This window comes from Rhodococcus sp. WS3 (assembly GCF_003797085.1).
Classification (GTDB): Bacteria; Actinomycetota; Actinomycetes; order Mycobacteriales; family Mycobacteriaceae; genus Rhodococcus_F; species Rhodococcus_F globerula.
Genome location: NZ_RKMA01000002.1, coordinates 864,332 through 1,325,704, shown reverse-complemented (window position 1 = coordinate 1,325,704; position 461,373 = coordinate 864,332). Strand labels below are relative to the sequence as shown.

415 protein-coding genes, 5 tRNA genes, 1 other RNA gene and 3 pseudogenes (2 of these 424 only partly in view) are annotated in these 461,373 nt (G+C 62.0%); 271 read left to right on the top strand and 153 right to left on the bottom strand.

Annotated features, from left to right (window positions below):
• The 4 genes in view from kdpB to EEB13_RS20170 are tightly spaced (at most 7 nt apart) and all read left to right on the top strand, a layout consistent with a single transcriptional unit that may run on beyond the window.
• Positions 1-1,275, top strand: the 3' portion of a protein-coding gene (gene kdpB / locus EEB13_RS20185) for a potassium-transporting ATPase subunit KdpB (protein WP_233363546.1). 723 nt of this gene lie to the left of the window's left edge; 1,275 of the gene's 1,998 nt are visible here — the last part of the coding sequence; the start codon falls outside the window, past its left edge; the stop codon is at positions 1,273-1,275.
• A 6-nt stretch (positions 1,276-1,281) separates the two neighbouring features.
• Positions 1,282-1,932, top strand: a complete 651-nt coding sequence (locus EEB13_RS20180) for a potassium-transporting ATPase subunit C (RefSeq protein WP_141486120.1) — start codon at positions 1,282-1,284, stop codon at positions 1,930-1,932.
• Between the two features lie 7 nt (positions 1,933-1,939).
• Positions 1,940-4,465 carry a sensor histidine kinase gene (locus EEB13_RS20175; protein ID WP_045067002.1) on the top strand — a complete coding sequence of 842 codons (2,526 nt, stop codon included), beginning with the start codon at positions 1,940-1,942 and terminating at the stop codon, positions 4,463-4,465.
• A complete protein-coding gene (locus tag EEB13_RS20170; protein WP_033233006.1) occupies positions 4,462-5,142 on the top strand; it encodes a response regulator in 681 nt (226 codons plus the stop codon). The genes EEB13_RS20175 and EEB13_RS20170 overlap by 4 nt, the downstream gene beginning before the upstream one ends.
• 35 nt (positions 5,143-5,177) lie before the next feature.
• Here the strand turns inward: EEB13_RS20170 and EEB13_RS20165 are convergent, their stop codons facing one another.
• Entirely contained in the window at positions 5,178-6,068 is an 891-nt protein-coding gene (locus EEB13_RS20165; protein WP_045067003.1) for a universal stress protein, read from the bottom strand.
• Complete coding sequence (locus EEB13_RS20160; protein WP_141486210.1) at positions 6,065-7,090, bottom strand: zinc-dependent alcohol dehydrogenase family protein; 1,026 nt, start codon at positions 7,088-7,090, stop codon at positions 6,065-6,067. Before EEB13_RS20160 ends, EEB13_RS20165 begins: the two co-directional genes overlap by 4 nt.
• Positions 7,091-7,201: 111 nt before the next feature.
• On the opposite strand from EEB13_RS20160, the gene dinB reads away from it, so the two are divergent.
• Positions 7,202-8,422 (top strand): DNA polymerase IV, encoded by a 1,221-nt coding sequence (gene dinB / locus EEB13_RS20155; RefSeq protein ID WP_141486209.1) that lies wholly within the window; start codon positions 7,202-7,204, stop codon positions 8,420-8,422.
• Positions 8,423-8,439: 17 nt separating this feature from the next.
• Here the strand turns inward: dinB and EEB13_RS20150 are convergent, their stop codons facing one another.
• Positions 8,440-8,718 carry a DUF1876 domain-containing protein gene (locus EEB13_RS20150; RefSeq protein WP_092808655.1) on the bottom strand — a complete coding sequence of 93 codons (279 nt, stop codon included), beginning with the start codon at positions 8,716-8,718 and terminating at the stop codon, positions 8,440-8,442.
• A gap of 150 nt (positions 8,719-8,868) precedes the next feature.
• On the opposite strand from EEB13_RS20150, the gene EEB13_RS20145 reads away from it, so the two are divergent.
• The 6 genes from EEB13_RS20145 (at position 8,869) to EEB13_RS20120 (ending at position 12,940) form a co-directional block, all read left to right on the top strand.
• Positions 8,869-9,267 (top strand): nuclear transport factor 2 family protein, encoded by a 399-nt coding sequence (locus tag EEB13_RS20145; RefSeq protein ID WP_033233015.1) that lies wholly within the window; start codon positions 8,869-8,871, stop codon positions 9,265-9,267.
• Between the two features lie 164 nt (positions 9,268-9,431).
• Positions 9,432-10,421, top strand: a complete 990-nt coding sequence (locus EEB13_RS20140) for an AurF N-oxygenase family protein (RefSeq protein WP_141486119.1) — start codon at positions 9,432-9,434, stop codon at positions 10,419-10,421.
• 41 nt (positions 10,422-10,462) lie between these two features.
• Entirely contained in the window at positions 10,463-11,278 is an 816-nt protein-coding gene (gene recO, locus EEB13_RS20135) for a DNA repair protein RecO (protein ID WP_033233019.1), read from the top strand.
• Positions 11,235-12,053 (top strand): isoprenyl transferase, encoded by an 819-nt coding sequence (locus EEB13_RS20130; RefSeq protein ID WP_092808653.1) that lies wholly within the window; start codon positions 11,235-11,237, stop codon positions 12,051-12,053. The genes recO and EEB13_RS20130 overlap by 44 nt, the downstream gene beginning before the upstream one ends.
• On the top strand, positions 12,050-12,469 hold the full coding sequence (locus EEB13_RS20125) for a YbjN domain-containing protein (protein ID WP_106939767.1): 420 nt from the start codon (positions 12,050-12,052) through the stop codon (positions 12,467-12,469). Before EEB13_RS20130 ends, EEB13_RS20125 begins: the two co-directional genes overlap by 4 nt.
• Before the next feature lie 33 nt (positions 12,470-12,502).
• Complete coding sequence (locus tag EEB13_RS20120; protein ID WP_092808651.1) at positions 12,503-12,940, top strand: GNAT family N-acetyltransferase; 438 nt, start codon at positions 12,503-12,505, stop codon at positions 12,938-12,940.
• Here the strand turns inward: EEB13_RS20120 and EEB13_RS20115 are convergent.
• Together EEB13_RS20115 and EEB13_RS20110 are read right to left on the bottom strand one after the other, a co-directional pair.
• Positions 12,937-13,383, bottom strand: coding sequence for a Fur family transcriptional regulator (locus tag EEB13_RS20115; protein ID WP_230590059.1), 447 nt, complete (start codon positions 13,381-13,383; stop codon positions 12,937-12,939). The genes EEB13_RS20120 and EEB13_RS20115 overlap by 4 nt on opposite strands.
• The gene (locus EEB13_RS20110; protein WP_033233027.1) at positions 13,380-13,763 is read right to left on the bottom strand and encodes an ArsR/SmtB family transcription factor; all 384 of its coding nucleotides are present in this window, start codon (positions 13,761-13,763) and stop codon (positions 13,380-13,382) included. Before EEB13_RS20110 ends, EEB13_RS20115 begins: the two co-directional genes overlap by 4 nt.
• A gap of 198 nt (positions 13,764-13,961) precedes the next feature.
• Between EEB13_RS20110 and EEB13_RS20105 the strand changes: the two genes are divergently transcribed.
• Together EEB13_RS20105 and EEB13_RS20100 are read left to right on the top strand one after the other, a co-directional pair.
• Complete coding sequence (locus tag EEB13_RS20105; protein ID WP_033233186.1) at positions 13,962-15,353, top strand: glycine--tRNA ligase; 1,392 nt, start codon at positions 13,962-13,964, stop codon at positions 15,351-15,353.
• A 90-nt stretch (positions 15,354-15,443) separates the two neighbouring features.
• A complete protein-coding gene (locus EEB13_RS20100; protein WP_141486118.1) occupies positions 15,444-16,025 on the top strand; it encodes a dihydrofolate reductase family protein in 582 nt (193 codons plus the stop codon).
• Here EEB13_RS20100 and EEB13_RS20095 read toward each other — a convergent pair.
• Positions 16,013-16,432, bottom strand: a complete 420-nt coding sequence (locus EEB13_RS20095; protein ID WP_261984600.1) for a MepB family protein — start codon at positions 16,430-16,432, stop codon at positions 16,013-16,015. The genes EEB13_RS20100 and EEB13_RS20095 overlap by 13 nt on opposite strands.
• A gap of 65 nt (positions 16,433-16,497) precedes the next feature.
• On the bottom strand, positions 16,498-16,863 hold the full coding sequence (locus tag EEB13_RS20090) for a nuclear transport factor 2 family protein (RefSeq protein ID WP_141486116.1): 366 nt from the start codon (positions 16,861-16,863) through the stop codon (positions 16,498-16,500).
• A gap of 131 nt (positions 16,864-16,994) precedes the next feature.
• Here EEB13_RS20090 and EEB13_RS20085 point away from each other — a divergent pair, with 131 nt between their 5' ends.
• Positions 16,995-17,771: a helix-turn-helix domain-containing protein gene (locus EEB13_RS20085; RefSeq protein WP_141486115.1), complete on the top strand. Its 777-nt coding sequence runs from the start codon at positions 16,995-16,997 to the stop codon at positions 17,769-17,771.
• Here the strand turns inward: EEB13_RS20085 and EEB13_RS20080 are convergent.
• Together EEB13_RS20080 and EEB13_RS20075 are read right to left on the bottom strand one after the other, a co-directional pair.
• Positions 17,763-18,500, bottom strand: coding sequence for a polyprenol monophosphomannose synthase (locus EEB13_RS20080; RefSeq protein ID WP_033233048.1), 738 nt, complete (start codon positions 18,498-18,500; stop codon positions 17,763-17,765). The two genes, EEB13_RS20085 and EEB13_RS20080, sit on opposite strands and share 9 nt — an antisense overlap.
• Positions 18,501-18,599: 99 nt before the next feature.
• Entirely contained in the window at positions 18,600-20,681 is a 2,082-nt protein-coding gene (locus tag EEB13_RS20075; RefSeq protein WP_141486114.1) for a TPM domain-containing protein, read from the bottom strand.
• A gap of 183 nt (positions 20,682-20,864) precedes the next feature.
• Between EEB13_RS20075 and EEB13_RS20070 the strand changes: the two genes are divergently transcribed.
• Both EEB13_RS20070 and EEB13_RS20065 read left to right on the top strand, forming a co-directional pair.
• On the top strand, positions 20,865-21,443 hold the full coding sequence (locus tag EEB13_RS20070; protein ID WP_230590072.1) for a YdcF family protein: 579 nt from the start codon (positions 20,865-20,867) through the stop codon (positions 21,441-21,443).
• An 11-nt stretch (positions 21,444-21,454) separates the two neighbouring features.
• Positions 21,455-22,753, top strand: coding sequence for a deoxyguanosinetriphosphate triphosphohydrolase (locus EEB13_RS20065; RefSeq protein WP_095885929.1), 1,299 nt, complete (start codon positions 21,455-21,457; stop codon positions 22,751-22,753).
• Between the two features lie 4 nt (positions 22,754-22,757).
• On the opposite strand, the gene EEB13_RS20060 is transcribed toward EEB13_RS20065, so the two are convergent.
• On the bottom strand, positions 22,758-23,273 hold the full coding sequence (locus EEB13_RS20060; protein ID WP_033233054.1) for a VOC family protein: 516 nt from the start codon (positions 23,271-23,273) through the stop codon (positions 22,758-22,760).
• Between the two features lie 67 nt (positions 23,274-23,340).
• Here EEB13_RS20060 and EEB13_RS20055 point away from each other — a divergent pair, with 67 nt between their 5' ends.
• Positions 23,341-24,135 (top strand): helix-turn-helix domain-containing protein, encoded by a 795-nt coding sequence (locus tag EEB13_RS20055; RefSeq protein WP_261984599.1) that lies wholly within the window; start codon positions 23,341-23,343, stop codon positions 24,133-24,135.
• A 49-nt stretch (positions 24,136-24,184) separates the two neighbouring features.
• Positions 24,185-26,104, top strand: coding sequence for a DNA primase (dnaG, locus tag EEB13_RS20050; protein ID WP_033233056.1), 1,920 nt, complete (start codon positions 24,185-24,187; stop codon positions 26,102-26,104).
• Here dnaG and EEB13_RS20045 read toward each other — a convergent pair whose 3' ends face one another.
• A complete protein-coding gene (locus EEB13_RS20045; RefSeq protein WP_033233058.1) occupies positions 26,105-26,356 on the bottom strand; it encodes a hypothetical protein in 252 nt (83 codons plus the stop codon).
• A 136-nt stretch (positions 26,357-26,492) separates the two neighbouring features.
• On the opposite strand from EEB13_RS20045, the gene EEB13_RS20040 reads away from it, so the two are divergent.
• A tRNA-Asn gene (locus tag EEB13_RS20040) sits at positions 26,493-26,565 on the top strand.
• 511 nt (positions 26,566-27,076) lie between these two features.
• Here EEB13_RS20040 and EEB13_RS20035 read toward each other — a convergent pair.
• The 3 genes from EEB13_RS20035 to EEB13_RS32090 form a co-directional block, all read right to left on the bottom strand.
• Positions 27,077-27,319 carry a hypothetical protein gene (locus EEB13_RS20035; RefSeq protein ID WP_141486112.1) on the bottom strand — a complete coding sequence of 81 codons (243 nt, stop codon included), beginning with the start codon at positions 27,317-27,319 and terminating at the stop codon, positions 27,077-27,079.
• Between the two features lie 444 nt (positions 27,320-27,763).
• Positions 27,764-27,976, bottom strand: coding sequence for a hypothetical protein (locus tag EEB13_RS20030; RefSeq protein ID WP_045067024.1), 213 nt, complete (start codon positions 27,974-27,976; stop codon positions 27,764-27,766).
• A 103-nt stretch (positions 27,977-28,079) separates the two neighbouring features.
• Positions 28,080-28,277, bottom strand: coding sequence for a hypothetical protein (locus tag EEB13_RS32090; RefSeq protein WP_258957221.1), 198 nt, complete (start codon positions 28,275-28,277; stop codon positions 28,080-28,082).
• 178 nt (positions 28,278-28,455) lie between these two features.
• Here EEB13_RS32090 and EEB13_RS20020 point away from each other — a divergent pair.
• Both EEB13_RS20020 and EEB13_RS20015 read left to right on the top strand, forming a co-directional pair.
• A tRNA-Ile gene (locus EEB13_RS20020) sits at positions 28,456-28,529 on the top strand.
• 62 nt (positions 28,530-28,591) lie between these two features.
• Positions 28,592-29,110 carry a DinB family protein gene (locus EEB13_RS20015; RefSeq protein WP_141486111.1) on the top strand — a complete coding sequence of 173 codons (519 nt, stop codon included), beginning with the start codon at positions 28,592-28,594 and terminating at the stop codon, positions 29,108-29,110.
• Here EEB13_RS20015 and EEB13_RS20010 read toward each other — a convergent pair whose 3' ends face one another.
• Positions 29,111-30,583: a mannitol dehydrogenase family protein gene (locus EEB13_RS20010; protein ID WP_141486110.1), complete on the bottom strand. Its 1,473-nt coding sequence runs from the start codon at positions 30,581-30,583 to the stop codon at positions 29,111-29,113. It lies immediately after the preceding gene.
• 7 nt (positions 30,584-30,590) lie between these two features.
• Positions 30,591-31,601, bottom strand: coding sequence for an NAD(P)-dependent alcohol dehydrogenase (locus tag EEB13_RS20005; protein ID WP_141486208.1), 1,011 nt, complete (start codon positions 31,599-31,601; stop codon positions 30,591-30,593).
• A gap of 141 nt (positions 31,602-31,742) precedes the next feature.
• Between EEB13_RS20005 and EEB13_RS20000 the strand changes: the two genes are divergently transcribed.
• From EEB13_RS20000 to EEB13_RS19960, 9 genes are all read left to right on the top strand, one after another.
• Complete coding sequence (locus EEB13_RS20000) at positions 31,743-32,741, top strand: sugar-binding transcriptional regulator (protein ID WP_033233071.1); 999 nt, start codon at positions 31,743-31,745, stop codon at positions 32,739-32,741.
• Between the two features lie 63 nt (positions 32,742-32,804).
• Entirely contained in the window at positions 32,805-34,157 is a 1,353-nt protein-coding gene (locus tag EEB13_RS19995) for an ABC transporter substrate-binding protein (RefSeq protein ID WP_033233073.1), read from the top strand.
• Entirely contained in the window at positions 34,154-35,104 is a 951-nt protein-coding gene (locus tag EEB13_RS19990; RefSeq protein WP_092808636.1) for a carbohydrate ABC transporter permease, read from the top strand. The genes EEB13_RS19995 and EEB13_RS19990 overlap by 4 nt, the downstream gene beginning before the upstream one ends.
• Positions 35,104-35,970: a carbohydrate ABC transporter permease gene (locus EEB13_RS19985; RefSeq protein WP_045067029.1), complete on the top strand. Its 867-nt coding sequence runs from the start codon at positions 35,104-35,106 to the stop codon at positions 35,968-35,970. Before EEB13_RS19990 ends, EEB13_RS19985 begins: the two co-directional genes overlap by 1 nt.
• A 45-nt stretch (positions 35,971-36,015) precedes the next feature.
• Positions 36,016-37,110: an ABC transporter ATP-binding protein gene (locus EEB13_RS19980; RefSeq protein WP_045067030.1), complete on the top strand. Its 1,095-nt coding sequence runs from the start codon at positions 36,016-36,018 to the stop codon at positions 37,108-37,110.
• 92 nt (positions 37,111-37,202) lie between these two features.
• Positions 37,203-38,114: a carbohydrate kinase family protein gene (locus tag EEB13_RS19975; RefSeq protein WP_116103064.1), complete on the top strand. Its 912-nt coding sequence runs from the start codon at positions 37,203-37,205 to the stop codon at positions 38,112-38,114.
• A gap of 175 nt (positions 38,115-38,289) precedes the next feature.
• A complete protein-coding gene (locus EEB13_RS19970) occupies positions 38,290-39,417 on the top strand; it encodes an NDMA-dependent alcohol dehydrogenase (protein ID WP_141486109.1) in 1,128 nt (375 codons plus the stop codon).
• A 36-nt stretch (positions 39,418-39,453) separates the two neighbouring features.
• The gene (locus tag EEB13_RS19965) at positions 39,454-40,281 is read left to right on the top strand and encodes a serine hydrolase domain-containing protein (protein WP_141486108.1); all 828 of its coding nucleotides are present in this window, start codon (positions 39,454-39,456) and stop codon (positions 40,279-40,281) included.
• Positions 40,282-40,404: 123 nt separating this feature from the next.
• The gene (locus EEB13_RS19960) at positions 40,405-40,911 is read left to right on the top strand and encodes a DUF3145 domain-containing protein (RefSeq protein ID WP_033233089.1); all 507 of its coding nucleotides are present in this window, start codon (positions 40,405-40,407) and stop codon (positions 40,909-40,911) included.
• A gap of 69 nt (positions 40,912-40,980) precedes the next feature.
• Here the strand turns inward: EEB13_RS19960 and EEB13_RS19955 are convergent, their stop codons facing one another.
• From EEB13_RS19955 to aceE, 6 genes are all read right to left on the bottom strand, one after another.
• The gene (locus EEB13_RS19955; RefSeq protein ID WP_141486107.1) at positions 40,981-42,414 is read right to left on the bottom strand and encodes an acyl-CoA carboxylase subunit beta; all 1,434 of its coding nucleotides are present in this window, start codon (positions 42,412-42,414) and stop codon (positions 40,981-40,983) included.
• 108 nt (positions 42,415-42,522) lie between these two features.
• Positions 42,523-43,773, bottom strand: coding sequence for a KasA/KasB family beta-ketoacyl-ACP synthase (locus tag EEB13_RS19950; protein WP_033233094.1), 1,251 nt, complete (start codon positions 43,771-43,773; stop codon positions 42,523-42,525).
• A 7-nt stretch (positions 43,774-43,780) separates the two neighbouring features.
• The gene (gene acpM, locus EEB13_RS19945; protein ID WP_033233096.1) at positions 43,781-44,056 is read right to left on the bottom strand and encodes a meromycolate extension acyl carrier protein AcpM; all 276 of its coding nucleotides are present in this window, start codon (positions 44,054-44,056) and stop codon (positions 43,781-43,783) included.
• 83 nt (positions 44,057-44,139) lie between these two features.
• Complete coding sequence (locus EEB13_RS19940) at positions 44,140-45,048, bottom strand: ACP S-malonyltransferase (protein WP_033233098.1); 909 nt, start codon at positions 45,046-45,048, stop codon at positions 44,140-44,142.
• Between the two features lie 142 nt (positions 45,049-45,190).
• Positions 45,191-46,519, bottom strand: coding sequence for a PucR family transcriptional regulator (locus tag EEB13_RS19935; RefSeq protein WP_084702724.1), 1,329 nt, complete (start codon positions 46,517-46,519; stop codon positions 45,191-45,193).
• Between the two features lie 83 nt (positions 46,520-46,602).
• A complete protein-coding gene (aceE, locus tag EEB13_RS19930; RefSeq protein ID WP_095885936.1) occupies positions 46,603-49,458 on the bottom strand; it encodes a pyruvate dehydrogenase (acetyl-transferring), homodimeric type in 2,856 nt (951 codons plus the stop codon).
• Between the two features lie 271 nt (positions 49,459-49,729).
• Between aceE and EEB13_RS32085 the strand changes: the two genes are divergently transcribed.
• The 5 genes from EEB13_RS32085 (at position 49,730) to EEB13_RS19900 (ending at position 53,253) form a co-directional block, all read left to right on the top strand.
• Positions 49,730-50,260, top strand: coding sequence for a hypothetical protein (locus tag EEB13_RS32085; RefSeq protein WP_242484692.1), 531 nt, complete (start codon positions 49,730-49,732; stop codon positions 50,258-50,260).
• 177 nt (positions 50,261-50,437) lie between these two features.
• On the top strand, positions 50,438-50,863 hold the full coding sequence (locus tag EEB13_RS19915; RefSeq protein WP_033233108.1) for a DUF3052 domain-containing protein: 426 nt from the start codon (positions 50,438-50,440) through the stop codon (positions 50,861-50,863).
• A 104-nt stretch (positions 50,864-50,967) separates the two neighbouring features.
• Positions 50,968-51,432, top strand: a complete 465-nt coding sequence (locus tag EEB13_RS19910; protein ID WP_033233192.1) for a peroxiredoxin — start codon at positions 50,968-50,970, stop codon at positions 51,430-51,432.
• Positions 51,433-51,464: 32 nt separating this feature from the next.
• Positions 51,465-51,536: transfer RNA gene (locus EEB13_RS19905), tRNA-Val, on the top strand.
• A gap of 154 nt (positions 51,537-51,690) precedes the next feature.
• Complete coding sequence (locus tag EEB13_RS19900) at positions 51,691-53,253, top strand: bifunctional 3-(3-hydroxy-phenyl)propionate/3-hydroxycinnamic acid hydroxylase (RefSeq protein WP_141486106.1); 1,563 nt, start codon at positions 51,691-51,693, stop codon at positions 53,251-53,253.
• Here the strand turns inward: EEB13_RS19900 and EEB13_RS19895 are convergent.
• A complete protein-coding gene (locus EEB13_RS19895; protein ID WP_045067125.1) occupies positions 53,226-53,903 on the bottom strand; it encodes a YceI family protein in 678 nt (225 codons plus the stop codon). The genes EEB13_RS19900 and EEB13_RS19895 overlap by 28 nt on opposite strands.
• A gap of 11 nt (positions 53,904-53,914) precedes the next feature.
• Entirely contained in the window at positions 53,915-55,228 is a 1,314-nt protein-coding gene (locus EEB13_RS19890) for a glycosyltransferase (protein ID WP_141486105.1), read from the bottom strand.
• Between the two features lie 151 nt (positions 55,229-55,379).
• Between EEB13_RS19890 and EEB13_RS19885 the strand changes: the two genes are divergently transcribed.
• Positions 55,380-56,435 (top strand): type III polyketide synthase, encoded by a 1,056-nt coding sequence (locus EEB13_RS19885; protein ID WP_033233112.1) that lies wholly within the window; start codon positions 55,380-55,382, stop codon positions 56,433-56,435.
• Positions 56,436-56,469: 34 nt separating this feature from the next.
• Entirely contained in the window at positions 56,470-57,474 is a 1,005-nt protein-coding gene (locus EEB13_RS19880; protein WP_141486104.1) for a cobalamin biosynthesis protein, read from the top strand.
• Here EEB13_RS19880 and EEB13_RS19875 read toward each other — a convergent pair.
• The 3 genes from EEB13_RS19875 to EEB13_RS19865 are packed head-to-tail and all read right to left on the bottom strand — an operon-like array spanning position 57,415 to position 59,508.
• Positions 57,415-58,308: an SURF1 family protein gene (locus EEB13_RS19875; RefSeq protein ID WP_141486103.1), complete on the bottom strand. Its 894-nt coding sequence runs from the start codon at positions 58,306-58,308 to the stop codon at positions 57,415-57,417. The genes EEB13_RS19880 and EEB13_RS19875 overlap by 60 nt on opposite strands.
• 50 nt (positions 58,309-58,358) lie before the next feature.
• On the bottom strand, positions 58,359-58,835 hold the full coding sequence (locus EEB13_RS19870) for a low molecular weight protein-tyrosine-phosphatase (RefSeq protein WP_045067133.1): 477 nt from the start codon (positions 58,833-58,835) through the stop codon (positions 58,359-58,361).
• Entirely contained in the window at positions 58,822-59,508 is a 687-nt protein-coding gene (locus tag EEB13_RS19865) for an HAD-IA family hydrolase (protein ID WP_033233120.1), read from the bottom strand. Before EEB13_RS19865 ends, EEB13_RS19870 begins: the two co-directional genes overlap by 14 nt.
• Positions 59,509-59,564: 56 nt before the next feature.
• Here EEB13_RS19865 and cobC point away from each other — a divergent pair, with 56 nt between their 5' ends.
• The 4 genes from cobC to EEB13_RS19845 all read left to right on the top strand — a co-directional run bounded on the left by cobC (position 59,565) and on the right by EEB13_RS19845 (position 63,719).
• Entirely contained in the window at positions 59,565-60,614 is a 1,050-nt protein-coding gene (cobC, locus tag EEB13_RS19860) for an Rv2231c family pyridoxal phosphate-dependent protein CobC (RefSeq protein WP_141486102.1), read from the top strand.
• A complete protein-coding gene (locus tag EEB13_RS19855) occupies positions 60,611-61,741 on the top strand; it encodes a Nif3-like dinuclear metal center hexameric protein (RefSeq protein ID WP_141486101.1) in 1,131 nt (376 codons plus the stop codon). The genes cobC and EEB13_RS19855 overlap by 4 nt, the downstream gene beginning before the upstream one ends.
• 80 nt (positions 61,742-61,821) lie before the next feature.
• Positions 61,822-62,559 (top strand): zinc ribbon domain-containing protein, encoded by a 738-nt coding sequence (locus EEB13_RS19850; protein WP_095885946.1) that lies wholly within the window; start codon positions 61,822-61,824, stop codon positions 62,557-62,559.
• Positions 62,556-63,719 (top strand): bifunctional RNase H/acid phosphatase, encoded by a 1,164-nt coding sequence (locus tag EEB13_RS19845; protein ID WP_141486100.1) that lies wholly within the window; start codon positions 62,556-62,558, stop codon positions 63,717-63,719. The genes EEB13_RS19850 and EEB13_RS19845 overlap by 4 nt, the downstream gene beginning before the upstream one ends.
• On the opposite strand, the gene EEB13_RS19840 is transcribed toward EEB13_RS19845, so the two are convergent.
• Entirely contained in the window at positions 63,720-64,955 is a 1,236-nt protein-coding gene (locus tag EEB13_RS19840; protein WP_141486099.1) for an SLC13 family permease, read from the bottom strand.
• Positions 64,952-65,479 (bottom strand): DUF1697 domain-containing protein, encoded by a 528-nt coding sequence (locus tag EEB13_RS19835; RefSeq protein WP_141486098.1) that lies wholly within the window; start codon positions 65,477-65,479, stop codon positions 64,952-64,954. Before EEB13_RS19835 ends, EEB13_RS19840 begins: the two co-directional genes overlap by 4 nt.
• A gap of 54 nt (positions 65,480-65,533) precedes the next feature.
• On the opposite strand from EEB13_RS19835, the gene rnpB reads away from it, so the two are divergent.
• The 3 genes from rnpB to EEB13_RS19820 all read left to right on the top strand — a co-directional run bounded on the left by rnpB (position 65,534) and on the right by EEB13_RS19820 (position 67,930).
• An RNA gene (gene rnpB, locus EEB13_RS19830) (RNase P RNA component class A) lies at positions 65,534-65,947 on the top strand.
• Positions 65,948-66,283: 336 nt separating this feature from the next.
• Positions 66,284-66,469 carry a hypothetical protein gene (locus EEB13_RS19825; RefSeq protein ID WP_033233133.1) on the top strand — a complete coding sequence of 62 codons (186 nt, stop codon included), beginning with the start codon at positions 66,284-66,286 and terminating at the stop codon, positions 66,467-66,469.
• Positions 66,470-66,478: 9 nt separating this feature from the next.
• Positions 66,479-67,930 carry an RNB domain-containing ribonuclease gene (locus EEB13_RS19820; RefSeq protein WP_141486097.1) on the top strand — a complete coding sequence of 484 codons (1,452 nt, stop codon included), beginning with the start codon at positions 66,479-66,481 and terminating at the stop codon, positions 67,928-67,930.
• Positions 67,931-67,937: 7 nt separating this feature from the next.
• Here the strand turns inward: EEB13_RS19820 and pip are convergent, their stop codons facing one another.
• The 3 genes from pip to panB are packed head-to-tail and all read right to left on the bottom strand — an operon-like array spanning position 67,938 to position 70,240.
• Complete coding sequence (pip, locus tag EEB13_RS19815) at positions 67,938-68,909, bottom strand: prolyl aminopeptidase (RefSeq protein ID WP_141486096.1); 972 nt, start codon at positions 68,907-68,909, stop codon at positions 67,938-67,940.
• Positions 68,909-69,340: a lipoprotein gene (locus EEB13_RS19810; protein ID WP_033233135.1), complete on the bottom strand. Its 432-nt coding sequence runs from the start codon at positions 69,338-69,340 to the stop codon at positions 68,909-68,911. The genes pip and EEB13_RS19810 overlap by 1 nt, the downstream gene beginning before the upstream one ends.
• A gap of 54 nt (positions 69,341-69,394) precedes the next feature.
• A complete protein-coding gene (gene panB, locus EEB13_RS19805) occupies positions 69,395-70,240 on the bottom strand; it encodes a 3-methyl-2-oxobutanoate hydroxymethyltransferase (protein WP_141486095.1) in 846 nt (281 codons plus the stop codon).
• Between the two features lie 196 nt (positions 70,241-70,436).
• Between panB and EEB13_RS19800 the strand changes: the two genes are divergently transcribed.
• From EEB13_RS19800 to EEB13_RS19790, 3 genes are all read left to right on the top strand, one after another.
• On the top strand, positions 70,437-72,020 hold the full coding sequence (locus EEB13_RS19800; protein WP_141486094.1) for an alpha/beta hydrolase: 1,584 nt from the start codon (positions 70,437-70,439) through the stop codon (positions 72,018-72,020).
• A gap of 107 nt (positions 72,021-72,127) precedes the next feature.
• Positions 72,128-73,468 carry a glutamine synthetase family protein gene (locus EEB13_RS19795; protein ID WP_033233146.1) on the top strand — a complete coding sequence of 447 codons (1,341 nt, stop codon included), beginning with the start codon at positions 72,128-72,130 and terminating at the stop codon, positions 73,466-73,468.
• Positions 73,468-76,479 carry a bifunctional [glutamine synthetase] adenylyltransferase/[glutamine synthetase]-adenylyl-L-tyrosine phosphorylase gene (locus EEB13_RS19790; protein ID WP_095885950.1) on the top strand — a complete coding sequence of 1,004 codons (3,012 nt, stop codon included), beginning with the start codon at positions 73,468-73,470 and terminating at the stop codon, positions 76,477-76,479. Before EEB13_RS19795 ends, EEB13_RS19790 begins: the two co-directional genes overlap by 1 nt.
• A gap of 8 nt (positions 76,480-76,487) precedes the next feature.
• On the opposite strand, the gene EEB13_RS19785 is transcribed toward EEB13_RS19790, so the two are convergent.
• Genes EEB13_RS19785 through EEB13_RS19775 form a run of 3 tightly spaced genes read right to left on the bottom strand, consistent with a single transcriptional unit; the run spans position 76,488 to position 79,328 of the window.
• A complete protein-coding gene (locus tag EEB13_RS19785; RefSeq protein ID WP_033233197.1) occupies positions 76,488-77,339 on the bottom strand; it encodes a spermidine synthase in 852 nt (283 codons plus the stop codon).
• A 25-nt stretch (positions 77,340-77,364) separates the two neighbouring features.
• Positions 77,365-78,648 (bottom strand): alpha/beta-hydrolase family protein, encoded by a 1,284-nt coding sequence (locus EEB13_RS19780; protein WP_116103081.1) that lies wholly within the window; start codon positions 78,646-78,648, stop codon positions 77,365-77,367.
• Positions 78,645-79,328 carry a hypothetical protein gene (locus tag EEB13_RS19775; RefSeq protein WP_261984597.1) on the bottom strand — a complete coding sequence of 228 codons (684 nt, stop codon included), beginning with the start codon at positions 79,326-79,328 and terminating at the stop codon, positions 78,645-78,647. Before EEB13_RS19775 ends, EEB13_RS19780 begins: the two co-directional genes overlap by 4 nt.
• Before the next feature lie 167 nt (positions 79,329-79,495).
• Here EEB13_RS19775 and EEB13_RS19770 point away from each other — a divergent pair, with 167 nt between their 5' ends.
• The 4 genes from EEB13_RS19770 (at position 79,496) to gatB (ending at position 84,052) form a co-directional block, all read left to right on the top strand.
• On the top strand, positions 79,496-80,704 hold the full coding sequence (locus EEB13_RS19770) for a sensor histidine kinase (RefSeq protein ID WP_116103083.1): 1,209 nt from the start codon (positions 79,496-79,498) through the stop codon (positions 80,702-80,704).
• Positions 80,705-80,713: 9 nt separating this feature from the next.
• Entirely contained in the window at positions 80,714-81,376 is a 663-nt protein-coding gene (locus EEB13_RS19765; RefSeq protein ID WP_141486093.1) for a response regulator, read from the top strand.
• A gap of 107 nt (positions 81,377-81,483) precedes the next feature.
• Complete coding sequence (locus EEB13_RS19760; RefSeq protein ID WP_033233152.1) at positions 81,484-82,515, top strand: ATP-dependent 6-phosphofructokinase; 1,032 nt, start codon at positions 81,484-81,486, stop codon at positions 82,513-82,515.
• A gap of 25 nt (positions 82,516-82,540) precedes the next feature.
• Positions 82,541-84,052 carry an Asp-tRNA(Asn)/Glu-tRNA(Gln) amidotransferase subunit GatB gene (gatB, locus tag EEB13_RS19755; protein WP_092808609.1) on the top strand — a complete coding sequence of 504 codons (1,512 nt, stop codon included), beginning with the start codon at positions 82,541-82,543 and terminating at the stop codon, positions 84,050-84,052.
• A gap of 81 nt (positions 84,053-84,133) precedes the next feature.
• Here gatB and EEB13_RS19750 read toward each other — a convergent pair whose 3' ends face one another.
• From EEB13_RS19750 to EEB13_RS19740, 3 genes are all read right to left on the bottom strand, one after another.
• Positions 84,134-85,180, bottom strand: a complete 1,047-nt coding sequence (locus EEB13_RS19750; protein WP_033233154.1) for an NAD(P)-dependent alcohol dehydrogenase — start codon at positions 85,178-85,180, stop codon at positions 84,134-84,136.
• A gap of 125 nt (positions 85,181-85,305) precedes the next feature.
• Positions 85,306-86,826, bottom strand: a complete 1,521-nt coding sequence (locus EEB13_RS19745; RefSeq protein WP_141486092.1) for an HNH endonuclease signature motif containing protein — start codon at positions 86,824-86,826, stop codon at positions 85,306-85,308.
• 109 nt (positions 86,827-86,935) lie between these two features.
• Positions 86,936-88,096, bottom strand: a complete 1,161-nt coding sequence (locus tag EEB13_RS19740) for a PQQ-dependent sugar dehydrogenase (protein ID WP_141486091.1) — start codon at positions 88,094-88,096, stop codon at positions 86,936-86,938.
• A gap of 89 nt (positions 88,097-88,185) precedes the next feature.
• Between EEB13_RS19740 and EEB13_RS19735 the strand changes: the two genes are divergently transcribed.
• On the top strand, positions 88,186-89,019 hold the full coding sequence (locus EEB13_RS19735) for a DoxX family protein (protein ID WP_141486090.1): 834 nt from the start codon (positions 88,186-88,188) through the stop codon (positions 89,017-89,019).
• A 91-nt stretch (positions 89,020-89,110) separates the two neighbouring features.
• Here EEB13_RS19735 and EEB13_RS19730 read toward each other — a convergent pair whose 3' ends face one another.
• On the bottom strand, positions 89,111-90,646 hold the full coding sequence (locus EEB13_RS19730; protein ID WP_092808555.1) for an amino acid permease: 1,536 nt from the start codon (positions 90,644-90,646) through the stop codon (positions 89,111-89,113).
• A gap of 395 nt (positions 90,647-91,041) precedes the next feature.
• Here EEB13_RS19730 and EEB13_RS19725 point away from each other — a divergent pair, with 395 nt between their 5' ends.
• From EEB13_RS19725 to EEB13_RS19705, 5 genes are read left to right on the top strand one after another with little or no spacing between them, the layout of a single operon-like run.
• Positions 91,042-91,995 (top strand): STM4015 family protein, encoded by a 954-nt coding sequence (locus EEB13_RS19725; protein WP_141486089.1) that lies wholly within the window; start codon positions 91,042-91,044, stop codon positions 91,993-91,995.
• A 31-nt stretch (positions 91,996-92,026) separates the two neighbouring features.
• The gene (locus EEB13_RS19720) at positions 92,027-93,103 is read left to right on the top strand and encodes an STM4014 family protein (protein ID WP_261984596.1); all 1,077 of its coding nucleotides are present in this window, start codon (positions 92,027-92,029) and stop codon (positions 93,101-93,103) included.
• Complete coding sequence (locus EEB13_RS19715) at positions 93,100-93,969, top strand: STM4013/SEN3800 family hydrolase (RefSeq protein WP_261984595.1); 870 nt, start codon at positions 93,100-93,102, stop codon at positions 93,967-93,969. Before EEB13_RS19720 ends, EEB13_RS19715 begins: the two co-directional genes overlap by 4 nt.
• The gene (locus EEB13_RS19710) at positions 93,966-95,306 is read left to right on the top strand and encodes an STM4012 family radical SAM protein (protein ID WP_141486087.1); all 1,341 of its coding nucleotides are present in this window, start codon (positions 93,966-93,968) and stop codon (positions 95,304-95,306) included. Before EEB13_RS19715 ends, EEB13_RS19710 begins: the two co-directional genes overlap by 4 nt.
• Positions 95,303-96,199, top strand: a complete 897-nt coding sequence (locus tag EEB13_RS19705) for an STM4011 family radical SAM protein (protein WP_141486086.1) — start codon at positions 95,303-95,305, stop codon at positions 96,197-96,199. The genes EEB13_RS19710 and EEB13_RS19705 overlap by 4 nt, the downstream gene beginning before the upstream one ends.
• Positions 96,200-96,259: 60 nt before the next feature.
• Here the strand turns inward: EEB13_RS19705 and ilvD are convergent, their stop codons facing one another.
• Together ilvD and EEB13_RS19695 are read right to left on the bottom strand one after the other, a co-directional pair.
• On the bottom strand, positions 96,260-98,101 hold the full coding sequence (gene ilvD / locus EEB13_RS19700) for a dihydroxy-acid dehydratase (RefSeq protein ID WP_045067162.1): 1,842 nt from the start codon (positions 98,099-98,101) through the stop codon (positions 96,260-96,262).
• A gap of 114 nt (positions 98,102-98,215) precedes the next feature.
• On the bottom strand, positions 98,216-98,743 hold the full coding sequence (locus tag EEB13_RS19695) for a PH domain-containing protein (RefSeq protein ID WP_045067163.1): 528 nt from the start codon (positions 98,741-98,743) through the stop codon (positions 98,216-98,218).
• Positions 98,744-99,010: 267 nt separating this feature from the next.
• On the opposite strand from EEB13_RS19695, the gene EEB13_RS19690 reads away from it, so the two are divergent.
• From EEB13_RS19690 to EEB13_RS19645, 10 genes are all read left to right on the top strand, one after another.
• Positions 99,011-100,951 carry an acetolactate synthase large subunit gene (locus tag EEB13_RS19690; protein WP_141486085.1) on the top strand — a complete coding sequence of 647 codons (1,941 nt, stop codon included), beginning with the start codon at positions 99,011-99,013 and terminating at the stop codon, positions 100,949-100,951.
• The gene (ilvN, locus tag EEB13_RS19685; protein ID WP_033236588.1) at positions 100,948-101,451 is read left to right on the top strand and encodes an acetolactate synthase small subunit; all 504 of its coding nucleotides are present in this window, start codon (positions 100,948-100,950) and stop codon (positions 101,449-101,451) included. Before EEB13_RS19690 ends, ilvN begins: the two co-directional genes overlap by 4 nt.
• Before the next feature lie 52 nt (positions 101,452-101,503).
• Positions 101,504-102,505, top strand: coding sequence for a ketol-acid reductoisomerase (gene ilvC / locus EEB13_RS19680; RefSeq protein ID WP_172937779.1), 1,002 nt, complete (start codon positions 101,504-101,506; stop codon positions 102,503-102,505).
• A gap of 250 nt (positions 102,506-102,755) precedes the next feature.
• A complete protein-coding gene (gene serA / locus EEB13_RS19675) occupies positions 102,756-104,348 on the top strand; it encodes a phosphoglycerate dehydrogenase (RefSeq protein WP_141486084.1) in 1,593 nt (530 codons plus the stop codon).
• 72 nt (positions 104,349-104,420) lie between these two features.
• Entirely contained in the window at positions 104,421-105,434 is a 1,014-nt protein-coding gene (locus EEB13_RS19670; protein ID WP_033236585.1) for a 3-isopropylmalate dehydrogenase, read from the top strand.
• Positions 105,435-105,534: 100 nt separating this feature from the next.
• On the top strand, positions 105,535-106,308 hold the full coding sequence (locus tag EEB13_RS19665) for a fumarylacetoacetate hydrolase family protein (protein ID WP_092808550.1): 774 nt from the start codon (positions 105,535-105,537) through the stop codon (positions 106,306-106,308).
• A 349-nt stretch (positions 106,309-106,657) separates the two neighbouring features.
• Complete coding sequence (locus EEB13_RS19660; RefSeq protein WP_141486083.1) at positions 106,658-107,818, top strand: alkane 1-monooxygenase; 1,161 nt, start codon at positions 106,658-106,660, stop codon at positions 107,816-107,818.
• Positions 107,819-107,910: 92 nt separating this feature from the next.
• Positions 107,911-109,386 carry a glutamate--tRNA ligase gene (gene gltX / locus EEB13_RS19655; protein WP_033236583.1) on the top strand — a complete coding sequence of 492 codons (1,476 nt, stop codon included), beginning with the start codon at positions 107,911-107,913 and terminating at the stop codon, positions 109,384-109,386.
• Positions 109,387-109,539: 153 nt separating this feature from the next.
• Positions 109,540-109,611 (top strand) — tRNA-Gln (locus EEB13_RS19650).
• Between the two features lie 122 nt (positions 109,612-109,733).
• A tRNA-Glu gene (locus tag EEB13_RS19645) sits at positions 109,734-109,806 on the top strand.
• 142 nt (positions 109,807-109,948) lie between these two features.
• Here EEB13_RS19645 and EEB13_RS19640 read toward each other — a convergent pair.
• The 3 genes from EEB13_RS19640 to EEB13_RS19630 form a co-directional block, all read right to left on the bottom strand.
• Complete coding sequence (locus EEB13_RS19640; protein ID WP_033236582.1) at positions 109,949-110,161, bottom strand: DUF5302 domain-containing protein; 213 nt, start codon at positions 110,159-110,161, stop codon at positions 109,949-109,951.
• Between the two features lie 30 nt (positions 110,162-110,191).
• Positions 110,192-110,701 (bottom strand): pyridoxamine 5'-phosphate oxidase family protein, encoded by a 510-nt coding sequence (locus EEB13_RS19635; protein ID WP_045067166.1) that lies wholly within the window; start codon positions 110,699-110,701, stop codon positions 110,192-110,194.
• 76 nt (positions 110,702-110,777) lie between these two features.
• A complete protein-coding gene (locus EEB13_RS19630) occupies positions 110,778-111,479 on the bottom strand; it encodes an IclR family transcriptional regulator (protein ID WP_033236580.1) in 702 nt (233 codons plus the stop codon).
• Positions 111,480-111,662: 183 nt separating this feature from the next.
• Here EEB13_RS19630 and leuC point away from each other — a divergent pair, with 183 nt between their 5' ends.
• From leuC to EEB13_RS19615, 3 genes are all read left to right on the top strand, one after another.
• Complete coding sequence (leuC, locus tag EEB13_RS19625; protein WP_033236579.1) at positions 111,663-113,075, top strand: 3-isopropylmalate dehydratase large subunit; 1,413 nt, start codon at positions 111,663-111,665, stop codon at positions 113,073-113,075.
• A 27-nt stretch (positions 113,076-113,102) separates the two neighbouring features.
• On the top strand, positions 113,103-113,711 hold the full coding sequence (gene leuD / locus EEB13_RS19620; protein WP_033236578.1) for a 3-isopropylmalate dehydratase small subunit: 609 nt from the start codon (positions 113,103-113,105) through the stop codon (positions 113,709-113,711).
• Between the two features lie 157 nt (positions 113,712-113,868).
• Positions 113,869-114,552: an HU family DNA-binding protein gene (locus EEB13_RS19615; protein ID WP_033236577.1), complete on the top strand. Its 684-nt coding sequence runs from the start codon at positions 113,869-113,871 to the stop codon at positions 114,550-114,552.
• Between the two features lie 111 nt (positions 114,553-114,663).
• Here the strand turns inward: EEB13_RS19615 and EEB13_RS19610 are convergent, their stop codons facing one another.
• From EEB13_RS19610 to cofC, 3 genes are all read right to left on the bottom strand, one after another.
• Positions 114,664-115,587: an NUDIX hydrolase gene (locus EEB13_RS19610; RefSeq protein WP_095885953.1), complete on the bottom strand. Its 924-nt coding sequence runs from the start codon at positions 115,585-115,587 to the stop codon at positions 114,664-114,666.
• A gap of 11 nt (positions 115,588-115,598) precedes the next feature.
• A complete protein-coding gene (locus EEB13_RS19605; protein WP_230590374.1) occupies positions 115,599-117,707 on the bottom strand; it encodes an RNA degradosome polyphosphate kinase in 2,109 nt (702 codons plus the stop codon).
• Between the two features lie 215 nt (positions 117,708-117,922).
• Positions 117,923-118,627 (bottom strand): 2-phospho-L-lactate guanylyltransferase, encoded by a 705-nt coding sequence (cofC, locus tag EEB13_RS19600; RefSeq protein WP_033236612.1) that lies wholly within the window; start codon positions 118,625-118,627, stop codon positions 117,923-117,925.
• 170 nt (positions 118,628-118,797) lie between these two features.
• Here cofC and EEB13_RS19595 point away from each other — a divergent pair, with 170 nt between their 5' ends.
• Genes EEB13_RS19595 through EEB13_RS19585 form a run of 3 tightly spaced genes read left to right on the top strand, consistent with a single transcriptional unit; the run spans position 118,798 to position 122,106 of the window.
• The gene (locus EEB13_RS19595) at positions 118,798-119,796 is read left to right on the top strand and encodes an NAD(P)H-dependent glycerol-3-phosphate dehydrogenase (RefSeq protein WP_033236574.1); all 999 of its coding nucleotides are present in this window, start codon (positions 118,798-118,800) and stop codon (positions 119,794-119,796) included.
• On the top strand, positions 119,793-120,944 hold the full coding sequence (locus EEB13_RS19590) for a cystathionine gamma-lyase (protein WP_033236573.1): 1,152 nt from the start codon (positions 119,793-119,795) through the stop codon (positions 120,942-120,944). The genes EEB13_RS19595 and EEB13_RS19590 overlap by 4 nt, the downstream gene beginning before the upstream one ends.
• Before the next feature lie 55 nt (positions 120,945-120,999).
• Entirely contained in the window at positions 121,000-122,106 is a 1,107-nt protein-coding gene (locus EEB13_RS19585) for a D-alanine--D-alanine ligase family protein (RefSeq protein WP_141486082.1), read from the top strand.
• 54 nt (positions 122,107-122,160) lie between these two features.
• Here EEB13_RS19585 and EEB13_RS19580 read toward each other — a convergent pair whose 3' ends face one another.
• Complete coding sequence (locus EEB13_RS19580) at positions 122,161-122,757, bottom strand: DUF3515 domain-containing protein (RefSeq protein WP_033236611.1); 597 nt, start codon at positions 122,755-122,757, stop codon at positions 122,161-122,163.
• A gap of 128 nt (positions 122,758-122,885) precedes the next feature.
• On the opposite strand from EEB13_RS19580, the gene EEB13_RS19575 reads away from it, so the two are divergent.
• The 3 genes from EEB13_RS19575 to EEB13_RS19565 are packed head-to-tail and all read left to right on the top strand — an operon-like array spanning position 122,886 to position 125,119.
• Entirely contained in the window at positions 122,886-123,896 is a 1,011-nt protein-coding gene (locus EEB13_RS19575) for a thiamine-phosphate kinase (RefSeq protein ID WP_371851311.1), read from the top strand.
• A gap of 9 nt (positions 123,897-123,905) precedes the next feature.
• On the top strand, positions 123,906-124,427 hold the full coding sequence (locus EEB13_RS19570; RefSeq protein WP_141486081.1) for a gamma carbonic anhydrase family protein: 522 nt from the start codon (positions 123,906-123,908) through the stop codon (positions 124,425-124,427).
• On the top strand, positions 124,427-125,119 hold the full coding sequence (locus tag EEB13_RS19565) for a uracil-DNA glycosylase (protein ID WP_141486080.1): 693 nt from the start codon (positions 124,427-124,429) through the stop codon (positions 125,117-125,119). Before EEB13_RS19570 ends, EEB13_RS19565 begins: the two co-directional genes overlap by 1 nt.
• Before the next feature lie 26 nt (positions 125,120-125,145).
• On the opposite strand, the gene EEB13_RS19560 is transcribed toward EEB13_RS19565, so the two are convergent.
• Positions 125,146-125,940: an enoyl-CoA hydratase-related protein gene (locus EEB13_RS19560; protein WP_092808543.1), complete on the bottom strand. Its 795-nt coding sequence runs from the start codon at positions 125,938-125,940 to the stop codon at positions 125,146-125,148.
• Positions 125,941-126,081: 141 nt separating this feature from the next.
• Positions 126,082-126,273 carry a 50S ribosomal protein L28 gene (rpmB, locus tag EEB13_RS19555; protein ID WP_003942669.1) on the bottom strand — a complete coding sequence of 64 codons (192 nt, stop codon included), beginning with the start codon at positions 126,271-126,273 and terminating at the stop codon, positions 126,082-126,084.
• A gap of 357 nt (positions 126,274-126,630) precedes the next feature.
• On the opposite strand from rpmB, the gene EEB13_RS19550 reads away from it, so the two are divergent.
• The 24 genes from EEB13_RS19550 (at position 126,631) to trmD (ending at position 154,930) form a co-directional block, all read left to right on the top strand.
• Positions 126,631-128,316: a DAK2 domain-containing protein gene (locus EEB13_RS19550; protein ID WP_258957212.1), complete on the top strand. Its 1,686-nt coding sequence runs from the start codon at positions 126,631-126,633 to the stop codon at positions 128,314-128,316.
• 106 nt (positions 128,317-128,422) lie between these two features.
• Positions 128,423-130,684: an ATP-dependent DNA helicase RecG gene (recG, locus tag EEB13_RS19545; protein WP_033236569.1), complete on the top strand. Its 2,262-nt coding sequence runs from the start codon at positions 128,423-128,425 to the stop codon at positions 130,682-130,684.
• A 120-nt stretch (positions 130,685-130,804) separates the two neighbouring features.
• The gene (locus EEB13_RS19540) at positions 130,805-134,209 is read left to right on the top strand and encodes a pyruvate carboxylase (RefSeq protein WP_045067179.1); all 3,405 of its coding nucleotides are present in this window, start codon (positions 130,805-130,807) and stop codon (positions 134,207-134,209) included.
• Positions 134,206-134,772, top strand: coding sequence for a 16S rRNA (guanine(966)-N(2))-methyltransferase RsmD (gene rsmD, locus EEB13_RS19535; RefSeq protein WP_033236567.1), 567 nt, complete (start codon positions 134,206-134,208; stop codon positions 134,770-134,772). The genes EEB13_RS19540 and rsmD overlap by 4 nt, the downstream gene beginning before the upstream one ends.
• Positions 134,769-135,263, top strand: a complete 495-nt coding sequence (gene coaD / locus EEB13_RS19530; protein ID WP_033236566.1) for a pantetheine-phosphate adenylyltransferase — start codon at positions 134,769-134,771, stop codon at positions 135,261-135,263. Before rsmD ends, coaD begins: the two co-directional genes overlap by 4 nt.
• 135 nt (positions 135,264-135,398) lie before the next feature.
• Positions 135,399-136,160 (top strand): DivIVA domain-containing protein, encoded by a 762-nt coding sequence (locus EEB13_RS19525; protein WP_033236565.1) that lies wholly within the window; start codon positions 135,399-135,401, stop codon positions 136,158-136,160.
• Between the two features lie 138 nt (positions 136,161-136,298).
• Positions 136,299-136,859 carry a YceD family protein gene (locus EEB13_RS19520; RefSeq protein WP_033236564.1) on the top strand — a complete coding sequence of 187 codons (561 nt, stop codon included), beginning with the start codon at positions 136,299-136,301 and terminating at the stop codon, positions 136,857-136,859.
• A gap of 2 nt (positions 136,860-136,861) precedes the next feature.
• On the top strand, positions 136,862-137,044 hold the full coding sequence (rpmF, locus tag EEB13_RS19515; RefSeq protein WP_007729318.1) for a 50S ribosomal protein L32: 183 nt from the start codon (positions 136,862-136,864) through the stop codon (positions 137,042-137,044).
• 19 nt (positions 137,045-137,063) lie between these two features.
• A complete protein-coding gene (rnc, locus tag EEB13_RS19510) occupies positions 137,064-137,837 on the top strand; it encodes a ribonuclease III (RefSeq protein ID WP_033236563.1) in 774 nt (257 codons plus the stop codon).
• Between the two features lie 9 nt (positions 137,838-137,846).
• On the top strand, positions 137,847-138,719 hold the full coding sequence (mutM, locus tag EEB13_RS19505; RefSeq protein ID WP_033236562.1) for a bifunctional DNA-formamidopyrimidine glycosylase/DNA-(apurinic or apyrimidinic site) lyase: 873 nt from the start codon (positions 137,847-137,849) through the stop codon (positions 138,717-138,719).
• A gap of 42 nt (positions 138,720-138,761) precedes the next feature.
• Entirely contained in the window at positions 138,762-139,205 is a 444-nt protein-coding gene (locus tag EEB13_RS19500; protein WP_033236561.1) for an OsmC family protein, read from the top strand.
• The gene (locus tag EEB13_RS19495) at positions 139,205-140,128 is read left to right on the top strand and encodes an SMP-30/gluconolactonase/LRE family protein (protein ID WP_141486079.1); all 924 of its coding nucleotides are present in this window, start codon (positions 139,205-139,207) and stop codon (positions 140,126-140,128) included. Before EEB13_RS19500 ends, EEB13_RS19495 begins: the two co-directional genes overlap by 1 nt.
• Positions 140,125-140,403 carry an acylphosphatase gene (locus EEB13_RS19490; protein ID WP_141486078.1) on the top strand — a complete coding sequence of 93 codons (279 nt, stop codon included), beginning with the start codon at positions 140,125-140,127 and terminating at the stop codon, positions 140,401-140,403. The genes EEB13_RS19495 and EEB13_RS19490 overlap by 4 nt, the downstream gene beginning before the upstream one ends.
• A gap of 25 nt (positions 140,404-140,428) precedes the next feature.
• Positions 140,429-144,013: a chromosome segregation protein SMC gene (smc, locus tag EEB13_RS19485; protein ID WP_045067187.1), complete on the top strand. Its 3,585-nt coding sequence runs from the start codon at positions 140,429-140,431 to the stop codon at positions 144,011-144,013.
• A gap of 42 nt (positions 144,014-144,055) precedes the next feature.
• Complete coding sequence (gene ftsY, locus EEB13_RS19480) at positions 144,056-145,546, top strand: signal recognition particle-docking protein FtsY (RefSeq protein ID WP_095885961.1); 1,491 nt, start codon at positions 144,056-144,058, stop codon at positions 145,544-145,546.
• A 248-nt stretch (positions 145,547-145,794) separates the two neighbouring features.
• The gene (locus tag EEB13_RS19475; RefSeq protein ID WP_045067926.1) at positions 145,795-147,054 is read left to right on the top strand and encodes an ammonium transporter; all 1,260 of its coding nucleotides are present in this window, start codon (positions 145,795-145,797) and stop codon (positions 147,052-147,054) included.
• 57 nt (positions 147,055-147,111) lie between these two features.
• Positions 147,112-147,450, top strand: coding sequence for a P-II family nitrogen regulator (locus EEB13_RS19470; RefSeq protein ID WP_033236555.1), 339 nt, complete (start codon positions 147,112-147,114; stop codon positions 147,448-147,450).
• Positions 147,440-149,947, top strand: a complete 2,508-nt coding sequence (locus tag EEB13_RS19465) for a [protein-PII] uridylyltransferase (RefSeq protein ID WP_092808602.1) — start codon at positions 147,440-147,442, stop codon at positions 149,945-149,947. Before EEB13_RS19470 ends, EEB13_RS19465 begins: the two co-directional genes overlap by 11 nt.
• A 116-nt stretch (positions 149,948-150,063) precedes the next feature.
• Positions 150,064-151,641, top strand: a complete 1,578-nt coding sequence (ffh, locus tag EEB13_RS19460; RefSeq protein WP_141486077.1) for a signal recognition particle protein — start codon at positions 150,064-150,066, stop codon at positions 151,639-151,641.
• A 4-nt stretch (positions 151,642-151,645) separates the two neighbouring features.
• Positions 151,646-152,728 carry an amidohydrolase family protein gene (locus EEB13_RS19455; protein ID WP_033236553.1) on the top strand — a complete coding sequence of 361 codons (1,083 nt, stop codon included), beginning with the start codon at positions 151,646-151,648 and terminating at the stop codon, positions 152,726-152,728.
• 186 nt (positions 152,729-152,914) lie between these two features.
• Positions 152,915-153,385 carry a 30S ribosomal protein S16 gene (gene rpsP / locus EEB13_RS19450; RefSeq protein ID WP_033236552.1) on the top strand — a complete coding sequence of 157 codons (471 nt, stop codon included), beginning with the start codon at positions 152,915-152,917 and terminating at the stop codon, positions 153,383-153,385.
• Positions 153,382-153,624, top strand: a complete 243-nt coding sequence (locus EEB13_RS19445; protein WP_033236551.1) for an RNA-binding protein — start codon at positions 153,382-153,384, stop codon at positions 153,622-153,624. Before rpsP ends, EEB13_RS19445 begins: the two co-directional genes overlap by 4 nt.
• Before the next feature lie 15 nt (positions 153,625-153,639).
• Positions 153,640-154,218, top strand: a complete 579-nt coding sequence (rimM, locus tag EEB13_RS19440; protein ID WP_033236550.1) for a ribosome maturation factor RimM — start codon at positions 153,640-153,642, stop codon at positions 154,216-154,218.
• Between the two features lie 7 nt (positions 154,219-154,225).
• Complete coding sequence (gene trmD, locus EEB13_RS19435; RefSeq protein ID WP_033236549.1) at positions 154,226-154,930, top strand: tRNA (guanosine(37)-N1)-methyltransferase TrmD; 705 nt, start codon at positions 154,226-154,228, stop codon at positions 154,928-154,930.
• Here trmD and EEB13_RS19430 read toward each other — a convergent pair.
• Positions 154,927-155,502 (bottom strand): dihydrofolate reductase family protein, encoded by a 576-nt coding sequence (locus EEB13_RS19430; RefSeq protein WP_141486076.1) that lies wholly within the window; start codon positions 155,500-155,502, stop codon positions 154,927-154,929. The genes trmD and EEB13_RS19430 overlap by 4 nt on opposite strands.
• 68 nt (positions 155,503-155,570) lie before the next feature.
• Here EEB13_RS19430 and EEB13_RS19425 point away from each other — a divergent pair, with 68 nt between their 5' ends.
• Complete coding sequence (locus EEB13_RS19425; RefSeq protein ID WP_141486075.1) at positions 155,571-156,149, top strand: TetR/AcrR family transcriptional regulator; 579 nt, start codon at positions 155,571-155,573, stop codon at positions 156,147-156,149.
• A gap of 22 nt (positions 156,150-156,171) precedes the next feature.
• Here EEB13_RS19425 and EEB13_RS19420 read toward each other — a convergent pair whose 3' ends face one another.
• Both EEB13_RS19420 and EEB13_RS19415 read right to left on the bottom strand, forming a co-directional pair.
• Positions 156,172-156,615 carry a GtrA family protein gene (locus EEB13_RS19420; RefSeq protein WP_033236546.1) on the bottom strand — a complete coding sequence of 148 codons (444 nt, stop codon included), beginning with the start codon at positions 156,613-156,615 and terminating at the stop codon, positions 156,172-156,174.
• Positions 156,612-158,810 (bottom strand): YfhO family protein, encoded by a 2,199-nt coding sequence (locus EEB13_RS19415; protein WP_141486074.1) that lies wholly within the window; start codon positions 158,808-158,810, stop codon positions 156,612-156,614. Before EEB13_RS19415 ends, EEB13_RS19420 begins: the two co-directional genes overlap by 4 nt.
• A 173-nt stretch (positions 158,811-158,983) precedes the next feature.
• Here EEB13_RS19415 and EEB13_RS19410 point away from each other — a divergent pair, with 173 nt between their 5' ends.
• The gene (locus EEB13_RS19410) at positions 158,984-159,973 is read left to right on the top strand and encodes a glycosyltransferase (protein WP_095885966.1); all 990 of its coding nucleotides are present in this window, start codon (positions 158,984-158,986) and stop codon (positions 159,971-159,973) included.
• A complete protein-coding gene (rffA, locus tag EEB13_RS19405; protein ID WP_095885967.1) occupies positions 159,963-161,102 on the top strand; it encodes a dTDP-4-amino-4,6-dideoxygalactose transaminase in 1,140 nt (379 codons plus the stop codon). Before EEB13_RS19410 ends, rffA begins: the two co-directional genes overlap by 11 nt.
• Before the next feature lie 9 nt (positions 161,103-161,111).
• Here rffA and EEB13_RS19400 read toward each other — a convergent pair whose 3' ends face one another.
• A complete protein-coding gene (locus EEB13_RS19400) occupies positions 161,112-162,104 on the bottom strand; it encodes a serine hydrolase (RefSeq protein WP_033236542.1) in 993 nt (330 codons plus the stop codon).
• Positions 162,105-162,179: 75 nt separating this feature from the next.
• On the opposite strand from EEB13_RS19400, the gene EEB13_RS19395 reads away from it, so the two are divergent.
• The 6 genes from EEB13_RS19395 (at position 162,180) to EEB13_RS19370 (ending at position 167,840) form a co-directional block, all read left to right on the top strand.
• A complete protein-coding gene (locus tag EEB13_RS19395) occupies positions 162,180-164,519 on the top strand; it encodes a Tex family protein (RefSeq protein ID WP_141486073.1) in 2,340 nt (779 codons plus the stop codon).
• Positions 164,520-164,600: 81 nt separating this feature from the next.
• Positions 164,601-165,488, top strand: a complete 888-nt coding sequence (locus EEB13_RS19390; protein WP_033236540.1) for a hypothetical protein — start codon at positions 164,601-164,603, stop codon at positions 165,486-165,488.
• A gap of 89 nt (positions 165,489-165,577) precedes the next feature.
• A complete protein-coding gene (gene rplS / locus EEB13_RS19385) occupies positions 165,578-165,919 on the top strand; it encodes a 50S ribosomal protein L19 (protein ID WP_033236539.1) in 342 nt (113 codons plus the stop codon).
• Positions 165,920-165,973: 54 nt separating this feature from the next.
• Positions 165,974-166,795 carry a signal peptidase I gene (lepB, locus tag EEB13_RS19380; protein ID WP_116103125.1) on the top strand — a complete coding sequence of 274 codons (822 nt, stop codon included), beginning with the start codon at positions 165,974-165,976 and terminating at the stop codon, positions 166,793-166,795.
• A 12-nt stretch (positions 166,796-166,807) separates the two neighbouring features.
• Complete coding sequence (locus EEB13_RS19375) at positions 166,808-167,497, top strand: ribonuclease HII (protein WP_072782561.1); 690 nt, start codon at positions 166,808-166,810, stop codon at positions 167,495-167,497.
• 37 nt (positions 167,498-167,534) lie between these two features.
• Positions 167,535-167,840: a DUF2469 domain-containing protein gene (locus EEB13_RS19370; protein ID WP_003942715.1), complete on the top strand. Its 306-nt coding sequence runs from the start codon at positions 167,535-167,537 to the stop codon at positions 167,838-167,840.
• Positions 167,841-167,918: 78 nt separating this feature from the next.
• Here the strand turns inward: EEB13_RS19370 and EEB13_RS19365 are convergent, their stop codons facing one another.
• The 5 genes from EEB13_RS19365 to EEB13_RS31600 all read right to left on the bottom strand — a co-directional run bounded on the left by EEB13_RS19365 (position 167,919) and on the right by EEB13_RS31600 (position 171,365).
• A complete protein-coding gene (locus tag EEB13_RS19365) occupies positions 167,919-169,100 on the bottom strand; it encodes an RtcB family protein (RefSeq protein WP_092808522.1) in 1,182 nt (393 codons plus the stop codon).
• Positions 169,101-169,197: 97 nt separating this feature from the next.
• Positions 169,198-169,416: a hypothetical protein gene (locus EEB13_RS19360; RefSeq protein WP_033236535.1), complete on the bottom strand. Its 219-nt coding sequence runs from the start codon at positions 169,414-169,416 to the stop codon at positions 169,198-169,200.
• Positions 169,417-169,498: 82 nt separating this feature from the next.
• Complete coding sequence (locus EEB13_RS19355; RefSeq protein WP_033236534.1) at positions 169,499-169,915, bottom strand: hypothetical protein; 417 nt, start codon at positions 169,913-169,915, stop codon at positions 169,499-169,501.
• Between the two features lie 140 nt (positions 169,916-170,055).
• Entirely contained in the window at positions 170,056-170,790 is a 735-nt protein-coding gene (locus tag EEB13_RS19350; RefSeq protein WP_045067928.1) for a hypothetical protein, read from the bottom strand.
• Between the two features lie 404 nt (positions 170,791-171,194).
• A complete protein-coding gene (locus EEB13_RS31600; protein ID WP_187328587.1) occupies positions 171,195-171,365 on the bottom strand; it encodes a hypothetical protein in 171 nt (56 codons plus the stop codon).
• Positions 171,366-171,626: 261 nt separating this feature from the next.
• On the opposite strand from EEB13_RS31600, the gene EEB13_RS19345 reads away from it, so the two are divergent.
• The 6 genes from EEB13_RS19345 to EEB13_RS19320 all read left to right on the top strand — a co-directional run bounded on the left by EEB13_RS19345 (position 171,627) and on the right by EEB13_RS19320 (position 176,952).
• A complete protein-coding gene (locus tag EEB13_RS19345) occupies positions 171,627-171,884 on the top strand; it encodes a hypothetical protein (RefSeq protein ID WP_141486072.1) in 258 nt (85 codons plus the stop codon).
• A 165-nt stretch (positions 171,885-172,049) separates the two neighbouring features.
• Entirely contained in the window at positions 172,050-172,406 is a 357-nt protein-coding gene (locus tag EEB13_RS19340; protein ID WP_141486071.1) for a YraN family protein, read from the top strand.
• Entirely contained in the window at positions 172,406-173,914 is a 1,509-nt protein-coding gene (locus tag EEB13_RS19335) for a YifB family Mg chelatase-like AAA ATPase (protein WP_033236530.1), read from the top strand. Before EEB13_RS19340 ends, EEB13_RS19335 begins: the two co-directional genes overlap by 1 nt.
• Positions 173,911-175,038 (top strand): DNA-processing protein DprA, encoded by a 1,128-nt coding sequence (gene dprA, locus EEB13_RS19330; protein WP_033236529.1) that lies wholly within the window; start codon positions 173,911-173,913, stop codon positions 175,036-175,038. Before EEB13_RS19335 ends, dprA begins: the two co-directional genes overlap by 4 nt.
• Before the next feature lie 479 nt (positions 175,039-175,517).
• Positions 175,518-175,877: a histone-like nucleoid-structuring protein Lsr2 gene (locus EEB13_RS19325; RefSeq protein WP_141486070.1), complete on the top strand. Its 360-nt coding sequence runs from the start codon at positions 175,518-175,520 to the stop codon at positions 175,875-175,877.
• A gap of 304 nt (positions 175,878-176,181) precedes the next feature.
• On the top strand, positions 176,182-176,952 hold the full coding sequence (locus EEB13_RS19320; protein WP_033236527.1) for a siderophore-interacting protein: 771 nt from the start codon (positions 176,182-176,184) through the stop codon (positions 176,950-176,952).
• Here EEB13_RS19320 and EEB13_RS19315 read toward each other — a convergent pair.
• Entirely contained in the window at positions 176,949-178,121 is a 1,173-nt protein-coding gene (locus EEB13_RS19315) for a multidrug effflux MFS transporter (RefSeq protein WP_141486206.1), read from the bottom strand. The genes EEB13_RS19320 and EEB13_RS19315 overlap by 4 nt on opposite strands.
• Before the next feature lie 78 nt (positions 178,122-178,199).
• On the opposite strand from EEB13_RS19315, the gene EEB13_RS19310 reads away from it, so the two are divergent.
• Both EEB13_RS19310 and EEB13_RS19305 read left to right on the top strand, forming a co-directional pair.
• On the top strand, positions 178,200-179,132 hold the full coding sequence (locus EEB13_RS19310; protein WP_095885986.1) for a tyrosine recombinase XerC: 933 nt from the start codon (positions 178,200-178,202) through the stop codon (positions 179,130-179,132).
• A 125-nt stretch (positions 179,133-179,257) separates the two neighbouring features.
• Positions 179,258-180,376 (top strand): MinD/ParA family protein, encoded by a 1,119-nt coding sequence (locus EEB13_RS19305; RefSeq protein WP_092808512.1) that lies wholly within the window; start codon positions 179,258-179,260, stop codon positions 180,374-180,376.
• A 28-nt stretch (positions 180,377-180,404) separates the two neighbouring features.
• On the opposite strand, the gene EEB13_RS19300 is transcribed toward EEB13_RS19305, so the two are convergent.
• On the bottom strand, positions 180,405-180,914 hold the full coding sequence (locus EEB13_RS19300; RefSeq protein WP_141486069.1) for a M23 family metallopeptidase: 510 nt from the start codon (positions 180,912-180,914) through the stop codon (positions 180,405-180,407).
• Positions 180,915-181,219: 305 nt separating this feature from the next.
• Here EEB13_RS19300 and rpsB point away from each other — a divergent pair, with 305 nt between their 5' ends.
• The 6 genes from rpsB (at position 181,220) to EEB13_RS19270 (ending at position 186,242) form a co-directional block, all read left to right on the top strand.
• Complete coding sequence (gene rpsB, locus EEB13_RS19295; RefSeq protein WP_033236523.1) at positions 181,220-182,083, top strand: 30S ribosomal protein S2; 864 nt, start codon at positions 181,220-181,222, stop codon at positions 182,081-182,083.
• A gap of 115 nt (positions 182,084-182,198) precedes the next feature.
• On the top strand, positions 182,199-183,026 hold the full coding sequence (tsf, locus tag EEB13_RS19290; RefSeq protein ID WP_033236522.1) for a translation elongation factor Ts: 828 nt from the start codon (positions 182,199-182,201) through the stop codon (positions 183,024-183,026).
• A gap of 197 nt (positions 183,027-183,223) precedes the next feature.
• Complete coding sequence (gene pyrH / locus EEB13_RS19285; RefSeq protein WP_033236521.1) at positions 183,224-183,952, top strand: UMP kinase; 729 nt, start codon at positions 183,224-183,226, stop codon at positions 183,950-183,952.
• Between the two features lie 70 nt (positions 183,953-184,022).
• Positions 184,023-184,580 carry a ribosome recycling factor gene (frr, locus tag EEB13_RS19280; protein WP_033236520.1) on the top strand — a complete coding sequence of 186 codons (558 nt, stop codon included), beginning with the start codon at positions 184,023-184,025 and terminating at the stop codon, positions 184,578-184,580.
• Positions 184,581-184,629: 49 nt separating this feature from the next.
• A complete protein-coding gene (locus EEB13_RS19275) occupies positions 184,630-185,526 on the top strand; it encodes a phosphatidate cytidylyltransferase (protein ID WP_033236519.1) in 897 nt (298 codons plus the stop codon).
• Between the two features lie 11 nt (positions 185,527-185,537).
• Complete coding sequence (locus EEB13_RS19270) at positions 185,538-186,242, top strand: class I SAM-dependent methyltransferase (protein WP_187328586.1); 705 nt, start codon at positions 185,538-185,540, stop codon at positions 186,240-186,242.
• 85 nt (positions 186,243-186,327) lie between these two features.
• Here the strand turns inward: EEB13_RS19270 and EEB13_RS19265 are convergent, their stop codons facing one another.
• Positions 186,328-187,170 carry an HpcH/HpaI aldolase/citrate lyase family protein gene (locus EEB13_RS19265; protein WP_116103141.1) on the bottom strand — a complete coding sequence of 281 codons (843 nt, stop codon included), beginning with the start codon at positions 187,168-187,170 and terminating at the stop codon, positions 186,328-186,330.
• A gap of 95 nt (positions 187,171-187,265) precedes the next feature.
• Positions 187,266-187,676 (bottom strand): lipopolysaccharide assembly LapA domain-containing protein, encoded by a 411-nt coding sequence (locus EEB13_RS19260; RefSeq protein ID WP_141486067.1) that lies wholly within the window; start codon positions 187,674-187,676, stop codon positions 187,266-187,268.
• A gap of 102 nt (positions 187,677-187,778) precedes the next feature.
• On the opposite strand from EEB13_RS19260, the gene rlmN reads away from it, so the two are divergent.
• Entirely contained in the window at positions 187,779-188,888 is a 1,110-nt protein-coding gene (gene rlmN / locus EEB13_RS19255; RefSeq protein ID WP_033236517.1) for a 23S rRNA (adenine(2503)-C(2))-methyltransferase RlmN, read from the top strand.
• A gap of 61 nt (positions 188,889-188,949) precedes the next feature.
• Here the strand turns inward: rlmN and EEB13_RS19250 are convergent, their stop codons facing one another.
• Complete coding sequence (locus EEB13_RS19250; protein WP_033236516.1) at positions 188,950-189,219, bottom strand: DUF2631 domain-containing protein; 270 nt, start codon at positions 189,217-189,219, stop codon at positions 188,950-188,952.
• 120 nt (positions 189,220-189,339) lie between these two features.
• Between EEB13_RS19250 and dxr the strand changes: the two genes are divergently transcribed.
• From dxr to EEB13_RS19225, 5 genes are all read left to right on the top strand, one after another.
• Entirely contained in the window at positions 189,340-190,497 is a 1,158-nt protein-coding gene (dxr, locus tag EEB13_RS19245; RefSeq protein WP_141486066.1) for a 1-deoxy-D-xylulose-5-phosphate reductoisomerase, read from the top strand.
• Between the two features lie 7 nt (positions 190,498-190,504).
• A complete protein-coding gene (locus tag EEB13_RS19240; RefSeq protein ID WP_092808507.1) occupies positions 190,505-191,725 on the top strand; it encodes a M50 family metallopeptidase in 1,221 nt (406 codons plus the stop codon).
• An 89-nt stretch (positions 191,726-191,814) separates the two neighbouring features.
• Positions 191,815-192,972 carry a flavodoxin-dependent (E)-4-hydroxy-3-methylbut-2-enyl-diphosphate synthase gene (gene ispG / locus EEB13_RS19235; RefSeq protein ID WP_092808598.1) on the top strand — a complete coding sequence of 386 codons (1,158 nt, stop codon included), beginning with the start codon at positions 191,815-191,817 and terminating at the stop codon, positions 192,970-192,972.
• 126 nt (positions 192,973-193,098) lie between these two features.
• Positions 193,099-193,935, top strand: coding sequence for a GNAT family N-acetyltransferase (locus EEB13_RS19230; protein WP_033236513.1), 837 nt, complete (start codon positions 193,099-193,101; stop codon positions 193,933-193,935).
• Positions 193,936-193,983: 48 nt separating this feature from the next.
• Positions 193,984-195,798: a penicillin-binding transpeptidase domain-containing protein gene (locus EEB13_RS19225; RefSeq protein WP_045067229.1), complete on the top strand. Its 1,815-nt coding sequence runs from the start codon at positions 193,984-193,986 to the stop codon at positions 195,796-195,798.
• 3 nt (positions 195,799-195,801) lie between these two features.
• Here the strand turns inward: EEB13_RS19225 and EEB13_RS19220 are convergent, their stop codons facing one another.
• The gene (locus EEB13_RS19220) at positions 195,802-197,199 is read right to left on the bottom strand and encodes an APC family permease (RefSeq protein WP_045067932.1); all 1,398 of its coding nucleotides are present in this window, start codon (positions 197,197-197,199) and stop codon (positions 195,802-195,804) included.
• Positions 197,200-197,267: 68 nt separating this feature from the next.
• Entirely contained in the window at positions 197,268-198,080 is an 813-nt protein-coding gene (locus EEB13_RS19215; RefSeq protein WP_045067230.1) for a LuxR C-terminal-related transcriptional regulator, read from the bottom strand.
• Positions 198,081-198,256: 176 nt separating this feature from the next.
• Between EEB13_RS19215 and EEB13_RS19210 the strand changes: the two genes are divergently transcribed.
• Positions 198,257-199,879 (top strand): AMP-binding protein, encoded by a 1,623-nt coding sequence (locus tag EEB13_RS19210; protein WP_092808597.1) that lies wholly within the window; start codon positions 198,257-198,259, stop codon positions 199,877-199,879.
• A 56-nt stretch (positions 199,880-199,935) separates the two neighbouring features.
• Here EEB13_RS19210 and EEB13_RS19205 read toward each other — a convergent pair whose 3' ends face one another.
• From EEB13_RS19205 to EEB13_RS19195, 3 genes are all read right to left on the bottom strand, one after another.
• Complete coding sequence (locus EEB13_RS19205; RefSeq protein WP_141486065.1) at positions 199,936-201,063, bottom strand: TIGR03364 family FAD-dependent oxidoreductase; 1,128 nt, start codon at positions 201,061-201,063, stop codon at positions 199,936-199,938.
• Positions 201,064-201,140: 77 nt separating this feature from the next.
• Positions 201,141-202,709: a PAS domain-containing protein gene (locus EEB13_RS19200; RefSeq protein ID WP_080711844.1), complete on the bottom strand. Its 1,569-nt coding sequence runs from the start codon at positions 202,707-202,709 to the stop codon at positions 201,141-201,143.
• Positions 202,710-202,839: 130 nt separating this feature from the next.
• Positions 202,840-203,544 carry a response regulator gene (locus EEB13_RS19195; protein ID WP_141486064.1) on the bottom strand — a complete coding sequence of 235 codons (705 nt, stop codon included), beginning with the start codon at positions 203,542-203,544 and terminating at the stop codon, positions 202,840-202,842.
• A gap of 419 nt (positions 203,545-203,963) precedes the next feature.
• Between EEB13_RS19195 and EEB13_RS19190 the strand changes: the two genes are divergently transcribed.
• From EEB13_RS19190 to EEB13_RS19180, 3 genes are read left to right on the top strand one after another with little or no spacing between them, the layout of a single operon-like run.
• On the top strand, positions 203,964-204,617 hold the full coding sequence (locus EEB13_RS19190) for a DUF6875 domain-containing protein (RefSeq protein ID WP_095885994.1): 654 nt from the start codon (positions 203,964-203,966) through the stop codon (positions 204,615-204,617).
• Positions 204,618-204,657: 40 nt separating this feature from the next.
• On the top strand, positions 204,658-205,143 hold the full coding sequence (locus EEB13_RS19185) for an aminoacyl-tRNA deacylase (RefSeq protein WP_187328585.1): 486 nt from the start codon (positions 204,658-204,660) through the stop codon (positions 205,141-205,143).
• On the top strand, positions 205,136-222,427 hold the full coding sequence (locus EEB13_RS19180; RefSeq protein ID WP_141486062.1) for a non-ribosomal peptide synthetase: 17,292 nt from the start codon (positions 205,136-205,138) through the stop codon (positions 222,425-222,427). Before EEB13_RS19185 ends, EEB13_RS19180 begins: the two co-directional genes overlap by 8 nt.
• On the opposite strand, the gene EEB13_RS19175 is transcribed toward EEB13_RS19180, so the two are convergent.
• Together EEB13_RS19175 and EEB13_RS19170 are read right to left on the bottom strand one after the other, a co-directional pair.
• Positions 222,311-222,637 carry a DMT family transporter gene (locus EEB13_RS19175; protein ID WP_084702742.1) on the bottom strand — a complete coding sequence of 109 codons (327 nt, stop codon included), beginning with the start codon at positions 222,635-222,637 and terminating at the stop codon, positions 222,311-222,313. The two genes, EEB13_RS19180 and EEB13_RS19175, sit on opposite strands and share 117 nt — an antisense overlap.
• The gene (locus EEB13_RS19170) at positions 222,634-222,984 is read right to left on the bottom strand and encodes a DMT family transporter (protein WP_095887787.1); all 351 of its coding nucleotides are present in this window, start codon (positions 222,982-222,984) and stop codon (positions 222,634-222,636) included. The genes EEB13_RS19175 and EEB13_RS19170 overlap by 4 nt, the downstream gene beginning before the upstream one ends.
• A 354-nt stretch (positions 222,985-223,338) precedes the next feature.
• On the opposite strand from EEB13_RS19170, the gene map reads away from it, so the two are divergent.
• A complete protein-coding gene (gene map, locus EEB13_RS19165) occupies positions 223,339-224,196 on the top strand; it encodes a type I methionyl aminopeptidase (protein ID WP_033234952.1) in 858 nt (285 codons plus the stop codon).
• A 2-nt stretch (positions 224,197-224,198) separates the two neighbouring features.
• Positions 224,199-225,713, top strand: a complete 1,515-nt coding sequence (locus EEB13_RS19160) for a cobyric acid synthase (protein WP_095887788.1) — start codon at positions 224,199-224,201, stop codon at positions 225,711-225,713.
• A 14-nt stretch (positions 225,714-225,727) separates the two neighbouring features.
• Here EEB13_RS19160 and EEB13_RS19155 read toward each other — a convergent pair whose 3' ends face one another.
• From EEB13_RS19155 to EEB13_RS19140, 4 genes are all read right to left on the bottom strand, one after another.
• Positions 225,728-226,588, bottom strand: a complete 861-nt coding sequence (locus EEB13_RS19155) for a PhzF family phenazine biosynthesis protein (RefSeq protein WP_045067235.1) — start codon at positions 226,586-226,588, stop codon at positions 225,728-225,730.
• A gap of 73 nt (positions 226,589-226,661) precedes the next feature.
• On the bottom strand, positions 226,662-227,042 hold the full coding sequence (locus EEB13_RS19150) for a hypothetical protein (protein ID WP_033234950.1): 381 nt from the start codon (positions 227,040-227,042) through the stop codon (positions 226,662-226,664).
• Positions 227,043-227,141: 99 nt separating this feature from the next.
• A complete protein-coding gene (locus EEB13_RS19145; protein ID WP_141486061.1) occupies positions 227,142-227,558 on the bottom strand; it encodes an ATP-binding protein in 417 nt (138 codons plus the stop codon).
• A gap of 197 nt (positions 227,559-227,755) precedes the next feature.
• Positions 227,756-228,559, bottom strand: coding sequence for a hypothetical protein (locus tag EEB13_RS19140; RefSeq protein WP_033234949.1), 804 nt, complete (start codon positions 228,557-228,559; stop codon positions 227,756-227,758).
• A gap of 94 nt (positions 228,560-228,653) precedes the next feature.
• On the opposite strand from EEB13_RS19140, the gene EEB13_RS19135 reads away from it, so the two are divergent.
• Together EEB13_RS19135 and EEB13_RS19130 are read left to right on the top strand one after the other, a co-directional pair.
• Positions 228,654-229,409: a tryptophan-rich sensory protein gene (locus EEB13_RS19135; RefSeq protein WP_045067938.1), complete on the top strand. Its 756-nt coding sequence runs from the start codon at positions 228,654-228,656 to the stop codon at positions 229,407-229,409.
• A 118-nt stretch (positions 229,410-229,527) separates the two neighbouring features.
• Positions 229,528-230,448 carry an NAD-dependent epimerase/dehydratase family protein gene (locus EEB13_RS19130; RefSeq protein WP_033234948.1) on the top strand — a complete coding sequence of 307 codons (921 nt, stop codon included), beginning with the start codon at positions 229,528-229,530 and terminating at the stop codon, positions 230,446-230,448.
• Between the two features lie 139 nt (positions 230,449-230,587).
• Here the strand turns inward: EEB13_RS19130 and EEB13_RS19125 are convergent, their stop codons facing one another.
• From EEB13_RS19125 to ctaD, 3 genes are all read right to left on the bottom strand, one after another.
• Positions 230,588-230,890 (bottom strand): hypothetical protein, encoded by a 303-nt coding sequence (locus EEB13_RS19125; protein ID WP_033234947.1) that lies wholly within the window; start codon positions 230,888-230,890, stop codon positions 230,588-230,590.
• A gap of 107 nt (positions 230,891-230,997) precedes the next feature.
• Positions 230,998-231,402, bottom strand: coding sequence for a YtxH domain-containing protein (locus tag EEB13_RS32080; RefSeq protein WP_045067238.1), 405 nt, complete (start codon positions 231,400-231,402; stop codon positions 230,998-231,000).
• 122 nt (positions 231,403-231,524) lie between these two features.
• Positions 231,525-233,255: a cytochrome c oxidase subunit I gene (gene ctaD, locus EEB13_RS19115; RefSeq protein ID WP_033234946.1), complete on the bottom strand. Its 1,731-nt coding sequence runs from the start codon at positions 233,253-233,255 to the stop codon at positions 231,525-231,527.
• Between the two features lie 152 nt (positions 233,256-233,407).
• Between ctaD and EEB13_RS19110 the strand changes: the two genes are divergently transcribed.
• Genes EEB13_RS19110 through EEB13_RS19095 form a run of 4 tightly spaced genes read left to right on the top strand, consistent with a single transcriptional unit; the run spans position 233,408 to position 236,316 of the window.
• Positions 233,408-233,854, top strand: a complete 447-nt coding sequence (locus EEB13_RS19110) for a PPOX class F420-dependent oxidoreductase (RefSeq protein WP_045067240.1) — start codon at positions 233,408-233,410, stop codon at positions 233,852-233,854.
• 25 nt (positions 233,855-233,879) lie between these two features.
• The gene (locus EEB13_RS19105) at positions 233,880-234,494 is read left to right on the top strand and encodes a TetR/AcrR family transcriptional regulator (RefSeq protein ID WP_233365795.1); all 615 of its coding nucleotides are present in this window, start codon (positions 233,880-233,882) and stop codon (positions 234,492-234,494) included.
• Positions 234,491-235,504, top strand: a complete 1,014-nt coding sequence (locus EEB13_RS19100; protein WP_141486060.1) for a TIGR03617 family F420-dependent LLM class oxidoreductase — start codon at positions 234,491-234,493, stop codon at positions 235,502-235,504. Before EEB13_RS19105 ends, EEB13_RS19100 begins: the two co-directional genes overlap by 4 nt.
• Positions 235,501-236,316 (top strand): enoyl-CoA hydratase/isomerase family protein, encoded by an 816-nt coding sequence (locus tag EEB13_RS19095; RefSeq protein ID WP_116103909.1) that lies wholly within the window; start codon positions 235,501-235,503, stop codon positions 236,314-236,316. Before EEB13_RS19100 ends, EEB13_RS19095 begins: the two co-directional genes overlap by 4 nt.
• 22 nt (positions 236,317-236,338) lie before the next feature.
• On the opposite strand, the gene EEB13_RS19090 is transcribed toward EEB13_RS19095, so the two are convergent.
• Entirely contained in the window at positions 236,339-237,370 is a 1,032-nt protein-coding gene (locus tag EEB13_RS19090) for a phosphotransferase family protein (RefSeq protein WP_045067248.1), read from the bottom strand.
• Positions 237,363-238,508: a hypothetical protein gene (locus EEB13_RS19085; protein ID WP_045067251.1), complete on the bottom strand. Its 1,146-nt coding sequence runs from the start codon at positions 238,506-238,508 to the stop codon at positions 237,363-237,365. The genes EEB13_RS19090 and EEB13_RS19085 overlap by 8 nt, the downstream gene beginning before the upstream one ends.
• A gap of 100 nt (positions 238,509-238,608) precedes the next feature.
• Between EEB13_RS19085 and EEB13_RS19080 the strand changes: the two genes are divergently transcribed.
• The 3 genes from EEB13_RS19080 (at position 238,609) to katG (ending at position 242,154) form a co-directional block, all read left to right on the top strand.
• Positions 238,609-239,253: a TetR/AcrR family transcriptional regulator gene (locus EEB13_RS19080; RefSeq protein ID WP_261984594.1), complete on the top strand. Its 645-nt coding sequence runs from the start codon at positions 238,609-238,611 to the stop codon at positions 239,251-239,253.
• 195 nt (positions 239,254-239,448) lie between these two features.
• A complete protein-coding gene (locus EEB13_RS19075; RefSeq protein ID WP_045067939.1) occupies positions 239,449-239,892 on the top strand; it encodes a Fur family transcriptional regulator in 444 nt (147 codons plus the stop codon).
• A gap of 36 nt (positions 239,893-239,928) precedes the next feature.
• A complete protein-coding gene (katG, locus tag EEB13_RS19070; RefSeq protein ID WP_116103912.1) occupies positions 239,929-242,154 on the top strand; it encodes a catalase/peroxidase HPI in 2,226 nt (741 codons plus the stop codon).
• 67 nt (positions 242,155-242,221) lie between these two features.
• Here the strand turns inward: katG and EEB13_RS19065 are convergent, their stop codons facing one another.
• Entirely contained in the window at positions 242,222-244,027 is a 1,806-nt protein-coding gene (locus EEB13_RS19065) for an alkyl/aryl-sulfatase (RefSeq protein ID WP_141486059.1), read from the bottom strand.
• 157 nt (positions 244,028-244,184) lie between these two features.
• Positions 244,185-244,772, bottom strand: a complete 588-nt coding sequence (locus EEB13_RS19060) for a helix-turn-helix domain-containing protein (protein WP_095886004.1) — start codon at positions 244,770-244,772, stop codon at positions 244,185-244,187.
• Between the two features lie 125 nt (positions 244,773-244,897).
• Between EEB13_RS19060 and EEB13_RS19055 the strand changes: the two genes are divergently transcribed.
• Genes EEB13_RS19055 through EEB13_RS19045 form a run of 3 tightly spaced genes read left to right on the top strand, consistent with a single transcriptional unit; the run spans position 244,898 to position 249,310 of the window.
• On the top strand, positions 244,898-246,352 hold the full coding sequence (locus EEB13_RS19055) for an MFS transporter (RefSeq protein WP_141486058.1): 1,455 nt from the start codon (positions 244,898-244,900) through the stop codon (positions 246,350-246,352).
• Between the two features lie 43 nt (positions 246,353-246,395).
• Positions 246,396-248,303: an alkyl/aryl-sulfatase gene (locus EEB13_RS19050; protein WP_141486057.1), complete on the top strand. Its 1,908-nt coding sequence runs from the start codon at positions 246,396-246,398 to the stop codon at positions 248,301-248,303.
• Positions 248,304-248,329: 26 nt separating this feature from the next.
• Positions 248,330-249,310, top strand: coding sequence for a linear amide C-N hydrolase (locus EEB13_RS19045; protein WP_141486056.1), 981 nt, complete (start codon positions 248,330-248,332; stop codon positions 249,308-249,310).
• Between the two features lie 177 nt (positions 249,311-249,487).
• Here EEB13_RS19045 and EEB13_RS19040 read toward each other — a convergent pair whose 3' ends face one another.
• Positions 249,488-250,885, bottom strand: coding sequence for a DUF1254 domain-containing protein (locus tag EEB13_RS19040; protein ID WP_202025560.1), 1,398 nt, complete (start codon positions 250,883-250,885; stop codon positions 249,488-249,490).
• 241 nt (positions 250,886-251,126) lie between these two features.
• Positions 251,127-251,434, bottom strand: a pseudogene (locus EEB13_RS19035) (amphi-Trp domain-containing protein).
• A 161-nt stretch (positions 251,435-251,595) separates the two neighbouring features.
• Between EEB13_RS19035 and EEB13_RS19030 the strand changes: the two are divergent.
• A complete protein-coding gene (locus tag EEB13_RS19030; protein WP_033234933.1) occupies positions 251,596-252,141 on the top strand; it encodes an alpha/beta fold hydrolase in 546 nt (181 codons plus the stop codon).
• Between the two features lie 86 nt (positions 252,142-252,227).
• On the opposite strand, the gene mtr is transcribed toward EEB13_RS19030, so the two are convergent.
• Both mtr and EEB13_RS19020 read right to left on the bottom strand, forming a co-directional pair.
• Positions 252,228-253,604: a mycothione reductase gene (gene mtr, locus EEB13_RS19025; RefSeq protein WP_141486054.1), complete on the bottom strand. Its 1,377-nt coding sequence runs from the start codon at positions 253,602-253,604 to the stop codon at positions 252,228-252,230.
• Positions 253,601-254,632: an alpha/beta hydrolase gene (locus EEB13_RS19020; RefSeq protein WP_116103923.1), complete on the bottom strand. Its 1,032-nt coding sequence runs from the start codon at positions 254,630-254,632 to the stop codon at positions 253,601-253,603. The genes mtr and EEB13_RS19020 overlap by 4 nt, the downstream gene beginning before the upstream one ends.
• A 146-nt stretch (positions 254,633-254,778) precedes the next feature.
• Between EEB13_RS19020 and mqo the strand changes: the two genes are divergently transcribed.
• The 10 genes from mqo (at position 254,779) to EEB13_RS18970 (ending at position 266,196) form a co-directional block, all read left to right on the top strand.
• Positions 254,779-256,317, top strand: a complete 1,539-nt coding sequence (gene mqo / locus EEB13_RS19015; RefSeq protein ID WP_072782477.1) for a malate dehydrogenase (quinone) — start codon at positions 254,779-254,781, stop codon at positions 256,315-256,317.
• 11 nt (positions 256,318-256,328) lie between these two features.
• The gene (locus EEB13_RS19010) at positions 256,329-256,805 is read left to right on the top strand and encodes a GNAT family N-acetyltransferase (protein ID WP_045067941.1); all 477 of its coding nucleotides are present in this window, start codon (positions 256,329-256,331) and stop codon (positions 256,803-256,805) included.
• 235 nt (positions 256,806-257,040) lie between these two features.
• Positions 257,041-258,957 carry a VWA domain-containing protein gene (locus tag EEB13_RS19005; RefSeq protein WP_141486205.1) on the top strand — a complete coding sequence of 639 codons (1,917 nt, stop codon included), beginning with the start codon at positions 257,041-257,043 and terminating at the stop codon, positions 258,955-258,957.
• Between the two features lie 23 nt (positions 258,958-258,980).
• The gene (gene cobO, locus EEB13_RS19000; RefSeq protein WP_033234930.1) at positions 258,981-259,595 is read left to right on the top strand and encodes a cob(I)yrinic acid a,c-diamide adenosyltransferase; all 615 of its coding nucleotides are present in this window, start codon (positions 258,981-258,983) and stop codon (positions 259,593-259,595) included.
• The gene (locus tag EEB13_RS18995; RefSeq protein ID WP_141486053.1) at positions 259,589-260,965 is read left to right on the top strand and encodes a cobyrinate a,c-diamide synthase; all 1,377 of its coding nucleotides are present in this window, start codon (positions 259,589-259,591) and stop codon (positions 260,963-260,965) included. Before cobO ends, EEB13_RS18995 begins: the two co-directional genes overlap by 7 nt.
• Entirely contained in the window at positions 260,958-261,398 is a 441-nt protein-coding gene (locus tag EEB13_RS18990; RefSeq protein WP_141486052.1) for a cobalamin biosynthesis protein, read from the top strand. The genes EEB13_RS18995 and EEB13_RS18990 overlap by 8 nt, the downstream gene beginning before the upstream one ends.
• A complete protein-coding gene (cobA, locus tag EEB13_RS18985) occupies positions 261,395-262,621 on the top strand; it encodes a uroporphyrinogen-III C-methyltransferase (RefSeq protein ID WP_116103928.1) in 1,227 nt (408 codons plus the stop codon). Before EEB13_RS18990 ends, cobA begins: the two co-directional genes overlap by 4 nt.
• Positions 262,622-262,632: 11 nt before the next feature.
• A complete protein-coding gene (locus EEB13_RS18980) occupies positions 262,633-264,144 on the top strand; it encodes an MFS transporter (protein WP_095886014.1) in 1,512 nt (503 codons plus the stop codon).
• Between the two features lie 79 nt (positions 264,145-264,223).
• Positions 264,224-264,652 carry a CBS domain-containing protein gene (locus EEB13_RS18975; protein WP_033234926.1) on the top strand — a complete coding sequence of 143 codons (429 nt, stop codon included), beginning with the start codon at positions 264,224-264,226 and terminating at the stop codon, positions 264,650-264,652.
• Positions 264,653-264,687: 35 nt separating this feature from the next.
• Entirely contained in the window at positions 264,688-266,196 is a 1,509-nt protein-coding gene (locus EEB13_RS18970) for a protein adenylyltransferase SelO (protein ID WP_187328584.1), read from the top strand.
• A 73-nt stretch (positions 266,197-266,269) separates the two neighbouring features.
• Here the strand turns inward: EEB13_RS18970 and EEB13_RS18965 are convergent, their stop codons facing one another.
• Together EEB13_RS18965 and yaaA are read right to left on the bottom strand one after the other, a co-directional pair.
• Positions 266,270-267,136, bottom strand: a complete 867-nt coding sequence (locus EEB13_RS18965) for an AraC family transcriptional regulator (RefSeq protein WP_045067943.1) — start codon at positions 267,134-267,136, stop codon at positions 266,270-266,272.
• A gap of 175 nt (positions 267,137-267,311) precedes the next feature.
• Positions 267,312-268,055 (bottom strand): peroxide stress protein YaaA, encoded by a 744-nt coding sequence (gene yaaA, locus EEB13_RS18960; RefSeq protein WP_045067279.1) that lies wholly within the window; start codon positions 268,053-268,055, stop codon positions 267,312-267,314.
• Positions 268,056-268,110: 55 nt separating this feature from the next.
• Here yaaA and EEB13_RS18955 point away from each other — a divergent pair, with 55 nt between their 5' ends.
• Together EEB13_RS18955 and EEB13_RS18950 are read left to right on the top strand one after the other, a co-directional pair.
• Positions 268,111-269,856 (top strand): proline--tRNA ligase, encoded by a 1,746-nt coding sequence (locus EEB13_RS18955; RefSeq protein ID WP_141486050.1) that lies wholly within the window; start codon positions 268,111-268,113, stop codon positions 269,854-269,856.
• Positions 269,857-269,935: 79 nt separating this feature from the next.
• Positions 269,936-270,607 (top strand): O-methyltransferase, encoded by a 672-nt coding sequence (locus tag EEB13_RS18950; protein WP_033234922.1) that lies wholly within the window; start codon positions 269,936-269,938, stop codon positions 270,605-270,607.
• 126 nt (positions 270,608-270,733) lie between these two features.
• Here EEB13_RS18950 and EEB13_RS18945 read toward each other — a convergent pair whose 3' ends face one another.
• Complete coding sequence (locus EEB13_RS18945) at positions 270,734-271,165, bottom strand: limonene-1,2-epoxide hydrolase family protein (RefSeq protein WP_141486049.1); 432 nt, start codon at positions 271,163-271,165, stop codon at positions 270,734-270,736.
• A gap of 647 nt (positions 271,166-271,812) precedes the next feature.
• Between EEB13_RS18945 and EEB13_RS18940 the strand changes: the two genes are divergently transcribed.
• Genes EEB13_RS18940 through EEB13_RS18925 form a run of 4 tightly spaced genes read left to right on the top strand, consistent with a single transcriptional unit; the run spans position 271,813 to position 275,765 of the window.
• Positions 271,813-273,018: a thiolase family protein gene (locus tag EEB13_RS18940; RefSeq protein ID WP_141486048.1), complete on the top strand. Its 1,206-nt coding sequence runs from the start codon at positions 271,813-271,815 to the stop codon at positions 273,016-273,018.
• 37 nt (positions 273,019-273,055) lie between these two features.
• Complete coding sequence (locus tag EEB13_RS18935) at positions 273,056-273,823, top strand: SDR family NAD(P)-dependent oxidoreductase (RefSeq protein ID WP_141486047.1); 768 nt, start codon at positions 273,056-273,058, stop codon at positions 273,821-273,823.
• Positions 273,820-274,614, top strand: coding sequence for a crotonase/enoyl-CoA hydratase family protein (locus EEB13_RS18930; protein WP_141486046.1), 795 nt, complete (start codon positions 273,820-273,822; stop codon positions 274,612-274,614). Before EEB13_RS18935 ends, EEB13_RS18930 begins: the two co-directional genes overlap by 4 nt.
• 32 nt (positions 274,615-274,646) lie before the next feature.
• Positions 274,647-275,765: an acyl-CoA dehydrogenase family protein gene (locus EEB13_RS18925; RefSeq protein WP_141486045.1), complete on the top strand. Its 1,119-nt coding sequence runs from the start codon at positions 274,647-274,649 to the stop codon at positions 275,763-275,765.
• A 281-nt stretch (positions 275,766-276,046) separates the two neighbouring features.
• On the opposite strand, the gene EEB13_RS18920 is transcribed toward EEB13_RS18925, so the two are convergent.
• The 5 genes from EEB13_RS18920 to EEB13_RS18900 form a co-directional block, all read right to left on the bottom strand.
• Positions 276,047-277,564: a class I adenylate-forming enzyme family protein gene (locus tag EEB13_RS18920; RefSeq protein WP_141486044.1), complete on the bottom strand. Its 1,518-nt coding sequence runs from the start codon at positions 277,562-277,564 to the stop codon at positions 276,047-276,049.
• 137 nt (positions 277,565-277,701) lie between these two features.
• A complete protein-coding gene (locus tag EEB13_RS18915; RefSeq protein ID WP_141486043.1) occupies positions 277,702-278,499 on the bottom strand; it encodes an enoyl-CoA hydratase/isomerase family protein in 798 nt (265 codons plus the stop codon).
• A gap of 51 nt (positions 278,500-278,550) precedes the next feature.
• Positions 278,551-279,342: an enoyl-CoA hydratase/isomerase family protein gene (locus tag EEB13_RS18910; protein WP_099697947.1), complete on the bottom strand. Its 792-nt coding sequence runs from the start codon at positions 279,340-279,342 to the stop codon at positions 278,551-278,553.
• Positions 279,343-279,395: 53 nt separating this feature from the next.
• On the bottom strand, positions 279,396-281,345 hold the full coding sequence (locus tag EEB13_RS18905; protein ID WP_141486042.1) for a flavin-containing monooxygenase: 1,950 nt from the start codon (positions 281,343-281,345) through the stop codon (positions 279,396-279,398).
• A gap of 266 nt (positions 281,346-281,611) precedes the next feature.
• Positions 281,612-283,450, bottom strand: a complete 1,839-nt coding sequence (locus tag EEB13_RS18900) for an AMP-dependent synthetase/ligase (RefSeq protein WP_141486041.1) — start codon at positions 283,448-283,450, stop codon at positions 281,612-281,614.
• 920 nt (positions 283,451-284,370) lie between these two features.
• Between EEB13_RS18900 and EEB13_RS18895 the strand changes: the two genes are divergently transcribed.
• The 7 genes from EEB13_RS18895 (at position 284,371) to EEB13_RS18865 (ending at position 290,780) form a co-directional block, all read left to right on the top strand.
• On the top strand, positions 284,371-285,405 hold the full coding sequence (locus tag EEB13_RS18895; protein ID WP_141486040.1) for a hypothetical protein: 1,035 nt from the start codon (positions 284,371-284,373) through the stop codon (positions 285,403-285,405).
• Between the two features lie 37 nt (positions 285,406-285,442).
• A complete protein-coding gene (locus EEB13_RS18890; protein ID WP_222839810.1) occupies positions 285,443-286,375 on the top strand; it encodes an AMP-binding protein in 933 nt (310 codons plus the stop codon).
• Positions 286,347-286,568, top strand: a complete 222-nt coding sequence (locus EEB13_RS32075; protein ID WP_410055769.1) for an AMP-binding protein — start codon at positions 286,347-286,349, stop codon at positions 286,566-286,568. Before EEB13_RS18890 ends, EEB13_RS32075 begins: the two co-directional genes overlap by 29 nt.
• Before the next feature lie 18 nt (positions 286,569-286,586).
• Complete coding sequence (locus EEB13_RS18880; RefSeq protein WP_141486037.1) at positions 286,587-286,994, top strand: class I adenylate-forming enzyme family protein; 408 nt, start codon at positions 286,587-286,589, stop codon at positions 286,992-286,994.
• Positions 286,995-287,822: 828 nt separating this feature from the next.
• Positions 287,823-289,289, top strand: a complete 1,467-nt coding sequence (locus tag EEB13_RS18875; protein ID WP_261984592.1) for a carotenoid oxygenase family protein — start codon at positions 287,823-287,825, stop codon at positions 289,287-289,289.
• Positions 289,289-290,410: an acyl-CoA dehydrogenase family protein gene (locus EEB13_RS18870; protein ID WP_141486036.1), complete on the top strand. Its 1,122-nt coding sequence runs from the start codon at positions 289,289-289,291 to the stop codon at positions 290,408-290,410. The genes EEB13_RS18875 and EEB13_RS18870 overlap by 1 nt, the downstream gene beginning before the upstream one ends.
• Positions 290,411-290,531: 121 nt before the next feature.
• Complete coding sequence (locus EEB13_RS18865; RefSeq protein WP_141486035.1) at positions 290,532-290,780, top strand: IS110 family transposase; 249 nt, start codon at positions 290,532-290,534, stop codon at positions 290,778-290,780.
• A gap of 290 nt (positions 290,781-291,070) precedes the next feature.
• Here EEB13_RS18865 and EEB13_RS18860 read toward each other — a convergent pair whose 3' ends face one another.
• Entirely contained in the window at positions 291,071-291,874 is an 804-nt protein-coding gene (locus tag EEB13_RS18860; RefSeq protein WP_141486034.1) for an alpha/beta fold hydrolase, read from the bottom strand.
• A gap of 126 nt (positions 291,875-292,000) precedes the next feature.
• On the opposite strand from EEB13_RS18860, the gene EEB13_RS18855 reads away from it, so the two are divergent.
• The 6 genes from EEB13_RS18855 (at position 292,001) to EEB13_RS18830 (ending at position 297,831) form a co-directional block, all read left to right on the top strand.
• A complete protein-coding gene (locus EEB13_RS18855; protein WP_141486033.1) occupies positions 292,001-292,669 on the top strand; it encodes a TetR/AcrR family transcriptional regulator in 669 nt (222 codons plus the stop codon).
• Positions 292,670-292,964: 295 nt separating this feature from the next.
• Positions 292,965-294,128 carry an acyl-CoA dehydrogenase family protein gene (locus EEB13_RS18850; protein WP_141486032.1) on the top strand — a complete coding sequence of 388 codons (1,164 nt, stop codon included), beginning with the start codon at positions 292,965-292,967 and terminating at the stop codon, positions 294,126-294,128.
• Between the two features lie 20 nt (positions 294,129-294,148).
• Complete coding sequence (locus EEB13_RS18845; protein ID WP_261984591.1) at positions 294,149-294,934, top strand: enoyl-CoA hydratase/isomerase family protein; 786 nt, start codon at positions 294,149-294,151, stop codon at positions 294,932-294,934.
• Between the two features lie 103 nt (positions 294,935-295,037).
• Positions 295,038-296,096 carry an acyl-CoA dehydrogenase family protein gene (locus EEB13_RS18840; RefSeq protein ID WP_353805922.1) on the top strand — a complete coding sequence of 353 codons (1,059 nt, stop codon included), beginning with the start codon at positions 295,038-295,040 and terminating at the stop codon, positions 296,094-296,096.
• Positions 296,093-297,112, top strand: a complete 1,020-nt coding sequence (locus EEB13_RS18835) for an acyl-CoA dehydrogenase family protein (protein WP_141486030.1) — start codon at positions 296,093-296,095, stop codon at positions 297,110-297,112. The genes EEB13_RS18840 and EEB13_RS18835 overlap by 4 nt, the downstream gene beginning before the upstream one ends.
• Positions 297,109-297,831 carry a tyrosine-protein phosphatase gene (locus tag EEB13_RS18830; RefSeq protein ID WP_141486029.1) on the top strand — a complete coding sequence of 241 codons (723 nt, stop codon included), beginning with the start codon at positions 297,109-297,111 and terminating at the stop codon, positions 297,829-297,831. Before EEB13_RS18835 ends, EEB13_RS18830 begins: the two co-directional genes overlap by 4 nt.
• A 291-nt stretch (positions 297,832-298,122) precedes the next feature.
• On the opposite strand, the gene EEB13_RS18825 is transcribed toward EEB13_RS18830, so the two are convergent.
• On the bottom strand, positions 298,123-298,671 hold the full coding sequence (locus tag EEB13_RS18825) for a TetR/AcrR family transcriptional regulator (protein ID WP_141486028.1): 549 nt from the start codon (positions 298,669-298,671) through the stop codon (positions 298,123-298,125).
• Positions 298,672-299,024: 353 nt separating this feature from the next.
• On the opposite strand from EEB13_RS18825, the gene EEB13_RS18820 reads away from it, so the two are divergent.
• The 3 genes from EEB13_RS18820 to EEB13_RS18805 all read left to right on the top strand — a co-directional run bounded on the left by EEB13_RS18820 (position 299,025) and on the right by EEB13_RS18805 (position 302,465).
• A complete protein-coding gene (locus EEB13_RS18820) occupies positions 299,025-300,584 on the top strand; it encodes an aldehyde dehydrogenase family protein (RefSeq protein WP_141486027.1) in 1,560 nt (519 codons plus the stop codon).
• A gap of 77 nt (positions 300,585-300,661) precedes the next feature.
• Positions 300,662-301,081: a nuclear transport factor 2 family protein gene (locus EEB13_RS18815; protein ID WP_141486026.1), complete on the top strand. Its 420-nt coding sequence runs from the start codon at positions 300,662-300,664 to the stop codon at positions 301,079-301,081.
• 265 nt (positions 301,082-301,346) lie between these two features.
• On the top strand, positions 301,347-302,465 hold the full coding sequence (locus EEB13_RS18805; protein ID WP_141486024.1) for a CaiB/BaiF CoA transferase family protein: 1,119 nt from the start codon (positions 301,347-301,349) through the stop codon (positions 302,463-302,465).
• Here EEB13_RS18805 and EEB13_RS18800 read toward each other — a convergent pair.
• Positions 302,458-302,934: a MaoC/PaaZ C-terminal domain-containing protein gene (locus EEB13_RS18800; RefSeq protein WP_141486023.1), complete on the bottom strand. Its 477-nt coding sequence runs from the start codon at positions 302,932-302,934 to the stop codon at positions 302,458-302,460. The two genes, EEB13_RS18805 and EEB13_RS18800, sit on opposite strands and share 8 nt — an antisense overlap.
• Positions 302,931-303,899 (bottom strand): zinc-binding alcohol dehydrogenase family protein, encoded by a 969-nt coding sequence (locus EEB13_RS18795; RefSeq protein ID WP_141486022.1) that lies wholly within the window; start codon positions 303,897-303,899, stop codon positions 302,931-302,933. Before EEB13_RS18795 ends, EEB13_RS18800 begins: the two co-directional genes overlap by 4 nt.
• A 160-nt stretch (positions 303,900-304,059) precedes the next feature.
• On the opposite strand from EEB13_RS18795, the gene EEB13_RS18790 reads away from it, so the two are divergent.
• The 7 genes and pseudogenes from EEB13_RS18790 (at position 304,060) to EEB13_RS18760 (ending at position 311,818) form a co-directional block, all read left to right on the top strand.
• Entirely contained in the window at positions 304,060-305,244 is a 1,185-nt protein-coding gene (locus EEB13_RS18790; RefSeq protein WP_261984589.1) for an acyl-CoA dehydrogenase family protein, read from the top strand.
• Positions 305,245-306,001: 757 nt separating this feature from the next.
• A complete protein-coding gene (locus EEB13_RS18785) occupies positions 306,002-306,487 on the top strand; it encodes a PaaI family thioesterase (protein WP_141486020.1) in 486 nt (161 codons plus the stop codon).
• A gap of 615 nt (positions 306,488-307,102) precedes the next feature.
• Complete coding sequence (locus tag EEB13_RS18780; protein ID WP_141486019.1) at positions 307,103-308,305, top strand: phosphotransferase; 1,203 nt, start codon at positions 307,103-307,105, stop codon at positions 308,303-308,305.
• A gap of 134 nt (positions 308,306-308,439) precedes the next feature.
• Positions 308,440-308,571: pseudogene (locus EEB13_RS18775) on the top strand (methyltransferase); the annotation flags it as partial.
• 22 nt (positions 308,572-308,593) lie between these two features.
• Positions 308,594-309,253, top strand: coding sequence for a rhomboid-like protein (locus tag EEB13_RS18770; protein ID WP_141486202.1), 660 nt, complete (start codon positions 308,594-308,596; stop codon positions 309,251-309,253).
• A gap of 58 nt (positions 309,254-309,311) precedes the next feature.
• Positions 309,312-311,042, top strand: coding sequence for an acyl-CoA dehydrogenase family protein (locus EEB13_RS18765; RefSeq protein ID WP_141486018.1), 1,731 nt, complete (start codon positions 309,312-309,314; stop codon positions 311,040-311,042).
• A complete protein-coding gene (locus tag EEB13_RS18760; protein WP_141486017.1) occupies positions 311,039-311,818 on the top strand; it encodes a nuclear transport factor 2 family protein in 780 nt (259 codons plus the stop codon). The genes EEB13_RS18765 and EEB13_RS18760 overlap by 4 nt, the downstream gene beginning before the upstream one ends.
• A 53-nt stretch (positions 311,819-311,871) precedes the next feature.
• Here EEB13_RS18760 and EEB13_RS18755 read toward each other — a convergent pair whose 3' ends face one another.
• Positions 311,872-312,297, bottom strand: a complete 426-nt coding sequence (locus tag EEB13_RS18755; protein ID WP_095886019.1) for a pyridoxamine 5'-phosphate oxidase family protein — start codon at positions 312,295-312,297, stop codon at positions 311,872-311,874.
• 50 nt (positions 312,298-312,347) lie between these two features.
• Entirely contained in the window at positions 312,348-313,748 is a 1,401-nt protein-coding gene (locus EEB13_RS18750; RefSeq protein ID WP_141486016.1) for a PLP-dependent aminotransferase family protein, read from the bottom strand.
• On the opposite strand from EEB13_RS18750, the gene EEB13_RS18745 reads away from it, so the two are divergent.
• The gene (locus EEB13_RS18745; protein WP_141486015.1) at positions 313,747-314,739 is read left to right on the top strand and encodes a DMT family transporter; all 993 of its coding nucleotides are present in this window, start codon (positions 313,747-313,749) and stop codon (positions 314,737-314,739) included. The two genes, EEB13_RS18750 and EEB13_RS18745, sit on opposite strands and share 2 nt — an antisense overlap.
• On the opposite strand, the gene EEB13_RS18740 is transcribed toward EEB13_RS18745, so the two are convergent.
• The 3 genes from EEB13_RS18740 to EEB13_RS18730 form a co-directional block, all read right to left on the bottom strand.
• Complete coding sequence (locus EEB13_RS18740; protein ID WP_045067289.1) at positions 314,701-315,531, bottom strand: SDR family NAD(P)-dependent oxidoreductase; 831 nt, start codon at positions 315,529-315,531, stop codon at positions 314,701-314,703. The genes EEB13_RS18745 and EEB13_RS18740 overlap by 39 nt on opposite strands.
• Positions 315,528-316,025 carry a nuclear transport factor 2 family protein gene (locus EEB13_RS18735; RefSeq protein ID WP_141486014.1) on the bottom strand — a complete coding sequence of 166 codons (498 nt, stop codon included), beginning with the start codon at positions 316,023-316,025 and terminating at the stop codon, positions 315,528-315,530. The genes EEB13_RS18740 and EEB13_RS18735 overlap by 4 nt, the downstream gene beginning before the upstream one ends.
• Before the next feature lie 92 nt (positions 316,026-316,117).
• A complete protein-coding gene (locus tag EEB13_RS18730; protein ID WP_261984588.1) occupies positions 316,118-316,753 on the bottom strand; it encodes a TetR/AcrR family transcriptional regulator in 636 nt (211 codons plus the stop codon).
• Positions 316,754-316,823: 70 nt separating this feature from the next.
• Here EEB13_RS18730 and EEB13_RS18725 point away from each other — a divergent pair, with 70 nt between their 5' ends.
• Positions 316,824-318,236, top strand: a complete 1,413-nt coding sequence (locus EEB13_RS18725) for a DHA2 family efflux MFS transporter permease subunit (RefSeq protein WP_141486013.1) — start codon at positions 316,824-316,826, stop codon at positions 318,234-318,236.
• Between the two features lie 52 nt (positions 318,237-318,288).
• On the opposite strand, the gene EEB13_RS18720 is transcribed toward EEB13_RS18725, so the two are convergent.
• Positions 318,289-318,735, bottom strand: coding sequence for a ferritin-like domain-containing protein (locus EEB13_RS18720; RefSeq protein ID WP_092808590.1), 447 nt, complete (start codon positions 318,733-318,735; stop codon positions 318,289-318,291).
• Positions 318,732-319,232 (bottom strand): hypothetical protein, encoded by a 501-nt coding sequence (locus EEB13_RS18715; RefSeq protein WP_410055773.1) that lies wholly within the window; start codon positions 319,230-319,232, stop codon positions 318,732-318,734. The genes EEB13_RS18720 and EEB13_RS18715 overlap by 4 nt, the downstream gene beginning before the upstream one ends.
• 271 nt (positions 319,233-319,503) lie before the next feature.
• Between EEB13_RS18715 and rimP the strand changes: the two genes are divergently transcribed.
• From rimP to truB, 11 genes are all read left to right on the top strand, one after another.
• Positions 319,504-320,109: a ribosome maturation factor RimP gene (gene rimP, locus EEB13_RS18710; protein WP_033234911.1), complete on the top strand. Its 606-nt coding sequence runs from the start codon at positions 319,504-319,506 to the stop codon at positions 320,107-320,109.
• On the top strand, positions 320,106-321,137 hold the full coding sequence (gene nusA / locus EEB13_RS18705) for a transcription termination factor NusA (protein ID WP_033234910.1): 1,032 nt from the start codon (positions 320,106-320,108) through the stop codon (positions 321,135-321,137). Before rimP ends, nusA begins: the two co-directional genes overlap by 4 nt.
• Before the next feature lie 44 nt (positions 321,138-321,181).
• Complete coding sequence (locus EEB13_RS18700; protein WP_045067292.1) at positions 321,182-321,532, top strand: YlxR family protein; 351 nt, start codon at positions 321,182-321,184, stop codon at positions 321,530-321,532.
• A gap of 108 nt (positions 321,533-321,640) precedes the next feature.
• Entirely contained in the window at positions 321,641-324,640 is a 3,000-nt protein-coding gene (infB, locus tag EEB13_RS18695) for a translation initiation factor IF-2 (protein WP_084702751.1), read from the top strand.
• Positions 324,641-324,779: 139 nt separating this feature from the next.
• On the top strand, positions 324,780-325,070 hold the full coding sequence (locus EEB13_RS18690; protein ID WP_033234909.1) for a DUF503 domain-containing protein: 291 nt from the start codon (positions 324,780-324,782) through the stop codon (positions 325,068-325,070).
• A gap of 149 nt (positions 325,071-325,219) precedes the next feature.
• Complete coding sequence (rbfA, locus tag EEB13_RS18685; protein ID WP_116104068.1) at positions 325,220-325,705, top strand: 30S ribosome-binding factor RbfA; 486 nt, start codon at positions 325,220-325,222, stop codon at positions 325,703-325,705.
• A 12-nt stretch (positions 325,706-325,717) separates the two neighbouring features.
• Positions 325,718-326,722, top strand: coding sequence for a DHH family phosphoesterase (locus tag EEB13_RS18680; RefSeq protein ID WP_141486011.1), 1,005 nt, complete (start codon positions 325,718-325,720; stop codon positions 326,720-326,722).
• A gap of 10 nt (positions 326,723-326,732) precedes the next feature.
• The gene (locus tag EEB13_RS18675; protein WP_080711754.1) at positions 326,733-328,151 is read left to right on the top strand and encodes an MATE family efflux transporter; all 1,419 of its coding nucleotides are present in this window, start codon (positions 326,733-326,735) and stop codon (positions 328,149-328,151) included.
• Positions 328,136-329,059: a metallophosphoesterase family protein gene (locus tag EEB13_RS18670; protein WP_138873123.1), complete on the top strand. Its 924-nt coding sequence runs from the start codon at positions 328,136-328,138 to the stop codon at positions 329,057-329,059. The genes EEB13_RS18675 and EEB13_RS18670 overlap by 16 nt, the downstream gene beginning before the upstream one ends.
• A 14-nt stretch (positions 329,060-329,073) precedes the next feature.
• Positions 329,074-329,733 (top strand): 4'-phosphopantetheinyl transferase, encoded by a 660-nt coding sequence (locus tag EEB13_RS18665; RefSeq protein WP_141486010.1) that lies wholly within the window; start codon positions 329,074-329,076, stop codon positions 329,731-329,733.
• A 24-nt stretch (positions 329,734-329,757) separates the two neighbouring features.
• On the top strand, positions 329,758-330,681 hold the full coding sequence (truB, locus tag EEB13_RS18660) for a tRNA pseudouridine(55) synthase TruB (protein WP_045067298.1): 924 nt from the start codon (positions 329,758-329,760) through the stop codon (positions 330,679-330,681).
• A 22-nt stretch (positions 330,682-330,703) separates the two neighbouring features.
• Here the strand turns inward: truB and EEB13_RS18655 are convergent, their stop codons facing one another.
• Positions 330,704-331,465 (bottom strand): metal-dependent transcriptional regulator, encoded by a 762-nt coding sequence (locus EEB13_RS18655; protein WP_141486009.1) that lies wholly within the window; start codon positions 331,463-331,465, stop codon positions 330,704-330,706.
• A gap of 117 nt (positions 331,466-331,582) precedes the next feature.
• On the opposite strand from EEB13_RS18655, the gene EEB13_RS18650 reads away from it, so the two are divergent.
• The 22 genes from EEB13_RS18650 (at position 331,583) to EEB13_RS18550 (ending at position 354,689) form a co-directional block, all read left to right on the top strand.
• A complete protein-coding gene (locus tag EEB13_RS18650; protein ID WP_141486008.1) occupies positions 331,583-332,563 on the top strand; it encodes a bifunctional riboflavin kinase/FAD synthetase in 981 nt (326 codons plus the stop codon).
• A 157-nt stretch (positions 332,564-332,720) separates the two neighbouring features.
• Positions 332,721-332,990, top strand: coding sequence for a 30S ribosomal protein S15 (rpsO, locus tag EEB13_RS18645; protein WP_033234901.1), 270 nt, complete (start codon positions 332,721-332,723; stop codon positions 332,988-332,990).
• Positions 332,991-333,417: 427 nt separating this feature from the next.
• Entirely contained in the window at positions 333,418-335,688 is a 2,271-nt protein-coding gene (locus EEB13_RS18640) for a polyribonucleotide nucleotidyltransferase (protein WP_033234900.1), read from the top strand.
• 127 nt (positions 335,689-335,815) lie between these two features.
• Complete coding sequence (locus tag EEB13_RS18635) at positions 335,816-337,219, top strand: M16 family metallopeptidase (protein WP_230590176.1); 1,404 nt, start codon at positions 335,816-335,818, stop codon at positions 337,217-337,219.
• Positions 337,220-337,248: 29 nt separating this feature from the next.
• Positions 337,249-338,367 (top strand): alcohol dehydrogenase catalytic domain-containing protein, encoded by a 1,119-nt coding sequence (locus EEB13_RS18630; RefSeq protein ID WP_141486007.1) that lies wholly within the window; start codon positions 337,249-337,251, stop codon positions 338,365-338,367.
• 175 nt (positions 338,368-338,542) lie between these two features.
• Entirely contained in the window at positions 338,543-340,237 is a 1,695-nt protein-coding gene (locus tag EEB13_RS18625) for a cutinase family protein (protein ID WP_141486006.1), read from the top strand.
• A gap of 156 nt (positions 340,238-340,393) precedes the next feature.
• Entirely contained in the window at positions 340,394-340,723 is a 330-nt protein-coding gene (hypA, locus tag EEB13_RS18620) for a hydrogenase maturation nickel metallochaperone HypA (RefSeq protein WP_045067304.1), read from the top strand.
• A 2-nt stretch (positions 340,724-340,725) separates the two neighbouring features.
• Positions 340,726-341,520 (top strand): hydrogenase nickel incorporation protein HypB, encoded by a 795-nt coding sequence (gene hypB, locus EEB13_RS18615; RefSeq protein WP_045067305.1) that lies wholly within the window; start codon positions 340,726-340,728, stop codon positions 341,518-341,520.
• 164 nt (positions 341,521-341,684) lie between these two features.
• Positions 341,685-342,758 (top strand): hydrogenase expression protein HypE, encoded by a 1,074-nt coding sequence (locus EEB13_RS18610; protein WP_045067306.1) that lies wholly within the window; start codon positions 341,685-341,687, stop codon positions 342,756-342,758.
• A gap of 36 nt (positions 342,759-342,794) precedes the next feature.
• Complete coding sequence (locus EEB13_RS18605) at positions 342,795-344,588, top strand: nickel-dependent hydrogenase large subunit (RefSeq protein WP_045067307.1); 1,794 nt, start codon at positions 342,795-342,797, stop codon at positions 344,586-344,588.
• 111 nt (positions 344,589-344,699) lie between these two features.
• The gene (locus tag EEB13_RS18600) at positions 344,700-345,590 is read left to right on the top strand and encodes a NifU family protein (protein ID WP_172935603.1); all 891 of its coding nucleotides are present in this window, start codon (positions 344,700-344,702) and stop codon (positions 345,588-345,590) included.
• A gap of 14 nt (positions 345,591-345,604) precedes the next feature.
• Positions 345,605-346,207: a DUF5947 family protein gene (locus EEB13_RS18595; protein ID WP_084702856.1), complete on the top strand. Its 603-nt coding sequence runs from the start codon at positions 345,605-345,607 to the stop codon at positions 346,205-346,207.
• Positions 346,204-346,842 (top strand): DUF6084 family protein, encoded by a 639-nt coding sequence (locus EEB13_RS18590; protein ID WP_045067309.1) that lies wholly within the window; start codon positions 346,204-346,206, stop codon positions 346,840-346,842. Before EEB13_RS18595 ends, EEB13_RS18590 begins: the two co-directional genes overlap by 4 nt.
• Positions 346,839-348,254, top strand: coding sequence for a hypothetical protein (locus tag EEB13_RS18585; RefSeq protein ID WP_141486005.1), 1,416 nt, complete (start codon positions 346,839-346,841; stop codon positions 348,252-348,254). Before EEB13_RS18590 ends, EEB13_RS18585 begins: the two co-directional genes overlap by 4 nt.
• On the top strand, positions 348,251-348,370 hold the full coding sequence (locus tag EEB13_RS32480; RefSeq protein WP_371851312.1) for a DUF6893 family small protein: 120 nt from the start codon (positions 348,251-348,253) through the stop codon (positions 348,368-348,370). Before EEB13_RS18585 ends, EEB13_RS32480 begins: the two co-directional genes overlap by 4 nt.
• A 6-nt stretch (positions 348,371-348,376) precedes the next feature.
• On the top strand, positions 348,377-348,865 hold the full coding sequence (locus EEB13_RS18580) for a hydrogenase maturation protease (RefSeq protein WP_045067313.1): 489 nt from the start codon (positions 348,377-348,379) through the stop codon (positions 348,863-348,865).
• A gap of 2 nt (positions 348,866-348,867) precedes the next feature.
• Entirely contained in the window at positions 348,868-349,155 is a 288-nt protein-coding gene (locus EEB13_RS18575; protein ID WP_141486201.1) for a HypC/HybG/HupF family hydrogenase formation chaperone, read from the top strand.
• Entirely contained in the window at positions 349,152-351,452 is a 2,301-nt protein-coding gene (gene hypF / locus EEB13_RS18570; protein ID WP_141486004.1) for a carbamoyltransferase HypF, read from the top strand. The genes EEB13_RS18575 and hypF overlap by 4 nt, the downstream gene beginning before the upstream one ends.
• A gap of 16 nt (positions 351,453-351,468) precedes the next feature.
• Positions 351,469-351,768 (top strand): HypC/HybG/HupF family hydrogenase formation chaperone, encoded by a 300-nt coding sequence (locus EEB13_RS18565; RefSeq protein WP_033234887.1) that lies wholly within the window; start codon positions 351,469-351,471, stop codon positions 351,766-351,768.
• Complete coding sequence (gene hypD, locus EEB13_RS18560; protein WP_141486003.1) at positions 351,765-352,877, top strand: hydrogenase formation protein HypD; 1,113 nt, start codon at positions 351,765-351,767, stop codon at positions 352,875-352,877. Before EEB13_RS18565 ends, hypD begins: the two co-directional genes overlap by 4 nt.
• On the top strand, positions 352,867-353,937 hold the full coding sequence (gene hypE, locus EEB13_RS18555; protein WP_045067318.1) for a hydrogenase expression/formation protein HypE: 1,071 nt from the start codon (positions 352,867-352,869) through the stop codon (positions 353,935-353,937). The genes hypD and hypE overlap by 11 nt, the downstream gene beginning before the upstream one ends.
• Entirely contained in the window at positions 353,937-354,689 is a 753-nt protein-coding gene (locus tag EEB13_RS18550; protein WP_141486002.1) for a DUF6390 family protein, read from the top strand. Before hypE ends, EEB13_RS18550 begins: the two co-directional genes overlap by 1 nt.
• Positions 354,690-354,704: 15 nt before the next feature.
• Here EEB13_RS18550 and EEB13_RS31595 read toward each other — a convergent pair whose 3' ends face one another.
• Positions 354,705-354,860 carry a hypothetical protein gene (locus tag EEB13_RS31595; protein ID WP_187328581.1) on the bottom strand — a complete coding sequence of 52 codons (156 nt, stop codon included), beginning with the start codon at positions 354,858-354,860 and terminating at the stop codon, positions 354,705-354,707.
• 205 nt (positions 354,861-355,065) lie between these two features.
• On the opposite strand from EEB13_RS31595, the gene EEB13_RS18545 reads away from it, so the two are divergent.
• Entirely contained in the window at positions 355,066-356,115 is a 1,050-nt protein-coding gene (locus EEB13_RS18545; RefSeq protein ID WP_141486001.1) for a biotin/lipoate A/B protein ligase family protein, read from the top strand.
• Positions 356,116-356,147: 32 nt separating this feature from the next.
• Here the strand turns inward: EEB13_RS18545 and EEB13_RS18540 are convergent, their stop codons facing one another.
• Both EEB13_RS18540 and EEB13_RS18535 read right to left on the bottom strand, forming a co-directional pair.
• A complete protein-coding gene (locus tag EEB13_RS18540; RefSeq protein WP_141486000.1) occupies positions 356,148-357,308 on the bottom strand; it encodes a hypothetical protein in 1,161 nt (386 codons plus the stop codon).
• On the bottom strand, positions 357,301-358,260 hold the full coding sequence (locus tag EEB13_RS18535; protein ID WP_141485999.1) for a metal-dependent hydrolase: 960 nt from the start codon (positions 358,258-358,260) through the stop codon (positions 357,301-357,303). The genes EEB13_RS18540 and EEB13_RS18535 overlap by 8 nt, the downstream gene beginning before the upstream one ends.
• A 187-nt stretch (positions 358,261-358,447) precedes the next feature.
• Between EEB13_RS18535 and EEB13_RS18530 the strand changes: the two genes are divergently transcribed.
• A complete protein-coding gene (locus EEB13_RS18530; protein WP_092808457.1) occupies positions 358,448-359,056 on the top strand; it encodes a TetR/AcrR family transcriptional regulator in 609 nt (202 codons plus the stop codon).
• Here the strand turns inward: EEB13_RS18530 and EEB13_RS18525 are convergent.
• Together EEB13_RS18525 and EEB13_RS18520 are read right to left on the bottom strand one after the other, a co-directional pair.
• Entirely contained in the window at positions 359,053-359,781 is a 729-nt protein-coding gene (locus EEB13_RS18525; RefSeq protein ID WP_092808456.1) for an energy-coupling factor transporter transmembrane component T family protein, read from the bottom strand. The genes EEB13_RS18530 and EEB13_RS18525 overlap by 4 nt on opposite strands.
• Positions 359,778-361,811, bottom strand: coding sequence for an ATP-binding cassette domain-containing protein (locus EEB13_RS18520; RefSeq protein ID WP_141485998.1), 2,034 nt, complete (start codon positions 361,809-361,811; stop codon positions 359,778-359,780). The genes EEB13_RS18525 and EEB13_RS18520 overlap by 4 nt, the downstream gene beginning before the upstream one ends.
• An 87-nt stretch (positions 361,812-361,898) precedes the next feature.
• Here EEB13_RS18520 and dapB point away from each other — a divergent pair, with 87 nt between their 5' ends.
• The 3 genes from dapB to EEB13_RS32475 are packed head-to-tail and all read left to right on the top strand — an operon-like array spanning position 361,899 to position 363,334.
• On the top strand, positions 361,899-362,678 hold the full coding sequence (gene dapB, locus EEB13_RS18515; protein ID WP_141485997.1) for a 4-hydroxy-tetrahydrodipicolinate reductase: 780 nt from the start codon (positions 361,899-361,901) through the stop codon (positions 362,676-362,678).
• A gap of 28 nt (positions 362,679-362,706) precedes the next feature.
• Complete coding sequence (locus tag EEB13_RS18510) at positions 362,707-363,174, top strand: hypothetical protein (RefSeq protein ID WP_033234876.1); 468 nt, start codon at positions 362,707-362,709, stop codon at positions 363,172-363,174.
• Positions 363,175-363,193: 19 nt separating this feature from the next.
• Entirely contained in the window at positions 363,194-363,334 is a 141-nt protein-coding gene (locus tag EEB13_RS32475) for a hypothetical protein (RefSeq protein ID WP_410055768.1), read from the top strand.
• 44 nt (positions 363,335-363,378) lie between these two features.
• Here EEB13_RS32475 and EEB13_RS18505 read toward each other — a convergent pair whose 3' ends face one another.
• The 3 genes from EEB13_RS18505 to EEB13_RS18495 form a co-directional block, all read right to left on the bottom strand.
• Positions 363,379-363,849: a DUF3105 domain-containing protein gene (locus EEB13_RS18505; RefSeq protein ID WP_410055767.1), complete on the bottom strand. Its 471-nt coding sequence runs from the start codon at positions 363,847-363,849 to the stop codon at positions 363,379-363,381.
• Positions 363,850-363,886: 37 nt separating this feature from the next.
• Positions 363,887-364,834 (bottom strand): hypothetical protein, encoded by a 948-nt coding sequence (locus tag EEB13_RS18500; protein WP_141485996.1) that lies wholly within the window; start codon positions 364,832-364,834, stop codon positions 363,887-363,889.
• Between the two features lie 121 nt (positions 364,835-364,955).
• Positions 364,956-366,116 (bottom strand): isochorismate synthase MenF, encoded by a 1,161-nt coding sequence (locus tag EEB13_RS18495; RefSeq protein ID WP_051730551.1) that lies wholly within the window; start codon positions 366,114-366,116, stop codon positions 364,956-364,958.
• Positions 366,117-366,270: 154 nt separating this feature from the next.
• Here EEB13_RS18495 and EEB13_RS18490 point away from each other — a divergent pair, with 154 nt between their 5' ends.
• The 6 genes from EEB13_RS18490 to EEB13_RS18465 all read left to right on the top strand — a co-directional run bounded on the left by EEB13_RS18490 (position 366,271) and on the right by EEB13_RS18465 (position 382,852).
• The gene (locus EEB13_RS18490) at positions 366,271-366,501 is read left to right on the top strand and encodes a phosphopantetheine-binding protein (protein WP_095886035.1); all 231 of its coding nucleotides are present in this window, start codon (positions 366,271-366,273) and stop codon (positions 366,499-366,501) included.
• Between the two features lie 40 nt (positions 366,502-366,541).
• Positions 366,542-366,994 (top strand): flavodoxin family protein, encoded by a 453-nt coding sequence (locus EEB13_RS18485; RefSeq protein ID WP_141485995.1) that lies wholly within the window; start codon positions 366,542-366,544, stop codon positions 366,992-366,994.
• Between the two features lie 243 nt (positions 366,995-367,237).
• Positions 367,238-379,690 (top strand): non-ribosomal peptide synthetase, encoded by a 12,453-nt coding sequence (locus tag EEB13_RS18480; RefSeq protein WP_141485994.1) that lies wholly within the window; start codon positions 367,238-367,240, stop codon positions 379,688-379,690.
• Complete coding sequence (locus EEB13_RS18475) at positions 379,690-380,703, top strand: Fe2+-enterobactin ABC transporter substrate-binding protein (RefSeq protein WP_033235010.1); 1,014 nt, start codon at positions 379,690-379,692, stop codon at positions 380,701-380,703. The genes EEB13_RS18480 and EEB13_RS18475 overlap by 1 nt, the downstream gene beginning before the upstream one ends.
• Entirely contained in the window at positions 380,700-382,013 is a 1,314-nt protein-coding gene (gene entS, locus EEB13_RS18470) for an enterobactin transporter EntS (protein ID WP_141485993.1), read from the top strand. The genes EEB13_RS18475 and entS overlap by 4 nt, the downstream gene beginning before the upstream one ends.
• Positions 382,010-382,852 carry a siderophore-interacting protein gene (locus tag EEB13_RS18465; RefSeq protein ID WP_141485992.1) on the top strand — a complete coding sequence of 281 codons (843 nt, stop codon included), beginning with the start codon at positions 382,010-382,012 and terminating at the stop codon, positions 382,850-382,852. Before entS ends, EEB13_RS18465 begins: the two co-directional genes overlap by 4 nt.
• A 40-nt stretch (positions 382,853-382,892) precedes the next feature.
• Here the strand turns inward: EEB13_RS18465 and EEB13_RS18460 are convergent, their stop codons facing one another.
• Positions 382,893-384,179, bottom strand: coding sequence for an alanine racemase (locus tag EEB13_RS18460; protein WP_141485991.1), 1,287 nt, complete (start codon positions 384,177-384,179; stop codon positions 382,893-382,895).
• A 32-nt stretch (positions 384,180-384,211) separates the two neighbouring features.
• Entirely contained in the window at positions 384,212-385,687 is a 1,476-nt protein-coding gene (locus EEB13_RS18455) for an amidohydrolase family protein (protein WP_141485990.1), read from the bottom strand.
• Positions 385,688-385,875: 188 nt separating this feature from the next.
• On the opposite strand from EEB13_RS18455, the gene EEB13_RS18450 reads away from it, so the two are divergent.
• The 4 genes from EEB13_RS18450 to EEB13_RS18435 all read left to right on the top strand — a co-directional run bounded on the left by EEB13_RS18450 (position 385,876) and on the right by EEB13_RS18435 (position 390,568).
• Positions 385,876-386,721, top strand: coding sequence for a M55 family metallopeptidase (locus EEB13_RS18450; protein WP_141485989.1), 846 nt, complete (start codon positions 385,876-385,878; stop codon positions 386,719-386,721).
• 144 nt (positions 386,722-386,865) lie between these two features.
• A complete protein-coding gene (locus EEB13_RS18445; RefSeq protein ID WP_141485988.1) occupies positions 386,866-387,960 on the top strand; it encodes a M20 family metallopeptidase in 1,095 nt (364 codons plus the stop codon).
• 2 nt (positions 387,961-387,962) lie between these two features.
• Entirely contained in the window at positions 387,963-388,838 is an 876-nt protein-coding gene (locus tag EEB13_RS18440) for a GNAT family N-acetyltransferase (RefSeq protein WP_261984587.1), read from the top strand.
• Positions 388,835-390,568 carry a PucR family transcriptional regulator gene (locus EEB13_RS18435; protein ID WP_239654715.1) on the top strand — a complete coding sequence of 578 codons (1,734 nt, stop codon included), beginning with the start codon at positions 388,835-388,837 and terminating at the stop codon, positions 390,566-390,568. The genes EEB13_RS18440 and EEB13_RS18435 overlap by 4 nt, the downstream gene beginning before the upstream one ends.
• Before the next feature lie 71 nt (positions 390,569-390,639).
• Here the strand turns inward: EEB13_RS18435 and EEB13_RS18430 are convergent, their stop codons facing one another.
• Positions 390,640-391,536, bottom strand: a complete 897-nt coding sequence (locus EEB13_RS18430; protein ID WP_045067333.1) for a serine hydrolase — start codon at positions 391,534-391,536, stop codon at positions 390,640-390,642.
• Positions 391,537-391,627: 91 nt separating this feature from the next.
• Positions 391,628-392,515, bottom strand: coding sequence for a LysR family transcriptional regulator (locus EEB13_RS18425; RefSeq protein ID WP_222839809.1), 888 nt, complete (start codon positions 392,513-392,515; stop codon positions 391,628-391,630).
• Between the two features lie 194 nt (positions 392,516-392,709).
• On the opposite strand from EEB13_RS18425, the gene EEB13_RS18420 reads away from it, so the two are divergent.
• The 6 genes from EEB13_RS18420 (at position 392,710) to EEB13_RS18395 (ending at position 399,953) form a co-directional block, all read left to right on the top strand.
• On the top strand, positions 392,710-394,257 hold the full coding sequence (locus EEB13_RS18420; protein ID WP_141485986.1) for an N-acyl-D-amino-acid deacylase family protein: 1,548 nt from the start codon (positions 392,710-392,712) through the stop codon (positions 394,255-394,257).
• Positions 394,254-395,681, top strand: a complete 1,428-nt coding sequence (locus EEB13_RS18415; RefSeq protein ID WP_261984586.1) for an FAD-binding oxidoreductase — start codon at positions 394,254-394,256, stop codon at positions 395,679-395,681. The genes EEB13_RS18420 and EEB13_RS18415 overlap by 4 nt, the downstream gene beginning before the upstream one ends.
• The gene (locus tag EEB13_RS18410) at positions 395,678-396,160 is read left to right on the top strand and encodes a RidA family protein (RefSeq protein WP_141485985.1); all 483 of its coding nucleotides are present in this window, start codon (positions 395,678-395,680) and stop codon (positions 396,158-396,160) included. Before EEB13_RS18415 ends, EEB13_RS18410 begins: the two co-directional genes overlap by 4 nt.
• A 252-nt stretch (positions 396,161-396,412) precedes the next feature.
• Positions 396,413-397,807, top strand: a complete 1,395-nt coding sequence (locus EEB13_RS18405; RefSeq protein ID WP_261984585.1) for a serine hydrolase domain-containing protein — start codon at positions 396,413-396,415, stop codon at positions 397,805-397,807.
• A gap of 98 nt (positions 397,808-397,905) precedes the next feature.
• Positions 397,906-398,985: a dipeptidase gene (locus EEB13_RS18400; protein ID WP_045067337.1), complete on the top strand. Its 1,080-nt coding sequence runs from the start codon at positions 397,906-397,908 to the stop codon at positions 398,983-398,985.
• A gap of 32 nt (positions 398,986-399,017) precedes the next feature.
• Positions 399,018-399,953, top strand: coding sequence for an alpha/beta fold hydrolase (locus EEB13_RS18395; protein WP_141485983.1), 936 nt, complete (start codon positions 399,018-399,020; stop codon positions 399,951-399,953).
• A gap of 82 nt (positions 399,954-400,035) precedes the next feature.
• Here the strand turns inward: EEB13_RS18395 and menC are convergent, their stop codons facing one another.
• From menC to EEB13_RS18365, 6 genes are read right to left on the bottom strand one after another with little or no spacing between them, the layout of a single operon-like run.
• Positions 400,036-401,169, bottom strand: a complete 1,134-nt coding sequence (menC, locus tag EEB13_RS18390) for an o-succinylbenzoate synthase (RefSeq protein ID WP_141485982.1) — start codon at positions 401,167-401,169, stop codon at positions 400,036-400,038.
• Positions 401,159-402,022, bottom strand: coding sequence for a GNAT family N-acetyltransferase (locus EEB13_RS18385; protein ID WP_141485981.1), 864 nt, complete (start codon positions 402,020-402,022; stop codon positions 401,159-401,161). The genes menC and EEB13_RS18385 overlap by 11 nt, the downstream gene beginning before the upstream one ends.
• Positions 402,019-402,810, bottom strand: coding sequence for an ABC transporter ATP-binding protein (locus EEB13_RS18380; protein ID WP_141485980.1), 792 nt, complete (start codon positions 402,808-402,810; stop codon positions 402,019-402,021). The genes EEB13_RS18385 and EEB13_RS18380 overlap by 4 nt, the downstream gene beginning before the upstream one ends.
• Positions 402,807-404,684: a dipeptide/oligopeptide/nickel ABC transporter permease/ATP-binding protein gene (locus EEB13_RS18375; RefSeq protein WP_239654717.1), complete on the bottom strand. Its 1,878-nt coding sequence runs from the start codon at positions 404,682-404,684 to the stop codon at positions 402,807-402,809. Before EEB13_RS18375 ends, EEB13_RS18380 begins: the two co-directional genes overlap by 4 nt.
• The gene (locus tag EEB13_RS18370) at positions 404,685-405,698 is read right to left on the bottom strand and encodes an ABC transporter permease (RefSeq protein ID WP_084702760.1); all 1,014 of its coding nucleotides are present in this window, start codon (positions 405,696-405,698) and stop codon (positions 404,685-404,687) included. It lies immediately after the preceding gene.
• A gap of 44 nt (positions 405,699-405,742) precedes the next feature.
• Positions 405,743-407,344 (bottom strand): ABC transporter substrate-binding protein, encoded by a 1,602-nt coding sequence (locus EEB13_RS18365; RefSeq protein ID WP_045067344.1) that lies wholly within the window; start codon positions 407,342-407,344, stop codon positions 405,743-405,745.
• A 633-nt stretch (positions 407,345-407,977) separates the two neighbouring features.
• On the opposite strand from EEB13_RS18365, the gene EEB13_RS18360 reads away from it, so the two are divergent.
• The 4 genes from EEB13_RS18360 to EEB13_RS18345 all read left to right on the top strand — a co-directional run bounded on the left by EEB13_RS18360 (position 407,978) and on the right by EEB13_RS18345 (position 411,662).
• Entirely contained in the window at positions 407,978-409,318 is a 1,341-nt protein-coding gene (locus EEB13_RS18360) for a serine hydrolase domain-containing protein (RefSeq protein ID WP_141485979.1), read from the top strand.
• Positions 409,319-409,456: 138 nt separating this feature from the next.
• The gene (locus EEB13_RS31810) at positions 409,457-409,693 is read left to right on the top strand and encodes an RGCVC family protein (RefSeq protein ID WP_084702762.1); all 237 of its coding nucleotides are present in this window, start codon (positions 409,457-409,459) and stop codon (positions 409,691-409,693) included.
• Positions 409,694-409,755: 62 nt separating this feature from the next.
• Positions 409,756-410,379: a TetR/AcrR family transcriptional regulator gene (locus EEB13_RS18350; RefSeq protein ID WP_141485978.1), complete on the top strand. Its 624-nt coding sequence runs from the start codon at positions 409,756-409,758 to the stop codon at positions 410,377-410,379.
• Between the two features lie 26 nt (positions 410,380-410,405).
• Positions 410,406-411,662 (top strand): DUF1214 domain-containing protein, encoded by a 1,257-nt coding sequence (locus EEB13_RS18345; RefSeq protein ID WP_092808443.1) that lies wholly within the window; start codon positions 410,406-410,408, stop codon positions 411,660-411,662.
• Positions 411,663-411,668: 6 nt separating this feature from the next.
• Here the strand turns inward: EEB13_RS18345 and EEB13_RS18340 are convergent, their stop codons facing one another.
• From EEB13_RS18340 to EEB13_RS18250, 19 genes and pseudogenes are all read right to left on the bottom strand, one after another.
• Positions 411,669-412,298, bottom strand: a complete 630-nt coding sequence (locus tag EEB13_RS18340; RefSeq protein WP_141485977.1) for a class I SAM-dependent methyltransferase — start codon at positions 412,296-412,298, stop codon at positions 411,669-411,671.
• A complete protein-coding gene (locus EEB13_RS18335) occupies positions 412,295-412,951 on the bottom strand; it encodes a lysoplasmalogenase (RefSeq protein WP_141485976.1) in 657 nt (218 codons plus the stop codon). Before EEB13_RS18335 ends, EEB13_RS18340 begins: the two co-directional genes overlap by 4 nt.
• Before the next feature lie 19 nt (positions 412,952-412,970).
• On the bottom strand, positions 412,971-414,566 hold the full coding sequence (gene nuoN / locus EEB13_RS18330) for an NADH-quinone oxidoreductase subunit NuoN (RefSeq protein WP_141485975.1): 1,596 nt from the start codon (positions 414,564-414,566) through the stop codon (positions 412,971-412,973).
• Positions 414,563-416,182 carry an NADH-quinone oxidoreductase subunit M gene (locus tag EEB13_RS18325; protein WP_233366173.1) on the bottom strand — a complete coding sequence of 540 codons (1,620 nt, stop codon included), beginning with the start codon at positions 416,180-416,182 and terminating at the stop codon, positions 414,563-414,565. Before EEB13_RS18325 ends, nuoN begins: the two co-directional genes overlap by 4 nt.
• Positions 416,179-418,071, bottom strand: coding sequence for an NADH-quinone oxidoreductase subunit L (gene nuoL, locus EEB13_RS18320; protein ID WP_033234864.1), 1,893 nt, complete (start codon positions 418,069-418,071; stop codon positions 416,179-416,181). Before nuoL ends, EEB13_RS18325 begins: the two co-directional genes overlap by 4 nt.
• A 1-nt stretch (position 418,072) precedes the next feature.
• Positions 418,073-418,372, bottom strand: a complete 300-nt coding sequence (gene nuoK / locus EEB13_RS18315) for an NADH-quinone oxidoreductase subunit NuoK (RefSeq protein ID WP_033234863.1) — start codon at positions 418,370-418,372, stop codon at positions 418,073-418,075.
• Complete coding sequence (locus tag EEB13_RS18310) at positions 418,369-419,166, bottom strand: NADH-quinone oxidoreductase subunit J (RefSeq protein ID WP_092808439.1); 798 nt, start codon at positions 419,164-419,166, stop codon at positions 418,369-418,371. The genes nuoK and EEB13_RS18310 overlap by 4 nt, the downstream gene beginning before the upstream one ends.
• Entirely contained in the window at positions 419,163-419,690 is a 528-nt protein-coding gene (nuoI, locus tag EEB13_RS18305) for an NADH-quinone oxidoreductase subunit NuoI (protein WP_141485974.1), read from the bottom strand. The genes EEB13_RS18310 and nuoI overlap by 4 nt, the downstream gene beginning before the upstream one ends.
• 73 nt (positions 419,691-419,763) lie before the next feature.
• Positions 419,764-421,020: pseudogene (nuoH, locus tag EEB13_RS18300) on the bottom strand (NADH-quinone oxidoreductase subunit NuoH); the annotation flags it as partial.
• Positions 421,017-423,431 (bottom strand): NADH-quinone oxidoreductase subunit G, encoded by a 2,415-nt coding sequence (locus tag EEB13_RS18295; protein WP_141485972.1) that lies wholly within the window; start codon positions 423,429-423,431, stop codon positions 421,017-421,019. The pseudogene nuoH and the gene EEB13_RS18295, both read right to left, overlap by 4 nt.
• A complete protein-coding gene (gene nuoF / locus EEB13_RS18290) occupies positions 423,428-424,729 on the bottom strand; it encodes an NADH-quinone oxidoreductase subunit NuoF (protein WP_095886056.1) in 1,302 nt (433 codons plus the stop codon). The genes EEB13_RS18295 and nuoF overlap by 4 nt, the downstream gene beginning before the upstream one ends.
• 1 nt (position 424,730) lies before the next feature.
• Positions 424,731-425,546 carry an NADH-quinone oxidoreductase subunit NuoE gene (gene nuoE, locus EEB13_RS18285; RefSeq protein WP_095886057.1) on the bottom strand — a complete coding sequence of 272 codons (816 nt, stop codon included), beginning with the start codon at positions 425,544-425,546 and terminating at the stop codon, positions 424,731-424,733.
• Complete coding sequence (gene nuoD, locus EEB13_RS18280; RefSeq protein ID WP_141485971.1) at positions 425,543-426,868, bottom strand: NADH dehydrogenase (quinone) subunit D; 1,326 nt, start codon at positions 426,866-426,868, stop codon at positions 425,543-425,545. Before nuoD ends, nuoE begins: the two co-directional genes overlap by 4 nt.
• Positions 426,868-427,530 (bottom strand): NADH-quinone oxidoreductase subunit C, encoded by a 663-nt coding sequence (locus EEB13_RS18275; RefSeq protein ID WP_141485970.1) that lies wholly within the window; start codon positions 427,528-427,530, stop codon positions 426,868-426,870. Before EEB13_RS18275 ends, nuoD begins: the two co-directional genes overlap by 1 nt.
• Positions 427,527-428,081, bottom strand: coding sequence for a NuoB/complex I 20 kDa subunit family protein (locus EEB13_RS18270; protein WP_033234854.1), 555 nt, complete (start codon positions 428,079-428,081; stop codon positions 427,527-427,529). Before EEB13_RS18270 ends, EEB13_RS18275 begins: the two co-directional genes overlap by 4 nt.
• A gap of 108 nt (positions 428,082-428,189) precedes the next feature.
• Positions 428,190-428,549, bottom strand: a complete 360-nt coding sequence (locus tag EEB13_RS18265; RefSeq protein WP_033234853.1) for an NADH-quinone oxidoreductase subunit A — start codon at positions 428,547-428,549, stop codon at positions 428,190-428,192.
• A 232-nt stretch (positions 428,550-428,781) separates the two neighbouring features.
• Entirely contained in the window at positions 428,782-429,204 is a 423-nt protein-coding gene (locus EEB13_RS18260) for a response regulator transcription factor (protein ID WP_141485969.1), read from the bottom strand.
• Positions 429,205-429,364: 160 nt separating this feature from the next.
• The gene (locus tag EEB13_RS18255) at positions 429,365-429,799 is read right to left on the bottom strand and encodes an SRPBCC family protein (protein WP_033234851.1); all 435 of its coding nucleotides are present in this window, start codon (positions 429,797-429,799) and stop codon (positions 429,365-429,367) included.
• 62 nt (positions 429,800-429,861) lie between these two features.
• A complete protein-coding gene (locus EEB13_RS18250; RefSeq protein ID WP_116103989.1) occupies positions 429,862-430,320 on the bottom strand; it encodes a toxin-antitoxin system HicB family antitoxin in 459 nt (152 codons plus the stop codon).
• Positions 430,321-430,477: 157 nt separating this feature from the next.
• Here EEB13_RS18250 and thyX point away from each other — a divergent pair, with 157 nt between their 5' ends.
• From thyX to EEB13_RS18215, 6 genes are all read left to right on the top strand, one after another.
• Entirely contained in the window at positions 430,478-431,227 is a 750-nt protein-coding gene (gene thyX, locus EEB13_RS18245; RefSeq protein WP_033235005.1) for an FAD-dependent thymidylate synthase, read from the top strand.
• A 69-nt stretch (positions 431,228-431,296) separates the two neighbouring features.
• Positions 431,297-432,202, top strand: a complete 906-nt coding sequence (dapA, locus tag EEB13_RS18240; RefSeq protein ID WP_033234849.1) for a 4-hydroxy-tetrahydrodipicolinate synthase — start codon at positions 431,297-431,299, stop codon at positions 432,200-432,202.
• Complete coding sequence (locus EEB13_RS18235; protein ID WP_033234848.1) at positions 432,203-434,209, top strand: ribonuclease J; 2,007 nt, start codon at positions 432,203-432,205, stop codon at positions 434,207-434,209. It abuts the gene before it with no gap.
• A gap of 46 nt (positions 434,210-434,255) precedes the next feature.
• On the top strand, positions 434,256-434,879 hold the full coding sequence (locus tag EEB13_RS18230) for a TIGR03085 family metal-binding protein (RefSeq protein WP_033235004.1): 624 nt from the start codon (positions 434,256-434,258) through the stop codon (positions 434,877-434,879).
• Between the two features lie 114 nt (positions 434,880-434,993).
• Complete coding sequence (locus tag EEB13_RS18220) at positions 434,994-437,798, top strand: DNA translocase FtsK (protein WP_052683555.1); 2,805 nt, start codon at positions 434,994-434,996, stop codon at positions 437,796-437,798.
• 47 nt (positions 437,799-437,845) lie between these two features.
• Positions 437,846-438,820: a TerC family protein gene (locus tag EEB13_RS18215; protein WP_045067374.1), complete on the top strand. Its 975-nt coding sequence runs from the start codon at positions 437,846-437,848 to the stop codon at positions 438,818-438,820.
• 6 nt (positions 438,821-438,826) lie between these two features.
• On the opposite strand, the gene EEB13_RS18210 is transcribed toward EEB13_RS18215, so the two are convergent.
• Entirely contained in the window at positions 438,827-439,108 is a 282-nt protein-coding gene (locus EEB13_RS18210; protein WP_033234846.1) for a YciI family protein, read from the bottom strand.
• A gap of 31 nt (positions 439,109-439,139) precedes the next feature.
• On the bottom strand, positions 439,140-439,664 hold the full coding sequence (locus EEB13_RS18205) for an amino-acid N-acetyltransferase (protein ID WP_033234845.1): 525 nt from the start codon (positions 439,662-439,664) through the stop codon (positions 439,140-439,142).
• 120 nt (positions 439,665-439,784) lie between these two features.
• Here EEB13_RS18205 and pgsA point away from each other — a divergent pair, with 120 nt between their 5' ends.
• From pgsA to pspM, 5 genes are all read left to right on the top strand, one after another.
• Positions 439,785-440,432 carry a CDP-diacylglycerol--glycerol-3-phosphate 3-phosphatidyltransferase gene (pgsA, locus tag EEB13_RS18200; RefSeq protein ID WP_045067376.1) on the top strand — a complete coding sequence of 216 codons (648 nt, stop codon included), beginning with the start codon at positions 439,785-439,787 and terminating at the stop codon, positions 440,430-440,432.
• 3 nt (positions 440,433-440,435) lie between these two features.
• Positions 440,436-440,933, top strand: coding sequence for a CinA family protein (locus EEB13_RS18195; protein WP_141485968.1), 498 nt, complete (start codon positions 440,436-440,438; stop codon positions 440,931-440,933).
• Between the two features lie 146 nt (positions 440,934-441,079).
• Positions 441,080-441,469, top strand: coding sequence for a helix-turn-helix domain-containing protein (locus EEB13_RS18190; protein WP_033234842.1), 390 nt, complete (start codon positions 441,080-441,082; stop codon positions 441,467-441,469).
• Positions 441,470-441,635: 166 nt separating this feature from the next.
• Positions 441,636-442,448: a PspA/IM30 family protein gene (locus tag EEB13_RS18185; RefSeq protein ID WP_141485967.1), complete on the top strand. Its 813-nt coding sequence runs from the start codon at positions 441,636-441,638 to the stop codon at positions 442,446-442,448.
• A 105-nt stretch (positions 442,449-442,553) separates the two neighbouring features.
• Positions 442,554-443,336, top strand: coding sequence for a phage shock envelope stress response protein PspM (gene pspM / locus EEB13_RS18180; RefSeq protein WP_261984584.1), 783 nt, complete (start codon positions 442,554-442,556; stop codon positions 443,334-443,336).
• A 12-nt stretch (positions 443,337-443,348) separates the two neighbouring features.
• Here pspM and EEB13_RS18175 read toward each other — a convergent pair whose 3' ends face one another.
• From EEB13_RS18175 to EEB13_RS18165, 3 genes are read right to left on the bottom strand one after another with little or no spacing between them, the layout of a single operon-like run.
• A complete protein-coding gene (locus EEB13_RS18175; RefSeq protein WP_033234840.1) occupies positions 443,349-443,954 on the bottom strand; it encodes an energy-coupling factor transporter transmembrane component T family protein in 606 nt (201 codons plus the stop codon).
• Positions 443,951-444,631, bottom strand: coding sequence for an energy-coupling factor ABC transporter ATP-binding protein (locus EEB13_RS18170; RefSeq protein WP_033234839.1), 681 nt, complete (start codon positions 444,629-444,631; stop codon positions 443,951-443,953). Before EEB13_RS18170 ends, EEB13_RS18175 begins: the two co-directional genes overlap by 4 nt.
• A 7-nt stretch (positions 444,632-444,638) precedes the next feature.
• Positions 444,639-445,235 (bottom strand): biotin transporter BioY, encoded by a 597-nt coding sequence (locus tag EEB13_RS18165; protein WP_033234838.1) that lies wholly within the window; start codon positions 445,233-445,235, stop codon positions 444,639-444,641.
• Between the two features lie 229 nt (positions 445,236-445,464).
• Between EEB13_RS18165 and EEB13_RS31590 the strand changes: the two genes are divergently transcribed.
• The 8 genes from EEB13_RS31590 (at position 445,465) to recX (ending at position 451,915) form a co-directional block, all read left to right on the top strand.
• Complete coding sequence (locus EEB13_RS31590) at positions 445,465-445,641, top strand: hypothetical protein (protein ID WP_033234837.1); 177 nt, start codon at positions 445,465-445,467, stop codon at positions 445,639-445,641.
• Positions 445,642-445,659: 18 nt separating this feature from the next.
• On the top strand, positions 445,660-446,373 hold the full coding sequence (locus EEB13_RS18160; RefSeq protein WP_045067381.1) for a PIG-L deacetylase family protein: 714 nt from the start codon (positions 445,660-445,662) through the stop codon (positions 446,371-446,373).
• A gap of 65 nt (positions 446,374-446,438) precedes the next feature.
• On the top strand, positions 446,439-447,077 hold the full coding sequence (locus EEB13_RS18155) for a TetR/AcrR family transcriptional regulator (protein WP_033234835.1): 639 nt from the start codon (positions 446,439-446,441) through the stop codon (positions 447,075-447,077).
• Positions 447,078-447,081: 4 nt separating this feature from the next.
• Positions 447,082-448,626 (top strand): glycerol-3-phosphate dehydrogenase/oxidase, encoded by a 1,545-nt coding sequence (locus tag EEB13_RS18150; protein ID WP_141485966.1) that lies wholly within the window; start codon positions 447,082-447,084, stop codon positions 448,624-448,626.
• A gap of 32 nt (positions 448,627-448,658) precedes the next feature.
• Positions 448,659-449,822, top strand: coding sequence for a glycosyltransferase (locus tag EEB13_RS18145; protein ID WP_045067386.1), 1,164 nt, complete (start codon positions 448,659-448,661; stop codon positions 449,820-449,822).
• A gap of 47 nt (positions 449,823-449,869) precedes the next feature.
• Entirely contained in the window at positions 449,870-450,064 is a 195-nt protein-coding gene (locus tag EEB13_RS18140) for a DUF3046 domain-containing protein (protein ID WP_033235000.1), read from the top strand.
• A 193-nt stretch (positions 450,065-450,257) separates the two neighbouring features.
• Positions 450,258-451,295, top strand: a complete 1,038-nt coding sequence (recA, locus tag EEB13_RS18135; protein WP_033234999.1) for a recombinase RecA — start codon at positions 450,258-450,260, stop codon at positions 451,293-451,295.
• A gap of 8 nt (positions 451,296-451,303) precedes the next feature.
• The gene (recX, locus tag EEB13_RS18130) at positions 451,304-451,915 is read left to right on the top strand and encodes a recombination regulator RecX (protein ID WP_072782495.1); all 612 of its coding nucleotides are present in this window, start codon (positions 451,304-451,306) and stop codon (positions 451,913-451,915) included.
• Positions 451,916-452,049: 134 nt separating this feature from the next.
• Here the strand turns inward: recX and EEB13_RS18125 are convergent, their stop codons facing one another.
• The 4 genes from EEB13_RS18125 to gluA form a co-directional block, all read right to left on the bottom strand.
• Positions 452,050-452,946 carry an amino acid ABC transporter permease gene (locus EEB13_RS18125; RefSeq protein WP_033234832.1) on the bottom strand — a complete coding sequence of 299 codons (897 nt, stop codon included), beginning with the start codon at positions 452,944-452,946 and terminating at the stop codon, positions 452,050-452,052.
• Positions 452,943-453,623, bottom strand: a complete 681-nt coding sequence (locus tag EEB13_RS18120) for an amino acid ABC transporter permease (protein WP_033234831.1) — start codon at positions 453,621-453,623, stop codon at positions 452,943-452,945. The genes EEB13_RS18125 and EEB13_RS18120 overlap by 4 nt, the downstream gene beginning before the upstream one ends.
• Before the next feature lie 100 nt (positions 453,624-453,723).
• Positions 453,724-454,560, bottom strand: coding sequence for a glutamate ABC transporter substrate-binding protein (locus EEB13_RS18115; RefSeq protein WP_033234830.1), 837 nt, complete (start codon positions 454,558-454,560; stop codon positions 453,724-453,726).
• Between the two features lie 78 nt (positions 454,561-454,638).
• Positions 454,639-455,367 carry a glutamate ABC transporter ATP-binding protein GluA gene (gluA, locus tag EEB13_RS18110; protein WP_080711761.1) on the bottom strand — a complete coding sequence of 243 codons (729 nt, stop codon included), beginning with the start codon at positions 455,365-455,367 and terminating at the stop codon, positions 454,639-454,641.
• Between the two features lie 285 nt (positions 455,368-455,652).
• On the opposite strand from gluA, the gene miaB reads away from it, so the two are divergent.
• Both miaB and EEB13_RS18100 read left to right on the top strand, forming a co-directional pair.
• Positions 455,653-457,155, top strand: coding sequence for a tRNA (N6-isopentenyl adenosine(37)-C2)-methylthiotransferase MiaB (gene miaB / locus EEB13_RS18105; RefSeq protein WP_219112761.1), 1,503 nt, complete (start codon positions 455,653-455,655; stop codon positions 457,153-457,155).
• Positions 457,152-457,745: a hypothetical protein gene (locus EEB13_RS18100; protein ID WP_033234997.1), complete on the top strand. Its 594-nt coding sequence runs from the start codon at positions 457,152-457,154 to the stop codon at positions 457,743-457,745. The genes miaB and EEB13_RS18100 overlap by 4 nt, the downstream gene beginning before the upstream one ends.
• A gap of 35 nt (positions 457,746-457,780) precedes the next feature.
• Here the strand turns inward: EEB13_RS18100 and EEB13_RS18095 are convergent, their stop codons facing one another.
• A complete protein-coding gene (locus EEB13_RS18095) occupies positions 457,781-459,181 on the bottom strand; it encodes a DUF349 domain-containing protein (protein WP_141485965.1) in 1,401 nt (466 codons plus the stop codon).
• Positions 459,182-459,320: 139 nt separating this feature from the next.
• Here EEB13_RS18095 and EEB13_RS18090 point away from each other — a divergent pair, with 139 nt between their 5' ends.
• The 3 genes in view from EEB13_RS18090 to EEB13_RS18080 are tightly spaced (at most 50 nt apart) and all read left to right on the top strand, a layout consistent with a single transcriptional unit that may run on beyond the window.
• Positions 459,321-460,052 carry a class III extradiol dioxygenase subunit B-like domain-containing protein gene (locus tag EEB13_RS18090; RefSeq protein WP_116103994.1) on the top strand — a complete coding sequence of 244 codons (732 nt, stop codon included), beginning with the start codon at positions 459,321-459,323 and terminating at the stop codon, positions 460,050-460,052.
• Between the two features lie 5 nt (positions 460,053-460,057).
• On the top strand, positions 460,058-460,990 hold the full coding sequence (miaA, locus tag EEB13_RS18085) for a tRNA (adenosine(37)-N6)-dimethylallyltransferase MiaA (RefSeq protein ID WP_141486198.1): 933 nt from the start codon (positions 460,058-460,060) through the stop codon (positions 460,988-460,990).
• Positions 460,991-461,040: 50 nt separating this feature from the next.
• A protein-coding gene (locus tag EEB13_RS18080) for a class F sortase (RefSeq protein WP_261984583.1) crosses the window boundary here: on the top strand, positions 461,041-461,373 show its 5' end (the start). It continues 384 nt past the right edge of the window; the window shows 333 of its 717 coding nt (coding positions 1-333); it begins with the start codon at positions 461,041-461,043; its stop codon lies beyond the right edge, outside the window.

Genomic DNA, 461,373 nt, shown 5'->3' with positions numbered 1-461,373 from the left:
ACTACGATCGGCGCACTGCTGTCCGCGATTGGCATCGCCGGGATGGACCGTCTGGTGCAACGCAACGTGCTTGCGATGTCGGGACGCGCCGTCGAAGCTGCCGGGGATATCGACACACTGTTGATGGACAAGACCGGAACCATCACGTTCGGTAATCGCCGGGCCACGGCGCTGCATCCCGCTCCGGGTGTCTCGGCGCTCGAACTTGCTGCCGCAGCGCGGTTGTCGAGCCTTGCGGACGGAACTCCCGAGGGACGCAGCATTGTCGAACTGTGCGCCGCACAGTTCGGCCTGGGAACCGAACCGACAGCGGACGAGAACCGGGCAGAGTTCGTTCCGTTCACAGCGCAGACGCGTATGAGTGGACTGGACCTGCCTGGTCGCGAGATCCGCAAAGGGGCGGCCGATGCCGTCCTGGGCTGGATTGCGCGAAACGGCGGAACAGTCGATGTTGCCGTCACCGATTCCGTGGGCGAGATAGCCCAGGCGGGCGGTACACCACTTGTTGTGGCTGTGGCAGAGGGTGAGAAAGCGTCGGTTCTGGGCGTCATCGCACTCTCGGACGTCGTCAAGCCCGGTATGGCAGAGCGGTTTGCGGAACTGCGCGCCATGGGAATCCGCACGATCATGATCACCGGAGACAATCCGTTGACCGCCAAGGCCATTGCGGACGAAGCTGGTGTGGACGACTTCATGGCGGAAGCAACGCCGGAAGACAAGCTTGCCCTGATCCGAAAGGAACAGGAGGGTGGTCGCCTCGTGGCGATGACCGGCGACGGTACCAATGACGCTCCCGCACTGGCGCAATCGGACGTCGGCGTCGCGATGAACACCGGTACCTCGGCGGCCAAAGAGGCCGGGAACATGGTGGATCTTGATTCCGATCCCACCAAGTTGATCGAGATCGTCGAGATCGGCAAGCAGTTGCTCATCACTCGCGGCGCGTTGACCACGTTCTCGCTGGCAAACGACCTCGCGAAGTACTTTGCGATTCTGCCGGCGCTGTTCAGTGGTATCTACCCGCAGTTGGATGCGCTGAACATCATGCGACTGGCCACTCCCGAGTCGGCAATCGTCTCGGCCGTGATCTTCAATGCGCTCGTCATCATCGCGCTGATTCCACTGTCCCTGAAGGGCGTTCGATACCGGCCGTCGACGGCGTCGGCGCTGCTCGGCCGAAATCTGCTGGTGTACGGACTCGGCGGTGTGATCACGCCGTTCGTCGGTATCTGGCTGATCGATCTTGTTGTTCGTTTGATTCCCGGGATTGGGTGACCTGTCATGCGTTTCACTATCGGTTTTGCCAAACAGGTGTGGGCGGGCCTTCTGGTGCTGCTGTCGCTCACCGTGATTCTCGGCGTGATCTATCCCGCCGCGGTCTGGGGAGTCGGCCGGATCAGTTCCGGTTCCGCTGAAGGATCACCAGTGACCGATGCGGCCGGGTGCGTAGTCGGAAGTGCTTGGGTAGGCGTCGATCCGCAGGTGCCGGAGGGAGCGCGCGACCCGTTCTTCCACAACCGGGTTGTGGGTTCGGTTGCGGACGAGGACCCCTTTGCAACGGGTGATCCCGCCGCTGCGTTGCCCTTGAACCAGGGGCCTAGCAGTGGGATTCTTGCCGACTTCATCGCCGAGCGTCGGGCCGCCATCGCGGATCGCGAGGGTGTAGACCCGTCGTCCGTCCCCGTTGACGCCGTCACCGGTTCGGGCTCGGGCATCGATCCGCACATCAGCCCGGCTTACGCGCTGCTGCAGGTGCCCCGGGTTGCCTCGACCAACGGGATATCCGAAGACGCGGTACGGGAATTGGTGAGCGAGCACACCGACGGGCGGCAGTTGGGCTTCCTCGGTGAGGAGCGCGTCAACGTCCTCGAACTGAATCTTGCTCTCGGATTGACGGCGCCTACGTGTGCCACGTCGACTGCTGGTGGATGATTGTCACGTGAGTTCTTCTGAGAAGGTCGGTACGCGCAAACGAGGTGAACTGCGCATCTACCTCGGCGCAGCGCCAGGCGTCGGAAAGACCTTTGCGATGCTCGGTGAGGCTCATCGCCGCCGGGCCCGTGGAACTGATGTGGTCGCGGCCGTTGTGGAATCACACGGCCGCGCCCGCACCGCCGAGCAGATCGGCGACCTCGAGATCATCGCGCCCAAGCTGGTCGAATATCGGGGCACACGGATGCCGGAACTTGATGTCGAGGCGGTGCTCGCTCGTCGCCCCGCCTTGGTGTTGGTGGACGAATTGGCGCACACCAATACACCGGGAAGTAAGAACCACAAGCGGTGGCAGGACGTGCAGGAGTTGTTGGACGCCGGAATCGACGTCCTCTCGACCGTCAACGTGCAACACCTCGAAAGCCTCAACGACGTAGTCGCGCACATCACGGGGGTCACACAGCAGGAAACGGTTCCGGATGAAATTGTGCGCGGTGCGGCGCAGGTCGAGTTGGTCGACATCACTCCGGAAGCATTGCGACGCAGACTGTCCCACGGAAACGTCTATGCCCCCGAACGAGTCGACGCGGCCCTCGGAAACTACTTCCGGCGCGGAAACCTCACCGCGCTACGCGAGTTGGCGCTTCTGTGGGTAGCCGATCAGGTGGACGCGGCGCTGGCGAAGTACCGGGCCGAGAACAAGATCACCGACACCTGGGAAGCGCGCGAGCGCGTTGTCGTTGCGGTGACCGGGGGACCGGAGTCGGAAACCCTGGTACGACGCGCTTCCCGGATCGCCTCCAAGTCGAGTGCCGAACTCATGGTGGTGCACGTCGTTCGCGGCGACGGCCTCACCGGTGTCTCGGCACCGGAGATGGGAAAGGTGCGCGCACTGGCAACCGGGGTGGGCGCAACTCTGCACACCGTGGTCGGCGACGACGTACCGTCGACGCTCCTCGAGTTCGCGCGTGAGGAGAACGCCACGCAGTTGGTCTTGGGGACGTCGCGGCGGTCGCGGTTGGCCCGAATTCTCGACGAGGGGATCGGCGCGGCGGTCGTTCAGCAGTCCGGCGGCATCGACGTGCATATGGTCACCCACGAGGAAGCGACCGTCCGCCGTCGGATCTCGTTGTTCGGCCGATCCGAGCGCCGCTTGCTGTCGTGGATTGCGGCAGTGGTGGTTCCGACGGCCGCAGCCGGACTCATGGGTCTGATCGACCGGATCTCCGGTGTGCAGGGCGAAAACGCGTTGTTCTTCGTGGTGGTGGTTCTGGTCGCGCTACTCGGTGGTGTTGGGCCGGCCATGGTGTCTGCTCTGATATCGGGACTACTGCTCAATTACTTCTTCACCGACCCCAAATACAGCTTCACGATTGCCGAACCCGACAACTTCATCACGACGGTCGTTCTGCTGATAGTGGCTGTGGCAGTGGCTGTTCTGGTGGATGCGGCCGCCAAAAAAGCGCGGGAAGCGAAGCGCGCTTCGGAGGAAGCGGAACTTCTGACACTGTTTGCGGGGTCGGTTCTCCGCGGCGCTGACCTGTCCACGCTGCTCGAGAAAGCTCGCGAAATCTACCGTCAACGTGGGGTTTCGGTGGTGCATCATGAGGACGGCGTAGTCGCTGCGGTGGGCGCCGAACCGCCGGCACGTGAGGCTGACGCGGATACCGTGTGCGAGGTCAATGAAGGCGAATACGCGCTACTGCTATCGGGGCCGGAGCTGAGTGCGCGTGATCGACGGGTGCTGACCGTTGTCGCGCACCAGGCGGTCGGCATGATCCGTCAGGACAAACTCACGGTCGAAGCGAGCAAAGCGGCAGCACTGACCGAGGCCGATCAACTGCGCCGAGCGTTGCTTTCGGCTGTGAGCCATGACCTTCGGACACCTCTTGCCGGCGTCAAGGCTGCTGTGTCGAGCTTGCGCAGCGACGACATCGAGTTCTCACCCGAAGACACGGCAGAACTACTGGCCACCATCGAGGAGTCTGCGGATCAGTTGACCGCTCTGGTCGGCAACCTGCTTGATTCGTCCAGACTGGCTGCGGGAGTGGTCAAGCCGACGTTGCGGGCGGTATATCTCGACGAAGTTGTTCACCGGGCGCTGCTCGGATTGGGCATCGGCGGCAGGTCGGACTCCCGGTCCCACAGTGTGATCGTCGACGTGGGTACTGTCGCCGTGCAAGCCGATCAGGGTTTGCTCGAGAGAGTGATCGCCAACCTCGTCGACAACGCTTTGCGGTACGGCGGCAGAACTCCGGTGCGGGTGGGAGCAGCACGCGTCGGAGACCGTACCGTCATCACCGTCGCAGATACCGGCCCCGGTGTACCGCGCGGCGAAGCCGAATCGATGTTCCAGCCGTTTCAGCGAATGGGGGATCGCGACAACACGGGCGGCGTCGGGCTCGGACTGTCCGTGGTTCGCGGATTTGTCGACGCGATGGGCGGAACGGTCAGTGCCACCGACACTCCGGGCGGTGGGTTGACGATGATGGTCGAACTGGCCGGTGCAGGAACGAATGGAAGCGAGTCATGAGCCGGATACTGGTTGTCGACGACGAACCGCAGATCTTGCGGGCACTACGCATCAACCTCACTGTGCGTGGATACGACGTGGTGACGGCGTCCACCGGAGCAGGGGCGCTGCGGGCCGCAGCGGAACGGCCGCCGGACGTGGTGATTCTCGACCTCGGTCTGCCGGACATGGACGGCACCGAAGTGCTTGCCGGACTGCGTGGCTGGTGTACCGCACCGGTCATCGTGTTGTCGGCACGCACCGACTCGGCAGACAAGGTCGAAGCGTTGGACGCCGGTGCGGACGATTACGTCACCAAGCCGTTCGGGATGGACGAATTCCTGGCGAGAGTGCGCGCGGCAGCGCGACGAGGAGTATCGGCAACCGACACGTCGGAACCGTCGGTGGAGACGGCCTCGTTCACCGTCGATTTGTCGGCGAAGACGGTCAGTCGGCGCGGCGAGCAGGTACATCTGACGCCCACCGAGTGGGGAATGCTCGAGATGCTGGTGCGCAACCGCGGAAAATTGGTCGGGCAGAAGGAACTTCTCCGTGAGGTGTGGGGACCGGCCTACGACACCGAGACCCACTACCTGCGGGTATATCTGGCTCAACTGCGTCGCAAACTCGAAGACGACCCGGCTCACCCCAAGCACCTGATCACGGAAGCGGGGATGGGTTACCGCTTCGTGGTGTGAGAGCTCGGTGGTGTGAGAATTCGGGTGGTGTCGGCTCAGGGGTGCGTGACGATCAGGAGTGGACACAACGCCCGGTGTAAGAGATTTCGACTTGTCGACCCCAGCAACATGGACTTGAAACCGCCGCGTCCCCGTCGGCCGACAACAACCAATTGCGCAGACTTCGACTCGGTGATCAGTTCTTGAGCAGGGTTGTCGTGCACCACAACTCGACGAACGACGACGTCGGGATACTGGTCCTTCCATCCGGCAAGCCGTTCGGCGAGAACTGCGTGCTCGGCAATAGCGACGGCATCCCAGTCGAGAGACTCGCCGTCGGGATCGGTGCGGAATGCTGTGGACAGGTGAGAATCGCTCCAAGCGTGGACGGCAACAAGTTCGACGCCGTGCAGCGACGCCGTTTCGAAGGCTTGGGCCAGTGCAGGTTCGCTGTGTTCGCTGCCGTCGACGCCGACAACAACGGGACGGCCTCGCGCCGGTTCGTCCTCCGAAGGTAGTTCTCGGATCACAGCCACCGGACACCGGGCATGCAGGACAATCGCTGTACTGACAGAACCGAGAATCCCGTCAGCCCAACGGCCGAGGCCACGCGAGCCTACGACCAGCATTGCGGAGTCCGCTGATTGTTCGAGCAGAATGTCGACCGGGTGACCGAAACCGAGGTGCTCGGTGACAACCGGGCCGTCACCTGTTGCAGGCAGCGCCGCCGCTCGGCCACGGGACAGTCTGAGTTTTCCTTCCCGGCGCTTCGCGGCAAACTGCGGCGCAGCGAGAGTGAAAGCGTTTCCGTACGTGCTCGGTTCGCCGCGGATCGCGGCAACAATATGAAGAGGCCGCCGGCGGAGAACTGCCTCGTGCGACGCCCAGCGAACCGCGTCCAACGAGCGCGTCGAACCGTCCACTCCCACGACAATTGGTGCATTCATGCTCGTCCTCCTGAGTCGACAAGTTGAGGCAGTAAGACGGCAGCGCCGGTAATTCGGTCCTCGGCCAGGTCGACCAAGGCCCGATTCGCATCGGCTAGCGGATACGTGTTGGCGGTGATTTCGAGGTGGTGCTCGCCGGCAAACGCGAGGAACTCCCGAGCATCGCGCCGTGTGTTTGCGGTGACCGAACGAATTTCGCGCTCGTAGAACAAGTGGTGCCGATAGTTCAGGCTCGGTATGTCGGAGAGGTGTATCCCGGCGATCGACAGGATTCCGCCACGGTTCAACGCGGTGAGTGCAGTCGGAACCAGATCTCCGGCGGGAGCAAAGAGGATGGCTGAATCCAGCGGAGTGGGTGGACGGTCGCGGCTACCCTGCACCGAGGCCGCGCCGAGCTGCGAGGCCAGTTCGCGCGCCGATTCGCTGCGCGTCATGACGTGGACTTCTGCGCCCCGCGCAATCGCGACTTGCGCGGCAATGTGTGCGCTCCCGCCAAATCCGTAAATTCCCAGTCGCCCACCATCGGGGACCTCGGCGCGCTGAAGTGCCCGAAATCCGATGATGCCGGCGCACAGCAGCAGTGCGGTTTCGGCATCGCTGTACCCATCCGGCAAGCGCAACGCGAATTCGGCTGTCGCCACGGCATATTCGGCGTAGCCGCCGTCGATGTCCCAGCCCGTGTACGTGGAGTTCGGGCACAGGTTCTCCCGCCCGCGCAAGCAGTACTCGCACTCGCCGCACGTGGAATGCAGCCACGGAATTCCGACGCGATCGCCAGGGGAGAAGTCCTCGACCGCCGTACCGACCTCTTCGACCACACCGACAATTTCGTGGCCGGGAACCACGTTTGCGCGATGTACGGGCAGTTCGCCTTCGGCAATATGCAGGTCGGTTCGACACACTCCGCAGGCGAGAACCCGGACCAGTAATTCGCCCGAGGTAGGCACCGGCCGCGATTGCTGAACCTCGACCAATGGGTGCGTTCGGACCGGCCCAGGCTGGTGTACCTGCCACGAGGCCATTGGCGTCGAAGTTCCGGGGATGTCGTTCACCACTTAATCGTGCGCCTCAGCGCTTCCCCGTGGAAGAGGGCGAAGTGTGTCGGTGGCCTGTGCGAACATCTGTTCGTGTCGATGTCGTCAGATGCTCGCGGCGATCACCGGTCCGGTGGCGCCACGATCCTGCATGCCGATCTCGACTCGTTCTACGCCTCCGTCGAACAGCGAGACGATCCTGGTTTGATCGGGCGACCCGTCATCGTGGGCGGGGGTGTGGTGCTGGCGGCCAGCTACGAGGCCAAAGCGTTCGGGGTCCGGACCGCAATGAGTGGTGGTCAGGCGCGTACGTTGTGTCCGCAGGCAATTGTCGTTCCGCCGCGCATGGACGCGTACTCACAGGCGAGCAAGGACGTATTCGAGGTCTTTCATGACACATCGCCGCTGGTAGAGGGGATCTCGATCGACGAAGCCTTCCTGGAAGTCGGTGGACTGGCACGCATTGTCGGCACGCCACTGCAGATCGGCGCCAACCTCAGACGAGACGTGGCCGAGCAGGTTGGCCTCCCCATCACCGTCGGCATTGCCCGCACGAAGTTCCTGGCCAAGGTCGCCAGTGCCTATGCCAAACCCGACGGATTGCTGCTGGTGCCACCGGACGGTGAGCGTGAATTCCTGCATCCGCTGCCCGTGGAAAGGCTGTGGGGCGTCGGCAAGATCACGGCGCAGAAGCTGCGGAATTTCGACATCGCGACGGTGGGGGACATCGCGCGGCATGACGAGTCGTCCATCGTGTCGATTCTGGGTCGCGGCGCCGGCCGACACCTTTACGCGCTCTCGCACAACCGGGATCCGCGGCCGGTGCGTGCGTACGGCGGCCGAAGCTCGATGGGCGCTCAGCACGCATTAGGTCGAGGTGTGCACTCACGATCCGAACTCGAGGTGTCGTTGATGTCGCTGGTCGATCGGGTGTCGCGGCGCATGCGCTCCGCGCAACAAACCGGCCGCACCGTCACACTCCGGCTCCGTTTCGGCGATTTCACGCGGGCAACCCGTTCCCACACGCTGCGCCGTTCGACGGCGGAAACCACAGATCTGTTGAATGCGGCGATGGCGCTGCTGAGTGAAGCGGCGCCACTGATCGCCGACAAAGGCATCACGCTGATCGGTGTTGCCGTATCCAATCTGGACCGAAGCGGCGCGGAGCAATTGGAACTGTCCTTCGACGGCGGGCCGGATACCGCTGCCCTCGACTCCGCGATGGACAGTGTGCGGAAGAAGTTCGGCTCGGGGGCGCTCACGCGGGCAGTGCTCATCGGCCGCGATCCCGACGTTTCGGTGCCGCTGCTCCCGGACTAGCCGCTCGCTCAGCAGCGTCAGGACGTCAGCCGAATTGTTTCGTGCGTAGCGCTTGCGAGATCAGAAGTTGTGGCCTCGATCAATTGACGAGAAAGGTCGGCCAAAGCGCGTGCGACCGCAAGTTCGTCACCGATCTCGGGTACGTCTCGGTCGGCGGGATTGCAGCGCGCGAAACCAGCTCCTGCGAAGTGCGTGTCTTCCTGCGCCCGCAGTCGGGCAATCGCGCGAGTTCGGTTTGCCGTGTCGGATGTGTGTTCGTCGATGGTGATATCCACCGACCAGTGCTTTTCGTTCATGATGTGACCCCCTTCGGCGTACGTTCCATTGTCCTCGGTCGAGTGACGCGTGCGATAGGGCTGAAGGACGGTCTTCGATTGCTGCGTGGGTGGGCGTCGCAGCGCGCATGATTACTTGGCCGCCGAACAACCCCATGACGAGGAGTCACCATGAAGTCCTTCCGAAGTGCTGTCGAAGCGCGCGATACCGACGCCATGGAGGCGCTGCTCGCCGACAACGTGGTCTTCACCAGTCCTGTTGCCTTCATGCCGTATCCCGGCAAGGCGATCACGGCGTCGATCCTGCGCGGTGTGATGCGGGTGTTCGAGGATTTCCGGTATGTGCGCGAGATCGAGTCGGCAGACGGTCGCGATCATGCCTTGGTCTTCGAGGCAACAGTGGACGGCAAGCTCGTAAACGGTTGCGACTTTCTGCATTTCGACGACGACGGGCTGATCGACGAGTTCACGGTGATGGTCCGGCCGCTGTCGGGTGCCAATGCTCTTGCTGCCGCCATGGGTGAGCAGTTTCCGCGTATTCGGGAAGAGGCGATGAATGAGCTGAAGTGAGCACGGTTTGTGTGTAGTGAGCAGCTGTTTCGGCCTGCTGGAGTGCGTGTTCACTGCACAGAAACCATGTTCGCTTACCGCGTCGACGCCAAAGGGGTTGTGTGAGACTCGTCGTAGCACTAAGTTGAGCCACATCGAGTTACAGGCACTGTGAGGAGACACCGATGGCCAGGTCGACATCGATCACCATGGACCAGTCGTACCGCGAGTTGCTGGCGACGCTGTCCGACGGCTCGGTGCACAGGAGGTTCGACCCCTATCTCGACATCGATTGGGACGCACCGGAATACGCGATCGATCCCGACGACCCCCGGTGGGTGCTGTCGTCGATATCCGATCCGCTCGGTGCCACGAGTTGGTATCAGGAGCAGTCCCTCGGGCGTCGCATCGCGATGGGGAAATGGCGCCAGGCCAATGTCACCAAGGTGGGTTCGGCGTTCGAGAGCATCCTGATTCGCGGAATGATGGACTACATCATGGCGCTGCCGAACCAATCCCCGGAGTTTCGGTACTGCCTGCACGAGATGACCGAAGAGTGCAATCACATTCAGATGTTCCAGGAATTCGTCAATCGGGTTGGCGTCGACGTTCCGGGGATGCGCCCGCTGTTTCGCCGAATGTCTCCGTATGTCGGCTTGCTGGGCGCTAGGTTCCCGGTCATCTTCTTCATCGGCATCCTGGCCGGTGAGGAACCGATCGATCACTTCCAGAAGGATCTCATCCGCGAAGGCAAGGACACCGTCCCGGTGATGTTGCGCACCATGGAGATTCACATCGCGGAAGAGGCCAGGCACATTTCCTTCGCGCATGATTTCCTGCGCACGCATGTTCCGAGACTGAGTCCATTCGGCCGTGCGATGACGTCTGTCGCCTTCCCCGGCGCGATGCGTTGGCTGTCGGGCGAAATCATGGCACCGCCGAAGGAGTTTGCGGAAAAGTTCGACATCCCCGACTCGGTGATCCGGGAAGCATTTTGGGACAGTCCTACCTCGCGCCGAATCCTGGGTAACTACTTCGGTGAAATGCGCGCATTGGCAGACGAGTTGGGGCTGATGAATCCCGTCTCGCGGCGGGCTTGGAAGAAGTTCGGAATCGCCGGCGACAGGGCCCGGTATCGCGGTGAACCGCGACGCTGGACAAGGTCCCGTCGCTAGCGGTCGTATAAACCGTCGGTGCCGCGTGGGACACTTGTTCGGTGAGGTTGTATCGAGACACGGCGGTGGTGCTGCGCCTGCATAAGCTGGGCGAAGCCGACCACATCGTCACGTTGCTCACCCGTCAATTCGGGTTGGTGCGTGCCGTGGCCAAGGGTGTCCGCAGAACTACCTCCAAGTTCGGTGCGCGACTCGAACCGTTTGCGCATGTCGACGTCCAACTCCTGCCGGGTAAAAATCTGGACATCATCACGCAGGTCCAGACGGTGGACGCCTTTGCCACCGACATCGTCGACGATTACAGCCGGTACACCACGGCCTGCGCGGTACTCGAAACCGCGGAACGACTGGCCGGCGAAGAACGTGCACCGGCGCCGCAACTTCAGCGGCTCACTGTCGGCGCCCTGCGGGCTATCGCCGAGCAGGGCCGTCCCGTCGAATTTGTTCTCGACGCTTTTCTTCTCCGGGCCATGGGTTACGCGGGTTGGGCGCCCGCACTCGGGGAATGTGCCAAGTGTTCGTCTCCCGGCCCGCACCGCGCTTTCCACGTCGCGGCCGGCGGGGCGGTCTGTACGTACTGTCGCCCACCCGGATCTGCGACTCCGTCGCCCGGTGTCCTTGATCTGATGGAAGCGTTGCTGCGGGGGGAGTGGGAAGGTACCGACGTGGCGCCGACCTCACTACGCACTCAGGCAAGTGGCCTGGTCGCAGCGCATTTGCAGTGGCATCTGGAGCGGCAATTGCGCACGCTACCGCTCATCGAACGGTCAAGGCCGCATGCGGCGGTCGAGGGCGCTGCGGCGGTGGGGCAGGATGGAACGCGTGATTCGACGACGCGAACCGCGCACCCCGCTTGATTCTGCTGCAGATCGGGTGATCCGGCCACCGGACCCACACCCGTCCGGAGCAAAACCGCCGATCCTGCAAACCGAATTGATCCCGCGCCATGTTGCGCTGGTGATGGACGGCAACGGACGCTGGGCTCAGGAGCGCGGTTTGCCGCGCACAGCTGGTCACGAGCGCGGCGAAGCCGTACTGATGGACACGGTGTGCGGGTGCATCGAGATGGGCGTCGAGTGGCTTTCCGCGTACGCCTTCTCCACGGAGAACTGGAAGCGCAGCCCCGACGAGGTGCGTTTCCTCATGGGCTTCAACCGTGACGTGATTCGTCGTCGACGCGACGAGATGAACGAGATGGGCGTGCGTGTTCGCTGGGCGGGCCGGAAGCCACGATTGTGGGCGAGTGTCATCAAGGAACTCGAGATCGCCGAAGAGCTCACCAAGAACAACACGGTGATGAACCTGACGATGTGCGTCAACTACGGTGGGCGCGCCGAAATTGCCGACGCGGTCAAGGAAATCGCCAAGCGGGTGGCTGCCGGCGAGATCAATCCAGACAAGATCACCGAGGCCACCGTTGCCAAGTACCTCGACGAACCCGACATGCCGGACGTCGACCTGTTCCTGCGCCCGTCAGGGGAGCAGCGTACGTCCAACTTCTTGATCTGGCAGTCCGCGTACGCCGAAATGGTGTACCAGGAGAAGCTGTTTCCCGATTTCGATCGTCGCGACCTGTGGGCCGCGTGTGTCGAATATGCCTCACGTGACCGCCGATTTGGTGGAGTGAAATGACAGGTGAAAATATGACCGAGACCGACAACGCCGCGCGACTGCAAGAGCGTGCCGCCGAAGCGCTGGCACATTTTGTGACCGTCGACGTGGCCGACGACGGTTCACTGGGTTTCCAGTATGCCGGCGCATTGTGCTCGGTTCAGGCGATGAACCTCTCCGAAGGCCTCGACGTACTGTCGATGACGTGTGTGCTGGCGTGGGACCGTCCGGTCAGCGCCGCGCTGCACCGCAAGGTAGCCGAGCGCAACCGCACCATCCAGTTCGGATCCATCGCGGTGTTCGGGCACGGCAGTCTCGCAGATGTCATTCTGCGGTACACGTTCCCGGCAGCGGGACTGGAAGACGAAGCGCTCACCACGATGCTGCTCCTGGCGCTCACGGGAGCCGATACGGCTCGACAGGGCCTACTTCCCTAAATCTGAACGCACCGATTCTTCGAGGAGTAGTCCATGGCGCTCGAGATCCACAAGGCCTGCGAAGTCACCGACGAGCTGGTTGAAGCCTGCGCGAGACTCATTCCGCAGCTGTCGAAGTCGGCGCCACCAGTCACCGCGGCGTCGCTCGAGAAGGTTGTGGCCTGCCCCACGAACACACTTTTCGTGGCCAGGCTCGACGGTCGTATCGTCGGAACGCTGACCCTGGTCGTCTTTCCGACCCCGACCGGCTACCGCGCCTGGATCGAGGACGTTGTGGTCGACGGGGCGGCTCAAGGCCGACAGGTCGGATCCGCGCTGACCACAGCAGCCCTCGCTCGCGCCGAGGAGCTCGGCGCCCGCACTGTGGATCTGACCTCGAGGAGCTCGCGGGTAGCCGCGAATCAGCTCTACCGGAAACTCGGTTTCGAGCCGCGCGAATCCAATCTGCTTCGGTTTTCGCTGGCTGATTAAGTCGCGGCCGCGCAATCGCGGCAGGTACCAAAAATTTCGACTGTGTGACTGACGTCGGTGAATCCGTTGTCGTCGGCGATGGTCTGTGACCACTGCTCGACCATCGCGCCTTCCACCTCCACGGTGTATCCGCAATTTCGGCACACGAGGTGGTGATGGTGGCCGGAAGAGCAACGGCGATAGACGGATTCACCGGTGTCGGTGCGCAGGACGTCGATGGTTCCGGCGTCGGCGAGGGTCTGCAGGGTTCGGTAGACGGTGGTCAGGCCGATGGCTTCACCACGCTTGCGCAGTTCGTCGTGCAGCTCTTGCGCCGACTTGAACTCGCCGATGTCGTCGAGCAGTGCGGAGATCGCGCTGCGCTGTTTGGTCGATCGAATGCCGACAGTGGCGCTGCGCTTGAATGCAGACTGACCGGTGGTGTTCATGTTGGTGGTGATCATCCTTCTTCTGCGTGGGCGACAGCGTCCACGACTATGTGGGCCAGATGGTCGTCGGCCAGTCGATAGAGAACTTCGCGTCCGTGGCGTTCGCCACGCACGACGCCCGCAGCCTTCAGGACACGAAGGTGCTGGCTGATGAGCGGTTGGGTGACGCCGAGGGCGCCGACAAGTTCGTGGACGCACCGCTGCGACTGGTGGAGTTGGAGCACGATCGCGATGCGGACAGGTGCGGCGAGCGCTCGCAGGATCTCACCGGCAGCAGCCAGAGTTTCCTTGGGTGGAACCACGGCTGGTGGGACGGGTTCGAACGGGTCATGTGTGTGATCGAGCGCGTCGTGATCATGGTGGTTGTGGAGATCGCCGGTATCCGCAATGCTCACAGCGAGGCTCCTTCGAGGGATGTGTCACAACGTTCCTGCGTAGCCATAAGACCACACTATTGCAAATCACATTCATTTTGATATGCACAAGTACGCATGTCAACCGTGGCGCGAAGTCCACTTCCGGGGCCGGTTAGTCTGGACATGCAAAAAGCGCAGGAAAACCGTGCATCTATTACCCAGATGGAGAGCAATCCAGTGGCACCCAAGTCCAAGATCGAAGCCGTCGTCAATCTCGCCAAGCGGCGAGGCCTGGTCTACCCGTGCGGTGAGATCTACGGAGGCACCAAGTCCGCATGGGACTACGGCCCATTGGGTGTCGAGCTCAAGGAGAACATCAAGCGTCAGTGGTGGCGGAACATGGTCACCAGCCGCGAGGACGTTGTCGGCCTCGACTCCTCGGTGATTTTGCCCCGCGAGGTGTGGGTTGCATCCGGACACGTCGGCGTCTTCAACGACCCGCTGGTCGAGTGCCTCAACTGTCACAAGCGTCACCGTCAGGATCACCTGCAGGAGGCGTACGCGGAGAAGAAGAAGCTCGACAACCCGGACGACGTCACGATGGACCTCATCGGGTGCCCCGACTGCGGCACCGTCGGCCAGTGGACCGAACCGCGCGACTTCAACATGATGCTCAAGACGTACCTCGGCCCCGTCGAGAGCGAAGAGGGCATGCACTACCTGCGTCCCGAAACCGCGCAGGGCATCTTCGTGAACTTCGCCAACGTGCTGACCACGTCGCGTAAGAAGCCGCCGTTCGGCATCGGCCAGATCGGCAAGAGCTTCCGCAACGAGATCACCCCAGGCAACTTCATCTTCCGCACCCGCGAGTTCGAGCAGATGGAGATGGAATTCTTCGTCAAGCCCGGCGAGGACGACGCATGGCACAAGTACTGGATCGACTACCGCATGGACTGGTACACCGGCCTCGGTATCAACAAGGACAACCTGCGCCTGTACGAGCACGCGAAGGAAAAGCTCTCGCACTACTCCAAGGGCACCACGGACATCGAGTACCGCTTCCACTTCCAGGGCAGCGAATGGGGTGAGCTCGAGGGCATCGCGAACCGCACCGACTTCGACCTCTCGACGCACTCCAAGCACTCGGGCACCGAGCTGAACTACTTCGACCAGACAACCGGCGAGCGCTACACGCCGTACGTCATCGAGCCGGCAGCCGGCCTCACCCGGTCACTCATGGCCTTCCTCGTCGACGCCTACACCGAGGACGAAGCCCCCAACGCCAAGGGTGGCGTCGACAAGCGCACGGTGCTGCGCCTGGATCGTCGTCTCGCTCCGGTCAAGGCCGCTGTCCTGCCGCTCTCGCGCAATGCGGATCTCACGCCAAAGGCAAAAGATCTTGCAGCGCAACTGCGTCAGAACTGGAACGTCGAATTCGACGACGCCGGCGCCATCGGCCGCCGCTACCGTCGTCAGGACGAGATCGGCACCCCGTTCTGCATCACGGTCGACTTCGACACCCTCGAAGACCAGGCAGTCACCGTTCGCGAGCGTGACTCCATGGCTCAGGAACGCGTCGCACTCGATCAGGTCGAGAGCTACCTTGCGACGCGACTGATCGGTTCTTAAGCCGAATCCGTCTCGGGCGGCCTTCCTCGATAACGGGGGAGGCCGCCCGTTTGCTGTTCCCGGCGACCTTCGAGGCGTAAGAACAGACATATGAGACAACTCAGTGTGACCAACAGCGTGACTCTCGACGGTGTCATGCAGGCACCGGGTGGGCCCGACGAGGACCGTCGTGGCGGCTTCGAGCACGGGGGATGGGCTGCGCCGTTCAGTGACGCGGTCATGGCGCGGAAGATGGGCGAGGGAATGGCTGCAAGATCGCAGCTACTCTTCGGGCGACGGACGTACGAGAGTTTTGCGTCGTACTGGCCGCACCAGACCGACAATCCGTTCACCGAAGTGCTCGACAACACGCAGAAATATGTTGCGTCGCGGACATTGACCGAACCGCTGCCGTGGAAGAACTCGACGTTGCTCCGCGGTGACGCCGCCGACGCGGTTGCCGAGTTGAAGGACACCGAGGGGCCGGATCTGGTGATTCTGGGTAGTGGGGAACTGATCACGTCGTTGGCGCAGCGCCAATTGATCGACACCTACTTTCTGCTCATCCATCCTGTGGTTCTCGGAACGGGACGCAGGTTGTTTCCTGACGGCGCCGCACTCGCGCGGTTCACTCTCACCGAAAGTGTTTCCACCACAACCGGAGTCATCATGGCGACGTATCAGTTGCAGTGAGTGGGGCGAAAATAATCGAGTTGCCAGCGCTGGGATCTGACGGCCTGCACACTGGTCGGCGTTACCCACGGCGGGTAGATGCGAATGGCGCGTTTACCGCCCGTGAAGTCTGTCGAAACCACTCGATTCGTGATGAGAGCGTCGACGGGAAAAATGAAGTGCCCCAGTTGTTCTCCGTCGTATACCTTCACGATGAACAATTCGACGCCGTCGGAAACATCGAACGGGCGGATCGGCCCGGCGTCCGATCGTCGCCACAGCGTCACGAACTGCCCGAGTTTGGTAGGAGTCGTCTTTGCGCGACGGTACACGGCGCTGCGCCCGTCGACAGTGAGGGAGTGAGCGCTGTACTCCGCGCCCTCGGGTTCGGGAATCGGTGTGGACCAGGTACATCCGTGAGCGTTCATCGGCAATGATGATGGCACGGGGCACCGACAGCGCTGAAGGTGCAGCGCTGTCGGTGGTGGGGGATTCAGGCTGAGGGCACCTTGTCGAGGAACCCGAGAACAAGCGTCAACCGGCCGTCGTCATTTCGTTCGAGCACGTCGAATCCGTCGATCAGGGATTCTTTGCCGGCCGGGCCGAGCTTCCAGCCGAACCGAGCTTGGCTGTGGTGTGAGTCCACCGGTCCGGCGAGTGTGAAGGTCATGCCCGGAAACTGCTGCTGCACAGCGCTGATCATCGCGTCGATCTGTCTGTGTCCGGTCACATCTGCCAGTGGATCGGTGTACCGGCCGTCGGCCGCGAACAGTTGCTCGATTCGTTCCTGACGAGCGCCGGCATCGGTTTCGTTCCACAGGTCGATGTAGGCGTGTGCGATTGCGTCGAAGTCACTCATGGCAGATCCTCCTGGTTGTCGAGGTCCGGGGTTTGTTTCCCGGCTGAGATCACTGTGCCAAGCGGATGTGTCGTCAGTCGATTACCTCGGAGGTCATGGCGTTGATTACACCTTGTCGCTACGTTGAGTGGATGACTCAGAGCACGCATGTGGGAGCCCAGCTGAAGTCGTGGCGTGAGAGACGACGGCTCACTCAGTTGGGGCTTTCCTCCGCTGCCGGAGTTTCGACGAGGCACTTGAGTTTCATCGAAACCGGTCGATCGAAACCCAGTAAGGACATGATTATCCACTTGTCCGAGTGTTTGGAAGTGCCGCTACGGCAGCGGAATACGCTGTTGCTGGCGGGCGGTCATGCACCGGCCTATTCGGAGAATGCGTTGGCGGAAACGCCGATGTCCGCGGTCAGCGACGCCATCAATCGCATCGTCGACGCCCATGACCCGTACCCGGCTGTGGTGGTCGATCACCAGTGGGATCTGATCGTCGGCAATCGGGCGGTAAGCATCCTGACGGAGGGCGCTGCGTCGTTTCTTCTGGAGCCGCCGGTCAACGTTCTGCGGCTGAGTTTGCATCCCGAAGGCATGGCTGAGCGCATCGTGAACTTGGCGCAGTGGCGAAATCACGTGATCGCTCGGCTGCGCCGTGAGGTCGAGGTGACCGCCGACGCGCAGTTGGGTGCGCTGTTGGAAGAATTGCTGACTTATCCCAGCGGCGGCGAGTGGCATGAGGACGAGAGTTCTCTGTTGGTGCCCTTGCGGATTCGCGCGGGCGACACCGAACTGGCGATGTTCAGTACCACCACCGTGTTCGGTACGCCGCGCGATGTCACTTTGGCAGAGATCGCGATCGAATGTTTTTATCCATCCGACCGCGAGACCGCGGAGTTCTTCAGAGCGAAATCAGAGTGACTTCTTGCCGAACTTCAGCTTCCAGGGAACCAGTGCCGATTCGAGCTGAACAGCCAGGCTCATCTTCGAGACGCCGTCGGTGCGCTCCTCGAAACGGATGGGGGTTTCGGCGATCTTCATGCCGCGCTGCACAACTCGGTAGTTCATCTCGACCTGGAAGGCGTAACCGTTGCTCTGCACCGATTCGACGTCGATGGCGCGCAACGTCTTTGCGTGCCACGCCTTGAATCCGGCGGTGGCGTCCTTGACGTGCAGCCGCAAGATTGCGTTGACGTAGAAGTTGGCCCATGCCGACAGTGCCTTGCGGTGCCACGGCCAGTCGCCGGCCACGGCGCCGCCCTCGACGTAGCGCGAACCGAGCACCACCGCAGCGTCGGTTGTGGTGAGGATCTCGATCATGGCGGGGATCACTTCGGACGGATGAGACAGGTCCGCGTCCATCTGAATGACGATGTCGGCGTTCTCGGCGAGCGCCCGCGTCATACCGGCGACGTACGCGCGGCCGAGTCCGTCCTTGGCGGTGCGATGCAGAACACCCACCGGGATGGGGCCGTCGATGCCGAGCTTGTCAGCTACCTCGCCGGTTCCGTCGGGGGAGTTGTCGTCCACCACGAGAACTGCCAGGTTCGGGATCTTCAATGCGGCGAGACGATCGACGAGCTTGGGCAGGTTTTCACGCTCGTTGTACGTGGGTACCACGACGGTAATCTGCGGAGCGACGTTGTTCATAACACCTTCGTATGATCTGTGATCCCGACTTGCCGGATGAAGCGTACGACGAGGTCGGTCGCGAACAAAGTCAGAATTTTACTACCTCGGGTAGTTGACTCAGAACCGGCCGCCGCCGCCACCGCCGCGACTGCCGCGTCCTCCTCCGCCGCCGCCGAACCCGCCGCCGCCGAATCCGCCGCCCCGGCCGCTGCTGCTCGGACCGCCGTACGAACGCGGTCCACCGCCGCCGCCACGGAGAACGCTGTTGATCAGGATGCCGCCGAGAATGGCGCCTGCGGCGTTGCCGCCGCCGCCGCTTCCGCCGCGGGGACGCTGGTTTGCCTCCCATGTGCTGACGTCGCTCTGGGCCGCCCGCAGAGCATGAGTGGCCAGCGTCGTTGCAGCCTGCGCGTGCTGCAGAGCCGTCGACGGATCGGTGCCCTGCAACTGCTGAGCTGCCTGCAGATGGCGCTGCGCCTCGGCGTAGCGGGTGCGGGCCTCGGCGCCGATGACGCCGCGTCGCGTACTGAGGAAATCGCCGGCAGCAGTGACCTGTGCCTGGGCCGCCAGGATGTCCTGCGCGAGGCGTTGCTGCGCCCGTTCGAGCTGTTGCTTCTGCTCCTGAGCCTCCGCGAGCAATGCGTCGAGTTGTGCGTCGGCGGCCACAATCTGGTTGAAGGCGCCGAGTGGATCACTGTCCTTCGATGTCTGGGCGTGAGCCAACGCGGCTTGTGCACCAGCCTTGGCGGCGGCCAATCTATCGCCGCCCTGGGCCAGGTAGGCGTCGGCAGCGGTGATGCCCTGCTGAACGTCGTCCATCGCGGCGGGGAGGGTAGCGATAGCGTTGCGGATGTCGTCTGCCGCGTGATCCACGGCGTCGAGAAGTTTGCGAGCCTGGTCCAGTGCCGCCTCCGCGGTCCGAATCGCTGTGACGGCGGCGCCCTGCTTACCGGCGGGCAAGGCAACGGCGTCGCGGCCCTGCTCGATGGACTGCTCGGCCAGAGTCAAGCGTTCTCCGGCCATGGTGACGTTGCCGGCGACCGGCGCCAGGGTCGGAGCCGGGAACTGGTTCTTCAGCTCGTTCAGGATCTTCTCGGACTCCGGCAGCCGCACGCTGACGGCTACAACAGCCTGAGTCAGGGCATCGAGGCGAGCGGGCGCGTTGATGAGAAGGTCACGCATCGTGTCGAACTCGTCGACCCGCGCATCGAGTTCCTGATCGGCACGGCCACATGAGGAAATGATGTCGATGAGCATCTGGCGCCGCTGCTCGGGTGACTCCGGGATGGCGTCGTCGAGTTTCTGCCTGATACCGAAGGCTCCGGCGAGTGTCGCCTTGGCCTTGTCGAAAGCCTGGGCAAACGGCGCGACGGCCGCATCACCGAATTCGCTCCGCGCGAGTTCGAGTTCTTCCTGGCTCGACGCGATGGCGTTGTCGGTCTCGACGAGAATGGCCTGCGCTCGCTCGTCCAGCGTCGGCAAGGGAAGTGCGTTCAAGGCGGCGATGTCGTCGGGTGCGATGTTTTTTGCGGCCTCGAGGCTGGCTTTGTCTCGATCGCTCTTCCGCTTGCGTGAGTACAGAACCACTCCGCCGGTTCCGACGATGACCGCGCCGCCGCCGATGAGGAGTGTGCTTACGGACATGCCGCCACTCTTGGCGTTTGCGTCACCGAGCGCGCCGGCGGTGGCAATGGCGGCTCCAGCCCAATCACCGTCGGCGAGAGCCGGTTCCGTCGCGTCGGACTTGATGGAGTCGATGTCGGATTGTGTGATGTTTGTCAGTCCGGGCGGCACGTCGAGGTAGTAGGCGCCTTCCGTGGTCGCGACGGCAAGCAGGACGTCGGTGCCGCTGAGAGTGGACTTCGTTGCTGTCTGATCGGCCCACGCCTGGCCACCCATCTCGTTGAAGTCGGGGACAAACGCAACCCACAGATCGATCTGATGGTCTTCGCTGAGTTGGTCGAGCGCAGCTTGGATGTCCTCCTTCTGGCCGTCGTTGAGTACGCCAGAGGTATCGGTGATCTGGTTGGGAAGGACCAACGGCGGATCAGCCGACGCAGTGGCAGGACTGAAGATCAATGCCAGGATCGCGAAGATCGCCGCAACGGCGCTCGCGCTGCCCCAACGCCGGATCGGCCGGACGAATGCCCGGTCGTGGTCTGCTGGAGACGACTGCTCGATGTGTGCTGCGAAGGCCATGACGCAAATCTAACCGTTATGGCGCGTCGGCAGCGCGGGGGAGCGATCGGGGCTGGCACAATTGCGGGAGTGAAACCAGCTTTCGGCAACCGCTCCCGCAACTCTGCGCCCTCCGGGGCTGGCGGCGGCTTCGGCGAAGGTCTGGCTCGATGGACCCGACGCCTCATCGCCGGGGCTCTACTGATGACCTTCGTCTTGATCGGCGGAACCGCCGTCCGGGTCTGGCAGGTTGCGCGGATCGACGACACGACACCAGCCGACGCGATTGTTGTTCTCGGGGCCGCTCAGTACTCGGGAACTCCGTCGTCGGTGTTCGAAGCCAGGCTCGAGCAGGCGTACAAGCTGTACAAGCGTGGGGTAGCGCCGCAGATCATCACCGTCGGCGGCAAGCAGGAAGGTGACGAGTACACCGAAGCCGCGTCCGGAAAGATGTATCTCACCGACCGCGGGATTCCGTCGAGTGCGATTACCGCGGTCGAAACCGGCTCGGACACCTTGCTGAGCATTGATGCCGTCAGCGACGAAATGGCTTCGCAGGGAATCAATTCCGCAGTTCTGGTCAGTGACCCGTGGCATTCCCTGCGCACTCGAACCATGGCCCGCGACACCGGCCTCGAAGCCTGGACCGCGCCCACCAGACAAGGGCCGGCCGTGTTCACCCGCGAATCCCAACTGCATGGCATCGCGCGCGAAACCGGCGCTCTGCTCTGGTACCAACTGACGCACTTCTCCGCTGACTTCCCCTACACGGCAGGGCAATAGGAACAACCGAAATGACGGCACACACCACGTACGGCGGCGGAACCTATTCCGAGCACGATCTGGAGCGCCGCATTGTCGAGGCTCCGAAGCGAGCGGGATTGCCCGGTACTCAGATTGCCGCCGCTCAACATCGATCCGACTTCTCGCGGGATCGCGCTCGCGTGCAGCACTCCGCGGCGTTACGACGCCTGGCCGACAAAACCCAGGTAGTCGGTCCTCGCGACGGTGACACCCCGCGTACCCGGCTCACGCACTCGATGGAAGTTGCGCAGATCGGTCGCGGTATCGCCGACGGCCTCGGCTGTGATCCCGATCTCGTAGACCTCGCCGGATTGGCCCACGACATCGGGCACCCTCCGTACGGGCACAACGGTGAGAAGGCACTCGACGAGGTCGCGAAAGACTGCGGCGGGTTCGAAGGCAACGCCCAGAACCTGCGCATCCTCACGAGCCTCGAACCCAAGATCTTGGGGCCCGACGGTCGCAGTGCCGGACTCAACCTCACCCGGGCTTCCCTCGACGCCGCGATCAAATATCCGTGGACCAGGCCGGAACCCGGAGCCAAGTTCGGCGCCTACGACGATGACGCCGATGTGCTGGCCTGGGTCCGCGACGGAGCGCCCGGGCGTCGACAAGCATTGGAAGCTCAGGTCATGGACTGGGCCGACGACGTCGCCTATTCGGTGCACGACGTCGAGGACGGGGTGATTGCCGGCCGTATCGACCTTCGGTCACTGGCCGATCCGAGCGAGCAACGGGCACTCGCCGAGTTGGGTGCCTCGGAGTTTCGCGGCCTGGTGATCGACGATCTGATCGACGCTGCGCAGCGGTTGTCGGAACTGCCCGTCGTACAGAGCGTCGGCAGCTACGACGGGACCCTGAACAGTTCCGTGGCATTGAAAAACCTGACCAGCGAATTGGTCGGACGCTTTGCGACGGCAGCCATCGCCCGCACCCGGCTGACCAACGGAGACCGGCCGCTGTCGCGGTACCAAGCAGACCTCGACATCCCCGAAGCGGTGGCATCCGAAGTAGCGCTGCTCAAAACCGTTGCGCTGTATTACGTGATGTCCGACAACGGGCACAAGGCCCGCCAAGACCGTCAACGTGACCGAGTTCATCGCGTCGCGGAATGGCTGCTGGCAACAGCGCCCGCCGGATTGGACCCCATCTTGCTGCCTGCCTGGGAGCGAGCGGAAAACGATGCGGCGCGCACCCGAGTTGTCGTGGATCAGATCGCGTCGTACACGGAGAGTCGCCTCGAGCGGGTCGACAAAGCCAGCCTCGGCGCGCAGGCCAGTTGGGGCTGACTGCTCAACTCGACGGCGTTTGCGTCAGCGCCCATTCTGCGACTCTGCGCGCACTCTCGGCTTCGCTGAGGTCCTCGACGCGCGTCATGATGGACCAACGCACGCCGAAGGGGTCGCGGATCGAGGCAAACCGGTCGCCCGAGACGAACGTGCTTACCGATTCACGAACGGTCGCGCCGGCTTGTACTGCGCGCTCGACGACGGCGTCGACATCTGAGCAGTACAGGCCCATCGAGTAGGAGTCGGCGTCGCCGGAAGGTGCCTCGACGAGGCCGTAATCGGGGTTGGGTTCGCCGAGTTGGAGCCGACCGTTTCCGAAATCGAGGTCGGCGTGGACGACGACGCCGCTGAACTCGGTGATGTCGACGACGCGTGCGCCGTACACCGACCGGTAAAATTCAATCGCGTCGGCGGCTCCCTTGATCGCCAGAAACGGGGTCAAGCTCGTCGAGCCGTGCGGGATGCCGTCTGTTGTGTGCTCGCCGGTCACGCCCTGCTGGGAAATGCTGTCTGCGTTCATGAAACGAAGGTAGCGCCGTCAGATGGGCTGTGGCTTGAAGATTTGCGACGAACGAGGAGGACGGCAGTTGGTCACGCCCAATGACAGTCGCGGGATTCTGTACCCGACCAAACTCCCGACGTTCCACCGCGAACCGGCCGACGCCTCGTTGGAAGGGCGTATCCGCTGGTTCTGGATTCCGCGATGGCAGCTGGCGCCCGGCCGAACTGTCCGACAGGAAGTGCTGCCGTTCCCCGCTTCCAATCTCGTGGTCGAACCCGGCGGGGTGTCCCTGGTCGGCCCGTCGACAGGGGCGTCGCACCGTGACCTGTCCGGCAGTGGCTGGGCGGTGGGTGCACTGTTGCGGCCGGCGGGCCTCGCGTCGTTGCGAGCTGATCCGCAGACCATCCAGAACACCGAAGTGCAGATCGCCGCGCCGGACTTGCACGAGGCAGTGATGTCGGCGATGGGTGAGGCTGACCACGAGGTGGGTAGGCAGCGTGCGATTGCGGCTTTCTCCGAGTGGGCGGCCCAGCACATTGCGCCGGACGACGAGAGTGGTCGTCTGGCAAATGCCATGGAAGACCTGATTGCCTTGGATCGGACCGTGATCCGTGTCGGTGATATCGCCGAACTTCTCGGCACCTCCGTCCGGGGTGTCCAACGCCTTGCCCAGCGATACGTCGGGTTGCCGCCATTGGCGATCATTCGACGCTACCGACTTCAGGAAGCCGCACAACGGCTACGCGAAGATCCGTCGGTGAAGATCGCGCAAGTGGCGGCCGATCTCGGTTACGCAGACCACGCCCACCTGTCCGCCGACTTCCGCAACGTCCTCGGTTTCACACCGAACTCCTACCGCCAGACTCCAGACCACCCGTGACGAACTTGCCGTGTCAGGCGCAGTTCGTGGACCGCCTAGACTGACATACGTGGCGGGCCGAATTTCTGACAGAGACATCGCGGCCATTCGCGAACGCACACGCATCGAAGACATCGTCGGTGAATACGTCTCGCTCAAGCGTGCGGGTGGCGACTCCATCAAGGGGCTGTGCCCGTTCCACGACGAGAAGTCGCCGTCGTTCCACGTTCGTCCCAACCATGGGCTTTATCACTGCTTCGGTTGCGGTGAGGGCGGCGACGTCTACTCCTTCTTGCAGAAGATGGATCACATCAGTTTTGTCGAGGCTGTCGAGCAGTTGGCCGACCGGCTGAACTACTCGATTTCCTACGAGGGCGGCGGTCCCTCGGTTCAGCGCGATCGCGGCACCCGTGCGCGCTTGATCGCGGCCAACGCGGCAGCGCAGGAGTTCTATGCGGCGCGCCTGCGGGAGCCAGACGCCCAAGCTGCGCGCGATTACCTCACCGAGCGAAATTTCGACGGCGCTGCGGCCTTGCAGTTCGGCTGCGGCTACGCCCCCGAAGGCTGGGACACACTCACAAAGCACTTGATGGCCAAGGGATTCGAGTTCAAGGAGCTCGAAGCCGCCGGCCTGGCCAAGGAGGGGCGACGCGGCCCGATCGACCGTTTTCATCGTCGACTCCTGTGGCCCATCCGGAGCGTTGCCGGCGACGTAATCGGCTTCGGTGCCCGCAAACTTTTCGACGACGACACCATGCCAGGCAAGTACGTCAACACCCCGGAAACCATCCTGTACAAGAAGTCTCAGGTCTTGTTCGGCCTCGATCTCGCGAAACGCGACATCGCCAAGGGGCATCAGGCTGTGGTGGTCGAGGGGTACACCGATGTCATGGCGATGCATCTGGCCGGCGTCAAGACCGCTGTCGCGTCGTGTGGCACCGCATTCGGCGAGGAACACCTCGCGATGCTGCGCCGACTCCTGATGGACGACAGCTACTTTCGCGGCGAAATCATCTACACCTTCGACGGAGATGCCGCGGGGCAAGCTGCCGCGATGAAGGCTTTCGAGGGTGATCAGAAGATGGCCGGGCAGACGTTTGTTGCCGTCGCACCCGACGGAATGGACCCGTGCGATCTCAGGCTGGCGTCGGGTGATGCTGCAGTCCGCGACCTCGTGGCGAGGCGAACCCCGATGTTCGAGTTCGTGGTCAAGTCGATACTCACCGAGCATGATCTCGACACAGCGGAAGGTCGCGTCGAGGCTTTGCGTCGTACCGTTCCCGTCGTCGCGCAGATCAAGGAATCGACCCTGCGTGACAGTTACGCGAACCTGCTGTGCGGATGGGTCGGGTGGGACGACCTGCCGTCCGTGCGTCGACGTGTCCGTGACGAAGCTCGCAAACGCGCGTCCACCCGAGGTTCTTCACCCGCGCCGAAGCGGCGTCAGGTCATTCCGGAGCCGAGCGACGACGCCCTTGCCCTCCCAATCGGGATCTCACGGCCCCGGCCCAACGACCCGGGACTGTCCACGCAGCGAGCGGTGCTCAAAGCGGCCCTGCAGTACCCAGGGATCGCCGGAACGGTGTTCGACTCACTTCCCGTCGAGACGTTCACTCATCCCGCCTACGTGGCAATCAGGCAGTCGATGTCCGACGCCGGCGGCACCAGCAAGGGCTTCGGCGGCGCCGAATGGATCGAGGTTGTCACCAAGGGAGTCGAAGATGTGACAGTTGCCTCAGTGATCTCCGAACTTGCCGTCGAACCGATGCCATGTGACGAGGACACAGTTCCCCGCTACATCAGCGGCGTGCTCGCGCGACTGCAGGAGGCTTGGGTCGGCGAACAGGTCGCAGACCTCAAATCGAAACTGCAGCGCATCTCACCCGCCGCAGCACCGGACGAGTACAACTCGCTGTTCGGCGACCTCGTCGCCCTCGAGCAGTACCGCCGACAGCTGCGTGAGCAAGCCGTCGGCGACAACAGCGTCTGACTAGCGGTTCTTCTTCAACTGGTCATGAGGGATCAGGATCGTGGTTTCCTCGTTGATCGGCTTCATGGGCTCCAATTTCGGCTGCGTGCTGAGCGAATCAGCCAGCTTCTGACGCGACGCGTCGAGCACCTTCTTCGTGGCAGGACTGGTCGCCACCGCCTTCGCGGCCCGACTGATCTGTTCGTACCGGGCCCGCCCTGCTTTCGTCCCCAGGACGTACCCAGCGGCAACACCGATCAACAAACGCATCATTCCTGCTTCCCTCCAGCACCGATCGTCCTGACTCCATCCTGCCTGATGACTCGCTGGGCAGGCGATTTGGTACTTCGGCGGTGGATTCGCTACAGTTTCTCAGGCAACGCCGGAACGGGCGAAGCGAGCAAGACAATCCCCTGTAGCTCAATTGGCAGAGCTTCCGACTGTTAATCGGACGGTTGCTGGTTCGAGTCCAGCCGGGGGAGCGTTCAGAAGAATCCCTGATCCGCAGCAATGCGGATCAGGGATTTTTTTGTTGCACGGTTATGTCGACGGCCTGCCAGGCGCCGCGTGACCGACAGCTGTCATTCGAATGTGTGTGCGAAGATTCTGATATGTCTGTCGAGTCTGCGCCGACCAGTTGCCCCAGCGGGCACGCCCTCACCGGTGGCACCTGTCTCGTCGGATGGGAAGTCTGCGGCTGTGTGACGGCCGAGAACGGCGGGCATCGAACGCACTACTGCCGCAAGTGTGGCAAGACTGTGCGAACGCCGCCATGCGCCGGTGCCATGCCGCAGGCTGATCGCTGGCGCAGTCGGTAGATCTACGCCGCCGCGTCCCTGATCGTCTATGGCAGACCACTGGGTTAGGTTTTTTTGGGGCGCGTGACCGCGATGATGCGAAGGCTGGCGCTGATCAGCTGGATCCGGACGGGTACTCAGATATCTAGGGGAGGTATTCGTCCGAGATTTGATCGTTGTCAGGTAGGTAAGAACCTCACAATGCACTGGGAAGATAGTGCGCTTGGTCGTCCTGCACGGCCAGGTTCATGACTTCCTCGTATGCCTCCGGTAGTGGGTGCCCACACGCACTTCCTGTCGGAAAAGCAACTCTCACACCGTGTCCGCTGGCATCGACCAGCCAAACCACAGGAGTGGGAATGGTCGACGCAGTGGGGCATTCGCCGAACCACGGACGATCGAGCGAGGGCTGCGCCAATTCAGCGATGACTCGCGTCAAATCACCGCTTCTCCTCGTCTGCCTCAGGATCGCCCCACTGTTGTCGTCCGCGAACTTCAGGAATTCGCACACCACCACCGATGTCGGTTGGAAGCTCTCGGGAATCGTTCCTGCCGGAGGCAATGGGTCTACTAGGTACTCCGGTGACTGGACCGGTATAGGAATGACCGCCTCGAGCACGTCAGGCGCCAGACATGTGGGTTGCCCGATAACCTGCCCCTGCGGGGCAGCTGCCGGGGACCGTCGGTCGTCCACAATCTGGAAAGCAACAACTACCCCAACCGCGAGAACAGCAACGGAGCCAGCCAATACCGGCCCCAAACGACATCGCCGCATATCCAACACCATGCCAACTATGCCGCTAGCGGACACATTCCGCCCTGTCTACAAGATGATCGCCCGGACGAGCCCCCGAGGCTGCAGGGCGAGTCGGCCGACTGAGATCTATTCGAATTGCGCGCCGGGGCTGTGGGTTTGGTTGACGTCGAGCGTGACCTCGACATCCCCGGCAGGAACATCCGTGAGAAGGTGCACCGCGTCAGCGACCATGTCGGGAATCTGATCGAGTCGGCGTGCTTGGGTGAATGCACCGTCGACCTCGGGCACCTCGACGGCCCACCAATCGCCGGATTTCGTGACCTTGGCGGTGACCTTCATTTGTTGCCCTTCCTGTCGGTGGTCGTTCGAAGTCGGTGGTTGTCTGAAGCGAAAGCCCGGCGCAGGATTCTGCGCCGGGCTTCGGTGTTCATGGTGCGAGCGACTACTTCGCTGCGCGGTCCGAAGGCTCGAACAAGCGAACGATGTGGGCCGGGTTGATGTAGTAGACCCCGTTGGGGGAGTTGAGCACCAACGTGTCTTCAGTGAAGTCCTTGACGGTGCCGTTGAGCTTTGCGCCGTCGGACATGATGATCCGGATCGTGGCCTTGGAGTTCTTGAATTCAGAGAGTGCAAGCTTCATGTGATGATCCTGTTCAGTGGGGTGTGCTCTCCAACGTTATCGGGTTCCGGCGCCCGTGCGAACCAAGTCGAGTTACAGGCTCCGATATGAGTTACACCAGTCACACCCTGCCCGGTTGTGATTCGCGTCAGCGGTGCCGGTAACATTCGGACGCGCCGAGATGTCAGGCAACTCGGATGGGGCGGTAGCTCAGTCGGTTAGAGCCGTGGACTCATAATCCATTGGTCGCGGGTTCGAGCCCCGCCCGCCCCACAACTCTCTTCCACGATCGGCGATGGAATCAATACCCGCCGTGAGCGGACTATTCTCGATCCATGCCGATCACGCCGGACACAAAGAACTGGACCTGGGTGCTCGAACGCCCGTGCACAGAGTGCGGGTTCGACTCGACCACCATCACCTTCGCTGATGTTCCCGATCTGGTTCGCAGGAATGCTGCGGCCTGGGGTGAGGTGCTGCAGCGCGAGGACGTGACGGTACGGCCGAACAGCGAAACCTGGTCGGCGTTGGAGTATTCCGCCCATGTGCGTGACGTGTTCAGGATTTTCAGAGCCCGGTTGGAGCAGATGCTTCAATTCGACGATCCGCACTTCGAGAACTGGGACCAAGACGCAACAGCAATTGCCGATCGCTACAACGAGCAGGATTCGGGAAAAGTCGCTAGGGAATTGGCCGACGCTGCTGAAGCCGTCGCGAGCGCATTCGAATCAGTCGCGGAGGGTCAGCTGGGGAGGCGCGGACTCCGCAGTGACGGATCGGCGTTCACCGTCGAATCATTGGCCATGTACTTCATTCATGATCCGATCCATCACCTGCACGACGTGTCGGGGTAGTCAGAGCCCACGCACCTCCTCGAGAGTTTTCCGCGCTCCGACCGAGTGCAACGAGTCGAGTGTTGTTCGGAAGCTCGCGACAAATCGCCGGTTGTCGACCAGATCTCCGAAAACGGCACGGTTGCCGATGAACGCGAGTGGGTCGACCGCCTGCTTCCGAGCAAGGGGCACCAACGTGTCGGCCAATTGATCGACCACAGTGATCGGGTCGCCGTTCTCGTCGACGCCCTCGGCGTAGCGCGCCCAACTGGCCACGATGGCGGTGGACAGATTGATGGGCCCTCCGGTGTCGAGTTGCTTGCGGATCACCGGCAAGAGCCACTTGGGAATTCGATCGGACGATTCGGCGCACAGACGCGCAATCGTGTCACGAACCTGTGGGTTCGAGAAGCGTTCGATGAGCGTCTTCTTGTACTGATCGAGGTCGACGCCGGGGACCGGATCGAGGGTGGGGGTCGCTTCGAGGTTCATGTAGTCGAGCAGGAACCCGGACAGGAGTTCGTCCTGGCATGCTTCGTGAACGAGACGGTATCCGGCGAGGTAGCCGAAGTAAGCGATGCCCTGATGGCTGGCATTGAGGAGACGCAGCTTCATGAGTTCGTACGGGCGCACGTCCGGCACCACATTCACGCCGGCATTTTCCAAAGGTGGCCGGCCCACCGTGAACTCGTCCTCGAGGAACCATGCGGTAAAGGGTTCCGCCGCGACAGGCCATTGATCGTCGACGCCGAATGCCTGGGCAATCTCGGCGGTCACCTCGGCAGTCGTGACGGGCGTGATCCGATCGACCATGGAGTTGGGGAACGCACCGTTCTGCTCGATCCACTCGGCAAGTTCCGGATCTTTCAGGGCAGCAAAGGCTCCGAAAGCTGTTCGTGCGACGGCGCCGTTCCCTTCGATGTTGTCGCAACTCATGATCGTGAAGGGTGCGAGGCCGCGTTCTCGGCGAAGGGCGAGAGCATCGCAGACCAGTCCGAACGTCGTGCGGGGGAGAGCTCCTGGCCGAAGATCATGCACGACATCGGGATTGGATGCGTCGAACTCACCGGTGGTGTGCAAGATGTTGTAACCGCCCTCGGTGATGGTGAGGGACACGATCTTTGTCGACTCCGACGCCATCTTCTCGATGACAGCACGTGGATCGTCCGGAGCAAACAGGTACTCGACAATTGACCCGATGACACGGCCTTCGAGCGTTCCGTCGGCATGCTTGAGCGCCAGCGTGTACAAACCGTCCTGAGCGCCGAGTGCATCCTTCATCCGCTTGTCCGACGGCATCACTCCGACACCGCAGATGCCCCAGTCGAAACCTTCTCCTTGGCGTAGGAGGGTATCGATGTACATGGCCTGATGCGCGCGGTGAAAGCCGCCGACACCAAAATGCACTATGCCGGTGGTGACTTTGCTCCGGTCGTAGTTCGGCACTTCGAGTGAAGCATCGAAGTCGCGCAAGGTCTTCGTGTTGAGTTCCATGAAAGTTCTAGTCTCCTTCGGCGACGATGACGACGGCTTTGATGCTGCCGGGGACGCGATCGGCTTCCAGTGCCTCGCGCGAGCGTTCGAGTGAAAAGCGGGCTGTGACCATCGAATCCAGGTCGACGCGACCGGACGCGACCAGTGCCGCGGCGATCGGCCACGTGTTGGCGTATCGGAACACACCGGTGAGGACGAGTTCGCGACCCTGAATGATGGGGACGGGCAGCGGGATTTCGTCTGCGCCCATTCCGACCAACACTATTGTCCCGGCCGGCCGAACAGCATGGATGCCGTCGATCACGGCGGCTGTGGCTCCCGAGGCGTCGATGAACGCGTCGACGCCGAGTGAACGTACATCGCTCTCGCGGGGATCCACCACGGCGGTGGCGCCGAACGTCAGTGCCACCTCGCGTCGGGCGGCGTCGATGTCCGAGACGATGACCTCGGTGGCGCCAAAAGCCTTGGCTACCTGTGTCGTCACGATTCCCACCGGTCCGGCGCCCGCGATGAGGACTCGGGACCCACCGGTGATACCGGCCTTCTGGACGGAAGCGATGCCCACGGAGAGTGGCTCGAACAGCGCTGCGGCTTCATAGGACACGGAATCGGCGATGGGATGTGCGAAGTCTGCGCCAATGGTCACGTAGTCCGTCAACGCACCGTCTATGGGAGGCGTCGCGAAGAACTCCATGTGAGGGCAGAGATTGTATCGGCCGGATTTCGATTCCGAACTGGTCGGATCGGGCTTCTGCGGCTCGATGGAGACCCGTTGTCCGATGCGACTGGGATCAACGCCGTCCCCGACGGCTGCGATCCGACCTGACGCCTCGTGCCCGAGAACGAGGGGAGCCTCGACGACGTAGGGGCCGATGCGGCCTTCGCGAAAATAGTGGGCGTCCGATCCGCATACGCCAACCGCATGGACGCGGACGAGCACTTCGCCAGGCCTGGGCGACGGTCGCGGTCTTTCCTCCATCTGCATCTTTCCGACTGAAATAAGGACATTTGCCCGAATTGTCGCAGGTAGATCGATGGATTCACCGGAAACTGTTGTGTGGGTCACAACGTAGATGTTAGCTTAATGAGCATAAGAACATCTAGTGAGCATTTGCTCACGACCAAAAGAATCAACCAAAAGAATCAACGAGGAGAACGCGTGAACCAGTCGGCTCAGCCAACGGGACTCAAGACGTCGAAGACGCCGGCGTCCGAGGATGTCCGACTCGCGCTGCGCGCGGCAACGATGTATCACCTCGAAGGTGCTACTCAGGCGGAGATCGCGGCAAAACTCGGTGTCTCGAGGCCGACGGCGGGCCGCTTGCTGGCTCGGGCGCGGTCGCAAGGCTTGGTCAGGGTCGAGATCTTGGTTCCGCCGGAGTTGGAAGGTTCGGTGAACACGGAATTGGAGTCCGAGCTCGAGAAGCGTTTCGGCCTGGCGGAAGTTTTGGTTGTCCCCGAAGCGAATTCGGATTCAGACGATCCCGACTACGATGCGTTGGGTCGTCGCGCTGCTGACGTGCTGGTTCGGCGTCTGCAGCCGTCGAGCGTTCTCGGATTCACGTGGGGGCCGGAAACCGTTGCAGTAGCGGGTTCTTTGCCGGACCGGGCGGCAAAGTGCTCGGCTGTGGTACAACTTGACGGCTCCATGACGGTGACCGACTATCAAACCGGCGTTGACTTCACTATCGGCCGATGTGCACAACAGTTGCAGGCCAATCCGATTCGCCTCAATGCTCCGTTGTACGCCGATCCGGCGACTGTGGAGTCGATGCAAAACGATTCGGTCATATCTAAGGCGCTGCAAGCTGGAACCGATTCCGACATCATGGTTTTCGGTGTTGGCGCCGTATCCACGGCCACCACGTTGTTTGCCGGTAGCTTTGTCGACTCGACCATGCTGGACGAGTTGGAAAGTCGCGGCGCGGTCGGCGAAATCGGGGGCCGTTTCTACACGATCGACGGAACTCCAGTGGAGGGGCCACTACCCGAGCGCACGGTATCCGTATCGCTCGACGCAGTGAAATCCTGTGATCAGACCATTCTGATTTCGGGGGGAACACACAAACGCCAGGCCGTTCTGGGCGCATTGCGCGGAGGTTTGGCACACGTACTCGTCACCGATGTCGAGTGCGCCCAGTGGCTGCTCGAAAGCTAGCTCTCTCACGAGTTCTGCCGGCTGAGCGTGCAACTGACACGTGAGTGTGAAGGAAGGTAATCCGTGAAAACAGGAAGACGAGTGTGGGGCGCTGCTGCTGCGGCTCTCTGCCTCCTGGTGTCGGGATGTGCGGGTGCGGGCGCACTCGGTGGTTCCGGCGAACGAACCGTCACCATTGCGATGGTGTCGAACTCACAGATGCAGGACGCCATCAAATTGGCACCCGCTTTCGAGGCCGAGAACCCGGGGATCGACCTCAAGTTCGTCAGCCTCTCCGAGAATCAGGCGCGCGCCAAGATCACGGCATCGACGGCTACGGGCGGCGGTGAATTCGATGTAGTCATGATCAGCAACTACGAGACGCCGCAATGGGCTGCCAATGGTTGGCTCGTGAATTTGTCCGAGTATGCCAATGCCACACCGGGTTACGACGAAAACGACTTCATTCCGTCGATCAAGACGTCCCTGTCCTACGAGGACAGCATGTACGCCGTTCCGTTCTACGGTGAGTCGTCGTTCCTGATGTATCGCAAAGACCTGTTCGACCAGGCCGGCATCACGGTTCCCGAAGATCCGACGTGGCAGGAAGTTGCCGGTTGGGCAGAACAGTTCGACAACCCAGACGCCAAGATGTCGGGTATCTGCCTTCGCGGAAAGCCTGGCTGGGGCGAGGTCCTCGCACCACTGAATACCGTGATCAACACCTTCGGAGGTCGCTGGTACGACGAAGACTGGAATGCGCAGCTGACCAGTCCGCAGGTGGAAGACGCCGTTCAGTTCTACGTGGACACGGTCACGGAACATGGTCAACCAGGTCCCGCGACCAGTGGATTCGGTGAGTGTGCAACACAATTCGCGCAGGGCAATACCGCGATGTGGTACGACGCGACGTCGGCGGTGTCGGTTCTCGAAGATCCCGCGTCGTCGAAGGTGTTCGGAAACATCGGCTACGCCAAGGCTCCGAAGGTCGAGAAATCCGATCCAGGATGGCTCTACACGTGGGCGCTCGGGATCCCGGAGTCGGCCCAGAACAAGGACGATGCGTGGAAGTTCATCTCGTGGATGACAAACAAGGATTACATCCAGCGAGTCGGCACGGAGCTCGGCTGGTCGAGGGTGCCGCCGGGAAGTCGTCTTTCGACGTACGAGATTCCGGAGTATCAGGAAGCGTCCAAGGCATTCGGTGAAATCACCCTCGAATCGATCAACAACGCAGATCCGAAAAACCCTACAGTGCAACCGGTTCCGTACACCGGAGTCCAGTTCCTCACCATTCCTGAGTTCCAGGATCTGGGCACTCGCGTCAGCCAGCAGATCAGCGCTGCCATCGCGGGTCAGAAGAGTGTGAAAGAAGCACTCGAACAATCGCAGCAGTATGCCGAGGTGGTCGGCAAGACCTATCAGGAGAACCGATGACTACGGTTGCTGAGCCCAGAACTGCGGTGGACGACGCGCCGCCGGTCCGAATCGAGAAGAAGATCTCCCGCGCCGAGGGGTGGCGTCGTCGAGGTCCGTTGTTGCCGGCGTTGATCTTCGCGATCGTCGTCACCCAGATTCCGTTCCTGTTCACGCTGTACTACTCCACGCAGTCGTGGAACCTCGTGCGGCCGGGATCACGGCATTTCAATGGGTTGGACAACTACATCGAGGTGTTCAAGGACAGTCAGTTCCGTGAGGTGGCTGTCAACACGGTCATCATGATCGTGGGAACGGTCATCGTGTCCGTGATCCTCGGACTGGCGCTGGCACTGCTTCTCGACCGAGCGTTCCTCGGCCGCGGAATTGTGCGAACGCTGCTGATCACGCCGTTCCTCATCACCCCGGTCGCCGGCGCATTGCTGTGGAAGACAACGATGTTCGACCCGGTGTTCGGCATCGTGAACTTCGTCCTCCAGCCGTTCGGTGTCGGCCAGGTCGACTGGGTGAGCAAGTTCCCGCTCGCGGCAGTCATGATCAATCTGATCTGGCAGTGGACCCCGTTCATGATGTTGCTGATCCTGGCCGGGCTGCAGTCCATGCCCCGCGACATTCTCGAGGCCGCGCGAGTCGACGGCGCCAAGCCGTTTGCGATGTTCCGCGAATTGACCTTGCCGCATCTGCGCCGATTCATCGAACTCGGCGCCGTGCTCGGTGCGATCTACCTCGTGAACACCTTCGACGCGGTGTACATGATGACGGCGGGAGGGCCAGGAGTCGCCAGCTCGAACCTGCCGTTCTACATCTACCAGCGTGCGTTCCTCGGCTTCGACGTCGGTCAAGCTGCGGCGATGGGCGTCGTGACAGTGATCGCGACCATCATCGTGTCGACACTCGCGCTCCGATTGATCTTCAAGAGCTTCACCGGTAATGAGGAGGCTGCGTGATGACTACCGTAGACACGACAAGCGCGACGACCGACAAGCCCGTAGTGAAGAAAAAGAAAAGCAGCAAGTTCAGTCCCTGGTCGGTAGTGGCGTGGATTGCCGCTCTGGGCTTCTTCTTTCCGGTCTTCTGGATGGTTCTGACGGCGTTCAAGACCGAGGCCGATGCCTACACGGATCCGCCGAAGTTGTTCTTCACCCCGACACTCGAGCAGTTCCGTGCCGTTCTCGATTCGGGTCTGGGTACGACGCTGGCGAACTCGGCATTTGCCACGGGAATGTCCACCATTCTTGTTCTGCTACTGGGTGTTCCAGCGGCGTTTGCGCTCTCGCTTCGCCCGGTGAAGAAGACGCAAGATGTGCTGTTCTTCTTCATCAGTACCAAGATGCTTCCCGTCGTGGCAGCGATCGTGCCGCTGTACGTGATCGTCAACGACATCGGATTGCTCGACAACATCTGGGCTCTGGTCATCCTGTACACGTCGATGAATCTGCCGATTGCGGTGTGGATGATGCGCTCGTTCTTCCTCGAAGTACCCGGCGAGCTCCTCGAAGCAGCCAGCATGGACGGCGCCAGTTTGTGGACCTCGGTTCGCGAGGTGATCTTGCCGCTGATCTCGCCCGGAATCGCTGCCACTGCGCTGATCTGCGTGATCTTCTCGTGGAACGAGTTCTTCTTCGCAGTCAACCTGACAGCTGTTCAAGCGCAGACGATTCCGGTCTTCCTGGTCGGCTTCATCACGGGCGAGGGCCTGTACTGGGCTCGCCTCTCTGCAGCAGCAACCATGGCGGCGTTGCCCGTCATCCTGGCCGGTTGGTTCGCCCAGAACAAGCTGGTGCGCGGCCTGTCCTTCGGCGCCATCAAATGACCCGGCGCAATCCACTAGTTCGCCCCACACTTTCAGGAGTTCGTCATGGCTGAAATCTCTTACCGGAAAGCGTCTTGCATCTACGAAGGTGCCGGAACCCTCGCTGTCGATTCGCTCGACCTCGATATCAAGGACGGTGAGTTCATCGTCCTCGTCGGACCGTCAGGATCAGGAAAGTCAACTGCGCTGCGCATGTTGGCCGGGCTCGAGGACATCGACTCCGGTGCAATCACGATCAACGGCAAGGACATGACCGATGTCCCGTCGAAGGATCGCGACATTGCGATGGTCTTCCAGAACTACGCCCTGTATCCCAACAAGACCGTCGGCGAGAACATGGGTTTCGCGCTGAAGATGCGTGGAGTTCCTTTGGAGGAACGAAAGAAGAAGGTTGCCGAAGCTGCAAAGCTCCTCGATCTGACGGATTACCTGGACCGCAAGCCCGCCAAGCTGTCCGGTGGTCAGCGTCAGCGAGTTGCCATGGGACGTGCCATCGTTCGTGAACCTCAGGTGTTCTGCATGGACGAGCCGCTGTCCAACCTCGACGCAAAGCTGCGGGTCCAGACACGTACGCAAATCGCGGCATTGCAGCGTCGACTCGGAACCACCACCGTGTACGTCACTCACGATCAGGTGGAAGCGATGACGATGGGTGATCGAGTCGCAGTGCTCAAAGGTGGCAAGTTGCAACAGTTTGCGTCACCGACCGAACTCTACGATCGTCCCGCAAACGCGTTTGTCGCTGGTTTCATCGGATCGCCGGGAATGAACTTGGTGACGGCGCCGGTCACGTCCGGCGGCGTTCGATTCGGATCCGTCGACGTTCCCTTGGAGCGAGAGCAGATGACGGCAATTGCTGCCGCCGGGCTGGATTCAGTCACCGTCGGAATCAGGCCGGAACAATTCCAGGTGGTTCCCGCGGGAACCGGCATCGCCGCTCAGATCGATCTGGTCGAAGAACTGGGCAACGAGTCGTACATCTACGCCCATGTGCCGGGAACGGATGCCGACCCGATTTCACTCGTCGCACGTACAGGTGGGCGATCTCAACTGCAGTACGGCCAGACGCTCGGGTTCGAGCGGGTAGACGGACCGGTGCACCTCTTCGACCCCACGACGGGTGAGCGCGTGGGTAACTGAGTCCCCATCCGAAATCGTGCCCTGCTCGGCGCTCGAACTCGATCGCGCCGAGCAGGGCATTACCATGATCGCCTCAAAGTTAAGGTCTACCGATGAGTGATACCCGAAATCGATCCGTCGTGGTGTGTGGTGAGGGACTGGTCGATCTGGTGCCGGTGGGGGAGAACTTCTCGCCCAAGCTCGGCGGCGGACCGTTCAACGTCGCACTCGCGTTGGGCAGACTCGGGTCGGCCGTCGGGTTTGTCTCCCGATTGTCGTCCGACGCGTTCGGTGATCGCATGATCGAGTCGCTGACCGCGTCGGGCGTGGACACCAGTGCCGTGGAACGGGGTCCGGAGCCGACCACACTTGCCGTCGTCAATCTGTCCGACGACGGTAGCGCCCGGTACAGCTTCTATCTGGAGGGGACAGCGGATCGGCTTTTCAGTGCGCCGGAACTTCCCGACGCCCGCGCCTTCTCGTTCGGAACCCTCTCGCTGGTCTTGGAACCCGGAGCGTCGGCGTACGAAGCGTTGCTGTTCGAGGCGCATCGACGCGGACGACTGACCATGGTGGACCCCAATATCCGCCCGGCCGTCATCAGCGACCCCGACGCGTACCGTCGACGGTTCCGCACCTGGTTGCCGTCCATCGACATTCTCAAAGTGAGCGACGACGACGCGGCGTGGCTGGGTTCGGTCGACGGTCGTGAGTGGCTGGCCGACGGTGTCGGAGCAATCTTGTTGACGCGAGGCGGCGATGGATTGACGGTATTGACACCGGGATTCGAGGTTTCGGTACCGGCGCCGACGGTTCGCGTCGCCGACACCATCGGAGCGGGGGACACGGTGCACGGCGCTCTGTTGGCTTACTTAGAGCGCCACGACGCACTCGATCCGGCAGCTGTTCGCAGCTTCACGGCACCTCAATGGCAGGCGGCGCTGGAGTTTGCGGCGCGTGCGGCTGCCGTCACGGTGTCACGACCCGGCGCGGACCCGCCGTGGTCGGCAGAGTTGTCCCATTGAGAGGTTGTCCCACTGAGCGGGCCGATTCCGAAATGCCCGGCACGTGTTTTCCCTGCTCAATTGGACGTCTGACCTGCGGCACGAAAACTTTCGTTAGAACACGTTCCAATTTCCGCTATTTGTGGCTATGGTCACAGTGATAGATGCGGGTGTGCGAATGAAAGGGTGAACTGACGTGAAGACCAAGGGTGCAATCCTGTGGGGCCTGGGCGAGAAATGGTCCGTCGAGGAGATCGAGATCGGCGATCCGGTAGCCGGCGAAGTCCAGATCCGCATGGAAGCGGCCGGAATGTGCCACTCCGATCACCACATCGTCACCGGCGCCACGCCGATGCCGTCGTTCCCCGTGATGGGCGGCCACGAAGGCTCGGGCGTCATCACCAAACTCGGCCCCGAGGTCTCAGGTCTCGAGGTGGGCGACCACGTCGTGCTGTCCTTCATCCCGGCATGTGGAACCTGTCCCGCGTGTTCGGCCGGACATCAGAATCTCTGCGACCTCGGCATGGGACTCCTCAGCGGTCAGGCAATCAGTGACGGCACGTACCGAATTCAGGCTCGCGGCGAGAACGTGATCCCGATGTGCTTGCTCGGAACGTTTGCCCCGTACATGGTGGTGAACCAGTCCTCGGTGGTGAAGATCGACAAGGACATCCCGTTCGAGGTTGCCGCGCTTGTCGGTTGCGGCGTGCCCACCGGTTGGGGATCTGCGACGCACATTGCCGACATCAAGCCAGGCGAGGACGTTGTCATCATGGGCGTCGGCGGCGTGGGAATCAGCGCGCTGCAGGGTGCCGTTGCATCCGGTGCGCGGTACGTCTTTGCCATCGACCCGGTGCCGTGGAAGCGTGAGCAGGCTCTGAAGTTCGGTGCCACCCACGCGTTCGAGAGTGCTGCTGCGGCAATTCAACCCATCATCGAGGCGACACACGGACGGATGGCGCAGAAGACCATCATCACCGTCGGTGAGATGAAGGGCGAATACGTCGAAGAGGCGATGATCCTTACGGCCAAGGCCGGACGTTGTGTTGTCACTGCGATGGGGCATCTGACGGACATGGACGTCAAGCTCAATCTGTTCCTGATGTCGATGCTGCAGAAGGACCTCCAGGGCAACATCTTCGGCGGCGGCAACGCCCGCCAGGACGTTCCGAACCTGCTCGCGATGTACAAGGCGGGCAAGCTCAACCTCGACGACATGGTCACCCGCACCTACACCCTCGAAGGTGTCAACGACGGCTACCAGGACATGCTGGACGGCAAGAATATCCGCGGCGTGATCCGTTACACCGAAGCGGACTGGTGATCTACAGCTGAATTCGTGGGCCAGTAGTCTGATCGGGTGCACAGTCTTGACGTCATCGATCAGTGGCCCGTCGACAATGCGGCAGCGGTCGTCCTCACGGGAGAACATTCCGGCGGGGGCGGCCGCATTTCTGCGTCGAACGGCGACCAGAACCGCGTGTTCCCATTGGCTTCGGTAACAAAACTCCTGTGCGCCTACGCAATTCTGGTTGCCGTGGAGGAAGGCGCCGTCGAGCTGGATCAACCAGCAGGCCCCGAAGGATCCACGGTGCGGCATCTGCTGGCTCACGCGTCCGGCCTGGCCTTCGGGGAGCGGACCGTCCAAGCTCCCGTCGCGTCGAAGCGGATCTATTCGAGTGCGGGATTCGAGGTGCTTGCCGAATTGATCGAACACGAAACCTCGATTCCGTTTGCCGACTACCTGGCTGAGGCGGTGTTCGAACCGCTGAAGATGACGAGCGCGGCGCTGGTCGGCCCGGCAGGCCACGGAGCGCAGGCATCGGCGGCCGACCTGGCCGGCTTCGCTGCTGAACTACTAGCCCCGACGCTGATTTCACCGCAGACGTACAAAACGGCGACCTCGGTGCAATTCCCCGGGCTCAACGGCATTTTGCCGGGATACGGCTCCAAGCGGCCTAATGATTGGGGATTGGGCTTCGAAATACGCGGACAAAAGAATCCGCATTGGACCGGACGCGAGAATTCCGCGTCGACTTTCGGCCATTTCGGTCAGTCCGGAACCTTCCTGTGGGTGGATCCCGATATCGACGCTGCCTGCGTTGTCCTGACCGATCGCGCCTTCGGTGATTGGGCAAAGCCGCTATGGACTGAATTGTCCGATCACGTTATAACGGACATTCGGTAACAATTTTCTCTTGTTCCACTAGCGCAACACGGGTAACACAGGCACACTATTCAATCGAGCCTGCTTCACACATTCGACAGAGGTCGTTGGGGAAGACGTCCCTCGTCGAAGCAGGAGGCTCGAGTGCAACCGAATCACCTCGCGGAACTGACGACTGGTGTGGTCTTCATCCACTCGTCACCCGCAGCGCTGTGCCCGCACGTGGATTGGGCTTTGTCCGCCGCGTTGGGCTGTCCTGCCAAACTGCGGTGGACATCGCAGTTGGCAGACAATGGACTGCTGCGTGCAACAACGGATTGGTCGGGGCCCGTCGGAACCGGTGCCCGACTGGTGGATTCACTACGGGCGTGGCCGAAGCTTCGATTCGAGGTCACCGAGAACCCCAGTGCCGGCGTGGACGGTGAGCGCTACAGCCACGTTCCCAGTCTCGGGCTGTGGCGCGGTTCCACCAGTGCCAACGGAGACGTTGTTGTCGGCGAACTGCGGCTTCGATCCATCATCGACGCGGGTGGCGACATCGTCGGAGAAATCGACCGGGCAATGGGGGCGCCCTGGGACGAAGAGTTGGAACCGTATCGATGCTCCGGCGAGGGCGCTGAAGTGATGTGGTTGCACCGCCGCGTCAGCTGATCCGCAAGCGTGAATGAAAAGGTGAGCCTCGCCGTTATCGGCGGGGCTCACCTTGCGTTCGACGCGTTCTTACAGCGGAATATTCTTGTGCTGCCCACGCACATTCGGAGCGGCGGCAAGAGCGGCCGTGACGATACTGCGAGTCTTCGCGGGATCGATTTCCCGATCCACCACACCCATCTCGACGGCCCGGTCGACGCCGCCTGCGATGGCTTCGTGTTCAGCGGCCAACCGGTCGTGGAGGGCTTCGCGTTCGTCGTCGGGAGCGGCGGCGAGGGCGCGCTTGTGCAGGATGCCCACCGCGGCCTTTGCGCCCATGACGGCGACCTCGGAATTCGGCCACGCAAATACAGCCGTGGCACCGAGGGCCCGTGAATTCATGGCAATGTAGGCGCCGCCGTAGATCTTTCGGGTGACAACGGTGACGCGGGGGACGCTGGCTTCGGCAAAGGCATGCAACAGCTTTGCCCCGCGGCGGACGACGCCTTCCCATTCCATCGACACGCCGGGGAGATATCCGGGGACGTCGACGACTACGACGAGTGGCACACCGAAGGCATTGCAGAGGCGAACGAATCGCGCGGCCTTCTCGGCGCTCTCGGAGTTGAGGCAGCCGCCGAGTCGCAGCGGATTGTTGGCAATGACACCAACAGTGCGACCGGCCATCCGGCCGAATCCTGTGACGATGCTGCGCGCGTAGTTACCTTGCAGCTCTTCGAAACTCGATTCACCTTCGACGTTGTCGAGCAGTTCGTGAACGATCGGACGCACGTCGTACGCGCGCTTCGCCGACGCCGGCATCATCGCCCGCAAATCGGAATCGCCGAGTTCGGCGGCGCGCTGATCGAACGTGCCTTGGTCGCAGAGCATGGAGACGAGTCGACGGGCCCGGTGCAGGGCGTCGGACTCGTCGCGCGCGGCGATGTGTGCGACGCCTGACTTCTTGCTGTGGGTGTCCGGTCCGCCGAGCGAGACCATGTCGACCTGTTCGCCGGTCACACTGCGTACGACGTCGGGTCCGGTGACGAACACTCGACCTTCGGGCGCCATGATGACGACGTCGGTCAAAGCCGGTCCGTACGCGGCGCCGCCTGCGGCAAATCCGAGGACAACCGAAATCTGTGGGATAAGGCCTGATGCGCGGACCATTGCCTCGAAGACAAGTCCGACAGCGTGCAGAGCTTCGACGCCTTCAGCGAGGCGAGCGCCACCGGAATGCCAGAGCCCCACGATGGGGGTCTGCTCGTCGATGGCGGTGTTGATGGCGTCGACCAGATGCTTGCATCCGTCGAGGCCCATGGCGCCACCCATGACGGTGGCGTCGGAACAGTAGGCGATGGTGCGGACGCCGTCGATTTTTCCGGATGCGGCGAGCACACCTGACTTGTCGCGCGGGTGAAGCGGAACCGTGGTTCCCGGATCGAACAGATTCTCCAGGCGCGCAAGGGGATCACGCGGATCTGTCGACGATTCGGACTTAGTCACGGGGGCCAGGATGGTCATCGCGTCCTCCTTCAATACGTGCCTTCGGCAGAAATGCCGATCGGTGTGCCCGCGGGTGATGTTGTCATTTCCGTTCCAACATCACCCGCGGACAAGGTCAACGACTGGCTATGCCCGGCCGAAAGCGAGCGCAACATTGTGCCCACCGAAACCGAACGAGTTGTTCAGTGCGAAATCGAAACTGCCGGTTCGGGCTTCGCCCTTGACGACGTCGAGATCGATCTCTGGATCCTGGTTGTCGAGATTGAGCGTCGGCGGAATGATCCCGTCGCGCACAGCCAGAACCGTCAGAACGGACTCGAGGGCGCCGACAGCGCCGATCGAGTGTCCCAGTGCGGATTTCGGTCCGTACACCGCCGCGTGGTTGCCCACGGCGGAGTTGATCGCCGTTGCCTCCGCGATGTCGCCGATCGGCGTCGCGGTGGCGTGAGCATTGATGTGCTTGATGTCGGCCTTCGAGAGACCGGCCATCTCGATTGCCCGCGTCATGGCTCGAGCCGCGCCCAGACCCTCGGGATGCGGTGCCACGATGTGGTAACCGTCGGATGTGATTCCCGCGCCCAACAAACGTGCGTGAATCGTGGCGCCACGCGCCTTTGCATGCTCCTCGGTTTCGAGGATCATCAGCGCGCCGGCTTCACCGAACACAAATCCGTCGCGGTCCTTGTCGAACGGACGCGAAGCCGCGGTCGGATTGTCGTTATTGGTGCTCATCGCACGCATCATGGCAAAACTTGCGATGGGAACGGCGTCGATGAAGCTCTCGACTCCGCCGGCCACCACCATGTCCACGTCACCCATGACAAGCATGCGGTGCGCGTGGGCGATCGCTTCGGAACCCGACGAACATGCGGAAACGGGAGTGATGACGCCACCACGGGCGCCGAGCTCGAGTCCCACCGTTGCCGCCGGCCCGTTCGGCATGACCATCTGCACCGAGAACGGGGACACCTTGCGGTATCCACCTCCGCGAAGCTTGTCGACTGCGTCGATCAGCGTGTCGCCGCCGCCCAGTCCGGTGCCGATGACAACCGCGAGGCGGTCCTGATCGACCTCGGGACTGCCGGCATTGCTCCACACAGTCCGGCCGAGGGTCAGCGCGAGTCGTTCGACCCAGCTCATCCGTCGGATTTCAACTCTCGACAGACCCTCGTCCGGTGAAACTTTGAGGTGCCCGCCGATGCGAATCGGAAGGTCGAATTCGTCGATGAACGGGTCGTCGAGGACTCCGATGCCGCTTTCGCCGGCGAGCAAAGCCTTCCACGTGCCATCCACATCACCAGCCACCGACGTCGTCGTCGCGAGGCTCGTGACAACGATGTCGGGAAATTTCCCCCTGCGGGTAGAAGCGGAAGTCACGGTCGGCTCACTCTGCGTTCTTGGCTTCGGCGCCTTCGGCTTCGAGCTTCTGGATGTACGCGACGATGTCGCCGACGGTGCGCAGGCCGGCCAGATCCTCGTCCGGAACCTTGACGCCGTACTTGTCTTCCGTCTGAACTGCGATCTCGACCATGGACAGGGAGTCGATATCGAGGTCGTCGACGAACGACTTGTCAGCGGTGACCTCGGAAGGCTCGATTCCGGTGACCTCCTCGACGATCTGGCCGAGTTCCGCGATGATTTCTTCCTGAGTGTGGGCCACTGGTGTGGCTCCCTTCTTGATCGATTGAGGTGGTGAACCAAGTCCAGCTTCTGGGCAGCTGAACTCAGGGTGAAGCGCCCGGGCTAGGTCAGTCCGGACAGAGCGGAGATATCCTCCGGGTTCTTGAGGGCCACCGTCGGAGTGCCACGCATTTCGCGCTTGGCAATACCGACGAGGGTTCCGGCCGGCGGGAGTTCGACGATCGCGGTGACTTCTGCGGTCCGCAACGAAGCGGAGCAGAGGTCCCAACGAACGGGTCGAGTTACCTGCGCGGCAAGTTTTGTGAGGGCGTCGGCACCAGAGGAGACCGGTGCGCCGTCCGAGTTGGACAGCAGCGTGCGCGTGGGATCAGACGGGGTGATCTTGGCGGCAGCAGCTGCAACGGCGTCCTGGGCCGGAGCCATGAATCGGGTGTGGAAGGCACCGGCGACGGGAAGTGCCCGCACGCGAGCCTTCTCGGGTGCGCTGGCCGCAAGCTCTTCGAGGGCGCTGAGTAAACCGGCTGCAACAATCTGACCCGCAGCATTTCGGTTAGCGGCTTCGAGTCCGAGTTCCTCGATGCGGGCCAGTACCTCGGCTTCGTCACCGCCGAGGACCGCGGACATGCCGGTGGGCTCGAGTGCGCATGCCTTGGCCATCTCCGCGCCGCGCAGTGCTGCGAGTGCGACAGCTTCGTCAGCAGTGATGACGCCCGCGATTGCCGCCGCGGCGAGTTCGCCCACCGAGTGACCGGCGGCAATGACGCCAGTTCCGAGGAGGCCCTGCGATTCGATTTCCTCGTAGGCAAGCAGTGCTGCTGCGACGACCAGGGGCTGAGTCACGGACGTGTCCGTGATTTCTTCCGCGGTCGCGGTGGTTCCGAGACGGACGAGGTCGAGACCTGCGGCTTTCGACCACATTTCCAGGCGGTCTTGCGCTCCGGGCAATGCCAGCCATGGGCTGAGCATGCCGGGTGTCTGAGAGCCCTGTCCCGGGGCAAGCAAGGAAATCACTTATTAAGAGAACACTGGCAGCAGTGAAGTTCGAGATGTCGGTGGCGATGAACTCTGGTGGTGTGTTTTGTAGGTTTCCCACAAATTCCCACGTCGCGTTTCCTCATCGGAATTGGACGCGAAAGGGTTACAAGGCAATTTGTCACACTGTGAACGGTGTGACGGGAGTGAACGTTGTGTCCGATTTGTTATCGATTTCGCTTAATCGGCCCACGGTAGCGGCTATACGCAGGACGTACGCGTCCCGTGGATTGGTTGGATCCCGACCGGTCACTTCGGTAATTCGTTTCAGGCGGTATCGCACCGTATTTGGATGAACAAACAGCTGACGTGCACAAGTCTCAACCGCACCTCCACAGTCGAGATAAGTGTCCAAAGTGTCGGTCAAGACGGAGCCACTTTCCGCCAACGGAGTAACGAGATGATCCTGGAGAGCGTCGACGGCAGCTTGATCGCCGAGTAGTGCGCGTTCCGGCAGTAGCTCCGTCGCAAACACCGGGCGCGGCGCTCCCCGCCATCCCACGACCGCTTTAATTCCGGCAAAAGCCTCAGACGCACTGAAATGCGCGGCGCTCAGACTTGGGGTCGTCGGGCCGATCACCACCGGGCCGCCGGCGAAGCTCCGCAGAAGATCCTGCATGAACTCGCTCTGCGCGGACTTGCTGGTCACGTCGCCGCTGACAACCATCACCAGGCGGCTGCCCTGAACGACTGCGAGTACCGCTCGGCCGTGGGCCGCAGCAGTGGCGTGGACGGTTCCTGCGACCGAGACCCGTTCATCGGGCGGCGGTGATCCGACGATGACCGTTGCCGGAGCAGTTGCATCCCAATTCAACGTGGCAGCGCGCGAGAGCATGTCGGAGCCGGTATCGCCGCGGACCACGGCGTCGACCACCAGTGCTTCCAGTCGGCTGTCCAATGCGCCACGCGATTCAGCGGCGCTGGCGTACACCGATGCAGCAGCAAATCCGAGTTCACGTCCGTACCGAAGAACGGCCTCGGTCAACGCGATGAGCTGCTGATCGTTGCGAGCCAACGCCGGCAACCACTTCTCGAAGAACTCCATGGCAACGCGAACCATGTCGACCGTCTGCCGCAGCGTCAGTCGCCGCGCCAACTCCTGAGGAATGACCGGAAAGGACTCGTATCCGAAGCTGATCTCCGAATCCAACTGCCTGAGCCATTCGAGGAAATTCACCACTGACGTCTGCACCAACAGTTGAACGTCTGCGCGGTGGGACGCGTCCAGGGTGTCGAAGAACGGGAGTTGCTCCTCCATGACCGTCACGGCTTCGGTCGCCAGCCGTCCGGAGAACTGTTTGACCCGCCGCAGCAAAGCCTCGGGCAGTGGATCGCGAACCTGACGCCGCCGCGACAGCGACGCCTGCAACCCGGAAGTCGACGACCGGATGCGTCGTACTCCTACCGGAGGTACCCCGGATGCAGGCACATCAGAATCAGGATCAGGCATGACAAAAACCTACGCCCATCGCTGCGGATGTCGTGATGACACCCGCAGCAATGGGCGGAAGTGGTTATCGGTAGCGGTGGAAACTATGCGCTACCGGTGTCCCCGGTCTGCTCGGGAGCAGCATTCACATCGTCGATGCGGTACCGACCAGCTGCCTCGACGGCCTTGCTTCGGTCGATCGAACCTTCCTTGGCCAGACCGTTGAGCACGGCCACGGCGATCGACTCGGCATCGACGTTGAAGTAACGACGAGCGGCAGTGCGGGTATCGGAGAATCCGAAACCGTCGGTGCCCAGCGTGATGTAGTCGCCCGGAACCCACTGGCGGATCTGATCCGGGACGGCGCGCATCCAGTCCGATGCCGCCACAACGGGACCCTGCGCCGACGCCAACGCGTTGGTGACGAAGGGAACCGGAGCGTCGACGCCCGGGTTGAGCAGAGCCTGACGCTCGCACTCGACACCCTCGCGGCGCAGTTCGCCCCACGACGTGACGGACCAGATGTCAGCCGAGACGCCCCAGTCGTCTGCGAGCATCTGCTGAGCCCGCAGGCCTTCCGGCATGGCAACACCGGAAACGAGGATCTGAGCCTTCGGACCCTGCGCATCGGATGCCTTGTAGAGGTAGATGCCCTTGAGCAGTCCCTCGACGTCCAGGTCGGCAGGCTCGGCAGGCTGCACGTACGGCTCGTTGTAGATGGTGAGGTAGTAGAAGATGTTCTCGCCGCCGAAGCCGGCAACACCTTCGGTACCGCCGTACATACGACGCAGGCCGTCCTTGACGATGTGCGCCAACTCGTACGAGAACGCCGCGTCGTAGGTGACCGCGGCCGGGTTGGTGGATGCCAGGAGCAGCGAATGTCCGTCGGCGTGCTGCAAGCCCTCACCGGTCAGCGTCGTGCGACCGGCAGTTGCGCCGAGAACAAATCCGCGGGCCATCTGGTCGGCTGCTGCCCACAGGCCGTCGCCGGTGCGCTGGAAACCGAACATCGAGTAGAAGATGTACAGCGGAATCATCGGTTCGCCATGCGTCGCGTACGACGTGCCGACCGCGGTGAACGACGCCGTCGAGCCGGCTTCGTTGATGCCCTCGTGCAGGATCTGGCCGACCGGGCTCTCCTTGTAGGCGAGCATGAGTTCGGCGTCGACGGACGTGTAGAGCTGTCCGTTGCGGTTGTAGATCTTCAGCGACGGGAACCACGAGTCCATACCGAAGGTGCGGGCCTCGTCCGGGATGATCGGCACGATGCGCTTGCCGATCTCCTTGTCGCGCAGCAGTTCCTTGAGGATGCGGACGATGGCCATGGTCGTGGCCACTTCCTGCTTGCCCGAACCCTTGCGGATGACGTCGTACGTCTTGTCCTCGGGAAGCTTCAGCGGTGCTGCGTCCGTGTTGCGGGACGGCAGGAAACCGCCGAGTGCCTTTCGGCGATCGAGCATGTACTGGATCTCGGGAGCGTCGTTGCCTGGGTGGTAGTACGGAGGCAGGTACGGATCCTTCTCGAGCTCGGCATCCGAGATCGGGATGTGCTGCATGTCGCGGAAGGCCTTCAGATCGTCCAGCGTCAGCTTCTTCATCTGGTGCGTCGCGTTGCGGCCCTCGAAATGCTTGCCGAGCGTGTAGCCCTTGATGGTGTGCGCGAGGATGACCGTCGGCTGGCCCTTGTGAGCCATCGCGGCGGCGTACGCGGCGTGAACCTTGCGGTAGTCGTGGCCACCACGCTTGAGGTTCCAGATTTCCGGATCGGTGAGGTCCTTGACCAGTTCCTTGGTACGCGGGTCGCGGCCGAAGAAGTGATCACGCACGAACGCGCCGTCGTTGGCCTTGTAGGTCTGGAAGTCGCCGTCCGGAGTCACGTTCATCAGGTTGACGAGCGCGCCGTCCTTGTCGGCGTGCAGCAGCGAATCCCACTCGCGGCCCCATACGACCTTGATGACGTTCCAGCCTGCGCCGCGGAAGAACGACTCCAACTCCTGGATGATCTTGCCGTTGCCGCGAACCGGGCCGTCGAGGCGCTGCAGGTTGCAGTTGACGACAAACGTCAGATTGTCGAGGCCTTCGGTCGCCGCGACGTGTGCAAGACCGCGCGACTCCGGCTCGTCCATTTCGCCGTCGCCGAGGAATGCCCACACATGCTGATCGGTGGTGTCCTTGATGCCGCGATCGTTGAGGTAGTGGTTGTACCGCGCCTGGTAGATGGCGTTCATCGGGCCGAGGCCCATCGATACCGTCGGGAACTCCCAGAAGTCGGGGAGCAGGCGGGGGTGCGGGTACGACGGGAGTCCGCCGCCCTTGTCGGCGTGGCTCTGCTCCTGACGGAAGCCGTCCATCTGCTCAGCCGGGATGCGGCCTTCGAGGAACGCTCGCGCGTAGATGCCGGGGGAGGCGTGGCCCTGGATGAAGATGTGGTCACCGCCGCCCGGATGATCCTTGCCGCGGAAGAAGTGGTTGAAGCCCACCTCGTACAACGCGGCGGAGGACGCGTAGGTGGAGATGTGGCCACCGACGCCGACGCCGGGGCGCTGCGCGCGGTGCACCATGATGGCTGCGTTCCAGCGGATCCAAGCGCGGTAACGGCGTTCGACTTCTTCGTCGCCCGGGAACCACGGTTCGTTCTCGGTCGGGATCGTGTTGACGTAATCGGTGGACGTCAGGGCGGGCAGTGCGACGTGCTTCTCGCCGGCGCGTTCGAGCATGCGCAGCATCAGGTAGCGGGCGCGGGTCGGGCCTGATCGATCCAGAAGTCCGTCGAACGACTCGAGCCATTCAGTGGTTTCGTCCGGGTCGATGTCCGGCAGGTACGACGCGACGCCTTCGCGAATGACGCGAACACGGCCGTCCGCTCCAGGGGGTGCGCTTGGGGATGGTGAACCTGGCACTCCCGTGCCCCCGGACTCGGCGTTCGGCTCGGACGAGGGACCCTGGATCAGGTCAGACAACGTGTGCTCCTCAGAGGGGTTAGGGACGCGTGGTTGGGCGTCCTTACGTAGGTGACCGGGACCTTGTTAGGTCCGATCCACTTCCATGATGAATATGGCGCGTACCTCATCTTTCACCATCCCGGTCGGCCTGGCACACTGTGGCCCCGGTTACCGTCGGGTAGCGTTCTCGAGTTCGACGTTCGGCTGCAAGAGTTGCCGGTGGCAACGCGATGTGAGGGGGGATTCGTCGGTGATGAAGGCGGGACCGGTCAGGGGATCGGGAAAAAGCGTGGACCGGTATCGACGTCGTGGATTAGTTGTCGCGATCGGCGCGTTGACGGTGGGTTCTGTGGTGATCGTGGGGTGTTCGGGTGCCGTCGAGGGATCACCGACTCCGAACAGGGTGCAGGCTGCTGCCTATCAGGCCGAGGTGACGGCGTCGATTGCAGCATCGTCGTCGAAAGCTGCAGCCGACGCGGTCGAGATCGCGTTCCAGACCTGTGAAGAGCTGATACGCCGATCGAAGGACGACGTGGCCGTCTTCAACGCCTACATCGACGCCAACAACAACGACGAGTCCGACGTGACGAGCAAAGCGCAGGCAGCTGCGTCCTCGGCAGACGAATTCGCAGGGTGGCTCGACACCGCGACCGCGGACGTTCCCGCCGCGCTGTCCGGACTGTTCGGAGACCTGGCCGACAACCTCCGGTCGATCGCCGGCGTCGTCAAGCGCGACCATTCGCCGGACGAAATCAATTCGATCACCGATACAACCAATTCAATTCGGGATTCGATCCGCACCGAATGCGGAGCGCTGTGACCTGCAGATTTTCGAAGGCGTAGGGTTCCGGGCGTGTCTGCGGACACAAATCCGGAAAAGTTTTCGGCGTGGTCGGCTTGCGCTAACGCCTTCGACCATGTTCGCTTTCCCTAATCGAACGTTAAACGGTCGGTGCGCGGGGACTCCGTGCACCATCAACAAAAGGAGGACCCCACCGTGGTCGCCGCGGCGGATGCCCAGAACTACGCTCAGAAACTCGGGATTACTGCCGATATGGTGGTGCAGGAACTGGGCTGGGATGAGGATACCGACGACGGCATTCGTGCCGCGGTTGAGGAAACCATCGGCGGGGAAATGCTCGACGAGGATTCGGACGAAGTCATTGATGTCGTGCTGCTGTGGTGGCGCGATGAAGACGGAGACCTTGTCGACGCGCTGATGGATGCCATCGGTCCTCTCGCAGACGAAGGTTTTGTCTGGGTTCTCACACCTAAGACAGGGCGCGACGGACACGTCGAGCCCAGCGAGATCGCTGAATCTGCCCCTACAGCAGGACTGACTCAGACGTCTGCTGCGAACCTCGGTGACTGGTCGGCAAGCCGACTCGTTCAGCCGAAGGCTCGCCCAGCAGGCAAGCGCTGATCAAGCCCGCATCGAGCAACAGTGCATCGGATGACGCAAGTGCGACGTCCGATGCACTGTCGTATTTCCGAAACTTTTCCTATCGTCAGTGAAGGATGAAATCCATGCCTCTCGAAGTTGGTGCTCAGGCACCGGAATTCACGTTGAAGGATCAGAACAACCAGGAAGTCTCGCTCGCAGACTTCCGCGGTAAGAAGAACGTTCTGCTCGTCTTCTACCCGTTGGCTTTCACCGGAACTTGCCAGGGCGAACTCTGCAAGGTCCGCGACGAGCTTCCGACGTTCGAAAACGACGACACGGCAATCCTGGCCATCTCCGTCGGCGCTTCGCCGACACACAAGATCTGGTCCGCCGAGCAGGGCTACACCTTCCCGTTGCTTTCCGATTTCTGGCCGCACGGTGAGGTTGCGCAGAAGTACGGCGTGTTCAACGACAAGCTGGGCTTCGCTAACCGTGGAACCTTTGTCATCGACAAGGATGGAATCATCCGTTTTGCCGAGATGAATGGCCCCGGAGAGGCCCGTGACCACGCGCTTTGGGCAAATGCGATTGCCGCGCTAGAGTCTTAGAGCACTCCCGGTGAGGTTCTCGCCGGGAGTTCGGGCGTGTAGCTCAGTGGTAGAGCTCTGGTTTTACACACCAGCGGTCGGGGGTTCGAAACCCTCCGCGCCCACCGAATGACAAAACCCTGATCTGCGCTCCGGTGTGGTCAGGGTTTTTGTTTTTCTAGTCTCCGGTCTCCGGGTTAATCTGGCTGAGGAACCCCTTGACGCAGCGGGCCCGCCCACAGATGATCGAACTCTTGCACGTCGAACTCTGGAGCATCGGTGCCAACGCACGCCCAACATGTAGCTGTACTGATCATCGGAGCTGGGCCGACTGGTATTGCCGCCGCGACGTTGCTCGCCCAACGTGGTGTCGAGACCATGGTCGTCGAACGCCACCGCGGCATCTACCCGCTTCCTCGTGCGGTGCACCTCGACGACGAGGTCCACCGGATACTCCAAAAGCTGGGTGTAGCTGACGAATTCGCCGCAATCAGCAAAACCGCCAGAGGGATGCGGTTGGTGGACGGCAGTTTGGAAACCCTGCTGGAGTTACGCCGTGAGGGCGTCGGAGAACACGGCTGGCCCCAGGCGAATATGTTCGATCAGCCTGACCTCGAGAACCTGCTCAGGCACAATCTTGCGGGCTTTCCCGCAGCCACCGTAGTCGCCGGGGTGGAGGCGACAGTGACTCGCAGCGTGGATTCCGTTGTCGAAGTTGAACTGGTGGAACAGGATTCCGGAGCGAGGCGCACAGTCACTGCTGACTTTGTGCTCGGATGCGACGGCGCGAACAGTCGGACCCGCGAGTTCCTCGGCACGAAGATGCGTGATCTCCATTTCGAAGAACTCTGGTTGGTTGTCGATGTGCGGTGCGGCGTCTCCCTCGACGTGTGGGATGGCGTCTACCAAGTGTGCGACCCGTCGCGCCCGTCGACGTTCATGCAGATCGGCCCAGACCGCTACCGGTGGGAGTTCCGGATCAATCCCGGGGAGAGCGTCGACGAACTCGCGTCAGAGGATTCTTTACGCGCATTACTGGCGCCGTGGTTCCGCGAGGTGCCCTGGGAGGCAGCGGAAGTGCTGCGTCATACCGGATACACATTCCGTGCCGTTGTGGCCGACGTGTGGGGGCGCGACGGCGTCTTCCTGCTCGGCGATGCCGCGCACTTGACGCCACCCTTCATCGGGCAAGGCATGGGTGCAGGGTTGCGTGACGCGGCCAATCTGGCGTGGAAGCTGGCGGCGGTGGTGGACGGCACTGCTGAACGGTCGATCCTCGACAGCTATCAGGAGGAACGGAAACCGCATGTGACGCAGATTGTTCGAGCTGCTGTGGCGATCGGCTGGGTGATGGCCGGCGGAAAGGGCTTCATCTCGCAGGCGCGTCAATCCATCCTGACAGCGGTGTGCCGAGTGCCGGGGTTCAGTGGACCGGCGATGAAGTCGATTTCTCCGAGGCTGCGGGCAGGGCTGTTGGCGAGGCGCCCCGTGTTGGCGAGAAACCCTGTCGGATTGATGTTTCCACAACAACATGCCGGCGACGACGATCGTCTTGGCACTGGTTTTGCTCTGGTGTATCGCGGTGAGATGGACACCCATCTCAGGGTTCTCGCGTCGGCGCTCGGAGCTGTGGAAGTGCTCGTCGGTAGTGACGAAACCGGTCGCGCGGTGTCGTCGTGGATGGATCGACACCGCGCCCGCGCAGTTCTCGTGCGCCCGGATCGGGTGGTGGCGGATTATGCAAAACTCGGGAACGGGCCTGCGCGCGAATCCACGTGGGCGCGTGCGCTGGTCGGTTCCCGAGTCGCGGCGAACTACTTGGACAGGATGATCGAGAACTGAATCTGGCCGGCGTCCTCGACGATGATGTTGGCGAACATGGTGGGCTTGTCGATCTTGTAATCGGTCCACGTGACATCGATGGCGCCGGCGGCTTCGATTCCGGCAGCCGACCTACGGATATCGAAATCAGTTGTCACCGGACGGGTTTCGCCCTTGAGAGTGAGCTCGCCGGTGATCGGGATGGTGGTGATGGTGCCGTCGGCTGGGACTGTGCTCAGGTCAACGGGTTCGGTGATGGTGAACGTCGCCTTGGGGAACTTGCTGGCGTTCATCACGGAGTTGCTGAACTGGAAGTCGCGTCGGCCGTCGTCGGTTGCGATGGTGGCAACGGCGACCTCGACGGTTCCCTCGGTCAGCTTCTCGGATTCGACGGTCGCGGTGCCGCTGACTTTCTCGGTCTGTCCGCGGACGAAGACCCGTTGTCCCTGGAGCGTTTCCCACACTTCGTAGCCGGCCTTCGATCCGGGCCCGACGGTCCACGTACCGTCGATTTCTGCCGACGCGTCGGCGGGAGCGGCGTCGTCGCTCAGTCCGAGCGCGTCCGGCTGATCACCGTGAATGAAATTTGCGTACACCCAGGGTCCGGCAAGTACGACTGCCAGCACTACGGCCACCGCGGAGCCGATCACCCACCACCATCGTTTGTTCATGAGGGCGAAGATTAGTGCAATTGTGAACCAGATGGGGGAGTTACGTTTTCGGACGCCCCCGCAATGGTTGCCGCGATGGTTGCGCTGGCTGATAGCTCGGAGAGGTCTCGTTGCAATTCCTGAGCGCGCGTGCGGAACGCTTTGTCGTCGAGGACACGTCGGACGGCCGTGGCGATGGAACGCGCACGTGGGGTGCCGCGTCGCAAGTTGATGCCGGTACCGGAGATTTCGACCCGGCGGCAGATTTCGGCTTTGTCCTCGGTGGTTCCGGCAACTACCAAGGGGACGCCGTGTGCGAGGGCGTAGTGCACGCCGCCCCAGCCTCCGTTGGTGACCATGACATCGACTTTGGGAAGAAGTTGATCGTAGGGGAGGAACTCCGCGACGCGGAGGTTCTCGGCGGTGGCCGACACGTCGGAGATCGGGCGGCCCCCCGTTGTGGCGACCACAAGTACGTCCTGATCGGCCAGGCCGCGAATTGTGGGTTCCATCAATCGATTCAGGTCACCGTTGTCGAGGGTCCCTTGTGTGACGAGCACCACTGGTCGGTCTCCGTCGAGGTCGTTCCACCAGGTGGGTGGCGTGAAATCGCTGCTCGATGTCGAGAGGATCGGGCCGCTGAACGTCAATCGGTGGTCGCGATCGCTGCGCGGATACTCGAACGATTCGGTGGTCAGCACAAATGTTTCATCGGCGAGTATGGGCCAGTTCAGAACAAAATCCGGGATCGCATTGCCGGTCAGTTGTTGGTGTTGGCGGTCGGCGGACGACTGTGCGGCGCGCAGAATTCCGTACTCGAAAGCGCTGTTGAGCGCCTGGTTGCGGATGCGTCCGGCGCGGGTCGACGACGGTGGAAACCCCGGTCCGAACGGTGCGGTATCGATGCTCGTGCACATGAGAGGTGATGTGCAGATCGCGAATACACGCGGTCGGGAAGCGGGTGATCCGCTCAGCAGCGGGATCAATCCCATGAACAAATTCTCGGCGGCGACGGCATCGACGGATGTGGATTCGATGATGCGCTCAACTGCCCTGTACTGCGCGGACATCGATGCGACAAAGATTCTCTCGAGGTCGAATCGGGAACGAAGTGGTCCGGGCCGACGTGACCGTCCTGGGAACGCGGCTTCCATGTTGTGCTCGTCGAAATCGCATTCGGGGGGAAGGGGGATGTGTGTGATTCCCGCTGAGTCGGCGCGCCGCGCGAACTTGTCGCCGGTCAGTATCGATACGGAGTGACCCGTTTCGATCAGAGCTTTTCCGACAGCGAGCATCGGAACAACGTGGCCTGTCAGCGGTGCGCTGCAGAGCAGTATCGAACTCACCGGTCTCCTTGTTTCTGTGTATCGGTCTCGGATGCATTGTGAGACTGGACAGTCCGCCAAACGACGTAGGTCCCCGTTTTGTTCTCCGATGTGATTTCATCTGAATTCTGCACACTGTAGAAGCTTCAACCAAGTTCCTCGGAGGCTCGACATGACTACCGCCTACATCAACAAGATCTCGACGGTTGTGCCAGAGCATGACATACACGATGCCTTCGTGGAGTTCGCAGACAATTCCTTCACTCTTCGGCGCAAGCAGTTGCTGTTCCGCCGTATGGCCGATCGGGCGCAGATTTCGCACCGATACTCCGGAATCAGCTCGGTTGACGACTTTTACAGCGGCGACCCCAACGGAATCAACACCGAAACGCGCATGATCGAGTTCGAACGCACCGCACCGGCACTGGCCGTGCGCGCCGTGAACGGTCTGAATCTCGGTGACCGTGCCTCCGAGGTCACCCACCTGATCGTCATCACGTGTACCGGATTCTATTCTCCCGGAATCGACTTCGAGATCATCAAACAGTGTGGGATCAGCCCGTCCGTCGAGCGCACGCAGATCGGGTTCATGGGCTGCTTCGCCGGCATCAACGGACTCAAGCTGGCGCATCACATCGTTCGTTCGGAGCCCAATGCGCGGGTCCTCGTGGTCAGCACGGAACTCTGCTCGCTGCATCTGCAGAAGTCCGAGGATCTCGAGACGATGCTCTCGTTCCTCGTGTTCGGCGACGGTTGTGCCGCCGTCCTGATCTCCGCCGAGTCCGAAGGGCTGGCGATGAATTCCTTCCAGGCAGTGATGGTTCCCGATTCCGCGGAACTGATCACGTGGAGAATCGGTGAGCTCGGCTTCGACATGGTGTTGTCCGGCAAGGTTCCCGGGACCCTGTCGCGCGCTTTGGACGATGAAAGCATGAAGCTGATTCTTGCCGGTGCGGACAAGAGTGACATCGGCTTGTGGGCTGTGCACCCCGGCGGTCGGTCCGTACTCGATGCCGTCGAAACGTCTTTGGAGTTGGCGCCGACCGATCTGGCCGCATCACGAAAGATCCTCAACGACTACGGAAACATGTCCTCGGCCACCGTGCTCTTCGTGCTGGCAGAGATGATGGAGCAGAACAAGAACGGCGAGCACAGTGGAAAGGCCGGTTGTGCGATGGCTTTCGGTCCGGGACTGACCGCGGAAACCATGCGGTTCCAGGCCGTCTGAACCTGACGGCAGCGGGCGCGGGTAGAACTGTTCTGTGCTCAACGCGTCCAAGAACCGTCACCCTGTCACTGCTCGCGCCGCCGGCCTGCTCCTCGGCTTTGCTGCCGACCGCTACTTTGCCGACCCCGCAAGGTTTCATCCCGTCGCCGGTTTCGGTACGAGTGCGATTGCTCTGCAGCGGGTTTCCTACTCCGACAGCAAGGTTGCGGGCACCGTGCACGTAACGGTGTTGTTGACCGGAGTGGGGGCACTCGGACTGGTCTCCGAAAGCGTTGCTCGACGCGGCGGGTGGCTCGCACACGCCGGTGTTATGGCCGCGGCCACGTGGGCGGTGCTCGGCGGGACGTCGCTCGCGCGGACCGGACACGACATGGCGGTGCGGCTCGAGGAATCCAGGCGAAGTGGGGACCTCACCGATGCACGCGACCTACTTCCGTCGCTGTGCGGTCGCGATCCGTCGGTCCTGGACGAGGAAGGCCTCACCCGAGCGGCCCTGGAATCGGTGGCCGAGAATACGTCCGACGCGACCGTGGGCGCGCTGCTGTGGGGTGCCGTGCTCGGTATCCCGGGCTTGTTCGTCTACCGCGCCGCAAACACATTGGACGCGATGATCGGCTACCGCTCCGAGAAGTACCGCAACTTCGGATGGGCCGCAGCCAGGTTCGACGATCTGGTCAATCTTGTGCCCGCCCGATTGACCGGTGTGATCACCGCCGCATCGGCACCGTTGGTCGGCGGTTCGCCGCGCGAGTCTCTATCCGCGTGGCGTCGTGACGCGTCGGCGCATCCGAGTCCCAATGCGGGCGTGGCCGAGGCCAGCGCTGCGGGAGCATTGGGTATCTCGCTCGGAGGACGCACGCAGTACTCCTACGGCGTCGAAATGCGTCCGGTGCTCGGAAACGGACCAGCCCCGACGCCGACGGATTTGCGCCGGGCGTCGAGGCTGTCCTCGATAGTTCAGATCGGAGCCGCGATAACGTCAGCGGCTGTTGCCGTAGCGGTCGGCAAGTTTGACTTCCTTGGCCGTTCGCGGAACTGATTCGGGCTCCGGCTTTTTGCGACGCCCGATAGTGCGTGCCGGGGTCGGAGTCGGCGCTGGAGTCGAGTCGTCGCCAGCTGTATCGGCAGACTCTTCCTTCTCCTTGCGTCGCTCCCGCCATTCCGCACGGATGAAGTACGCCAGTCCGAGTGGTGCCATGATGCCGAATGCGAGCCACTGGAATCCGTACGAGAGATACGGGCCGGCGTCGAGTTGGGGGAGCGCAATGGTGCCGAGTCCGCCGGGCTGGTCGGGCTCGAGCTGGATGTACGCGTTGACAAGATCGGTGCCGATGAACTCGCCGATCGGGCCCGCGTCGATGGAGTAGACCTGCTTAGCGCCGTCTTCGAACATCGGAACTCGGCCGGGGGCCGTGCCCTCCGACAAGCGAACCCGGCCGTTCAAGGTGACGGGATCGGTGGGCGGCGCGGCAATCGGAGGCGCTTCCGCACCCGTGATCGGCCGCACGAAGCCGCGATTGACGAGGATGGTTCGGCCGTCGTCGAGGGCGAACGGAGTCAAGACCTCGTAGGCCGGTGCACCCTCGACGGACTGAAGGCGGACGAGGATGTCGGCATCGGGGAGATAGGACCCGGCGGCTGTGATGTTTCGCCACTCGTCGGCCGGCGCGATGGTGCCGTCGGCGATGACATTGCCGATGGGCACTGTCTCCGCGTTGATGGAATTGGAGATCAGATCGTTGCGGTACTCGGTGGACGTGTTCTTTCCGAGCTGCCATGGCGCCAGCACGGTGAAGCACATGTAGGCGAAGATGCCGACCACAGCTGCCAGTACCAACCAACCGGGCCGCAACAAGAATTTGAGTCTCCGCACGACTACTACGGTATCCGTTCTTCCGAACTGAGTGAATTCAGCTCCGCGTCCTACAGTCGTTCGCGGATCCAGACCAGGATGTCCGGAATTGCCGCTTCGATCTGATCCTGGACCAGTTCGAAATCGGAGAAGTCACCGTAGTAGGGGTCCGGCACCGAGTCCCCGTCGGCATCGGGGTCGAAGGAACGCAGCAGCCGACGTCGTTCCGTCGGAACGCCAAGGTGAGCGAGCTCACGATCGTGGCCGGTGTCGAGGGGTACGACGAGGTCCGCCGACAGGTGGTCGTCGTTGACCTGAGCTGCGCTGTGGCCGGTCGGGTAGTTGGCCGCGAGGAGAATCTTGTTGGTTCGTGAGTCGGCTTCCTCGCCGCTGTGCCAGCCGTCGATACCGGCGCTGGTCACCCGAACCTGATCGTCGAGACCTTCGCGTTGCAGATGGCCGAGCAGGATTTTCTCTGCCATCGGCGACCGGCAGATATTGCCGGTGCAGACAAACGTCACGTGCAGTACTGACTTAGTGCCGGCCATCGAGTAGTCCTCCCAGTTCGGTGGTCGACGCAACCGAGTGACGGGCGCCGTCCGCTTCGGATGCGTGACCGTAACCCCATTCGACGAACAGCGCGGGAATTCCGAACTTGGCTGCTCCCAGAACGTCGTGATCGCGATCGCCCACCATGATCACATCCGCGGTGCCGCCGTCGGTTGCGCTCACCGGGGTCAGCCCGAGTTCGGTCAACGAATGCGCGATGACATCCGGCTTGGCCCGCCGGGAACCGTCGTCGCTGGCGCCGCCGATGAACTCGAAATAGTGGGCGAGGCCGAAGTGCTCGAGGATACGAATCGCAAACCGTTCCGACTTCGACGTCGCGACCGCCAAGCGGGTGCCGTGCGCGCTGGCCCGGGCGAGTACATCGTCCATACCGTCGAAGACCGAGTTTTCACTCCAGCCGACGGCGTCGTAGCGCTCGATGTACGCGCCGATCGCCGCCTCGACCTCGTCGGCGGGCATATCCATTGAGCGGAACGTGTCGATCATGGGCGGGCCGATGACTGCGGCGAGCATCTCTTCGGTGGGTTCGGGCCGGCCGACGGTAGCCAGCGCATGACGGAACCCGCGGTGGATTCCGGGGGCCGAATCGGTGATGGTTCCGTCGAGGTCGAAGAGGACAACGGGAAAACTATCGAGGGGAAGTGAGCTCACAGAAGGTCATTATCCCGCACGTGGGGAGCCCTGTCCGCGCCCGTAGTCTCGTCACCGTGAGTATCGCAGCGGACAACCTGGACAGTTTGCGTCACCACGGGGACGTCGACGCGCAGCCGGGCCTTCTCGATTTTGCCGTCAACGTTCAAGGCGACGGGCCACCGGAGTGGCTGCGGGAGCGCCTGGCGCAGGAGTTGTCGAGCCTCGGTGCGTACCCGTCTGCGGCCGCGGAACTGCGGGCCAGGGAAACCGTCGCGGCGCGCCATGGCCGACGGCCCGACGAAGTGCTGTTGCTCTCCGGTGGAGCCGAGGGATTTGCGATGCTGCCCCGGCTCGGCTCGACATCGGCTGCGTTGATCCATCCCTCGTTCACGGAACCGGAATTGGCTCTGCGGGAAGCCGGTGTACCCGTGACGCAGGTGATCCTGGAACCGCCGTATCTGTTGCGTGACGCAGCCGTCCCCGAATCGGCAGATCTGGTGGTTCTGGGTAACCCCACCAATCCGACGTCGGTGTTGCATCCGAAAGACGATGTGCTTGCACTGCGTCGGCCGGGCCGAATTCTGGTCGTGGACGAGGCCTTCGGCGATGCGGTGCCTGGTGAAAACGAGAGTGTCGCTGATCAGTCTCTGCCGGACGTGCTGGTGCTGCGCAGTCTGACAAAGACATGGGCGCTGGCTGGTTTGCGATGCGGCTACGCGCTCGGAGCACCCGATGTGCTGACGCGGCTCACCGAAGGCCGGGCACATTGGCCACTCGGAAGTTTGCAGATCGAAGCGATCAGGGCCTGTTGTGAACCATCGGCGGTGGCGCAGTCGCAGGAGAAGGCAACTGCGATCGCCCGTGATCGCGAGTCGTTGTGCCGCGAGCTTCGCGCCCTCAGCTTTTCGGCCAACGGTATCTCGGTCCACGAGCCTGCGTCGGCACCCTTTGTTCTGCTCGAACTTGCCGATGGCGAAGCGATGCGTCTGCATTTGCGCGAGCGCGGCATCGCTGTTCGACGGTGCGATACGTTCCCCGGACTCGGCCCGAATCATCTGCGGTTGGCAGTCCGCCCGCCGCATCAGGTGTCGATCCTGATCGACGCGATGAAGGAGATCTTGTGAGCACAACCCTCGCCGACGTCATAGCTGTACTCGAGGCCGCGTACCCACCGGAATTGGCCGAGTCGTGGGATTCTGTCGGATTGGTGTGCGGTGACCCGGCCGATTCGGTGAGCCGCGTCGTTTTTGCCGTGGATCCCACCGAATCCGTGGTCGACGACGCAATTGCCTCCGGCGCGGACCTGCTGGTTGTGCACCATCCGTTGTTGCTGCGCGGAGTGGACACCGTCGGCGCGCACACGCCGAAGGGTGCCCTGGTACACAAGCTGATCAAAGCGGGGTGTGCCTTGTTCTCGGCGCACACCAACGCCGATTCAGCCGACCCCGGTGTCTCCGACGCTCTGGCGGACGCTTTGGGTCTGACAGTGCTGCGCCCGATCGAGCCGAAGCCTTCACAGCCCCTGGACAAGTGGGTGGTCATGGTGCCGATCGACCACACCGACGCAGTGCAGGGCGCACTGTTCGAGGCAGGAGCCGGCCGCATCGGCGACTACAGCGAGTGCAGCTGGACGGTCACGGGCACCGGGCAATTCCTTCCCGGCGACAAGGCAACTCCCGCAATCGGAAGCGTCGGCGCGCTCGAGCAGGTCTCGGAAGATCGGATCGAGGTCATCGCGCCGCGCACCAAACGCACGGCGGTACTCGACGCTCTGCGCACCGCACACCCCTACGAAGAACCGGCCTTCGACGTGTTCGAGCTGGCCACCTTCCCGAGTTCTCGGGGCCTCGGCCGCATCGGTGAGCTTCCGCACGCCGAAACGCTGCGTGAGTTCACGGCGCGAGTCGCAGGAGCACTGCCGTCGACGGAATGGGGCGTTCGCGCGGCCGGCGACCCCGACGCGATGGTGCGTACCGTCGCGGTCTGCGGCGGTTCCGGCGATTCGTATCTCGGTGTGGTGTCCGCGCTGGGCGTCGACGCGTACGTGACGTCCGACCTGCGGCATCACCCGGCGGACGAGCATCTGCGGGCCGGTGGACCGGCGCTCGTCGACGTTGCACATTGGGCCAGTGAATATCCGTGGTGTGCCCAGGCGAAGTCGGTGGTCGACGCCGCATTCGGGTCCGTTCCCGAGTGGCACAGTCGAGTCAGCACCATCCGCACCGATCCGTGGTGCCTGAGTGCGTCGTAGGTGGCCACCGATCAAGGTACGGTTGCACGAACATTTCAACAGCAGACCCGTCACCGGACATACAGCAGGAGTTACACAGCGTGAACGTCCAACCACAGGTGCAAGCCAAGCTTCTCGACCTCGCCGGCGTGGATGCGGAGCTCACCCGGATCGCACATCGACGCGGTGCGCTTCCCGAGCAGCAGGAAGTGGACCGTCTCGAGGCTGAGCGCATCAGCCGCAAGGACGCGTCCGTCGGCGTCGAAATCCAGATCGACGACATCGATCGCGATATCCGCAAGCTCGAAGGTGAGATCGACGCTGTCCGTCAGCGCGAAGACAAAGACCGCACTCTCTTGCAGAGCGGCAACGTAGCAGCCAAGCAGCTCACCGAACTCGAACACGAACTCGGCAGCCTTGTGCGTAGGCAGGGGCTTCTCGAAGACGAGTTGCTCGAGGTCATGGAACAGCGTGAGGCGCTGCAGGCAGATTACGATCACGCCGGCGCGCAGCTGTCGCAGGCAGAAGAGGAACTGATCGACGCCAAGCGTCGTCGCGACGACGCTATGGCCGATCTGAACAAGGCGCAGGAGCGCTGCGTCGCGGACCGTGAGCGTCTGGTCGGCGAGTTCCCCGCCGATTTCCTGGCGGTCTACGAAAAGCAGCGCACCCTCGGGGGACCGGGCGCAGCCTTGCTTCAGGCTCGCCGCTGTGGTGCCTGCCGGATCGAAATCGACCGCGGTGAGATCTCGCGCATTGCCGGCACGGCATCCGACGTTGTTGTCCGTTGCCCCGAGTGCGGCGCAATCATGGTGCGTACCAAGGAGTCCGGTCTGTGAGTTTGTCACGAGTCATCGTCGAGGCCGACGGTGGATCGCGGGGAAACCCAGGTCCGGCGGGGTACGGCGCTGTCGTGTTCGACAGCTCTCGCACGGTGCTGGCCGAACGCAAGGAAAGCATCGGCACCGCCACCAACAATGTTGCGGAGTATCGCGGGCTCATTGCGGGATTGACCGCTGCCGGTGAACTCGGCGCCTCCGATGTTGATGTCCGGATGGATTCCAAACTGGTTGTCGAGCAGATGTCCGGTCGCTGGAAGGTCAAGCACCCGGACATGATTCCGCTCCAGCGCGAGGCCGCAGAGGTGGCGGCGCAGTTCGCGAGCGTGACGTACACCTGGATTCCCCGCGCGGAGAATTCGCATGCGGATCGGCTGGCAAACGAGGCGATGGACGCGGCAGCCGGAATGGAAACTGCCGGCCTTGACTCTGCAGGTATCGAGACCGCAAGCGAACCCGTCCCGGTGTCCACGCCGAGAACTGCGCCCGCCGAGACCTCGTCCGAACCGCAGATCGCCGGTTCGCCTGGGTGGACGGCCAGCGTGGGCAAGCCGACGCGGATGTTGTTGCTGCGTCACGGTCAGACAGCGATGTCGGTCGATCGCCGTTATTCGGGCCGGGGTAATCCGATCCTCACGGCACTGGGGCGCGCTCAAGCCGCCGGCGCAGCAGCACGATTCGGCAGTCGCGGTGGCATCGACGCCATTGTCTCCTCCCCGCTCGGCCGCACGCGCGAGACAGCTGAGGAGTCGGCGCGGGTTCTCGGCCTGCCGGTGATCGAGCACAAAGGTCTGATCGAAACCGATTTCGGCGACTGGGACGGGCTCACGTTTCGTGAAGCGGCGCAGCGTGATCCGGAACTGCACACGGCATGGTTGTCCGACACGTCCGTGAAGCCGCCCGGCGGTGAGAGCTTCGACGAGGTTCGGGAGCGCGTTATTGCCGCGCGTGACGATCTGATCGCAACGTACAGCGGGTCGACACTGCTCGTCGTCTCTCATGTGACACCGATCAAGACCCTGGTGCAATTGGCGCTCGACGCTGGTCCGTCGTTGCTGTATCGCCTGCACCTGGATTTGGCGTCGCTGAGCATCGCCGAGTTCTACCCTGACGGTGGAGCATCGGTGCGACTCGTGAACGACACGTCGCACCTGCGCTGACTACAGAACTAACCAGAGCGCGCTGACTGCCCCGAGAAGGGTCAGTGGCGTCGTAGCTAGACCGAGCAGTGTGAAGGTTGCCAGCGTGGGCGCAGCGTCCACGCTGGTGGCCACTCGCCGCCACAGCATTGTTGCGAGTGAGCCGACGTAGGTCAGATTAGGGCCGAGGTTCACCCCGATCAGCATGGCCAGTACCAGGCCGGTCGGGGCCGAGGGGCCAAGGGCCGCGATCATCAGCAAGGTGGCCGGCAGGTTGTTCACGAGGTTCGACGCGATCGCCGCGACCGCTGCCACCACGAGCAGCGAGACATAGCCGGTATCCGACGGCAGTATCCGCGCAACAGCGTCCCCGACGGGACCGTGTGCGACGCCTGCCACCACAACGCCGAGCACCAGCACAAATGCGCAGAACCACAGATCGGCCGCGTACACGATGCGCTTCAGGTCGGTTCTGCGGCGACGGAGAGCGATCGCAGACAGCACTGCCGCACCGGCGACGGCCACCCACGCCGGTTCGATGCCGACGAATCCCGAAGCGGCAAAGCCGAACAGCGTTGCGCCGATGATCGACAACGGCAGCACGGGTGCGGGGGAGTGACGGATTTCCGGAACCGGTCCGTCGGTTGTGTCCGCGCGCAGCTCCAATCGGAAGAACCATCGAAAGATCACGTACTCGATCACGATCGTCACGATCCACGGCAGCGCCATCAGGGCGGTGAAGTGCAGGAAGGTCAGTCCGGTTGCCGAAAACGCAATGAGATTGGTCAGATTGGAGACGGGCAGCAGGGTAGACGCCGAATTCGAGAGGTGCGCAGCGGCATACGAGTTCGGTTGTGGGCTGGCGTTGATGGATCGGGCGGCAACGATCACAGCCGGGGTGAGCAGCACAACCGTTGCATCGAGGCTCAGTACCGCGGTTGTCAGGGCCGCTGCGCCGAAGACGTAGGTGAGCAGGCGGCGCGGATCTCGGCGCGAGCCTTGCCGCAGCACCTGACTCACCCAGTGAAAGACACCGAGAGCGTCGGCGGCATGAGCGAGAATCAGCACCGCAACCAAGAACACGACGGTCGGTGCCATTGCTGTCACTTCATCGCGGGCTTCACCGACAGTGACCGCGCCGGCGAGAACCACGGTAATCGCGGCGGGGCCGGCTACCACGATCTCGGGCAGCCCGCGTGGGCGAACGATCGCGAACACGAGCACAACGCCGACCAGAATGATCGGAAGCAGACTCACTTCAGAAGTTTGTGGAGCGTGTTCAGATTGCGGGTGGTGGTGTACGCCTTGAATTTCGGTTTGCCGGTGTTCTTGCCGAAGGTGCTCTTGACGGTCATGCCTTTCTCGACCTCCCAGTACAAAACGCCGTCACCCGGTGCTACCTGTTCGACTGCCGGGTCGAGTCCCGCGGCCGATTCGGCGAGCTCTGCGAGCACCGACGGCTCCGACGCGATCATCGCGTATGCGTGCCACCCTTCGCGGTCGGGGTCGAAGGGATATCCGTCGACGATGGCTTTCAATTCTGCGGTGTCGAGCACGAACACCCAGGCTTCGTACCCGAATTCGCGGTTGAGGGCGGTTTCGATGGTTTTCTTCAGCGCGGGCACATCGGCGCTGGTGCTGTCGAAGAGGACATTGCCTGACGCCAGGACCGTTTTCACACGCTCGAATCCGAGTTCTGTGAAGACGCGCGCAAGGTCCACCATCTTGATGTTGATACCGCCGACATTGATGCCGCGTAGCAGGGCCACGTACCGAGTCATACAGCGACCATAGTTCGGGTCACCGACAGCCACCCGGTAACCTACTGGGGCGGACGAGTTGGCCGGGCGGCCGCGGATCAGGGAACCAGCGCGTAGTGCGCACAGGCCCCGAGTCGAGGAAAGTCCGGACTCCACAGAGCAGGGCGGTTGTTAACGGCAACCCGAGGCAACTCGCGGGACAGTGCCACAGAAAACAGACCGCCTGCCTTTCGGGGCAGGTAAGGGTGAAACGGTGCGGTAAGAGCGCACCAGCACCCCGGGTGACCGGGGTGGCTAGGTAAACCCCGCCCGGAGCAAGGTTGAAGGTCGCATCGCGTGCGGTGCGGCTGCGCAAGTGTTCGAGGGCTGCTCGCCCGAGCTTGCGGGTGAACCGCGTGAGGCACCCGGCGACGGTGTGTCCAGATGGATGGTCGCCACTCGTCACTTCGGTGTCGAGGACAGGATCCGGCTTATACGCCAACTCGTTCGCCCTGACTTTCTCAAGGCTTCGCAATCGCATACAACCCCCGCCGGCATGGCCGACGGGGGTTGTATGTCGTAGTTCGTGTGGCGGTTATCAGATGGGCTTGATGACCAACAGGGTCGCCCAGTAGGTTGCCGCGTCATGGCCCATGAGCGGGAGAAGGTAATCGTAAAGAATTGCGGACATTGCGCGCTCCAATTTCTGTTCGTAGCTTGTCGAGGGCGATCAAGCAGAACTCACCGTTCGATTGTCCGGTTTTCACCTGCCAGGCCAAGTCGAAAGAATAGCAGTCTCACAGCGATCTACAAGCCTGACTCCCACTGAAATGCCACACTGTATTCATGACTGATGAAGATCGACTCTGGTACTTCGATGTGTCCGATGGTTCTGTCTCCCAAGGCAAGGGTCCCTCATCTTTGACGAGAATGGGGCCGTACCCTGATCGGGAGTCGGCAGAGCATGCACTGCAGATCGCCGCGGAACGCAACAAAGCCGCTGATCGGGCCGACGACGACTGGAACAACTGAGTTCGGTCTATGCGCCGAATCGAAGGTGGAGGACGCGTGCCCCTAGGTCGAATAACGGTGCAGGGAATCGACTTCGGGACGATTCGGGCTGAGTTTTCGTTGCCCGACGCGTTCGGCAGTGCGGCGATGGTCGAGGCCGAGAATGCCCGAGATCGCCATGCGGACGGCCGACTGGACGCTACGCACATCGAGTTCGTCACCATCGATCCGCCCGGATCGATGGATCTCGATCAGGCAGTGCATCTGGAGAAGTCGGCCGGCGGCTTTGTCGTCCACTACGCCATCGCGGATGTTGCCGCGGTGGTGGTTCCGGGCGCCGCGCTCGATATCGAAACCCGGAGGCGGGGCCAAACCTTTTATCTCCCGGACGGTTCCGTACCCCTGCATCCGCGTGTGTTGTCGGAAGATTCGGCCAGCCTCTTGCCGGACGTGGTTCGTCCGGCTGCACTCTGGCGAATCGAACTCGACGTCAACGCCGAGCCGACGTCGTGGTCCGTAACCCGAGCCCTCGTGAAATCCGTGGCGCGTCTGGACTATTCGACGGTTCAGGCCGACGCTGATGCCGGCACTTTGCACCCGTCGATCGCGGCGCTACCGGAATTCGGCCGTCTCCGCGGTGACTCGGCGATAGCCCGGGGCGCCATAGAGTTGAAGTTGCCGGAGCAGTCCGTGGTGCGGGAAGAGGCCGGACCGGATCAATCCGGTCGGTGGCGAATTGTGTTGGAACCGCGGACGGAAGCCGACGACTGGAATGCCGAAGTGTCTCTGTTGACCGGGATGTGCGCCGGCCGAATGATGATCGACGCAGGTGTCGGATTGTTACGGACGTTGCCGCCGGCCGAGCAATCGGCAGTGGACACGTTGCGGAGAACTGCGGTTGCGCTGGGTATTACGTGGCCGCCGGGCAAGACGGTGGGGCAGATTCTTGCCGGACTCGACGCGCAGGAGCCGTCCACGATGGCCTTGATGTCGGTAGCGCCGTCTTTGCTGCGCGGCGCCGACTATGCGGCGTTCGACGGCCAATTGCCCGATCTGACAGTGCATGCGGGCATCGGCGCGCCCTACGCCCACGTGACTGCTCCGCTGCGCCGGCTGTCCGATCGATTCAGTACCGAGATATGTCTGGCGATCAGTGCTGGTACGCCCGTACCGGATTGGGTGCGGACCGCGTTGCCTGAATTGCCGCCGATCATGAGCGGATCGGATTCCGTCGCGAACAAGGTGGATCGCGCATGTATCGATCTGACCGAGGTGACGTTGCTCGAGGGCCGCGTCGGCGAGGTATTCGATGCTGTGGTGATGCGATCCAAGGACGGCAAGCGCGCTGCCGAGGTGTTCATACCGTCGGTGACCGTGATCGCCAAGTGCGTCGGCACTCCCGACGACGGTGAGCGGGTGAAGGTGCGACTCACCGCCGTCGACACAGCTAAGCGGACTGTGGAGTTCAGCTTCCCGGCATAGAGCCGAGTTACCGGTAGGAGTCTGTTGCCTCGAGCAGGTGATGGGTGATGCCGGGTTCCATCGCGGAATGGCCGGCGTCGTCGACGATGACGAGCTTCGACTCCGGCCAGGCATGATGGAGGTCCCAGGCGCTGGTTGCGGGGCAGACGACGTCGTAGCGGCCTTGCACGATTGTTCCGGGAATGCCGTGCAGGGCTGAACTCTTGGTCAGCAGTTGAGCTTCGTCGATGAAGCCGGCATTGACGAAGTAGTGGTTCTCGATCCGCGCGAAAGCCAGGGCAAAGCGTACTTCGGAGTTCTCCTCGACCTTCTCCGGTTTCGGGATCAGGAAGCTTGTCGAACCCTCCCATGCGGACCAGGCGACAGCGGCGCGCTCTGCCACATCCGCGTCGTCGGAATGCAGGAGGCGGTGGTAGACCGCAACCAGATCATCGCCGCGCTCGTTCTCGGGTACCGGTTCGAGGAACTTGGCCCAGCGTTCGGGGAACATATGACCCGCTCCGCCGTTGTAGTACCAGTCGATTTCGCTTCGGCGCAGGAGGAATATCCCGCGCAGCACGAGTTCGGTGACCCGAGTCGGGAAGGTTTCGGCATAGGCGAGTGCGAGAGTCGAACCCCACGACCCGCCGAACACCATCCACTGCTCGATTCCGAGATGCTCACGCAGGGCTTCGATGTCGTGCAGGAGTTTGTCGGTGGTGTTGACCGACAGATCGGCGCCGTCGGCGACGTGCGGCGTCGACCGACCGCATCCGCGCTGGTCGAGAAGGATGATCCGGTATGCGTCGGGATCGAAGAACTGCCGCAGCGACGGGTGTGTCCCACCGCCGGGGCCGCCGTGCAGGAATACGACGGGTTTGCCGTCGGGGTTTCCGCTGATCTCCCAGTACATGCGTTGGCCGTCGCCGACGTCGAGAAAGCCCGACGTGTGTGGCTCGATCGGGGGATAGAGTTCGCGGAGTTCACCGGTTTCGGTCATCAGAAACCGACCATGCCCGAAGCGAGGTCGGGGATCTCAAGCGCGTACAGCGCGCCATCCCGGATTTCCGGGCACGTGGCCGCCATCGCCGTGTCGACGCGATCACGATGCGCCGCAAGGTCGATCAGATTGATGCCGTTCTGGCTCGCCCAGGACCCGACCAGGAGGTTGAGCGCGCCCTTGCCGAGCGTCGGGGTGACTGTTCGCCAATTCTGCAGTTCGGCTTCCATGTCCGAGCACAGCTGCTGCACCTGCGCTTCGGTGAACGTGCCCGCCGCAGCAGCGGTCGTGGTTGCCGCGGCCGATGTGGTCGGTGTGGCCGAGCTGGGCGCGGGAGAGGTTGTGGTCCCTCCCGCGCATCCGCTCAGAACCGTCACGAGAGCAGCCGAACCAACAACGGCAGCTGTGAAATGACGACGGTTACCGATCATGAACGCACCCCTGAATTTCTTTTCGAGAGACAGGCGGCGTTCGCCGGTCTCGGATCAGAAACTGTGCTCGACGGCTGGGAAGGCGCCTGTGCGAACTTCTGATGCATAGGCTGCGGCCGCGGAGCGCAGTTCGTCACCGACGTTACCGAAACGCTTGACGAACTTGGCTGTCTTACCGCTCGTGTAGCCGGCCATGTCCTGCCAGACGAGGACCTGGGCGTCGCATTCGTTGCCCGCCCCGATGCCGACGGTGGGGATGGTCAATTTGCGTGTGACCTGGCCCGCGATGTCAGCCGGAACCATTTCCATGACCACCGAGAAAGCGCCGGCTTCCTGCACGGCAATGGCGTCCGCCACAAGTTGGTCGGCACCGTCGCCGCGGCCTTGGACGCGGAATCCGCCGAGCGAGTTGACGCTCTGCGGGGTGAAGCCGACGTGCGCCATGACGGGAATACCGGCAGCAGTGATAGCGGCAATCTGCTTGGTCATCCGCTCGCCGCCCTCGAGCTTCACGGCGTGGGCGAGGCCCTCTTTCATGAAGCGGGTGGCAGTTGCCAGAGCCTGTTCGGCGGAGGCTTCGTAGGTGCCGAACGGGAGGTCGGCAACAACAAGTGCGTGGGGCGCGCCGCGAACTACACCGCGAACCAGCGGGAGAAGTTCCTCGACGGTGATCGGCACCGTCGTGTCGTAGCCGTACACGACATTGGCGGCGGAATCACCGACGAGGAGAACCGGAATGCCGGCTTCTTCGAAGATTCGGGCCGTCGAGTAGTCGTAGGCCGTGAGCATCGACCAACGTTCGCCGTTCTGCTTCATCTCGGCGAGGTGATGGACGCGGGTCTTGCGCATAGGAGCAGCCGGGGTAGCAGCTGCAGAACCGTACAGAGGAGTCTCGGACATCGTTGTCCCTTTCGTGCCTCGAGGCCTTAGGCGTTGATTGCCGTCGGGTCCCCGGGTGTGGGTGATGACACGATCAGTCTGCCACCGGAAACCGTCGGTGCGAATAGCAAAACCTGGTGCGATGGGTCACATCGGCGAGCGGCCATCCGAAGTAGCGAATGGCTGGTAACCGCTATTTCCTGGCACCATCGACGGTATGTCGAAGTTAGTTCGCCTCTCCGGTGTGTGTGCCGCAAGCGTCGCTGCTCTCCTGTTCGTTGCCGGTTGCACTGTTGCCGACGGCGACAATCCCTCCACCGATTCTTCGGGGTCTGCAACGTCCGCGGCACCCGCTTCGGTTCCGGCAGGGTTGGAGAAGTTCTACGAGCAGACCCTCGACTGGGGTTCGTGCGAACGATTTGCCACGCCAGGTGATTCGCCGCTCAGTAGTTCGGTCGACTGCGCCGCGGTGACGGTTCCCGTCGACTATGCGAATCCGGCCGGAGACACGGCGCAGGTTGTCATCTCGCGAGCGGCAGCGACGGGGGATCGAATCGGATCGCTGCTGATCAACCCAGGTGGACCGGGTGCATCGGGGCTGGCGATGGCAACCCAGGGCTCCAGGACACAGCTCGCCGAGCGCTTCGACCGGATCGGGTTCGATCCGCGGGGCGTGGGTGCATCGACGCCTCAGGTGCGCTGCCTGACGCCGGCGGAGTTCGATGCCGAGCGCGCGGATGTCGACATCGACATGACGCCCGAAGGGATTGCCGACGCGGAGCAGGACAGCAAGGACTACGCCGCCGCGTGCGTGGCGAAAACCGGAACCGACTTCCTCGCCCACGTCGGCACGTATGAAGTCGTGCGCGATATGGACGTGATCCGCGGTGCGCTCGGTGATTCCGAGTTGAACTTCCTCGGGTTCTCGTACGGGACGCGAATCGGTTCGACCTACGCCGAAACCTTCCCGCAGAACGTTCGGGCGATGGTGCTCGACGGCGCGTTGGATCCGAATCAGGACGTCGTCGACGAAGTTGTACTGCAAGGAGAGGGCTTCCAGGTCGCGTTCGACGCCTTTGTCGCCGACTGCGCGTCGCAGCGGGACTGCCCGCTCGGAAGTGATCCGGCGCAGGCGCGCGAGCGCTTGCAGGCGTTGCTGGAACCGCTGATCGACAACCCTGCCGACACCACGGATCCGCGCGGACTCAGCTACGGGGACGCGATCACCGGTGTGCAGCAGGCGCTGTATTCACAGCAGTTGTGGACCACGTTGCGGACGGGGCTGTCCGGCCTGGCGGACGGCCGGGGTGATGCGCTGTTGAGTTTGGCCGACCAGTACGAGGGGCGAAACGACGACGGCACGTATTCCAATATCAACGATGCGTTCAATGCCATCCGGTGCGTCGACGATCCGGCTACAACCGATCGGGCAGAAGCCGGTGAGGCCGACACGCGGTATCGCGAGGCCGCACCGTTCCTCGACGACGGCCGGGGCACCGGTCAGGCGCCGCTGGATCTGTGTGCGTTCTGGCCGGTTCCGGCGACGGGCAGTCCGCATGAGCTCGATCCGCAGGCTCTGGCCGACGCCGGCCTCCCGACGCTGGTCGTCGTGTCGACGACGCAGGATCCGGCTACTCCCTATCAGGCCGGCGTGGATCTCGCGAAGCAACTCGGGGCCGCGCTCATCACGTTCGAGGGAACACAGCACACCGTTGTTCTGGACGGCGAACCGTGCGTCGACGACGCGGTCGTCAACTACCTCGTCTATCTGAAGGTCCCGGAGGACGGCCTGACATGTTAGCGCCTGTAGGCCCGCATGCAGGGGCTATGTGAGAGTGACGCATCACTCGGGTAACTCGTGCCGCTGATGTAACACAGATTTAACGTGGCTTGCTTACTCTCGCGTGCATGGATCGCCAAAAAGAATTCGTGCTTCGTACCCTGGAAGAGCGCGACATTCGGTTCGTCCGCTTGTGGTTCACCGACGTTCTCGGTTACCTCAAATCGGTGGCGATCGCCCCCGCGGAACTCGAAGGTGCCTTCGAAGAGGGAATCGGATTCGACGGTTCCGCCATCGAGGGATTCGCCCGAGTGTCCGAAGCGGACACCGTTGCCCGCCCTGATGCGTCGACTTTCCAGATCCTGCCGTGGGCGCACAAGGACGGCGCGCAGCATTCGGCTCGCATGTTCTGCGACATCACCAACCCGGACGGTTCGCCCTCGTGGGCTGACCCGAGGCACGTGCTGCGTCGTCAGCTGAGCAAGGCCAGCGACCTGGGCTTCAGTTGCTACGTGCATCCCGAGATCGAGTTCTTCCTCCTCGAGAACGGTCCGTTGGACGGCACTCCGCCGATCCCGGCCGATTCCGGTGGCTACTTCGATCAGGCCGTGCACGATTCGGCTCCCAACTTCCGTCGTCACGCGATCGACGCTCTCGAGTCCATGGGGATCTCGGTCGAGTTCAGTCATCACGAGGCCGCTCCCGGGCAGCAGGAGATCGATCTCCGCTACGCCGACGCGTTGTCAATGGCCGACAACGTGATGACGTTCCGGTACGTCGTCAAAGAGGTTGCGATCGGCGAAGGCGTGCGGGCGAGCTTCATGCCCAAGCCGTTCAGCGATCAGGCCGGTTCTGCGATGCACACGCACATGAGCTTGTTCGAAGGTGACACGAACGCGTTCCACAACCCGGACGATCCGATGCAGCTCTCGGAGACCGGCAAGGCATTCATCGCCGGCATTCTCGAGCACGCCAACGAGATCAGTGCCGTCACGAACCAGTGGGTCAACTCCTACAAGCGCCTGGTCCACGGCGGCGAGGCTCCGACGGCAGCGTCGTGGGGACCGTCCAACCGCTCGGCGCTGATCCGCGTGCCGATGTACACGCCGAACAAAGCGTCGTCGCGTCGTGTCGAGATCCGCAGCCCAGATTCGGCATGCAACCCGTACCTGACGTTTGCGGTGCTGCTCGCGGCCGGTCTGCGCGGCATCGAGAAGGGCTATACCCTGCCTCCCGAGGCCGAGGACGACGTGTGGTCGTTGACCTCCGCCGAGCGTCGCGCCATGGGGTACAAGGAATTGCCGAGCAACCTCGACGGTGCTCTGCGCGAGATGGAGAAGTCGGAGTTGGTTGCCGAGGCTCTCGGCGAGCACGTTTTCGACTTCTTCCTGCGGAACAAGCGGCGTGAATGGGAGGAATACCGCAGCCACGTGACGCCGTTCGAGCTCAAGACCTACCTCGGCCTGTGATGGTCAAGCCGCCGTCCGCACGATCCGTGGTACCCGGGCCGGGCCGGCTCGGGTTGGTCGAGAACACCGCAGCCGACGAGCTTCGCCAACTCGGCTGGGTGGACTCGGAGAGCATCGAACTCCTGTGGTCACTCTCGCGTTCCGCCAACGCCGATCTTGCGTTGCGCACATTGGTGCGCATCAAGGATTCGCTGGGCGACGGATGGAGTGACCTCGACGACGCGCTGCGTAAGGACAAGAGCCTGCGCGGACGGCTGCTCGGGCTGATCGGAGCGTCGGCGGCATTCGGTGATCACATCGTTGCCGATCCGTCCGCGTGGCGCATTCTCGACGGCGCATCGCTGCCTACCAAGGCCGCCGCCACCACGGCGCTGCTCGGGGCCGTCGGCGCAACGTTGGACGAGGGCGCAACCCGAGGCTCGCAGACGTACCGTGCTGCGATGACCGGTCCGGACGCAGTTGTTGCGCTTCGGAAGTCGTACAAGGATCAGCTGATGTTGCTGGCCGCGTGCGATTTGGCGGCCACCGTCGAAAACGAACCCGTGGTTCCTTATCAGACCATCGGGCATCAGCTCTCGGATCTGGCCGACGCGGCACTGACTGCGGCTCTGTCGGTAGCGATCGCCACCGTGTGCCCCGAAGGCACGTGCCCCATCCGCCTTGCGGTTATCGCGATGGGCAAATGTGGTGCGCGCGAACTGAACTACGTGTCCGACGTCGACGTCGTGTTTGTTGCCGAACCGGCCGACGCCACTGCCTCTCGCGTAGCGGGCGAGTTGATGAGGATCGGCACGTCCGCGTTCTTCGAAGTGGACGCTGCACTCCGCCCCGAGGGTAAGCGCGGCGAACTGGTGCGCTCACTCGATTCCCACATCGCGTACTACAAGCGGTGGGCCAAGACGTGGGAGTTCCAGGCTCTTCTGAAGGCCCGTCCGATGACGGGGGACATGGAACTCGGGCGTCAGTACGCCGAGGCCATGAGCCCGATGGTCTGGACGGCGTCCGAACGTGAGGACTTCGTTCCCGAAGTGCAGGCCATGCGCCGACGCGTCGAGGAAATGGTTCCGCCCGAGATGCGAGAGCGCGAGCTCAAACTCGGTCGCGGAAGTTTGCGAGACGTCGAATTTGCCGTCCAGCTCCTGCAATTGGTGCACGGCCGCGCCGATGACACTCTGCACGTGCAGAGCACAGTCGATGCGCTGACAGCGCTGGCCGCCGGTGGCTACGTCGGTCGAGACGACGCCGCGAACCTCACGGCGTCCTATGAATTCCTGCGTCTCCTCGAGCATCGTCTGCAGTTGCAGAAGCTCAAGCGCACCCACACGTTGCCGCCGCCGGACGACGACGAGGCGTTGCGCTGGCTGGCCCGCGCCGCGCACATGCGTCCCGACGGCCGCCTCGACGCGCTCGGGGTGTTGCGTGCCGAGATCAAACGGAACTCCCATCGAATCCGCCGGTTGCACGCCAAGCTGTTCTACCGTCCGCTGCTCGAGTCTGTTGCGCGGATGGACAAGGAATCGTTGGCGCTGGGGCCGGAAGCTGCCGTTCGCCAGTTGGCGGCGTTGGGATACACCGCCCCCGAGAATGCTCTCGGGCACCTCACGGCCTTGACAGCCGGAGCGTCCCGCAAGGGCCGGATCCAGGCGCTGCTCTTGCCGACGCTACTCGAATGTCTTGCCGACACACCGGATCCCGACGCCGGACTGTTGGCGTACCGACGCTTGTCCGACGCACTGGTCGATCAGACCTGGTTCCTTCGGTTGCTTCGCGACGAGGCTGCCGTCGCCGAACGTCTGATGACGGTGCTTGGCTCTTCCGCGTACTTGCCGGATCTGCTGATCAAGGCACCAGACGTCATTCGTCTGTATGCGGATTCGCCGAGTGGCCCGCGTCTGATCGAACCGGTACCCGAGGACGTCTCGCGCGGTATTCTCACCGCCTCAGCGCGGCACAGTGACCCCAATCGCGCTGTCGCAGCGGCACGTTCGTTGCGTCGCCACGAGTTGGCGCGCATCGCGTCGGCCGACATTCTGGGAATGCTCGACGTTCCGGCGGTGTGCAAGGCACTGTCGTCGGTGTGGGCCGCGGTACTCAACGCGTCGCTGTCCGCCGTGATCAAGGCCAGTGTTGCCGAACTGGGAACGCCCGCCCCTGCGGCGTTCTCCGTGATCGGCATGGGCCGACTCGGCGGCGGCGAACTGGGATACGGCTCCGACGCCGACGTTCTGTTCGTGTGCGAGCCCGTCGAGGGCGTCGACGAGACCGTTGCGGTCAAGTGGGCCAACAGCATTGCGGACAAGGTGCGCAAGCTTCTCGGTGCACCGAGCACGGATCCGCCGCTCGAGGTGGATACGGGACTGCGCCCCGAGGGACGCAACGGCCCCATGGTCCGCACCCTCGAATCGTACGACGCCTACTACGCAAAATGGGCGCAGGCGTGGGAGATTCAGGCACTGCTTCGCGCCCACCCGGTAGCCGGTGATCCCGATCTGGGACTGCGGTTCCTGCACATGATCGACAAGACCCGTTATCCAGAGGGCGGCGTCAGCGAAACGGCGGTTCGCGAGATTCGCCGAATCAAGGCTCGCGTCGATTCCGAACGTCTCCCTCGTGGAGCCGACCCCGCGACACACACCAAGCTGGGTCGCGGCGGACTGGCCGATATCGAGTGGACCGTGCAGCTGATCCAGCTGCGTCACGCCGACAAGATCGCGTCGTTGCACAACACATCGACGCTGGAAACGCTGGACGCGATCGGTGCAGCCGAGTTGCTCAGTGAATCCGACGTGGAGTTGCTGCGCGATGCGTGGATCACGGCGACCAAGGCCCGCAATTGCCTTGTGCTGGTTCGCGGAAAGCCGACCGATCAACTGCCAGGACCGGGACGCGTCCTGTCCGCCGTGGCGCAGGTTGCGGGATACGGAGATGACTCGGGGGAGTTCCTCGACAACTATCTCCGCATCACGCGACGGGCAAAAGCTGTGGTGGAACGGGTGTTCGGCGGAGAGTAACGCCGACTTCAGTCTTCTCGGACGGATGCCGAGGCCGCAAACTTGCGGACCTCGGCGTCTCCCCACACATGTGCGGGAACTCCGCCGCCCAGGAGTTCACGGGCAAGGGCAGGCGACTGTGCGATCGGAACGTCGCTACCCGCGATGATCATGTTTCCGTAGCGCCTGCCCTTGAGCATTGCGGGATCGGCGATGATGGCCAGGTGCTCGAACTGCGCACCGATAGTTGCGGCTTCGGCGCGCGCGCCCTGCAGGTCCGGGGTGTCGCCGCAGTTGACGAGGTAAATCCCGCCCGGCGCAAGGACGCGTCGTACGTGTGTGGTGAACTGCGCCGTGGTCAGTGGAACCGGAGTTGTGCTGCCCGCAAAGACATCTCGGATGATGATGTCCCGCGTCGAATCGGTGAGAGTTTCCGTGACCGCGCGCGCTTCGCCGACGCGGATGCGGAGCAGTGGTGCACGCGGCAGATCGAACCAGTCGCGAACCAATTCGGCTAATGCGCCGTCGATTTCGACAACAACCTGACGGGCGTCGGGGTACGTCGCGCAGATGTACCGAGCCATCGAACAGGCGCCGCCGCCGAGGTGCAGGACGCGCAGACGCTCTTTCGGATCGCGTTCCGAATCGACCAGGTGGGCGATCCAGCGCATGTACTCGAAGTCCAAGGTCTTCGGGTCGGCCAGATCGATGTGTGAGCTGGGAACACCGTTGATCTGCAGAATCCACCCCGTGTCCGAGTACTGATCACGAACAAGTTCACACGTGCCGGTGTCGATGGGGAAGACGCCGGGAACAGGTCCGTCGTCTCGGCGGTCGGGGGTGGTGCTGCGAGTCTTGGTCTTGCGCGTTCCTTTGGCCACTGCACCCACTCTAGGCGCTTGTGTTCTAGTGGCAGGTTCCGAGTTGCGTGCCCTGCTCGGTGCCGTATCGGTGACCGTGACCCGCGGGGACGTCGAGGGAGGCGAGCATGTCGACGCTGGTCTGAAGGAAACTGACCACCGGAATCCACTGCGGCATCGGGGCGTCCTGGACCGCGCGGCTCAGGTCTGGTGGCGTCGTCGCGAGGGCCGGCGACCACCACACCACAGGATCGGAGGTGTTGGCCAGAACGGTTGTCCCGTCCACTCGGGTAGCGCCGGCGGGCGGTCCGGCCCAGAGGACGGCGCACAACTGCGTCGGAAGGGCCTCGGCCAGGGCAGCGCTGCCGCCCACGGCGCCAAGACTCTGGCCGTAGAGATAGAGGTCGGGGCGTTCGGTGGCGGGAAGTTCCGCGATGCGGGTGGCGACCGCGGTCAGCATTGCCTGCGCCGATTCCTCGGCATCGGAGCGTTGGAACAGAAATGCAGCCCAACTCGGTGCGGCGGAGTACTGCTGACCGACGATCGCGACGTCACTGCCGAATCGCTGCTCGATACCGTCGACGGCCCGAGTGTCGATCCACCCCGAACCGGTGGGGACGGCCACAACGACGGCGCTGCGAGCAAATCCGCCGACGCGGTCGAGTTCGGCCACCGCATGGTCGGCCCGCGATCCTGCGTCCGGTCCGGAGTCGAGATCGGCGTAGACACGCACCGAATCGGTCCCGGAGGCAAGGAACTTCAGCCCTTCCACTGACTGCGCCGACGCGGTGGCGATGCTGCCGAAAGCCAGCTGAAGTCCGAAGGCGCAGATCGCTGCTATGCCGATGGTGCGGGCAAAACCCAGGCGGTGCAGTACTTTCCGAATGCCCGACGCCACTGTGGTCAGGATCAGTACGGTCAGTGCAGCGATGCAGATGACTTCGATCCAGTAGCGAATTCCGACCGGCGGCGCCCCCATTGCAACGCGGAGCGAGTTCTGCCAGCCGTTGGCAGACGTAGCGAACAGTGCAACAACGGCGGTGGCAACGACCGCAGTTCGGGTGCGCCAGGATCGAGTGTCGAACCGTTCCGATCGTGTCCGCAGCGGCAGTGCGTGCCATGCAGTCGTCAGTGCCCAAGCAACAAAGATTCCCACCGCCATGAGCACACCGCTGAAGAGTCCTTGCAGTACGGCGGTTCTCGGCAACAGGCCGGGTGCCAGAGATACTGCGGCCATCGAACCCGTGGCTACCGTTGCCGAGATGCGGGGGAGCGGGACCGCTGCGATCCGGGAGAGCACCGACGGTTGGACGGTATCGAGAACGCTCATGCTGCAACGGCTTTCTGCGTGTAGGCGCCGGCCACGGCAGGTCGCCGTGACCGAAGGAAGGTGAGTCCGAGTGCGGAGAGGCCGAGCACACCAGCGGCGGCGTATCCGAACCCGGATTCCTGAACCGGCGTCAGGTAGTTCTGACGCCACGAATTCCCGTTCACGGCAGTGGTTGCGATGTCGGCCATGGCAAAGCAGTAGGACCGCGACGCCCGGGATTCCCTCGTGTCACAGGCATCGTGCATTCGCTGGTCGAGTTGGCCGTCGAGCGCTTGCCGTGCCCATGGGCCGAGCTCGTCGCCGTGGAACTGTGCGTAGCGGAGCAGGTCGTAGCCAAGATCGTGGGCCTTGCAGGCGGAGTCGAACTCGTCGGGAAGGGGAACGGGGGACGAGCAGGCACCGTTCGGATTGGCGAGGTGACCGGCGACGATGACGGGTTCGTAGCCTGAGAACGCGGCAAAGTCGCGCGGCACGCTTGGTGCGGCATCAGAGCTGGTGACCGCTGCAACGGCCTGTGCGGCAAGGTGATTCTCCGGCGCTGCCGCTTGCACGTCGCGAGGCGCGGCACTGATGGTGACCGTCGCCGCTGCGACAACACTCAGCGCTGCCCAGGTTGCGCTACGCTGTGTCGCCCAGATAGCGCTGCGCTGGGGCAGCGTCGTTGCTCGTGTGATTCGCATGCAGTTGACGCTATGAACGGCGGGTGCACCTGAGCATCGCTCCGCAGAGTGGTTTGTCTGTGCGCTGGGGTGAGAGGAACCCTGGATCACTGATACTGCGGAGTTAGGGGTTTCTCACTCCGCAGTATGACGACTTTCGAGGGTTCGCTTTCTAGGCTGGACAGGTGATGAAGGCAGGAAAGATGAAAGTGGCGCAGGCGAGTGTGACCCGCGCGTCGCGGCGGTTGACCGGTGATCAGTTCGCGAACGTAGCTGTAGTTGTCGTGACGTTGATTCTCTTTACGGTCGCCTGGCCGACGTTGCACCTGACGCATGCGGTGTCACCGCCGATTCAGCCGTTCGTGGCTGCGTTGGCCGCGTTTCCCTTTGTCCTGATCCGAATCAATCCCGCTCTGGGATGGGCTGTTTCCGCGATCTCGGCGTTGGTGATTCCACACGTATTCGATCTCGTGCCCGGGTACGAATATCCCTGGCAGGTCGTTCACATCATGGTGATCATGGCTCTGCTTGCCGCGGTCAGTCTCACTGCTGCGGTACCGGTGGTGGGGGTTGCGTGGATCTCGACGGTCCTGTTGTTCTTTGCCGAGACACCGGGCCAGGACGGTGCCGGGTGGGCGGTGGGTCTGACCGCGCTGGTGGTTTTTTGCTTCCTGATTCGGTGGCTTGTTCTTTCACGTCGTGCGTTGGCGAAGCAGGAAGAGGTAAATGAAGTCGAACGTGCCCGCCGAACCGTGTTGGAAGAGAAGGCCCGGATAGCCCGCGAGCTGCACGACATTGTCGCCCACCACATGTCGATGGTGGTGGTGCAGGCGCAGAGTGCGCCGTACCGACTCGGCGACGTGACGCCCGAGATCCGCGCCGAGTTCGATTCGATCGGTGACACGGGGCGCGCTGCGCTCAACGAGATTCGCGGGTTGCTGGGTGTACTGCGCAGCGACGCCGAAGCCACCCAGGTCGCACCGCAACCGGGAGCGCTGCAACTCGACGAGCTACTGGCAGGCAGTGCCCGCGCGGGAATTCCGTTGGTATGGAACGTGGATGGTGATCGAACACGCGTGTCGGCGTCCACCGGTCTTGTCGTGTATCGCATCGTGCAGGAATCGATCACCAATGCCGTCCGGCATGCACCGGGTAGCCCCATCGAGGTGTCCGTCGAGTTCGGCCAAGCGTCCACGCAGGTTCGGGTGGTGAACGGACCGCCGGCGGGTGGCGGTGTCCCGACTTCCAGTGTCGCCAAGTCTTCGGATGCCGCCGGTGGCAATGGAATCCGCGGGATGGTCGAGCGTGCGTCCGCCGTCGGCGGAATGGTTGACACGCAACTGCTGGCGGGCGGCGGGTTCGAGGTCCGCGCTGTATTGCCGACGGTCGCCGCCTAGGCTGTCGGAGTGCCCATCACAGTATTCATCGCCGACGATCAGGCAATGGTCAGACAGGGATTCGGAGCCCTGCTCGCCGCGCAACCCGATATCAGCGTCATCGGAGATGCCCCCGACGGCAGGGTTGCGGTTGCCGAAGTAGCGCGCCTGCGCCCCGACGTCGTGTTGATGGACGTGCGGATGCCGGAGATGAACGGCCTCGATGCAGCGCGCCAGATTCTGGCAACGGGTGGGGAGCCACCGGTTCGGGTCCTCATGCTCACGACTTTCGACATCGATGACTACGTCTACGAGGCTCTGCGGATCGGTGCGAGTGGTTTCATGCTCAAGGACGCCGCCGCCGAGGAACTGATTCGGGCGGTGCGCGTCGTCGCCGAAGGACATGCATTGCTGGCTCCGACCGTGACACGGCGGTTGATCGAGGAAGTGACGAGTAGGAGAACACCCACGCGGGTTCGTTCCAGCGCTCTCGACATGTTGACGCCACGCGAGCGTGAAGTGCTGGAACTGATCGCACGAGGGCTGTCGAACATCGAAATTGCCGAGCACCTGTTTGTCGCGGAACAGACCGTGAAGACACACGTCGGCAAGGTTCTCTCGAAACTGGACCTGCGAGATCGAGCACAAGCGGTTGTCGTTGCATACGAAAGTGGACTTGTCACACCGGGATGATTGCCGGGCTTGATCTGAAAAGTGACAATCCTGCGCCACCGCGCCTGCTGGGGGAAGATGGACAGCAGATCCTGCAATCACCCAACTGTTGAGAGGTGCTTTTTACAATGCGAATCGGAGTCCTCACAGGTGGCGGCGATTGCCCAGGGTTGAACGCGGTTATCCGTGCGGTGGTTCGCACGTCGGACGGGCGGTACGGCAGTACCGTCGTCGGCTTCCGTGACGGCTGGCGTGGTCTGCTCGAAGATCGCAAGGTTCCCCTCGCGGCCGACGACCGCATCAATCGCATCCTCACGCGCGGCGGAACCATTCTGGGAACCGCACGCGTCAACCCCGACAAACTGCGGGCCGGACTCGATCAGATCAAACAAACTCTCGACGACAACGGAATCGATGTCCTGATCCCGATCGGCGGTGAAGGCACACTCACCGCGGCCAGTTGGCTCGCGGAGAGCGGTGTTCCGGTGATCGGAGTGCCCAAGACCATCGACAACGACATCGACTGCACCGACGTCACATTCGGTTTCGACACAGCGCTGGCCGTTGCCACCGACGCGATCGACCGCCTCCACACCACAGCGGAATCGCACCAGCGCGTCATGCTCGTCGAGGTCATGGGTCGACATGCCGGCTGGATCGCACTGCAGGCCGGATTGGCGTCCGGTGCTCACCTGACGTTGGTTCCGGAGCAGCCGTTCGACGTCGACGAAGTGTGCGCCATGGTCAAGAAGCGTTTCCAGCGTGGTGATTCTCACTTCATCTGCGTAGTTGCCGAAGGCGCGATGCCCGATCCCGCTTCCATGACTTTGCGTGAAGGCGGCATCGACGAGTTCGGACACAAGATCTTCACCGGCGTCGCGCAGCAGTTGGGCAACGAAATCGAGCGCCGTATCGGCAAGGAAGTCCGGACGACGGTTCTCGGCCATATCCAGCGTGGTGGCACCCCGACGCCGCACGACCGGATACTCGCCACCCGCTTCGGCGTCCACGCCACCGACGCAGCTCATCGCGGTGATTTCGGCCAGATGGTGGCCCTGCACGGTACGTCCATCGACCTGGTTCCTCTCGCCGAGGCAACCCGCAAGCTCAAGACCGTGCCCAAGGAGCGTTACGAGGAGGCAGCCGCATTCTTCGGCTGAGCGTCCGGCGCATAAACTAGTCACCATGACTGCTGTCGATGCGCCCGACATCCTCGATTACGACGAAGTGCTGACCAAGTACGAGCCTGTGATGGGTATGGAGGTGCACGTAGAACTCGGCACCGCTACCAAGATGTTCTGCCCGTGCCCCACCGAGTTCGGTGCCGAACCCAATACCCAGGTCTGCCCGGTCTGTCTGGGCCTGCCAGGTTCATTGCCAGTGGTGAACGCTGCTGCTGTCGAATCCGCGATCCGGATCGGTCTTGCGCTCAACTGCTCCATCACACCGTGGGGTCGATTCGCGCGCAAGAACTACTTCTACCCGGATCAGCCCAAGAACTACCAGATCTCCCAGTACGACGAGCCGATCGCAACCGAGGGCTACCTCGACGTGGTCCTCGACGACGGCACTACGTGGCGCGTCGAGATCGAGCGCGCCCACATGGAAGAGGACACCGGTAAGTCCCTTCACGTGGGTGGCGCTACCGGTCGTATCCACGGTGCCAGCCATTCGCTGCTCGACTACAACCGTGCGGGTGTTCCCTTGGTGGAGATCGTCACCAAGACCATCCACGGTGCCGGTGAGCGCGCCCCCGAGGTCGCTCGCGCGTACGTCACGGCGCTTCGTGATCTGCTGAAGTCCCTCGACGTCTCCGACGTCCGCATGGACCAGGGTTCGATGCGCTGCGACGCCAACATCTCGCTGATGCCGATCGGTTCCACCGAACTGGGGACCCGCACCGAGACCAAGAACGTCAACTCCCTCAAGAGCGTCGAGGTCGCAGTCCGCTACGAGATGCGTCGTCAGGCGGCAGTGCTCGACGCCGGTATCGAGGTCATCCAGGAGACGCGTCACTTCCAGGAAGCCGACGGCACCACCTCCGCTGGTCGACGTAAGGAAACTGCGGAAGACTACCGCTACTTCCCGGAACCCGACCTCGAGCCCGTTGCCCCCAGCGCCGAGTGGGTCGAAGAACTGCGCGCCACTTTGCCCGAGCTGCCCTGGATCCGCCGTGCGCGGATCCAGAAGGACTGGGGAATCTCCGACGAGGTCATGCGTGACCTCGTCAATGCCGGTGCCATCGACCTGGTCATCGCCACCACCGAAGCCGGTGCTTCGCCAGAAGCCGCCCGATCCTGGTGGTTGTCGTACCTGTCACAGCAGGCCAACACTCGCGGAGTTGAACTCGGCGCACTGCCGATCACGCCGTCCCAGGTCGCGCAGGTTGTTGCTCTCATCGACAGCGGCAAGCTCAACAACAAGGTCGCCCGTCAGGTCGTGGACCATGTCCTCGACGGTGAGGGTGATCCCGAGCAGGTTCTGGCGGCACATCCCGAATTGGTTGTCGAGCGTGACGAGACCAAGCTCAAGGCTGCTGTCGACGAGGCACTCGCTGCCAACCCCGATATCGCAGACAAGATCCGCAGCGGCAAGGTGCAGGCCGCCGGAAAGATTGTCGGTGACGTCATGAAGGCCACCCGCGGCCAGGCTGACGCCGCACGGGTGAAGGAACTTGTTCTGGAGGCGTGCAGCTAGTCTGTCGCACACTCGAGTACTGAGCACTGATGCCCAGCCGAATCGAATTCGGCTGGGCATCAGTGGTTTACCGCTGTCGATCTACAAGCCAGGGACCACAACCGCGCGGCCGCTGAGCGTTCCGGCGGCCAAGCGTCGATACGCTTCCGCTCCGTTGTCGAGACTGAAGGTCTCGACCGCGATGTCGAAAATGCCGGCGTGCGCGAGGTCGATCAATTCGATCAACTCGTTGCGGGCGCCCCAGTACGGAACTGTCACCGAAGCCTCGTAAGGACTTTGGAAGAATCCAACTTTGGCGTGCGCCTGGCTGTCGCCGATCCCGACGATCGTGACGTCCGATCCGACGCCGGCAACCGCCATCGCGGTGTCGATGGTGGGCTGATAGCCGACGAAGTCGAGAACCAGTGCGGCGCCCTGACTTCCGGTGATCTTGCGGACGTTCTCGGCCGCGTTCTTGTCGGACAGGACAACTTCGTGAGCGCCCACCTTGGTTGCCAGTTCGAGCTTGTCCGCGCTCACGTCCAGTGCGATAACGGTAGCCGCCGAGAGGTGGCGGAGGAGTTGAATGGCAACGTGGCCGAGGCCGCCGGTTCCGATGACAATGGCGTACGAGCCTCCGCGAAGTTTTGGCAGGGACCGTTTGATCGCGTGATACGGCGTCAAGCCTGCGTCGGTCAACGGCACTGTCTTGACCGGGTCGAGGTCACCGATCGGGACAAGGTGGCGAGGAGAGTCGACGATCATGAACTCGGCCAGCGCGCCGGGGGCGCCCAGTCCGGGAGGGCGAATACCGAGTTCCTCTGCGCGAGAACAGTAGTTTTCGAGTCCCTGTGAGCAGTGCCAGCAATTTCCGCAGCCCCACGGGCCGTAGACCACGACGTTGGTTCCGATGTCGAGACCTTCGACGCCGTCGCCAACCGCTGCGACACGGCCGGCACCTTCGTGGCCGAGTGTGAGCGGCAGGCCGTAACTGTACTGCTCTTCCGGCAGGCTCATGATGAAGTCGTCCGAGTGGCAGACGCCGGCTGCGGTTACTTCCAGGAGCACTTCACCTGGACCAGGTTCGGGTTTGGGAATCTCCGTGAGTTCGGGTTCAGCGCCGATTCTCGTGTACTGGATTGCCTTCATTCCGACTCCTTTGTCCCGACTGCGTTGTCGTGGTTGGTCAACGGGCCCTGGCAGCGTGGTGATTAGTCCCGCTAACAAAAGGGTACGCGTCAGCGCATGTTCGGTCACGGGATCGGTGAGTCTGTTCAGAACGGTGGTGGGTCGTTGCCGTAGTCGATGTGTTTGCTAGGTGTGCGCTTTCGGGGCACATGCTTTCGGGGTGTGGAGAGTTGTGCCGTCCGGTGCTGAATCTTGACGCGACGGTGTTTTCGTTCGCTTCGGATGCGGGCAGCTTTGTTCTCGAGTCGTGTTCGTCGTCTGGTGCCGCCTTCCGGTGGCGGCGGTTCCTGTATCCCGGCGAGTAGTCCGGCAGCTCTGGTGCGGTAGCAATGGCCTGTCTGCGAGGTCAGGGTGACGCTGCGATCCGGATTCGGGGCGAGCAGCCACTTCCCGGAATGCTTGAGGCGGTGATGGTTACGGCAGAACGCACTCAGATTCGACGCAACCGTCTTCCCGCCGCTCGCGGGGTTGGTGTGGTTGAACGGGTCGTTGTGGTCGAGGTCGCAGTTCCAGGCCGGGACATCGCAGTGCGGCCACTGGCAGCTGCCCGCGATGACTCGCAGCCACCGATCGAGTGCCGCGCCGGGGCGGTAGACCAACGCCGAGGCGGGCGCAGGTGTCGGTTCAGGTTCAGCATCTGCCGGTACCCGTACTTCCCGAACGTCTGCGTCTTTCGCGATGTCGCGGGCATGTTCGGCGCTGATCACTCCGTACCCGTCGAGTTGAGCGGGTTCGTCGCTGCCGGGAGTGTCGCTGCCGGCGAAGGTGGATTCGTGCATCACGACATGAACGAGTGGCCGGCGAATGATGATCATGCCACTGCGGTCCTGTGGGCAATCGGCGCGGTCGCAGTCGCATACCAACACCGTTGAACCGCTCACCAAAGCGCCCAAGGCGTCGGCTCTTCGCTGCTCGTACGTACGGGAATCGTGGCGGCACACCGACATCGCCAATTCCCGCAACCTGCCGTCGAACGCGCGGGCCTGCTCCGCTGGGATACTGCCCAGGATGCGGGCCATCCCGTCCTCGGCGGCACTGACTCCCACAAACCGATCGGCGAGCGCGCGGCGTCGTCGTTCCCGCATCCCTTCCGGATCGACGCGGGCGACGATCCTGTCGATCGCCGCCGTCAACCGCCGACCCGTCAACCCCGTCCCACCGTCCACGGGTGGAGCCAACACCTGCTCGAGCAACAAGCGTTCGACCTCGTCGATCAACTCGTCACCGACATTCGCCGTCGCCGACTCGATCAACCCCACCCGGTAGAAGTCGAGTTCACCGCGGGCCATCGCCGCCCGCGTGCGATGCAACCGCGTCTTCAAAGCAAACCCCAACCCGATGAGCTTCCCGGCCGCGGCGCGCCCCATCGTCAGGACCGCGCCGACCTCGGATTCGGCGAGCTCGTGCGCCGACGACGTCCACGTACCGCCGTCGACATGCTCGGCGCTGCGGCGGGTGAAGAACTCCGCCACCACGGCCAGTTTCCGCTCGACCAACATCGCTTCACATGAATGCAGCTGGGCCATCAAATCAACGAGGGCGCAATCGGTTTCGGTACCACTCAGCTGTGCTGAGATGCCGAAACTCCCCATCCCCGAATCGAACATGCTCTCACCGTAATCGAAATCCTGTTCGATTGGGAGGGCTCCTGAAAATCAGTCGGAAAAGTCTGAATGCTGACTGGAAACTTCAGGGCGGCTTAGCCTTTCACGAGTATCAGTCGACTCCGCCGCCGCCGCTGGGCATGGGAATCTTCACTACCTTGTCGTCATTCGGACCAGGTTCGCCCGCCGTCTTGTTGACGGTGCTGACCCACAGCAATCCGTCCGCGCCCAAGGCCAGGCCTTCGAGTTGACCGTAAGTATCCTTGGCAACAGCGCCCGGCGGTGTGGTGATGGCGCCGGTACCGGGGTCGGTTGCCAGTGAAGCCACGGCTTTACCCGCGCCCAAAGCCACTGCAACAACGCCTTGTACTGCCACGCAGCCGCCCACTCCCGGGCGGTCGGGCCACGTCCAAGCCGGAGCGGTCACGGTACCGTCTGCACCTACCCGCTGGAGGCGATCCTCCAGTGCGGTGCGATCGGTGACCCACGTCGCGATGCCGGGTTCCACGCACACGCCACCGCCGTTACCGATACCTGACAGGACAACGTCGGGGCGCGGGGGAGCGGCATTGGGGGTGAGGGATCGAACACGAAGCAGCTTGCCCGCAAGTGATGCGGGATCGTTTGCAGCAGCTGGATTTCCGGCATCGCCGGTCAAGACCATGAGTTGATCGGGTGCGGCAAACTCGAGGGAACCTCGGTTCCCGTTGGCGCCCCGAGGAATTCCTCCGAGGACTACCTTTGCGGTGTCGCCCGGCGCAATGCGGACCACACGATTGTCTGAGCCCGTCGTGACGTACGCGTAGATCAGGTTGTCTTCGACGAAGGTAGGGGACAGGGCAACATCGAGTAGTCCACCGTCAGCACTTCCGTCGACGTCGATCTTGGCGACCTCGACGGGGATTTGGCCGGGGGCGACCTGCAGGATCCGGCCGGTCCGGCGTTCGGCAACCAGACCTGAGTTTCCGTCTGGCAGGGTGAGCAGTCCACCGGTGGTGTCGAGGCAAGTGGCGATAACCGCCGGGTCGGCATCCACACACGGGCCGAGGGGGCCGCGCGGTGCTATGGGCGGAGCGGTAGTTGTCGAGGGTTGCGGGTTCTGCGGCGCAACTTCCGCGTTCGATTGGATGGTCGGTTCCGGAGTGAACGGGCTTGCCGTCGATTCGTCGAAGTCGGCGCAACCGGAAAGGACGGACGCAGCGAAGGCGAGTGCCAAGGTTGCCGATGCGGCGCGTCGTGTTCTGCGCGACGTGTTGCGTCCACCCGTAGTCATGGTGAAGACGTTACGTAACCGATGCCCTGCGCCGCCACGCCGGAGTAGGTTCCCCGACCTCGTCGCGTCACCGCTTTAGGCTCTCCTACGTGACTGACGAGCGAAAAGACCCCAGCGAACTGTCGGAACCCGGCGTGGCGACGGGCAAAGTGTCCAGTCCTTACGACTCACCGACGGAGCAGTTTCCTCCGGTGAATGCCCGCAATTCGTTGCCGCGAACCGACGACGATCTCGATTTCGGTTCAGCGCAAGCAAATTCCGTGACCGAACAAATCCCGGCATATCGTCCGGGGTTACTTGATAAACCGACTGAGGTGCTCACACGCGATACCGCGTACGAGATGCCGGCCGATCCGGTCGCAGTCGCAGTCGCAGACCCGATTCCGGTGGCCGAAGATCCGCGGCCGAGCCGAGGAACACTGGATCTCGGTCTTTTGGCGCTCCGGTTGGCGGTGGGCGGCACCGCGTTGGTGCACGGCTTGCAGAAGTTGACGGGTATGTGGAACGGCCCAGGGTTGGGCGGCTTCGAAACAATGTTGGCCGATGCGGGATTCGAACAGGCCAAGTTGTTGGCAATTTTGGGTGCGGTCGGCGAGGTTGCTGGTGGCGCCCTGCTGATTTTGGGTCTGTTGACCCCGATTGCCGCGGCCTCGGTGCTGGCCGTGATGATCAATGCGTGGGCGCTGCGTCAGTTGGCTGAGCCCGGTCTCGAGTACTTTGCGCCAAACGGAACCGAGTACGAGATGCTCTTGGGGATCTGCGCTGGTGTGATCATCCTCACGGGACCAGGGCGAATCGCGCTGGACGGCCGCCGAGGCTGGGCGAAGCGGCCCTTCATCGGTTCGTTGGTTGTGCTGATTCTGGGTATCGGTGCCGGCGTGTGCACCTGGATTTTCCTGAACGGGGCAAACCCGCTCATCTGATCCGATGTAGAACAAAATCCGATGCAGAACAAAACAGCCGCCGCCTTTCCGAAAGGGAAGGCGGCGGCTGCTGTTTGTCGATCTGGGTTGATCAATCCTTGACGAGCACCGGTGCGGCATTGGCGGCCGGGATCGCCGTGCCGTCCTTCAGCTTGCGACCGAGCACCGATTTGCGGTGACCGTACGCGAAGTACACGACAACGCCGATCGCCATCCAGACCACAAATCGAATCCAGGTTTCGACCGACAGGTTGAGCATGAGCCAACCGCAGGCGAGAACCGCGAGAATCGGAACGAACGGCACCCACGGCACGCGGAATCCGCGCGGCAGATCGGGACGGGTGCGGCGAAGCACGATCACGCCGACGCAGACGAGCACAAAGGCGAACAGCGTGCCGATGTTGACCATCTCTTCGAGAGTTCCCATGGGGAAGAAGGCAGCGAGCACTGCGACGATGCCGCCGACGATCAGCGTGATGCGCAGCGGGATGCCCTTGCTGGTGGTCTTGGCAAGCTTCCTGGGCATCAGGCCGTCACGTGACATGGCAAACAGGACGCGGGTCTGGCCGAGCATCATGACCATGACAACAGTGGTCAGGCCGGCGAGGCCGCCGAAGTTGATGGCAGTTTGTGCCCATCCGATTCCGTTGGCTTCGAAGGCGGTGGCGAGCGTGGCACTCGAGTCGCCGACGAGCGGGCTACCGTCCTTGAGTTCGGTGTACTTGACCATGCCGGTCAGAACCAGGGTGACAGCGACGTACAGGACGGTCACGATCGCGAGCGAGCCGAAGATTCCGCGCGGCAGCGACTTCTGGGGGTTCTTCGTCTCTTCGGCGGTGGTAGCGACGACGTCGAACCCGATGAAGGCAAAGAAGACCAGGCTGGCAGCGGCAAGGAGACCGTATGCGCCGTAACTGCTTCCGCCGGCTCCGGTCAGCCAGGAGAACAGCGTCTGGTGAATTCCGCTAGCCGTGCTCTCTGCGCCTTCGGCGGGCGGGATGAAGGGCGAGTAGTTCTCCTTCTTGATGTAGAACGCACCGACGACGATGACAAGGAGAACAACTGCGATCTTGATCGCGGTGATGACGGCAGAGACTCGGGACGAAACCTTGGTGCCGATCGCGAGAATGAGTGTGATCGCTCCGATGATGAGCAGTGCGCCCCAGTCGAAGCTGATGGATCCGATGTGAGCTGTGGTGCTTCCGCTCGCCCCGATCACATTGCCGAGATAGAGCGACCACCCCTTGCCGACCACGGCGGAGGCAAGTGCAAATTCGAGGATCAGGTCCCAGCCGATGATCCAGGCTGCGAATTCGCCGAAGGTTGCATACGAGAACGTGTACGCGCTGCCGGCGACGGGGACCGTCGAGGCAAACTCTGCGTAACAGAGAGCTGCAAGTGCACACGCGATGGCTGCAAGAACAAAGGCCAGTGAGATCGAGGGGCCCGCTACGTTGCCGGCTGTTCTGGCGGTGAGGGTGAAGATACCTGCGCCGATGACAACGGCGACGCCGAAGACCGTGAGGTCCTTCGCGGTCAGTTCCTTTTTGAGCTTGGTTTCAGGCTCGTCGGTGTCCGCGATCGATTGCTCGACGGATTTGGTGCGCCATATGCCGACTCCGGGCATGTATTGCTCCTTGATTGATTCCCGGCGACCTTGTGGGGGACGGGAGGTGGCTGACAGTTGTCGAATGTGATGTGGGTCTCATCGACTAGATGAGGGAACCATTGGTGAGCGCAGTGCGCAAGTCGCGGCCACTGAACTGAATAAAATGATCACTTCACTCGCCATCAACCCCCCGTACATATCTGTTTTGATCAGCTGGCTCCGTGCACACTACGGGAAGTGAATTCGATCACGCACATTTCGTACTAATGCGTCCGAATTGTCCGCAGCAGCAGCGCATTCCGGTCAGTCTCTCCGCGCGTCGCGTCGCGTCATTTCAGTACCTGTCGGTCGGTCTTGCTATCAATAAGCGATCAACCGCGACGCTCGCGGTACCCGACTTTAAGGAGATCGTGATGATCCAGGCCCATCTCGACGCGTTGCACGGGCTTCCGGCTTTCGACTTCCCAGCTGCGGGGGCGACTGATTCGGCACTGCCCGCTGCGGGTGCTGTGGCGTGGCGCATCTCGGTGGAACCGTATTCGGATGACTCGGAAGAGTTTTCCGAGGCCTGGGCACGGTTTGTCGAGAAAGTGGACCTGTCGGCGGTGCAGGCTCTGATCATCGGCCAGTGGGGTGAGTCGTACGAGGTCAACTCGTCGTCGATCGTGGAACTGGTTGTCGAGCAACGTCACCGGTTGACGTCGCTGCGGGCGCTATTTCTCGCGGACATCACACAGGAGCAGCAGGAGATTTCCTGGATTCAGCAATCCGACGTCACTCCTGTACTCGGCGCGTTTCCGGAGTTGGTCGAGTTCGGCATTCGTGGTGGCACGGAATTGCAGTTCCCGGAAACAGGCCACGCCGCTTTGCGACGATTGACCATCGAGTCGGGTGGACTGCCCGCCGCAGTTGTCCACGGAGTGTCGTCGAGTAACTTCCCGGCGCTCGAGTTTCTCGATCTGTGGCTCGGGACGGACAATTACGGCGGAGACGCGACAATCGAGGATCTGGCTGTCATTCTCGGCGGTACGAAATTGCCGTCGTTGCGGCACCTGGGCCTGCGCAACAGCGAGATTCAGGACGATATCGCCAAGGCGATTGTTACCGCCCCGATTCTCGGGCAGCTCACCACGGTGGATCTTTCGATGGGCACGCTCTCGGATGACGGCGCCCAAGCGCTTCTCGACACCAGTTCTTTCAAGGATCTCGAGTTTCTCGACCTGCACTACCATTTTCTCAGTGATGCCGCGATCACGGAATTGACCCGGCATTGCGCCGAATTGGGAGTTCGGGTCGATCTGTCCGAGCAGACCGACGCGGATGAGTACGACGACGAGATCTGTCGATATGTTGCAGTCTCCGAGTAATCCCTCGTTGCCGCCTTTCCATTCGAGGTTCGTGGTTATCGGGGTTCCGGGCAATCGTCGAGTTTCGGGGTTTGTCGACGCGGTCACGGCAGCGGGATTGCCGACTCCGCGTGTTCTGGGTTGGCGTGAGATTATCGGTCGAGATTACGGTTTCGACGCTGGCGAGATCGTTCGAATCGATTCGCCCGGAGAAGATTCCGTGGTGGACCGATACCTTCGCGGTACGGACGAGTCGACACGGGTTGAGGGCACCGGCAAGTGGTATCGACGATTCACTACCGAGATTCGCGAGATTACCGATCGAGCAGATCGCGTCGGTGCTCGGGTTCTCGGTGATGCGAACGAGATTGCGGTGATGTTCGACAAACGGCGCTGCCATCGCCACCTCGACGCTGCCGGGGTACGGGTCCCCGCGGCGTTGGAGACTGCGCCCCGAAGCTACGTCGAACTCGAGCAACTAGCAGCCGACGCACACATGCCACGAGTGTTCGTCAAGCTTGCTCACGGCTCGTCGGCGTCGGGAGTGATTGCGCTGCAATGGGGTCCGCGCGGGCAGGTCCGGGCCGTCACGTCGGTGGAAGTGAGTGCTGATGGTGCGCTGCACAACTCACTTCGAGTGCGCACATATCGAACGAGGGCAGCCATCGCGTCAATTGTCGATCGGCTCGCGCCCGACGGACTTCATGTCGAAGCGTGGATACCCAAAGCATCGCTCGGCGGACGCACCGCCGACGTTCGTGTGGTGGTTGTCGGGGGTGTTGCAACCCATGCCGTAGTGCGGACCAGCGCTTCTCCGCTTACCAATCTGCATCTTGGCGGTACCCGCGGCGCACTCGTCGACGTGATGGCTGTTGCAGGCCGGAATTGGTCACAGCTTCTGGAATTGAGTGAGCGGGCAGCAGCGTGTTTTCCGGCGGCCCCCCATGTCGGAATCGACGTCTTGCCCGGCGTCGGGTGGCGACGCTTCACGGTGGGAGAGGTCAATGCGTTCGGAGATCTCCTGCCGGGGCTTACCGGTCTGCCCGGAAGCCCCGCCGAGGGAATGACTACGTATCAAGCACAAGTAGATTCGCTACAGAAATCGGAAAACATGGAGTATGCCCGGTGAACAACCGTGACATGAACGACGTCGACATGAACGACGTCGACACGAGCTACCCCGACATGAATGAGGTCGTGGGGCAGGACGACATCCTGTTGCTCACGTTGGACACGCTCCGCTACGACGTCGCCTGCGAACTGGCCGCGAGTGGGCGCATTCCGACTCTGGCGTCGTACCTCCCCGGGGGACGGTGGGAGATGCGGCACGCGCCGGGAAGTTTCACGTACGCGTCACATCAGGCGATCTTTGCGGGATTTCTTCCGACCCCGGCCAGCCAGGGTCCGCATCCGCGACTGTTTGCCGCACGATTCGCCGGGAGTGAATCCACGGCCGACGGAACGTTTGTGTTCGAGGGCCCCAATGTGGTGGACGGCCTGCGGCAGGTCGGCTACCGCACTGTGTGTATCGGCGGGGTCGGGTTCTTCAACAAAGCCGCGCCCCTAGGTTCGGTGATGCCCTCGATGTTCGACGAGAGCTATTGGGAATCGCGCTTCGGTGTGACGTCGCCGGAATCCTTCGAAGCGCAAGTCGAGTGTGCCGAGACGGTGGTGGCCGGTCTCGAACCGGACCAGAAGCTTTTCCTGTTCGTCAATGCCGCTGCGCTGCATCAACCTAATTGGTTCCACCTTGCAGGTGCTAGCGCCGAGTCGGGAGACACCCTCCAGTCCCATGCTGCCGCACTCGAATACATCGACCGCCATATCGCACGACTGCTGCAGGCCATGAGTTCACGGCGGCGGTGCTTTGCCATCGTCTGTTCCGATCACGGCACAGCGTACGGCGACGACGGTTGGACCGGGCACCGGCTGGGTCACGACAGCGTGTGGACAGTTCCCTATGCACATTTCTTCGTGGAAGGGCCACAGCAATGAGTCTCGCAGTTACGGTACGTCCGTACCAAAATTACGTTTATGCGTATCCGCACAAGACGGCGTACCGGCCGCTACAGCCTCGCCCGTCGTTGCAGAAATTGTGGGCGTCAGAGCCGAAAGACGCACTGTCGCTGTACCTACATATTCCGTTCTGCGAGGTTCGCTGCGGATTCTGCAATTTGTTCACTCGTATCGGCGCGCCGGGTGAGATGACCACCGCATACCTCGACGCACTCGAGCGCCAAGCACGTGTTGTGTCGGACGCTGTCGGCGACGGAACTCACTACGACGCCGTGGCCTTCGGCGGCGGCACCCCGACCTTTCTCGATGCCTCTGAACTCGACAGATTGTGCGACATCGCGGAACTCCGCATGGGCGCGGATCTTTCGTCTGTTCCGTTCTCGGTGGAGGCGTCGCCGTCGACGGTAACCGCCGATCGGATGTCCGTGCTGGCATCCCGCGGAACTACTCGCCTGAGTCTGGGAGTGCAGAGCTTCATCGACTCCGAGGCGAGGGCGGCAGCGCGGCCGCAGAAGCGGGCCGATGTCGACGCCGCGCTCGGGCGGATCCGGGACGCTCGAATTCCCGTGCTCAACATCGATCTCATCTACGGTATCGACGGTCAGACCGAGCAGACCTGGCGGCAATCCCTCGACGCGGCGTTGGCGTGGGAACCGGAGGAGCTGTATCTGTATCCGCTCTACGTTCGAGCGCTCACGGGTTTGGGCAAGAAAACAGCGGTCACGGAATCCGATGCCGAGTGGGACGAGCGGCGTCTGCGCTTGTATCGGTTCGGCCGCGACTACCTCGAGCAGGCCGGGTATCGGCAGGTCTCGATGCGTATGTTCCAGCGCGAGGGCGCGGTTATCGACGAGGCGGCCGACTACGCGTGCCAGACCGACGGCATGATCGGATTGGGGTGCGGCGCACGCTCGTACACCGCTGACCTTCACTATTCGTTCGATTATGCGGTGGACATGCGGGAGATCCGCGGGATCATCGACACGTTCATCGCCCGGCCGGGCGACGAGTTCGCCTACGCGGAAGTCGGTCGATTCATGACTCCCGATGAGACGCGTCGCAGGCATCTCGTCCAGTCGGTGCTTCAGACCGAAGGGATGGATGTGTCCGACTATCTCGCGCGGTTCGGAACACTACCTACCGACGACTTTCCGGAGGAATTGAAAACCTTCGAAGCGGCCGGGTGGTTGGCGGGTGATCTACAGCCCGATCGACTGAAACTCTCGCCCGAAGGTCTGGCGCACTCCGACGCGATCGGCCCGGCGTTGTTCTCAGCGAGTGTCCACCGGGACATGGCAGAGTACGAGGCCAAATGAACTCCTCGTTGTCGATTCTCTACCGCGGTCCGTTGGCGAGTTGTAATTACGACTGCCCGTACTGCCCGTTCGCGAAACGCCGTGATCCGCCAGCCGAATTACGCGCGGACAGAGCATCATTGGAACGGTTTGCAGCTTGGGTGGCCGAGCGGACGGATCTACGGTTGTCCGTGCTGTTCACGCCGTGGGGTGAGGCACTGGTGCGGTCCTGGTATCGGCGCACTCTCGCGGAACTGAGTTGGTTGCCTCACGTCGAACGGGTTGCGATACAAACCAATCTCAGCGCTCGCACCACGTGGCTTGCCGACGCAGACCCGTCGACGCTGGCGCTGTGGTGCACATTTCATCCGGGACAGATCTCGCTCGAAAGATTTCTTGTGAAATGCCGGGAACTCGACGGAGGTGGCATCCGCTATTCGGTTGGAGTCGTCGGATTCCCGGAGCATCTCGATCTTGCCTGTGAGCTGCGCCAGAAACTGCCCGAGAATGTCTACCTGTGGGTGAATGCAGCCGAGGGACGGGTGTATTCGGACGATGAAGCGCAGGTCTGGACCGAACTGGACCCGCTTTTTCCCTACAGCCGGAACCCGCATCCGAGCGTCGGAAAAGCTTGCAGAACCGGAGAATCCGTCATTTCCGTCGACGGTGACGGCACCATTCGGCGGTGCCATTTTGTCCCCGAGGTGATCGGGAATCTGTACGACGGCAGCCTCGAGCAAACACTGACCGCACGAGAATGTCCAAAAACGATGTGTGACTGTCACATCGGCTACGTGCATCTCGAATCGCTACCGCTCTACGACGCTTTCGCCGGGGGAGTGCTCGAGCGCATACCGGCCACGCTGACGAGTTCGCTTGTGAGCAGGCAGTTACCCCTGCACGTAGTGCGGTGAAACAGAAGATCCCCGGCCGCGCTATCAACGCTGCCAGGGATCTTCGCTAGCTTCTGCTATCTACGGGACGTACCGAACCGCGCCCTTGTCAGCCGACGTTGCCAGCGCAGCGTAGGCGCGCAGGGCGGTGGTGACGGTGCGCTGACGGTCAACGGGGTGCCACGGACGCTCCGAGGCTTCCATCTTGGCGCGACGATCGGCGAGGACGTCGTCGTCGACCAGGATCTCGAGGGTGCGGGACGCGACGTCGATGCGAACCTGATCGCCGTTCTGCACCAGGCCGATAACTCCGCCGGCAGCAGCCTCGGGGGAGATGTGGCCGATGGACAGACCGGACGTGCCACCGGAGAAGCGGCCGTCGGTGATCAACGCGCATTCCTTGCCGAGGCCTGCGCCCTTGAGGAAAGCGGTGGGGTGCAGCATTTCCTGCATGCCCGGTCCGCCCTTTGGTCCTTCGTAACGCACGACCAGGACGTCGCCGGCCTTGATCTTCTTCTGCAGGATCACCGAGACGGCTTCTTCCTGCGACTCGACGACCAGAGCCGGGCCCTGGAACGAGAACAGTTCCTCGTCGATACCGGCCGTCTTGAGGATTGCGCCGTCGACGGCGATGTTGCCGCGCAGGACGACCAGGCCGCCTTCCACGGTGTAGGCGTTCTCGACGTCGCGGATGCAGCCACCGGCAGCATCGGTGTCGAGGGCAGACCACCGGTTGTCCGTCGAGAACGGTTCGATGGTGCGCACGCCGCCGGGAGCAGCGTGGAACAGTTCGATCGCTTCGTCTGTTGCCTTGCCGGAGCGGATGTCCCAGTCGTCGAGCCACTGGTCGAAGCTCTTTGTGTGCACGGTCGAGACGTCGGTTTCGAGGAGTCCGCCGCGGCGAAGCTCACCGAGCAGCGCCGGGATTCCCCCGGCGCGGTGGACGTCTTCCATGTGGTAGTCCGAGTTGGGGGAGACCTTGGACAGGCACGGCACCTTGCGGCTGATCGCGTCGATGGTGTCGAGGTCGAAGTCGACCTCGCCTTCCTGTGCCGCTGCCAGTGTGTGCAGGACGGTGTTGGTGGAACCGCCCATGGCGACGTCGAGAGCCATCGCGTTGCGGAACGCTGCCGGGGTCGCGATGTTGCGCGGCAGAACTGACTCGTCGCCGTCGCGGTAGTACTTCAGGGCAGCCTCGACCACGGTGGTGCCCGCGCGAGAGAAGAGTGCGTGACGTGCCTTGTGGGTTGCCAGCGTGGAGCCGTTGCCCGGCAACGCGAGACCGAGGGCCTCGGTGAGGCAGTTCATGGAGTTGGCCGTGAACATGCCCGAGCAGGATCCACATGTCGGGCACGCACTGCGCTCGACCTCGTCGAGGCCTTCTTCCGACACGGCGTCGTTGGCGGAGGCGGAAATTGCGGTGATGAGGTCGGTGGGGGCCTGGGCCACGCCGCCGACAACCACTGCCTTACCGGCCTCCATCGGACCGCCGGACACGAAGACCGTCGGGATGTTCAGACGCATCGCGGCGTTGAGCATGCCGGGAGTGATCTTGTCGCAGTTGGAGATACACACCAATGCGTCGGCCGTGTGGGCGTTTGCCATGTACTCGACCGAGTCGGCGATGATCTCGCGGCTCGGGAGTGAGTAGAGCATTCCGCCGTGGCCCATGGCGATACCGTCGTCGACGGCGATGGTGTGGAACTCACGAGCGACGCCGCCGGCCTCACGAATGGCCTCGGCAACGATCTCGCCCACGTTCTTGAGATGCACGTGGCCGGGTACGAACTGGGTGTACGAGTTCGCTACGGCGACGATCGGCTTACCGAAGTCGGAATCCGTCATCCCTGTGGCGCGCCACAGGGATCGGGCTCCGGCAGCATTACGTCCGACGGTGGTGGTGCGTGACCTCAACGGGGGCATGGGCGTGTTCCTTATGTGATCGTTGCTGATCTACTTCTGCTGCGCGAACAACAGGGCTGTGTGCTTACGCGGCGAAAAGAATTGAAGCGAGGGCGATTCAACGCTACTCGCGTGCTACTTCTGTTCTGATTCGGGCTGGTCGTTCGACGGCTCGGATTCGGATTCGGGCTCAGGGGCGCTGCCGCTTGCGGACTGTTCGGCCCGTTCCGCTTCTTCGGCGTCGAAAGCATCTGCCGCTGCCGCGTAGGGATCGGTGATGCGACCACCGCTGGCGATCGCAATTTCGGGGAGCCGGACAAAGCTGACGGCTGGCAGTGTCACCTCTGTTCCGTCGGTGAGTTCGGCGCGGGCCCAGCTGCGCTTCGGGAAACGGAAGCCCTTGACCTCGTCCCAGCTCAGCGTGCGGCTGGAGAACATCGAACGAACCTCGAGGCCGTCGGGGCTGACGGTGGTGCGGACCCGGGCGACGAAGTAGACGGCGATGATCGGCAGGATCAGCAACCAGCTGAATGCTGCGGGCCAGCCGAAGATCGGGAAGCTGACCGCGAAGAGCAGGAAGGCGCACGCCATGTAGGCGAGCTGCGAAATGCGGATGACGTGCCGAAGTGGTTTCGGCGTGTGGGATGATTGAACCGGTGGCACGGGCTGCTGCGAAGTTGACACCTCTACATCTTCGCATTGCAGCCGATGTATCTCAGATTCTGGGACGGTTGACTCACCAAGTTTGCCGTTCGCGACTAGCGCCTCTACTGTCGAGTGCGTGAAACAGAATGAGTTGCTCGTAATCGACCGGCGCGTCGTCGCCTGAGTCGATAATTTTCAACTCACCAGATAACGACGCGCCACCCTCGCTCAGCAGATGCTGACGGGGGTTTTTTGTTGCCCGGAGCCAAATCAGAGGATTTCCCAGTGAGCGCACCAACAGCACGGCCTCAACCCACGCCGCGCAAGTCAGGGACACCGAGCCCGACTACCGCGGCTGCCGCATCGCAGACGGCTACCCGTCGCCAGCTCCCCCCGGAGCGGGTAACGGGCGCGCAGTCTGTCGTTCGCGCCCTCGAAGAGCTCGAGGTCGACACGGTATTCGGCATCCCCGGCGGTGCCGTGCTGCCTGTGTACGACCCGCTCTTCGATTCGGTCAAGGTCCGTCACGTACTTGTGCGCCACGAGCAGGGTGCCGGCCACGCCGCCACCGGTTACGCGCAGGCCACCGGCAAGGTCGGCGTCTGCATGGCCACCTCGGGTCCCGGTGCAACCAACCTGGTCACGCCGCTGGCCGACGCTCAGATGGACTCCGTTCCGATCGTGGCCATCACCGGACAGGTCGCGCGTTCGCTGATCGGTACCGACGGCTTCCAGGAAGCCGACATCTCCGGTATCACCATGCCGATCACGAAGCACAACTTCCTGATCACCGACGGTATCGACATCCCGCGCATCATGGCCGAGGCGTTCTACCTGGCATCGAGCGGTCGCCCCGGCGCGGTCCTGGTCGATATCCCCAAGGACATCCTCCAGGCTCAGACCACGTTCTCATGGCCGCCGGAGATGCGCCTGCCCGGATACCGTCCGGTCACCAAGCCGCACGGCAAGCAGGTCCGCGAAGCTGCGCGCCTGATCGCCGACGCCAAGTCTCCAGTCCTCTACGTCGGTGGCGGCGTCATCAAGTCCGAATCCTCTGCCGAGTTGCTCGAACTCGCCGAGCTGACGGGCATTCCCGTGGTCACCACGCTGATGGCCCGCGGTGCATTCCCCGACAGCCACGATCTCAACTGCGGCATGCCCGGCATGCACGGCACTGTTGCCGCAGTGGCAGCACTGCAGCGTAGCGACCTGCTGATCACGCTCGGCGCCCGCTTCGACGACCGCGTTACCGGTCAGCTGAATTCCTTTGCTCCCGATGCCAAGGTCATCCACGCCGACATCGACCCGGCCGAGATCGGCAAGAACCGTTACGCCGACGTCCCGATCGTGGGCGACTGCAAAGAGGTCATCACCGAACTCATCGAGGCCATCCGTGCCGACATGGCCACGGGGACCACGTTCGAACTCGCCGAATGGTGGGCGTACCTGAACGACATCCGGCGTACCTACCCGCTGAGCTACGACCGTCCCACCGACGGTCAGCTGAGCCCCGAGTTCGTCATCTCGACCGTCGGCAAGCTCGCCGGACCGGACGCGATCTACTGCGCCGGCGTCGGTCAGCACCAGATGTGGGCAGCCCAGTTCGTCAGCTACGAGAAGCCGCGCACGTGGCTCAACTCGGGTGGACTCGGCACCATGGGCTACGCGGTTCCCGCTGCCATGGGCGCAAAGATGGGCATGCCGGACACCGAGGTGTGGGCCATCGACGGTGACGGCTGCTTCCAGATGACCAATCAGGAACTGGCCACCTGCGCGCTCGAGGGTATCCCGATCAAGGTCGCCCTCATCAACAACGGCAACCTCGGCATGGTTCGTCAGTGGCAGACACTCTTCTACGAAGAGCGCTACTCCAACACCAACCTGGGAACGCACGGCGCCATCCGCATCCCGGACTTCGTCAAGCTCGCAGAAGCCTTGGGCTGCCACGGAATTCGTGTCGAGCGCGAAGAGGACGTCGAAGCTGCGATCCGTGAGGCGCAGTCCATCAACGACAAGCCTGTCGTGATCGACTTCATCGTCACCGCCGACGCACAGGTGTGGCCGATGGTCGCCGCTGGAACCAGCAATGACGAGATCATGGCGGCCCGGGGTATCCGGCCGCTGTTCGACGACGACGAGGCAGTAGCCGAGCCCGCCGTCATCCATGAAGCCATGTCGCGCGAGCAAGCCGGACCCGCCGCGGGCACAGGGGAGGACCAGCAGTGAGCACCACCCACACCCTCAGCGTTCTCGTCGAGGACAAGCCAGGCGTGCTCGCTCGCGTCTCCGCCCTGTTCTCCCGCCGAGGATTCAACATCGAATCCCTCGCGGTGGGCGGCACCGAGATCCCCGAGATCTCTCGAATGACCATCGTCGTCACGGTCGACGAGTTCCCCCTCGAGCAGGTGACGAAGCAGCTCAACAAGCTGATCAACGTCATCAAGATCGTCGAGCAAGACGGTGATGCTTCCGTCGCTCGCGAGCTTGTGCTCATCAAGGTGCGCGCAGATGCAAGCGTGCGCACCCAGGTCATCGAAACGGTGAACCTGTTCCGCGCCAAGGTAATCGACGTCTCCCCGGAGTCCGTCACCATCGAGGCGACCGGTACCCGGTCCAAGCTGGATGCACTGCTGCGGATGCTTGATCCGTACGGTATCCGGGAGATCGTTCAGTCCGGGGTCGTGGCAGTCGGTCGAGGGCCGAAGTCGATCACGGCCACCCGCTAGTACTTTAGACACGTAATAATCCAAGGAGAGGTTGAGAACTGTGGCAGTCGAGATGTTCTACGACGACGATGCCGATCTGTCGATCATTCAGGGCCGCAAGGTTGCTGTGATCGGCTACGGAAGCCAGGGCCACGCCCATTCGCTGAGCCTGCGCGACTCGGGTGTCGAGGTCCGCATCGGCCTCAAGGAGGGCTCCAAGTCCCGCGACAAGGCTGAAGAAGCAGGCCTGACGGTCGGCACGCCGGCAGAGGTTTCCGAGTGGGCCGACGTCATCATGGTGCTCGCACCGGACACCGCCCAGGCAAGCATTTTCACCAATGACATCGAGCCCAACCTCAAGGACGGCGACGCGCTGTTCTTCGGTCACGGCCTGAACATTCACTTCGACCTGATCAAGGCTCCGGAGTTCGTCACCGTCGGCATGGTTGCGCCCAAGGGCCCCGGCCACCTGGTGCGTCGTCAGTTCGTCGACGGCAAGGGTGTTCCCGCGCTCATCGCAATCGACCAGGACCCCAAGGGTGAAGGCCAGGCTCTCGCTCTGTCCTACGCCAAGGGCATCGGTGGAACGCGCGCAGGCGTCATCAAGACCACGTTCAAGGAAGAGACCGAGACGGACCTCTTCGGCGAGCAGGCTGTGCTCTGCGGTGGCACCGAGGAACTGGTCAAGACCGGTTTCGAGGTCATGGTCGAGGCCGGCTACGCACCCGAGATGGCGTACTTCGAGGTTCTGCACGAGCTCAAGCTCATCGTCGACCTCATGTACGAAGGCGGCATCGCCCGCATGAACTACTCGGTGTCCGACACCGCTGAGTTCGGTGGCTACCTGTCCGGCCCGCGCGTCATCGATGCAGGCACCAAGGAGCGCATGAAGGCGATCCTGGCCGACATCCAGTCCGGCGAGTTCACCCGTCGTCTGGTTGCCAACGTCGAGAACGGCAACACCGAACTCGAAGGCCTGCGCAAGGCTAACGCCGAGCACCCCATCGAGGTCACCGGCAAGAAGCTGCGCGACCTGATGAGCTGGGTCGATCGTCCGATCACCGAAACGGCGTAATCAAGCTGTTTCAGCTTGTCTTCACTCCGGCCTGATGCCTGCTTCGGTCCAATTATCTTGGACCGGAGTGGCATTGGGCCGGAGGTCTTTGCCGGGCCAACTGAAGCCCGCCGTAATTCTCATTGAGAATTCGCCCGCAAAAGTGTCCACTATGTGGTATTGCCTACCGAGTTGTGGACGCCGAGACGGCGCGCACTAAACTACTGGGGGTTAAACCACCCCCACACCCACCTAATCAGGGAGTTTGCACGTGAGCCAGCCTGGCCGCCCCGTTGTTCTGATCGCAGACAAGCTCGCGCCGTCCACAGTCGAGGCACTCGGCGACGGTGTGGAGGTGCGGTGGGTCGACGGACCCGACCGCGCTGCCCTGCTCGCAGCTGTGCCCGATGCCGACGCGATTCTTGTTCGCTCCGCCACCACCGTCGACGCCGAGGTTCTGGCCGCAGGCACCAAGCTGAAGATCATCGGCCGCGCCGGTGTCGGCCTGGACAATGTCGAGATCCCCGCAGCCACCGAGCGCGGCGTGATGGTCGTCAATGCACCGACCTCCAACATCCACTCGGCAGCCGAGCACGCAGTTGCTCTGCTCATGTCGACGGCTCGCCAGATCCCCGCCGCAGACAAGACCCTGCGCGAAAGCACCTGGAAGCGCAGCAAGTTCAACGGCGTCGAGATCCTCGGCAAGACCGTCGGCGTTGTCGGCCTCGGCCGCATCGGCCAGCTGTTCGCACAGCGTCTCGCCGCGTTCGAAACCACCATCATCGCGTACGACCCCTACTTGCCCGCAGCTCGCGCAGCGCAGCTCGGCATCGAACTGGTCACCATCGACGAGCTCGTCGAGCGTGCGGACTTCATCTCCGTTCACCTCCCCAAGACCAAGGAAACGGCCGGCCTGATCAACGCCGAGCGTCTCTCCCGCGCCAAGGACGGCGTCATCATCGTCAACGCCGCTCGCGGTGGACTGATCGACGAAGATGCGCTGTACGACGCTCTGGTCTCCGGCAAGGTTCGCGGCGCCGGTCTCGATGTGTTCAACACCGAGCCTTGCACCGACTCCAAGCTCTTCGGCCTCGAGAACGTCGTCGTCACCCCGCACCTCGGTGCTTCGACGTCCGAAGCTCAGGACCGTGCAGGCATCGACGTCGCCAAGAGCGTTCTCCTGGCTCTGGCCGGCGACTTCGTGCCCGAGGCAGTCAACGTCTCCGGTGGCCCGGTCGGCGAAGAAGTTGCTCCGTGGCTCGAGCTCGTCCGCAAGCTCGGTCTCCTTGCTGCGACGCTGTCTCCCGAAGCTGTTCAGACGGTCCAGGTTGTCGCCACCGGCGAGCTGTCCGCTGAAACCGTCGACATCCTCGGCCTCGCGGCTCTGCGCGGCGTGTTCTCCGCAAGCAGTGACGAGGCTGTCACGTTCGTCAACGCTCCGGCACTCGCCGAGCAGCGCGGCGTCACCGTGTCCGTCGAAAAGCACTCCGAGGCACTCGCTCACCGCAGCGCAGTCGAGGTTCGTGCAGTTGCCGCCGACGGCACCGTCACCTCCGTCACGGGCGCACTCACCGGCCTGCAGCAGGTCGAGAAGATCGTCAGCATCAACGGCCGCAGCTTCGACCTGCGCGCCGAGGGTCACAACATCGTTGTCCACTACGGCGATCGCCCAGGTGTGCTCGGTGTGCTCGGTACCGTCCTCGGTAACTCCGGCATCGACATCCTCGCCGCAGCACTGAGCCAGGACGCCGAAGGCGAAGGCGCAACGGCGATCCTGCGCGTCGACAAGGTTGTCTCCGACGCCGATGTCGAGGCAATCGTCTCGCAGCTCGACGCTCGCGTTGCCCAGGTCGACCTTTCCTGATTGTTTTCACTGTGCGCCTTTGTCAACCCTTGCGGTTGATGAAGGCGCACAGTTCTACCGAATGAGGATTCAATGAAGCTTGCGGTCATTCCCGGTGACGGAATCGGTGTCGAGGTCACAGCTGAAGCACTCAAGGTGCTCGGCAAGTTGGTCCCCGATCTGGAAACCACCGAATACGATCTCGGTGCCCGTCGCTACAACGCCACCGGTGAACTGCTGCCTGCAGACGAGCTGGACCAGATCCGTCAGCACGACGCAATCCTGTTGGGCGCCATCGGCGATCCGCGGATCGTTGCGCCGGGCATTCTCGAGCGCGGTTTGCTGCTGAACATGCGTTTCCAGCTCGATCATCACGTCAATCTCCGTCCGGCGCAGCTGTACCCGGGTGCCACGTCGCCGCTCGCGGCGCAGCCCGAGATCGACTTCGTCGTGGTTCGTGAAGGCACCGAGGGCCCGTACACCGGTAACGGTGGCGCCATCCGCGTCGGCACCGATCACGAGATCGCGACCGAGGTGTCGATCAACACCTGGTTCGGCGCCGAGCGTGTTGTTCGTTACGCATTTGCGTTGGCGCAGACGCGTTCCAAGCACCTCACGCTGATCCACAAGACCAACGTGCTTTCCAACGCGGGAGCGATCTGGACGCGTGCGATCGAGACCGTCGGAGCGGAGTTCCCGGACGTCGAGACGGCGTACTGCCACATCGACGCTGCCACCATCTACATGGTGACCGACCCGTCGCGCTTCGACGTCATCGTGACGGACAACCTGTTCGGTGACATCATCACCGACCTGGCCGGCGCGGTGACCGGCGGAATCGGTTTGGCCGCAAGCGGAAACATCGATGCGTCCGGTACCAACCCGTCGATGTTCGAGCCCGTTCACGGCAGTGCCCCGGACATCGCCGGCAAGGGAATCGCAGATCCCACCGCCGCGATCCTCTCTGCCGCACTGCTTCTTCGCCATCTCGGACGCGAGGACGACGCCGCTCGCGTCGAGGCTGTGGTCGCTGCTGACCTGGCTACCCGCGGCGACGGCCCGATCTCCACCACAGAGATCGGCGACCGCATTACTGCAGCACTGTAAGCACCGCCGCTCTGTAAGATTCGTCTCACGGCTCTGACGCGCGTAAGCCTTGCGGCTTGCGCGCGTCAGTCGTTTCCGGCATCCCGATAGACTGGCCCGCATGCGTCTTGGTCGAATTGCCAGTCCCGATGGTGTTGCGTTTGTCAGTATCGAAGGTGAAGAGGATGCCCTCGTCGCCAAGGAAATTGCCGAGCACCCGTTCGGGAACCCCACCTTTACCGGCCGTAGTTGGCCACTAGCCGATGTGCGCCTGTTGGCGCCGATCCTTGCCAGCAAGGTGATCTGCATCGGCAAGAACTATGCGGATCATGTTGCCGAGATGGGCGGCGAGGCGCCCGCAGATCCGGTGATCTTCCTCAAGCCCAACACATCCATCGTCGGCCCCGGTGCGCCGATCGTGTTGCCGCCCAGTTCAACCGAAGTGCATTTCGAGGGTGAACTCGCGATCGTCATCGGGCAGCCGTGCAAGGACGTTCCGGCCGCAAAGGCCCTGAGTGTTGTTCTCGGATACACCGTTGCCAATGACGTGTCTGCGCGCGATCACCAACGCCACGACGGTCAGTGGACCCGAGCAAAGGGTCATGACACGTTCTGCCCGCTCGGTCCGTGGATCGAAACGGCTTTGGATCCGTCGGACGTCGACATCAAGACCGAGGTCAACGGCGCAGTCAAGCAGGACAGCAGCACTGCTTTCCTTCTGCACGACATTCCGAAGATCATCGAGTGGATTTCGGCTGTCATGACTCTGCTCCCGGGCGATGTCATCCTCACGGGCACCCCGGCCGGGGTCGGCCCGATCGTTGCCGGCGATTCCGTCTCGGTCACGGTGTCCGGGATCGGCACGCTCACCAACCCGGTGATCGCAAAACGCTGACCATCACGTTCGATCAGGGGCCTCATCCGTACGGGTGAGGCCCCTTTTCGATTTCTTGTCGGTTTGATAACTGTATGTCCCGCCTTTGCAGGAGAGTGAAATAGTTATGAGGTAGTTATCATCACAATTGCGTCGAATCAGTGTTACGGACGCGCGATGAGAGGTTCCTGAATGTGTATTTTTACCTGCATGTTTATCCCCAGAATAGGAACAAATCCGACTAAAAGGGCAAATCGTATAGATGATAACCCTAGGTTTGCCAATGTAACGTTCATCCGTATTCTGGTCGATAACTGGTGTGATGCCAGTGGGGTATTAATGAGATTTCGGAAAATGGAGGCTGTGGCACATGGGCGCCTTTACTGCGTACCGGCGCACTCGGTCGATCGGGCCGAGTGAGTCCGCAGCACCGAAGTGGCGCGACAAGAAGCGATATCTGTGGCCGCTAGGTCTACTGGTGCCGCTCAGTCCGTTCGCGGCGTGGTGCCTGGTGGAGAAGCTGACGCTGGGTCTGTTCTGGGCTGTCGGGGCCTGGTTGATCGTGATTGTGATTCCGCTTGTCGATCTGCTTGCCGGTGAGGACGGGAACAGTCCGCCGGACGAGAAGATTCCGGAGTTGCAGGCCGATCGTTACTACCGCTGGTGCACGTACCTGTTTCTGCCGTTGCAATACATCGGCCTCGTGTTTGCGTGCTGGTGCTGGGTGAATTCGCCGATGGCGTCGGGGGAGAAGTTCGCGCTCGCGATGACCGTCGGAGTCGTTGCCGGCGTTGGTATCAACGCGGCGCACGAAATGGGCCACAAGAGTGAGAAGCTCGAAAAGTGGTTGGCCAAAATCGCACTGGCGCAGTCTTTCTACGGCCACTTTTTTGTCGAACACAATCACGGTCACCACGTGCGGGTGGCAACACCCGAAGATCCCGCAAGTTCGCGGTACCGCGAGAATTTCTGGTTCTTCTTGCCGCGGAGCGTTATCGGGGGGCTGCGCTCCGGGTGGCAGATCGAGCGCGCTCGCCTCGAACGTGCGGGAGTGAGCACCTGGAGTTACAAGAACAACATCCTCAATGGATGGGCGATGAGTGTGGTGTTGTTCGGCTCGCTCATCGCGGTATTCGGCTGGGAGATCGCGCCGTGGCTCGTTGTGCAGGCCATTGCCGGATTCACCTTCCTGGAAACAGCGAACTACCTCGAGCATTACGGGTTGCTCCGTGCCAAGCGTGACGACGGTACATACGTTCGCTGCTCACCGGAGGACAGTTGGAACAGCGACCATGTCGTGAGCAATTTGTTCCTCTATCAATTGCAGCGTCACAGTGATCATCACGCCAATCCGCGTTTGCGCTACCAGAGCCTTCGCAGCGCCGCCGACGCACCGCAGTTGCCGGCGGGATACGCGGTCATGATCGTCTGTGCGTGGGTCCCGCCGTTGTGGCGCTCGATCATGGACAAGCGACTTCTTGCGTATTACGACGGCGACATGAGCCGGATAAACGTGCTTCCCGGACGCTGACGGTTGGCGCGCTCACCACTTTCAGGGAAAACGAAGAGTCGGCGGGACTAATCTGTAGTACGACCATCCATCATCGCCGAGCCAAGTGAGCCATGACCAACAGCGAAGTACGCGTCCGTTTCTGTCCGTCACCCACCGGAACCCCGCACGTGGGTTTGGTGCGCACCGCCCTTTTCAACTGGGCGTTCGCACGACATCACGGTGGAACCTTCGTGTTCCGCATCGAAGACACCGATGCTCAACGGGACAGCGAAGAGTCTTATCAGGCGATCCTCGACGCCCTGCGCTGGCTGGGTCTGACATGGGACGAGGGCCCCGAGGTCGGTGGGCCGCATGCGCCGTACCGCCAGTCCGAGCGTCGTGATCTGCATCTCGACGTCGTCGCAAAGTTGCTTGCGGCGGGCGAGGCTTACGAGTCGTACTCGACCAACGAAGAGGTGGAAGCGCGGCACAAGGCAGCCGGACGCGATCCGAAGCTCGGCTACGACAATTTCGATCGGGACCTCACCGACGAGCAGCGCGCGGCGTACATCGCAGACGGACGTAAGCCGGTAGTTCGCCTTCGGATGCCTGATCACGACCTGACGTGGAACGACCTCGTTCGCGGCGAGACCACGTTCAAGGCCGGAACGGTGCCGGACTTCGCGTTGACGCGCGGCAACGGCATTCCTCTCTACACGCTGGTCAATCCCGTCGACGATGCGTTGATGAAGATCACGCACGTTCTGCGCGGTGAGGACCTCCTCTCGTCCACTCCGAGGCAGTTGGCTCTGTACGAGGCGATGATCCGGATCGGTGTTGCGGATTTCACGCCGTCCTTCGGTCACCTTCCCTTCGTGATGGGTCAGGGCAACAAGAAGCTCTCCAAGCGTGACCCCGAGTCCAACCTGTTCATTCACCGTGACCGCGGGTTCATCCCCGAGGGACTGTTGAACTACTTGGCTCTGCTCGGATGGAGTATCGCGGACGACCACGACGTGTTCTCGCTCGACGAGATGGTTGCGGCGTTCGACATCTCCAAGGTCAATTCCAATCCGGCACGGTTCGACCAGAAGAAGGCCGACGCGATCAACGCCGAGCACATTCGCTTGCTCGAGCCGGCTGACTTCGCGGCCCGTCTGAAGTCGTTCCTGGTCGAGCACGGCCACATCAGTGCCGACGTGGACGAAGCGACGTTCACTGTTGCTGCCGACCTCGTGCAGACCCGCATCGTCGTTCTGTCCGACGCGTGGGATCTGCTGAAGTTCCTGTTCGTCGACGAGGCGTCGTTTGCTCTCGATCCTGCTGCTGCGGCCAAGAACCTGAAGGAAGATGCGGGTCCGGTACTGGACGCGTCTCTTGCTGCACTCGACGCCGTCTCGGAGTGGACGGCGGCAAGTATCGAGGAAGCCCTCAAGAAGGCGCTCATCGAGGATCTGGAGCTCAAGCCGCGTAAGGCCTTCGCTCCGGTCCGGGTGGCGATTACGGGCTCTCACATCAGCCCTCCGCTGTACGAGTCGATGGAATTGCTCGGTCGCGACGTCTCTCTTGCCCGGTTGCGTGCCGGTAGGGCAGCAGTAAGCGCCTAAATAGGATTGTCTCCGGCCGGAAATGAAGTAAAAACGTCCCGTGACCATACGATTTGGTATTTGGGGCGGGGGTACTGGTAATCTTCTTTTCGGCCGGAGACGAGCCGCCAAGCATTACAGCGAAGCGGAGCGAGCAAGGCCAAGCAAGACCTTTGGGGTATGGTGTAATTGGCAACACAGCGGTTTCTGGTACCGCCATTCTAGGTTCGAGTCCTGGTACCCCAGCGAAAATCCGGTCGATTTTGCAGCCGGACTCAGACAAGCTAAGCTTGCTGAGCTTCCAGAGAACAGCCCGAAAGGGAAGTTCTTGAAGTGCGAAAAAATAGAACATGCTTAAAGCGTGTCCTGGCCCCGTCGTCTAGCGGCCTAGGACGCCGCCCTCTCAAGGCGGTAGCGCGGGTTCGAATCCCGTCGGGGCTACAAAAGAAAGACCCTTCGATCATCTGATCGGAGGGTCTTTCTTGTTATGCGCTCAATCAGTGAACAGTGGCGCCACAAAACAATCACCCCAGTCGAAATCGACTGGGGTGATTGTCATCTCATCTTCGGGATGGCCGCGTGCCTATCCGCTCTTGCGACGGAATTCGCGTTTGTGATCAGCGGAACCATGCGTGCTGTGGACCTTCGACTGACCGTCGCGATGATCGGCTGCAGTGGCGTTGCTGTGGTTCTTGCGCTCGAGTGCTTCGCGGAACTTGCGCTTGTTGGCCTCCGCCGGTGTTTCCGATTCAGACGTCGTTTCGGATTCCGGATTGGTACTGTCCTGCTCGCTCATCTGTGTGCTCCTTGGATTTTGGGCCTGTGGTCAAGCTACGCCTTCAGGAGCGGGAGCTGTAGACCCGGACAACGGCATCGCCGGCATTCCGAGTTTGCGGTGGTCCCAGGACCGTGTGCGCTCGGGGATGAAGCGTACCGCGACGCGTTTGTGGAGCATGGCGTCGACTGCTGGTCGTAGATCGTCGGAGTAAGGCCCGGTGTACCGCTCCCAGACGCTGATGCCGACCGCGAACAAGGCGTCGGGGTCGTCGACTATTTCTCCGACGCCCTCCATCGAGACGCCGCGGAGAGTGTCGTACGTGAGACCGTCCTCGATCAAGACCGACATCCGCCGGTCGCGTCGTAGGTTCACGGCTTTCTGGGATTTGGCCTTGGTCTCGAACCAGATCTCGCCGTCCACGATCGCAAACCACATCGCGATGAGGTGCGGCATGCCGTCGCCGCTCAGCGTGGCCATCGTTGCAGTACGGCTCTTTTCGACGAAGTCCGAGATTTCGGACTCCGTCATCGTGATCTGGCTGCGTTGTTTTCCGGTCATGACGGCAGTGATCTCCTCGGCTGCGGGTACTCCTGAAGTTCTTACTGTGGCACGGATTACATGATTACGTGTCCGATTACAGGCGCTTGTGCAGCGCTTCTGCCGCCGCGAGAAGGTCGGCTGCCCACCGTGCGCCGGGGCGCCTACCCATCCGGTCGATCGGTCCGGATACCGAAATCGCCGCCACGACAGTGCCGGAGCTGTCCCGTACCGGCGCCGCCACACTGGCAACTCCTGGCTCGCGCTCGGCCGCACTCTGGGCCCAGCCCCGCCGGCGAACTTCGAGAAGGACGCGCTCTCCGAAGGTCGCGTCGGCCAGAACCGCGCGCTGAGTCTGCGGATCTGCCCATGCGAGAAGGACCTTGGCACCCGAGCCGGCATTCATCGGCAGGCGCGCGCCGACCAGGACGGTGTCACGCAAGCCGGTCGGCGGTTCCATCGATGCGACGCAGACGCGTGCCGTACCTTCGCGTCGGTACAGCTGCACGCTCTCTCCGGTGATCTCACGCAAGCGGGGGAGGATGAGCCCCGCCGCGGCGATCAGAGGATCATTGGCAGTGGCAGCCAATTCGGCGAGGCCGGGGCCGGGACACCACAGGCCGTCGGAGTCGCGGGCGAGAAGTCGATGGACCTCGAGGCCGACGGCAAGACGGTGTGCGGTGGCCCTTGGCAGGCCTGTGCGCGCACAGAGTTCGGAGAGGCTGCACGGTTCCTCGGCTACTGCATGAAGCACGCCCATTGCTTTGTCCAGCACGCCGATGCCGCTATGCTGTCTCATAGGTCGATACCAAGTTCTCGCATAGTGGGATAGTAGCGCATGATCTTCGACAGGTCAGCAGCATCCACTTTTCGAGAATTTGATGCGCAGCATGAGAACTGTTGGGCTGTCGGACTTACATTTCACGCGCGGCGGGCCAGCCCGTAGTTCGTCGACGCGAGGCTACGTACAGAGGTGGAAGACATGGCACAGAAAGCACGCACTCTCGCCGAGAAGGTGTGGGACGACCACGTTGTAGTGAAAGGCGAGGGACAGAATCCCGACCTTATCTACATCGATCTCCACCTCGTCCACGAAGTGACAAGCCCGCAGGCATTCGACGGATTGCGGTTGGCCGGACGGAAGTTGCGCCGTCCCGATCTGACGATCGCCACCGAGGATCACAACGTCCCGACGATCGACATCGACAAGCCGATCGCCGATCCTGTCTCCAAGACACAGGTCGACACTCTGCGCCGAAATTGTGAAGAGTTCGGAGTTCGCTTGCACCGCATGGGCGATCTGGATCAGGGCATCGTGCATGTGGTCGGCCCACAGCTCGGACTGACTCAGCCGGGAACCACCGTCGTGTGCGGCGATTCGCACACCTCGACCCACGGCGCTTTCGGCGCTCTCGCAATGGGAATCGGCACCAGCGAGGTCGAGCATGTGATGGCAACGCAGACATTGTCGTTGCGCCCCTTCAAGACGATGGCGATCACCGTCGACGGTGAATTGCCGCCTGGCGTCACGAGTAAGGATCTGATTCTTGCTGTCATCGCCAAGATCGGCACCGGCGGTGGCCAAGGATATGTCCTCGAGTACCGCGGCGAGGCGATCCGGAAACTGTCGATGGAAGCGCGTATGACCATCTGCAACATGTCGATCGAGGCCGGTGCCCGTGCCGGCATGATCGCCCCGGACGAGATCACGTACGAGTTCATCAAGGGACGTCCGCACGCGCCGACCGGCGCGGACTGGGATGCAGCAGTGGCTGCTTGGGAACTGCTGAAGACCGACGACGGAGCGGAATTCGACAACGAAGTCCACATCGACGCCAGTGCTCTGACGCCTTTTGTCACGTGGGGAACCAACCCGGGACAGGGTGCGCCGCTCGGTGACCGTGTTCCGAATCCGGAAGAAATCGTCGAAGAGAACGAACGTCAGGCAGCCGAGAAGGCGCTCACCTACATGGGACTCGACGCCGGAATGCCGCTGCGTGAGGTCTCGGTCGACACCGTGTTCGTCGGTTCCTGCACCAACGGTCGAATCGAAGATCTGCGTGAGGTCGCCGGCGTTCTCGAGGGTCGCCATGTCGCAGAAGGTGTTCGGATGCTGATCGTTCCCGGTTCGATGCGGGTGCGCGCGCAGGCCGAAAGTGAAGGCCTTGGCGACATCTTTGTTGCCGCAGGAGCAGAGTGGCGCCAGGCCGGCTGCTCGATGTGCCTGGGTATGAACCCGGATCAGTTGGCGCCGGGCGAGCGTTCGGCTTCGACGTCGAACCGGAATTTCGAAGGCCGTCAAGGCAAAGGCGGGCGGACACATCTGGTTTCTCCGCTCGTCGCTGCCGCCACCGCCGTCCGTGGAACGTTGTCGGCACCGTCCGATCTGGTCTGACGTACCTAACACTCGAGGAGAATTTTGATGGAATCCTTTAGCACGCACAAGGGAATCGGCGTACCGCTGCGGCGCTCGAACGTCGACACCGACCAGATCATCCCGGCTGTTTATCTGAAACGCGTGACGCGCACCGGGTTCGAGGACGGATTGTTCGCCGGCTGGCGCACCGATCCGAACTTCATCCTCAACCACGCGCCGTACGACAAGGGCAGCGTCCTTGTTGCCGGTCCGGATTTCGGAACAGGCTCGTCGCGAGAGCATGCCGTTTGGGCGCTATCCGACTTCGGTTTTCGCGTTGTGATCGCGTCGCGCTTCGCAGATATCTTCCGCGGCAACGCCGGAAAAGCGGGCCTGCTGGCCGCACAGGTGGAGCAGAGCGACGTCGAACTGCTGTGGAAGTTGCTCGAAGAACAGCCCGGACTGGAATTGACCGTCGACCTCGAGAACCGGACAGTGAGTGCCGGAACAACGGTGGTGCCCTTCAGTATTGACGACTACACGAGGTGGCGTCTGCTCGAGGGTCTCGACGACATCGGACTGACATTGCGCCAGGTAGAGGCGATTTCCGAGTTCGAAAAGTCAAGGCCGTCATGGAAACCGACTACCCTCCCGGCCCAAATTTCCCAGGGCTGAACGGAAATCGGGGATAGCGGGCAAGAAGAGAAATAGGTCACGATTTCGGGGCTACGTTGATTGAGAATTGGCGTGGCACATAGACTCTTGCCGTTATCAGGTTTACCGTAGTTCTCAGTCGGTCCTACGGTGGACCATTATTTGCGGAGGAATTTCAATGAACAAGGCAGAGCTCATCGATGTTCTGACTGAGAAGCTGGGTTCGGACAGGCGCACAGCAACCGATGCAGTGGAGCACGTCGTGGACACCATCGTCCGCGCCGTCCACCGTGGCGAGAGCGTGACCATCACCGGCTTCGGTGTCTTCGAGCAGCGTCGTCGTGCGGCACGTGTCGCACGTAACCCGCGTACGGGCGAGACCGTCAAGGTCAAGCCGACGTCGGTTCCGGCTTTCCGTCCGGGCGCACAGTTCAAGGCGGTTATCGCTGGCGGCCAGAAGCTTCCGGCCAGCGGCCCGGCAGTCAAGCGCGGCGTAGCAGCACCGGCCACCAAGGCAGCAGCCAAGAAGGCAGCAGCCAAGAAGGCAGCAGCCAAGAAGACGGCAGCCAAGAAGGCTCCGGCCAAGACCGCAGCCAAGAAGACGGTTGCCGCTAAGGCTCCGGCGAAGAAGGCTCCGGCCAAGACCGCAGCCAAGAAGACGGTTGCCGCCAAGGCTCCCGCCAAGAAGGCTCCGGCCAAGACCGCAGCCAAGAAGACGGTTGCCGCTAAGGCTCCCGCCAAGAAGGCTCCGGCCAAGACCGCAGCCAAGAAGACGGTTGCCGCCAAGGCTCCCGCCAAGAAGGCTCCGGCCGCCAAGAAGGCTCCGGCCAAGAAGGCTCCGGCCAAGCGCGCTTCCAAGTAGTCGCGCTCGGGCGAAAAGCCTGACGCTGGAAAGCAAGCAGTAAAAGCAAGAGGCGCGGCCCGCGATGACGATCGCGGGCCGCGCCTCTTGCGTTGTTTTCAGTACCCTTTTCTAATTGGCGACTTTCGGGAGCGGGCTGTCGAGATGATCAGCCGCGATCAGTCGGTCGCCTACGAGCGAGAGAACCCAGGTGCTGCCCTTGCGGTTGCGCGCTGAGGGCAGTGTTAAACCCGCTGATTCGCTCCACCAGGCCATCAGATCCGGAATGACGCCTCCTTGGCTGCAGATGACCGGTGTGCCGCCTGCAGAGGCAATCTCGAGTACCCGCGCACGGGCAGCTTCTGGATCTTCCGCGTATCCTTCTTCGCTCAGAAGTGGTTCGATCCCGATCTCCACTCCGAGAGCCTCGGCGAGCGGCATCACAGTTTCGATGCAGCGAGTTCGGTCGGCGGAATAGACGGTGTCCGCGCCGAAAATGCGTAACTGCGACGCCAAGGCCGCGGCCTGTTCCTTGCCTTTGGCTTCGAGGGGGCGAAGTGTGTCGTCGCCCTTGTACCGCTTGCGACTTCCCGCTTTTGCGTGACGGACCAGCAGCACGGTTCGGGTATCGGGTGGTGCGGAGACAAAGCGGCGCAGGATCATCCGATCCATCGGATACGAGAGATGGTCAGGGACTTCGTCGATCGGAAGCCAGTGCAGAACGTCCACTTCGCTGTTCGGACCAAAATCTCCGTCGACGGCTTCTGCGGCCCAATACTCGACGCGCTTGAGTTTGCGGTGCCCAGGAACCGGATAGGTGACACCACCGAGGTGACGTCCGAAGCGGCCGGTGATCGACGTTTCTTCCTGCACTTCACGAACAGCGGCCGTCAGGAAAGTTTCACCCGGGTCGAGTTTGCCTTTGGGAAAAGACCAGTCGTCGTATTTAGGGCGATGAACAACGGCGATTTCGACGGCCTCCGGATTATCGGGAGCCTTTCGCCATAACACTGCGCCGGCGGCAAAGATATTCGCTTTGACAGGTTTGTCAGCCATGGCAGCGACCGTCAGGATCCGCTGGATGTGCGACTGCGCATCAACGCATGTTGATGCTCGCGTACATCTTCGCCGTGTTCGGGGGAGGCGACCCAACTTCCGTCGGGATGGAGTACCCAGCAACGGGTGCGTGGGTCGAGCGCGGAATCGAAGATGTCGCCCAACTGCTTCGCCAACTTGGGATCCGTAACCTGAACCATCACCTCCACTCGGCGATCGAGGTTGCGGTGCATCATGTCTGCGCTGCCGATCCAGAATTCGTCGGCGGCCCGGAAATGGAACATGCGTGAGTGCTCGAGGAATCGTCCGAGAATGGAACGTACTTCGATGTTGTCGCTCAGTCCCGGTACACCCGGCTTGAGCGCGCAGATTCCGCGAACCACGATCTCCACGGGCACGCCGGCCTTGGATGCCCGGTACAGTGCGTCGATAACCTGTTCGTCGACAAGTGCATTCGCCTTCATGCGGATGGCAGCGTCACGCCCGGCCAGCTTGTGCTCGATCTCGGCTTCGATACGTTCGACGATTCCGCGGCGCACGCCGTACGGCGCGACCAGAAGGTTGCGGTAGTTGGTCTTACGGGAGTAGCCGGTCAGCGAATTGAAGAGGTCCGTGAGGTCGGCGCCGACCTCCGGTGCGGCTGTGAACAATCCGACGTCCTCGTACAACCGCGCAGTCTTGGGGTTGTAGTTGCCGGTACCGATGTGGCAGTACCTCCGGATGGTCGAGCCTTCACGCCGAACCACGAGGCATGTCTTGCAATGAGTCTTGAGTCCGACCAGGCCGTAGACGACGTGCACGCCGGCCTGTTCGAGTTTGCGAGCCCACTTGATGTTGGCCTGCTCGTCGAAGCGAGCCTTGATCTCGACGAGAGCGACAACTTGCTTGCCGGCTTCAGCGGCGTCGATGAGCGCGTTGACGATCGGTGAATCACCGGACGTTCGGTAGAGGGTTTGCTTGATCGCGAGAACCTGCGGGTCGGCGGCCGCCTGCTCGATGAATCGCTGAACACTGGTGGAGAACGAGTCGTACGGGTGATGGACGAGTACGTCGCCATCACGAAGAGTGGAGAACACGCTCTTGGGTGTTTCGCGTTCACCGAACGCCGGGTGCGTCGCCGGAACGAAAGGTGCGTCCTTGAGGGCCGGGCGGTCGACGGCGTAAACCTGCCAGAGGCAGGACAAGTCGAGCAGACCGGAAACCTCGATCACGTCGGCGGGGTCGACGTCGAGTTCACGAAGCAACAAGTCGAGCATGTGTTCGGTCATGTCGTCGGCAACTTCGAGACGGACCGGTGATCCGAAACGGCGACGGGCAAGTTCGCGCTCCAGCGCCTGCAGGAGGTCCTCGTCGCGATCCTCCTCGACCTCGAAGTCGGCGTTGCGTGTGATCCGGAAGGCGTGGTGCTCCACGATTTCCATTCCGGGGAACAGAACATCGAGGTGCGCCGAGATCAGCTCTTCCAACGGGATGAACGAGTCGATCGACGAAGTGGTGCTCTTGACGCGAACGAAGCGGCCGACGTTGTCGGGAACCTTCACTCGGGCGAAGTGCTCGCCGCCGGTCAGGGAATCCTTCACCGTCACTGCGAGGTTGAGACTCAGCCCGCTGATGTACGGGAAGGGGTGCGCGTGGTCGACGGCGAGTGGAGTCAGAACGGGGAACACCTGTTCGGTGAAATGCACCGAGAGGCGTTCGTGATCGTCGTCGCTGAGGTCGGACCAGCGAACGATCGAGATTCCTTCTGCCGCTAGGGCAGGGCGAACGGAATCGAGAAAGACGTGTGCGTGCTTGTCGGCAAGTTCCTGTGTCCGCTGCGCGATGAGAGCCAACTGTTCGCGCGGCGAGAGTCCGTCGGCAGAGCGGACGGACAGACCGGTTTCGTCGCGGCGCTTGAGACCGGCAACACGAACCATGAAGAACTCGTCGAGGTTGGACGCGAAGATAGCGAGGAACTTTGCGCGTTCGAGGAGGGGGAGTGACTCGTCGGCTGCCAACGCGAGAACGCGGGCGTTGAAGTCGAGCCAACTGAGTTCACGGTTGAGGTAGCGGTCTTCGGGTAAGCCACCGAGAAGGACTGCGGGAATTGCCTTCGTGGCTGCCGGCGGCGCACTCGGTATGTGCGTCGGCGATCCACTGACCGGTGGTCGCGCCGAAGGCTGCGGTGTCGAAGGCTGCTGCCCGTCACCGGTTTTTGCGGTGTTGGTGTCGCCAAGTTCTGGCGGTGTGGTCTCTACGTTGTTTGCGGACTTGCGGTGCTCGAGTGCTTCGCCGTTGCTCACCTGTCGATCATCCCCCACAATTGCGCGCTTCGACAATTGATGATCGAAAAAGGTCAATGCGTTTTGGACGTGGCGCGATGGAAGCGTGTCAACGACGCGAGTGTTGCCGGTCCGACGCCGAGTGCGCGGGCGGTGTCGAGATCTGTTGCGGTGTCGACGTCGGTGCGAAGGCCCGGCCACTCTCCGGTGAGACGCCTGGCGCCGGAATCCGTGTGGCCACGCGCGGATTCGGGGCCGAATCGTGGATCGAGCGGCAGATCGGGATCACACGAGAACAGGGCCGCGGTCCCGGTTCCGTGGTGATCGACGACGATGGAACGGCCACCGGCGCGGGCGGCGTCGAGGGCTTCGAGCAGTTCGTCTGGTTGGAGCGACGGAAGATCCGCTTGGATGACAACAAGATCCACAGTGCCATGTTCGGTGCGGATGTGCGTGGCCGCTGCGTCGAGGGCAGAGTTGAGTGAATTCTCGGTGGACCTACTCGAATCTGGATCGGCGTACACGTTTACTCCCGCGGCGTACGCGAGTGCGGCGACTGTCGGATCCGGAGTCACGACAGTGACGCCGTCGATGGCAGGTACACCCGTAACCGTGGTGAGAGTGTCGTGAAGCATCGCGAGAACAAGATCGGCACGGGCGTCGACGTCGAGTTCGGCGGCCAGCCTGGACTTCGCGGATCGGAGGTCCTTCACCGCGACAATGGCATGCATCGGGCGCGGACGTTCCGATCTGGTTGCGCTCGGCCTCGCACTGGTCATCCTTCGATCTTGCCAGTCGGTTGCCGACATGTCTGTCTCTGCCTGTCTCACCGGGGCGTCTGGCGACTCCAGTTCGGTCCGGGCGATAGTCTGTGCAGGCGATTTCATTGCCGGGTCGCAACACAACCGGCGTCTTGGCGAACGTCACGAGGGGTAGACGAGGTGACTGTGTGAGTAAGGCAGCAGTATTGGGTGCAGGCTCATGGGGAACGGCGCTGGCGAAGGTCATGGCCGAGGCCGGCACCGAGGTGACGATGTGGGCTCGCCGGAAGGAAGTCGCCGACAGGATCAACGCGACGCACGAGAACAGTGACTACCTACCCGGTATCGCGCTGCCCGAGTCGATTCGTGCGACGGATCGTCACGAGGAAGCGATGGAGGGAGCAGACTTCGTCGTTCTGGCGGTCCCGTCGCAGTCGCTGCGGGGGAACCTCGAGCAGTGGAAGGATTCGATAGGTCCGAATGCCACCCTGTTGAGTCTGGCCAAGGGCATCGAAACCGGCACCTTGATGCGGATGAGCCAGGTGATCGTGTCGGTTACCGGCGTCGAACCCGGCCGTGTCGCCGTGCTGTCCGGACCGAATCTCGCGCGTGAGATCGCGAGCCGTCAACCGGCGGCGACGGTCATCGCCTGCACCGATTCTTCCCGTGCCTTGGCACTTCAAGATGCTTGTGCCACAGGATATTTCAGGCCGTACACCAACTCCGACGTGATCGGTTGTGAAATCGGCGGCGCGTGCAAGAACGTGATCGCGTTGGCATGCGGCATGGCGGCAGGCAGCGGTTTCGGCGACAACACTGTTGCCAGCATCATCACGCGCGGACTGGCCGAGACGATCCGACTGGGCGTCGCGCTCGGCGGCCAGGCATCCACGTTTTCGGGGTTGGCGGGCGTCGGCGATCTCGTTGCGACGTGCACGTCGGAGCTGTCACGAAACCGGACGTTCGGTGAGCACCTCGGCCGCGGCGGCTCCATGGAATCGGCGCAGCAGGCCACCAACGGTCAGGTAGCCGAGGGCGTGAAATCGTGCACGTCCGTGCGCGCACTCGCTGCCGGATACGACGTCGAAATGCCGTTGACCGATGCCGTCCACCGCGTCTGCCACGAGGGGATAGCGGTCAGCGAGGCGATCGGCCAACTGCTCGGCCGGCGGACCAAGCCGGAATGACGTCAGCAGACGGCTACGGCGATTCCACCCGGTGCGTGAGCAGCGTCGGGAGTGCGCACAGCCCTGGTCAACCCATGCAGTTGGGTCCGGTATTTGCTGCGCCGTACCAGCTTTCGGAGGACGAGGGGAGCGAGAGCGACACGTATGCCCGGGCATCGAATCCGGGGTGGCGTGGCCTCGAGGCGGCGCTCGGCATCCTTGAAGGTGCAGATCACGTCGTTGTCACAGGGTCAGGAATGTCGGCCGTCACGGTGACGTTGCGCAGCCTGCTTCAGGCCGGCGATACCGTCGTCGTTCCGTCGGACGGCTATTACCAGGTGCGTCGTTACGCGGAGGAAGCCCTGGCTCTACTGGGCATCGGCGTTCGCGAGGTGTCGACGACGGGCATGGGTGATGCGAGTTTCCCGGAGTTGCTGTCTGGGTTGCCGGGACGCATTGTCGTGGTCGCGGAGACGCCGTCCAATCCGATGCTCGACGTTGTCGATCTTCGGGCGTTGGCCGTGGTGTGCCACCGCGTCGGAGCAATCCTTGTGGTGGACAACACGACCCCGACTCCGCTCGGTCAACGTCCCCTCGAACTGGGAGCGGACGTCGTGGTGGCCAGCGGAACAAAAGCGCTGAGCGGGCACAGCGATCTGTTGATGGGTTACATCGCCACGGCCGACGCGGACATAGCCGCGAAGGTCGAGCGCGAGCGTCTGCTGTCCGGGACGGTGCTCGGTCCATTCGAAACATGGCTGGCGCATCGCAGTCTCGGAACGGCCGGCCTGCGATTCGGCCGACACTGTGACAATGCTCAGGCGCTCGCCGACATGTTGTCCGGCCATCCGGCTGTCATGTCCGTCCGTTACCCGGGGCTGCACACCGATCCGTCGTACGCCGTTGCGTCGGAGCAGATGCACAGGTTCGGTGGTCTGGTGAGCATCGAATTGGAATCCGCGGCGGCTTTCCATTCCTTTGTCTCGGCAAGTGAACTTGTTACTTCTGCGACCAGTTTCGGTGGCATCCACACCACAGCTGATCGGCGAGCTCGGTGGGGAGATCAGGTCAGCGAAGGGTTTGTCCGGATCTCGTGCGGCATCGAGGACACCGAAGATTTGTTGACGGATATACAGCGCGCCCTCGGTGGACTGACGTCCGGTCGGTAAATTATCCACTGGCCCGAGCGCGTGCCGAAGTCGATTCGACGGTACGGTTTGACGCGTGAATAACAGCCGCACCCGGGTAGCCGTGATCTTCGGTGGCCGGAGCAATGAACATTCCGTGTCGTGCGTATCCGCCGGGAGCGTCCTCGCGCACCTCGATCCGGAACGCTACGACGTCGTGCCGATCGGCATCACCGCCGACGGGGCCTGGGTTCTCGGTTCCACCGATCCGGAATCGCTGGCCATCAACGGTCGCGAGTTGCCCACAGTCGACAAGGACGGGACGGCGCTGACACTGACTGCTGACCCGACGCGTTCCGGTGCGCTGCTGGCGCTCGACGGAACCGACGTGGGTTCTGTCCTGGCAACTGTCGACGTCGTATTTCCCGTCCTGCATGGTGCTTACGGCGAGGACGGCACCATCCAGGGTCTCCTGGAAATGGCCGGAATTCCCTACGTCGGTCCCGGTGTGCTGGCTAGCGCCGCCGGTATGGACAAGGAATTCACCAAGAAACTGCTTGCCGCCGAGGGGTTGCCGGTCGGTAGGCAGGTGGTCCTGCGCCCGGGAACGGCGACACTGACCGACGAGCAGAAGGATCAGTTGGGGCTTCCGGTTTTCGTGAAGCCGGCTCGCGGTGGGTCGTCGATCGGCATCACGCGAGTCACCGGGTGGGACGGCCTCGAAGGTGCGATCACTCATGCTCGCCTGCACGATCCGAAGGTGATCATCGAGGGCGCGATTATCGGGCGGGAAGTCGAGTGCGGTGTGCTCGAATTCCCCAGTGGCGACGTCAAGGCGAGTGTGGTCGCAGAGATCCGGATGCCCGCCGACGACGGTGACTCGGACGCGTTCTACGACTTCGACACCAAGTATCTCGACGACGTCTGCGAATTCGACGTCCCCGCACATGTGGACGCGGCTGTCAGCGATCAGATTCGCGAGTTGGCCGTGCGCGCGTTCACCGCACTCGATTGCCAGGGGCTCTCACGCGTGGACTTCTTTGTCACCGAGGACGGGCCGGTGATCAACGAGATCAACACGATGCCAGGATTCACGTCCATCTCGATGTATCCGAAGATGTGGAAAGCAACCGGAATCGATTACGGCACTTTGCTTTCGACGTTGGTCGACACTGCGCTCGCCCGCGGGACCGGATTGCGCTGACGGACGTGTTGCGCTGACGGACAGGGGCCGGGATTACCGGCCCCTCGTGTCACATCAGGGAACCGGGATCGGCGCCGGGTCGAGTGGCTGCTGCGGGATTGTTGCAGAGATGGTGTCCGAGATTTCCTGAATCGGAGTGGGGCCGGTGCCGTCGGGAACGGTGATTCCGATGTATTCGCCGCGGTCGACGGCAAACCAGGTGCTGGCCGCCAGGCCGATGTCGGTACCCGAGATCTGGAACCACTGGACGCCGTTGACTACCTGAAGTGCCGCGGCCTGATCGAATTCGGCGGGGCGGTCGAGTCCGCAGCGCAGGACGATCGGTTCACCCTCGCTGCGCTGCCACGCAGCGGCGCCGGCGGGTGCGGGTTCGACAAGTTCGGCCTTGGTGAAGTCGCCGATGTCCTCGGGGAGAGCATCAAGCAGCGAAACGCACGTCTCGGACTCCGCGTTGGGTGCCGGAACCGGGCCGAGTGCCACCGGTTCGAGCGTCGGGTTCTTTCCGGCGACCACGGCGGCGATCACCAACCCGACGATCAGGGCCACTGGCAGTGCGATGGCGGTGGCAATCAATGCCGGGCTACGACGCTCGACCTCGTCGAGGTCGTTATCGCCCTGGTCGTTCGTCTCGGGGGACGTGTTCTCAGACATGCTCAGTTCTTCGTTCGGTTCCGGGTTCGGTTGTTGCTGGGGAGCTCGCGTGCGCATCGGTAGAATTGCCACTGCTTTGACGGTACCGCAGGACGCTTTTGGTCCGATCTGCGCTGAGAAAAAAGGGAGTGCTCATCTCGTCATCAGGATCGACCTCGAACGAACAGGCATCTTCATCGCCCCGCACGGTTGCGCAGGTGGGGGAGTTCGACGTGATTGCCCGCTCCCTTGTCGGTCGAATTCAACCGCTGACGACGGAGTTGGGTCCCGGCGACGACGCGGCGATCGTGACCGCACCCGACGGCCGGGTTGTCATTTCCTCGGACATGCTGGTCGAGGGAAGGCATTTTCGGCTGGACTGGTCGCCGCCGCGCGACGTGGGACGTAAAGCGGTGGCACAGAATGCTGCTGACATCGTGTCGATGGGTGCGCGGCCGAGCGCCTTCACCGTGTCATTGGGCTGCCCACCGTCGACTCCGATCGACGTCATGGACGAAATCTCCGCCGGAATCTGGGATGCCGCAACGGATCTGGGTGCGGGCATTGTCGGCGGGGATCTGGTGCAGTCGCAGGACATCGTTGTCTCCGTGACGGTACTCGGAGATTTGGGTGGACGGCGGGCAGTCACGCGGGCCGGCGCCCAGGTGGGTGACCGTGTTGCCGTCGCCGGATTGTTCGGTTGTTCGGCAGCAGGTTTGGCGCTGCTGCTGGCAGGCGATCGATCGTTCCCGGATCTTCTCGCCCTCCATCGTGTTCCGGTCCCGCCGTACGAGTCCGCATGGGCAGCGGCCGATACTGCTCACTCCATGACCGACATCTCGGACGGGGTTGTCGCTGATCTTCGCCACCTCGCGTCGGCGTCAGGAGTCCAGGTCCGCATCGATTCGGGTGCTGTACCGACGTCGGCCGACGTACCGAAAGCTGCGGCCGCTCTGAAACTCGATCCGCTGGAATGGATTCTCTCCGGTGGCGAAGATCACGGATTTGCCGCGACCTTTGCAGCCGGTGAAGACCTGCCGTCGGGGTGGACGGTCATTGGGGAGGTCGTTGCCGGCGCCGGAGTTGTTGTGGACGGAGAACTGCGTGAATCCGGCGGCGGCTGGCACAGCTTTTCGGCCACGGGCACCACCGCGGTATAGGTTCTCCTCATGGCTGTTTATGCACTAGGAGACAAGGTTCCGGATATTCATCCGGACGCGTATGTACACCCGGACGCCGTGGTGATCGGCAACGTGAGCCTCGCTGCGGGAACGTCGATCTGGCCGCAGGCCGTACTGCGTGGTGACTACGGAACCATCTCGGTGGGAGTTGGATCGAACATTCAGGACGGCACCGTGATTCATTGCACGGTTACCGAGCCCACGATTATCGGCGCGGGATGTGTTGTGGGACACAATGCTCACATCGAGGGGTCCACGATCGAGGACGGGTGCTTGATCGCATCCGGGTCGATCGTGCTCAACGGTTCGGTGATCGGGGCGGGGGCGATAGTCGGAGCCGGCGCCGTGATCGCGCGCGGATTCGTAGTGCCACCGCGCAGCATGGCTTTGGGGGTGCCCGCCAAGATTCGCGAAGGCTACGAAGTTCCGCTCGGTCATCTCGAAGCGAATGTCGCGAACTACTCTGCCAATGCCGCGCACTACCGTGACGCTCTGCGCAGGCTCGACTGATGGATGCCCACATCGAATCCGGCTGGGCCACAGCGCTGGAACCGGTTTCGGAGCAGATCGCTCTGATGCAGAAGTTCCTCGACAACGAGACCGCAGCAGGGCGCGAGTTTTTGCCCGCGCGCGAGAATGTGCTGCGCGCGTTCACGAATCCGTTCGAGGACGTCAAAGTGCTTATCGTCGGACAGGATCCGTATCCGACCCCCGGTCATGCGGTGGGTCTGAGCTTTTCGGTTGCCCCTGATGTTCGACCCGTTCCCCGCAGTCTGGTCAACATCTACAAGGAATATCACCAAGATCTCGGTTTGCCGATTCCCGATGATGGTGACCTGACACCGTGGTCGAATCAAGGTGTGTTGCTGCTCAACCGGGTATTGACCGTAGCGCCAGGGGCAGCGGCGTCACATCGGAAAAAGGGTTGGGAGCCTGTGACCGAACAGGCAATTCGCGCTCTGGTGGCTCGATCTGCCCCGATGGTTGCCATTCTGTGGGGTCGCGACGCCGCGACGCTGACCCCGCTACTAGGGGATACGCCCATCATCGAATCTGCGCACCCGTCACCACTTTCGGCGTCGCGTGGGTTCTTCGGTTCACGTCCGTTCAGCCGGGCAAATCAACTTCTGACGGACATGGGGGCCACGCCGGTCGACTGGGATCTGGGATCAACCGCGAGCGTGACCGAACCACTCTGGTGAGGAGCAGTTCGGTCACGCGAGCCGAATCAAGCCTGCTTGGCAGCTACAAAATCGGGGCGACGCTTCTCGACAAATGCGTCGACGCCCTCTCGGCCGATCGGGCTGTTGGCGGCAACCGTGATCGACGCTGCTTCGGCATCGAGTTGTTCGGAGAGCGTGTTGGTTCGTGACGAGCGCAACAGTGCCTTGATGCCGGCGTACGACGAACTCGGTCCGTGTGCAAGCGTGCGGGCGAGCCGGGCTGCCTCTTCCTGAACCTCGTCGTCACCGACGAGGCGGGTGAGGATACCGAGACGAACGGCTTCGTCGCCGCCGAGAATCGAATCGCTCAGGAGGATTTCGCGAGCCCGTCCGGCGCCGACGATGCGGGGGAGTGACCAGGACATCCCGCCGTCCGGTGTATATCCGATGGAGGGGTACGCGGGGCGAAGCTTGGTGCTGGTGCCGCCGATGGCGATGTCGGCAAGGCAGACCAGGCTCATTCCGGCGCCCGCTGCCCAACCGTGAATTCCCGCGACCACGGGAACCGATGCCGCATCCAGAGCACGCACGAAGTTGTGGAGATTCTGGGCAACTCCGGCGACGTACTCGCCGCGATTCGGCGCTGACGAGAAGGCCCGGACATTACCGCCCGCGCAGAAGTTGGCGCCTTCGCCGACCAGGAGAATGCTGCCGATGTCGTCGCCGACTGATTCCAGGGCTGCTGCACCCTGAACCATCCCTTCGTCGTCGAGCGAGGTGCCGTTGGCGGCGGTGGAAATGGTGATGCGGAGTACGCCCTCGTCGAGCGTTACTTTGCTGAGGTCATCGATGGAAGTCACCTCACGCACATTACGGGTCAGGTGTCCGGGTCGTCACACGAGGGACCCTGGCACAGGCAGAACAAAAGGCACGACAAAAACAGCTCTGCCCCCGACACCGAAGTGTCGGGGGCAGAGCTTGCAATTGTTGTGCTCGGGCAATCAGCCCCGAGCGACCTTGCCTGCCTTCAGGCAGGAGGTGCACACGTTGACCTTACGGGTGTTACCCGGGGCAACCTCGGTACGAACAGACTGAATGTTCGGGTTCCAGCGACGATTGGTACGCCGGTGCGAGTGCGAGACCGACTTACCGAAGCCGGGCCCCTTGGCGCATACGTCGCAGACGGCAGCCATAGTCGCGAACTCCTTGTTAGAAATGAATATTGAAGTGGTCACCCTACACAGTAGGACGGCCAGAATGACAATTCGAATATACGCTGTGGATCTTGCGATACCGAATCGGTCTCCGACCGCTTACGGTGCAGTCGAGCGTGACAACACAGAACACTGTTGTAGACGATGCACCGGAGTGCACTGTTTGCAGCAATATTTGGTGTAGCCCGTTCGAGGCAACCGTGTAACAGTAACTGTTGACCGGTGGATTGACCAAACCGGCCTGCAAACCGGTGATTACGGAGTGTGCCCGACTACCCTCGACAGCATTCGTTTCCGTCCCCGAGGAGGGGACGTTTCCGCAGAGGGGAATTGCCAGTGGGGGACGCGCACCACCAGAGAACGGACGGGACGGCCGACGGTCTCCTGCTGCGCCGGTGGGCGCGACGCTCGGTCGATTGCCTCGAGGAGCGGCGCGGAGAGATCAACAGCCTCAACGTCTTTCCTATCCCGGATTCCGACACCGGCACAAATCTGCTGTTCACGATGCGTGCCGCGCTCGATTCGGCCGAGGCGCTCGGCGGCGACGTCACCAGTGCTACCCGCATCGCCAATGCGCTGGCGCGGGGCGCCGTGGCAGGGGCCCGCGGCAATTCCGGCGTCATCCTGTCCCAGGTGATTCGTGGGATTGCAGAGACACTGCGCGGTGAGCGGATCAACGGACTCGATCTTGCGGAAGCGCTGCAGACAGGTACCGAGCTTGCGTCGCGCGCGGTGACGGACTTGGTCGAGGGCACCATCGTGACCGTTCTCCGAGCGTCCGGTGAAGCGGCGGCGCAGTGCGTCGGCGTTGACCTCCAGTCTGTTGCGCTCGCCGCGGCAGATGCGGCCGCGAGCGCCCTGGTCAAGACACCGCAGCAACTCGACGTGCTGGCCTCGGCAGGCGTCGTGGATGCGGGCGGACTGGGCTTGCTGGTGATTTTGGACGCTCTGGTCGAGTCGGTGTCCGGGCACTCACCGGATCGGGTGGAACTGGGTGCCGGACGAAGCCGCGGTCTCATTGCAGAGGTCAGCAGACGCGACCATGACTGGGACCGGAAATCGGGTCCGCTCGAATGTGGCGACGATTCGGCGCAGGACTTCGAGGTGATGTACCTCGTCGACGAGTCGGATGAGGATCTGATGGCGGCGCTCCGCACCCGGTTGGCGGTGCTCGGAGACTCGATAGTGATCGTCAGTGACGGATTCGGTGGCTGGTCGGTTCACGTGCATTGCTGTGATGCGGGCGCCGCAGTCGAGGCCGGCCTCGAAGCCGGCCGCGTGCACGGGATTCGGATCAGCAGTTTCCTCGTCGACCAACGTGATCAGTTGGTCGCCCGTCAGGAGATGCAGTTTCAGGGCCACGATGCGCGTGGTGTACTCGCCGTTGTGGCCGGGGACGGCGCCGCGGCACTGTTCGAGAGTGAAGGTGCCTCGGTACTGCGGTGCGACGAAGCGCCGGTGACCCGCGCACAGTTGCTCGGCCATATCCGCACCATGGATCGCACCGAGGTGCTGGTGCTGCCGAACGGCGCGCTGAGCGCTCAGGAATTGGTTGCGGTCAGTGCCGCGGCCCGGGACCCCCTGCATCAGGTGCTGCTGCTCTCGACATCCTCGATGGTTCAGGGGTTGGCAGCACTCGCGGTCCACGACGGAAGTCGCAACGTCGCCGACGACGGGTTCACCATGTCCGAGTCGGCCGCGGCAACTCGGTGGGGGTCTCTGCGGATCGCGGTGGAAAGGTCGCTGACGTTTGTCGGAACCTGCGACCCGGGCGACGCCATCGGATTGATGGGCCACGAGGTGGTGGTCATCGGACCGGACGTCGAGGCGTCGGCAGCGCGGTTGATCGATCTTGCGCTGGGATCTGGTGGCGAATTGGTCACACTTCTCATGGGCGCCGACGCCGCCGACGGCTTGGCCGAGCGGATGGAAGCACATGTCATCAGCACCTACCCAGGCGTCGACGTGCTGATCTATCAGGGCGGTCAGCCGGGGGATCTGTTTCAGCTGGGCGTGGAGTGATCGGTCTCCGGGGTGATCGTGTCGGGAGCTTTTGTGTCGGCGGCTACTGATATACGAATAGCTGTGCTTTTCGATCTGCTGCTTTTCGATCTGCGAGGAAACTGACATGGCAACGCTCGCCGACAACTTGGATCGGCTTCTGGGAAAGAAGACCGCGGACGCGTTGGCCGAGGCCTTCGAGATACGCACGGTCGAGGATCTCCTGCGCCACTATCCTCACCGGTACGCGTCGGCCGGTAAGGAACTTGCCGACAAAGAGCCTCCGGAGGGCGAGCACATCACGATCATTGCGCGGGTGGCGTCCGCGAGCGTGGTGAATATGAAGTCCCGGACGGGGCAGATGCTCAAGGTCTCGCTCACGACGGACACACAGACCGTCGACGTCACCTTCTTCAACCCGTACAAGGTGAAGCACGCCATCAAGCCCGGCGTGCGGGCGATGTTCTCGGGCACAGTCAAGTACTTCCGGAACAAGTGGAGTTTGACGCACCCCAGTTATCTGATCCTTCCGGAACCCCGTGCCGGGGAAGAAGATTCGGTGGTTCCTTTGAAAGCCGTCAAAGGGGCCGGCGATCTCGCGGGGCTGGCCCGTGCCAGTTCGGGGCCGGGCGCCGAACTCGACTACTCGATTTTCGAGCGTGAGTTCATCCCGCTGTATCCGGCGACGCGCGAGGTGGAGAGCTGGACGATCATGCGGTGCGTCCGACAGGTTCTCGATCAGCTTGATCCGGTTCCCGAACCACTTCCGGCCGAGACTCTCGCCGAACATCATTTTGTCGGGCTGGACGAGGCACTGAGGACGGTGCACCTGCCCGATACCAAGGACGACATCGAACGTTCCCGCGAGCGATTGCGGTTCGACGAGGCGCTGTCTCTGCAGTTGGTTCTGGCGATGCGACGTCACGACAATTCCGAGCGGGTGGCACCGGCGTGCGTGCCTGTCGCAGGCGGTATCGCCGAGCAGTTCGAGGAGATGTTGCCGTTCACACTGACGGAAGGGCAGCAAGCCGTCGCCGCGGAAATCGCGGCCGATCTCTCGCAGACTCACCCCATGAGCAGACTCCTTCAAGGTGAGGTGGGCTCGGGTAAGACCATCGTGGCGCTTCGGGCGATGCTGCAAGCGGTTGACGCGGGATATCAATGTGCACTACTCGCGCCTACCGAGGTGCTGGCCAATCAGCATGCCCGATCCCTGCGCGCGATGATGGGGCCGCTTGCAACCGGGGGAGAGTTGGGCTCGGCCGAGCACTCCACTCGTATCGCCTTGCTCACCGGTTCACTTCCGGTTGCCGCAAAACGTGCCGCGCTTCTCGACGCGGTGACCGGTGATGCGGGAATTGTCATCGGTACCCACGCGCTCATCCAGGACAGTGTCGAGTTCTTCAACCTCGGCATGGTTGTGGTCGACGAGCAGCACAGGTTCGGTGTGGAGCAACGAGATCACCTCCGCTCGCGTGCTCGCGACGGCCTGAGCCCCCACCTGCTGGTCATGACTGCTACTCCCATTCCGCGCACCATTGCCATGACGGTGCTCGGCGATCTGGAAGTATCCACCCTGCGCGAATTGCCTCGTGGGCGTAGCCCGATCAAGAGCAGCGTTGTGCCGGCAAAGCAGAAGCCCGCCTGGGTGGATCGGGCGTGGGCACGAATTCGCGAGGACGTCGCAGACGGGCGTCAGGCCTACGTCGTGTGCTCCCGGATCGGTGACGGCGAGCCTGCCGCTGGCGAGGACCAGTTCACCGAGGAGAAGCAACCCGAAACGAAGTCGGCAGTCGACGTCTTCGAGGAGTTGTCGAGCGGTCCGCTTTCCGAGCTGCGCGTCGGCCTCCTGCACGGTCGCCTGCCGTCAGATGAGAAAGACGTGGTCATGAGCGCGTTCAACGTCGGCGACATCGATGTGCTCGTCTGCACCACCGTCGTGGAGGTCGGTGTGGACGTGCCGAACGCGACGGTCATGGTGATCGTCGACGCGGAGCGGTTCGGCGTCAGTCAGCTCCATCAGCTGCGTGGCCGTGTCGGCAGAGGAAAGCACCAAGGGCTGTGCATTCTGGTGACGGGCAGCAACCCAGGTGGACCGGCGTACGAGCGGCTCTCTGCCGTTGCCGCCACCAATGACGGTTTCGAACTGGCACAACTCGATCTCGCGACACGACGTGAGGGAGACATCCTCGGAGCGGCCCAATCCGGCACCACGTCCAATCTGCGGCTGCTCTCACTCATCGCGCACGGCGACATTCTCGAATCCGCGCGAGACTTCGCGACCGGAGTTGTCGAACGCGACCCGACGCTCGCCCAGCACCCCGCACTTGCGTCGATGGTGAGCGCCGCTCTTGACTCCGATCGGATCGAATACCTCGAGAAATCGTGAGAAGTATGACGGCAAACTGAATACGAATAGCGGCAGGACCATCGGGTTTGTTTCTCGATTCAGTCTACGATGTGGGACGCCGCGTGCTTGTACACACGGAATTCGCGGTAGTTTTTCCCCATGTTCTCCAAAGTGCTCGTCGCCAACCGCGGCGAAATTGCGATCCGCGCCTTCCGCGCCGCCTACGAACTAGGTGCTGGAACTGTCGCGGTGTTCCCGTACGAGGATCGGAACTCGATCCACCGCCTGAAGTCTGACGAGAGTTATCAGATCGGGGAGAAGGGGCACCCGGTTCGGGCGTACCTGTCGGTGGAGGAGATCGTGGCCGCGGCACAAAATGCCGGCGCTGACGCGATCTACCCCGGTTACGGGTTCCTGTCCGAGAATCCGGATCTGTCGGCTGCGTGTGCGGAGGCGGGCATCAAGTTCGTCGGCCCGTCCGCGGAGATCCTCGAGCTGACCGGTAACAAGGCGCGGGCGATTGCCGCAGCGAAGGCTGCGGGTCTGCCGGTGCTGGCGTCGTCGGAGCCGTCGTCGGATATCGACGAGTTGCTCGCGGCAGCCGAGGACATGACGTTCCCGATCTTCGTGAAAGCCGTCGCCGGTGGTGGTGGCCGCGGTATGCGCCGCGTAGCCGAGCGATCACTGCTCAAGGAATCCATCGAAGCCGCGGCGCGTGAAGCGGAATCCGCCTTCGGTGATCCGACGGTGTTCCTCGAGCAGGCTGTCATCGATCCCCGCCACATCGAAGTCCAGATCCTCGCCGACGAGCACGGCAATGTTATTCACCTGTTCGAGCGCGACTGCTCGTTGCAGCGTCGCCACCAGAAGGTGATCGAACTCGCCCCGGCCCCGAATCTGTCGGAGGAGTTGCGGGCCAAGATCTGCGCCGATGCCGTGGCTTTCGCGAAGCAGATCGGTTACACGTGCGCCGGCACGGTGGAGTTCCTTCTCGACACCCGTGGCAATCACGTCTTCATCGAGATGAATCCGCGAATCCAGGTGGAGCACACGGTCACCGAAGAGGTCACCGATGTCGACCTCGTTCAGTCGCAGCTCCTGATCGCGTCCGGTTCCACCCTCGACGACTTGGGTCTGACGCAGGACTCGATCAAGCTGCGCGGCGCGGCGCTGCAGTGCCGCATCACCACCGAGGACCCCGCCAACGGGTTCCGCCCCGACACGGGCCGGATCACCGCGTACCGCACCCCGGGTGGTGCCGGTATCCGCCTCGATGGCGGCGCAACTCTCGGTGCCGAGGTCGGCGCATACTTCGACTCGATGCTGGTCAAGCTCACCTGCCGTGGACGCGACCTCGAGGCTGCCGTGGCGCGTGCGCGTCGCGCGGTCACGGAGTTCCGTATCCGCGGCGTCTCGACGAATATCCCGTTCCTGCAAGCGGTTCTCGACGATCCGGACTTCAAGGCCGGGCGGGTCACGACCTCGTTCATCGAGGAACGTCCCCATCTGTTGACGCAGCGTTCCTCGGCGGACCGCGGTACCAAGATCCTCACGTACCTCGCCGACGTCACGGTCAACAAGCCGCACGGCGAACGTCCTTCCGCGGTGTACCCGCAGGACAAGCTCCCCAAGATCGATCTCTCGACTCCGCCGCCGGCCGGTAGCCGCCAGCGGTTGCTCGAACTCGGTCCGGAAGGATTCGCGAAGGCGTTGCGTGAGCAGAAGGCTGTTGCGGTCACCGACACCACGTTCCGTGACGCACACCAGTCGCTGTTGGCGACCCGTGTCCGTACCAGCGGCCTGCTCGACGTCGCCGGTCACGTTGCCCGGTTGACGCCGGAGCTGCTCTCCATCGAAGCGTGGGGCGGCGCGACATACGATGTGGGACTTCGCTTCCTGCACGAGGACCCGTGGTACCGGCTCGCCGCACTGCGCGAAGCGATCCCGAACATCAACCTGCAGATGCTGCTGCGTGGCCGAAACACGGTGGGCTACACGCCGTATCCGGAAAAGGTCACCCGCGCCTTCGTGCAGGAAGCCACCGACACCGGTATCGACATTTTCCGAATCTTCGACGCGCTCAACAACGTCGACCAGATGCGGCCGGCCATCGACGCGGTCCGCGAGACCGGTACGGCGCTCGCCGAGGTTGCGCTGAGCTACACCGGTGACCTGTCGGATCCGAACGAAACGCTCTACACCCTCGACTACTACCTGAAGCTGGCCGAGGAAATCGTCAATGCCGGCGCACACGTCCTGGCGATCAAGGACATGGCCGGACTGCTCCGCGCCCCGGCCGCGACCAAGCTCGTGACTGCGTTGCGCTCCAACTTCGATCTGCCGGTGCACGTGCACACGCATGACACCCCCGGTGGACAGTTGGCAACGTACTTCGCCGCCTGGCAGGCGGGCGCCGACGCCGTCGACGGTGCTTCGGCGGCTCTGGCCGGCACCACCAGCCAGCCCGCGCTGTCGGCCATCGTGGCTGCTGCTGCGCACTCGGAGTTCGACACCGGACTGAATCTGCAGAACGTGTGCGACCTCGAGCCGTACTGGGAGGCGCTGCGAAAGGTGTACGCGCCGTTCGAGTCCGGGCTTCCGTCTCCGACCGGGCGCGTCTACACGCACGAGATCCCCGGCGGCCAACTCTCGAACCTGCGCACTCAGGCTGTGGCTCTGGGCCTCGGTGACCGCTTCGAAGAAGTCGAAGCCAAGTACGCCGACGCCGACCGCATGCTCGGGCATCTGGTGAAGGTGACACCGTCGTCGAAGGTTGTCGGCGACCTCGCCCTGCACCTCGTCGGTGCCGGTGTTCCGTCGGAGGAATTTGCCGCCGACCCGGCCAAGTTCGACATCCCCGACTCGGTTGTCGGCTTCCTGCGCGGCGAACTGGGCACCCCGCCCGGCGGCTGGCCGGAACCGTTCCGCAGCAAGGCACTCGAGGGCCGCGGCCCCGCGAAGCCGGAGACGCCGCTCTCCGCTGCCGACGAGGCGCTGCTCGAAGGCTCGTCGAAGGACCGTCAGGGCGCGCTGAACCGTCTGCTGTTCCCCGGCCCGACCAAGGAATTCCTCGAGCACCGCGACAAGTACGGAGACACCTCGCGGCTCTCGGCGAACCAGTTCTTCTACGGCCTGCGCCGCGGCGAAGAACATCGCGTCGAACTCACACCGGGTGTGCAGTTGATCATCGGACTCGAAGCGATCTCCGAACCCGACGAGCGCGGCTACCGCACCGTGATGTGCATTCTCAACGGACAGTTGCGTCCGGTCTCCATCCGGGACCGGTCCATCGCCAGCGATGTGCCCGTGGCGGAGAAGGCCGACAAGAACAACCCAGGTCACGTCGCCGCACCGTTCGCGGGCGTCGTGACGCTCGCGGTGAAGGAAGGCCAGAAGATCGAGGCCGGTGACACCGTCGCCACCATCGAAGCAATGAAGATGGAAGCGGCGATCACCTCACCGCGCGGCGGCATCGTCTCCCGCATCGCGATCAGCGCAGTCCAGCAAGTCGAAGGCGGCGACCTCCTCGTTGTCGTCTCCACCGGGGAGAGCGCCGCAGAGTGACACGCATTATCTCGGGACTCGCAGGCGGTCGCCGCCTGCGAGTCCCGCCGAGCGGAACCCGGCCCACCTCGGACCGGGTCCGCGAGGCGCTTTTCAGTGCGCTCGAAGCGCGTATCGACCTCGACGGCTGTGCTGTCCTCGACCTGTTTGCCGGTTCCGGAGCCCTTGGCCTCGAAGCACTCTCCCGCGGTGCGGAGCACGTGATGCTCGTCGAGTCCGACGCAAAGGCAGCAGCAGTGATCAAGGACAACATCGGTGTTGTCGGGCTACCTGGCGCGGTCCTACGGGCAGCGCCGGTCGCTGCGGTCGTCTCCGGTCCGAGTGCTCGTGAATACGACATCGTCATCGCAGACCCGCCGTACGCGGTGACCGACGACGCGGTGGTGTCCATCCTCCAACACCTTCAGACAAACAAGTGGGTGGGGGAGGGCACGATCGTCGTTCTCGAGCGGTCGTCCCGATCACCGGAGACCGTCTGGCCGCACGGGTTCGAACCCGTCAAGGCGAAGAAGTACGGCGAGGCCAGGATCGAACTCGCAACCTGCTACGGTCTGGACTCATGACTGGCGCCGTTTGCCCCGGATCCTTCGACCCTGTGACCAATGGTCACCTCGACGTAATCGGAAGAGTTGCTGCGCAATTCGACGAGGTCGTGGTCACCGTGATGATCAACAAGAACAAGCGCGGAATGTTCACCGTCGACGAGCGTATCGAGATGCTCGAAGACGCGACGAGCCACCTGCCCAACGTTCGAGTGACGTCATGGCACGGGCTTCTGGTCGACTACGCGAAGCAAGAGGGCATCACCGCGATCGTCAAGGGTCTGCGCGGCGCCAACGACTTCGACTACGAACTGCAGATGGCGCAGATGAACAAGAAGCTCAGCGGTGTCGACACGTTGTTCGTCGCAACGAACCCCACCTACAGCTACCTGTCCAGCTCACTGGTCAAGGAAGTTGCCACCTTCGGTGGTGATGTCGCTGACATGTTGCCCGCAAAAGTGCATGCCCGATTGCTCGACCGCATCGCTGAACGGGCAGCCGAAAACAGCTGATACCCGACACACCGCCCCCAGACGCACCTGGTGGGCCGATCTTCCGGCAAACTTGTCGACAAGGAACGGGCGCAGATCCAGGTGGATCGGTGACGATGTGGGCCGATAGTTGGCCGGTGAAGATTGGGGTTGCTTGTGTACCGGGTATTCGAGGCGCTTGACGAACTGGTCGCGATTGTCGAAGAGGCACGAGGCGTTCCGATGACTGCCGGGTGCGTCGTCCCACGCGGCGACGTGCTCGAACTGCTCGACGACGTCCGTGACGCTATTCCGAGTGAGCTGGACGACGCCCAGGACGTCCTCGACCATCGTGACAAGTTGGTCTCGGACGCGCGTTCCACGGCGGACAAAACCGTCAGCAGTGCCAACGCGGAAGCAACGTCGACGGTCGAGAATGCCCGCGACGACGCCGATCGCATCCTGTCCGACGCCAAGGCTCAGGCGGACCGCATGGTCGCCGAGGCCAGCGCTCACGCCGATCAGTTGGTCGCCGATGCCGAGGCTGAAGCCGAGCGCACGGTCACCGACGGTCGACGCGAGTACGACGCCGTCACTGCTCGCGCGCGCGACGAGTCCGATCGCATGATCGAAGCAGGCAAGGCGTCGTACGACCGCTCGGTTTCCGACGGAGCCGAGGAGCAGGCACGTCTGGTTTCCCAGACCGAGGTCGTCCAGACCGCGCGCGCCGAGTCGGCTCGGGTGATCGACGCCGCGCACGCGGAATCCGATCGGATGCGCTCGGAGTGTGATCTGTACGTCGACACCAAACTTGCCGAGTTCGAGGAGTTCCTCAACGGGACGGTTCGATCGGTCGGGCGCGGTCGTCAGCAGTTGCGGACGGGTTCGGGTGTGCCCGACTACCTCGACGACGATCGCCGCCAGGAGCGTCGCCGATAGGGTCCTTCACCGGATTGGGCCTGCTGTGCACTGTCGGGTATTGTGGGGTGGTTGCCCATCCAGTTTCAACAGTTAGGTGAGTTCTCTTTGTCAACGCATCGTCGTCATTCATCGCATCAGTCCACTGATGCGGGATTCTTGCTGGACACCGTCAAGTTAGGTCGGCGTCCAGGGTCGATGCGCACTGTCGAGAGAACGATCCAGTCGCCGAATCGCATCGGTCTCGATCTCATCGCGATCGAAGCAGGTTCGGACATAGATCTCGATCTTCGTATGGAAGCGGTATCCGAGGGCGTTCTCGTCACCGGTACCGTGCACGCACCCACTACGGGTGAGTGCTCGCGGTGTCTCGAGCCGTTCACGAGCGTTGTGGACGTCTATCTCACGGAGTTGTTCGCTTACCCGGACAGCGTCACCGAGGAGACAACCGAAGAGGGCGAGGTCTACCAGGTCGAAGACGAAGAAATCGATCTGGAACCGGTCATCGTCGATGCAGTCGGACTGGCGCTTCCGCTCCAGCCTTTGTGCAGTGACGATTGCCTGGGATTGTGCTCAGAATGTGGCATTCGCCTGGCGATTGCGGAATCTGGGCATGGGCATGACATACTTGATCCTCGCTGGGCTGGTCTCGCGGCCAAATTTGGCGTGGAATCAAACACCAGTGAAAATCTTGTGATCACCGAAGCCGAGGAGAAGTAGAAGTGGCTGTCCCCAAGCGCAAAATGTCGCGATCCAACACGCGGTCGCGTCGTAGCCAGTGGAAGACCACTGTGCCCACCCTCGTTACCTGCCCCAACCGTGGCTGTGGCGAGCAGACCTTGCCCCACATCGCGTGCCCGTCCTGCGGTACGTACAAGGGCCGCCAGGTAACCGCTGCTGTCTAGTTCTCCACGGAGAAAGACTATGACGAGCGACAATACAGTTTCAGCCGTTGGCGGCGAGGGCAATCACGACACGCTCCTCGCCGCTATCGGCGTCGATATAGAGCCTGGCCTCTTGACGCTGGCTCTCACCCACCGCTCGTATGCATACGAGAACGGTGGACTGCCGACAAACGAGCGCCTCGAGTTCCTCGGGGATTCCGTTCTCGGTCTCACTGTTACCGAAAATCTTTACCTGTCACACCCGGCCAAGTCCGAAGGTGACCTCGCCAAGATTCGTGCGAGCGTAGTCAACATGCACGCTCTGGCCGAGGTTGCGCGGACTTTGGGTGAAGGTGGACTCGGAGCGCATCTGCTTCTGGGCAAGGGCGAGGAAATGACGGGTGGCCGTGACAAGCCGTCCATCCTCGCCGACGGTATGGAATCCATTCTTGGCGCCATCCACTTGCAGCACGGAATCGATACCGCGCGCCGTGTGGTCCTCGACCTGTTCGACGATCTTCTGACCCGTGCTCCGCTTCTGGGTGCCGGTTTGGACTGGAAGACGAGTCTGCAGGAGTTGACCGCAGAACACAGTGCCGGTGTTCCCGTGTACGAGATCACGGCTACCGGCCCCGATCACGACAAGGAATTCACCGCCACTGTGCTTATCAGCGGCAATCCCTTGGGTGTCGGTGTCGGTCGGTCCAAGAAGGAAGCCGAGCAGAAGGCAGCAAGTACGGCATGGAAAGCGATGTCGGAGAAGGCTTCCGAGGGCGCTGCTGTAGCCGATGCTCCTGTCGATCTTGCCGGCTGAGTTCTTCTCTTGCCTGAACTTCCCGAAGTCGAAGTCGTTCGCCGCGGCCTACAGTCTCACGCTGTAGGTGCGGCGATCGAGGCTGTCGAAGTTCTCCATCCCCGCGCTATTCGCCGCCACGTTCTCGGGTCCGACGACCTGATCGGGCAGTTGACCGGACAGACCATCGCCTCGGCCGAGCGCCGCGGCAAATACCTGTGGCTGGTTCTGGAACCGGCTGGTGTCGGTGTAGTGGTTCACCTCGGGATGAGCGGTCAGATGCTCGTTCAGCCGCCCACTGTGGACTGGGAAAAGCACCTTCGTATCCGACTGGCTCTCGATTCCGGAGCCGATCTTCGGTTTGTCGATCAGCGCACCTTCGGTGGCTGGTCGATTTCGCCGTTGGTCGAGGTGGACGGGACCCTGCTGCCGGAGTCAGTGGCGCACATCGCGCGTGACCCGATGGACGAGGCTTTCGATCTCGAATCGGTGGTGAGCGTTCTGCGCGGCAAGCACACCGAAATCAAACGTGCACTGCTCGATCAAACCGTCGTCTCCGGTATCGGAAACATCTATGCCGACGAATCATTGTGGCGGGCAAAGGTTCACGGCAACAGAATCGCCGAAACCCTGACAAAGCCCAAGCTGCGTGAGCTCGTGACGGCGGCCCGCAGTGTCATGGGTGAGGCGCTCGAGCAGGGCGGCACGTCCTTCGACGCGTTGTACGTCAACGTGAACGGCGAATCCGGCTACTTCGATCGCTCACTCTCGGCGTACGGGCAGGAAAATTTGCCGTGCCCGCGGTGTGGTGCGCCCATTCGGCGTGAGAAGTTCATGAATCGATCGTCGTTCAGTTGCCCGCGCTGCCAACCGGCACCCAGGTCGCGGCGAAACGTAGCGTAGGTCGTCGCACTCGCCACTGCAGAAGGGTGGCAAGATTGCGGCATGGCTGAACAGATCGCTGACAACGCACCGGCACACACCGAACTCTGGGTCGAACGTACCGGCACCCGCCTCTACACCGGCAAGAGTTCGCGGGGCGCCGAAGTCCTCATCGGATCGGAATCGGTACCGGGTGTTTTCACACCGGGGGAACTTCTCAAGATCGCTTTGGCAGCCTGCTCGGGAATGAGTTCGGACTTCCCGATTTCGCGCCGTCTCGGTGACAACTACGACGCGACCATTCGAGTGTCGGGAACCGCGGATCGTGAGAACGAGGTGTACCCGCAACTGGACGAGGTTCTCGAACTCGACCTCAGTGAACTCGACGCCGACGCCCAACAGCGGTTGATCACGCTGATCGAACGATCCGTCGACAAGGTCTGCACTGTGGGGCGCACCCTCAAAGCCGGCACCAAGGTCACGTTGACCATCGACACGGACGCCTGATGCTCCGCGCCGGCAGTGTTGCCGCTGCGCTGGTACTGGGTTGTGCTGTAGCAGTGTCCACTCCGGCGGCAGCGGAGTCCACTGGGGCCGGCGACGGTTGTGGTGAGTGGAGGTCGACGCTCGTGACCTCCGGTGCGGGAATGCTCGAAAACCTGGAATTCGACGGGGCCGGGTCGATGGTGTTGTCGCAGTCGGCTCCCGTCGGTCCGGGATCGCTGCTGACTGTTGCGCCGGACGGAAGCCGAAAGACTTTGGTGAGCAACGTGAACGGGCCGGGTGGGCTGGTTGCCCAAGACGGCGCCGTGTACTTCACCACCGGAAACTCTGCAGTCTCAGGACTGTTCGGAATCGCGGACGGCACTCTGGGCAGAGTGAACGTCGCGGACGGGCCGGTGACGACGATTGCCGACGGGTTGGTGATGCCCAACGGCCTTGTGCCGCTGGACGGCAATCGATTCCTGACGACGCGTACATTGACACAACCCGGACTGACCGTGATCGGCAGTGACGGTTCGGCGACGGTGGTGCGCGAGGATCTCGGAACCGTCGACGGGTTGGCTCGATCGGGGCAGAATATTTTTGTGACAACAACATTCGACCTCACCACCGCAATTCACATTCTGAACGCCGACGATCTGGGTGGAACTGTGCGGACTATTGCGTTGCCAGGGTTCGGTCCCGCGAACATGGCCGACGATTTGACCGTCGGACCGGACGGAGCGCTGTACGTGGCGTTCAACGCCGGTGGCAAGGTTGTGCGTGTTGATCCGGAGTGGGGCACCTCGTGTGAGATTGCTTCCGGTTTGCCGTTGACCTCGGCGGTGAAGTTCGGCGCCGGACCGGGGTGGGATCCGAATGCGCTGTACACCACCAGTTTCCTGGGTGACGTGCACAAGCTCGATCGGGTCGGCGGTGTGTCATGAGTGAGCCGGTGCGGTTGACGGCGTGGGTACACGGCTTTGTCCAAGGCGTCGGGTTCCGGTGGTGGACCCGGGCGCGCGCGTTGGAATTGGGATTGGTGGGGTACGCGTCGAATCAGCGCGACGGCCGAGTACTCGTTGTCGCGGAGGGTGATCGGGAGCCGCTCGAAAGGTTGCTGGAGTCGTTGCGCTCGGGCACCACGCCGGGAACTGTCGACCTGGTTGTCGACAGTTGGGACGCCGCGCGGGGAGACCTGTCCGGGTTCGTCGAACGCTGACCGCGATGACGGTAAAGTTCTCCGCATGCATCTCAAGAGTCTGACGCTCAAAGGCTTCAAGTCTTTTGCGTCGGCAACGACTCTGCGATTCGAACCCGGCATCACCTGCGTGGTCGGCCCTAACGGTTCCGGAAAATCGAATGTCGTCGACGCGCTGTCCTGGGTCATGGGAGAGCAAGGCGCCAAGGCATTGCGCGGCGGAAAAATGGAAGACGTCATCTTTGCCGGAACCTCCGGCCGCGCACCGCTCGGCCGCGCCGAAGTGACCTTGACCATCGACAATTCCGACGGCGCTCTTCCGATCGACTACACCGAGGTGTCGATCACGCGGCGAATGTTCCGTGACGGCGCAGGGGAGTACGAGATCAACGGCTCGTCGTGCCGGTTGATGGACGTCCAGGAACTACTCAGCGACTCCGGAATCGGGCGCGAAATGCACGTCATCGTCGGCCAGGGCAGGCTCGCCGCGATCCTGGAATCGCGGCCGGAGGATCGCCGCGCATTCATCGAGGAAGCGGCCGGCGTCCTGAAGCATCGGCGCCGCAAGGAAAAAGCGGTACGCAAGCTCGATTCCATGCAGGCCAACCTGGCTCGGCTGAGCGATCTCACCGCGGAATTGCGACGCCAACTCAAACCACTCGGACGTCAGGCCGAGGTTGCCAGGCGCGCCCAGACTGTGCAGGCAGATCTGCGTGATGCCAAGATGCGTTTGGCCGCAGACGATCTCGTGACCCGACGCAATGCCCTGCAGGATCAAGCGCAGGACGAGAAGGCTGCGCGCGAGCAACACAATCAGGTGGCCGCCGCCCTCGACGAGGCCAACCTCGAACTCGGGCGCCAGGAGCAAGCACTGGCCCGCCTGACGCCCGGCGCAGAAGCCGCGGCGCAGACGTGGTTCCAGTTGTCGGCGCTGGCGGAACGAGTCAACGCCACGGTGCGTATCGCACGTGAGCGTGCGCGTCACCTCGACTCCGAACCGGTGGGCGTGCGTGGCCAGGATCCCGACGAGATGGAGGCGCGGGCCGAGCGAATGGCGGCTGAGGAAGCCGAGTTGATCGAAGGCGTCGAGATTGCTCGTGCTGCGGCCGAGGCGGCGCGCGAACAATTGGCAGCCACGGAAGACGCTGCGGCAGAAGCGGAACGGGCACACATGGCCGAGGTACGCGCTGTGGCCGATCGCCGCGAGGGGCTCGCTCGACTGTCCGGGCAGGTAGACACCCTACGAACGCGCGTCGAATCCGCGGACGCCGAAGTTGCGCGGCTCACCGAATCGATCGACGAATCCCGACGCCGCGGGAATGACGCAGAAGCCGAGTTCGAGACGGTGCAGGAAAGTATCGGTGACCTCGATGCCGGCGAGGTCGGTCTCGACACCAATCACGAGCGCGCCGTCGAAGCGCTCACGATCGTCGATGCGCGGGTTGCCGAGTTGCGCGCCGAAGAGAAGTCGAGCGGACAGCGCATCGCGTCGCTGAGCGCTCGTATCGAAGCGCTCTCGATCGGGTTGGCCCGCAAGGACGGCGCGGGGTGGCTTCTGGAGCGCCACGACGGCGTCACCGGCGCGCTGGCCGACATGATTCGGGTGACGCCGGGCTACGAGAGTGCAATTGCCGCTGCGATGGGGCCGGCCGCGGATGCTGTTGTCGCGCAGTCGAGTGATGCCGCACGATCTGCGGTATCGGCATTGGCCGAACACGACGGTGGGCAGGCGGCGTTGATTGTCCACGGGCCGAACGACGTGTCCGCTCCGGTCGACCTCGGTCCTGGCATTCGCCGGGCCGTCGACGTCATCGAGTGCGCGGACGAACTGCGAGCGGGACTCGACGCTCTCCTGGGCGACGTGGTCTTGGTCGACACCCTTGACGAGGCGATACGAGTTGTGGCTGAACACAGCATGATTCGGGCCGTCGACCGCTCCGGGAACCTACACGGCCGGGGGTGGTTCGTCGGCGGTTCCGATCGACGCCCGAGCACGCTGGAAACCCAAGCGTCCATCGACGCATCCGCAGCCGAGTTGGTGCAGACACAATTGCGGGCCGAAGAGTTGGATGCAGCTTTGGCCGGCGCCCTGTCTGAACAGGCAATCCGGCAGGAAACCGCAGAACAGACTCTTGCCGCACTCAACGAATCCGATGCGGCGATCTCCGCGATCTACGAACAGTTGGGCCGACTCGGTCAGGCGGTGCGCGTCGCGCACGAAGAGTCGGAGCGACTGACGTTGCACCGCAGTCGCGCCGAAGCCCGTCGAGTCGAATCTCTCACTGCGCTGACCGAACTGGAGGAACGCCTGCGCCACGCGGAGGACAACGGCGGGCTCGAAGCCGGGGAACCGGAATCAACCGCCACCGACCGGGAAATGGCGGCGGCAGCGCTCGCGGAAGTACGCATCGTCGAAATGGATGCGCGACTGACCGTACGCACTGCCGAGGAACGCGCCGAATCCGTTCGCGGAAAAGCTGATTCGCTGCGCCGTGCGGCAGCCGCCGAACGCGAGGCGAGGGTGCGGGCAGAACACGCGTTGCGGGCACGGGCACATGCGGCCGCCGTGGCTGCGGCAGTCGCAGAATCCGGTCTGCGAGTGGTGAGCGAACTCGAGACCGTCGTGGCGGCAGCGGTTGCTCATCGCGACGACCTGGCGCGCGCCCGTACCGAATGCGTCGCCAAGCTCGACCAGGTTCGAGAGATCGTCAAGGCGCTGAACGGGCAGCTCGCATCGCTGACCGATGCCGTTCACCGCGACGAAGTTGCCAAGGCACAGGCAGCAATGCGCATCGAGCAATTGGAAGAGTCCATTCTCGAGCAGTACGGAATCGGACTCGACGATCTGATCGCGGAGTACGGCCCCGACGTCGAATTGCCGCCGACGGCTCTCGAGTTGGCGGAGTACGAAGAAGCCAAGGCGCGCGGCGAGCAGGTCACCGCTCCGGCGCCCGCTCCGTACGACCGCGCCACGCAGGAGCGTCGGGCCAAGCGGGCCGAGAAAGACCTCGCAACTCTGGGCAAGGTCAATCCGCTGGCGCTCGAAGAATTTGCCGCACTCGAAGAGCGGTACACATTTCTCTCCACTCAACTCGAAGACGTCAAAACAGCGCGCAAGGATCTCCTCGCGGTGGTCGCCGACGTCGACGCCCGGATCTTGCAGGTGTTCACCGAGGCCTACACCGACGTCGCCCGTGAGTTCGTAGGGGTCTTCGAGACACTGTTCCCCGGCGGCGAAGGCCGACTTGTCCTGACCGACCCGTCGGACATGCTCACCACCGGCATCGAGGTCGAAGCGCGACCACCGGGAAAGAAGGTCAAACGGCTCTCCTTGCTCTCGGGTGGAGAGAAATCCTTGACAGCGGTGGCCATGCTCGTCGCGATCTTCCGGGCCCGGCCGTCACCGTTCTACGTCATGGACGAAGTCGAAGCCGCTCTCGACGACACCAACCTGCGCCGCCTCATCGGGCTCTTCGAACAGCTGCGGGAAAAATCGCAGTTGATCGTGATCACGCACCAGAAACCCACCATGGAAATCGCGGATGCTCTCTACGGAGTGAGCATGCGCGGCGACGGCATCACGACTGTCATTTCCCAGCGATTGCGAGGGCAAGACCTCGCCGTTCGGTAAGCCTTGGTCACTTTCTGTTGCCGAGCCTGAAACAATGAGCCGGTGACTACCCAGGCTTGGATCATCATCGCGGCTGTCGCGGCCGTAGTACTTATTGCTCTTGTGGCGGGTTTCCTGCGCTACCGCAGCCGCCAGGTGTCGTTGAAGGCGCCCGAGACGAAGCCGGAGCTCGGTGCACCGGAGAAGGACAAGTCGGGCGGCTACAAAGCCGGCGGCGGGTTCAACTTCAGTGAGGGATCGACGGCAACGGCGCCACCGCCGGCACCGGCCCCGCCGGCAAAGCCGCCAGTTCCGGAGAAGCCAGTTCCGGAGAAGCCGGTCGAGCCGGAACCGGCGCCGCCCGTTGTTGTAGAGCCGGTTGTCGAAGCTCCTGTTGTTGAGGAACCAGTTGTTGAAGAGCCGGTCGTTGAGGCGCCCGTCGTCGAAGAGCCGGTGGTTGAAAAGCCGGTTGTCGAGGCGCCCGTCGTCGAGGAACCGGTCGTTGAAGAGCCGGTCGTTGAAGCGCCGGTTGTCGAAGAGCCAGTCGTCGAGGCCCCGGTGGTCGAGGCCCCTGTCGTCGAGACGGCTCCTGTTGCTCCGGTCGAGCCCGCCCCGCGGGTTCTCGACGAGATCGAACCGACCGAAGGCCGACTTGATCGCCTGCGTGGTCGACTGTCTCGTTCACAGTCGGCAGTCGGCAAGAGCTTGCTCGGTCTGCTCGGTGGTGGCGACCTGGACGAGGATTCGTGGGAAGAGGTCGAAGACACCCTGTTGATCGCGGACCTCGGTTCTGCGACGACGGAAAAGATTGTCGCCACGTTGCGGGCGCAGATGGCAGCCCGCAGTGTTCGGACCGAGGCGGAGGCTCGCGCTTTGCTGCGTGAGGTACTCGTCGCGGAGCTTCGTCCGGAACTGGATCGCTCGATCCGGGCGCTTCCGCACGACAACCATCCGGCGGTTCTGCTTGTCGTCGGTGTGAACGGAACCGGCAAGACCACCACGACGGGCAAGCTGGCCCGCGTATTGGTCGCTGACGGGCGACGGGTACTTCTTGGTGCCGCTGACACGTTCCGTGCTGCTGCGGCCGATCAGCTGCAGACGTGGGCCGAGCGCGTCGGCGCTGAGGTTGTTCGCGGAAAGGAAGGCGGCGATCCCGCTGCTATTTCCTTCGACGCCGTCACTCGTGGCATCGAGGAGGGCGTCGACGTCGTTCTGATCGACACCGCCGGCCGCTTGCACACCAAGACCGGTTTGATGGACGAGCTCGGCAAGGTCAAGCGTGTGATCGAGAAGAAGGCGTCGGTCGACGACGTTCTTCTGGTTCTCGACGCCACCGTGGGGCAGAACGGTCTCGCTCAGGCCCGCGTGTTTGCCGAAGTTGTCGATATCACCGGCGTTGTTCTGACCAAGTTGGACGGTACGGCGAAGGGCGGAATCGTCTTCCAGGTTCAGCATGAACTCGGGGTTCCGGTGAAGCTTGTCGGCCTCGGTGAGGGCGCTGACGACCTGGCTCCGTTCGAACCGGGAGCGTTTGTCGACGCACTGTTGGGCTAGCGCCCCCGTGCGCCTTTTCGGTAGTGCCCACTACCGAAAAGGCGCACAGGGATTCGAAGAATCCCAGTATGAAACTTACTTGCAACAAAGTTGGGTAATTGGTTCACGTCCGCGAAACGTAAGCGCGCCACGGACGAAACACCAGCCCAGCAGTCTTCTACTCAACGACGTGCCACCCGGCACGTGCGACTAGGAGGTAGTAAGTGAGTACCGACGATTTGTTGGCGAACTCCGGTAACGCCGCATGGATGCTGATGGCCGCATCACTGGTTCTGCTGATGACACCGGGTGTCGCGTTCTTCTACGGCGGCATGTCTCGGTCCAAGTCCGTGCTCAACATGATGATGATGTCCTTCGGTTCGATGGCCGTCATCGGTGTCATCTACGTGCTGTGGGGATGGTCCATGTCCTACGGCACCGAGAACATCGGTGGCATCTTCGCGAATCCCTTCGAGTTCTTCGGACTCAAGGACAGCATCACCGACGCGGACGGTAACTTCATTGCCGGTGCGTGGGGCTACCCCAATGTCATCGACATCGCCTTCCAGGTGACGTTCGCCATCATCACGACCGCACTTATCAGCGGTGCGTTGGCCGAGCGCGTGAAGTTCGGTACGTGGATGCTGTTCTCGGGCATCTGGGTCACGGTTGTCTACTTCCCGCTCGCTCACATGGTGTGGGGTGGCGGATTGCTCTCGGGTTCCGAGGACGGCATCGCCGCAAAGATCTTCGGCACCACCGATGACGGTGACGGTGGCCTCGTTGCCGCAGTCCCGCCGATCGACTTCGCCGGTGGCACAGTCGTTCACATCAACGCCGGTATGGCCGCTCTGGTTCTCGCTCTGATCGTCGGCAAGCGCGCCGGCTTCGGCAAGACCGCGTTCCGTCCGCACAACCTGCCGCTGGTCATGCTCGGTGCGGCTCTGCTCTGGTTCGGTTGGTTCGGCTTCAACGCCGGTTCCGCTTTTGCTGCCGACGGTTTTGCCGGTCTCGCCTGGGTCAACACCACCACCGCTACCGCCGCTGCAATCCTCGCTTGGTTGCTCACGGAGCGTATCCGTGACGGACATGCCACCAGCCTCGGTGCTGCTTCCGGTGCTGTTGCCGGTCTTGTTGCCATCACCCCGGCAGCTGGTGCACTGAACCCGGTCGGCTCGATCTTCCTCGGCGCAATCGCCGGTATTCTCTCCGCTCTGGCCGTCGGCCTGAAGTTCCGCTTCGGCTTCGACGATTCGCTCGACGTTGTCGGTGTTCACCTCGTCTCCGGCCTGTGGGGCACGATCGGTATCGGATTCTTCGGTACGTCGACCGGTCTCTTCTACGGCGGTGACTACAAGCAGTTGGTGGTTCAGATCGTGATTGCAGTTGTCGCTCTTGTCTTCACCGGTGTTCTCACCGCGATCATCGGCTACGCACTCAAGCCCCTCGGATGGCGCATCTCGGCCGAGGACGAGGCTCGTGGAATCGACGAGACCCAACACGCAGAGACCGCATACGACCTCGCGTGATCAGCACGTGATTAAAGTGAAATCGCAGCACTTCAGAGTTGGGAAAGGGATGAGCACATGAAGCTGATCACAGCAATCGTCAAGCCGTTCACGCTCGAGGACGTCAAAACCGCGCTCGAGCAGGCCGGGGTGCTGGGTATGACTGTCAGTGAAGTTCAGGGTTACGGTCGTCAGAAGGGCCACACCGAGGTGTACCGAGGCGCGGAGTACTCCGTGGACTTCGTACCGAAGGTTCGGGTGGAGGTCGTGATCGACGACGCGGCTGTCGACAAGGTGGTCGAGGTGATCGTCGAGGCTGCGCGCACCGGCAAGATCGGTGACGGCAAGGTCTGGGTCTCGCCGGTCGAGTCGGTCATCCGGGTTCGTACCGGAGAACGTGGTGGCGATGCACTCTGACCCGAATGGGTCCGGGAACTTCGGCCCTGGTTCCGTCGCTAAGGCGACGGGGCCAGGGCCGGTCTCGTCAGGGGGATCCGATGAAGCCGCGGACCTGGCCCGCGCACGCAAGGCACTACTCGACGGTGGACCCAAGAATCGTCGGCTCGACGCACCTTCGCTGCGACACGCACTGGTTGATCTCCACGAGTTCTGGCTGACCACCAAGGGCGCCGAATTGGGAATCAAGCCCGACTGCGGATTTGCGATTGTTGCTGTCGGTGGGCTGGGCCGACGCGAATTGCTGCCCTATTCCGATCTCGATCTGATTCTGCTGCACGACGATATGGACCCCGCTGTGGTGGCTCAGGTGGCGGAACGCCTCTGGTACCCGTTGTGGGACGCGCACATCAAACTCGACCACAGCGTGCGGACGCTGCCGCAGGCCTTGCAGGTTGCGGCAACCGATATCACCGCGTCGCTTGGCATGCTGGAAGCTCGCCACATTGCCGGCGACATGGAACTCACCAATTTGCTGATCAGCGGTGTGCGACGCCAATGGCGGATGGACATTCGCTCGCGGTTCGACGATTTGATCGCGCAGACCCAGTCGCGGTGGGCGAGCAGCGGCGAGATCGCCCATCGAGCCGAGCCGGATCTCAAGAGCGGGCGCGGGGGGTTGCGTGACGTGCAGTTGCTCAATGCCCTGTCCATCGCTCAGTTGACGGACGGCATGCCGGGGCTCGGTCCCAATTCGCCTGGCGGCGGTCTGGCACTGGCGCACCGGCGACTGCTCGACGTACGCACGGAGTTGCATCGCGTGGCCGGTCGGCCCCGAGATCAGCTGCGGGCGCAGGACGCCGACGAGATCGGCGCCGCACTGCGGATCGGTGATCGATTCGATCTGGCTCGCCTGCTCAGCGAATCGGCGCGCATCATCAGCTATTCGGTGGACGTCGGAATCCGTACTGCCGGAAACTCTTTGCCCAAGCGTGGGTTGTCGCGGCTCCGGCGGCCTCCGGTGCGTCATCCTCTGGACGAGGGTGTCGTAGAGCATGCCGGAGAAGTCGTGTTGGCGCGCGATGCTCGTCCCAAGAAGGACTCAGGTTTGATCATGCGCGTTGCGGCGGCTGCTGCAACCGGTGGGATGCCGATCTCGGCGTCGACGCTCAATCGCTTGGCTGACAACGCTCCTGAACTGCGCGAGCCGTGGCCCAAGAACGCGGTCAACGATCTGCTGGTGTTGTTGGGGTCGGGTTCTCGGGCGGTGCCGGTCATCGAAGCTCTTGATCGCACCGGATTGTGGGGGCGACTGTTGCCGGAGTGGGGCACGATCCGGGATCTGCCTCCGCGTGACGCCGTCCATACCTGGACGGTCGATCGGCACCTCGTCGAAACCGCCGCATACGCAAGCGGATTCACGACGCGGGTCGCGCGTCCTGATCTGCTGATGCTCGGAGCCTTGATTCACGACATCGGTAAGGGGCGCGGCGGCGATCACAGTGTGGTCGGCGCGGAACTGGCCACGGCAATCGGAAACAGGTTGGGGCTCTGGCCTTCCGACGTCGCGATGCTGTCCGCGATGGTGCGGTATCACCTGTTGTTGCCGGAAACGGCGACACGACGCGATCTGGACGATCCGGCGACGGTGCAGGGGGTCGTCGATTCACTGGGCGGTGACGGAACGCTGCTCGACCTTCTTCATGCACTCGCCGAAGCAGATTCTCTGGCAACGGGTCCGGGTGTGTGGGGTGATTGGAAATCGTCGTTGATCGGTGAACTTGTGCGTCGATGCCGCTTGCTGATGGCGGGGGAGGATCTGCCCGCTCCGGATCCGCTCGATCCCGAGCAGTTGTCCATCGCCGAGGACGGCGGTGTTCACGTGTCGTTGTCTCCGGCCGAGAACGCGCATACGTACGTCGTCACGGTCATTGCTCCGGATGCACCCGGCCTGTTGTCACGGGCCGCGGGGATTCTTGCGTTGTCGTCGCTTCGCGTGCATTCGGCTTCGCTCGGCGCCCACGCGGGATCTGCGGTCAACTCGTTTGTCGTGACTCCGCGTTTCGGGGCACCGCCGCAAGCCGCGCTGCTACGGCAGGAGTTGATCCGCGCATCCGAGGGCGAGCTGAACCTGCTAGAGCTACTCGATGCCAAGGAAGAGGAAACTCGGGCGCAGCAGTGGGAAGATCCGATTGCGCTGAGTAAGAGTTCGGCGATCCCGGTCCTGTATGCGCAGGCACCGCCGCGGGTCATCTGGTTCGATTCGCCTGGTGAGGGTCAGGCGATCCTCGAGGTACGTACCGAGGATCGCGTCGGATTGCTGTGTCGTCTGGCCGCAGCTCTCGAACGCAGCGGCGCCGACATCAGGTGGGCAAAAGTCGCGACCCTGGGCTCGTCTGTCATCGACTCGTTCTGCCTCGACTTCGGTGGGGCCGATTCGCGGGCCAGTCGTGAGCGCGTCGAGGCCGCCGTTCTGAGTGTTGTGCCGCTGCCGCAGCCGGAGAAAAAGCCGCAGTAGCGACACGCCTGAAAGCGGTTACGTCCGCATCGGCTGGGATCGGTGCGGACGTAGCGGCTAGGCTGGTGCCCGAGAATATCCACGGCAAACTCGCACGACCTTCAGGAGCGCACTCGGTGTTCGAATCCCTTTCCGACAGATTGACCGGATCTTTCAAGGATCTGCGTGGTAAGGGTCGTCTGTCCGGCGCCGATATCGACGCGACCGCCCGTGAGATCCGCCTCGCACTTCTCGAGGCCGACGTTGCGCTGCCCGTCGTGCGCAGCTTCATCGCCAAGATCAAGGAACGAGCCAAGGGCGCCGAGGTGTCCGGTGCTCTCAACCCGGCGCAGCAGGTCGTCAAGATCGTCAACGAGGAACTTGTTCAGATCCTCGGCGGCGAAACTCGTCGGTTGCAGTTCGCCAAGAACCCCCCGACAGTCATCATGCTGGCCGGTCTGCAGGGTTCCGGTAAGACCACCCTCGCCGGCAAGCTGGCCAAGTGGCTCAAGGATCAGGGCCACACTCCACTTCTGGTTGCGTGTGACCTGCAGCGTCCCGGCGCCGTCACACAGCTGCAGATCGTCGGCGAACGCGCCGGTGCCGCCGTCTTCGCGCCGCACCCGGGTACGTCCATCGGCGGCGGCGAGAACGCTCTCGGCGTCTCCGCTGCCGACCCCGTCGAGGTAGCCCGAGCCGGCGTCGAAGAGGCGCGCAACAAGCAGTACGACGTGGTCATCGTCGACACCGCCGGCCGACTCGGCATCGACGCAGATCTGATGGAGCAGGCTGCCGGTATTCGTGACGCCGTCAACCCGGACGAGACAATTTTTGTTCTCGACTCGATGATCGGTCAGGACGCGGTCAGCACGGCCGAGGCGTTCCGTGAGGGTGTCGGCTTCACCGGTGTTGTCCTCACCAAGCTCGACGGCGACGCCCGTGGTGGCGCCGCGCTCAGCGTTCGTGAGATCACGGGCCAGCCGATTCTGTTCGCGTCGACGGGCGAGAAGCTCGAAGACTTCGACGTCTTCCACCCGGACCGTATGGCCAGCCGCATCCTCGGCATGGGCGATGTCCTGAGCCTGATCGAGCAGGCCGAGCAGGTCTTCGACGCCGAGCAGGCTGAAGCAACCGCCGCCAAGATCGGCTCCGGCCAGCTGACGCTCGAGGATTTCCTCGATCAGATGATGGCTGTCCGCAAGATGGGCCCGATCGGCAACCTTCTCGGCATGCTGCCAGGCGCAGGCGGAATGAAGGACGCGCTGGCCAACGTCGACGAGAAGCAACTCGACCGCATTCAGGCCATCATCCGCGGTATGACGCCTGCCGAGCGTGAAGACCCCAAGATCATCAACGCGTCGCGCCGTCTGCGCATCGCAAACGGTTCGGGTGTCAAGGTTTCCGACGTTAACCAGTTGGTGGACCGTTTCTTCGAAGCCCGCAAGATGATGGCTGCCATGGCCGGCCGTATGGGTATGCCCGGCGCGCGTAAGCAGGTGCGCAGCAAGAAGGGCAAGAAGGGCAAGAAGGGCGGCAAGGGTCCGACGCAGCCCAAGATGCGCGGAGGGTTCCCCGGCATGGGCGGATTCCCGGGTATGCCCGGTGGCATGCCTGCCGGAATGCCCGACCTGTCGAACATGCCCAAGGGACTCGACCAGTTGCCACCCGGACTCGAAGGCATCGACCTGTCGCAGCTCAAGCTGCCCAAGAAGTAAGCCCGTGAGCGCCCTCCATCTGCGCGGCATCGGTCTGCCCGATGCTGCGCCCATCGAACTGTGGATTGTCGACGGCAGGATCACCTTCGAACCGGTCGCAGGCGCCGAGACGATTGTCGATGCTGGGTGGATCACTCCCGGTCTTGTCGACGCGCATTGCCATGTCGGTATTCGCTTCGGCGGGGGCGGCGGCGAGACCGTCGACGGTTTGATCGCTCAGGCACAGACCGAGCGCGACGCCGGTGTACTGCTGTTGCGTGACGCGGGATCACCCGTCGATACCCGATTCGTCGATGAGCGGGCCGATCTTCCCCGGATCATCCGTGCGGGTCAGCACATCGCTGCGCCCAAGCGCTACATCCCGGGGTTGCCGGTCGATCTCGACGACGAATCGCAGTTGCCTGCCGAGGTCGTGCGCCAAGCCAGGGCCGGTGACGGGTGGGTCAAGCTCGTCGGCGACTGGATCGACCGCTCTGTCGGCGACCTCGCACCTTTGTGGAGCGACAAGATCCTGGTTGAAGCTATTGCGGCGGCTCACGCTGAAGGCGCCAAGGTCACGGCCCACGTTTTTGCCGAAGACGCACTTCCCGGCCTGATCAACGCCGGTATCGACTGCATCGAGCACGGCACCGGATTGACCGACGAGACCATCGAGATGATGGTTGCTCACGGCACCGCACTGGTGCCGACACTGATCAACATCGCGACATTCCCCGGAATCGCCGACTCCGCGACGCGGTACCCGATCTACGCGGCCCACATGCGCGATCTCCACTCGCGGCGCCATCGGACGATCGGTGCGGCGCACGAAGCCGGTATCCCGATCTATGCCGGCACTGATGCCGGAGGATCGATCCTGCACGGCCGGATCGCCGACGAGGTGGCTGAACTCCAGATCGCCGGGATGTCGTCACACGACGCGCTCGGTGCAGCCTGCTGGGACGCCCGGACCTGGCTGGGTGGATCCGGATTGGTCGAGGGTGCGCCCGCTGACCTGGTGGTATTCGACGAAGATCCGCGGGGAAACACCGCTGTGCTGGCGAAGCCCGCCCACGTGGTGCTTCGCGGCAATGTAATCGCCCGATAACGCTTGCCTGGATTTCATCCACAAGTAGGCATCTGGCACAATGGACGACTGTTCGTCGCAAACGGTTACGTACCGCTGCGACGGTCACAGGTTAGAGGCAAAACCGGGCCCCCAAATTCGTGGGGGTTGCTGAATTGCACGTGACACGCGCCGCACTGTTGTGCGCGCTGAAGGAGTACCGCAGCCATGGCTGTCAAGATCAAGCTCACCCGCCTCGGCAAGATCCGCAACGCTCAGTACCGCGTTGTCATCGCCGACTCCCGCACCCGTCGTGACGGCCGTGCGATCGAGACCATCGGCAAGTACCACCCCAAGGAAGAGCCGTCGCTGATCGACATCGATTCCGAGCGCGCTCAGTACTGGCTGTCCGTGGGCGCACAGCCCACCGAGCCCGTCGAGGCTCTCCTCAAGATCACCGGTGACTGGCAGAAGTTCAAGGGCCTCCCGGGCACCGAAGGCACCCTGCGTGTCAAGGAAGCCAAGCCCTCCAAGCTCGAACTGTTCCAGGCTGCACTCGCGCAGGCCGAGAACGAGCCGGTTGCAGAAGCAATCACCCCCAAGAAGAAGAAGGCTGCCAAGGCAGACGAGGCCAAGGCAGACGACGCCGCAGCCGACGCCGAGGCTCCCGCTGCAGACGCCGAGGCTGCTGACAAGTGAGTGCCGTCGTCGCTGATGCGGTAGAGCATTTGGTTCGCGGCATTGTCGCCAATCCTGACGACGTACGCGTCGAACTGATGACCGGACGCCGTGGACGTACCGTCGAGGTGCACGTGCACCCCGACGATCTCGGCAAGGTCATCGGCAGGGGCGGCCGCACCGCGACCGCTCTGCGCACCCTGGTCTCCGGTATCGGTGGCCGTGGCATTCGCGTCGACGTCGTCGACACCGATCAGTAGACGGCAGTATTTCACGTGGAACTCGTCGTCGGTCGTGTCGCGAAGTCGCATGGCATCAAAGGTGAGCTGGTCGTAGAGGTTCGTACTGACGAACCCGAAGAGCGCTTTGCCGTTGGAACTGTGCTGCGTGGGCATAAGCCACGCGAGTCCACTAGCAAGTCCTACACAGTAGAAGCCGCCCGGGATCATTCCGGGCGGCTCCTGCTGCGTCTCGAAGGCGTCAACGATCGCGGCGAGGCAGATGCCTTGCGTGGCACGTTGTTTGTCATCGACAGCAGTGAACTCGAACCGTCCGACGATCCGGACGAGTTCTACGATCACGAACTCGAAGGACTGAAGGTCGTTCTGGCCGACGGTACCGAGGTGGGTTCTGTGATCGAGGTATTGCACTCCGCCGCAGGCGAATTGCTTTCCATTCGCCGCACCGGTGAGGCATCGGGCGAGTTGTTGATCCCATTTGTCGCCGCCATCGTGACCAAGGTGTCGATTGCCGACGGCCTGGTTGAGATCACGCCTCCCGAGGGTCTGCTGGACCCTGACTTCGGTGACAAGTCGAACAGCGACAGCGACAAGTCGAACTCAGATCGCGACTGATCGATTCATGCGTCTCGACGTAGTCACCATTTTTCCCGAGTACCTCGAACCGCTTCGTGCCGCCTTGCTGGGCAAGGCAATCGAACGCGGCTTGATCTCGGTTGACGTCCATGATCTGCGTTCGTGGACCCATGACGTACACAAGGCCGTCGACGATTCCCCGTACGGCGGGGGACCTGGCATGGTCATGAAACCCACCGTGTGGGGTCCCGCCCTCGACGACGTCCTCGGCCGCTCCGATTCTTCCGGCCCGGATGATGCCGACACCATTTTGGTGGTGCCGACTCCCGCCGGTGTTCCCTTTACCCAGGCAACAGCGCATCGTTGGTCGAAGGCGCAGCATCTTGTGTTTGCCTGCGGCCGGTACGAGGGCATCGATCAACGAGTCTTCGACGACGCGGCCAAGCGGGTTCGCGTCGAAGAAGTCAGCATCGGCGATTACGTCCTGATCGGCGGCGAGGCTGCCGTACTGGTGATGGTGGAAGCAGTAGTTCGCTTGATGCCCGGTGTGCTCGGCAATCAGCTGTCGCACCAAGAGGATTCGTTCTCCGACGGTCTTCTCGAAGGGCCGAGCTACACCCGCCCGGCGGTCTGGCGCGACCTCGAAGTTCCGCCTGTTCTGCTGTCCGGCGATCACGCAAAGATCAAGGCATGGCGCCATGAGCAGTCGCTGCAGCGCACCGCCGAACGTCGGCCGGATCTGCTGCCCTAGCTGTTTCGCTTCAGCCAGGTGACGCTCGCGCCGTTGTCGAAGACTTCACTGGCCGTGGGCGTGAAAAGTATCGGCTCGAATGTACCGGCGATCATCGGTGTCCCCGCACCCACGATGACCGGGTACCTTTTGATGATCAATTCGTCGATCTCCGGTAGCAGTTCCCCGGCAAGTATTCCGCCGCCGCACAGCCAGATATCTTGTCCTTCTTGGGCTTTGAGTTCCTTGATCTTCGTTACCGGGTCCGTGCGCACCAGGTTGACTGCCGGATCGTCGATATCCGGGAGCGTGGTCGATACGACGTATTGCCGAAGGTGCGCGTATGGACTGCTCACGCCGACGCTTCGTGCGGGCTCGTAGGAACCGCGGCCCATGAGGACGGTGTCGAAAACTCTGTTCGGTGGGTTGCCCATCCCGACGTGGGGCCGGATGTGCGTGGGTACGGTTTCCGGGTAACGCTCGTTCATCGACGCGGTCATCTGGTCGGAGAGCGGAAAGAAATCGAACTCTCCTCCGGGGCCCGCGATGTATCCGTCCAGCGTTGTTCCGACGTAGTACACAAGCTTGCGCATGTAAAACTCCGTTCGTAGTACTCTGTTTGTAGTGGTTTAATTTAGGGTCGTGACAGGAGCGGTGTCAAGTGCGAAAAAACCCGGAACGCCGGCTGGCGCTGATCGATGCGGCAATCGAGGTGCTGGCGCGAGAAGGCGCTAGAGGCTTGACATTTCGAGCCGTCGATACGCAGGCGGCCGTGCCGAACGGAACTGCGTCGAACTACTTCGCAAATCGCGACGACCTACTCACCCAAGCCGGTGGCCGGATCTACGAGCGACTGATACCGGACGACCTCGAAGGGATGATCGATCCCGTCAACGGCACCGATCGTGATCGCCTGGTGACGCTCATGCTCGACGTGGTCGAGCGGGTCACCTCATTCGGGACCGGATTCCTCGCATTGATGGAGCTGCGCCTCGAGGCGACGCGTCGGCCTGATCTTCGAGCGGTTCTGACGGTCCGCATCCGAGAAGACTTCGAACTCAACGTCGCCAACCATCTGGCCTCGGGAGTGCCAGGTGATGCGATGACCGTTCGACTGCTCTACATGTCGTTGAACTGGCTGGTTCTCGATCGGCTCACCCTGCCGGATCTGTTCGGCGAAGAAGACATTCGAGCCCTTGTCGCTGTGGCGGTGGATCGGGCCTTGCCGCCACAGCGGTAGCAGGTCAGTGATCGATAACAGGTCAGTGGTTGTCGGTGCTGCGCCGGAACGAGAAGTATCGATGCCCCAGAAAACTCACGCCTGCCACAATCAGCATCACCACTGCCTGTGCCGGTAGTGGTGGTGCATGGAGAACCGACACCGCAAAAGTCCCCAGGATCAGATTCAGTACCAGCCCACCGGAATTGACGACGATAAATGCCCCGAGGTCGCGGGCGAGGTGACCCCGGACGCGGAAGACCAGAGTTCGGTGCAGCACAAACGCGATCAGGACGCTGATGCTGTAGGAACCGATCAGCGCGACCGGGTAGAGGTTGTCGTTGCCCAATGCGAGCATCCAGATGACGAACAGCCCGTATCCGATGGCTGTATTCGCCACTCCCACAACGGCAAATGCGATGGGCTGATGTTTCACGATTCGCAGCAGCGGGCCTGGGTCGGCAACCGGGGCGGTGTCCTCGCTCACGATGCGTTGTTCGTTGCGTCGTCGATCCGGTCGCGTCGACGGCCGCGCAGATACATCCATTCGAGTACGCCGAGGCCGAGAATTCCGGCGACCATCGACGCGCCGCCGATCTTCCATCCCGGCGGACGCCAGGTGAGGACAAGTTCCGCGTCCTTTGTTCCGGCTGGAACATCCACGGTGACAAAGGACTTCGCAACAACATCGATGGGAACAGACTCACCGTTCAAGGTGGCGCGGTAGCCAGGCCAGCCGAGACGGGCGAAGACGACCTTCCCGCCGCCGCTCGAGCTGACGCGAAGAGTGCTCGACATGTTCGTCTCGGCGACCGACGTCGCTTCCACCCCCTCGGTGTGCGAGATTCGGCCGTTGCGGGTGGAGACCGGACCGTCGACGCGTTTGAGTACCGAGATGTAGTTGTCGTGGCCTGGGTAGTCGACCCATTTCCAGCCGTCGGGGGCCGGCTGGTTACGAGCATCGGGATACAACGCGTTCTGCAGAACCACGCGGTCCACGTTCATGAGATCGACCAGAGTGCGGCCGGTTTCGGGTTCGACGGCGAAAGCCCGTGCGAACGCGTCAGGACACACGCTCATGTCCCACCGCATGCACAGGAGATTGCCGAAGTAGTAGTGCCCGTTGGGGGTGTAACCGCTGGTATAGGTGAGTTCGAGATCCTTCGGATAGTTTCCGAACGCTAGCGAGCCGTATGCGCCGTCGAGGGTGCGTTGGTCGGGGGCGATGAGCGCGCGATCGGCGAGTTGCAGTGTTGTTCCGTCGAAGTCGGGGAAAGCTGCTTTCATGTCCGAGCGCGACTCCGGCAGGTTCCAGCTCATCGGTGTCGGTTGCGCGGCGCGCACCTGGGCGTAAGCGATGGGGGAGACTGCGGCAATAGCGAGGATGCAGGCCGCGGCCGTTCCCTTCGTTCGGCCGAGCCAGACCATCGCGGCGCCGAGAGCAGCGACGGCGACGGCCGAGATCACGTGCCATTCCAGGAGGCTGGGTGCAGCCGACGCCGAGCGGATCAGGAGTAAGCCCACCAGGATTCCGGCGGCCGCGCCGCGGCGACGCCAGTTGTCGGTGGTGGCGTAGCGCCCGAGCAGGATGCACACCAGAAGTAGCAGTCCGATCGCCACCATCGGGAGCACCCGAGCGGGCCAGCGGAGGGGGCCGATGGTGCTGGGTCCGGCAGTCCACATGAGTACTGCCACCGTGAAAATTCCGACGGCCGTCAGTTCGCGTGCGGCGCCGCGAGCTTTGCCCCAGTCGATGAATGCAAGCGCAGGAATCAGGAACCAGGCGATGTAGACCATCGGCATGGTCTGGATGTAACCCCACCACGAAACGAACGCGGGCATCGCGCTCGGCAGGCTGGCGTTGAGGGATTCCGACCACGGTACGGCGAGGAAGGCGTCGTTCTTGACCTCGGATGCGCCGCGCCAGGTGACGTCGGCGGTGAGCAGACTCGGCAGGTAGGTTGCGAGGCCCGCCAGCGCGGCACACGCGGAGACTGCGAGGAGCCGCAGCGATGGCAGCCAACGCTGTTGGTAGACCACTTCGCCGATGGCCACAGCAACGATCATCAGACCGGATTCGACTGCGGGAAACACGTATTGGACCGACATCGCGAGATACAGGAACACAAACGTCGGTATCGGACCGCTCTTGCCGCGGGAGTACCGGATCGCCGACGCCCAGGCCTGCACCATCCAGGCGGTGCCGGTAAAGGCCGTCATCCAACTGGCCTCGTCGAAGAACAGCAGGAAACCGGTGAAGGGAATCGAGACGCCGGCTACGGCCGCCCACGCGGGCTTGGAGCCGTATTCGAGGCAGATCCGAAATACACCGAGGCCGAGGATGATCGCGAAGATCAGCTTGACCAGCGTTGCGTACAACGCGAGGTTGTCGAAGGACGGCGCTATCAGGTCGATCAGCAGTTGTGGTGGGTTGAGAAGGCCGGCTTCCTCGATGGCGTAGTTCCCGGCCATCCAGTTCTCCGGCACCAGGACTGGTAGGTGGCCCTCGCGCAGATTTCGGCCCAACATCACCCACAACGGGGCGTACTGGGACTCGGTGTCATCGGTGTAGAAATGGCGTGCATTTGCCAGGACGACAGCGATGTATCCCGCGATAACACCGACCGCAGTACCGGCACCCCATTTGTACACGTCAGCTCTGGCGCGAATGCGAGTTTCCACCACGAGTTCCAGACCTTAACAGGATGGGGGAATCGTGCCATGACGCGTGCAGGTAAACCGTTGGCAAAGTACAAGAGTCGTACACGCGCGCGTGTTAAAGTTCGCGGCGGTGTGAGTCCGGTCGCACTGATCACTCGACCCTTCGTCGAGTTCCCGAAGGGAGCAGTAAGCGAGTGCACTCGATCTCCGTCGTGGTGCCCGTGTACCAGGGCGAACGCACGATTTCCGCGCTGGTCGACGAGCTGAACACTCTCACCGGTACCTGTGTCACTGCAGGTGGTGCCGAATTTTCGGTCGACGAGATCGTCCTTGTCCATGACAACGGGCCAGATCGCTCCGACGTCGTCCTTCTCGAGTTGGAACGCCGTTTCGACCACGTACGGGTGATTTGGCTGAGCCGCAACTACGGCCAGGATGCCGCAACGATTGCCGGTATGGCTGCTGCCCGCGGCGACTGGATTGTCACGATAGACGAGGACGGGCAGCATGACCCGGCGTCGATCAGCGCGTTTCTCGACACCGCACTGCGAGAACGTGCCGATCTTGTCTATTCGAAGCCGGTCAATACCCGCCCCCACGGATTCTTGCGGAACGTGACGTCGCGGGGCGCAAAGATGGTTCTGGCTACGGTGTTCGCGTTCCCGGCGTCGGCGCAATTCGAGAGCTTCAGACTTGTTCGCGGCGACATCGCGAGACAACTGGCGGAGGTAGCCGCAAACGGTGCGTACCTCGACGTCGCTCTGACCTGGGTGGTGGGTAACACCGCCACCGTTCCGGTTAGCTTACGTGCGGAGGGCCGAGAGGAATCCGGCTACAACTACCGCCGGTTGTTCTCTCTGTTCTGGAAGATGGTGTTGTGCAGCGGAACCCGGGGTCTCCGATTGGTCAGCCTGCTCGGCGTGACTCTTGCGCTCGCCGGAGTGGTCGTCGCTGCGGTGATCTTCGTCCAGGCGGTGACCGGCGACAACAACGACCCTGAAGGCTGGGCGTCGATGATCGTGGCGATGCTGCTCTGCTCGGGGGCAATTCTGTTCTCGCTTGGTCTCATTGCCGAATATCTCGGGGTTGCCCTGCATATTCTGGTGGGCAAACCCCTGTATCTCAAGGTCGATGCACCACGTCCGGGTGTAACTGAAATGGACGGTGTCACACGTGAACGCTGACCGCATCATCTTCAGTCGGCCCTACCGTGCCGCGAATGAATTGACCAATCTGGCAACGGTTCTGGAATCGGATCACATTCACGGCGACGGCACGTTCACCGCCTCGTCCACCGCAAAGATCAAGGCGATCACTGGCGCCAAGCACGCCCTGCTGACAACCTCGTGCACACACGCGCTCGAACTCGGTGCACTTCTGTTGGAGATCGGGCCGGGCGACGAAGTCATCGTTCCAAGTTTTGCCTTCAGCTCCGCAGCGACTGCTGTCGCGCTGCGCGGGGCAACCGTCGTGTTCGTCGACATCGATCTGGAAACCGGCAACATCGATCCGGTCGCCGTCGCCGACGCGATCACACCGCGCACCAAAGCCGTGCTGGTCATGCACTACGGCGGTGTGGCAGCCGAGATGGAACCGCTGCTGGCACTCGCGAAGGAACACGGCTTTGCGTTGATCGAGGACAACGCGCACGGACTGGGCGGCACGTGGCGGGGCCGAACACTCGGCACCATCGGCACCGTCGGCACTCAAAGTTTCCACGACACCAAGAACATTCATTGCGGCGAGGGTGGCGCGCTGCTGCTCTCCGACGATGCACTGATGGAGCGCGCCGAGATCATCCGCGAGAAGGGCACGAACCGTGCTCGTTTCCTGCGTGGTCAGGTGGATAAATACTCGTGGCAGGACATCGGTTCCAGCTATCTGCCCAGTGAACTCAACGCGGCAGTGCTCGACGCTCAACTAGCCGAATTCGACGCGATTCATGCGGACCGTCATCGCGTCTGGGACGACTACAGCGAGAACCTGTCCGATTGGGCGAAGAATCACGACGTTCAACTGATGACTGTTCCGGACGATCGTGAGCACCCCGCGCACCTGTTCTATGTCCGGCTGCCGAACGAGCGCAGCCGCGACGCCATGATCCGGCACATGGCCGAGCGCGGCGTCGTGGCACCGTTTCATTACGTGCCCCTGGACACGAGTGCGGCCGGACTGCGCTACGGCCGCACACCTGTGCCGTGCGTTCGTAGTCTGCAGTTCTCGACCACGATTCTGCGACTTCCGCTGTGGCCGATGCTCACAGCCGACCAGCAGGGCCGCGTCGTAGATGCTGCGGCGTCGTATCGCGTGTAGTTAAGACTTCTAGGGCCCGGACGCTTCCTGAACGGGCTTTTCGGTTGTGGGTGTGGAGGGCGACCATTCGTCCACCGTGCCGTCGGGGAAAATGATCTGCGCTACGCCCGTGATGGTGTCGCGGGCGTGGAGCGCACTCTCGTCGTTGGTGGCGTCTGTCATCGAGGTATCCGGGATGAGTCCGTAGTTGTCGTCGTCCTGATACTGAATATCCTCGCGCGTGGTGACAGTCACGATGAATCGGTTGTCCTCGCCGACGATGCCGGTGGTCAGATGGACCCACTGGTCGCTGACACAACACATCCATCCCTGTTTGACGGCAAGCACCGGTTCGTTGAAGAGAGCGTCCGGGAGGCCGAAGCGTTGGTCGTAGCCGTCGGCGGCAGTCGCCGTGGATTCGCGGAGGTGGTCGACGATCAGATTGATCCGGTCCGCCCCCAGCCCTGCGGTGTCGTCGAGGACTCCGTCGTAGAACGTGATCAGATCGCGCGCCGTAGTTTCGGTGTTCCACCACAAACCGTCGTATGGCGCGGTGGTGGAGGTCAACGAGTAGCGTTGCGCGACGCGGTTCACGAGGTCGGAGCCGCCGGCAGCGTCCCACAGGAGATTGGCGGCCGTGTCATCGGAAGATTCGAGCATGGCAACCATGAGGGCGCGGTCGTCGTCGCCGAGTGGGCGTTCGTCACGCGAATCTTGATAGAGCAGATCCTCGGCGATGAAAAGCTTTGCTACCGAGGCTGTTTCGATCTGCTGATCGCCGCCCACCTCGAGATAGTTGTTCGTGGTGCGGTCGAAGACGGCAATCGACGCCTCTGCGCCGCGATCAAGTGCGGCAGTACGGGCCTGTTCGAGTCGCACGTCAAGGGCCTGCGCGAGCGGCACGTTTGTATCAGGGAAGGGGGAGGTCTCGGTGGATGCTGCCTGGTTTGCGGCCGCGCTGCATGATGCCGCACAAGTAACTGCGGCAATCATTGCGATAACCCGGACGAACCGCGCAGTCATCAATTTCCCCCGGACTCCGGACACGGCGCTGTCTGCCGGTCTTCTTGTTCCAGGATAGCGGTAGGCTCGGTTCTCGTGATTCTCAAGACCGTGAACCAGCGCATTGCCGAGGAACTCGACGTCCGCGAAGGGCAGGTGGCTGCGGCCGTAGACCTGTTGGACGGCGGGGCCACCGTGCCCTTTATCGCCCGGTATCGAAAAGAAGTCACCGGCACTCTCGACGACGCTCAATTGAGACTTCTCGAGGAGCGGCTGCGCTACCTCCGCGAACTCGACGAGCGTCGCGACGCGGTTCTGGCCGAGATCGAATCCCAAGGAAAACTCGACGACGCCTTGCGCGGTCAGATCATGCTTGCCGACACAAAAGCGCGGCTAGAAGACATTTACCTGCCGTTCAAGAAGAAGCGCCGCACCAAGGCGCAGATCGCCCGCGAGGCCGGGCATGAGCCTGTGGCAGATGCTCTCATCGGGGATCCCACCACCGACCCCGCGCAGTATTCGGACGAGCAGCTCGACGGTGCGCGGTCGATCCTGGTCGAGCGCTTTGCCGAAGATGCCGATCTCGTCGGTGAATTGCGCGAGCTGATGTGGACCCGTGGACAGGTTGTTTCCGCGGTTCGTAAGGGCAAGGAAACCGATGGCTCGAAGTTTGCTGACTACTTCGAGTTCTCCGAACCCTTCGCAAAACTTCCGTCCCACCGAATCCTCGCGGTACTGCGCGGAGAGAAGGAAGAAGTGCTGTCGGTGACGATGGCACCCGATACCGCGGAACTCGCACCGGGGGAGCGGACGGTATACGAAGGCCGCATCGCAACCCGGTTCGACATTGCGGATCGTGGACGCGCAGCCGACGGCTGGCTCCTCGACACCGTTCGATGGGCGTGGCGGACCAAGTTTGCAGTCACCCTCGGCGTCGACGTCCGGATGCGCCTGCGCCAGTCTGCGGAGAAGGACGCCGTCGACGTGTTCGCGACCAACCTCAAGGACCTTCTGCTGGCAGCGCCCGCCGGCGCTCGTCCGACCATGGGTCTCGACCCCGGATTCCGAACGGGCACAAAGGTTGCCGTCGTCGACGGAACGGGCAAGGTTGTTGCATACGAGACTATTTACCCGCATCAACCCCACAACAAGCGAGATGCCGCTCTGGCCACACTGGCGAGCTTGGTAGCCAAGCACGGCGTCGAATTGATCGCCATCGGCAACGGCACCGCGTCACGTGAGACCGATACATTGGCCGGCGACCTGATCACAAAGTCCGGCGCCACCAACCTGACCAAGATCGTTGTCTCCGAAGCCGGTGCGTCCGTGTACTCGGCGTCGGCCTACGCATCTGCGGAATTGCCGGACCTCGACGTGTCCATCCGCGGAGCCGTCTCCATCGCGCGTCGCCTTCAGGATCCCCTCGCCGAACTGGTGAAGATCGACCCGAAGTCCATCGGCGTCGGCCAGTATCAGCACGACATCACCGAATCGCTCCTCTCTCGTTCACTCAACGCCGTGGTCGAGGATGCTGTGAACTCGGTGGGCGTCGACGTGAACACGGCGTCGGTCCCGCTGCTGGCCCGTGTCTCGGGTATTGCCGGTTCGCTGGCGGAAAGCATTGTGTCGCATCGAGATCAGAATGGTCCGTTCCGAACGCGCAAGGCACTCAAGGACGTCTCGCGGTTGGGACCCAAGGCGTTCGAGCAGTGCGCGGGCTTCCTCCGCATCGCCGACGGTGACGACCCGCTCGACGCGTCGAGTGTGCACCCCGAGGCGTATCCCGTCGTCCGCAAGATCGTCGCGAGCGCAGGTGGTGACGTCAGTAGTGTCATCGGCAATGCGACGGCATTGCGCTCGGTGCGCGCCGCAGATTTTGTCGACGACCGCTTCGGCCTTCCCACTGTCACGGACATCATCGCCGAACTCGAGAAGCCGGGCCGTGATCCGCGTCCGGAGTTCAAGACGGCCACCTTTGCCGCCGGCATCGAAAAGGTCGCACACCTCAAGCCCGGAATGGTGCTCGAAGGCGTAGTCACCAACGTCGCTGCCTTCGGTGCCTTCGTCGATGTGGGAGTACACCAGGACGGTCTGGTGCACGTCTCCGCAATGTCACACAGCTTCGTCAAGGACCCGCGGGAAGTGGTGAAGTCGGGTGACGTCGTCAAGGTCAAGGTGCTCGAGGTCGACGAGGCTCGCCAGCGCATCGCGCTGACACTGCGACTCGACGACGAGGTCGGTGCGCCGCCGCGAAAGTCCGATGGTCCTCGCGGTGGGCAGAACCCGCGTCAGGGTCAGGGGCAGGGTCAGGGCGGGCAGCAGCAGCGCCGCGGCGGTGGCCAGCAGCAGGGCGGTCGGGACAAGCGCCCGGACAACCGGGCGCCGGCGTCCGGGTCGATGGCCGATGCCTTGCGCAATGCGGGATTCGGCAAATAAGAGGGTTCGAATGATCCACCCCGCCCGGTTTGTCACAATTGAGCAGACCGGGTCGGGGGACTTCGTGGAGTGAGGGCAGTAATGGGCGAGTGGCTCGACCGCGAGATCGTCGCCCACGGCCGACTGCCGCTGTTGTTCTTTCTTCTCGGGTTTCTCGCTGCGTTCCTGTTCATTCGGCTCAGCGTGCGAATGATCCGCGCGCAGGTGAAGTGGTGGCCGGGCAACATCACTCCAGGTGGTCAGCACGTTCACCACGTGGTCTTCGGCGTTGTTGCCATGATCGCCTCGGGCGGCGCACTGATCGCGGTCTACGTGGACGGCTCCCAAACCACTGGCGCCGTCCTCGCCGCGATCTTCGGGATGGGCGCCGCGTTGGTGCTCGACGAGTTTGCGCTCATCTTCTATTTGAAGGACGTCTACTGGTCGGAGCAGGGCAGGACGTCGGTCGACGCGGTTTTTGTCGCCATCGCGGTGACAGGCCTCGTTCTGCTCGGCTTCCGTCCGCTAGAGCTGCTGGACTTGGCCGGCTTCCGCGAGGAAAGAAACCCCTGGATCAGATTGGCCTTCGTGTTTGTCGCTCTGATCAACTTCGGCCTGGCCGCGATCGTGATTCTCAAAGGCAAGATCTGGACGGGTCTCGTCGGATTGTTTGTCCTCCCACTGCTGATCATCGGAGCGATCAGACTCAGTAGGCCTGGTGCGCCGTGGGCGCGGTGGCGGTACACCCGCAAACCGAAAAGAATGAAACGGGCGCTCGAACGTGAACGAAAATGGCGACGCCCCGTTATCCGGGCCAAGATCTACGTCCAGGATCTGATCGCTGGGTCGCCGAGCGTCGAACATGCGATGGCTGCGGCGGAGGAGGAACTCGACCACACGATTCAACCGGCTCCGCCACCTCCGGTTTCGCCCTTACTGTCCGCGTCTGGCACAATGGACGGGTTGCCTGGACCAGGCAGCAGTACTTGATCTGGGCACGAACCAGTCGAGCGTCGTATCGGGCTTACCGAAGCGTCGCCGCTCGGTTCCTCTGCTCCTGCGAAATGCAAGGATGACACATGAACACTTTGGACTTCCTGGATAAGAAGTCGCTGCGCGACGACATTCCTGACTTCCGCCCCGGCGACACGCTCAACGTGAACGTCAAGGTTATCGAAGGCTCGAAGGAGCGCGTGCAGGTCTTCAAGGGCGTCGTTATTCGGCGTCAGGGTGGCGGCGTTCGCGAAACCTTCACCGTCCGCAAGGTTTCCTTCGGCGTCGGTGTCGAGCGTACGTTCCCGGTTCACAGCCCCACGCTGGCCTCCATCGAGGTTCTGACCCGCGGTGACGTTCGTCGCGCGAAGCTGTACTACCTGCGCGAGCTGCGCGGCAAGAAGGCAAAGATCAAGGAAAAGCGCTGATCTTTCTTATTGGCCCGGCACCGCGTACGCGCGGTGTCGGGCTAATCTGTTTCTGTGGCAGATTCTTCGAAGGAGCAGGCATTGTCGTCCGGACCCGAGAATCAGGATGGAACAGGTAATCCCGAGGAACAGAACACTCCTCGACCACAGACATCTCACCGCTCACCCAAGAAACAACGATCGTTCTTCCGGGAACTCCCGATACTGATCGGGGTGGCGCTGGTTCTCAGCATCGTTTTACAAGCATTCGTCTTTCGCGTTTTCCTCATTCCGTCCGAGTCGATGGAGCCGACCCTGCACGGCTGTGCAGGATGTACCGGTGACCGCATCGTGGTGGAAAAGATCGGATACCGCTTCGGCGATCCGCAGCCCGGCGACGTAGTCGTCTTCAAGGGCCCCGATTCATGGAACACCCACTACACCTCCACGCGGTCGGACAACGTCGTGATGCGCGGAATCCAGGAGGTCGGCTCGTGGGTCGGCCTGGTCCCGCCCGACGAGAACGACTTGGTCAAGCGCGTCATCGCCACCGGCGGACAAACCGTCGAGTGCTGTGACGAACAGGGTCGAGTCCTCGTGGACGGCAAACCGCTCGACGAGCCCTACGTCAAGATGGACTACCCGTTCACTCCCGGCGTCCAGGATTGCCAAACCGCTGTTCAATCCGGCCGATGCTTTGCTCCCGTCACCGTGCCCGAGGGACACGTGTGGGTGATGGGCGACAACCGGAGCAATTCCGCCGATTCGCGCGCCCATGTGCAGGACGAGCTCCAGGGGACGATCCCGCTCGACAACATCATCGGTCAGGCACGCTTCATCGTTCTCCCGCCTTCACGGATGGGTAGCATCAGTTCACCTGATCCCCAAAGCAATTGAGTGCAGAAGACCGTGAGTAGTTCGAGTACTTGGCCACCCCGAGTGGTCATTCGCAGATCAACAGGTTTGCGAACGATGGAGTCTGCGCTGTATCGAACGGGGATGGGTCCGGTTGCCGGTGTCGACGAAGCCGGACGCGGTGCGTGCGCCGGCCCACTGGTCATCGCGGCGTGTGTTCTGGCGCCGAAACCGCATGTGGCCCTTGCTCGTCTCGACGATTCGAAGAAGCTCACCGAACGTGCCCGCGAAGAACTTTTTCCTGAGATCAAGCGGTTGGCATTGTCCTGGAGTGTCATTTCTGTCGAAGCCGAGGAAATCGATCGAATCGGCATCCACGTCGCCAACATAGAAGGGATGCGACGCGCTGTTGCCGGCCTCGAGACGCCACCCGGATATGTGCTCACCGACGGGTTTCGAGTTCCCGGCCTGCCCGCGCCGTCGCTGCCAGTTATCGGTGGTGATGCCGCAGCCGCGTGCATTGCCGCCGCCAGCGTGCTCGCCAAAGTGACGCGCGATCACGTCATGGAAGAGATGGACGGCACCCATCCCGGATACGGCTTTGCGATCCACAAGGGATACAGCACACCCGTGCACATGGACGCGCTCGACGAGCTGGGCCCGTGCCCGGAGCACCGGATGACGTACGCCAATGTTGTTGCTGCGGGACTCCGGGTGGAGCAGCGCGCGGGGCATACGGGATGATGAAGGTTCAGACGAACTGGGAGGACTGGCTAAACCGATGAGTGCCGAGGATCTCGAGAAGTACGAAACCGAGATGGAGCTGTCGCTCTACCGCGAATACCGGGACATCGTCGGACAGTTCTCCTACGTCGTGGAGACCGAACGACGTTTCTATCTCGCCAACACGGTCGAGTTGCTGCCCCATAATTCGGATGGCGAGATCTACTTCGAACTGCGGATGTCCGACGCGTGGGTGTGGGACATGTACCGCCCCGCGCGATTCGTGAAATACGTGCGCGTCGTGACGTTCAAGGACGTCAACATCGAAGAGCTGGACAAGCCGGATCTGCGCCTGCCGGACTGAGCTTGGCTCACATGGACTTTTGCGCACAATGACGGCCTCGCCGATTTTCGGCGGGGCCGTCATTGTGCATTATTCGGGTCAATCGCCCTTCACATTGACGATCTGACGCAGCGTGTGACGGATTTCCACCAAGTCCTTGGCATCGTCCATCACGACGTCGATGTCCTTGTACGCTCCCGGAATTTCGTCGAGAAACGCCTTCGAACGCTTGTACTCGATGCCGACCATGGCCTTGTCGAGGTCGTCGATCGTGAACGTCCGCCTTGCCTTGTTCCTGGCGTAGACGCGACCGGCGCCGTGCGGGCTGGACTTGAACGATGGCACATTGCCCTTGCCGACCACAACGTAGCTTGCCGTTCCCATGGACCCTGGGATGAGTCCTGGCACGCCCACGTCGGCCTTGATCGCCCCCTTCCTGCTCAACCACACACCGCGACCCATGTGGAATTCCTTCTGGGTGAAGTTGTGGTGGCAGTTGATCCTCTCGAGTTCCTCCACGACAGCCGGAACGCCGTCGCCCATGAAGTACGCGAAGTCCTTCACTACCCGATCCATCATTTCCTCCCGGTTCAGCAGAGCAAAATGCTGCGCCCAGTTCAGATCAGTGATGTAGCAGTCGAATTCGGGTGTCTTCTCGACCAGGTAGGCAAGATCCCGGTCGGGGAGGTCGATGTGCCAACGGGCGCACAGTTCTTGCGCGACCTTGATGTGGTGCTGTGCGATCTTGTTGCCGACACCGCGGCTACCCGAGTGCAGGAACAGCCACACGTTGTCATTTTCGTCGAGGGTGACCTCGATGAAGTGATTGCCCGACCCCAGCGTTCCCAGCTGGAAACGCCAGTTGTTCTTGAACTTGTCGTAGAAGGGCAGTCGATCACCGGCCATCGACTCGAGCTCTGCGATACGGGTTTGCGCCGTTGCGGTCAGTGTTTTGTTGTAGACACCGGCAGACAGGGGGACCGAGCGTTCGATACTGTGGCGAAGCGCGCTCAGATCGCGACCGGTCAGATCCTGAGCGTTGTACTGGGTTTTGACTGCGATCATTCCGCAGCCGATATCCACGCCGACGGCGGCAGGCATGATCGCGCCTTCGGTCGGGATGACCGAACCCACCGTCGCACCCGCACCGAGGTGCGCATCAGGCATCAATGCCAGATGTGGACGGACAAAAGGCATCTGGGACGTGCGCAACGCTTGCTCGCGAGTTTTCTCGTCGAGTATCGATGCCCAGTTCCACAGCCTTTCGGTGATCTTCTCCATCAGTTTTCTCCCACATAGTGCACGTCGAGGGCCTGCTGGTCCTTGTGGTGTGCGGGATCAACCATGCGCGTCGAGAGGTGGTGTGTGCAAACTATTTTCAGGTCCGAAGGCCGTCGGCAAGCTCGTAGATGCGGCCGACGTACTTCTCCTGGAAGGCTTTTCGGGCCGCTGCAGCTTGATGTTCTGCCCCCGCGTGCGTGTAGACGTACTCGAGATGGACCAAGCTTTCGCCGATGTCGACGCGGCGCTGATCGAGCACCGCCAGCTCCTCGACCAGCCGCGCCAACTCGCAGGTTGCGTCCGTTGTTTCGTCCATGGCGGTCCTCGATGTGCTCGTCGATACGTCCTGGTCCCAGGCTAGCACTCTTCGAACAGATATTCGAAGGTGAGTTTTGTCGTCAGCTGCCGGGGATGAAGCCCGGGTATACGAAGTGGCCCGGTCCACCGCCGGGGAGACCGGATCCGGACACGTTGGGCACATTGGCTTGGAGGCGAATCAATTTGTGCGGATTACCGTACTGATCGGCCTGCCAGCATCCGGTCAGAACTCCGTGAAATGCCGTGCACACAATGCGTGTGCTGGTGCCGAACGGTGACGTGAGCCGGTCTTGATTAACAAATGGATTCCAGTAATTCGGATTCTCTGGAGTGAGGAAATTCGAGTTGTCGAACGGTACCGATGGGCTCGGGTACGGAGGAATCGGCGGCCACTCGTCCTGGGCCTGCGCGATCGCCGTGCTGCCGAGGGTAACTGCTGCAACTGAAGCTGCGACGACGGCAGCTTGGGCGAAATGGCGCATTCGCGGTTTTGTCATCTGTCGAGAATAGGGGCGACGCCGCACATGACCGGGCGAATCCAGGCCACAGTTCAATGTCGAAATGGGCATCAACGTAGAAATGGGCAGAGCTACCAGCGTGCGCTGACGGCTCTGCCCATTTCCTTCCCCGAACTGAGTTAGCTCAAATTGCCGATCACATTGCCCAGGACTCCGCCGATGACGTTGGTCATCGACCCCTGCGGATCGGTGAGGGAGCCGAATACCTGGCCCGATCCGGTGTTCACTGAACCGAAGCCCATGTCTTCGAGGCTGCCGGCGCCGGCCTCGACAGGATTCGGCTGCCGGATTGTGACGCACACGCCCATCGGGTTGATGTTCCAGTCGCCGGCCGCGAGCACGATGTTGGTGCCTGCGCCGCTGTCGAGCTTACTGCCGACCGTGGCATTATCGGGAACCTTGTAGGTGGTTTCCAGAGCGATAACGCCGCCGCCGGCCGTCGTCCACCCGCCGCCCTTGGCAACTACGGAAGTACCGTTGACGACGGCTGTGCCTGTGACATCTTCCCACTGTTGGTTTCCGATAAGCCATTTGACGTTAAGGCGAGCCTTGACCAACTGAAATCCTGCCGGGTGGAAATCGCGGATCTCGTTGACGAGTGCTCCCGAGCCGGACACCTTGGTGATGTAGGTGACTGTCTGACCCGGTGCGACGGTGCCGTCGCCGACAACCTCCTTGCTGACGGTGTAGTCCGTCCAGAAGGAGCCGGGCCAGTTGTCGGTGACCGACTGGCTGAGCGCGCATGCGGGTGCGGCTTGTGCCACCGATGCTCCGAGTCCGACGGTGACTCCAGTGGCGAGGAGGACGAGGGAGGCAGTGGTCGCTACTGCGTGGCGTAGTGAGCGGCGTGACATGTAGAACTCCATTCAGCGATATGCAGCGGTCTTGTAGGTTCGAGCAAAAACTATAACCAGTTCTACTGGACCGACGTCCAGTTTTGGTGGGAATCGGAATATTGCCGGTATGCAACCGGACTTGTCGCTAATCGCCCACCTGCAAATGGGTAGTGCCGGGCCCTCAGAAGATTCGCAATCGTCGGGAATCGCTGCTCGGGGAAGGGGCGGTGTCGATACAGCCGCCCATCCTCTGGAGTCTGCTGTCCGATTGACTAGCACATGAGGCACTGTTGTTCGAGCGAATGAATTGTTCGCGGTTTCGAACTCCGGGAGTAGGCGGAGTGAGCGTGATTCCATGCAGCAGTTCTCGTCGATTTGGCGTTTCTGGTCGCGCTGAGAGTCGTGAAGCTGAGAGTCGTGAATCAGTCTGGGACTTCTTCGCTGGTGTAAAGCTGCGCTGTTCCAACTGCTTCGTGCGCGGGGTCGATGTCAACTTGGTAGGCCGCAACGATTCGACAGACTTCGTTGTTGTAGTCGACAAGTCCCTCGACACGGATCATGTTCGGTCCCCAATTGAGCTCGACTGCCTGCATTTTGACACTCAGTTCGCCGTGGTCAGTCGATAGCATGAGGCTCGTGATCTCTGGTGACGGCATCCGATAGGGCTTGTCCTCAATCGCGAGAATGAGTAGGTAACGAACCATGGGGATCAAACGAGTGCAGTGAGGGGCGACCTGTGCCAGATCAGCTGGCCACCGATTGCCATTCGACGATCGTCAGCGCTGTCAAATGTCGAACAAGCATCAGCCTCGATCGAGACGGACTTTCCAATTTCGGAAGCTATAGTTCGACCCGTGGCTACCTTTGTATCCAACCTTGGAATCACAGTTGCCGATTGTCGGCGAATCATCGCAGATCCGATCCTGGACGGTAGCTCATTTATGCTCGACATCGATGGTGGCATCCAGAGTTTGGTTATAAGTTCCTTGTTGAGATCACGGGACGAATTGACGGTTCAGTGTGAGGGTCGGTTCTGCTTTGTCACACTGCACCTGCCAGACGACGTCGATGCGGCAGCTCAGGCCACGATTCTCTACAAACGCCGTCCCTGAGGCTCGCTGACTACTCGGGTCCCGTTGTTCTGCCGAATTCCACAGGCCTCGAGTTATCAACAGGTGGGTTTTCTTTTGTTGGGGTGCGCGGTTAGTGGGGCACTGTGACGGGTGGGACGCGTTTTGCATGGGCGGGCGCGCGGGACCGGAACGGTGGGGGCTGTGATGGCGGGGAATATGGCGTTCGGGGCGCGCGGCGAGGATGTGGCTGCGGAGTTCCTGGTCGGTGCGGGTTTGGAGATTGTCGAACGGAATTGGCGGTGTCGGTACGGCGAGTTGGATGTTATTGCGACGGTTGATGATCGGATTGTTTTTGTCGAGGTGAAGACGCGTAGTGGGGTGGGGTACGGGTCGCCGGCGGAGGCTGTGACGTTTGCGAAGCGCCGCCGGATTCGGGTGTTGGCGTTGCAGTGGCTCGGTGATTCGGGTCGGTCGTGGTCGAAGGTGCGTTTTGATGTGGTGGCGGTGTTGATTCGCCGCGATCAAGATCCGGTGGTCGAGCATTTTGTGGATGCGTTCTGATGGCGTTGGGGCGGGCGCATTCGGTGGCGGTCAGTGGCGTCGACGGTCAGATCGTGGAGATCGAGGCGGATATCGGGCGTGGTTTGCCTGGTGTGCAGTTGGTGGGGTTGCCGGATACGGCGTTGCACGAGTCGCGGGATCGGATTCGGGCGGCGGTGACGAATTCGGGGGAGGAGTGGCCGGACAGCAAAGTAATTTTGGCGTTGTCTCCTGCGACGTTGCCAAAGGTGGGAAGTGTGTACGATCTTGCTCTTTCCTTGGCGGTGTTGGATGCGGCAAAGAAATTGCCGCGCAAGGAGTTACGCGAGACGATCTTTTTGGGTGAGTTGGCGTTGGATGGCCGGTTGCGGTCGGTGCGGGGTGTGTTGCCTGCGGTTCTGGCGGCGAAGCGTGCGGGTTGGGGGACGGTGGTGGTTCCGCGTCAGGCGATGGCTGAGGCGGGGTTGGTCAAGGGGATCGAGGTGCTCGGTGCCGGTGATCTGGCTTCGGTGCTCTCGTGGTTGCGGGGTGAGATTTTCCTGCCTGTTCCGGAGCCTTTCGAGCGGGCGGTGGAGGTGGGTGTGCGTGATCTCAGTGAGGTGGTGGGGCAGGCGGATGCACGCTGGGCTATCGAAGTGGCTGCGGCCGGTGCACATCATTTGATGTTGACGGGTCCGCCGGGAATCGGGAAGACGATGTTGGCTTCGCGGCTTCCGGGGATATTGCCGCCGCTGACGGAGTCGGAGGCTCTGGAGGTGACGGCGATTCATTCGGTGGCTGGCGTGTTGACGGCGGAGCATCCGTTGATCGACATGCCGCCGTTCATTGCGCCGCATCACAGTTCGTCGGTGAGTGCGTTGGTCGGTGGTGGTAGTGGCATGGCAAGGCCAGGCGCGGTGAGTAGGGCGCACCGCGGGGTGCTCTTCCTCGACGAGTGCGCGGAGATCGGCGTCAAAGTGCTCGAAGCCTTGCGAACACCGTTGGAAGACGGCGAAGTTCGGATAGCTCGACGTGACGGAGTCGCTCGGTACCCGGCGCGTTTCCAGTTGATCTTGGCTGCGAATCCGTGTCCGTGTGCGCCGCCGCGTGACGCGGACTGCGTGTGTGCACCCGCGGCGAGGCGACGGTATCTGGGCAAACTGTCGGGACCGCTACTCGATCGAGTCGATATTCGGGTGCGGATGCAGGCAGTCGCAACGGGCGCGTTGATCGACGAAGTAGGCGAGAGCACCGAAAGCGTCCGAACCCGAGTATCCGCGGCGCGTGATGCCGCGGCGGAACGCTGGAGTGACTACGGATGGCGGACCAATGCCGAAGTTCCGGGCCCAGCGCTGCGACAGAAGTTCCGACTCTCACGCGACGCTCTGGCGCCCGTCGAGCGTGCGCTCCGCAAAGGCGTGATCACTGCGCGAGGTGCTGATCGGGCTTTGAGAGTTGCCTGGACAGTTTCGGACTTGGCGGGTGAATCAACGCCGGGCCCTGATCAGGTTGCAACGGCACTCGATTTCCGAGACAGGGGATTTCAGTGAGCACACATGATCCGCGACAACTCGCCTGGGCGTACTTGTCCGCGGTTGCACAAGGGCCGAGCGTTCACTTGGCCGCGTTGGTCGAGCACCTCGGCGTCGAGGAGACGGCACGGGCCGTGAAATCCAGGGATCTGCCGCCGTCGTTGGAGGAGAAGACCAGGGCTCGGGCGCATATCGACACTGCGCAACGCGATCTGGACCTGATGGCGGCGATGGGAGGAAGGTTGGTAACTCCGGATTCCCCGGAATGGCCGTCGTGGCGACTTCTCCCGTTCAATGATCTCGACGTGGCAGCAGGTGAAGTCCCACCATTTGTTCTGTGGGTCTTGGGTTCTCGTGATCTGACGGAACTGACGGAGAGATCTGTCGCGATTGTCGGAACGAGGGCGTCGACGGCGTACGGTGAGCACGTGACCGCTGAGATAGCCGGTGACTTGGCAGTGGACGGATGGACAGTGACGTCGGGCGCAGCTTTTGGTATTGACGGCGCAGCGCATCGAGCAGCAATGGGAGTAGGTGGCACCACGGTTGCTGTGTTGGCGTGCGGAGTGGACCGCGCCTACCCGTCCGGTCATGCTCGATTACTGCGCCAGATCGTGAGTTCCGGAGCGGTGGTGAGCGAATACCCGCCGGGGACTACTCCGGCCAAGTTCAGATTCCTTGCCCGGAATCGACTGGTCGCTGCGCTGTCCGACGGGGTGGTCGTGGTTGAAGCGGGATGGCGAAGTGGTGCGAGGAACACGGCTAATTGGGCGCGGAAATTAGGTCGCCCGGTAATGGCAGTGCCCGGACCGGTGACATCATCGTCGTCTGCCGGCTGTCACAGAATGATTCGTGAGGGAGAGGCATATCTTGTTGCGAACGCGGTCGACGTCGTAGAAGTTTCCGGACCGTTCGGTGTTCTGAATTCAGAGCAGGACGCTGCTGCGGTTCGCGACATCGACTCGTTGACCGGTAATTCTCGACTCGTGTACGAGGCATTACCAGGAAGCGGTTCACGAAGCACAAATGAGTTGTCCGAGGCATCTGGGCTGCTGATTTCCCAGGTTCGTGCAACACTTCCACTGCTCGAGTTGGAGGGTTTTATCGACTCTGACGGAAGCGGGTGGTTTCGTACGAAATAGGCGTTGTGCAGTGGGTCTATTTTTGGCGTGATGGTGTGATCGGTCATTTGCCAGATCGTTGGCACAATTTTGTGTAGCGTGTCGGTTGGTTCTTCGAAAGACTGTTTATCGGCACGTCAGAGCGGTGCGGTGGGGCGCTGCACCGAATGAGAGGGGCGGCAGTTCAGGTCGGACTGTGCGGTAGGTTACGAATGCCGCTCGCGTGTCTCAGGAATGTCTCAGGTTGATGTGCTGATTTGCCGATTAGTCAGTATCGTCCAGAAAGGTGCGGGTTTCCATGTCGCGCCCGGTGGTCGAAATAGATTGCGCGCCAATGCTGTAGCGCTGGATCGAGGTAACTCGATGTCGCTAACTTATCGTTAATGCAAACCGCCGAGTCTGTTCGGTTTGTTTTTTGGTTCTGTGGGCATCTTTGTTATTGCTATGGAATTCTGTGTATTGTGAAGCGAAAGCAAATCGATCATTGAAAGAGGAGTGCAATGGCTGAGAAGCTGATTCGGCAACTCATTGACGACCTTGATGGTAAGCCGATCGACGATGGTTTCGGTGATCGAATTGAGTTCTCGTACCAGGGAACCGATTATGTGATCGACCTCCGGGCAACCAATGCGGAGAAGTTCGACGCAGCAGTCAAGCCGTTCGTTGATGCTGCAGCCAAGGTGTCTGCACGTCGCGGCAAGAAGGCGCAGCTCCCATCTGCGCAGGCTACATCGGGTTCTGGGCGTTCCAAGGAGACCCTGCAGGCTATTCGTGACTGGGCAGCAAAGAACGGTTACGAGGTCGCACCGCGCGGTCGTATCAAGGCAGAGATTATCGACGCATTCGATGCTGCTCACTAGAGCACATTGACCTTCGCTGGCACTTCACGGATTCCGTGGAGTGCCAGAGTTGTTTTTACTCTTTCTTTGCTGGCAGTGCCTCCGAATGAGCGAGTTGATCGCTGAAGTGAGGAATTGTCCTTTCTTTGGCAATGATTCTTCATTCGGGTTGGTCGGTTTTCAGTCGATTAATTAGGTCATCGGAATCGGTATGTATCGCTGAGTGACGCTCACTGGCGTGGGTTGTCTTGGAATCAGCTTTCGCCCGCCACGCTCGCCATCCTGTACTCTACTTAGGTAACACTAACTTTGGAAGGATGTGGCTGTGGCCAAGCCGACGACAACCCTGACAGTTTTGCGAACTCAGAAACTGACTCCACACATGGTCCGCGTGTTCCTGGGAGGTCCGGGATTCGACAACTTCGCACCTAGTGAGTTCAGTGATTCGTATGTGAAGATCGAATTCGAGACACCGGAAGGTCAGGCTCTTCGGACCTATACCATCCGAAGTTACGACAGTAGTGCTCGCGAGATCGCGATTGATTTTGTTGTTCACGGGGACATCGGGATCGCTGGACCGTGGGCCGCATCAGTGGAAGCGGGCGCCAAGATAACAATCCGTGGGCCCGGCGGTGCCTTCGCGCCGGCAGAATCAGCCGATTGGCACCTCTATGCAGGCGATGAAACCGCCATTCCGGCAATATCAGCTTCCGTCGAGAGACTTTCGGGCGACGCGATCGGGTATGTGGTCGTCGAAGTTGGTAGTGCCGACGACGAGATTGCTATCAATGCACCGAATGGTGTTTCGGTGAAGTGGGTCCATCGAGGTGCGTCCTCGGACGCTGTTTCAGATGAATCCGCAGGCGACAATTCGCCGATTGTCACAGCAGTGAGAAACCTCGAATGGTTGCCGGGAAATCCGCAGGTATTCATTCACGGCGAAGCGCAGGCTGTCATGCATAATCTGCGCGCCTACGTCCGGAAGGAACGTGGAGTGCCGGCAGGTTCCGCGTCGATCTCGGGCTACTGGCGGCGTGGGCGCACGGAAGAGGGATTCCGGGTGTGGAAGTCGGAACTGGCAGCGGTTGAACGTTAGTTCGCAGCATCGGCCTTGCGGGCGAACAGCGCCAACGAGAGGGCTGCGAGTAACCCGAATGTCGGTATTGCGATGGCCATCGGTACGGCGGTATCCGGGCCCGCGATACCGACTAGTGGTGACACAGCTGCAGCCAATCCGAACTGACCCGCGCCCATCAATGCGGAGCCGGTTCCGGCTGCAGCAGTGACCTCGCCTTGTGCGAGCGCTGTCGCGTTGCCCATGATAAATCCGATGCTGGATACCGAAACGAACAGCGGAATGAGTAACGCGGCCGGGCTGGTTGAGCTGAAAAGCGCTGCAGTACAAAATAATACAGCTCCTGAGATTGTCAGCAGAGCAACTCCGAAGTTCAAGAGGGTGCGTGCGCTCAGGCGGCCGAGCAACCTCGCTGTGATTGTCGCCGCCACAACCATTCCCACTGCGTTGACCGCAAACACCATCGAAAACTGTGAAGGGGTCAATCCCAGGACGTTCTGCACGACAAACGGTGAAGCGGCGATGTAGGAGAACAGGGCGCCGAACCCGAATATGAAGGCCAGCGCGTAGCCGAGATAACGACGGTTTCCGGTGACATAGCCTAGGTTGGCGACGAGCGCCTTCAACCCGCCGCCGTGTCGACGCTCTGGCGGCAATGTTTCCGGAACGAGTGTGAGCACGCCGGCAACCATGACTGCGCCTGCGGCTGTCAGCACCCAGAAGATGCCTCGCCAACCAACCGGACCGAGCAGTACTCCACCGAGCAGTGGGGCAACGACTGGAGCGACGCCGCCGATGATCATCATGATGCTGAACAGTTTTGCCGCTCCGTTGCCACGGGCGCGATCGGCGATGCACGCGCGTGCGAGCACGATCGCAGCCCCGCCACTGAGGCCCTGGATCAGACGTGCACCGATCAGGAATTCGATGTTGGGTGCTAGAGCGCATGCCGCGCTTGCCAGCGTGGTGATCGCCGCGGCGCCGAGCAGAAGGCGTCGACGCCCTATTCCGTCGGAGATCGGTCCGATGATCAGCTGGCCGATTCCCAGTCCGGCCATGAATGTTGTCAGCGTCAATTGGACACTGGCGGCGGATGTATCGAGTGACTCGGCCATGATGGGAAGTCCTGGCAGATACATGTCGGTCGACAGTGGCGCTATTGCTGAAATCAGGGCAAGGATGCATAGCATTTTCAAGGGAATTGCTCGGTTCACCGGCCAACCCTATCGGCGAGGGTGCTTGAAGTTTCACGCGAGGCAGGCAACCTTATGAAGATGAGTGACGAATTACCGCGAGCGCTGTCGATCCACCTCGACGCGTATGCGGAGCACCTGAGGCTGGGGCGTGGACGGTCGGAGCACACCATCCGTGCGTACGTCGGCGATGCACGCTCGCTGTTGGAACACCTTGCTGCGCAGTCGACTGGAACCGATCTGGATGCTCTGGACCTTCGGGTGCTTCGTTCCTGGTTGGCACAGCAGTCCGCTGCCGGGACCGCGCGGACAACGGTGGCACGCCGCGCGTCTTCGGCGCGCGGATTCACCGCGTGGCTTGCGCGGACCGCGCGCATCGAGGTTGATCCCGGGGTGCGACTCGCTGCGCCACCGGCTAGACGAACGTTGCCAGTCGTCTTGCGTCAGAATCAGGCGATCGAGGCGATGGAAGCGGCGGAAAGTGGAGCGCAACAACATGATCCGATAGCTCTACGTGACCGGCTCATCGTGGAATTGTTGTACTCCACAGGAATTCGAGTCGGAGAACTGTGCGGCCTCGACATCGAATCGGTAGATGCGAACCGCCGATTGTTGCGAGTGCTCGGCAAGGGAAACAAAGAGCGTTCGGTGCCCTACGGCGTGCCGGCCGAATCGGCCATCGAACAATGGCTCGGGGTTGGCAGGCCACTGTTGGCATCGGAAAAATCGGGTAGTGCGCTGCTGCTGGGAAAGCGCGGCGGGCGGCTCGATCAACGCCAGGCGCGGTCGGTCGTGCACGAAACCGTCTCAGCTGTTCCGGGAGCGCCTGATCTATCGCCGCACGGTTTGCGGCATTCGGCAGCGACACATTTGCTGGAAGGTGGAGCTGACCTGCGTGTCGTACAAGAGCTGCTGGGACACGCGAGTCTGGCGACTACTCAGTTGTACACCCACGTCTCGGTGGAGCGTCTGCGCGCAGTCCACGATCAGGCGCATCCGCGAGCCTGAAAAGCTCGTCGAACGAGAGTTCCTCCGAGCCATTTGGTAGCGTCGAGACTCGGAAGGGCGGACCATCGGCACGGTTGGCACAATCGCGCTGCACCGCTCGTTGCTACGCAATATCCGGGGGAATTGTGAATCGCACAGATGTCGAACACCTGCCACAGACCGGGGAACCGGCGTGGATTGCCGAAGCAGTTCCGGTTGTAGCTGCGCCCGCCGCGCCGCCCGAAGCGCGAGTGTGGCCGCAGGATTCCTGGTCGGCCCCGCCCCCGGTTTCGAACCAGATGAGCCAACAGCAAGTTACCAATCAAGATTTGGTAGCTGAAGCATTACTGAAGCGGTCCCGGCGAACGCCTCGCGGCGGGTGGCGACGTGGTGTTCACCGCGCGACCGGCGGATACGTCAACCTGGGGGAGTCCACCTCGGACCAGCGTCAACGCGCGTTGGTCGAGCGAATTGAACAACCGATACGGAACGACTACCGGATTGCACTCCTTTCCCTCAAGGGCGGCGTCGGAAAGACGACAGTCACCGTGGGTCTTGGATCGACCTTTGCTTCTCTTCGCGGAGATTGTGTTGTTGCCGTCGACGCCAACCCGGATTTCGGAACGCTGGGACAGCGCGTGCCGCTCCAAACCCGTTCAACTGTGCGCGATCTGATTGCATCGAGACCGGATATCAAGAGCTACTCGGACGTGCGCGCCCACACCTCCCAGGCGCCCAGTCGGCTCGAAGTTCTCGCGAGTGAACAGGATCCTGCGATCTCCGAGGCGTTCAGTGAGGACGACTATCGCCAGGTCATCGACATCCTGCAGGTGTACTACAACATCATCCTCACCGATTGCGGCACCGGCATCATGCATTCGGCCATGTCCGGGGTGCTCGATCTGGCCAACTCGCTGGTCCTGGTCAGCTCGCCCGCAGTTGACGGTGCAAGAAGTGCTGCCGCCACTCTGGACTGGCTGCAACTACACGGATACGGGCATTTGGTGGAACGAACCGTAGTTGTCATCAGCGCCGCTCGGCCGGGTTCGAGCGTCATCGACATGGACGCGCTCACTGACTACTTCATGCGACGGTGCCGAGCGGTGACGGTTGTGCCATTCGACGAGCATCTCGCCGAGGGGTCGGTCATGGACCTGGAACTGCTCCGTCCGGCAACCAAGCGGGCCTTCATGGAGCTGGCCGCGATGGTGGCGGATGATTTTGCCGATGCGGCGGGCCGCCACGCTGTTGCCGAGTGGCGTTGAGCGTTCCCTAGCGTCCCAGCGGTTTGAGTCAGCGTCCCAGCGGTTTGAGTCGCAGCGGCCGGTCATGGATAAGGCCGAGCGGATCCAGGTAGGTGCGATCGCGTCGTAGCCCCCAATGGAGACAGGCGGCAACAGCGCAGCCTTCGTGCCCGGGCTCGAGAGTGCCGATCACCGTCCCGAGGCCCACGCGGTCGCCCGCCGATACCACTGCGGTGACAGGTTCGTATGTGGTGCGCAATCCGCCGATGTGGTCGATGGACATCACTGGTTTGCCGGCAACCTGTCCGGCGAACACCACAACCCCGGGTCCGGCGGCAACTACGGCCTGTCCGGTCGAACCGGCCAGGTCGACCCCGCGATGTCCGGGCAACCAGTTCTTTTCGGGGTTGTCGAAGGTCCTTTCCACTCGCGGCCTTGGCATGAGTGGCCAATCGAATCGGTCTGCGGCGTCGGCGAGAGTTGGCCCGGCGCCGATCGTCACGGCAGTAACTCCGCACAGCACCAGGATTGTCCGGCGGATGGAATTCACTAGGGGCATCACTTCAGCCTGCACTGCGCGTTCGCCGTGAAGGTGCAGATCAGGATGGTTTTCCACAGGTTCGGATTCCGTCCACAGGTTTGATTCGGCACTGGTGTTGTAGTGCTGGTTATGGCATTGCGAGGCAAGGACGTACACTTGTCGAGCGGTCTGTGTTCGCACAGTCCGACTTCGCGCGCCCGCGCACGTTTTTTCGGCCTTCGGCTGGTCCTGTATTTCCGGATACGGGTCCGACGGCCGTGTGGGCGCCAGGGCGCAGTGCCACCGGCACCGCGCAGCAACCGAATGTGAAAGAGAGAACAACAATGCCTGTTGTAACTATGCGACAGATGCTTGACAGCGGTACCCACTTCGGGCACCAGACCCGTCGTTGGAACCCGAAGATGAAGCGTTTCATCTTGACCGACCGCAACGGCATCTACATCATCGACCTCCAGCAGACGCTGACGTACATCGACAAGGCGTACGAGTTCGTCAAGGAGACCGTTGCCCACGGCGGCACCGTCCTCTTCGTCGGCACCAAGAAGCAGGCGCAGGAATCCATCGCTTCTGAGGCAACCCGCGTCGGGATGCCTTACGTCAACCAGCGCTGGCTCGGCGGCATGCTCACCAACTTCACCACCGTCCACAAGCGTCTCATCCGCCTCAAGGAGCTCGAGGCAATGGAGCAGACCGGTGGATTCGAAGGTCGCACCAAGAAGGAAATCCTCATGCTCACGCGTGAGATGACCAAGCTGGATCGCACCCTCGGTGGTATCCGCGACATGGCCAAGGTTCCTTCCGCTGTGTGGGTTGTCGACACCAACAAGGAGCACCTGGCAGTTGCCGAGGCTCGCAAGCTGAACATCCCGGTCATCGCGATCCTGGACACCAACTGCGATCCTGACCTCGTCGACTACCCGATCCCGGGCAACGACGACGCGATTCGCTCCGCAGCGCTGCTCACCAAGGTTGTCGCTTCCGCTGTGGCCGAAGGCCTGCAGGCGCGTGCCGGACTGAGCGCCGACAAGGACGCGAAGCCCGAGACCGGCGCTGGCGAGCCCCTCGCAGAGTGGGAGCAGGAACTGCTTTCACAGGCAGCTCCGGCCGCAGAAGCAGCTCCGGCTGCTGAAGCCCCCGCTGCAGAGGCTGAAGCCCCCGCCGCAGAGGCACCGGCCACCGAGGCCTGATTCGTCGAAACCGGCCCTGACCAGAGTTCCTGTGGTCAGGGCCGTTTCACCGTTAGGCCCGTGCTTCATATTTAGTCCCTGGTCCGAAACAGACATATGAGGAGGCTCGCTAACCATGGCGAACTACACCGCCGCTGACGTCAAGCGGCTCCGTGAGCTCACCGGCTCCGGAATGATGGCGTGCAAGAACGCACTCGTAGAATCCGATGGCGATTTCGACAAGGCTGTCGAGCAGTTGCGCATCAAGGGTGCAAAGGATGTCGGAAAGCGCGCAGAGCGCACCACGGCTGAGGGTCTCGTTGTCGCCAAGGACGGCGTCATGATCGAGATCAACTGCGAGACCGACTTCGTTGCCAAGAACGAAGAGTTCATCAAGCTGGCCGACGAGATCGTGACCGTCGCCGCTGCAGGTAAGCCTGCTGACCTCGCGGCCCTCAAGGCACTCGAGCTCGACGGCAAGACCATCGAGACCGTCATCGCCGAGCAGTCCGCGAAGATCGGCGAGAAGCTCGAACTGAGCCGCGTCGCAACATTCGACGGCCCCGTTGCCGTGTACCTGCACAAGCGCAGCTCCGACTTGCCGCCCGCTGTCGGCGTTCTCGTCGAGTACACCGGTGAAGGCGACGCTGCTGCTGAGGCTGCTCGCGGCGCTGCAATGCAGGTCGCAGCACTCAAGGCCAAGTACGTCACGCGTGACGAGGTTCCCGAGGAGATCGTCGCTTCCGAGCGTCACATCGCCGAGGAGACCGCCCGCGCAGAAGGCAAGCCCGAGCAGGCTCTGCCGAAGATCATCGAAGGCCGCGTCAACGGTTTCTTCAAGGACGTCGTACTGACCGAGCAGTCTTCGGTTACGGATTCCAAGAAGACCGTCAAGGCGATCCTCGACGAGAACGGCGTGACCATCAAGCGCTTCGTGCGTTTCGAGGTCGGCGCCTCCGCTTAATCCGGAGCCCGTGCACATGGACCCCGCCAGAAGAGCAATGCTCATCCGGCGGGGTCTACGTGTACCTGGGGCCTCCGATGAGGCAGGATAAGAGTGCCTTCGGGAGCAGTCCCGGAAGATTGTTGTGTCGCCGGATCAAGTCGGCGATCGAATAAGGACTTATGGCCTACGGGTCTTGTATCGAACTGAGGAGAACAATGTCCGAACCAGCCAACGAACGTCCAGGATTCAAGCGGGTCCTGCTCAAACTCGGCGGCGAAATGTTCGGAGGCGGCAAGGTCGGACTCGACCCCGACGTGGTCACGAAGGTGGCTGAACAAATCGCGGAGGTCGTTCGATCAGGCGTGCAGGTAGCTGTGGTCATCGGCGGCGGTAACTTCTTCCGCGGCGCCGAACTGCAGCAGCGCGGACTCGACCGCGCGCGTTCCGATTACATGGGCATGCTCGGCACGGTCATGAACTGCCTGGCTCTGCAGGATTTCCTGGAGAAGGAAGGCGTCGACACCCGAGTGCAGACCGCGATCACGATGGGACAGGTTGCCGAGCCGTACCTGCCCCTGCGCGCACGCAGGCACCTCGAGAAGGGCCGCGTTGTCATCTTCGGTGCGGGTATGGGAATGCCGTATTTCTCCACCGACACCACCGCCGCGCAGCGCGCTCTGGAAATCGGTGCCGAGGTTGTTCTGATGGCAAAGGGCGTCGACGGCGTTTTCACCGCGGACCCGCGTCTCGATCCGACGGCAACGATGTACGACCAGATCACGCACCGCGAGGTCATCGAGCGGGAACTCAAGGTTGCCGACGCCACTGCGTTCAGCCTGTGCATGGACAACTCGATGCCGATCATGGTGTTCAACCTTCTTACCGAGGGCAATATCGCACGTGCGGTGTCCGGTGAGAAGATCGGAACACTGGTCAAGTCGTGAGCGACTCCCACGATCCGCTCGAAAATTCGACAGTGAACGACATGAATCAGAACGACATGGAGGAACAGCCGTGATTGATGAAGCGCTCTTCGAAGCCGAAGAAAAGATGGAAAAGGCTGTCGCGGTAGCCAAGGACGATCTCGGCTCGGTACGCACCGGCCGCGCTAACCCGGGCATGTTCTCTCGTATCGTGATCGACTACTACGGTTCGATCACTCCGATCACGCAGCTCGCGAGCATCAACGTTCCCGAGGCGCGCATGGTGATCGTGAAGCCGTACGAGTCTTCACAGCTGAACGCCATCGAGACGGCCATCCGCAACTCGGATCTCGGCGTCAACCCGTCCAACGACGGCAGCATCATTCGCATTTCGGTTCCGCAGCTCACGGAAGAGCGTCGTCGCGAGCTCGTGAAGCAGGCCAAGTCGAAGGGTGAGGATTCCAAGGTCACGCTCCGCAACATTCGTCGCAAGGCGATGGACGAGCTCAGCCGGATCCAGAAGGACGGCGATGCAGGCGAGGACGAAGTCGGCCGCGCAGAGAAGGAACTCGACAAGACCACGGCCAAGTACGTGCACACTGTCGAGGAACTGGTCAAGCACAAGGAATCGGAGTTGATGGAGGTCTAGACCTCCTCGCTTTCGTGTTTGTCGGTCGGTAGCAGATCAGGGAGTTTGGGTGCACGCACAAGAGGGAACCGCCGGCGGTCCCGTCACGGACGGGCCGACGGGGGGCGCTGTTGGCGCGCAGCCGCCGAAGTCGAAGGCGGGCAGGAATCTTCCCGCCGCCATCGGCGTCGGAGTTGGTCTCGGCGCATTGGTCATCGGGACACTGATCTTCCTGCCGCCGGGCTGGATTGCCGTCGTGGCGATTGCGATGTTCATCGCGACGTGGGAAGTTGCGACACGGCTTCGGGAAGCGGACATCGAAGTTCCACGGATCCCGTTGCTTGTCGGCGGTCAGGCAACGATCTGGCTCGGCTGGCCATGGGGCCCGGTTGGCGTGATCGGCGCTTTCACCGCCACGGTTCTGGTGTGCATGGTGTGGCGCCTTTTCGATCACGGACTCAAAGCCACTCCGAAGAACTTCCTGCGGGACACGTCGATCACGGTGTTCGTGTTGGCGTGGATCCCGCTCTTGGCGTCGTTCGGCGCTCTGATGGTTCTCGAAGACGACGGACCCGGTCGCGTGTTCGTCCTCATGATCGGCGTCGTGTGTTCCGACGTCGGTGGCTACGCCGCAGGCGTTCTGTTCGGGAAGCACCCCATGGTCCCGGCGGTCAGCCCGAAGAAATCCTGGGAGGGTTTCGCGGGGTCGATGATCTTCTGCGTAATCGGCAGCCTGCTGTCGGTGACGCTGATTCTCGACGCCAATTCGATGATCGGTGTCCTGCTCGGCGTTGTTCTGGTCATCGTCGCCACGGTCGGTGACCTCATCGAGTCACAGGTCAAACGCGAACTCGGAATCAAGGACATGGGCACGCTCCTGCCCGGTCACGGCGGCATCATGGACCGTCTGGACTCGCTGTTACCGTCCGCATTCGTGACCTGGTTGATCCTGTACGCACTCGTGTGATCGAACGCAGCGTGACACCGATTCCCAGTCCGAACATCTGGCATTGGCCCGACGTGTACGAGGTGGAGAATCGTGCGCAGGACGTCGACGGCGCAATCTGGACGGCGATGCGTGCGGCTGTGGACTGGGCGGATCGTGACGTCGTGGACGTCGGCTGTGGGGCCGGTTTTCATCTGCCAGAGTTCGCGCGCACTGCGCGCCGGGTGGTCGGGGTCGAGCCGCACACGCCTTTGGTGCGATTGGCGCAGGATCGAACTCGCGACGACGCGAAGATCGACGTCGTTGCCGGGTCTGCCGAGTCGACCGGTCTGGCGGATTCGTCCGTCGATGTCGTTCATGCGCGCACGGCGTACTTCTTCGGGAAGGGCTGTGGCCGGGGCATGGCCGAGGCGATGCGAATCCTCAGGCCCGGGGGCGCATTGGTGATTGTCGATCTCGATGTCAGCGCGTCGCCGTACGGCGACTGGATGCGGGCCGATCTGCCCAAGTACGACGCGGCCGCGGTAGAAGCATTCTTCGAGGCTCAGGGATTTTCACTGAGCCGGGCTGACACCCGATGGGAGTTTCGTAATCGAGACGATATGCGCAAGGTTCTCGGGATCGAATTCACCGAGAAAACTGCAGCGCGAGCGTTCTCGACGGTGTCGGGTTTGTCGTTCCCGGTGCGCTATCGCGTGCACGTCCGATTCAAGCCGCGATCGTTGGAATTGCTGTGAATCTCTTCAGAAAGTCGCACGTCAGGCGCTCTTCTCGAGCCTGAGCGCCTGACGCATTCTGCACCGATTCAGAACTATGCCGAAATTAGTTCTGAGTCGGGATGTGGAAGAGGGTTGCCAGGGCGTGAATCTTCTTTGCCTTGGCCAGTCGCGGCAGGTCACTGCCATCACGTACGCGTGAGCCGTCCTCACCGAGATCGTCGATGACGTCCTGGGCCCAGGCGGCGTCGGCAACGGAGGGGCTCAAACCTGTGTTGACGGGTTCTGTTTGTGCCGGCGTCATGCAGAGCTTGCCTGCCATTCCGAGTGACAGCGTGATCGCACAATCGCGCGACAGCAGATCAAGGTCGGTACCCAACGTCGGGCCGTCGATGGGAGCGGCGATCCGGGCGGCACGGCTCGCGATGGTGAGCCGTGAGCGGGGATAGGACATGGATGTGGGGGAGTCGTCCATCCCGGTGTCGCGGCGGAAGTCGCCACTACCGAATGCCAGTCGGAACGTGCCCTCGGTTCGAGCGATTTCCGGTGCTGCCTCCAGTCCGACTGCCGATTCGACGAGAGCAAGAATCTTCGTGCCCTCTGGGAGGCGTTCGGCGGTGGCGTCTACCTGCTGACCGCTTTCGGTCTTCGCGAGCATGACGCCTTCGAGTCCGGGAAGGCCGGACAGTGCTGCGAGGTCCTCTTCCCAGAACGGTGTGGTGGCGTCGTTGATGCGCACCCAGGCGCGGGCATGCCCGCTCAGGAACGCGACGACGTCTTCTCGGGCCTTCGGCTTGTGTGCCGGGGCGACCGCGTCCTCGACATCGAGAATCACGGCATCTGCAGCGCTGTTCAGCGCGGCGGTGAAGGTGTCCGGTTTGGACGCGGGGACGAGTAGCCAGGATCGCGCTTGTTCAGGTGCGATCCGCATGGTCACAGGTCTCTCCATGTGAGTGGTCACAGCAGGTCCTTTCCGGTGATTTGTACGACACCAATGATGCCTGGCAGACCACCGATCGACCCAATTGCGTAACTAGATTTCAGTCACAGCTGACGCTTGGCCGCGCGGCGAATCTGAACAATCCGGACACCGCCGGCAAGGGCCATGATGAGGGCGCCGGCAATCGCCGCCAGCAGGATGGTGATCCCGAGTGGGAAATCCAGTTGCCACGCCAGGATTTTGACCGACACGTTCTCGAGATTCTGCAGGATGAAGACAAGTAGCAGGATCAGCACAATTGCACCGATGACCAGGCCAACCCACGTTGTTGCCGCGCGAGTTCGGTCGGTGACGGCAGTTCCGGTGGGAGTCGGCGTGGGTTCTACTGGCGGCGCCGGTTCGTGTTTCTCCACGGCCGCCGCGTCATCGGCGGCGGGGAGTTGTGGGTCGGATCCGAACCCGTCGGCGGGTCCGTACACGGGTGCGTTCGAGGGATCCTCTGGTGTGCTCGACATGAGTTGATCATCACGCAAGAAGCACGAACATGCACGGGTTCTCGGCGCTCAATCGGGCCGAAGTAGGGGTGAACGCCAAATCAATGGGAGAATGGTGTAACTATGGCTGCCTCTCTTCCCCTCGTTTTCAATGCACCCAAGCGCGGAATGCCTCCTCGGCACCTCGCTGACCTCGACTCCGACGAGCGCAAAGAGGCGGTCAAGGAGCTCGGGTTACCGGCATTCCGGGCCGATCAGATCGCCCGCCAGTACTACGCCCGCCTCGAAGCTGATCCCGAGAAGATGACGGATCTGCCCGCAGCGGTGCGCGAAAAGGTGGGGGACTCGCTCTTCCCGAGGTTGCTGACACCCGTCAAGCATCTCGCGTGCGATGCCGGCGATACTCGCAAGACGCTATGGAAGGCGCACGACGGCACGCTTCTCGAGAGCGTCCTCATGCGGTACCCGGATCGCGCGACGCTGTGCATCTCCAGCCAAGCCGGCTGCGGAATGGCCTGCCCGTTCTGCGCCACCGGTCAGGGCGGCCTCGATCGCAACCTGTCGACGGCGGAAATCGTCGACCAGGTTCGCGACGCTGCTGCTGCCATGCGCGACGGTGAAATTGCGGGCGGACCCGGCCGTCTCTCCAATGTCGTCTTCATGGGCATGGGTGAACCGCTGGCCAACTACAAGCGTGTTGTCGCGGCCGTGCGTCGCATCACGTCACCGGCGCCGGACGGACTCGGACTGTCTCAGCGATCCGTCACCGTGTCGACGGTCGGCCTGGCCCCGGCAATCCGCAAACTCGCCGACGAAGGCCTGAGCGTCACGCTGGCGGTGTCCTTGCACACTCCTGACGACGAACTGCGCGACACCTTGGTGCCGGTCAACAACCGGTGGTCGGTGGCTGAGGTTCTGCAGGCTGCGCGGTACTACGCAGATCAGACCGGCCGCCGTGTGTCGATCGAATACGCGATGATCAAGAACGTCAATGATCAGCCGTGGCGCGCGGACATGCTCGGCAAGAAACTCAAGAAGGCACTCGGAGGACTGGTTCACGTCAACCTGATTCCGCTGAACCCGACTCCGGGAAGTGAATGGGACGCGAGCCCGAAGGACGTCGAGCGGGAGTTTGTTCGCCGCGTCATCGCGCAGGGTGTGTCCTGCACGGTCCGCGACACCCGCGGCCAGGAAATCGCTGCCGCCTGTGGTCAGTTGGCTGCTGAAAACTGAAGTACCGCAACAAAAAACCTCCACGAACTCGAAGTTCGTGGAGGTTTTTTGTCTGCGTTGGTTATCGCGGGTGGCGACGGACGATCACGTCACGGATCAAGACGATCGCCATCAAAGCGGCGGTACCGATCAGCCACAGGTCTTCGACCTTGCCACTGTGATTGCCGATGATCATCAGGAGCAGGAATGCCGTGAAGAACCATCCGGCGATACGGAAAGTCTTGAGGCTTTCACCACTCCACCCCCATGCGGCAGAGGGAACCTCGGCCTCATCGACATGTGAGACCACGACGGGGGCGCTGGACTTGACGTCCAACTGGGTATCGGCCACGGTCGATCCTCCTGCTCAATAGGTTGCACTACTGCTCAATATGGTGACATACGACCGACCGTCGTACGTAGTGGGGCGTCGATAAGGTTGTTCTCAGGTGTTATCGGCAACAATGGATGCGTGCAGGAAACCACACCCACCCGCGTCCTTCTCCTCGGCAGCACCGGTTCCATCGGTACACAGGCCTTGGAAGTCATCGCAGCCAACCCCGAACGGTTCGAGGTGGTCGGCTTGGCTGCGGGTGGCAACAACGTCGAGTTGTTGTCCGAGCAGATCAGGGCGACTGGTGTTACCGAGGTTGCGGTGGCGAACCCGGACGCCGCCGCCGCGCTCGACGGCGTAACTGCTCGATCGGGGCCGTCGGCCGCGGCGGAACTGGTTCGCGCCAGTGGAGCCGACGTTGTCCTCAACGCGTTGGTGGGATCACTAGGTCTGGAACCGACGCTGGCCGCTTTGGAGTCTGGCGCGCGACTGGCGCTGGCCAACAAAGAATCGCTGGTTGCCGGCGGCGCATTGGTGACCAAGGCCGCCGCACCCGGTCAGATCGTTCCGGTGGACTCCGAACATTCGGCACTGGCACAGTGCCTTCGCGGTGGCACAGCAGACGAGGTGTCTCGCCTGATTCTCACCGCATCCGGTGGTCCGTTCCGTGGATGGAGTGCCGATGCTCTTGAACCCGTGACACCCGAGCAGGCCGGTGCCCATCCCACGTGGTCGATGGGCCCGATGAACACACTCAACTCGGCGACGTTGGTGAACAAGGGGCTCGAATTGATCGAGACCAACCTTCTGTTCGGGATCGACTACGACCGCATCGACGTCACTGTCCATCCGCAGTCGATCGTGCACTCGATGGTCACGTTCTTCGACGGCTCCACCTTGGCGCAGGCCAGCCCGCCGGACATGAAACTCCCCATTGCGCTTGCACTGGGGTGGCCCGATCGGATTTCCGGTGCGGCATCGGCGTGCGATTTCACGAAGGCATCCACGTGGGAGTTCGAACCCCTCGACGAGACGGTCTTTCCCGCAGTCGCGTTGGCTCGTAGCGCGGGCAAGGCGGGCGGCTGTTTCACCGCGATCTACAACGCCGCCAACGAAGTTGCCGCGCAGGCATTTCTCGACGGCGTCATCACGTTCCCCACAATCGTCCGGACAGTGTCGGCAGTTCTCGACGACGCGTCGGAGTGGTCCGCAGAACCGACTACCGTAGACGACGTTCTGGCCGCAGACGGCTGGGCACGCACACGCGCGCGTCAGCTCGTGAAGCAGGAGGGCTAGAGCTTCCATGGTTTTTGCATTGGGCGTCATCCTGTTCGCCCTCGGAATCGGCGTGTCCATCGCCCTGCACGAAGCCGGCCACATGTGGACGGCAAAGGCGCTGGGCATGAAGGTCCGCCGCTACTACATCGGCTTCGGTCCCAAGATCTTCTCCTTCCGTCGGGGTGAGACGGAGTACGGCCTCAAGGCCTTGCCGCTCGGCGGTTTCTGCGACATCGCCGGAATGACGGCGCTCGACGAGATGACGCCAGAAGAAGAGCCGCACGCCATGTACAAGAAAGCGGCGTGGAAGCGCGTCGTTGTCATGTCCGGCGGTATCGCGATGAACTTCATTCTCGGACTGTTGCTGATCTACGGTTTGCTCCTCGGCTGGGGCACGCAATCCACGGATCCTGCTCCGGCTGTTGTCGAGAAGCTCTCGTGTGTCGCGCCGACGCAGTACGGCCAGGACCAGAATTGGGCGTTGGCGCCGTGCGAGGGAACCGGCCCTGCCGAAGCTGCCGGACTTGCCCCTGGTGATCGCATAACCGCGGTCGACGGAACACCGGTCGAGACGTTCAAGGAAGTGTCAACCGCAATCCGGGATACCTCCGGCACGGTGGATCTCACCGTCGAACGTGACGGCCAGATACTTCAGATTCCGGTTGCCGTGACCTCTGCCGAACGTTATGTCACGGGCGCAGGTAAGACGACGCCTGAGCTCACCAAGGTCGGGGCCGTCGGGATTGTCGGCGTCGAGCAGGCACGGGAGAGCTACAACGTGCTCACGGCTGTTCCGGCGGCCTTCGACTACACCGGCACGATCATGGTCGAGTCGGTGAAGGCGTTGGCAGATATTCCGTCCAAGGTCGGTGCGCTGTGGGAGTCGGTCACCGGTGGTGAGCGGGCGCAGGACACACCGATCAGTGTCGTGGGAGCGAGCGTGATCGGTGGTGAAGCTGCGGACCGCGCTGAGTGGCCGACATTTGTCCTGCTGCTCGCCTCGATCAACTTCTTCCTCGGCGTTTTCAACATCCTCCCGTTGCTGCCACTCGACGGTGGACACATCGCGGTGGTTTTCTACGAGAAGATTCGCGACTGGTTCCGTGCTCGGCGCGGACTTATTGCCGGGGGACCGGTCGACTACACCAAGCTTCTCCCGATCACTTACGTCTTCATCGTGATCGGTGGCGCGTTCATGTTGCTGACACTCACAGCTGACATCGTCAATCCGATCAAGATTTTCTAAGGCTGTGTGATCAGCGCAATCGTTTCGAGGCGCTCGCACAACCACGGCCCGGCTAAACTTGCAGTGAAGCTATGAAAGTAGGCACAGACGTGACCACCCCCATCGGTTTGGGAATGCCCTCCGCACCCGCAGCGATTCTCGCTCCGCGACGCAAGACCCGTCAGTTGAAGGTCGGCAACGTGGGTGTGGGTAGCGATTTCCCCATCTCGGTGCAGTCGATGTGCACCACGAAGACGCACGACATCAATGCGACGCTGCAGCAGATCGCCGAACTGACCGCTTCCGGTTGTGACATCGTGCGCGTTGCCTGTCCACGCCAGGAAGACGCGGACGCTCTGGCGACCATCGCGAAGAAGAGTCAGATTCCGGTCATCGCGGATATTCATTTCCAGCCGCGCTACATCTTTGCCGCCATCGACGCCGGATGCGCCGCCGTCCGCGTCAACCCCGGCAACATCAAGGAATTCGACGGCCGTGTCAAAGAGGTAGCCAAGGCTGCCGGTGACGCGGGAATCCCGATTCGTATCGGCGTCAACGCAGGCTCGTTGGATCCTCGATTGATGGCGAAGTACGGCAAGGCCACTCCGGAAGCACTCGTCGAATCCGCGCTGTGGGAAGCCGGACTGTTCGAGGAACACGGTTTCGGTGACATCAAGATCTCCGTCAAGCACAACGACCCCGTTGTGATGGTCGAGGCTTACCGTCAACTCGCTGCAAAATGCGACTACCCGCTGCATCTCGGAGTTACGGAAGCCGGTCCGGCATTCCAGGGCACCATCAAGTCCGCAGTGGCGTTCGGCGCTTTGCTGGCAGAAGGTATCGGCGACACCATTCGTGTGTCACTGTCCGCGCCGCCGGCTGAGGAAATCAAGGTCGGCAACCAGATCCTTCAGTCCTTGAACCTGCGTCCGCGCAAGCTCGAAATCGTGTCGTGCCCGTCCTGCGGACGTGCACAGGTCGACGTCTACACGTTGGCCGATCAGGTGTCTGCTGGTCTCGAAGGCATGGAGATCCCGTTGCGCGTGGCCGTGATGGGCTGCGTTGTCAACGGACCAGGAGAAGCCCGCGAAGCCGATCTCGGAGTGGCGTCCGGCAATGGCAAGGGCCAGATTTTCGTGAAGGGTGAGGTCATCAAAACGGTGCCCGAAGCCATGATCGTCGAGACTCTCATCGAGGAGGCTATGAAGATCGCGGAAGCCATGGAAGGTGAATCTCCCGACGGCGCACCGGTTGTCACGGTGAGCTGATGAACCTGTCGACACTGTGAGTTGAGCAATAGCCGGATGAAACCTTCCCGCAAGTTCCCGGTTCGTGGCAATCTGGGTGCACAAGTCTGCACGGCGCGGGCGCACTGAGAGCGGAGGGGTCAATCAATGCTGAAACTCCTCGGAGCCAAGCCGGTCGGGGGCCGCGATCTCGACGACGTTCGTCGTGTCCTCGACGCCGACCCCATTGCGTCGTGCATGATCGCTTCACGCGTCGAGGAATGCGGCGTTGATCCTCGCATGATCCACGGCGAACTGTGGAGCCGCGGCGGCCCGTCGTCGTCGTTGTGTTTTGCCGGCGCCAATCTTGTGCCTCTTCGCGGAGACATCGACAGCATCCGTGCGTTCGCGGATCGGGCGTGCCGGATTCCGCGAATGTGTTCGTCGGTGGTCGGCCGGGCCGAATTGGCCTTGCCGCTGTGGGAGATGCTCGAGTTGGATTGGGGGAGCGCGCGGGAGGTGCGGGCCGAACAACCTTTGCTCGCGGTGTCCGAACCCCTTTCATGTTTGTCCGATCCGTTGGTCCGGCAGGTCCGGCCCGACGAACTCGACATCTATCTACCCGCTGCCGTCGCCATGTTCATCGAAGAAGTGGGCATCGATCCCCGGACGAACGACGGCGGACGTGGATACCGCCATCGTGTCGCGAGCTTGATCGCGTCTGGCCGAGCGTGGGCAAGGATCGACGACGGCCAGGTTGTCTTCAAGGCCGAGGTGGGTTCCGTGTCGTCACGGTGCGGTCAGATCCAAGGGGTGTGGGTCAATCCCGAATTCCGTGGTCGTGGATACGGAGTGACGGGGACGGCCGCAGTCGCCGAATCGATCATGGCAACCGGCAGGGTCGCGAGTCTGTACGTCAACAGCTTCAACACGGTGGCACGGTCCACGTACGCGCGGGTCGGGTTCCGGCAGGTCGCAACATTTGCGACCGTTCTCCTCGATTGAGTCGTGCCTCCGCTGCGTCGAGTTTGTGTCGACTTAGTATGGGGTCCGATGAACACTCGGACTTTCACGCGTAGCCGCTCCGCCCAAATCCTGGCGTCCTGCACTGCTGTTTTGCTGGCGGTGGGGGTTAGCTCATGCACTCCGAAGCCGGCGGGGCCGGAACCTGTGGCTCAGCAGTTCTTGAGTGCGTTTGCAGACCGGGATATCGAGGAAGCAGCGGGGTTGACGGATCGACCTGACGCGGCCGGGGCTGTGCTGAGCGATACGTGGGACGAGTTGCAGGCCGAGTCGATGACGGCGGAGACCACCAAGGTCAAGATCGACGGCGATACCGCGACGGTCGGCTACACCTACGTCTGGCACCTCCCGAAGGAGCGTGTCTGGACGTACGACGGTGAAATGCAGATGGGCCGCAAGGACGGAGGCTGGTCCGTCCGTTGGAGTTCCACCGACGTCCACCCGAAACTCGGTGACAAGCAGACCATGTCGTTGCGGTCGAAACCGGCGCCCCGGGCTCGCGTCAACGAGCATTCGGGAACCGATGTTCTGGTTCCGGGAATCGTGTACCGGGTCAAGTTCGATCGCTCGAAGAGTTCCGACGTCGTCGGTGCGGCAAACGCCTTGGCCGCGACCTTGGCTCAGTTCGATTCCACGCTGTCGGGCCAGTCGATCGCAGAGTCGTCGACGGCTGTGAAGGGTGACTACCTGGTCACTCGTTTGCGTAGTGATGACTACGAGCGGGTAGCGGCGCAGTTGGCCGGGATTTCCGGGGTGAGCGTCTCCGATGAATCGGATCTGGTGTCCACCGATCCGGAGTTTGCACCGGACCTGCTCGGGCAGATCAAGAAGACGATCATCGACGAGGTGGACGGCAAGGCCGGGTGGAGTGTCGTCACGGTCAACCAGAACGGCGTCGATACCGATATCTTGACGGAGACTGCGCCGCAACCGGTTCCGTCGTTCACTATCAGTCTCGACCGCAATATTCAGATCGCCGCGCAACGTGCCGTCAATGTGAATGCGGATCAGGCGATGATGGTGGTGATCGAGGCTTCCACCGGCGCGATCCTGGCGGTAGCCCAGAACAAGGCGGCGGACCGCGACGGTCCGGTCGCGACGACGGGCCTGTACCCGCCCGGTTCCACGTTCAAGATCGTGACCGCGGGTGCCGCAATTTCCGGTGGGCAAGCGAGCCCGGAGACGATGGTACCGTGCCCCGGTCGCATCGAGATCGGTCAGCGAAGTGTCCCGAACTACAACGAGTTCTCACTCGGGACGGTACCGATGGCAACGGCGTTCGCCCGTTCGTGCAACACAAGTTTCGCGAAACTGGCCAGTGAGATGGAACCCGATGCATTGACCACTGCGGCAGCGCAGTTCGGTATCGGCCCCGATTACAACATCGTGGGATTGCCGACCGATTCCGGTTCGGTCCCGCCCGCGCCGGATCTGGTGCAGCGCACCGAGGACGGCTTTGGGCAGGGCTTGGTGGTCGTGAGTCCGTTCGGTATGGCATTGGCTGCAGCGACGGTGGCCCACGGGTCCACTCCGGTGCCGCAACTGATTTCGGGTCGGGAAACCGTCATCGACGGTGACCGCACGCCCATCAGTCCGGAGATGGTCGACGGTTTGCGCGGCATGATGCGCTTGGTGGTTACCAGTGGTACGGCTGAGCGCGTCGAGGATCAGGGTGAGGTGTACGGCAAGACCGGTGAGGCCGAGGTCGATGGCGGCTCGCATGCATGGTTCGTCGGGTATCGGGGTGACTTGGCTTTTGCGACTTTGGTTGTGCGCGGCGGAAGTTCGGACAATGCTGTCGGCGTAACGCGGGACATGTTCGCAGCTCTCCCGGAAGGTTACTGACCTTCAGCGTTCTGCGAGATGCTCCGGGTCGATTTCGGGGCCGCCTCGCCCGGATCGCTTGTTCACGGCGTAGGTGACGAGCCAGAGAACTGCTCCGATCCCGAGGAGAATCCCGGCGATCTGATATTGCACGACGGGACGGTCGGCGATAGGCGTGACCAGAAGGCCTGAGGTGATGGCGCCGAGGATCGGAAAGATTGTCGGAACCCGGAAGTGCTTGTGTTCCACGGGATGTCTGCGTAGCACCAGAACTGCGATGTTGACGATGGTGAAGACGCACAGCAGCAGTAGTGCGGTGGTTCCGCCTAGTTCCGGAACCTCGCCGACAAAGGTGATCAACCCGAATGCGACAAGCGTCGTGAAGATGATGGCGACATAGGGTGTGCGCCTGGTGCGGTGGACTTTGCCGAACGCCGACGGAAGTATGCCTTCGCGACTGATTCCGTACAGGAGTCGCGATGCCATCAGCATGTTGATCAGTGCCGTGTTTGCCACGGCGAACATCGTGATGAACGCGAAGATACCAATGGGGAATCCGGGTGCCCCGGCCTGGACCACTTTGAGGAGTGGGGTGTCACCTTCGCCGAGCTCGCTCGGGCTTACCAAGGCAATTGCGGTGATGGAGACCAATATGTAGATGATTCCGGTGATCACCAGCCCGGTGAGGAGAACCTTCGGGAAGATCCGGGTCGGTTCTTTGCATTCTTCGGCCATGTTCACCGAGTCCTCGAAACCGACCATCGCAAAGAACGCGAGCGCGGTGCCGGCGATCACCGCGGAGAGGGTGCTGCGATCGCCGGTGTCGAATGTGGTGACTCGCGCGAAATCGCCGTCGCCGACGCCGAGTGCCCACAGACCGATCATGATGATGATCAACAGTCCGGACAATTCGATGCAGGTCAGCACTACGTTTGTCTTGACGCTTTCGCTGACACCGCGGAAGTTGACGATCGCCACTACCGCCATGAAGGCGATACCCAACAGCGTGATACCTATTCCGGTGGTGAAGTCGAGGTCGAATGCCTCGACAAAATTGGCTGCGAATGCCCGCGATGCGGTGGACGCGGATGTGATCCCGGAGCACATGACGGCAAAGGCAACCATGTACGTCAGGAAGTGGATGCCGAATGCTTTGTGTGTATACAGTGCTGCGCCTGCGGCTTTGGGATACTTGGTCACCAGTTCGAGGTAGCTGAACGCGGTGATCATCGCGATCACGAACGCGACGAGGAACGGTACCCAGACTGCGCCGCCTACCTGATTGGCGACCTTTCCGGTGAGTGCGTAGATACCAGTGCCCAGGATGTCTCCGACGATGAACAGGAGAAGCAGGCCGGGGCCCATGACGCGTTTGAGGCTCGGTTGTTCCGAGGATTGCCTGTTGTCCATGGTTTCCGACATCAGCGTCACCCTTCGTTGCGAGCGCTCTCGGCCATCCAGCCGTACATGCTCCTGGGCTGCGCCCAGTTTTACGGCAGTATGCCCAATCGTCGTGCCGTCACTACTGCTTCGTGGCGCGAGCTTGCGTCGAGCTTGCCCATTGCGCTTCTCAGGTAGCTCTTGACGGTTTCCGCGCTGACTGAGAGACGCTGTGCTGCTTCGATGTTGGTACATCCAAGGGCGACCTGTGAGAGGACGTCGATTTCGCGTGGCGTCAGGGTCACGGCCGAGGCCATGTCGCGGTCAGCGGGGCTGAGGATCGATGCGAGACGTTGCGAGAGTCCGCGGAGTTTGATCTGCAGATCGGTATCCGTGACGCTGTTTGCGACACTGCGCAGTTCGGCGTGCACGTCGCGGATCTCTTCGGTGGACATGCCGTCGCTGCTTGCGGCGGACGCGGCTTGCAGGAGCTGGAGGCGGCGGTCGACTTCGTCGCGGATCGCGAATTCCATCCCCAGTCGACGGGAGGCGGACACCATGACGTCGCCGGCGCGGTCGCCGAGTGGGGCGCTCTCACGGATTGCGGCATACAGCACAGCCCGAGATTTGCCGGCAACCATGACCGGAACGGCAATGATGGAGTGCAATCCCTCGCTCAGCACCGGTCGATCGAAGTGATGAGTGATGGATTGGGAGTTGCCGTAGTCGTGAACCAGGATCGGTGCTCGCTGCGCGACGGCGCGGCCACCCATGCCGGAGCGCGGCGGGATGGCGAGGCCCTTGAGGTTGTTGGTGCGCGTGCCGACAAATTCGGTGAGGTGCAGGGTCTCGTCCTGTACTTCACCGCCGAACAGCACGGGAACAACGCCCTGAGCGGCGATCGAACGGAGTTCGCTCCGCATGGCGTCCCCGTCTCGGGGGCGTAGAAGTGACGATGAACTTCGGGTCACGCCGCACCCCTTTCCGGGGGTAGTGAAGTTTCCTTGTGAGCTTGATCATAAGTGGTGGACACTGCGTATGACGAGTCGGTGATCAAACCCGCCGACCCACAATACGACCATGAAAAAGGAGCATGTTGATGAGCACCGATCCCACGGCGCGGGTGCGTGAGCTTTTGGATCAGTACGACACCCCCGAGGCCAGCGCCGCAGAACTGCTCTGCGACCGGCACCCCGCGGACGGCGTTGCCTTCACCGTTGTCGAGGCAGACCTTAGCTCAGTGGACCTCACGTACGGGTACCTACGTGAGCAGTCCGCCCGGTTTGCCGCGGCACTGTCGGACCTCGGAGTCGAACCGGGTGACCACGTCGCGACGCTCATGGGCAAGTCCGCCGATCTGGTGGTCGCGCTGCTCGGTATCTGGCGCCGCGGCGCAGTTCACGTGCCGTTGTTCACCGCGTTTGCCGCTCCGGCAATTGCGTTCCGCTTGACTGCCAGCGGCGCGAAGGTCGTCATTTCCGACGCGAATCAGCTGGAGAAGTTGGCACCGGGTGAAGACATTCCCGCCGACGCCCCGTGGCGGATCATCGTTGCGGGTGGCGCTGTCGGCGACGAGTTGGACTTCGGCACCCTGGTCGCGGCGCAGGACGCCGAGGATCCGAAGGGCGCTGCTCAGGCTGTCGGCGGCAACGGCCCGATGGTGCAGTTGTTCACGAGTGGCACCACGGGAACGCCCAAGGGCGTGCCGGTTCCGGTGCGTGCGCTGGCGTCGTTCCACGCGTATCAGGAGTTCGGTCTCGACGTCCGCGGCGACGACGTGTTCTGGAACGCCGCTGATCCGGGCTGGGCGTACGGCCTGTACTACGCGTTGCTCGGACCGTTGGCCGCAGGCACTCGAAGCCTGCTACTGCACGCCGGTTTCTCCGCGCCGTTGACGTGGCAGATCATCGAGAAGTTCGGTGTCACCAATTTTGCCGCAGCACCGACGGTGTACCGCAGCCTGCGTGCTGACAAGACACCTGTCCCCGCCGGTATCTCCCTACGGCGCGCGTCGTCCGCAGGTGAGCCGCTGACGCCGGATGTTGTTGCGTGGTCCAAGGATTCGCTGGGCGTCGAGGTTCGGGATCACTACGGACAGACGGAGCACGGCATGTTCATCGTCAACGCGTGGGCCGACGGTCTGCGTGAGGACGTACGCCCCGGTTCGATGGGTCTGCCATTGCCGGGCTGGTCCACCGCTGTGCTTGAAGACAATTCCGACGACATTGCTCCGGCCGGGACACCGGGCCGGGTGGCGATCGATACCCACAACAGTCCACTCATGTGGTTCACCGGGTACGTCGACGCACCGGAGAAGACGAAGCAGCGCTTCACCGAAGACGGACGCTGGTACATCACGGGCGACGCGGGCATGACGGACGAGGACGGTTTCTACTTCTTCTCCTCGCGTGACGACGACGTCATCATCATGGCGGGCTACCGCATCGGCCCCTTCGACGTGGAAAGCGTGCTGGTCATGCACGAGCACGTCATCGAGGCTGCGGTTGTGGGTATGCCGGACGAGTTGCGCGGTGAAGTTCTCGAGGCGTTTGTCGTTCTGCGCGAAGGCGTCGATGGCGACGACGATTTGGAGAAGGAACTGCAGACCCTGGTGAAGAAGAAGTTTGCCGCTCACGCCTACCCGCGTACGGTGCACTTCGTTCCGAGCCTGCCCAAGACTCCGAGTGGCAAGGTTCAGCGGTACATCTTGCGTAAGGGGTAATCCCACTGTGCGCCTTTGTTAACCGCGGGCGGTTGACAAAGGCGCACAGCAGGTTTTCAGAGTCCGAGTTGATCGGCAGTTTGTTCGGCCAGGGCAGGGCCGAGCGTCATTCCGCGCCCACCGGGACCGGCAACCACCCAGATGTTGTCGGCAGCTTGCGCGCGGTGAACCAGTTGTGTGGGATCGAGGCATTGGCTGTACACGCCGGCCCAACGCTTGACGATCGGTGGAAGATCGCGTCCGAGAAGGGTTTCCACGACGCCGGACAGGTGACGATACGGCTCCTCGTCCACGTCGAAGTTGAAGGGCTCCTCGTACTCGTGGGTGTCGCCGATCGTGAGCCCGCCGTGCAGGCGCTGGACGCACAGGAGTTGCATGCGGTGCTGTTCGGCAGTCGGCTCTTGAGGCTGGACTTTGTGGAGGGTATCCAGTGCGGGGCCCGCAAAGCCGGGGTAGTACCGGAAGCTGTCACCGTCGGCAATTGCGGTGGTGAGCTTTTCGCCGAGCGGCGCTGTCTGCATCATCTGCAGGCGCACTCGGCGAAGGGGAAGATCTCCGGCCAGGTCGCGGGCCAACCCGCCCAATGTGGCTCCGGGGCAGACGATTACCAGGTCTGCGTCGTAGCTGCGTCCGTGGTCGTCGCGAATGTGAACGCCGGATTCGGTGGTGGTGATCTCGCGGGCTTCCGTGCCGGCGTGGAATGTGTACCTTCCGGTGGCGCCGAGGTAGCCGCGGATTGCCGGGAGCGTTTGGCGCGATTCAACGGCTGCGTCGAGAGTGCAGTGCAAGCCGCCGAGGAACTTGCCTTGGAGTGCGGGGTTGATGACGCGAACTGCGTCGGCGTCGAGAAGTGAAAAGCCGCGGTGCTCGGCATCTTCTCGCCCAAACGCTTCCTCGGCTACCGCAACTTCCTCCTCCGTGCGCATCAGCGTGATGGAGCCGGCCGCGCGGTATCCGATTCCCGGGACGCGTACGGCTAGATCGGCCCATAGTTCTCGCGATCTGAGAGTGGCTTCGAGTTCGTGAGGCGCTCGCCCGGATACCCAGACCAATCCGAAGTTTCGTACCGTTGCACCACGGGCCTCGGGTTCACGTTCGAGATGGATGACGTCGTGTCCGCGGCGGATGGCCTCGTCGGCGTGCGTCGTTCCGAGTATCCCGCCACCGACAATCAAAATTTGCATGAAGCGATCATGACCTTTGGTCTAGACCAGCAAGGATCATCGAAACGAACAACAGGTTAACGATTGGTATAGACCAGTCACGGGGCGTCCATCGGTATGTCGGCAAGAAGTGCGGTACCGCTGCCGGCTCGAGAAATGATTTCCAACTGGCCGCCGAGGGCCTCGACGCGATCCCTGATTCCGGTCAGTCCGGACCCTTTGGCGGGGTCGGCACCTCCGGACCCGTCGTCGCGGACCGAGAGCTCGAGGTGCGTGCCGGTCGTTCTGGCTTGCAGGTGCACCCCCGACGCGCGGGCATGTTTAGCTGCGTTTGTCAGGGCTTCCGCTGCGACGTAGTACGCCGCTACTTCCGTGGATTCCGGCACTCGCGGGTCGAGGTGCAGATCCAGATCGACGGGAATCGCGGAGCGGCGGGCAAGGGCTTTCAGTGCTGGGCCGAGACCTCCCTTGGACCGGATTGCGGGATAGATTCCGCGTGAGATTTCTCGGAGATCGGCGGAGACATCGTTGAGTCCTGCCACGATGTCGGATATCTGTTCCTTGAGCGCGGCCGGTTCGGTATCCGCCGACGCTTCGGCGGACCGGAGCGCGAGCCCAAGCGAGACGAGGCGCTGTTGTGCACCGTCGTGCAGATCGCGTTCAAGTCTGTGCCGTGCGTCGTCGGCGGCGGCGACGATCCGGGCGCGCGACGCGGTCAGTTGTGTGTGGGCTTGAGCGTTGGCGATTGCGGTTGCCAATAGATCAGTGAAGTCGCCGACGCGCGCTTCGGTGTCTGGCGGCAGGGGATCGGGGCCGGTTGACCCGACCACCGCCGAGCCCCACAGGTTGCCGTCGACGACGATCGGGACGCCGACCTCCGAGTTCTGCGCCGAGTCGATCCGGGCGCAGTGGCCGGAGCGGAAGACTCGTGCCGCAATACTTTCGCCGTCGACGGGGTGGGGTGCACCGTGCGCAGACCCACCGACCGGTTCTGTGTTGGAGGCAACCAACATGGACATACCGTCAGGACTGAAGCAATACAGACCGGTCGATCGATTGCCCAGTATTCGGGTCAATTCCGCTGCGACGGAAGCGCATACGTCCGACGGGGAAGTGCCGTGCGCAATCAGGGTCGCAACGCGTCGGAGTGCGGCCTGTTGCTCTGCCAGTGCCCTGAGCTCCGCATGGCTCGCTTCGATCATCTGTTGGGCCACGCGGCGCTCCGTCACGTCGCGGCCGGCCGCATAGAGCGAATCGCGCGCCGGGACGGTGTTCCATTCGATCCATCGCGCGGAGCCGTCCTTGCAGACGAGTCGGGATTCGAATTGTGCAATTGGAAGACCTCGGGCCAGATCGTCGAGAGCCTCGATGGTTCGTGCTCTGTCGGCAGGATGGACAAGATCCAGGAAGGGTCGCTTCAACATTTCCTGTGACGTGTACCCGAGTGCCTTCTCGAACGCCGGGTTCACTCGCTTGCAGAAACCGTCGATGCCGCCGATGCAGAGCAGATCGGACGAAAGATCGAAGAACTTCTCGAGATCGTCGACGCCGACCGCGGATGCGTGATGGCTCGATTTGCGATCACGAGTCGAGCGCAACAACTCCGTCAGGCGGCCCAACAATCCGACCGTCTTACCCGGGGCGATTCTCGTCCGAAAAATATCCATGAGTAACCCGTTGCGACAAAAATTGCCGCGGCCATACCGCCCAGCGCTGACGAGGCATCGGTTTCCTGCTTCAGTCTACGGCGACGGCAGGTGACTAAGCCATCGCGCGTGCGCTTGGAGACTCGAGCAGTCAGCATGCTTGGAGGTAGGTGACAACGGCGAGTACTCGGCGGTGGTTTTCACCGGTCTCGGTGAGTTCCAGTTTGGTGAGAATGCTGCGGACGTGTTTCTCGACGGTGCCCGGTGTGACACACAGCCTGTGGGCGATACCCACGTTCGAACGTCCTTCAGCCATCAATGCCAGCACTTCTCGTTCGCGCGTGCTGAGGGCGGCAAGTGGGTCGTTGCGTCGGCGAGCCGTCACCAACTCCCGAACCAAGGCGGGGTCGATTACTGCCGCACCCTTGGCGATTCGCTGGAGGGTCTCGACAAAATCGTCCACGTCGGTGATGCGGCTCTTGAGCAGGTAACCAATCCCTTGACCGCTTGCGAGCAACTCCATTGCCTGCTCGACGTCGGCGTGCGCCGACAGGACCAGAATGCCGGTTTCCGGGAGTTCGTCGCGGATCACCTTGGCCGCGTCGAGTCCTTCGGTCGTATGAGTCGGTGGCATTCGGATGTCGACCACCACAAGATCCGGCGACATTTCCCGGACCGAATCCAGCAATTGCTCCGCGTCGCCGGCCTGACCCACAACGTCGACGCCCGAGCGGGTGAGCAGGCTTGCGAGACCTTCGCGGAGTAGGACATCGTCCTCGGCCAGCACCACCCGGACTGCGCTGCGGCCGTTGCTGTCTCTATCTCGATGTGGTGCAACGAAATTGAAATCTGTCATCGTCGGCTCCGAGACTCCCGGTCCATGACTGGGTGTTCACCCAAACGTCGCCGGGCCGATCAACTTCGAGCCTACCGAGTTGTGGTCTGCAGGTATATGCGCGGCTGGCGATGTTGCCCAGTGCGGTTCGGTGATGGCATTGAAGGTAGCGGGAAAGGCCCCGGTGGGGGCAGTCGGTAGCGCAGATGGGCGTCAGCGGTGACGACATCGGTACGTGTGCCGACGATTCTGGGAGTCAGAAGTAATTTCGGGAGGCAACATGACCACATTGCAAGGAGCACCTGTGCCGTCAGCGCAGTACCGACAGGCGTGACGGTCGTGGTCGGAAGATTGGTCTCTCGTGATCGCGACGTTCTTCCTCAGGAGGCACAGTTTCGTTATCGACAAGCGGAGCCTCGCCAGTGATAAGGATTGCGACAATGACGAATCGAATGGCGTATCAACGGATTGTAGGTACCAGATCGCACATAGAATTCCTCAATATCTTGGACGAGGAAGAATTCGATAGTCCGGATCGGACTATGGGAATTCTTCGAAACTGGGCCCGCCAGTATCTCACTGAGCCACACCAGGATTTGGGGCGAGCAGGTCCAGTGTGCCCATTTACCGGTCCATCGCTGGAACGGCGCCTTTTCTGGGCAGGAATCGTCCAAGGTGACAACATAGATTTTTCCTTGATGACAAAGATCGCGCAGGACATGGCCGACATATTTCCGGAGCTGAGTCCCAGTGACGGGAAAGATGCAATATTCAAGGCGATTCTGGCGATATTTCCGGATCTGACTGATTTCTCGATCATTGATGCGGTTCAGTCGTATGGAAAGTCGACCTTCATCAACAAAGGTCTGATGCTGGGACAGTTCTATCCAGGGTGTACCAGGCCCGGTTTATGGAACGACGACTTCAAACCACTGGATGCACCGCTTCCGATGCTGGCAGTGAGGCACATGGTCAGCACGGACTACCCGTTCCTGACCGAACGTTCCGAATGGATGGCTGCGTATTTGAAGCGGTTTGCGCCGACTGTCCCGCCGCCTGCCCGCGCCTACATCGTCTCGAAACTGGAGTCTTAGCACGACGCGCTGGAGTTCGAACAATGGGCAGGAGTGCACCGTGAATGAATTGCACGATCAAGTTGCTGCGGCGGTCGAAGAATTCCAATTCCCGGTCGTTGTTCATGACCACTCCACTTTCGATCTTCCAGTTTTATCGCCGAAAGATTTGTCAAGGACACTCGGGATTTCGCTGGGTCGGATCACGAAATCGATCCTGTTGCAGCAACAGTCCGGAACCCGTCTTGTCCTTGCGGTGTGCCCGATCGATCGGCGGATCGACATGGCGTCGATTTCCCGTCATCTGGGGTTGGGTCGGCTGGAAGTGGCGGGTGAGGACACCGTCGAGAAGAAATGTGGATATCAACGTCTCGGAGTGTCACCGCTCGGATTGCCGCGCGACATTGTGGTTGTCATCGACACATCTCTGATGGCCCACTCCACTGTCGTGGTCGGCGGCGGGAAAGTCGGCGTCGAGGTCGAGCTGAGTCCGTGGGATCTTGCCGAAGCGTGCGATGGACAGAATGTGGAGATAACTGATGGATGAGATTCGACTCAGTAGCAACGACACCCGCGTTCCCGAATCGAACGCGGATCCGGAACTTACTCCCGCCGATTCACCCTCAGATCCGTTTCCGCTGTCGTCTGCTCAATACGGTGTGTGGCTTGCGCAGCAACTCGTTCCGGAACTGCCGCACTGCATCGCCGAATACGTCGAGTTCCACGGAGAACTTGATCTTGCGCTGTTCCGCTCGGTGGCGGTAACCGCTGGACGAGAGGTCCAGTGGGCGTTCCTCCGACTGATCGAGGTCGACGGCGAGCCCCGCCAAATTCTTGATCCCAGTCAGGACAAGGAACTGGGATTTGTCGACTTTCGTGGTGAGCACGATCCGGTCGCGGCAGCACAAGCCTGGATGCGCGACGAATACACAACGCCGACGGATCCCATGCGTGAGCGTTTGATCGCGTCCTCGCTGCTGCAAGTCGGCGATGCTCATTACCTCTGGTACGGCCGGGCTCACCATGTCGCGCTCGACGCCTATGCCGCGGTGACGATGGTCAATCGCATGGCCGTGATCTACACAGCTGCTGTGGAGGGGCGTGAACCGCCGCCAAACCCGACGGCAGACCTGCGCACCTTGTACGAACTCGACTGCGCGTACCGCGCTTCAAGCCGCTTCGAGTCCGATCGCGCCTACTGGTCCGAGCGACTGGGGGGCATGGCGGAAGGCTCGAGTCTCGCCGAGCGATATGCGATTCCGGTCGCCACCGACACGCTGGTCGCGTCGTCGTTGGAGGAGAATACTGTTGCGCGTCTGACGGATTCGGAAAGACACGCGAGCGGAACGTCGGCGGCCACTATCATTGCCGGGTTTGCCTGCTACCTCTCCCGGATGACGGGGCACACCGATGTCTGCGTGCAGATCCCCGTTTCCGGCCGGACAACCGCTGTGCTCCGCCGATCAGGCGGAATGCTCGTCAACATCGTTCCACTGCGGATTGATATCCGCCCCGACGACACTGTTGGCGAACTGGTCGATCGTGTCCGACTCGAGTTGACCGGTGCACTGCGCCATCAGCGCGGCAATCTCGAAGAGATCGCCCGTGGCTTGAGTGCCGGTGCGCGGCGATCCATGGCCACCGGGCCGATCGTCAACGTGATGCTGTTCCGTCAAGAGATCAACTTCGGATCGGTGCGCGGTGAGTTCCACGTGCTGACGTCAGGTCCGATCGACGATCTGCTGGTGAATATCTATCAAAGTGGCACTCCAGTAAGAACATTCGTCGAGTTCCGGGGAAATCCGGGTCGCTATACGGAAGGCGAGTTGCAATGCCATCATCGCGGCTGCGTCGCAGTTGTCGAGGAGTTCGCCGCGGCCGGCCCGGCGACACCGATTTCCACAATCCATGCTGCCAGCGCGGTGGTGGGCAAGCGCCGGATGGAAACAGTGCAGCACCTGGACTATTGGCGGCGCAGCCTGGCAGGTCTCCCGGCGTGGTTGGACCTGCCGACGGATCGGCGTCGCTCGACCGACAGGTCCCCGTTGTTGGAATCGCGCCAGGTCGAACTGGGTGCCGAGTTGCACCGCCAGCTTGAATCCATTGCCCGCGAGCGCGGTTCGACAGTATTTGCGGTGATGCATGCGGGTCTGGCGGTACTGCTGGCTCGATTGGCTGCCGCCGACGACATCTCGGTGGGAGCGCCGGTTCGCAGGCGGAATGAGGCAGCTGACCCAGTCGTCGACGCGGTTGTCCTGCGGACTCGAGCCGATCCGGACATGTCCTTTGCCGACCTGATTATTCAGGTAAAACGATGCGAGCGTGATGCATTCGCTCATGCCCAGGTGCCGGCGGAACGGGTCGCGGAGGCTGTAGGTTCGACTCTTTTCCACGTAATGCTGGGCGTCCGTGGCTGTGAGCCGACCACGGCGGCGGATGTGGCTCTCACCGCGCCCGACGGATGGCGTTCATCCTGGAACTGCGACCTGAATATCACAGTAGGCGAAAGGTTTACCGATACCGGTCGACCTTCGGGCGTACAGGTGGATCTCGGGTTTGCCACCGACGTGTACGACCCGGAAACAATCGATATTCTCGCCGAGCGTCTGGTGCGTGTGCTCGAGTGTGGCGTCGCGAATCCTGAGGTTCGGATCTACGAGATGGATCTGCTTTTGCCGTCGGAGCATGAATACCTGACACCGGTACGGGGTGGGGCCGCATTGCCACCACGGAGTTTGCCGCTGCTTTTTGCAGAGGCTGTCGCTGCCGATCCGACCGCGATTGCTCTTGTGGGCGGCGATTGCACACTGACGTACGAAGAGCTGGATCGCCGATCGAATCGCCTGGCCCACTATCTGATCGGCCATGAGATAGGACCCGAGTCGGTGGTGGCTATCGGACTGCCGCGGTCGATCGACTCGGTGATGGCGCTATTGGCCGTCACGAAGAGCGGTGCGGCGTTTGTTCCGGTGGATCCGGGATACCCGTCGGCGCGACTCGAACACATGCTCGTCGATTCCGGGGCGGTACTCGGTGTGGCGAACACCAGCTATGCCCGAAAACTGCCTCAGACGGTTCCGTGGCTGGTGCTCGACGACCAGGACACCGCTACCGAGATCGTGGGTTCCTCCGCTGCGCCCGTGACCGACGGGGAACGGACAGCGACGCTCGACATCGACCACCCGGCATACGTGATCTACACATCCGGGTCGACCGGGATTCCGAAAGGGGTGGTGGTGCCGCACCGTGGGTTGCTCGACCTGATGACGGAGCAGTGCACACGATTCGAGACGGGGCCGCACGCGCGAATATTGCACTGTGCGTCTCCGAGTTTCGACGCGTCGGTGTTCGAATTGATGTGGGCCTTGGGGTCGGGAGCCCGATTGGTGATCACGCCGCCAACCACGTACGGCGGTGACGAACTCACGGCGCTGCTCGATCGCGAGAAGATCACACATGCCGTCCTCACACCTTCCGCGCTGGCATCACTGGACCCGCGGGGGCGAACCTCGCTGCAGTGCCTTGTTGTTGCCGGGGAGGCATGTTCGCCGGAATTGGCGGGTCGGTGGTCACCCGGCCGGTTGATGTTCGACGCCTACGGCCCGACCGAGTCGACGGTCATGGCAAATGTCGGGGCGATCGAGTCGGGTAGTGAGCTACTGACACTGGGAGGTCCGATCCGCGGTCTCGCCGAAGTAGTCCTCGACGATCGACTGCGACCGGTGCCGGTCGGAGTGGTCGGGGAGTTGTATCTGGGCGGCGTCGGCTTGGCGCGCGGCTATCGGAACCAGACGGGAACAACAGCGTCGAGGTTTGTTGCCGATCCGTTCGGACCTCCGGGGCGCCGTATGTATCGCACCGGGGACATGGTGCGATGGCGCCACGATCAGGAGGGACGTCTGACAATCGAGTACTTGGGCCGCAACGATTTTCAAGTGAAGATCCGCGGTTTCCGGATAGAACTCGGCGAGATCGATGCGGCATTGACCGAGCATCCGAGCGTGGCATTTGCGGTTACACTCGGACACACCGAACGCACTGGAAACACCAGCTTGGCATCGTATGTGCTTCCCACCGGTGACAACAACGTCGACCCGGCTGAATTACGAACCCACGTCCGGGGATTGCTGCCCGACTACATGGTGCCGGCAACAATCACCGTGCTCGACGCTATCCCTCTGACCCCGGTCGGCAAGCTCGATCGCGGTGCCCTGCCAGAACCCGATGTCGGGGCATCAAGAACCGAGTTCCGCCAGCCTCGAACCCCCATCGAAGAGACCATCGCCGGTGTGTTCGGCGAGGTGCTGGGCATCGAGCACCTCGGCGCCGATGCACACTTCTTCGACCTCGGCGGCAATTCTTTGAGCGCGACCAAAGCTGTGGCGCGGATCAATTCAGCGCTCAACGAGGGAGTGGGCGTGCGGGACCTGTTCGACGAACCTACCGTGACGGCGCTCGCAGGCTGGATCGAGCGCACCGACGGACGGACGTCCGCGGGGCCCGCTTTGACGGCAGGTGTGCGACCCGAGAGAGTTCCGGTGTCCCTTGCCCAGCATCGTATGTGGCTGGTCAATCAATTGGACACATCGTCGTCCGCGTACAACATTCCCATCGCGCTCCGCCTGACCGGAGAACTGGATACCGACGCCTTCCGAGCGGCGCTGACAGACGTCGTCGAGCGTCATGACACCCTTCGCACGGTGTACCCCGGATCGTCGGACGGTCCGCACCAGGTGGTTGTTCCGACAGGGCAAGTGCTTCGGGATTTCAGTCCGGTCGACGTGGCAGGTGAGAGCGAATTGCTCGGGCGCATCGAGCGGCTTGCGTCGTCCGGATTTGATGTCACCGACGAAGTTCCAGTACGGATAGCGTTGTTCAGGGTTGGCCCAGAGCAGCACGTATTGGTGATTGTGGTGCACCACATCGCTGCCGACGGTTCGTCGATGCCGCCGCTGGCCCGCGATGTGATGACCGCGTACACCGCGCGTGCGAACCGGCGAATCCCGGATTGGGCGGCGCTCGCGGTGACCTATGCCGATTACACCTTGTGGCAGCGCCGCCTGCTCGGCGTCGAATCCGATCCGGGTTCGCTTGCCGGCGAGGAACTCACGTACTGGCAACAGGCGCTGTCGGGGTTACCGGCCGTCCTGCCGTTGCCGACCGATCGAGCCCGCCCGACATGGCGGCAGATGCGAGGAAGCGCAGTGCACTTCGAGATCGGTGCGCAGTTGCATCGCGCGCTGCAACTGCTTGCGCGCAAGCATGATTCGACGATATTTATGACCATGCATGCGGCGCTGGCCATCCTGCTCAGCCGGTTGAGTGGGAGCGGCGACATTGTGGTGGGTACTCCGGTAGCCGGGCGTGGTGAGGCTGCACTCGACGATATGGTGGGCATGTTCGTCAACACAGTGGTGTTGCGGACGGCAGTAACATCCGGGTCGTCGTTCGAGGAGGTGCTGGCGACGGTTCGAGAGAGTGATCTGGGGGCGTTCGCACACGCCCAGATCCCGTTCGAGCAAGTGGTCGAGGCAATCGATCCGGTCCGCTCGACCGCACACTCACCGTTGTTTCAAGTGATGCTCGAGTTCAGGAATGCCGCGTTGCCGGAACTGGCGCTCCCGGAATTGACCGTCGAACTTCTCGACGTGGACGTCGAGGTCGCCCGGTACGACCTGCACTTGAGTCTCGCCGAGGACTTCGATCCCGGCGACGGTTCTCCCGCCGGGATGTCTGCGTCCTTCGGTTTTGCCGTCGACATTCTCGACCGGGATACCGTGCAGGGCTTTGCGGATCGATTTGTACGCATCCTCGAGGACATCGTGACTGCGCCGTCAACCCGAGTGGGGGATATCAGTCTCCTCTCGCCGGCGGAATGTGGTGAGTTGGTTCCGGTGTCGGGTGTTGCGGGTGGTCGGGTGTTGGTGTTGCCGGAGTTGTTGGCTGTGGGGGATCCGAACGCACTGGCTGTTGTGTGTGGTGATGAGCGGTTGTCGTATGGGGAGTTGGATGGTTGGTCGAATCGGTTGGCGCGGTTGTTGATCGGCCGTGGTGTTGGTTCGGGGTCGTGTGTTGCGGTGGCGTTGTCGCGGTCGGTGTTGTCGGTGGTGGCGTTGTGTGCCGTGGCGAAGTCGGGGGCGGCGTTTGTTGCGGTTGATCCGGGGTATCCGGCGGCGCGGGTGGAGTTCATGCTTGCTGATTGTGGTGCGGTGCTGGGTGTTACGTCTTCTGAGAATGGTGGGGGGTTACCGGGTTCGGTGCCGTGGTTGGTGCTTGATGATGTTGCGGTGGCCCGGGAGTTGTCCAGACTGTCTGTTGCTGCGGTGACGGATGTGGATCGGGGTGGATCGCTGTTTCCGGATGAGGCGGCGTATGTGGTGTATACGTCGGGGTCGACCGGTGTGCCGAAGGGTGTGGTGGTGCCGCATCGGGGGTTGGCGAATTTGGTTGTGGATCAGTGTGTTCGGTTCGGGCTAGATGCCAACTCGGTGGTGTTGCATGGCGCGTCGCCGAGTTTTGATGCTGCGGTGCTCGAGCAGTTGTGGGCGTTGGGGTCTGGTGGCCGGTTGGTGGTTGCTCCACCGGGGGTGTTCGGTGGGGAGGATCTTCGGGAGTTGTTGGTGCGGGAGAGGGTTTCTCATGTTGCGTTGACGCCGACGGTGTTGGGGACTGTTGATCCGTCCGGTCTGGAGGATTTGTCGACTGTGGTGGTGGGGGGTGAGGTGTGTTCGCCGGAGTTGGTGGCGCGGTGGTGTTCGCCGGGTCGGGTGGTGGTGAATACGTATGGTCCGGCGGAGGCGACGGTGCAGTCGAATGCGAGTGTGCCGTTGGTGGTGGGGGATTCGGTGACGATTGGTGGGCCGATTCGGGGTGTGGCGGAGGTTGTTCTTGATGGTTGGTTGCGTCCGGTTCCGGTGGGTGTGGTGGGGGAGTTGTATCTGTCGGGTCCTGGTTTGGCGCGCGGGTATGTGAACCGGGCGGGGTTGACGGCGTCGCGGTTTGTGGCGGATCCGTTTGGCGGCTGCGGGCGGAGGTTGTATCGGACGGGGGATGTGGTTCGGTGGCGGCGGGTTTCGGATAGAAGTTTGTCTCTGGAGTTTGTGGGTCGTGGTGATCTGCAGGTGAAGGTGCGGGGTGTTCGGATCGAGTTGGGGGAGGTGGAGTCGGCGCTGTCGAGGTGCGAGGGGGTGGTTCGGGCGGCAGCTGCGGTGCGGGAAGGTCGGTTGGTCGGGTATGTGGTGCCGGAAGCGGGGGTGGCCTTGGATTCGGCCGTGGTGGTGGCCGGTGTGGGTGAGCGTCTGGTTCGGCAGATGGTGCCGGCTGCGGTGGTGGTGGTTGACGAGTTACCGGTGACGCCGAATGGGAAGATCGACCGGGATGCATTGCCCATACCGGATTTTGACGAGCGCCTCAGCGAATTCATCCCTCCGGTAACCGAGATGGAATCGGCATTAGCAGGGTTGTTCGAGGAAGTGCTCGGACTCGAATCGGTAGGCGTGGAGGATTCGTTCTTCGCCCTCGGCGGCGACAGCATCATGTCGATTCAGCTTGCAGCGCGGGCAAAAGCTCAGGGCGTGGTCATCTCCCCGCGGGATGTGTTCGAGCGTAAAACAGTGGCTGGGTTGGCGGAGGTAGCAGTTGAGGCGGGTGGGGCCGACGTAGCGAAGTTGGAGGAAATGACGGGCGGTGGTGTCGGTGAGGTTCCGTTGACGCCGATAATGCGGTGGCTCGTCGAGCGGGGTGGCTCGGGATTCAATCGCTTCTCGCAGGCAGTGATGCTGAATCTGCCGGAGGCAATAGACGAACAGAGCTTGGCGAGCACGATACAAGCGGTGCTCGACCATCACGACATTCTCCGGGCTCGGCTCCGGCAGCAAGCCGGTGGCCGCTGGACGTGGGAGGTGTTGCCGGAAGGAGGGATTCGAGCGGACCGCCTCATCTGCCGGGTACCGATGAGAGGGAAGCCGGGAAGTTCCCAGTTCAACAACCTCGCGTCTGCGGAGTTGGATGCTGCGGCGGATCGGCTTGATCCCGGTGCCGGTGTGGTGATGCAGGTGGTGTGGTTCGAACCTGTGGAGGATGGCGCGCACGGCTGTGTTCTTGTGGTGGTACATCATTCGGCTATCGACGGTGTGTCCTGGCGAGTGTTGGTGCCGGATCTGGCGATTGCGTGGTCGCAGATCGTGGCTGGGGTGGAACCAGAGTTGCCTGCGGTTGGAACGTCGATGCGTCGCTGGGCTCATGGGCTTGTCGAGGAGGCCCGTCGGCCGGAGCGAGTAGCGGAACTCGACCGGTGGCGAGCGATGACGGCCGGCGACGATCCGGTGATCGGGTCGCGGCCCCTCGACCCGTCGGTCGATGTGAACAGATCGACGGATCATGTTTCCGTGGAACTGCCCACCGACGTGACAGAAGCCTTGCTGACCACAGTTCCTCAGGCGTTTCACGGTGGGGTCAGCGATGGGTTGCTGTCTGCGTTGGCAGTCGCGGTCACGCAATGGCGGCGAGATCGCCGACCGATGTCGGCAGGTGCCCCGATTGCCACGACGCTCATTGCGCTCGAAGGCCATGGACGAGAGGAGAACGCGGTCCCCGGTTCGGATCTGGGTCGTACCGTCGGCTGGTTCACCACGAGTTTTCCACTGCGCCTGGATCTTGCAGACATTGATCTCGACGACGCCTGCGCAGGTGGCCCGGCATTGGCTGCCGCAGTCAAAGCTGTCAAGGAACAGATCCGGGCGGTACCCGATCACGGGATCGGGTACGGATTGTTGCGGTATCTCAACGAGGACACCGCTTTTGAGATGCGGGAGCTCGCAACACCGCAGATCGGATTCAACTATCTAGGGCGCGTCGGAGCATCAATCTCAGACGGAATCGGATGGTCGCCACTAGATGAAAATCGCAGGCTCGGCGGCTCCGACCGTGGTGGTGCTCAGGATCCTGACATGCCGATAGCGAGCGTCCTGGAGATCAACGCCATGACTCTCGGTAGCCAGGGCAAGCCCCGATTACGTGCGACGTGGTCATTCCCAACGGGGGTGCTGACTGTCGACGAGGTGAGCGAGCTGGCACGGTTGTGGACCGAAGTGTTGACCGCGCTGGCCGACCATCCCATCGGGGGGCGGACACCGTCGGACCTGGCCTTGGTCAGTCTCGGCCAAGGTGAGATCGACGTGCTCGAGGACAGGTATCCCGCATTGAGTGATGTGTGGCCGTTGTCCCCGCTTCAGTCCGGTTTGCTGTTCCATGCCCTGTTGTCCGAGGAGTCGATAGACGCGTACGTCGTGCAATTGACCGTCGAATTGCGGGGTGAGGTCGATTCGGAGCGTTTGCGTCAGGCGGGTCAGGTGGTGCTCGATCGCTACCCGAATCTGAGGACCGCATTTGTCTCCGACCTCGAACCCGGGCCGGTGCAGGTGGTCCAGGAACACCTGACGGTCGTGTGGTCGGAGATGGACCTCTCGGAACTCGACGAGGAAGCGCGCCGCCTGGAATTGGATCGGGTGATGGCCGCTGACAGAGCACGCCGTTTTGATCCCACGCGTGCGCCGCTGCTGCGCTGGTTGCTCATGACTACAGGTCCGCAGAGCTACCGGCTCGTAATGACCAATCATCATCTGCTGCTCGACGGTTGGTCGACGCCACTCTTGTTGCGTGAAGTGCTGCTGGCTTATGCCGCAGGTGAAGATGCCTTGCCCAGGGCGTACCCGTACCGCGACTACCTGGCGTGGATCAACCGGCAAGATACCGCTGGATCTGTGGACGAGTGGGTCAAACAACTTGCCGGCGCCCCGAGCCCTACCCTGGTCGCACCTGCCGATCCTGGTCGTCGGTACAGCGAGTCGCGGGATGTGTTCGGTGAGTTGACCGAGGAGCAGACTGCGGGGTTGATGTCGTTTGTTCGGGGTCGGGGGGTGACTGTGAATTCGGTGATCGAGATGGCATGGTCGATTGTGTTGGGTGGGTGGACTTCTCGTGATGATGTGACATTCGGTTCGACGGTGGCTGGTCGTCCTCCGCAGGTTGCGGGTGTGGAGTCGATGATCGGTTTGTTTGTCAATACGGTGCCGGTGCGGGTTCGGTTGGATCGGGGGGAGACTCTTGGTTCGCTTCTCGGCCGGATTCAGGCTGAGCAGGCTGGGCTTTTGGATCATCAGTATGTGGGTTTGGCGGATATTCAGCGGGTGGCGGGGCCGGGTGCGGTGTTCGACTCGATGACGGTGTTCGAGTCGTATCCGGTCGATCGTGGTGGGTTGACTGCGGAGACGGATATTGCGGGTATGCGGGTGGTTGATGTGAGTGGTGTTGACGCTGCGCACTATCCGATCGGCGTCGTTGCGCACCTGGACAACCGACTACACATCAGAATCAAGTATCTACCGGAACTTTTCGACAACGACACGATGAGCAGTGCTGTGCAGCGGGTTCTGCGTGTCATCAACACCACAGTCGCAGATCCTGACCTACCACTTGCAGCGCTGGACGTGCTCTCGCCCTCGGAGCGGCGGGAACTGGCTCCAGTTCAGGGTGGTTTGTCCGCGAAAGAACATGTGCTTCCGGAATTACTGTCGGCTGCGCGGGATCCGAACGCACTGGCAGTCGTGTGTGGTGATGAGCGGTTGTCGTATGGGGAGTTGGATGGTTGGTCGAATCGGTTGGCGCGGTTGTTGATTAGCCGTGGTGTTGGTTCGGGGTCGTGTGTTGCGGTGGCGTTGTCGCGGTCGGTGTTGTCGGTGGTGGCGTTGTGTGCGGTGGCGAAGTCGGGGGCGGCGTTTGTTGCGGTTGATCCGGGGTATCCGGCGGCGCGGGTGGAGTTCATGCTTGCTGATTGTGGTGCGGTGCTGGGTGTTACGTCTTCGGATCATGGTGGGGTGTTGCCGGGTTCGGTGCCGTGGGTGGTGCTCGATGATGTTGCGGTGGCCCGGGAGTTGTCCAGACTGTCTGTTGCTGCGGTGACGGATGCGGATCGGGGCGGAACACTGCGTCCGGATGGGGCGGCGTATGTGGTGTATACGTCGGGGTCGACCGGTGTGCCGAAGGGTGTGGTGGTGCCGCATCGGGGGTTGGCGAATTTGGTTGTGGATCAGTGTGTTCGGTTCGGTTTGGGTGCCGACTCGGTGGTGTTGCATGGCGCGTCGCCGAGTTTTGATGCTGCGATGTTGGAGCAGTTGTGGGCGTTGGGTTCTGGTGGCCGGTTGGTGGTTGCTCCGCCGGGGGTGTTCGGTGGGGAGGATCTTCGGGAGTTGTTGGTGCGGGAGAGGGTTTCTCATGTTGCGTTGACGCCGACGGTGTTGGGGACTGTTGATCCGTCCGGTCTGGAGGATTTGTCGACTGTGGTGGTGGGGGGTGAGGTGTGTTCGCCGGAGTTGGTGGCGCGGTGGTGTTCGCCGGGTCGGGTGGTGGTGAATACGTATGGTCCGGCGGAGGCGACGGTGCAGTCGAATGCGAGTGTGCCGTTGGTGGTGGGGGATCCGGTGACGATTGGTGGGCCGATTCGGGGTGTGGCGGAGGTTGTTCTTGATGGGTGGTTGCGTCCGGTTCCGGTGGGTGCGGTGGGGGAGTTGTATCTTTCGGGTCCTGGTTTGGCGCGCGGGTATGTGAACCGGGCGGGGTTGACTGCGTCGAGGTTTGTGGCGGATCCGTTTGGCGGCTGCGGGCGGAGGTTGTATCGGACGGGGGATCTGGTTCGGTGGCGCAGGGTTTCGGGTGGGGGTCTCGCGTTGGAGTTTGTGGGTCGTGGTGATCTGCAGGTGAAGGTGCGTGGTGTTCGGATCGAGTTGGGGGAGGTGGAGTCGGCGTTGCTGGCCTGTGTGGGGGTGGTTCGGGCGGCTGCTGCGGTGCGGGAAGATCGGTTGGTCGGGTATGTGGTGCCGGAACCGTCTGTAGGCCTGGATACTTCGGTGATTGTGGATTGTGTGGCAGGACGGGTCCCTGCGCAGATGGTGCCGGCTGCGGTGGTGGTGGTTGACGAGTTGCCGGTCACCCCTAACGGAAAGCTGGACCGCGACGCATTGCCCACGCCGGATCTTTCTGCTGTTCGGAAGGAATACCGAGCTCCGGTAACCGAGATGGAATCGGCGTTAGCAGGGTTGTTCGAGGAGGTGCTCGGACTCGAATCGGTAGGCGTGGAGGATTCGTTCTTCGCCCTCGGCGGTGACAGCATCATGTCGATTCAGCTTGCTGCGCGGGCAAAAGCTCAGGGCGTGGTCATCTCCCCGCGGGATGTGTTCGAGCGTAAAACAGTGGCTGGGTTGGCGGAGGTAGCAGTTGAGGCGGGTGGGGCCGACGTAGCGAAGTTGGAGGAAATGACGGGCGGTGGTGTCGGCGAGGTTCCGTTGACGCCGATAATGCGGTGGCTCGTCGAGCGGGGTGGCTCGGGATTCAATCGCTTCTCGCAGGCAGTGATGCTGAATCTGCCGGAGGCAATAGACGAACAGAGCTTGGCGAGCACGATACAAGCGGTGCTCGACCATCACGACATGCTGCGGGCTCAATTGCGTCCCGACACACATGGATCGTGGGGCTGGAAAGTCCTGCCCGTCGGATCAATTCAAGCAGAGAAGATAATTCGGAAAGTATCGACCGGGCGTGGCGGCGCCGATTTCCGTGAGGTGACTGCATACGAGTTGGACGCTGCGGCGGACCGACTTGATCCCAGCACTGGCACCGTAGTGCAGGTGGTCTGGTTTGATCCCCCACATTCCGGCGATCAGGGTTGTGCGCTGGTGGTGGCTCACCATACGGTCATCGACGGGGTGTCGTGGCGGGTATTGATACCTGACCTGGCGATTGCGTGGTCGCAGATCAGTTCCGGTAGATCACCGGAACTGGAACCGGTCGGGACGTCTATGCGTCGTTGGGCCTACGGGCTTGTGGAGGCGGCTCGTCGACCGGAGCGGGTAGCCGAACTCGCGTTGTGGCAATCGATGGCTGGGGGCGAGGACCCCATGATCGGGTCTCGGCCCCTCGACTCCTCAATCGACGTGAGCACCACCACCGGCACCATCGAGATTGACGTACCCCCGGAAGTGACGGAGGCACTCCTCACCACAGTTCCGGAAGCGTTCCACGGTGGTGTGGTCGACGCTCTACTGGCGGCACTCGCCGTCGCGGTCACGACATGGCGGCGCGAAGACAGCCCCTCCCTTGCGGATGTGTTGATCGGGCTCGAGGGTCATGGGCGCGAGGAAGGTGCGGTCCCCGGCTCGGATCTGAGTCGAACCATCGGCTGGTTCTCCACGAGTTTCCCACTGCGGTTAGATCTTTCGGACATCGATCTCGACGATGCGTGTTCGGGTGGCCCGGCCTTGGGTGCTGTTGTCAAATCTGTCAAGGAACAGCTTCGGGCGGTACCCGATCACGGGATCGGCTACGGGCTTTTGCGCTATCTCAACGAGGACACCGGACTGGTGTTGGGGGAGTTGCCAACACCGCAGATCGGCTTCAACTATCTCGGCAGGGTTGGCGCCGGTGCTGTATCGAACGGGTCCGGGGCGGCGTGGATTCCGATCAACGGAGACAGCGACCTGGGTGGTGCACAAAATCCGGATACGCCGTTGCCGGCTGTGCTCGACATCAATGCTCTCACCGTCGACGGCGAAGACGGCAGGCCGAGACTGCGCGCAATCTGGTCGTTCCCCACAGGGATACTGGGCAAGGGCGATGTTCAAGTGGCCGCGAGGATGTGGTCCGAAACGCTGGCAGCGCTGGCCGCCGACTCGGGTCACCCGGGTGTTGGTGGCCGGACTCCGTCGGATCTGGCCTTGGTCAGTCTCGGTCAAGGTGAGATCGATCTGCTCGAGGACAGGTACCCCGCATTGAGTGATGTGTGGCCGTTGTCCCCGCTGCAGGCAGGTTTGCTATTCCATGCGTTGGCGTCCGAGGGATCGGTGGACGCCTATGTTGTGCAGTTGGTTGTCGAATTGCGGGGTGAGGTTGACTCGCAGCGATTGCGCCGTGCCTGCCAATCGGTGCTCGATCGCAATCCGAATCTGCGGACCGCCTTTCGCACCGACGTCGGATCTCAGCCGGTGCAGGTGGTGCACGATTTTGTCGAAGCACCGTGGTCGGAGATCGACCTTTCCGGATTGGACTCCGGCGCCCGCGCTCGTGCCTGGGATCACCTGATGGCGGAGGATCGCGCTACCCGCTTCGAACCGACTCGAGCTCCGCTGTTGCGGTGGAAGTTGGTCAGCACCGGCCCGGGAAGCTATCGCCTGGTGATGACCAATCATCATCTGCTGCTCGACGGTTGGTCGACGCCACTGCTTCTGAAGGAAGTGCTGGTGCTTTACGCAACCGATGGCGCGGCGCTGCCCCGGGTACGTCCCTATCGGGACTTTCTAGCCTGGATCGCCGGGCAGAACAAGACAGAGTCACTTGACGTCTGGGCCAAGGCATTCGACGGTGTCGACGAGCCGACGTTGGTTGCGCCTGCCGATCCTGGTCGTCGGTATCGCGAGTCGCGGGATGTGTTCGGGGAGTTGACCGAGGAGCAGACTGCGGGGTTGATGTCGTTTGTTCGGGGTCGGGGGGTGACTGTGAATTCGGTGATCGAGATGGCGTGGTCGATTGTGTTGGGTGGGTGGACTTCTCGTGATGATGTGACGTTCGGTTCGACGGTGGCTGGTCGTCCTCCGCAGGTTGCGGGTGTGGAGTCGATGATCGGTTTGTTTGTCAATACGGTGCCGGTGCGGGTTCGGTTGGATCGGGGGGAGACTCTTGGTTCGCTTCTCGGCCGGATTCAGGCTGAGCAGGCTGGGCTTTTGGATCATCAGTATGTGGGTTTGGCGGATATTCAGCGGGCGGCGGGGCCGGGTGCGGTGTTCGACACGATGACGGTGTTCGAGTCGTATCCGGTCGATCGTGGTGGGTTGACTGCGGAGACGGATATTGCGGGTATGCGGGTGGTTGATGTGAGTGGTGTTGACGCTGCGCACTATCCGATCGGACTGGTCGCTCACGTCGACGCGGTAGTACACCTGACAATCAAGTTCCTCCCAGATCTCTTCGACCACAACGTGATAGACGAGATGATGCAGCGAGTCCTCCGTGTGATCGACGCAGCGGTTACCGACCCGGACCTGTCAATCGGCGCGCTGAACGTACTCTCGCCGGCGGAATGTGGTGAGTTGGTTCCGGTGTCGGGTGTTGCGGGTGGTCGGGTGTTGGTGTTGCCGGAGTTGTTGGCTGTGGGGGATCTGAACGCACTGGCTGTTGTGTGTGGTGATGAGCGGTTGTCGTATGGGGAGTTGGATGGTTGGTCGAATCGGTTGGCGCGGTTGTTGATTAGCCGTGGTGTTGGTTCGGGGTCGTGTGTTGCGGTGGCGTTGTCGCGGTCGGTGTTGTCGGTGGTGGTGTTGTGTGCGGTGGCGAAGTCGGGTGCGGCGTTTGTTGCGGTTGATCCGGGGTATCCGGCGGCGCGGGTGGAGTTCATGCTTGCTGATTGTGGTGCGGTGCTGGGTGTTACGTCTTCGGATCATGGTGGGGTGTTGCCGGGTTCGGTGCCGTGGGTGGTGCTCGATGATCCCGAGTTCGAGGGTGCGTTGGCGGGGTTTGATGCTGGACCGGTGACGGATGTGGATCGGGGTGGATCTTTGTATCCGGATGGGGCGGCGTATGTGGTGTATACGTCGGGGTCGACGGGTGTGCCGAAGGGTGTGGTGGTGCCGCATCGGGGTTTGGCGAATTTGGTTGTGGATCAGTGTGTTCGGTTCGGTTTGGGCGCCGACTCGGTGGTGTTGCATGGCGCGTCGCCGAGTTTTGATGCTGCGGTGCTCGAGCAGTTGTGGGCGTTGGGGTCTGGTGGTCGGTTGGTGGTTGCTCCACCGGGGGTGTTCGGGGGCGGCGAGCTTCGGGAGTTGTTGGTGCGGGAGAGGGTTTCTCATGTTGCGTTGACGCCGACGGTGTTGGGGACTGTTGATCCGTCCGGGCTTGTGGATTTGTCGACGGTGGTGGTGGGGGGTGAGGTGTGTTCGCCGGAGTTGGTGGCGCGGTGGTGTTCGCCGGGTCGGGTGGTGGTGAATACGTATGGTCCGGCGGAGGCGACGGTGCAGTCGAATGCGAGTGTGCCGTTGGTGGTGGGGGATCCGGTGACGATTGGTGGCCCGATTCGGGGTGTGGCGGAGGTTGTTCTTGATGGGTGGTTGCGTCCGGTTCCGGTGGGTGCGGTGGGGGAGTTGTATCTTTCGGGTCCTGGTTTGGCGCGCGGGTATGTGAACCGGGCGGGGTTGACTGCGTCGAGGTTTGTGGCGGATCCGTTTGGCGGCTGCGGGCGGAGGTTGTATCGGACGGGGGATCTGGTTCGGTGGCGCAGGGTTTCGGGTGGGGGTCTCGCGTTGGAGTTTGTGGGTCGTGGTGATCTGCAGGTGAAGGTGCGTGGTGTTCGGATCGAGTTGGGGGAGGTGGAGTCGGCGTTGCTGGCCTGTGTGGGGGTGGTTCGGGCGGCTGCTGCGGTGCGGGAAGATCGGTTGGTCGGGTATGTGGTGCCGGAACCGTCTGTAGGCCTGGATACTTCGGTGATTGTGGATTGTGTGGCAGGACGGGTCCCTGCGCAGATGGTGCCGGCTGCGGTGGTGGTGGTTGACGAGTTGCCGGTCACCCCTAACGGAAAGCTGGACCGCGACGCATTGCCCACACCCGACTTCGAAGCCCAGCGCGCAGAATATCGGCCGCCTCGAGAAGGCGTGGAAGCCGCCGTCGCCGCAGCGTTTGCAGATGCACTGGGTATATCGCGAGTGGGCGCCGACGACAATTTCTTTGCACTCGGAGGCAATTCGTTGACAGCCACCGCAGTGGCTGCGCGATTGCATCAATCGATTGAGACCGAAGTGCCGGTTCACTGGATTTTCACCGAGTCGACGCCCGCGACGTTGGCGCACCGAATTGCGACGTGCACAGCGGAGACGAACGACGCGGTCGGGGTAATGCTTCCCCTGCGGGCCACGGGGAATCGTGAACCGCTCTTTTGTGTCCATCCCGCGGTCGGGTTGGCGTGGTGTTTCAGTGGATTGGTGCAGTATGTGGACAGTGACCGCCCGATCTACGGAATCCAATCACCCGCACTGACAGATTCGTCCGTGCATTTCGATTCGCTCGACGATCTCGCGGCCCGCTACGTCCGTGAGATCCGATCCGTGCAGCCACACGGGCCCTATCATCTGCTCGGATACTCGGTGGGTGGCCAGATCGCACATGCAATGGCGGCCAGGCTTCGTCGTGACGGTGCTGACGTTGCAACGCTCGCGATGATGGACAGTCGCTTGATGACGGAGGTTGACGCTCCGATGCCGTCTGTCGCGCGATTGGTCGCCGAGTTCGCCGAGGTTGATTCTCTCGATGCGCTCGAGGAAGACCCCACATTCGATCAGGTCGCGGAGTTGTTGCGCCGCAAGGGCGGATTCTTTTCGACACTGACGGCCGATCACCTCGGGACTTTGTACCGGCAGTACTGCAGGCTGGTCGATGATGCCGTGGCGCACCACCCGTCGAACCTTGATCTCTCCGATCTTCTCTACTTCAGCTCTGTGGAATCGCGCGAAGCCGAAAGGAATGGCGGACCCGAAGGCTCGATCGGGGCAGCGGACTGGAAGGACTACATCGTGGGCGACATCCACGAGTACAAGATCCCCACGACGCATGAGCAGATGACGAGCCCTCCGGGTTTGGCAGTCATCGGTCCGATCCTGAATCGCCACCTGGCGTCGGTTGGCCTAGTGACCGGCGCCGAGTTCGATGAGGACAACACCGGCGGCAATCAGGGCAATTCCCGCCGCCATGAGCTTCGTCAGGGCTTCGCGAAACAGGATTCGGCACGCGAGGGCAGTTAGCGCCACCCCGCAGGCCGTCCAGATTCCGTACGCCACTCCGAGGGCAAGGCCGGCGTCGAGCGCGAGTGTCAGAAATGCGAAGGAGGCCACATAGCCCGCGCCCACCACGACGAACCACTTCTTGTTGCTTCCAGTTTGCGACGCCATACGCAGCGCCAGGGTGGCGGAAACCTCGGACAGGATCGCCGCGATCAGAAATATCCAGGTCACGCGGGGTCACCCGATTCGCGAGTGGCGGCTGCTTGAGAGCCGAGTTCGACACACAAGACTCCACCGATGACCAAGGCAATGCCAAGTCCCATCGTCGCAGTCAAGGGATCGCCGAAGAGAAGCGTTGCGAGAATTGCGGTCAGGACAACTCCGGTCGCTCCCCAGATTCCGTATGCAACACCAAGTCCCATACCTGCGCGGAGAACGAACGACAGCGCGGTGAAGGCTGCCACGTATCCCACCGCGACCACTACGTACCAGGCAGGGTGATCGAGAGCTGCGCGCAACGAGAGCGTGGCGGTGACCTCGGTCACGATTGCGGCAATCAGTAGTAGCCATTTCTTCACAAGCCGTGATTCTGTCAGAGCAGTAGCCGCTGCTCCGACGGAGAACTTGCGGCGACGCAGATTCTCGACTGGCATCACTCCCAGGTGCAGCGCCTGGACTCGGTGATCGATCGCGCTTCGGCCCCGTCCGGCGGAGGTTTCCTCGACAGCGAGTACCTGGCAGCGGCCCACGCCGTCGTCCAACGGAATGTTCGAGCTGTACGGGCTCGATGACACACAACCGGCTTCGACGACGCTCAGACGTGGACGCGGATCCTGCAGTCAACGACTTGCCGTGCTGGAGGCGCTGGCCCGCAGTCGCGGGAACTGGAGTGCGTCCGGCTAGCACCGTGATCGGGGGCTAGGCTGTTCGGCATGTCTGTGCGTACACCGTTGGTCCCCGGAACCGTCTCACCTGTCCTTGCTGTGCCCTCGAAGATCGAGCGGCCCGAGTACGCGTGGAAGCCGACAGCCAAGGAAGGCAACGAGCCTTGGGTCCAGACGCCGGAGACCATCGAGGCGATGCGCGTCGCGAGCAAGATCGCCGCGCGGGCGTTGCAGGAAGCGGGCAAGGCCGTTGCACCTGGCGTCACGACTGACGAGCTGGACCGCATTGCTCACGAGTACATGATCGATCACGGTGCGTACCCGTCGACGTTGGGCTACAAGAGCTTTCCCAAGTCCTGCTGCACCTCCCTCAACGAGGTGATCTGCCATGGAATCCCCGATTCCACGGTCATCCAGGACGGTGACATCGTCAATATCGACGTCACCGCATACATCGGCGGCGTGCACGGCGACACCAACGCCACCTTCCTCGCCGGTGATGTATCCGAGGAGCATCGACTTCTTGTCGAGCGCACCCACGAAGCCACGATGCGGGCGATCAAGGCCGTCAAGCCGGGCCGCGCGCTCAACGTGATCGGTCGCGTCATCGAGTCTTATGCTCACCGATTCGGATACGGCGTCGTGCGTGATTTCACGGGCCACGGCATCGGCGAGACCTTCCACAACGGCCTCGTGATCCTGCACTACGACGAGCCCGGCGTCGAAACGATCATCGAACCCGGAATGGTCTTCACCATCGAACCGATGATCAACCTCGGCGGCATCGACTACGAAATCTGGGAAGACGACTGGACCGTGGTCACCAAGGACCGCAAGTGGACGGCTCAGTTCGAGCACACCCTGGTTGTCACCGACACCGGTGCCGAGATCCTGACTCTGCCTTGACCCTGCGCGGTGCCCTGCTCGTAGCGGGTACGACCTCCGACGCGGGCAAGAGTGTCCTTGTCGCCGGGTTGTGTCGGATGCTGGCGCGTCGCGGTGTACGCGTCGCGCCCTTCAAGGCGCAGAACATGTCCAACAACTCCGTCGTCACTCTCGACGGCGGGGAGATCGGCCGTGCTCAGGCACTTCAAGCCCGTGCCTGCGGTCTCGAACCGAGTGTGCGGTTCAACCCGGTACTGCTCAAGCCGGGAAGTGACCGGACATCGCAGCTGGTCGTTCGTGGCAAGGCGATGACAACTGTCGGTGCGCGGGACTACATGCAGCACCGTGCGTGGCTGCGCGGCGTCGTCGCGGAGGATCTGGCGTCGTTGCGTAGCGACTTCGACGTCGTGATTTGTGAGGGTGCCGGTTCACCGGCTGAAATCAATTTGCGGGCAACCGATCTCGCGAACATGGGATTGGCGGAAGCGGCTTCCATTCCGGTGATCGTGGTCGGCGACATCGACCGCGGTGGGGTGCTGGCTCATCTGTTCGGAACAGTCGCGGTTCTCTCGCCGAGTGATCAGGCCTTGATCGCCGGCTTTGTGATCAACAAATTCCGTGGTGACGTCGGGCTGCTCGAGCCAGGACTCGAACAACTCCGCGAACTGACCGGACGCCCGACGCTGGGTGTCATCCCGTTTGCCGACGAACTGTGGCTCGACGCGGAGGATTCGCTGGGAGTCACCGGTAATGCACCGGTGGGTCGCCCCGGACAGCCCGTCGGTTCGGCGTGGTTGACGGTCGCGGCAGTTCGGTTGCCGCGCATTTCCAATTCGACGGACGTCGAAGCTCTCGCCTGCGAACCGGGTGTTGCGGTTTCGTGGGTCACTGACCCGGCACGTATTCGCGATGCAGACCTCGTGGTGATTCCAGGCAGCAAGTCCACCGTGAGTGATCTCGAGTGGTTGCGCAGCACGGGCCTGGCCGACGAGATCATCGCTCGAGCAGGCCGCGGGCAAGCCATCCTGGGAATCTGTGGTGGTTATCAGATGTTGGGCAGATCCATCGTCGACGACGTCGAATCAGGATCGGGCACTACTGCCGGACTCGGATTGCTCGAACTCGACATCGAATTCGCTTCGGACAAGGTGCTGGCTCAGGTCGACGGTCACTACGACGGTATTCCGGTGTCCGGGTACGAGATTCATCATGGACGGGTGATCCGCAACAACGATCTTCCGTTGTTGACCGCTGCCGACGGTTCGCCGGAAGGAAGTGTTCGAGGGTCGGTTCGCGGCACCCACTGGCATGGACTTCTGGAAAGCGATGCCTATCGCCGCACCTTCCTGACGGACATTGCCGGTGTGGGGTTTGTCGTGGCGCCGGATACCTTGGTGGCTGCGGTTCGTGAACAGCAACTCGACCTCCTTGCAGACCTCGTCGAGAAGTACCTCGATCAGGATGCTCTCGAGGAACTGATCGGCGGGGGAGTCCCGAATGGATTGCCCGTCATCACCTCTCAGGTGAATTACGTCTGACGCTCGCTAGGTTCCTACGCGGTGATCGGGACAGCCGTTCCCGTTACAGCGATGCCTCCCTGTACCGGAATATCGACGAGTAGGACGCTCGGACGGCCGACGTGTCTGCCCTGGTGGATTGTGATGCGCCGAGGAGTGTCAGCGGGATCGAGTGCCCGCAGGTATCCGCCGGTGGAAGCTGCCGCAGATCCTGTTGCCGGGTCTTCGGTGATGTTGCCCGCGGGGAAGAGATTTCGGGCTTCGAAAGTGTTGGCGTCCAATTGATGCAGGAAGGTCACGGTTCCGGCCCAGCCTTGTGCGTCCATGAGTGTGCGCATTGCCGCGGGGTCGAAGGTGAACTGGTCGAAGGTCGATTTGTCACTGAGAACCACAATCGGATGGGTGTTTCCGGCATACGACAGCTGCGGCGGAAAGTTGGTGTCGATTGCCGACGAGTCGATGCCCACGAGGCCGAGCAGTGCAGTGAGCACGGCATGGTCGATGGGCGAGACTGCAGGTTCCACGCTGGTGAACGTTGCGTGAATGCCTGATGCCTCTGTTGTGGTCGTGATCGACACCGGTCCGACGGATGTCTCGAACGTGAAGGTTCCGGCGCCGTCACGTTCGGTGAGCGCCACCGCCGTGGCAATGGTGGCGTGACCGCAAAACGGAATTTCCGCAATAGGGGAAAAGTATCGAATAACGTTGTGTTGCTTGTCTTCCTCGGATCCAGGCTTGGTGACAAATGCAGTCTCCGCGTATCCGATGTCCGTTGCGATGGCCTGCAACTCCGCGTCGCTCAGCCCCCGTGCGTCCAGCAACACTCCTGCGGGATTGCCGCCCGCGGGATCGGAGCTGAATGCGGTATATCGAAGGATATCGGGTGTGATGGCCATGGAACTATCGTCCCTCGTGGACGTGCCGGCAACAAATGGCCGGATGGTCGGAACTGGACTGCGAGCGTTTCGATCAGCCCGCGTAGCGCCAGCTGTAGGCGCACAGCAAGCCCCAGGTGGCCGCGAATCCAGCGACCTTGAGCCGCGTTGCGGTTCCGGGCAGCGTCGATCCGAAGATTGCGGCGTCACCGAGATCGGCTGCGGCTCGGAACGCGACAGCGCCGCGACGCGCCGGCCCGTACGGTGCCATGGCCAGCAGAAGTCCGCTCGCGACATCGCGCGCTCCAACCGCCCTGATCACGGTCGCTACTTCCGGTGCGATGCTGCCGTCAGCCTTGGTGAGTTTGCACGGCTTCGCAAGAATTCTCGGTGAGAGGACGAGGGCGGCGCTGTAGGCGGCGGTCAGGACACCGAGAGCTTGAGGGAGCAATCGCGCAGTGGGGATTGGCGTCATGATCTCTGTGTACCCACAATCCGTTGTCCTACCTCCGTCGCACATACCGTCTGTTTGTGCTGAGGACTCCAGCTGGACGCTCGTCGTCCGTGGATGGAATCAGGGGTCAGCCTTCAGTGTCATGTCCATGGTGACGGTCACAGCCCACATCTCGGTAGGGCCTGCGACTGCGGACGGACACTGCTCGAGAGCGACGCTGTCCACCAGCTTTTGCAGCACGAACCAACTGAATGAGGTTGTACTGGTGTCGACCATTGCCGACGTCGTCCCGGTGAGGATCACCGACACGCTGCCAGGGTCGGCTCCGACGGTGCACGTGAGAGTGCTGCAGGTAGGCGTGTGGCGCAGAAGAGTGCTCGCTGCTTCATCGACCGCGAGAACGAGATCTGCCACAGCGTCGGCTGCTAGGTCGTGGTGTCTGCCCCTCGACCGGACGAGAGCTCGCAGGATATGGAGCTGATCAGCGGTGGCGGCTACGGACAGTGAAGGTAAAGGGAAAGACTCGTCGACAACCATGAGTGCTCCTACGATGCGTTGCGGTGTCGTGTCAGGAAGCAGCGGCGGCGGACCGTCCTGATGACTACCAGTGCGCGCATCAAAAGGTGCTCTTTCCAGTGGCCTCCCGTCGAAACGATTCGGCAGGGACAGGCCAGATGCCGTCTGTAGTGCATTCGTAGCCGGATCGAAGGCGGATGGGTCGGACGTGGGAAATATCAGGTGTCGAACTCGGCAGCAAGATCCCTGGCCTGCGTCAGCTTCGTCGCCGCCCGCTCCGCGGCTTCCTCGGCGGTGCGCCGAGCGGACTCGGCAAACCGGCACTCCTGCTCGGCCTGTGACAAAGCCTCTCGGAGATCGGAGACCTTCTGCGCCGCCTCGTTCACCCTCGCAGTAGCCGAGTCGAGTTCCGAAGTAGCCTGATGCGCAGCAGTTTCCGCGTCACTGACGCGAGCCTGGGCCTGTTTTCGCGCGGCCCCAGTCGGCTGTCCTTTCGGCTCGGCGTCGGAAGGCGCCGGTGCGGTCGGTTCAGGTACCGATGCGAGCGCGGCAGGGCCGAAGCCGCTGTACGACACTGAGCCCAGCATCCGGCCGCGACGTAGATCGGCGCCGATATCGGGTTCGGAGAGCGCCGCCGACAGTGACTGCCCGATCTCGCGCATCACTGTCTCCGACAGCGGGCGGCCACGATCTTGTGCCGCGGCCGAGGCGCGTTCGGTCAGCGCTGAGATGACGGCCGCTCGCCGGGAAGCCAGGGACCGCAACTCTTCAGCGCGTAGGGCCTGTTGTGCGGATCGCAGTGCTGCTCCGAGTTCGAGCAAACGATCGACGCTTTCCGGCTCGACCCGAACGAGAAGGTTGAGAGCCCATCCCGTTGTCGTGGGTTTGCGCAGGGCATTCAGATTTTTCGCCAGCGTCGTATCGCCCAACTCCTTGGCGCGCGCGACTGCGGCGCGTCGCGCGCCGATGAATTCGGACGGGTCGAGTGCGTAGAGTTCGTCGGCTGTGCTGTCGAAGTCCACACATCATTGTTACACCGGGAACGCCGTGGCACCGCGATCGCCAACGGGAGTCGTACTCGGACTCGCTGGGCATACATCCGGTATGGGTCAGGTTATGAAACTCGTCGTTGTTGTCAGCGCCGTGATCGCAGTAGTCGGATCGTTCATCGGTTCGGGAGCCTGGATCGGCACGCCTATCGCGGAGGCAGCAGGAGGTGCACTGAGCGCTACTTCAACGCTGGTGGCACCGGCCGGGACTGCGTTCTCGATCTGGTCGGTTGTCTACGGCGGTTTTCTCGCATACGCGATCTGGCAGTTCCTGCCGGGCAGAACTGTGCGTCACGAGGCCTTGCGTCCCGCGATAGCCGTGTCGATGCTCCTCAATGCTGCCTGGATTCTCTCGGTGCAGGCCGGATTGTTGTGGCTGAGCGTCGTGATTATCGCGAGTCTGCTGGCCGTGCTTGCGCGAGTGTTCGTGCTGCTTCAGCGACAGCGCCCGGAGAACGGGATCGACGCGGTGATCACGGACGGCACCATGGGTCTGTATCTCGGCTGGGTGTGCGTCGCAACCATTGCCAACGTCACCGCCTGGCTCGTCGATCTGGGTATCACGAGTGCCGCGACGACGTGGGCAGTCATTGTTCTCGCCGTCGCTGCCATGGTCGGAGTTGGCCTTGCGACCGGTTCGCGCGGCGCGATCGCGCCGTCGATCGGCATTGTGTGGGGACTCGCGTGGGTGGCGCAGGGCCGACTGGGTGGCGAAGTGGCGAACACGGCGGTCGGTATCTCGGCAGTGCTTGCCGCCCTGTTGGTCGGTGTCTATACCGCCGGCGTCAGGCTCGAGCTGACCGGCGCGCACCCGGCGAAATGAATTTTTGATCCCGGTTGGTGAGAGAAGTCATCCCGAAGCGATTCCGGTTTACCTAGATTCATGAATCGAAGTATTTCTCCACCTAGAAGTAATTCTCTACGTAAAGAAGAGGCATTCTGTGAAGATCCTGATTGTTGGCGGAACTGGCATGATCGGTGCCCACACGGCACTTCACCTTCGCGACATGGGAAACGACGTCACCGTCGCGGCGCGTAATCCACTCGCCGATGACTCGCCTGTGCGAGATTTCCCGGTCCTGCTCGGTGACTACACGGAACAAACTTTCACGGCGGATCAACTGGCACCGTTCGACGCGATCGTCTTTGCCGCCGGTCAGGACGTGCGACACATGGGCCGCGGCGTCGATGAGGCGGAATTCTGGGAGAAGACACAGTCCGGTGGGGTGCCGCGGTTCGCGGCCCTGGCCAAAGAGGCTGGTGTTGCCCGGTTCGTCCAGGTGGGAAGCTACTACCACCATCTGCGTCCCGAATTGGCAGAGACGATGCCGTACATCGCTGCGCGAAAGGCTGCCGACGAAGGAGCACGGGCGTTGGCCGACGAGACCTTCAATGTCTCGACGCTGAACCCGCCCTCAATTCTCGGCGTCATCAGTGGAACGTCTGCCAAGCGTTACCGCAAGATGTTCTCGTGGGCTGCGGGCAACGAGGCACAGATTCCTGATTTCGCTCCGGCCGGCGGCACCAATTTCATGTCGGTGCGGTCTTTGGCGGAAGCGATCTGGGGCGCGCTGCAACACGCGGAATCCGGCAAGGCATATCTGATCGGCGACCAGAATCTCACCTACCAGCAGTATTTCCAGTTGCTGGTTGCTGCGGCAGGCGGCGACCGGGAGATCGGCGAACGCAATGAGGAGCACCCCATCCTTCCGGACAGCTTCATCGTCCAGGGGCGCGGCAACGTCATCTCCTACGAGCCGTCTGACGCCGACACCGCGCTCCTCGGTTACACCCGGAACGACTGTGCGCGAGCACTTACCGAGATGCACGAGACAGTGAAGGAAGCCGTCGACGCACGCTGACGTCGTGGCCCGCTGTCCTTTTGGTGATCCTGTTTCGGTGTGTCGCCAAGCCCACGCCAGTGGACAGCGGGCCGGCCGGCCCAGCGAGCCAGGCCGCGGCTTGCGGCCGCGCTACGCGCCGCTACCGCGATCCTCGTCTTCAGTCCTCGTCAGGGTAGTTCCAGTCGAACACAACCTTCGCGGGCGGAACCGCCTCCGCGACGCGAAGCTGCAACGACTTCTCGAAGGTGGGACGCCACTTGTAGAAACCGCTGAAAATTACGGGATGCTGTGACACGACGTGCACGTCACGGGTCCCTTCGGGATTTTCTCGCCGTGAGATGACCACCTCACGTTCGAGCCGATTTTCCTCAACTACCTGCTCGAACAATGTGTAGATCGCGTCGGCGTCTGCCGGCGTGAGGCCATACACACCAAAACGGACATCGATATTCACAGACATCCGACAACTGTAGGTCGAGGTTCACCCGACAGTTGCATTGAGGTGACGGATGTTCGGCTCGGGTGCACGCGATTTCCGTTGTCCCGCACACCAACGCCTCTGTCAGGTCAGGCTTTCGGATCCGGGTTTTGGTTGCGGCTGGTGTGCCCCTGGCCGGAATCGCTTGGTGCGGCATCGTCTGGCGGGGCCGGGGTGCCGGGCGAGTTGCCTTCCGCTGTCGGAGTTGGGGTCGCAACCTCATCGGGTGTTTCTCCGATGGCTGGACCGCTCGCAGTGCTTGTCTCGGCGTTGTGGTGGCTAGCTTTTTTGGCAAGGTCGCCGACCTTGTGTTGCACCTGCGGTGCCTTCTCCTTGACGGTTTCCGCCACTTCGCTCACTTTTTCCTGGACAGTCGGGTTGTGCCACAGTTCGAGGGACTGGTCCCTCATCTTTTCGTAGGTTTGTCGTCCGGATCTGGTGCCCACGACGAATCCCGCAGCGGCGCCCGCTATGAAGATCAGTGCTTTCTGCATGACGTCTCCTGGTGTCGTCCGGCATGGAACGAGGTGGACGAGTTGTCACTGATCGCTCGTCCACCCACGAATACCCGTCAACAAGCCTGCTAACCGCGCGAGCGGCGGTATGACGGAGCGTCTTAACGATCAGCGGTGTCTTCCAAGGACATTGCGCGCGCGGAGTGGCCATCGCTGGTGATGTGAGCTTCGGCGCGCATCCGGTCGACCATGTGTGGGTAGTGAAGTTCGAACGCGGGGCGTTCTGATCGAATTCTGGGAAGTTCGGTGAAATTGTGCCGGGGCGGGGGACAACTGGTTGCCCACTCGAGCGAGTTTCCGAATCCCCACGGATCGTCGACCGTGACCACTTCGCCATATCGGTAGCTCTTGAAGACGTTCCACACGAACGGCAACGTGGATGCACCGAGAACGAACGCGAAGAGCGTGGACACGGAATTCAGCATCGTGAACCCGTCGGAAGGTAGGTAGTCGGCGTATCTGCGCGGCATTCCTTCTGCGCCCAGCCAGTGCTGCACAAGGAATGTGCCGTGGAATCCGACAAACGTGGTCCAGAAATGCCAGACGCCGAGCCGGTCGTCCAGCATCCGGCCGGTCATCTTCGGGAACCAGAAGTAAATGCCGGCAAACGTCGCGAACACGATTGTGCCGAACAGAACGTAGTGGAAGTGCGCGACGACAAAATAGCTGTCCGTGACGTGGAAGTCGAGTGGTGGGCTCGCGAGGATGATGCCAGTCAATCCGCCGAACAGAAACGTGACCAAGAAGCCGAGGGAAAACAGCATGGGTGACTCGAAAGTCAACTGTCCCTTCCACATTGTGCCGATCCAGTTGAAGAACTTGACTCCGGTGGGCACCGCGATCAGGAAGGTCATGAAGGAGAAGAAGGGCAATAGAACGGCGCCGGTGGCAAACATGTGGTGTGCCCAGACGGCGATGGACAGCGCCGCAATGGCGAGAGTGGCGTAGACCAGGCCGTTGTAGCCGAAGATCGGTTTGCGGCTGAAGACCGGCAATATCTCCGAAATGATGCCGAAGAAGGGGAGGGCCACGATATAGACCTCGGGGTGGCCGAAGAACCAGAACAAATGCTGCCACAGGACGGCACCGCCGTTGCTCGCGTCGTAGACGTGTGCGCCGAGGTTTCGGTCGGCGAGGAGTGCCATCAGGGCTGCAGTCAGGATCGGAAAGGCGATCAGGATCAGTATCGACGTGATGAAGATGTTCCAGGTGAAGATCGGCATGCGGAACATCGTCATTCCCGGCGCGCGGAGGCAGATCACGGTGGTGATCATGTTGACCGCTCCGAGAATGGTTCCGACTCCGGCCAATGTAAGACCGGTAATCCAGAGGTTGGCTCCGGCGCCGGGTGAGAACGTGTCGGTGGACAACGGCGCGTACGCAGTCCAACCGAAATCGGCCGCGCCGCCAGGCGTGACGAACCCACTGATCGTAGTAATCGCGCCGAACAGGTAGAGCCAGTAACTGAGGGCGTTCAATCGGGGAAACGCGACGTCAGGTGCTCCGATCTGCAGCGGCAGTATGTAGTTCGCGAAGCCGAAGACGATCGGGGTCGCGTACAGCAGAAGCATGATGGTGCCATGCATGGTGAACAGTTGGTTGTACTGCTCGTTGGACAGGAACTGCATTCCTGGAACAGCTGTCTCGGCACGCATCATCAACGCCATCACGCCGCCGATCAAGAAGTAGGCGAACGACGTGAACAGATACATCAAGCCGAGTTTCTTCGGATCTGTGGTCGTCAACGTGTCAAGAAGCGCCTGGCCCTTCCGCAGGCGGCGTGGGGGATACGGCCGTCGGCCTACGAGGGCGCGGACTGGTACTGCGGTCATCAGGTCTCCCATCGCACGTATGGAAGCGCGACTGCAAGAGTTGTTACCCGTACTTGAAGCTGGCGAAACAGCGCTGAACTATCTCGGATGGTGTGGATTCTCGGCGGATCCCGGTGCGGAACAATATCCATTCCTGCGTCGTTGTCCGGGCTATGAGCGACGATACGGAAGTCCGGGACGCACTCTTCGAGCTTGTTGCCAATGGGAAACAGGGTGTTTTGGCAACAATCAAGCGGGACGGCAGGCCGCAGCTGTCCAACATCATTTACCGCTGGGATTCCGAGTCGCGAACGGCATCGATCTCGATTACGGCGGACCGCGTCAAGAGCAAAAATGCCGAGCGTGACCCGCGGGTGTCACTGCATGTGAGTGCTCCGGATTTCTGGAGCTATGCAGTGATCGAAGGCATTGCGAAGTTGACTCCATCAGCTTCCGATCCACACGACGAGGTGGTCGACGCGCTGGTTGATCTCTATCGAGACATCAGTGGCAATGAGCATCCCGACTGGGAGGACTACCGCCGCGCGATGGTGGCGGAACGCCGCCAGATCCTGAGTGTGCGAGCAGATCATGTGTACGGCATGTCGGGCACCGGTTAATAACGTTACGAGCTACTATGTAATGGTGAATTCGGAGACACCACGCGCCGGCCGGCCGCGCGACCCGGGCAAGGACCAAGCTGTGCTGGTTGCAGCGCGCCGCCTCCTGGCCGAAGTTGGCTACCAGCAGACGACGATTGCCGCTATCGCCCGGTCAGCAGAAGTGAATACGCCGGCTATCTACCGCCGATGGCCGACTCGCGAAGCATTGATCGAAGAAGCTGTGCACGGGACCGGAGGCCATCCGTTGCCCGAGGTGTCCGGAGACCTCCGAACAGACCTCGCGACGTGGGTGCGGATCTTCCTGGTTCGAGCCGCGCGACCTGCGGCCAGGGCCGGTGTTCCCGGACTGCTCGCGGACTCTCAGAGTGAGGACGCCCGGCAGCGCTTGCTGGCCATCGGCGCGCCGGTTCGCAAGGCCTTTCAAGAGATGTTGGACGGTGCCGCCGAGCGGGGAGAAATCCCGGCCGACGTCGACGCGACGTTCCTGTTCGATCTACTCTCGGGCGCCACCACTATGCGTGGTCTCACGCGTGGCGCCGAGGGCGAGGACCGCTTCGTCGATTCACTTGCAGGTTCGCTGTTCGTGTTGGCAGTGCATGCAAGCGAGACGATCGGTCTGAAAGCAGGGCACGAATGAAGATCGATCTCCAGTTGGATTCACGTCCCGAAGACTCGGCAGCGCGCGCGAAGGAACTTGTTGCGCTGGGCGCCGACGGTCTTTTCACGTTCGAGGGCGCACACGACGTTTTTGTCCCGCTCGTCGCAGCGTCAGGTGTGGTCGAGGCGGACCTCATGACCAATGTGGCGATCGCGTTGCCCCGCAGTCCGTTGCACCTCGCTCATGTTGCGAACGACATACAGGCATTGAGCCGCGGTCGATTCCGGCTCGGTTTGGGTTCGCAGATCCGTCCCCATATCGAGCGACGCTACGGTAGCGAGTGGTCGCGGCCAGCCGCACGAATGCGGGAAGCAGTACTTGCGATCAAAGCGATCTTCACTGCGTGGGAAGAGCGTTCGCCCCTGGATTTCGTGGGCGAGTTCACCCAGCACACGCTCATGCCACCAACGTTCGATCCTGGACCTAATCCGTACGGTCCGCCGGAAATCTGTCTGGGAGCGTTGGGGCCCTTGATGACTCGGGCCGCTGCGGAAGTGGCAGACGGGTTGCTTGTCATGCCCTTCAACAGTGCCCGTCATTTTCGCGAGCGGACCATGCCCGCAATCGAGGAGGGGCTCGAACTCGGCGGGCGTACCAGGGCGGATCTTGCGATCTACCCGCAGGTGCTGGTTGGTGTCGGGCGGACCGCAGACGAACTCGCCGACGCCGAGCGCGGCGTCCGGAGTCTGCTCGGGTTCTACGGTTCCACGCCGGCGTATCGGCCGGTGTTGGAGGTCGACGGCTGGGAAGATGTTCAGCCCGAACTCAACTCGCTCTCCAAGCGGCGCGAGTTTGCTGCAATGACGGACCTGATTGATCGAGACATGATGAACACGCTTGCAGTGGTGGGTACCCCCGAGGAATGTGCGGCAAAGATCATCGCGCGATTCGGCGACCACGCTGAGCGCGTGTGCTGCTACTTTCCCGGATACCCGGCATCTGATTCCCATGTTGCGGAGATGATTTCGGCGCTCGGGAAAATGCGATGACAAGCGGGGTGCTGGTGGAGCTGGACGGCGGCGTAGCCGTAGTCACCCTTGACCGGCCGGAACGACGCAACGCGTTCACCGGGGCGATGGGTCGAGCATTGGGTGAGGCTTACCGGAATCTTGACGCCGACGACGGCGTTCGTGCCATCGTGCTGACCGGTGCGCCGCCGGCATTCTGTGCGGGCGCAGATCTAGAGGGAGGCGCGGACACGTTCGATGCGCCTGTCGGTGACGGCTTTTCGGCATCGCCGATCAATCCACCGGCTTTCGATTTGCGTAAGCCCGTGATCGCGGCGGTGAACGGACACGCGATAGGTATCGGACTGACTATCGCGATGCAAACAGACATCCGGATTTTTGCCACGGATGCCAAGTATGCGATTCCGCAGGTTCGCCGGGGAGTGTTGCCCGACGCGATGTCACATTGGACCGTTCCGCATATCGCCGGTATGGCGGTTGCTGCCGATATCCTGTTGACCGGTCGCACATTTGACGGTGCGGAGGCTGTTCGGCTGGGACTCGCGAGCCGTTGCCTGCCCGCAGACGACGTGTTGCCCGCAGCCCTGGACATCGCTCGGGATATCGCGGTGAACGTTGCCCCCATGTCGGTTGCACTGTCCAAACGTCTACTGTGGCAGTCGGCCCGGCATGGATACGGTCCCGAGCGGGTAGCGGACCTCGAGACAGAGTTGCACTTGCGTGTGATGGGTGAGCCCGACTCGTCCGAGGGGGTTCGCGCCTACCTGGAACGGCGTGACCCACACTGGGTCTCACGGCTGTCAACCGACTGGCAGGAGATTGCTCCGCAATGACTCAGTGTGGGGTCAGGCCGCGCTAGGCGTGTGCCAACAACTGTTCGAGGCGGCGGCTACAGAATGCGGTGATGTCCGCGTGCTCACCGAGTTGTAGGTGCGTGGACAGTCGCAGTAGCGGAACCGATAACAGCACCGCAGCGAGCACCTCGTTGAACAACAGGTTCTGGACCGGCCATCCTGTCAGTTCCTCGTAGCGGGCGATCGTCTGCTCCCGGGTCGGTGTGCCCGGCAGAGATGGGTGACCCTCGAACTCGCTGCAGGCCCAGTCGAGGAACAGCATCCACGCCAGGTCGGCTTCGTGATCACCCAGATACGCCATTTCCCAGTCGAGCACACCGGCAACGGAATGGTCCGGGCTGTACAGAATATTCGACATGCGCGCATCGCCCCAACACAACGTGACATGTTCGGGCTCGTAGATATTCGCGCGGAGCCACGACAGTGCCTTCTCCATTACCGGCGACAGACTCGGCGCTGCCCAACGCACGGCCCAGTCGAGATAGTTCACGGCCTGCTCGATCGGTTTGTCCCCGAACCTCGGCATGGAGAGAAAGTCGAGGCGAAGCTCGCCGGGGTCGAGTTGATGGATGTGGGCCATCGTCTCGACGCAGCCCCACCACATCCGCGCCCGACTCTGCTCGTCGGCCTCGAAGTAGTTTCCGGCGGTGTGATACGACGGAAAATCGCTGGGAGCCTCGGCATTTCCGATGCGTTCCATGACGTAGTACGGCCCGCCGAGAGCATTATCGGCGTTGTCTATCCAGAGCATCTGGGGGACAGGCAGATCGGTACCGGCAAGTCGCTTCGACACCAAATACTGGCGTCGTAGGTCGTAGTCGGGAAACAGGGAGATCTCGGGTGGGCGTCGGAATACGAAGCCCGCCCCCGAATTTTCGGACCCTTCCAGCTCGAACAGGTAGGTCTCGGTGGAGAACCCGCGCTCGGTGCGTTGCCAGGCGACGATCTTCGCTTCCTGTGCGCCTGGAATCTGTTCGCGAACAACGGGTTCCAGGGTCGATGCCAGGGCCTGCGCGGCGACACGTTCAGTCATTGTGTGCGTCCGTCCGGTTTGCCGACCAGTCCGTGTACCCGTACCGGGGGTTCGCACCCATGAAAACCATCTCGACCAGTCCGTGCCCGATCTTGTCACCCATCCGAACCTCGCACAGTGTTTCGCTGAGCATGCTCACTTGGCGGATCTCTTCGAGGTTGGTGATGTCCACTGTGAAGCTGTCGCTGAAGTCCTTGCCGCGGTACATGCCCGAGGCGTAGCCGCGGTATTCGTCGTAACCGGCCAGTCCCGGCCAGAAATCGCACACCGGATTCACTTCGATGACGTCGGTGGTTCGGTCGGCGCGATGCACGGTGAAGGTACCGGATTTCACGACGCGCAGATCGTCACGGAACTTCAGGTCGTGTTCGACGTCGATGATGGGTAATGGGTCCTTGCCGCTGTCGATCGGGAAGAGCACTTCGCCCTCGAACTGCCAACGCGCTCCCGTGCTCGTTTCACGCTGCGCGAAATGCACTACCTCGTCGTCGAATTGGAAGATCCCCATGTAGTACAGGACTCCCTCCGGAACCTCCGACGGCTGCAGGTTCGCGCCCTCCGACAGGCTGCCGCCCCCGCCGCCGTGGCGAACGCCCCACGAGTGGTCACGACCGAACCACCAGTTGTCCGGATCGATCTCGATGCGCTCGCCGTCGATCTCGATCCAGCCGGTGATCGTGCCGTTCTGGTAGAAGCGACGGGCGTCCTCGCGCACTCTGCCACGGGTGCGGTGGAATGCTGCCGTCTGCTCGTAGACCGGAAAGTCGCCGGAGAAATCGAGTTGCAGGCTCAGTCCGTGCTCGTTCGACTCGACGGTCGAGCGAACCTTGCGCAGCGGTTCGACGATCTCGTAGGTGTACGGCCCGACGCTCCAGGCCGCAAGAGCGCCGGTCTGCGGGTTCAGTTCGGTCGACAGACGAACCACGCGAGCCTCTTCGCCCTTGCGTGTGACCATCGCGTAGGCGTCGAGGACGTTGCGGTTCGGGTATTTGGCCAGGCCGGTCATGACGGAGACCTCGCCGGTTTTGTCGAACCCGTACATCACGATGCGTTCGGTCCAACGCAGGTCGCTTTGCGAGACGTGGTCGAGTGTCGTGGGTAGTTGGTGGATGAGCAGTTCGTCGTGCGGAGTGATCACTGCGGGCCCCTTCGTGGTGGATGGATGCCTTCAATCTATTACGGAGCGCATCGCAACGTAATAGTTTTCGGCAAATATATCTCCGGTAATGTCCGCGGATGTGGATGAACGCAGAGATCGTCGAACCGGTACCGCTGGCGTGGGGAGGCCCCGCGATCCTCAGGTGGACCTGGCCGTTCTCGCCGCCACCCGGGAATTGCTCGTAGAGCTCGGCTACCAGAAAACCACCATCACGGCGATCGCCCGACGAGCAAACTTGGGTACGGCAGCGATCTATCGGCGCTGGGCAACTCGCGAATCGATTATCGAAGAAGCGGTCTTCGGCATGCAGAATGGTGCATTGCCCGCGACTACCTCGAATTTGCGCGAGGACCTACTGATCTGGACGCGATGGTTCCTCACGCAAGTGGCGGAACCGGCAACTCGCGCAGCCATTCCGGGCTTACTCTCTGCATATCAACAAGAGGAAGGCGCGTACCAGCGACTGGTTCTCAGTTCCGAGTATCCCGCCCGACTGGCACTCCTCGAGCGGGTGCGCGCCGAGTACCCGGAGCGGTCCGAGGCGGACGTTGCCGCCGCCACCGATGTCGCCTTCGATTTCCTCGTTGCGGCCACGATTGTCCGCGGACTCACCAGTGGACTCACCGACGCCGACGCTTTCTGCACCCGAACCGCCGCATCATTGGCGCTGCTGATCACCTCTACTCGCAGCGATATCAACGCCGAGAAATTGCATTCAGGCTAGGTAAGGGATTCGACCCTGCGCGTCGGTCGGCCCGTTGGTTCCGCTCGGATACTGCGCCGGAGGATAACGGCCACCGAGACGTCTGTGGCAACAATCCGGAATCAATTCGAGCTCGAAACCATTCGGTTGGCGTCAATTCCAACTATTTTCGCGAAAGTCTTGGATCAGTCCAGAAATCCGCGTCATAGTAGTGGGGTGTCCTCGACGCCGGACTTTCCAGCACAACTGCGTGACGCAGAGCTCCGTGTGACCCGACCACGGGTTGCGGTGCTCGAAGCGCTGCATGCGCGTCCACATGCCCCGACGGATTCGATTTTCGATGCTGTTCGGGCGGTTCTACCGGGAGTGTCTCGCCAAGCGGTATACGACGTACTGCATGCGTTGACCTCAGTGGGAATCGTGCGGCGGATTCAGCCTTCCGGTTCAGTGGCTCTCTACGAGTTGAGGGTTGGTGACAACCATCATCACGTCGTCTGCCGATCGTGCCGGACGGTGTCGGACGTCGATTGCGCAGTTGGCGAGGCACCTTGTCTGACGCCACCGGATTACGACGGTTTCGAGTTCGTCGAAGTCGAAGTTGTCTTCTGGGGGATGTGCCCCGACTGCGTGGCATCACAGAGTTCGCGATCACACCCGTGATCGGAGTCGGATCTATTTGTTCATGGAGGGATTAACGTGTCCGATAGTTGCCCGATGGCCCCTGAAGGAAAGTCGCAGGGGGGAAGCGAAAGTGAAAATCCCGCGATCTCGGCTCCGACGCCCACGGCGCATCGTCCGATGACAAACCAGGACTGGTGGCCGAACCAGCCAAACCTTTCGGTGTTGCGTGTTCATTCGCCCAAATCCAACCCTTTGGGTTCGGACTTCGATTACGCGGCGGAGTTCGCGAAACTCGACGTCGACGCTCTCAAGCGCGACGTCATCGACTTGATGACAACGTCGCAGGACTGGTGGCCCGCAGACTACGGTCACTACGGTGGTCTGTTCATTCGGATGAGTTGGCACGCCGCGGGGACCTACCGTATCGCGGACGGCCGTGGCGGCGGAGGTCAAGGCGCACAACGGTTTGCGCCGCTGAACAGTTGGCCGGACAACGCAAGCCTCGACAAGGCTCGCCGCTTGCTATGGCCCGTCAAGCAGAAATACGGCAAGCAGATCTCGTGGGCCGACCTTCTGGTTTTTGCCGGCAACTGCGCCTTGGAGTCCATGGGGTTCAAGACCTTTGGCTTCGGGTTCGGTCGCGAGGACATCTGGGAGCCGGAGGAAATGTACTGGGGCCCGGAGGACTCGTGGCTCGGAGACGAGCGGTACAGCGGCGACCGTGAGCTGTCCGGTCCGCTCGGCGCGGTGCAGATGGGTTTGATCTACGTGAACCCGGAGGGACCGAACGGGCAGCCCGATCCGGTCGCCGCTGCCCGCGATATCCGCGAAACCTTTGCGCGCATGGCGATGAACGACGTCGAGACGGCGGCCCTGATCGCCGGCGGACACACCTTCGGTAAGACTCACGGGGCCGGCCCCGCCGATCTGGTCGGGCCCGAACCCGAAGGCGCTCCGATCGAACAACAGGGCTTGGGCTGGAAGAGTTCCTTCGGCACAGGCGTGGGGAAGGACGCCATCACCAGCGGCCTCGAGGTCGTGTGGACGAATACGCCGACGCAGTGGGACAACTCGTTCCTGGAAATTCTCTACGGCTACGAGTGGGAACTGACCAAGAGTCCCGCTGACGCGTGGCAGTGGACGCCCAAGGACGGCGCCGGTGCCGGCACGATCCCGGACCCGTTCGATTCGTCGGTGAAGCGCTCTCCGACCATGCTGACCACGGACCTTTCGCTGCGGCTCGATCCCGCATACGAGAAGATCACGCGCCGTTGGCTCGATCACCCGGACGAATTTGCCGAGGAGTTCGCCAAGGCCTGGTACAAGCTGCTGCACCGCGACATGGGACCTGTCACTCGCTATCTCGGTCCGTGGATTCCGGAACCGCAGCTGTGGCAGGATCCTGTTCCCAACGCCGCTGCCCCGGTGATCGGCGATGCGGATATTGCTGCCCTCAAGAGCAAGGTACTGGAGTCCGGGCTGTCGATCTCGCAGTTGGTGTCTACCGCCTGGGCGTCGGCGGCGAGTTTCCGTGGCACCGATATGCGCGGCGGCGCAAACGGAGCCCGGATTCGCCTCGAGCCGCAGAAGAGTTGGGAGGCAAACAGTCCCGCCGAGTTGTCAACGGTATTGAGTGCACTCGAGCAGATCCAGCAGGACTTCAATTCCCAGTCCGGCGGAGCGAAGGTCTCGCTTGCCGATCTGATTGTTCTGGCGGGAACCGCGGCGGTCGAGAAGGCCGCCAAGGACGCCGGCCACGAAGTCTCTGTCTCGTTCACACCCGGTCGGGCGGACGCGTCGCAGGAACAGACGGACGTGGAGTCCTTTGCGGTTCTCGAACCCCGGGCAGACGGATTCAGGAACTACCTGCGCGGCGGGGAGAAGATTCCGGCCGAAATCCTGCTTGTCGATCGGGCATACATGTTGACGTTGACCCCACCGGAGATGACGGTGCTGGTCGGCGGCCTTCGCGGGCTGAACGCCAACGTCGGGGGTACCGCCCACGGTGTGCTGACCGATCGGCCGCAGACGTTGACCAACGACTTCTTCGTCAATCTCCTCGACATGGGCACGGAGTGGAAGCCGTCTACGTCGTCGGAGAACGTCTACGAGGGTCGTGACCGGGCCACCGGTGACGTCAAATACTCTGCCACTGCCGTCGATCTTGTCTTCGGATCGAACTCGGAACTGCGTGCTCTCGCAGAGGTGTACGCAAGTGCGGACGCACAGCAGAAGTTCGTGGAGGACTTCGCGAGCGCGTGGACCAAGGTGATGGAACTCGATCGGTTCGACCTCGACTGATCGCCGCCCTGCTGAATACGTAAGGCCCACCTGGCAATCAATTGCCGGGTGGGCCTTACGTATTCGTTCAGGGAGTCACAATCGCAAATGCCGGATCGGGACTGTCGAGTAGCCCGAGGAGCCGCTGTATCGTCGCCGGGTCGCCGGAATGCTCGATACCGTCCAGTCCGCCGCCGGCCAGCAACCCGAGCAACTGGGCTTTGGTCAACGTGAGGGTGAGATCGGCGGTTGCCTTGGTCCGCGGGTTGGGTGTCTGTATCAGCGCGCCATTGGAGAGAGTCATGCGGACTTTTGTGTCGAGATCGGTGAAAATCCACTCGATGCAGAGCTTTTCACCCCCGGCGCGGGGCCCGTTGACGCGGATGGCGAGTGTGTCGAAGAGTTGCTCCACCGTCAGTGCCGCTGCCATTCCGGTGCCGAGATCGATGGGTGGTGGGGTGATTTCGCCTCGCAGTTCCTTCGCTCCGGTGAGGTAGAAACCGCGCCAGGTCGGATTTTCGGCGCCGTAGCCGAGCGTGGTGTAGAGATCTGCGAGAGCGTTTCTCGCTTCTGTGTTGTCTGGTTCGGCAAATACCGCGTGCTTGAGCAGTTCGGCCGCGAACCGCGTGTCACCGGCATCGATGTAGCCGCGCGCCTTGTCGAGCACTGCCGGTACGCCACCGATCACGTCGACGTATCGGGCCGCCAACTGCTCGGGCGGGTGCTGCCAGAGTGAGCTGGGATGACCGTCGAACCAGCCCATGTATCGCTGGTAGATCGCTTTGACGTTGTGACTGACCGATCCGTAGTAACCGCGCACGTGCCAGGCGTCGTCGAGCGACGCGGGAAGCGTGATCGCCTCGGCGATTTCGCTGCCGGTGAGTCCGATGTTGACCATCCGCAACGTCTGATCGTGCAAGTACGCGTACATGTCCCGCTGTTCGGTCAGGAACTGCACGATGTTCTCGGATCCCCATGTTGGCCAATGGTGTGACGCGAACACGACGTCGGAATCCGGCGCGAACAATTCGACAGCCTCGTCGAGGTAGTGGGACCAGATGCGTGGGTCACGTACCAGCGCGCCGCGAAGTGTGAGGATGTTGTGCAGGTTGTGCGTGGCATTTTCGGCGACGCACAAAGCGCGGCTGCCCGGAAAGTGGAAATTCATCTCCGACGGTGCTTCGGTGCCCGGCGTGATCTGGAAGACGATCCGCACTCCGTCGACGGTTTCCTCCTGCCCGGTACGGGTGATGTCGACAGTTGGGGGGATCAGACCCACCGATCCACCGGATGTCTGAATGCCCAGTCCGAGACTGGCTTGGCCCTCTGGTCCGACGTCCAATGTGTAGCCATACTGGTAGTTCGCGCGACGGTTCATTGCCGTTCCCGCATAGACGTTTTCCGATACCGCGTGTTCGAGAAATCCTTCGGGCGCGATGATCGGCACGTCGCCGGCGCCGTCCGGCAGAACTCCCATCACGCCGCCGAAATGGTCTGCGTGTGAATGGGTATAGATCAAGCCGGTGACCGGACGGTCACCGCGGTGCTCGCGGTAGAGCGCAAGACCTGCGGCAGCGCACTCGGCGGAGATCATCGGGTCGATCACGATGACGCCGGTATCGCCCTCGACGATCGTCATATTGGAAATATCGAACCCGCGGATCTGATAGATCCCGTCGGTGACCTCGAAGAGTCCGTTCTTGACGCAGAGCTGCGCCTGACGAAACAGGCTCGGATGAACTGTGTCCGGGCACGGTTCGTCGAGATAGCTGTAGCCGGACAGATCGAAAACAATCCGTCCGTCGGCGTTCTTGATGGTAAGCGGTTCGAGCGTGGCGATGAAGCCCCGCTCGGCGTTGTCGAAATCCGTGCGGTCGGAGTAATCCAGCGCCATATCGATGCAGCTCCCTCGAAGAGTCGATGATCACGTCCTCACATGGTCGAATTCCGCACGGCTCGGCGCATCATCCGCGGCGGGTGAATCGAGTGGCACCGAACGCGACCGAACGCCTCGTGCCGACTCGCCGTCGCAGGCAGATCAGTCGGAGGTCTCACTTTTGTGCGGCAATAGTTTTCGAGTTCGTGCGCACGCGGGCCTTGTCGCCGCTGGGGCCGAACAGGTGCAGGATCTCGACAACCTGGTCATCTGCCGGGCCGAACCAATGGGGCTCCGCGGTGTCGAACTCCGCGACTTCTCCTGGCCGGAGGACAACCTCATGCTCGCCGAGAATCAGGCGTAGGTCGCCGGCGAGAACGTAAAGCCACTCGTATCCGGCATGTGTGACGAGTTTCGGCGGGCGAGGCCCGATCACCTGCTTGAAGACCTGAACCCGGCCCGGGTAGCGCGTCAACGGCACTACAGCGCTCCCATTTCGGCGGCGACTCGGTGTGAGGTGAACTCTGGGGTCCCCGGTGGCGGGCGCCCCAACCAGTTGGTCCAGTGCCACACGGTGGGTTCGGGCAAGAGGCACAAGCAAATCGAGGGTAGGACGACGCTTGCCCGACTCGAGTCGTGACAGTGCGCTGACGGAGATACCGGTGGCGTCGGACAGAGCTTCGAGGGTCATGTCGCGATCGCGACGAAGTGCCCGCAATCTCGGTCCGATAGCGCTGAGCATCTTCTCCAGTTCGGTATCCATGTGCTCATCTTTGCAGTTTCCGCAAATTTCCTACCGAGTTCGCAGGCCCGGTTGCGACGATCCTTTCGACAGGCGACCACGGCACAGCATCAGCACAACAGCATCAGTACAGAGGGAGTCCAACCATGAAACCTTCGAGCGGAATCGACAGACCGCAGGCGATCGGAATGCATGCCCGACGGCGGTGGGGCGTCCTGGCAATCTGCTGCACGAGTTTGTTCGTGGTCGGATTGGACACGACCATCGTCAATGTCGCGCTGCCGACGATCGGGGCAAGTTTCCACGTCGGCATCCGTGGTCTCGAATGGGTCGTCAACGCATACACACTCGTACTGGCGAGCTTGCTGATCTCGTCCGGAGCCCTGGCCGACAGGTTCGGCCGTAGACGCGTTTTCCAGATCGGACTGGTCGTGTTCGGAGTCGCGTCGATAGCGTGCGCACTTGCGCCGTCAGTAGGCGTGCTGATCGCCGCGAGAATTGCACAGGGCGTTGGCGGTTCGATGTTGAGTCCGGTCGCGCTCGCAATCGTGGTCAACGTGATGACCGACCCGAAGGAGCGAGCCAAGGCGATCGGCGTGTGGGCCGCGGTCTTCGGTCTGAGTATGGCCGTCGGGCCGATCGTCGGTGGAGTGCTCATCGAGAGCTTCGGTTGGCGCTCCGTGTTCTGGGTCAACGTCCCGGTGATCGTGATTGTTCTGGTGTTGACTGCTGTGTTCGTGCCGGAATCGCGCGCTCCGCAGGCGAGAAGGCTCGACCTGCCGGGACAAATACTGTTGGTCGCTGTTGTGGGCGGTGCGGTGGGGCTGCTCATCGAGGGCCCACGAATCGGATGGACGTCACCCGGTGCTGTGGTCGGTTACATCGCAGTCGCGCTCGCTCTGGCTTCGTTCATTGCTGTCGAATCGAGGAAAGCCGAACCACTCGTCGACCCTGCACTGTTTCGGCACAGACCGTTTTCTGCGGCGGTTCTCGGCGCAGTTGTGGTGTTCGTGGCATTGAACGCGACGCTGCTGCTCGGCACGCTCTACCTGCAACAAGCGCGTGGCATGACCCCGGCCACCGCGGGCGTCGTGATTCTCCCGATGGCTGTTGCAGCAACCGTGTGCGCACCGTTGTCGGGGATTCTGGTCGGACGCGTCGGGCCGCGGTTACCGCTGCTGATCGCCGGCGGCTTCACCGCGTTGGGTGGCCTGTGTCTCGTATCGCTCGACAACAACACCGGTCTTCCGACTGTGCTTGTCGCCTACCTGTTTCTCGGTATCGGGTTCGGTTTCTCGAATGCCCCCATCACCAGCACTGCTGTCAGCGGACTGCCTCAATCGCAAGCTGGACTCGCTGGTGGAATCACATCCAGTGCAAGACAGTTCGGCGCTGCTCTCGGCGTCGCACTGGCCGGTGGCTTTGTCGCGAACACTGTCGATTCGGACGTCGCGCAGGCGTCACACGCGGGGTGGATGCTCGTTGTCGCGTGCGGGTTGGTGGTTCTTGTCATCGCGTGTGCATCGGCTCAGCCGACATTGGCTCAGTCAGCATCGGTTCACCCAGCACGGGTGATTCCAACTACCCCGCCCGCCCGATAGAGATGGGGGTGTAACCGATCGTCGTAACCGAACGGGGAGTGCCATGTGCCAGACACCCAAGGACGCAACACCGGCCACTGTGACGGTGAATCGCGAAGCAGTCGAGCGATATGCGATGGAGGACCGGCAAGACTTCGTGGACGCGGATCGTGGCTTGATCGCTCCGCTACCGGGCAATGTGCTCGGCGACGACGGGCATGTGGTCTTCGATCCCGAGGCGATGGAATACATCGGTGACGACGTTCCCGCGCCGGACACCGTCAACCCCAGTCTGTGGCGCCAGAGTCAGGTAATCCGCAAAGGTGGGCTCTACCAGGTGACGGATCGCCTCTATCAGGTGCGAAACAACGACCTGGCCAACCTGACGGTCGTAGAAGGTGACGAAGGTCTGATCGTCATCGACTGCATGGCGGGTGTGGAATCGGCCCGTCAAGGCATGAAGATGATTCGCGAGCACGTCAGCGACAAGCCGGTTGCGGCAATTATCTACACGCATACGCACATCGACCACTACGGCGGCGTCAAGGGAATCGTCGATGTCGACGACGTTGCGTCGGGGAAGGTGCCGATCATCGCGCCGGGCACGATTGCCTCGTTCGACAAGTTTGCAATCGGTGAAAATGTTGTTGCCGGCAATGCGATGGCCAGGCGGTCGTTCTATGCCTTCGGTGGATTACTCGACCTCGGTCCGAAGGGCGCAGTGTCCTGCGGAATCGGTGTGCTCAGCACCAAAGGGCCTCGGATCTCGTATATTTCCCCCACCGACGGCATCACCGAAACCGGAACGAAACGCGAAATTGCGGGTCTGGAGTTCGAATTCCTTTATGCGCCGGACACCGAGGCTCCGGAGGAAATGCATATCTGGATCCCCGAACTCGCGGCCTTGACCTGTGCGGAGAACGCCAATCATTCGCTCCATAACATCCAGACCCTGCGGGGTGCGCGTACTCGCGACGCCCGCAACTTCGCTCGGTATCTGGACGAGACTCTCGAACGGTGGGGAGACGACGCGGCTGTTCATTACGGTCCGCACACCTGGCCGGTGTGGGGCAACGAGAACCTGGTTACCTTCATCGAATCCCAAAGAGACACATACAAATACATTCACGACCAGGCGCTGCGTCTGGCTAACAAGGGATACACACCACTCGAAGCTGCCGAGGTCATCGAGCTACCGGACGAACTCGGCCGCAAGTGGTACAACCGCGGATATCACGGAACACTGCACCACGACGTTCGCGCCGTGTACACCAAGGAACTCGGAATGTGGGACGGCGATCCGGTGTCGCTTCATCCGCATCCGCCGGTGGAGTCGGCCAGGCGATTTGTCGATCTCCTTGGTGCACAGAAGATTCTGGACGAGGGCAAGCGGGCTTTCGATGCGGGGGACTACCGCTGGGCAGCTGAGATCCTGCACAAGTTGGTGTTCGCGCAACCGGAGAACACCGAGGCGAAGAACCTCCAGGCCGACGTCTACGAACAGATGGGGTATCAAGCCGAAGGGCCGCAGTGGCGCGGGATCTACCTGACAGCCGCCCTGGAATTACGTGAAGGCTCGCAACCTCCGCCCTACATCACGGCAAGTGAGGACAGTGTCCTCGCGATGCCCATCGACATCCTGTTCGACTTCGTCGCAGTACATCTCATCGGTGACAAGGCAGCTGACGTCGATCTCCGCATCGATTTCGTGTTCACCGATCACGACGACGAGACATGGACGACGTGGGTCAAGCGTGGCGTTCTCAATGCCAGGCGGGGGGCGGCGTCGAACACGCAGCTGACGGTCTCGGGGCCGAAACCTGCGCTGATCGGCGCACTTCTGCAACCAGGTGCAGCGCCCGAGTTGGCTAGGGCCGGCAAGATCTCGCTCGACGGCGACGATTCGGCTTTGAAGACGCTCGGAGGGTTGTTGGATACCTTCGATCCCAGCTTCAATATCGTCACGCCCTAACTCAGCGACGAAAGGAAAGTTTCTCGATGTGTACGCGATTGGTTTACCTGGGGCCGAACGACACCGTGATCACTGCCCGATCGATGGACTGGAAGCTCGATCTCGGTACCAACCTGTGGGCATTTCCCCGTGGCATGGAGCGTGAAGGCTGCGCCGGGCCGAATTCGATAAAGTGGACATCGTTGTACGGCAGTGTTGTGGCTTCCGCTTACGACATGTGCACGACGGATGGGGTCAACGACGCAGGACTGTCCGCAAATCTGTTGTGGCTCGTTGAATCCGAGTATCCGGCCTACGACGGATCAACTCCAGGCCTGTCGATTGCTGCGTGGGCGCAGTACGTGTTGGACCGGTGTGGGAGCGTCGCGGAAGCCGTCGAGGTGCTGGCAGCGGAGCCCTTCACCATCGTGACTGCGGCCGTTCCGGGAGAAGACCGCCTGGCAACACTGCACATGTCGCTCTCGGACGCCAGCGGTGACAGCGCCATCATCGAGTACATCGGTGGCCGACAGACAATTCACCACAGTCGTGAGCATCAGGTGATGACAAATTCTCCGATCTTCGACAAACAACTCGCCGTCAACGAGTACTGGAAGCAGATCAACGGAACCGTCATGTTGCCCGGTACCAATCGAGCTGCGGATCGTTTTGCCCGTGCCTCGTTCTACGTCGACGCAGTCCCGAAGACCGACGATCCGAGGGCAGCATTGGCCGCGACCTTCAGTGTCATTCGGAACGTGTCAGTGCCCCTGGGTATTTCGACTCCCGACGAGCCGAACATCTCATCGACACGGTGGCGCACCGTTGTCGATCACAAACGCGGACTGTACTTCTTCGAATCGGCCATGACGCCGAACACTTTCTGGGTGGATGTGTCGTCGATCGATCTGAGTGAGGGGTCAACCGTCCGGAAGCTCGAACTCGGGCCGGACGAGAGCACTGTCTACTCGGGTGATTCCACTGATCAGTTCAAACCCGCTGAACCGTTCACATTTGCCGGGTTGTAGGGGTGGGCGATGCTGCGGTGACGGAACAGCTACCGACCGCTCGCCACTGTTGCCCTGGCCGCGTGGGGGGCTTTCGGTTTGGCATCCTCCCATGGGAGAAATGCTTTTGACCTCCAGACCTGTCACCCGTTCAGGGCGGCGCAGGGCTAACAGTGGGCGGTCGATGCCCAGCTAGCTTCAGTGTTTTGCCGGGGTGAAGTCTCCGGGACGCCAGCTGCCGTCGAATGCTGCGGCTTCGGGTCCGTAGATACGGATGTATGCGAACCATCCGCGACCTGGAACCGTTTCCAGCCAGTTGTCCGCCGCATCGTCTGGTTGGGTCGGACCGAAGTGCAGCGTGATCTCATTGCCAGAGGTCAGAGCCGATGACAGTTCGAACAACGATCTGAGCGCTCCCTTGTTGCCGTCCGTCTGCACTTGCGAACGTGTTTGCGCGTCGTAGATGGTGACGGACCAGAAGAGCTTGCCAGGGACCGGCAGCGGGATAGTGAGTGTGTAGGCGTTGGCGCCGTCCAGGTATGTCCCGGTGCTGTCGCGTGTGGCGAGCCAATACAGCGATCCACTGCCCTCCACGCGCCGGAACATCGCCGGCGACGCGACGATGGCCTGCGCGAACCACCGCTCACGGGCTTCGAGATCGAGACCTGCGGGTGTCTCGAAGTCCGCGTTGTCGGGAACCAATCCCACCCATTCCCACTGCCGATCGGTCCAGGCGGCCTGGTCAGGGCGTGTTCCGGCGAATGCCGTCACCAACATTTGATCACGGCCGATTCGGGCGGCCTTCGTGAGTGCTGCAGCGTCGCGGTCTGTCGGTGCGAACGGGGTTCCTTTCCCGATTCCGAGTCCGTCGAGCAGTCCGTGCATTGGCCGGAACTCCTCTACAAGCGGTTCTTCCTCGAGGATGCCGTGCAGGACTCGCCAGAATTCGAGGTTGTCCTCCCACCGCAGACAGGTGCTGTCGACGGTCTTGGTGCTGGTATCGATCACATCGAGTAGTTTGTCGGTGCCGAGGCGGTAGATCTTCACTCGGAGGAGTGCGTCCTTGGCTGCATCGAGATCGCCCCCTACCGGGAGGGCTCGTACTGCCACCAGCACTTTGAAGGAATTCGACCGACTGACGTGATGATCTGCCGGTACTTCTCCGGTGTGATCGGGGGGAAGTATGGCGTATGTTCCTCCAGCGCCCTGGTCGGGCCCGGGGATACCCATATCGGTGATCCACCTGTGGTGATGATCGTCGACGAGACCGATGTACGCTCCGGGCGGCAATTCGATGACCATCGGCCCCTCAGTGAGGTCCAAAGCCGCTGCCCCGTAGGGGGTATCGGAGTTAAGTGTGAATCCGACCTGCCGAGGGGTTGTCGCTGCAATTCCCATCGCCTTGTTGTCGTCGAAACCTAGTTCGCGGTTGCCGTTGAAAATCCCCTCAATGGACACTGTGGGGTACCAAAACCGGTAGGCGACGAGTGCGCGCTCCAGATAGGCGTCCTCGTGGGCTTTCTTCGCGGTCGCAGCGGTCGGGTATCCCCCGGAGAATTCATAGGGTGTCAAAGATGTCGGATGTGCTTGGTCCATGCCACAGATCATCAACCGTCGGTATCGACGACGGCATCACCCGCGTCGGATGATCCCTGGAGCCCTGGCAGGCATTGCGTCCAACCCAGTGGCAGATCGATTTGCGGGGTAGTCGCGTGAGGGGCGCGCGACTCTATTCGGAGCCGCTACCCGATTCTGTTGTCACACGGAGAGTTACGAAGTGGCGACGGCCGGGACCTCTGAAAGCTCGGCCGGAGCGCACCGATGGAATGTCGACGAATTACTTGGCGGCGCTCTTGCGAGGCCGACCGCGTCGAACTGCCTTAGTCGGAGGCGTGGACTTTGCGGCCGGCTCAGCCGGGGGATCGTCGCGCCAGTGAATCTCGATTTCGATTTCGACTTCGTTGCCGTCTACCTCGATCTCGAGTTCCCACCGAACCTGTTCAGGGACAGCGATTTCGATCGAGTCGCCGCCCGATCCAGTTCCACTTCCGAGCCGCTGGCGAGCGCTTGCCCGAGCGCGATCAGTCGCTCGGCGACTTCCGCTCGCGAGAGTGCGGACTTACTTTTGATCTCCAATTTGGGCACGATCACTCCTGACCTCGGCGGATTCATTGTTCACGGTAATTGGACCATCGAAAGATTGTGGGAGTTTCGCGCGACCGCTGATTACCGCGCTCCTGTGTGAGTTGTCATTTTCAGTCCGCTGCTCGCCGACCTGGGGATTGGATCGCGTACCGTTGCCTTTCATGGAACTGACTCGAGTAGCGGTGGGCAAGGGGTCGTGCACCGTTCGGATCGACGGACCGGTCAGTAAGCACGCGGTCCTCCTTCTTCCGGGCAAGGGCGACCCTGTCGACGTATACGACAAAGTGTGTGAACGCCTCCACAATTCGGATTTGCGCACGGTAGCGGTCGAATCGATCGAGAATCTCGACGAGAAGACGGCAGTGGTTCTGCTCGACGAGTTGAACATCGCCTGGGTGAACCTGGTGGGACACCGGGAAGGGGCAGACCTCGCGTGGCTGTTGGCGGCGCGCCAGTTCGGCCGCTTCGCGAGCTTGATTTCGGTGGATCGTGGCCATCCGTCGGCGGCCGACATCGCCGGAGTTCCGCCGGTGGAGGTGCCGACAACCATCGTGGTCGGCAGTGCTGGGCGGGCGATCGCCGACGCCAGTGGACGGTTTGTGTACTCCGATTTCCGGGTGGCCGAAGTGCCTGACGTCGATGACATCGTGAAGTCCGCGCCCGCTGAACTCGCCACGGAGATCGTGTTGCGCACCAGCCCCTGGTAGACCCGAGAACCACCAAGGCGGGCATCCCCCGAGGGGGTGCCCGCCTTGCGCGTTCCAGATGTCGAGCGTTTTAGATATGGAGCGTTTTAGATATCGAGTCCGAGCAACGCGTTCTCGACGACCTCGGCCAGGGCCGGGTGGATCCAGTACTGCCCACGGGCCATGTCCTGAGCGGACAGCCCGAAACTCATGGCCTGGATGAGTGGCTGGATAACGGTCGGAGCGTGGGTTCCCATGACGTGAGCGCCCAGGAGTCGGCCCGTGCCGCGCTCCGCGATGACCTTGCAGAGACCTTCCTGATCTTCCATCGCCCAGCCGTAGGCGACGTCGCCGTACGCCTGGACCTTGACGGTGACGTCGAGTCCGGCGTCGCGCGCCTGCTTCTCCGTCATTCCGACATCGGCGATCTGCGGATCGGTGAACACCGCGGCCGGGACAAACCGGTGATCGGTGGCGCGGAGCCCGGAAGTGTCGTTCCACGCGTCCTGGAGCAGGTTGTGCTGCACAACACGCGCCTCGTGGTTGGCCACGTGCTTGAGCTGATAGGGGGAGGAGACGTCGCCGAGTGCAAAGACGCCCTCCGCAGTGGTTCGCTGGTACTCGTCGACGACGATGGAGCCGTTGTCGTCGAGTTCGATGCCGGCCTTGTCGAGGTCCAGGAGATCTCCGTTGGGCTTGCGGCCCACCGCAACGAGCAGAACGTCGCCGGAAACGACTGTGCCATTTGCCAGTTCGACGGCGATGTTCTCACCGTCCGCGCGGACCGACTGCATCGGTGATCCGAGATGCACGTCCCACTTCTTGACGGCGAGTTCGGTGAAACGCTCCGAGATCTCGTCGTCGAGATGACGCAGGAGGCGCCCACTGCGGCCGACGATCGACACGCGAGAACCCAAGGCGGAGAACACATGTGCAAACTCGGTGGCAATGAAACCCGAGCCGACGATTACGAGGTGCTCGGGGAGTTCCGGCAAGCGCATGATGTCTTCGTTGGTGTAGTACTTCACACCAGAGCCGGCGATCTCCTCGGGAATGATCGGGCGTGAACCGGCCGCGATCACAACCTGGTCGGCAGTGATGGTCTCACCCGTGCCGGTGTTGATGGTCTTCGGTCCGGTGAAGGTGGCGTGGCCGCGGTAGACGGTGGTGTTGGGGCTGTCCTCGCTGCGGTAGCGTTCGCCGCCCGCGGAGATGGGATCGATCCGGCCGAAGACGCGCTTGACGATGTCGGACCAGCGGACGCCGTCCAGGGTGGCGTCGACGCCGAACTTCTCGGCATGCGACACCGTGTTCGCGACCTCTGCCGCGTAGACGAACATCTTGGTCGGTATGCAACCGACGTTGAGGCACGTGCCGCCGAAGGTGCCTTCCTCGAGGATGGCGATTTTCTTGCCGTCGAATCGCTCGTCGGGCAACGAATTCCCCGAGCCGCTTCCGATGATGGCAAGGTCGTAATGCGTCACTGCGCGTTCTCCTGTGTGGTGGTGTCTGCGTCTGCGGTCAGATGGCGCTCTAGCCACTCCAGCCACTGATCGAGTTCGGAAAAGGCTGTGGCCAACGGCTTCTGAGTCGAGAGGAAGACGTCGTGGCGCGCGCCGTCGATGGGAACGATGGTAGTCCGATCGCCGAGGCAACCTGCCCACCGTGCGATCTGCCTCACATCCAGGACGGAATCTGCCAGGTCGACGCCGGGGTGGTACGCCCTGGCGAACTCCGATTTCTTCGAGCGCAGGATCAGCGCCGGCACGCCGATGTCCAGGCCGCGGTGCAGTTGCGCGTGTCCGCCGCGCACGGCACGCATCCACCCGAACGTGACCGGGCAGCCTTCGAGCGGCTTCCAGTCGAGGTTGTAGTCCCACTCGCCGTTGGCGGAGACGTGCAGGCTCGAACCGTACGTCGGCAAGCCGGTGCCGGGGATGACAGTCTTCGCGGACACCCGTCCCAGGGCGTCGATGGCGGCGGTGCCGACGCTGCGAACCATCGCCGGACCCTGCAGGTCGAACCACGGGCTGTTGAGCACAAGACCCGCGATGCCGTGTCCTGCGCTGCCGCCCGGCTTGCGCTGGAGTCGGTCCAGCCACAGCGGAACGATGAGCCCACCGGTCGAATGAGCCATCAGGAGCAGTTCGCTGCCGTCGGTTTCGGAGTTCACGATGCGCAGGGCCTCGTTGAGTTCGGCGTCGTACAGTGCGAGATCCGACACATAGTGAGCGGTGTGGCCCGGTTTCAGTGAACGCCCGCACTTGCGAAGATCCAGTGCAAAGAAGGCGTAACCCTGCTCGGCAAAGTGCTCCGCCAGATGTTTCTGGAAGAAGTAATCGGTGAACCCGTGTACGTACAGAACTGCACGGTTCGCCCGAACTGCCTCGCCAGGCGGCTGATAGCGGACGAGTGTCGCGTCGACCTCACCCTCACCGTCCGGATCGGTTCCGAGAGGAATGGTCAGCTGCTGATATCCGTCTCCGAGGACGTCTGGAACCCATGTAGTCACAGATCACAATCTAATCGTCGTTTCCCGGCGGCGTTGTAGAGCACAATTGGGGGTGGTAAACGGCGCACTTACGCCCAGGTAACCTATTCGGCGTAACACAGCAGGCGGATGCGCGCACGGCTAATGACAAGGAAGTCGATTCTCCAGTGTCGAATCAGAACGCGGTAGAGACGAAGACGGATGTAGTGCTCGTAGGTGCGGGCATCATGAGTGCCACGCTTGGTGCATTGTTGCGCCAGCTGCAGCCGGACTGGTCGATCTCGACCTTCGAGAGGCTCGACGCCGTCGCAGCCGAGAGCAGCGACCCGTGGAACAACGCGGGAACCGGTCACTCCGCGCTCTGTGAGCTCAACTACACCCCCGAGAACTCGGACGGTACGGTCGACATCAAGAAGGCCGTCAACGTCAACGAGCAGTTCCAGGTGTCCCGGCAGTTCTGGGCACACGCTGTCGAGCAGGGCGTGTTGACGCAGCCCAAGGAATTCATCAACCCCATCGCGCACGTGAGCTTCGTTCACGGCGAGGCAAACGCCAAGTACCTGCGTGCCCGCTACGACGCACTTGCCGGCCACCCGCTCTTCCGTGGCATGGAGTACATCGACGATCCGGCCGAGTTCACCAAGCGCCTGCCGCTGATGGCAAAGGGCCGCGACTTCTCGGATCCCATCGCCCTCAACTGGAGCCAGGACGGCACCGACGTCGACTTCGGAGCGCTCACCAAGCAGCTCGTCGGCTACATCGGCAAGACCGGCGGCAACATGTACTTCGGTCACGAGGTCACCAACCTCACCCAGAACTCCGACAAGACGTGGACCGTCAAGGTCACCAACCGTCGCACCGGTGAAAAGCGCGTCGTGCGTTCACGATTCGTGTTCGTCGGAGCCGGTGGCGGCGCTCTGCACCTGCTGCAGAAGTCGGGCATCAAGGAAGCCAAGGGCTTCGGCGGTTTCCCCGTCAGCGGCGCGTTCCTGCGGTGCACCAACCCTGAGCTGATCGACCAGCACAGTGCCAAGGTCTACGGCAAAGCTGCCGTCGGCGCACCGCCAATGTCGGTTCCGCACCTCGACACGCGTGTCATCGGCAACAAGCCAGGCCTGCTGTTCGGACCGTACGCCGGCTGGTCACCCAAGTTCCTCAAGCAGGGTCGCGTCACGGACCTGCCCGGTTCAGTCAAGCCCAACAACATCCTCTCGATGCTCGGCGTCGGCGTCAGCGAACTCGGTCTGGTGAAGTACCTGGTCAGTGAGCTCACCAAGAGCGAAACCGGACGCATCTGGGACCTGCGTGAATTTGCGCCCAAGGCGGAGACCAAGGACTGGGAGCTCATCACCGCAGGCCAGCGTGTTCAGGTGATTCGCCGGGCCAAGGGCAAGGGCGGCGTCCTCGAATTCGGTACCGCCGTGGTGGCTGCCGAAGACGGAAGCATCGCCGGACTGCTCGGTGCCTCACCCGGAGCGTCGACGGCTGTTCCCGCGATGCTCGACGTACTCGAGCGCTGCTTCCCGACCGAATTCCAGGGCTGGAAGGGCAAGCTGCGCGAGATGGTTCCGTCCATCGGCGTCAAGCTCACCGACAACGAAGGACTTTTCAACCAGGTCTGGGATTGGTCCTCGAAGGTGCTCGAGCTCGATTCCTCGGCGTCAACCGATTCTCTTCCGGTCGCGGAGACCGCTGCAACTGTGTGATAGTCGCAACCATGACGGCAACAGCAGCATTGAAGCGTTCATGGGCACTCGACCTCGACAACAAGACTTTCTACGAGTTGTTGAAGCTTCGGGTAGAAGTATTTGTCGTCGAGCAGGCCTGCCCGTACCCCGAGTTGGACGGGCGGGACCTGCTGACGGAAACCCGCCATTTCTGGCTGGAGCAGGACGGCGAGGTGGTGTGCACTCTGCGCCTCCTCGAAGAGCACGACGACGGCACGAAGAGCTTCCGTATCGGTCGACTCTGCACGTCACGTGAAGCACGCGGACAGGGCCATACGACGCGATTGCTGCAAGCTGCGCTGGCCGAAGTGGGCGAAGCGCCGTGCCGCATCAACGCTCAGACCTATCTGGTCGACATGTACAGCAAGCACGGTTTCAAAGCTGACGGCGAAGAATTTATCGAGGACGGTATTCCGCACACCCCGATGCGCCGCGGTGGCGGCGAGGCGTTTGTGCTTGCCAGCTGAAACGCAGTCATACACCCGACCCAGTCGGCTCACGCAATTGTGGGCCGACTAGGGTTTTTTCGATACCGAATGCTCGCGGGGAAGTCCTGTTCGATTCAGGTGCGGTCCCGCCACTGTAAAGATCTCACGAGATCCCAGCCAGATTGCCGCGACGTTCGGATGAAGCCAAGTTCTCGGCGAGGAAACCGAGAGGTGGAGGGATGTCGACGTGCGTGTAGAAGACGATCAGGCAGCGGTGGCGGGTTTCCCGTTCAGCGCGGTAGTAGGCCAGGACCAACTGCGATTGGCGTTGATCCTGTGCGCCGTACACCCCGGAATCGGTGGCGTGCTGGTTCGCGGTGAAAAGGGCACGGCAAAATCCACCGTCGTTCGAGCCTTGACGGCTTTGCTACCGGCTGTCGACGACGCCGGTGTGACGCGTCCGGCCAGGCTGGTCGAACTGCCCGTCGGGGCGACGGAGGACCGCGTGATCGGCTCGATCGACCTCGAGAAGGTATTACGCGACGGTGAGCGCGCCTTCCAGCCCGGACTCCTGGCCGCGGCGCATCAGGGGGTTCTGTACGTCGACGAAGTGAATCTCCTGCACGATCACCTGGTGGACGTTCTTCTCGACGCGGCCGCGATGGGCCGAGTGCATGTCGAGCGGGACGGAATTTCGCACTCGCACGCCGCGAAGTTCGTCCTCGTCGGAACAATGAATCCCGAAGAGGGAGAACTGCGTCCACAGTTGCTGGATCGTTTTGGCCTGGCGGTCGACGTGTCGGCGTCTCGCGACGTGGATGTGCGGATGGAGGTAGTGCGTCGACGCCTCGACTACGAGCGCGATCCCCAGGCGTTTGCCCGCAGGTATGCGCCGGCCGATCAGGAACTCGCCGCCGAAATCCTTTCTGCGCGTAACAAACTGGATGGCGTGGAGCTGAGCAACCGCGAACTTCGGCGCATCGCGTCGCTGTGCGCGTCTTTCGACGTGGACGGTATGCGCGCCGATCTTGTTCTCGCCCGTACTGCCACCGCTCATGCTGCGTGGCGTGGCGGCAGCGAGGTCACTGAGGAAGACGTACGAGTCGCAGCGGAACTGACACTGCCGCATCGCCGCCGACGCGATCCCTTCGACGAGCCGGGCCTCGATCAGCAGCAACTCGACGACGCGATGGATCGTGCAGACGATGATGCTCGGGCCGGCGAGCCTGAACCACCCGAGAATCCTGAAGGCGGCGAGCCTGAGGGTGGGGAATCCGACGGCGGCGAACCCGATGACGGGGGCCCTGATGATGACGGCCCCGACGATGATGGGCCGCAAGACGATCCGGACGGTCCGGGCGGGGGAGTTCGCTCGACCGATCGACCGTCTGCCCCACCGAGCAGTGCGTTCAAGGCCAAACTTCTCGAAGTTCCCGGTGTCGGTGAGGGGGCGCCAGGCCGGCGTTCGCGCTCCACGTCGTCGCGTGGACGCGTCGTGCGGTCCACCACCGACCGCGGGCACGGTCTGCACCTGACGAGCACGGTGTTTGCCGCTGCGGAATCGCAGATTGCGCGTGGCCGGACGGAGGGCCGTCTGCGGTTGGCGCCGGCCGACCTGCGCGGCGCGATTCGTGAAGGGCGCGAGGGCAATCTGATCGTGTTCGTGGTGGACGCGTCGGGGTCGATGGCGGCGCGCGACCGGCTCTCCGCTGTGACCGGCGCCGTTGTCTCGCTACTCCGCGACGCATACCAGCGCCGCGACAAGGTTGCCGTCATCACAGTCCGGGGCCGCGAAGCCGAACTGGTTCTGCCGCCGACGTCGTCCGTGGACATCGCTGTTCGCCGGTTGCAGTCCATGCGAACAGGTGGCAAATCACCACTCGCAGAAGGCTTCTTGCGTGCCCGTGAGGTGATTCTGCGTGAGCGGCTCAGGGATCCGCAGCGCCGCGCGCTCATGGTTGCGCTGACAGACGGGCGTGCCACCGGCGGCAAGGACGCGCTGCACCGCGCTCGCGTTGCCGCGCACTTGCTGGCCGATGCATCGGTCGCTTCGATCGTCGTGGACTGCGAAACCGGGCTTGTCCGTTTGGGATTGGCCGCCGAATTGGCCCGAGAACTACGAGGTGGATGCGTCCGCCTTGCCGAATTGTCAGCTCAGCAGGTCGCGGGTGTCGTCCGCGCCGCCGCCTAACGTTTTCATTTCAGGAGATCACCATGCCTAAAGGCGTACCCGACACTGTCCCCGACGACGGATTGACCACACGTCAGCGTCGTAACGCACCGGTGCTTGCCGTCCACACCGGACCGGGAAAGGGCAAGTCCACCGCAGCATTCGGGATGGCGCTGCGTGCTTGGAACCAGGGATTCGACATCGGCGTCTTCCAGTTCGTGAAGAGCGCAAAGTGGAAAGTCGGCGAGGAAGCCGCCTTCCGCGCACTCGGAAACCTGCACGACGAGAGTGGCGTCGGCGGTCCGGTGCAGTGGCACAAGATGGGTGAGGGCTGGTCCTGGACTCGTAAAGCGGGTAGCGAAGAAGATCATGCGGCAGCAGCTGCGGAGGGATGGCAGGAGATCGCCCGTCGCCTCGCCGACGAAACGCACCGCTTCTACGTCCTCGACGAGTTCACCTATCCGCTCAAATGGGGCTGGGTCGACGTCGACGAGGTTGTGCAGACCCTGCGTGATCGGCCGGGAAATCAGCATGTGGTGATCACCGGCCGTGACGCGCCGCAGGCGTTGATCGACGCAGCCGACCTGGTGACCGAGATGACCAAGATCAAGCACCCGATGGACGCCGGCCGAAAGGGCCAGCGAGGCATCGAATGGTGAGTTCGTCCACTCCTGCCGTTGTCATCGCCGCACCCGCATCGGGTAGCGGAAAGACCACGGTGGCAACGGGATTGATCGGTGCACTCCGGCGATCCGGCAGCAGTGTTGCACCGTTCAAGGTTGGTCCGGATTACATCGACCCGGGCTATCACGGACTTGCGGCGGGAAGGCCAGGACGCAATCTCGACACAGTGCTCGTCGGCGAAGAACGCATCGCTCCGCTCTATCAGCACGGCACCGCCGACTGCGATATCGCGGTGGTCGAAGGCGTCATGGGCCTCTTCGACGGCAAGATCGACGAAGCCAATGCGCAGGCATCCGCAGAAGGGTCGACGGCGCAGGTGGCCGCGGTTCTGGGTGCACCGGTTGTTCTGGTCATCGACGCTCGCGGCCACAGCCAGAGCCTGGCCGCCGTGTTGCACGGCTTTGCCACCTACGACGCTAGTGTGCGGATCGGCGGCGTCATCCTCAACCGCGTCGGCAGCGCCCGGCACGAGCAGGTTCTGCGCCACGCGTGCGACAAAGTGGGGATACCGGTACTCGGGGTTGTTCCGCGCCTGGCCGAATTGGAAGTGCCGTCGCGTCACCTGGGGTTGATTCCGGCTGCCGAGCACGGCACCGCGGCAGTCGCCGCGGTGGACGCGATGTCGGAGTTGATCGCAACTCACGTCGATCTCGGCGCGGTGCGCGCCTTGGCCGCATCGAATGTTGTTGCACCTGTGTGGGATCCAGTGCAGGACGTGGGGGAGCATCGCAGCTCGCGGCCCGTGGTGGCGATGGCTGGCGGGCCTGCCTTCACCTTCGGATACGCCGAACATCGTGAACTTCTCATTGCCGCAGGCGCGGACGTGCAGGTCTTCGATCCGCTGCGCGACGAATTGCCGTCCGGTACTGCCGCGTTGGTCCTTCCCGGCGGATTCCCGGAGGAGCATGCCGTTGACCTCGCGTCGAATACTGTTCTGCTGGCGCAGGTTCGAGAGCTGGCCGACGGCGGAGCACCGATCCACGCCGAGTGCGCGGGACTGCTCTACCTCGCCCGCAGCCTCGACGGTCATGCCATGGCCGGAGTTGTCGGCGTCGACGCCGTTTTCGGTAAACGACTCACACTCGGTTATCGGGAGGCGGTGGCGTTGACGGACTCGAGTCTCTTTGCGGCGGGTTCGCGTGTCGCCGGGCACGAATTTCACCGAACGTCTCTCGTCAGCGCCGACGCCGACGGGTGCGCAACCGCATGGGGTTGGCGACCGTGGGACGGCGGCGCAGTGCGCGAGGGATTTGTTCGCGGCGGAGTTCACGCGTCGTATCTCCACACACACCCGGCGGGTCAGCCCGAGTCGATCGCCACCTTTGTCGAGGCCGCGCGTGGCTGAGGTCTATGTCGGACTCGGGTTCACTACATCTGCCTCTGCTGTCGAGATCGTCGACGCCGTGCGAGGGATAGTGCCGCAGGGCGCGACGCTCGTTGGTCTTGCCACCGCCGCGGTCAAAGCCTTCGCCCCGGCTCTGGTCGACGCCGCGCAGATCCTGTCAGTCGATGTCGCGGCGTTCACGTCGGAAGAACTTGCAGCCGTGCCCGTTCCGTCACCGTCAACGCGCGTAGAGCAGGCTGTCGGCACTGCCAGCGTTGCCGAGGCGGCAGCGATCCTGGCTACCGATCACGGACAGTTGACAGTAGGTAAGACCTCGACCGGTGCGGTGACAGTAGCCGTGGCCAGTAAAGTTCCCCCAGCGAGCGCAGGTTTTCCAGCGCGCACAGCTTTTCCAGCGAGCACAAAGATCGACGATGAAATGGAGTGCGAGTGAGCGAGCCCACCGCAGACGAGACCAACTACCTGGTCGGACTCAACCTGACCGATCGACGCGTTGTCGTATTCGGCGGCGGGACGGTCGCTCAGCGCCGCCTCGGCCTGCTGGTCGCGTCGGGCGCGGCAGTTCACGTGATCAGCCGCGAGGTCACGCCGGCAGTCGAGGGCATGGCAACGGCAGGGCAGATCACACTCGAGTTGCGTCCGTACCAGGAAGGTGACCTCGAGGGTGCCTGGTACGCAATCGCGTCGACGGACGAACCGGAGACCAATGCGGCAATCGTCGCGGAGGCCGAGCGTCATCGAGTCTTCTGCGTGCGCGCCGACAATGCCAAGCACGGCACTGCAGTCACACCCGCAAGTGCCGAGTACGACGGTATGAGCATCGGAGTCCTGGCCGGCGGCGATCATCGTCGTTCGGCAGCCGTCCGTACCGCTGTGGTCGAAGGTCTGCAGTCCGGTGTCCTCGCGGATACGGCCGAACCGGCGGCGCCTGGCGTTGCACTGGTCGGCGGTGGGCCAGGTGACCCGGATCTGATCACGGTGCGCGGTCGACGGTTGCTGGCCCGCGCCGACGTTGTTGTTGCCGACCGCCTGGCGCCGCCGGAGTTGCTGGCTGAGCTCGGTCCCGACGTCGAGGTCATCGATGCCGCGAAGATTCCGTACGGCCGGGCCATGGCGCAGGAAGCCATCAACGCGGCGCTGATCGACAACGCGAAGGCCGGAAAGTTCGTCGTGCGGCTCAAGGGCGGCGACCCCTACGTCTTCGGTCGTGGCTACGAAGAACTCGAAGCGTGTGCCGCAGCCGGTGTTCCGGTGACCGTAGTGCCCGGAATCACGAGTGCCATTTCCGTACCGTCGGCAGCCGGCATTCCTGTCACGCATCGCGGTGTCACGCACGAGTTTGTCGTCGTGAGTGGGCACGTTGCTCCGGATCATCCGGATTCGCTGGTCGACTGGTCGGCTTTGGCGAAGCTGCGCGGCACGATCGTGCTGCTCATGGCAGTCGAACGTATCGATCAGTTCGCGGCTGCACTCATCGAGGGTGGGCGTGCCGCGAGCACTCCGGTTACGGTGATCCAGGAGGGCACACTGCGTACGCAGCGTGAGTTGCGGGCCGATCTGGCGACCGTTGCTCAGCGCGTCAAGGACGAAGAGATCAAGCCCCCGGCCATCATCGTGATCGGACCGGTGGCGGGCTTTTCCGTCAACGCTGGGTAACGTGAAGTCTTGTGTCTGATTCCCCAAAATCTGAAACCGCTCAATCCGCGGCCCCAGCGGTCAATGCGCCGGTAGCGACCCGAGTCATCGGACTCGCCATCATCGTCCTGAGCGGTTTGCAGATGATGGTGGTGCTCGACGGCACCGTCGCCAACCTTGCGCTTGCGCCGCTTCAGGCTGATCTCGGCCTCAGCGACAGCGGCCGAAATTGGGTGCTGACGTCGTATGCCCTGGCGTTCGGCGGGCTGATGTTGCTCGGTGGCCGACTCGGTGACGCGTACGGGCGCAAGAAAATGTTCATCGCGGGCGTCACGCTCTTCACCGTGGCATCGTTGCTGTGTGGTCTTGCGTTGAACGAGGGCATGCTGATCGCGGCGCGGGCACTACAAGGTGTTGGCGCGGCCGTAGCATCGCCGACCGCTTTTGCTCTGGTTGCCACGACGTTTGCGGCCGGACCGGCGAGAAATCAGGCCATCGCGATTTTTGCCGCCATGACCGGTGTCGGTTCGATCGCGGGTCTGATCATCGGCGGCGCGTTGACCGAGGTGTCATGGCGGCTGATCTTCCTCATCAACGTCCCCATCGGAATCGTGCTCGTGGGGATGGCATTCCGGGCACTTCGTGAAACAACGCAGACTCGGCTTGCTCTGGATGTTCCCGGCGCAATTCTGGCCACGCTCGGCTGCACCGGCATCGTCTTCGCATTGACCGAGGGGCCGGAAATGGGCTGGGGGAGCGTCGCCGTTATCGGTGCGTTGGTCGCCGGACTGATCGCTCTCGGAGCATTCCTCTTCGTCGAACGCACCGCCAAGAATCCGTTGCTCCCGTTCTCGTTGTTCGCCGACCGGAACCGCGTTGCGACCTTCCTGGCGATCTTCTTCGTCGGTGGCGCGATGTTCAGTATGACCGCGTTTGTTGCGCTCTTCGTGCAGGACATCATGGAGTACTCGCCGCTGCGCGCAGGTTTGGCGTTCATTCCGTTTGCCATCGGACTAGGTGCCGCAGCAACGGTCGCGTCGAAGTTGGCGGTACGTGTCCAACCTCGCTGGCTGGTTCTGACCGGTGTGCTGATCATGATCGTCGGACTTCTCTACGGCTCCACCCTCGACTCCAGTTCCACCTACCTTGCCAACCTTTTTGTCCCCGTCATCGGCATCGGATTCGGTATCGGACTGGCGATGGTGCCGCTGCCACTGTGCGCGATCGCCGGTGTTCCCGAGACGGAGATCGGCCCGTTGACCGCCATTTCCCAGGTCGCCCAGACGCTTGGCGGCCCACTCGCGCTGTCGGTCATCGGCGCGATGGCGACCTCGAAAACTCTCTCGCTCGGCGGTATTTCGGGCAAGGCTGCCGACATGAATCCGGCCCAGCTGATTGCCCTCGGAGAGGGGTACACCTTTGCGCTTGTCGGCTGCGCGATCTGCGCGGTACTTGCCGGCATTGCGGCCGCGTGCATCAGATTCACCCCGGCCCAGGTAGCACAGGCGCAGGCAGCGGAGAAGGCAGCTCAGGGAATTAGCTGATCAGCCCTGTTTTTGTGCGTCGCAACTGGATACGATCGTTGCAAGAGGGCCGAGATTCTCGAAGGATCGGAGTGCCGTGATGCGGATCGCGGATATCTTGCGCAACAAGGGCAACAGCATTGTCACCATCGACGCCCACACCACCGTCAACGCGTTGCTGTGCGATCTTGCCCGCCACAACATCGGCGCCATGGTCGTTCTGGACGGCGACGCTGTTGTCGGAATCATCTCCGAGCGCGATGTCGTGCGGCGTTTGCACGAGCGGGGTCCGGAATTGCTGGCCACGGAAGTGTCCGAGGTGATGACAGCGTTGATGTACACGTGCGTGCCTGCTGATTCCGTGGACAGCATTGCCGCGATCATGACCGATCGCCGAATCCGCCATTTGCCCGTCATCGAAGACGGCGAACTGCTCGGAATCGTCAGCATCGGTGACGTGGTCAAGAGCCGGATCGACGAGTTGCAGAGCGAGCGCGATCACCTCGAGTCGTACATCGACCAGGGCTGATCGATGGGCTGTCTCACGGTGGCTACTCTCGTGTGATGGCTGCAATCCAGGATTCCACGGCAGGCACGGACACCACCGTTGCCGGCCTCGAGAGCACGTTCGCCGACGAGCTTGGCGCTTTGACGGTGCCGTGGCAAGGTACTGCCGCACCTGACCCGCAGTTGCTCGTGGTGAACGAGAGGCTGGCTGCATCGTTGCGCTTGGACGTGGAAGTGCTGCGAAGTGTGGACGGGGTTGGCGTCCTGTCCGGGTCGGCGATGCCGGTCGGGGCAAAACCGGTGGCGATGGCGTATGCGGGTCATCAGTTCGGTGGATACGCACCAATCCTCGGGGACGGTCGGGCGTTGCTACTCGGTGAACTGTTGACCGGTGACGGTCGGCGAGTGGACCTGCATCTCAAGGGCTCGGGGCGCACGCCGTTCTCTCGGGGCGGTGACGGGTATGCAGTTGTCGGGCCGATGCTGCGCGAATATCTGGTCAGTGAGGCGATGTATGCCCTCGGTGTCCCCACTACACGCGCGCTGTCTGTCGTGGCGACGGGCCGGGACGTTCGCCGCAACGGCGCAGAACCCGGTGCCGTGCTTGCACGGATCGCGTCGAGTCACCTACGCGTTGGGACCTTCGAGTTCGCGGCCCGGCAGGGCGAGGTCTTGCAGTCGCTCGCCGATTACGCGATCGCCCGGCACTACCCGGAGCTGATCGAACTGCCGGCAACGGTTACACACAATCGCTACCTGAGGTTCCTCGAGGGGGTGGTCGAGGCGCAGGCGTCACTGGTGGCGCGGTGGATGCTCATCGGTTTTGTACACGGAGTGATGAACACCGACAACACGACAATTTCGGGGGAGACCATCGATTACGGTCCGTGCGCCTTCCTTGACGCGTTCGATCCGGCGGCAGTGTTCAGCTCGATCGACAGCAGCGGCCGCTACGCGTTCGGCAATCAGCCCGCCGTCTTGAAGTGGAATCTGGCGCGCTTCGCGGAAACACTGTTGCCGCTGATCGATTCCACACCCGACGATGCGATTACCGCGGCGTCGGCAGTTCTCGACACCTTCGACGAGCGTTACGAGGGCCACTACGCGGTCGGGATGGCGGCAAAGCTCGGTCTAGCCCACCCGATTGTCGATCGGGCGCTTGTCGACGATCTGCTGACATTGTTGGCGGAACACGGTGCTGATTGGACGGGCAGTTTCCGTGCTCTCGCGGACGAACTGCGCGTAAATTCCGCGCGCCTCGACGACCTCGTGCCACGGGATCACATCGCGCCCTGGTTGCAGCGGTGGCACGGCGCCCTGACGGAACAGGGACGCGCGGCGGTGGAGACCGCGAGCGCGATGGATCGCGTCAACCCGCTATATATTCCGCGTAATCATCAGCTCGATGCTGCTCTGTCTGCCGCGACCGACGGCGACCTCGTTCCCTTCGAGAAGCTGCTCGAGGTTGTCACGCATCCATTCGACCGACGCGACGAGTGGTCCGACTACACCGAGGCGGCTCCGCAGTCTTTCAGCGAAACGTTCCAAACCTTCTGTGGCACTTGATTTATGATCGAGCGCCGCCAGCACAAGGTGAAATTCGGGCCCGCCAGCACCTCACTGCCGGCGGGCCGCTTGATCACGCGCGTTCCACCGGGAACCACAGCTCGCACGTGGCCGTACTGAAATCATCGGCGCGGTCGAGAACTGCGACGATCGACGGACCCGGCCGGAGTCGCCACGGGTTCGACGGAAACCAGTCCGTCGCGGTCGCTGCCCAGGTCGCCTGCAACGCAGCCGGATACTCGCCCTCGGTGCGGAACACCGCCCACCTACCGGCGGGAACCTCGATCGTGTCGAGATCGTCGGGCACCGGCGTCGTGTCGGTGACGGCGACGCCGTGCAGGTAGGTCAACTCGCTTCCCTCGGTGTAATCCGGGTCGACGTCGGCGCTCACTTGGAGCAGGCCGGCCGGTTCGGTGTTGCCCAGCGCTTTGAGGCGGGCGTGCTCTGCAGTCGGCAGAGAAGCGATGTGGGCTTGGATGTGGGGGTTGACGCCCTCGTGGATGAGGGGCACGCGCGTGGCGTGGCCGACGAGGCGGAGCGCCGGTCGATCGGTGATGCGGGTATCCATGGTGATGTTCCCTTCTACGGTCAGGCGGAACCTGAGCTGCGGTTGCGTTCGAAGGGGGCCGCCATCTCGCTTGACGTCGCCGGGGCTGACGCCGTGCACGGATCGGAATGCTCGGCCGAAGGCTTCGGTCGACCCGTAGCCGTAGCGGACCGCGATGCTCAGCAGGTTCCCGTTTCCGAGAACGTCTGCCGCTGCGACCGACATGCGGCGACGCCGGATGTACTCCGACAGCGGCATGCCTGCCAGGGACGAGAACATCCGCCGGAGGTGGTATTCCGTCGTGCCGAGCTCAGTCGCCAATGAAGCCACATCGAGGTCGTCGTTCAGACGATCCTCGACGAGTTCGACCAGTCTGTTCAACTCCGCGATCATGGCGCCTCCTTCGACACCCACACTTCCGGGTCGTCCCGATCGGCACCCTACTATCGCGGTCCGATCGGATCGTCTTCGTACGCGCAGTCGTCCTCCGACATTCCGTCTTCAGAAGTGCTGTGCACAAACCGTCCAGCTGACTTTGCGGTGCAGGGTTGATCGGCTGGTGAAGTCATCAATCCGTCAGGATGATCAATTCGCGGTCCGATGCGATTTCCACGCGCAGGCCCGCCTTCGATGCGACTCGGGCAACTCCCTTGATGTCGCTGGGTTCGGCGCGCGAGACCACCAGGGCGCGCGCGAGCAGACCCTTGTGATGCTTGTTGAAGTGACTGACCACGGTGCGACTGCCGTCCGGCTTCTCGGTGAGGACCGTTGCGATCAAGGCGTCCGGAACAGGTCCGAGGTCTTGGTAGGTGCCGGATCGTAGATCGATGACAAGTCCGTCGGCTTCGGCGGCCAAGGCCTTCGGCAGCTCCGGCTTCCACAGCGAGCGCAGCGTCCCCATCCCCGGCAGCTTGGACCCGCCGGAGAGGCGGTAGGCGGGAATCAGATCACCTGCGCGGACGGCACCGAACAGGGCAGAACCGATAGCGATTCGATCCAGTGCCTTGGCCTTCTGAGCGCGCGTGAACGACTTCGCGTCAAGGGCGTCGAACAGCACACCGGTGTAGCGCTGCAGCGCGGGGCGGGTTGCCGAGACCCACAGTTTCGCGTTGCGTTCCACCTCGTCCGCCTGGGTCGGTCCGAGCCCCAGCGCCTGGCACGAGGCGTCGACATCGGCGGCTAGATCGACGAGCGTCTGCACCAGCAATTCGCGCGTTTCGGTCAACTGGGGCATCGACAGTTCAGCCAGATCGAGGGGCGCGTCCTTGCCGCCGTCGGACTTGGTTTCTGAGGGAGGCAGCAATACAAGCACCCTGATACCGTACCGACGCCTGCGGACGGTACAGCGCCGACTATCCTTGTACCTCGTGATTACCCGTCTGTCCCACCTGTTCCTGCGTACCCTGCGTGACGATCCCTCGGACGCCGAAGTTGCGAGCCACAAACTGCTGGTTCGCGCCGGCTACGTGCGCCGAATCGCTCCAGGCGTCTACTCGTGGTTGCCACTGGGATTGCGGGTGCTGCGCGAGGTCGAGCGCGTTGTCCGCGAAGAGATGAATGCCATGGGCGGCCAGGAAATCCTGCTCCCCGCATTGCTGCCGCGTGAACCCTACGAGGCATCCAACCGGTGGACCGAATACGGCGCCGGACTGTTCCGCCTCAAGGACCGCAAGGGCAACGACTACATGCTCGGCCCGACCCACGAGGAGCTCTTTGCTCTGACGGTCAAGGGTGAGTACAACTCCTACAAGGATTTCCCGGTCACTCTGTACCAGGTACAGACCAAGTACCGCGACGAAGAGCGTCCGCGCGCCGGCATTCTGCGTGGCCGCGAGTTCGTCATGAAGGACTCGTACTCCTTCGACCTCACCGACGAGGGTCTGACGGTGTCGTACCAAGCGCACCGCGACGCGTACGAGAAGATCTTCACGCGGTTGGGCGTCAAGTACGTCATCGTCTCGGCTACGTCGGGCGCGATGGGCGGCAGCGCATCCGAGGAGTTCCTCGCCGAGAGTGAGATCGGCGAAGACACCTACGTGCGCTGCCTCGAATCCGGTTACGCCGCAAATGTCGAGGCCGTCAAGACGGTTGTGCCCGAGGCTATTCCGTTCGACGGTCTGCCTGAGGCCAAGGTCTACGACACCGCGAACACCCCCACCATCGACACCCTGGTGGACTGGGCGAATGGTGCCGACCTCGGCCGCACGATCACCGCTGCCGACACCCTCAAGAACATCATGGTCAAGACCCGCCTGCCCGGCGGCGAATGGGAACTTCTCGGCATCGGCATCCCCGGCGACCGTGAGGTCGACGAAAAGCGCCTCGAAGCTTCGCTCGAGCCCGCCGAGTTCGTGATGATCACCGAGACCGACTTCAAGAACAACCCGTTCCTGGCTAAGGGCTACATCGGCCCGAAGGCACTGCAGGCCAACGGTGTTCGTTATCTCGTTGATCCGCGCGTCGTGGATGGCACCAGCTGGATCACCGGCGCCGACGAAGACGGCAAGCACGTTGTCGGCCTTGTTGCCGGGCGCGACTTCACACCCGACGGAACCATCGAAGCCGCCGAGGTTCGCGACGGCGACGCATCTCCCGACGGAGCCGGCACGCTGGTCTCGGCCCGCGGTATCGAAATCGGTCACGTCTTCCAGCTCGGCCGCAAGTACACCGATGTGTTCAACGTCGACGTCCTCGCCGAGAACGGCAAGCCGGTTCGCCCGACCATGGGTTCGTACGGCGTCGGCGTCTCGCGCCTCGTGGCCGTCATCGCCGAGCAGCACCACGACGAGAAGGGCCTGCGTTGGCCCGCCGAGGTCTCACCGGCCGATGTCTACCTCGTCATCGCGAACAAGGACGAGACCGCGCGCGAAGGCGCCGAAGGCCTCGCGGCGCAACTCGACCGTGCCGGACTCGAAGTGATTCTCGACGACCGCAAGGCGTCGCCTGGCGTGAAGTTCAAGGACTCCGAGCTGATCGGTGTTCCGCTGATCGTTGTCGTCGGCCGTGGTTGGGCCGACGGTAAGGTCGAAATCCGCGACCGCTTCACCGGCGAAAGCCGCGAAATCGACGCCGATTCGGCAATCGAGGAAATCATCGCCGCAGTTCGCGGCTGATCCGAGAAGATGTGCGGGCCGCCGCAGACACCGTTCGAGGTGTCTGCGGCGGCCCTTCTTTTCTGCCACAATCGTTCCTATGGAACGCGAACCGGATTGGGCAGAAGTCGACGGTTACCTTGTCTCCACGTTGGTAGGTGAAGATCCGGTCCTCGATGCGGCACTCGCCGCCAACACCGCGGCCGGCCTGCCGCCTATCGACGTAGCGCCGAACCAAGGCAAGTTGCTACATCTGTTTGCTCGAATGTGCTTGGCGCGCAACGTTCTCGAAATCGGAACCCTCGGCGGGTACAGCACCATCTGGTTGGCCCGCGCCGTCGGACCGTCGGGACGCGTCATCAGTCTCGAATTCGAGCCGGCACACGCCGAGGTGGCGCGCGCCAACATCGAACGCGCCGAACTCGCCGATCGGGTCGACATCCGCGTCGGCGCTGCCCTTGACAGCCTGCCGTTGATCGCGAAGGAAGAACTCGGTCCCTTCGACCTGGTGTTCATCGACGCGGACAAGGAAAACAACAGCGAATACGTCCGATGGGCCCTAGCGCTGTCCCACCCGGGAACCGTCATCGTCGTCGACAACGTCGTGCGTGGGGGACACGTCTCGAATCCGGACATCGACGACGAGCGAGTCAAGGCCAGTCGTGCCGTCCTCGAGATGATCGCGGCCGAACCGCGACTCGACGGTACCGCCATTCAAACCGTGGGTTCGAAGGGATGGGACGGGTTTGCCGTTGCAGTCGTGAACGAGTGAGCGCAGACTCGAAGGGGTGAGGATGCTGGGGCAGCAACTTTCTCGGTGAGCGCTCCAGTAATCTGCATTACCTCGCCAAAGGTATGAACATCGAGTATTCATCGGAATCGCCTGAACCCAAAAGGATCAGAGTTCGGCGGGAGCGAACTCCCATCGTGCCCAAAACGCTTCAGGCATCTGGCCGCTGAATCGCCAAGTTGAGAAGTTAGCTTGGTAGTCGGTCCACTCGACGATCTGGCCGTCGACAACGCGCATGATGCCCATGATCATGCCACCAACAGTCACCCCGTTGAGACGCCACTCCTCATTCCGCTCCATCAGTACCCATTCGCCCTCTTGTGCGATGTGTGTAATCTGGCCGCGCATGAATTCGGTACCCACAAATGACATCGCGAACTCGTTGTACTCGGCCAAACCGTTGATCGGTCGCAAGGGTACGTTCTGATACTTGATGTCAGGGGAGACCAGAGCGGTCCGCTTTTCTGCAAGTTCTGAATCGCCGCTGACCGCGCCGTCCATCCACTCGAAGTAATTCGTTACGACCTCAATCGCAGACATTGTTTCTCCTTTCTAGTTTGTTGTCCCCATCGTTTGGACGCCACGGTTTGATCGGTGCACACAGCGCAACCTGTGTTGAGACCTGCCACGCAATATTGGGATCTGTCTCTACCGTGGATCGATGTTAACGTACGTTTCCTCTTTTTGTCGATGCTCTGTTTGCTCGTTGGAGTGGTCTGCATGCTCTCTTCGCAGTTCGCGCAGAAGCATGCATTGCGATTTCCATGAGGCAGGCAATGGGTGAGCGTGTGGCAACCGCTACGGCAATGCGCTCTGAACCTTGAGAAGGATTGTGCCATAAGAGACTTGATTTACGACGACTGGATGATAACGCGGCTGTTCCCGCAAGGCGACGCGAATGCCCTCGCTGGCAAGGTTGGTGGCGTCAAGTCTGGGGTTGCCGTTGACGGTGTCGCTTCGTTGGTTCATTCGAGGGGGCAGGGCGTGGCGCTGGGTGGCGGTTGGTGTCGACATCGGTGTTGTCGTTTGCGCACTTGCGTAAACGATCGTTGACAGTGTGGTCCGCCGGCACTACCTTTGAGACGGCAAGGCTCAAAAATAAGGACCTGCCTTTCGTGCCCACGTCCAGATTCTCCGGATCGTGTTCTGGAGACAGTCAGGGACTACCTGAATTTTAGGAGTGAAACATGCGGAGTGCCGTCATCGTCGACGCTGTCCGGTCACCAATGGCCAAAGGTCGTGCGGCAAAGGGCGATCGCCCAGGTGGTGCGCTGTCGAGCGTGCACCCCGTCGAGCTTCTCGGTCAGGTTTTAGCGCAACTGTTCCAACGTAACAATCTGGACCCTGGACTGGTGGACGATGTCATCACCGGCTGCGTCAGTCAGGTAGGAGAGCAGTCGGGACCGATCGGCCGATGGTCATGGCTCGCAGCCGGGCTACCCGAACATGTTCCCAGCACGACAATTCACCGTGCCTGCGGTTCGAGCCAGCAGGCAGCCGACTTTGCCGCCCAGACCATCATGGCAGGCGCGAACGACATCGTGGTCGCGTCAGGCATCGAGTCCATGAGTCGGATTCCGATGCTGACAGCACGTATCGGGCAGGACCCCTTCGGGCCTTCGGTGGCGGAACGATATGCGCCTGGATTGATTGCGCAGGGTGTGTCAGCCGAACTGATCGCATCGCGGTTCGCTTTGAGTCGAGCAGATCTGGACGAATATTCAGCGCGCTCACATGAACTCGCGGCGCAGTCGGACTTCACGGCCGAGATCACCCCCATCACTGTTCCCTCCGATTCGGATGGTGGCGGGCCGCGCGTTGTCGACGCCGACGAGACGGTGCGCCCGGGAACAACTGCAGCAAAACTGGCAGGGCTCGAGCCGTCGTTCCGGACGGACGAGATGTCGGAGCGCTTCCCGGAGATCGATTGGTCGGTGACAGCGGGTAACTCCTCCCAGCTCTCAGACGGTGCCTCTGCGCTTTTGATCATGAGCGAGGAGAAGGCAAAAGCGCTCGGTCTCACTCCTCGGGCTCGATTCCATTCCTTCGCCTTGGCCGGCGATGATCCGATTTCGATGTTGACCGGGCCCATCCCGGCCACGGAGAAGATCCTCGAGAAATCGGGATTGGCGATCGATGAAATCGATCACTACGAGGTCAACGAAGCGTTTGCGTCAGTACCTCTGGCGTGGCGTAAGCACTTCGATGCACCCATTGAGAGACTCAACCCGCGAGGCGGTGCGATCGCTCTCGGCCATCCGCTCGGAGCCTCCGGTGCCCGTCTGATGACCACCATGCTGTACGCACTCGAGGAAACCGGTGGGCGGTTCGGTCTGCAGACGATGTGCGAAGCGGGCGGCATGGCGAACGCAACGATCATCGAGCGACTCTGAGAGTAATCAATCGTAAGAACATAGGAGAACCTCCAGCATGGAAATCAACGGAATATCTGCAGTCGTTACCGGAGGCGCATCGGGACTTGGGCTTGCTACTGCGCAACGGCTACTCGATCAAGGCGCCAGCTCCGTCGTGATCGCAGATCTTGTGACCTCCGAGGGTGAGGCCGTCGCCGAAAAGCTCGGTGATCGAGCACATTTCGTGGCGGCAGACGTTCGATCTGAGGCAGATATGTCAGCTGTCTACGACAAGGCAGAGGAGGGCGGGCCATTACGAGCCGTGGTCCACTGTGCCGGAAGGGGAGGCCCGATTCGGCTCGTCGGCAGGGATGGCGAGCCCGGATCGCTCGAGCTGTATTCGGAAATAATCGGAATCAATCTGATCGGCAGCTTCAACATGTTGCGATTGGCCGCAGCGAGGATGGCGCGCAATACCTCTCTCGACGGCGATCGAGGTGTTGCGATCCTCACTGCCTCGGTTGCCGCCTTTGAGGGACAGATCGGCCAAATCCCTTATGCCTCCTCGAAAGCAGGGATTGTCGGTATGACCATCGTCGCCGCCCGCGACCTTGCCAGCAAGGGAATCCGCGTGTGCACCATCGCCCCTGGCACCTTCGACACCCCGCTGCTCTCTCGCCTGTCCGAAGAGGTCCGCGGTTCTCTGGCCGCGACGGTTCCGCATCCGAGCCGTCTGGGAGATCCGTCCGAGTACGCAAAGCTTGCTCTCTCCATCATCGACAACGGAATGCTCAACGGTGAAACGATCCGGCTCGATGGCGCGATCAGAATGGCTCCCCGATGACGGAGAGCGAACGTCTGGGAACCGCTGACGAGAGCGTGAGCCTTCGCGTCGAAGGGCCGATTGCCATCATCACGATCAACCGGCCGTCCGTGCGTAATGCGATCGACTTGCCCACTGCCGAATCGATCTCCCTTGCATTTGACACCTGTGAAACTCAGACGAGTATCCGCGCGATCGTACTGACCGGCGCAAACGGTTACTTCAGTGCGGGAATGGATCTCAAGGCTCTCAATGCGACTGGAGACCGCCCCATCACCAAGCGGCGAGGGGCATTCGGGATCGTGGAGAAGCCACCGAACAAGCCGCTCATCGCGGCGGTCGAGGGGCATGCCCTCGGCGGTGGGCTCGAGATCGCACTCGCAGCCGACTTGATCGTGGCCTCCGAGACTGCCCGTTTCGGGCTCCCGGAGGTCAAGCGGGGCCTCGTCGCGACAGCCGGCGGCGTACTGAGGCTTCCCCAGCGAATTCCCCGAGCGATCGCGCTCGAATTAGTGCTGACGGGCGAGGCGATCAGCGCGGGCATCGCTCGAGACCTGGGTTTGGTCAATCGAGTCGTTCCTGAGGGCACTGCCCTCGACGCGGCGTTGGAACTGGCCTCCGTTATCGCAGCCAACGCGCCGATGGCTGTGCGAGCGGCGAAACGGGTAGTCGTCGAATCTGCTCAATGGCCGTCCGAGGAGGGGTTCACACGGCAACGTGAGTACACAGATCCAGTTCGCGCGTCGCGGGATGCGCGAGAAGGCGCCCAAGCCTTCGTCGAGAAACGTTCACCGCAGTGGCAGGACGCGTAGCCGCGTCGCCAACCAGAGAGGGATTGATTCTGATGTCGCTTGATCCGGTTGCCTTTGACAACGAACATGAGGCGTTCCGTGAGAGCTTCGGCCGCTTTCTGGAGAAGACCGTTCTTCCGGACTACAACAAATGGCGGGAGTCGGGAGCGATTCCCCGGTCGGTGTATCGCGCGGCCGGGGAGTTCGGATTCCTCGGGATCTGTGCGCCCGAGGAGTACGGCGGCGGCGGAGTGACCGATCCACGATTCGGTGCGGTTCTCGTTCAGGAGGCCATGCGTGTGGGCTGCACCGGGTTCGCGGTCACTCTTGCGTGGCATTCCAACGTATGCATCCCGTTTATCACTGCCCACGCGAGCGCGGAGCAGAAAGCCGAATGGCTTCCCGCGCTTGCCGCTGGTGAGAAGTTGATCATGCCGGTCGATGGATCCTGCCTGCAGGTGTCACGTAGTCCGGATGGCGACGCGGTGGTTACGGGCGCGGTCGGTAGCGTGATCGGCGGCGCAGTCGCCGATCTGCTCTTGACAGTCATCACTGAGGACGGCCGGAACACGACTCTAGTCGCGGACATCGAGCCTTCCGACCACGGCGACAATCCTGGTGCCGCATTTTCGGTCGAACCCGTCGTCGGGTCGCTCGGCCTCGAGGACGCGGCCCTGGCCGACGTTGTCTTCGGTCATCGAATGTCCCAGAGCAACCTTGTTGCGGGTGACGCCGGGTCGGAGATCGCAGCGGATGGTGATCTTTGGCTCGCGGTGGTGCATCTCGCGGGGGCCCACGCTGCGTTCGACCGCACGGTTACCTATGTGCAGGAACGGAAGGTCTTCGGAGAAAGGCTGTCGACCTTCGAGAACACTCGGTTCAGGCTCGACGCCGTTTCGTCGCGGTACAGTGCCGTGCGAGCGGCAGTCTTCGCGGCTATCAGGCAGCGTCAGGCTAGCGTGCCCTCGAATGCGGACGCCTCAGCACTGCTTCGGCTCGCTGCCGGCCTTCACCAGGATTCGGTCGATTTGGGACTTCAACTGCACGGTGGCTACGGGTATATGCGGGAGTACCCAATTGCACAAGCGTTCGCAGATGCTGGATTCCTTCTCGCCTCGGGTGGTTCGAACACCGAAATTTACCAAGTGATTTCGCCGATGGCACGATATTGAGACCCAGCCGGACCCAACCGAAACACTGACGGTGCCCGCGGAGTTCACTCCGCGGGCACCGTCATGTCTATTCGTACAACTCCGAAAGCACACAGGAATCCCGTTCCCACGCGATCGGAGTAAACCCCAGCATCAATTGCAGATTGTTGTCGATCCGAGTCCGACTTTTGAAACATCGAGCACGTGCGACTCTCGTCTTGCCAAAGCGGCGGTCTCGGCCAGTTCCGTGGCGACCTCATGGGCAGGGGAGTCGCTGGGCGGCCCTGCGGGTGCCGTATGGGTCAGGTCGACGTGTCGGTACGGAGCAGGTGCTTCTGGACTTTCCCGGTGGCATTCCGTGGCACCGCGCCGAGAACGAGATCGCGGGGGATCTTGTAGTCGGCGATCAGTGGTCGGCAATGCTCACGGAGTGAGTCCAGGGAGAACGTCGCTCCGCTGTGAAGATTCACTACGGCAATCACGGTGGCCCCCCACTCTGGATGGGGTCGGCCGATGACCGCCACATCAGCCACGCTCGGATGCTGGGCGATGGCTTGTTCGACCTCGGCGGAATAGATGTTGCGACCGCCGGAGATGACGACGTCTTTCAGTCGGTCGACCAATCTCATGGCTCCGTCGGCGGTGACGTGCATGAGGTCACCGGTGTGGAGCCAACTGTCGCGGATCGTTTCCGCCGTAGCCTCGGGGCGGTTCCAATATTCCTTCATGACTGCCTCGCCGCGGAAGAGGAGTTCGCCGACTTCGCCGGGTGGTGTGTCGATGCCTGATCTGTCGACCACGCGCGCTTCCATGAAGGGTTGAGCAATGTGCCCGGACGAATCTGGGCGGGCAAGAACTTGCGGCATCGTGGAGTAGATGCCAGTCGGTCCGGCCTCTGTCTGACCGCACTGCTGGAAGAAATCGACGTGGGGCAAGGCGGCGAGTAGGTCGCTGACGGCGGATGCGGGCATGGGTGCCGCTCCGAAAACACCTATACGCCAGGAGTTGAGGTCGCGACGCGCGAGATCGGGCAGTTTGAGGAGGAACTGATACATCGTCGGAACCCCGAAGAGCCACGTGGCCTTCTCTTGCTCGATCATATCGAGCACTGATTCCGGATCGAAGGCGGGAATGAGTAGATGGGTGCCGCCGAGGAGGGTCGTCACATTCATAAAGGTGGTGCCACCCGAGTGGTACATCGGCGTGAGGTGGAGATAGCGATCACCATCGCGCAACCCGAGCGAAACGATCTGTGCCATGGCCGCCCAGACTGCGCGGTGATGGTCGAACAGCGCGCCCTTGGGATTGCCCGTCGTGCCGGAGGTATAGAGGATGAAAGCGTTGTCTGATTCAACCGCATGGTCTTCGCGAATTGGCTCAGCTGAGGTCTCTTCGAAAAGATTGGGATGCTTGGCGCTCGATCCGAGCGCCACCAGAGTGGGCAATTCGCACATCGACGGCTCTCGGGATCTCACGCTCTCGGCCAGCGCGGTCTCCTGCGATCCGAAGGCAAGTAGTGAACTACCGGAATCCGAGATGATGTGCGCGAGTTCTGGGGGTGCTAGTCGGGTGTTGATCGGGACGACAATTGCGCCGAGGCGCGACGCCGCATGTGAGGCGATGACAAACTCGGGTGAGTTGGATGAGAGAAGCGCAAAGCGATCCCCCTTGGCGAGGCCAAACTCATGGAGCCTGCCCGCGACTCGGGCGATCTCCGCATCGAGTTCACGCCAAGTCCACCGGCGAACACCGGAAACGAGGGCCTCTCGATCCGGTACCCGGTTGGCATTGCGGATGACGGTGCCGCCGATGGTCGGCATGATGGATCCTTTCGGCTTAGGGTGAAGGGTACTCGGAAGGACTCACCGCCCGGTTACCCGTGAGTTGAGGGGTTCGTATGGAAGCGCCCTAGCTGTCGTAATCTGTTGGGCGCGTTGCCAGTTGATGCTGTCTCTTGTTAGGTGCCCGTGAACTTCGGGGCGCGACGGTCTCGGAACGCCGAGACGCCCTCCATCAAATCGTTGGAGGCCAGAGTCCGCTCCTCATAGGAGAGGGACAGATCGAGGACTTCGTTCGCTCGCGTTCTGGTGACCTGATTGAGCGACTTCTTGGTTGCCTGGACGGCAAGTGGCGCCAATTCTGCAATTCTCTGGGCCAGTGTAATAGCAACCGGCCTGGCTTCGTCCGGGTTCTCGACCAGGTCGGTTACCAGCCCCAACTGGAATGCAACCGGCGCATTCAAAGGGTCCCCAGTCAGGAGATGGCGACGAGCGCGGAGCATCCCAGCGGCAGCGGGCCAGACCAGACATCCACCGTCGCCTGCCGCCAAACCCAGCTGGACATGCGTGTCGGCGAGGTAGGCGCTCTCGGCAGCCACGACGGCGTCGCAAGCGAGCGCGATCGTTGCGCCCAGACCGATTGCAGGGCCCTGAACCGCTGCGATGATCGGCTGAGGAAGATCGAAGAAGGCCGACATCAGACGGCGTCCGTCCTCGACGATCTCACTTCGCACGGAAGCATTCGTGTGTGCCGCCTCCATGAGATCGAAATCTCCGCCGGCAGAGAACGCCTTTCCCTCGGACGACAACACCACTGCGCGTGCTTCTGGGTCTCGCGCAATCTCATGGAGAGCAGACGTGAGGTCACGGTGCAATGCGGCATCGACCCGATTGAACAGGGCCGGACGTATCAAAGCGATTTCTCGGACGTGGTCGCTGAGACGCCGAACTACCAGCGAGGTTTCAGTTGACGGCATGACATATCCCTCTTGTCCTGTAAGTGAACTGTGGTGACGAGTACGCCCGGCTCAGCGACCGAGCCACACAGGCTTGCGCCGCTCGATGAATGAGGTCATGCCCTCGACGCGGTCGTCGGTGGCAAACGAAACTTCGAAGAGGCGTCGCTCGAGCGACATCCCAGCGGTCATGGCGGTCTCTTCCGCACCCTGGACCGCTTTCTTGGCAAGTCGGAGTGCAAGTGGTGGTCCCGATGCCACTTTCGTGGCTAGAGCGATGGCCTCGTCACGCCAACAGTTCTTCTCGACCACTCGGTTGACGAAGCCGAACTCTCGCGCTTGGAATGCCGAAACGGGCTCGCCCGTCAAAACCATTTCCATGGCTCGCTGCTTGCCGATCGTTCGGGCCAGCCGTTGCGTTCCACCGCCTCCGGGCATGATGCCGACCTTGATTTCGGCCTGAGAAAACTGCGCAGTGTCGGAGGCCACGATCATGTCGCATGCCAAGGCTAGTTCACAACCTCCGCCGAAGGCGGGCCCGGAAACGGCTGCAATCAAGGGCACTTCGATCGCAGCGAGACGAAACCAGAACTGTGCAGTGTGTGAGGTCAGGACATCGTGAATAGGTCGATGCTGCATCGACTTGATGTCGGCCCCTGCTACGAAGGCGCGATCGTGACCCGAGATCACCGCGACGCGGGTCCGACCGTCGCTACTGATGTTGTCGAGCTTCTCGATCAGGGCACTCATCATTTCTGGCGACAGGGCGTTGAGCACATCGGGTCGATTCAACTGAATCACGGTCACGCCGTCGCTTCGTTGCTCGGTGACAACGAGCTCCTCCGATGATGTATTCGTTTGCATAGCAGCCTCTTCGCGGTTCATGTGAGTTCGTGGTGACATTGACGGCAGTTGGATTAACCGGTTGATTCGCAGGCGTAGTCCTTCGGCTCGAACTCGACGGTCCGCGCCCAATAGTCGACGTATCGCCATGGGCTGCTTACGACAATGCGACCCGCGTCATTTCGGTAGTACGTGGTCATTCCGGGATGAGACCACACGGACTGCGAGAGTGCCTCGTCGAGTTCTTCGTTATACGCCTTGTAAGTGCTGTCCCTCGGCTCCACGGTCTTCAGGTTGTGCGCAAACATGTGTTTGAGGGCCGCCATGATGTACCGGACCTGGAACTCGGTGCTGTGAATGGCACTGCCACCGTGGCCGGCGTTGGTGTTGGGCCCGTTGATGATAAAGAAATTCGGGTAGTCGGGAACAGTGATTCCAAGATATGCCCGAGCATCGTCCGTTCCCCAGGTCTGGCCACGCAGGGTCTTGCCTGAACGACCGCGAATATCCATGGGGTACAACATCTGCAGTGTTTTGAAGCCGGTTGCCAGCACGATCATGTCGACGGGGTACTGCTCACCTGAGGAGGTGATGATTCCGGTTGCCGTGACCTCGTCGACGCCTTCGGTGATCAGGTCGACGTCGTCGCGGCACACTGTCCGGTACCAACCGTTGTCGATGAGGGGCCGCTTGCCATACGGGGGATAATCGGGGATACATGCGTCGACGAGATCGGTTCGATCGCCGAGCTGGGTCTTGATGTATTCCGTCAGGAAGATCCGGTGTCGCTCGTTGATTGCGTTGATCGACCTGTCGGGGTGCGGCCAGTTCGGATCGATCTGAATCGAAGAGTGAAGCCGATCGCTGAAGTTCCAGAACGATCGCAGGCGGTACCACGCCAGATAGAAGGGAATTTGTTCGAACAGCGCACGCACCTTCGAGGAAACTTCCCGCTGGTAGTTGGGATGAGGAACCGCCCATTGCTTGGAGCGCTGAAAGATGAGGACCCGGTCGGCTTCATCGACGACATTGGGCACCAACTGCATTGCACTGGCGCCGGTGCCGATCACTCCGATTCGTTTGTCGCGCACGTCGGTGTCAGAGAGCCATTGCGCAGTGTGCATGACCGGGCCAGCGAAATCGCCCAATCCGCGGATCGACGGAATCGACGGGCGGTTCACCATACCGACCGCGGAGATCACGGCGTTCGCCGAGATCGTGTTCTCCGTGCCGTCAGCGTTCCGGATCTGGACGTTCCACCGGCCAGTGGATTCGTCGAAATCTGCCCGCAGCACCTCGGTGCCGAATCGAATGTGATCGTGCAAATCATGTTGCTGTGCCAGTTGATCGAGATATCGGAACACCTCGCCGCCGCGTGCGAAGTAGCGTGTCCATTCAGAGTTCTTGGCGAAGGAGAACGAGTAGAGGTGGCTCGGTGTGTCGACACCGACGCCTGGATAAGTGTTCTCGAGCCAGGTTCCTCCGATGTCGTCGTTCTTCTCGATGACTGTGAACGCAATCCCAGCGGCTTTGAGTTTGATCGCGGCACAAATTCCGGACAGACCGGATCCAATGACGAGAACCTCGAATTGAGTAGCCGGCGGAACAGCGTCCATCTCGACATCTCTACTGATGACTCCTAGTTCTTCGGACAAAAGTTCGCCGTAGTTCGACGGAACATCCTCTGCCAGAGCCACACCCAGCATCCTGGCTACCTCGTCGGGCGAAGGCGTGATCGGCGTCAGGCCCCCCGCGTTGTAGCGGATCACCGCTTCGAGTGCTGCATCGCGGACCTCAGCCTGAACGTGATCGGGGAGACCTCCCGAGTCGTTGTCATCGAGCCCACGTGCGTGCTGCGGAGCATATGGCGGTAACAGCCAACGTTGGTCTCCCGTGAGATGAACGAGCACCATGAGTAATGTCGGGATGTTTGCCTCGGTGAGGGCGTCCTCGAGATCTTCGGGGTCGGTCGCTGAAGCGACGATGTCCACGGGCTCGTTCACTGTCGTGTTGGTATCGGTCATGGGGTCGATTCCTCTCGCTTCGCCCAGATGGCAGGCGGACTTCCGGACGTCAGGTCTTGGCCGGTGGTGGTGCAGCGTCGGATGAATGAGACGCTTTTATGAGCCGTTATGTCTCAATAATAGGGTGTCTGCGATTTGCTCGTCAAGACACGGGTCTCTCCTGGCGCTCGGAAGTCCGTCCTTGCGCGAAAGAAGGCTTCCGTTTGGATGAAACACGTGCGCCCGGACCACATTTCATGGTCCGGGCGTACGAATTCTCGTAGGCGTCAGTTGGCGTACAAGTGTGCAATCTCCTCGGCGTACTTCCCGAGAATGGGGCGGCGCTTGAGTTTGCCGGTCGGTGTCAGTTCAGTACTGTCCGGAGCCCATGCGTTCGGAAGTACTACGTACTTCTTCACCTGTTCCACGCGGGAGAGCCGGGCATTCCCCCGGTCGACGGCGAGGGCGACTTCATTCAAGACTGCCGAGCATTTCGAGAGTTCCTCCGGAGTGGCCGCGTCGATACCGTGGCGCTGGGCGCAGGCCTGTGCAGCTTCGGGATCGAGGGCTATCAGCGCGGTGACGTATTTGAATCCGTCGCCGACTGCCACGACCTGGCCGATCACCGATGACTCACCGCGGATTGCCGATTCGATGTTCGCCGGTGACATGTTCTTGCCGGCAGTGTTGATCATGATCTCTTTCTTCCGATCAACGATAGTGACATAACCGAGTTCATCGATGACGGCGATGTCGCCGGAGTGGAGCCATCCATCCGAGTCGAGAGTTGCTGCTGTTTCTTCGGGCCGCTTGAGGTAACCGACGAAATTGAACGGGGATCTGATGAGAAGTTCACCGTCTTCGCCCAATGACACTTCCGCACCAGGCAACGGCCTTCCGGCGCTGCCGGTCTTGTACGCGTCCACCGCATTGAATATGCACAGTGACGCTTCACTCGAGCCGTAGGCCTCGATGAACGGAATTCCGATGGCGCGGAAGAACTGGGCGAGTTCCGGCGCTGCGGGTGCACCCCCGACGATGGCGGATTTCAACCTGCTCAACCCGAGGCGGTCGAGTACGGGTGCGAGTGCGGGAAGACCATCGCGATGGGCTTCCGTCAGAGTGGCGAGTTCGGACTCGGGCACACACTCGCCGGAGGCAGTATCGGACGCCCGCGCAATGCGCATGCCAACCTCGATAGTCTTCTTGATGGTGTTCTTCTGGTCTTCGTCGGGGAGCGCCTCGATCAAGCCCTCGATCCCGACCTGCAACTTTTCGAACACGCGCGGCACCGAAAGCAGTGCGTCCGGTCGCGCATCGGCAAAGTGTGCGGCGGCTTGCGAGATGTCAGGGCAAGCAGTGATGGTCGAACCGTACCCCAATGCCATGTAATGGACTGTTGCGCGGCCACCGGCGTGTGCAAGCGGAAGAAACGACACCACCGACTCGGTGGTGACCGGAATGCCGGCGTCGAGCGCACGCTGACCCTCCATTACCGAGTGGTGAGACCATGCAGCCGCCTTCGGTGAACCGGTTGTTCCCGAAGTGAAGATCAGGGTTACCAGGTCGTTCGGCTGTATCGCGCGCCATATTGCTTCGAAGTCGAAATCGGGAGATCCCTTTGCCTCGACTTGTGCGAGGGTGATCGTACCGAGCTGATCGTCACTCTCGCCGTCGACCACCACGACATGTCGGATCAGCCTGCCGCTCTGTGCAACGACATGGAGAACCTTGGGAAGAAAATCCTGCTGGGTGACGATGATCTCCGCGTCGGCAGTTCGAAGCTGGTCCACAATTTGCTCGGCTGACGAGCTGTTGTAGATAGCGAACGGAACTGCGCCGAGGTGAAGTGCCGCGTAGTCGACAATGTGGCATTCAGGGCTGTTGGGTAACAGCAGCGCCACCGTACTGCCATGTCCGACATTAAGACTCGCCAGACCGGCTGCGATACGTTCGACCCGCGCGCCCATCTGCGCCCAGGTAAATCGAACCCCGTCACCCTTGGTTCGCAGCGCAATGCGATCAGGCTTCTGAGCGACGATCCTCTGAAACGCTTCCGCTACCGTCTGCGACGAAAGCGGGGGCTTGGTCGTCAGGTCGAGCGACTGGTCTACTAGCTCCGGCATCGGTACTCCTCTTCGGCAATCATGATGTGGTGTCTCCACGAGACGGCGAGGCTCTCCATCGAAGGGGCGCAAAAAGTTGTCGCCACACGCGAGGGAGCACAGCTTTACTATTTGTGAGCCTCGGTGTCTCAATAGTAAGTCTTCGATGATGAGACGTCAATCACTTTTCTTTGCAAACCCTTGGTTATCCCCTTTGGCGCCGATTGGATGCAGTCGCGTCCGGCTGGCTTCGGGCGGCTCGAAAGGACGACGGGCTTGCGTGGCCGGGTGCATCCTGCGGGTGAGGGTAGCTCACCGAAACCGCATGCGACCTGTTGCCTTCGGTCGTTGATAACGATCGTTTACATTGTTGCTGTGATCCGCTATCGTGACGAACACAGGCATCGGCGATACTCAGGAAAGTGATCAACACCCAGGAGGGGCGATCAAATAAACGGGACACTCCGTCCGCAAGGTAGCTTCGTGCGCGCCCGTTTTGGTCGATTCAGTTCGAAGTGACGGTAGAGAATTGCCTTGGCGGCGACGGCGAAATGCCGGGGGAGAGAGGCGTCTATGTCATCCCGCGGGCGGGGGCGGCTGAATCGTGAGATACACGCAATTCTCCCATAAATGCTGTCGCTCAGGTCTTCTGGGTGGCTCCAGAATAGTCGCATGCCCTTTCGGTCGTCCGGTTTGTAAGATTTGACGAGGTGGCTTTGGCCGCATATGGAGGGCGCATGCGAAGATTCTCGAGTCGCACATGTCAGGGGATTGCTACGCCGAGGGAAGCATCCATATTTATGCGCTGATCGCCGAACTTTCCTGAAATAGATGAATGCCTGGCCGGCGAGAATGAAATCAGAATAACAGCTCACCGGCTGTCTCTCGTTAATGCAACATAACGTTCACTCAGCCAGTTGCCTCTAGTTCAAGGAGCCTCGATGCGTTACTCGGTATATACGGAAGAACCCACCACGGAAGGATTTCGACTCGACCACAATCCCCGTGAGGATCTGGGTGTCGTGCTGGTTTGTCTTTGGGCGAATCTGACTGGTAAATCAGGGAAGTCGTACAACGTGATGCGAGCGTGCCAGATTCCGGGCAAGAACGAGTCGATGAACTTCGGCGCCTACGAGGTGACCGGAGACCTCGACTCACCCGGCAAACTCGTGTATTCGTTCAAGGACTTCCCGGCGGTCGAGGACTTTCGAACACACCAAGACGGTGACGCTGTCGTCTATGAAGGCAACAGTTTCCGGTTCGCGCTCGGAGTGAACGAATTCACCTGGTCGGATGCAGGCGACAACGTCCAATTGGATGCACAGCGCCTGGGCCAGACCGTCACGTATTCGGTGCCACAACAAGACGGTTACGAGCATCCGACGATGGAACGGTCAACCATGGGCAAAGCCGTCGGGAGGATTGGCGACGACCCAGTCGAAGGACTGTTCATGATCGATTTGATCTACAGCCGACCTGACCTGACTTTCGGGGAGACAATGTTCACCCGCAAGATTCACAACTACTGGATGAATTGGCTGATCGAGTACGAAGACGGCGAACTCGAGGGTGGTTTCGCATGGCGTGGCCAGCCTGGCTCGGGGTTCGCTGCGGCGCATCACTACCGAGACGGGGTCAGCCATGCACGTGCTGACGCTCGAATCGACGTGGAGCGTACCGAGCGCGGATCGATGCAGGAAGTAACGCTGTCGCTCGGTAGCGACGTCAGGGTCAGGTTCGAGCAGCAGGGTTCCTACGATTGGCCGATCCATACGCAAGGGGTGGCAGTAGAGACGTTGCGAGACAAGAAGATCAAGAATAGTTGGAACTATTCGGAGAATTTCCCGCTCAATTGGGGGCTCGTAGAGGAATACCAAACTGCGTACTCCAATCTGTACGGGCGCTACCCCTCGCTGCGAGGTTTGCTCGACGGAGCGCGGGTTGTCGACGGGAAGATCGTCCTCGAGCACAAGTAACAAATTTCGCAGAGAGGCAGTGGTGTCTCGAAGGATGGTGAATACGTTGGATATGCGCGAGATACTGGTCTCGGCAAATCGTGCCTTCCCGGATCGCGTCGCCTTTAGCCATGGTGCCCGTAGCCTCACCTACGGGCAACTGTTCGAGCGGTCATGTCGTTTGGCGAATGGGTTGGCCGAACTGGGTATCAAGAAGGGCGATCATGTAGCGGCCGTCGGGCCTAACGGAGTCGAGATGGCTGAGCATATCGCCGGACTCGCGCTTGGGGGCTTTGTACGTTCATCGCTGTACACGCACATGCCTGCAGCATCGAATGCCGACATCGTGCGACGCATAGGCGCACGCGTGCTCCTGGTTCATCAGAGCTGGCTGGATCTACTCTTGCCGCTCACATCAGATATGCCATCCATCGAGCACATCATTGTTTATGGCGGAGAGCTGGTGCCGAGCCAGTGTTTGCAGTACGAGGATCTGCTCGCTGCAGCTTCTACTTCCGATCCGGCAGTGGTGCTTGATCGTTCGGACCCCCATGTCCTTCGGTTTTCAGCCGGTACGACCGGGACGCCCAAGGCAGTTCTTCACACAGTCGGGGCCTTCTACGATCTCTGCAACGAGCTGTGGCAAGCGATGACACCCCCTGACGAACCCGACACGTATCTCGCTGTCGGACCGCTGACTCACGTCGCCGTGAGTGCATTCTGGCCGAACCTCGAGTACGGCGGACGTACCGTAATGATCGACGAGTTCGAGGCAGGCTCCATTCTGCGGCTCATAGAGGAGGAGCGCGTAACTGTCACCACAGCGGTACCTCTCATGGAATCGGCTCGCAACACATCCGGACGTCGAGTCCAAGGATCTCAGCAGTCTGCGTTGCGTTCTGTATGCGGGAGCCCCCATCACCGAGAAGGAACTGCGCCACGCCTTGAGGACCTTGGGTCCTGTGTTGTTCGGGCTGTACGCCCAAAGTGAAGCCGCGCCGATCTCGGTCCTCAAACAGCGTGAGCATCTGCCCAACGGCACACCGAGGGAACAGAAGCGCTTGATGTCGGTTGGACGTGCTGTTCCGGGAGCCAAGATTTGGATTGTCGATTCCGACGGCAACGAAGTTCCCAGCGGCGAGCCAGGCGAGGTACTTGTTCAGACACCCGGAGCCTTCAAATAGTTCTGGGAAGAGCCTGAGATGACGAAAGCTCGTCGCACGGACGACGGTAAGGTCTTCACCCGCGATATCGGTTACCTCGACGAAGATGGCTACCTTTTTCTGGTAGACCGCAGCGAGGACCTGATCATTTCCGGAGGCTTCAACATCTGGCCGGCGGAGGTCGAGAAAGTCCTTCGGGCGCACGACGACGTTCGTGACGCCTGCGTATTCGGTATACCCAGCGAGAAGTGGGGTGAATCCCCACATGCTGTCGTTGTTCTTCGCAGTAACGCGACGGTGACCCGGGATGAATTGATAGAGCTGACATCTCGGGAGCTCGGCTCAGTGAAGAAGCTTGCTTCACTCGAATTTCATGAGGAATTGCCCTACTCTCCGACAGGTAAGCTACTCCGGCGCCGCCTCCGTGATCTCCACCCGGAAAATTAGCAATGTGAGCGCATGAGAACCTGCGGGCGTTTGGTCAGCGGGTTTCGAATACATGACCCCGGCGAATCGAGCCGACCCGGCTAAGATTCTGCCTGCGTTCGGAATTCGATACCGCACAGCTCGGTCGTGAGCGTTTGGAGGCGAGGTGTGTCCTCGGGATCAGGCGAACAAAGCTGGACGTGAACAAGGGAGAAGCGAGCGATCCCGATTCCGTGTGGCGAGAAATCATGGTTGCAGACCACAATCCCAAAGCATCAATTGAACCAGTGTGGTACGAGGCTTCTGTTCGGGTCCGGGATTTCGTGTGCAACCCCCAGGGGCGATCGCGTTGACGTTCTCGAGGATCCATGGCCCATCATGGCTGTGTAGATCGCGAAATCTGACGACGCCGTTGTCGGGGATCGGTACACGGCAGGTGCATGTGGGTGCCTGCCACGACGCCGGCGAGTGGACGCCGGCAAGGCATGTGTTGATATTGAAATCCCTTGTTCGAGTGCGCCAGCGGCGTCTGGCCTTCGCTCGGGGATGTGATGGCGCCGCGTAATGAACTGTTCGTGAGTGCCAGAATCGGCGATACCCCGACCGTATTGGCCAGCGATCCTCCTTCGTGAACTTGGTGGAGGCACGCACCGGCTCGCCGAACGTCGGAACCTGAATTCTCAGTCCGATTCCGGGGAGGGCTCCACGATTCAATTCTGATAACGCTCGTTTACTTCATGGTTCACTTCCGGTAGCGTTAGGACCACGAGCTATGTCGATGCTCGAGTCATTCGGTTAACGTCCAGGAGGATCGATCACATGGGATATTCACTTCCACAGGGCAACTCTATGAAGGGTCCTTTCCAACCGATGCGGTTCGAAGCGACGGTTGAGGAATGCATCGTCAGTCACGGCGAAATTCCGAAGGAACTTGCAGGCGGCTTCTACCGCACAGGGCCTACGTGGAAGCGCCCGACGCGACAGGGGACAAACCCTCTGCTGGGTATGGATGGAATGGTTCAAGGGTTGGTGCTTGAAAATGGCCGCGCGGACTTCCGGAACCGGTGGATCCGTACACCCAAGTACCTCCTGGAAGAGCATCATCGGCGCGGAATGTTCGAGTGGTCGGACGGGGGATTCGGGGACTGGCGCGACAGTGCGTACGGCGACGTGAAGCGCGACAAATATAATTGCGGTGTCCCTCAGGGGACGAACAACATCAATATCTTCCCCTTCGCCGACGGGCTTGTTGCGGCCGGTGAGCAGGGAGGCCCCCCCATCTCGATCGACCCCATAACGCTGGAGACCAATGGGATCGTTTCGTGGTCGCCGAAGCTGTCGACCGGCCTTCACGCACCCACCGCATATGGTGATGCCGACCTCGCTGCTCACCCCAAGTGGGACCACGAAACCGGGATCCTGTACGGATGGAATTACCGCGACGAAGCGCCGTTCGTCACGATCCACATCATTCATCCGGACGGAGTCGTCGAATCACGCGACCTGTGGGACGCTCCCTATAACACTGTGGCGCACGACATCTGGTTGACGCCGGAGTGGGTGGTAATGCCGTTTCAGCCGTTCACGCTTGATGAGAAGAAGGTCACCGAGCGAAAATTGGGAATCTGGGGATGGGACGAAGCGCTGCCGATCGTGATCGCGCTCATCCCTCGCCACGACATCAACGGTGAAATACGCTGGATCACCACGGACATACCGCCGCAGTACATCATGCACACCCTGTCGGCCAACGTCGAGGACAACAAACTCACACTCGATGGTCCAATCTTCAATCGCCCCCCATTCCCATTCGAGCAGGACTTCACCAACGGGGACGACGTCACTCTCTTCTTCAGCATCGCCAAGAGTCACCTGGGTCGCTGGACGATCGACCTCGCCACGGGTGCCGCGAAGTCCGAACAGCTCTCCGATCGGCCCTCCGAGTTGCCGAAGGTCGACGAACGGTTCTACGGAAAGGGATACCGCTGGGGTTTTCAGGTCGGTGGTGTCGTCAAACGTGGAGGGATGTCGATGAACAGCCTCGTTGTGACGGATATGAAGACGCTGTCTGATCAGGAGTATGTCATCCGGACGGACCAGCCGGCCGCTGTGCTCGAGTCGACTTTCGCGCCGCGCACACCAACATCACCCGAGGGCGACGGTTACTTGATCGTTCCCGTCAGCTGGTGGGCTGAAAAGCGTGGCGAATACCAGATTTTCGACACGCACGATATTACCAAGGGTCCGATCTGTCGCATTGATCTGCCGTTCGCTCTGGGCTGGACGCCTCACGGACACTGGAAAGACTTCCGCTGATGAGACGTACCATTTTTGACGAGGGTGACGAACTTTTCCGCGAGACTGTCCGGAAGTTCCTTCTCGAAGAGGTGACACCGGAGTATGCGGATTGGGAGCGCGTCGGCCGGCCGCCACGTGAATTCTGGAAACGTGCGGCCGAGGTAGGGATTCTCGGGATCGGTGTCCCACCTGCGCTCGGCGGAATGAGGGGCTCCACGTTCCGGCACAGTGCGATTGTGAGCGAGGAGGCGCAGAAATTGGGCCTGGCGCTAGGTGGTGTCCGTGTCCACACGGATATCTGCCTTCCGTATTTTCTGCATTTCGCCAACGCGGAGCAGAAGTCGCGGTGGGTGCCACGACTGACCGGAGGCGACGCCGTGGTTGCGCTTGCACTGTCGGAGCCAGGAGCAGGCTCGGACATGAAGTCGATGACGACCAAGGCTGTTCGTGACGGCGACGACTACATCGTCAACGGCACCAAGACCTTCATTTCGAACGGCGCCGGAGCGGACCTGGTCGTGCTGGCGGTAAAGACGGATCCAAGTGCGGGACGTAAGGGAATCAGCCTCTTGGTTGTCGAGACAGACACACCTGGGTACGAGTGTGGGCGAAGTCTTGCAAAACTCGGGCTCAAGGCCCAAGACCTTGCAGAACTATCCTTTACCGACATGCGGGTTCCTGTCTCGAACCTGCTGGGGGAGGAGAACGAAGGATTCACCTATCTGACCTCCAATCTTGCGCAAGAGCGACTGTCGATTGCAGTCAGCTCTCAGGCAGCCGCCGTGGCAGCGCTGAGCGAAACCGTCGCCCAGCTCGCAGGAAAGCGCATCGGGCAGCGCGCGAAGTTCGAGCTCGCCACGTGTGCCACTGATATTCGAGCGGGACAGACCCTCGTAGATCAAGCGATACAGGATCTCGAGGCGAACATGTTGACCGGCGCCGATGCGGCGCTGGCAAAGCTCTACTGCACGGAGTTGCAAGGACGTGTGCTTGCCACGTGTGTACGCATCCTCGGCCCTGATCATTATCGACGGTCTTCGATCGTCGGACGAGGCTACCTCGATGGTCGCGTCACACGAATTTTCGGCGGATCAAGCGAGATAATGAAGGTAATAGTCGCTCAGGATCTTGGCGTGTGATCCGAATCGCGTTGGAGGGGTTCGCGAGTGCCGCGACTGAGCAGCAGTTTTTCGAGTTCGCCGAAATGCACTTGGCGCTCGGGGATCCGTAATCGCCGATGGGATGTCGTGCCCCTCCAACGTGAGAACTGCTTCATCAGGTCGCCGGTGGACCTCGCCGGAAGCCGCCCGGTACACGGTGTTCGCGATTGATCTGTTGCAGGCGAACCGTTTCCGTGATCCCAGCAGTATCTCGGTCCCCAAGAGCGATGCTGCCGCCGCCGACGTGTTGGCAAACATGGTGCGCACCGGTTCGCGCCGGCTGCGGCCGGCGGCAGCCCCGAAGCCGAGGCGGTCAACTGTCGCCCGGGCGCACAAGACCTTGGTCTGAGAACGCACCTGCACCGCCTCACGACTGACGCGGTGCCAGATCGCTTGCGGTGCTCCGAAACCCGCGCCGCTGCGCTGAGGCAGCTTGCCGGCCTTCGGTGTTCGGTCCGTCTCTTCTTGTGGTGCATCGTCTACCTCCCGACTGCGCTGTGGAGCGATGTTGCCGCTCAACCTTTTTGGGGCTGAGGTGATCCGCCAAAGCGTTGGGCAGGCGATCAGTGGTGGGAATCGCCGGTCGCTGCGCCGCGTCGTCATGGCGCGAGCGAGAAGCAAGTGAGTGTGTTTCTACGCCTACTCTTCGATGAATTCCAGCAGCAGTTGGTCAAATTGATCAGCAGCCTCCAGCATCGGGTAATGACCGCAGTCTTCGATTTCCTGTAAACGTGCGTTCGCCAAGCGTTGGTTGAGCCAGCGCGCACCTTTTGCCGAATGCACAGGATCCGAGGCGCCCACGACCTGCAATACCGGTATCGTCACCTGGTCGATGTCATCGGTAAGGTCAGCGTTGAGCATCGAGTTGTAGCAGGCGACTGCGGCCCACGAGGGCATCTGCAACGAACACCGAACGAGCCAGTCGATCGAGTCGCCACCGATGTCACGGTGCAGTCCTGAAACGATGGTGTTTCTTCGCGATGCAATGCGACCGGAGCGCTCTGCTTCGATGAGTGCGGGTTCAAGTTCTTCGGGAGGACGGCCGAAGGGAAAACTTGGCCCCCGACTCGCGCGAACTGCGTTAGAGCCGATTAGCGCGATCCTGGATATTCGTCGACCTCCGTCGAGTGCTGCTGCCCGGAAAGCGACTTGTCCGCCGAAGGACCAACCGACAACAGTGCAGGTGTCGATCTCGACTTCGTCGAGCACGGTCAGTAGATCCCGGGCGAGCTGATCGATGCTGTATCCGCTCAATGGCTTGTCCGAAAGTCCATGTCCGCGTTGGTCGACGCAGATAACCCTGTGTGAGGCAGTCAATGTACGTACTTGTCGATCCCACACCTCGTGGTTGAGTCCGAAGCCGGCAATGAGGACTACCGGCGTTCCACTTCCCAGGTCCTGGACGAACAGTTGGACGCCTTCTTCTACCTTGATGTACGACATGCGCTCACAATACCCGAATTGTGAACGTACGTTAACGGATGGTTCCGTGAGGTCAGTGGACTGGAGACTTCGCGGTATTTTTGAGACAGTGTGGATCGAAGGGAACGATTGCATCTGGGGGCGATAATGACTGAGCGGAAGTCGAACACGGCACCGTCGAACGGCTACGTGGAACCATCGCCAGCACGTCGTACTCGGGGACGGCCGAAGGTCGAGATCGATCGTGACGCTGTCGCGGATGTCGTCGCCGACCTGTTCGCAGAAGGGGGGTTTGACGCGGTTACGATCCCCACCGCCGCCGAGAAGCTGGAGGTTTCGCGGGCGACCCTCTATCGGACGTTTCCCACGAAAGACGATCTCATGGGTGTTCTGTTCGAGAGGAGTACTCGTGAACTCACCAACGACGCGATCGGCGTCATGGAGAGCATGTGTCCCGTCGAGCAAAGGCTGCACGCTCTCATTGGCCTCCAGGTGAACGCGGCTGTGCGGATGCGTCGTTACATGTCGGTGTTCTTCGGTGGTGCCGGTCTTCCTCCTGATGTCTTCGAGCGCTGGCGGGCTTGGACCAGAGAATATGAATCGATCTGGCGCGATTGTGTCGATGAAGCGATGGGTGCGGGAGTCCTGCAACAGTCGGACCCGGTAATCACCACTCGACTTCTGCTCGGAATGTGTATCTGGGTTTCTCGGTGGTATCGCCCCTCCGAGGGCTTCTCGGCCGAGGAGGTCACCGAATCGGTGCTCCGACTGATCTCCGGAGCTCCTTTCCCGCACGCCCTCGCCGACGAGGCCTGATCGACCCCCAACTGCCTCAATTCCGTCTGCGCAAGCCTCTTGCGGCGTCGATCGGTCGACCGTTCGTTCGCGCCGTCCATCCCAAATACGTTGTGTATCACTGTGTGCTGGGCCGTGCCTTGACCTGTCGCTGTCGACTGTGCAATCACTGCCTGTTGACTGGGTAACGCTTCGGCTCCTACTATTGAGACAGTCAAGCTCATAAATCATGTCGTGCCCGGGGTCGAGGGTTGTCGGTTTGGTCGATCACACCGAGGGCAGCGTGGTCTGATCCGGTCGTTAAGGAGTTTCGCCAGTGAGCAATTCGGGGTCGTCGAGGTTTTCGTCTGAGCAGGTCGAGTACGCCCACGCCGTGCGTGCCTTCTGTAACCGCGAGGCTGGAACACGGGAACAGCGCGACGCGCTAACGGACAACGGGCGTGAATGTCACAGCCCCGAGTTGCACCAAAAGTTTGCCGACGCCGGACTATTGGCGGTTTCGATCCCGGAAGAGTATGGAGGAAGTGGGGGAGGACTCGTAGAACAATGCCTCATGTTCGAAGAGATCTTCCGTGGGTTGGCACCACTGCATGGTGCAGGAACGTCTCACACTGTGGCCGGAATCTACAAGAAGTTCGCCAACGAGGAACAGAAGAAGGACGCGCTCGCCGCGATATCCTCCGGAACGGTGATGTCGATCAGCATCTCCGAGCCGGAGGCCGGGTCAGATGCTGCCAATATCTCCTGCAAGGCAGAGAAAGTCGATCAGGGATACCGCATTACCGGTCAGAAGACCTGGTGCTCGGACGCGCAGTTCGCCGGGCGAATCCTTCTCGTGGCTCGCACGTCGCGCGGTGAAAAGCGACATGACGGCCTCACCATGCTTGAAGTTCCCGCTGGCTCCGAGGGTTTGGACATCAACCCCATCTCCACGATGGGAGGCCGGGAAGTCAATGATCTCTTCTTCACTGATGTCCTTGTACCCGATAGTGCCGTTGTGGGAGAGGCAGGCGGCGCTTGGAAGCAGGTGATGGCAGGTCTCAATGGAGAGCGATTGGTCTGTGCTGCACAGGCTTTGGGAAGCGCTCAGCGAACTTTCGACGATCTCCTCGATTACGTCAAGGAGCGAAAGCAGTTCGGTCAGCCAATCGGCACTTTCCAGGCGCTTCGCCACCGAATCGCGGATATCGCCATTGAAATCGAGGCCGCAAGGGCGCTCACCTACGACACGGTCCTGCTGGTGGAAAAGGGAACCGCACCGGCGGACGAATTAGTGCGGCGGACCTCGATGGCCAAGGTCAAGATGACCGAAGTCGCCAAGAAAGTGGCGCTCGAGGGCGTGCAGATGATGGGTGGTTACGGCTATGCAACCGAGTACGGCATGGAAAGCCACCTACGTCACAGTATCGCTCCGACAATTTATGCCGGCACGAATGAGGTGCAGCGAGAAATCATTTCGTCGACATTTGGACTACGATGACGAGGCCCCGGACTATAGAATTGCTCAGCCCGACCGCCGACATTTCAGTTGAAATAGTCGCGGAGACAATCGCCGTCGTCGAGATCAATCGACCACCCAACAACTTCTTCGACGTACCGTTGTTGCAGCAGATCGGCGGCATCTATCGCCAGGTCGACCAACGAAACGACCTCCGAGTCATCGTGCTCGCCGCGCAAGGTAAACACTTCTGTGCCGGCGCGGACTTTGCGGGAACCAGCGGTGTCGAGGAGGTGTCAGCTGACGAAGGTGCAAAAGCGCTCTACAAGGCTGCAGTGGAACTCTTCTCGACGAAAACACCGGTTATTGCTGCAGTACAGGGTGCCGCCGTCGGAGGTGGCCTGGGACTTGCACTGTCCGCCGATTTCCGTGTCGGGAGTCCCGAATCACGCTTTGCTGCGAACTTCGCGCGACTCGGGTTCCATCAGGGGTTCGGGCTGTCGGTCACCCTGCCGCGAGTCGTCGGAAACCAACGAGCGGCAGAGCTGTTGATGACCGGTCGCCGGATCGACGGACTGGAGGCGGAGCGGATCGGCATCCTCGATCGTCTCGTCGAATCGAACAAGATCCGAGACACGGCCATCGAGTTCGCTTCCGAACTCGCAGCGGCAGCGCCGCTGGCTGTCGGGAGTATTCGGGCGACACTACGACATGGTCTGGTGGACCAGATTGCCGCCGCGACGGTCCACGAACGCAATGAGCAAGCATGGCTGCGTGATACGGCCGACTTCGCCGAAGGCGTGAAAGCAGCTTCCGAGCGGCGCGAACCTCATTTCCGCGGTCGGTAACGCAAGCAGACCGCCGCAACGAGAAGCCGAAACAAAGGAGAACTACGTGCCAGGGATCCCGCGAGCACAGGACCTACATAGCCTTCGGGCCGAGGTTAGGGAGTTGACAGACAGCTGGCGCCTAGCAGGCCGGTACGTTCCGCGTAGCGACTGTTGGCTACGCTCGTTCGACCGCGAGTTCAGTAAAGCTCTCGCCGACCGTGCGCTGATCGGATTGACGTGGCCGAAGGAGTTCGGTGGATCAGAGTTGAATGCGCGCGCCAGGTTGGTGGTCACCGAGGAATTGCTCCGAGCAGGAGCGCCGGTTGCCGCGCATTGGATCGCGGACCGTCAAATCGGACCCTCGATACTCCGGCACGGAAGCCGTCGACTTCAAGAGGAACTGCTTCCCGGAATCACCGCGGCAGACTATGTATTCTGCCTCGGCATGAGCGAACCGGAGGCGGGATCTGATCTTGCAGCAGTTCGAACCACGGCCAGGCCTGTGGACGGAGGCTGGCTCGTCTCCGGCCGCAAGACGTGGACGAGCAACGCACACCTCGCCACGCACGCCTACCTTCTCGCACGCACCGATTCCTCCGGCAAGAAGCACCAAGGACTCACAGAGTTCGTCGTGGACATGGACACGGATGGTATCGAGGTCTCGCCGATCGTCGACATGTCCGGGGAACACCATTTCAACGAGATGACACTCACGGATGTGTTTGTACCGGAGCACCGCATCATCGGTGAAATCGGTCAAGGATGGCATCAGGTTGTCGAACAGCTATCGTTCGAACGTGGAGGCCCTGAGAGAGTGCTGACCACATATCCGCTACTCGCAGCGATCATCGAATACTTGAAGGACGCGAACAACTCTCAGTGGAACGATCTTCTCGGAACGCTGGTCGCTCGCTTGTCGACGTTGCGTCGTTTGTGCTGGCAAATTGCGGAGGCTCTCGATGAAGGTCGGGCACCGGTAACCGAGGCAGCGAGTCTGAAACTACTGGGGACAGCGTTCGAGGTTGATGTCATCGAGTTCGGAAGAAGATCTGGGTTCGCGGACTCTGCGAAGTCATCCATGGTCGGTGAGGCGCTACTTGCGTCGCCGGGGTTCAGCATCAGAGGCGGATCCTCTGACGTCCTCTTGTCGATCATTGCGAAGAGTGAGGTAGCCGCATGAGTGAGTTCGGGCCGGAGTTGGTAGACCTCATCTGCAAAATCACCGGTGACTACACCGGGCACCGCGACGGTACATTGCCGCAAGAGTGGAACACCGTGTGCGAGCTTGGATTGGCAGCAGTCGGAATTTCGGAATCCTGTGGCGGTTCGGGTGGAACGGTTGGTGATCTGTCCATCGTCATCCGGGAACTCGCCAAGGCGGGGATCGGCACACCCATTGTCGAGGCATCGACAGCGGCGTGGGCACTGGGGGAAGTGCCCCGGGCGGGATCCGATTTCGACACCGTCGCAACTGCCGTGGGCCACATCGAATTCGACGGCGATTGCCTTTCGGGCGCGCTGGCCTCGGTCCGATATGCACAATCTGCAAAGCGGATCGTGCTACTACTTCCGGAGTCCGATTCCGTCGTGGTCGTGGAAACAGGGGCATCTGCAATCACGATGACTCACGGCTATGACCTCGCCGGTCATCAGACCAGCCGCGTCGAGTTCGACCGCACCCCCGCTCGCCTGGTTGCGAGCGGACGTCATTGTGAGCACGTCCGTGCAAGGCTGGGCCTGGCCAGGGCAACAGCCCTCGTCGGTAGTGGCACCGGCGCCTACCTGCTGACTCGTGGGCACGTTGCTCAACGCGAGCAGTTCGGCGTGCCTTTGATCAAAATACCCGCGGTCGCAGCAGGTTTGGCTCGGATCTCGATCTCTCTCCGTGAGGCCGAAACAGCGACTTTTCGAGCGCTGGCCCTTCAGCTCGATGATGAACAATCGGAAGGCGACCAGTTCGCCGCTGCGGCGGTAGCGCGGGTCATGACGGCAGAGATGGCAACTTTCGTCGCTCGACAGGCGCACCAGCTACACGGTGCAATAGGCGTGACGGAAGAGTATCCCCTCCATTGGCATACCCGAAATCTCTGGTCCTGGCGAGACGCCGATGAGAGTGCTTTGGAGTACAGCAAGCTGCTAGGAGACCTCACGGTGCGCGGTGGCGAACTCGCCCTCTGGGATCGAGTGAGCGCATGACGCTCCAAGAGAACGCCGACCAGGCGCCATTCGTCAACTTCCGCGATCTTGGTGGCCTCACGGCCCCGGGTGGACGGCACGTACGACCGGAAACCTTCTACCGCAGTGAGGTTCCGCTGTTCGGAGACCTCCCCCCAGCTCTGGAATGGCCTCCACGGACGGTCGTCGATCTACGGTCGGAGGGCGAGCGCAATGGTGTACTCGCCCCGATGCAGTGGAGTCAAGCAACATCGATCAATGTCATCCCCCTCATGGCGGACGCCGATCCCACAAGGATAGCGGGCAGACATCTCTCGTTCGTCACAGCCGATTACCTGCACATGTTCCAGCGAGTTGTCGAGGACCGGGCCCGAGAGCTCGCCCGCGCAATCACACTCATCGCACATGCCGAGTACCCCGTACTGGTGCATTGTTCGGCGGGCAAGGATCGAACAGGCATTCTCGTAGCGCTGACGCTAGACCTGATTGGCGTAAGCACCAATTCCATCGTTCGCGATTTCCTGCGCAGCAATAGCGCGGCCGGGGAGATAACGACGAAGGTCTTCCGGGCCCTCGGAAGGGAACCTCACGATCCAGTCCCAAATTCGGCAGCCGAACTATTGCAGGTGATCTCGACGTGGCGTGCGCATCGAGGCGGTGTCGAAGGGTGGTTGGTCGATCACGGCGCGCGGCCGCATGTACCGGCGTTACTCCGGGAGAGACTGCTCCGGTATCCCTGAGGCACAAAGCGAAGCGATTGCCTGAACGCGTGTTCTGACAACAGACGCACAACGAAGCCGGTTGCCGATCCCGAAGCGACCCAATACGCCTGGCTGAGGAGAAGTCCTCAGCCTGGCGTAGTTCGTTCGCCATACCCAGTCGCGCAGAGCACGAATGCTGCCGCTGTACCGCTGCCGCACACACCCACGCATTCGCCGGAAGGCAACTGCCCTCCCGTGAACGGTGTGCTTCGGCTACCTGTCACCGCAACATGGTCGAATCTGTCGATTCTGGCAGCGGATGGCCGGCACTCACGGCCGTCTGAGCCCTTTGAGTACGAACTCACTGATCTCGTCTTCGATGTTGGTCAACGACAGTGGCGCCTTCGGCCAGTTCGACACGGAATTGAGTGCGCCCAAGGCAGTAAGCGCTGCGACTTCTGCCTGCTTGGCGTCCATGTCCGGATAGCACCGTGAGATGCAGTCGATCCATTGGTTCATGTAGGAAATTTCGCGTCGGCGGAGACGTTTGCGGTGTTCGTCCGACAGGGAGCGTCCTTCGCGGATCCACACGCTGGCTAACTTGTGCTCATTCAGTACGAATCGGGCGTGCGCGCGGACTCTGTGCTCGAGGTCCTGAAAAGGGTCCGAGGAGATATTGCCTGTGGCACTGAGGATTCCGTCGATAGCTTGATCGAAGAGGGCAGCGAGAATTTCGCCCTTGCCTTTGAAATGCCGATAGATCGCCGGCCCGGTCAGTCCGGCTGTGGAGCCGATTTCGTCGACCGCAACACCGCCGTACCCCTTCTCGTAGAACAGGTCTGCGGCGACCTTGAGGATCTGCATGTCTCGGGAAGTCACGTCTTTAACTCTAGTCACCTGTTGTTACCTCCAGTATCGCGGTCGGTCTTCACCTGACCGTTCACTTTAGATCTCGTGGGTCGGTTGATAACGAATGTTAACATTCTGGTAGAAATACTCGCTCCGCAACGTCTATGAACTGGTCGTATAGGAAAGGTTCCTAGCCCATTTGTTGGTGAACGACCGCTTGTAGATTCGGCGGCGTGTTGCTAGGATCACACTCGGGTCGCCGTGAACATGAGTTCCCGACTGAGGTTCCGGCAGTGATCGTTGAATCCAGCCCGTTCCAACTCGGCGACGACCGGGCGCCACCGTGAATAAACAATTACGCCGTGTCTTGGAGGCTTCCAATTATGAGCACCAATCTTGCATCGTCCGCTAACGCGGTAGACAGCAACGCATTGCCCAGTATTGCCGTGCTGTGCCCAGCGGACCGTCGAGTGGTCGGTTACGTCGAGGACCAGACGGTCACTGAGGTGAATGCCTTGGCCGAGGCTTTGCGATCGGCCCAACCGGCGTGGGAGGCGGCAGGGGCTGCCGGTCGCGCGAAATGGCTTGGCCGATGGCGCGATTGGATTCTCGACAACAAGCAACGGTTACTCGAGCTTGTGCAGGCGGAAGCGGGAAAGTCGTGGGGCGACGCTTCGATAGAGGTTCTGGCGAGTGTCGAGTCGTTGAACTATTACATCGAGAACGCGACTCGGTTCCTCTGCGACGACAACCCCAAACCGGCCGGGTTCGCGAATAAGATGAAACGACTGACCGTTCGTCATTGTCCGCACCCTCTGGTCGGACTTATCACGCCGTGGAACTATCCCCTTGCTATGCCGATGCTCGATGTTCCGGCAGCGTTGATAGCCGGATGCGCTGTTCTGTCCAAGCCCTCCGAATTCACCCCGCTCACCTGGGTCGAAGTAGTTCGTGGTTGGCAGGAGATCGGGGCCCCTGCGGTACTGGGGGTGGCAACTGGCCTCGGCGCTACCGGTTCTGCGGTGGTCGATGTTGTAGACATGGTTCAATTTACCGGGTCAACGAAGACGGGCAGGCAGATCGGTGCGCGCGCGGGAGAGCGACTGATCCCGGCGAGTCTCGAACTCGGTGGAAAAGACGCGATGATCGTTCTCGCCGACGCGGACCTCGAGCGTGCAGCCAACGGCGCCGTGTGGGGTGGCTTTTTCAATGCTGGACAGTCTTGTACGGCAGTGGAGCGGGTGTATGTCGAGGCCAGCGTGTATGACGATTTCATCGAGCGCGTGGCTCGGAAGGTTGCGGCCTTGCGTGAAGGTATGGACGCACCTGGGGCATATCAGACGGATATCGGAGCACTCGCGAACGAAGCCCAGTTGGCGATCGTTGAGAAACAGGTCGACGAAGCGGTAAAGGCCGGTGCCCGCCTCGTCACTGGCGGTAAGCGAAGGGGTCACGGATTCGTCTACGAGGCAACACTTCTCGTCGATGTAGACAACACTATGCTTTGTATGCGTGAGGAAACATTCGGACCTACCTTGCCGATCATGAGAGTGCGCGACGCAGAAGAAGCGATCGAGCTTGCAAACGACTCGGATTATGGTCTCTCGGCCAGTGTTTGGACGACGGACAAGGTAAAAGGTAAGTCGGTTGCCGCGCGACTGCACGTCGGAGCCGTGAATATCAACAGCGTCATGATGAACGTTTTCCAGTTTCCCATTCCGCAGGCGGGATGGAAGGACTCGGGAGTAGGTGCACGTGCAGGCGGAGCGCACGGGGTGCTCAAGTACACCAAACCACAGTCGTTGGTGACCGACGTCGTTGAGGCGAAGACCGAAATCTTCTGGTACCCGCACACGCGCAGGCTCGGCAAGATCCAAGAGTTCGCGGTCGGTCTGCTCGGAGCTCGCGATTGGCGCCGCAGGCTCGGGCGCCGACCGGTCTGAGTACCCCAATTACACGACCAACCGGTGGAATCGCAACTGTATGGCCGTTCATTCAACGCGGCAAGTGAGGGATTGACATGGCCATACCCGAATACTCCGTCGACCAACTCGATCTGATCTCAGTGGTCGGCGAATTCTACAAAGGCTTGAGCGAAGGAGACACGGAGGCATTGGCGCGCCTGGTCGAGCAGCGTTTTGCTACCGATGCAGTGCTGTCTCGGCCCGAGTCGCTACCAGGCGGGGGAGATATCACGGGCACCCGGAGCATTACCAAGTTCACCAGAGCGGCAGCGGGCTCGGTGCCGATCTCTGTGGAAACCCTTATGTCGTCGGAAACCGATGACGGAGCCCACATCTTCGTGGAGGTGTCGATCCTGATCGGTCGCACACCAACGCGCGCCCTCGAATGGTGGACCTTCGACGGGTCACAGGTTTCGCGACTACAAGCCTTCTACTGGGACACGGCTGCGCTCGTGTCAAACGCACGCCCGAATTGAGAAGGCGCCCAAGCAAAGTGCCGGACATTCCGGCACCCCTATAGGAGCAACGAGAATTGTCAAGGAACTCACGGTTCATCGCAGGCAGAGTCGCCTTCGTCACCGGCGCCGCCCAAGGGGCGGGGTTCGCACCAGCAAAAGCTCTGGCACGCAACGGAGTCGAGGTCGACCGTCGAAATTCCTTCCGCCACACGAGGCGTGACGAACCGCCCAAGCGCAGCCAACCGCAAGACCCGTACAGCGAAGTACTGAAGGAGAGAAGTCTGTGGCACCCCTTGATGGAATCAATATTGTAGAGTTCGGTGGCATCGGGCCGGGCCCCTTTGCGGGAATGCTCCTGGCCGACTTAGGAGCCAACGTCATAAGGCTTCACCGGCACGGGGAGAAGAGCCCCGTTGACCTCGGTGGATCTGGTGCAGATCACCGCAGCAGGCCCGGTATCCCAGTTGACCTGAAGAACCCCCGAGATGTCGAACTTGCCGTCCGTCTAGTCGACTCGGCTGACGCGTTGATCGAAGGATTCCGGCCCGGCGTAATGGAGCGGCTCGGGCTGGGCCCGGATCGACTGCTCGCCAGGAATCCGAAGCTCGTGTACGGACGAATTACGGGCTATGGACAGGACGGCCCGCTGGCGAAGACGCCAGGCCACGACATCAACTACATTGCGATGTCCGGCGTTCTCAGCGCGCTTGCACGCGTGGGCGAGCGCCCACTAGCGCCGATCAACCTCCTCGGTGACTACGGCGGCGGTGGAATGCTGCTGGCGTTTGGCGTCCTGGGTGCGCTCCTTCAAGCGCAGCGAACGGGCGAAGGCGAGGTAGTCGACGCGGCGATGGTGGACGGAGTCGCTCAACTCGCCACGATTGTTTTCAGCTTCTCGCAAGCCGGTGCATGGGGGGCCCCGGGGACCAACGTCATCGATAGTGGTGCCCACTTCTACGACGTGTACGAAACATCCGACGGTCTCCACTTCGCAGTCGGTGCGATCGAACCGCAGTTCTATTCCGAATTCATTCGGCTTCTCGACCTCACTCCAGAGGCGGCGCCGCAATGGGACCGATCGCGGTGGGCTGAGCTCAAAGAGCGGATCGCCGGCATCTTCAAGACGAAGACCCGCGCCGAATGGAGCAGAATCTTCGAGGGAACGGACGCATGTGCGACCCCGGTACTAGGTCTCGAGGAAGCTGCACACCACCCCCACAACCTGGCTCGTCAGAGCTTTGTCCAGCGTGCGGAGGGCCTACTGCCGGCCACTGCTCCACGGTTCAGTTCGACAAAGTCCGCTGTCCGGGAGACTCCCTCTTTGGAGCAGGCTCTCGAGTTGTGGGGTTTCGACGACCTCGTTGTCTCATCGATACAGGCGTCATCGGGGATTTCTAGCTGACAATATCGCCCGGTGGCTGTTCCGGCCGCCGGGCAACCAGCAGTTCTCCAGTCATTCGAAGAACGACGTCACCGGCCTGATCTTCGAGTTGGCCTGTTGTGACGACCACTGCACGACCGTCGGCGCGGAGCGTCACTGCATCGATCGATCTTGTGCCGACCAGCAGTGTGTCGGGCCGGACCGGTTTGAGAAGTTCGGCGCCGGTCACCCTTCGTCCGGCGATGACCGCGACCCGAGTGAGGAAGGCAGTCGCGGTCAGCCGCTGAAGTATTGACATCGTGTGCATTCCCGAGGCAATGAGTCCCCCGAAAGGCCCTGTCGCTGCGAAGGTTTCGTCGCAATGAATGTCGAGAGGATCCCACTGGCCGGCGAAGGCGAGTATTTGTTCACGCGAGACAACCCACGAGCCCAATTCCATTCGCGATCCGACAGTCAGGTCTTCTGCATACAGCGGGGTTGGTGTGATCACGGCTTCAGGACTACCTTTCCGCGTAGACCACCTTGGTTCATCAGCGTCATCGCCTCCTTCGCAGCAGCCAATGGCAGGACCTCTTGAATTGTGGGGCGAATGCCGCTGGCAGTGATGAAATGGACCAGCCGGTCCAGGTCCTCGCGCGTTCCCATTGTGGAACCGATGATGCGCAAGTTGTTGACAAAAACCCGAGAGAGGTCGGTCTCGGCGCGGTAGCCGCCGGTTCCACCCGCAACCACCAATGTGCCGCCCTTGCGCAGGCTTTTGAGCGAATGCTGCCAGGTGGGCGCTCCAACGGTTTCCATCACTGCATCAACACGCTCCGGCAATCGTGCTCCGGACTCGAATGTTGCTTCCGCACCATGCACTTTCGCGTGTGCACGCTTCGCTTCATCTCGACCCGTAACCCACATTCGGAAGCCTGCGGCGGATCCCAACGAGGTCAATGCCGTCGTTACACCCCCTGCGGCGCCTTGCACGAGGACGCGATCACCAGGCCTCAGGTCAGCGGAAACGAAAAGCATCCTGTACGCGGTGAGCCACGCGGTGGGCAAACATGCCGCTTCCTCAAACGTCAGCGAGCTTGGCTTGAGAACGAGATTCGCGCGTGGAACGAGCACCTGTTCGGCGAAGGTGCCGTCGTAACCTTCGGACAATCCGGTCAATCCTGGGTCGAGAAGAGGCGGCCCGACCCACCCGGTCGAGTTGACAAGGTTGTGCACCAGCACTTCCCGGCCATCCGTGTCCACGCCGGCGGCATCCATGCCGAGGATTCGGGGAAGGCTCTCTTCCGGTATGACGCCACCCCGAGCGGTGAAGACATCGTGGTGGTTGATGCTCGTGGCGCGTACTTCTATCACGGTCCAGTCGTCGGAGTCGATGACTGGATCCGGCCGCTCTCCTACCTGCAGTGCGGCGATTGGGTTGTCTGGGTTGAACTGCTCGACGTATGCAGCCAGCATGACGGACCTCCGTTGATGGTGTGAACGAATAGTAACAAGCAACCTAGGTGGCATCTGATTATCAAACTGCCAGTTGAAGGTACGATTCTCCGGTATCTCTTCCCAGTAGTGTTAACGCTTGTTATCGTATCAGTTGAAATCACAAATGGAAGGAACCACTGTGGCCCAAATCGGTACCCAGGTCGAACCGTCACTTTCGCTGCTACCAACCGAAGAGGAACGGGCACTGCGGGAATCCGTCTTCCGCATTGCTTCGGAGTACGGACCGAAGTACTTCAAAGCCGTCAGCGACGAAGGTCGGGCGCCCGAGGAGCTCTGGCGAGCGCTCGGCGACAACGGCTTCCTCGGCGTACACCTTCCTGAGGCGTACGGCGGCGGAGGCAGGGGTCTGCAGGAACTCGTGGCCGTACTCGAGGAAACAGCGGCTGCCGGCTGCCCGCTCCTCAAACTGCTTGTGTCGCCGGGAATTATCGGAACAATTCTCGCGCGGCATGGTACGCACGAACAGAAGGAACGGTGGCTTCGAGGAATCTCTTCGGGCGATCTGAAGTTCTCCTTCGGCCTCACCGAGCCGAATGCCGGATCCAACTCGCACAACATTTCGACGGTAGCCAAGCGTGAGGGCGACAAATACGTCGTCAACGGGCAGAAGTACTACATCTCCGGGGTTGACGACTGCAACGAGTTGCTACTCGTAACCCGCACCGGGCGCGATGAGAAGGGGCGCGGCAAGCTGTCTCTACTGATGGTTGACCCGAAGACCCCGGGCCTGACGATGCAGCCGATCGAAACGGCGCTCGTGGAGCCCGAGAAGCAGTTCACGCTCTACTTTGACAACGTCGAGGTCGACGCCGACCGCCTGATCGGAGAAGAAGGAAACGGGCTACGGGCGGCTTTCGACGGCCTCAATCCGGAGCGGATCCTTTCTGCTGCTGTCTCGACAGGGATTGCGCGTTACGCGCTCGGAAAAGCGGCCGAGTATGCGCGCACTCGCAAGGTATGGAACACGCCGATCGGTGCGCATCAGGCGATCGCGCACCCATTGGCAGAAGGAAAAATCAAACTCGAGCAAGCACGCCTGCTCAACCAGAAGGCTGCCGCGATGTACGACGCGGGCCTGGAGGCCGGCGAGACTTCCAATATGGCCAAGCTTGCGTCAGCTGAGGCTGGCGTGTTCTGTCTCGATCGTGCCATTCAGACGCACGGCGGAAACGGTTACTCGCTCGAGTACGATCTGGCTCAGTTCTGGTTCCTGACGAGGCTGCAGCTGACTGCACCCGTTTCGCGAGAGATGGTGCTCAACTTCGTCTCTGAACACACGTTGAAACTTCCACGGTCTTACTGAGTTCCGTGGCACAGGCGCCGGCTCGCCCGCCAGCGGCGGGCGAGCCGGATTCCAAGCGCGAACATCAGTCCTCGAGGTGACCTTGTTCGCGCGCGATGCGCACCGACGTGCGTTGGAGCCCGCTTTCGCGGCAAAGGATGTGTGCATCGCCAGCGCAGGACGAACCTTCTCGACGCAATTTGGGACAATGGTTGTGTGTCACAACGTGTTTCAGAAGCGTTGTTGTGTCGAATCGGGGTCCTGGCTGGCACAGTCGCGAGCTGCCGTGGTCGAACTCCTGATCGGAGTGCGGCCACGGCAAGCCGCGTTTACGTCGAGATTCGAGTGTTCCGCATCAAGCCGTGGATAACGATCGTTCTCATTTTTCTCAGCCTAGCTCGGATTCGACGCGTCGCATTCGGGTTCGCCGTAGGAGTGCCTGCTCGAACGGTCGGCCGGATCGCAGGCGCCGGCAAGATTGGCCATTTTCGCTGTTTATCAGCAGTTCAACGCTTGCGTGACCAGGCTGTTGCACCCAGCATCACACAATGAACGTTCTGGGAGAATCAGCCCGCGCGAGTGTCTCATATTTCCGATCTTGCGCTCGCTGATAACGTACGTTAGCATTATGTCTTAGATCACATGCCGGCAAGAAGTGGCGAGTCTCCTGGCGTTGACGATGCACCGTCCGCGGATGATTCTCCGCTGAATGCGGCGCCCAGGAAGGACGAGGCCAAACATTCATGAGCGCTCAGAAGACCCTTGTCGGTACTGAAGCATGAGTACTGATGGACGCACCGTCGTCGATTCCAAAGGTGGAGAGTTGCCTTTGGAAAGTGATGCACCGTACGGATGTGAAGATAACGAAGCGTGGCGAGCATGGGCGAACAGCCTGACCGCATCCAAAGAGCTGGGAATGGTATGCCGCCATATCGATTCGGGCACTGCACGTTTCGCCCTGCCCGACTCGAAGATGGCAGTGAACCCCAATGGGGCGTCTCACGGCGGTTTGGTGGCTGCGGCGATAGATCAAGCTATGGGAATCGTGTCTGTCACCGTGATGCCGGACCTAATGGTATGTGTAACAAGCACATTGAATCTTCAGTACCGTTTGCCGTCTTACTTCCCGCTGAGCATCGAGGCACGAGTCGCGCGTAGTGGAAGAGCGCTGATCTTCGTCGACGTAGAAGTAAGGGACTGCGAGCAGAACATCTGTGTTCGTGGACAGGGCACGATGGTTCCAAGAAGGGTTGTAACGACGTGAGTACGACATCGAAATCGAGACTACAAACAACACCGACAATCATTCTCGTTGTATTCCGAATTATTGTCGGTGCCGTGGCGGTCGTGGCCCCCGGCCAACTCGAAGAAGCTGCTGTGGGAGCGAGATCGAAAGCAGCCGGTTCCGAGTTCTTCGGCCGAATGTTCGGAATTCGTGATCTGGCATATGGGATCGGGGTGGCAACTTCAACTCCGCAAGAACGGAAGCGGTGGTTGGTACTCGGAGTGATCACTGACGTCGGAGACCTACTGGCAGGAATGCATATTGCAAGACAGCGAAAGGTGCAAACCGTGTTCTCGCTAGTTGCCGGACCTATGGTAGCTGGAGTTCTCGGAGTTCTGTCTGTCTGCGCAAATGATCGTACAGATTAGCGCGCCCCGCAACTGATGAGCGTGTCGCGCTGACAGGTGTAAACGACACTCCGCCACCGATCGCGAAGTCAGCAAGCAATCGGCCTATCGGTTGCGGCGTCTTTGCACATTGCCCGATCCAGACTGCGGGTCGGGGATGTCAGGAAACGCCGCAACCTCCCGTGTCCTCCGAGAAGCGATGCCTCTGTCGCTTTCATAGAACGAGATATTTCGAGAATCTGGAGAAATGAGCATGTCAACTACCGCACCTACTTCGAAGGTGGAACTAGCAAAACGCGCAGCTCAAGTAGCTGGTCACGTCGCGTGGGAGAAGGCCAGCCGCTTCAAAGCGATATCCCGATCCGATATTCCGGCCAGCTCGCAATCAGTTACGAAGGAGTGGCTCACCGCAGTTTTATGTGACGCTCATCCCGGTGCTCAGATCGTTAATTTCTCGATCGTGAACGCAAGTGCCGGAACCTCCACCCGGTGGGGAATCGACGTGACTTACAACTCGAAAGGACAGGCCGCCGGCCTGCCACGTCGCGTGTTCGTCAAGACGACCACCAGCTTTCCGCAACGGCTGATCCTTGGGGCAGCGAACGTCATCGGCGGCGAAATCGGTTTCTACTCGAGTATCCGTCCGAACCTGGAAATCGAGACCCCACAGGGATACTTCGCGGGTATCGACGAGCAGAGCTGGCGCTCGGTAGTAGTACTCGAAGACATTGCAGTAACCAGGGGAGCACAGTTTTCTTCACCGACCACCAAGGTAACACTCGAGAATATGAAGGACCTGGTCGGCGACATGGCCTCGTTCCACGGCAGATACTGGAACGATCCGTCGCTCGAACAACATCCGGATTGGCTTAAGTCCCCGCTGGCGCACCTCGAGCAAATCTCGCGTTTCATCGGCATGCGACGCAGGAGCGAAATCGGCTTCCAGCGTGCGGCAGCCGTCCAACCGGCCGCGCTGAACGGACGGTACGACGACCTCTGGACCGGGCTCGAACGATCATTGGATCTTGCGAGCCGTGGACCTCAAACCTTCTTGCATGGAGATACACACGTCGGCAACACATACACCACGTCGTCGGGGCGTATGGGATTTACCGATTGGCAAGTGATCGTGCGTGGCCTATGGGCCTACGATCTCGCTTACATCGTGACGACCGCACTCACAGTCGACGACCGCCGCACTCACGAACATGAGCTGGTTCGGTACTACCTCGAGCGACTTGCCGAGACCGGCGTCGCCGCTCCCAGCTTTGACGAGGCGTGGCTGGCATACCGTCAACAGACATTTTATCCCTGCTTTGCGTGGCTACTCACGATCGGACGAAGTGCGATTCAGCCGAAAATGCAGACTGACGCGACCAGTTTGGCGTTGCTGGAACGCACCTTCACTGCCATCGTAGATCTCGAATCTTTCGCCGCGATCGGGCTCTGACAAGAGCGTTCGGGCGACAGGTCGGCGCTGAGGAAGTCCCGGAGTTTGCAGTGGATCTCGCGGACGCTCGGCTGGGTATCCCAGTCGAGCGTCCTACGTAGTGGACCGTTGATTCCTGAGCGTGATTCCTGGGCGACAAGCGAGTCAAGGCCAGTCGTGCCGTCCTCGAGATGATCGCGGCCGAACCGCGACTCGACGGCACCGCGATCCGGACCGTCGGATCGAAGGGGTGGGACGGGTTCGCCGTTGCAGTAGTCAACGAGTGAGCGCACACTCGAAGCGGTGAGGATGCTGGGGGCAGCAAAGGCGGTATGGCAGTGGGTGCGGAGCGCACCCGGGACGTATATCTGGTTGTTGGCCCTGCTCTTCACCACACTGTTCCTGCGGAATCTTCCCGACAATGTCGAGGAACACTTTCTCGGTAAACGCTCCACTAATCTGCATCACCTCTCCGAAGACCCGATCCGCGTCCTGTTCTCGAGTGCCTTCTGGCTCGAAGGTGGTGGCTGGCTGGGGTATTTGGTTCTGTTCACTGTTTTTCATGCCACGGCAGAGCGCTGGCTCGGGACGTGGCGGTGGTTGTGCGTTGTCGTGATCGCGCACGTCGGCGCCACCTACATCAGTGAAGGTGTTCTCTACGAAGGCATTCGGCACGGATATGTCGCAGAGTCGGCGGTCAACACTCTCGACGTCGGGGTCAGCTACGGATTGGCCGGTGTCGTCGGTGTTCTCGTGTACCGGATTTCGAAGCCCTGGCGTTACGTCTACCTCGGTGCAGCAGTGATTTTCTATGCGGTGCCGTTGATCTTTGCTACGACATTTACTGCGGTCGGGCACATGTCGGCGTTACTTCTCGGAGTGGCGTGTTATCCGCTGACGCGGGCTCGGACGGGGGTGTGGAATCCGGCGGATCTATTGCCGTCGCGGAGGACCGCGCCGGCTTCGTGAACTCTTCCCAACCTAAGTTACTCACTGGTAGGTTTACGGCATCGACGAAAGGTATGACGTGTCTGACACCGACGGATTGCTGTTCAACCCCCACACCGAAGATTTTGCCCGTTTTGATCCCGAGACTCGCAGGCTGCTGCTGGCAACAGTCGAATGGTTCGAAAGCCGTGGCAAGAATCAGCTCCTGCATGACGATCTCGAAGCTGTTTGGGTGTCGGACTTCCTCGACTTCGTCAAGAAGGAGAAGTTGTTCGCGACATTCCAGACTCCGGCGGCCTACGCCGACGGCGACGAGAACCGTCGCTGGGACGGTGCCCGCAATGCGGCACTGAGTGAGGTCTTCGGCTTTTACGGACTCGCCTACTGGTACGCGTGGCAGGTCACGATCCTCGGACTCGGACCGATCTGGATGAGTGACAACGACGCCGCAAAGAAGCGTGCAGCGCAGGAACTCACCGACGGCGGAGTCATGGCGTTCGGACTCTCCGAGCGCGACCATGGCGCCGACGTCTACTCCACCGACATGCTTCTCACTCCGGCCGACGGCGACGTTGCCTTCCGGGCCAGCGGTGAGAAGTACTACATCGGCAACGGCAACGTCGCCGGAATGGTGTCGGTATTCGGCCGTCGCACCGATGTCGACGGACCCGAGGGGTACGTGTTCTTCGTTGCGGACAGCGCGCACCCGAACTACGACCTCGTCGACAACGTCCTCCGTGGTCAGATGTACGTCAGCAACTTCCGCTTGGAGGACTACCCGGTCCGCGAGGAAGACATCCTGCACACCGGTGTCGCGGCGTTCGAGGCAGCGCTCAACACCGTGAACGTCGGAAAGTTCAACCTCTGCACCGGTTCGATCGGAATCAGCGAGCACGCGTTCTTCGAGGCAATCACCCACGCGCAGAACCGAATTCTGTACGGAAATCCCGTCACCGACTTCGCTCACGTCCGAGCGGCGTTTGTCGACGCGTACTCCCGGCTGGTTGCGATGAAGCAGTTCAGCGCGCGGGCTGTCGACTACTTCCGCAGTGCGAGTCTCGATGACCGTCGCTACCTTCTGTTCAACCCGATGACCAAGGCCAAGGTCACCTCAGAAGGTGAGCGCGTTGTCGGACTTCTGCACGACGTGATTGCTGCCAAGGGCTACGAGAAGTCCACGTACTTCCGCGAAGCCGCGCAGGTGATCGGCACACTGCCCAAGCTCGAAGGCACCGTTCACGTCAATGTCGGCTTGATCCTCAAGTTCTTGCCGAACTACCTCTTCAATCCGGCAGAGTTCCCGGAGATTGTCACGCGCGACGACGCTGCGGACGACGAGTTCTTCTGGAATCAGGGACCGACTCGCGGCGCCGCGAAAATTCAGTTCCACGAGTGGAAGCCGGTGTACGAGAAGCACTCCGGTATCCCGAATGTCGCTCGTTTCTACGAGCAGGCGATCGCGTTGACCGAACTGCTGACGTCGGCGGCCCCGGACGCGGCGCAGCAAAAGGATCTCGATTTCATGCTCAACGTCGGGCACCTGTTCTCGCTCGTCGTGTACGGGCATCTGATCCTCGAGCAGGCCGAAATCGCCGGACTCGACGCCGATGTCGTGGATCAGATCTTCGACTTCCAGATTCGCGATTTCTCCGGCTATGCGATTGCGCTGCACGGGAAACCGTCGTCGACACCGGAACAGCAAGCTTGGGCGCTCGCAGCTGTGCGCAAACCCGTCGTAGACAGTGAGCGCTTCGACCGCGTGTGGCAGCAGGTCAAGGCATACGACGGCGCGTACGAGATGCGCGCATGAGCGCGGTGGCAACCCGCGATCAGTTGATGGCGGTAGTCGAGGGATCTCCCAAAGCTGTCGGCGCACACGATCGTTCGGCGTGGGTCTCGCTGTTCAGCTCGGATGGTCAGGTCAACGATCCGGTTGGTTCGCGCCCGCACAACGGGCGGGCGTCGATCGAGAAGTTCTACGACACATTCATCGCCCCGAATACCATCACGTTCCATGTCGAGCGCGACATAGTGTGTGGCCGAACAGTGTGGCGCGACCTCAGCCTCGCCACCGAAATGTCGACGGGCGTTGTACTGAACGTGCCGATGCATCTGCGCTACGACCTGGTCGGCGAGCCGGATTCGTTGCAGATCGGAACCCTCTACGCCCATTGGGAATTGGCGACCATGTTGAGTCAGCTTGCCACCGCGGGCGCAGCAGGCGTCAAGGCTGCGGCCAAGCTCACGCCGCAGTTGCTGTCCAACCAGGGGATCGGGGGAGCGATTGGCTTCTCCAGCGGCATCCTCGGGGTCGGGTCCAAGGGCAAGCGGGCGGCAACACGATTCCTCGACGCCGCAAAGGTCGGCCGGATTCCGCCCATTCCGGTCGAGCTTCCGGCGGGCACGAACCTGTCTACCGCAGACGCCAACGATCTTCTGACTGGCGTGAGCCGGGGCAAGGTCCTCGCTGCCGGCCGCACGGTCACGGCAAGCGTTGTCGTCTGCGGTGAACCGGCCATCGCGCTCTTCGGATTCGAGCCCTCGGGGCATCGGATCAACCGGGTGCGGTTCTTCACCGAGAGCTGACGTCATTGGCTCGGCGCACCGATACCGGCGCGCCGAGCCTGCGTCGTCTGTGTTTAGAGAGCGCCGAGATCGGCGGACAGCCAGGTGTGCGGATTCATGTGGATCGCGACTTGCTCACCCAGTTGAGAGCGGGCAAAGTCGAGATATCCGTCAACCTTGTCCGGGGTCAAATATCGCCGCGATACTTCGACCAGCATCTCATCGGTTCCTGGCACGATTTTGTCGACGGAACCTTCGACGCTCACATAGCGGATGGTCGGCTCGAGTCGTTGAGCCATGAGGGAGAAGTGCCCAGCAGACTCTATGAGCTGGGCCTTTTTCGATCCTTTTCCCGTGAGAATCCAGGGGCTGCCACCTGGTGAGTAGAGATACCAGATGGGGACTGTCAACGGACCGCGCTCGGAATTGTTCGCCACCGACAGCGCTGCTACGTGCGGCTCGGCCAGAAACTGTTCACGCTCATTCTCGGAGAGTGCCATCACCTGAGACTACAGCGGTGTTCGACAGGCTGGCCAGCGTTGTGGCGCCCTCATTTCGGGACGAGTTGAGCGGCCAGGATCCGGGCGGCTTCCTCGAAACGATCTGGATGTGAACCGCCGAAGTTCAGACGAATGTATGCGGCGGTTGGTTCCGCCGGAAACCACTCGGCCCCAGGGGAAATCGAGAGGCCGTGCGTGAGGCACCTGGTTGCAAACGTTTCGGAATCGAAACCCTCAGGCAGGCGAAGCCATAAGTTGAGACCACCGGCGGGTTTGTGGGTGAGCGTGAGTTCCGGTGCATGAGTATCCAATTCGCGGATCAGATGGTCACGCCGTTCGCGCAGTAGCTCGCGAACGTTTCGCCGATGAGTAAGCCACGAAGGTTGGGTGAGGACGTCGACCGCCGCAGCTTGGAGAATCCCGGAAACGTACAGGTCATCGATGGTGCGATCGGTTTCGATTCGTCGTCGCGCCGGACCGCGTGCAACAACGGCCGCGACCCGTAGTGCCGGAGACGTGCTCTTGGTGAGCGACCGGACGTAGATCACGTGGCCGTCGGGGTCGTTCGCAGCCAGGGGAGTGACTTCCTTGTCGATTCCGAAATCGTGCGCCCAGTCGTCTTCGATCATGAATACACCGTGATCGCGCACGACCTTCATGATCGATTGCCTCCCTGTGTCCGACCAGAGTGCTCCGGTTGGGTTTGCAAAATGTGGTTGCGCATAGAACAAGCGCGCCCCGGAGAGTTCGAACGCGGTGGCAAGATCATCCGGATCCGGCGCGTGCGTCCCGCGGGCGACGGGCACAACGGTCAACCCGGCCTGTTTGGCTGCTGCGATGGCACCCCAGTACGTGGGCGACTCCATCACGATGGCATCGCCGGGACCTGCAAGCGCCCGGAACGTCGAAGACAGTGCGCTCTGCCCTCCGGGGGTGATCAGGACGTCGGAATCGCGCACCGTGGTAGCGCCGCCCGTGGTGAGCTCGTGGGCGAACCACTCGCGGAGTTCTCCAAGCCCTGCGGTGTGCGGTCGACGTGCCGCATGTGAGCTCCGCGCAGCCCTCGACAGTGCTCCGCGGATCTGACGAAGGGGAAGCAACTCGTCCGTTGGGTAGCCGCTGTGCAGCGAGATCGTGTCTGCCGTAACCGTGAGCATGCTTGATCCGATGGGATTGGCGTCGACCCGGCTCGGCCCGAGACTGGTTGTCTGCCAAGAGTAGTCGGATATCTGAGGCGCTCGCGTGCGGGCGACGAAATTTCCCGAACCTGGGCGGGTTTCAACCAGGCCTTCACCCACGAGTTGGCGGATTGCGTGCTGCACAGTGACAGGCCCCACGCCGTGCGTTGCGGCCAGCGCCCGAGTGGAGGGGAGTTGCATTCCGGCGGTCGACGACGTGATCAGCGTGCGTAAGCCGTCGACTACCCGTCGGCTACTGCTATCGTGGGACATGAATGACAATAGTAGCGCTATCGTGAACGAATCGGCACCGCTATCGGGTCTGTGGTGGGGGCTCCTGGGAGTTCTGGCGTTTTCGTTCACGGTTCCGCTGACCAGAATCGCAGTCGCTGACCTTGATCCGTTGTTCATCGGCGCCGGCCGGGCTGTAGTGGCGGGAGGGTTGGCGACGATTGCGCTGCTGGCTTCGCGCGCCGCCATTCCCAGCCTTCGGCAATGGGCACGGATTGCCCTTGTCACCATCGGAGTTGTTCTCGGGTTCCCTCTACTCACCACGTTTGCAGTGCAAACATCACCGGCCAGTCATGCCGCCGTCGTGATCGGGCTATTGCCTGCCGCGACGGCCGTACTGGCTGTAGTTCGGGGGAAAGAACGGCCGAGTCAGGCATTTTGGTGGGCGAGTGCGGCCGGCGCGATATCGGTGGCAGTGTTCGTCGCATGTGCAGGCGGCGGACTCGGTTCGTTCCACCTCGCGGATCTTCTGCTCGTCGGGGCAGTGATCTGTGCTGCTCTCGGGTACTCCGAAGGAGCGTTGCTGGCCCGCGAAATCGGATCATGGCAGACAATCGCCTGGGCGTTGATTCTCGCACTGCCCGTTACGGCCACCATGACCGTTGTGTCGGTGGTGAATACGCCCGTCCACGCCGACGCCAATTCATGGCTTGCGTTTGCCTACCTCGGTGCCATCAGCATGTTTCTCGGTTTCTTCCCCTGGTACCGAGGCCTGGCGATGGGGCCGATCTCCACAGTCAGTCAGACGCAGCTGGTTCAACCGGTTCTCAGCATCGCGTGGTCGGCCTTGATCCTGGGCGAGGAATTGTCGCTGTCCATCGTCGCTGGCGGCATCGTGGTCATCGGCTGTGCGTGGCTTGCGCTCAAGGCGCGCGTAGCGGCGCCGGGCACCGCGGGGGTGCGCGGCGCCGCTACGGCGTCCGGTGTGCGTGGCTCAGAAGAGCGGGCCGCCACCGAATGCAGCACGATGTGACGCCGGCTGCTTGCCGTTGGCGTCGGTGATTCCGTAGTCGAGTGCAGTTTCCGCGGTGATCAGCGTGTGCCCGCTGCGGGAGTTGACGTCGGGATCGTTGGCCAGTGCCGTGATGACCTGCCCGACGAACTCCGGGGTTTCCGCTTCGGCGAGGGAGAAGCCCTCGAAGCTCTCCATTCCGCTGGCTTCCATTCGCTCGTTGCGAATCAAACCGAGCCAGAAGGACAGTGCGGTGACTCCGGTACCTTTCAACTCGACGGCCATGTCCGCGGCCATCTTGTCGAGGCCGGTCTTCGACATTCCGTACAGCACCGAGTGCAGGTATCCGCGGCTGCCGAACGACGAGATATGGCCGATGACACCGCTTCCGCGCGGGACCATCAACTTGGCGGCTTCCACGGACGCGACGTAATGCGCGCGCAAACCGATCCCGATCAGGGAGTCCCAGTCGGCGACGGGGCGCTTCCAGAACGGATCCGTGAAACCTGCGTAGCCGGCAGGGTTGGCCCACACGTTGTTGACGAGGAGATCGAGACGCCCGGACTGCTCGTCGGCAATGCGGGCAAAGAGATCAACGATTTGCTGATCATCGCTGTGATCACACTGCACGGCGATTCCCCGGCCACCACGCTCGGTGATCTCCGCAGCTGCAGCGTCGAGTGGGCTGTTGGTGCCGACTTCACCGCGCGCGGTCACATACACGGTCCAGCCGTCGCTGCCCAGCGCCAACGCGATTCCTTTGCCGACACTGCGACTCGCGCCGGTTACCAGTGCAACTTTTGATCCAGTCATTCTTGGCTCCCCACTGATCCCTCGGCGAGGACGGTCTCGGCTGACAGGGGAGTGGTCATCGACCACGTCTCCGTGAAGTGGCAGCGCCTCATCTTCCACGCTCCGTCCTCGATCACATACGCGTCGTCGTATTCGCCCGTCATCAATTTCTGAGTCCGAGCGACGGTGTCGATCTGGCGGAACTGCAGCGTCCATCGACCGAGTGCGGAAGTCTCCGAAGTTATTTCGATATCGGGGTGAAGTCCGTGGTGCATGTCGAGGACCGCGTAGTGGCCGTCGACTTTGCGCAGGGCGACTGCGGTGAAGATGTCGGCCATCGGGCCCGCGTCGTCGAACGCCCCCAGCTGGCCGTAGTCGATGGACGCGCCGCTCTTGATGAAACTGTTGCGGAACGCGACCGGGTCCTTGGCATCACAGGCGCGCCAGTAGTTGTACTTGAGCTTTTTGATCTCTTCGATCTGCTCGAGGGCGTCGATGCGTTGTGCAAGATCCAACGTCGGTCCTTTTCGTCCGGTTTTACGTGATGTGTCGAACCCGACTCTATGGTGCGTTCGATCACACATGTGACGTAAATCCCAGTGGCCGGTCAGGTGTCCGAGTCGGATGCAGGCGCGGTGCCGGTGGCGGAGAGTGTTGTTGCGGCCGATTCGCCGAAGACGCTGACGCACAGTTCGCCCAGGGCGGGATCCTCGTCGATGTGTTCCGGCGCTTTCATCGCGAGCAGATTGTTGATGAGCATGCCGTTGGCGATGAACATTCGGGCCTGCTCTGTGGTGCAACCGGTTCGATCGCGCACCAGGCTGTAGATCTTCGACATCGCGAACCGTGACACGGTGGCGATGTCGTCTGTGCCGGTGGCGAACCCGTGCAGCATGACGAGCAGTAGGTCGCGGTCCAGGATCAGCTCGCCGTAGGCGGAACCGAGCTCGGCCCAGAACTCCGGATCGTCGGGCTCGATATCAAGTGTGTCCAGCTTTTCGGTGAAGGTTCGGACGATCTCGTCGAGTGCTCGCGCGAACACTGCCCGGAACAGTTCTGCTTTCGTTCCGAACATGCGCACGATGTACGGCTGCGAGACACCGGCTTCCTTCGCGACCGCATCGGTGCTGGTGCCGGAATATCCGCCGCGGGCGAAGGCCCTGGTGGCTGCTGCAAGGACAAGTGCCCGGCGCTGGGGCGCGCTCATCCTTCGCTTGGGTGGGGCGGAATCTTCGCTCGGCATATTGACAGGTTATCAGTTGATAACTTAGCGTCGAATAAGTAATCAACTGATACCTAAGCGAAGGCGTGCAATGACTGTTTTGGCGAATGCCGGTGCCGCACCCGGTTCGGAAGGGACCCGCAGGCGATCAGTACCGGTTGCGATTGCGATCGTCGCGGCGTCCCTGCCGATGTTCATGGCAACCCTCGACAATCTGGTGATGACCAGCGCATTGCCGGTGATCGAGAAAGATCTGAATGCGTCCGTGAGCCAGTTGCAGTGGTTCATGAATGCGTACACGCTTGCGTTTGCGACGTTGATGTTGTCGGCGACGACGCTCGGCGATCGCTGGGGTAGGCGACGCATGTTCGTCGGCGGGATCGGACTGTTCACCGCGGCGTCAATTGCCTCCGCGCTCTCGACATCGGCAGGACTGTTGATCGCGGCACGCGCCGTTCAAGGCGTCGGCGCTGCTGCCATCATGCCGCTCTCGCTGACACTGCTCGTGGCTGCGGTTCCGGAAGCCAAGCGCGCCATGGCAATCGGCATCTGGGGTGGAGTATCGGGGCTCGGTATCGCGATGGGTCCGGTGGTGGGCGGCGCTGTGGTCGACGGTTTTTCGTGGCAAGGGATCTTTTGGATCAACGTGCCGGTAGCAATCGTCGCAGTTCCGCTCGCAATGTATGCACTGCGCGAATCGACCGGGCGGAAGCAGCCTTTGGACGTCGCCGGGGTCGCGCTGGCCGGACTTGGTGTGTTCCTCGCTGTCTGGGGCATCGTTCACGGCAACGACGACGGTTGGGGTTCCTTCGGTGTTGTCGCATCGCTGGTGGGTGCAGTAGTTGCCTTGGGGCTGTTCATCGTTCGCGAAAGAACCACGTCGCATCCAGTGATGCCGTTGCGTCTGTTCCGATCCAGAAGCTTCTCGATGGCAAACGTGATCGGACTGACCTTCTCGATCGGCATCTTCGGTGCGGTGTTCCTGCTCTCGCAGTACCTCCAGGTCGCGATGGGGTTCACACCGTTCGAAGCCGGGTTGCGGACGCTTCCGTGGACGGCGGCGCCGATGGTTTTTGCGCCGCTCGCGGGCTTCCTCGCCCCGAAAGTGGGACTGCGGCCGCTGCTTCTCACCGGTCTCGGTCTGCAAGCCGGCGCGTTGTTCTGGTTGGCTGCTCGCATCGGTCCCGACGCCACGTACGCGTCACTCGTCCCCGCACTTCTCATGGCCGGAATCGGCATGGGGCTGACCTTCGCGCCCAATGCCACCGCGGTACTCGTCGACATGGACGCGCCGGATCACGGCACGGCCAGTTCGACCAACGCAACACTTCGCGAGATCGGCGTCGCATTGGGAATCGCAGTCCTGACAGCGGTGTTCCTGGCCGCAGGTGGAGCGTTGACGCCGCTGGGATACAGCGAAGCACTGACGCCCGCCCTGCGAGTCGGCGGATGTTTTGTACTGGTCGCAGTAGTGGCGGCGTGGTTTGTGCCGACTCGGAAGTGAGTTTTGCTGTGCGCCCTTATCAACCGCGGGCGGTTAATCAAGGCGCACAGCACTATTCGCCGGGAAACGCCGATGTTGCGGGAGTTGTCCCGAGTGCGAGATTCCAGCCGGCCCCGCGGATCGAGGCGTCTGTGAGCGCCTCGACTCCGAAAGTGCGGAGATCGTCGGAATCGGCCTGTTCGATCAACGCGCGGTACGTAGTTGCGGTGTCGGCTTCGATCTGTGCCGCCAACTGCGCCGCCGTGATGGCGTCGGTGACCGGGAAAGGGATGTCGTAGCCGGCGGCGGCAATCGGGGGAGTGAGGCCCGCGTCGACGGCAATGACGGACAAAGCGTCGCGGCGCGCCCGGTGGGTTGCCATGTGGGTGGCAACCTCGTTGGCCCGAGCCGGGTTGGAGAACGCTGCCACGACGCCGTAAGCGAAGATTGCGGCGTTCTCGGATTCGATGGCGTCGAGCACGGCTGAATCACTGGTTGTCGATGTGCGCAGAATGCTCATGGCAGCAGTACCGCCGCCTGGGTGGCGCACGCCGCGCTGATCGAACCGAGCAGTCCGGCGCGATAGCCGGATGTCGTCCGGGCGAGATCGGCAGCGCTGCGAGCGGACTCCGCTAACGACGCGCGCACAGCGTCGATCCCCGCGGGCGCTGCGGGCGCGGTCGACGACGCTGACGGCGTTGACGTGGTGCCGGCACCCCCGCCTGCCGCTCGCGCGATCTCGGCGTCGAGGGCATCGGCATGAGCGGTGCGCTCCGCGCTGATCGTCGTGAGCGCGGCAACACGTTCCGGTGCCAGCGCGATCGAATTGCTTGCAGCGGCGGCGTCTGCTCGTGCGCGATCGGCCTGCGAGGTCAGCTGGTCGACTTCTACGGCGGCCTGGGTGGAGCCGTTGTCAGTACACGCTGTGGCCGCGAAGGCGATGGCGCCGATCGATGCCGCACCTGCGATCTTCAGCGCACTCCGGCGGGAGTGGGAGGTGGTGGATAGGGGCGTCAGCACTCGTCCATGGTGCCAGGTACCGCGCGATTCGTTCGAATCAGGCAAACGTGTTCACGTGTGATGTGTAACGGTCGGTCTGGTCGCAGGCATCTCGAAGGGGCGGTACTCTTGGATGCTTGGCCGGACAGTGTGGCGAATGGTGTCTTTGGCATGCCCACAAACTGGGTACCTGCTACTTCGAGACCTGCATCACACAGGCCTGGGTCACACAGACTGACAACACCGAGTCGATGCGAGTCGACGACAACTGAAACGAGGAGTTCGCGAGATGCCGGTGCCATCCAAGGACAGGGTTATCGAGCTGGTCTCCGAACTCGTGCAGTCCAAGGGCTACGACGTCGAGGACGTCGTGGTCACTAATGCGGGCAAGCACAGCGCCGTTCGCATCATGGTCGACAGTGACGCCGGTATCGAACTGGATGCCGCTGCCGAGATCAGTCGGCTCGTCTCCGAGTTGTTCGACAGCCTCGAGGAAATCGGGGAAGCGCCGTACACGCTCGAGGTCACGTCGCCCGGGATCGATCGGCCGCTGACAGCAGAGCGACATTGGCGCCGCGCACGTGGGCGCAAAGCACGCATCGATCTTGCCGACGAGACCGTCGTCGGTCGAATCGGTGTCCTCGGCGAGGATTCGGTTGCAGTGGTCATGAACGGTCGCGGCGGTCTGACAGTCCGCGAGATACCGCTGGCAGACGTGCAGAAAGCTGTTGTGCAGGTCGAGTTTTCGAAGCCGAGCGACGCAGAGCTGGAACTTGCCGGAGGAATTCCGGAGGGTCGGGCAGTGCATACGGACCTCGACGAGTCCGACGCACAGGTGCTCGATTCCGAAGAAGACGTAGAAGACGTAGATAACGAAGAAGGGTTCGACAAGTGAATATCGACATTGCAGCGTTGCGAGCGATCGAGGCCGAAAAAGGCGTCCCGATCGAAACAGTGATCGCCACGATCCAGACCGCGCTGCTGACGGCGTACCGACACACCGAGGGCCACAAGCAGAACGCTCGGATCGACGTCAATCTCAAGACCGGATCGGTGCGAGTTATGGCTCACGACACCGACTCCGACGGAAATATGGTGGGCGCCGAGTGGGACGACACCCCCGAGGGCTTCGGCCGGATCGCGGCGACCACCGCGCGTCAGGTGATTCTTCAGCGTCTGCGTGATGCCGAGCACGAGCGCAGTTTCGGCGAGTACTCGACGCACGAAGGCGAAATCGTCGGTGGTGTGATCCAGCGAGACACCCGCGCGAACTCGCGTGGCATGGTTGTCGTGCGAATCGGCAGCGACGCGCATGGCACCGAAGGCCTGCTTCCGCCGGCCGAGCAGGTTCCTGGTGAAAGCTACGAGCACGGCGAGCGCATCAAGTGCTACGTCGTCGGGGTTGCCCGCGGCGCGCGCGGCCCGCAGATCACGCTGTCGCGCACCCATCCGAACCTGGTTCGGAAGCTGTTTGCACTCGAGGTTCCCGAAATTGCCGACGGCAGCGTCGAGATCATCAATGTTGCCCGCGAAGCTGGTCACCGTTCCAAGATCGCGGTTGCGTCGCGCGTTCACGGGCTCAATGCGAAGGGTGCATGCATCGGTCCCATGGGGCAGCGCGTGCGTAACGTCATGAGCGAACTTGCGGGCGAGAAGATCGACATCATCGACTACGACGAGGACCCCGCGACATTTGTGGGCAACGCACTCTCTCCGTCGAAAGTGGTCTCCGTCACTGTTGTCGACCTCGATGCCCGTGCAGCTCGGGTTATCGTGCCTGATTTCCAGCTGTCGCTAGCCATCGGCAAGGAGGGTCAAAATGCCCGCCTTGCTGCACGGTTGACCGGTTGGCGTATCGATATTCGAAGCGATGCAGCACCGGTCGACGACGCGTCGGATCGCTCCGGCGCGTCAAACGGATAACGGTGGAATGCAGTGTTCCAGACAGTTCGACGGTAGAGTAGACGATGGTTCGACGTGAGTCCTCGGATTTTGCGCGCGCGACGCCCGGTTCGCCGGTCAGAACGTGTGTGGGATGCAGGGAACAAGGGTCGGCTGCCGATCTGTTGAGGGTCGTGGTTGGTGGGCAGGGGCCGGAGGGTTCCCTGCTTGTCCCCGACGTATTGCGAAGGCTCCACGGTCGAGGTGCATGGCTGCACCTGGATCCGAGTTGCCTGAGCCTGGCAGAGCGGCGCCGAGCATTCAGCAGAGCACTGCGAGTGTCCGGAAATCTGGACACGTCCGCTGTCGACCAGCTGGTCGACGCAGTTCACACAAAAGCAGTACCTCTCGAGAAGAACAGGCACAAGCACTCATGAGCACACCGTGAAGCACCAACGATGAACGTCCATCGGCTATAACCCGAGGTCGTGTGGGACCCACATCTGTGGGATGCCTCCTGCTCGACCTCATCAGTGAGGAGAGCAGTGGCAGGCAAGGCCCGCGTACACGAGTTGGCTAAAGAGCTCGGTGTTACCAGCAAGGAACTACTCGCAACGCTCAAAGAGCAGGGCGAGTTCGTAAAGTCTGCGTCATCCACAGTGGAGGCGCCCGTCGCACGTCGTCTGCGGGAATCATTCCCGTCTGCCGGTGGTGCAGAAACCAAGCCCGCGTCCGGCGACGCAGCGGCAAAGCCCGCAGCAAAGCCAGGCGCACCGTCGCCGTCGGCAGCAAAGCCCGGCGCACCGCGTCCCGGGCAGCGTCCCGGCCCCAAGCCGGCCGCACCGGCTCCCGCAGCACCGGCAGCCCCGGCTGCTGCAGCTCCGGCCCCGGCAGCACCGTCCGCTCCCGCAGCACCGGCTCCTACGACGCCGGCAGTCCCCACGCCGACGTTCAATGCGCCCGCTGCACCCAGCAACGCTCCGAAGCCGGCTCGTCCGGCTCCGGCAGCTCCCGCGGCACCGGCAGCTCCCGCTGCAGCTGCTCCGGCAGCACCGTCGACCGGCGCAAAGCCCGGTGGACCTCGTCCGATGCCCAAGGCTCCGCGCGTCGGAAACAACCCGTACTCCTCGGCTCCGGCTGAGCGTCCGGCACCACGTCCGGCTCCGGGCCAGAGCGGTCCTCGTCCGGGCGCTCCGCGTCCCGCGGCGCAGGGTGGATCTCGTCCGGCTCCCGGCCAGGGTGGACCCCGTCCGGCTCCCGGCCAGGGCGGTCCTCGTCCGGCTCCCGGCCAGGGCGGTCCTCGTCCGGCTCCCGGCCAGGGTGGACCCCGTCCGCCCGCAGGTCAGGGTGGACCTCGTCCGAGCCCCGGCTCCATGCCTCCTCGCCCGAACCCGGGTGCAATGCCTGCTCGTTCCGCTCGTCCCGCGCCCGGTGGCGGCGCAGGTCGTCCGGGCCGTCCCGGTGGCGCTCCCGGCGGTCGTCCCGGTGGCGGCGGCGGTGGGTACCGCGGTGGCGGAGCTCCCGGCGGCGGCGCAGGTGCCGGTGCAGGTGCTCCCGGTGGCGGAGCTCCCGCAGGTGGTTTCCGCGGTCGTCCCGGCGGCGGTGGCCGTCCCGGTCAGCGCGGCGCTGCAGCAGGCGCATTCGGTCGTCCCGGCGGCGCTGTTCGTCGTGGACGTAAGTCGAAGCGGGCAAAGCGCGCCGAGTACGAGAGCATGCAGGCTCCCGCAGTCGGTGGCGTCAGGCTGCCTCGCGGCAACGGCGAGACCATCCGTCTCGCTCGCGGCGCGTCGCTGTCCGACTTCGCAGACAAGATCGATGCGAACCCCGCAGCACTTGTGCAGGCACTGTTCAATCTCGGCGAGATGGTCACGGCAACGCAGTCGGTCAACGACGAGACGCTGGAGCTTCTCGGCGGCGAAATGAACTACGTCGTTCAGGTCGTCAGCCCTGAGGACGAAGACCGTGAGCTGCTCGAACACTTCGACCTCACCTACGGCGAGGACGCCGGCGGAGAAGAGGACCTCGAGTCCCGTCCGCCTGTGGTCACCGTCATGGGCCACGTCGACCACGGTAAGACCCGTCTGCTCGATGTGATCCGTAAGGCCAACGTCCGTGAGGGCGAAGCCGGCGGCATCACGCAGCACATCGGTGCTTACCAGGTGCTCACCGAGCTCGAGGGCAACGAGCGTCTCGTTACGTTCATCGACACCCCCGGTCACGAGGCCTTCACGGCCATGCGTGCTCGTGGTGCCAAGGCCACCGACCTCGCGATCCTTGTTGTCGCAGCCGACGACGGTGTCATGCCGCAGACGGTGGAAGCGATCAACCACGCCCAGGCGGCCGACGTGCCGATCGTGGTCGCGGTCAACAAGATCGACAAGGAAGGCGCTAACCCGGACAAGATCCGTCAGCAGCTGACCGAGTACGGACTGGTCGCCGAGGAATACGGCGGAGACACCATGTTCGTCGACATCTCGGCGAAGCAGGGTCTGCACATCGATCAGCTTCTCGAAGCTGTGCTGCTGACCGCGGATGCTTCCCTGGATCTGCGCGCAAACCCGGACATGGATGCACAGGGTGTTGCGATCGAGGCTCACCTCGACCGTGGCCGTGGCCCCGTTGCCACAGTGCTCATCCAGCGCGGAACGCTGCGCGTCGGCGATTCCATCGTCGCCGGTGATGCATACGGCCGCGTCCGCCGCATGGTGGACGAGCACGGCGAGGACGTCCACGAGGCACTACCTTCGCGTCCGGTTCAGGTCATCGGCTTCACGTCCGTCCCCGGTGCAGGCGACAACCTGCTCGTGGTCGACGAGGACCGTATTGCCCGCCAGATCGCTGACCGTCGCAATGCACGTAAGCGCAATGCGTTGGCAGCGAAGAGCCGCAAGCGCATCAGCTTGGACGATCTCGATGCAGCTCTGAAGGAACATTCGCAGCTGAACTTGATCCTCAAGGGCGACAACTCGGGAACCGTCGAGGCTCTCGAAGAGGCACTGCTGGCTATCCCGATCGACGACGAGGTGCAGTTGCGCGTCATCGACCGCGGTGTCGGTGGCGTCACGGAGACCAACGTCAACCTGGCAGCGGCTTCCAACGCGATCATCATCGGCTTCAACGTCCGTGCCGAAGGCAAGGCGACCGAGCTGGCGAACCGCGAGGGTGTCGACATCCGGTACTACTCGGTGATCTACCAGGCCATCGACGAGGTCGAGAAGGCTCTCAAGGGTCTGCTCAAGCCGGTGTACGAAGAGGTCGAGCTGGGCAAGGCGGAGATCCGCGCGATGTTCCGTTCGTCCAAGATCGGCAACATTGCCGGTTGCTTGGTCACGTCGGGCAGCATCCGTCGCAACGCCAAGGCACGTCTCATCCGCGACAGCAAGGTTGTCGCCGAGACGGTCACCATCTCCTCGCTCAAGCGGGAGAAGGAAGACGCCACCGAGGTTCGCGAAGGCTACGAATGTGGTCTGACCGTCACCTACTCCGATATCAAGATCGGTGACGTTCTGGAGTGCTACGAGCTTCGTGAGAAGCCGCGCGACTAGTAGTCGCCGCGGGCGCTGGGGGCGCTCGTGAGTATTGACTGACATGGACTCTCCTGGACATTGACCACAATGTCCGGGAGAGTCCATTCGGCTATGCCGACGAGGAAGCGGTCTGGGACGAGAAACGGTCTGGGGGAATATGTTCGTAGGTGCATTGGAGTTCGACATTCTTTTCGGAGATGTCCACTCCCTCAAGGAAAAGCGTTCGCTGGTGTCGCCGATTCTGACCGAACTGCGACGTTTCGGGATCAGTGCGGCGGAAGCCGGGGAACAGGGGCGTCTTCGCCGCGCCTTGGTCGGTGTTGCTGCGGTCAGTTCGTCGATGGATCATCTGCACGACGTACTCGATCGTTGTGAGCGAGCGGTTGCGGCGCGACCGGAAATGCAGTTACTTGCCGTACGTCGGCGCGTCTTCGGTCCCGAGGACTGATTTGGTCGGTGGGCGGCGATGCACAAGACTGGTGTCGGTAATAATTCTTGTAAATCGAACATTGTGAACGATCGAGTTATCTCGTATCGGATGTGCGTGAAATCGAATGTCCGTGGAATCGAAAGTCCAGGGAGAAGGAGACAGAGATCATGGTGGATCCCGCCCGGGCCCGTAAGCTCGCAAAACGAATCGGCACGATTGTCGCGACCGCAATCGACCACGAGATCAAGGATCCGCGGCTTGCTTTTGTGACCATCACCGACACGAAGGTCACCAACGACCTGCACGATGCGACCGTGTACTACACCGTGATGGGTGAAAAGGTCGATTCCGCACCCGACGTCGAAGCTGCTGCAGCCGGTCTCGAGAAGGCCAAGGGTGTTCTCCGGTCGAAGGTGGGCGCCGGCACCGGTGTCCGTTTCACCCCGACGCTGACGTTTGTCGCGGACACCGTTCCCGATACTGCGCGCCACATGGAAGAGCTGTTGGCTCGTGCGCGTGCCGCCGACGGCGAGCTCGCCAAGGCTCGCGAGGGAGCTCAGCCTGCCGGTGAAGCAGATCCGTACAAGGAGCCACGAGTAGCTGCTGACGACGATGACGACGTCGTTGCCTCGGATGCTCGAGATCTCGACTGACCCGCAGCGAGGATGACGATCACCGCACGCGCTTACGGAGACCCTTGCGAGGATCCTTGCCGGGCAGGCTTCGCGCGGGCAATCGAAGTGCTGGATGCGGCTCGGACGGCAACTATCCTGTGCCACATCCAGCCTGACGCAGACACTATCGGCAGCGGTCTGGCATTGGGGTTGGCGCTCGAGCGCAGGGGCGTTTCGGTTCAGGTTGCCTTCAGCCGGCCTGCGCACCTGCCCGAGTCCATGCTCGGATTTCCCGGTCTGCATCTGTTGGTTCCACCGGCTTCCGTGCGTTCCGAAGTGGACGTCCTGATCACCGTCGACGTGGGAAGCACCGGGCGCTTGGGCGCTCTTGCGGATCGGTTGGCTGGTGCGGCCAGCACCGTCGTCGTGGATCATCATCGATCCAATTCGGAATTCGGTGCGATCAACGTCGTGGACGAATCCGCAGCATCGACGACGGCTCTGCTGGCACGGTTGTTCGATTCGTGGGGCGTGGAGATCGATCGAGACGTGGCCCATTGCCTGTATGCCGGTCTGGTGACCGATACGGGGTCCTTCCGTTGGGGCGGGCCGTCGACGCATGTTCTTGCGGCCCGGCTATTAGCCACCGGTATCGACGGCGACACCATCGCTCGGCAACTTCTCGACACGCATCCGTTCGGCTGGCTGCCGATGCTGTCGTCGGTGCTCGGCTCGGCGACGCTGGTACGAAGCGCTGCAGGTGGTCGCGGTCTCGTGTACGCGGTGATCCGCCGTGACGACATCGGAGATCTGCGGTCCGAGGAAATCGAGAGCGTTGTCGACATCGTCCGGACGACGTCGGAAGCCGAGGTTGCCGCTGTGCTCAAGGAATCGGAAACCGGCAGCTGGTCGATATCGTTGCGCGCGAAGACCGATGTCGACGTCTCGGCTGTCGCGGAGAGACTCGGTGGCGGTGGACATCGGCTCTCGGCCGGCTACACCTCGACCGATTCGAGTGAGCAGACGGTTGCAGCGTTGATTGCCGCACTGGGGTGAGTGTCCGATCGTGACCGCATCCGATAGTCCTGTGCCAGCAACTGCGACAAAATCCGGCGCCGAGGTCGATGTGACCGGCCGTCGTATCTTCGGGTTGGCGTTGCCTGCGCTAGGTGTGCTGGCAGCCGAGCCGCTCTATCTCCTGTTCGACATCGCAGTCGTGGGACGGCTCGGAGCCCTTCCGTTGGCGGGTCTGGCGGTGGGCGGGCTCATCCTGTCGTTGGTGAGCACTCAGTTGACGTTCCTCTCGTATGGAACCACCGCTCGCGCGGCTCGACTGCACGGCGCCGGCCGCGATCGCGAGGCGGTCGGTGAAGGTGTTCAGGCAACGTGGTTGGCGTTGGTGATCGGGCTGCTGTTGGTGGCGGTGGTGCAGGCGATTGCCGGGCCGTTGACGTCGGCGGTGGCGGGCGGTTCCGATATCGCGGATGCGGCCGAGAGTTGGTTGCGCATCGCGGTGCTGGGTGTGCCGCTCATTCTGGTAGCCCTCGCCGGCAACGGTTGGATGCGCGGGCTGCAGAACACGATCCGTCCGCTGCGCTTCGTTCTTGTGGGACTGGGGATTTCGGCAGTTCTGTGCCCGATCCTGGTTCACGGATTATGGGGTGCGCCGCGCCTCGAACTCGAAGGTTCGGCGGTTGCGAATCTTGTCGGTCAGAGTATTTCCGGCATCTTGTTCGCGTGGGCGTTGTTCCGCGAACCAGTCTCGGTCAGACCACGTGTGTCGATCATGCGCGCGCAGATGGTCATGGGCCGCGATTTGATTCTCCGCAGCCTCGCTTTCCAAGCCTGTTTCGTGTCGGCTGCGGCGGTTGCGTCGCGATTCGGAGCAGCCGTGGTGGGCGCGCATCAGGTGGTTCTGCAGTTGTGGAACCTGGTTGCGCTGCTTCTCGATTCATTGGCGATCGCCGCGCAGACGCTGATCGGGGCCGCGCTGGGAGGCGGATTTGCAGTTGCTGCCAAGAAAATGGCGTGGCGGATCACAGTGTGGTCGACGGTCTTCGCAGTGCTGTTGGCCGTTCTGTTTGCCGCCGGGCACTCGGTGATCCCGCAACTGTTCACGGCAGACGACGAGGTGCTCGCGCAGATGTCGATCGCCTGGTGGTTCTTCGTCGCGATCATGCCGGTCGCGGGAGTCGTGTTTGCCCTCGACGGAGTTCTCCTCGGCGCCGGTGATGTGACCTTCATGAGAAATGCCACCATGGCGTGTGCGGTGGTCGGATTTCTGCCGGCAATCTGGATGTCGCTGGCCTTCGACTGGGGGTTGGCCGGAATCTGGGCGGGCCTGACCGTGTTTGTCGTACTGCGGATGATTGCGGTGTCCTGGCGTGCGCTGTCGGGAAAGTGGGCTGTGACGGGAACCGAGACAACTGCACATGCAGTCGAGCGTTCGAGTGAGGAAGCTGAGGGATCGTGGCAGCAAAGCTGATGGCAGTGAGCGACATCCATGTCGGTCACAACGGCAACAAGCCGATGACGGAGGAACTGTTCCCGGACTCGCCGGACGACTGGTTGATCCTGGCCGGCGACGTGTCGGAGAAGACCGACGATATTCGCTGGGCGCTCACGCTCCTGCGCTCGCGCTTCGCGAAGGTCATCTGGATTCCCGGCAACCACGAACTGTGGACCACGGCCAAGGACCCGGTGCAGATTCACGGCGCTCCGCGGTACGAGTACCTGGTCAACATGTGCCGCGAGATCGACGTCATCACGCCGGAGGATCCGTTCCCGGTGTGGGAGGGCGAAGACGGTCCGGTGACGCTCGTCCCGATGTTCCTGCTCTACGACTACTCGTTCCTGCCCGTCGGGGCGCGAGACAAGGAACACGGCCTCGAGATCGCGCGGGACAAGAACGTCGTCGCCACCGACGAATTTCTGCTGTCGTCGCAGCCGTACGCAACCCGCGACGCGTGGTGCCGTGCCCGCATCGCGTACACGCAGGAGCGTCTGGACGCGTTGCCCGAAGGTACGAAGACCGTGCTGATCAATCACTTTCCGTTGGTTCGTCAACCGACTGACGTGCTGATCTATCCGGAATTCGCGCTGTGGTGCGGTACGACGCTGACCGCGGACTGGCATGTGAAATACAACGCCGTGTGCTCGGTCTACGGGCACCTGCACATCCCGCGAACCACCTACTACGACGGCGTCCGCTTCGAGGAAGTGTCGCTCGGATACCCACGGGAGTGGCGTCGGCGCGGCCTGCCCGAGAAACTGTTGCGGCAGATTCTGCCGGTGCCGGAGTACCCGCCGGGAACGTTGAACAAATGGGGCGGCCACTTCAAGGTGACGCCGGAGCAGGAAGCCGAAGTCGAGCGTATGCGCTCGGGTCGCTAGAAAGGCACCGACACGTGATCGAACAGATTCTGCCCGGCGGCATCGCGATTGCCGAGGCGTTCGAGGATCCGCCTGGACTTGTCCCGCATCCCAGCGAAGAGGCGCTGATCGGCCGTGCGGTGGAGAAGCGTCGTCGCGAATTCGTGACGACGCGCAATCTTGCCCGCACCGCCATGGGGAAACTGGGTGTTCCGGCGGCCCCCGTCATGCGGGGGGAGCGGGGAGCGCCGTTGTGGCCGAAAGGCGTTGTCGGCAGCCTCGCGCACTGCGACGGATATCGCGGCGCGGTGCTGGCGTACTCGATGCAGGTTCGTTCGCTCGGTATCGACGCCGAACCCCACGGGCCCTTGCCGGACGGGGTGCTTCCGGCCGTCAGCATCGAGGACGAGCGAACCTGGCTGGGCGAGCAGGCCGGCGACGGTCCCGTCCACTGGGATCGAATCCTGTTCTGCGCCAAGGAAGCCACATACAAGGCGTGGTTCCCCCTGACACAACGGTGGTTGGGGTTCGAGGACGCACACATCACGTTCGAATCCGAATCGGATACGTCTGGCACGTTCCGATCCAAGTTGTTGGTCCCGGGGGAGACGACCTCCGGTGCGCCGCTCACCGAATTCGTCGGTAGGTGGATGGTGTCCGACGGACTGATCCTGACGGCAATTTCGGTGCAGTGAGTCCGGCTGGCAGAATCGAGACCCGTGTCAGCTCGCGAAAAGCCTTCCTCCGGACTTGTCGGCGCCGGAATCTTGATCGTCGACAAAGAAGCAGGCCTCACCAGCCATGACGTAGTGGCCCGGTGCCGCAAGCTGTTGAATACCCGCAAGGTCGGCCATGCGGGAACGCTTGATCCCATGGCAACCGGTGTGCTGGTTCTCGGCGTGGAGCGTGCCACCAAACTGCTCGGCCTGCTGGCACTGACCACCAAGGCGTATTCGGCGACCATCCGGTTGGGTGCGTCGACGACCACCGACGACGCGGAAGGTGAAGTACTCACCTCAGCGGATGCGTCGGCCGTGACGGATGAGGAGATCGCCGCAGTGGTGGCGACGCTGACCGGTGACATCGAGCAGATCCCGGCCAGTGTTAGCGCCATCAAGGTGGACGGTCAGCGTGCTCACGCTCTGGTGCGAGCCGGTGAAACCGTCGAACTTGCCGCGCGTCCGGTGACGGTGTCGACGTTCGAGATTCTTGCCCGACGCGACATCGAGGGCGGATTCGTCGACCTCGACGTCGACGTGGAGTGCTCGTCCGGCACTTACATTCGTTCGCTGGCGCGTGATCTCGGGCGAACGTTGGGTGTCGGCGGTCATCTGACGGCACTGCGTCGCACGCGCGTCGGACCGTTCACTCTCGAACACGCGCGCACGCTCGAAGATCTCGCCGAGGCTCCCGGCGTGAGTCTCGATATCGACCAGGCCGCCCAGACTGCGTTCCCACACCGTCAGATCACAGTGGCCGAGGCCGAAGCCATCAGCCAGGGGCGGTGGCTCGAACCGATCGGGCTCAAAGGTGTCTACGCGGCCATCGATCCCAGCGGCCATACGATTGCCCTGCTGCAGGAAAAGGGAAAGCGTGCGAGTTCGGTCATGGTCGTGCGCCCGGCGACACTGCGTCAAGATTAGTCACTCGTCCGGACCAGGTTATTCAGACCAGCCAGATGGCTTGGGCGACAGGGCTTCCCAGATCGATAAAGTCCGGGTTGTCGCCCAAACGCACTGACATGGTTCCGGCAAAATCGCGTCGCACCACCACGGTGATCTCGACGTCGAGTGTGATACCGACGGAATCGAAGTAGCGAAGCATCTCCGGATCGGAGTCGGAGATACGTGCAACCCGCCCGCGCTCGCCGTTGGCGAAGTCGCTGAGTTGGCGCGCCGGGGGAGTGGGAATTGTCCCGTCGGCGGCCGGGATGGGGTCGCCGTGCGGATCACGTTCGGGGAAGCCGAGTTTGGCATCGATGCGCGAGATCATCAGGTCGGAGACGGCGTGCTCGAGTACTTCGGCTTCGTCGTGGACCTCGTCCCAGCCGTAGCCCAGTTCGTGAACGAGGTACGTTTCGAGCAATCGGTGGCGTCGCACCATGGAGACAGCTGCCGCCCGGCCAGTGTCCGTCAACGCGATCGATCCGTACCGAGCGTGATCGACCAGGCCCTGATCGGACAGTTTGCGGATAGCTTCGGACACCGTGGAGGCGGAGACGCCCATCTTCTCGGACAGCAGCTTCGTGGAGATGCGTTGGAGTGACCACTCCTGAATGGTCCAGATCATCTTCAGGTAATCCTGCGCGACCGAGGACAGTGCAAGTGTGTCGATCGATCCGTCCGGGTGGGAATCCGCGTCGCCGGATTCGGCGGCACCATCCGGTGCAGAGTGTGTATCGGAGGGTCCAGTCTTGTGAGCTGCCACGACACTTAGCTTAGGCTACGAATTGCGGAAGTTCCGTACCTGCGACGTAGTGCAGTGGCAGACCGCTCGGCGGGTCCAACCGAAACTACTGACGGTGCGCCCCGTAGGCTGCCTTTCGTGCTGAGGTGGCGTGGTCTCGACGAAGTTCCGGCCGATTGGGGTCGTTGTGTACTCACTATCGGTGTGTTCGACGGTGTGCACCGTGGGCATGCCCAATTAATTGCCCGGGCAGTAGCCGCGGCGCGAAAGCGCGGGGTTCCCAGTGTGCTCATGACGTTCGATCCGCACCCCATGGAAGTTGTGCGACCGGGTAGTCATCCGGCTCAGTTGACGACGCTGGCGCGTCGTGCGGAATTGGCCGAAGAGTTGGGCATCGACGTCTTCTGCGTCATGCCGTTCACCGCGGATTTCATGAAGCTGACTCCGGAGCGGTACGTCCACGAAATCCTCGTGGAGCGCCTGCACGTTGCCGAGGTTGTCGTGGGCGACAACTTCACGTTCGGCAAGAAAGCCCTGGGTAACGTCGATCTGCTTCGCGAAATGGGTGAGCGATTCGGATTTGCCGTCGACGGTGTCCAATTGCTTGCCGAGCATGCGGTGACGTTCTCGTCGACCTACATTCGCTCGTGCGTCGACGCCGGTGACATGGCTGCGGCAACCGAGGCGCTCGGTCGACCGCATCGCGTCGAAGGTGTTGTGGTGCACGGCGACAAGCGTGGCCGTGAACTCGGATTTCCGACGGCAAACGTCGCGCCTCCGGTGTTCTCGGCTATTCCGGCCGACGGCGTTTACGCGGCCTGGTTCAGCGTTCTGGGAGCCGACGAGGAGTTGGGCACGCTCGTACCGGGAAAGCGGTACAAGTCGGCAGTGTCCGTCGGCACCAATCCGACATTCTCCGGTCGCGCTCGCACCGTCGAGGCTTTTGTTCTCGACGCCGACGCAGATCTGTACGGACAACATGTCGCCGTCGACCTGGTGGCGCGGATCCGCGGGATGGAGAAGTTCGATTCCATCGAGTCGCTGATCGCGGAAATGAATCGCGATGTCGAGCGCGCTCGTGAAATTCTGGATCACGACTCGGAACAGAGTGTCGGCTGACGCCTGGGAACAGAGTGTCGGCTGACACACTTGCCGTCGACCGGTAAATCGATCGCAACGGTCCTGGTAGAATCTTCTCTCGGTGTGTGCTGCGGTTTGCGGCGGCCGCGTCCGATCTAGTTCCTTTCACGCAAACGTCATCACAGGAGTGAATCAAGTGGCATTGACCACGGAAGAAAAGAAGGCCGTTCTCGGCGAGTACGGCTTGCATGAGACCGACACGGGATCGCCCGAAGCTCAGGTGGCAATGCTCACCAAGCGCATCACCGATCTCACCGAGCACCTCAAGACCCACAAGCATGACCACCACTCACGTCGTGGACTGCTCTTGATGGTCGGTCGTCGTCGTCGTCTGCTCAAGTACGTGGCAAAGACGGACGTCGCTCGTTACCGTGCGCTCATCGAGCGCCTCGGCCTGCGTCGCTAGATTTTTGTCACGACGCTGATCGAAAGCAACACGGCAGGCTCCGGTTTGCCGAACACTCCGTTAGCCGGCGAAGCCACGCATATACTGGGCTTCGCTGGCTTTCGGCGTTAGCTGCCGCAAGGCAGTTTCCGCTGTCGGCGCATTTGCACAGTTGGTGCAGTGCGAAGTCAGCACACCGTATGCATCAGAGAACGTGGTGTCGGTTGTCGGTAGTGGTTCTCCGGACCGGGCGAATGCCCTGTGGTTCCGGCGGACTTCGATCGACGGCCGCCCCGAACGTCAGTGACGTCCCGAAGCAGAGACCAGTTCGCACGTAGGAACCTCTGCAATTCAAGAGGGGGACGTCCCTCGGTGCGCAGTTTCCACCAGGAGGGTGGGAACGCCCGCGCGGGTACGGCGAAGACGAGAGGGAAGTGAAGAGAAAAAGATGACAGAGAATTCCGTAGTAGAGGTCGACGAAGGCGTGTTCGAATCCACCGCCGTGATCGACAACGGGTCCTTCGGTACCCGCACCATCCGTTTCGAGACCGGACGCCTTGCTCAGCAGGCCGCCGGTGCCGTCGTTGCCTACCTGGACGACGAGACCATGCTGCTGTCCGCCACGAGCGCCAGCAAGCACCCCAAGGAGCATTTCGACTTCTTCCCCCTGACGGTGGACGTCGAAGAGCGCATGTACGCAGCGGGCCGCATCCCCGGCTCGTTCTTCCGTCGTGAGGGACGCCCCTCCACCGACGCGATCTTGACCTGCCGCCTCATCGACCGGCCGCTGCGCCCGTCGTTCGTCGACGGTCTGCGTAACGAGATCCAGGTCGTCGTCACGGTCATGAGCCTCAACCCGCAGGATCTGTACGACGTCGTGGCTATCAACGCCGCATCCGCGTCGACGCAGATCGCGGGCTTGCCGTTCTCCGGTCCCGTCGGTGGCGTGCGTGTTGCACTCATCGTCTCCGAGGACAACAAGGCCGGCCAGTGGGTTGCATTCCCGACGGTCGATCAGCTCGAGAACGCCGTGTTCGACATGGTCGTCGCCGGCCGCGTCGTTTCCGGCAGCGGTGACAACGCCGACGTCGCGATCATGATGGTCGAGGCCGAGGCCACCGACAACGTCATCGCGAAGATCGCCGACGGCGCTCAGGCTCCCACCGAGACCATCGTCGCCGAAGGCCTCGAGGCTGCTAAGCCGTTCATCGCCCGTCTGTGCGCTGCGCAGGCAGCACTGGCATCCAAGGCTGCAAAGCCCACGGGTGACTACCCGGTCTTCCCGGCGTACCAGGACGACGTATTTGCCGCCGTCGAGGCTGCTGCGTCCGAAAAGCTCAATGCCGCACTGACAATCGCCGGCAAGCAGGAACGCGACGACAAGACCGACGAGGTCAAGGTCGAGGTTCTCGAGCAGGTTGCACCGAACTTCGAAGGCCGCGAGAAGGAACTGGGAGCAGCGTTCCGCTCGCTCACCAAGAAGCTGGTTCGCCAGCGCATCCTGCGCGATCAGTTCCGCATCGACGGCCGCGGCGTCACGGACATCCGTTCGCTGTCCGCCGAGGTTGCGATCATCCCGCGCGCACACGGTTCCGCACTGTTCGAGCGCGGCGAGACCCAGATCCTGGGTGTCACCACACTCGACATGGTGAAGATGGCTCAGCAGGTCGACTCGCTCGGCCCCGAGACCAGCAAGCGCTACATGCACCACTACAACTTCCCGCCGTACTCCACCGGTGAGACGGGTCGTGTCGGTTCGCCGAAGCGTCGCGAAATCGGTCACGGCGCACTTGCCGAGCGCGCACTCATGCCGGTTCTGCCCAGCGTCGAAGAGTTCCCGTACGCGATTCGCCAGGTCTCCGAGGCGCTGAGCTCCAACGGTTCCACCTCGATGGGCTCCGTGTGTGCTTCCACGCTTGCACTGCTCAATGCCGGTGTGCCGCTGAAGGCTCCGGTTGCCGGTATCGCCATGGGCCTCGTCTCCGACCAGGTCGACGGCGAAACCCGTTACGTGGCACTGACGGACATCCTCGGCGCCGAAGATGCTTTCGGTGACATGGACTTCAAGGTTGCCGGTACCAAGGACTTCGTCACGGCTCTGCAGCTGGACACGAAGCTCGACGGCATCCCGTCCAAGGTCCTCGCCGGCGCACTCGCGCAGGCCAAGGATGCTCGTACCACGATCCTCGAGGTCATGGCAGAGGCCATCGACACCCCGGACGAGATGAGCCCGTTTGCACCTCGCGTGACGGCCATCAAGGTCCCGGTCGACAAGATCGGCGAGGTCATCGGCCCCAAGGGCAAGATGATCAACTCCATCACCGAGCAGACCGGTGCCAACATCTCCATCGAAGACGACGGCACCGTGTTCGTCGGCGCCACCGATGGACCGTCTGCACAGGCCGCGATCGACATGATCAACGCCATTGCCAACCCGCAGCTCCCCAAGGTCGGCGAGCGGTTCCTGGGCACGGTCGTCAAGACCACCGCCTTCGGTGCCTTCGTCTCGCTCCTGCCGGGTCGCGACGGATTGGTGCACATCTCCAAGCTGGGCAGCGGCAAGCGTATTGCCAAGGTCGAAGACGTGGTCAACGTCGGATCCAAGATCCGCGTCGAGATCGCCGATATCGATGCTCGCGGCAAGATCTCGCTGATCCCCGTGGAAGAGGGCAACGACGACGCTGCCGCTCCGGCTGCTGAAGAGGCTGCTTCCGAGTAGCACTTCTTCTCGGTTTGTTCGATGCGGCCCCGCGCGGATTTCCGTGCGGGGCCGCATCTGTACTGTCTGTAGACACATACTTTCCGGACCTGATCATTCTCCGCACCGAGGACTGCTGAACTTTTTCATGGCCAAGACCCCAGGCAAGACCACTGCCAAGACCTCAGGCACGACAACTGCCAAGAATGCTGCGAAGAAGACGCGCAGCCGCAGTACTGCACTCGCAACTCCGATCGACGCTCTTCCCGAATCCGGAGTCCAGCGGACAGTTCTGCCTGGCGGACTCCGCGTCGTCACGGAGTTCATCCCGGGTGTGCGCAGTGCGTCGGTCGGCGTCTGGGTGGGCGTCGGATCGCGTGACGAGCAGCCCAGCGTTGCCGGCGCGGCCCATTTCCTCGAGCACCTGCTGTTCAAGTCGACGCCGTCGCGGACAGCGCTCGACATCGCGCAGGTCATGGACGGAGTGGGCGGAGAACTCAACGCGTTCACGTCCAAGGAGCACACGTGCTTTTACGCGCATGTGATCGACGAAGATCTGCCGATGGCCGTGGATCTTGTCGCCGATGTCGTTTTGCGCGGCCGGTGCCGGTCCGCTGACGTCGATGTCGAGCGGCAAGTGGTCCTCGAAGAGATCGCGATGCGCGACGACGATCCGGAGGATCTCCTCGGCGACGCGTTTCTGACTGCTCTGTTCGGTGACCACCCGGTGGGTCGCCCTATCATCGGCAGCGTGGATTCCATCGAGTCGATGTCCCGCAATCAGTTGCATTCCTTCCACGTGCGCCGGTACACGCCGCAGCGGATGGTTCTTGCCGTCGCCGGAAACGTCGACCACAAGCAGGTCGTGACATTGGCGAAACGCGCATTTGCCGGTCACCTCGAGCGTGGTGTGAAGCCGGCACCGCGCCGTGAAGGAACTTTGCGTCTGCGCACGATGCCGGAACTGAGTTTGACGCATCGTGACAGCGAGCAGGTTCATCTTGCGCTCGGTGTGCGGGCTTTCGGCCGTCACGAAGGTCATCGGTGGGCGCTGTCTGTGCTCAATACCGCGGTGGGCGGCGGCTTGAGTTCGCGTCTGTTCCAAGAGATTCGGGAACAGCGTGGTTTGGCATATTCCGTATATTCCGGGGTGGACACGTTTGCGGACACGGGGGCGTTCTCGGTCTACGCGGGGTGCCAGCCGGAAAACCTGGGTGAGGTCACCACGGTGATCCGCGAGGTTCTCGCTCAGGTGGCCGCAGGCGGCATCACGGACGCGGAGATTGCGCGCTCCAAGGGCGCGCTTCGGGGCAGTCTTGTTTTGTCACTGGAAGATTCGGGTTCGCGGATGAACCGTATCGGTCGCAGTGAACTCAACTACGGAAACCATCGCAGTGTCGCGCAGACATTGGCGTCCATCGACGCCGTCACTGCGGAAGAAGTTCTCGAAGTGGCACAGACTTTGCTGACACGGCCGTTTGCCGCCGCCGTGGTAGGTCCGTACAAACGTGTCCGGGATCTGCCGGCGTCAGTGCGTGGGATTGTTCGTTAGTCGGTAACCAGCGAAATCAGGGTGCGCAGTTGAAGATTCGTGGAGCAGTGCTCGAAGAAATCGGACGGAGCCGCCCGTACGCGTCGTCGATGCCGATCACCGTGTCCGAACTCGAACTTGATGCTCCGGGCCCCGGTGAGATCCTCGTGAGGATCGAGGCGGCCGGACTGTGTCACTCGGATCTCTCTGTCGTGGACGGCAATCGAGTCCGCCCGGTGCCGATGCTGCTGGGGCACGAAGCGGCCGGTCGGATCGAGCAGATCGGTGACGGCGTGGACGCCCTGCGTGTGGGGGATCGTGTTGTCATGACCTTCCTGCCTCGGTGCGGCGAGTGCGCCGGCTGCGCAACCGACGGCCGGATGCCGTGCACGGTGGGCAGCGCCGCAAACAATGACGGCAGTCTCCTCGGCGGTGCGCACCGCCTGCAGCGTGACGGTGTGAGCATCAAGCATCACCTGGGAGTGTCCGGATTTGCGACGCATGCAGTCGTCAACGCCAAGTCGGTGGTGGCCGTGGACGACGATGTGCCGCCTGATATCGCAGCTGTGCTGGGCTGCGCAGTGCTGACCGGTGGCGGAGCGCTACTCAATGCGGCAAAACCCCGTCCCACCGACACCGTGATGGTTGTCGGTTTGGGTGGCGTCGGTATGGCAGCAATTCTGACGGCCCGAGCGTTGGGTGTCGCGACGGTCATCGGCGTCGACGCGCTCGAGTCGAAGCTGGCTCAGGCACTCGAACTGGGCGCGACCGATGTCTTCACACCGTCCGGTTTGTCCGAGAGTGGTGTGCGCGCAGACATTGTGGTGGAAGCTGCGGGCAATGCTCGCGCGTTCGAGACTGCCGTGTCCGCCACGGCTGCGGGTGGCACCACTGTCACGGTGGGACTGCCCGCGCCGGACGCGCGTTCGTCGATTTCCCCGCTCGGACTGGTCGCGGAAGCTCGGACCGTCATCGGCAGCTATCTCGGCTCGGCAGTCCCGGCCCGTGACATCCCGATCTACGCGCAATTGTGGCGCGACGGAAAGCTACCGGTCGAGAAGCTCATCTCGTCAAGAATCGAGCTGAGCGACATCAATTCGGGGATGGACGAACTGGCGGACGGGAAAGCAATCCGACAGGTCATTATTTTCGACTCAGAGCACGACTGAACAGGGATTTTGTCGGGTGAGGGCATGGCCTCTCAGGCCGAATCGAGCACGCATAGCCCTCGCAGATCGTTATCCGATGTAACGCTTCTCCCGAACTGGACGACTACTCGAATGACGTTGCGTGACGCCCCGGGGGTCGGTCGTACGTTTTCCGAAAGTGGATTGGGGAGAAAATATGCCGGTTCGTGGGTTCTTTTCACGACATCGAATACTTGCGGGCGCACTGGCGCCTGCAGCGCTCGGCGTTGCAGCGCTGGTAGCTGTGGCGGTAGCCGTGGACTCACCGCAGTCCAGCACGATCGAGACGCAACTGACGTCGTCGGTCACCGAATGCCACGACATGGTGAGCATCGCAGTTGCCGGTCGGCACGACACTCCGGACGCGAACACGGTCAAGATGCTGCTCGGTGCGGACGGTAAGCCGCTACCTGCCGCGCTGTCAGGCGATTACACGAGTGACCGCGTCGATCAGGTGATCAATCCGGCCGGTTCGGTCAACACGACCAAGCCAGGTTCGTATGCGGCCGTATATATCGCATACCCGGCAAACATGGCGTCGTACGAGGATGCCGTTGCCGCCGGCGCGGCAAACACCCAATCCGTGATGAGTGCGATCGCGAAGGAATGCCCCAAGACGCAGTTCTCGATCGTCGGGTACAGCGAGGGTGCTGACGTCGTCCGCCGTGTTGCCATGGACATCGGAAATCAGGAAAGCAACGAGTTCGGGGTAGACCCGGACAAGGTTGTCGGTGTGGTCATGCTCGCGGATGCGGGACGTGAAGAGGGAGACGGCACGTTCATCGGCGCCCAGAATCCGTTCACCAACCCGGACAATTTCGACACGAAGTACCAGAATGGCACGTCGGCGACACCCGGTCAGGGCGTCCTCCCCGACACGGCGGGCAGCTTCGGCAAGCTGAACGGCAAAGTCGCCTCGTTCTGCTCCGACGGTGACTTCACGTGCTCGGCTCCGAGCAATATTTCGCTCTTGCTCCTGGCTGCGAACGTCGGACGCCAGCTGAACATCGACGATCTCGAATCCCAGGGACTCACCCCGACCACCGGTATCAACGTTGCCGTTGTGCTCGGTCAGATCGTCTTCGAAGCATTCAACGACATTTCATCCGATCCCGATTGGATGAAGGGTGACGAGACCTTCCTCCAGGTGATGCTGAAGGTATCGGATCCTGACTACAAGCCAGGTACGGCCACCACGGTGACCACCGTGGCCGACGAAGACTCGATTACCGCCGAGAAGGTCTCTCCGCTGGCGTACCTGCCGCAGAAGCTCTTCAAGGAGATCGTCGGACTGATCGCCACCAACCAGAACACGATCCCGGTGATCATGAGTGATCCGTACCAGATGACACTCGGTCCAGACGTCGGACATCACTTCGACTACTGGCGCGACGCCGATGCCGCGAACGGCAAGCCGTTGACTTCTGCGCAGTACGCAGCAGCGTGGCTTACGTATCTCGCGCAGCAGGCCAAGGACGGTAAGCCCGTCGATACGACGGCAAAGCCCACGGCTGTAGAGCTTGTCGCTGCCGTCGACGCGTACATGGCTGACGACGCAGCCGAAGGCGATGTCGCTGCCGAAGGCACCGATAATCAGGCTCCTGCCGGAACCACGGGTTCGACGGACTCCGCCACCGCGCCGGGAACGTCGCCGGATGCTCCTGTCGCCGGATCTGTTTCCGAGACCTCAGGTGCAGTCGCAACACCGAGCGAATCGGTGGTGCCCACCACGGGCGCAGCAGTCTCGAGTGCTCCGACATCGGAGACAGCGAGTTCAAGTGCGGCCGCCACTACCACCACGACGGTGACGTCTACGACGACCACATCCAAGGCGCCGACTCCGGGACAGTAGCCTCTCCCAGGCAAGCATCAGGCTGCGATCCGCATGTACATGCGGATCGCAGCCTTTTTCTATGCCACGGTTTTTCTACGCCACCGTTTTTCTAAGCCATGGCTCTGCCCTATCGTGGAATGTACGGTCCCTTCACATGTGAATTGCGGGTCTGCCGTGCATGAACTGTCGATTGCCCAGAGTGTGGTCGATGCCGTGTGCGACAAGGCAGGCGCGCGACGCGTATGCGGTGTGCGGCTCGAAGTGGGACGACTGTGTGCTGTTGTGCCTGATTCGCTGCTCTTCTGCTTCGACGTCGTGACCGCGGGTACTCAGGCCGAAGGCGCGAGTCTGCGCATCGACGAGATCGCGACGAGCGTGCGTTGCCGGGAATGCGGCGAGGTTTTCTCACCGCCGGACATGATCTTGCTCTGCCCCTGTGGCAGCGCCGACGTCGATATCCTCGCCGGGCGTGAACTACGGATATTGTCGATGGAAGTGAGCTGATCATGTGCGCAACGTGCGGCTGCGGTGAGGGCGCGGGGGTGCGAATCTCCGGTGAATCGGGGCACAGTCAGGATCATGAGCACCCGCACGACCACGAGCACCCGCATAGTCACGATCATTCACACAGTCACGAACATTCCCACAGCACGACCGTTGTTCTGGAACAACAGGTACTCGCCAAGAACGACGAAGTTGCCACCCGCAATCGCGAGTGGATGCGCCGGCGCCGGATTGCCGCACTCAATGTTATGAGTTCGCCGGGCGCGGGTAAGACAACGTTGCTGGTTCGCACGATCAACGACTTGCGCGGCCGATTTCCCGTTGCCGTCATCGAGGGCGACCAGGAGACTGCGCTCGATGCCGAGAGGATTCGGTCAACGGGATCTCCTGTCGTTCAGGTGAATACGGGTGCGGGTTGCCACCTGGATGCGGAAATGATCGATCGGGCTATTAACGTGAATCGGCCGCTCGACGATTCTCTACTCTTGATTGAAAATGTGGGAAATCTAGTGTGTCCCGCACTTTTTGACCTCGGCGAGGAAGGCAAGGTTGTCCTAATTTCTACGCCGGAGGGTGCCGACAAGCCGATGAAGTATCCGCATATCTTTGCCGTCGCGGACCTCGTCATCGTCAACAAGATCGATTTGCTTCCCTATGTGGAATTTGACGTCGAGGCATGCATCCGTCAGGCAAAATCGCTGAATCCTGCTGTGCGCGTTGTTGTTTTGTCGGCAACGACGGGTGAGGGTTTGTCGCAGTGGTATGACTGGATCGATTCTCGAATGGCGCTTTCCTGAGTTGTCGTTGACAACTGATCTGCTCGGGTACTTAATGAAATGAGTGGGTGCCACGTTGCGGGCCGAATATCGGCTCGGGTGGTGTTCGATACCGGCGGCAGGAATCCGGTGGAACCAGACCCGGTGTAGCAAGTGGTGCCGTCGCACACGTGAAAGCGGCTGATATGACTACTCAGAATGCGACTGCGGACACCGCAGCAGCGAAGGCGGAAGATACTCTCATCCATGTTCTGTGGATCAATGCCGGGCTCAGTTGTGACGGCGATTCGGTGGCGTTGACCGCGGCCACGCAGCCGAGCATCGAAGAGATTGCACTCGGTGCGCTGCCCGGCTTGCCCCAGGTTGCGGTGCATTGGCCACTGATCGACTTCGAGTGTGGGCCAGAGGGCGGCGCCGACGATTTCCTGGAATGGTTCTGGAAGGCGGATCGGGGTGAACTCGATCCGTTTGTCCTTGTTGTCGAAGGGTCGATCCCGAACGAGAAACTGCACGACGAGGGCTACTGGTGCGGTTTCGGCAACAACCGCGAGACGGGGCAACCGGTCACGACCAGTGAGTGGCTGGACAGGCTGACCCCCAAAGCGACTGCGGTTGTTGCTGTCGGCACGTGCGCGACGTACGGCGGAATTCACGCCATGGCGGGAAATCCGACCGGCGCGATGGGCGTACCGGACTATCTGGGATGGACGTGGAAATCCAAGGCCGGTATCCCGATCGTCTGTGTGCCGGGATGCCCGATCCAACCGGACAATCTGTCGGAGACCCTGACCTATCTGTTGTACATGGCAACTGATCAAGCGCCGATGATTCCACTGGACGAATCGCTGCGACCACAATGGCTGTTCGGCGCGACGGTGCACGAGGGCTGTGATCGCGGTGGCTACTACGAGCAAGGAGAGTTTGCCACCGAATACGGTTCGCCCAAGTGCATCGTGAAACTGGGCTGTTGGGGTCCGGTCGTGAAATGCAATGTGCCCAAACGTGGTTGGATCAACGGAGTGGGTGGATGCCCCAACGTTGGCGGCATCTGCATCGGGTGCACCATGCCGGGGTTCCCGGACAAATTCATGCCGTTCATGGACGAACCACCCGGCGGCAAGCTTTCGTCCACCGCTGTGGGTATGTACGGCAGCGTGATTCACAGTCTGCGCCGGATCACCGGTCACACCTTGGACAAGGAACCGCATTGGCGCGAACGGGGTTCGAAGTTGCTCACCGGCGCCACTCGCACGTGGTGAACAACTCGAGATACATCGAAACTGGGAGGCACTGACATGACGGCCATCGTTCCCGAACCCACCTCTACCGCGGATCGTGACGGTCTGGTGGAGATGGCGTGGGATCCCATCACCCGCATCGTCGGAAGTCTGGGCATTTACACCAAGATCGACTTCGCGAACCGGGAAGTCGTGGAATGCCACAGTACGTCGTCGATCTTCCGCGGCTATTCCCTGTTTATGAAGGGGAAGGATCCGCGCGACGCGCATTTCATCACCAGTCGCATCTGCGGTATTTGTGGAGACAACCACGCGACGTGCTCGTGCTACACCCAGAACATGGCGTATGGCGTAAAACCACCGCATCTGGGCGAGTGGATAGTAAATCTCGGTGAAGCCGCAGAATACATGTTCGACCACAACATCTTTCAAGAGAATCTTGTTGCGGTCGACTACTGCGAGAAGATGGTGTCCGAGACCAATCCCGGTGTCCTGGCGCAGGCGGAGAACACCCGCTGCCGGCACGAGGATCAGCACGGTTACCGCACCATCGCCGACATCATGCGCACTCTCAATCCGTTCACCGGCGAGTTCTACCGTGAGGCCCTTCAGGTTTCACGTTCGACCCGTGAAATGTTCTGTCTGATGGAGGGCCGTCACGTTCATCCGTCGACGCTCTATCCGGGCGGCGTCGGAACAGTGGCCACCATCGAACTGATGACCGACTACATGACGCGGTTGATGCGCTACGTGGAGTTCATGAAGAAGGTCGTGCCCATGCACGACGATCTGTTCGACTTCTTCTACGAAGCCCTGCCCGGTTACGAGAAGGTAGGTCTGCGTCGGACTCTCCTTGGATGCTGGGGGTCGTTCCAGGATCCGGAATTCTGCAATTTCGAGTACAAGGACATGACCGAGTGGGGACGCAAGATGTTCGTGACCCCCGGAATCGTGGTCGATGGCAAACTGATCACGACCGATCTGGTCGATATCAATCTCGGTATCCGAATCATGCTGGGCTCTTCGTATTACGAGGACTGGAAAGACCAGGAGATGTTTGTCGAGACCGACCCTCTCGGTAACGCGGTGGATCGGCGTCACCCCTGGAATCAGCACACCAACCCTCATCCGCAGAAGCGTGATCTGGAGGACAAGTACAGCTGGGTGATGTCGCCTCGATGGTTCGACGGCAAAGACAATCTTGCTCTCGATACCGGCGGCGGCGCACTCGCCCGCTTGTGGAGCACGGCGCTGGCGGAGTTGGTCGACATCGGCTACGTCAAGTCCACCGGACACAGCGTGCAGATCAATCTGCCCAAGACAGCGCTGAAGGGGCCGGTCACACTCGAGTGGCACATCCCCGAACACGGGAGCAACACGCTCGAAAGGAACCGTGCACGTACGTATTTCCAGGCATACGCGGCCGCATCGGCGTTACATTTTGCGGAGAAGGCTTTGGTGGAGATTCGCGCCGGCCGGACCAAGACGTGGGAATCGTTCGAAGTTCCGGACGAGGGTATCGGCTGCGGCTTCACCGAAGCCGTCCGCGGAGTTCTTTCCCACCACATGGTGATTCGGGACGGCAAGATTGCGAACTACCACCCGTACCCGCCAACTCCGTGGAACGCGAGCCCGCGTGACAGCTACGGCACTCCCGGGCCGTACGAGGATGCGGTGCAAGGTCAGCCGATCTTCGAGGAGAACGATCGGGACAATTTCAAGGGTATCGACATCATGCGCACAGTCCGCAGTTTCGACCCGTGCCTGCCGTGTGGCGTACACATGTATCTCGGTGGCGGTAAGACCATCGAGAAACTGCATTCGCCGACACAATCCGTGACGGGGGAGTAGCCCGTGGTGCACGGTGACAGGGAGCACGGTGACCGGGAGCGCGGTGAGAACGCGAGCGGTGCACCGCCTGGTGACTACTGGCGTGGAGCGGGCGAACGCATCGAAACTCTGTTGCAGGCCAGCGCAGGGGGCGGACCGGTAGCACGTGATCGTGCAGAGCAACTGGTGCGTGAAGTAGTGCAACTCTACGGCGCAGCTCTCGAACGCACTGTGCACCTTGCGGATTCCGCGATGGTAGATGAGATGACCCGTGACGACCTGATCTCGAGCCTTCTGCTCGTGCATGGCCTACATCCGCACGACGTGGAAACCCGCATACGTACGGCGCTGGACAGTGTGCGCCCGTACCTCGGGTCGCACGGCGGCGACGTCGAATTGATCGAGGTGACCGATGGTGTGGTGCGGTTGCGGCTGCTCGGCAGCTGCAACAGTTGTCCGTCGTCGTCCGTCACGCTCGAATCAGCCGTGCAGGACGCCGTGACGGCTGCGGCGCCCGAGACGAGCGGCATCGAGGTCGAGACCCCAACCGAACATGAGCCCAAAGCTGGTGTGATCTCGGCGCAGTCGCTGTTCTCGCACATCCACCACGACGCCGCCGGCCACTGGATCGGTGTGCCGGAGTTCGCCGAGGTCGGCGAAGGTGAGGTGGCAGGTTTTTGCGTCGAAGGCGCAGATCTGTTGGTATGCAGGCTCGGCGACACCCTGTACGCCTACCGCGATCACTGTCCGGTCTGTGATCGCTCGATGGCGGGGGCGATGCTGGAGCGAATGATGGGGCGACCCGCACGTAGCGGCGTGGTGCTGACCTGTCCGAACTGCGGCACTCACTACGACGTCCGAACTGCAGGCGCGCGCGTCGATGCCCGTGCCGGTGTTGATGCCGGGGCGGAACATCTTGCGCCCCTGCCGCTTCTGCCTCGCGACGGGATCCTGTCGGTGGCAGTGCCTGGCAGCGCTGCACCGGGAAGTTCAGCAGCTGACGTTCAGGTATCGGTGATGTAGTGGCAAAATCCACTGTGGGAGAGGTTCTCACGAGAATAGCGTCGGCGCGATCGGTACCAACCGGTCCGCGATGCGAGATGTGCGCGGTCGGCATCGGCGAGGACCATCAGCACGTCGTCGATGTCTCGGTGCGCGCCCTGATGTGCGTCTGTCGACCGTGTTACCTGCTTTTTGCCCCGGTGGACGCTGATCTGCGGTACAAGGCAGTTCCGGATCGATACGAGGAACTCGACGATTTCGAGCTGGGCCCTGGTCGATGGGAATCGCTGGAAATTCCGGTGAATCTGGCGTTCTTCTTCCGCAATTCCGTGTTGGACAAATTCATCGCGTTTTATCCCGGTCCGGCGGGGGCCACGGAATCCGAGCTACCCATCGATGCTTTCGAGGCGGTGCTGCGGGAGAATCCTCGAACGAGCACGATGCGAGCAGACGTCGAGGCCTTGATCGTTCACGTTGTTCCGGGCGAGGTGGCTCCCCGATGTTTCATTGTGCCGATCGACGCCTGTTACGAGTTGGTAGGGCGATTGCGGAAGGTGTGGCGCGGTTTCGACGGCGGCCAGGATGCGCACACCGAGATCGCGGAGTTCTTCCACAGAGTCGAGGAACGGTCGCGATGACCGCCTTGGAGTTCTCCGTCGTGGACATCATGGTCGACCCGTACGCGGTGACCCCCAATCTCGTAGTGAAACTGAAGATTTCGGAGTCCACCGGAACACCTGTGCGGGCGCTGGCCGTGCGAGCACAGGTTCGGATCGAACCACACCGACGGCCGTACTCCGCATCTGAAGAAGACGCGCTGCTCGATTTGTTCGGTCGGCGTGAACGTTGGTCGAGTACGCTACGAACCTTCCTCTGGATGGAATGCTCGACGGTGGTCCAGGGGTTCTCAGGAGTCACGGTCGCCGATCTTCCTATGCCGTGTACGTACGACGTCGCGGTGACCGCATCCAAGTACATGCATGCCCTGCAGGACGGCACGGTGCCGGTAGTCGTGCTACTGAGCGGCACCGTCTTCACCGACGGCAGTCGCGGATTCTCGGTCGAGCAAATTCCGTGGGACAGATCGGCGTCGTACGAGATGCCGGTGGCCACGTGGAAGCACATGATCGAGACGCATTACCCGGGTTCGGGTTGGGTACGCCTCGATCATGACACCATTGCCGAACTCACCCGGTTCAAAGCCACACACGGTTACACCGACTTGGAATCCACGGTCGGCGCGCTCTTGGCGGGGATCGAGGTGCCGCAATGACACACGCGGGTGTCGACCATGACGTTCGAGCCGTAGCCGACGCGATCCTGTACGAGGGGTACCTGCTCTACCCGTACCGGGCGAACTCGGGAAAGAACCAGTCACGCTGGCAGTTCGGTGTGCTCGGTCCACCGGGGGCATCAGAGTTGGGTGTCGGTGAGCAATCAGGGATGTCGGCCCAAGCCGTCGTGGCCGCGGATGCCGGCGATCTGCGTGTCACGTTGCGGTTTCTCCACCTTCAGCGCCGAACAGTCCAACGACGTATCGATCCGGACGGCTGGGAGTCAGTGCATCACGTGACTTCCGGTGACCACGAATGGATTTCGTGGGACGAAGCAAGTGAATGTGAGATCGAGTCGGGTCCGTACCGGCTCACGGACCTTGGCGAAGGGCGAAGCCTGGCTTTCGAGGTTCCGGCCTTTTCGGAGATCGAACCGATCCTGGATGCGACCGGCGCATCTATCGGTCGCATTGTGCGCACCCGGGCTGCGCTGTCCGGACTCGTTGATCTTCGGGCTGCGTCGGGGAGGCCTGATCAGGTTGTGTTGTCGATGGATGTTCGAAACACCACCGCGATCGTGGCCGTCGACAAGCATTCGGCGCCGGCGTATTCCATGCTCGGGGCGCATGTGATCATGCAGTGCGATACGCCGTCGTTCGTCTCACTTTTCAGCGTGAATGACGAGCAGACACACGAATACCCGTTGATTCAAGATCGGTGCTATCCGGTGTTGGCCGGTACCCCGAATCCAGCGTTGCCGGACCGCTCGACCACGGTTCTGGTATCGCCGATCATTCTGTACGACTTTCCTGTGATCGCGGGGCAAAGTGAAGGATCGCTGTTCGATTCCACCGAAATCGACGAGATCCTGTCGCTGCGCATTCTGACGATGACGGACGAGGAGAAAGCGCAGGCGCGGGCGACAGATCCGAAAGCCGCCGAGATCATCGATCGTTGTGAGGCCCTGACACCCGAAGGGTTTGCCGACCTTCACGGAGTGCTTCGTGATCCTCATGCCGGGCAGGAAGACGCGCAGGGAAACTCGGCTCCCATGCTTCCCGAAGTGCCAGACGGTGTCGACTGGTGGTCGCCCGAGGCCGATACGAGGGTGTCGCCGCGAATCGACGGCATCTTGGTGGGCGGTGTGCGGATAGCCGGGGGAAGCACCGTACGCGTGCATCCGTCGCGGCGGGCCGACGCTCAGGACCTGTTTTTCGACGGCAAGCTCGCTCGCGTTGCCACCATCCACGAAGACGTGGACGGCGACATTCACGTAGGGGTGACGCTGCTCGACGATCCCGCGGCCGACCTGCACAACTGGTACGGCCGCTATCTGTATTTTGCTCCGGACGAGGTGGAACCGGTGCCCGGAGCGCAGACGCAGAGCAATCGAGAGGAGAACACACTATGAGGGGCATGGGAATGCTGTCGACGGTACTTCTCGGCGCAACAGCGATCGCTGCGGCCGTCGTGTTGGTGGTGTCGATGCCGGATATTCAACGGTATCTACGGATGCGAAAGATGTAGTCACGCATGCGCGTTCTGGTTGCGGGTGTCGGGAATATCTTTCTCGGCGACGACGGGTTCGGGCCCGAAGTCGTGCGGGTGCTGCAACAGGAGCAACTGCCGGCGGGAGTGCAGTTGGTGGACTACGGAATTCGAGGGGTGCACCTGGCCTACGACCTTCTGGAAGCGTGGGAGGCCTTGGTGCTGATCGACGCGCTGCCGCCGAGCGGGAAACCCGGCGCGGTCGAGGTATTCGAGCTGGAGGCCGAAAGGGATGACAGCACGGCAAGGTTCGACGCGCATTCGTTGGATCCGAACTCCGTGTTCTCCAGTCTGCGGGCGCTCGGTGGAACAGCGCCGCGAACGTTTGTCGTTGGTGCGCACGTCGAATCGGTGGACGAGGGGATCGGATTGACACCACAGGTTCAGGCTGCCGTGACCGGTGCCGCGTCAGTTGTTATCGGCCTTGTCAGGTCGATGGCGGCGGACGCCGCAACCGCTGATCAGGGGGCATGACCATGTGCCTGGGTATCCCTGGACGCGTCGTGGCGCTGCTCGACGGATACGGCGGACAACTGGCGCTCGTCGATGTGGAAGGTGCGGCGCGCAAGGTGAATATCGGGATGCTCGATGAGAATACCGTCGGCGCTGGTGACTGGGTTGTCATCCATATGGGCTTTGCCGTCGAGAAGGTGGACGCGACCGGCGCTGCCGAGGCGCTTGCGGGTTTGGAGCTGATGGGTCGATCACGCCCCGAGGTCGAGGTCGAGGTCGAGGTCGAGGGCGAGGGTGGGGGCGAGCCATGATCACCGCCATCCGACTTCATGTTCAGGGGGTGGTGCAGGGAGTCGGATTCAGACCATTCGTGTATTCACTCGCAACCGAATTGGGGCTGACGGGCACGGTGGGCAACTCGCCGCGAGGAGTGGTGATCGACCTCGAGGGCGAGGATCTATCGCTCGCGGAGTTCGCGACAGTACTGCGGGTGCGCCAGCCGCCGTTGGCCAGGATCGACTCGGTGGAGTGCGTGCCTGCTCAGGCGTGTGGGCGGGCCGGGTTTCGGATCGTGGACACGGACACGACGACTGCAGGGCGGACGTTGGCACCGCCTGATGTTGCGACCTGCGACGATTGCCTGCGCGAGATGGCCGACCCGGGGAACAGGCGGTATCGGCATCCGTTCATCACGTGCACCAACTGTGGTCCACGGTTCACGATCATCGAGGAACTTCCGTACGACCGGGCAGCGACAACGATGCGCGGGTTTCCGATGTGCTCGGAATGCGCGGCCGAGTACGCCGATCCACGTAATCGTCGCTTTCATGCGCAGCCGATTGCGTGTCCGCAGTGTGGCCCGACCCTGACCTTCGTCGATACAGACGCAGATGCTGCTGCCGTGCCCGTGAACGGCGAAAATGCCGTACACCGGGCGCGAGAGTTTTTGCGCGACGGCAAGATTGTTGCAGTCAAAGGCATCGGGGGGTATCACCTGGCGTGCGATGCCCGAAACGAGTCGGCAGTACAGGAACTACGAGCTCGTAAGCGCCGCCGCGGTAAGCCGCTTGCCGTGATGGTGCGAGATATCAACGGTGCGTACGCGGTGGGACGGGTCAACGAGACGCAGTCGCGGGCGCTGACCGAATGCTCGCGCCCGATCGTGTTGGTGGACAAGGCGTCGAAGTACGACCTTGCGCCTTCGGTCGCGCCGGGAATCCCGGACATCGGAATTATGCTGGCGTACAACCCGATCCAGAACCTCCTGCTCGGTCTTCCCGGTGATGCGGCTGGGCCGACAGCGCTGGTGATGACGTCGGCGAACCTCGGTGGTGAACCAATCCTGTTCCGCGGCACTGATCTGGAAAGAGTGTCCGCGCTCGCAGACAGCGTCCTGACCCACGATCGCCCGATTCGGGTGCCGTGCGACGACTCCGTCCAGCGTGTAGTCGACGGCCGCCGAGTGATGCTTCGCCGTTCCCGCGGATATGCACCTTTGCCGATCGAACTGCCATTGGACGTCGCACCGATTCTGGCGGTGGGCGCAGATCTGAAGAACACCTTCGTGATTGCCGACGGAACGTCCGCCTGGCCGAGTCAACACATCGGAGACATGGGTGATGTTGCCGTGTTGGACGGGTTCGCGGCGGCCCGGACACACTTCGAATCGATTACCGGCGTCACCCCGAGTCAGGTTGTGTGCGACGAACATCCCCGGTACCACTCGTCGGCGTGGGCCAGAAGGCATGCGGCGGGACGGCCGGTGCGCACTGTGGGACATCATCACGCGCATATCGCTGCGGTGATGGGTGAGAACGGCTGTGACGGCTCCGAACCGGTTATCGGAATGGCCTTCGACGGAACGGGCTACGGAGCGGACGGAGCGGTGTGGGGCGGGGAGATGCTGCTCGCCACGTACAAAGGGTTCCGTCGTCTAGCGCATCTCGGGTACGTAGCGCTGCCGGGCGGTGACGCCGGCGTGGAACGTCCGTACCGCATGGCGATGTCGCACCTGCGATCGGCGGGAATCGGCTGGGACAGTGAGCTTCCACCAGTTGCAGCGTGTCCGGCTCGTGAACGCTCCGTCCTCGGTCATCAGTTGGAGACGGGATTCGGCTGTGTGGAGACTTCCAGTATGGGGCGGCTTTTCGATGCCGTTGCCGCACTTGCCGGTGTCCGCCAAAGTGTGGAGTACGAGGCTCAGGCAGCAATCGAATTGGAAGGCATATCCCGGGGAATCGACTGCGGCAGTGGGTACTACGTGTTCGGTGAAGGCGAAGATGCCGGCGGGTCGTGGATCGCCGATCCCGGTCCGGTCATACGTTCCGTGGTTGACGACTTTCGGAACGGTGTGTCGGCAGGTGTGATCGGTGCGCGCTTCCACGAGAGTGTTGCGCGTTTGGTAGTGACCTGGGCGCAGGCAGCGCGCGCCGCGGCCGGCGTCGACGACGTTGCCTTGAGTGGCGGTGTCTTCCAGAATCCGTTACTCCTGGCGCGGGCGCGGGTACTGCTGTCAGATGCTGGATTCCGCCCGCTGACGCACCACGAGTTACCACCGAACGACGGTGGTCTTGCGTACGGCCAAGTGCTGGTCGGGAGTTCGCGATGAAGTCAGGAGGGTAGCCATGTGTTTAGCCGTACCGGGACGTATCGAATCGCTCGAGGATCGTGACGGAACCACGATGTCCGTCGTCAATTTCGGGGGAGTCCGCAAAGAGGTGTGCCTCGAGTACATTCCGGGCGCCGCGGTCGGAGAGTACGTCGTTGTTCACGTCGGGTTCGCGATTCAGAGGCTCGACGAGGAATCAGCACAACGCACACTTGCGGAGTTCGAGCACCTCGGCGTGCTCGACGAGGAGTTCGGCGACGGATTTGCTCGCGCAGCCAAGGCTCTGGGAGTCGATCAGAAGGAGAATCAATCATGAAGTATCTGGACGAATTCTCCGACCCCGAGTTGGCCGGTAAATTACTCGATCAGATTCGCACACTCGCTACCCGCCGATGGGCGATCATGGAAGTCTGTGGTGGCCAGACGCATTCGATCATCCGCCATGGAATTGACCAATTGCTGCCCGAGCAGATCGAGATGATTCACGGGCCGGGGTGCCCGGTCTGTGTGACGCCGCTGGAGATCATCGACAAAGCGCTCGAGATCGCCGCCCGCCCGGACGTGATCTTCTGCTCGTTCGGTGACATGTTGCGAGTACCAGGTAGTGCGTCCGACCTCTTTCGGATCAAGAGTGCTGGTGGTGATGTGCGCGTGGTCTATTCGCCGCTCGACGCGCTGACCATCGCGAAGGAGAATCCGGACCGGGAGGTCGTGTTCTTCGGGATCGGGTTCGAAACCACTGCGCCCGCAAACGCGATGACTGTGTATCAGGCGTACCGACTCGGCATCAAGAACTTCTCGTTACTTGTCTCCCACGTGCTCGTCCCGCCCGCGATGGCGGCGATCATGGACTCCCCGGAGTGTCGGGTGCAGGCGTTTCTCGCCGCAGGTCACGTGTGCAGTGTGATGGGAACATCGGAGTACCCCGCTCTGGCAGAGAAGTACCGGGTGCCTATCGTCGTCACGGGGTTCGAACCCCTCGATTTGCTCGAGGGCATCAGAAAGACCGTGCTGCAGTTGGAAACCGGCAGGCACGAGGTGGAGAACGCCTATGCACGGGCTGTGACGGCCCAGGGAAATGTGGCAGCCAAGGCGATGCTCGACGATGTGTTCGTAGTATCCGACCGGACGTGGCGCGGTATCGGTCCCATCCCGGACAGCGGTTGGCAGTTGGCGCCGAAGTATGCGGAATTCGATGCGGAACAAAGATTCTCGGTAACCGACATTCACACCGACGAGTCATCGGTGTGCCGTTCCGGAGAAGTTCTCCAAGGCTTGATCAAGCCGAACGAGTGCGCTGCCTTCGGGAAGGAGTGCACGCCGCGTAATCCGTTGGGGGCCACCATGGTCTCGTCCGAAGGTGCGTGCGCCGCCTACTACCTGTACCGACGCTTGGAACTGCAGGAGGCGGGTCATGGGAGCTGACAACAGTGCGGTGGTGGACCCTGGGGCGTGGGTCTGCCCGCTGCCGCTCCGTGATTCGCCGAACATCGTCATGGGACACGGCGGTGGTGGCGCGATGTCCGCCGAGCTGATCGAGCACTTGTTCCTACCCGCATTCGGCGACGCGGCCGACGCGGAACTCGGCGACTCCGCGGTGCTCGACATCGGCGGCGTTCGGGTGGCGTTCTCGACGGACTCGTACGTGGTCAAACCGATGGTGTTTCCGGGTGGAAACATCGGCGATCTGGCCGTGAACGGCACGGTCAACGATCTTGCCATGGCCGGCGCGCAACCACTGGCCATGTCGACCGCCTTCATTCTCGAGGAGGGGACACCGCTCGCCGACATAGCCACGGTGGCGGCCACGCTTGGCGACGCGGCTCGCTCAGCCGGAGTGCGTCTGGTGACCGGCGACACCAAGGTGGTCGACGCCGGTCACGGCGACGGAGTCTTCGTGAACACTGCGGGCATCGGCATCGTGCCAGCTGGTGTCGACATACGGCCGAACCGGGCCGAGGTCGGTGATGCAGTGATCGTCAGTGGTGACATCGGAGTTCACGGCGTGGCGGTGATGAGTTGCCGGGAGGGTCTGGAGTTCGGAACCGAGGTGCGCAGCGACTGCGCCGCACTGAACGGCCTGGTTGCGGACATGATCGCCACCGGCGCGGACATCCACGTCCTTCGCGACCCGACGCGCGGCGGAGTTGCAGCGACGCTCAACGAGATTGCCCAGGCGTCGAATGTCGGCGTTGCGATCGTGGAACGGAACCTGCCGATTCCCGACGCCGTTCGGGATGCCTGTGGATTGTTGGGTCTGGATCCGCTGTACGTGGCCAACGAAGGCAAATTGGTTGCGTTTGTCGCACCCACCGACGTCGACCTCGTGCTCGATGCCATGCGTGGACACCCGTTGGGAAGGGGGGCAACGGTGATCGGGGAGTGCGTGAGCGCGCACTCCGGAATGGTGGTTGCCCGAACCGCGCTTGGTGGCAATCGGGTAGTGGATCTCCCTGCTGGTGAACAGCTTCCGCGGATCTGTTGATGACCGGCGTTCACGTTAGCGGCCCGGCTCTGTTTGCGAGGTACGCATATCCGCCGAACGAATTGGGGTATTGCGGAGCCGACGATCCGTCGGCGCTCTTGCGTCAGGCGGCCGGAACGGTGACAGAGCAGGACCGTGGCCGAGCGCAACAGTTCGACGGTGCGTGGCCGTATCTCGAGGCACTGGCCCGGGCATCGGGCGTGGACGACCCACTCGACCCACGCGTGATCGAGGCTTACTGGTTGGGTGGGTCGCTGCTGGATTCGGTGAACTCGGAAGAGTTGGTGGCGCACCTACGGCATGAATTCGGGACGCGCAACGACGGAGGGTTGCTCCCAGATCTCGATGGCCGAGATCGCGCTCTTGCGCATCACAGTTTCCACGTTCTTGCCGTGTATCCGTGGGTGCGCCTTCTGCGGAAGCACGGTGCGGTGCCACTGTCCATCCTCCAGAACTGCCGAATCAGGTGGGGCGAAGTACGTGAAGTAGGTGACGAGTATGCCGAGGTGGAGTCCTCGCCGCTCGCGTTCGACGGTAACCGACTGACCCGCGGTCCGAAGGCGATCGAACACGTGCGGTGGAACGTCGACGGCATTCCACTTGCTCCCGTTCCGGTGCGAGGGAACGTGGTAGCGCTGCACTGGGATTGGCTGTGCGACAGCATTTCGGTGAAGCAAGCCGAGGCCTTGGATCACGCCGAAGAGGCGGCACTCGAGATCGTCAACCTGCGACTGCGGGAGCGCAGAATGTAGGCGCGTCAGGCGGTGCTAGTCCAACGATGCACAGGCAGTGCACCACGGGCGACCGTCGACGCCGTCACTTCGATCCGAAGGGTCGATGCGCGCGGCAAGGATGCAGCTCTCGTTGTCGTGGTAGACGTCGAGATCGGAAGGAACCGTCGAGTGGAACGCCGGGACCTTCATGTGCACCTCCGTTGTGGCTCGTCAGGTTTCGAGCCGAATGGGCTAATGATCGCACCCTGGGCATCATTTCGCTCGACGGTGGCACGACCAGGTGGGGTGCTTTGTCTCACCGAGCATCCGATGTGTGACTCTGCCCTCCTGCGCGAACAACGGATGCTCCGACGGCGCGCGCCGACGGGCGATCCCGCGGGGATAGGCTGAACCCATGCGCGGAGAGTACAAGGTTCCTGGTGGCAAGCTCGTTGCAGTCGATGTCGAGGTCGAGGACGGCCAGCTGTCCGGCGTCGCGGTTTCCGGCGATTTTTTCCTCGAGCCGGACAGCGCGCTGGATGACATCAACGGAGCGCTGACGGGTATGCCGGCCGATGCCAACGTGGAACAGCTGGCGGACGCCATCATTGCGACGCTCGACGAGTCCGTGTCGATGATCGGGTTCACCGCGGAGTCGGTCGGCATCGCGATTCGCCGCGCGCTCGGTCATGCCACCAGCTGGGCGGACCACACATTCGACGTCATTTCGCCGGTGGTCCTCGATCCCGCGATGCACGTTGCGCTGGACGAGGTCATCGCGCGCGAGGTGGCGTCCGGTGAGCGTCCGGCCACTTTGCGTTTCTGGGACTGGGATTCGCCGCTGGTCGTGATCGGCTCGTTCCAATCCGTACGCAATGAAGTCGACTCGGAAGCTGCTGCGCGCCACGGTATCGGTGTTGTGCGCCGGATCTCAGGCGGCGGTGCGATGTTCATGGAACCGGGTAACTGCATCACGTATTCGTTGGTGGTACCCGCGTCGTTGGTGGAGGGGCTGAGTTTCGAACGGTCGTACGCCTTCCTGGACCAGTGGGTGATGGGCGCGCTTGCCGAAGTCGGAATCACCGCGCGCTACGTACCGCTCAACGACATCGCCTCGGACAAGGGCAAGATCGCCGGCGCAGCCCAGAAGCGGTTCGCCGACGGCACAGTCGTTCATCACGTGACGATGGCCTACGACATCGACGCGGAGAAGATGACGCAGGTTCTGCGAATCGGCCGAGAGAAGATGTCCGACAAGGGAACCAAGAGCGCGGCCAAACGAGTGGACCCGCTCCGCTCTCAGACCGGAATGACACGCGCCGCGATCCTGACAGCGTTCGAGAATTACTTCCGATCGCAGCACGACACCCGCACCAGTACCTACACCGAGGCAGAGTTGGCGCAGGCGCGTGAGCTGGTGGAGACCAAGTTCAGCACCGAGAAGTGGACGCACCGCGTGCCGTAGGGTGCGTCCACCTCGAGCTGTTTTCAACCAAGTTATGCGGTGTGAGGAGCGGGTTGCTCTTCGGTGGACGGAGAGTCGCCTGCTGCTGCACTGCGACGCGTCACGGTGAATGTTGCAGCGACACAGAGTATTGCGACGACGAAGCACGCCAGCGTGTACCAGAGATTCCCGATCGGGTCTCCGTTGCTGGTCGAACCGTCGACGGCACCGAAGAAATCGGGTAGGGCGCTGGCCCAGAGAACGGCCATGATGCACAGGTACACCACGCTGTAGTACTGGACAAACCTGTTGGTGTACGGGGGCGCGTCAGACGGCTGCGTACGCAACCGGGTCCACTGGCGGATCAGCAGTGTTATCGCGACAACCGAGAGGATCACCAGCTCCGCTGCGTAGAGCACTCCTCGGACCGTGTCGCTGCCCGCGCCGAAGACTGTCGCGGGCAACGGCAGGATGAACGTGCCCACTGAGGCCAGGACGCCGATGACGATTGTGCGCCAAACCAATTGGAGCCCGGTGAAGTGTTGGCCGTCGTCGACGTGGCGGCCAACGAAGAACTGGACGCAGAATGCCAGCGACATCGGCCACAAGGCTGCGAACACAACAACGCTCGGCAGTGGGACGGCGTCGAACATCGGTTGGTTGATCGGGTTGGCTGTCGACCATTCCCACCACCGAAGCTGCGGTCCGAGATGGTCGAAGATCTCGTAGAACGCGTGGTGAACGAAGCCCACGCAGACTGCGCCGGCGAGCACACCGTACCGACGGAAAACGCCCAGCATCTTGACGATTTCGAAGGCCAGCGTTGCCATCAGCGGATAGATCGCGATGATGTAGAGGGGGAGTCTGCCCCACAGGAAATCGACGGTGAACACGTTGTGCGCGAACATCGTATCCACGTGCTTCTCGATGCCGAAGGCCGCGGGAAAGTACAGCGGCGGTTCGATGATGAACAGATAGGCGGTGGCGCCGAACCAGAGTACGAGATTGGTGGGATCGCCGTTTCGCCGCAAGCGCACGATCGCGAGAACCAGAGCGAGCACCGAGCCGATGATGATGGTCCACTCGAGAACCGGCAGAGTCCAGTTCTCCAGCCCGAAGGGATTGCGGATTTCGACCAACCCACCCGCTTCTGCGCAGGAGAAGCCGAGTTCCGTGGCGAGTTGATCGAAAGTGGGGGAACAGAGGTCAGCCATTGTTCGACCGCCCTGTGCTCTTCGATCCTGTGCTGTTCGATTCAGCTGTATACCAGCGGGTTACGTCGTATCCGGCTTCGAAACGTTCGAACCACACGTCGGCCAGTGCGGGCAAGTTCTCGGTGGCGGGGTTGTGCTTGGGCAGTTGGCTGCGGATAACTCCCCGCAGCGCGGTGAGTTGCTCGCCGAGCGGCAATACGTCGAACGCGCGAGACATCGGACCGTTGTCCTGCGCCTCGAGCCCGGGTAAACGCTTGCGAAGAAACTGCATGTTGCGATACGACGCGAACATGGCCATCGCGTCGACCTGCCGATCTTCGCGCGGCACATGCTTGTTGAAGCCCAGGGAGGCCAGCCTGATCACTTTCATGACGTGCCGGAAAATTGACGGTGCCATGCGCATCCGATAGAGGTCGCTGCCGACGACGGAGTCGAAGATGATGAGGGCGGAACTTCGGTGTTCGACTTCCTCGACGAAGTGCCAGATGAACAGCGACGCAACCCTGTCGTCGCCGGGGCGGAAAAGTGCAGATTCGTTGTCGAGCATCAGCTTGAACACCGAGGTGAAGGTTGCTTCGAGGTCGGCGGTGTATGCCAGTCGGTAGTTCACCGACGTTTCTGCAGTGAGTTTGTCGAACTCGCCGACCACGTCGTCGAGAGTTTCCTGCAGGCCGGGATATCGCCTGATCAAGCCCTTGACGTGTTGGCGATGTGCCGAGGAATGCTGTCCCTCTTGGCGCATGAACGCGTCGGCTTCCTCGGCAACTGCGCGATCCGTCAACAGCGGTTTGGTTTGCATGATGAGCTTGACGATCATCTTCTCGAAACCGATGGCCAGGAAAGAGACGGCATTGGCCATGCTCGAGAAGGCCGGATTCTCCTCGTTCCACAGGAAGGGGACGTCGTAGTCCTCGAAAGCAAAATTCATCTTTCGCACGTGTAGATCAGTCACTTCTCGAAACCTCGTCTTTCCGGACGGTCGGGTAGGTGGCTGCCCGGATGCCCCGATAGCCACGCTCTGAATGTGACCATACACAGATTAGCGTTTGTGTATGGTCACAATTCCGTCATGCGCACAGAATTGGTGTCGACTGGCAGTGTTAGCCTGGGTTTCTCGATTCGAGTGAGGAATACAGGCAGTGGCGCGAAGACGTGGGTGGGGCGGAAATCCGCCAGTCGACGATGACGACGCAACTCGTCGAATCGTCACCGCGGCAGTCGATTTGATCGGGCGAACGGGCTCGGCAATCAGCATCGCCGATATCGCGGAGTCGCTGGGCGTGATCCGTCAGACGGTGTATCGGTACTTTCCCAACTCCGACGCCCTGATGCGCGCAGCGGCAATCGCATCGGTCGCCGGATTTCTGGATCGGCTCACTGCCCATGTGAGCGGCATCGAAGATCCCGTCGACGCGATGACCGAAGGCGTTGTCTACACACTGACCGAAGTCCGCAGAATCCCACATCTTGGCATCTTGCTGACGGGAACGTACTCGAACCTTCACCCTGACGGTCTCACATCGGATGAGGCTCAGGCCTTCGGAATCGCGATGATCAACCGATTCGACGTCGATTGGAAGAAGTACGGCTACGACGACGCTGCTCTTCGGGAACTCGTCGAATACGTCCTGCGCACGATGCAGTCGTTTTTCATATCCCCCGGTAATCCACCTCGGAGCGACGACGAACTACGGCAATACCTGCGCCGTTGGATGGGCGCTGGGATCACTGCACAACCACAGCCCTAGATCACGGTCAGTACGATCGCTCCGGCGCAGGAAAGAACGACAACGATGATCGCCAGCAGATCAGCTCGACGCGGACGCTTCGGATAGGCGGCGATCAATCCCGTTCCGCCGCGTGCGGAGATGGCTTCACCCATTTCGGCGGATCTCCGGATCGCCACCGACATCGTGGTAGTGATCAGATCGATAATCGTGTTGTCGGACGCGCTGTGCACCACGCCTTTCGGCCGGAGTCGGCGAGCCGCGGCCAGCGTGAGCATTTCCTCGATCAGGAGGGGGAGTGAGCGAATGCACAGCGCCGCGGCTGTTGCCCACTCGTCCACCGGGATTCGTAGGAACCGCAGCGGACGTCCGAGTGTCGCCAGTGCGGGTGCGACGTCGCTCATCGAGGTGGTCCAGGCCAACATCAGTGACGCGCACAGCAATATGATTCCGAAGGTGACTGCCCGAAGGTAGAGGTACACGGCGTCGAGACCGATCGGGAGATTGACCAGGGCGCCGCCCAGCAGTAGCAGCCATATCCACCATGGTGGGCGCGGGATTGCCGTCGGTGGAATGTGGCCGATCGCGGCAGTAATGACGAGCAGTCCGGTGATCACGGCAATGGACGGCCACGACGGCGCGATCACCATGACAAGGCTGATGAGAACCACGGCAATGATCTTCGTGCCGGCCCATAGTCGGTGGATCGGTGAGGTGGTGGGAACTTCGCGCAGGAGTGTGGTCATCGCCGGGTCTCTTCCAGTGTGACGGGACTTTCGGTCAGGACACCGTCAGCGAGATGAATTGTCCTGCTGCACACGCCATCCATGCCGTCGACGTCATGGGAAATCACGACCAGCGCGGTGCCGTTGCGCCTGATCCAGGTCAGGACATTCATGATGGCCGCTCGCCCGGGTGGGTCGAGGCCTGCGAGGGGTTCGTCGAGGATGAGCATCTGGGGCTGTCGGACGAGCAGACCGGCGAGCACCACTCTGCGCATCTGCCCGCCACTGAGTTGATCGATGCTGCGGCTGGCAATGCGACGATCAAGTCCGACAGCGTCGAGTGCCCAGGAAACCTGCGTCGACCCGATTTCGGGCCCACCGGCGGCCTCGATGTCTTCGGATACGGTTCGACGTTGCAGTTGCAGCCGCGAGTGTTGGAAGGTCAAGCCCACCGAACCCACCTGCCGGGCAATCGGTTTGCCGTCGAACAACGCCGTGCCCGACGTGGGTACCGTTAATCCGGCCATGATCCAGGCCAGTGTGGATTTTCCGGAGCCGTTGCCGCCCAGGACCAGTACGCCGTCACCTGAGCCGATGGTGAGATTGACGTCGGACAACGCGGTCCGCGACCACGGAGTCCGATTGTTGTAGGTGTGCGAGAGGTTCTTGATTTCGAGCAGGGCTTTGGTGCTGCGCGGCCAGTAGGTGGGAACCGTCGGCGCTCCGGTGCCGACCATCCAGCCCGGCTCATGTTCGATCTGCCGGCCGTTCTCGAGCTGGATAACCCGGTCTGCTTGGCGGGTGTCGGCCTGATGATGGGTGACAAGAACAACGGCCATATTGTGCCGACGGGGGAGAGCTGCCAGCAGTTCCACTAGTTCTTCTCGCCCGGTGCGATCGACCATCGCGGTGGCTTCGTCGGCGATGAGCAACGCGGGACGACGCGCGAGGGCAGCGGCGACAGCAAGGCGTTGCATCTCGCCACCCGAGAGTGACGACGTTTCACGCATCGCCATTCCACCCAGCCCGACTTCGGTCAAGAGCGCCTCGATGTCCGGAACATGCTCGGGTTGCAGGCCCCACACCACGTCGTCGGCGACGCGCGTTCCGAGGATCTGGCTTTCGGGTCGCTGCAAAACCACCGCCGTACCGTCGCGATGTCCGAGTCCCGCAGCGCCAGGTCGAACCAGGAGTCCGGTGGACGGTGCCCGGCCGGCGAGAAGGCGCGTCAAGGTCGATTTTCCGGAACCGTTGTGCCCGACGACGGTGACAAATTCGCCGCGGTCGATCGAGAAGTTGATGTCCGTCAACGCCGGCGACGAAGAACCCGGGTAGGTGAAGCCGACGTGTTCGAGCGTCAACGGCAACGGGTTGATCGACCGGTCGTCGGGCGTCGTGGCCAGCGGATCCACCGTGGGAAGTGCGGCCAACCGATCGAGAACTGCGCCGAGAACAAAGTAGGAGACGACGGTGCTGATGATGATGCCCAGCGTCGCGGACGCGGCGATCCAGAGCCACCAGTAATCGATGATGGCTCCGATACTGCTTTCGATCGCATCCGCGATCCCGATGAAGTACGGAAATCTTCTGAGAATTTCCGCGACGCCGCGAGCCGTGTTGTCGAGTGAATCCAACAACAGATTTCGTAGCGGCGAGAGAATGAGCAGCAGAACTATCGAGAACAGGGCCAGAATCGGCCCGACAACGAACGACGCCAGTAGCGCGGAAAAGAATCCGCGCCCCCGCCTTTTTACGTTGCCGATAATTCCGCCCAGTAGGGCGCACAGCGCAACGGCTGAGGCAGAACCGGAGCCGGCGGCAACAAACGCGACTGCGGTGGCCGCAACCCCCGAGGCGACCACAGCGCGGATTCTGAACCGCTGAGCAACGATCCCCATCGGAACGGCCGCAACAAGGTGGAGAGCACTCGCCAGAGGAATAACTGTCGCGATGACGGAAAGAGCGACCGTGAATCCGGCCATCACGGCACCGGTCGCCACCTCGAGTGGACGCAAGTTGCCGGTTGGCTGAATTTCTGGGCGGTTGCTCACCAACTCCAGTGTGCCAGTCGTGACGAAACTCCTGTTGCACTGATGGTGAGCCCATCTGCCCGGTTGCGTAGGCTTTACCCCACAACAATGCATCGGACGGAGCGTGGAGACGTGAGTGCAGCACCCATCAGGGTTGGGGTTCTGGGAGCCAAGGGCAAGGTCGGCCAGGCAATCTGCGCAGCAGTCGAGGCTGCCGCTGATCTGGAACTGGTTGCGCAGGTAGATACCGGCGATCCGATCGAGACGTTTGTCGACACCCGCACTCAGGTCGTGGTCGACTTCACACATCCCGATGTCGTGATGGGAAACCTGGAGTTTCTCGTAGCCAATCGCATTCACGCCGTGGTCGGCACCACAGGTTTCGACGAGAGTCGGCTGGCTGCGGTGCAGTCGTGGGTCGACGCCCAGCCCACCACAGGCGTCCTGATCGCCCCGAACTTCGCGATCGGTGCTGTGCTGTCTATGCGCTTCGCGGCTGCCGCAGCTCGGTTCTTCGATTCCGTCGAAGTTATCGAACTGCACCATCCCCACAAGGCTGACGCGCCGTCCGGCACTGCCTACCGCACTGCGGCGATGATCGCCGCGGCGCGCGCCGAAGCTGGTGTCGGTCCCAGTCCTGACGCCACGACCACTGAACTCGACGGTGCCCGCGGCGCCGATGTAGACGGTGTGCGCGTGCATTCGGTGCGCATGGCCGGGATGGTCGCGCACCAGGAGGTCATTCTGGGCACGCAGGGCGAGACGCTCACCATCCGTCACGATTCCATCGACCGAAACTCCTTTGCACCGGGCGTCCTGCTCGGCGTTCGCCAGATCGCGTCTCGCCCCGGCCTTACCGTCGGTATCGATTCGTTCCTGGATTTGTGAGCACTACGGGCCTGTGAGTACTACGAAAATGAACAACAAAACCACCCGCACGCTCATCTTGATCACGGCGATCTGTATTGCCTTGGCGGTGTACTTCGTGCTGCTGGGCCAACGCGGAATTCAGCTCATCCAAGACGGCGGCGGCGTGGCCATCGGCCTGGGAATCGGTGTGCTCATCCTGCCGTTCCTGGGACTGTGGCTGGTGATCGCAACATTGCGAGCGGGATTCACCCATCAGCGCCTGGCTCAGCAGATCCACGACGAAGGCTTGGCCGTCGATGCGTCGACGCTCCCGAAATTGCCGTCGGGCCGGATCGAGCGCGCAGCAGCCGACGAGTTGTTCGCGACGGTCAAAGTTGATTGGGAAGCTGATCCCGACAACTGGAAGCAGAACTTCCGTCTTGCCCGCGCCTACGACTACGCGGGTGACCGAAGCCGTGCCCGCGAAACCATGCGCCGGGCAGTGGAATTGGAACGACGCGAGCGCGGCAAGTAGACCCGTCTACTCCGGAACGGTGGTGGGGGACGCCGGATCCGGAGTGGTGGGGTCGAACGGCGGCGGGTTGTCCGGGTCGAAGCTCAACGGCGGAATCGAACACGTCGCTCCCACTTCGGGATACGTTGCGGGATTGAGTCGAAGCGCCGAGATGAACTGATCGATTCGGATGTCGGATGCTTGGTCGAGCTCGAGTTGATGTCCCTACGACTGCAACGAGATCGGGGCGTCGAGCGTTGGATACGGTGACATCAGCATATGGCTGTTTCCGCTGACCCTTTCAGTGAGGAGCTCGACGTCGCCGGCTGAAACAAGGTCAGGGTTGTACGTGATCCAGACCGCACCGTGTTCGAGTGAATGAACGGCATTTTCTGTTCGGATCGCCTGTGGATACACAATTCCGGTGCATTTAGCCCACACCCCGTCGTGCCGCCCGCCGAACGGTGGTGAATGTGTGTATGCCACACGCTCATTGGGCTGGACGTGAAGTGCCGTTGGGTATTCGACATACACAACCCCGTCGATCGCTTCCGACGGATCAGGGTTGTCGGCGCTCGGAACAAACGCATCGGGGAGCGGCGTGCCAGTGACCGCGTGGGTGCATCCCGCTGCCCCGAGGGCAACGGTGCATACCAGTGCAATGGCAGCGCCGCTCATCCGAATTCGTGTATTCACCTCGCGATAATAGCGGTCCCGCGGATTGACCCCGAGTCTACGAACCCGTTGAGCCCAGGGGTCCCGCCGAGCCTCCCGCCACGGCAAGGGCGGTTGCTCCGCGAAAGACGAGCAGCGGTGGCAGTGGCCCCTGGTAGGCCTCGGATCCGCTGATCAGATCTCCGTCGTTGTTGAATGCAATTGCCTCGCCCTGTGGTTCGTTCGGGAGCGGAACCCGAATCGCTCTGGTGGACAGGGCTTTGACTACGTCACCGTCGGGGGCGGAATACAGGTAGATGTCGGTGTACGTGCGCAGAGCGACCACCGTGCCGTCGGTGCTGACTGCGCCGCCGGTGACAGCCATTGTTCCCGCTCCGTCGACCGGACCGCCGGGAGTTGTGGTCGGCGAGAATTGCAGGTGTCCGACCTTGGTCAGTTGTGTCGGGACAGTGGTGCTCAGGTCATGCACATTCTGATTACCTGCCGGTGCGTAGATATCGCTCGACCCGAGGTAGTCCTTCGTCACGATGACGGGGAGTCCGTTGTTCGAGATGAGTAAGGTCTCGGCGTCATGTGCGCCGTCGGGAAATGTCAGTACACGTGGTGTGGCAGCTTCCGCGCCGGAGGGATCGAATCCGATCAGCGCCACGGACGTACGGATCTTGTTGTTGTCCCCGATGTCGGCAAGCCACAGAGTGCCGTCGGTAGTGGAGTCGAGATCCTCGACATCGTAGGTCTCAGTCCCCAACGGTATCCAGCGAGTGACGTGGCAGCCCGCGTCGAGTTCGGCAATCCGGTCGTCTGCTCCGCTGTCGCCGAGTGCATACATTCCGGTTGACGTTGCCGCCAACCCGGACAGTTCGGTGAGGCCGGTGTCAGTCGGGGTGCACAACACCTCGAAGGTTGGAGATACCTGCTGCGCAGATGCGGTTCCGAACTGAGTCCCGGTGACGAGGACAGTCACTGTGCCGGCGACCATCGCAGCGTGGCGGGTTGATGCGCGCATTCGATTCACAGGGAACCCCCCAGGCGAGAAGCCAGAGACGAATTAGGATGTATCGCCCAAAACGGTACTGAACGCCCGACCTGTTGGTGTCAAAATGAGTGTATCGACCGGAACTGAGCCACTATTCGGCAAGATCTTCGGCTAGATCGAATGCGCTGAGAATCGTTCGGAACTTGGTACTGGTTTCACGCAATTCCGTATCGGGATCTGACGACGCGACGATTCCGCCACCGGCATAGGCCTTCGCCGAGAGGCCGTCGGCCGCGATCTCAGCGCATCGGATGGCAACCATCCATTCGCCGTCGCCGGTCCGATCGCACCATCCGATGGCACCTGCGTAGAAGCCACGATCGTCCTCGGTCCCGGTGATGTGATCGCGAGCGGCATCGGTCGGTGTTCCGCAGATCGCCGGAGTGGGGTGCAGTGCAAGCGCGAGCTCCAGTGCCGTTGTGTTCGGGTCGGCCAGTACCCCTTCGATCTTGGTTCCGAGGTGCCAGAGTTGAGGCGTGCGGAGCAGTTCGGGAGTGCTTGGCGCTGAGAATGATCGGCACAGCGGTCCGAGAACCGCGCTGATCGAATCGACGACAAATTTGTGCTCGGACAAATCCTTGGTGGACGCCAGGAGTTCCTGGGCGTGTGCTTCGTCTTGCTTCGAATCAGGGTGTCGTGCAATCGAACCTGCGAGCGGGTGGCAGGTGACGATGTCTCCGCGGCGTTCGATCAGGACTTCCGGCGTTGAACCGACCAAAGCGCGCCCGCGGTATTTCCCGCCGGCGGGGGAGAGGTCTACGCAGAACCCGTTGTGCGAGTGATCGAGCGAGATCAATTTTCTCGTGAGTGCTGTGGGCGAGATCGGCGATTCGGTTGCGATCGCGAGCGTGCGTGCGAGAACAACCTTGTCCAGTTCGCCTGCCTGCAGTCGCGTGATCGCGCCGCGAACTCGCCGGGTGTGCTCGAGAGGGCTTGGTTCGCATCCGGCAACTTTCGCGGAAGGAAGATTCACCGCACCGGAGTGATGTAGATCACCCCTCGTTCGAGTGAAACTCAGCGGCGCGGTGAGCGCGCACGGTGTTGAGGGAGCGAAGGGGAGGGCGCCCACAACCGAGTCGATCCGCCCTGTCTTGAGTCCCTCTACAGCGTCGAACGCCGAGTCGAATTCTTCCACCACTCCGGAGGTCTGAACCGAGGTCTGCCTGCGGGAGAGCAGGAAAACTGAATCCGCTCCGTTGTCAGATCGGTTGGTGTGCAACGGGTATTCGGCGACTTCGGCCAGTGCAAACATGGACGCCCTTCCAGATTGTCCGGAACTATTGCTATGTTGAGGCTAGCCTTAGTTGTGCGAGATTTGTGTGTCCAGTTTCAAGTTGGGTACCAACGTACCAATATGGTTAGGCTGGCCTAAAGTCATTCCGTATTCGTACTATACGAGGAGATCGATGAGCAGCACTGTGGACCGGGCCCGGATTGTGCGTGACGTTGCCGAAGTTCTGTCGATGAGGGCAGAACAACTCGGCGACGACACGGATCTGACCGATGAGGGCCTGGACTCGGTGCGGCTCATGATGCTGGTCGAACAGTGGCGCGCCGACGGAGCGGATGCAGATTTTGCCGAGTTGGCGGAAGAGCAGACCATCAATGCATGGGTTGAGGTTCTCTGCTCGCGGTAAGCGGCCTTGTCTGCGGTAAGCGCGTCGTATTCTCGTGGACGTGAAGACTTTGTTGGTGGTTCACCATTCGCCCTCGCCTGCGACGCATGAATTGCTTGATGCCGTGCTGGCAGGCGCGCATGATCCGGAGATCGAGGGCGTCGAGGTTATTGCTGTCCCGGCATTGGCAGCGACAGTGCCCGACGTACTCGGTGCTGACGGCTATATTTTCGGAACCACCGCGAACTTCGGCTATATGTCCGGGGCATTGAAGTACTTTTTCGACACCACCTATTACCAATGCTTGGGTGCGGTGTCCGAGCGTCCATATGGGTTATGGGTGCACGGAAACAATGACACTGCCGGTGCTGTGTCGTCGGTGCGGGCACTGGCAACCGGTCTCGGTTTGGTTCCGGTGGCCGAGCCGCTCGAAGTGATTGTGCCCGTGGACAAAAACGTTCGTGAGCAGTGCTACGAATTGGGCGGAACCGTCGCTGCCACCGTGATGGGCTGACGCATTCCGTTTCGGGTTCGATCCCACATTTTGATACAGCAGCGGTGTTGTCGGAAATGAAGTAGTTGTTCTTTCAATAAGATTCGGTATTTCACCTGCGGTAATTGTCGGAAAGCGTCGACTTGGCAGCGGTTGTGAAAATTGCCCTGAGTGAGTCCTCCACTTTGCCGCATATTTAGTTTAGGCTGCCCAAAATGAGGTTAGGCCACCCTTGGGTGGCACGTCCGCGGCGAAAGGATCAGTGTGAGCGTTTTTCCAGGTTCGAACTCCATCGAGGCAAGCGAGAATTTGCTTGCACTGACAGGAGCTCAGCTCGGAATCTGGAACGCGCAGAGACTTGATCCGGAATCACGGAGTTATCTCGTCGGCGAGGTGCTCGAGATTGTCGGCGACGACGCGATCGATACCGCACTTCTGGTAGATGCCATCCGGGCGACGATCGGCGAGGCCGAGACCATGCGGCTGCACATGATCGAGACGCCTGACGGACCTCGACAGATCATTTCCGACGCTCCCGTCGGTGACATCCCGATAGTCGACCTGCGGGCGGAGCGTGACCCGGTTGCGGTTGCGCACGCCCTCGTCGACGCCGAACGAGGCCGGGCGTCGGAGTACTGCCGGGCGATGGTGGAACGCCCGCTGTACACGTACTCGCTGATCAGGCTCACCGATCGCGAAGTCTGGTGCATCCAGCTCTATCACCACCTGATCGTCGACGGATACAGCGCGGCAATGATCTCGCGCCGCGTGGCCGACCATTACACCGCGCTCGTGCGCGGAAGTGAGGTAGCACCAACACGATTCGGCTCGATCGAGCAACTGATTGCCGAGGACGAGGAGTACCGCGGCGGTGAGCAGTTTGCCGAAGACCGCGACTACTGGCGTGACGCTCTTACCCCGTTGCCGCCGTTGGACGGTCGAGGCAAGCAGGTTGCCGGGCCCGCCGAGCGAACCGTTGCGGTCCGCAGTGTGATGTCTGCCGACACCCTGACCAAGCTCAAGGCAGTGGCGGCCACAACGGGTACGACCTGGGCCGAAGGTCTTATTGCCTGCTACGGAGCATTCTTGCATCGCCTGCTGGGTGAGTCGGACGTTGTCATCGCGATGCCGCTGATGGCTCGGGTCGGTCGCACGGCGCTCCGGACTCCCGCGATGGCTGTCAATGTGCTGCCACTGCGTCTGACGGTCCGCAGCGGTGATCGACTCGGCGACCTCAGCAAGCAGGTTGCCACGTCGATGAAGAGCATGCGTGCTCATCAGCGTTACCGCGGCGAGAACCTGGCCCGCGATCTCGCGGTGGCCGGCAGCGGTGCGTTGCTTCACGGAATCGGTATCAATCTCAAGGCATTCGACTTCGCATTGGACTTCGCAGGTGCTGTGGGCGTGCTGCGCAACGTTGCAGGCGGTCCGCCGGAAGACCTCGGCTTGACTGTTACACCCATTGCCGACGGTGAGGTGCTCCTCGGGTTCGAGGTGGACGCCCGCACCAACACTCGTGAATCCGTGGAACGACGCCTCGCGGGATTTGTCAGCATCATCGACGCGATGGTCGGGGAGGACGATCCGGCTGTCGGGCAGGTGGACGTACTCTCCGTCGCCGAGGCTGACCGGATCCTGGTCGACCGTGAGAGCGCGCCGAGCGCCGGCCGGATCGAGCACGTTGCAGATGTGTTCGATCGTGTTGTCGCCCAACAGTTAGAGGCCACTGTCCTGGTGTGCGGCGACGATTCTCTGACCGGCGGTGAGCTGGGCGCTCGCGTCTACCGACTGGCGCGCGCGTTGCGAGCCCGCAGCGTCGGACCTGACGACATAGTCGGGATCGCATTACCGCGCACAGCCGACATGGTTGTTGCACTGCTCGCGACGCTCCAAGCCGGGGCCGCGTACGTGGCATTGGATCCGGAGCATCCGGTAGAGCGCCTGCGGGCTCTGGTCGACGACGCGAAGCCCAAGGTTGTGCTCACCACAGGTGCACTGGCGGAGCAACTTTCGGGGGATTCCCGGCCGGATCCAGTAGTCGTGGAGTCCGAAACGCTGCGCGAGGAACTCACGGGTTACTCCGATCTACCTATCTCTGCGAGTGAACTGGCTGCTCCGCGTCACGCGGACCACCTCGCCTACGTCATCTACACATCCGGATCGACGGGGACACCCAAAGGCGTTCTGGTGCGAAGCGGCGGACTCGCGCATTTGCTACACCACCACAGTGCGACGATCTACCGTGACGCTGCGAACCGAGTGGGCGGGCGACAACTACACACCGCTCATACGGCCTCGTTTGCCTTCGACGCATCCCTCGACCAGCTGCTGTGGCTGCTGTGTGGACATCGAGTGCATGTGTACGACGAAGTGCTTCAGAAGGACGCAGACGCACTGGTTTCCGCGTTCGCGCGCGATCGGATCGATGTCGTCGACACCACCCCCTCGATGGCTACGGCACTGGTCGACAGTGGATTGTTGACGGGCGCACACCCACTTGCGTTGTTGGTTGTCGGCGGTGAGGCCGCGCCGCCTGCGCTGTGGGATGCGATCATCGCTGCGAACGTGCCGGCCCAGAACCTGTACGGACCCACGGAAGCAACCGTCGACGCGATTGCTACGTCCGTCCACGGCGCCGAACCCCGAATTGGCTACCCGCTCGCGGGAACTCGCGCGTATCTCCTCGACAGCGCGTTGAAGCCGGTTGCCGACGGCGAGCGTGGAGAGCTCTATCTGGCCGGTCCTCAGTTGGCCAGGGGATATCTCGGGCGGGAAGCCGCGACCGCTGAACGATTTGTTGCCGACCCCTTCGGGGCTCCCGGTGACCGCATGTACCGGGCTGGCGACCTGGCTCGCTGGGTGCCGGGCCGCGGATACGAATTCATCGGCCGCGGTGACAAGCAGGTCAAGATCCGTGGTCATCGCATCGAACTCAGTGAGGTCGAAGCGATTCTGGGTGCCGTGCCCGGCGTCGGCGCGGCCGCAGCCGTCATTCGCACCGACGGTGGACGCCCCAGTTTGGTGGGTTACGTCGTGGCTGTGGCCGGTGCTACTTTGCCGCCGCAGGACGAACTGCGCCGTGATCTTGCGACGCGAGTGCCGGATCACCTGGTGCCTTCGGTTGTTGTTGTCTTGACTGAACTTCCCGTGACTGTCAACGGAAAACTTGATCGCGCGGCGCTACCCGCTCCCGTTCTGGAATCAGAAGGTCGTGCCGCATCCACGCCGCGCGAGCAGGTCCTCTGCGCTGTGGTGGCGGAGGTTCTGGGACGGGACCGAGTTGGTGTCGACGAGGACTTCTTCGGTCTCGGTGGTGACAGCATCACCGCCATCAGCGTCAGTAGTCGGCTACGTGTGCGCGGAGTGCTCATTGCTCCGAAAGAGCTTTTGGCGCAGCGCGATTTGGGGACCATCGCAGCGGCGGCCCGCGAGGTCGCCGACGATGACAACCGCGCCGCTGCGGTAGTCGACGTAGCGACCGGCTCAGTGATCGCACCACCGATCGTGCGCGCATTGACCGACAAGAACCCCACCGACGAGTCCATTGCCGGTTACGCACAGTGGACCGCTGTGCGTATCGACGAGATGGTCGCGTTCGACGACATCCGATCAGGGGTCCAGACGATCCTCGATCGCCACGATGCACTGCGACTTCTACTGCGACGGGGAACTGGCGGCGCCGCCACCGAATTGATCGTTCGTGACTCGGGTGCCGTGCGCGCAGAGGGGCTCGTGAGTGAGATCGCGGGAAGTGCTGACACTGAACTGATCCAGCGCACCGCCGAAGCAGCTGCGGCGCAACTCGATCCGCGTGCAGGCAATCTCCTGCGCGTCGTGTTGCTGCGAACCCCAACCGATCAACCGGATCAGTTGATCGTCATTGCGCACCACTTGATCGTCGACGGCGTTTCCTGGCGGATTCTGCTTCCCGATCTGCACGAGGCAACTGATGCTGCGCGAGAACGTCGATCCGCCACGCTCGGCGTCTCAGGTAGTTCGTGGCGTCGGCACGCGGGCGTGCTCGCGGAGTTCGGGGCTTCGGGCACACTGCGATCCGAACTCGACTACTGGAAGACCGCCGCCGGCATCTCGGCAATCGGCGGTGGGGGCGCTGCTCCGATCGGCGCTCGTCGACTCGACCCCACGACGGACACCGTGAGTACCGCGGCCCGCACCACAACCGTAGCGTCGGCAGCAGTGACCGAAGCGGTTCTGACCACGCTTCCTGCGGCGTACCGAGCGCGGGTAGACGAGGTATTGCTGGCAGCGTTGATGTTGGCGTTGCGTTCGTGGCAGAACAGTCGTGGGCACGAATTGGGTCACACGCAGACGGTGACCGTCGAAGGACACGGCCGTGATCCGCTGACCGACGACACCGACTTCGCCGGAACGGTCGGCTGGTTCACCAGCGAGTTCCCGGTATCGGTGCCCACCGACGCGATTTCGAGCCGCGACGCACTGACCGACGCTCTGAGCGGTGGCGCGGCGGCCGGAGCTCTGCTGCGTAGCGTCAAGGAGGCGAAGCGCGCTGTTCCGGGCGGGGGCGTCGGCTACGGGGTACTTCGCTACCTCGATCCCGTTGCGGCGCCGGAATTCTCCGACGTCGTTGAGCCTGAACTTCTGCTCAACTATCTGGGACGCTTCCCGTCGTTGCCGGGAACCGGGTGGAGGCTACCCGAGCATGACGCGTTCTCCGTGATCGAACCGGCATCCAAGGCGATGTCGGAAGTGTTGGCGCTCAATGCGTTTGTTCGCGAAGACGGTGACCCCCAATTGGCTGTCGAGTGGACGGCAGCGGGCCGGGTGCTGGACGCCGCGATCGTCGATGAACTGCACGGACATTGGGACGAAGCTCTAGCGGCGCTCACCGCGCATGCAGCGCTGTGCGCCGGCGGGTTGACCCCCTCCGACTGCTCGGCTCATTGGGTCGATCAGGACGGCATCAATGAACTGGAGTCGGTTCACGGCCCGCTCGCCGATCTTCTTCCGTTGTCCCCGTTGCAGGAAGGGTTGCTGTTCCACGCCGTTCGAGATGGCGTTGCGGACGTCTACACTCTCACTGCTCGTTTTGATCTCACCGGACCGCTGGACGACGCGCGGCTGGCCGAAGCATTCGAGACGGTCATCGACCGGCATCCGAACCTGCGCGCGGCGTTCCACTACGAACAGTTCGATCGGCCGGTGCAGGCAATTCCGCGTTCGGCCAAGGTCGCCTGGCGATCGGTCGATCTGACGGCGGTACCGAAGGCGGCAGCACTGCGTTCGGCGCAGCGCCTGGAGGACGAGGCTGCCGAGCACATCTTCGACGTCGGACTTCCTCCGCTGCTGCGCGCCCTACTGATTCGTCTACCCGGTGATGTCCATCGGCTGATCCTCAATGCGCATCACCTGCTCACCGACGGCTGGTCCACGCCCATCGTCCTGCGTGAATTGATGAACGTTTACCACGACGGTGACGCCGGTCTGCCGGCGCCGACTCCGTACGGCGACTACCTGGCGTGGATCGCCGACCGCGACGAGGATGCGCAACGGGCAGCGTGGAGCAAGCGTCTGCGTGGGCTGACCACTCCGACGCTCGTTGCTGACGGACAGTCGGAACGAGGCGTGCCGGTGCAGGTTCCGGTACCGCTGTCGGACACGGACGCCTCGGCGTTGATCGAACTCGGACGCGCCCGCGGGTTGACTGTCAACACCCTGGTCCAAGGGGCCTGGGCTGCAGTCCTTGCCGAGCTGACCGGGCAGTGGGACGTTGTTTTCGGAGCGACAGTCTCCGGTCGTCCCGCCGATCTTTCCGGTGTGGAAGCTATGGTCGGATTGTTCAGCAACACGATTCCAGCGCGGTTCGACATCGCTACCGACGTTCCTCTTCTCGAGCAGTTTGCCGGTTTGCAGAACGCACAATTCGATATGCAGGACGTCGAGCACGCCAGCCTGGCGGAGATCGAGCGAATCGCGGGAATCGGGCAACTGTTCGACACACTTCTCGTTTTCGAGAATTTCCCGAATTCCGGAGCCGGCCAGCCCAGCTCGCACGAGCTGCGCGTCAGTAGCTTCACGAACCGTGGTGTCACGCACTACCCGATGACGCTGATGGCACCGCCGAGCCTGGGCCTCGATCTTGTGCTCTACCACGATCCTGTTGCCATTCCCGCAGACACCGCTGCGCGGGTGGTGACGCGATTGGGTGAGATTCTGGGCGGTGTTGTTCATTCGCCGTCGTTGCCCGCGGGGGACCTCCTCGACGTCGTGAAGCGCGTTTCGATGCGCAGACCATCCCCGGCGCCGATCAAGTCGGATGTGGCAGCGCCTGGCGCCGTAGATCCTGTCGTCGTGGACGCACTGTGCCGTTGCGCTGCAACGGTGTTGGATCTTCCCGTAGTGAACCCGGCTGATAACTTCTTTGCCCTCGGCGGTCATTCGCTGACCGCTATGCGTTTGGTGGGAAGCCTGCGCAAGCTGGGCTTACGCGTATCGGTTTCGGATGTGTTCGATACGCCGACCCCGTTGGGGCTGGCCGGCGTCGCGCGGATTGACAACACGAAGTTCGGTGCGCTCGAGCTGGACTCGACCGTGGCAGCGCCCGTGGATGGTGTCGGGGATCAGAGCGAGGCGCCGCGCGGCGGCGCCGAGCCGGGAAATCCTGACGACGAAGAGTACTGGGTTCAGGTGCTCGGCGGTCTGCCGCTCGACGTGGATCTTCCCTACGATCGAACTCCGTCTCCGGCGTACCGTGCCCACACGTACATTCGGCAGCTGGGCGAAACCGTCGACCGGGATTCGATGCTGCTCGCTGCAGTTGCCGCCGCGCTGAGTACCTTCGGTGCCGGCCGCGACATAGCGGTCGGATTGGTCGACGCCGAAGCGGAGTCGATCATCCGGGTCGATCTGAGCGGCCGACCGACCTTTACCCAGGTCGTGGACCGGGTCGAGAACGCCATGTCCGGCGCCGGTCTGCATTCCGACGTGAGTCTCGATCGACTCGCGAACCTCCTGGATCGTTCACGGGCAAGTCTGGGTGCCGCTCGCGTGGGGCATGCCGACGCAGTTGTCGATCTCGAGTTTGTGCGCGTTGGTTCCGAGATTCACCTGACCGTCAATGCCGAGGTGTACGACGGATCGACCGCGGACGCCCTCCTCGATACCGTGATCTCGGTACTCGAGCGCGGCGCCCGGCACGGGGACCTTCCCGTTCCCGAATTGCTGCCGACAGTGGCTCGTCCGCATAACGACCCACCGCGGCGAGTTGACGCTCCAGCGGGAATATCGATCCTGTTCGAGCGGAATGTCGTCGCAGTACCCGACGTCATCGCGCTGATCTCCGGCGAGTCGACGCTCACCTACCTCCAATTATCGCGCCGGGTGGACGAATTGGCGCGCGAACTTGTTGCCGCCGGTGCCGGGCCGGAGCAGGTTGTTGCCGTTGCCCTTGACCGATCCGTGGACCTGGTCGCAGCACTGCTGGCTGTTCTGCGTGTCGGCGCGGTGTACCTGCCACTCGATGTCGATTATCCGGCCGAGCGGCTCGAATTCATGATCGAGGACGCGGCACCTGTTTGTGTTCTGACGAGTTCCGATGTGGCAGGGCAACTTCCTTCGACTGCGCCGGCGGTGGTGCTCGTGGACGCAGCACAGACGAGTTCGGATGTTGTTCTTGCAGAACCGCGACCGGCCGGTGAGCACCTTGCCTACGTCATCCACACCTCGGGTTCGACGGGTCGACCCAAGGGAGTGATGGTCAGCACTGCCAATCTCGCGGCGTTCGCCGAGACTGTGATCGGCGATCAGTGGATCAGGCCAGGCGATCGCATTGTTGCGGTGACGACGGTGTCGTTCGATATCGCCGCGCTGGAATTGTTGTGTCCGCTGGCTGCCGGTGCCACCGTTGTGCTCGCCGATCGGGGGACGGTCCGTGATCCGGATGCCCTGCTCGAGTTGATCACGCAAAGCCGTGCCACCGTCATGCAGGCAACTCCGTCGCTGTGGCGAGTTGTCACGGAACACGAGAATGCGCATCGCCTTCTCCAGGTTCGAGCGTTGGTGGGTGGAGAAGCACTGCCGCAAGACCTGGCCGATGACCTGGTGACATTCTGCCCGTCGGTGCGCAACGTGTACGGACCAACGGAAGCGACAGTGTGGGCGACATCGGCGGTACTCGATCGCGATGATCGGGTCACGATCGGGCGGCCATGGACCGACGTCCACGCACGGGTACTCGACGACGATCTGCGGAACGTTCCGGAAGGTGTTGCAGGCGAGCTGTACCTGGGCGGTTCGCAGGTGGTACGCGGATACTTGAACCGACCCGATCTGACGGTCACCAGGTTTGTAGCGGATCCGAGTGTGCCGGGCGCCCGCCTGTACCGCACGGGTGATCTGGTTCGACGCAGGAACGGTGTGTTGCATTTCTTGCGACGCGCGGACGATCAGGTGAAGGTCCGCGGGTTCCGTATCGAACTCGGTGAGGTCGAGGGCGCGCTCTGCGCGGTGAGCGGTGTATCTCGTGCGGCGGCCACCGTCCGAGTAGATGCGGCAGGCATCGGTACTCTGCACGGATACGTGGTGGCTGAAGTCGGTACCGGCCTCGATTCGGCTTTGGTTCGCAAGGAAGTTGCGCTGCTGCTTCCCGAACACATGGTGCCGCAGACACTGACGGTGCTGGATGCGCTTCCGTTGACGCTCAACGGAAAAGTCGACCGCAAGGCGCTTCCCGAAACGGCGCCGGATCGGTTGCGGAACCCCTTGGTGACCGTCGACTCCGATCGGCGGATACGTCTCGACATTCTCAGTCCGGGTTGGCGGGATGTGTTGCCTCTCGGTCCGTTGCAGGAAGGCATGTACTTCCAATCGGTGCTCGACGGTGCCGGCGGCACTGACGTCTACCACATGCAGCCGAAATTCACGTTCTCGGCGGAGGCCGATGTGGACATTTCTGCGCTGCGTGCGGCGGGTGATGCACTTCTGCGCCGCTACCCGAACCTGCGTGCCGGCTTCACTCACGCCGGGTTCGACGCTCCGGTTCAGTTTGTTCCGCTGGCAGCCCGCATGCCTTTCCGGGAAGTTGACCTGAGCACTACTCCGGTCGGCGAGATCGAGGGTGCAGTACAGGCACTCGACGAAGAAGAGTTCGCCACCGTCTTCGATCTGAGCGCTCCACCGCTGATCCGAATGGTTCTGGCGTGGTTGCCGGGCGGCGGCGCGCATCTCGTATTCACCCAGCATCACTTGCTGACCGACGGTTGGTCGCAGACGCTGATGTACGCGGAACTGTTTGCGCTGTACGAATATGCTCGTTCGAACGGCACAGATCCGGTCCACCTCGACTCGGCGTTGGAAACCCCGGCGGATTTCCGTGATCACCTGCGCTGGATCGCCGAGGCAGATCGCCCGGAAGCTCTTTCGTCGTGGAAGAACTATCTGGCAGACCTCGAACAGCCGACGCTTGTCGGTGGCACCGGTTCCGGCGGTAGTGCGCCTCTTCCGGTGTTCACGCGAGTTGTGTTGGAACAGAGCATCAGTAGTGACGTACGGGACCTTGCGCGCAGGACCGGTGTGACCCTGTCTACGGTTGTCTCCGCGGCCTGGGGACTGGCTCTGCGAGCAGTGACCGGTCGTGACGACGTGGTCTTCGGTTCGACGGTGTCCGGACGTACGCCTGAGGTGGACGGCGCGGACCGCATGGTGGGTCTGGCGCTCAACACGATTCCGGTGCGCATGAATGTTCGCCCCGGGGAGCGGATCTCCGACCTCCTCGGACGGTTGTTCCGCGAGCAGGGTTCACTCCTCGAACATCACCATGTGGGTCTCGGCGACGTTCAGCGCGCGGCCGGATTTGCCGCACTGTTCGACACGCTCTACGTTTTCCGTAATACCCCTCGCGACGAACAGGCACGCCAGGACACGTTCGGGCGCAGTGGAATCGTCGGATTCGACGCGGTGGACGGCACCCACTACGCGCTCACACTCGATGTTGATCCCGGTGGGGGTGACGCGTCGATGGCGCTTGTTCTCGAGAACCGGCCGGATCTGGTTCCGGGCGATGTGGCGCACGACGTTCTGGCTCGTACCGAAGCCATCCTCGAACTGATGGCGCGTTCCGAGGCGGCGACAGTGGCCGACACGGCGGTTCCGCGCGCCCAGACGCCCACCGAGTTCGTGTCGCAGCACGTCACGATGCCCGTTCCCGGAGAGCCAGGCGGCAGCGTCGACGCGTTGCTGCGAGAACGCGCGTTGGCGACACCGGACGACACCGCACTCGTATTCGGCGATGTGACGTTGAGCGCTGCGCAGATGAATACGCGAGTTGATCGGTTGGCGCGAATACTTGCGTCGTCCGGCGCTGGGCCGTCCGGCGTTGTTGCGCTTGCACTTCCGCGGACAGCGGATCACGTGGTGGCGATCTTTGCCGTCATGCGAGCCGGAGCTGCCTACCTTCCGTTGGATCTGGCGCATCCCGCCGCCAGGCTGCGGGAGTTGATCGAAGACAGCAATGCGGCCGTGGTGATCACCACCGCCGATCAACACGATCTCGTCGCTGCCGAGGGTCGGACAAGCATTGTCATCGACCTGCCGAGCATCGTTGACATTCTTGACGGCCGCGCCGAGACACCCACTGTTGCCGATGCAGCGGTAGGCGGTCCGACATCGGCGGATCAGCCTGCCTACGTGATCTACACGTCGGGCAGCACGGGCAAACCAAAGGGCGTCGTGGTGGGCCACCGCGGCCTGACCACGATGTACCACAACCACAAGGCCGAAATCTTCACGCCGACCGAAAACAGCGCTGCCGGGCGACGATTGCGTATCGCGCACACGGTGTCCTTCTCCTTCGACATGTCGTGGGAAGAACTGTTCTGGCTCCTCGCCGGTCATGAGGTTCATGTGATCGACGAGCAGGCGCGGCTGGATCCGGTGTCGTTGGTCAAGCACTACCAGTCCGTCGGCATCGATGTGGTGAACGTGACGCCCTCGTATGCACGGGAATTGACGGCGGCCGGACTTCTCGACGGTGATCACACTCCGGCGCTGGTCATGCTCGGCGGCGAAGCGGTTCCCGCGGAATTGTGGTCGCGGTTGCGTGATCAGGACGGCGTCGACGGCTACGACCTGTACGGCCCCACCGAGTTCACGATCAATGCGATGGGCTCGCCAGTTCGGGCAAGTGACACTCCGTGCTTGGGGCGGCCGATCCTCAATGCGTCGGCGCGGGTGCTTGATTCAGGTCTGCGCGAAGTCCCGCTAGGGGCGGCGGGGGAGTTGTACATGTCCGGTGACGGAACAGCGATGGGCTACCTCGATCGGACCGCTCTGACGTCGTCGGTATTTGTCGCCGACCCTTTCAGCGTCGGCGGGCGCATGTACCGGACCGGTGACGTGGTGCGTCGACGGCGCGACGGCGAACTCGAATACCTCGGACGCGCAGACCATCAGGTGAAGATCCGAGGAATCCGGATCGAGCTGGGAGAAGTGGAATCTGCACTGGCAGCGTGCCCCGGAGTGCTTCGCGCCGCGGCGACCGTTCGGCGTGACAACGGTTCAGCGCCACGGCTGATCGGCTACGTGATTCCCGAAACGGGTTGTGCACCGGAAGACCTCAGGGCGGTCATGCGGGAACGTGTACCGGCGCACCTGGTTCCGTCGGATATCGTCACCGTCGCTTCGATTCCGCTGACACCCAACGGAAAGCTGGATCGAGCGGCCTTGCCCGCGCCGCCGACCCGGGCAGCGGCACGCGCGCCTCGCACCGAGACCGAAAAGCAACTGTGCCAGGTCTTCGCGCATGTTCTCGGTGTCGACACCGTCGATCCGGAAGAGAGCTTCTTCGACCTCGGTGGAGACTCGTTGCGTGCCATGCGTTTAGTGGGCGAAGTAGAACACGAACTCGGCGTCGGAGTGGGCGTGGGAACGTTGATGGCTCGCCCGAGCGTTGCCGAACTTGCTGCTCATATCGCAAGCCCCCTTGACGTGGACCTCAGCCGTGATCACCTGGTGTCGCTACGGTCGGAAGGCGCCGCCGAACCGTTGTTCTGTGTTCACCCGGCGGGCGGATTCGCGTGGCCTTTCGCACCGCTGACCGGGGTGCTCGAGGCTGATCGTCCGGTGTTGGGCCTGCAGTTGCCGACGCTCGCGGGCGACACCCTCGAAGCTACGAACGTGGATCAACTGGCATCGATGTACGTCGAGACGATTCGCGGCGTGCAACCGGACGGTCCCTATCACCTTCTCGGATACTCGTTCGGTGGCAACGTCGTTCACGCGATGGCTGCGCAGTTGGCGGAGGCGGGACACGCGGTAGGGTTCACCGGTCTGATCGACACCCACCCGCTCGGAACCCGGTCCGCTGAGAACCGGGAAGACCGCAGCACCGAACAGGACTTGGCAGCGGCACTCCCGCCGGAACTCCTTGCGCAGGCACCCGCCCTGGTCGAGTTGGTGCGAACCGGATTTGATGCCACTCGTTCACTGGCGTCGGGATCGGTGGACCCGAATTACGCCGGGTCGGTTACTCTGATCACCGCTGACACGGGTGTGTCCGGGGAAGTGCTGGCCGATCGCTGGCGCACAATCCGGGGGGACCAGGAACTTTCAGTCCACCACCTACCGTTCGACCACGCCGGATTGGTGACCCCAGCCGGTTGGGCGGCAATTGCGCCACTGCTCGACAGTCATCTGTCGCAGCCCACAAACCACACAGTTGGAAACACAATGGGAGTTGAATGATGAAGTCCACACCGCCCCTCGCGATTCGAAGTTGGCGACGATTCGTCGCGATTGCGGGTCTGTTGATCGTTGCACTCGTTGCGATGATCGGTTGCAGCAGCGCGTCCTCGGACGAGCCTGCAAAGGCAGACGAACCTACGACGCGTGTGATCGAAACCGAGAAGGGTTCTGTCACCGTACCGGCGTCGGCAGAACGGATCGTGGTGCTCAGCGGTGGCCTCGCCGGTTACCTCTATGCACTCGACGCACCCGTAGTCGCAACCGACACACGCGTTTTGGGTGTGACGAACCTCGACGGCGGCTTCCCGCCGGCTTGGGCAGCGGATGCAAAGGCCCAGGGCACCAAGGAACTGCCCGCCGGTGAGCAGCTCAACATCGAAGCCGTCGCCGCAGCTGCGCCCGACCTGATCATCGGTGGCGGACAGGGTGTCACCTCGGTGCAGGCTGAGGAGCTCTACGACCAGCTCACAGCAATTGCGCCGACCGTCCTCGTGCCGCGCACCGTTGCCGCATGGGACAAGCAGCTCGAGATCGTCGCCGACGCAGCCGGACGCTCCGACCAGGTTCCGGCTCTGATGGATGCATACGACGCCAAGGTCAAAGAGGTAAAGGGCAAGATCACCGTTCCCGAGGGCAACGTCGTCTACATCCTCTCGCTCGCGAACAACAAGCCGTACCTCGTGCCGCCGACTGCCGCTCTGCCCGCAATGCTTGCAGAACTCGGATTCAAGGCCGACGACGTCATGACCAAGGCCGGAAACCCGCAGCTCTTCGGCTCGGGTGACTCGTTCGAGGTCAGCCCGGAAATGCTCTCGCAGGTTGCCGACGCCCCTGTCGCATTTGTCATTCCGGTATCCGGACGCCCGATGGCAGAACTTGCCACCGATCCGCTGTACTCGCAGCTTCCTTCCTTCAAAGCCGGAACGACGTTCGAGCTTCCCGCCACCAGCTACCGTCCTGACTACGACGGCGCAATGGCGACCCTCGACCTGATCGGTCAGACCTTCGCATGACCCGACTCGGTGGGCTGGTCATCGATGTATCACCATTGCGGACCAGCCGTCCCTTCCGGTACGCGTTCTCCGCGCGAATGATTTCGCTGCTCGGGATCGGACTACTTGTCGTAGCCGTTCCCGCGCAGACGTACCAGCTCACCAAGTCGACCTTGCAGGTTGGCGGAGTGTCCACGGCGATGGCCGTCGCCATGTTCGTCGGCAGCCTGTTCGGTGGGGTGCTTGCGGATCGATACGATCGGCGACGCACTATCCAACTTGCCCGCAGCGCTGCGGGTCTCGGATTTGTGATCCTCGGGTGCAACGCTCTGCTTCCGCATCCGTCCATGTGGGTCATCTATGTCGCAGCGGCGATCGACGGATTGGCCGGCGGCGTCAGTAGCTCGGCCCTGATGGCTTTGATGCCGACGCTGCTGCCCCGCGAGAAGATGGCGGCAGCCGGCGCACTGGTGGCGTTGACCACCGATGTCGGGACGATGATCTCACCGGCGATTGCCGGAGTGATCATCGCCTCCGGCGGTATTCCTGTGACGTACTTCGTGGCCGCCGCGGCCACGGCGGGCACGGTTACTCTCTTCCAAGCTGTCGGACCGGCGCCGGCGCCCGGCACCAACCACGAAAGCCCCGTCCGCGCTCTCGTGACCGGAGTGAAGTTCGCGGGTACCCATACCGTGATCCGCGGAATCCTGATCAGCGGATTACTGGTCATGTTTGTCAGTGGTCCGATGGTCCTGCTTCCGGCCTTTGTCGACGACGTACTCGGCGGTGGCCCAACGATGCTGGGTCTGCTGTACGCGGCACCGGCAGTGGGCGCGGTGATCGGTTCGCTGACCAGCGGATGGACTGGGCGCGTTCACCGCAACGGCGCGGCTATGTTGATATCGGTCGCGCTCATGCCGCTCGGTTTGGTGATTCTCGGGGCTTCGGGGGCTGTATTCCTCGCCTTCCTCGGCCTTGCCGGATTCGGACTCGGACGAGCCCTCAACGACATCTTGCGATTCGCCGTCCTGCAACAGAACACGCCGGACGAATTGCGTGGACGAGTGTCGAGTCTGTGGATGGTGCAGGCCGTCACAGGTACGGCGATCGGGTCCATGGCAGCGGGATTCCTCGGCCAGTGGCTCGAACCGGGAACTGCACTGCTGGCCCTGGGTATTGCAGGCCTGACGTTGGGACTGATACTCCTCGCAACACTGGGTTCGGTGCGGCGGGTAACTTCAGAGGTAATCGTGCTCGATCGCCCAGACTCTCACCCGGAAAATGCGGTGCCCGTGGCCACTGCTGCGCGGGAAAAGGAAGGTAGTTCATGAATCGAGGAGACCATCTCGCGACCATTGTCGACGTGCTGGCGGGAACCAGCGGCGCAAAAGTGCCGTACCCCATCGGCATTCGTGAACTCGAAGTTGTTCGTAGCACCATGGTCGGATCAGGGTTGTTGCGGTTGACGTTGGGTGGACCCGAACTCGAAGGGTTCGAGTCGCACGCTCCGGATGAACATGTGCGGCTGGTCTACCCGAATGAGGACGGAACACTTCGCCTGCCCGAGCGTGATGGGACAATGCTGAAATGGCCGAGACCGCTTCCGATCTCGCGTGAATACACCGTCCGTCGGTACGACCCGGATCTGGCGGAATTGGACATCGACTTCGCCCTGCACGAAGGTGGCTTCGCCTCCGATTGGGCCCAGGCCGTGACGCCGGGTACCCGGATCCATGTGGCAGGTCCGCCCGGTGGCGTCATCGTGCCGTGGACGTACGACAGGTACCTCCTCGCCGGCGACATCACGGCGCTGCCCGCGATCGCCCGGTGGCTCGAGATGCTGCCGGAAGCTGCATCCGGGTGGGCGTTCATCGAAATTACCGACGCGTCACAGGAAATCGAGTTGACGGTCCCGGAGGGTGTCGAGGTCCGGTGGCTGCACCGCGGTGACGTTCCGGCCGGACATTCCGATCTGCTCGAGCAGGCAGTGCGAACTGTCACCGTTGCTGAAGATGAGCGTATCTACGCTTGGATCTCCGGGGAAGCCACGAGCCTCAAGCCGCTTCGCAGGTTCGTTCGCGACAACTTGAAGTTGGATAAAGGCGACTACCTGATTACGGGTTACTGGAAGCGTGGCGTCGCAGATTTCGACGAGGACGACGAAGACTGAACCAGAAAGGCGTCCCCGCGGGGACGCCTTTCTCGGGTTTTCAGAAGAACGTGTGGACTGACCCTACGACGCGATAATGTGCATCTACCTCGGGAATCAGTGACCACTTGTCGAAAGTCGTGCACGGGTGCGAGATTCCGCAGCCCAGGAGATCACCGACACGCACGTCGAAATCTGCCGGTAGATCGACGTAAGCGTGCTGATCGTTGAGTGCAGAGATGGACAGTTCCCGAGCCGACTGATTGGAGCCGTCTCGGCGTCGCCACAGTACTGTGGGAAAGCCTGCGTCGGAACCGACGTCGCGACGACCGAAGCCGAGGATCGCCCGGCCCGGCTCAGGTAGGGAGAGCACAACGCCCCAGACCTCGGCAGCTGCCCGCAAAGTCCGCGGACCATCGGCCCATGGCGAGGTATCGGCGTAGAGGCCGTGATCGTGAGTGATGTAGCAACCACTGCGCAGTACGACGCGCACACCGTTACCTGTTGCCCAACGGCCGGCCAACTCGCGGACTACCAGATCGTGAAATGCGCTGCCGCCGAAGGTGACCAGGGGGAGCGGGGCTTGTGTCGAGTTGTTCTCGAACAGGTTCTCCGCCACGCAGATTTCTGTGAATACTCGCGCGGATCTGAGATACGAATCGACAGAGATTCGGCGGGCAGCCACTGACGCGCCCGGCATCATGCCCTCGAACCCCTCGACTCCGGTGAGGACGAGTGACTGGGTCTGTGACGCTGCGCGGGCGACGTCGAGTGCCTGGTCGAGTGTGCGTGCCCCGGCGCGACCGTTGTCGTAGCCGAGTTCGACGAGTACTCGGATTCTGCTGCTCGGTGAGACTTTCGCGATCAAGCTCTCCATAAGTTGGACGCTCTCGATCGAGTCGACCAGGGTAGCGACGAAGAACCCGGGATCTGTTTGCTGCACATCACAGATCCATCGAATGCCCGCCGGGTCGAGTACTTGGCTCGCGATGATGATGGTGTCCACGCCGAACTCGCGGAGAATGCGGGCCTGCGCGACCGTCGCCGCGGTCATTCCCCACGCTCCGGCGTCGAGTTGTCGATGAACCAATTCCGGACTCATCGTGGTCTTGGCATGAGGTGCCAGGTCGACATCGTGGTCGGCGCAGAACTTTGCCATGAGGTCGACATTGTGTGAGATCGCCTCCCGATCGAGTGTCATCACCGGGAGTGGGAGGTCGCCGTCGAGAGCGGAGATCCCCAACGCTTCGAGGTCGGAACTGCGCAGACCGTTGAGGTCGGTTCCGAAGGCTTTGTGCTGCCAGCCGATCGGTGGGTTCGTGTGGTCGGTCGTATCGGCGATGTTCATGAGTAAAAGACTTTCTGTCAGAGCTTGTCCGGTCACGAGCGGCGAATTGGTCGACCTGGCAGTGCATCCTCGACGAGGATGCCTCCCTCGACGACGGGTACTCCGCCGACCAGTACCCGGCTGATTCCACTGGAAGGCCGGGTGCCGTCGACGTACGTGGCGTTGTCGGTAATTCTATCGGGGTCGAAAACGACGATGTCGGCGTCGCTGCCTGGGCTGATCCGCCCCTTGGACGACATTGCGGGAATTGACTCCTCCAAAATCTGGGCTGGGATCAACGAGCAGCGAGCGATGATGTCCGACAGCGACAGTAGTTGACGCTCGCGATACAGCGTGCGGATTGCGCGTGCATAGGTACCGGCGCCGCGAGGATGGCCGAGTGCAGTCGGGGGCAGTGGCCACTGCAGTGCATCGGCCGGGGTGCGCCTCGGCCAGGTCAGCGGCATAGCGTCGCTGGCGATTGCGGCTCGATCGAAAGTCATTGCCCGTTCGAGGATCTCGCGTGTGGGGTCGTCGGTCTCGTCGAGGAACTCGACGAGAACCAAGGCGCCGGGATCGGTGGCACGGAGGTGCTCCAACTGCTTGCGGTTCTCGATGCGTTCCCCGGTGGGAACGAAGGTGAGTGATCGCGTCGTCAGATTCATCAGATGCAGCCTGTCCGGATCGAGAAAGGCCGCTCCGACTGCCGTCGACCCGGAACCGTACGGATACGCCTCGGTGGTGACACGTGAGCCGGCTTCCTGAACGCGCGCCACCACCGCCAGAGCTTGGTCGACGTGCGCACCGGAGGTGCTGTTGACATGGCAGTAGTGCATATGTGCGCCGGTTTCGGCTGCAGCACGGGCGATTTCGACGGCACCGTCCACCGGGCTCGACGGATCCATCGAAATGAGCGGACGCGCATGAGTATAGGTAGGCACACCCGCCCGGGCAGCGAGTGCCGCGACCTCCAGGTATTCCGCGGGGTCGGACTTCGGGGCGTATCCGACCACGACTCCGATCCCGAGAGCTCCTGCGGCGAGGTCACTGTCGATGAGTTCGAGAATGTGTGCGCGCTGCGCCGACGTCGGCTCGCCCTGCCAGCTCGGCGCACCCAGGTGATGCAGAAGTGTTCGGATGTCACCGTCGGGATCGGCGCCGGCGAGCTCGATCATGCGGGCGTGTGCCCACGATGTTGCGTACCCGTAGTTGATCGGGCGTCCTTCGGAAGCCGCTCGCGCGTATGCCTTCGCGACGGGTATGACGCCGGCCTCCAGTTCGAGGGCCGTCGTGACGCCGTCCATCGCCTGCAGCCGTTGCTCGGCGATTTCCTGTCCGTGGCTGTGCATGTCGATGAATCCGGGGCAGATCACCTGACCTGTCACATCGATGGTCCGGAGGGCTTCGATCGCGTCGTGGCCCCAAGCCGAAACCGTGCCGTCGGTGATCGCGATGTTGCGAACCTCGTCGGTGCCCGATGCCGGATCGACCACGCGGCCGCCGGTGAACACGATGTCGTGGACCTGCATAAGCGTTGCACTCCTGTCGTCGGTCGATAGTGTCCCGATGGTTTCACGGGTGCAGTGCCGGATTCTGGTGTGAACGTCCCAAATTGAGGTGTGCTCACCGTTCGGCGGAACAAGAATCTGACACGCACGAATGTGAAGGTGAGGTGTAACGACCAACACGGCGGGAACAGATTCGATGGAGGGCACGGATGCACGTCTATATTTCGGTGGACATGGAGGGTATCGCGGGTATCGCGACGCTCGATCAGACGGTTCGCGGCGGTGGCGGGTATCTGCGGGCGCAGGCGCTCATGACCGCAGAGACGAATGCTGCGATTGCCGGTGCGTTCGACGGTGGCGCGACGAGCGTCCTGGTCAATGACAGCCATGGAACGATGGACAACCTGCTTCATGCTGATCTGGATCCTCGAGCTCGGGTGATTTTCGGGTCTCCGAAGTTGCAGTGCATGGCCGAGGGTCTGACGTCGGATCACGACGTTGCACTTTTTGTCGGCTATCACGCGCCTGCGGGTGGGCCCGGCGTCCTGGCGCATACTTTCTCGAGTCTGTTCGCCGACGTTCGACTCGACGGTAAGTCGGTGTCGGAGACCGATGTCAACACTCTGTACGCGGCGACGCAGGGTGTTCCGGTAGGCCTGGTCACCGGAGACGACATCATCTGCGCCCTGGTGGACGCAGCGTCGCCGACGACGGAGACCGTAGAGGTGAAGAAGGCGCATGGATGGTCGGCTGCAAACTCGCTGCCTCCGTCGCTCGCGTGCGAGCACATCAGGGCAGGAGCGGAACGTGCGGTGCGCAAGGCCGACACGCTGAAACCCGTAGCGCTCCGGGACGAATGGACGCTCGAGATCGTTCACCCCACGACTACGGCTGCCGAGCTTGCGGAGGCTGTTCCCGGTTCGAGGAGGATCGCGGACCGTACCATCGCGCACACTCTGGGCAGTGTCGACGACATACTCGGATTGATCACTGTCAACTCACGATTGGCCGCAGTCGGGGTCAAGCCGATTGTGACGGTTGCCAATCGAACCTGATTCGCCGAAGTCCCGTCGGGGAAGCAATTGGTGGCGTACGACGAATTCGAGTCGGAAGGACAGTAGTCCTGGACAAGATCTGCGGTAGTCGGTTCGGCCAAGCTTGACGGGAGTAGTCGACGTCGGTGACAGGAGTACCTGAGAGTGGACAAGAAGACAATGGCGGCGGACTTGGCCGCTTTGGTGATCGCCGAGTCACCCAGTTCAGATCTCGCGGCGGTCGACGCCTGTGCGGACGTGGTTGCCGAGATCGGGGAACGACATCTCGGAAGCGCTCCGGAACGCATCCGCATCGACGGACGTCAGCACTTGCGTTGGTCGTTCGGGGCGGAGCCGAAGGTGATGCTCCTCGGGCATTTCGACACCGTGTGGCCGCTCGGGACACTCACCGAACTGCCCTGGTCCGTCACCGACAACATCGCCACCGGACCCGGAGTCTTCGACATGAAGGCCGGCATCGTTCAGCTTTTTCATGCGCTCGCATCTCTCCCGTCGCTCGACGGCGTGGTGGTGCTCCTCAATTCCGACGAAGAAATCGGCTCCCCGACTTCGCGCGCCCTGATCGAGGAGCACGCGCGCCAGGTCGAGGCGGTGCTGGTCCTCGAAGCCGCCGCCGACGGCGCGGTGAAGACAGCGCGGAAGGGCATGTCGCTCTACTGCATCACTATCGAGGGACGCGCTGCGCACGCAGGCCTGGAACCCGAGCGGGGTGTGAACGCTGTCGTGGAACTCGCGCATCAGATTCTGGCCGTGGCGGAACTCGCGGATCCGGCGGTCGGAACGTCAGTGGTCCCGTCGGTCATCAGTGGTGGCACCACCACCAATACTGTTGCAGCGCAAGCGCAACTGTGGTGCGACGTTCGGATGTGGTCCGCGAAGGAACAGGAACGCATCGATCGTTCGGTTCGCGAGCTGGTGCCAGTACTGGCCGAAAGCCGGATCTCGGTGACCGGAGGACCCAACCGGGGTCCCCTCGAGGCCTCGTCGTCGGAGAAGCTGTACTTCCTCGCCCATCAGATCAGTAGCGAGAACGGGCTGGGGATGTTGCGCGACTGCGCGGTCGGCGGTGCCTCGGACGGAAACTTCACCGCTGCAGTCGGAACCCCCACGTTGGACGGCCTCGGTGCCGTCGGCGGTGGCGCCCACGCGGCCGACGAACACGTAGAGATAGATCAGATGATCCCGCGCGCCACGTTGTTGGCCGGTTTGGTGACTCGAGTCCTGGAGGGAGGACTGTGACGATGACATCGCCGAACATCAGCCAAGCCGAACATGCCGCTTTGCTTGCGCGTGTGACTATCGAAACCGTTACCGGGCATGCCAAGTTGGAACAGGTTTTCGACCTGTTCGAGAAGGTATGGCAGCCGGAGAGCGGAAATCCGCCCGTGCACCGGGACATGATGCAGGCGCTCGCGCACTCCGGTAATTACGTAGCCGGCGCTTTTCGTGGTGGAGACCTGATCGGTGCGTCGGTCGCATTCTTCGAGGAACCGCAGCACCGTTCGTTGCATTCTCACATCACGGGGATCCTCCCGACTGTCCAGAACGGTCATATTGGCCTTGCATTGAAACTGTTCCAGCGGGCGTGGGCGCTGGAACGGCGGATTCTCCACGTGCGGTGGACTTTCGATCCCCTCGTCGCGCGCAATGCCTACTTCAACGTCTCGAAACTCGGTGCGCTCCCGATCCAGTATCTGCCGCGTTTCTACGCGCCGATGAACGACGGTCTCAACGGCGGTGCCGACAGCGACAGGTTGCTGATCGACTGGGAAATCGGCAGTAGCAAGGTCTCGGATGTCGTCTCCGGTGCCGGCGAGGTTCCGACTCCTGAGTCCTTGGGAGCGAGCGAACTGCTGTCCGTCTCGGAAGCCGGTCTGCCCGTGATGAAAGCGACCGAGAATCGATTTGTCACCGTGGCTACGCCGAATGACGTGTATGCACTGCGTAATTCGGACCCGACGGTGGCGAACGATTGGCGACTGGCTGTCCGCGACGCTCTCGGTGGCGTGCTCGCCGAGAACGGGGTGGTAGTTGCCGTCACTCGGACCGGGAAGTACGTGCTGGATCGTGCGCCGGGATCAGAATTCGTCAAGGCGACAGTGGAGGCCACTTCGTGAAGGGTCTGGGAGGCCCAGGTGTTCCGGGAGGCCCAGGCGTTGCGGGAGGCTCAGGTATCGGCGTCGGACCGTATGACACACTTCGTTCACAGGACGAAGGAGTGATGGACGTGGGCACCGTGCGACCTCGCATCAGTTTGGTGCGGCTTCTCGAAGACGTGGGAACCACGGTGCTGAACGCGGTTGTCGGTGATCCGCAGTCGATGGACGAGGTTGCGTCCGTCGTCATTCACGATCCCGAAGACGATTCGCCGTCGACCTCGGACTCGATGGTATTGCTCGTCGGGATCAGTGGCGGTGAACGTATCGCGGAATCCGTCGTCGATCTGGCCGAGCGTGGTGTAGCGGTGGTGGTCGCGCGTGTCAGCTCCGACCTGAGCTCTGTGGACCGGGAGACCATCGAATCCACGGGTGTTGTCGTGTTGGCGCTGGCCAGAGGAGTCTCGTGGGTTCAGTTGACAAGCCTGCTGCATTCGGTGCTGGAAGCTCGTAACGAAGTCGGCCACATACATTCTCGCGGAGGTGGCCCGGCTGGGGATCTGTTTGCGTTTGCCAACGCGGTCAGCGCACTCCTGGACGCGCCGATCACGATCGAAGACAGAAGCTCACGGGTCATAGCGTTCTCCGGTCGTCAGGAGGAAGGTGACGGTCCGCGTATCGCGACCGTTCTGGAACGGCAGGTCCCTGACCAGTACATTCGAGTGCTCGAAGAGGCAGGGGTATTCGACCGGCTCTATCGAAGCGACGATCCGGTGTGGGTGCCGGCGGAGACCCTCGGTACCAAAATGGGACGTATCGCAGTGTCCATTCGGGCCGGCGACGAGTTCCTCGGCTCCATGTGGGTGGCACTGGTCGCGCCGTTGTCGGAAGACCGAACGCGCGCGTTGCTCGATTCGGCAGGGATGATCGCTTTGCAGATGTTGCGGTTGCGCGGCGGCGCCGACGCCGAGCGTCGACTGCGCGCAGACCTGATCGCGACTCTACTCGACGGAGGGGCCGGTGCTGTCGACGCGATGAATCGGCTCGGCCTCGGCACTGGTCCTACTCTCGTAATGGCTTTGGGCCGAAGGTCTTTCGAGGGGTCATCGAAGCCGGATGACGCCGCCCATATCGTGCGATTGACTGATGCTCTGGCGATGCACCTCGGTGCCGTTCACTCGCAGTCGGCGGCTGCCCTGGTCAACGGAACCGGCTACGCGGTGCTGTCCGTTCGCGGGCACTCCCCGGCAGAAGCCGAGTTGCAGGCGTCTCGTGTGGCCTCGGATTTCCTGGACCGCACCGGAGCGTCCGGCGATACGATTATCGGGATCGGTCGGGTCGTGACCAGACCGGCTCAGTTGAGCCGATCGAAGCGCGATGCCGAGCACGCACTCGAAGTGTTGTTGGCGGGACGAGCGTCCGGCAGTGTCGCCACCTTCAGCAGTGTCCACGTTGATGCCATTCTGTTGGAGATCGCGTCGGAGGTCGCTGCCGAAGGGTTTTCGGACCTCGGGCCGATCGAGGCAATCGCCAGTCACGACGCTGCTCATGCGACCTCGTTTGTCGACACTCTCGATGCGTGGCTCAACGCCTTCGGTGATGTCGGTGACGCGGCAGCGTCATTGCATGTGCATCCCAACACATTTCGGTACCGTCTCAGTAAGGTGAAGAGTATGGCGGCACTGGATCTCGATGATCCGAACGTGCGCTTCCGGCTGATGGTGCACCTTCGACTGCGTGGGCCGCGCTAGCTCGAAAGCCGAAAAATGCGGGTCGCGCTGATCTTTCAGTGCGACCCGCATTTTTTGTCAGCGGATTCTGGTCAGCTGTTGTTGCGGAGTGCTTCGACAGCGATGCGGCCGACGGTTCCGATCGAGGCGTCGATTTTCGGCGCCCGTTTGGTGAGTTCGTGGGATTTGGTGAAGACACCGACGGCGTAACGCTTGCCGTCCGGGTACGTCACGACACCGGCTTCGTTTCGTACCAATCCCAGGGTGCCGGTCTTGGCGGCGACAGTGACCTCGTCGGGGAAACCGGAAGAAAGTCGGTGCGGCCAGACCTGCTTGCTCATGATCGTTCGGACCTCGTCACAGGCGGATGCGGGGCCGGCTTCGTCGCGCCAGATTGCAGCCAGCAACTGTGTGATCTCGCGAGGAGTACTGGAATTGGTGCGGGACGGATCCATAACGGAAATCGTCCGAAGAATTTCGATCTCGGGGTATTCGAGCAGGGTGCCAGCGTCGACTCCGAGATCTTCGTAGACCGTCTTGAACAGGCCGCGGCAGTCGCGAACCAAGTTGGTCTTCTCCAGACCCAGACTACGCAGCGTAGATACGATGTTGTCGAGCCCGAGTCGGTTGTAGATGAAGTCGGTGGCGGCGTTGTCGCTGAAGCTCATCATGAGCAGAGCGAGGTCTCGCCAGCTGGCGGTGACGTCGTCGGCGCAGCCGCCGATACCGATGCCGCCCGAACGGAACTCGGCCGTCACTGTGGCGTGCTCGGTCGGATCGAGGGTTCCGGCCGCTACGGCGCGGGCGTACTCGAGGACGACGGGAATCTTGAAGACGGAGGCGAGGATGACACCGTCGTCAGCGCCGTAGCCGAACTCTTCGCCGGAATCGATGTCACGTACGTGCACAAACGCGTCGGTCTTCGCTTCGGCCAGAACAGCAGCGATCTCCTGCTGTGCGCTGTCAACGTGGGTGGCAGTGTCGGTCATTCGAGGGGCCTTTCGTCGGTGTCCGTAGATCTGAGGATAGTGAGATCCCGAAGCCTGGTCTTGTGTGAATCGACGAAGGTTGGCACTGGTTTCAGTGGTGATCCACTATCTGGTCCACTACTTCGAGGAAAAGCCGGAGCGCGAGGTTCGGGTTGTCGGCTCGAAACGCGAGACCGACCGTCAGATACATTGCCGGTCCGTCGATCTCGCACATATGAACCCCGGGAACCCGGTAGGTTGCGGCGCGTCCGGCGGGCATCGGCGCTACCCCGACGCCGGCCGCTACCGCGTGAAGTACCTGCTCGTCATCGGCCTCGCGTCGGACCACGTTCGGTGCCCTTGTGGGCCAGAACATCTCGACGATGGCGTCGTACATGCCTGGTCCGTTCGCCCGGGGCCAGAACACCACCGGCTCGTCCGCAAGCTGTGCCAGTTCGACGACGTCGCGTGCGGCGAGTGGATGCCCGGACGGTACCGCGAGCAGGAGTCGCTCACGGTCCACAATGCGAACCGTCAGCTTCGACTGGTCAAGAGGCGGCCGCACCACCGCGATGTCCACAGCCCCGTCGGCGGCAAGCGCCGTATTCCGGGTGGTATAGCCGCGATGCTCGGTAATCGCGACTTTTGGGTATCTGGCGCGAAATTGGTTGACGGCCAGTGCAACTGCCCCGCCGGCCCATGATCGCGTGTGCGCGATGCGCAGTTCACCCTCGGACCCGAGCGCTGAGGCTCGGATCCGTTCGACGGCTCGGTCGGCTGATTCGAGCAGGAATTTGGCTTCACGAACCGCGACGATTCCGGGATCCGTCAGGCTGATTCTGGGCCCTCGCCGATCGAAGAGCACTACGCCGAGCTCACGTTCGAGGACTTTGATCTGTTGGCTCAGTGCGGATTGTGCAACATGTAGCTCAGCGGCCGCGCGCGTGAAGTTAAGGTGATCCGCGATTGCCACCAGATATCGCGCCCGCTGCAGGTTCACGCTGTAACTATAAGTGAAGATGATCGAACAAGCGGGAATGCGACTTGGACAGTGTGTGCGCGCCGAGGCATGCTGAGTGCTGATCGACACGCTGTCGAAATCGGACGGGCCGAAGCCCTCGAGGACCCACATATGGCAGAAGACTCCCACGTGTACCTGCTGATCATGGTCATCGAAACACGATAGGAAATATCATGGACTACGACTTCGCGATAACCGGGGGAACGGTTGTCGACGGAACCGGATCACCACGACGCACCGCCGACGTGGCCATCGTCGGCGATCGGATCGCGGCGATCGGTCCGGGTCCGTTCCCGGCTACCGAGACCATCGACGCGACCGGTTGCATTGTGGCTCCCGGCTTTATCGACCTACACTCGCACGCCGACTTCACCGTACTTGGTCACCCCGGCGCCGAAACGCAACTGGCACAGGGCGTCACGACGCTCGTCACCGGAAATTGCGGACTGTCACCGTTCCCGGCGCACGACAGCGGACAGGCAGGGGCGCAGTGGCCCGACGCGTACGGATTCGGGGACGCAGTCACCGCAGCACGACCGGCTGTCAATGTGGGCTTACAGTTAGGGCACAACACACTGCGGGTTGCTGTGATCGGCAACGAGGATCGGCCTCCGACGACGACGGAACTCGAGCAGATGTGCGCGATCATTACCGAATCTGCGACGGCGCCCGGCGTCGTCGGGTTCTCGACCGGCCTCATCTATATCCCCGGCCTTTTTGCCCAGTCCGACGAACTGTGCACTCTGGTGGCAGCCGCCGCGACGGCGGGACTGTTGTACTCGACGCACATGCGCAACGAAACGTCGGAATTGGCCGCTGCGGTAGAGGAAGCCATCGAGACCGCGGAGCGGGCCGGCGCACGTCTGCAGATTTCGCATCTCAAGGCGATGGGACCGGAGAACTGGGGGACGGTGAACCGCGCCCTGGAACTGATGGATCAAGCCCGGATACGCGGAGTGGACGTCACCGCAGATGTTTATCCGTACACCGCGTCGAGCACGGACCTGTCCTCGAGGCTTGCGAGATGGGCCGTCGACGGCGGCCTCTCGGCGCTGCTTGAACGGCTGGCGGACCCCGAGACCCGGATACGCATTGCGGACGAGTTGAGGTCCAGGTTCGGCCGAGATATCGACCCGGACGGCGTCGTGATCGCGGCTCTGCCTAGCGGAGAGTTCCACCGTTACATCGGACACTCGCTATCCGAGATCGGCGCGGACCGCGGTACCGACGCCGCTGATGCTGCTCTCGATGTACTTGCCGCACATCAGGGTTCGGTGAGCATCGTCAACCACGCGATGAGCGAGGATGACATGCGGTCGGTGCTGGCACATCCACAGGTATCCGTCGCCAGCGATGGCGCGATGCTCGCCCCGGCCGGTCCCGGCCGCCCGCATCCACGCAGCTTCGGCACCTTTGCACGAGTACTCGGCCGGTATGTTCGCGACGAGCGCACTCTGACGCTCGAGGACGCGATCCGGAAAATGACATCGCTGCCGGCATCCCGAATCAAGGTGACCGACCGCGGCATGCTTGCTCCTTCCATGGCTGCCGACGTGGTGATCCTCGACCCGAACACGATCGAGGACACCTCGACCTTCGACGCACCGTGGCAGCTCGCCCGCGGTGTACGTGACGTGTTCGTGAACGGCATTCCGACTGTGAGCGGCGGAGACCTCACCGGCCACCGCGGCGGCCGCCTGCTCGAGAGGAGCGCAGCGTGATCGCATCGACCACGACGCTCGTCGACGAACTCGCCCGCATTGTCGGGCCGGCGCACGTCTTGACAGATCGCGACACTGTCGCGGGATATGTCACCGACTGGACGGGGCACTGGCACGGCGCTACCACTGCTGTGGTCAGGCCCGCCGACACCGGCCAAGTCTCCGCGGTCCTCGCCTGTTGTCACCGCGCCGGCGTCGCCGTCGTGCCGCAAGGCGGCAACACCGGGCTGGTCGGTGGGTCGGTGCCGATGCGCGGTGAGGTGGTGCTCAGCACGACCCGCCTCGCCGTCATCGAGGAAATCGACGAGGTCGGTCGCACGCTGGCAGCCGGCGCCGGTGTCACGATCGCGCAGGCGCAGCAGGCCGTCCGCGAATACGGGTTGGACCTGGGTATCGACCTGGCCTCACGTGATTCTGCGACGCTCGGAGGGATTGTCTCCACCAACGCGGGCGGCGTGCGAATGATCAAGTACGGCAACACTCGATCACGGTTGCTCGGCGTCGAAGCTGTTCTGTCCGACGGCCGGGTGCTCTCGCGTTGGAAGGCCTTGACCAAGGACAACGTCGGCTACGACCTGCCGGGTCTGCTGGCCGGCGCCGAAGGTACCCTCGCCGTCGTCACCCGGGTCCTGATGCGTCTGGTGGTTCCGGCTGCTCACACACAGGTAGTGATGGCCGGGGTCGAATCGGTGGGTGCCGGTCTGGAGCTGATCCATAGGCTCGAGCGCGCGGGACTCACGCTCGAAGCTGCCGAGTTGATGACTCGCGCAGGTATCGGGCTGGTCCGGAAGCATCGGCACTTGCGACCGCCGCTCGACGCGGATGCACCGTTCGACGTACTCGTCGAGGTCTCCGGACCGACGCAAGCGCAGTCACTCCTGCTCGGGGTGCTCGCTGAAGCTGAAGGAATGGTGCAGGGCGCCGTCGTCGAGACCGGGCCGGCAACAAAGCTGTGGCAGTACCGTGAAAGTCACACCGAATCGGTCAGCGCCGAATCATCCACTCCACCAGTGAAGTTGGACATCGCGACGCCGCTGCGAGAGATAGAACCCTTCCTCGAGGCCTTGACCGCAGGGCTTGCCATCTCTTTCCCCGGTGTCACCCCGATTTGCTTCGGGCACATCGCCGACGGCAACATCCATGTCAATCTGCTCGACGTTACCGGCGATCAACGAGATGCCGTCACCGACTTCGTGCTTCGATTGGTCACCCAACACGACGGCAGCATCAGTGCCGAGCACGGAGTGGGCCGCGCGAAGGCCCGCTGGATCACCCTCGGGCGGAGCGATGTCGACCTCGACCTCATGGCCTCGATCCGGACTGCGCTGGATCCAGCAGGCATGCTCAACCCGCACATCCTCCCGGGATCATCTGACTCCGAGACTAATTCGCCGATAGAGCTCGAACGAGAGGTAGCCCGATGACCGGCACAACGACCTGGACAGACCGCCTGCGAGATCTCGACCTATCCCTGCCGCCGGTCGCGACACCGGCGGGCGCATACGTGCCTGCTGTGCGTACCGGGAACCTGGTCTATACATCGGGGCAGTTGCCATTGGTGGATGGCGTCAGCACCTGTACCGGAAAGCTGGGCGTGGATGTATCGGTCGAGGACGCCGCCGCGGCTGCGCGACTGTGTGCACTCAACGGACTCGCCGCGGTCGACATGCTCGTCGGCCTCGATCGGGTCGTCCGCGTCGTGAAGATCGTCGGCTTTGTTGCGTCCGGTCCCGGGTTCACGCTGCAACCGCAAGTCATCAACGGCGCCTCCGACCTGCTCCTCGACGTTTTCGGTGGTGCCGGTCGGCACGCACGGTCCGCGGTCGGGTTGGCCGAACTGCCTCGAGGTTGCGCCGTCGAGGTCGAGTTCGTTTTCGAAATCGACGGCGGCGGACTCTCGTAGCTGCTCGCACGACGACGAACCCTGCGGCACTCGAGGCTCGTCGAATCGCACCAATTTCGGGTGCATGTTCAGTGCAATCGACCAGGACGAAATTGCAGCCGCGCTGAGATCATCGACTGATGGTTTTACCTTCCGCTTGCCTCGCACCTCGAAGAGTGAGCTGGTGGAGCAGGACCGATTTTGCGAGACGTTCTGCACCACAAGGTGGATCGCATCCATGCCATTGACTTCATGATCGAAGGAGTTCGACCAGTGACCGAATTGCCCAAGGACCTACTTGTCGCCCCGAAGTGGCAGGCACGACTCGACGAACTGGCCGAGAAGCATGCGGTGCCGGGCGCCCAAGTGGGAGTGATCGCGCTGTCTGACGACGGAACTGCGGATATCCGCGTGATCACCACCGGGCTGACCAGCTTGAACACCCGCGTCGAGGTGGATGCCGACACCCTGTTCCAGTACGGATCCGCGACCAAGATCTGGACGACAACGCTGATCATGCAGCTCGTCGACGAGGGCAAGCTCACGCTGGACACCCTTGTGGTGGAGGTTCTTCCGGAGTTTACGATCGCGCACCCGTCCAACACGAAGGAAATCACGATCCGCCAGTTGCTGACGCATACCAGCGGTATCGACGGAGACCTGTTCAACGACACCGGCGACGGTGACGACTGCGTCGAGAAGTACGTCGGCGAACTCGCGACCGCGATCAGCGTGACCAAGCCGGGCGGACATCTAAGTTACAGCAACGCAGGTTTCTCAGTGGCCGGCCGCATCGTTGAGGTTCTACGTGAGATGACGTGGGACGAGGCGTTGGTCGAATACCTCTGGAAGCCACTCGGATTGACGCACATCATCACCAAGGCCAAGGACGCCCCGCTGTTCCGCACCGCCGTCGGCCACGTGGGCAACCCGGATCGGACTTCACCGGACACGGTGGTTCCGACGAAGCAGTGGCTGCTCCCTCGCGGCATCGGACCGGCCGGCATCATCCTCGGATCCGTCAGCTCTCTGCTGAGCTTCGGTGCTGCACACATGCGTGACGGCCTGGCTCTGACGGGCGAGCGCATCCTGTCCGAAGAATCGGCGCGTTTGATGCGGACCCCGCAGTTCGACCTGACAGCGGTGTCGAGCGTCGATCAGGCCTGGGGTCTGGGTTGGATTCTGTCCGACTGGGGCGGAGTCACGTCCGCGCAGCACGGCGGCGCGACGATCGGCCAGATCACCCGATTCCACACGTTTCCCGAGCTCGGCCTGGCCATGGCGGTCGTCACGAATTCGCGCGGCGGCGGAGCTCTGGCTCACGAGATCGAGAAAGAGATCGCTCAGGAATTCGATCTTGTTCTGCCCGAGCCGAAGTCCGAACGGGATGCTGCCGGCATAGATCTGTCGCCCATTCTCGGGACCTATGAATCGACCACCGTGCGAATCGAACTCACGCGCGGCGATGACGGTGGCTTCCAGGTCCAGAGCTTCGCCAAGGTCGAGATCGACGGTGAGCCCCCGTCCCCGCCCACCAAGGTCGTGCCGTTGTCTGCTTCACGGTTTGCGATCAGCAGTGAAAGTGCCTCGGGCGAGATGGCTCATCTCACGATCGATGGTGAGGAATATCTCTACATGACAAGGCTTTTCAAGAAAATCCCGGAATAGCCGTGGCGAGGTGATTCTCTCCGCTGAATGAAATTTCGGGCAGGTTGAGGGCGATGAGGGCCCTCGACCTGCCCACACTACTTTATCCAGGAGAACTCGTGCTGAAACCTCTCGCTCCCTTTCCAGATGTGAATCATCCTGCTGCACTCGATGCTTACGGTCTTGCCCCGGTCATCGACGGTCACAACGATCTGGCCTGGACGGCTCGTCAGATCGCAGGCTATTCGGTGGAGAATCTCGAGAAGGATTCCATCTTCCAAACAGACATCGACAAGCTCGGGCGCGGGGGTGTGGGTGCGCAGTTCTGGTCGGTGTACGCACCGTGCGACATGACCGAACCCGAGGCAGTTCAGTACACCCTCGAACAGATCGACTACGTGTACCGGATGATCGAGCGGTATCCGGATACATTCGAATTCGCGCGAACCGGTGACGACGTGCGTCGTATCTGGAGCGCGGGCAAGGTCGCATCCTTGTTGGGTGCGGAAGGTGGCCACAGCATCGGAAGTTCGCTCGGCGTCCTGAGAATGATGGCGCGCCTTGGTCTTCGGTACATGACTCTCACGCACAACGACAACACCGGCTGGGCGGACTCCGCGACGGATTCGCGAGTTCACGGCGGTCTCACCGACTTCGGCCGGGAGATCGTGCGAGAAATGAACCGGCTCGGCGTGCTCGTCGACCTGTCGCACGTCTCGGTGGAAACCATGCGTGATGCCGTCGAGGCGTCGTCAGCGCCGGTGATTTTCAGTCATTCGTCCTGCTCGCAGCTATGCGGGCACCCACGCAACGTTCCCGACGACGTCATGCGGTTGCTCGCTGCCAACGGCGGCGTGATCATGATCGCCTTTGTCCCCATGTTCCTTTCGGCCGAGTACAACGAATGGTTCACGGGCGGACGCGTCGGCGATCGGCCGGCGATGACGGTCGACCATCTCGCAGATCACGTCGAACATGCCAGGAAGGTTGCCGGAATCGATCACATCGGATTGGGCAGTGATTACGATGGATTCGACGACTTTCCGGACGGCATGCACGATGTATCGGGATTCGCAGTATTGATCGATCGTCTCGCCGAGCGCGGTTGGTCTGCCGAAGATTTGGCAAAGCTGATGGGCAACAACGTGTTGCGTGTACTCGACGAGACCAGTGTGGCCTCGCTGTCAAACCTATCCTAGTTGTAGCGACGCCAAAGAAGATGAGGATGAGAATGAAGAAGATTCGTACTGTTGCACTGAGAGCTCTTGCTTCGGTGTCCGTTGTTCTGGTTGTAGTTGTATCCATTGCGCTCGTGTTCAACCTCGGTTCCAGCAAGGCAAACGTCCCGAGTGGGGAAGCGGGCAATCAGTTCGTGTCCGTCGACGGAAAGAACATGAGCGTCTCGATCCGTGGAAATGGCGATCGGACCATCGTGCTTCTACCCGGGTTCGGAACGTCCGCACCGATTCTCGACTTCAAGCCGCTGATCGACGAACTCGCGCCCAACTACCGGGTTGTTGCGATCGAACCCTTCGGCTATGGATACAGCGACGCAACGGACAAGGACCGCACCACGGAGAACATCGTCGAAGAAATACATGCCGCTGTGCAGGCTTTGGGGATTGACGAGTACGTCCTGATGGGGCACTCCATCACAGGAATCTATGCTCTGGACTACACCGCGAAGTACCGCGACGAGGTCACCACTTTTGTGGGAATCGACAGCAGCGTCCCCGGGCAGCCGAACATGGACACGAAGTTTCCGATCGGAGCATTCAGGGTTGCAAAGCAATTGGGCTTCTCCGACGTTCTGGCGAAGTTTGCGGGTAACGAAGAATCAGATGCGTACCTCGATGACGCGGAGAAGGAAGAAATGAGCCGTCTGGTCGCGAAGAACAACTTCAGCGACACCTACCTCAACGAGATGGACCATCTTTCCAGCAACTTCGCTGCGTCGATGGGCAAGACGTTCCCGGCCGACCTTCCGATTCTGTTGTTTGCGGTACAGAATTCGAAGGTCCAGAGTTGGACAGCGCTCCACGAAGGGCAGGCAGCCTCCGTCGATCATGGTGAGTTGGTGCTGCTCGACGGGGACCACTACCTGCACCACACCAAATCGAAGGAGATCGCCGAACACTTCACGACGTTCATGGACGAACTTAACTAGGCTCACCCGCAGTCGCCGGCGCAAATTATTACAGCCGCCTCCACTGGATGACAGTGGAGGCGGCTGTTTGAATGTGTGGAACTTACAGAATCTCGGTTCCGACGGTGAAGCGCTCCATGACGTCCTCACGCGGAGTCACGCCGAAGCCGGGTCCCTGCGGCACGGCGATGTGGCCGTCCTCGATGACAAACGGTTCGGTGATGTCTTCTTTGTAGAAGCGATCCGACGCCGAGATGTCGCCGGGGAGCGTGAAGCCGTCCAGGGCGGCGAGAGCGGTGTTGGCTGCGCGGCCGATGCCGGTCTCGAGCATTCCGCCACACCACACCGCAATACCGTGTGCGGAGGCGAGATCGTGGATGCGCTTGGCTTCCAGGTACCCGCCGACACGGCTCGGCTTGATGTTGATGACCGAAGCGGCACCGAGCGTGATCGCGTCGGCGGCATCCTTCGCGGACTCGACCGACTCGTCGAGGCAGATCGGAGTCGACAGGGTCTGCGCGAGCTTGGCATGCTGCACCAGATCGTCCTCGGCGAGCGGCTGCTCGATGAGCAGCAGCGCGAATTCGTCCAGGCGACGAAGCAGTTGGGAGTCCACGAGGGTGTACGCGGCATTCGCGTCGACCTGCAATGGGACGTCGTAGCCGAACTCCTTGCGCACCGCGGCCACGGGAGCGATGTCCCAGCCCGGCTTGATCTTCAGCTTGATTCGCACGTAGCCCTGCGACAGATAATCACCGACGGTATCGAGCAACTGCGGAATGCTGTCCTGGATCCCGACGGATACTCCGGAGGGAACCCGCGTGCGAGTGGCACCGAGGTAGCGAGCGAAAGACTGTCCGCGAGCACGTAATTCCGCGTCGAGGATCGCCATTTCGATGGCCGACTTGGACATCTGGTGGCCCACGACGGGGTGAAGCACGCTGCCGACAGTCTCAGCCGAGAGCGGCTGATCCGTCTGCGATTTACGCAGCGTCGGAACAAGATACTCGCGCAGCATCGCTCGAGCCCCTGCGGTGTACTCCGAGTTGTAGAACGGATCGCTCAGCGAACCGCACTCGCCCCAGCCGACAGTCGAGACCGCACCGTTTGGGCCCTCGGTGGTGCCGCTCACCTTCAGAACGAGTGTGTTGCGTTCGAGTTGGGTACTGAAGGACGTCGTGAAAGGGGAGACGAGAGGGATGCGCAGTTCGCGCAATTCGACGGACTCAATGTGCATGGGTTTGCTCTTCTCCGGTTGTCTCGCAGATTTTCGTGAACGTGTAGTAGCCGCCGGGGTCGAAGCCGGTCGATTGCCATTCTTTCGACGCGATGAGTGGTTCGAGGTGCTCGCGCAGCGCATGGCGCCAGGCGAAGGCGCAGGCGCGGTCGACCGTCCTCAGATGCTCTATGTCCCGAGGTATTCCCACTGCGATGTCGACGCAGCCGGGCGGGATCGGGAGCATCCGAGGCGTATTGTCCTCGGCGGGTTGGAGCACTGTGAAGATATCATCAACGGCCACAGTGGAACTCGGAGCAGATTCGGCGTCGAGGTCCCAACTCACCAGCATGCGATCGCTGGCATCGCCGGCATTGATTCCGTCGGCCATCGATCCGTAGAAATCCGGATTGTATTCGGCCGGTTCGGCACCGAGGCGCGCGATGTTGAAGTAGGCGTTCCGTGCGACGAGGGGATCGAAAGTCCACCGGATCGTTCGGACTTCGCGCTCGATGCACCAGTTCCGCTGGTGATGCTTCAGTGCACGGCCGATTCCCTTGCCTGCGAAGCCCGGTAGAACCCCCGCGATGTGCGAGTGCAGAACCTCGCCGAGTGGCTCGACAAAGAATCCGACGCATCCGCCGATCATGTTGTCGCCGGAAAAGGCTCCCACTACGTAATGTCCGCCGTGGTGAAGGGCAACCAGCATCGCTGTGCCGAAATGGGCCGGTCCAGGACTGGTGGCCCAGATGTCGTCGAAAACTGCAGAGAGATTCTCTATTTCGCGATTGTCGACCAGTTCTCGAAATTCAATCGCAGGGGAGAGCGCGGGCGCACCGGCGCCGGGTGAAGCCGGCCGGATCGAGTGTGTCATCGGAACATCGGCTCTCCGAATTGCGGAATCGCGGACAACAGCTTGGCCGTGTATGCCTCTCGAGGAGAATCGATCACGTCGAGAATCGGCCCGTGTTCGACGATCTCGCCGCCGAGCATGACCGCGACGTGGTCACAGACGTAGCGGATCACTGCAAGATTATGGCTGACGAAGAGAACCGTCAGACCTAGCTGTTTCTGTAGATCTACCAAGAGATTCAGGACTGCGCCCTGCACGGACACGTCAAGCGCAGAGGTGATCTCGTCGGCAAGCAACACGGACGGCGCAGCAGCGAGTGCCCTGGCCAGCGCCACACGCTGGCGCTGGCCACCCGACAACGAGGACGGGTAGTCGTACGCCTTCTCCTCCGGGAGTTGGACCGTGCTGAGCAGTCGAGCGACTTCGACAGCCCGGTCGCCGCGGCTACGACGCACGCGGTCGCGGCGTTCGGTGGATCGCAGCGCCTCGGCCAGGGACTGGCCGATGGTCATTCGGGGGTCCAGGCACGAGTACGGATCCTGGAAGACCATCTGGATTGTGTGGCGCAAGCGTGCCGTCGCCCCGCGGGCATGGGCGACGTCGACACCGTCGAGGAGAATCTGGCCGGAACTCGGCTCGGCCAGACCGACCGTCGCCCGTGCCAGAGTGGACTTTCCGGAACCGGATTCGCCCACCAGTCCGACTATCGAACCCGAAGGGATGTCGAGGTCGACGTTCTTGACGGCGTGGAATCGTTTGGTGCCGTTGCCGAGATGGACGTTGACGTCGCGAAACTCCAGCCTGCTCATCGGATCTCCTCTGCAGCTGCAACCAGCTCTTGCAATTCGGCATCTGCGGTGCTGGTCATGGTGCCGAGGCTCTCGACCTGCCAGACTTCGTCGACTGTGGCGAGCGGCTTGTCGCGGTCGGTGGTCATGGTGGGAACCGCGGCGATCAGCGCACGGGTGTAGGGGTGCTGTGAGCGTCCGGCGACCAGATCGTCCACGGAGATGTCCTCGACGATGTTTCCGGCGAACATGACCAGGACGCGCGAGCACATTCCGGTGATGACGGCCATATCGTGCGAGATGAGAAGGATTGCGGCACCGGTCTCTTCGCGAACCTCGTGCAGCAGTCCCAGAACCTCACGCTGGACGGTGACGTCGAGTGCGGTGGTGGGTTCGTCCGCGATGATCAATGCAGGCTTGCCCATCAAACCCATGGCGATCATGGCGCGCTGACGCATACCGCCGGAGAACTCGTGTGGGTACTGCTTCGCGCGGTGAGGAGCGTCGGGGATTTTCACCGCTGTGAGACGGTCGATGGCAGCCTTCTTGGCTTCGGCCTTGCTCATTCCCTCGTGTAGCCAGCCGATCTCGGCGACCTGGTACCCGACCTTGAGGGACGGGTTCATCGAGGACATCGGGTCCTGAAACACCATGGACATGCGCGTTCCGAGTTGGCGGGCGATCTTGCGTGCGGCAGAACCTTCCGGCCGCTTTCCGTCCTTCATCAGGACGGTGCCGTCGAATTCGATAAGACCGGCGTCGACGACCGTCGGGTGATCGGTCAGCTGCGAGATCGCCATGCAGCTGAGCGACTTTCCGGAACCGGATTCGCCGACGATCCCGACGGTTTCACCGCGATGGACTGTGAAGCTGATGTTGTCGACAGGTCGACGCCATACGTTGCCGGCAGGAACCGCGACGGACATGTTGCGGACGGTGAGAACAGCGTTGTCGTCCACCGGAGCCGAAGGGGACTCGCTTGTGGCCGTGTTGATCGGGTTCCATCTGGGGAGCTTGCTGCTGATCGGGCTGCGAATACCCGCGCCGCGGGCGATGGCCTCGCCGACCAAGGTAAAGGTCAGACCGGAGAGCACGACGGCGATGCCGGGCGCCAGTGCGGTGGCGGGGTTGACGAAGATCTTCGACAGGCCTTCGTTGAGCATGCGGCCCCAGTCGAAGGACGGCGGCTGGATACCCAGGCCGAGGAAAGACAGGCCGGCGAAGACGACCAGTCCGCTGCCGACGGAGATGCTGGCGTTGACGATGAGGGGTTCACGAATGTTGGGAAGTATGTGCCGAAACAGCAAGCCGGGCTTGGTGACTCCGAGGATGCGTGCGGCATCGATGAAGTCGCGGCCGTTCACCGAGGAAGACAGTGCGTAGGTCAGTCGGGCGAACGGTGACGCCATGGCGAGACCGATCGCTATCACGGCGCTGCCGGAGCCCTGTCCGAGCACGACCAGTAGGAAGATGGCCAGGAGTAGACCGGGGAAGGCGATGGCGAAGTTGAGGAACGCCACGACGAACCGGCCGATCCAGCGGGGAGCGAGCAGCGGGAGTGTTCCGAGGAACAAGCCCAATGCGACGCCGAGGCCTACGGCGCTCAGCGCCATGAGGACGGACAACCGGGCAGCAGTCATGGTGCGGGCGAAGACATCTCGTCCACCGGCGTCGGTTCCGAAGATGTGCTCGGAACTCGGCCCCTGGGAGAGTGCCTTGGGATTGGCGACGACGGCGGCGTCGCCCCAGATGATCGGTCCGAAGATCACCAGTGCGATCAGCCCGGTCAGAAAGGTGAGAGCCAATATTCCCAGGGGAGTGCGGAAAGTCTGGACCAGCCAGTGCCGACGAGGAGGCGTCGTTGCGGCCGTTTCGACTGTAGGTGAGGTGCTCACTCAGTTCTCCCGGATGGTGGATCGTGGGTCGATCAGAGCGAGCACCACGTCGACGATGAAATTGATGAAGAGGACGATGCTGCCGTAGATCACGACCAGTGTCTGGGCGAGTGGATAGTCCTTCTCGGTGATGGCCTTGACCAAGGCCAATCCCATTCCCGGCCAAGCGAAGATGCTTTCGATGAGCACGGTTCCGGCTATGAGGCCACCCAGCAGGAGACCGGCCAGCGTCAGCGTGGAGGTCAGGAGGTTGGGCATTGCGTGACGGAAGTACATGCGCGCTGCGGACATCCGCTTGGCGCGTGCCGTTCGGATGTAGTCCATGTCGAGCACGCTGAGAGCCTCGGCGCGCACGATCCGCGACATGGAGGCGATGGTGCCGATGGACATGGCGGCAACCGGCAGGATATAGCTTTCCGGCCCGCCTCGTCCGGCGACCGGAAGGATCGGGAACGTGACGGCGAACAGGTAGACCAATGCCGTACCGAACATGAACTCCGGAATGACGGCGATGGTGCCCGACGTTGCGGTGTAACCGATTTCGACTCCGCGGCGTCGGCCGCCTCGCGTCAGCGCCGCGAAAATGAGCCCGAGCGGGATGCCGATGACCAGCACGGTGATGACCGTGAGGAAGGCCAGTTCGAGTGTGGCGGGCAACCGGGTCCCGATCACCTCGAGGACCGGAGTCCTCAAGGTGATCGAGTCACCTGGATTGCCAGTGAGCAGACCACCGATGAAGCGGAAGTACTGCTGGTAGAGCGGAAGGTCGTATCCGAGTTGAGATCTGGTCGACTCGACAAGCTCGACCGGGGCGTTCAGTCCCAATGCCAACCTGACGGGATCGCCCGGAATCAGCTGGAGCATCAAGAAGGCAGCCGTCACCAGCGCCCAGAGAGAGACCACGAACGTGCCGAGGCGGCGCAGAAGGTACGCGGGCCAGCTGTCGGACTCGAATAACTTCTTTCGAGCCGACGGTGCCGCGTGTGGTGTCGCGGCTTCAATTGTTTGACTCATGGGCTGTCTTTCCGAGGGGCGGGATGCTGGGACGGTGAATCGGCCTACTGGTAGACGCGCAGTGCGGACCCGATGTAGGTCTTACCGAATGCGAGTCCCGACTTGGAGAAATAGGTGTTGTTGACCGAGTTCGCGAACGGAACGGCGTCGACCGACTTGACGATTTCGGACTCGGCGGCTGCCCAGGCATCACACGCTGCGTCGCCGGTAAGGTTGGAGGCCTCGGTTGCGCCTGCTTCGTATGCGGCGTTGCTGATGTCGGAGAAGTTCTTGCCCGCTGCCGGAACCGGTCCGGCGAAGAAGCCGGTGAACGCACTGGGCAGGGTGTTGTTGATCTGAATCCAGCCGATGTCCCAGGCGGAGTTGTCCTTGCCGCTGAGCATGACGTCGATGACCTTGTTGGAATCGCCACCGGTCACCTCGACCACTGCGCCGAGAGCATTCCAGGCGGTCTGTGCCATCTCGACTGCTGCGTTGCGCGAGTCGTCGACGCCGTCGTAGTACATGCGGAGCTCGAGGGCGGTTCCGTCCTTGCTGCGCTTGCCGTCCGATCCGGCGGTCCAGCCTGCGGCGTCCAGGGTCGCCTTGGCAGCGTCGAGGTCGAACGTGGGCAGGTTGCCGTCCACCGAGTTGTAGATGCAGGCGCGGGGTTCGAGGGCGACGAAGCTGGTTGCACGGACTCCGTTACCAGCGGTGAGAACCTGGGTGATGTCGTCGAGATCGACGGCCTGAACCAGAGCCTTACGCACGGCAGGGTCGCTGGTCGGGTTACCGGCCAGGTGGTTGAAGTACATCTGACCGGCCGGAACCGGACGCTCGACGACGGTCAGGTTGGCGGAGTCGACACGGGCCTTGTCCGGTCCGGAGATCGCCACGGCGTTGATTTCGCCGTTCAGCAGCTGGTTGGCTGCGGTGCTCACGTTCGGAATCATGGACGCGATGACCGTCTTGGGGACACCCGGTGTCTCCGAGGTGGTGTCGTCCGGACCCCAGTTGTAGCCGTCGCGGCGTTCGAACGTGTAGTGGTTGTTGGGAACGACCTCCGTCACCTTGAACATGCCGGTACCGAGCGAAGCCTTGTTCGCGGCAGTCGGGTCCTTCAATGCGCCGTCGCAGACGATGGGCAACCTGGCGAGGTTCAGCAGCAGGAACGGGCTGGCCGCCGGGGTGGTCACCGTGACTGTGCGGGTCGCGACGTCTGCCGTGGCCGTTGCAGTCGACGGAACGGTGGTTCCGCGCATCTGCGAGCCGTTGGCGGGGTCCGCGACAAAGTTGACGTTGTCGGCGACGGTCTGGGCGGTCAGGATGGACCCGTCCGTACAGGTCACCCCGTCACGAATGGTGAAGGTCGCCGACGTGGGCGTCTCTTCCCACTTCTCGGCAAGCCACGGTCCGACGACGCTGGTTTCGGGGTCCTGGAAGACCAGGTAGTCGTACGCCAGCTTCGAGATCTCCGCCGTGGCCGTCGAAGCTGCCATGATCGGGTTGAGTGAGCCGGGATCCGCCTGAAGTCCGAACCGGAACGTACCGTCCGTGACGGGATCGCCACCGGAGCCGCCTGCAGTGGTGCTTCCTGAGCCACAAGCGGACAACACGAGCGCGAGCCCGGCGGCCGCCGCAAGTGTTGGATAGGACCGGTGTTTCATAGTACCTCCGTGAAAGAGCGCGGGTCCGAGTGAATCGGTTGAACGCGGGTTGGCTTACTGACTGCTAAATCTCCACGATCGGCGTGACGCGTGTCTCGGTCGATCCTCAAGAAAATCAAGCCATATTTCGTCCGGTCCCACCAAACCCGGCCGACGGTACTTGAGGATTACACGATTGCGTACTTCAGGCTGAGTAACTCTGCACCGCAAGCCGATGTGTAGCGGTGAGACGGCTGGTGAGATGGAAACATGAATGTCGACAACACGGAAGGTAGGGTCGCCCGCTCGCACTGGCACCTTCGGTGTCGATACCATACGGGCCGGAAAAGTTTGAACCACAGTTGATTACGGGGTCTGGCGGTTGATGACGATTCGGGTTTGGTGGCCCAGAACAAAAAGCGGCTTGGTATTTTTGTGAATCGGCCGAGACACGCATCACGCCGACCGTCGAGAATAGCAGTCGGTAACTCAGTCGCGTCCAATCGATTATCGCTCGGGCCCAAGCTTTTTCACGGAGGTAGCATGAAGCGGTAAGGCACTCAACGGATCTGCGTCGCATCTCTACCAGTAAGCCGACTCACACCGACCGAAGAAGCAGCAATACAGAACGCCGGCGAAATCGAGGAATCAAAGATGCAAGAACAGTTGCAGGAACTTGTCGACCAGTGGAGGGTCGAGGCGAACATCCCCGGCGTATCGGTCGGTATCGTGCACGGTGACAAGGACATCGTCGTCACCAGCGGTATCGAGAGCGTCGAGACACAACTTCCGGTCACCGACAAGACCATGTTCATGATCGGCTCCACCACAAAGGTTTTCGTCTCGACTGCTGCCATGACGCTCGTCGAGGACGGCTTGCTCGACCTCGACACCCCGGTGGTCGAATACGTACCCGAGCTTGTCCTCGCCGACGAAGAAGCCACCCGTACAGTCACCATGCGCCACCTTCTCACCCACACCGGAGGATTCACCGGCGACGCCAGCCTTTCGGCAGGCTGGGGCGAAGACGCACTGGTTCGCTCGGTTTCGCGACTGAAGGAGCTACGACAAGAATTCCCGGTCGGTGAGGTCTTCTCGTACAGTAACTCCGGTTTTGTACTCGCCGGACACGTCGTGGCCAAGATCAGCGGGCTGACTTTCGAAGAGTTGGTCACACAGCGAGTCCTGGAACCTCTCGACATGAAGGATTCGGCCTTCCTGCCCTGGGATGTGATGACTCATCGGTTTGCGCTCGGCCATTACATTCGCGACGGTGTCCCGTTTGTTTCCAATGAAACCGGGCTCGACCGCGGCATGACGCCCTGCGGTGGAATGTGGTCCTCGGTGCGGGATCAACTGGTCTGGGCGCGCTACGCACTCTCGGGCGAGCACCCCGGCGAGGGACAGCCGCTCGACGAGTCCACACGGTTGCTGATGCAGGCACCGCAGCGGCCGGCGGCGATGATGTTCGAAGAGGTCGGTCTGGGGTGGCTGCTGACCAGGTACGGCAGCACACAGGTCGTCCGGCACGGCGGCAACGTCAGCAATCTCCAGGTCTCCGAGTTCATGACGGTGCCCGAGAGGAACTTCGCCATCACCGTTCTGACCAATGCACTCGGTGGAGGAATCGCCAAGAAGATTGTCGATTGGTGCATGAGCAACATCGCGGAACTGCCAACGCCCGTTTCGCTCGACCTGGTCGACCTCACCCCCGCTGCGGTCGACGCGGTCCTGGGCAAGTATCAGGCGGGTTCGCTGACAATGACAGTCGCCCCTGGTGACGAGGGAATCGGCATCCGGATGGGTAGCGCAAAGGACCTCGGCGAGTACGAGGACATCGTCTGGCCGCCGGCGATCCCGATTGCCTTCGTCAACGACAACAACTTCGCCGCTCGTGCGGACACCACTCGGGCGTTGGGACGCTTCGTCACCGACGACACCGGACGCGCTGTGATGCTGGAATTCGGCGGGCGTACCGCTAAGCGAGTGGCTTAGGCCGGTAGGGGACGACGCCGAGACCGAAGCGGGTAGCGTGGAGGATGCCGAGGGCAAATCGAATGTGTGCCGTCACGCCACGTCGTCCTCGGCATCCACATCGGCCGGAAGTTGAAAGGTCGAGAATGGAGAACCGCCATGGCCTCGAACCCGACCGATGTGTCGAATTCTGTCGACGTTTCCCAGTCACCTGCCGCGCAGCAGGCGCAAGGATCGGCAGATTCGACGCCGTCCTGTCCGGCTTGTGGGCACAGTCTGGAATCCCACGATCCCCTCGGAGTTCGATTCTGCCGCGTGACTTCGGACCGGAACCTCGACCGAAAATGCATCTGCCCGGATGAGCACGTGAGCATGCAGCACTACACGCGGTATTGAACGCCACCCGGAATTAACGCACTGCATTGACAATTTAATGCAGTGCGTTATAGCGTCCTCGCATGGCATCAGTAGATCCCAAAAGTGCAATGGTCGATGTCGCCGAGCGGCTGCTCGGCAACCAGGGAGTCGACGCGCTCTCGATGCGAGATGTGGCAAACATTGCGGGCCAACGCAATACGTCCGCGGTGCAGTATCACTTCGGTGGACGCGATCAACTGCTCATTGAAGTGTTCCGTCGCCGAATGGTGGCAATCGCAGAGGATCGACGTGCCTTCTTGGCGACAATCGACGCAGCCGGCCGTGGCCGCGAATTGCGAGCACTCGTCGAGGCCTCGATCGTTCCTTTTGCATCCTCGGTGAGCAGATCCGTCGACGGCGCGAACTACGCCGAATTCATTGTCAGACTCCTTCCTACGGTGGACTATTTTGGTCCAGATCTTGATTCCCCCGGCAATGTGAACCGGGAAATCCATCAAAGGTTGGTGTCTTCATTGACACATCTGACGGAGAATCAGGCTGCTGAGCGAGTCGAGATGATGTTCACTATGGCGTTCTCGGCGATCGCTCTACACATGAGACGTCGTGCGCTCGGAATCAGCTCTGCTTCAGCAACTTTCGACGACTATGTCGAGCATGTCCTGGTGGTGGCTGTTGCTGCGTTGTCTGCTGGGCAATCAGTGTGACTGTTGACAAACAGAAATGAGCAAAGATGGACGTTTCCTCTCGTTCCGAAGCCGATAATGCTGCGTTGGATGCAGCCTGGGCAAAAATGTGTGACGACCTGCGGTCCGCAGGCACTCTTGTGGCACGTGACCCGGTGGCAGTCGACCCCACGATGCGCTCGGCGGGATACCGATACTTGCTGAATCTTCTCAATGCGGGGCTGGAGCAGATGGTGTTCAGTGCCGACCCGCAATACCCGGAAGTCGGTCACCTCCAAGACAATACGAAGCGTTATGCGACAGAGTCTCCGGATTGCTTGTTCGGTCACGCAACTCTCGATGCGGCCGGTACATATCGACTGACAGGTACCGGCGGGTGCGCGCGATATCTTGGGCTGACGTTGTACGACTCCGTCAATCTGTACGAGAACCTGGACCGCGCCGCGCTCGAGCGCAGAGATTTTGCGGCAGCGTTCAAAGCCGCGACGGCCGGCACCCTTGGCGCGATGTCGAATCCCGGCGGAATCACCTTGGATGCAAACGGCGACTTCGAGGTGATCATCAGTGCTGAGCGCCATGACGGGAACTGGCTGCCGATGGACGCCGCTGCGACGAAGCTGATGATCCGTCAGTACTTCTACGACTGGGAAAATGAAGAGCCGTATCACATTTCGCTCGAGCGGCTGGACTTCTCAGGAACCGGGCCGGTGCCGGACCCCGTGGTGATCGCCAGTCAGGTGACGAGAGTCGGTGAGTTCGTCGACGGATTCTCGGACTACTGGGCAGCAATGTATGCGGCCCGCGCCGGTGAGCGCAACGTACTGCGAACACAGCCACCCGTAAGTGAGACCTACGCTTCCGATACCGGGTACATCGCCTACGGCGGAGGAAGTTTCGAGATCGGCGACGACGAAGCCGTCATCATCGAGGTGACACCACCGGACTGCCATTTCTGGAATATCCATCTCGGCGACTACTGGGGCCAGTCGCTGGACTACACGTTCCGCCAGACGTCGCTCAACGGACACCAAGCAGTGCTCGACGGTGGGGTCTTTCGGGCCGTTCTTGCACATCGTGATCCGGGAGTGGCCAATTGGCTCGACACGGCCGGAAACCGCTTCACTCGTTGCGTGTACCGATGGTGGCTCGCCGGCAGTGACGATCTGCCGACGCCCACCGTGCGAGTCGTGAAGTTTGCTGACCTGGCCGAGGAACTACCCGGGGTCGAACGGATTTCGGCGGACGAAAGAAGATCGATGCTCGATCGTCGCCGTCGTGCGGTACTGGCTCGCTATCAGCGATAGAGCCGACTATTCTGCGCGGGAGAACACCGCCACCAGGAAGCCGGAATTATCGGTGAACGGTCGTAGGTCCCACGTGGAAAGCAGCAGATCAACCGTAAGCCCGCTGGCTGACGCGTCGGCCAGGAAGTCCGAGAATTCGTAGTCGCGGCCGGCGCCGAAACCGACGACCACGCGTCCGGTAGGGGAGATATGACGGGCGAACCCGGCCAGCACAGTCCGTCGGGTCGACGGCGCGAGGAAGGTCACCACATTGCCGGCGCACACGATGACGTCGAAATCGGCCGCAACTCCACGACTGGGCAGATCCAACTCCGCAAGATCGCCGACGAGCCACGTGGGTCCGGGGTAGTCCGCTTCCGCTGCGGCGATCAGTACCGGATCAACATCGACGCCGACAACCTCGTGGCCGGCTTTCTGCAGGTGACCTCCCAGTCGTCCCGGCCCACAGCCTGCGTCGAGAACCCGGCCGCCGCGGCCGAGCATTGCGTCGATCAGCCGAGCCTCACCGACAATGTCATTGCCTTCCGCTGCCATGGTCCGGAAGCGTTCGATGTACCGCGTGGAATGTGATGGGTCGGCAGCGGTGATTTCTTCCCACTGGCTGGGTGTGCGCTGGCTGGGGGCCGGTTCAGTCATCTTGTGATGGTACCGAGCCTCATTTTCTCCTGGCTCAGGATGCCAACAGTCAGGAGGAGCAGCGCGAGGATGTACGACGCCATGATCCAGATGTCGGTGGGTTCGGGCTGCCACTTGTCTGCTTGGCCCAACAGAATAATAGCGTCCGAGAAGAGAAAGAGTGCTCCGCCCAATCCTGCAGTCTTGTTGTAAGCCAATGAGGTTGCCGCGGTGCAGACCAGGATTGCGGCGTAGATCGGGACGGGAATCTGGAGTTCGCCGAGGCCGGACCAGGTGTAACCAACAAGGGCGATGGCGGCGGCGGTGTAGGCGAGGAGAACCCACGGGTTTTTACGGATACCTTGCAGTGCTCCGCGCGAGATGAAGAAACGGATGAAGCAGAGGTGGCCGATCGCGAAGGCCGCCATTCCGACGATGAAGGTGCCGTCCCAGAGAAGAAACAGATCGCCGAAGGCGCACGCGATAAGCGCGGCGGCGATAATTTTCGGTCCGTGATCCACCAGAACCCAGGCGGCAAGGAGCGGAGCAAGCATCACTTTTGTGATGCCATCCCACGGCGTCACGTCCGCGCCGTTGAGGATCAGGTGCGCGACGGCAACAATCGCGAAGGCAACAAACCACGGACTCCGCACGATGAGCTTTTCCACTGTCATCGATCCACCGTATCGGGACTTAACGGATGAACTCCGCTGCTCGCTCGGCAAGATCGAGTGCCGGTTGCGGCAGCACTCCGAGGATCAGTGTCACGCCGGCGCCGAGGCCGATGACACTGCTGGTGAGCGCACTCGGAACAACGACGCTCGGGGCGTCGTCAACAGGATCGGTGAAGAACATCAACACGATGACTCGCACGTAGAAGTACGCCGCAATCGCGCTGCACAGGACACCGACAATCACGAGTGGGGCCGCGCCACCCTCCGCGGCGGCTTGGAACACCGCGAACTTGCCGATGAATCCACTGGTCAAGGGAATTCCGGCAAAAGCTAGGAGGAACAGCGCAAACACGATTCCGATCAACGGTGAGCGCCTACCCAATCCGGCCCAGCGATTCAGTGCGGCAACTTCGCCGTCAGAGTCACGCACCAGAGTGACCACCGCAAAAGCGCCGAGCGTGCTGAATCCGTAGGCGAGTAGGTAGAACATCGTCGAAGACAGACCCGCATCCGAATCGGCGACCACCCCGGTCAGGATGAATCCGGTGTGTGCAATGGCCGAGTACGCCAGCATTCGCTTCATATCGGTCTGCGTGAGAGCGACAACGGAACCGACAACCATCGTTGCGATCGCAACGCCCCACATCAGTGGACGCCAATTCACGTACTCGTTGGGCAGCGCCACGTAGAACACTCGCAGGATGGCTCCGAAGCCGGCGATCTTGGTGGCAGTAGCCATGAAACTGGTGATCGGGGTCGGTGCACCCTGATACACGTCGGGAATCCACGAATGGAAGGGCACTGCGCCGACTTTGAACAACAGACCTACTGCAAGCAGGGCGGTGCCGAGCCACAAAAAGGAATCGTTCTCCGTTCCGATTCGTGCCGCATCGGCGATACCGGAGAGCGTGACCGTGCCGGCGTAGCCGTAGAGCAGGGCAATGCCGAACACGAAGAACGCCGACGAGAATGCTCCGAGCAGAAAGTATTTCATCGCCGCTTCCTGCGACAGGAGACGGCGTCGTCGCGCCAATCCGCACAGCAAGTACAGCGGAAGTGAGAACACTTCGAGCGCAACAAACATCGTGAGGAGATCGTTGGATGCGGGGAAGAGGAGCATTCCGCCGACCGCAAAGAGCGTCAGGGGGAACACTTCTGTTTGTGCAACACCGGCTTTGGTTGCTTCTTGTTCGGCAACGCTGCCGGGAACGCTCGACGCTTGAGGCGTGAAACTCCCCAGCGCGTCCTCGTGATTCTCGGCAGGCACCGTATCGCCTGATCCGCGCTCGGCTATCAGCAACACGGCCGGAATCGCAACCAGCAGAATGGTGCCTTGCAAGAACAGGGTGGGACCGTCGACGGCAACGGATCCCGCCATTGCCAGTGATCGAGTGCCCGCAAGTGCGACGACAGCCACAAATGCCGCAGCCAATCCGCCGATACCGAGGACCAACTGGACGGGGTAGCGCACCGAGCGAGGTGCAAACGCTTCGACCAGCACTCCCACCACCGCGACACCGAATACGATCAGCATCGGTGACAGCAGGCTGTATTCGACACTCGTGGAATGGGATGCAGGCTCCGCGAGAAGGGCCAATCCGTCGAAGGAACTCATTTGTGGGCACCTTCCTCGGTACTGGCATCGGCATCGGCATCGGCGATCACGGGTGTGGGCACCTCATCGACGACGGTGTGGCTGACCGCAGGGGTAATGATGTCGAGAGCCGGTTTGGGGTAGATGCCCAGGAAGAGCAGGAGCGCGATCAACGGCGCCACCACAACAAGTTCGCGGCGAACCAAATCGCGGATTTTGTCGGAGCCTTCTTTCTCGGGACCACCCATGATCCGCTGGTAGAGCCACAGGATGTAGATCGCAGACAGGACCAGCGCACTGGTCGCGATGATGGCAGCGACGTGATAGCGCGTGTATGTGCCGATCAGGACCAGGAATTCGCTGATGAACGGCGCCAGGCCGGGAAGCGAGAGAGTGGCAAGTCCGGCAACGAGGAAGGTGCCGGCAAGAACCGGTGCAACTTTCTGCACACCACCGTACGCCGCGATGGCGCGTGTACCACGCTGTGAGACAAGGAAACCCGCGATCAGGAACAGCGCGGCCGTCGAGATTCCGTGGTTGACCATGTACAGAGCGGAACCGGCCTGGCTCTGACTGGTCATCGCAAAGATCCCCAGAATGATGAACCCGAAGTGCGAAATCGACGTGTACGCGATCAGGCGCATGATGTCGGTCTGCCCGATCGCGAGAATCGCGCCGTAGACGATGCCGATCACTGCGAGCGTGATGATCCACGGCGCAAACGTCGCGGACGACTCCGGAAACAGTTGCAGACAGTAGCGAATCATCGCGAAGGTACCCACCTTGTCGACGACGGCCATCATCAGAACAGCTGTCGACGGCGTGGATTCCACCGCCGAATCCGGCAGCCAACTGTGCAGCGGCCAGAGTGGCGCCTTGACCGCAAACGCAAACATGAAGCCGAGGAACAGTGCGTTGAGTACACCTGGCCCGACACCCAGGTCGCCGTTCGCAGCTGCTGCGGCGATGGCTTGGAAGTCGAAAGTTCCTGAGGTGAATGGGCTTTCCGCGCGGGCGGTCACCACGTAGAGGCCAACGACTGCCGCGAGCATGACCAACCCGCCGAGCAGGTTGTACAACAGGAATTTGACGGCGGCGCGTGACCGGTTGGCACCACCGAAACCACCGATCAGGAAGTACATCGGTATCAACATTGCCTCGAAGAAAATGTAGAAGAGCAGAACGTCGAGCGCGCTGAACGACAGCAGCACCATCGATTCGACTACGAGGATCAAGGCGAAGTATGTGTGCGGCAAGCGTCGTGGCGGTTCGTCCGGGGTCTCCGCCGGCACCGCGGGGACGTCGTTCCATCCGGCAACCAAGAGCAGCGGCACCAGTACTGCCGTCAGTAGAACGAGAACAAGTGCGATGCCGTCCAGTCCCAGGCTGTAACTGGTCCCGAATGCGGGTATCCAACTGTGCCTTTCGACGAATTGGAACTGCTGTCCGCCGCGGTCGAACGTGATGGCGAGGGCCACACCGATCGCGAGGACACCCAACGACACCGCAAGAGCAACGGATTTGGCGATGTGAGACATCCGGGCCGGAAGTGCGACCACCACTGCGGCGCCGACAAGGGGGAGTAGCCACAGGAATGTCAGAGCGGGGAAGCCGGCGTTTGTCACAGATTCGTTCACCACAGTGTCACCGCCATCATCGTCGCGACCACCAGCGCTGCACCCACGAACATCACCAAGGCGTATGAACGGACGAAGCCTGTCTGCAGCTTGCGGACCAGGCCGGAAAGTCCGCTGACCGCCCCGGCAAAGCCGTCGACCGCACCGTCGATGCCTTTGGTGTCGACCACCTCCAACGTCTGGGTGAGCTGTTGGCCGGGCTTCATGAACACCGCTTCGTTGAATGCGTCGCCGTACAGATCACGACGGGCGGCGACGGTCAGCGCGGACACGGCAGTTGGCGCCTCTACCGGGATTTCCCGAGCTGCATACTCGCGGTAGGCAACTCCGACGCCGAGTGCGACCACAACCAGTGCCATCAGGGTGATGGTCCACGCGGGTATCGGCGGCTCCACGTGATGGGCGCCGACAACGGGTTCGAGCCAGTTCTGCAAGCTGGACCCGATGGTCAGCAGCATGCCGGCGCCGACGGATCCCACCGCGAGCACAATCATCGGAGACGTCATCACGGAAGGGGATTCGTGTGGATTCTGGTTGTCCCATCGAGGTTTCCCGAAGAAGGTCATGAGCATCACGCGGGTCATGTAGAACGCGGTGAGTGCGGCACCCAGCAACGTGACCAGGCCGAGGACTATGCCCTTGACCCCGCCGTCGCCGATGGCAACTTCGATGATCTTGTCCTTGGAGAAGAAGCCCGCAAACGGCGGAACACCGATGATGGCAAGGTATCCGAGCCCGAACGTGACAAACGTCAACGGCATGAATGCTCGCAGTCCGCCGTAGCGTCGCATGTCGGTTTCGTCGTTCATCGCGTGCATCACCGAACCGGCGCCGAGGAAGAGACCGGCTTTGAAGAATCCGTGGGTGATGAGATGCAGGATCGCGAACGCGTATCCGGCGGGCCCCAAACCGGCTGCGAGCACCATGTACCCGATCTGGCTCATGGTCGACGCGGCGAGAGCTTTCTTGATGTCGTCCTTCGCGCAGCCGATGATCGCGCCGAACAGGAGCGTGACCGCTCCGACGATCACCACCACTGTTTGGGCGTCGGGTGCCAGGTCGAAGATCGGGTTGGAACGCACGATGAGGTAGACACCCGCAGTGACCATGGTTGCCGCATGGATCAGCGCCGACACCGGGGTTGGGCCTTCCATCGCGTCGCCCAGCCAGGACTGCAACGGCACCTGCGCGGACTTCGCGCACGCCGCGAGCAACAACATGAGACCGATGGCCGTCAGAACCCCTTCACTTGCGCCCGAGGCGTTGCCGAAAACAGTGGTGAACGACAGCGATCCGAAAGTGTTGAACATCACCATCATTGCGATCATCAGGCCGATGTCGCCGACTCGGTTGACCACAAACGCCTTTTTTGCCGCGGTCGCTGCCGTCGGCTTGTGCTGCCAGAACCCGATGAGCAGGTACGACGCCAATCCGACGCCTTCCCAGCCGACGTACAGGCCGAGGAAGTTGTCGGCGAGGACCAGAAGCAGCATCGCCGCCAGGAACAGATTGAGGTACGCAAAGAACTTGCGGCGCTCGGGGTCGTGGTCCATGTATCCGACCGAGTAGATGTGGATCAGCGAGCCGACACCGGTGATGAGGAGAACAAAGCACATGGAGAGTTGGTCGAGTTCGAGGCCGAACTGGACCTGCAGACTGTCAACGGGCACCCAGCTGAACAGGTGCTCGTTGATGCTCCGATCGGCGGTGTCGCGGCCGAGCATGCTGACGAAGAACGCCACTCCCACGGCAAACGACGCCAACGCCATGACGCACGCGAACAGATGCCCCCAGGTGTTGGTGCGACGACCGGCAAGGAGTAGGACGGCAGCGCCGCACAGCGGCAGGGCAGGCAGTAACCAGATGGCGGACGTGATTCCTCCTGACATATCAGTACTTCAGCAGGTCTACGTCGTCGACGGATACAGAACGCCGAGATCGGAAGATAATCATGATGATTGCCAGGCCCACAACCACTTCCGCGGCGGCCACAACCATCGTGAAGAACGCAAAGATCTGGCCGTCGAGGTTGCCGTGCATCCGCGCGAACGTGACAAACGCGAGGTTGGCGGCGTTGAGCATCAACTCGATGCACATGAACACGACAATGGCGTTGCGTCGTAGGAGAACTCCGGCCGCGCCGATGGTGAACAGCAGAACCGACAGGTAGAGATAGTTCTCGGGATTCATCGGTTGTTCTCCTCTCTGCTTGTCGGATCCTGCATGCGCGGCGTGAGGGCGCTCGAGACCGAGATGTCCGACGGCGAGCCGTCGGGCAGCCGCGCCGGTATGTCGACAGCGTTGTTCCGGGCGTAGACACCGGGACTGGGCAGCGGTGTGGCCGAGCCCTTTTCGGGATTGTGCTCGTCGCTGCCCAAATACTTGAATCGCTGCTGCGAGAGTTCGCGTTGACTCATCGATGCCTCGATCTTCTCCCGGTGTGCCAGCATCATCGCGCCCAGCGTGGCCGTGATAAGCAGTGCGCCGGTCAATTCGAAGGCCCAGACGTAGCGAATGAAGATCAGATCGGCGAGCGCGTCGATGTTGCCCTGCTCGAGGTTGGTGAACCCGGTGAATCCCGAGATCGATGCGTTGCCGAGTCCGCCGATCAGCAGCAGACCAAAGCCGAGACCGATCACGATCGCGCTGACGCGTTGTCCCCGCAGAGTTTCGACCAGCGAGTCCGAGGAGTCGACGCCTACCAGCATCAGGACGAACAGGAACAGCATCATCACCGCACCCGTGTACACGACAACCTGAACAACTCCGAGGAACAAGGCACCTTGAACTATGTAGAACACGGCCAGGATGATCATGGTCATCGCCAAGAACAGCGCCGAATACACAGCTTTCGGGGCCGCAACAACTCCGAGCGCGCTGATCACGGCGAGAGTGCCGAGAATCCAGAACTGCACGGCCTCACCCGTCGACGTCGACGTCAGCGTTCCCTGTGCGAGAACCTCCGCGGTGATCGCGCTGATCATTGGTCCGGCTCCTGGCCGGCCGCCGCGATGTCGCCGCGGTAGTAGTCGTCCTGCGTGGTTCCCGGGCGCAATGCGTGCGGAGGCGCATCCATGTCGGGCTTCAGGGGTGCGAGCAAGCGGTCCTTCTCGTAGATCAAACCGGCGCGATTGTCGTCGGCCATCTCGTATTCGTTGGTCATGGTCAGCGCACGTGTGGGGCACGCCTCCACACACAATCCGCAACCGATGCACCGCAAGTAGTTGATCTGGTACACCTGGCCGTACCGTTCACCGGGGGAGTATCGCTCGTCTTCGGTGTTGTCCGCGCCTTCGACATAGATCGCGTCGGCGGGGCACGCCCACGCGCAGAGCTCGCAGCCGATGCACTTCTCGAGACCGTCGGCATACCGATTGAGTTGGTGGCGACCGTGATAACCCGGCGCCGTCGGCCGCTTCTCTTCCGGATAGAACTCGGTTTCCGGCTTCTTGAACATGGTCGAAAGCGTGACGCCGAATCCGGCAAGGGGTCCGAGGAATTCAGGCATGGGAGTCCTCCGATGTTTCGGTGGGTGCAGCTGTCTCGGTGGGTGTAACCCCGGTTCGGCTGAATGCAGAAACCGTCTGACCAGGCATCGGCGGCACAGGGAAGCCGCCGGCCATGGGATCGAAAGGCGCGGTTGCGGTTGCGGTTGCGGCAGGTGGTTGCTCGACGTCGCGTCGACGGCCCCGGTAGAGACCACCGACTGCAAGAACAAGCGTGCCGCCCAGAACCACACCGACGCACAGCAGCACCAGCCAGGTGTTGTACCCCGCGTTGCGGAAGGCGCGTACCGAGGCGATTGCCATGACCCACACCAATGCTGCCGGGATGAGGATTTTCCACCCGAGATTCATGAACTGGTCGTAGCGCAACCGGGGCAGCGTGCTGCGGAGCCAGATGAAGATGAAGAGGAAGAACCAGACCTTGCCGATGAACCACAGCACCGGCCACCACCCCGAATTTGCGCCGTCCCAGAGATTGAACGGGAACGGCGCGTGCCAGCCGCCGAGGAAGAGTGTCGTGGCCAGGGCCGAGACCGTCACCATGTTCACGTATTCCGCGAGCATGAACATCGCGAACTTGAGTGACGAGTACTCGGTATGGAATCCGCCTACCAGTTCGCCTTCGGCTTCGGGAAGGTCGAATGGCGCGCGGTTTGTTTCGCCGACCATGGCAACTACGTAGATGAGGAACGAGGGAAGGAGCAGGAAGACGTACCAGGATCCTTCCTGGGCGCTGACGATCCCGGACGTGGACATGGTTCCGGCGTAAAGGAATACGGCGGCAAACGACAAGCCCATCGCCACTTCGTACGAGATGACCTGCGCCGTGGATCGAAGAGCGCCGAGCAGCGGATAGGTCGATCCGGACGACCACCCGGCAAGGACGATTCCGTACACCCCGACGGACGTGACGGCGAGGATGTACAGAACACCGACGGGAAGGTCTGTGAGTTGCAGCGGCGACCACGTCCCGAAGATCGACACTTCGGGGCCGAAGGGAACTACCGCAAATGCCATGAACGCGGGGACGACGGCAATGATCGGAGCCAACATGTAAATCGGTTTGTCGACGCCGGACGGTGTGATGCCTTCCTTGAGAGCCAGTTTCACGCCATCTGCCAGGCTTTGCAGCAATCCGCGCGGGCCAACCCGGTTGGGGCCGACACGCATCTGCATTCTGGCCATGACCTTGCGTTCGACGTAGATCGCGATCAGCGTTGTGAGCAACAGGAACACGAAGATCACCAAAGCCTTGGCGATCACCAGCCACAGTGGATCGTGCCCGAACGCCGAAAGGTCCACGGGTTCAGCGATAAACGTGACAGTGCTCATTGCGGCACCTGATTGGAGATCGTGACTATGTCGCCTGGGGATACTCCCAGCGCTCGATTGACTTCGCTGCCGGTCGAATTGAGGGGGAGCCAGACAACTCGCGGCGGCAGATCCGTGATGGCCAGTGGCAGCGTGATAGTTCCACGGTCCGAGCTGACCGACACAGGCTGACCTTCGATTGCTCCGATCTCCGTGGCAGTGCTCGCGCACAGCCGCACAACCGGTTTGTGGGCTGTTCCGGCCAGGTTGGGATCACCGTCCTGTAGTCGTCCTCGGTCGAGAAGTAGGTGCCAACTCGACAGGACGGCTTCGCCGGGTTGTGGTTCGGGACGCGCCGACGCGGGGGAGCGGGGAGCGGGTACCCGCTTGCCCGACCACGTTCCGAGCGCGAGGATCTCGGCGTGCGCGGTGGCAGCGTCGGGAAGTCCAAGGCTGATGCCCATCTCGGTCGCAATCGCCTGGAGGACTCGTTGATCAGGCATCACACCGGTGGTCCGCAGGGCAGTCTCGAAGGGACGCTCGCGGCCCTCCCAGTCGATGAATGTGCCAGGTTTCTCGGCGACGGCCGCCACCGGGAACACAACATCGGCCAGTTCGGTGACGCTGCTATGTCGAATCTCGAGGCTGACGACAAAGCCGGCGGATTGAACGGCGGCGCGGGCAGCGTCGGGATCCGGCATGTCGGCAAGATCGACCCCGCCGATCAGCAGAGCGCCCAGCGCTGAGTCCGATCCCAACATCTGTGTTGCACTCAGTCCATGCTCGGTGGGTAGTTCCGCCGACCAGGTCGAGGAAATATCTTCGCGAGCAGCAGGATCGGATACCGGTCTGCCACCGGGGAGCAGTCCCGGCACAGCGCCGACTTCGACGGCGGCCCTATCTCCGGCGCGACGCGGAATCCACGCGAGCCGTGCACCGGTGGTTTCGGCCAATCGCTGTGCCGCCGAGAGTCCGCCGTCGATGGCGCCAAGTCTTTCGCCGACCAGAATGACTGCACCAGGCTGACGCAGCAGCCGGCCGACTTCGCCGTCGGGATCACTCAGTGAATCCAGAAGGGTAGGTTCGTCCCCTGGTGACGCCTGTAGAAGTGTCCCGGCCATTTTCTGTAGACTTCGGGTTGCAAAAGGAGCGAGAGACAGAACCCGAGTCTGCTGCGTCCGCGAAGCCTTGCGGAGGCGAAGGAAGACGATGGGCGATTCCTCTTCCGGTTCGAGTGCTACCAGAAGTGCGACCGGGGCGGCCTCGAGGTCTGCGTAGGTGACAGATTCATCGAGCGATCGGCCGGCGATGTGAGCGCCGAGAAATTCGGATTCCTCCTGGGACTGGGCGCGAATCCTGAAGTCGATATTATTGGTGCCCAATGCGATACGTGCAAACTTGCTGTATGCGTACGCGTCTTCCATGGTGGACCGTCCACCCACCAGTACGCCCGCATTGCCCCGTGATTCGGCAAACTTCCGGGCCACCAAATCAAGGGCGAATGGCCACGACGCGGGAACCAGCGCGCCCTCGCGGTCGCGGATCAATGGAGTGGTGATCCGGTCGCGTTGTGTTGCATACGAGAAGGCGAATCGCCCCTTGTCGCAGTTCCACTCCTCGTTGACGTCCGGGTCGTCGCCGGCGAGGCGCCGCAGTACCTTCCCGCGACGATGATCGGTCCGTTGGGCGCACCCGTCAGCGCAGTGTTCGCAGACGCTGGGACTGGACACCAGATCGAAGGGACGAGCGCGAAAGCGGTACGACGTATTGGTGAGAGCGCCGACGGGGCACACCTGAATGGTGTTTCCGGAGAAGTACGACTCGAAGGGTTCGTTGGCGTAAATCCCGACCTGCTGCAACGCTCCGCGCTCGAGGAGATCGATGAACGGGTCACCCGCAATCTGCTGCGAGAACCGGGTACACCGCGCGCACAGAACACACCGCTCCCGATCGAGCAGAACCTCGGAAGAGAGTGGAATCGGCTTGGGATACGTCCGCTTCTCCTCGCCGAACCGGGATTCGGTCCGGCCCGTCGACATCGCTTGATTCTGCAGTGGGCACTCGCCGCCCTTGTCGCACACCGGGCAGTCGAGAGGGTGATTGATGAGGAGCAGCTCCATCACTCCGCGCTGCGCCTTCTCGGCGACGGGCGAGGTGACCTGGGTGTTGACAACCATTCCGTCCGCGACCGTCGTGGTGCAGGAGGCAAGCGGCTTGCGTTGGCCCTCGACCTCGACGATGCATTGTCGGCACGCGCCCACGGGATCGAGAAGGGGGTGATCGCAGAATCGGGGAATGACAGTACCGATCATCTCTGCGGCGCGAATGATCAACGTGCCCTTGGGAACCTGGACCGTGGTGCCGTCGATGGTGAGGGTGACGAGGTCCGACGGGATTACGTCACCGGTTTCGACATCAGCCGCTGCAGTCATGAGGTGTACGCTCCTGTCGCCAGAACGGACCGCGCGGGATCGAACGGGCAGCCGTCTTGATCGAAATGCATCAGGTACTCGTCGCGGAAGTACTTCAGCGACGACATGATCGGGCTGGTCGCCCCGTCGCCCAAGGCACAGAAGGACTTTCCGAGAATGGTGTCGGAGATGTCGAGCAGTTTTGTCAGGTCGGACTCGGTTCCGCCTCCACTTTCGAGGCGACGCAGAATCTGCACGAGCCAGTACGTGCCTTCGCGACAGGGGGTGCATTTGCCGCACGATTCATGGGCATAGAACTCCGTCCACCGCAGCACCGCCCGCACGATGCACGTCGTGTCGTCGAAGATCTGCAGAGCCTTGGTGCCCAGCATGGATCCGGCGGCGCCGACACCCTCGTAATCGAGTGGAACGTCCAGGTGTTCGTCGGTGAAGATCGGTGTCGACGATCCGCCGGGTGTCCAGAACTTGAGAGTGTGGCCGGCCCGGACGCCGCCGGCGTAACCAAGCAGTTCGCGCAACGTTATGCCGAGAGGCGCCTCGTACTGCCCGGGAGTCGTGACATGACCGGACAACGAGTACAGCGTGAATCCGGGCGATTTTTCCGTACCCATCGACTTGAACCATTCGGGGCCGTTCTGGATGATGGCCGGCACGCTCGCAATCGATTCGACGTTGTTGACCACTGTCGGGCACGCATACAAGCCCGCCACTGCCGGAAACGGCGGCCGCAATCGCGGTTGCCCGCGGCGCCCTTCCAATGAATCGAGCAGCGCGGTCTCCTCGCCGCAGATGTACGCGCCCGCGCCGGCGTGCACCACCAGATCGAGATCGAAGCCGGAACCCTGGATATCGCGTCCCAGGTAACCGGCCGCGTAGGCCTCCGAAACCGCAGTCTGTAGGCGTCGTAGCACCGGGACAACCTCGCCGCGCACGTAGATGAACGCCTTGGCCGCGCGAATTGCATAGGCCGCGATGATGACTCCCTCGACCAACGTGTGAGGGGTTGCCATCATCAACGGCATGTCCTTGCATGTTCCGGGTTCCGACTCGTCGGCATTGACCACGAGGTAATGCGGCTTGTTGTCGCCCTGCGGGATGAAACTCCACTTCAAACCGGTAGGGAATCCGGCGCCACCACGGCCACGCAGACCCGCGTCCTTGATGGTGGCAATCACGTCGTCGGCGGTGCCCGCGAGTGCCTTGCGCAACCCTTGATAACCGTCGTGCCGAAGATAGGCGTCGAGAGTCCACGAGTGGGGTTCGTCCCAGTACCGGCTCAGTACAGGCGCAAGTGCCATGTCATTTCCCTTCGCCGGAGCTGGGATTGTCGGTGGAGTGCGCCGCGACCACTCTCAGTCCCGCGAGACTTGCGGCGCCGCTGGTCTGAGCCTCGGCAGCTTCGGCGCGGGAATCCGCGAATCCGGCCAGGGTGCGGGCGGTTTCGCGGAAAGAACACAGCGTGGCACCGCGACTGGGGGTGACACGGTCGCCGCTACGGAGCGCGTCGACCAACGTGCGTGCAGACTCGGGCGTCTGGTTGTCGAAGAACTCCCAATTCACCATCACGACCGGTGCGTAGTCGCAGGCGGCATTGCACTCGATGTGTTCGAGAGTGATCTTGCCGTCCGACGTGGAAATCGAATGTGACGCCTCGTCACGCGAGCCCGCCGATTCGAGGTGCTCCTCGAGCGCCTCGAAGATGGCATCGCCGCCCATGATCGCGCACAGAGTGTTGGTGCAGACGCCTACCAGGTACTCGCCCGTCGGTCCGCGCCGATACATGGAGTAGAAGGTGGACACTGCCGCGACTTCGGCACCGGTCAAGCCGAGTTTGCCTGAGCAGAAGTCGATTCCGGCCGGCGTGATGTAGCCGTCCTCGGATTGGACAAGATGCAGTAGTGGCAGCAGTGCGGATCTGCTGGTAGTCGCGCCTTCGCCTGCCGAATCGTCACGGTATCGCGCAATGACGGCCTCGGCATCGGCGTCGAGTCGTGCCAGGACATCGGCAGGGTAGCTGCTTCGAGCCCCTGGTCGCACCAACTGGGTGGGCTCTTCGGGCCGTGGACCGAGTTCGAGGAAGACGCGGGTGCCACCGTTTTTCGTGGAGTCTGTCATCGGTCCACTCCGCCCATGACTGGATCGATGCTGGCCACCGATGCGATCACATCGGACACCATGCCTCCCTCACACATCGCAGCTACCGCTTGGAGATTCGTGAACGACGGATCCCGGAAATGCACTCGGTATGGACGGGTGCCGCCGTCGGACACCATGTGAACGCCGAGTTCTCCGCGTGGCGATTCCACGGCCACGTACACCTGACCGGCCGGAACGCGGATACCCTCGGTCACCAATTTGAAGTGGTGGATGAGGCCTTCCATCGACGACTCCATGATCTTGCCGACGTGCTTCTGCGAATTGCCGAGTCCGTCATCACCTACCTGGAGATCTGCAGGCCACGCAATTTTCCGATCGTCGACCATGATCGGCCCCGGGGCCAGCTTGTCGAGGCATTGTTCGACGATCTTCAAGGACTCCTTCATCTCCTCCACCCGAATGAAGTACCTTCCGTAACAATCGGACCCGGTGTGTGTGATGACGTCGAACTCGTAGTTTTCGTAACCGCAGTAGGGCTGCGCTCGACGCTGATCGTGGGGGAGGCCGGTGGCCCGAAGTACCGGACCGGTGATGCCGAGCGCCATGCATCCGGTGAGGTCCAGGTATCCGATGCCGCTGGTTCGCGCCTTCCAGATCGTGTTGTCGGTGAGCATCAACTCCATGTCGCGCAGACGATTCGGCAGAACCTTCAACAGTTCGCGGATCTTCGGAATCGAACCTGCGGGTAGATCCTGAGCCAGTCCGCCTGGACGGATGAACGCATGATTCATTCGAAGGCCGGTGATGGTCTCGAAGACGTCGAGTATCAGTTCGCGCTCGCGGAACCCGAACAGCATGGCAGTGACAGCGCCCAACTCCATACCGCCAGTAGCCAGCGCAACAAGGTGCGAGGAGATCCGGTTGAGTTCCATCAACATCACGCGTACGACGGTGGCGCGTTCCGGGACGTCATCGGTGACGCCGAGTAGCTTCTCGACGCCCAGGCAGTACGCGGTTTCGTTGAAGAACGGAGACAGATAATCCATACGGGTGACAAAAGTGACGCCCTGAGTCCAGTTCCGGTATTCGAGGTTCTTCTCGATTCCGGTGTGCAGGTAGCCGATTCCGCATCGCGCCTCGATTACCGTCTCGCCCTCGATCTCGAGAATGAGACGGAGCACGCCGTGCGTCGACGGGTGCTGTGGACCCATGTTGACGACGATGCGTTCGGCACCGGCATCGGATCGGCCCGCTGCCGCCGCGGCGACTATCTGGTCCCAGTCCTGACCTGAGGCGGTGTAGACCGTCTCTTGCGATGGTGTGTCAGCTGTGTTGTTCATCAGATGTACGACCTGCGCTCGTCGGGTGGCGGGATATGTGCGCCCTTGTATTCGACGGGGATTCCGCCCAGCGGGTAGTCCTTGCGCTGGGGGTGGCCCTGCCAGTCGTCCGGCATCTCGATGCGAGTGAGCGACGGATGGCCGTCGAAGATGATGCCGAAGAAGTCGTAGGTTTCGCGTTCGTGCCAGTCGTTGGCCGGGTAGGTGCCCACCAGCGAGGGAATGTGCGGATCGGAATCCGGTACCGACACCTCCAACCGGATACGACGATTGTGGGTGATCGACGAGAAGGGGTACACCGCGTGCAGTTCGCGTCCGGCATCCTGTGGGTAGTGAACGCCGTTGACTCCGAGGCACAATTCGAACCGCAAGTCCGGTTCGTCTCGCAGACGGCGGGCCACCTGGGGTAGGTACGAACGTTCGATGTGCAACGTCAACTCGTCGCGGAAGATCACCACCTTCTCGACCGCGTCGTCGAAGGCAGTTCCGTTGTCCGACAGAGCAGCCGACAGTCCGTCCGTGATCTCGTCGAAGTATCCGCCGTAGGGCCGCGTCGCAGCATCCGGTGCGGCGGCAGGGCGGGCCAACCGGTTGTAGCCGGATGTGTCGCCACTGCCGCGTGCTCCGAACATTCCGCGGCGGTCGGAGGATTCATCGGTCATCGCAGCAGTCCCTTGATGTCGATCAGGGGAGTGGACGCCAGTGCGGCGCGCTCGGCAGCGGCGCGTGCTTCTTCGCGGTTGACACCGAGTGGCATGTCCTGAATCTTTTTGTGCAGTTCGATAATTGCGTTGAGCAGCATCTCCGGACGTGGCGGGCATCCAGGCAGGTAGATGTCGACCGGCACGATGTGATCGACACCCTGGACTATCGCGTAGTTGTTGAACATTCCGCCCGACGACGCGCAGACACCCATGGAGAGCACCCATTTGGGTTCGGCCATCTGGTCGTAGACCTGCCGCAGGACCGGCGCCATCTTTTGACTGACCCGTCCGGCGACGATCATCAGGTCTGCCTGCCGGGGTGACGCGCGGAAGGCTTCCATGCCGAAGCGCGCCAAGTCGAATCGGCCGGACGTAGTCGACATCATCTCGATGGCGCAGCACGCAAGTCCAAAGGTTGCCGGCCACAGCGATCCCTTGCGGAAGTAGCCGGCCAGGCCCTCGACAGTTGTCAGGAGAAAACCGCTCGGAAGCTTTTCTTCAAGACCCATATTCGACTCGTTTCCGTCGTGAGAGTTGCCGTCGGATGCGTGTGCACTTGCTGTGTTTGCACTTGCTGTGTTTGCAACTGCTGTGTTTGCAACTGCGGGGAAATCAGGTCAGTCCCAACTCAGACCGCCTCGTCTCCACTCGTAGGCATACGCAACCGAGACGTTGACGACGAACAGGCCCATGGCCGCGAGTCCGAACAAACCGAGCGAATCGAAATGGACTGCCCAGGGATAGAGGAAGACGATTTCGATGTCGAAGATGATGAACAGCATGGCCGTCAGATAGAACTTGACGGGAAACCGTCCGCCACCGACGGCGCGGGGCGCCGGTTCGATGCCACATTCGTAGGCTTCGAGTTTCGCGCGGTTGTACCGGCGAGGCCCGACGACAGAGGCAAGAACGACTGACACCACGGCAAAGGCCATCGCAATGGCACCCAGAACGAGAATTGGCACATACGCGTTCATGTCGCACCGAACCTCTCTCCGTTTAGCGTGACGCCCCGTGAATGACGCTGCCCCAGAAGGCCCTGCTGTCCCTGCCAGATCGATACTGCCAGCATCTCGCCGATCGTGTGACCTGTGACACTTACCCTAGGTGGTGCCTCCGACATTGGGGCTGATTTTCGAACTGTGGAGTTTTGCTCCCGAGATGCCGAAGTGCTCGCCGCCGCAAGGGAACTGTGTAGGCACCGGCCGATCAGAGGTTCAGGCGAACGCGGAGCAAACGAATGACGGCCGACGCCAGTTCGATCGGGTCGAGTGGTTGGGAAACGGCAGCTTCCGCGCGTGACCACGACGCCAGCCAGGCGTCGTCGGGTCGACCGGTCAGAATCACGATCGGCGGGCAGTTCGCGATCTCGTCTTTGAGTTGCTTCGCGACGCCCATGCCCCCGGCCGGGCTTGCCTCGCCGTCGAGAATGGCGAGGTCGATGCCGCCGCGGTCGAGTCGATCGATCACCACCGGTGCTGTGGCCACCTCGACGTATTCGATCGGTGGGAGATCAGGATGGGGGCGCTCGCCGAGGGCGAGGCGGACCTGTTCGCGCGTATGGGCGTCGTCGCTGAAGACGAGCACACGCACGGTGGCGGGGGTGCGAGGAGGTGCTACCGCGTCGGACACGAGGCCGACGTTACCCCGCGACTATCCGTCGCGGCAGTGAATCATGAACTTCACCAAGGACTTTCCGTCGAGTGCGGCGGTCCGGGGCGATCGTGAAATGCGGCAACCCTCGCGTCCGAGCTTGCGGGAGGCGAGGGTTGCGCGCGAATAGTGCTGACTGTCAGAAGTTTTCGACGAACTTCGTCAGTCCCTTGCTGGCGGTCTCCAGCGCCGTCTTCTGGGCCTTCTTCACCAGGAATCCCGGCAGCGGAATCTTGGGGTCGATGGTCAGTTCGAAACTGATCTTCGTTCCGCCGTCGGTCGGGGTCAGGGTGTACGAGCCGTCCTGCTGGTTCTGCTGTCCACTCTCGACGAGGGTCCAGCTCACCTTCTCGTCACCGTCGAAGGTGTAGTCCACAACTTGCTCGTCGTTGATGCCGAGAATCGACACGGCCATCCGGACGCGATGCGGCCGACCGTCGTCATGCGTGGTCTCGATCGTGATCTTCTTGTGCGCAGACGACCATTCGGGCAACCGGTCCACCGCCGCAACCGCTGCCATGACCGTGGCCGGATCGGCCTTGATCTCGAATTCCTTGACGCCCGAAACGGCCATACGACTTACTCCTTACATGCCTGACGGCAACAACTTCGTGGACTTGCTCGGACGCAATTAGATCAGTCCATGCCGTTCTTACGCATCTGATCCCGCAAAGCGCCTTGCACGGCTTGCGACACCCACGAATTCAAAGAGACGCCGTTCTGATTTGCGGCTTCTTCGGCGCGGGCCTTGATCTGCTCCATCATGCGCAGGGTGACCCGGCTGATGTCGCCGCTGACGTCGTCGAACGAGTAGACGTTTTCCTTGGCGGGCTCCTCGGCCCCGGAACCCTTCGATGCTTTCTGGACGTCGACCAGAATGTTGTTGCCGTCGAGATGGACCTTGACGTCGCGGTCCTCGATCTCGGCTCCGATTTCCTTGGCGAGCTCGGTTGCCGCGGCCAGCAGAACGAGGCGTATCGACGGTTCCATGGCGGCCGCGAGTGACGCCGCGATGCGACGGGTGTGGTCGTCGCCGAGTTCGGCCGCCGTGACGAGGTCATCGTGCAGCTTTGCGGTGTACTCCGAAATATCCATGACACCACAGTGACGTCAAAAGTGACGTCAGTCAAGGTGCCGTCTGGCGTCAGGGCTTCCCAGGTGGTTTCTGCCTATAGAGTTGCCGCGCAGCAAGGCCGGAAGCGTCCGGTTGGCCTGACAGCCGGAAGTGTCCGGCGGACTCGAGGAGTATGTAGTGCCGCACACGGTGTCACTGAAAGTGCAGATGGTGGCAAAGTCCGAGTTCTTCCCGCCGGACGACATCGACTGGGAAACCGATGCCGACGGCGGTGAGGCACTTGCGGAATTCGCCGGCCGCGCCTGCTATCAGAGTTGGTCCAAGCCCAACCCGCGCACAGCCACGAACGCCGGATACATTCGACATCTCCTAGAAGTCGGGCATTCGTCTGTCCTCGAACATGCGACGGTCAGTTTCTACATCACCGGAATCTCGCGCTCCTGTACCCACGAACTGATCCGTCACCGCCACTTCTCGTACTCGCAACTCTCCCAGCGGTTCGTTAGGGAGAACGATGCAAGCGTCGTGGTCCCGCCGGCTGTCGAAGGTGACCCGGAACTCGAAGCGCTGTTCCTGGCCGCCACCGAGGAAAGTCGACGGGCCTACGGCGAACTGCTCGCTGCGTTGGAAGGCAAATTGCAGTCCGTCCCCGGCGCACCCGTGCGCGGCAAGCAAGCGCGTCAAGCCGCTCGCTCGGTGCTGCCCAATGCCACGGAAACCCGTCTCGTAGTCAGCGGAAACTACCGTGCTTGGCGACACTTCGTGGATATGCGCGCCACCGAGCACGCGGACGTCGAGATCAGGCGCGTCGCGATCGAGTGCTTGCGGCAACTTCAAACCGCTGCGCCAAATGTGTTCGGAGACTACGAGATTCTGCGCAGAAGTGACGGATCGGAAATTGCCGTCAGCTCGTTCGCTGCCGAGTGAAGTTACGTTCGCGACTCGACTGAAGACTCGTGTGCAGAAGTAAGCGACTGACCGGGTAACCTTCTGACCATGACCTACGGTGATTCCGCTTCTCTCGTCGAGCGTCCGTTCGGCACCATTTCCGTTGCGATGGTGACCCCGTTCACTGCCGACGGGAAGCTGGACGTCGACACGGGCGTGCGCCTCGCAGCCCATCTCGTCGACAACGGCTGCGACGGCCTTGTCCTTGCCGGCACAACGGGTGAGTCTCCGACCACCACCGAATCGGAGAAGCTCGACCTGCTCCGCGCGGTAATCGACGCCGTTGGCGACCGCGCCAAGATCGTTGCCGGAGCCGGCAGCAACGACACTGCACACAGTGTCGAACTCGCCCGCGACGCGGCCCGCGTCGGCGCTCACGGCCTTCTTGTTGTCACGCCGTACTACTCACGTCCCCCGCAGGCCGGGCTCTACGCGCACTTCACCGCAGTTGCCGACGCCACCGACCTGCCCGTCATGCTCTACGACATTCCGCCCCGCTCCGTTGTCCCCATCGAGACGGAGACAATCCGTCGTCTTGCCGAGCATCCCCGCATCAAGGCCGTCAAAGACGCCAAGGGTGATCTCAACGCGGGTGCAGAATTGATCGGCACCACCGAACTTCAGTTCTTCTCCGGCGACGACCCGTTGAACCTCCCGTGGCTCGCAGTCGGAGCCACCGGCTTCGTCAGCGTCATCGGACACCTGGTTCCTGGTCGACTGCGTGAGCTTCACACCGCATTTGTCACCGGCGACATCGCCCGTGCACGCGAAATAAACCTCAGTTTGATCCCTGTGATCCGTTCCGTCGCCCGTTTGGGTGGCGTCAGCGCGTCGAAGGCGGGTCTGCGACTCATCGGTATCGATGTCGGAGAACCGCGCCTTCCGCAGGTTGCACCCACTAAAGAGCAGATCGACGGTTTGGCCGCCGATCTGCATGCGGCAGGAGTTTTGTAAATGACCCGTCCCCCCCGACGTCGTAGTGCCAGTCGCCAAGCCGGACCGCCTTCGATCCCGGCACCCGAATCAGCTACGCCGGCAACCCCGCCGGCAGCTCCGGCTCCGGTAGCAGCTGAGCCTGCTGCCGCGGCGTCGGCCCCGAAAAAGGCTGCACCGCAAAAGGCTGCACCGCAAAAGGCTGCAGCCCAGAAATCGGCGCCGCAAAACGCAGCACCGCAAAAACAAGCCCGGAAGAGCGCTGCAGGCAACCGCCCGTCAGCCGGCAAGTCCGGTAACTCGCGTTCCGGGAACAAGCGTCCCGACAACCGTCCGCAGGTGGACCCGACCGCGCGTCTGGGCATGCCGCCCAAGGCCCCGGCCAGTGGACTTCGTGTTGTTGCGCTCGGCGGTATCGGCGAAATCGGCCGAAACATGACCGTGTTCGAACACAAGGGCAAGTTGCTGATCGTCGACTGTGGCGTTCTGTTCCCCGAGGACCAGCAGCCCGGCGTCGACCTCATCCTCCCGGACTTCCGTTACATCGAAGACCGCATGGACGACGTCGAAGCCGTCATCCTCACGCACGGCCACGAAGACCACATCGGCGCGTTGCCGTTCTTGTTGCGCCTTCGCGCGGACATTCCCGTCATCGGTGCCAAGTTCACACTCGCGCTCGTGGCGGCGAAGTGCCGTGAACATCGCCTGCGCCCCAACCTCGTCGAGGTCGTGGAAGGTGACTCCACCACGCACGGTCCGTTCGACTGCGAGTACTTCGCAGTCAACCACTCCATCCCGGACGCGCTCGCCATTGCGATCCGCACCGACGCCGGAGTTGTACTGCACACCGGTGACATCAAGCTCGATCAGCTTCCGCTCGACGGGCGCCTGACCGACCTCGCCGGATTCTCCCGCCTCGGTGACGAGGGTGTCGACCTTTTCCTCGTCGACTCCACCAATGCGGAAGTGCCGGGATTCGTCACGCCCGAACGCGAAATCGGCGGCGTGCTCGACAACGTCATCGGCAAGGCCAAGCAACGCGTCATCGTGGCGTCGTTCGCCAGCCACGTGCACCGTATCCAGCAGGTTGTCGACGTCGCGGCGCGGTACAACCGTCGCATCGTGTTCGTCGGCCGGTCGATGGTCCGGAACATGCAGATCGCACAGGATCTCGGCTACCTGCGGGTGCCAGACGGTCTGGTCGTCGACATCGATACCGCAGCCACACTTCCCGATGATCGACTGGTTCTCATCTCCACGGGTTCGCAGGGCGAGCCTCTCGCAGCGCTCTCGCGGATGGCTCGCGGTGAGCATCGCCAGATCAACATTCGTGCCAACGACCTCGTCGTTCTTGCGTCCTCGCTGATCCCTGGCAACGAGAACTCCGTCTTTGCCGTGGTCAACGGCTTGGCCAAGCGTGGCGCCACTGTCGTCACGCAGCAAAGCGCCAAGGTCCACGTATCTGGTCACGCCTCCGCCGGTGAGTTGCTGTACCTGTACAACGCGGTGCGCCCCACCAATGCCATGCCGGTGCACGGTGAATGGCGCCACCTGCGCGCCAATGCAGCCCTGGCCAAGGCGACGGGTGTTCCGGAAGAGCGCATCGTGCTGGCCGAGGACGGCGTTGTCGTCGACATGGTCGACGGTCTTGCCGAGATCGTCGGACGAGTTCCGGTCGGACACGTGTACGTCGATGGACTCTCCGTGGGCGATGTCGGCGAGCCGACGCTCTCGGACCGTCTGGTGCTCGGTGAGGGTGGCTTCATCGCCATCACCATCGTCATCAACGAGTCGACGGGACGCGCGGTCAGTACCCCCGAGGTGTCCGGACGTGGATTCTCCGACGACCCGACCGCTCTCAAGGACGCTGCACAACTCGTGGAAGCAGATCTTCTGCGCCTCGCGGGCGAAGGAATCACCGACGCACATCGCATCGCACAGTCGGTGCGTCGCGTGGTCGGCCGTTGGGTTGCGGACAAGTACCGTCGTCGCCCGATGATCATTCCGACGGTTATCGCGGTTTCCTGAGCGACTTCTCCCGGCAGTGGGAGAAGTTTCGCGTACGTTGGCGAAGGTGACCTTCGCATATGACGAACGACTCGCCCTGGTGGACAGCATGGTCGAATTCGGCCCCGATGCACCCACCCTGTGCGGGGAGTGGACAAATCGTGACCTGGCAGCACATTTGATCGTCCGGGAGCGGCGTCTCGACGCCGCTCCCGGAATCATGATCAGTGCCTTGGCCGGACATACCGAGAGTGTCAGAAAAGCGGCCGCATCGCGCCCGTGGGAAGAACTACTCCGCGACGTTCGCAGCGGACCGCCGCGCTGGTCGCCGATGTACTGGCTCGATTCTCAGGTCAACACCACCGAGATGTTCGTCCATCACGAGGATGTGCGCCGAGCGCATCAGCATTGGGTGGCCAGGGCGCTGCCACAAGATCGTCAGGCGGATTTGTGGAAGTACGCACGCCAGGTAGCCAAGCTGGGGTACCGGAAGTCCGACGTCGAAGTGATCTTCGAATTGCCGTCGGGTGAAAGTGCCGTTGTGCACAAAGCAGATACCCGGACGGTGGTTCTGCAGGGGGAGCCGGCCGAGCTCTTGTTACACGCTTTCGGACGCAACGAAGTGGTGATCGAAGCCAAAGGAGAACTGGCCGACGTCCAGTCCGTCATGGGCTTGGATCGCGGTTTCTGATTCGGCGCTCGATCCATTCGGCCGGCGTAGCGAACATCACGATTCGCACGTATGAACGGTGTTGCTGGTGTTGCGGATGGTCCGGATGGGGTTGCACCGACTAGCCTGAACGTCATGGCAGGTAAGTCGAGCGCCCGAGGATCCGGTACAGGTTCGAGTACAAGCACGTCCGCGTCCAGGGCATCGACCAGGTCGTCAGCGTCAACTCCCGCGGCAAAGTCGCGAACACGAACAGTCTCCACCCCCCGCAACGTCACGACAGCGTCGCACGCCGGTGGCCGCGCGGGAGCGGGTAAGGGAGCCAAATCGACCCCGAGGAAAGCGCCGGCGAAGAAGGCAGCCCCCAGGAAGGCGTCCGGTGCGTCCTCGGCGGCTCGTCGGCCGGTCGCAAAGTCGAAGCAGAGTGCCAGCCCGCTCGATGTTGTCGGCAAAGGCATTGCCGCCGGGTGGTCGCTGGCCGCTCGTGGCGTCGGAGCAACCACTCGCACGGTGAGCAAAGTCGGCGATATCGAGGCAGGCCACCGACGCGACGGAATTGCCCTCGGGCTCATTGCTTTCAGTGTTGTCGTCGCGGGCAGTGTGTGGTTCGCGGCGGGTGGACCGATCGGCGGCGGAATCGAAACGGCCGTTCGCGCGGTGTTCGGTGCTGTGTCGGCCGTTCTGCCGATCTTGTGCGTCGGAATCGCAATCCTGCTGATGCGCACGGAGCCGCGCCCCGAGATCCGGACCCGTCTCATCATGGGTTCGTTGCTGGTGGGGCTACCCGCACTGGGCTTGTGGCACATCGGTTCCGGTGCGGAGACAACTGCGGACACACGTGAAATCGGAGCCGGATTTGTCGGCTCTGTTGTCGGCGGACCATTGACCAATGGTCTGACGGCCTGGCTCTCGGTGCCGTTGCTGGTGATCGCTGTCGGCTTCGGAATCCTGTTGTTGACCGGAACCACCCTGCGACAGGTCCCCGGTAAGTTTCAGTCCTTCTTCGGATCTCCGTCCGGCGACGACGACGAATTCGAGGACTACGGCAGCGAATTCGACGACGACAGCTACGGTCGCGACTACGGGGGAGGCTCGTACGAGTCATCGGAGTTCGACGCCGACGGTTATCCGGTGGACACGTATGCGGAGCCTCCGCTGCGGCCGTCCAAACGGTCGAGCCGCCGGGCGCCGATCGACAACTACCCGACGGACGAATTCGAATCCGGCGACAAGAAGACCGAAATCCTCGACCTGTGGTCAGCGGACCCGGACGAAGTTGCCCCGGCAGCGGACGAGACCGCCTCCGCTGCGGAAGCGCCGGTCGCCGAAAAGCCGGTGACCCGGACCAGACCTCCCGCGCGATCGGTTCCGGTGGCGAAGCCGGCACCCAAGCCCGAGCCGGAACCCGAAGAGGCCGAAAGCTTTGTCACCGATCGTGTGACGGACGGCGACTACAACCTTCCGCCCACATCGCTGCTGATCGACGGCGACCCGCCGAAACTGCGCAGTTCGGCGAACGACGCGATGATCGAGGCGATCAGCGAGGTACTCGAACAGTTCAAGATCGATGCTGCCGTCACCGGATTCACGCGCGGACCGACAGTAACGCGGTACGAGGTGGAACTCGGTCCTGGCGTCAAGGTCGAGAAGATCACCGCGCTCGCTCGAAACATCGCGTACGCGGTGGCCACCGACAACGTGCGTCTTCTCGCTCCGATTCCGGGCAAGTCGGCCGTGGGCATCGAGGTGCCCAACTCGGACCGCGAACTGGTTCGCTTGGCCGACGTGCTGACGGCGCCGAGCATGCGACGCGAACACCACCCGCTCGTGATCGGACTGGGTAAGGACATCGAGGGCGACTTCGTCCATGCGAACCTCGCGAAGATGCCCCACTTGCTGGTTGCCGGTTCCACCGGCTCGGGTAAGTCGAGCTTCGTGAACTCGATGCTCGTGTCGCTGCTGACCCGCGCGACTCCCGACGAAGTTCGGATGATCCTGATCGACCCCAAGATGGTCGAACTGACGCCGTACGAGGGTATTCCGCACTTGATCACGCCCATCATCACGCAGCCGAAGAAGGCGGCGGCCGCGCTTGCGTGGCTGGTCGAGGAGATGGAGCAGCGCTACCAGGACATGCAGGTCAACCGGGTACGCCACATCGACGATTTCAATGCGAAGGTGAAATCCGGCGAGATCACCGCACCGCTGGGTAGCGAACGCGTCTACCGGCCGTACCCCTACATCCTGGCGATCGTCGACGAGTTGGCAGACCTCATGATGACCGCTCCGCGTGACGTCGAAGAGGCCATCGTGCGAATCACGCAGAAGGCACGTGCCGCGGGTATCCACTTGGTGCTCGCGACACAGCGCCCGTCCGTCGACGTCGTCACCGGTCTGATCAAGACGAACGTGCCGTCCCGATTGGCGTTTGCGACGTCGTCCCTGACGGACTCGCGAGTCATCCTCGATCAGCCGGGAGCCGAGAAGCTCATCGGTATGGGTGACGGACTGTTCCTCCCCATGGGTGCCGGTAAGCCGACCCGTATGCAGGGCGCATTCATCACGGATGAAGAAATTACCGCGGTCGTGGATTTTGCGAAGAACCAAGCAGAACCCGAGTACACCGAAGGCGTCACCGCTGCGAAGGCCGGCGAGAAGAAGGACGTCGATCCCGATATCGGGGACGACATGGACGTGCTGCTGCAAGCTGTCGAACTTGTCGTGACCAGCCAGTTCGGTTCCACGTCGATGCTGCAACGCAAACTGCGCGTCGGGTTCGCGAAGGCCGGACGACTCATCGACCTCATGGAGAATCGTGGAATCGTGGGACCGAGTGAAGGGTCCAAGGCTCGCGAGGTGCTGGTGAAGCCCGACGAGTTGGACGGATTGTTGTGGTCCATTCGGGGCGGCGATCCGGAGGATAGTTCATCCGACGACTAGTGACGTGGGTCGGCGGGTAACCGTCGGCAGACGATCGGAGGCTGCTCGTGCATGTGACACCGTTGACGTGGGTTATCACGATAGTGGTGATACTCGGCCTGTTTGTCTTCGATTTCTTCGCGCATGTCCGGACGCCTCATGCACCGACCTTTCGTGAGTCGGCCTTCTGGTCGACGGTCTACATCTCGATCGCGATAATTTTCGGTCTGATCGTGATGTGGATCTGGGGGACGACGTACGGCGGCGAGTACTTTGCCGGCTACGTCACGGAGAAGGCGCTGTCCGTAGACAACCTTTTTGTGTTTGTCATCATCATGTCGACGTTTGCGGTCCCGCCCCAGTACCAGCAGAAGGTCCTGCTGATCGGAATCGTGCTCGCATTGGTGATGCGAGGGATTTTCATTGCGGTGGGCGCCGCGGCCATCAATGCCTACAGCTGGGTGTTCTACCTCTTCGGAGCCTTCCTGATCTACACCGCGTACACGTTGGTCCGCGACCACGGACACGAGAAGGAAGCCGAAGAGAAACGTGACAGCCGAATCATCAGCATTGTGAAGCGTGTACTGCCCACTACCGAGGAGTACGACGGCGACAAATTGATCACCAGGATCGACGGCAAGCGTGTCATTACGCCGTTGATGTTGGCGCTCATTGCCATCGGATTTGCGGATGTGTTGTTCGCGCTGGATTCCATCCCGGCGATCTACGGACTGACCCAGGAGCCGTACATCGTGTTCACCGCCAACGCCTTTGCGTTGATGGGCCTACGCCAACTGTATTTCCTCATCGGCGGACTGCTCGAGCGGTTGGTCTACCTCTCGTACGGGCTGTCGATCATCCTCGCGTTCATCGGCGTCAAGCTTGTCCTGCACGCATTGCACGAGAACACGCTGCCGTTTGTCAACGGCGGCGAACACGTCAGCGTGCCGGAGATTTCGACGGCATTGTCCCTGTCCGTCATCATCGGTGTGTTGGCCGTGACCACGGTCGCGAGCCTGATGAAGACCCGCGACCGCGCCTGAGCAGGTTCAGGCCAACTGACCCAGTACCGGCACCCACTCGGTGATCCGGATATTCGCGACTAGATCGGCTTTGGCAAACGGATCGTGCGTGAAGAGAAGTGCCACGGTGTCGGCGTCTGCCGTGTCGACGATGATGAGTGCTCCGAGGCCGTCGGCGAACGGGCCGGACGTCACGACGATGTCACGCTCGAGAAGATCACCGAGCCATGCCCGGTGATCGGGGCGGAGGGCGTCACGCTCGGCGTTTTTTGCGGGGTCATAGGTGTATTCGACGAGGAACAACGACATCGGGACCGCTTTCGGGATGTGAGTGAACCGATCAGAGCGTCAGAAGCATACGGGTATTTCCGAGGGTGTTGGGTTTGACGTAACTGAGATCGAGGAACTCGGCGACACCGGCGTCGTATGACCGGCACATCTCGGTATAGACCTCGGCGGTGACCGGAGTTCCCTCGATTTCGACAAAGCCGTGGCGGTGGAAGAAGTCGGTCTCGAAGGTCAACACGAACAACCGCTCCAATTCCAACTCGCGTGCAACTTCGATCAGTTTGTCGACCACCTGGAAGCCTGCTCCCTGGCCCTTGACGGTGGGATCGACTGCCACAGTGCGAATCTCGCCGAGGTCCGCCCACAGGACGTGCATCGCCCCGCAACCCAGAATTTGGCCGTCCTTTTCGGCGACCCAGAACTCCTGCACAGCCTCGTACAACGTCACCAGGTTCTTTTCCAGCAGAATCTTGCCGGCATAGATGTCGATGAGGCGTTTGATTTCCGGGACGTCGGATGTTCGTGCCCGCCGCACGATCAAGTGGCTTTCGGTGTCGCTGCGCGCGGTGGAAGTCATGTGGTGCACATTAGTCAATGGGTCTACCGATATTCTGAGTCGCGTGCCTGTCCGCTCCACGAAATACCCCGCCCGCCCGGTCACCGTCCGGGTTCGGCCCGCCTTCCGCGCGGTGATCCGATGAGTTCCCCGCGTGATCAAGCAGATGCCCATCGGGCTGCTGTAGGGCCCACTGGAGAAACACCGGCCGACAAACCCGTCCCACTTTTCAATATCGCGAACATCTTGACAATGATTCGGATCGTTCTTGTTCCGGTCTTTCTCGTCGTGCTTTTTGTCGACGACGGTCAGTCGACGTCGTGGCGTCTGGGCGCGATGGCGATCTTCATCGTCGCCGCGGTGACCGACCGGATCGACGGCCAGTTGGCCAGGAAATACGGTCTGGTCACCGACTTCGGCAAGTTGATGGATCCCATCGCGGACAAGGCACTGATCGGCGCTGCGCTTATCGGGTTGTCGGTACTCGGTGACCTGTCGTGGTGGGTGACCGGCGTGATCATCGCCCGCGAACTCGGAATCACGCTGCTGCGTTTTGCCGTGCTCCGCCATGCCGTGATTCCTGCCGGCAAGGGCGGCAAGCTCAAGACCCTCGTCCAGGCCGTAGCGATCGGTTTCTACCTGTGCCCTTTGCCGAGCAGCTGGGACGTGGTCAGCTGGCTCCTGATGGCCGCGGCGGTTGTGCTGACCGTCGTCACCGGCCTCGAATATGTTGTTCAAGCCATCAGATTGCGCGCCGGCGTCCGGTTCGCCGAACGAGACGGACACTGACCTGTGCGCGATCCGCTGCTCGACCTCGGTGTCGGCGAACTGATCGCCGCGTTGGTGGTGGCGGGGGAGAGCGTCGCGGCTGCCGAGTCGCTGACGGCCGGACTGTTCACTGCTGCGCTGGCGTCGGTTCCCGGATCGAGCCAAGTCCTGCGCGGCGGCCTGGTGGTGTACGCCACCGATCTGAAAGCGACGCTGGCAGGCGTAGATCCAGATGCGTTGGCACTCGACGGCCCGGTGTCCGCATCCACGGCGATTGCTCTGGCCGACGGTGCCCGCACTCGGTGCGTCGCCGATTGGGGTGTCGGACTGACCGGTGTAGCGGGGCCGACCGAACAGGACGGGAACCCTGTCGGCACGGTGTTCTTGGGGATTGCCGGGCCCGACGGAACTCTGTGTGAGCGTCTGTCGTTGACAGGAGAGCGGTGGGAGATTCGAATCGCTGCAGTCGCGGCAGCCGTGTCGCGGTTATGTGATCGTGTTGAAGAGCGCCGGGCACGATAGGCTCGGGAACCAATCGGTCGAGTTCGGACGTTGACTGTTGTGAAGGTGTGCAACAGCCACGGTGTCGAGACGGTACCGATGTGGCCAGGTGACGGTGCGGACCTGTGAAAAGACAGGTACGGCACGACGGATGAAGGAGGAGCGAGATGGCGCTGCTATTGCGTGAGGCAATCGGTGACAGTCTCCGGCGTACGCGCGTTTCGCAGAGTCGCACGCTACGTGAGGTGTCGAACAGTGCGCGTGTGAGCTTGGGCTACCTGTCCGAGGTGGAACGTGGACGCAAGGAAGCGTCGAGTGAACTGCTGGCCGCGATCTGCGATGCGCTTGCCGTACCGCTGTCCGACGTGTTGGTCGACGTCAGTGAAACTCTGGCCACCAAGAAGTCCAACTCTGCGCTCGGTCGTCCGGTTTCCGGTGCCGCGCCGACCGGTGCAGCCGCTGCTGTGTCGGCACAGGTGTCCGGTTCGCCGTCCATCGCCCGGGATACCCGAGTGGTGATTCCGGCGCCCAACGCGCGCAGTTTGGCTGCTGCGTAGCTACTGGCCGCTTGAACCCGATAGATTCGGTAGATATACCGGTATGGCAGTGCAGGGTCAGGGCAGTTGGAGCGCAGCCCTGATGTATTGGTGAGTTTCGGTGTGCGACGGTCGTTCACCGGGTCGCGTAGCGCGCGGCGCATCAGATGGAGGCAGGATCAAACCCATGGCTAATCCTTTCGTCAAGGGCTGGAAGTACCTGATGGCGCTCTTCAATTCGAAGATCGACGAGAACGCCGACCCGAAGATCCAGATCCAGCAGGCGATCGAGGACGCGCAGCGTCAGCACCAAGCGCTCTCGCAGCAGGCCGCGTCGGTGATCGGTAACCAGCGTCAGCTTGAAATGAAGCTCAGTCGTCAGCTCGACGAGGTCGAAAAGCTCAACGCCAACGCGCGTCAGGCCGTCAACCTCGCCGATCAGGCTGCCGCTGCGGGCGACAACGACAAGGCGATCCAGTACACAAATGCCGCTGAGGCTTTTGCCGCTCAGCTCGTCACCGCCGAGCAGGGTGTCGAGGATCTCAAGGCGCTGCACGATCAGTCGTTGCAGGCTGCTGCGCAGGCGAAGAAGGCCGTCGAACAGAACGCTATGACGCTTCAGGCCAAGGTTGCCGAGCGCACGAAGCTGCTCAGCCAGCTCGAGCAGGCCAAGATGCAGGAACGCGTCAGCGAATCGCTGCGATCCATGGACAGCACGCTGTCCGCACCCGGCAACACGCCAAGCCTGGACGCCGTTCGCGACAAGATCGAGCGTCGCTACGCAAATGCCCTCGGCTCGGCCGAACTTGCCCAGAACTCGGTGCAGGGTCGGATGATGGAGGTCCAGCAGGCTTCCGTGCAGATGGCCGGGCACAGCCGACTCGAGCAGATTCGCGCATCCATGAAGGGCGAGGCACTGCCGTCCGGTGGGACTGCGGCGGCACCTGCGCCGACATCAATCGAAAAGCAGCCGCCTGCTGCCGGAACCAGCGGCCAGTAGATCCACGGTCTGCAGTTTTCCAGAGATACACGATTCGACACACTGATGTTTTCTTCACGAGGTGGCCGGCCTGAGCGAGAGCCCAGGTCGGCCGTTCCTGTTTCCATGTCCGGCGCATTCGGTGCGCTGGGCCGTACTGCAGATTCGCTCCGCGAAGTGACGGCGTCCGCTGCGGAGGCAGCACGGCGGTGGCAAGATCCGCGGGCAAAATTCGAGCGCAAACGAGCACGTGCGAGGCGACGCGCCCAGCGCTGGGGATTCATCTCCGGTGGAACCGTGATCGGCACTGCCGGGCTTGCGGTGGCGTCGGCGCCGGACTGGTCCGTTGTTGTCGCTGGTGGGGGAGCCGCACTGTTTGCGGTACCCGCTGTTGTTGCAGTCGGGCGCTACCGGTCGATGAACGCCGGGCCGCCGCCCGCTCCGATCCGGCGGCGACTGCCACCGTCGTCCTCGCGCGCGTTCATACCGATGTCACGACTGGTCGGAGCAGAAACTTCGCTGTTCGAAATTCTTGGTGTGCTGCGACGCGCAGACACCATCGATCCCGGCGAACTCGACGAGATCACCGTGACTGCAGATTCCGCATTGCGCGCGATGTTTGCGGTGTCGTCCGATATCGCGTCGATGGAACGGGCCGTGACATCGACCCCCAAGGTTGCCGAGACACTCGAACCGACTATCGCAGGTGCCGTTCGCGAACTGCAGGCCGGACTTGGTCAGTACGAGGATCTCGTCAATTCAGCCGCAACCTTGACGGCGCCGCACACCCCGTCTGCCCTGGTGGGATTCAACCGTGAACTGTCGGCTCTGCACGCGGCCGCAGAGCGTCTGTCCAGCCTGGCCGATGCGATCGGCGAGGTCGACGAGATCACCCAGAAGTATCGCTGAGCTGGTCCGCGTTCAGTCGTCAGCTCCGCGCGCAGCCAGTGCCTCACCCATCGCGTCGGCGGTCATGAGGGTTCCGATGATGACGGGAACGGCAAAGGATCGCAGTGAGAAGCCGAGACCGCGGGCCTTGCGTGCTTCGGACACCTGTGTGATGACCTCGAACATCAGCGGGATGCACCGGATGGTCATCGCCAGCAGGAGCGCGATTCTTTCGGGATTGACCCCGAATCGGCGCAGCGGGGTGAGGAAAGCCGTGATGGCGTCGAGCATTTCCGAAATGCGGGTTGTCAGACCCATGAGCGCGGCCAGCGCGATCGACAGGATCAGAACGCCACAGACGACGGCCGCGCGCTCCCACCCGGCGACGAGTATCTGGAATCCGCCGATGAACAGCAGCATCCACAATGCCGGCCGCAGATGGGCGATCGCGATGCGGAACGGAATACGCGCGGCCACGTAGAGCGCAACAACAACAACGGTGGGTGGCACCAATTGCCAAGGGCTGCGCACGAATACCGATACCGCGACGATTGCGACGATCAGCGCGAGAAGTTTGTAGCCAGGCCGCGCCCGATGGAGGATGGACGTGCCGGCGCGGTAGTGGCCGAGTGTGGTCACGAGACGAGGGAACGGTAGAAGTCGACGGACTCCGCGGGCGGGCCGTCGGCCACGACAAGCCCTCGATCGATCACCAGAACTCGATCGAACGAGGAGAGCAGATCCAGTTGGTGGGTCACCACGATCAACTGCTGTGTGAGGGACGCGAAGACAGAGCTGATGAGCTGCGAGTTGCGCAGATCGAGCAGCGTTGTCGGTTCGTCCGCCACCAGTACCTTCGGCTCGGTCACCATGATGGCGGCCAGGGCAAGAAGTTGTTTCTGACCGCCGGACAGTTGGTGGGTGGGATGGTCGCTGTGTGACGCCAATCCGAAGCGCTCGAGGACCGACGAGACTTTCTGGGCCCGTTCAGCCTTGCCGAGTCCGCTTCGCCGCAGCGAAAACTCGATGTCCTCGGCGACGGTCGGCATGACAATCTGATGATTGGGATCGGTGAACACAAAGCCGACGTGCTTGCGTACGTCGCGTCCCTTCTTGGCGGTATCCAAACCGTCGATACGGACGGAACCTGTTGCCGGAATCACCAATCCGTTGATCATGCGGGCAAGCGTCGACTTGCCGCTTCCGTTTGCACCGACAATCCCGATGCGCTGCTCGGTCAGTGTCAGGTCGACACGATCGAGCACGGTGCGTTCGCCGAAACTGTGCCCGACGCCTTCGAAGATGATCTCGCTCATCGAGGAATCAGTTCGCCACTGCTGTTTTTGCGCGTGCGGCGACGCTGTCACGAAGCAGTGCCGGATACGCACGATGGACCTGAGCGGCGACCACTGCGGTGACAACGGCTTTCGCAGCATCGAGGGGGATGAAGGCGGCGTTGGCGGTCCACGCGGCGAGGAAGGTCATGTGTCCACGGATCATCATCCCGGCGATTCCGAAGAGGTAGAGAACAACAACACCGCCGAGAAGGTTGATGCCGATTCCAGGAATGATTCGGTACTTCGGGAGCATCTTCGTCGTCAGCCATCCGATGACAAACGCCGCAGGTATCCAGCCGATCAAGAACCCGGCAGTGGGACTCGACAGCGCAAATAATGCAGTCCGCCCGCCGGCGAGCACCGGTAGCCCGACCAGGCCGAGCGCGATCACGGTCAGCACCGCCAGTACGGCCTTGCGAGGCCCGAGGAGCGCACCGGCCATCATCACACCGAGTGATTGAAGGGTGATCGGCACACCGGAGATTCCGATGTTGATCGCCCCCGGTAGACCCAACGCGATGATGAGGGCCGCGAACACTGCAACGTGCGCGAGGTCGCGGGCCGGAATTCGGGTGGTAGACACGGCGAACGTGCTCCTTAGGGCGTACTGGATGGAACTTCGCGAGTCTACGTCAGCGCGAATCACGGGTGTTTTGGATGCATGCCCAGTCTCGTCATGGTTGATCAGGGTGAACCCTGATCTTTACCTGATCTTGCCGGTGAGCTGCTGCTTTGTCCGGCCGAACGTGTCAGGCTGGTGTCACGGACTTTCTCTAAGCCAGTCCGAAAGCTCACGGCAAGGAAGGTACGTCATGTTCTGGAAAATCGTGTTGGCTGTGGTCCTCGTGTGGATCGCGCTTGCAGTGGTCGGCGCGTTGATCAAGGGTCTGTTCTGGATTCTGGTGGTCGGCGCGCTGGGCGTCGGCATCTACTTCCTCGTGAAGGCGATGTCGGGCAACGATGAAAACACACCCGTTTCGAGGATGTGACAGGCACAATCGTGCGGTATGGAACCATTCCCCGAGGACTGGCAGCGCGCGATTGTGGTCGTCGCCCATCCGGATGACATCGAGTACGGCGCAGCTGCAGCGGTAGCCCGCTGGACGGATCAAGGCAAGGACGTCAGATACGTACTCGCGACGAGCGGGGAAGCCGGGATTGCAGGACTGCCGCCGGCGGAGTCCGGACCCATCCGCGAGGCAGAAGAGCGTCGCAGCGCCGCTGTTGTGGGAGTGAGTGAAGTCGAGTTCCTGGGTCTTCCTGATGGTCGACTGATTGCCGGACTCGAATTGCGTTCCGTCTTGGCAGCCGCGATCAGGCGGCACCGGCCGGAACTGGTGGTGACGATGAACTTCTCGAACACCTGGGGCCCTGGCTATCTCAACAGTGCCGATCATCGAGCGCTGGGAATCAGTGTCCTTGACGCGACCGCGGACGCGGCCAACGAGTGGATCTTTCCGGAACTGTCGGACATCGGACTCGAACCGTGGACCGGAGTTCGGTGGGTTGCAGTGAATTCGATGACACCGACTCACGGCGTCGACGTGAGTACAACGGTGGCGCGAGCGGTGGATTCCTTGGCCGAGCATTCACGGTATCTGGCGGCGCTGAGTGAGATTCCGGTACGCGTGCAGGCGCAGGCTCAGATCGACATGGTGTCGGGGCCGAAACCCGGCTTCGAGGCCGACCGTGCCGTCGGGTTCGAGTTGTACTATTTCTGATAGTCGGAACACGCCGTGTACTAGTCGCACTGCCGGACGGCGCGTCGGGTAGCGTGTTACACACGATGGCAATCCGTAACGCAGATGATCAAGTCCTGCCGCGAAAGGGCGACGGTCAGCGCACTCCAAACCTCGCGATCGACAATCTCATTCTTGATGCCGCGCGATCGTGCGTGCTCGATTTCGGTATGCAGCGCACCACGTTGGCCGAGATCGCTCGGCGCGCCGGCGTCAGCCGGCCGACGGTCTACCGGCGCTGGACGGATACCAGAGCAGTTGTCGCAGACCTCCTCACTCGCGAAATTCGGGAGGTCCTCCCCGACATACAGACGACGGGTTCGGCTCGGGATCTACTTCTCTCCGCAGTGGTCGACGTTGTCGCCGAGATCCGCGATCATCCGCTGTTCGTGAAGATCCGGTCGACGGATCAGGAATTGCTGACCACCTACATCGTGGATCGCATTGGTGCCAGCCAGAAGTCGATACTCGAACTCATGACTGCTGTGGTCACAGCCGGGCAGCAGGACGGATCGATCCGTCACGGAAATGCTGACGAGATAGCGTCCATGCTGTTGCTGATGGCGCAGTCGGTGGTGTTCTCGGCACCGACACTGCAGGATCGACTTTCTGCCGATGCAGCGGTGCAGCAGTTGAGAATTGCGGTGTCGGCGTACCTGACGCCGACTGCAGGAACGGACGGTTAGAACGATGGCCGACAGCGATCACAGTGCACCGAATGCCGATCCGTCGGCGCTCAACGCCGCCCGTCGGACCCGCGAGTGGGACGAACTCTCACGCGGAAGTTCCGTGGATCTTCTGGTTATCGGCGGCGGAATCACCGGTGTCGGTGTGGCATTGGACGCCGTGACGCGTGGCCTGAGTGTTGTGTTGGTGGACAAGCACGACCTGGCCTTCGGTACCAGTCGGTGGAGTTCCAAGCTTGCTCACGGCGGACTTCGGTATCTTGCGTCGGGAAATATCGGTATTGCGCGTGAGAGTGCAGTCGAACGCGGAATCCTGATGACGCGAACGGCGCCGCATCTCGTACGGGCGATGCCGCAACTCGTACCGTTGCTCCCGCAGACGTCGTTCTTCGGAAAGTCCTTGGTGCGTACCGGATTTCTAGCCGGTGACGTCTTGCGGGCAACGGCTCGGACACCGTCGTCGGTGTTGCCTCGCTCGCGCGCGGTGAGCGCGTCTCGGGCACGAGAGTTGGTGCCGGCGGTACGGCAGGCGGACCTTCGTGGTGCGCTGACGGCCTACGACGGTCAGTTGATCGACGACGCTCGACTGGTTGTGAACATCGCCCGCACAGCGGCATCTTTCGGTGCTCGGATTCTGACCAGGGTGGGTGCCTACGAGGTGTCCGGTACGTCCGCGACGTTGCGAGACGAGTTGACCGGAACCGAGTTTCTGCTGCGGGCTCGGACAGTGGTCAACGCGACGGGCGTGTGGGCAGATCAGGTGGATCCCAGTATCACCCTGCGTCCGAGTCGCGGCACGCACTTGGTGCTCGACGCGAAATCGCTGGGTAACCCCACTGCCGCACTGACGGTTCCGATTCCGGGTGAGACCAATCGGTTTGTCTTCGCGTTGCCGGCGCAACTCGGCCGGATCTATCTCGGTTTGACCGACGAAGCGGCGCCCGGCCCCGTACCCGACGTACCGCAAGCGTCGGACGCGGAAGTGGATTTCCTTCTCGCTACGGTCAATACGGCTTTGGAAGTTCCGTTGACCCGGGCCGATGTGCTCGGCACTTTTGCGGGTTTGCGACCGTTGCTCGATACCGGCGGGGGATCGACTGCTGACCTGTCCCGTAATCACGCGGTGGTCCGGTCGGCAACCGATGTGATCACGGTTGTCGGTGGCAAGCTCACGACGTATCGCAAGATGGCGGAAGACGCCGTCGACTGCGCCGTCGAAGCGGGCGGATTGAACGCGGGTCCGTGCCGAACGCGCAACCTGCCGTTGGTCGGTGCCGCGTCGCGAGCTGTGTTGGACAAGGTTCGAGCGCCCGCCGGGCTGGTGGCGCGGTACGGCACCGAAGCCGAAGCGGTGGTCGGGTTGGGCGATGACGGACTTCGTCAGGTAGCCGGGCTGGATATCTGCGCCGCCGAACTCGCCTTCGCGGTGTCTCACGAGGGGGCACTCGACGTGGACGATCTCCTGGATCGTCGGACGCGTATCGGTCTGGTGGCTTCCGATCGTGAACGTGCGTTGCCGGAGGCGGAGCAGGCATTCCGGGCGGTATGACCGGTCGTTGTGGCGTGTGACACGCTGATGCGGTGCGAGTAGCCGTTGTTGCCGGGCCGGACCCGGGTCATGCTTTTCCCGCAATAGCGTTGTCGCTGGCGCTGATCGCCGCGGGCGACGAGCCGATCCTGTTTACCGGGTCGAGATGGGTGGAGAAGGCCCGTGCTGCGGGAGTGAACACCGAACCTCTCAAAGGCTTGGCGCCGAGGCCCGGCGACGACGACCTTGACGCCGGTGCGCGGATCCACTCGCGGGCGGCGTACATCTCGACCGAACTGCTGCCCGATCTGAAAGCGGTAGCCCCGGATCTGGTGGTCTCGGACATCCTCACTGCCGGAGGTGGATTGGCTGCCGAGCGACTGGGAATTCCGTGGGTGGAGCTCTCGCCTCATCCGCTGTACTCGCCGTCCCGAGGCCTGCCGCCCATCGGGAGCGGGTTGGCTCCCGGCGTCGGGTTTCGCGGACGCCTGCGCGACACCGTGATGCGAGCGGCAACGGGGCGTTCGATCAAGCAAGGACTGGCCCAGCGATCCGAGGCACGCGTCGGAGTCGGACTTCCCGCAGTAGATCCAGGTCCACATGCACGATTGATCGCGACGATTCCAGCGCTGGAAGTTCCGCGGCCGGATTGGCCTGCCCACGCGCACGTCGTCGGCCCGTTGTTATGGGAACCGACTCGCGAGATTCTGGAACCGCCGCCAGGTTCGGAACCGTTGGTCATGGTGGCGCCGTCGACCGCGCATACCGGTGCGGTGGGAATGCTCGAGCAGACCGTCGACGGCCTGGAAGGGTCAGGGCTGCGGCTGATCGCGTCGGTTCTCGACGGTTCGGACGCGCTGTATCCGGATTGGGTTCGTGCCGGGCTCGGCCGCCAGGACGTGATGCTGCGCGACGCTTCGGTTCTGGTGTGCGGAGGTGGGCACGGAATGCTGGCGAAGGCTCTGTCGGCCGGCGTGCCGACGGTGGTTGTTCCCGGCGGCGGCGATCAGTGGGAGTTGGCCAATCGTGCCGCTCGCGCCGGTAGTGCGGTGATCGTACGACCGGCTGATGCAGGATCCATCAGGGACGCGGTGTTGCAGGTTCTCTCCCAGCGCAGCTTCGCCGACGCGGCCGGCGCTGCCGCGGCGACGGCATCCGACGTCCGCGACCCGGTAGCGGTGTGTCGGGAAGTTGTGGCCGGGGGAGTGGCGGCCTGACCTGTGCGGAGTGTGCACAGCTGCCTGGGTGGACTACCGTGGCGCCCGTGCGATTGACCGAGTTTCACGAATTGGTACGAGAAGAGTTCGGGCAGGTACGAGGTGACTCGATGCTGCTCGACCACGTCATCCTGAGTCTGGGCGGACTGACTGCCGCAGAGGCTATCGAGGCAGGCCAGGACCCCCGCGAGGTGTGGCGAGCGTTGTGCGCGGAGTTCGACGTGCCGCCGTCGCGTCGCTAGTTTATTTCGGCAATGTTCGATCCTTGCCTGTGTTTCGAACAGATGTTCGTCTATGCTGAGTGTGTTCGGTGGTAACTGCCGCTTCCGCGACTGCAGGGTTCGAGCGGGTCGGCACGATGAATCAAAAGTTTGTCGGTAGCCGGATCTACTCTGATCGCAACACCACTGAAGAGACTTGAGAATGGGGATCACGATGGCACCACAGGCACCAGATCGGGACAAGGCGCTCGACCTCGCGTTGGCGCAGATCGACAAGAATTTCGGCAAGGGTTCGGTGATGCGCTTGGGCGAAGGCGTTCGCCAGCCCATCGCGGTGATCCCCACGGGTTCCATCGCGCTCGATGTCGCGCTGGGCATCGGCGGCCTGCCTCGTGGTCGAGTCGTCGAGATCTACGGCCCGGAATCCTCGGGTAAGACCACCGTTGCATTGCACGCAGTTGCCAATGCGCAGGCCAACGGCGGCATCGCTGCATTCATCGACGCGGAACACGCACTCGATCCGGATTACGCGGCCAAGTTGGGTGTCGATACCGACGCACTGCTGGTCTCCCAGCCCGATACCGGTGAGCAGGCGCTCGAGATCACCGACATGTTGATCCGCTCCGGCGCTCTCGACATCATCGTTGTCGACTCCGTGGCAGCACTTGTTCCCCGCGCTGAAATCGAAGGCGAAATGGGCGACAGCCACGTCGGTCTCCAGGCTCGTTTGATGAGCCAGGCACTGCGAAAGATCACCGGTGCCATGAACAACTCGGGCACCACCGTCATCTTCATCAACCAGCTTCGCGAGAAGATCGGTGTGATGTTCGGTTCACCCGAAACCACCACCGGTGGTAAGGCTTTGAAGTTCTATGCGTCTGTCCGTCTGGACATCCGCCGTATCGAGACGCTCAAGGACGGTACCGACGCAGTCGGTAACCGCACCCGCGTCAAGGTGGTCAAGAACAAGGTCGCCCCGCCGTTCAAGCAGGCCGAGTTCGACATCCTCTACGGCCAGGGCATCAGCAAGGAAGGCTCGCTCATCGACATGGGTGTCGAGCACGGGTTCATCCGTAAGTCCGGCTCCTGGTACACCTACGAAGGCGACCAGTTGGGTCAGGGCAAGGAAAATGCTCGAAAGTTCTTGCTGGAGAACACCGACATCCGTGACGAGATCGAGAAGAAGATCAAGGAAAAGCTGGGTATCGGTGCCGATGTCACCGCTACCGATGAAGCTCCCGCCGACTTCTGATCCCTGTCATGGAGTACATCGACGATGACGGTGGCAGCGACACCGGTTATCGACGGTCTCGCTCGCGGTCCGATCGGGCGGGCAGCCGTGGTGGCAGCGATCACCGCGGCGAACGTAGGCAGCGCGGCGAAGGTACACAGCGCGCCGAGGGCGGCACGGAGGCGCAGGCAAAAGATGCTTGCCTGCGCCTCCTGAGTGACCGTGCGCGCAGTCGGTCCGAGTTGGAAAAGAAGCTGATCAGCCGGGGATACGAGACCGACATTATTACTCGGGCACTCGATCGTCTCCAGGAGATCGGTCTCATCGACGACGCGGATTTTGCCAACCAGTGGGTGCATTCACGTCACACCTATTCGGGCAAAGGCAAGAAGGCGTTGGCCGTCGAACTTCGACTCAAGGGCGTCGATCAGGATGTGGCAACAGAAGCGTTGTCGCAGATCGATGCCGAAGACGAGCGTGAGCGGGCAGCAGATCTCGTTCGAAAGAAGTTGCGCAACAAGCCGGTCGACGATCGCGACAAGGTGATGAGACGTCTGGTGGCGATGCTTGCGCGCAAGGGCTACTCGGCGAGCATGTCGTACGAGGTCGTCAAAGCCGAGATGGCTGCCGCGGAGCCGTAGGCGACAAAACTATGCGGAGCCGTAGGCGACAAAACTGCGCGGAGCCGTAGGCGACAAAACTAGAAGCGGGGTGTGTCACCGAATTCGGTGACACACCCCGCTTCTGGTGTCGGTGACGCAATAGGTCGATCAGTTCACGGCTTGGTCAGATCCATTCCCGGAACCGACACCGCAACATCGGCGACAGGCGGAGCGATCGGGCCCTTGCCCTTTCGCTTTCCGGACCTCAGTCGTTTCTCGACCTTGGTTGCCAGGTAAGTCAGCGAAGAGTTCAAGATGATCATGATGACAGCAGCCACCATGAGCGCCGGCAGGTAGTTCTGGAACGCAGCACCCAGCTGGGTGGACTGTCGAACAAGTTCGGTGTAGCCGATGATGTAACCCAGAGCTGAATCCTTGAGCGCAACAACCATTTGCGATATCAGTGCGGGGAGCATGGTTGTGACTGCTTGGGGCAGCAAGATTGTCACCATGATTTGAGATTTGCGCATACCGAGAGCTTTGGCGGCTTCACTTTGTCCGCGGGGGAGTGAGTTGATTCCCGAGCGAACGATTTCCGCGATCACCGATCCGTTGTAGAGCGTCAAGCTCACCACGACGGCCGTAAGCGCCAAGTAGTCGAGTTTCACGATCTTGTATTCGGCAAGAACGGCGTACATGAAGATGATCAGCAGAAGCACGGGAATCGCACGGAACAATTCCACGATGACACCACTGATAATTCGCACAACGCGGTGATCGGACAATCTGCCGATTCCGAGAATTGCGCCGAGGATCAGTGCAAGCACGATGGACAGTGCTGCCGCAATCAAGGTGCCCTTGATGCCGGGAAGCAGATACGTCGTCCAGACGTTCGCCTGCAGGAACGGATCCCATTTGGCGGAGGTCAGCTGCCCCTTGTCGTCGAGCGCGCGGTACACGACATACGCGATGGTGAGGGCGAGGACGGCTACGACAACCGAAGCGAATCGGTACAGTGCCCGTGCCTTCGGGCCGGGTGCGTCGTAGAGAACCGTTGCTTGCTTAGTCATCGTGCGACCTCGAATTTCTTGGCGAGCTTACCGAAGAGCAATCCTGTCGGCAGGGTCAAGATGACAAAGCCGACTGCAAAGATTCCTGCGGTCACGAAGAGTGCGGCTTCGTTTTCGAGAATCTCCTTCATCAATTTCGATGCCTCGGACACGCCGATGACGGCGGCGACGGTGGAGTTCTTGGTCAGAGCGATCAGGACGCTTCCGAGCGGTGCGATCACAGCGCGGAAGGCCTGCGGAAGAACGATGAGTCGGAGGTTCTGCAGGAAGGTCAACCCGAGGGACCGTCCTGCTTCTGCCTGTCCGGCATGGACGGTGTTGATTCCGGCGCGGATCGACTCGCACACAAACGACGCGGTGTAGACGCTCAGTCCGAGGACGGCCAAGCGGAAGTTGTTGTCGATCACGAAGGTTGACGAACTGGTCGATGCGAGGCTGATGTCGAGAGTTTGGTACAGACCGAACACACAAAAGAGCAGGATCAGGGTGAGCGGCGTATTGCGGAAGACAGTGACGTAGGCGGCGCCGAGGAATCGGGCGACAGGTACGGGAGACACCCGCATCGCGGCAACAATCACTCCGAGTATCAATGCGCCGATCGCCGAGAAGATCGTGAGCTGGATCGTGGTCCAGAACGCTTCGAGGATCTGGCTTCCGTAATCGTCGAGTATTTTCACTTACGGTCTCCCCAGTTCATGGGTCGTTGTTGAAAGTGCTTGCCCAGGTGGGGTTTCCGGACATGGAAACCCCACCTGGAATGGCTACTGCTCAGCTGGATCAGTACCGGTCGACAGTGGGCGGAGCGGGCATCGTGTAACCGGACGGGCCGACCGTCTCGGTGAATGCTTCTGCCCACGCTCCGGAAGAGATCATCTTCTCGATGGCATCGTTGATCTTGCCGCGGCCTTCGGAATCGTCCTTGGCCAAGCCGATTCCGTAATTTTCGGTCGTGAACGGCTCACCGGCGATACGGAATGCACCGGGGGACTGTGCCGCGTAGCCGGCGAGAATGATGTCGTCGGTCGTGACTGCGTCGACCTTGCCGTTGCGCAGCGCTTCGACGCACGCCGAGTAGGTGTCGAATTCCTGGAGCTGGACGTCCTTGGCGTAGGTGTCCTTCACCTTCTGGGCGGGGGTGGACCCAGCCACCGAGCACAGGATCTTGCCACCGTTCAGTGATTCGGGACCGGTGATGTCGGTGTTGTCCGCATTGACGAGCAGCGACTGGCCGGCGACGAAGTACGGTCCGGCGAAGCCGACCTTTTCCTTACGTGCGTCGGTGATGGAGTACGTCGCGACGATGTAGTCGACCTCGCCGTTCTGGATCAACGTCTCACGCTGGGCGGACGGTGACTCCTTGAACGTGATGTTCTCGGGCTTGACGCCCAATTCGTTTGCAACGTACTTCGCGACCTCGACGTCGAAACCGGTGTACGTGCCGTCCGCGTTGCGCAGGCCGAGTCCTGGCTGGTCGAACTTGATGCCGATGGTGAGCTTGCCGTCAGCGGCGTTCTCGCTGACCGTCTTGCTCTCCTCGCCACCGCCACAGGCGGTTGCTGCGAATGCAATGGCCATGATTCCGATTCCGAAACGGACGGAACGATTGATCTTCATGGAGATCCTCTCAATTGTGTCGACATTCGAACTGTGCAGTCGAGACGGGTGTCTTGTGGACGTCGGTGCAGGACTTGATCAGTGCGTGAGGATCTTTCCGAGGAAGTCCTTGGCCCGATCCGACTTGGGGTGGGTGAAGAACTCTGTCGGGTTGGTGTCTTCGACGATCTGGCCGTCGGCCATGAACAGCACCCGATCGCCGGCCTTGCGGGCGAATCCCATCTCGTGGGTGACCACAAGCATGGTCATGCCTTCCTTGGCGAGGGAGGTCATGACGTCGAGGACCTCGTTGACCATCTCGGGGTCGAGAGCGGAGGTCGGCTCGTCGAACAGCATCACCTTCGGCTGCATCGCGAGCGCGCGAGCGATGGCGACACGCTGCTGCTGACCACCGGAAAGTTGTGCCGGGTACTTGTCGGCCTGATTGGCGATGCCGACCCGTTCGAGCAACTGCAGTGCCGTCTTCTTGGCGTCTTCCTTCTTCGCCTTGCGGACCTTCATCGGTGCGAGCATGACGTTCTCGAGAATCGTCTTGTGCGCGAACAGGTTGAAGGACTGAAAGACCATGCCGACGTCGGCGCGAAGTGCGGCAAGGGCTTTGCCCTCCTCGGGGAGGGTTTTGCCGTCGACGGCGATGGTGCCTGAATCGATGGGTTCGAGCCGGTTGATGGTTCGGCACAGTGTCGACTTACCGGAGCCCGACGGACCGAGGACGATCACTACTTGGCCCTTGGGTACCTCGAGATTGACCTCTTGCAGGACGTGAAGTTCCCCGAAGTGTTTGTTCACCGAGGTCATCGAAATCATGGATGTGGAATCGCCGGAGGTAGTCGGCGTCGTCGCATCGTCGGCTTGGGTCATAACCGAGAACCTTAGGCGTAGTTTCCGTCTGTGCCCCGCATTTCGTCAGGGTTCCGCGTAACGGTAGTGAAAATTTTACGCCGTTGACGTTTATGTGGCGCTTTGTCGGTTTACCTGGGCGTTATTACACGCCGTAGTGGACGTGAGCTAGGCTGAAGCGTGTCACTGATCGACGAAAAGACCTCTACCGCGCCTGCGGCGACCACCGCTGAACCCTCGGCAACCACCGCAGTGCCCCCTGCCCGCACGTATGAAGTGCGGACTCACGGATGCCAGATGAACGTCCACGATTCCGAACGTCTGTCGGGACTTCTCGAAGATGCGGGTTATCGCAAGGTGGAGTCCGGTGTCGATCCCGATCTGGTGGTCTTCAACACCTGTGCCGTCCGCGAGAATGCCGACAACAAACTGTACGGAACACTCGGTATGTTGGCGCAGAACAAAAAGGCCAAGCCCGACATGCAGATTGCTGTCGGTGGATGCCTTGCGCAGAAGGATCGCGAGACCGTCGTCAAGCGGGCGCCGATTGTCGACGTGGTCTTCGGAACGCACAATATCGGTTCGCTGCCCGCGCTGCTCGACCGTGCGCGTCACAATCAACGGGCCGAGGTCGAGATCCTCGACGCGCTGGAGGCATTTCCGTCGACGCTGCCCGCGAAGCGTGAATCTGCCTATGCCGGTTGGGTTTCCATCTCGGTTGGCTGCAACAACACCTGTACCTTCTGTATCGTCCCGGCGCTGCGCGGCAAGGAAGTAGATCGTCGTCCGGGCGACATCCTGGCCGAGGTGCAGGCCCTCGTGAACGAAGGCGTGTCCGAGGTGACTCTGCTCGGTCAGAACGTCAACGCCTACGGCGTGTCGTTTGCCGACCCCGAGCAACCGCGTGATCGCGGGGCTTTTGCGTCCCTGCTGAAGGCCTGCGGAAACATCGAGGGACTCGAGCGCGTCCGATTCACGTCACCGCACCCCGCCGAATTCACCGACGACGTCATCGACGCTATGGCCACCACTGCCAATGTGTGCCCGCAGTTGCACATGCCGTTGCAGTCCGGGTCCGACAAGGTCCTCAAGGCGATGAAGCGTTCCTACCGCAAGTCGAAGTACCTCGGAATCATCGAGAAGGTGCGTGCCGCGATGCCGCACGCCGCGATCACCACCGACATCATCGTGGGCTTCCCCGGCGAAACCGAAGAGGATTTCCAGGAAACCCTCGATGTCGTACGCAAGGCGCGGTTCTCGAATGCGTACACGTTCCAGTACTCCATCCGCCCGGGCACGCCTGCGGCAGAGATGGAAGACCAGATCCCCAAGGACGTGGTCCAGGAACGCTACGTGAGGCTTCTGGCGGTGCAGGAAGAAGTCAACATCGAAGAGAACCGCAAACTCGTGGGCACCGAAGTGGAGCTCCTTGTTGCGGCAGGTGAGGGCCGTAAGAATGCGGCGACGCACCGAATGAGCGGTCGCGCACGCGATGGGCGTTTGGTGCATTTCCGGCCCGAAGGCAACGTGAACACCTCGATTCGCCCCGGCGACGTCGTGACGGTGGTCATCACGCACGGCGCGCCGCACCACCTCGTTGCGGACGACGGAGTGCTCACCCATCGGCGCACGCGCGCCGGAGATTCTTTCGACCAGGGCATCACGCCCAAGACCGCACCGATCGGTGTCGGTCTCGGACTGCCGAAGATCGGTGCCCCAGCCCCACAACCCGTTCAGATGGGATGCAATTCATGAGTTCAGCACACGACAACAGAACGTCGCCTTCCGGTGACGATGCCTCGTTCGAGGAATACCGTTCCGATCTCGACGCCGTCGAGCGGAAGATTGCCGGCGAAATCGATCCGGGTGTTCGAGCGATGGTTGTTGCGATTGCCGTTCTGGTGCTCGTCGGAACGCTTGCGCTTCCGCACGCCGGGGCAGCCAACGGCTGGGACGTCTTGGCGTTCAACCAGGACGCGGTTTCCGAGCGAATCGCACTGTTCTCGCGACTGTATGTCTGGTTTGTTGTGATCTTCGGCATCGGATTCTCGATGCTCGCCTTGGTCACGCGTCGTTGGTCGGTGGCGTGGATCGCGCTGGCCGGTAGTGCCGTCGCAAGTGCGCTCGGCATGATGGCAATTTGGTCGCGTCAGACAATTCCCGAAGCGTTCCACGTAGCCGGACCGTCGATCGGACTTGTCATCGGCTGGTTCACCGTCATATTCCTGACGTTCCACTGGCTCAAGGTCGTCTGGGCGCGCACGACAATCCAGTTGGCTGCCGAGGAACAGCGCCGGATCGCTGCTGCGGAAGCTGAGAAGAATCAGGAGTGGAACGCCGGCTGACCCCGCATAACGGGGCCGGCCGACGGTAAATCCGCTCAGTCGTTAACTGCGCCTTCGGCTGCGTCTGCCCACTCTTGCCACTGCTTGGCCTGAGCGCGCGCCTTCTCCGCATCCTTGGTCTTGCCGGCAGCTTCAGCCTTGGCGGCCTGCTCCTCGAACTGCGTGACCCGTTCCTTGAACTGGGCTACGCGGGCGAGGGCCTCCGGGTCGGTACGACGCCACTGTGCGTCGACGGCGTCACGGACCTTGCTCTCGAGAGCGCGAAGCCGTGCCTCGAGGTCCTGCATGCGATCACGCGGGACCTTGCCGATGGCGTCCCACTTTTCCTGCAGGTCACGCAGTGACGCGCGGGCACTGTCGAGGCCGTGCTCGGGATCGATGTTGGCGTGCGAGGCCAACAGCGCTTCCTTGGCTTGTGCGTTCTCCTCGAACTCTGCGTCACGTTCCGCGGCCGCGGCATTACGCGCTGCAAAGAAGACGTCCTGCGCGGTCTTGAACCGGTCCCACAGAGTGTCGTCAGCCTCGCGAGGGGCGCGGCCTGCGGCTTTCCACTCGGTCAGAAGATCGCGGAACTGCCCCGCTGTCGGTCCCCATTCGGTGGACGTCGACAGCTTTTCGGCGCGCTCGACCAATTCTTCCTTGGTGGAGCGGGCGCTGGCCCGGTCGCGGTCCAATTCAGCGAAGTGGGCGCCGCGTCGTCGATTGAAGGATTCGCGGGCCTTGGAGTATCTCTTCCACAGGGCGTCGTCGACCTTACGATCGATACCCCGGATGGTCTTCCATTCGTCGAGAATTTCGCGGAGACGATCGCCCGCGGTCTTCCACTGGGTGGATTGTGTACCGATCTGCTCAGCCTCGGCGGCAAGGGCTTCCTTGCGTGCAGTATTGGTTGCCCGCGACTGCTCCTTCTCCTCCTTGGCGTGAGCTGCGGCTTCGTCCGATCCGGCAACAATGTGATCGAGGCGTGTGGCAAGAGCGTCGAGATCGCCGATCACGGCTGCCGTGGGAAGCGTTTCCAAGAGCGCAACGGCTGCGGCCTTGGTTTTCTTCGCATCACCGGCACCCGAGGTCAGTCGCGCCTCGAGCAGAGTGACCTCGGTAGCGAGGTCGTCGTAGCGGCGACCGAAGTGCGCCAGCCCCTCGGCGGCGTCACCGGCCTGCCAGGATCCGATCTGGCGTTCTCCGTCGGCAGTCTTCACCCAGGCGGTGCCGTCTTCCTCGACGCGGCCGAACTTGCTCGGGTCGCTTGCCGGGGTAGTCGGTACTGCCGGCCGACTGGCAGCCGGTCCTGGCCGTGGCGCGCCTGGTCGCGGTCCACCTGGTTTCGGAGCGCCCGGTTTGGGCGTCGACGCGCTCGGCTTGGCAGCACCGGGGGTTGGTGTGCCGGGTGCCGAGCTGGTCTCTGTTCCGGTGGTGGGTTCGCTGTTCTCGGTCATCGGTCCTCGTCTCTGCCGCGCGTCACGGCTGCCTGATCGCATTCCTGGTTCCATTGAACCCGGTACTCACGTTCTACGACTATTGAATCAGGTAACAGGGTGTCAGGTTGTCACCTCGGGTTGGACTAGCGTGGCATCTGTGTTCACAGCTGCCGCACTGGTCCCGTCACCCCCACTTCTTGTTCCCCAATTGTCGGGCGACTCGGCTCCGGCCGGCGAGGTCAGGGCGGCTGTGCTCCAGGTAGTTCAGGAACTGGCCGCCACGGCGATGCGATGGATCGCCGTGGGCGCCGACACCGAGAAAGTCCTGGAAACGGCTGGAACAGCAGGCGTGGGACGGGGAGAAGTCGGGACCTTTGCCGGCTTCGGAGCTGACGTTCGCACCCGACTCGACGGCGATGCCCGCGGGCCGGTCAATCCGGAGCTGCCGTTGGCTGCTCTGATCGCGGGCTGGCTCCGCGAGCAGGCCGGGCCGGACGTGTCCGTCGATGTACACCTGATTTCAACTAACGCGTCGGTGGACGAATGCCGCACACTCGGCGCGCGGCTGCGTGAACTCCTGGACGCCGGAGACGAGCCGGTCGGCCTGCTGGTCCTCGCTGATGGAGCGTCGACCTTGACCCCCAAGGCGCCGGGCAGCTTCGACGAGCGAGCCGCGCCAGTTCAGGCAGTGATCGACGCTGCGCTCGAGCAGGGTGATCGGGCGGCGCTTCTGGACCTGGATCCTGCGCTGTGCGACGAGATAGGTGCGTCGGGCCGGGCCGCGTGGCAGGTCTTGGCGTCGGTCTTCACCGAGCAACCCGACGCGGTGGTGCACTACAGCAGTGCACCGCTTGGCGTCGGCTATCACGTCGGGATGTGGCGCCGGTGAGCAAAATCGGGGATTCCAAAACTGGGGATTGTCGACCCATTGCCGTGGTCGGTCCGACGGCTGCGGGCAAGTCCGATCTTGCGCTCGATCTGGCGCAGGAGTTCGGCGGCGAGATCATCAACATCGACGCGATGCAGCTCTATCGCGGCATGGATATCGGAACTGCAAAACTTCCACCCGGTGAACGTCGGGGGATTCCGCATCACCTGCTCGACGTGCTCGATGTCACCGAGACGGCCACTGTGGCGCGGTACCAACACGACGCCATGACAATCGCGGAGCGGCTGATGGCGGAGGGCAAAGTACCCGTCATCGTCGGTGGTTCCATGATGTACGTGCAGTCACTTCTCGACGAGTGGGCCTTCCCGGCTACGGACCCTGTTGTGCGTGCGCGGTGGGAGTCTGTTCTTGCCGACGAGGGGATTGCGGCGGTGCATGCCGCGCTGGTGGCGGCGGATCCCACCGCGGCTGCGTCGATCCTTCCGACCGACGGTCGCCGCATGGTGCGGGCGCTGGAGGTGGTGGAGTTGACCGGTCAGCCCTTCGCGGCATCAGCTCCGCAGATCGGTGAACCTCGTTGGGGCACAAGGATATTAGGTGTCGATCGGGAGACGGAACGGTTGGATGCGCGTATTCGACTGCGTACGGAGTTGATGTTCGACACCGGATTGGTCGGTGAAGTCGAGGCGTTGATCGAGCAGGGTCTTCGCGACGGCGTGACCGCCCCGCGAGCGATCGGCTATGCACAGGTGCTGGCGCATCTCGACGGTGAGTACAACCTCGCTGAGGCGCTCGAACGTACCTTCATCGGGACTCGACGATACGTTCGGCGTCAGCGGTCGTGGTTCCGTCGCGATCCGCGAGTGCACTGGCTCGACGGCGGCGCTGACGATTTGCTGGACGCCGCGCGCGCAGCTGTAGAGGGGGAAATTCGCTAGTTGCACGGCCCGATGTGTAACGAATCCCTGAATTCAGCTATCTTACAGTTATGGATATCGGTCGTGGTGACCGGCTGACGAAGGGTGAAGAGAACATGGTGCAGACGGCGGCGCACGCTCGAACGCCCCGCAGGCGCAAGACAACTCTGCCCCTGGTTCTTCTCCTCGTCGTGTTTCTCGCGACGGGTGGCATCCTTGTCTACCTGGCTGTCAGTGCCGCGGGAAAACCGATCAGCGCACCATTGCCCGATGCTCCGTTCGAGGTCGGAACAGCGCCGGACCCCGGCATGGTCTGGGCTGCGGCACCAACCGATCTGCCTCCGAACACACTCGCGATCCCGGACCTCGACGTGCGGGCCGACATCGTGACCAGTGGTCTGGGC

Coding starts and splice junctions, on each gene's coding strand:
- EEB13_RS20180 (WP_141486120.1), top strand. CDS start 1,282: ATGCGTTTCACTATCGGTTTTGCCAAACAGGTGTGGGCGGGCCTTCTG.
- EEB13_RS20170 (WP_033233006.1), top strand. CDS start 4,462: ATGAGCCGGATACTGGTTGTCGACGACGAACCGCAGATCTTGCGGGCA.
- EEB13_RS20165 (WP_045067003.1), bottom strand. CDS start 6,068: ATGAATGCACCAATTGTCGTGGGAGTGGACGGTTCGACGCGCTCGTTG.
- EEB13_RS20160 (WP_141486210.1), bottom strand. CDS start 7,090: ATGGCCTCGTGGCAGGTACACCAGCCTGGGCCGGTCCGAACGCACCCA.
- dinB (WP_141486209.1), top strand. CDS start 7,202: ATGTCGTCAGATGCTCGCGGCGATCACCGGTCCGGTGGCGCCACGATC.
- EEB13_RS20150 (WP_092808655.1), bottom strand. CDS start 8,718: ATGAACGAAAAGCACTGGTCGGTGGATATCACCATCGACGAACACACA.
- EEB13_RS20145 (WP_033233015.1), top strand. CDS start 8,869: ATGAAGTCCTTCCGAAGTGCTGTCGAAGCGCGCGATACCGACGCCATG.
- EEB13_RS20140 (WP_141486119.1), top strand. CDS start 9,432: ATGGCCAGGTCGACATCGATCACCATGGACCAGTCGTACCGCGAGTTG.
- EEB13_RS20130 (WP_092808653.1), top strand. CDS start 11,235: ATGGAACGCGTGATTCGACGACGCGAACCGCGCACCCCGCTTGATTCT.
- EEB13_RS20125 (WP_106939767.1), top strand. CDS start 12,050: ATGACAGGTGAAAATATGACCGAGACCGACAACGCCGCGCGACTGCAA.
- EEB13_RS20120 (WP_092808651.1), top strand. CDS start 12,503: ATGGCGCTCGAGATCCACAAGGCCTGCGAAGTCACCGACGAGCTGGTT.
- EEB13_RS20115 (WP_230590059.1), bottom strand. CDS start 13,383: ATGATCACCACCAACATGAACACCACCGGTCAGTCTGCATTCAAGCGC.
- EEB13_RS20100 (WP_141486118.1), top strand. CDS start 15,444: ATGAGACAACTCAGTGTGACCAACAGCGTGACTCTCGACGGTGTCATG.
- EEB13_RS20095 (WP_261984600.1), bottom strand. CDS start 16,432: ATGAACGCTCACGGATGTACCTGGTCCACACCGATTCCCGAACCCGAG.
- EEB13_RS20090 (WP_141486116.1), bottom strand. CDS start 16,863: ATGAGTGACTTCGACGCAATCGCACACGCCTACATCGACCTGTGGAAC.
- EEB13_RS20085 (WP_141486115.1), top strand. CDS start 16,995: ATGACTCAGAGCACGCATGTGGGAGCCCAGCTGAAGTCGTGGCGTGAG.
- EEB13_RS20080 (WP_033233048.1), bottom strand. CDS start 18,500: ATGAACAACGTCGCTCCGCAGATTACCGTCGTGGTACCCACGTACAAC.
- EEB13_RS20075 (WP_141486114.1), bottom strand. CDS start 20,681: ATGGCCTTCGCAGCACACATCGAGCAGTCGTCTCCAGCAGACCACGAC.
- EEB13_RS20070 (WP_230590072.1), top strand. CDS start 20,865: ATGACCTTCGTCTTGATCGGCGGAACCGCCGTCCGGGTCTGGCAGGTT.
- EEB13_RS20065 (WP_095885929.1), top strand. CDS start 21,455: ATGACGGCACACACCACGTACGGCGGCGGAACCTATTCCGAGCACGAT.
- EEB13_RS20060 (WP_033233054.1), bottom strand. CDS start 23,273: ATGAACGCAGACAGCATTTCCCAGCAGGGCGTGACCGGCGAGCACACA.
- EEB13_RS20045 (WP_033233058.1), bottom strand. CDS start 26,356: ATGATGCGTTTGTTGATCGGTGTTGCCGCTGGGTACGTCCTGGGGACG.
- EEB13_RS20030 (WP_045067024.1), bottom strand. CDS start 27,976: ATGAAGGTCACCGCCAAGGTCACGAAATCCGGCGATTGGTGGGCCGTC.
- EEB13_RS32090 (WP_258957221.1), bottom strand. CDS start 28,277: ATGAAGCTTGCACTCTCTGAATTCAAGAACTCCAAGGCCACGATCCGG.
- EEB13_RS20015 (WP_141486111.1), top strand. CDS start 28,592: ATGCCGATCACGCCGGACACAAAGAACTGGACCTGGGTGCTCGAACGC.
- EEB13_RS20010 (WP_141486110.1), bottom strand. CDS start 30,583: ATGGAACTCAACACGAAGACCTTGCGCGACTTCGATGCTTCACTCGAA.
- EEB13_RS19990 (WP_092808636.1), top strand. CDS start 34,154: ATGACTACGGTTGCTGAGCCCAGAACTGCGGTGGACGACGCGCCGCCG.
- EEB13_RS19985 (WP_045067029.1), top strand. CDS start 35,104: ATGACTACCGTAGACACGACAAGCGCGACGACCGACAAGCCCGTAGTG.
- EEB13_RS19980 (WP_045067030.1), top strand. CDS start 36,016: ATGGCTGAAATCTCTTACCGGAAAGCGTCTTGCATCTACGAAGGTGCC.
- EEB13_RS19975 (WP_116103064.1), top strand. CDS start 37,203: ATGAGTGATACCCGAAATCGATCCGTCGTGGTGTGTGGTGAGGGACTG.
- EEB13_RS19955 (WP_141486107.1), bottom strand. CDS start 42,414: ATGACCATCCTGGCCCCCGTGACTAAGTCCGAATCGTCGACAGATCCG.
- EEB13_RS19935 (WP_084702724.1), bottom strand. CDS start 46,519: ATGCCTGATCCTGATTCTGATGTGCCTGCATCCGGGGTACCTCCGGTA.
- EEB13_RS19910 (WP_033233192.1), top strand. CDS start 50,968: ATGCCTCTCGAAGTTGGTGCTCAGGCACCGGAATTCACGTTGAAGGAT.
- EEB13_RS19895 (WP_045067125.1), bottom strand. CDS start 53,903: ATGAACAAACGATGGTGGTGGGTGATCGGCTCCGCGGTGGCCGTAGTG.
- EEB13_RS19885 (WP_033233112.1), top strand. CDS start 55,380: ATGACTACCGCCTACATCAACAAGATCTCGACGGTTGTGCCAGAGCAT.
- EEB13_RS19870 (WP_045067133.1), bottom strand. CDS start 58,835: ATGGCCGGCACTAAGTCAGTACTGCACGTGACGTTTGTCTGCACCGGC.
- EEB13_RS19835 (WP_141486098.1), bottom strand. CDS start 65,479: ATGACTCGGTACGTGGCCCTGCTACGCGGCATCAATGTCGGCGGTATC.
- EEB13_RS19825 (WP_033233133.1), top strand. CDS start 66,284: ATGACTGATGAAGATCGACTCTGGTACTTCGATGTGTCCGATGGTTCT.
- EEB13_RS19820 (WP_141486097.1), top strand. CDS start 66,479: ATGCGCCGAATCGAAGGTGGAGGACGCGTGCCCCTAGGTCGAATAACG.
- pip (WP_141486096.1), bottom strand. CDS start 68,909: ATGACCGAAACCGGTGAACTCCGCGAACTCTATCCCCCGATCGAGCCA.
- EEB13_RS19810 (WP_033233135.1), bottom strand. CDS start 69,340: ATGATCGGTAACCGTCGTCATTTCACAGCTGCCGTTGTTGGTTCGGCT.
- panB (WP_141486095.1), bottom strand. CDS start 70,240: ATGTCCGAGACTCCTCTGTACGGTTCTGCAGCTGCTACCCCGGCTGCT.
- EEB13_RS19800 (WP_141486094.1), top strand. CDS start 70,437: ATGTCGAAGTTAGTTCGCCTCTCCGGTGTGTGTGCCGCAAGCGTCGCT.
- EEB13_RS19795 (WP_033233146.1), top strand. CDS start 72,128: ATGGATCGCCAAAAAGAATTCGTGCTTCGTACCCTGGAAGAGCGCGAC.
- EEB13_RS19790 (WP_095885950.1), top strand. CDS start 73,468: ATGGTCAAGCCGCCGTCCGCACGATCCGTGGTACCCGGGCCGGGCCGG.
- EEB13_RS19780 (WP_116103081.1), bottom strand. CDS start 78,648: ATGAGCGTTCTCGATACCGTCCAACCGTCGGTGCTCTCCCGGATCGCA.
- EEB13_RS19775 (WP_261984597.1), bottom strand. CDS start 79,328: ATGCGAATCACACGAGCAACGACGCTGCCCCAGCGCAGCGCTATCTGG.
- EEB13_RS19770 (WP_116103083.1), top strand. CDS start 79,496: ATGAAGGCAGGAAAGATGAAAGTGGCGCAGGCGAGTGTGACCCGCGCG.
- EEB13_RS19760 (WP_033233152.1), top strand. CDS start 81,484: ATGCGAATCGGAGTCCTCACAGGTGGCGGCGATTGCCCAGGGTTGAAC.
- gatB (WP_092808609.1), top strand. CDS start 82,541: ATGACTGCTGTCGATGCGCCCGACATCCTCGATTACGACGAAGTGCTG.
- EEB13_RS19750 (WP_033233154.1), bottom strand. CDS start 85,180: ATGAAGGCAATCCAGTACACGAGAATCGGCGCTGAACCCGAACTCACG.
- EEB13_RS19745 (WP_141486092.1), bottom strand. CDS start 86,826: ATGTTCGATTCGGGGATGGGGAGTTTCGGCATCTCAGCACAGCTGAGT.
- EEB13_RS19740 (WP_141486091.1), bottom strand. CDS start 88,096: ATGACTACGGGTGGACGCAACACGTCGCGCAGAACACGACGCGCCGCA.
- EEB13_RS19730 (WP_092808555.1), bottom strand. CDS start 90,646: ATGCCCGGAGTCGGCATATGGCGCACCAAATCCGTCGAGCAATCGATC.
- EEB13_RS19725 (WP_141486089.1), top strand. CDS start 91,042: ATGATCCAGGCCCATCTCGACGCGTTGCACGGGCTTCCGGCTTTCGAC.
- EEB13_RS19710 (WP_141486087.1), top strand. CDS start 93,966: ATGAGTCTCGCAGTTACGGTACGTCCGTACCAAAATTACGTTTATGCG.
- EEB13_RS19705 (WP_141486086.1), top strand. CDS start 95,303: ATGAACTCCTCGTTGTCGATTCTCTACCGCGGTCCGTTGGCGAGTTGT.
- ilvD (WP_045067162.1), bottom strand. CDS start 98,101: ATGCCCCCGTTGAGGTCACGCACCACCACCGTCGGACGTAATGCTGCC.
- ilvC (WP_172937779.1), top strand. CDS start 101,504: ATGTTCTACGACGACGATGCCGATCTGTCGATCATTCAGGGCCGCAAG.
- EEB13_RS19670 (WP_033236585.1), top strand. CDS start 104,421: ATGAAGCTTGCGGTCATTCCCGGTGACGGAATCGGTGTCGAGGTCACA.
- EEB13_RS19665 (WP_092808550.1), top strand. CDS start 105,535: ATGCGTCTTGGTCGAATTGCCAGTCCCGATGGTGTTGCGTTTGTCAGT.
- EEB13_RS19660 (WP_141486083.1), top strand. CDS start 106,658: ATGGGCGCCTTTACTGCGTACCGGCGCACTCGGTCGATCGGGCCGAGT.
- gltX (WP_033236583.1), top strand. CDS start 107,911: ATGACCAACAGCGAAGTACGCGTCCGTTTCTGTCCGTCACCCACCGGA.
- EEB13_RS19640 (WP_033236582.1), bottom strand. CDS start 110,161: ATGAGCGAGCAGGACAGTACCAATCCGGAATCCGAAACGACGTCTGAA.
- EEB13_RS19635 (WP_045067166.1), bottom strand. CDS start 110,701: ATGACCGGAAAACAACGCAGCCAGATCACGATGACGGAGTCCGAAATC.
- EEB13_RS19630 (WP_033236580.1), bottom strand. CDS start 111,479: ATGAGACAGCATAGCGGCATCGGCGTGCTGGACAAAGCAATGGGCGTG.
- leuC (WP_033236579.1), top strand. CDS start 111,663: ATGGCACAGAAAGCACGCACTCTCGCCGAGAAGGTGTGGGACGACCAC.
- leuD (WP_033236578.1), top strand. CDS start 113,103: ATGGAATCCTTTAGCACGCACAAGGGAATCGGCGTACCGCTGCGGCGC.
- EEB13_RS19615 (WP_033236577.1), top strand. CDS start 113,869: ATGAACAAGGCAGAGCTCATCGATGTTCTGACTGAGAAGCTGGGTTCG.
- EEB13_RS19610 (WP_095885953.1), bottom strand. CDS start 115,587: ATGGCTGACAAACCTGTCAAAGCGAATATCTTTGCCGCCGGCGCAGTG.
- cofC (WP_033236612.1), bottom strand. CDS start 118,627: ATGACCAGTGCGAGGCCGAGCGCAACCAGATCGGAACGTCCGCGCCCG.
- EEB13_RS19590 (WP_033236573.1), top strand. CDS start 119,793: ATGACGTCAGCAGACGGCTACGGCGATTCCACCCGGTGCGTGAGCAGC.
- EEB13_RS19580 (WP_033236611.1), bottom strand. CDS start 122,757: ATGTCTGAGAACACGTCCCCCGAGACGAACGACCAGGGCGATAACGAC.
- EEB13_RS19570 (WP_141486081.1), top strand. CDS start 123,906: ATGGCTGTTTATGCACTAGGAGACAAGGTTCCGGATATTCATCCGGAC.
- EEB13_RS19565 (WP_141486080.1), top strand. CDS start 124,427: ATGGATGCCCACATCGAATCCGGCTGGGCCACAGCGCTGGAACCGGTT.
- rpmB (WP_003942669.1), bottom strand. CDS start 126,273: ATGGCTGCCGTCTGCGACGTATGCGCCAAGGGGCCCGGCTTCGGTAAG.
- recG (WP_033236569.1), top strand. CDS start 128,423: ATGGCAACGCTCGCCGACAACTTGGATCGGCTTCTGGGAAAGAAGACC.
- EEB13_RS19540 (WP_045067179.1), top strand. CDS start 130,805: ATGTTCTCCAAAGTGCTCGTCGCCAACCGCGGCGAAATTGCGATCCGC.
- coaD (WP_033236566.1), top strand. CDS start 134,769: ATGACTGGCGCCGTTTGCCCCGGATCCTTCGACCCTGTGACCAATGGT.
- rnc (WP_033236563.1), top strand. CDS start 137,064: ATGACGAGCGACAATACAGTTTCAGCCGTTGGCGGCGAGGGCAATCAC.
- EEB13_RS19500 (WP_033236561.1), top strand. CDS start 138,762: ATGGCTGAACAGATCGCTGACAACGCACCGGCACACACCGAACTCTGG.
- EEB13_RS19495 (WP_141486079.1), top strand. CDS start 139,205: ATGCTCCGCGCCGGCAGTGTTGCCGCTGCGCTGGTACTGGGTTGTGCT.
- EEB13_RS19490 (WP_141486078.1), top strand. CDS start 140,125: ATGAGTGAGCCGGTGCGGTTGACGGCGTGGGTACACGGCTTTGTCCAA.
- smc (WP_045067187.1), top strand. CDS start 140,429: ATGCATCTCAAGAGTCTGACGCTCAAAGGCTTCAAGTCTTTTGCGTCG.
- EEB13_RS19475 (WP_045067926.1), top strand. CDS start 145,795: ATGCTGATGGCCGCATCACTGGTTCTGCTGATGACACCGGGTGTCGCG.
- EEB13_RS19470 (WP_033236555.1), top strand. CDS start 147,112: ATGAAGCTGATCACAGCAATCGTCAAGCCGTTCACGCTCGAGGACGTC.
- EEB13_RS19465 (WP_092808602.1), top strand. CDS start 147,440: ATGCACTCTGACCCGAATGGGTCCGGGAACTTCGGCCCTGGTTCCGTC.
- rpsP (WP_033236552.1), top strand. CDS start 152,915: ATGGCTGTCAAGATCAAGCTCACCCGCCTCGGCAAGATCCGCAACGCT.
- trmD (WP_033236549.1), top strand. CDS start 154,226: ATGCGTCTCGACGTAGTCACCATTTTTCCCGAGTACCTCGAACCGCTT.
- EEB13_RS19430 (WP_141486076.1), bottom strand. CDS start 155,502: ATGCGCAAGCTTGTGTACTACGTCGGAACAACGCTGGACGGATACATC.
- EEB13_RS19400 (WP_033236542.1), bottom strand. CDS start 162,104: ATGACTGCGCGGTTCGTCCGGGTTATCGCAATGATTGCCGCAGTTACT.
- EEB13_RS19390 (WP_033236540.1), top strand. CDS start 164,601: ATGGGCGAGTGGCTCGACCGCGAGATCGTCGCCCACGGCCGACTGCCG.
- rplS (WP_033236539.1), top strand. CDS start 165,578: ATGAACACTTTGGACTTCCTGGATAAGAAGTCGCTGCGCGACGACATT.
- EEB13_RS19370 (WP_003942715.1), top strand. CDS start 167,535: ATGAGTGCCGAGGATCTCGAGAAGTACGAAACCGAGATGGAGCTGTCG.
- EEB13_RS19365 (WP_092808522.1), bottom strand. CDS start 169,100: ATGGAGAAGATCACCGAAAGGCTGTGGAACTGGGCATCGATACTCGAC.
- EEB13_RS19360 (WP_033236535.1), bottom strand. CDS start 169,416: ATGGACGAAACAACGGACGCAACCTGCGAGTTGGCGCGGCTGGTCGAG.
- EEB13_RS19355 (WP_033236534.1), bottom strand. CDS start 169,915: ATGACAAAACCGCGAATGCGCCATTTCGCCCAAGCTGCCGTCGTCGCA.
- EEB13_RS19350 (WP_045067928.1), bottom strand. CDS start 170,790: ATGTCACGCCGCTCACTACGCCACGCAGTAGCGACCACTGCCTCCCTC.
- EEB13_RS31600 (WP_187328587.1), bottom strand. CDS start 171,365: ATGCAGGCAGTCGAGCTCAATTGGGGACCGAACATGATCCGTGTCGAG.
- EEB13_RS19340 (WP_141486071.1), top strand. CDS start 172,050: ATGGCGGGGAATATGGCGTTCGGGGCGCGCGGCGAGGATGTGGCTGCG.
- EEB13_RS19335 (WP_033236530.1), top strand. CDS start 172,406: ATGGCGTTGGGGCGGGCGCATTCGGTGGCGGTCAGTGGCGTCGACGGT.
- EEB13_RS19325 (WP_141486070.1), top strand. CDS start 175,518: ATGGCTGAGAAGCTGATTCGGCAACTCATTGACGACCTTGATGGTAAG.
- EEB13_RS19315 (WP_141486206.1), bottom strand. CDS start 178,121: ATGCTATGCATCCTTGCCCTGATTTCAGCAATAGCGCCACTGTCGACC.
- EEB13_RS19310 (WP_095885986.1), top strand. CDS start 178,200: ATGAAGATGAGTGACGAATTACCGCGAGCGCTGTCGATCCACCTCGAC.
- EEB13_RS19300 (WP_141486069.1), bottom strand. CDS start 180,914: ATGCCCCTAGTGAATTCCATCCGCCGGACAATCCTGGTGCTGTGCGGA.
- rpsB (WP_033236523.1), top strand. CDS start 181,220: ATGCCTGTTGTAACTATGCGACAGATGCTTGACAGCGGTACCCACTTC.
- tsf (WP_033236522.1), top strand. CDS start 182,199: ATGGCGAACTACACCGCCGCTGACGTCAAGCGGCTCCGTGAGCTCACC.
- pyrH (WP_033236521.1), top strand. CDS start 183,224: ATGTCCGAACCAGCCAACGAACGTCCAGGATTCAAGCGGGTCCTGCTC.
- EEB13_RS19265 (WP_116103141.1), bottom strand. CDS start 187,170: ATGGAGAGACCTGTGACCATGCGGATCGCACCTGAACAAGCGCGATCC.
- EEB13_RS19260 (WP_141486067.1), bottom strand. CDS start 187,676: ATGTCGAGCACACCAGAGGATCCCTCGAACGCACCCGTGTACGGACCC.
- rlmN (WP_033236517.1), top strand. CDS start 187,779: ATGGCTGCCTCTCTTCCCCTCGTTTTCAATGCACCCAAGCGCGGAATG.
- EEB13_RS19240 (WP_092808507.1), top strand. CDS start 190,505: ATGGTTTTTGCATTGGGCGTCATCCTGTTCGCCCTCGGAATCGGCGTG.
- EEB13_RS19230 (WP_033236513.1), top strand. CDS start 193,099: ATGCTGAAACTCCTCGGAGCCAAGCCGGTCGGGGGCCGCGATCTCGAC.
- EEB13_RS19225 (WP_045067229.1), top strand. CDS start 193,984: ATGAACACTCGGACTTTCACGCGTAGCCGCTCCGCCCAAATCCTGGCG.
- EEB13_RS19220 (WP_045067932.1), bottom strand. CDS start 197,199: ATGTCGGAAACCATGGACAACAGGCAATCCTCGGAACAACCGAGCCTC.
- EEB13_RS19215 (WP_045067230.1), bottom strand. CDS start 198,080: ATGCGGAGCGAACTCCGTTCGATCGCCGCTCAGGGCGTTGTTCCCGTG.
- EEB13_RS19210 (WP_092808597.1), top strand. CDS start 198,257: ATGAGCACCGATCCCACGGCGCGGGTGCGTGAGCTTTTGGATCAGTAC.
- EEB13_RS19205 (WP_141486065.1), bottom strand. CDS start 201,063: ATGCAAATTTTGATTGTCGGTGGCGGGATACTCGGAACGACGCACGCC.
- EEB13_RS19200 (WP_080711844.1), bottom strand. CDS start 202,709: ATGGATATTTTTCGGACGAGAATCGCCCCGGGTAAGACGGTCGGATTG.
- EEB13_RS19195 (WP_141486064.1), bottom strand. CDS start 203,544: ATGACAGATTTCAATTTCGTTGCACCACATCGAGATAGAGACAGCAAC.
- EEB13_RS19190 (WP_095885994.1), top strand. CDS start 203,964: ATGACGAATCGAATGGCGTATCAACGGATTGTAGGTACCAGATCGCAC.
- EEB13_RS19180 (WP_141486062.1), top strand. CDS start 205,136: ATGGATGAGATTCGACTCAGTAGCAACGACACCCGCGTTCCCGAATCG.
- map (WP_033234952.1), top strand. CDS start 223,339: ATGTCTGTGCGTACACCGTTGGTCCCCGGAACCGTCTCACCTGTCCTT.
- EEB13_RS19155 (WP_045067235.1), bottom strand. CDS start 226,588: ATGGCCATCACACCCGATATCCTTCGATATACCGCATTCAGCTCCGAT.
- EEB13_RS19150 (WP_033234950.1), bottom strand. CDS start 227,042: ATGACGCCAATCCCCACTGCGCGATTGCTCCCTCAAGCTCTCGGTGTC.
- EEB13_RS19145 (WP_141486061.1), bottom strand. CDS start 227,558: ATGGTTGTCGACGAGTCTTTCCCTTTACCTTCACTGTCCGTAGCCGCC.
- EEB13_RS19135 (WP_045067938.1), top strand. CDS start 228,654: ATGAAACTCGTCGTTGTTGTCAGCGCCGTGATCGCAGTAGTCGGATCG.
- EEB13_RS19125 (WP_033234947.1), bottom strand. CDS start 230,890: ATGTCTGTGAATATCGATGTCCGTTTTGGTGTGTATGGCCTCACGCCG.
- EEB13_RS32080 (WP_045067238.1), bottom strand. CDS start 231,402: ATGCAGAAAGCACTGATCTTCATAGCGGGCGCCGCTGCGGGATTCGTC.
- ctaD (WP_033234946.1), bottom strand. CDS start 233,255: ATGACCGCAGTACCAGTCCGCGCCCTCGTAGGCCGACGGCCGTATCCC.
- EEB13_RS19110 (WP_045067240.1), top strand. CDS start 233,408: ATGAGCGACGATACGGAAGTCCGGGACGCACTCTTCGAGCTTGTTGCC.
- EEB13_RS19100 (WP_141486060.1), top strand. CDS start 234,491: ATGAAGATCGATCTCCAGTTGGATTCACGTCCCGAAGACTCGGCAGCG.
- EEB13_RS19095 (WP_116103909.1), top strand. CDS start 235,501: ATGACAAGCGGGGTGCTGGTGGAGCTGGACGGCGGCGTAGCCGTAGTC.
- EEB13_RS19090 (WP_045067248.1), bottom strand. CDS start 237,370: ATGACTGAACGTGTCGCCGCGCAGGCCCTGGCATCGACCCTGGAACCC.
- EEB13_RS19065 (WP_141486059.1), bottom strand. CDS start 244,027: ATGGCGCTGGATTACTCCGACCGCACGGATTTCGACAACGCCGAGCGG.
- EEB13_RS19060 (WP_095886004.1), bottom strand. CDS start 244,772: ATGGATACCGAACTGGAGAAGATGCTCAGCGCTATCGGACCGAGATTG.
- EEB13_RS19055 (WP_141486058.1), top strand. CDS start 244,898: ATGAAACCTTCGAGCGGAATCGACAGACCGCAGGCGATCGGAATGCAT.
- EEB13_RS19050 (WP_141486057.1), top strand. CDS start 246,396: ATGTGCCAGACACCCAAGGACGCAACACCGGCCACTGTGACGGTGAAT.
- EEB13_RS19045 (WP_141486056.1), top strand. CDS start 248,330: ATGTGTACGCGATTGGTTTACCTGGGGCCGAACGACACCGTGATCACT.
- EEB13_RS19040 (WP_202025560.1), bottom strand. CDS start 250,885: ATGGACCAAGCACATCCGACATCTTTGACACCCTATGAATTCTCCGGG.
- EEB13_RS19030 (WP_033234933.1), top strand. CDS start 251,596: ATGGAACTGACTCGAGTAGCGGTGGGCAAGGGGTCGTGCACCGTTCGG.
- EEB13_RS19010 (WP_045067941.1), top strand. CDS start 256,329: ATGACGGCAACAGCAGCATTGAAGCGTTCATGGGCACTCGACCTCGAC.
- cobO (WP_033234930.1), top strand. CDS start 258,981: ATGCCTAAAGGCGTACCCGACACTGTCCCCGACGACGGATTGACCACA.
- EEB13_RS18995 (WP_141486053.1), top strand. CDS start 259,589: ATGGTGAGTTCGTCCACTCCTGCCGTTGTCATCGCCGCACCCGCATCG.
- EEB13_RS18975 (WP_033234926.1), top strand. CDS start 264,224: ATGCGGATCGCGGATATCTTGCGCAACAAGGGCAACAGCATTGTCACC.
- EEB13_RS18970 (WP_187328584.1), top strand. CDS start 264,688: ATGGCTGCAATCCAGGATTCCACGGCAGGCACGGACACCACCGTTGCC.
- EEB13_RS18965 (WP_045067943.1), bottom strand. CDS start 267,136: ATGATCGCGGAGTTGAACAGACTGGTCGAACTCGTCGAGGATCGTCTG.
- EEB13_RS18950 (WP_033234922.1), top strand. CDS start 269,936: ATGGAACGCGAACCGGATTGGGCAGAAGTCGACGGTTACCTTGTCTCC.
- EEB13_RS18945 (WP_141486049.1), bottom strand. CDS start 271,165: ATGTCTGCGATTGAGGTCGTAACGAATTACTTCGAGTGGATGGACGGC.
- EEB13_RS18940 (WP_141486048.1), top strand. CDS start 271,813: ATGCGGAGTGCCGTCATCGTCGACGCTGTCCGGTCACCAATGGCCAAA.
- EEB13_RS18935 (WP_141486047.1), top strand. CDS start 273,056: ATGGAAATCAACGGAATATCTGCAGTCGTTACCGGAGGCGCATCGGGA.
- EEB13_RS18930 (WP_141486046.1), top strand. CDS start 273,820: ATGACGGAGAGCGAACGTCTGGGAACCGCTGACGAGAGCGTGAGCCTT.
- EEB13_RS18925 (WP_141486045.1), top strand. CDS start 274,647: ATGTCGCTTGATCCGGTTGCCTTTGACAACGAACATGAGGCGTTCCGT.
- EEB13_RS18920 (WP_141486044.1), bottom strand. CDS start 277,564: ATGCCGACCATCGGCGGCACCGTCATCCGCAATGCCAACCGGGTACCG.
- EEB13_RS18915 (WP_141486043.1), bottom strand. CDS start 278,499: ATGCCGTCAACTGAAACCTCGCTGGTAGTTCGGCGTCTCAGCGACCAC.
- EEB13_RS18910 (WP_099697947.1), bottom strand. CDS start 279,342: ATGCAAACGAATACATCATCGGAGGAGCTCGTTGTCACCGAGCAACGA.
- EEB13_RS18905 (WP_141486042.1), bottom strand. CDS start 281,345: ATGACCGATACCAACACGACAGTGAACGAGCCCGTGGACATCGTCGCT.
- EEB13_RS18900 (WP_141486041.1), bottom strand. CDS start 283,450: ATGCCGGAGCTAGTAGACCAGTCGCTCGACCTGACGACCAAGCCCCCG.
- EEB13_RS18895 (WP_141486040.1), top strand. CDS start 284,371: ATGCGTTACTCGGTATATACGGAAGAACCCACCACGGAAGGATTTCGA.
- EEB13_RS18880 (WP_141486037.1), top strand. CDS start 286,587: ATGACGAAAGCTCGTCGCACGGACGACGGTAAGGTCTTCACCCGCGAT.
- EEB13_RS18875 (WP_261984592.1), top strand. CDS start 287,823: ATGAAGGGTCCTTTCCAACCGATGCGGTTCGAAGCGACGGTTGAGGAA.
- EEB13_RS18870 (WP_141486036.1), top strand. CDS start 289,289: ATGAGACGTACCATTTTTGACGAGGGTGACGAACTTTTCCGCGAGACT.
- EEB13_RS18860 (WP_141486034.1), bottom strand. CDS start 291,874: ATGTCGTACATCAAGGTAGAAGAAGGCGTCCAACTGTTCGTCCAGGAC.
- EEB13_RS18855 (WP_141486033.1), top strand. CDS start 292,001: ATGACTGAGCGGAAGTCGAACACGGCACCGTCGAACGGCTACGTGGAA.
- EEB13_RS18835 (WP_141486030.1), top strand. CDS start 296,093: ATGAGTGAGTTCGGGCCGGAGTTGGTAGACCTCATCTGCAAAATCACC.
- EEB13_RS18830 (WP_141486029.1), top strand. CDS start 297,109: ATGACGCTCCAAGAGAACGCCGACCAGGCGCCATTCGTCAACTTCCGC.
- EEB13_RS18820 (WP_141486027.1), top strand. CDS start 299,025: ATGAGCACCAATCTTGCATCGTCCGCTAACGCGGTAGACAGCAACGCA.
- EEB13_RS18815 (WP_141486026.1), top strand. CDS start 300,662: ATGGCCATACCCGAATACTCCGTCGACCAACTCGATCTGATCTCAGTG.
- EEB13_RS18795 (WP_141486022.1), bottom strand. CDS start 303,899: ATGCTGGCTGCATACGTCGAGCAGTTCAACCCAGACAACCCAATCGCC.
- EEB13_RS18785 (WP_141486020.1), top strand. CDS start 306,002: ATGAGTACTGATGGACGCACCGTCGTCGATTCCAAAGGTGGAGAGTTG.
- EEB13_RS18780 (WP_141486019.1), top strand. CDS start 307,103: ATGAGCATGTCAACTACCGCACCTACTTCGAAGGTGGAACTAGCAAAA.
- EEB13_RS18770 (WP_141486202.1), top strand. CDS start 308,594: ATGCTGGGGGCAGCAAAGGCGGTATGGCAGTGGGTGCGGAGCGCACCC.
- EEB13_RS18760 (WP_141486017.1), top strand. CDS start 311,039: ATGAGCGCGGTGGCAACCCGCGATCAGTTGATGGCGGTAGTCGAGGGA.
- EEB13_RS18755 (WP_095886019.1), bottom strand. CDS start 312,297: ATGGCACTCTCCGAGAATGAGCGTGAACAGTTTCTGGCCGAGCCGCAC.
- EEB13_RS18745 (WP_141486015.1), top strand. CDS start 313,747: ATGAATGACAATAGTAGCGCTATCGTGAACGAATCGGCACCGCTATCG.
- EEB13_RS18750 (WP_141486016.1), bottom strand. CDS start 313,748: ATGTCCCACGATAGCAGTAGCCGACGGGTAGTCGACGGCTTACGCACG.
- EEB13_RS18740 (WP_045067289.1), bottom strand. CDS start 315,531: ATGACTGGATCAAAAGTTGCACTGGTAACCGGCGCGAGTCGCAGTGTC.
- EEB13_RS18730 (WP_261984588.1), bottom strand. CDS start 316,753: ATGCCGAGCGAAGATTCCGCCCCACCCAAGCGAAGGATGAGCGCGCCC.
- EEB13_RS18725 (WP_141486013.1), top strand. CDS start 316,824: ATGACTGTTTTGGCGAATGCCGGTGCCGCACCCGGTTCGGAAGGGACC.
- EEB13_RS18720 (WP_092808590.1), bottom strand. CDS start 318,735: ATGAGCATTCTGCGCACATCGACAACCAGTGATTCAGCCGTGCTCGAC.
- rimP (WP_033234911.1), top strand. CDS start 319,504: ATGCCGGTGCCATCCAAGGACAGGGTTATCGAGCTGGTCTCCGAACTC.
- EEB13_RS18700 (WP_045067292.1), top strand. CDS start 321,182: ATGGTTCGACGTGAGTCCTCGGATTTTGCGCGCGCGACGCCCGGTTCG.
- EEB13_RS18690 (WP_033234909.1), top strand. CDS start 324,780: ATGTTCGTAGGTGCATTGGAGTTCGACATTCTTTTCGGAGATGTCCAC.
- rbfA (WP_116104068.1), top strand. CDS start 325,220: ATGGTGGATCCCGCCCGGGCCCGTAAGCTCGCAAAACGAATCGGCACG.
- EEB13_RS18680 (WP_141486011.1), top strand. CDS start 325,718: ATGACGATCACCGCACGCGCTTACGGAGACCCTTGCGAGGATCCTTGC.
- EEB13_RS18640 (WP_033234900.1), top strand. CDS start 333,418: ATGACAGAGAATTCCGTAGTAGAGGTCGACGAAGGCGTGTTCGAATCC.
- EEB13_RS18635 (WP_230590176.1), top strand. CDS start 335,816: ATGGCCAAGACCCCAGGCAAGACCACTGCCAAGACCTCAGGCACGACA.
- EEB13_RS18625 (WP_141486006.1), top strand. CDS start 338,543: ATGCCGGTTCGTGGGTTCTTTTCACGACATCGAATACTTGCGGGCGCA.
- hypB (WP_045067305.1), top strand. CDS start 340,726: ATGTGCGCAACGTGCGGCTGCGGTGAGGGCGCGGGGGTGCGAATCTCC.
- EEB13_RS18610 (WP_045067306.1), top strand. CDS start 341,685: ATGACTACTCAGAATGCGACTGCGGACACCGCAGCAGCGAAGGCGGAA.
- EEB13_RS18605 (WP_045067307.1), top strand. CDS start 342,795: ATGACGGCCATCGTTCCCGAACCCACCTCTACCGCGGATCGTGACGGT.
- EEB13_RS18590 (WP_045067309.1), top strand. CDS start 346,204: ATGACCGCCTTGGAGTTCTCCGTCGTGGACATCATGGTCGACCCGTAC.
- EEB13_RS18585 (WP_141486005.1), top strand. CDS start 346,839: ATGACACACGCGGGTGTCGACCATGACGTTCGAGCCGTAGCCGACGCG.
- EEB13_RS32480 (WP_371851312.1), top strand. CDS start 348,251: ATGAGGGGCATGGGAATGCTGTCGACGGTACTTCTCGGCGCAACAGCG.
- EEB13_RS18580 (WP_045067313.1), top strand. CDS start 348,377: ATGCGCGTTCTGGTTGCGGGTGTCGGGAATATCTTTCTCGGCGACGAC.
- EEB13_RS18575 (WP_141486201.1), top strand. CDS start 348,868: ATGTGCCTGGGTATCCCTGGACGCGTCGTGGCGCTGCTCGACGGATAC.
- hypF (WP_141486004.1), top strand. CDS start 349,152: ATGATCACCGCCATCCGACTTCATGTTCAGGGGGTGGTGCAGGGAGTC.
- EEB13_RS18565 (WP_033234887.1), top strand. CDS start 351,469: ATGTGTTTAGCCGTACCGGGACGTATCGAATCGCTCGAGGATCGTGAC.
- hypD (WP_141486003.1), top strand. CDS start 351,765: ATGAAGTATCTGGACGAATTCTCCGACCCCGAGTTGGCCGGTAAATTA.
- hypE (WP_045067318.1), top strand. CDS start 352,867: ATGGGAGCTGACAACAGTGCGGTGGTGGACCCTGGGGCGTGGGTCTGC.
- EEB13_RS18550 (WP_141486002.1), top strand. CDS start 353,937: ATGACCGGCGTTCACGTTAGCGGCCCGGCTCTGTTTGCGAGGTACGCA.
- EEB13_RS31595 (WP_187328581.1), bottom strand. CDS start 354,860: ATGAAGGTCCCGGCGTTCCACTCGACGGTTCCTTCCGATCTCGACGTC.
- EEB13_RS18545 (WP_141486001.1), top strand. CDS start 355,066: ATGCGCGGAGAGTACAAGGTTCCTGGTGGCAAGCTCGTTGCAGTCGAT.
- EEB13_RS18540 (WP_141486000.1), bottom strand. CDS start 357,308: ATGGCTGACCTCTGTTCCCCCACTTTCGATCAACTCGCCACGGAACTC.
- EEB13_RS18525 (WP_092808456.1), bottom strand. CDS start 359,781: ATGACCACACTCCTGCGCGAAGTTCCCACCACCTCACCGATCCACCGA.
- dapB (WP_141485997.1), top strand. CDS start 361,899: ATGCATCGGACGGAGCGTGGAGACGTGAGTGCAGCACCCATCAGGGTT.
- EEB13_RS18510 (WP_033234876.1), top strand. CDS start 362,707: ATGAACAACAAAACCACCCGCACGCTCATCTTGATCACGGCGATCTGT.
- EEB13_RS18500 (WP_141485996.1), bottom strand. CDS start 364,834: ATGCGCGCATCAACCCGCCACGCTGCGATGGTCGCCGGCACAGTGACT.
- EEB13_RS18495 (WP_051730551.1), bottom strand. CDS start 366,116: ATGTTTGCACTGGCCGAAGTCGCCGAATACCCGTTGCACACCAACCGA.
- EEB13_RS18490 (WP_095886035.1), top strand. CDS start 366,271: ATGAGCAGCACTGTGGACCGGGCCCGGATTGTGCGTGACGTTGCCGAA.
- EEB13_RS18475 (WP_033235010.1), top strand. CDS start 379,690: ATGAAGTCCACACCGCCCCTCGCGATTCGAAGTTGGCGACGATTCGTC.
- entS (WP_141485993.1), top strand. CDS start 380,700: ATGACCCGACTCGGTGGGCTGGTCATCGATGTATCACCATTGCGGACC.
- EEB13_RS18465 (WP_141485992.1), top strand. CDS start 382,010: ATGAATCGAGGAGACCATCTCGCGACCATTGTCGACGTGCTGGCGGGA.
- EEB13_RS18460 (WP_141485991.1), bottom strand. CDS start 384,179: ATGAACATCGCCGATACGACCGACCACACGAACCCACCGATCGGCTGG.
- EEB13_RS18455 (WP_141485990.1), bottom strand. CDS start 385,687: ATGCAGGTCCACGACATCGTGTTCACCGGCGGCCGCGTGGTCGATCCG.
- EEB13_RS18450 (WP_141485989.1), top strand. CDS start 385,876: ATGCACGTCTATATTTCGGTGGACATGGAGGGTATCGCGGGTATCGCG.
- EEB13_RS18440 (WP_261984587.1), top strand. CDS start 387,963: ATGACATCGCCGAACATCAGCCAAGCCGAACATGCCGCTTTGCTTGCG.
- EEB13_RS18430 (WP_045067333.1), bottom strand. CDS start 391,536: ATGACCGACACTGCCACCCACGTTGACAGCGCACAGCAGGAGATCGCT.
- EEB13_RS18420 (WP_141485986.1), top strand. CDS start 392,710: ATGGACTACGACTTCGCGATAACCGGGGGAACGGTTGTCGACGGAACC.
- EEB13_RS18410 (WP_141485985.1), top strand. CDS start 395,678: ATGACCGGCACAACGACCTGGACAGACCGCCTGCGAGATCTCGACCTA.
- EEB13_RS18395 (WP_141485983.1), top strand. CDS start 399,018: ATGAAGAAGATTCGTACTGTTGCACTGAGAGCTCTTGCTTCGGTGTCC.
- menC (WP_141485982.1), bottom strand. CDS start 401,169: ATGCACATTGAGTCCGTCGAATTGCGCGAACTGCGCATCCCTCTCGTC.
- EEB13_RS18385 (WP_141485981.1), bottom strand. CDS start 402,022: ATGACACACTCGATCCGGCCGGCTTCACCCGGCGCCGGTGCGCCCGCG.
- EEB13_RS18380 (WP_141485980.1), bottom strand. CDS start 402,810: ATGAGCAGGCTGGAGTTTCGCGACGTCAACGTCCATCTCGGCAACGGC.
- EEB13_RS18370 (WP_084702760.1), bottom strand. CDS start 405,698: ATGAGTCAAACAATTGAAGCCGCGACACCACACGCGGCACCGTCGGCT.
- EEB13_RS18365 (WP_045067344.1), bottom strand. CDS start 407,344: ATGAAACACCGGTCCTATCCAACACTTGCGGCGGCCGCCGGGCTCGCG.
- EEB13_RS18360 (WP_141485979.1), top strand. CDS start 407,978: ATGCAAGAACAGTTGCAGGAACTTGTCGACCAGTGGAGGGTCGAGGCG.
- EEB13_RS31810 (WP_084702762.1), top strand. CDS start 409,457: ATGGCCTCGAACCCGACCGATGTGTCGAATTCTGTCGACGTTTCCCAG.
- EEB13_RS18350 (WP_141485978.1), top strand. CDS start 409,756: ATGGCATCAGTAGATCCCAAAAGTGCAATGGTCGATGTCGCCGAGCGG.
- EEB13_RS18345 (WP_092808443.1), top strand. CDS start 410,406: ATGGACGTTTCCTCTCGTTCCGAAGCCGATAATGCTGCGTTGGATGCA.
- EEB13_RS18340 (WP_141485977.1), bottom strand. CDS start 412,298: ATGACTGAACCGGCCCCCAGCCAGCGCACACCCAGCCAGTGGGAAGAA.
- EEB13_RS18335 (WP_141485976.1), bottom strand. CDS start 412,951: ATGACAGTGGAAAAGCTCATCGTGCGGAGTCCGTGGTTTGTTGCCTTC.
- nuoN (WP_141485975.1), bottom strand. CDS start 414,566: ATGAGTTCCTTCGACGGATTGGCCCTTCTCGCGGAGCCTGCATCCCAT.
- nuoL (WP_033234864.1), bottom strand. CDS start 418,071: ATGTCAGGAGGAATCACGTCCGCCATCTGGTTACTGCCTGCCCTGCCG.
- nuoK (WP_033234863.1), bottom strand. CDS start 418,372: ATGAATCCCGAGAACTATCTCTACCTGTCGGTTCTGCTGTTCACCATC.
- EEB13_RS18310 (WP_092808439.1), bottom strand. CDS start 419,166: ATGATCAGCGCGATCACCGCGGAGGTTCTCGCACAGGGAACGCTGACG.
- nuoI (WP_141485974.1), bottom strand. CDS start 419,690: ATGCCTGAATTCCTCGGACCCCTTGCCGGATTCGGCGTCACGCTTTCG.
- EEB13_RS18295 (WP_141485972.1), bottom strand. CDS start 423,431: ATGACTGCAGCGGCTGATGTCGAAACCGGTGACGTAATCCCGTCGGAC.
- nuoF (WP_095886056.1), bottom strand. CDS start 424,729: ATGGCACTTGCGCCTGTACTGAGCCGGTACTGGGACGAACCCCACTCG.
- nuoE (WP_095886057.1), bottom strand. CDS start 425,546: ATGACAGACTCCACGAAAAACGGTGGCACCCGCGTCTTCCTCGAACTC.
- nuoD (WP_141485971.1), bottom strand. CDS start 426,868: ATGAACAACACAGCTGACACACCATCGCAAGAGACGGTCTACACCGCC.
- EEB13_RS18275 (WP_141485970.1), bottom strand. CDS start 427,530: ATGACCGATGAATCCTCCGACCGCCGCGGAATGTTCGGAGCACGCGGC.
- EEB13_RS18270 (WP_033234854.1), bottom strand. CDS start 428,081: ATGGGTCTTGAAGAAAAGCTTCCGAGCGGTTTTCTCCTGACAACTGTC.
- EEB13_RS18265 (WP_033234853.1), bottom strand. CDS start 428,549: ATGAACGCGTATGTGCCAATTCTCGTTCTGGGTGCCATTGCGATGGCC.
- EEB13_RS18255 (WP_033234851.1), bottom strand. CDS start 429,799: ATGGCCGTTTCGGGCGTCAAGGAATTCGAGATCAAGGCCGATCCGGCC.
- EEB13_RS18250 (WP_116103989.1), bottom strand. CDS start 430,320: ATGGATATTTCGGAGTACACCGCAAAGCTGCACGATGACCTCGTCACG.
- dapA (WP_033234849.1), top strand. CDS start 431,297: ATGACCTACGGTGATTCCGCTTCTCTCGTCGAGCGTCCGTTCGGCACC.
- EEB13_RS18235 (WP_033234848.1), top strand. CDS start 432,203: ATGACCCGTCCCCCCCGACGTCGTAGTGCCAGTCGCCAAGCCGGACCG.
- EEB13_RS18220 (WP_052683555.1), top strand. CDS start 434,994: ATGGCAGGTAAGTCGAGCGCCCGAGGATCCGGTACAGGTTCGAGTACA.
- EEB13_RS18210 (WP_033234846.1), bottom strand. CDS start 439,108: ATGTCGTTGTTCCTCGTCGAATACACCTATGACCCCGCAAAAAACGCC.
- EEB13_RS18205 (WP_033234845.1), bottom strand. CDS start 439,664: ATGACTTCCACCGCGCGCAGCGACACCGAAAGCCACTTGATCGTGCGG.
- pgsA (WP_045067376.1), top strand. CDS start 439,785: ATGAGTTCCCCGCGTGATCAAGCAGATGCCCATCGGGCTGCTGTAGGG.
- EEB13_RS18190 (WP_033234842.1), top strand. CDS start 441,080: ATGGCGCTGCTATTGCGTGAGGCAATCGGTGACAGTCTCCGGCGTACG.
- EEB13_RS18185 (WP_141485967.1), top strand. CDS start 441,636: ATGGCTAATCCTTTCGTCAAGGGCTGGAAGTACCTGATGGCGCTCTTC.
- pspM (WP_261984584.1), top strand. CDS start 442,554: ATGTCCGGCGCATTCGGTGCGCTGGGCCGTACTGCAGATTCGCTCCGC.
- EEB13_RS18170 (WP_033234839.1), bottom strand. CDS start 444,631: ATGAGCGAGATCATCTTCGAAGGCGTCGGGCACAGTTTCGGCGAACGC.
- EEB13_RS31590 (WP_033234837.1), top strand. CDS start 445,465: ATGTTCTGGAAAATCGTGTTGGCTGTGGTCCTCGTGTGGATCGCGCTT.
- EEB13_RS18160 (WP_045067381.1), top strand. CDS start 445,660: ATGGAACCATTCCCCGAGGACTGGCAGCGCGCGATTGTGGTCGTCGCC.
- EEB13_RS18155 (WP_033234835.1), top strand. CDS start 446,439: ATGGCAATCCGTAACGCAGATGATCAAGTCCTGCCGCGAAAGGGCGAC.
- EEB13_RS18150 (WP_141485966.1), top strand. CDS start 447,082: ATGGCCGACAGCGATCACAGTGCACCGAATGCCGATCCGTCGGCGCTC.
- recA (WP_033234999.1), top strand. CDS start 450,258: ATGGCACCACAGGCACCAGATCGGGACAAGGCGCTCGACCTCGCGTTG.
- recX (WP_072782495.1), top strand. CDS start 451,304: ATGGAGTACATCGACGATGACGGTGGCAGCGACACCGGTTATCGACGG.
- EEB13_RS18125 (WP_033234832.1), bottom strand. CDS start 452,946: ATGACTAAGCAAGCAACGGTTCTCTACGACGCACCCGGCCCGAAGGCA.
- EEB13_RS18115 (WP_033234830.1), bottom strand. CDS start 454,560: ATGAAGATCAATCGTTCCGTCCGTTTCGGAATCGGAATCATGGCCATT.
- gluA (WP_080711761.1), bottom strand. CDS start 455,367: ATGATTTCGATGACCTCGGTGAACAAACACTTCGGGGAACTTCACGTC.
- EEB13_RS18100 (WP_033234997.1), top strand. CDS start 457,152: ATGAGTTCAGCACACGACAACAGAACGTCGCCTTCCGGTGACGATGCC.
- EEB13_RS18095 (WP_141485965.1), bottom strand. CDS start 459,181: ATGACCGAGAACAGCGAACCCACCACCGGAACAGAGACCAGCTCGGCA.